Here is a 373,031-nt window from a genome sequence, read left to right on the forward strand (position 1 = left end):
GAAGTCTTCCGTGGCCCGCGTAGTCCTTGGAGAACCCGTTACTTTATCGACACTGAGTTTACGGACTTCCTCGATTGCCAGCTCATTAGCGTGGCCATCGCGGGCGAGGACGGCCGGGAGTTCTATGGCGAGTGCTCTGACTTTGAGCGATCGGCCTGTAGCGAATTCGTGCGTGCAGCAGTGCTGCCCCAGCTCGGCCGTTTTCCTAGCCGCTCGATGCCAGCCGCCCAACTGCGCGACGAGCTCAGGGCGTGGCTGCTCGACGTGCCGGTGAAGCCCAAGCGAGTCTTGTGTTTCGACTACCAAGGCGACTTCGACCTGGTGCTGGATCTACTCGACTACGACATGCCGCCTGGCTGGAAGTGCGAGCACATAGGCGGACGGCTTGATGCCGAACGGCTGGAAATGTACTTTCGCAAATACGGTGGCCGGCATCACGCATTGCACGATGCGCGAGCAAACTGCTATGCCTTCATCTGACCGCCGCCACCTGGCAGGCGGCCGCGGCCAGCTCATCGCGCTGCCAGGCGGTGACGCAGCGCGCCTTCGGGTGGGTGGAAAAGTTGGCTGCGTACTCGCAGGCGGCGGCGCGTACGCTGGCTTCAGCCTCGATCTCGCCTTCCTCGGCTAAATAGCGCTCCCACATGCCCCGGGCGTTCAGCCCCTGCACGATCGCGCGCAGGAAGCCGAAATGGCCGTGATGCAGCTGCCTGCGCGTGACGGACCGGCGTCGATGGCGTATGGAGCGGGAACTTCCACTGCCGGCGCAACGGTCTTGTCCTCATTTCGGTCGGTCGGCGCCATCAATCGGCCTCCCCCGGCCGCTTCGCCTTGGTGCGATCCCGGTGTTTGCCCAGATACGCTTGGCGCCTTGGCGACACCGGCTGCGGCAGTTGCATTTCCTCGTGCAGCCCAAATGAGCCCGCGCCGCATCGTCTATCGGCCGCGTGGAGTAAGGAACTAGAACAGATCGACGTGTTTGCAACACCGTGAAAGCCAGAGCGACGCTGGCTATGGCATTATTCGACGTCACTTTTAGAGAAGCCAAAATTGCCCAAGATCACAAAGCCGGCAACCAGCCTGTCCGAGCAGGACCTTGTCAGCATATTCGAAGAGCGTGCAGAGAATCTCTCCAAGGTCGAGCTCGAAAACTGGACCTGTCTCTCAATTGCTGAGCAGCAAGTTCTCGATAAGCTAAAGGGACCTGGCGCAAAACTTCTATCTGGGCCGCGCGGAAGCGGGAAATCTACGTTGTTGCGACGGGCCTACTTCGAGCTTTGTAAAGAAAGGCGGGCTTTTCCGGTCTACGTCAACTACTCGCGTGCATTGGCCTTGGAGCCGTTGTTTCAGACGCGGGCAAATGCACTCGAACTCTTTCGTCAGTGGATTTTTGCAAAACTCTTGCTAGGAATAAGCGACTCCGCAAAAGATTTGAATCTTAAGCTGGCTTCGACGTTCACCGACTACATCGAAAAGGCGCGTACTTTCGTGCATCAGCTGGAGGTGGGAAAGACACCTGAAGCGCCCCCCTTTAGCATTGGGCCCTCACAAATGCTGGAGCTCCTTCGTTCGATTTCCACGAGTGCTGGCGTCGCTCGATCGGTATTACTTCTTGACGATGCTGCACACGCCTTCTCGTTGCGGCAGCAACAGGAGTTCTTTGAGGTATTTCGCGAGCTGCGTTCGCGATACGTATCTGCTAAGGCGGCGATATACCCAGGCATTACAAGCTTCTCCCCTAATTTTCATGTCGGACATGAAGCGGAGGTTTTAGAGGCTTGGCTTGATCCCGCGGCACCCTCGTATCTTGGGACGATGCGGGATATCGCACGCCTTCGAATACCAAGTAGCATTTTGGATACCCTCGGGACCGGCAAGGACGAGTATATCGATCTCGTTTCACTTGCTTCCTTTGGCTTGCCGCGAGGCTTTCTAAATATGCTATCCAGTATCCTAGATGAAATTCAAAAGGGGGCAACTGGCATTCGAAAAATCGTACTAGATGCAATTTCGGTTCATGCGGAGTCGGTAGATGCTGTTTTTCATAATCTCGCCCTGAAGCTCCCTCGTTTCTCGCACTATGTGGAGATAGGCGAAGAATTTCACCGAAGCGCACGAAATGCGCTGCGGAATTTCAATGCACACAAAACCGTCGAAAATAAGGCGGTTATTTTAGCTTTAGCGACGCCGTATGCGAATGAGCTCGAGAAAGTCATAAAGATGCTCGAATATTCTGGGCTTGTGCGAAAGCAGGGCGATCTATCAAAAGGGGTTAAGGGACAGTATCAACGTTACTCTCTGCACTATGCCTCACTGATATCGTCAACGTCGCTCGCCCTCGGACGGTCTTATCGTATTGCAGATCTTAGTGGATCGTTGCAGAGCAGATCCGCTCATGCTCTAGTAAAAATCAAAGCTGAGACCCTTTTGGGCAAAGATTATTCAAAACGATGTGTTCTTGCACTCCCTCCCTGCGCAAATTGTGGAACGCCTCGAGCAGCAGAGAATCAACGTTTCTGTATGCATTGCGGCGCGGAATTGGCTAATGCGTCCGTTTACACCGAACTCTTGAAGGCGCCAATTGACAGGCTTCCCCTTCCTCAGGCCAAGATTGATGCAATTAAACAGCACACGAATATTCGTACGGTGCAAGATCTAATTACGGACGACGAACAAACTCTCCGAAAGCAAGGAAGCTACATTGGTCCAATTTGGAGCCAGCGGATCAAAAACGTGGCGGAGGAGTTCGTAAGTGTCTAAATCGATAGTTTTGGAACTTCACAAGCCAGAGGAAGAAATAGCGATAGAGATTGGGGAGTCCTTGGAAAAATGCGTTCTACCAACCGACAAAAGTCCAATCGAAGACTACTTTAAATACACACAAGGTCTCATAGCAAGATTTGTTAGACCCGAGTTTAGTGGGGATGTGGAAACTCTTAGCCTGTTGTTGTTGGGGATTGTTTCTGCTGCAGAATTCTATTTTAGAACGATCCTGGTCAGAAGCTTGGATATTTGCCCGTTGGCCCGAAAGCAAGCTGAGCGGATCCAGATTCCTTTAGGGTCACTCGGGTATTATGGGACAAAAACAGCGGCTTTGGGGTTATCCATATTCGAGCACAAGAGCCTTGCGGGCGCTAATGAAGTGAAAAACGAGTTGCAGCGGCTCGTGGGAGTGGATATAAAGAATAACAGCTCTGTTGCTGCCGCGCTATCCGGTTTTGACACACTCTGCGAACTCCGCCACGCCGCCATTCATGCGCGAGGGTATATTGGCTCCAAAGGCGCATCCGATCTGGGTGTTTCGATGGATGCTCTGCGTAAAATTAGCTTCTCGCAGTCGGCAGTCTTTGATCTTACGAAGCTCTCCCATAACGCCGTTCGAAGTTTTAATCGATATGTATTTAAGAGCATGCTGGAGCGATGGATTTCGGAGTCCCAATTTACAGGCCATTGGCGTTCGGACAAGGCGAAGTTTAAGAAATTATTTGATCTTTTCTCGTACCCTCCCGAAAATCCATTTGCAGAAGATCTGGCTGGGGCATATAAGTTAATCCGGCCCTCCATTCAAGCTAGGAATGGCAGCGCCCAAAAATCGAAGTAGAGCTGGTTCCAGGCTGAAATGGAAGAGCAGAGCCTCACGGATAGGTAGTCAGTCATGATTTCTTCCTCTACCAAACACCCACGGCAACAGCCTGGCGACATTTAAGGCGTCATCGAGCGCCCGGTGATGCGCGCCCTCAAGATGCAGGCCGACCAACTCGCAGGCCTTCGCCATCCCGACTTCCTTGCCGATGCGCCGCGTCTTGGCAAAAAGGCGTTTGGCGTTGACATGCGGCATTTCGATAGGAGGGCTGATACCGTGCCGCGTACTGTCGCGCTCGAGCTGCTTGCGGTCCCACGCGCCCCAGCTTGCCCAGGTTGAGCCGGTCTGCTGATGGCGCGCCACGAAGGCGCGCAGTGCCGCGGCCACGGCCGGGAACGCGGGGGCGCTGTCCACGTCTGCCTGGCCGATGCCGGTCAGGGACGAGCAGAAGCGCGTCAGCGTCGGATTGGCCATCGGGCGTGCGAATGACTGGAAACGCTCTAGGACGGTGCCGTCTGCCATGACCCAAACGGCGCCGATCTCGATGATTTCCATGTCGAACGCTGCCGCGCTTTCGTCGCACGTGGCCTCAAGGTCTACGACTAGGATTGGACTAAGCACGCGCTCTCTCCTTCTCTAACCGAAGAATGGCCGGGACCCGGCCGTTCCGGATCACGGCAGTTTCCATCCATACACGGTCTGATCCGAAGCCGGACCGACGAAGCAGAAGCCTTTGTCCTTGGCCCAGCCTGGTTGATCGCACCTGACCAACATTCCGATGCTGCCAGCCTGCGCTAGCCGGTACGCCGCCCGCCCTTCGGGCGTATTGGCCCATGCCGCTGCCGCTTTCTCATCTGTGGCCACGGCGTAGCCGTCGCCGTAGCCGCTGACGCGGCCAGCGCTGTAGCCGGCCCAGGCCAGGCCGGCAAATGCCAGGGACAACACCGCCGCGCAGCCGGCCATCCAGCGCGCTTTTTGCTTGCCGGCGACTTGGCACGCGACCTCGCGTGCAGACGTGGCCACCGCTTTGGCCAAATCCGCCTTGGCGGCTTCCGCCGAGGCCTTCACCATACTGTCTGCCGCCGCCCTAAAGTCTGTTAACGTCTCCTGGGAAGCTTTCGCAATCTTCGCGGGCATCCGCTCGTACAACTTTTGGTGGTATTGCAAGGCAATGAGCACATCCCACAGCGCATCGTTATTCTTTAGGCCGAGCGAATCTCGCAGCCGGTACATGTCTTGCCGGTCCGCTTCGGTTGGTTGCTTGCGTAGCAGCTTCGCAAAGCGGTCGTCGAGTTCAGTCATGCATTACCTCGCGCAGCACCTTCTTTGCCTCATTGCGCCAACGGGCAAGCTCCGCGCGGTTGCCTAACGGCAGTTCCTTGATTGCTACTGCAACGCTCATACGCTTGCTGTAGATGTCATCGCTCACGCGGTCGGCCAAGTCCGGGAACGTCACCGACCGCCCGCCGCGCTCTTCCACCACAGCCCGCAGCTTAGATCCATTGTAAAGCTCGAATTTCCTTTCCTCCCCAAAGTACCCGTTTCGCAGGACATGGACCGCCGAATTCGGGATTGCTTCCATGTATTCTTTGAGTAATTCGAGGCTATCCCGCTGACGGTTCACGACCCACAACGTGACCAGCTTCCGCTTGAGCTCCACCAAGGTGCTATTCAGCGTTTCACCATAAGCACTGACACCTTTGTTATTCCTGGCGGCCGTATTGATGACCACGACGCTATCTGGCTTGCTCTCGCAAAGGTTCACCACCTGAATCCAGCCGTCCGCCTCGTCAAGGTTCACCAGCTCCGCCTCCGTACCGTCCTTGTAGGCTTTCCACACATCCGGGTTGGTTGTGTCGGACTCGATCAGTAAGACGCTCTCCCCTAGCTCTTGCAGGTAGTCCACGGTTGCCATGGTTACCAGGGACTTGCCAACACCGCCCTTGCTGCCGCCGATCAGGTAGATGTTTTTCGCCATACCGCTCTCCAGTCAAATAGTTACGCTGTCAGGCCGGGGCGCAAAGGTTGCTTTCTGGTTACTCATCTGCCGTGGTGCCACAGTTGTTCTCTGCTGTTTCCCCGGCGTTGCTGCCTTCTTCGATACTGCTTTTGCTCTCTGCAAGTAGTTCTTCAAAGTCGGAGTTGCAATGTTCAACCCTTCGTTCCGTAGCGTCTCAGAAATTTGGTCTAGTGAGTACCCACGCTTCTGCATCGCGGCGATCTCTTTCAACAGAATTTTCACAGCTTCCTGCTTACTGTGATCTTGTCTTTTATTCTTTACTTCAGGCATCTGACGCAGCTTTGATGCAATCGTATCAATTTGCTCACTCGTGTATTTCATCTATCACCTCGCATGATTGTTTTAAAGATGATGACAGAATATTGCCTTTTCTTGCTGTTACGAAGCAAGCATAATTACCTCTCAAACGGTTTTTTAGTTTGAACAAGGTAGGCGTAGTGAGGCATAACAGGATGGCCGTTGTAACACACATGCAGAGCATGTGGTTTCAACGGACGTCTGGTCCGTTCGGCGCTTCGCTTCTCACAGCCCAGACTCATCCTGCAAGGGGATCCCCCCTTGACCCCGGGACAGCGCGGCGCTTCGCTTCTTGCTGTCCCACACTGGCGCATACCTACTAGGGCACGAAGGAGATAAGGGTTGCCGTTCGAAACACAGGGGCTGGAGCCGCTCGATGCGGTTTTGAATATGCGGCTGACTTCGGCGGAAAAGGCCCGGTTGAAAGAGGACGCCGACATTGCCGGACTGAGCATGTCGGAGTTGGTCCGCCGCCGCTACTTTGGCAAGCCCATCGTTGCCAATGCGGACACCTTGATGCTGAAGGAGCTGCGCCGCGTCGGCGGCTTGCTCAAGCACGTTCACAACCAGAGCGGAGGCGCCTACAGCAGGGATACAGCTGGCGCGTTGGTCGCGCTAAAGGTCTACATTGAGAAACTGAGCCATGATCGGTAAGAAGGTCCACAGCTCGAAGGTCAAGAATAAGGCCGCGAGCGTTCGTGACCTGGCCGACTACATCCGGAAGCCTGAACGGCTTAATCCTCAGGAGAAGGTGATTTACGCCAACGGGCGAGCGTTCATCACGGATAGCCATGCCGCTCAGCGTGAAGAAATGGTGGCGCTAGCTTCGGAAGCTGTGCGCAGCAAGAACCCCGTCAATCACTACATTCTCAGTTGGCGCGAGGGCGAGCAGCCTAACCCTGAGCAGATTGAGGAGGCGGTGACCATCTTTCTCGATGAGCTTGGGTTGGCGGAGCACCAGGCCATCTATGCGTTGCACGCCGATACGGACAACCGTCACTTACACATTGCTGTCAACCGTGTGCATCCAGACACGCTGAAAGTGGTCAAGATCAATCGCGGCTTCGACATCGAGGCGGTGCACCGGGCGGTGGCCAGAATTGAGCACGCGCAGGGCTGGCAACGCGAGCAGCGCGGGCGCTATCGCGTGCAGGAGGACGGCGGGCTGGGCCGGGAACACATCGAGGCCGATAGGCAGAGACCTCGCCAGCCTGGGCAGCGCAAGCGCGACATGGAGAACAGGACCGGGGAAAAGTCGGCGGAGCGCATTGCCATTGAGGAAGGCGCCCCGATCATCAAACGGGCGCAATCCTGGGAGCAGCTGCATCGCGAGCTGGCTGAGAAAGGCATGCGCTACGTGAAGAAAGGCAGCGGCGCCATGATCTTTGTTGGCGAGGTTGGCGTGAAGGCCAGCAGCGTCGATAGGGGCGCCAGCCTGGCCAAGCTGCAAAAGCGGCTTGGCCCGTACCGGCCGCCGTCGCACCAGGAGCGAATAGCCGACCGGCAGCCCGAGCCGATCAATCCTGACGCGCCGCGATGGCGCGAATACATTGCCGGGCGGAAGGCGCATTACGCGAGCAAGGCGGCGGAAAAGCAGGCTCAGGGCCAGCGCCAGCAGCAGGAGCGCCTAGAGCTGTCCGCTAGGCTGCGCGCGCGCCGGAATGAGCTTTTGCGCGGCCCTTGGCGGGGCCGGGGCGACGCGCTCAACGCCCTGCGCAGTGTGATCGCTGCCGAGCAGGCCGCGGAGAAGGCCGCCATGAGCGAGCGGCACCGGCGGGAGCGGGACACGCACCGCCAGCGATTCCGATCCTATCCTGATCTCGAGGCCTGGTATCGGCTGCAGGAGCAGCCCGATCTGGCCGAGCAATGGCGTTATCGGGCCAGCGGGCCGCAGGGCATCGAGGGCGACAGCGACGAGCCGGCGACGCCGCGGGACATTCGGGCTTATGCCCCTGCGATCGTTGGACGCCAGGTGCAATACCTGCGCCGAGAAGGACCTGAGGCGGACTGGTGGGTCGCGTTCGTGGACAAGGGCAAGCGCATCGAGATCCACGACTGGCGCAACCCGGAGGCTACGCTGGCGGCCTTGCAGTTGGCGGCGCAGAAGTGGGGCAGCTTTACCGTGACAGGAAACGACGAATACAAGGCCATGTGCACCAGATTGGCGGCGGCCCACGGGTTCAAGATCCGCAATCCTGAGCTGCAGGAGGCTATTCAGGTTGAGCGACTGCGGATCCGCCAGCAGTGGGTGCGCAAGCCGAGGACTTCGAACGTTGACGCCTTGGGCGTGCTGGTTGACGAGCTGCGCCGCCAGGCGCCGTGGAGCGAGCCGCCGGTGTCATCACAGCAGTCAGAAGAACCCGCGCAAGAGGACGCGCAAAGGGGGCGCCCTCGCATGCGAATGCCGCGCTAGCGAAACGCGTAAGCGTGCGCGCGAGCGTCGTGCAGCGCGTGGTGCCGGCCACCATGCTCGCGATAGTAGGCTTCCAGCTTCCCGACATCGAGGCGGTCTCCGATGTGCTCGGACATCCAGCCGCCCGGCACGTCGCGGTCCAGCAGGTCAAACATTAGGTCGATGTCGCCCTGGTAGTCGAAGCAAAGGATCGGCTGCGGCCTAGCGGGCACAGCAAGCAGCCATGCCTGCAGCTCCGTGCGCAGCTGCGCGGCCGGCATCGAGCGGCCCGGAATCTGCCCGAGTTGCGGCAGCACGGCCGCGCGCACAAACTCGCTGCAAAGCAGACGATCGAAATCCGCGCACTCGCCATAAAACTCGCGTCCATCCTCGCCCACGATCGCCAGACTGATGAGCTGGCAGTTCAGAAAATCGGTGAACTCGGTATCGATGAAGTAGCGGAACCCGGACTGCAGCATCATTTGCGTGAGTTCCATTTTCCTTCCTCTGTCGATGCCCGCGGAGGTCGGGACATCAATATTTATAGATAGGCGACCGGCGTGATGAGCAACTCCCGCTTAGCGCTTAACCATAAGCTGCCGTTCGGCTTCGCTCAGTTGATCCCGGTGTAGGTACACCCCTTTCGCGGCGCGCGGCACGCCAACCAGGCAGCCCTCAACACTACCGCCGACCAGCCCCACAACCTTTCCTTCAGGGGTCAGCCCCCACGCGGCGAGATGCCACACAGTTGGCGGGGCGGATTCTTTCACATCGGGATGGACGAAAAACCAGTCAGTTGCGGGAATGATCTGCGTGTACATTGGCGCACGTCCTTGGAAAGTTGATACTCCAGAGTAACCTATAAATCACTGATGATGACTGGCGGGCCGCGGATTTTCTGCCGGACTCAGGCCGTCGCCCCGCGCGCACGGCCTGCCCAAGCGTTGGCAACGCTTGCCAAGCCGGGTTGCTGCTGGCGATGGGAGCGGGCATCAAGATTGCCCGCTTGCGGCGCGGCGAGTCGATCGGCTTTGCGCGCCAACGGGCGGGCGTCACCCGAAACACCTGGACAAAGTTGGAGGAAGACGGCCCGGGCGTGGCTATCGGCCTGCCGGTCGAGGTTCTGCTCCCCTACGGGTTCGATCGGCAAGTCTTCGAGTTGGCATCCCCAGAGGCCGATGGAATGGGTAAGCGTCCGGACCTGAAACGACTGCCAAAGCGAGGAAATTCCCGCGCCAAAGTTTGACCACTCGCGCCTAGAAAAAAGGCCCGCGAAGGATCGCTGGCCTACCTGCTCGAGCTGCTCCTTAATTCCCCATCGCGACTTTCCCGCCCCAGCGCGCAAAGGTCTGGACGTGGTTATCGATCTTGCTGTCGAGCTCCTTGGCGAGGCGCGCCTCCATACCGTTCCCGAACCACGCGATCACCCGGTCCGGCAGCTCGTAGACCATGTTGAAGAGAACCTGCACCATCAAGATTAGCAGGATCAGCAGCAGCGCGAAGAAGCCAAGTATGCTCAGGACTCCGGTAACGGAGTTCCCTTGCACATTCGCCAGGGCGGGCCCAAACATCTGGAACAGTAGCGTGCCAACCAGTACAGAAGCAGCAGACGCGAAGAAGAAGCCGAGCACCATAAGCCCGGGGCGCAGCAGCATGTTCAGGATGTAGAGATAGCCCTTCTCCGTCCGCTGACCCAGACCCTCACCCTCAGCGTGCAGGTGAGAGAAAGCCCATACCTGCGCGGCGATCAGTCCTTCAATGAAGCTAGCGAAGTAACTCACCAAGGCGGTGAACCAAGTGATGAACGGGATGAACGGCACGTAGAACGACAGGATCATCCCCATAACAAGCATCGCGCCGAGGACAAATGGGGCGATGCCAACGAGATCTGACAGGATTGTTCCGAATATTCCGCCTTGCTTCAGCAGCTTGGCCTGCAGTCCGGAGACCGTCGTTGTTCCTGCGCTTTCCGAAGCTCCCAGACCGGCGGCCGTCACAGGCGTGCTACGCGCAACCACAGAAGCAGCGTAAGCCGTCTGGACGCCGGTTAGCAGCCAGTCACCCAGGTTTTTCGCCGCAATCAGCGGGTTCACCATCCCGTTGCCGCCCGAATCGCCAGCTACTCCGTTTGTCATGGCGAGCGTGATTGCCTGACCGACAGAGCAGTTGCCGGTAGCCGTCCCCATGCCTGCAGCCGTGCCGGCCTCGCCCAGCAACCCAGGCTCGTCACAATAGTCCTCGGTGCGACTGGCTACTGCCGTGCTGGCCTTGATGCCAAGGGAAGCTAGCCCATCGTGAACCGACTCGATCCGCCGGCCACCGGCGACCGCAAGCGCGTCCTCAGGACTTTGCACTTGTAGCGTCGTCTGCGTCATCGCCGTCTGAATGGCTGCGTTCATTTCCGCAAAGGTGCTGTACCAAGAGCCAATCGTTGTCCAGCCACCCTCCCGCATATTCGACAACGCCCGGTCTTTTAGCGAGTGGTCTTCCTTCGACTCGCTGCGCACCGCCGCCAGGAATTGTTGTTGGGCCTCAAACATGGTCTTGGCCACCGCCATGTCCGGGTAGAGAGGCGTTGGATTGACGCGCATGTGGGTCTGGCCGTCTTCTGCCGCGTAGGCGTCAAACCATGCCTGTGCCAGCTGCTGGATCTGGCTGTTCGCCGACTGCAGCACGATCGGGTAGTGCTGATTTGTCCGGTCGGCAATGGCCGCAATCTTGTCATAGTCCACCGCAGCATTCCGGAAGCCGAGGACGCTGTACGATGACCGGGTGCTATTGCCATGCGTGACGATCGTGATGCTGCCGCAGGCATCCGGCGCGACCAGCCTTGTGCCGTCGAATGTAATTTCATGCATTGGTTGGCCAGTCTTGCTCCGAAAATCGTTGCTTAGCATCGTGCAAACATGCATCGCAAAGAGGTCGCGCCCAAGCTCGCCGGTAAAACCGACCGTGCCCACCCCTTGCGCGATTGCCGGCGGCGGCACGATGGCCTCGAAGTCGGCGGCGCGATCGATGGCCGTGGTAGAGAGCAAATTCGCGATGCCGATCCCCAGGATACCAACCGTCATCATGATGGATTGTGCGAGGGAAAATCCCCCGAACACTGGCAGCATGCCACCGACGCCAATTGTCATGCGGATTGGCAACCAGAGCGTACTCAGCCGTTTGCCGAGCACTTCTCCTTCGTGGGCCGTCTGAGCGATCCCGGAAATTACGTGGTAACCAACCCAAGTTGCACCGATGACGAACAGGCACGCATTGAAGATGAAGAACATGCTACCGAGCAGTTCAGTCGGCGGGCCGATGGCGGCGAACGGGTTTTGCCCGAACTCGCCTAGCATGTTGTTGAGGATGGTGCGGGCCTTGTCTCCCGCGCCAGAGCCAGCGGCCTCGATCTGGCCATAGGTCGGCATATCCCCCATCGACTGTGCCATGGTCTGTGCCGACCATGAAATCAGCACTAGGCTTAATGTAAGGGCCAGGAGAAGAAGGATTGCGTGGTTGCGACGGGCATAGAGATTCATTGTCGATTCCCCTATTCGGTTACATGACCGGCCTCGGACAAGCGGCCAGCCGGGCCAAGGGTTTAGGGTGAGATGGGGGAGGGACAAAGCCCCCAATTCTGGTAGCCCGCCCCCGTGATCCCGGCCCCCACATTAGCGCCAGTAATGGCATTAAGACGTCCTTGGATCGACGCATCTTCGGAAAGCACCATGCACCCCCGGTCAATCAGGAACTGCGCTGGAGGCCGCATTGCGCTTGAGCCTGAGGTTAGGTAGTTCAAATAGTCGAACCCCCACGGTGCTGTCAGCAAGCCTGGATCACACGATCCGCTGCTGGTCGGTCCGTTCACGGATCCGAGCATGAGTGTGGCTTGGTCCGGCAGGGGGCCGTTCGTGAACCGCTCAAGCCTGACATAGCAGGTGACTCCGTTCATCGTATTGCCCAAGAATGCCCAGAGGCGATACGCGTATGACCATTGATCTGCTGGCGGTGCTGGAGGCGGCGGCGGGGGGATGTTCTCCGCGCAGTAAGCGATACCAGTTGTCGGCCTGCGGTCCCAATGCTGGGTGGGCCCACAGTCGGCAACCGTCATGGGCGGAGCTGGTAGCGTGATCAACTCCGCCCGCGATGCGGGCGCAGCGAGGAGCAGCATGGCAAAACAAATCGTTGTGCGCATTGCAGTTTCCTTAAATGGCCGTGAAGCTCCACGACCTCGACACCGCCACGCCGTTGCGCGCGCCGCTAAACGTCACCGTATGCAGGCCGGCCACGAGCGGTTGCGTGGGCAGCAGGAACACCACGCCAGCGTAGAGATTCGCGTCAGCAACTGCGCCAGTCATCGAACCGGACTTCGCCGCGATCGGTACCAGCACGCGAGCAGGCACCGCGGCGCCACTAGGACCGACCAGCGTAAAGCTACTGACCGTCACCACATCAGAGCCTTGCGGCGCAGACATGCGGAACATGATCGGCGTACCGGCCATCGCTACGTCAGGGGCTGGGTTCGGCGATTCCGACGCTGGATTGAACGAGCCGACAACGGTTGCGTTATCGACCGGGTAGTACGCCACAGCGTTCGTCGCCATCTGCTGGCCACCCCATTGCGGCAGGCCGTAGCCGCTGCCATTTGCGCCAGTGGTGATACCGAAGTTGATCACGCAGTAGCTGTCGCGGAAGGCGACGCCAATCGTTTCCTGATTGCTCGTCACGGCCTGCAGGTGATAGACGGAGCCGAGGAAGTTGCCCACACACTCTGCGCCATCGGTGAATCCGGCATGGCCCATCACTTGGCCAATCCATTGCGCCTTGCTGCCACCAGCGGCAACGACCTGGTCGTATGGCGTCGCACCCGTGAAGCCCGTCAGCGCCTGCGTTTCCGTGTGCATCGTGATGTTGTTCGCCTTCGCATACGTGATGTGGTTGTCGGCGGCCGTGTCGAGAATGGTGTCTTGCCGCAGCAGACCAACGCCCATCTTTCCGCGAACGCTGTTAAGGGCGCTGAACGCGCTTGAAAGCGCTGGAGTGGCATACGTGGGCGCAGGAACGCTAGTGACCGGCGTAACGGAGGTAGGCGCAACCACTGCGGGAGGTGTCGCGGTGCCGCCGCTGTTGCTTTGCGGAGCGGTACCACCATCACCGCCACCGCCGCATGCAGTCAGGGGCAAGAGTGAGGCAAAGGCAACGACGGAAAGAACTGCTTTAACGCTGTAGTGCATTTTTTCTTCCTTGTTGTTTCACTAGGTTTGAGTGGGAGATCACCTCAAAGCGCTACACCGCGCTTGAACGCGCTATGACGCGCTATGACGCGCCTGAACGCGCTTCAATCGCCCACGTTTTTTGCCACAGTAGAGCCGTGCAAGTGGCCGGCAATCTACGATTTCGACGGCGAAATTTGGTTCTTAATGGCTCTCTTGAGCGCTCAGTTTCAGGGCTTTGTGCCGACGTTGTGGATCTGGATTCGACACAAGATCCACGCCGTTACGAGACCAAGTGCAAAGTCATCCGGCGCCGCCTGATGCGACTCCACCAGGTTAGCGAGCGAACCCATTTCTCGACCGACAGACAAGGTGTCGAGGTACGCCTCATCGAGGCCGTTCCAGTGCAGCTCTGCGCGCTCGGTGGCTAGGTCGTGCCACTCGGGTGGGATGGGTGTCAAATCCACGGCCAGTGCCTCACGGTATGGGCCGGTCGCGAACAACATGCGGCCCGTGGTCAGACCAAAGGCAAAGGGTGTGGGAGCGGTGAGTTGGGCGATGACGAAATCGCACCGGGAGCGCACCTGGCGCAGCGCCAGGTGTCCGTGCGCAGCGAGCCACGGTGCCGTGTCGCGCTGCTTGGCCGCACGCTCGACGCGTTGCAGATCCTGGGAGCCTAGGACGGATGCCAGCCGAAGGCGGGTATGGGTTACGGTAGACTGTTGGACAGCCATAGTTCACCTCGTTAACAGGTGGGTTGTGGTTAGGTCTCTGCCAGGTGGCCGCTTGGCGGGGACCGCTTCGGAAATAAGCCTCGATTCCGTTCAAACTCGGCGTTGGAACAGGTTTCTTTGTTATCTCTATGGGCGCTGTAGGATTCGGGAGAGTGTTCTCAGCCCAGCCTGTCTAGCAAATCCTCTGGCCTCAAATGTGTGTAGCGCGCCAGCATCTGCATGCTTCGATGCCCAGAGATCGAAGCGACCTGCATTGGATGAAAGCCCTTTTCGAATAGGCGAGAGACGGCTTCGTGCCGAAGGTCGTGCCAGCGAAGGTCATCGATCTGCAGCCTGGCCAAGGTGCGCGTCCACACGAGCATTACCGCGTTTGGCGTCGTGGGAAGGACACGAGCGACCTCAGAAGCAGCGCCAGATTCCTCCAGCGGCTCGGCGCGAAGTGCAGCGAGAACGTTGTGGGCGCGAGTTGATAGCGGTAATACGGCTGGGACGCCTTTGTTTGCCGCGCGCCGGGCCTCAGCAGGAAAGCGGATCATCCTTGCCGGGAGATCGACCCACTCCCACCGAAGCGAGAACAAGCTACCTTTCCTTAGGGCCGTCTCAATTGCCAAGTCGAACGCCGGTGCGGCATATCTGTTCGCGCTCGACTCGAGCTGCGCCTTAATGGCGTCGTATTCGCCATCAGCAAGCCGACGATCACGGGCCGAGCTCCCACCAGGCTTTCGGATGTTTTTCAAGGGATTGGGCAGGCTCTCCAACCCCCACTCCTTCCTCGCCATCTCGAAAAGATGACTAACGAGCTGCAGTTCGAGTCGGATCGTGTTCTCCGCTTTTCCCTCCCCTCTGCGTCCGTCGCGATACTTGGCAAAATCCGCTCCTCTTAGCGAAGCAAGACTGCGATAAGCCAAGTCCGTCTTTAGCCAGCGCTGAATTCGGCCGTTTTCTTGGGTGGGATAGCGTTTGGCGGGGACAATCTCTCGACGATAACGCTCAAGCGCCTCTCTGAGTGTCGTACGCTCCGCTTCCGTACGGTCGGTATAGAGGCCGGCGTCCATGGACGACTCAACCTGCCGTGCCCATTGCTGGGCCTGCAGTTTAGTGTCGAAGGTTCGATAGGTCGGTTTATAGCCCTTCCGACGGACCTCCGCGCGCCAGTACGCGCCGCGCTGGGCGATGTAAGCCATTCCCGGTGCTCCATTCAAGCAATGTTTGAGGACATGCCTGGATGGTCTGATTCCGGCAGAATTCCGGCAAAGGCGAATTTCTGCTCAGCCAGAATGCAAAAAAGGCGTAGCGGTTGCCCGCTACGCCTTTCGCAAAACTGGTGGGTCGTGCGTGACTCGAACACGCGACCAACGGATTAAAAGTCCGCTGCTCTACCGACTGAGCTAACGACCCGGAAAAACTGAATCCGCGATTATAGGGATGGCCCCTAGGGGTGTCAAGCCGACGGGGCCGTCACCCCGCTCAGGCCATGCGCTCCAGCCGCCATATCTGATATTTGAAGGCCAGCACGGCACCGGCCAGGATCGCGGCGAAAACGATAAACGAGCCGACCGCCAGCGTCGATACGCCTGACAGCCCCTGCCCGATCGTGCAGCCCAGCGCGGTCACGCCGCCAGCCCCCATCAGCATGCCGCCGACCATGTGATTCGCCACGTCCTCCGCATTGCCAAACCCTTCCCAGCGAAACGTGCGCGATGCCAGCGCATAGGACGCGGCACCGGCAATCACGCCGATCACGCTGACGATGCCGATCGTCAGCACCTTGCTCTTATCGCTGAACATCATCAGCCAGTCCAGCGTGTAGGCATATGGTGCAACAAAGCTCAGGCTCTCCATGCGGCCGCTATTGGTCGCCGCGAACAGCTCTTCGAGGGTATTGGGGTCCTCGGCCACGTAGCCGACGTGGCCGGACACGTACCACATGCCGACGATGATCAGCCCCACGGCCAACCCGCCCAACAAGTTGTCGAACGTGCGGAAGCCCCTGCCCGCCAGCGCCCACAGGATCAGCGCCGCGCCGATGATGCCGCCAAGCGCCAGTTGCAGCGTGCCGCGCGCGATGCCGCTACCCTGCGCCACCAGCGACGGCAGGTCCTGCGTCGACGGCAGCGCCACCGCCACCGTGTCGACGGTGTTCACGCGCACCACGCCGAAGAGTCCCCGCAGCGTCATGTATGCCGACAGGCCTAGAAATACAAACACCACCAGCGACTTCAGATTGCCCGCACCGATGCGCACCAGCGTCTTGCTGCCGCAACCGGACGCCAGCACCATGCCGAAGCCGAACATCAGCCCACCCGCGGCAGCCGACAGCCAGCTCAGCTTTGCCGTCGTGTAGATCGTCTTGGTCGGATCGATCAGGCCAGCCCAGGCCAGCACGCCCGTGCCGATCATCGCCACGCCGATCGCCATGACCCACATGCGCATGCGGCTCCAGTCGCCAATATTCACAATGTCCGAGATGGCGCCCATCGTGCAGAAATGCGTGCGTTGCAGCACGGCGCCAAACAGGAAGGTCAGTACGAAGGTGCTCAACAGCACGGTGTGCGTGAGCGCAGGAATATCGATATCGGGCATGTCGGACCGGAGGTGGCTCTTGGATTTGTTGTTCTCTTGCGGGCGCTCCGCCGGCGCCCTCGTCTGTCTGCAATGTTGCGGTGTCAGGCAGCCTGGTAGCGGGTCGGGTCGGGTACGCCGGCGGCTTCGAAGCCGGCGCGGCGAATGCGGCAGGAGTCGCAGACACCGCAGGCCCGGCCCTCATCGTCGGCCTTGTAGCACGACACCGTCAGGCCGTAGTCCACACCCAGCTTCACGCCGGCGCGGATGATTTCCGCCTTGGTCATGTCGATGATCGGCGCGTGGACGCGGAAGCGGTCGCCCTCCACGCCCGCCTTGGTGGCCAGGTTGGCCAGCGACTCGTAGGCGGACACATACTCGGGACGGCAATCGGGATAGCCGGAATAGTCCACCGCATTGGCGCCGAAGAACAGATCGCGACCGCCGATGGCTTCGGCCCAGCCAAGTGCCAGCGACAGCATGATCGTGTTGCGAGCCGGCACATAGGTGATGGGGATGCCACTCGTCGCGCCGTCGGTCGGCACGTCCAGCGAATCATCGGTCAGGGCCGAGCCGCCGAAGCGGCGCAGGTCCAGGTCGATGATCTCGTGCCGCCTGGCGCCCAGCGCAGCGGCCACGTGCCTGGCGGCGTCGAGTTCGGACGAATGACGCTGGCCGTAGCGCATCGACAGCGCGTAGGTTTCGAACCCCGCCGCATTGGCCATGGCAAGGACGGTGGCGGAGTCGAGACCGCCGGAAAGCAGGACGATGGCGCGTTTGGTCATGATGATGTGAGGCGCAGGGGGGCCGCGTGAAAGAGGGTCGCCTGGGCGGCGAATCGCGTATTTTAGCGCGCCGGTCCGGGTGGCCGGAATCAGGCTGGGGTGATGGTGGAGATGGCGGTGGGCATCGACCGGGGGGACTGGATCGTCGGGGGATCGTCGGGGGATCGGCCGGGGATCGGCCAGACTGGCCGGATTGATCGGCCCCAGAAAGAAAAAACCCGCTTGCGCGGGTCTTTTCCTGACTCTCGTACTGCCAGTACTGCGATTACTTCAGGGTCTTCAGCCGGTTGCTCGCGGCCTGGGCCCCTTCCGTGCCCGGGTACTTGGCCACCACCGTCTCCAGCGTCTTCTTCGCCGCGGCCTTCTGGCCGGACTCGAGCTGGTTGTTGGCGATGGCGATCATGGCGTCAGGCACCTTCGGATGCGTCGGGTAAGCCTGGACCATGTTCTGCAGGACGTTTGTCGAGCCCTTGTAGTCGCGTTGCGCGTAGAGCGAATTGCCGAGCCAGAACTGCGCCAGCGGCAGGTACGGGCTTTGCGGGTACTTCTTCGCAAAGGACGAGAACGCACTGCCCGCGCCCTTGAAATCGCCCGACTGGAACTGCTTGAGCGCCGCGTCGTACTCAGGCTTCTCGGTCGCCTGGGCCACGCCCTCGCGACCATCCACGGTGACCTGCTGCGGCTCGAATTTCTTCAGGCGCGCGTCCAGGTCCGCGTAGTAGTCCTTCTGCTGCTTCTGCAGCGCGTCCACCGTGTTCTGCAGCACCTCGTTCTGACCGCGCAGCCGTGCCACCTCCTGTCGCAGACCTTCGAGCTGGTTCTGCATGTCGAGCTGGGTCCGGCTGTTCTGGTCGATACGCTGCGACGCCGTCGCCTGGAAACCGTTGAACTGGTCCCGCAGGGTGATCACCGCGCGGCGCGCCTCGTCGTCGTCAAAGACGCCGGCGTGTGCGGAAGTGGCCGCCAGCATGCCACCGCCGGAAACGGCAGCAAGCCACAGCAGGGTGGAAACGCGAGCATTCATGAAGGCTTATCCGTAGATCAGTAGGCGATATCGGCGCGACGGTTCTCGGCCCACGAGGCTTCGTCGTGACCGGTGGCCTTCGGCTTTTCCTTGCCCAGGCTCACGGCTTCCATTTGCGTCTCGGGCACGCCCAGCGACGAAAGCGAACGGCGCACGGCCTCGGCACGCTTCTGGCCCAGGGCCAGGTTGTACTCGCTCGTACCACGCTCATCGGTGTTGCCCTGGATCAGGATCTTGCGGCTCTTGTTGCCACCCAGGTATTGGGCGTGGGCTTGCAGCAAGCCTTGGTAGTCCGACTTGACGCTGTAGCTGTCGAAGTCGAAGTACACGCTGCGCTTGGCCAGCGGGCCGTTCGGATCGTTCAGCGGATCGCGCGAGACATCCACCGGTGCCACGTTGCGGGCATCCGCGCCCGGCGTGGTGCCGGCACCCGACTTGGCGGCGTCATCCAGCTTTACGCCGGAGCTGCAGGCACCCAGGGCGAGCAGTGCGGCGATGGCGAGCGATTTGGTCATCATTTTGGACATGGCGAGAGACTCCTCTTTTTCTACTGCATGAAAGGACCCCAGGACGGCTCGCGAACTTCGCCGGACTGGAGAGACAGAACCTGTTTCGTACGGCCGTCCGTGGAGACCGCCGCCAGCACTGCACGGCCGCCCACACGGGTGGCGTAGAGAATGTACTTGCCATTGGCGGCGAAGCTCGGGGCTTCGTCGTTGGACGTATCGGTGAGAGATGTCACATCACCATTGGACAGGTCCTGCAGCTGCAGCTTGAAGCCGCCCGTACGCGAGATGAAGGCCAGGTACTTGCCGTCCGGCGAGATGCGCGGACTGACGTTGTAGTTGCCCTTGAAGGTCACGCGTTGCGCCGCCCCGCCCTCTTCGCCCGAGACCGGCATGCGGTAGATCTGCGGCGCACCGCCGCGATCGCTGGTGAAATAGATGCTGCGGCCATCCGGCGAGAACTGCGGCTCTGTGTCGATCGCGCTGCTGCGCGACAGACGGCGCAGGCCGGAGCCATCCGCGTTGACCAGATAGACCTGCGTGTTGCCGTCGCGCGAGAGCGCCACCGCGATACGCTGGCCATCAGGCGACCACGACGGCGCGCTGTTGTTGCCCTTCTGGTTCGATACCAGCACGCGCTTGCCCGTGGCCAGGTCGTGCACGTAGATCACCGGCTTGCGGGCTTCGAACGAGACGTAGGCCACGCGGCGGCCATCCGGCGACCACGACGGCGAGATGATCGGCTCGTTGCTGGTCAGCGCTATCTGGGCGTTCTGGCCGTCCGAATCGGAAATCAGCAGCTGGTAGCGGCCGCCCACGCGGGACACGTAGGACAAGCGCGTGGCAAACACACCGCGCTCGCCCAGCAGCTTCTCGTAGATATAGTCGGCGATCTTGTGCGCGGTCACGCGCAGCTGGTTCTGCGAGACGTTGAACGCCAGACCGCCCAGGCTCTGGCCCTTGACCGTGTCGTACAGGCGGAAGCGGACTTCATACTGGCCGTTGCCGGAGGGGGTCACGCTGCCGGCGACGAATGCGTCGGCGCCGCGCGTCTTCCAGCTGCCGAGGTCCACCTGGGCGGACTCGGCCACCGTGGCACCGGCCGGATCGACGTTGCGGAAGCGGCCGCTGTTCTGGAGGTCGCTGCGGATAATGGCGGTCAGGTTCTGCGGGGCTTGTGCCTCGCCCTGGAAGTTGGCCGTGGCCACCGGGAACTGGTTCGAACCAACGCCGGTGATTTCCACGTTCAGTTGAGCGTGCGCGACGCCTGCTGACATCAGCGCCGCAGCCAGCCATGCCATCAGTGCGTGGCGGCTTTGCTCGCGGGTGGGGTGAGCGTTGTGCCGCCTCGCGGACAGCCAATTGGGGGCCCAAAGCTTTCGCATGCTGCTCCTCAGTCGATTTCAGAATTCATCGGTACGGCGGGCACAGCAAGAACGGCGAGACGGACGGCATGCGACTTGGCGCATACCCCGTTTGCGCACGTCTTGCACGCTGCCGGCCGCGTCAGGCAACCGTCAATGGTAGCAATCGGACTGGTGGCCCACGCTGAAGGTTGCATTATGTTGCAAATCATGACGTGTTCGACACTCAGTCCTTCGGACGGAACGTGATCGTGAAGCTCGACGGTGCCTTGCCGTCTTCATCGCGCGGCAGCGGGTCCGATCGCTGCACCGCACGCAGCACGGCGTTGTCCCAGTCGGAGTTGCCACTCGACTTGGTCACCCGCGCAGACAGCAACGATCCATCCGGCGCCAGCGACACGGACACCACCGCCGGCGGATTGCCTTCCACATCGCCGCCAAAAATGATGTTTGGCTTGACGCGTCGGCGCACGCGATCCGAGTACCCGGGCGACGCCTTGCCGCCCGACCCCGCGCCCGAGCCGGCCGCATTGCCCACGCCACCACCGCTCGCGGTGGCACCACCACCGGCCATGGCCTGCAGGCGCGCCAGCTCGCTCTTGCGCTGCGCGTTGGCCGCGGCCTCGCGCTTGGCCTTGGCATCCGCGTCGGCCTTGGCCTTGGCCTTCTGCTCGGCGTCGGCTTCAGCCTTGGCCTTCGCCTTTTGCTCGGCATCGGCGCGTGCCTTGGCATCCGCCTTGGCCTTGGCGTCAGCGGCTTCCTTGCGGTCGCGCTCGGCCTGTTCCTTGCGATCCTGTTCGGCCTTCTTCTTCGCGTCTTCCTTGCGCTGGGCGTCGAGCTGCTGCTGGCGCTGCTCTTCCTTGCGCTGGGCCTCGCGCTTTTCGGCGTCCTTCTTATCCTGTTCCTTGCGGGCGGCTTCCTGGCGCGCGGCCTCGCGCTCGGCGGCCTCCTCGGCCTGCTTGCGTTTCTGGCGTTCCAGCGCGATGTCCGCGTCTTCCTCGGACTTGCTGCGCACGGCGGGTTCGGGCGGCGCCGGGCGCGGCAGCACCACGGGCGGGGGCGGCGGCGCGGGCGCGACATCGGGAACCTCTTCCCACAACTCGGCCTCGGCCCCTACCGGCGTACTGCTCTGCCAGTGGACGCCGTAATACAGCACGATGCCCAGCAACAGGTGCATGAGCAGCGCCAACAGGAAGGACCGCGTCGTGCCGCGTTCCTTGACGGGCTGATACGGATAGGCGGCCACCTTCATGGCGCGCGATGGCCGTTGGCCTGGATGACGTGACGAAAGGCTGGCCACTTTGTCGCGACGCTTACTTTGATTTCACCATCAGGCCGACGCGCTTCACGCCATCGGACTTCAGGACGGACATCACGTCGAGCACGGCTTCATACTTGACGGCACGGTCGGCGGCAATCACGACAGGCTGGTCCGGGTTCTCGTTCTGGCGCTGATGCACGAACTCCAGCAGGCCGCGCTTGTCGAGCTTGCGCTCGAACGCGTTGCCGGCGTTGTCCTTGCCGCGCGCGGTCAGGGCGCCGTCTTCGTGCACGGTGACGATGACCGGCGGGGTCTTCTGCTGCGGCGTGGCGTTGGCCACCGACGGCAGGTCGACCACGGCCGGGTTCACAATGGGTGCCGCCACCATGAAGATGACGAGCAGCACGAGCATCACGTCGATATACGGAACGACGTTGATCTCGGCACTTGCCCGGCGGCGCGAGCCGCCTCGGCGCTGGATGGCTGCCATGGCTGGGGCTCCGGATACAGTGGTTTAGCGGGTCTGCCGTTGCAGGATGTTCAGGAATTCTTCCATGAAGCTTTCGAAGCGGATCGCCAGGCGATCGATCTCCGTCGCGTAACGGTTGTAGGCGATCACCGCGGGAATGGCGGCGAACAGGCCGATCGCCGTGGCAACGAGCGCTTCGGCAATACCGGGCGCCACGGATGCAAGCGTTGCCTGCTGCACATTCGAAAGACCGCGGAAGGCGTTCATGATCCCCCATACCGTGCCGAACAGGCCGATATACGGGCTGACCGAGCCGACCGAGGCCAGGAACGGCAGGTGCGATTCCAGCACGTCCATTTCGCGCTGATACGCGGCGCGCATGGCGCGGCGGGCGGCATCCAGCAGCGCGCCGGCATCGTTGCTGCGCTCGCGGGCCTTCAGGAATTCGCCCATGCCCGACTCGAAGATCCGTTCCAGCGCGCCAGTGTTGTGGCGATTGTTGACGGCACTGTTATAGAGCGCCTGCAGGTCGCCGCCAGCCCAGAAGTCGCGCTCGAACCCTTCCGTCTGGGTGCGTGCCGAACGCAGTGCCAGGTGCTTGCGGAAAATGTAGGTCCACGAGAAGAGGGACATCACCAGCAGCAGTGCCATGACGGCCTGTGCCAGCAGGCTGGCGTGGAGCACCAGCGAAATGATCGACAGGTCTTGCGTGACAGTCACTGGATTCATCGAGCGTTCTTGATGGTTGCGAGGACAGGGGCAGGAATCGGGGCCGGGCGAAACGTGCTTTTATCAACACATCCAACCCGGATAATGCCGCTGGCCAGTTGGAGGTCACCTCGCCACGCTTCTTGGGCGAATTGGACCGAAGCCGGCCCGACCCGTTCAATATGCGTACGGATCTCCAGCTGGTCATCCAGCCGGGCGGGCGCATTGTATTCCACGGCGGTACTGCGTACGACGAAGACCACACCGGACAGATCGGCGAGGGCTTGCTGTTCGATCCCGAGCGAGCGCAGCCATTCGGTGCGCGCCCGTTCGAAGAATTTGAGGTAGTTGGCGTAAAACACCACACCGCCTGCATCGGTGTCTTCCCAGTACACCCGCAGCGGCCAGACAAAGTTCGGCATGGGCGGCATTGTAGCGGAGCACGATGCCCGAACGGAGGTAAACCCGCAGGAGACTTTGCAACAGCAAGTTGCGAGCCAGGCCCCGCGCGGCTTTGCGGGAGGCGGGCTGGCCGGTGCACCGTCTTGCGGCAAGGCGCCGGCTCGCGTAAACTCTGCCGCAACCATTCCACCTTGCGCGACTGGCGAAGTCAGTGGGTACTACCACGAGGAAGCGCAAGTTCTTTGGGCGTGAAGCACAAGCGCCTGCCGCTCGCCTGGGCAGCGAATGGGAAGCAGGGTGCGCCCTGCACTGGATGGACGCTAACCACGTCCCCGGTGCTGGACGCCGATGCCTTCCCCGCGCGCCCTACCCGCGAAGTATCCCAAAAGTACCGATAGCGCCTGATCCGACACCCGGTCTTTCCATCGGTATCTCTTTTTACAGACGAGTCACGCCATGTTTGAACGCAGCCGTTTCACGATCGACCAGATCGATCCCGAAGTCTTTGCCGCGATCCAGAAGGAAAACCAGCGCCAGGAAGACCACATAGAGCTGATTGCTTCCGAGAACTACACCTCGCCGGCCGTGATGGCCGCCCAGGGTTCCCAACTGACCAACAAGTACGCCGAGGGCTATCCCGGCAAGCGCTACTACGGTGGCTGCGAGTACGTGGACGTGGTGGAACAGCTGGCCATCGACCGCGTGAAGCAACTGTTCGGCGCCGAAGCCGCCAACGTGCAGCCCAACTCGGGTTCGCAGGCCAACCAGGGCGTGTTCTTCGCCATGCTCAAGCCGGGCGACACCATCATGGGCATGAGCCTGGCCGAAGGCGGTCACCTGACCCACGGCATGGCGCTGAACATGAGCGGCAAGTGGTTCAACGTGGTGAGCTACGGCCTGAACGCCCAGGAAGACATCGATTACGACGCCCTGGAAAAGCTGGCCCAGGAAAAGAAGCCGAAGCTGATCATCGCCGGCGCCTCGGCCTTCTCCCTGCGCATCGACTTTGAACGCATCGCCAAGGTGGCCAAGGCCATCGGCGCCTACTTCATGGTGGACATGGCCCACTACGCGGGCCTGATCGCCGCCGGCGTCTACCCGAACCCGGTGCCGCACGCCGACTTCGTGACCACCACCACCCACAAGAGCCTGCGCGGCCCGCGTGGTGGCGTGATCCTGATGAAGGCGGAGCACGAGAAGGCCATCAACTCGGCCATCTTCCCGGGCATCCAGGGCGGTCCGCTGATGCACGTCATCGCCGGCAAGGCCGTGGCCTTCAAGGAAGCGCTCACGCCCGAGTTCAAGGCTTACCAGCAGCAAGTGGTGAAGAACGCCGCCGTGCTGGCGGAAACCCTGATCGCCCGCGGCCTGCGCATCGTGTCCGGCAAGACGGAAAGCCACGTGATGCTGGTGGACCTGCGCGCCAAGAAGATCACCGGCAAGGAAGCCGAGAAGATCCTGGGCGATGCGCATATCACCGTCAACAAGAACGCCATCCCGAACGATCCGGAAAAGCCGTTCGTGACCTCGGGCATCCGCCTGGGCTCGCCGGCCATGACCACCCGTGGCTTCAAGGAAGAAGAAGCACGCCAGGTGGCCAACCTGATCGCCGACGTGCTGGACAACCCGCACGACGAAGCCAACATCGCCGCGGTGCGCGAGCAGGTCTCCGCCCTGACCCGCCGCTTCCCGGTCTACGGCTGAGCGGCACGACGGGCAGTCGACATCGGCGGCTGCCTGTATATATAGTGCGTGCAGTGCGCGCCAAAAACGGCGCCGCTCCGGCGGCGCCGTTTAACCTGCCGCAAGGTCGCAACAGAAGTAAAAGATGGACAATGCGGCCCGGCTCAATTCATCAGGTGGTCCGGCATGAAATGCCCCTTCTGCGGTCATTCCAATACCCAGGTCCTTGACAGTCGCGTCTCGGAAGACGGCGACACCGTGCGCCGCCGCCGGCGTTGCGAGGCCTGCGACCGCCGCTTCACCACCTACGAGCGCATCGAGCTCTTCTTCCCCGCCATCGTCAAGAAAAACGGCTCGCGCGTGGACTACACCCGCGCCAAGCTGAAGGACTCCATGCGACTGGCCCTGCGCAAGCGGCCGGTGTCGGCCGAGGCCATCGACCAATCCATTACCCGCATCGAAGAAAAACTGCTGGCGCTGGGCGAGAAGGAAATCCCCAGCAGCCAGGTGGGCGAGCTGGTCATGCGCGAACTGCGCAAACTCGACAAAATTGCCTATATTCGCTTTGCTTCCGTTTATCGCAGTTTTGAAGATGTGTCTGAATTTCGCGACGTGCTCGACGAGTTTTCGCCCCCTACCCCACGAAAGGGGTAGCTACTTCACAAAAAAAGCTGTCTAATCTGCACTGACCTCCTTCGGGTATGGAGGCCAGTTGGCGAGCGCGCGAACCGCGGAACCGACCCCGACAGAGGGCCGGGACGCATAAATCTCCGGCGCGCCGTCCGTAAAAAAGCAAAAAATCAGTTCGATTTTTGGACGGGAGTCACAAATGGGTCAGTCACGCTGCCGGAGGGCGGCCGGCTTTACCATGCTCGAAGCATTGGTAGCAATCGTCGTGCTCGCCTTCGGCGTGCTCGGCGTGGCCAACCTCCTGATCAAGTCATTCCGCTTCGCCCAACAATCCTCGTACGACATCGTTGCAATGCAACTCGCCAATGACATGGCTGAGCGCATGCGGTCGAACGGCAATCTGACGGATTCGGGCACATTCAATGCAATCGATACCCAGAACGGCGCACCGGTAGTCACGGGCCCCGGCAATCTCTACAACGGCGCCTGTACGGGCGGGGCCGCAACCTGTGCGCCCCTTGCCGCAAACTTCGAACTCGCCGAATGGACGCAGCGTGTCCAGAGCAGCCTGCCGGGCGGGCGCGCCATCATCTGCCGCGACGCCACCACTTACGGCCTGACGACTGGCTACCAATGGGCATGTAACGCGGCAACCGGCGGAACGAACTCCACCACCGACACCCCGCTCGTCATCAAGATCGGCTGGGTCTCGCGTTTCACGGACCGCCAGGGAACGGACATCGCTACCGGCACCACCATGACCGATTCGGTGGGCGCCAATGGAACAGCGACGCCGCAAATGGTTGTTGTCGTCCTGCCGGGAGTCAAGAGCTGATGCCGCGCAAAAATAACTCCCGTGTCACGGGCCGCAGCGGCGGCTATACGCTCGTCGAACTGATGGTGACGCTCGTTATCACGATGCTGATCCTGATCGCCGGCTTGTCCTTCTATCTGATGAGTCGCAACAGTTACGTGACGATCGATGACAACGCCAACCTCGAAGAGCGAGGCAACTTCGCGTTGTCCGTCCTCACTCGCCTGGCTCGCCAGACAGCGTACGTGCCGCAAGGTCCAGATGGTAGTGGCGCTCCGATGTCGGTCAGCGCACAGATGATCAATGGCCTGGATAGCTGCTCCACACCCAACGACAGCGAAACGCTGGCTTGCGGCCCGGGCGCTGCCATCAACAGCAGCGACACGCTGATGATCCGCTACTACGGCGTCAGCTCGGCAGCCGATCCAAATCTGCCGGACGGCTCTGTCGTGGATTGCTCTGGCCTGGGCGTGGCGGGCACTAACGACCCCGACCAGGCCGACACCAAGCGCGGGTTATCGATACTCTTCGTCGCCAATGGCGCTAACGGCAAGCCATCGCTGATGTGCAAGTACCGCGTGCGTGTCGCAGGCAAGGAAACCGACAGCACGTTCGTGACCCAGGAACTCGTGCCCGGCGTGGAGACGATGCAGGTGCTCTACGGCGTAACCACTCCTGGCGATGAGGTGCCATACAAATACTTGCCCGCGGCAAGCGTGGCCGCCACCGACTGGCGCAACGTGGTGACCGCGAAAATCGCGCTGGTCATCCGCGCGGATAACGCCAGTGCGGATGCCGGCGGCCCGGCAACGTTCCAGCTCTTCGGCCCGCTATACACCGGCGCGAATGCCACATACACGCCGGCAACCGATATACAAGCCGCCCGCAAGCTGTATTTCGCAACCGTCCAGATTCGCAACTATCAGTCTTGCCTTGCCGAGGATCCGTCATGCATTTGACCATCCGCCATGCCAAGTTTGTCCGTCGCGCCAACGCACAAGGCGTGGCGCTCATCACCGCCGTGATCATGCTGCTGGTCATCACGTTGCTGGCGTTGGGCGGCGCGCGCATCGCGCTGGACACCAAGCGATCCACCCGCAACCAGCGCGACTTTGAAATCGCCTATCAGGCAGCGGAAGCCGCGTTGCGCGATGCCGAGATGGACATCCAGAATGCCGTTGGGCCGAACAGCCGCTCCACCAAATTCTCGCCATCGTCACCGGAGGGGTTCCTCCCCGGCGGCTGCAATACCGGCACCAACCTTGGCCTGTGCGACACCTTCGCCACAACGGGCGAACCTATCTGGAACACGGTCGACTGGACCGCGACAGTGGGCAACACCACGGTCGAGTACGGCACCTTCACGGGGCGCAGCTTTCCCACCGGTTCCGGTCTGACGCCGGGCCGCAAGCCGCGCTATCTGATTGAGCTACTGCGGGAAACGTCGTCCGGCGGACTGGCCAGCGACCCGACTGCCACGAGATACATGTACCGGATTACTGCAGTGGGGTTCGGCCCGAACGACACCACGCGCGCGATGGTGCAGTCAACCTACCGCAAGTCCGACCTCTAATTCCATTCCCACGACGGGTCACCCCAAACGCAACGGGACAGAATTCATGAAGATCATTCAACGTCTGGCGCCAGTGTGCGCCATGCTGTGGAGCGTGATGCTGGCCGCCGCGCCGGCCAGCGTACCGACCGTATCCATCTCGTCGACGCCGCTTTACGGCCAGTCTCAGAACATCCACCCGAACCTGATGCTGACCCTGTCCGTGGAATTTCCCACGACCGGTGCGGCCTATCGCGGGGCCTACGACAAGAGCGCCGCGTACCTGGGTTACTTCAACAACACGAAGTGCTACACATACGACGCGACAAACGGTTACTTCAAGATCTCTGGCAACGCCACCAGCGACACGCACGAATGCTCGGGCGACTTCAGCGGCAACTTCATGAACTGGGCGGCCTCGTCGGCAATTGACGAACTTCGCCTGGCCATGACGGGCGGTGACCGTGTGATCGACACCCGCACGCAGACCGTGCTCCAGCGCGCGTTGTTGCAAGGGGACTTCTTCAAGAGCGGCAGCTATTTCCCGCTCAAGAGCATCAACGGGGGCGGTACGAACAGCGCGCCCAGCAAGGTGACGCCATTCAACTACTCCACCCTGTACATGGCATCTTGCGGCAATCACATCTTCTTCTCGGATGCCGACGGCACGGCGACATGCGCCAGCCTGGGCAAGTACGCAGATGTCACCAAGAACGGCGCCGTCACCGAGCGCCGCGGTTTCCGTGTCCAGGTCCAGGTCTGCGACAGCAACGAAGCCACCACGCGCACCGACCTCTGCTACAGCTATGACGGCACCAACTACAAGCCCGTCGGCGAAATGCAGCGCAACGCGGACCGCGTGCGCTTTGCGGCTTTCGGCTACCTGAACGACGGCACCAAAGACACCTCCAAGCCGCAGAACGAACGCTACGGTGGCGTGCTGCGCGCGCCGATGAAGTATGTGGGCGACAACGCAGTCAACACGTCGCTGAACACGATCACGAACCCCGCGAAGGAATGGGATACGTATGGCGTGCTGCTGCAGAATCCGCTGAACATCACGACAAACAGCAACAGTGGCGTCATCAATTACCTGAACAAGTTCGGCCGCACGATGGTCACGAACCTGGGTCAGCCGACGGACAATCCGCTGGGCGCCTACAAGACCTTCGACCCCTTGGGCGAGCTGTATTACGAAAGCATCCGCTACCTGCAGTTCCACCCGAACGGCCCGACACCGGAGGCGATCAACAACCTGACCACCGCATACGCTGACAATTTCCCCGTGTACACCACGTGGGATACCGATCCGATGCTCAATAGCTGCCAGCGCAACTATGTCCTGACGATCGGCGACATCAACACCCACCAGGACCACTACATCCCCGGCAATTCGATTGCCAATCAGGGCGATCCGGCGCGCCCCAAGGACACGTGGAGCAACTTCGACGTGGTGGACTGGACCAACAGGGTTGGCGCGTTGGAAACGAATACGCCCGCGGCCGGCAACTCGAATCCGCTCGGCTCGGCATTTACCAGCCTGGGCACGAAGAACCACCCAACCTCCTCGAACTCGACGTACTACATGGCTGGCGTGGCCTACTGGGCCCATACCTCGGCGTTCCGCCCGACAATGCCTGAAGCGCGTGTCACGACGTTCGGCATCGACGTGAACGAAAACGGCAATGGCACGGTGGGCGATACGCAGAAGCAGAGCCAGATCTTCCTGGCCGCCAAGTACGGCGGCTTCAAGGAGGAAACCACCGACGGCGGCAACAAGGATGGCAACCCCTTCAAGACGCTGGGGACCGGCGGTACGGTGGTCACAAACAATACGGAGTGGGAAGCAGCACCGACAGGCTCGGGCATCCCCTCCAACTGGTTCCTGGCCAGCCAGCCGGCAAAGATGATTAGTGCGATCAAGCAGATCTTCACGCAGATCACCAGCTCGGCCGGGACGCTTTCCGGTGTGGCGCTGAGCAGCAGCCGGATCATCCAGAACGAATATGTCTACACGCCCGGCTTTGACCAGCAATGGAACGGCAAGCTGACCGCGTATCCGCTGGTCAAGGCATCCGACGGCACTGTATCCATCTCTTCCACGCAAGTGTGGGAAGCGAGTTCTCGCCTGGCCAGCAAGACCTTCTCCACGCGCTCGATTTTCACCACCAGCAGTACGACCAACACGGGGGCGGCTTTTGCCTGGTCTAACCTCGGCAAGGCTCAGCAGGACGCCCTGAACCTCAACCCGGGTACCGGCACCAGCGACGGCCGTGGCCAGCAGCGCGTGGACTACCTGCGCGGCGACCGCAGCCAGGAAGGGGACGCCCTGGGTAATGGCGGCATCTTCCGTGCCCGCAAGACGGTATTCGGCGACATCATCAATTCCGGCCCGGCGTACGTGGGCGCTCCGTCCACCTCGCGCTACGGCACCGGTTACTCGAATTTCCTGTCGACCTACGTCACCCGGACGCCGATGGTCTACGTCGGCGCCAACGATGGCATGCTGCACGGATTCAACGCCACTACGGGCGATGAAGTGTTCGCCTATGTGCCGAATGCCGTGATGGGGAACCTGAACCAGCTGACCTCGCCCACGTATGTCCACCGCGCCTACGTGGATGCCACGCCAGTCATTTCCGAAGCGCAGATCGGCGGCACCTGGAAGTCGGTGTTGACTGGGGGTTTCGGCGGTGGCGCCCAGGGTGTCTACGCGCTGGATGTCACCGACCCGACCGGCAGCCGCAGCGGATCCGCTTTTGGCGCGTCCAACGTGATCTGGGAATTCACCGACAAGGACGACGCCGACATGGGCAACGTCATGGGCACGCCGGTGATCGCCAAGCTGCAGACCGGGACCGACAGCAGCAACCTGCCCGTCTACAAGTGGTTCGTGATTGTCGGCAATGGCCTGAACTCCAACCAGGCAGACGGCGCAGCCAACGATCGCGCGCCGGGTGTGCTGTTCATCCTGTCGCTGGACAAGGCACCGGGCACGGGCTGGTCGCTGAACGGCAACTACTGGAAGATCGTCACGCCCTCCCCTTCCGCCACGCCGCCGTACACATCGGCCAACGGCCTGAGCACGCCGGCGATGATTAGCGCGACGAACGGCAGTGCCACGGCCCTGTACGCGGGAGATCTTCAGGGCAACCTCTGGAAGTTCGTGGTGTCCGGCCTGCCCTCCACCTGGAACGGCAATACCAACGGCGCTCTGCCCGTCTACGGCGGCACGCCGGGCCGGCCGCTGTTCGTGGCGACCTCGACCAGTGGCGTGCGCCAGCCGATCACCATGCAGCCGCAGGTAGTCTACGCACCGGGCGGATACATGGTGCTCTTCGGGACCGGCAAGTACTACGAACTGGCGGATACCAACACCAACGCGACGCAATCCAACTCGTTCTATGGCATTTACGATAGCAACGGCACCAATTTCGTCAGCAACCGCAGCCAGTTGAATCAGTTGACGCTGACCTCCACCGACAACGGCAAGTCGATCGCGTTCAGCGGCAGCACGGCGGCACCTGGTTATGTCGCCCCGCGCAAGCCGGGCTGGGTCATTGACTTCCTCGACCCAACCGAGCGCCAGATCACGGCGGCCGTGGTATCGGGCGGCCTGGTGTATTTCAACTCGATCTACACCGCGACCGGCACCTGCGGTACGGCGGGCGGCAGCCGCAGCTACGCGCTGAACACGCTGACCGGCATGCCCACCACTGGCGTTTCCGGCTACCTCTCGTCGATCGGCCTGCTGGGAGCACCGTCGATCATCATCACCAACGTTGTGGTGGGAGATCGGGGCTCCATCGGCGGCTTGCCACAGACGACGACGACCCAGGTGATCGGCTTCGGCACGTCGGGCGCAGCCACGACGTCGCCCTCGACAATGTCGAAGTCGCGCCCGGGCCGGCTGACCTGGCGCGAAGTCCGCAACTTCAAGATACCCAACTGATCCGCAGAGGACTGCCATGACACCACGCTTATCCAATCGTCATCGCGGCTTCACACTTGCCGAGATGATGGTCACGGTTGCCATCATCGGCATCCTGAGCGCCTTCGCGTACCCGTCCTATCAGGAATTCATCCTGAAAGGACGGCGCACCGAGGCCAAGGCATCGCTGATGGAGAACATGCAACTGTTCGAGCGCCATTACTCGCAAGTCAACACGTATTTTTCCGCTGGCACGACCACGGTCTGGAACGGCTACAAGCCATACTCCGGCGACAACGCCACCAGCGGCAAATACACGATCCGGGCGGTCGATTGCGGCAATACGGGTCAATGTATCGAACTGCAGGCGGCGCCAAAGAGCGCGGACGCCACCTGCGGCACGCTGGTCTATCGCAGCACGGGTGAGAAGCTCGCGATCATCAGCGGCACCACGCCGACAACCGTCCCTAACTGCTGGTGATCATCATGCGTGCAAATCAACCCACGACCCTGCGTCCGCGCGGCTTCACGCTGCTGGAGCTGATCACCACGATGGCAGTCGGCGTCGTGCTGGTAGGTTTTGCCGTGCCCAGCATGGCGAATTTCATGCGTAATCATCGCGCGCTGACCGTCGCGGACAGCTTCAGCACGGCCGTCACCAAGGCCCGGTCGATTGCGGCCGCCACCAACAGCTATGTCACCGTGGCGCCGATGGATGGCAGCAATTGGAGCAGCGGCTGGAGAGTCTTCTCCGAGGGCGCAACGCCCAATGGCACTTATGAGAACACCGAGAAGCTGATCGGCGTGTACGAAAAGTTGCCGACAGACGTCATCATCACGGACGTCAGTACTCCCGCGGGCCTGAACTACATTTCCTTCTCTCCGGTCGGCTATTCGCAGAACGCAGACAAGGCACAGATGTCCATGACGGCCGGCTTCCAGATCGGCACCTCCAGACGCGTCGTGGAAGTCAGCTTGTTGGGTCGCTCGCGCGTGTGCAATCCCGACGTGGACACAACTACCTGCGCCATGCCTTGATGCTCGCATGCCGGCTGAGGGCGCGGCTGAGCCGTCATGCCATCTGCCGCTAGCGCGAAAGCACGCGGTCCGCTCCACCTCAGAAACAAACTGATTCACCGCCTCCACACCCGGACAAGTTTTAGCGCCTGATACGCGGCTATCGTGGTCATCCGTTCCCTCAGAACCGATGCGCCATGCCCACAACGCCGCTGCGTCCTCCTCTCCCCTGCCTCTCTCCATGCCGAAGCCGGAACCGCCTCCGGCCAGTCGCCGGTGAATTCGGTTACGTCCTGTTCGAATCCTTGCTGTGCGTGGCCCTTGTCGGGCTTGGCGCGCTGCCACTCGCGATGCTCGGTCCGGCCTGGCTACGTTGGGTTGGCGAGCAGGAAAGCCTGACTCTCGCGACACGACTGGCGGCGGAGCGAGCTGAGACAGCGTCCGACTCATCGCCAATGGTGAACGGCGATGGGCAGCATGCCCGCCTTTGCGATGCGGTGGATGCCGCCTCCGGAGAACATCCGCCACACTGCGCGCCGGGCGCGCGCATCGCACTCGCCGGGCCAATCCGCAGTACGACACAGAGGGCCCCGGGCATGTCCCTCGCCACGGCATACATCGCGCTGTGGGTGAAGCCATGAGGACCAGGACTCGCGCGTGCGGCTTTACGCTGACCGGCATGATGGTCGGCATGGCGCTCGCCATCGTGGCATCGCTGGCGGCCGGCGCTTGTTTCCTCGTCGTCCGGAATGCCTACGCAGCGGTCGCGGACAGCATCCTGATGGAAGAGCGTGGACATCGCGCGCTGGATGTCATTGCGCAATTGGTGCGTCAGGCTGGCTGGATCCCCGCACAGCTTTCGCTGGCATCCGGGCATCCCCCGCCGACGCCCCCTGTTGAGGGGCACGATGACTGCGGGCAGCCCGCCATTGCCACCCTCCCCGCCTGCGGTCGCGCAGGCGTGAATCGCAGCGACGCACTGCTTGTCCGCTTTTCAGGCAGCGGCGCAGCGCACGATCCGACGCTGGCTGACGGCACCACGACCGACTGCAGCGGCTATGCATTGCCGGCCAGAGCGGCTGAGGCGACCGAGCATGGTGACGCGCCGATGCCTCACCATGCCGCAACCAACCTGCTATATGTCGGCATGGGCAGCGACGGCGTACCGCAACTGCTGTGCCGCTATCCGCGCCGGCAGGGCGGCCATGTGCAAGCCACAACCTACACATCCGGAACGCTGATCAGGGGCATCGAGACGCTGCAATTCCGCTATGGCATCGACGCCGATGGTGACGGCAAGGTCGATACGTTCTTGCGCGCCAGCCACTTCGCTGCTCACCGTCACGCAGACTGGCACCGGGTTCGGACCATACAGGTTGCGCTGGTCGTACTGGGAGAGCGACCGACCCAGTTGCGCGATTCGCCCAGGTCACTACGCCTTCTTCCGGGGCTGAACGACGGCGACAACGACCACGATCAGACTTTCTTGCCAACCACACGGCCCGAACTGCGCAGACGCGTATTTGCCACCACCGTGCGGTTGCGTAATCCATCGCCTTGCCGGGAGGCGGTATGTTGAACACTCGATCGAACTCTCGTTCGTCCGGCGCCGCAATGCTGGCGACGGTTGCCACCATCCTGTTGCTCACCGGCAGCGTCTGCGTGGCGGCGATGCATTTCCTGTTCGCGGGGCGCCAGCTGGCCAGTCAGCAACTGGATCGGGAAATCGCCTTTCGCGCTGCGGACGTCGCGCTGCACGACGCGGAAACCGACCTGATCGCCGCAACGGTCGCCCATGGTGACCGGTTTGCAACCTGGCCGGCTCCCGGCGAATGCGGCGTCGGTGCACAGCGCGGCATCTGTCGAAGCAACGCCAGTGCCCCGGTATGGCAACCGTGGCTTGAGGGCGCACACCTTGATGCGGTTCCGGCCATCGTGTCGGGTACGTTCACGGGCGCACGCATGCCTGTGTTCACCGGCGCGGTCGCCGGCGCGTCGACGCCTCCGCGCTATGTGATCGAAGTCGTCGACAAACAGGTAACCGCAATCCCGGATGCCGCAGCGTGGCCGCGCTTTCGTATCACCGCGCTCGGTGTCGGTCGCGACCCCGATGTGCGCACACTGCTGCAGACGGAGTTCCAGCCATGAGACACATCAAGCGGGCATCGCTCCCGGCAGCCTTCATGGTGTGCTTCGGCATATTGGCCACCGCTCAAGCGGCGTCTGGCCAATTGCCGCTTGGTTATCGGGTCACCTCAGGCACTTACCCATGGACCGGGCGACTCCATGCATTCGGTTTCCGTACCGCAGCGTTCCACAACCAGCGTGCCGTGCTGGACTTGTGGGAAGCAGGAGCGCTCCTCGACCGGCGCGATCCCGGCACGCGCCGGCTGTACCTGGGCGGCGCGAGTCTGTCGGCGTTGCAATGGCCAAGTCTGGATGACGATGCACGCGAGAAGCTCGATATGGATGGGCGCGGTAAGGCTCGTCTGGCCTGGTTGCGCGGGGCCCAGTCCGACCCCACGATGCGCCCGCGCGATACCCGTATGGCCGGCGGCAGCGGCGCGCGCGTTCGCGTCGTCGCCCCTCCGGCCTGGCTACCGATGCAGCCCGGCCATACGGGCTTCCGCAACCGGCATGCGACGCGTCCGACGATGGTGTGGCTCGGCACACGCGATGGCATTGTGCATGGCTTCGATGCCGTCACCGGACACGAATTCGCGGGATACCTGCCTCGCGCCTTGCTAGCAAAGGCGGCAGCATTCTCCGCCCCCGGCACACCGGTTCCTGCTCCCCCGTGCCCGTGGCCGGACAGTGTGGATGCGGACATCAACGGCCAATGGCGCACGCTCCTGCTGTGTGGCATTCCGTCGCCCGCCAAGAGCGGCGGGAAAGACGACGGCAAGCGTGACGATAACCCCCGGAATGAAGACAAGCATGCCGCGCTCTTTGTGCTCGACGTGTCGGAACCCGATGCCATATCGCCGATTGGCCTGATATGGGAAGTCGCCGCCAGTGACGCACTGCCGCTCACCGGCAGCGGTCCGCTGCGCGCCGCCATGTGGATCGAGCATGGCGTCCGGCGCTGGGCGGCGGTGGCCGTGCTCGCGCCCGCTGACTCCGGCACCCCGGCGGGGCTCGCCTTGTTGCCGCTGGATCGCCCTGCTTCCGCGTGGGCGCCATCTGGCAATGTCCGTCGGATGTGGCTGCCCGACACCGGCTGCGGCGCGGGGACGGCCTCGGCCCGATTGCTGGCGGCCACTGTCCACAGCGATGGCAGTGGCGAAGCCCGCGCCGCATATGCCTCTGACAACACCGGCCGACTCTGGCGATTTGCACTCGGCGCATCGCAGAGCGACCCTTCGACTCCCCGTGCGACGTGCCTCTATCGGCAACGTTCGGCGACGGGCGCGGGCGACGAACCTCCGATCGTTGTCGTCACGGCCTCAGGGCCACTGGTGGTGTATGGCTCCGGCGGCGAGCTGTCCGCGATTCCGGATCAGCAGTCGGCCTCCGGCGCGCCGCGCCAGATTGACGCGCTGCTGGCTGGAGAAGGGGTTGTTCTGCGCGGGCCCGCACGTCGTGCTTCCGCCGATGAATCCGGTTGGACGCTGGGCTTGCCTCACCCCGACGAGCAAGTCGCCGAATTGCAGATGGCTAGTCCCGTCCACCTCGCGTTCACCACACGCACGCCGGACGGCCGCGCCCGAAGCTATCTGATCGATGCCACCACCGGGGAATCCGTCATCGTCGCCGCGCAGGACGGCTCACCTTCGCATGCGATCACTGGTCTGCCGTTCGACCATGGTCAGGGAATGCCTGTCGTCACGCTGTCGCGTGTCTCGCAAGGACCGGACACATCACCCGGCGTCGGGCGACTCGATATCTACGAGGTCTCTGTCTGGCGACTCGATGGCGACAGCTCGCATCTCCTTCAGCAGGCACGCATGACCCGCCGACGCGGACGTCTTGGCTGGCGCGAACTGATCCGGACACCGCTGTGATGCATCGCATTCATTGTCCGACCCGTCGTCGGCCCCGTTGCCCGACTCATTGTCCAGATTACGTCCTGGGTTATCTCGGCCCAGCCTGCGGCTTCAGCCTGATTGAATTGATGGTGTCACTCGCCATTGCCGCCGTGCTGACGCTGGCTGCCCTGCCAGCGTGGCAGCAGCACCTGCAGCGCGGGTCGCGCATGCAGGCACGAGCGGAACTCGTCGCGACGATGCTGGCGCTGGAACAACATGCGTTGGCTGCGTTGACATTCGCCAGCGCGTCAGACAATTCGACGCCTGCCGGACACTGGCCCAGGCCCGTTCCGCCGCCTCCAGCTACGCCGCGCCACTGGCTGACGGCCACCAGTTGCGCAGGGGTGGAACTTTCCCGATGCGTGGAGGTTCGCGCGACGCCGGTTTCGCCCGACCTGCGCTGCGGCTCGCTGGTGCTGCGCAGTAACGGCGAGTGGCTTTCCCTGCCCGCCAGTGGTGGTGAGCCCGTTCATCTGCCCCCGGAGTGCTGAAATGACGGCACAAGCTGACACATTCCCTCGTGGCATTGCGCTCCCGGAGTTGCTGGTGGCGCTTGCCGTGGCTGCCATCCTGACCGGCACGGCATGGCCGTTGTTGCGCGATGCCCTGGCGGTCTATACGGTTTCCCATGCTGCGGACCGGCTGGCCGGCTCCCTGGCACTGGCGCGCACCACCGCCGCCAGCCGGCGCGTGGAAGTCCTGTTGCAGCCGCCCACCGGGGCCGAGAGCTTCGACCGCGGCTGGCAGCTCGTCGAGGCGCCCGGACCATCCGCACCCGGTGATCTCGCGGCGCCCCCATTCGCTGTCGTCACCCTGGACCAACCCTGCCTGCATATCAGCCTGCGCGGCACCGGGGGGGCCGCAGGCCCGCCGACGCTCAGACTGACAGCTGTGGGATACTCTCGCTCTGAACAGGGCGGGTTTTTCGCTGCCACGTTCCAGGTGCGCTGCCACGGTGCGCAGCGGCAAGTCAGGCTTGGCGCCCAGGGGCGCATCCGGATTTGCCGCCCCGGCACCGATGTCGACTGCGACTGACCGCACCCCCCTCACCTTACGGCCCAAATCGCCACGCCCATGTTTTCCGACGCCGATCACACTGCCATGGAACAGGCCCTCGCGCTCGCCGCGCGTGGCATGTTCACGACCACGCCCAACCCACGCGTTGGCTGCGTGCTCATGAAGGACGGACAGGTGATCGGCCAGGGCTACACGCAACCCGCCGGACAGGATCACGCCGAGATCCAGGCGATGAAGGACGCCATTGCGCGCGGGCATGATCCCGCCGGCGCCACGGCCTACGTCACGCTGGAACCCTGCAGCCACTTCGGCCGTACGCCGCCCTGTGCCGATGCGCTGGCGCGCGCCGGCATTGCCCGCGTCGTGGCGGCCATGGAAGATCCCAATCCGTCAGTATCCGGCCGGGGTCTGCAACGCCTGCGCGATGCGGGCATCGACGTGCGCTGTGGCCTGCTGGAAAAAGAGGCGCGCGACCTGAACATCGGCTTCGTCTCGCGCATGACCCGCGGCCTGCCGTGGGTTCGGGTGAAAGTGGCCGCGTCCCTTGACGGCGGCACCGCGCTGCACGACGGCACCAGCCAGTGGATCACTGGCCAGGCTGCCCGCGACGATGGCCATGCCTGGCGCGCACGGGCCTGCGCCATCCTGACCGGCATCGGCACCGTGCGCGACGACAATCCGGCACTCACGGTGCGTGCCATTCCCACACCCCGCCAGCCGCAGCGCGTGCTGGTGGACTCCCGGCTGGAAGTCCCTCTCGATGCCCAGATCCTGCATCGGGACACCGGCGACTTCGCCAAACCCGTACTGGTGTTCGGCGCGGTCGAGGACAAGGCCCGCCAGCGCGCGCTCGAAGCACGCGGCGTCGAGGTCGTGATCCTGCCCAACCCGCACGGCAAGGTGGAATTGCGCCGTATGCTGGAGGAACTGGGCAAGCGCGGCATCAACGAACTGCATGTGGAAGCCGGCTTCAAGCTCAACGGCTCCCTGATCCGCGAAGGCTGTGCGGACGAGTTGCTGATCTACCTGGCACCGAGGCTGCTCGGCGATGCGCAAGGCATGTTCAACCTGCCGCCGCTCGCCAGACTCGAGGACGCGGCGACATTTCATTGGCACGAGGTGCGCCAGATTGGCGACGACCTCCGGCTGATTGCCCGCCGCGGCAACAGCAAGCATTGACGTTATCTGGAACAACATCCGAAATACGAGGCAAGCATGTTCACTGGCATTGTGGCGGCCGTTGGCCGTATCGAATCCGTCTCCCCGCTGGGCGACGCCAACGCAGGCATGCGCCTGCGCGTCGCGGCCGGCGACCTGGACCTGACCGATGTGATCATCGGCGACAGCATCGCCATTCAGGGCGCCTGCATGACCGTCGTGGCGATGGGTGCCGGCCATTTTGACGTGGATGTCTCACGCGAGTCGCTGGACAAGACTGCTGGCCTCGACAAGGCCGGACGCGTCAACCTCGAAAAGGCGCTGCGGCTGGCGGATCGACTTGGCGGTCATCTGGTGTCGGGGCACGTCGATGGGCTGGGCGAGGTGGTGCGATTCGCGCCGGTAGGCGAATCACATGAACTGCGCATCCGTGCGCCGCGTGAACTGGGCCGCTTTCTGGCCTACAAGGGTTCCGTGGTGGTGAATGGCGTGTCGCTGACAGTCAACAGCGTCAGCGACGAAGCTGACGGCTGCGTATTCTCGATCAACCTGATCCCCCACACCGTGGAAGTCACCACGCTCAACGAACTGAAGGCTGGCGCGCGCGTGAACCTGGAGATCGACCTGATCGCGCGGTACGTAGAGCGGATGCTGTCGGCATCCGCCGACGCGGCCCAGCCGTCGATTTAAGCGAACTTCAGCCCCTCACCGTCCACCGATAGCTGGCGGGAGCTACCGCCAGCCCGCACATCGAGACGGGTTCTTGACGATATGCCTGCGCCTCCCGCGCAGGCATATGTCATTCGGCGGTTCCATCAGGTCAGGCCATCTGGTCCACGCCTTCCCGACGTCCCCCACTTCGCATCACACCTGGTGGCAAGTTCGCGCGTGAGCAACGCCAAGGGCAGCTCACCCGGTATTGCAGCTTCCATCTTCCTGCTCCTGTCCGCGGAGATTCCGGACGGCCCCCGCCACAAGCGCCATCTCCTCACGCAATAGCGGCAGCGCGTCGATCTCCGGCAATCGCACTTCGTGCGAGTCAATCCCAAGTTCGATTTCATCTTCGCCCAACAAGGGCAAGAGCTCCATCTGCTCCTGCGGCATTTCGAGGCGAAATTAATGGCCTCGGCAACCGCCAGGAAATCGCGGATGTGGCGCAAAGGCATGACTCCGAACTATTTGCGGTAGCTATGAAAAGGATAACGAACCGGTCTTGGACCCGCCGGGCAAGTCCGTCCATGCTTCTTCCATCGACTCGCGACACAAGACAAAGGAGCACTGGATGAAAGACATTATCGACGGCGTACTCAAGTTCCAGCGCGACGCCTACCCGCAACGTTCCGAACTATTCCAGCGGCTGGCCACTCGCCAGAATCCAAGCACGCTGTTCATTGCCTGCTCCGATAGCCGTGTCGTGCCGGAGTTGCTCACGCAGCGCGAGCCGGGTGACCTGTTCGTGATTCGCAATGCGGGCAACATTGTTCCGGCCCACGGCACCCAGGCAGGCGGTGTATCGGCCACTGTCGAATACGCCGTAGCCGGCCTCGGCGTCACGGACATCGTGGTCTGCGGGCACTCCGACTGTGGCGCCATGACCGCGGTGGCCACCTGCAAGTGCCTGGACCACATGCCGGCAGTCGCAGGCTGGCTCAGGCACGCCGACGCCGCGCGCGCCGTCAATGAAGGCCACGAACACAGCTCCGTCAGGGACCGCGTGGACGGCATGGTCCGCGAGAACGTCATCGCGCAGCTCGCCAACATCAAGACCCACCCTTCCGTTGCCCGCGCCATCGAGCAAGGCAAGCTGACCTTGCACGGCTGGGTATATGACATCGGCACCGGCCGGATCGATGCGCTCGACAGTGCCGGCAAGCGTTTTCAGCCGCTGGCGGATCACTCCCAGGTAGCCCCTGCTTCCCACCCACTCGCGCAGGCCGCCTGACCGCGCCACCCCTGCCTCACCCTGCAGTTCGCTTCAACCTCGTCCATCCACGACTTACACAGGAATTTCATCATGACGCAATCCCAATACAGCCCGGTTCCGCGCCTGGCACTGTCCGACATCATTCTCGACGCCAAAGTCCGTAAAGACCTGTCGTTTGCACAAATCAATGAGGGAACGGGCCTGAGCCTGGCCTTCGTCACCGCGGCGCTCCTGGGCCAACATCCTCTCCCCGCGGATGCGGCGCACGTCGTTGCTGACAAGCTCGGACTGGACGAAGAGGCGACCCGACTGCTGCAGACCATTCCAGTGCGCGGCAGCATCCCGGGAGGCGTTCCCACCGACCCCACCATCTATCGCTTCTATGAAATGGTGCAGATCTACGGGTCCACGTTGAAGGCGCTGGTACACGAAATGTTTGGCGACGGCATCATCAGCGCCATCAACTTCAAGCTCGACATCAAGAAAGTGCCTGACCCCGAGGGCGGTGAGCGTGCCGTCATCACCCTGGACGGCAAGTACCTCCCCACCAAGCCGTTCTGAGCTCATGGTTCTCCGCGCCGCCGGCAGGCCAGCGGTGGCGCGCGGCCAGCTACCAGTTGCCGTAGTACCGCACCACACCACGCCAGAATGCATCCGCTTCCCGAGCCAGCGTGGTCTGTCCCGCCTTCGCGGTGGCATTCGCTGCCGTCTGCACCATCACGAGCTTGAGTTCCGGGTCGACCAGGATCATCTGCCCGTACACGCCAAGCAGGGCAAAGCGCCGCGTCTCCCCCGGGTAGACCCAGAACTGGTAGCCATATCCAAAGTACGGCGTCGCCTTGCGAGGCTGGAAGGCTTCCGGAAAACGATGCCAGTCCGTGGCTTCCAGCAGATAGTCGCGCGGGATGACGGCCTTGCGCTGCGGGTCGTCGGGTCGCACCCCGTCATTGGCCAGGACGATCCCAAGGCGGCCATAGTCGCGCAGCGTTGCATTGAAATTCCCCGCGGCAATCTCCAGCCCGGTCGGGTCCACGCGCCACAGTGCTGTCGTCTCGGCGCCCACGGCCTGCCACAGCCGGGTGGTCAGGTACTCGCTGAGCGACATTCCCGTGGCACCACGCAGTACGGCTGCCAGCACATCGGTCTGGGCTCCGGAATAGGAGAAGCGGGTGCCTTGCGGCACTTCCCGCTCGGTGATGAGTCTCGCTGCCGCCTCCACGCCATGGCGAGCGACAGCCGCGCTGAATCGTGCGGCGTCGTCGTGGCCATCGTAGTTCTCGGTAAAGCGTGCGCCGGAAGCCATCCGAAGGAGATTGCGGATCGAGGTGCCGCCGTACAGCGTCCCCGAGAGCTGCAGGTCATAGCGCTCCGCGTTGTCATCCAGCGATGCGATCTTGCCCTCCTGCAACGCATAGCCGATGGCCAGTGACGTGATCGACTTGGCCATCGATTGGGACAGGAAGCGCTGCGACGGCTTGCGGTCGTACTGGTATCGCTCGACCTGTATCACACCGTCCTTGATGATCAGCAGCCCCATGATGCGTTGTCGGGACAAATAGTCGTCCACCGTCAGCCGTCTGAGCTGGTCCACGTCCCAGCGAATATCTGGTTCGCTAGCGCTGTGCGGCAACGGCATGGGCGCCGCGCTCGCGGCAAGCTCATGCATCCTGATGCCGGGGATCTCGGCCTGCGCCGAGAACGATCCCACGCGCACCGACTCGTCGAAGAAGTAAGTCTGGAGGCTGCCCACGGGATATCCCCGCGCCTTGCCAAGCTTGTCCTCGTCCGGGGCCGCGCGGGCCGGCGCGGCAAACAATGCGGCGACAGAAACAGCAACCGAAGCCGTTACCAGAAGAAGCATCCGTGCAAATGCGCGCGAGTCATTCATGGCAGGGGATCGTGTCGATTCAGGGAGAAGAGTTCAGGGAAAGGAAGTTCAGGCCCGGGATGCGGGTGTCGACTCGAACCTCGGCGCCGCCGCCGCGTCGAGCGACCCGTCGGTCTGCGCAGTAAAGATGCCGCGCGCCACGTTGTGCGGATGCGCTACCGCCTCGGCAATGCTGAGCACCGGCGCATAGCAGACATCCGCGCCGGCCAGCAATGCATCCCAATGCGCGCGCGGCTGGCTCCCGAACAGCGCCGTAAAGCGCTGCTTCAAGGCTGGCCACGTCGCATGATCGTATTGCGCGGTCGGATCGACATCGTCCATGCCCAGCTTCTCCAGCAGCAACGCATAGAACTGCGGCTCGAGCGCGCCGATCGTGATGAAACCGCCGTCGGCGCACGCATACACGTCATAGAACGGCGACTGGTGGAACGGGCTCGGCGTGGGGCCGTCGAGCTGGCCGTTGTTGCGCACCCATAGCGCGATGCTGCCGAGCATCGCCACCATATCCACGATCGCGCCGTCCACCACGCGGCCCCGGCCGCTCGTCCGCGCGTCGAGCAAGGCGCAAGCGATGCCGAAGGCCAGGCCCAGCGCGCCGCCTGCATCGCCCACCACCGTCGGCGGAATGATGGGCGGCTCGCCCGGCCGCGCGGACAGCGACAACATGCCCGTCAGCGCCACGTAGTTCAGGTCGTGTCCGGCTGTCTGGGCCAGCGGCCCGGTCTGGCCCCAGCCCGTCATGCGGCCGTACACCAGCTTCGGGTTCAGCGCGGCACAGTCGGCCGGGCCGAGGCCAAGCCGCTCCATCACACCGGGGCGATTGCCTTCGATCAGCGCATCTGCACTGGCGACAAGCGCCTTCGCCTCGGCAAGTCCACCTTCCTGCTTCAGGTCCAGCGGCACGATCGTCTTGCCGCGGCGCAGCGGGCTGTCCTTGTTCCCGCCCAGCGTTTCGGCCACGGCAGTTTTTTGCCGGCGGGAGATCACGATGACCTCGGCGCCCATGTCGGCCAGCATCCGGCCGGCCAGCGGCCCGGGGCCGAGCCCTTCGAATTCGACGATGCGGATTCCCTGCAGTGGCGGCGTCATGGCAACTGGCTCCTTCACAGGCGTTCGTACAGCGTGACGACGCAGGCGCCGCCGAGACCCAGGTTGTGCTGCAGCGCCAGCCGTGCGCCTTCCACCTGGCGCTTGTCCGCCGTCCCGCGCAACTGATGAGTCAACTCGAAGCACTGGGCCAGTCCCGTGGCGCCCAACGGATGCCCCTTGCTAAGCAGACCGCCCGAGGGATTTGTCACGAACTTGCCTCCGTAGGTGTTGTCGCCATCGCAGATAAACTGCTCCGCGCCGCCCACCGGGCACAGGCCCAGCGCCTCATAGGTGATCAACTCGTTCTGGGCGAAGCAATCGTGCAACTCGATCACGTCCAGGTCTTCCGGCCCGATGCCGGCCGCTTCATACACTTGCCGCGCGGCGTCACGCGCCATGCCGAATCCCACCACCTCGCGCATGTCGCGCGCCTCGAACGTCGCGGGGCGATCCGTGGTCATCGCCTGCGCGCGGATGCGGACCGGCGCCCGCAAGCCATGGCGATCGGCAAACGCGGGCGAACAGATCACGGCCGCCGCGGCGCCGCACGTCGGCGGGCACGCCATCAGCCGCGTCATCACGCCCGGCCATAGCACCGGCGCGTTCATCACCTCGTCCTCCGTCACCGGTGTGCGGAACAGCGCCAGCGGGTTGTTCGCCGCGTGCCGGCTGGCCTTGGCGCGGATCCTGGCGAAGGTAGACAACTGCGTGCCGAATTCGCGCATGTGCGCCAGTCCCGCGCCACCGAAGTAGCGCAGGGCCAGCGGCACATCCACGTCGCCCACCAGGTCGGACGCGGCGTTCTCGAAGCGCTCGAACGGGCTCGGCCGATCCCTGAACACCTCGCCCAGCGCGCCCGGGCTCATGTGCTCGAACCCGAGCGCCAGCACACAGTCTGCCGCGCCGCTGGCAACCGCCTGGCGAGCCAGGAACAACGCCGTGGAACCGGTCGAGCAATTGTTGTTGACGTTGACGATTGGAATGCCAGTCATGCCGACGTCGTACAGGGCGCGCTGGCCAGCGGTGGAATCGCCGTAGACATAGCCAACGTAGGCCTGTTGCACGTCGTCATAGCCGATGCCGGCATCCGCCAGCGCGGCGCGTGTCGCCACTGCCGCCATCTCCGGATAAGGCGCATGCGCCCCCGGCTTGCTGAAAGGGATCATGCCGACGCCGGCCACAAGCACATCACGATGCATCGCGGACTCCTGAGGATCTGGATGGGAGGGGCGTGAACGGGAGCCGCCTGCCCGGTGCTGGCACGGACGGCACGGATGCGCGCGTGGGCACGACTGGCACCGGCATAGGGGGGATCTCCTGGATTGTTGTTGTCGCGTCTGCGAGAGACACGTTTTCGCTATGGTAAGCGTACCAGTCACATGCCCGGCGATCCAAACCAACAAGTGCCCTATAAAGCACCACACATCGATCGTGGTCCCCGCCCACTCCCCGAGGCTGGCGGGCCGGAACTCGGTCGCTTGGCGTACAATAGCGGCCTTGATTTCGCCGGCTTTGCTTCACCTGCCGCCGGCCCTGCCCGCCGATCGCGCCATCCGCCCTTTCCAAAATTCGTCAATCGTCGCCCCAGCCATGACTATCGCCCGTACTGAAGACATCATTGCCGACATTCGTGCCGGCCGCATGGTCATCCTCGTCGACGAGGAAGACCGCGAGAACGAGGGCGACCTGGTGCTGGCGGCCGACTTCGTGACGCCGGAAGCCATCAATTTCATGGCCAAGTACGGCCGTGGCCTGATCTGCCTGACGCTGACCGCCGAGCGTTGCCGCCAGCTCGAGCTGTACCCGATGGTGTCCCGCAACGGCACCGTGCATGGCACCAACTTCACGGTGTCGATCGAGGCGGCCGAAGGCGTGACCACCGGCATCTCCGCAGCCGACCGCGCGCGTACCGTGCAGGCTGCCGTGGCCCGTGACGCCAAGGCCACCGACCTGGTCCAACCGGGCCATATCTTCCCGCTGACGGCACAGCCCGGCGGCGTGCTGATCCGCGCGGGCCATACCGAGGCCGGCTGCGACCTCGGCACCCTGGCTGGCCTGACGCCTGCCTCCGTGATCTGCGAAATCATGAAGGACGACGGCACGATGGCACGCCTGCCGGACCTGATCGAGTTCGCGCGCGAGCACAACCTCAAGATCGGCACCATCGCGGACCTGATTCACTATCGCAGCCGCACCGAAAGCATCATCGAACGCGTGGGCGAGCGCGACATGCAGACGCCGTGGGGCACGTTCCACAGCGTGGTGTATCGCGACAAGCCCACGGGCCGCGCCCACCTGGCGCTGGTCAAGGGCCAGCCGCGCCCGGATCGCGAGACGCTGGTCCGCGTGCACGAGCCCCTGTCGGTGCTGGACTTGCTGGAATCGTCGCGCACCACGCACTCGTGGAGCGTGCCGGCCGCGCTGGAAGTGCTGCACGGCGCCGAGCAAGGCGTGATGGTGCTGCTGAACTGCGGCGATTCGGCCGATCAGCTGTTCTCGCAATTCGCCGCGCTGGACGCGCCGCAAAGCCGTCCGCGCCGCAAGCCGGACCTGCGCACGTACGGCATGGGCGCCCAGATCCTGCGCGACATCGGCGTGGGCAAGATGCGCGTGCTGGGGTCTCCGCAGAAGATGCCCAGCATGACCGGCTACGACCTCGAGGTCACCGGCTGCCAGCCGATGGATGGCGAATCGAACTGCGACTGAATGCGCGACTGAACACAACAGGCAGCCCGGGTGCCCCGGACTGCCTCCCCGAACAACTGGAGAAATGACAATGGATCACGGCTTCTACCCCAGCAACCTCGAAGGTGAAGGCCTGCGCATCGGCATCGTGCAGGGACGCTTCAACGAGCCCGTCTGCGACGAGCTGCGCGAGGCCTGCGTGGCCGAGCTGGAAAAACTTGGCGTGGAAGGCGAAGACACGCTCGTGGTGACGGTCCCGGGCGCGCTGGAAATCCCGCTGGCGCTGCAGAAAATGGCCGAGAGCGGCCAGTTCGACGCGCTGGTCGCGCTCGGCGCGGTGGTGCGTGGCGAAACCTATCACTTCGAGCTGGTCTCGAACGAGTCCGGCGCCGGCATCAGCCGTGTGAGCCTGGATTTCAACGTGCCGATCGCCAACGGCATCCTGACCGTGGACACGGACGCGCAGGCCCATGCCCGCACCCGCGAGAAGGGCCGCGACTGCGCCCGCGCGGCGGTGGAAATGGCCAACCTGGTCGTCGCGCTGGATTCGCTGCGCGGCCAGGAAGGTGACGATGAAGATGAGGAAGAATGATGAGTGACGCCACCGACACGGGCGACACGGGTGACGCTGGCGGCAAGCCGGCCGGCGCCAAGCCCCGTACCGAGCCGAAGGCCCCGCCCAAGAGCGCGCGCCGCCGGTCTCGCGAGTTGGCCTTGCAGGGCCTGTACCAGTGGCTGCTGAATCGCAACGACATCGGCGCGATCCAGGCCCACCTGCATGACGCACAAGGCTTCAACAAGGCCGACCGCGAGCACTTCGACGCGTTGCTGAATGGCGCCGTGCGCGAGGAAGCCCGCCTGACGGCTGCGTTCGAACCCTTCCTGGATCGCACCGTGAACGAACTGTCCCCGGTGGAGCGTGCCGCGCTGCTGGTGGGTAGCTTCGAGCTCGTGCACTGCCTGGACATTCCGTACAAGGTCGTGATCAACGAAGCCGTCGAGCTGACCAAGACCTTTGGCGGCGTGGAAGGCTACAAGTACGTCAACGGCGTGCTCGACAAGCTGGCCGCCCAGGTGCGCGCCCCGGAAGTCGCCGCCCGTCGCTGACGCGAACCGGCAGATGCATCCGCCGACCGGCGTCGCCGCGTGACGCCGGTTGCCGGCATGACACCCGCCCCGGCGGGTGTTTTTGTTTTTGCGTGACCCAACCGGGCCACGCCCAACCCTCTTGATGGCCCAGATCTGACTGCCATGGACCTCCAGCGCCTTGCTACCGCCTCCCGCCTTGCCAACATCGACGCCTTCCACGTGATGGAGCTGGCCAAGCAGGCTGCCGAACTCGAACGCGCCGGGCGCCACATCATCCATATGGGTATTGGCGAGCCGGACTTCACGGCCGCCGCGCCGGTCATCCACGCAGCGGAAGCCGCCATGCGGCGCGGCGTGACGCAGTACACGGGCGCGCTCGGCATCCACGCGCTGCGCGAGGCGATTGCCGGCTACTACAAGACGGCCTACGGGATCGACATCCCCGCGCGCCGCGTGATCGTCACCGCCGGGGCGTCTGGCGCCCTGCTGCTGGCCTGCGCCGTGCTGGTGGAAATCGGCGCCGAAGTCCTCATGCCGGACCCGAGCTACCCATGCAATCGCCATTTCGTGGCGGCATTCGATGGGCGCGCCAGGATGATCCCGAGCGGGCCCGCCGAGCGCTTTCAGCTGACGGCCGCCCAGGTGTCCGCCAACTGGGGCCCGGATACGCGCGGCGTGCTGCTGGCTTCGCCGTCCAACCCGACCGGTACGTCGATCCTGCCGGACGAGCTCAAGGCGATCCTGGCCGAAGTCCGCCGGCGCAACGGATTTGCCATCCTCGACGAGATCTACCAGGGGCTGTCGTATGACGCGCCACCGGTGTCAGCACTTTCTCTCGACGACAACGTCGTGACCGTCAACAGCTTCTCCAAGTACTTCAACATGACCGGCTGGCGGCTGGGGTGGCTGGTGGTGCCGGACGCGCTGGTGCCGGCATTCGAGAAGGTGGCGCAGAACCTGTTCATCTGTGCTTCCGCCGTGGCCCAGCATGCCGCGCTGGCCTGCTTCACGCCGGAAGCCCTGGCGATCTACGACGAGCGCAAAGCGGAATTCCGCCGCCGGCGCGACGCCATCGTGCCCGCGCTGGAGGCGCTTGGCCTGCGCGTGCCGGTCAAGCCGGATGGTGCCTTCTATGTTTATGCCGACTGTCGTCACGTGAATCACCCGTTCGCCGGCGATGCGGACCGGCTGACGCAGGCGATCCTTCACGATGCGGGCGTGGTGATGGTGCCGGGCACGGACTTCGGCCCGCATACGGCGCGCGACTATATGCGGATCTCCTACGCGACGGCGATGGAAAACATCGAGGAGGCAATGCAGCGGCTCCACCATTTCCTCCGCTGATCGCCGATCGAAACACGCGTCTCACACAAACGCCCGAACGCACAAACGCAAAGAGCACCCCGAGGGGTGCTCTTTTGCATGGGCGCTGACGGTGCCGATCGGTGCCGATCGGTGCCGATCGGTGCCGATCGGTGCCGCTATCAGGATAGCCGCGATCAGGCAGCCGCTATCAGGCAGCCTGTGCCGTGTTTCCGGCCGCTTCCAGCTTCTCCGTACCCTGGCGATGCTCGGCCTGGGTCTTGCCATCGGCAGCAGTCGCCTTGTTCGCTGCCTCCACGGCGGGCAGGCCCAGCAACTGACGCAGGCGGGCACGCTCGGCCAGGACCTTGGCGCCGTAGCCGCCGTCCGTGTTGGTCGTGGCGCCTACGTAGTACTTCAGGCCACCCTCGATCGAGCCAGCACGCGCAATGCAATCCTTGAGGACCAGCGCGCCGATCTTGATGTTGGCATACGGGTTCAGTGCGGCGGCCACGCCGCCCACGGCCTCGTACTTGTCTTGGTGGACCTTGGTCATGACCTGCATCAGCCCTTGCGCACCCACACCGCTTTCCGCGTAGGGGTTGAAGCTGGACTCGATGGCGATCACGCCCAGGATCAGCAGCGGATCGATGCCAACCTCGCGGCCAGTCATGTAGGCCGCCTTCACGAGTTGCGTGGTGGCCTGCGCCGCCACGCGGTACTTGCGGGCGATGTAGTCGGCCACGGCGGCCTGCTCACGGGCGGAGCCCAGGGCAGCCGTGTTGCGGGCATCCAGCGCCACGCGCTGGACCGGAATCTGTGCGGCGAGGTGCGCGACCGACGGCACCTTGCCGGCGGACGAACCGCCCCACTCATCCACGCCAGACACCGTGGGCAAGCCCGAGGTGCCGTGGTTCAGACGCGCGGCCGCCACATCGGCCGAGAACGGCGGCACGCCGCTGCTGGCATGGGCAGCAGGCATGGCGGCGTCCATCAGCACGGCCGGCGCTTCCTTGCCGGCCAGTACTCCGGCGAGCGATGTCCGCCATTGCTGGCTGACGGTCAGGGTGACCGCTGCGGCCACCGACAGGACCCCGAGACTGTTCAGGGTGTATTTCAAGGTTGTGCGGCCACCACGCAGCAAGGCGCGGCCCGCAACCGGATGGGCCAGGCGCATCTGAAGCGCGCGGCTCACACCGGGAACCGGTTGTCTGAAGCGGACCTGCAATGCCCGCCCGACTCCGGGAAGATGAAGGGTTTTCCAACCGCTCATACTTACCTCCATCCGCTGCTCGCCGCGCGCGCCCGACAACTGCGCTTGCCCGATTTCAACGTACTCAAGTAAGGATGCTGCGCCACCTAGCAGGGGTGTCCAGCATCTGTTGGCGGGCGCTCCCCATGCGCCCAACGAGAAACAGGGTACGCTCTTGGGGAAACGCACCCTGCCACTAAGACTCACTACACTCCGGCTCTCGCCAGAGGACCACGTATCGGGCCCGTCTTGCGGGCCGCTTGATGATGGTCATGTGGGGATTGGCATCCACGTCTTTTTTCTGCAATCCCTCTTGACAGAGGGCAAAAAGACATGCTGCGACGCAACATCCCACAGAGCAGAACGGATTGTAGGAACCCTTTTATAACCCGTCAAGCATTAAGAATTTGCTATTAACTACTTTTAGAAATATGTAACAAGGGCATTTACGTACTGTCCGGGTCACGTCGGACCCCCGAATCGTAGCGCCTGCCTAGGCTCCCGCCCTGTGGGCCACCCCTCCGGAAGCGCGGAATATTTACAATTTCCAGATGCAGTCAGGCACGATTTTTTTGCGCCGATGAGGCTGCGTGTGTATCGTCACACACATCCCAGCGACTCTCCCCGGATTGGCGCGACGCCACATTTCCAATCGATTTCACTATGCAATACAAAGACTTGCGCGATTTCATCGGCCAACTGGAAGGGCTCGGTGAGCTCAAACGCATTGCCACGCCGGTATCTCCAAACCTGGAGATGACCGAGATTTGCGACCGCCTCCTGCGCGCCAACGGCCCGGCGGTCCTGTTCGAGCAACCACGCAAGGAACCAGGCGGACCCGCGACTGACACTATCTATAAGGTGCCCGTCCTCGCCAATCTGTTCGGGACGACACAGAGGGTGGCGATGGGCATGGGGGCGGAGTCGATGGAGGACCTGCGCGACATCGGCCGCGTGCTGTCGGCGCTGAAGGAGCCGGAGCCGCCGCGCGGCCTGCGCGAGGCCGGCAAGCTCTTTACCCTCGTCAAGTCCGTATGGGACATGGCGCCAAAGCGCGTCAGCAGCCCGGCCTGCCAGGAGATCGTCTGGGAAGGCAATGACGTCGACCTGGCGCGGCTGCCGATCCAGACCTGCTGGCCCGGCGACGCGGCACCGCTGATCACATGGGGTCTCGTCGTCACGAAGGGCCCGCACAAGAAGCGCCAGAACCTGGGCATCTATCGACAGCAGGTCATCGGCCGCAACCAGGTCATCATGCGCTGGCTGACCCATCGCGGCGGCGCGCTGGACTTCCGCGAGCACGCATTGGCCAACCCGGGCCAGCCGTTTCCGATCGCCGTGGCGCTGGGCGCGGACCCGGCCACGATCCTCGGCGCCGTGACGCCGGTGCCCGACACGCTGTCCGAATACCAGTTCGCCGGCCTGCTGCGCGGCAGCCGCACCGCCCTGGCCGGCTGCATCACACCGACGCTTTCCGAGCTGTCCGTGCCGGCGTCCGCGGAAATCGTCCTGGAAGGACATATCCAGCCCGACCCGGACCACCCCTCCGGCTACCAGCACGCGCTCGAAGGCCCATTCGGCGATCACACCGGCTACTACAACGAGCAGGACTGGTTCCCGGTCTTCACGATCGACCGCATCACCATGCGGCGCGACCCGATCTATCACTCCACCTATACCGGCAAGCCGCCCGACGAACCCGCCGTGCTGGGCGTGGCGCTGAACGAGGTCTTCGTGCCGCTGCTGCAGAAGCAGTTTCCCGAAATCACGGACTTCTACCTGCCGCCGGAAGGCTGCAGCTACCGCATGGCCGTGGTACGCATGAAGAAGCAGTACGCCGGCCATGCCAAGCGCGTGATGTTCGGCGTCTGGAGCTTCCTGCGCCAGTTCATGTACACGAAGTTCATCGTCGTGGTGGATGACGATGTGGACGTGCGTGACTGGAAGGAAGTCATCTGGGCGATCACCACGCGCGTCGACCCCAGCCGGGACACCGTCCTGGTCGACAACACGCCGATCGACTACCTCGACTTCGCCTCGCCGGTATCCGGTCTCGGATCGAAGATGGGGATCGACGCCACCGACAAGTGGCCCGGCGAAACCACGCGCGAATGGGGCCGTACCATCACCATGGACGCGGCGGTGAAGGCTCGCGTGGACGGCCTCTGGGAGACCCTGTTCGATCGTCCGGCCGGCAAGTGACGCCGCAGGCCGGTATGATGGCCGGGCGGCACTGAGGCGGCAAGGAAGCCTCGGGCCGCACCGACCACCGCGACCACCACGACCGCCCCGGCCACGCCGGCCGGACCCGCCAACGCCCGCGAGACACACCACGAGACGGGCCTGGGAGGAGACAAGCATGCCCCTCGAAGCAGGGAAACCGATGTGGACGCCCTCCGCGGCGTTTGCCGATGGCAGCCAGCTGGCGGCCTTCATGACGTGGCTGCGCCGCGAGCGCGACCTCGATTTCCGTGACTACGACAGCCTCTGGCAATGGTCGGTCACGGAGATCGAAGCCTTCTGGGACGCCATCCGTGCGTACTTCGACGTCCACTTCGACACACCCGCCGTGCGCGTGCTGGATCGCCGCATCATGCCTGGCGCACGCTGGTTCGAAGGCGCCACGCTCAACTACGTGCAGCAAGTCTTCCGCCACGCCGGCTACGGCGAGGCCCGCCAGCGCACCGCTATCCGCTACGCGGGCGAGGCCCAGCCGCTGGCCGATCTCAGCTGGGACGCGCTCGAAGCCCAGGTAGCCTCGCTGGCGCACGCGCTCCGGCAGATGGGCGTGGCGCGCGGCGACCGCGTGGCCGGCTACCTGCCCAACGTGCCGGCGACGGTCGTCGCCTTCCTGGCCACCGCCAGCGTCGGCGCGGTCTGGTCCGGCTGCGCACCCGACATGGGCCAGGTGGCCGTGATCGATCGCTTCCGCCAGATCGCCCCCAAGGTGCTGATCGCCGTCGACGGCTACCGCTACGGCGGCAAGACCTATGACCGGGCGCCGGTCATTGCCGATCTGGTGGCCGCCTTGCCCTCGCTGACCGACCTGGTCATCGTGCCCGCCATCGGCAGCCCGCTGCCTCTCGAAAGCCCGGTGCGGCGCCATGACTGGGCCGCGGTCGTCGCACACGATGTCCCGCTGCGGATCGAATCGGTGCCGTTCGACCATCCGCTCTGGATCGTCTATTCGTCGGGCACCACGGGCATGCCGAAGCCGATCGTGCACGGCCACGGCGGCATCGTCGTCGAGCAGCTCAAGCTGATGGCCTTCCATAACAACCTCGGCCCGGACGATGTCTTCCACTGGTACAGCAGCAGCGGATGGATCATGTGGAACGCCCAGGTGGCCGGGCTGCTGCTGGGCACGACGATCGCGCTCTACGATGGCAATCCCGCCTGGCCCGATGCCGGCGTGCTGTGGCGCTTCGTTGACGACGCGCGCGTGACGATGTTTGGCGCCGGGGCGGCGTTCTTCACCAATTGCATGAAGGCAGGCGTGGCGCCCGCCGCCATCGCCGATGTCTCGCGGCTGCGCGGGCTGGGCTCGACCGGATCGCCGCTGCCGGCCGACGCCTACGAATGGATCTATGCGCAAGTGCGCAGCGACATCTGGCTCGTGCCGATGTCTGGCGGCACCGACTTCGCCGGCTCATTCGTGGCCGGGTGCCCGTTGCTGCCCGTCCGCTCGGGCGAGATGCAATGCCGCTGCCTGGGCGCGAAGGTGGAAGCGTTCGACGACAACGGCCAGCCTCTGATCGACGCCGTCGGCGAACTGGTCTGCACCAAGCCAATGCCATCGATGCCGCTGTTCCTCTGGGGCGATGCGGATGGCAAGCGGTATCGCGACAGCTACTTCGACACGTACCCCAACGCGTGGCGCCACGGTGACTGGATCCGCATCACGCCGCACGGCGGCGCGATCATCTACGGCCGCTCGGACGCGACGATCAACCGCCACGGCATCCGCATGGGCACCAGCGAGCTCTATCGCGTGGTGGAAGAGCTGCCCGAGGTGCTGGACAGCATGGTCGTCGACCTGGAGTACCTGGGGCGCGATTCCTTCATGCCGCTGTTCGTGGTCCTGCGCGACGGCATGGTGCTGGACGATGCGTTGCGCGACACGCTGCGCGCACGCATTCGCGTGGCACTGTCATCGCGACACGTGCCGAACGAGATCCTGCAGGTGCCGGGCGTACCGCGCACGCTGTCCGGCAAGAAGATGGAGGTGCCGATCAAGAAGCTCTTGCTCGGCCACCCACCGGAGCAGATCGCCAACCGCGACGCCATGGCCAACCCGGACAGCCTGGACTGGTACTTCGCCTATGCGGCGGCGTACCTCGCCCGGGCGGCGCGCGTCGCGTAGGCGCGTGGGGGACGAGGAACGCAGGAGCGCGCCTAGAACTCGACATCCAGTTCGCTGATCTCGTCGGGTTCCTCGCGCGCGGCGGCAATCCACTCCTGCATCTCCGGCATGGCCAGGATCGCCTTGCAGTACTCCACGGGCAGCGGGTCCAGCATCACGCCATACGTCACAAAACGCGTCACCACCGGCGCGTACATCGCGTCGGCCATGGTCCGGTGTTCGCCGAACAGATATGGCCCGCCGTAGCGCGTCAGGCATTCGGTCCAGATGGCGGTGATGCGGTCGATGTCCGCCTGCGCGCGCGACCAGACCTTCAACCCCGGAAAGTGGCCCTTGAGGTTCATCGGCAAGGCGGCGCGCATGGCGGCAAAGCCCGAGTGCATCTCACCGCAGATGGCGCGGCAGTGCGCGCGCGCGGGCACCTCATCGGGCAGCAGCCGCGCCTTGGGGCGGATCTCGTTAAGGTATTCGCCGATCGCCAGCGTGTCCCACACCGTCACGCCCTGATGGCGCAGGCATGGCACCAGGATGGACGGCGACAGCAGCAGGATTTCCGCCCGGGCGGCGGGGTCGTCTGGCGGCACCAGCACTTCCTCGAACTCCAGCCCGGCAAACCGGGCCAACAGCCAGCCTCGCAGCGACCACGACGAATACGTCTTGCTGCTGATAGTCAGCGTCGTCTTTGCCATCATGCCTCCTCTGCCCCCCGGGGCAACGTGCGCGATGTTCGATTGCAGTATCGGTGGCAGCCGCGCCATCGCCAAGGCGCACCCTGCCGGTGCGTGAAGTGGCACCACCCAGAGGCTCGCGCTGCCATCACGCGCCGGCGCGCACACCCGCACGCGATCGTTACGCCACGCCGCATCGATCTGCGTGTCGTCGAGCACGAAAATCGCAAGGCGCGTGCCAACATTCACGCCGATGGCATATATATTGCGGCAATGGGGTCCGACGATAGCGAGGGACCAATCGATGCTGTACCAGGCCTACCAGACCTACGCGGACATGATGCAGCCAGCGTGCTCGCTGGCGGATATCGCCGCGACCCTGCTTGCCGGCTATCCCCGCGGCGATCATTCCGAGCCGCTGCGAACCGTGCGCGCCGCCTGCGAGGTGTTGGCGCTGGCGCGACTCACGCACTATCGTCCGCCTTTCGCCATCCACAGCGTCAAGATCCGTGGCGAACACGTTCCCGTCGTCGAGGAAATCGTCACGCGCACGCCTTTCTGCACATTGCTGCGCTTTCGCCGCGAAGGTGCGCCACAACAGCCACGCGTGCTGCTGGTGGCACCGATGTCCGGCCACTTCGCCACGCTGTTGCGCGGCACCGTGGAGACAATGATCCGCGATCATGACGTCTACATTACCGACTGGCACAACCCGCGCGACGTCTCCCTCATCCACGGACGGTTTGGCTTCGACGAGTTCGTCCAGCATCTCATCACCTTCCTTCACGCACTCGGCGGCAACACCCATGTGGTCGCCGTATGCCAGCCGACCGTTGCGGCGCTGGCGGCGGTGGCATTGATGGCGGAGGACGGCGATCCCGCCCAGCCACCAAGCCTCACGCTGATGGCGGGCCCGATCGACGCACGCGTGAATCCGACCAAGGTCAACGAGCTGGCAATGAGCCGGCCGATCGAGTGGTTCGAGAGCACCCTGATCGGGTACGTGCCATTTCGCTTCGCCGGCGCGATGCGGCGGGTCTATCCGGGCTTCGTGCAACTGATCGCGTTCATGAGCATGAATCGTGAACGTCACGAGCAGGCGCTGCGCGATCTCTACGCCTTGCGCGCGCGCGGCGAGCATGACCAGGCCGACGCCATCCAGGCGTTCTACACCGAGTACTTCGCCACGATGGACCTGACCGCCGAGTTCTACCTGGAAACGGTCAGCCTGGTGTTCCAGCGTTTCGTGCTGGCGCAGGGTCTGCTCGATGTGGGCGGCCGGCGCGTCTCCACCCACGCGATTCGTCGCACCACCCTGCTGACCGTGGAGGGTGAGCGCGACGACATCTGCGCCATCGGCCAGACCATGGCTGCGCAGGACCTGTGTGCAAGCCTGCGGCCGTATATGCGCATGCATCACATCCAGACAGGTGTGGGGCACTACGGCGTGTTCAACGGCAAGCGCTGGGAGTCGCAGGTCTATCCGCTGTTGCGGGAGACCATCCACATGAGCGAGTAGGCGGCGCGCGCGAATGACGAATGGCGGCAGGCGTGGGCCGTTCGCGCGACGCTCAGACGGCGACGTCGCGCCACGCCTGCTGGGCCGTCTGGGGCCACGGCGTCACTGCGGGCACGTCACACGGCGCGGGCGCGTCGATGGTCTGGAAATCGGCCGGGCCAACGATTTCCAGGTACTCCATGTCCGGCGAGTAGTCGAACAGGTAGTGCGTGATGCCCGGGCGCTGGTGTACGCAGTCCCCCGCGGCCACCAACGTCTCCTGATCCTCGTACATGAAGCGTGCCCAGCCCTTGAGCATCAGCACGATATGAAAGTCCGCCACATGCCGGTGCCAGCCCGTGCCCTGCTCCGGCGGCAAGTTGGCCTTGACCAGTTGCACGAGCACCTTGCCATGGGTGGCATCGGCGATGCCCAGATCGCGATAGAGGAAAAAGTCACGCAGCCCCTGGTCGACATACCCGGTATCGTCGGGACGGACGTGGGAAAAATCCGTGGGAGACTGGGCGGGCGGCTTGAGCGCGGACGCCTGATGTGCGGGCAGCTGGGACATGGAGGGCTCCTGTTCAGCGTGAGAGGGCCCGCCTTTCGTCGCAACATTCGCGCCACGCAATGTTGGGGCGAATGTGCTGGCGACCTATCTCCTGCCGTCGGCATTGCGCACGCCTGCACCGGCTTCGTACCGGCCCACGCGCCGAATCGAGGCGGGCGGCGGCGAGTCGCCCCAAAGCGGTGGCATGCGATACCCTCGGGGTTCTGAACTTCCAGGAGGCCGCGCATGACACAAGCAACGACCGAACGATTTCAGGGCCAGCACCTGGTGCGGATCGGCGAGGGCGACAGCTATCTGCTGCTCGCACCCGAACACGGCGGCAGGCTGGTGCGCTGGGTGCATCGCGGCGAGGACATCCTCTACTGGCCAGACGATGCCGACTGGGCGCGCGTTGCCAAGGTGCGCGGCGGCAATCCGCTGCTGTTTCCGTTTATCGGCAGGCATTTCGTCGACGGCGCGCCCGGCAAATGGCGCGACCCCGCAGGCGCCGTGCACGAACTTGGGCAGCATGGATTTGCACGCGATCTGCCTTTTACGGTCTCGGCGTTTTCTGACGTCGCCGTGTGCATGACGCTGGCATCTTCCGCGGCCACGCGTGAAGGCTACCCGTACGATTTCGCGTTCTCCGTGCGCTATCAGCTACTGGCCGACGGGCTTGAGGTAGCGCTGCAAACCCGCAACACGGGGGATCGACCGCTGCCGTATTACGCCGGGCATCATTTCTACTTCGCCCTGCCCCATCTGCAGCGCGCGGCGAGTGAACTGTCGATGCCCGCCGCAGAGCGCGTACGGCAATCGCCGGATGGTGGCCTCACAAAGCCGGAGGCCGGCGATGGCGAGTATCGGCTCAACGACGGCCGACTGCAGGACACCTTTCACGTGTTGCGTGCGCCGGGTCCGGTCAGCCTGGCGTTGCCGGGACGCTCGATCCGGCTGGCATTGGACGATGCCGACGGCGAAGATCTACACGGCGCGCGCTGGCACGCGGTGACCACATGGACGGAGCGCGACGACTCGGACTTTTATTGCGTGGAGCCGTGGCTGGGCCTGCCGAACGCCATCCACCATGGGCAAGGATTGCGGTGGCTGGCCGCGGGGCAGGAGGAAAGCGCCGTGTGCCGGCTGCTGCTGGCTGGCGACGTCATCCGCAACAGTTGATGCCGAGGCCGGAGAAGATCACCCGGCCATCGCCCTGCCACGACTTCGCCGGTGCCTATCGAATCAAGTGTTCGAAGTCGAGCCCGCCGATCAGCACCGAGGGATCGGCCTGGGTCCTCGAATTGAAATCGATCTGACGAGGCTCCTGCCATGCGTCGAGCTTGGCAGGCAAGGCATCCAGGTATTCCGCGAACCGGATCTCTCCGCCCGACGAGAACAATCGGTCCACCTCGTAGCCGTCCCATGACAGCGTGATATCCAGCGGATGCGCAAAGCGGCCACCGCTCGCGCGGGCGGTGCCCCAGATACGCAAGCACGCAGGCAAATCCGCACGATCGGCGGGAAGCACCTCGGTGTGGAGCGTTCCCTGGGACAGCTTGCGGATGCGCTCGACAATGCGGGGCAGCAGTTCACTCGTGAATCGTTGGGCAGGGGCGGGATGCACGGGGGATGTCTCGGATCTTGTTGTGGCCGCTATTTTGCGCCCGGATGCCGGGGGCCGGGGGTGGTTTTCCGACAACGCCCCGACACGGATGCCCATATCGGGGGGCCAGCGACCGGACACCCCCCTAGGTAGACCCACCCTACAGATTCCCGCGCCCCCTGCCGTAGACCGAAATAGCGCCGCCAAACGTGCATGGCACGTTCCGGTTGCGCCCTGACCCGCAATATGAGGCCGGACGCCAGACGTCGAAGCTACAAGGGAGGAGACAATGTTGAAGCCGTTATCCATTCGGGGCTATCTCAGCCTCATGGTCGCTTTTTTTGCTGTCGCACTAGGAATCGGCGCCGCCACCGGCCTGCTGTCCATGCAGGCGAACAATACCTCGCTCAGGCAGATGTACACGGTCGATACGCCGGCAGTGGCGGATCTGGAAGGCAGCGCCGGTCAACTGCTGCGCCTGCGGCTGGCGCTGGCCACCTACGCCTCGCTCACGGAGCTCGGCGATCAGGAAGGCGCCGCTGCCGTGCTCAAACGGTTCGACCAGTACCTGAAGGCGTCCACGGAACGCCAGGACCACTACCTGGCTGGTGTCGACAAGGGCGATGCCGGCCAGCAGGGCCTGATCGGCGAAATGCAGGCCAAACGTGACAAATTCCTCAAGGAGGGGATCGATCCGGCCCTCGCGGCACTGAAGGGCGGCGACAAGCAAACGTTCCTCGACGTGCAGGCCCACAAGCTGCCGCCGCTCTATGGCGCCTATGAAAAGGCCATGCTCGCCCTGGAAAAGCTCCAGCTCGACCGAGGCGAGCAGCGGTATCAGGAGGCACAGGCACGCTTCAGGCAGGTCAGCATCGCCGTGGCGGTCGGCCTGGCGGGCGCGTTGCTGCTGAGCTGGCTGGGCCGCGCGGCGCTGATGCGCGCGATTGTCGACCCCGTTGACGCCGCCATCGCCCAGTTCCAGCGCATCGCCAAGGGCGACCTGACGGGGGAAGTCACGGTCCGCAGCGACAACGAAATGGGCAAGCTGAGCGCCGCGCTGCAGACCATGCAGGCCTCCCTGATCCAGACCGTCGGCACCGTGCGCCACGGCACCGAGTCCATCAACACGGGCGTTCAGGAAATTTCCGCCGGCAACACCGACCTGTCGCAGCGCACGGAGGAACAGGCCGCCTCGCTCGAGGAAACCGCGGCCAGCATGGAGCAGCTCACGTCGACCGTCAAACAGACCGCCGAGAGCGCCAGGCAGGCCAGCAACCTGGCCCAGGGCGCCTCGGGCCTTGCCGCGCAGGGTGGCGAGCTCACGCACGAAGTGGTCGGCACGATGCAGAACATCGTCGATGATTCGCGCAAGATCGGCGACATCGTCAGCGTGATCGAAAGCATCGCGTTCCAGACCAACATCCTCGCCCTCAATGCGGCGGTGGAGGCGGCCCGCGCCGGCGAACAGGGTCGCGGCTTCGCGGTGGTGGCAAGCGAGGTGCGCGCGCTGGCGCAGCGCAGCGCCGGAGCGGCCAAGGAGATCAAGGGCCTGATCGATGCTTCCACGGCCCGCGTGGAGACCGGCGCCGGGCTGGTTGAACGCTCCGGCGCGACGATGGGGGAAATCGTCAGTGCCATCGCGCGCGTCAGCGAGATCATGAACGAGATCGCCGCGGCGGCCGCCGAGCAGAGCAGCGGCATCGACCAGGTCAACGTGGCCGTGGCGCAGATGGACGAAGTCACGCAACAGAACGCGGCATTGGTGGAGCAGGCAGCGGCGGCGGCAGGATCATTGGAGGAGCAGGCGCAGAGATTGTCCGACGCCGTGGCGGTGTTCCGGATTGGCGGGGACACGACACACCACACGCGCAGGACGCTTCAGCCGTCGACGGGACTACGCGCCCTCCCTGCCTGAGATCATCCGGGAGAGTCTTCGCCTCACAATGAGGCGAAGACGTCACGTCAGCGGCTTGCGTTGACCGCGCCATCCCGCGTAGAATCGCGCTTCTTGCGGGCGTCGTATAATGGCCATTACCTTAGCTTCCCAAGCTAAAGACGTGGGTTCGATTCCCATCGCCCGCTCCACCTCTGATTGAACGAGCCGCCTCTGGCACCCGGTCGAAACACCGATCGGCGATCCGCCCGGCGGCTTTTTGTTGCCATGCTCCCCCAAGACGCCAGTACCGAACCGACGCCGGCCGAGGACGCCGAGACCGCGTCCGGACAGTCCGACTCCGCCTCCGACGCCACGCACCAGCCGGGCGACGATGTCGCGCACCCGCGCCGTATCCGCTCGTTCGTGCGCCGCGCCGGACGGACCTCGACCGGCCAGCAGCGCGCCATCGATGAACTCGGCCCGCGCTTCCTGGTGCCCTACAGCCCCGCCCCGCTCGACTGGGCGGCGACGTTCGGGCGTACCGGGCCGGCCATCCTCGAGATCGGCTTTGGCATGGGCGAGACGACCGCCCATATCGCCCAGTTGCGCCCGCAGGACAACTTCCTGGGCTGCGAGGTCCATGAGCCGGGCGTGGGCGCCCTGCTCAAGCTGACGGGCGAACGCGGCATCGAGAATGTGCGCATCCTCCAGCACGACGCGGTCGAAGTGGTCGCCCACATGCTGACCGAGGACTCGCTGGACGGCGTGCATATCTTCTTCCCCGATCCCTGGCACAAGAAGCGCCACAACAAGCGCAGGCTGGTGCAGCCTCCCCTGGTCAAGCTGCTGGCCAGCCGGCTCAAGCCGGGCGGCTATCTCCATTGCGCGACGGACTGGGAGGAATACGCCCACCAGATGGTCGAGGTGCTGGCAGGGGAGCCGATGCTGGAGAACACGTCCAGCGCTGCGGACGGCTTTGCCGAACGCCCCGACTATCGCCCCATCACCAAGTTCGAGAAGCGCGGCATCCGCCTGGGGCACGGCGTGTGGGACGTGGTGTTCCGCAAGCGTTGATCCGCACTTCCTCGCCCAAACAAAAAGGCGTGGCACCCATCGGGGCCACGCCTTTTTGTTTGGCATTTGCCGGCGTCTCGGATTGCCATCGAGCCACCATCAAGCCGCCATCGAGCCAAATTCAGGCCCCATCACGCGTGCCAGGAAACCAGGCCCGTCCACGCCGTTACCAGCACGACGATGCCGAAGACGATGCGATACCAGGCGAACGGCTTGAAGTCGTGCGTGGCCACGAATCGCAGCAGCCAGCGCACGCACAGGAACGCCGACAGGAACGCGAACACGAAACCCACGCCGAAAACGCCCAGGTCGTCAGCCGACAGCAGCGCGCGGGCCTTGTACAGCTCGTACACCGTGGCGCCGAAAATCACCGGGATCGCCAGGAAGAACGAGAACTCGGTGGCCACCTGACGCGACAGGCCAAACAGCATGCCGCCGATGATCGTCGCCCCGGAGCGCGAGGTGCCCGGCACCAGCGCAAAGCACTGGGCAAGGCCGACCTTGAGCGCATCGCGCCAGTTCAGGTCGTCCACGGACTCGATGCGCGGCGCGCCAGCCTTGGCGGCTTCCAGCAAGGCATTGCCCTGCGGATGGGAAACCGTGCCGCGGCGCGCGTCGCGCCATTCCGCCAGCAAAATCACCACGCCGCCAACGATGAACGCCATCGCCACCGTGATCGGATTGAACAGATGGGCCTTGATCCATTTGCCGAAAACCAGTGCCAGCACGATGGCGGGCACCGTGGCCACGATCACGTTGATGGCAAAGCGCTGGGCCTTGGGATCGGAGGCCAGGCCGCCCACGACGCTGCCGATGCGACGGCGGAATTCCCAGCACACCGCCAGGATCGCGCCAAACTGGATGACGATCTCGAAAATCTTGCCTTTCTCGTCGTTGAAATCCAGCAACTGCCCGGCAAGGATCAGGTGACCGGTACTGGAAATGGGCAGGAACTCAGTCAGTCCTTCGACGATGCCGAGGATGACGGCTTTCAGGGCGAGTGCAATGTCCATGCGGATTCAGGAAGGATGGAGGGCGCGGTCAGGCCCGCACGGCTCGTGCGGGCGCGTCGGCATTATTGTTGATCTGGATTTACGGCCGATTAATCTTGACGTTGATACCGTCCGGCAAGACTGTGATTGTACCGGGCTCAACGTTAGTGCCGGCCACGCGCAATTGCTCCGGCTTGAATGTATAGAGCGGATAGCCCTGCAGCAACTGTTCCGACAAGATGCCGCCCAGCGCATTGAGCTGGCGCGCGAACTGCGCGGGCATGCCCTGCACGTCGAACTGCCTGACCTCGGGGTCCTGCAGCACCAGCGATCGCGTGGGCGCGTCGTAGCGCAGCGCGCTTTCCAGCGCGAAGCGACCGGTCAGGGGCTGGCGAAAGAACAGGCGATTGTCGATGGTGGCGTCGAACTGCACCGTCACACGGTTGCGCGGGGCATCCAGCGCGAGCTGCGGATTGGCCAGCTGGATATCGAACAACTCCATATAGCGCTTGTTAAACGGAAACTTGCGCTCCAGCGCCGACTGCAACTGACTTTGGGAAAACGTGTACTCATTGGTCAGGCCGCTGCAGGCAGCGATCCAGACAGTAGCCGCGGCGGCGGTGGCGATGCCGGCAGCCGTCAGCCAGCGCCGGCGTGTCATCGCGATCATCGTGAAACCTCCAGGAAACAGGTTGCGGGCCCGTCGGTCAGGCTGCAACGATGGCGGGCGCCGTCAGGATCTCCAGCCGGGTCAGCCAGTGCAGCGCCGCTTCGCGCGAATCCCCGCACATCTCGGCGGACGGACGCAGGCCGCCACAGAATGCGGGCCGCCCGGGCTGGCCGAATACGGCACAGCGCATATCGGGCAGCAATTGGACGCAGGGCTGGCCTGCAGGCTTGCCCTGCGGCATGCCCGGCAGCGGCGACGCGATCGACGGCGCGATGCAGCAGGCGCCGCAGCCGGCGCGACAGGACAGGTCAGACTGACAAGACATGATGAGGGTTCTGACGCAAACGCCGTCAATACAAAGGCGCCATTTTGCCTGAGCATGACCGCCAGACCTGCAACAAAGGGAAACTCAGGCCTCATGCATCACTTTCGAGCCATGCCGACACGCATCCGACGCATGGGAAAATGCCGACCGGCCCTTGCTTGACCACGTGTCGCGGCTCCTCTACATTACTGACCCACAAGTTATTTATTTGATGCGACAGCGTGCGGACGCACGCGCCGCCATCCCTGCCCCGTGACCCCTGCATCGCCCAAGAAAGATCCTGACGCCCGCCGCTGGAACCGGCGCAAGGCCGCGCGCCCGCAAGAACTGGTCGCGGCAGCGCTGGATCTGTTCGTCGAACGCGGCTTTGCCGCCACCCGGCTGGAAGACGTGGCCGCGGCCGCAGGGGTATCCAAAGGCACCGTCTACCTCTACTTCGCCAACAAGGAAGAACTGTTCAAGACCGTGGTTCGCGAGAACCTGGTGCCAGCGCTCGCCAAGGGCATGGACCTGGTGGACACGTTCGAAGGCTCGACCCCGGAACTGCTGCGCGAGTTGTTGCTCGGCTGGTGGGGGCTCATCGGCGCCACGCCGGTGGCAGGGCTGACCAAGCTGATCATGGCGGAATCGGGCAATTTCCCGGATATCGCACAGTTTTACCAGGACGAGGTCATGGGCCCGGGCGACGAACTGTTCGCACGCGTGCTGGCGCGTGGCGTGGCGCGCGGCGAGTTCCGCGCGACGCCCGCCAATCCCACCACGACATTGATGTGCGCACCGCTGGTGTTCCTGATGTTGTGGCAGCGCGCGTTCAGCCAGGTCGCCGTCCAGGAGATCGATCCGGGCGCATTCGTCGACCAGTTGCTGCAGATCCTGCTGTTTGGCCTGACGACCGGCCCGGCGCGCGACACGCCGCTGCCCCCGCAAGCGGGCCCATATGTCTGGGAACGCATTCGCGACGAAATGATGGCCGAGCGTGCCGCCGCGCAGGGGCGCGCCGAGGACGGCTGAGGAACGGTGCCCCGGCGCAACACTCCCCCCGGGGAAGCCTTCGCCAATAATCTGTAAACATCCCAGGGGGGTCCGCAGGGGTAAAATAGCGGGCTTTTACGCAACTTCCCGGCGCGCGCACCAGCCGGCCGGGAAACAGAGTCAACCAGAATCAACAGCACTGGCAGCGATCGCCGGCGACGGCCGGCAACGCAAGCGCAGCAAGCATTGGAAGGATACGCAAGATGGATCTCGAAAAAGCCCGGTTCAACATGATCGAACAGCAAATCCGCCCATGGGACGTGCTGGACCAGGAAATCCTGGACCTGCTGGCCGTGGTCAAGCGGGAGCAGTTCGTGCCGCAGGCCTACGCCGCGCTGGCTTTCGTCGACATGGAGATCCCCCTGCCGGCCGGCCAGAACATGCTGCCTCCGCGCGTGGAAGCCCGCATCCTGCAGGACCTGAACGTGCGCAAGCATGAAAACGTCCTGGAAATCGGCGCCGGCTCCGGCTACATGGCCGCCCTGCTCGCCAACCGCGCCCGCCACGTGCTGACCGTGGATATCGAGCCCGAACTGGTGACGCTGGCACGCAAGAACCTGGCTGACGCCGGCGTGGCCAACGTGGACGTGGCCGAAGGCAACGCCGCCGAAGGCTGGGCCGCCGCGGCTCCGTACGATGTGATCTGCGTCTCGGGCTCGGTGCCGGAGATCCCGCAGGCGATGCTGTCGCAGATCAAGGTCGGCGGCCGCATCGCCGTGATCGTCGGCACCGCACCGGTGATGGAAGCCCGCCTGGTCACCCGCGTATCGGAAAACGAATACCAGTCCGTGAACCTGTTCGAGACGCTGGCCACGCCCCTGCAAGGCGCCGCACAGCCCTCGCGTTTCAAGTTCTGATCCGGGAGCCCGCCATGCAGGTCATCAACGCAACGCAACTGGCGCAGTGGCTGGCGGATGCCGGCCGCGCCAAGCCGGTACTGCTGGACGTGCGCGAGGACTTGGAAGTCCGAACCGCCGCCATGCCCGGCATTACGCATATCCCGATGGGCCAGATCCCGGCCCGGATGAACGAACTGGAAGAAGACGCCGAGATCGTCTGCATCTGCCACCACGGTGCGCGCAGCATGCAGGTGGCCAACTTCCTGGAGCGGCAGGGCTATGCCAACGTCTACAACCTGACCGGCGGCATCCATGCCTGGTCGACCGACGTGGACCCCTCCGTTCCGCAGTACTGAGCGACAAAGGCCCGGCCGATCCTTCGCCCGGGCCATCGCCCATCCCGCAGTACCCCACGCCGTATCAAGCCGTATTCAAGCATCGCCCCGCTGTACCGCCGTATCTCGTCTTGCCGTACCACCCGTACCACCACCTGAACGTTGGCCGCGCGCGCCGCGGCAAGCTGGAGATGTCATGAGTTTTGCGCTTCTCGCCGTGCCCGGCGCGGCCAGGAAACCCCTGGCGGTCGCCGTGTCCCTGCTGGCCTTGCTGCATGTGCCGGCTGCGTTGGCAGCGGACCTGCTCCAGGTCTATCGCGATGCGCAATCCAATGACGCCCAGTTCGCCAGCGCGAGGTCCCAGCTGCTGGCCACGCGAGAGCGCCTGCCGCAGGCGCGCGCGGGATTGCTGCCGCTGGTGGGCGGCACGGCCGGGGTGCAACGGACCATGGCCGATTACAGTTCGCCGGTCGACATCACGCGCTACTTCAATGCCAACACCTGGGCACTGCAGCTGACGCAGCCGCTGTTCCGCTGGGATCGCTGGGAAACCTACAAGCAAGGCGAACTGGCCTCGCTGGCGGGCGAAATCACGTTCCAGCAGGCGCAGCTTGACCTGATCACGCGCGCGTCGCAGGCGTACTTCGACGTGCTGGCCGCGCAGGACAATCTCTATCTGGCCGGCGCCCAGAAGAAGGCCATCGGCGAGCAGCTCGAACAGGCCAAGCGCAATTTCGAAGTCGGCACGGCCACGATTACCGATGCGAACGATGCGCAGGCGCGTTATGACCTGGCGACGTCCACCGAGATCGCCGCCCAGAGCGCGCTCGAAGTCACCCGCGCCACGCTGCAGCAAATCACCGGCAAACCCGTCGACGAACTCATGGGCCTGCGCCCCGAAGCCGCGATCCCCGGCCCCATGCCGGCCGACGTGAACGCATGGGCCGCGCAGGCCGAGCAGACCAATCCGCAGGTGGGCATCGCCGGCTACAACCTCGAAACCGCGCAGCGTGAAACGAACAAGGCCAAGGCCGGCCACCTGCCGTCTGTCGACTTCGTCGCGTCCTATGGCTACACCAATGCCCAGGGCACGGCCACACAGCTCAGCAATATCGGCAGCCGCTACAACTCGGGCGTGGTGGGTGTGCAGCTGAGCATCCCGATCTATGCGGGTGGCCAGATCCAGTCACGTGTGCGCGAGACGCTGGCACTGGCCGACAAGGCCGCGAGCGACCTCGAGTTCGCGCGCCGTACCGCCGCGCAATCGGCGCGACAGACTTACTCGGGCGTGTTCAATGGCCTGGCCCAGGTCAAGGCGCTGGAAGCGGCCGAGCGCTCGGCGCAAAGCGCGGTGGAATCGAACCAGCTCGGCTATGAAGTGGGCGTGCGGATCAATATCGACGTGCTGAACGCCGAAGCGCAGCTGTTCTCGACGCGCCGTGATCTGGCGAAGGCACGCTACGACACGATCATGAACGGCATGCGTTTGAAGGCTTCGACCGGCGTGCTGTCCGAAGATGACGTCGTGCAGATCAACACGCTGCTGACATCCGTGCCGGGGTCGATGTACAAGCTGCCGGCAAAGACGCGAATGGGCGCGGCCCCCGCGCCAGCGCCGGCACGTGCGGAACGCGGCCGACGCGAAAGCATGGTTCCGGCCGCGGCACCGCGGTCTTGATTGCCTCAGTCCTGAGGCTTCTGCCTAGATGCCGCTGACGCTGGCGCGGGTTACGCCGACAGGCGGCACGCTTTCCGCAGCGGCACGGGTGTCGAGACGACGCGTTGCGCGCGCCTCGAGTCCGGCCAGCCCCAGCAGCAAGCCGATGAGTCCCGCATAGAACACGACATTGGCCTGATGCGCCATCGTGACCTGCGTCAGGCCACAGATCAGCGAAGACAATACAGCGCCCATCCCCGCAACGGCCAGGCTCATGCCCTGATCATTGCCGCCGGCACGGCATGCGCGCAATGCACGGCCAAACAGCCACACCGGCACCAGGAAGAGTCCCAGTGTGGTCAGGAGTCCGGGAATGCCTGTCGTGGAAGCCGCTTCGACAATATCGTTGTGAGCATGCTCAAGCACGCACGCCGCCGATGTCGTTTGCTGGCAAAACGGTGCGTTGTGAAGAATATGCGCAAACTGCCCCACGCCCGAGCCGGTCCACGGATGCTCGATGAAGTACTGCATGCCGAGATGCCAGATCTTGAGGCGCACGCCGACCGACGTCTCGATATCGCCTTGCTCGTACTGCTGGATCTCCGTCACAGCCTGGTCGACACGCTTGGAGACCGGGCTACCAGGAATCAAATAAGCGCCAACCGCCAGCACGGCGACGGCTGCCACCGACACGAGGAACATGCGCAAGGTAAAGCGCCGATAGCGGATCATCAGCATCGGCACGACGGTCACCAGCAAAGCAACGACCGCCCCACGGGTGCCGTTCAGCATCAGGATCATGACGCCGCACAAGACGTTGAACCATGCCTCGGCATGCGCCATCCGCGTCTCGCCCGGCCGGGCAAAGCCGACCAGCGCCAGCGCCGCGACCATATTGGCAAAGGCGATGGCTTGCGTCCATGCCGATGGCCGCTCGTAGCCCAATGCAAACTTCTGGTAGGCAACAATCAGCAGCGCAAAAAAGAGCCCCACGGTGATGCCGCGCCAGAGGCGGCCGGGGCTCGGTGCCGAACGTACGATCACCCAGCACGTCAGGATCGCAAGCAGCGCCCGAGATGGATTATCGATCACATTCCAGGGCACATCGAAGTACAGCTTCGACGCGATATGGACCGCCATGAAGGCCAGGACCGAGATGGCCAGTGGCATCAGCACTTCGGCATGCTCACGCCACGCGCGCCCCGCGCCCCGCCAACCCACCAGTGCCAGGACGCCGACGCCCGCGAGAAAGACCCCCGCGCCTCGCGGCACGCACAGGATCAATATGGGAAAGGCAAGGACGAGGATGTCGGCCATCCTGGAAAGCCGGGCGTTGCTTATGGTCATAAAAGGGCTTAAAGAAGCGACGAATACGCCATGTATATGTGGGGGGGCGCTGGAGATCAGGCCGGATTGTAAACGATCGGCTATGCGGCCCCTCCACTTCGCCCCCTATTTCGCCCGGGCGCGCGATTCCACATTCACCAACTCCCAGCGGATCGACGAAGCATCCGCTGGCGGGTTCTGAACCTGGTATTCGCGCACGCGCAGCTTGTAGCTGACACCCGGCTCGAAATCGAGCCCCTCGATCGGCCCGTACCAGAGTTGCCATGGCGCGTCGGGCGACTCGCGCCAGCGATAGCATTGCATCCTGCCCACGCCCGAGCACTCCACGCGCTGGGAGTCGACGTAGACAATCTTCTCCTTGCCGGCGGCCGCATCCAGCTTCGCGCCGCGCTGGCCCAGCCCTTCGCGCTCGACAAACTGCAACAGATCGCCATCGACGGTCTTCCAGACGATCTGCCGACCGGTGGATCCTGCCGAAGGCTGCGTGCCGACGGTCGTGAACGGGGATTGCATCGCCTTGAGCAACGCCGCCTCCAGGGCCATCCGCGGCCCCGGACATGCCATACGCGTGCCCGCGATGCGGTCAAAGCGGATGCCGGTGGTGGTCTTGCCATAGCCACCCGTGAACCGGTTGCAGCCGCTGGTGCCGCTCACCGTGCCCTGCTGCGAGTCGATCCCGTCATTGAAATCGAAAATGATCGGCTGGCCGTTATCGCCATGCGGAATGTCACGCAAGGTGCCATCGGCCTGCTGCCAGCGCACCAGTTCCCAGCGGCTCGGGCCACCCGATCGGGTCTCGTTCAGGCTGGCGTTCGCGGAAGGCTGATCCGGCACCGGGCCAGTCGCGCAGGCGGACACGAAGGCTGTGGCGGCAACCGCCAGCATTGCTGCCAGGCCGCGCAGTCGGGAAGATGCGAGGGAAGGATGCTGCATGAATCGGCTCCTTTTTCTGGCGGAGCGGCGCAATCGACACGTACGCGTTACATGTGATCCGCCCTGCCCCGCCTTGCAGTGTAGAACCCTGCGTTGCGCGTGTATGTCAGCGCAACACTGGTTCTAACGCGGCGAGCGTTCGCGCGGTGGCGCCTCGGTGCAGCCCGGCAAAGGTCAGCGCGTGGGCCCGCATATCGGCGAGGCGCGCCGGGTCCGCCAGCACCGCGGCGGCCGTTGCCATCAGCGCATCGGCATCGGCCACGCGCTCGCAGGCACCCGCCGCGATGGCGTCCTCGGTGGCCTGGGCAAAGTTGAACGTGTGCAGCCCCATCAACACTGGCGTGCCCACTGCACATGATTCGATCAGGTTTTGGCCGCCCAGCGGAATCAGGCTGCCGCCGATATAGGCGATGTCCGACGCAGCGTAGTACATCGCCATTTCGCCCATCGAATCGCCCAGCACGATGTCGGCGGTGATCGGCGCCTCGATTGCCTCCACATCCAGCTGGCTGCGGCGCTGCACGCTGAAACCGGCCTTCGTGGCCAGCGCGGCCACTTCATCAAAGCGTTGCGGATGGCGCGGCACCAGCAACAGCGCGGGACGATCCGGACCCTGCCAGCGCGCGAAAGCATCCAGGATCAGCGGCTCCTCCCCCTCACGCGTACTGGCCGCCGCCAGCACGTGCCGGTCACCGAATGCCTTGCGCAGCATGCGGCCGCGCGCCACGCCAGCCTCCGGCGGCTGCATGTCGAACTTCAGGTTGCCGGTGACTTGCACCGCCCGCACGCCCAGCGCGCGATAGCGCTCGGCATCGCCCGCCGTCTGGGCCAGGACGGCCGTGAAATCGTTGTAGAGCGCAGCCGCCGCGCCACCAAACCGCGCCGTCCGGCGATAGCTGCGTGGAGACAGCCGCGCGTTGACCAGGAACAGCGGCACGCCGACGCGGCGCGTCACGTGCACCAGGTTCGGCCACACTTCCGTCTCCATGATCAGGCCGGCATCCGGCCTGAAGTACGCCAGGAAACGCCTCACCAGCCATGGCAGGTCATACGGCAGATAGCACTGCTGGATGCGTGCATTCGCGCCATAAAGCTGCTGGCCCGTCTGGCGGCCGGTCGGCGTCATGTGCGTCAGCAGGATGCGGTGCGCCGGGTAGGCCGCCAGCAACGCATCGATCAACGGCTGCGCGGCGCGGGTCTCGCCCACCGACACGGCATGGACCCAGATCCACGGGCCCGTGGCCGACAGCGCGCCATAGGCGCCCAGCCGCTCGCCCACGTGCCGGACGTAGCCCGGCTCCTTCCTTGCGCGCCAGACCAGGCGCAGCAATGCCAGTGGCAGGATGACCAGCCACAACAGGGTATAGACGACACGCAGCATCAGCCGACCACTCCGCGCACCCGCACGGCGGCGGAATAGACGTCATCGACCGAGGGCACCACGCCGTCATCGCCCACATTGGCGATCCGGTCGGACCAGTAGCCTTCCGTCTTCCAGCGCCAGGTAGCGGTATAGATTTCCACGGTCGGCCGGCACAGCGCCGCGGCGATGTGGACCAGCCCCGTATCGACGCCCACCACCACCTCGGCGCGATTGATCAGGCCAAACCCCTGCATCACCGAGAATCGCGGCAGCACCTGCGCCCCGGGAATGCCGGCGGCGATGCCCTCCGCGTCGCGTCGTTCCGATTCATTGCCCCAGGGCAACAGCACGGTCAGACCTTCGGCCTGCAGCCGCAGGCCCAGCGCATGCCAGCTGGCCACCGGCCAGCGCTTCTTCGCTCCCGCCGTGGCGTGGAAGCACACGGCATAGCGCGGCGGCAGGTCGGCCCAGAGCGGATCGTTGACATGGAGCGTCCGGGCCGTCGGACCGAAGAAGCGCGGCGGCTCGGGTGGCGTGGCGCCTGTGAGCGCGGCGCCCAGCAGGCGCGAGCGCCGGACCGAATGGGTCTGGCGCGGCACCTTGACCGGCGACGTGTAGAACAACCGCGCGGCAGGCTCGTAGCCCGACCCCTGCGTGGCGTTCCCCAGGCCGATCACCGGCGCGCCGGCCGCGCGCGCCGCGGTACGCGCGACGATGGCCGTCTTGAGCAGGCCCTGCGTCTCCAGCACGGCGTCATACGGACGTTCGCGGATGGCGTCGCGCAGCGCGCCGATCTCGGCCCACGTATCGCCCTGCCAAAACCGCTTGCGCCAGCGCCGCAGCGCGAACGGGATCACGCGATGAACATCGGGCAGCAGGCGCACGAGGTCGACGTAACCCTCCTCCACCACCCAGTCGATCTCGGCATCCGGCCAGCACGCGCGCAGGTCGTGCACGAGCGGCATGTTGTGCACGACATCGCCCAGCGACGAGACCTTGACGATCAGGATGCGCGGCCTCGCCGGCAATGCATACGGCGACACCGCCGCCAGCGGCGACGGTGTCGTCATGACCGGATCCCCCATTGCATCAGAACGGGAGCTTTGCATCCGGCTTCTCTGCCAGGATCACGCGCTTGAATTCGGCCTGGATACGGGCCAGCGCGGCATCGTTGTCCGCCTCGAAGCGCATCACCACCACGGGCGTGGTGTTCGACGGACGCGCCAGGCCGAAGCCATCGGGATATTCCACGCGTACGCCGTCGATCGTGATGACTTCCTTCGCGCCTTCGAACTTCGCGTTGGCGCGAATCTTGTCCAGCAGCGTGAAGGCCTCGCCCTCGGCGCACTTGAGCTGCAGCTCCGGCGTGCAGTTGGAGTCCGGCAGCGCGTTCAGCACCGCGCTCGGATCGGCGTGGCGTGACAGGATTTCCAGCAGGCGGGCGCCCGTGTACAGGCCGTCGTCGAAACCGTACCAGCGGTCCTTGAAGAACACGTGGCCGCTCATCTCCCCGGCGATCGGCGCGCCGGTTTCCTTGAGCTTGGCCTTGACCAGCGAATGGCCGGTCTTCCACATCAGCGGGTTGCCACCATGCTGGCGGATCCACGGTGCCAGCTTGCCCGTGCATTTGACGTCGTAGATGACCTGCGCGCCCGGGTTGCGCGACAGGATTTCCTCCGCGAACAACATCAGTTGCCGGTCGGGGAAGATGACCTGGCCATCCTTGGTCACCACACCCAGGCGATCGCCGTCACCATCGAAAGCCAGGCCCAGTTCGCAGTCGGTCTCGCGCAGGCATTTCATCAGGTCCTGCAGGTTTTCCACATGGGCCGGGTCGGGATGGTGGTTCGGGAAATGCCCGTCCACGTCGCAGAACAATTCAACGACCTCGCAGCCCAGGGCGCGGAACAGGTCGCCCACGAACGCCCCGGCCACGCCGTTGCCGGCATCCAGCGCGATTTTCATCGGGCGGGCGAGCTTCACGTCGCCGACGATGCGGTCGAGGTATTGCTGGCGTACGTCCACGAGCTTGTAGGTGCCGGCACCCTGCGTGAACTTGCGGGCCTCGATGCGCTGGCGCAGCGCCTGGATCTGGTCGCCGTAGATGGCCTTGCCGCCCAGCACCATCTTGAAACCGTTGTAGTCGGGCGGGTTATGGCTGCCCGTGACCATGATGCCGGACGTGGCGCGGCGGCCGTCGAGCTCGATATTGGTGCCGAAGTAGACCATCGGCGTGGCCACCATGCCGAGGTCGATCACGTCGACCCCCGCGGCACGCAGGCCTTCCACGAGGCCGCCCAGCAGGTCCGGCCCTGACAGTCGGCCATCGCGGCCAACCACGACGGTTTTCTCGCCAAGCTCGACGGCGGCTGAGCCGAAGGACAGCCCGATGAAGCGCGCGACTTCAGGCGTCAGCGTCTTGCCAACGATGCCGCGGATGTCATAGGCCTTGAAGATCGTGGGGTCAATTTGCATAGATGGTCCCGTGCTTGTTGCGCTGCGTCAGCAGCCGTGAAGGAGAGCGGCCACACTGCCAAAGTTGCGCCAAAGGCGATATTTTGCCGGATTACGGCGACCGCGCCAGTTTATAATCACCGAGCCATGCCGGATCGCCGCCTGGTGCGCCGGGGCACACTCGGTGAACACACATGCGACGGGCCCTCGCGGACGGCACCGCAAAGTCCTTGTCAGCCGCAGCCCCCAAAAGCCCGGATACGGCCTGAGCCTGGCCTCCAGTGCTCCCGAACAGACTTTCCTCCGCCCTCGTGCACACCTCTTCGCCCCTGCCCCGGCCCCGAATCGCCTACCTGATCACGAATTCCGAGATCGGGGGCGCACAGGCGCACGTCGCGGATCTCCTGCGAGCGCTGCGGGGGCAGGTCGATGCCACGGTTCTGGCCGGTGGCGACGGCCCATTGTTCGCTGCAGCCAGGGCAGCTGGCGCCAACACCGTACGGTTATCTCTGCTCGACAATACGATGTCACCGCTTCGGGCCGTCTCCACATTGCGGCAGATCGTGGCCGCGTTGCGCCAGGCGGCGCCGGACGTCATCCACGTCCACAGCGCCAAAGCCGGTGCGCTGGGCCGTCTGGCAGGCTGGTGGCTGGGAATCCCGGTTGTCTATACCGTGCATGGCTTCGCCTTCAAGCCGGCCGCTCCCGCCGTACGCCGAATAGCGTCGCGTCTGGCCGAATGGTGCCTGGCACCGCTGACCTCGCATCTGATCTGCGTCGCGGACGCGGAGCGCGCCATGGCCGCCAGCCTGCCGATCGCATCGACGCGGGTCAGCGTGATCCACAACGGCATTGCCGACACACCCGAGCGTGCCGCACCCGGGGAACCGCTGCGCCGCATCGTCATGGTTGCCCGCTTTGCCGCGCCGAAACGGCCGGAAGTGCTGATCCGCGCGTTCGCCCGCGCCGGCATTGACGACTGCGAACTGGTCATCGCCGGAGACGGGCCCCTGCGCGACGACATGCGTGCATTGGCCCATCAGCTGGCGCCCGGCCGCATTCACCTGCCGGGCAATATCGACGATATTCCCGGCCTGCTGGCATCCGCGCAGCTCTTCGTACTGGTCTCCGATCACGAGGGCCTGCCGCTGTCGATCCTGGAAGCCATGCGCGCCGGCCTGCCGGTCGTCGCCACGGATCTGCCGGGCATCCGCGAACAATTCGGCGCGGAATCGGCTGGCGTGCTGTTGAGCGGCAACGATGACGTCTCGCTGGCCCGTATCCTCGGTGCGCTGGCAACCGGCCCTGAACGGCGCATCGTGCTCGGCCAGGCTGCCCGCGGCCGCTGGGCGCGCGCCTTCGAACTCGGGCCGATGGCCGATGCGACCTGGCGGGTCTACCAGCAAGCCATTGGCCAGACCGCCAGCGCGGCCCCGGTCCGGACAGGAGACGCCTGAGATGTCGGCCAACAAGGAAGCGGCGCCCATGCACGGCCATCGGGCCGGCGCCGGTAGCGCCCGCGGATCCGAAACCGTCCGACGCGTGAGCCGGATGCTGGCCTGGGCGCTGCTCGGCCTCGTCCTGTTCGGCCTGAACACCGCACTGGCGGAGTATCTCCACCATACCGGCATCGTGACGTACGTCTTTACACGCACGCTGCTGTGGTCGATCGTGCCCTACCTGTGCACCTTCGTGCTGCTGCACCGGTCCCTGCACCTGCCATCCATCGAGGGCAACAGCCTGGTTGGCGTGGCCGCCACGCTGCCATTTGGCCTGCTGCTCCTGGTGTTTGCCTCATTCCATATCGAGTATTCGCGCGGTGCGCTGCTGCTCGGCTATGTGACCACCCTCGCCTGGAGCGGCTTTGGCTATCGCCGCTTCGTGCAGAACTACGTACCGGTGTTCGGCTACACCGACCCGCGCGCGCTCGATCAACTGCGCGACATCCTGGCCATGCCGGGCGCCACGCCGCCCAGCCCCATGCGGTTCGAGCAAATCCGCTCGATCGAGGAAGCCGTGCATTACAACGGGCTGATGCTCGATCGCACGGCCACGGCCGACCCCGAGCGCACGCGGGCGCTTGCCCGACTCAAGCTCAGCCATGTGCGGATGTACTCCGTGGAACGTGTTGGCGAAATGCTGACCGGCCGCGTGGGCCTGGCCCATATCGACGAGAACTTCCTGGATGACTACGCGCGGCACTACCTCTACGGCTTCGCCAAGCGCGTGCTGGACTTGTCCGCGGTGCTCTGCCTGGCGCCGGTCGCCTTGCCGGCATCGCTGCTGACCGCGCTGGCGATCCGACTGGAATCGCCGGGACCGGTGCTGTTCCGCCAGACGCGCGTGGGACTGTTCGGCAACCCCTTCACGATGCTGAAGTTTCGCAGCATGGGCGTCCAGCGCGATGCCCCCGCGCAGTTCGCTTCGCGGCTGGACCCTCGCATCACCCGCGTGGGCCGCGTGATTCGCAAATACCGGCTCGATGAACTGCCGCAACTGTGGAATGTGCTGGTCGGCGACATGAGCCTGATCGGCCCCCGCCCGGAGCAGGTGCCGATGGTCGACGAGTTCGCGGAAACCATCCCTTACTACCCATATCGCCATCTCGTGCGCCCGGGGCTGTCCGGCTGGGCGCAGGTACAGCAGGGCTATGTGGGCTCCCATGCGGAAACCGTCACCAAGCTCAGCTATGACCTCTACTACGTCAAGCATTGCTCGTTCGCGCTCGACCTGCTGATTTGCGTCAAGACCGTGCGGACGTTGCTGACGGGGTATGGGGCGCGATGATGGTCCGCACCACGCCCAATGGCGCGCCGATGCGGATTCTGCTGGTTACGACCGGCCTGAAGGTCGGCGGCGCCGAGCATCAGGTCGTTGCCCTGGCACGCGCGTATCTGGCGATGGGCCACGCCGTCGCGATCCTCAGCCTGTCGCCCGGTCGCGAGCTCGACCTGCCGGCTGACGCCCATGTCGTCGAACTCGACATGCGCAAGACGCCTGCGGGCATCGTCCGGGCGCTCTGGCGCGCGCGCGCGCTGGTCAGGTCGTGGCAACCCGATGTCATCCATGCGCACATGGTGCATGCCAACCTGTTTGCGCGTGTTCTGACCCGCATCGTGCGCTGCCCGCCATTGATTTGCACCGCGCACAGCTATCGCGAGGGCGGCCGCATGCGCATGCTGGCCTATCGATTGACGGACCGGTGGACGTCACTGACGACCCACGTCAGCAACGACGGTCGCGCCGGCATGATCTCGGCAGGGGCGGTGCCGGGCGATCGCATCATGGTCATGCCAAACGGCATCGATATCGACCGGTTTCGCCCGGATACGACCTTGCGCGACGCCACGCGTGCGCGTCTGGGCATCGGCAGCGATACACGGCTGGTGCTGAACGTCGGACGGCTGGTTCCAGAGAAGGCACAGGACCTGCTGCTTCGCGCATTCGGCCATCTTGACACCACGCCACCCGCGCACCTGTTCATCGCAGGTGGCGGGCCACTCCACGGGGCGCTGGCCGAACAGATTGCCGCGATGGGCCTGTCACCGCGCGTCACCTTGCTGGGCCCGCGCGACGACGTACCCGCCCTGCTCAATGCGGCGGACATATTCGTGCTGTCATCGAATATCGAGGGATTGCCAATGGTTCTGGTAGAGGCACTCGCCTGCGGCTGCCCCGTGGTCGCCACCGATGCGCCAGGCGTTGAGGAAGTCCTTCTCGACCAGGGCACCATCGTGCCGCGCGGCGATGCCCAGGCATTCGCGCATGCACTGGGAGCGGCGCTCCGGCAAGGCCGGGGTACGACAGTCGACGTAGCCGCCCGACGGGATCGTGCCCTTTCCGCTTTCTCGCTCGACGCGATCGCCGCGCGCTGGCTGCATCTGTACGCGAGCGTGGCCAGGACGGCCTCGCTGCCGCAGGTGGGAGTTGCCTGATGCGCCGGCGCGTGACGGGCAATCTTCTGTGGATGCTGGCCGAGCGCGGCTTCCAGGTCGGCATCGGCATCGGTGTCGTGGCCATGCTGGCGCGGGCGCTGGGGCCGGCCGGCTTTGCGCACTTCCAGTACGCGCAATCGATTGTCCTGATCGCCGCGTCCCTGGCACTCGTCTGTAGCGGCGAGGTGGTGGTACCCCGGCTCGTTGCGGAACCGGCACCAGCTGCGCAGTATCGGCTGCTCGCCCATGCCTTCGTGCTGCGCCTGGCCGGTGGCATGGCCGGCTACCTGCTGATGTGTGCCTACCTGGGCGTGACGTCGCCGGCGGCGGAAGTGTGGCACGCGGCGCTGTGGCTTGGCCTGGCGATCCTGCTGCGCGAACCGTTCGGCGTGGTGGTTGCCTGGATGCAGGCCCACACCAACAATCGGCCGGGCACCTTGTTCAGCCTCGTCGCACTGATCATCAAGGCGCTTATCGTCGCTGCGTTGTTTGCCACCGGCGTTCGCGAGGTGAGCGGCTACGCCGCCGCGTTCACAATCGAACCCTTCCTGGTGGCGGCACTTCTGGTCAGCTACTACCTGTCACGTTCGCCGGTGCGCGACTTTGGCTGGCAGCCCACGCTGGCGCGCGCGCTGATGAACAGCGGCGCGCTGTTCTGGGTCAGCTTCATCCTCATGATGGGCGCGCGCCGCGTCGACCAGCTCGTGCTGCAGCCCGTCGTGCCGGCCGTGGACTTCGGCGCCTACGCTGCCTGCATGCAGGTCCTCGACAACTTCACAATGGTGGCCGGCATTCTGGCCGCCGGCATTGCGCCGACCTATGTCTACGCACGCAAGTCGTTCGACGAGGCACACGCCAACATCGGCCGCATCGCGATCGGGCTGGGTGCGCTCGGTCTTGCCGGTGGGCTGGCCATTTCCGCTTGCGCGCCGTGGATCGTGCGCCTGCTCTACGGCTCCGCGTTCGACGCAACCGTGACACTGCTGCGCGCCGCCGCGGTGGCCTCCGCACTCGTCTTCGCCGACGTCGGGCTGACACTGCTCGCGGTGTACCTGCGCAGGCCGCGCTGGCTTGCCATCAAATGGGCGCTGGTTCTGGGCGCCACGCTTGCCTTCGACCTGGTCATCATTCCGCGTTACGGCAACCTGGGCGCCGTCGCCGGCTACGCGCTGGGCAATGGCGTGGCCGTGCTCGTCGGCCTGACCCTGTGGTGGCGCCATCGCCCAGTGCGAGAGGTGGCGTCGGCATGAACAAGCTGCCCACCGTCTGCTTTCTGACCGGTACGCTGAATGCGTTCGCGGGCGCGGAACGCATGACTGCGGTCATCGCCAATGCGCTGGCGGAACGCGGGTATCGCGTGCTTGTGCTGAGCCTGTGGGATCGGGCCAGCGTCTTTCCGCTGCATGCGGATGTCGAGCACCACGCGCTATTCGACGAACGGCCGTCGTTCAAGCGCAAGTACGTTTCCACGGTGCGGGGCATTCGACGATTTGTCCGCGAGCACGGCGTCGAGGTACTGATTGAAGTCGATACCATGCTCACGCTGTTCACGCTGCCCGCGACGCTGGGATTGAAGATGCGACGCATCGCGTGGGAGCATTGTCATTTCGACGAGGATCTGGGAAGGCGGGCGCGGCGGGTGGCGCGGTGGCTGGCGGGGCGATTCAACAGCGCGGCCGTGGTCCTCACCGAGCGGGACAGACAGCGCTGGCTTCAGCAATTGCATCCCCGATGCGAGGTTCATGCCATTGCCAATCCCCTGCCGTTTCCCTTCCCTGCCGATGCCGCGTCGGGCCACACACAACGCGTCTTGTCCGTCGGCCGGTTGACACACGCCAAGGGATTCGACGTCCTGCTCCAGGCATGGTCCGAAGTGGCCGCGTCGTGCCCTGGATGGTCGCTTCAGATTGTCGGTGACGGTGAGGAGCGTGAGCCCCTGGAGTCGATGATTCGCGAACTCGGTCTGGGGGAATCCGTCAGCATGCCAGGGACGTCGCGCAATGTGGAACAGTTCTATCGCGATGCATCCATCTTCTGTCTGAGCTCCCGATACGAAGGTTTCGGTCTCGTACTGGTCGAGGCGATGTCTTTCGGCCTTGGGGTGGTATCAACCGATTGCGAAGCAGGACCACGCGAGATCCTGCGCCACGGCGAGAATGCCTGGATCGCGCCCGCCGACGACGCCAGCGCGCTGGCGCGCGCGCTCACACAATTGATGCGGGATGAAATCCTGCGCGAAAAACTTGCCGAACAGGCAAGAGCCGACGCACGTGCATTCTCGCTGAAGGCAATCGAAACCCGTTGGGATGAATTGCTGACAACGGTCCCAACCACGCGCGACGTGGCACAGAAACGGTGGATTAGCCCGCCAGATCGCGGGCAAACCCAATAAACAAACAAGCTACAATAGCAATTCCCTGATTTGGCTCCACCATACGTAACCAAATGCAAGCAAGCCCCCGCACAGAGTTCAATATGATTACCGCGTTGTCCATATTTGCTGCCCGATCGGCAAAGATGGTACTGGCGACCACAATCGTGGGCGGCTTGATTGGCTTTGCACTGTTCCACCTTCATGAACCGCGGTGGACCGCCAGGATGCTTGTGAAGCTGGGACAGATCACCACTTTTGCTGAATCCGGCGTGGCGGTCCGGCCAATCGAATCGCAGATGACCGCGGTAGACCAGATTAACCAGCCCGCCTATCGCTTCAACGTACTGAAGAACCTTGGCTTGCCCGCGCCGGATGGTGGGAACGCCGATGCCACACTGATTTTCGATTCGCTGCGCGCCGCACCCGGACGTGGTACGGATCTGCTCGCCGTCCAGGTCAACGCGCACTCTCCCGAGCTCGCCGCAAAGGCGTTGACAGCGTCGTTCGCGCTGATTGAGCGTGAACACCAGAAGATGTACAACGACGTCGTCGAGAGAATGAAAAAGGAGCTTGCCGATACCAACGCGAAGCTAACGGTTGCCGAGCAGGAATATGCGAAGGCCTATGATTCGCTGAAGGTATCTCAGGGGCGTGACGGCCCGGCAGTACGAGATCTGTTCACCACCAACATTGCGGCGACGGTATCCCGCCAGGTGATCGATCTGCAGCGTCGCAAGACCCAGCTTGAAGACAGCCTGGAGCCGATTCGGACCTACTCGACCCGCATCATGGATGCACCGTACGTACCCGCCACGCCGAGTTCTCCGGGCCGGACCGTGTACGTGGGACTGGGCGCGCTGGCAGGCCTGATCTTCGGTATTGCACTGTTTGTGCTGACGCGTATCCGCGGATAATCGCGACCGCAGACCGCACAACCTGAATGCCGCGGTGTTGACTCGTTCGACACCGCGGCATTTTTGCTTTCCGGATCAGATGTCCTTGCGGTTTTGCCCCAGGAATCGCCAGCCCACGAACTTCGCAATCATGCGCAGCTGATTGACGAAATAGGCGGGATTCTTCCAGGAATTGATCGCCATGGCCTTGACGAACGCCAGACCCAGGATCGAGAAGAAGTGAATATCGTGCAGACGCGAGGCAATCGTCTTCGGCGGAAGATGCTTCATGACCTTCTCGTCGATATCGCATTCAATCACGATGTGCACGCGCGTCTGGTCACTGCGATTTTCCACGCTATGCAGGTACGAGGTATCCAGCGACCAGAGCTGACCCGGCAGCATTTTGACGCGCTTGTGGGATACCTCAAAGATCACGTTGTCGTTGGTGATCACGGGAACGTGGAAACGGATCCGCGCATTCGAAGACGCGCCGGTCAGATCGCGATGAGGGTGCAGCATCGCGCCGGGTGACAAGTAGTAGAACACACACAGCCCATCGCGCTTCGCCCCGAGGAAGTCATAGATTCTCTCGATAAACGGATGTTCTTCGGCGACCAGATCGACCTTGTGCCACTGCAGGTCCTTGTAACGCCCTTCTTCATGGACATTGCTCTTCCGGGCATCCAGCTTCAGGCACAACTGCGTGATCGGCTCCAGCTCCTCGGGCGAGAAGAAGTTGTCCTTGATGAGAAAAGATCCGTGATTCATTTTTTTGTGCTCCCGTCAAGCCCGGGTCTACCTTCCCGGGCAGCTAACAGCCAATACCAGGCACTACTGCCCTACGCTACCGTGGCATCGCCACACGCCAATTCCCGCCGGCCGTAGCCGTGCACATACTCCCCGAAAATGCTCCGGATCTGCGTGTCGTCATTCTGCTCGGCAGCATGACGCATCGAAGCCAGCACGGTGACGAATTTCTCCCACTGCACATAGTCTTCCCGCGCCTTCATGATCCGTTCGTGCGCCGTCGGCTCTGGATTGTCACCGATCAGCAGCTCTTCATAAAGCTTCTCGCCAGGACGCAAACCAGTCACCTGGATCTCGATATCACCTGTCGGATTTGACTCATCGCGCACCGTCAGGCCCGAAAGCTGGACCATCCGCCGGGCCAGATCCATGATCCGCACGGGCTGCCCCATGTCGAGCACGAATACTTCGCCGCCATGCGCCATGGCGCCCGCCTGCAGCACCAGCTGCGCCGCCTCGGGAATGGTCATGAAGTAGCGGGTGACTTCTTCATGCGTGACCGTCAGCGGGCCGCCTTCGTGCAACTGGCGCCTGAACAGCGGCACCACGCTGCCGCTGCTGCCCAGCACATTGCCGAACCGGACCATCGCAAAGACGGTGCGGTTGGGTGTCACGATGCTCGGGCGCCTGTCGAGCTCCTCGAAGTCGATCGTGCGCGACCCCGCCAGCGCCTGCAGCGCCAGCTCCGCCATGCGCTTGGTCGCACCCATTACATTGGTCGGACGCACAGCCTTGTCGGTCGAAATGAGCACGAAGTACTCGACATCGCTCTCCAAGGCGGCGCGCGCCATGTTGAGCGTTCCGAAGACATTGTTCAGCACGCCTTCGGACGGATTGCACTCCACCAGCGGCACGTGCTTGTAAGCCGCGGCGTGGTACACCGTGGCAGGCCGGTACTTCTGGCAGATCTCGCGCAGGCGGCCCAGCTTCGACACACTCGCCAGCAACGGTACGATCTCGACAGCCAGCTTGTTTTCCTGGCACAGCCCTTCCAGCTCGCGATGAATCGTGTAAAGCCCGAATTCATTGTGCTCGACCAGGAGGATGCGGCGCGGTTTCTCGAATACGATCTGCCGGCACAGCTCGCTGCCGATACTGCCGCCAGCGCCGGTCACGAGCACGCACTTGTCCGCCAGATTGCGAGCGAGCAGTGCCTGGTCGGGCGGTACGGGGGCACGGCCCAGCAGATCCTCCACATCGAGTTCCTGGAAGTCGCGAATGGTCACCCGACCCGATGCGAGGTCAGCCATGCCGGGGAGCGTGCGAACGTGCACCGGCAGTCCGCGCAGGCTGGCGATGATCTCGTTGCGCCGCATCCGGCCGAGCGAGGGCACTGCCAGCAAGATGTCGGTCACACCCATGCTTTCCACGGCTTCGCGCACGTCGGACGGGCTGATGATGTCGAGACCGTTGATGGTGCGGCCGATCTTGGCCGGATCGCCGTCGATGAATCCGAGCAGCGCGAACTGGCAGCCGTACGCAAGTGCCGAGGCCGTCTGCACGCCCGCATCGCCAGCACCGTAGATCAGCAGCCGTCCCTCCCATTGCCGGCTCCGGGCGGTGTTGCCCGCGAGCCAGATGCGCGCCAGGGCACGGCTGGCACCGACCAGAAGCAGGAACAGCATCGGCTGGATCAGCCCGACGCTGCGTGGCACGCCATCCCACTTGAACAGCACCAGCGCCCCGAAGAACAGCGCACCGTAGATGCCTACCGCCTTTGCGGTCGTGGCCAGCGCGGCCATACCGGTGTAGCGGAAGATCGCGCGGTACAGGCCCATGCGCACAAACAGCGGGAACGCCAGCAACGGCGCCAGCAGGTAGACGTACTTCTGCTGGAGAAACGGCAGGCCGCTCTGGTCGATGCGAAGGTAGAACGCCAGCCAGACCGATGCCACGGAGAGCACCAGGTCCAGGGCCACCACCACGCATCGCTTGGCAGGACGCGGCAACCCTAGCAGGAGCGCTATGAGTTTGTTCACCGGCTGGCCCGTCCCAGTACGTCTGCGATCACCGCGCAGCTCTTTTGGATCTCGGCATCGGTCAGCGTCGGATGCACAAGGAACATCAGGCTGGTCTCGCCGAGCTCGCGCGCCACGGCAAATCGTTCCTCCGGGCGCCAGCCAGTATCGTCAAATGCCTTTTCCAGGTACACCTCGGAGCATGATCCCTGATAGCAGGGAACCCCTTCAGCATTGATGGCTTCCGCGATACGGTCACGCGTCCATCCGGATGCCAGCAGACCGGGATTCAGGTAGACATAGCACTTGTAGTGCGCATGCACCGAACCATCCGGTACCTCGGGAACACGCACGGCCGAGAATGGACGGCACGCATTCCAGATGGCCTCCGCGTTCTTCGTGCGACGGGCAGTCCAGTCCGACATGCGACGCAACTGGATGCGGCCGATGACGGCCTGCATTTCGAGCATGCGCCAGTTGGTGCCGAAACTCTCGTGCAGCCAGCGGAAACCAGGCGGATGCTGACGCTCATAGACGGCCTCGTAGCTCTTGCCATGGTCCTTGTACGACCACATGGCGCGCCACAGGCTCTCGTCGTTGGTTGTCACCATGCCACCTTCGCCACCGGTGGTCATGATCTTGTCCTGGCAAAAGCTCCAGGCGCTGACATGGCCGATCGAGCCAACGCTGCGGCCGCGATAGCGCGCGCCATGGGCCTGCGCGCAATCCTCGATCACCTTGAAATCGTGCTGCGCAGCCAGCGCCATGATGGGGTCCATGTCGCACGGCCAGCCACCGAGATGCACGCAGATGACGGCACGCGTGCGTGGCGTAAGCACCTTGGCGATCGTCCGCGCGGAGAGGTTGCCGCTATCCGGCTCCACTTCGGCGAACACCGGCGTGGCGCCGGCATTGACCACACACGAGATGCTCGCGATGAACGTGCGCGGCGTCACGACGACCTCGTCGCCCGGTCCGATGTTCAGCGCCTTGAGCGCGACATCCAGGGCGAGCGTGCCGTTGGCCAGCGACAGCGCGTAGCGCGTGTCGGCCCACTCCGCAAATTCCTTCTCGAATTCGCGGCATTCGGTACCGGTCCAGTAGTTCACCTTGTTGGACAGCAGCACGCGCTGCACGGCGTCGGCCTCCTCCGTGGTGAAACTCGGCCAGGGGGAAAACGGTGTATTGAGCATGGTTGTCTCCCTCGGTCAGTTTAGCTCGTGCGGCGCTCTAGCGGCTTGGCGGGATTGCCCACCACAGTCACGCCCGGCGGAACGTTCTTTGTCACCACGGCGCCCATGCCAACCACAGCGCCACGGCCAATCACCAGCGGCTCGCCCGGCTTGCCCTGCCTGAGAATGGCACCGGTGCCGATGTACGCGTGATCCTCGATCACGACGTTGCCATTGCACTTCACCCCGGGGGCCAACGTGACAAAGTCGCCCACCACACAATCATGGGCAACGTAGCTGTAGATGTTCGCGTGGAACTGGCGGCCGATGCGGACGTTGCTGGTCAGCATCACGAACGAACAAAGGATGGCCCCCTCGCCCACCTGTACGTCGTCCATGGCGACGACGTTGGCCGCACGCGGCTCGACAAAGGCGACGCCGTCCTCGGCACAACGCACCGCCAGCTTCTCGCGCACGGCACTGTTGGCGATGGCCAGACTGATGGCGCGATAGGACGCCGGCTCGGCAAGCCATTGATCGTAGGTGAGGACACGATGTCCGTTCAGGCTCTCGACAGGCGGATTGTCGTCAACGAAAACGAGATCCCATGGCGCCGTCTCCGTGCGCTCCAGCTGTTCACGCAGGACAGGCATGACCTCGCGGCCGAATCCGCTCGCACCAAAAATCGCAAATCGCTTCATAGTAGTCGTGGTCGCACGTTTAATGCTTCGAACCGGTAAATCTGGACATCGTGGCCTCGCCCGATGCGCTGATCCCCTCACGAACCAGCACCTTGCGCACCGTAAGCCACAAGATCCTGATGTCTAGCCAGAACGACTGGTGATCGACATACCAGACATCCAGCGCGAATTTCTCTTCCCAACTCAGCGCATTGCGTCCGTTCACCTGCGCCCAGCCGGTCACCCCCGGGCGCACTTCATGCCGTCGCGCCTGCTCGGGTGAATATAACGGCAGATACTCCATCAGCAACGGCCGCGGGCCCACCAGGCTCATGTCGCCACCAAGCACATTCCACAGCTCCGGCAACTCATCGAGGCTGGTGGCGCGCAGCAGCCGGCCAAAGCGCGTCAGGCGCTCGGCATCGGGCAGCAATGTACCATCCGGGCCCCGTTCATCGGTCATGGTCCGGAACTTGACCATGCGGAACGGTTTGCCATCCTTGCCGGGGCGGGTCTGCGCAAACAGCACGGGGCTGCCCAGCCTGGTCCGCACCAGTATCGCCAGGCAGAACAGCGGAACTGCCAGCACGACAAGCGCAAAGGCGGCAACACAGAAATCGAAAAGGCGCTTCATGCGGATCGGCCTCGAACCATCTTTCTGAAAATGGCACCAAACCTGGAAACACCGACTTCCAGCGATAGATGCTCACGATAGTACGCCTGCGCGCGCGCGCCCATGGTCTCGCGCTCCTCCGGCGACAACCCGGCCAGAGCCTGTGCGGCTTCGGCAAGTGACCTTGCGTTCTCCGATTCCGCCACGACGCCGCCGCCGGACTCTCGCACAAGATCGGCCGCATCGCCATCCACCGCCATCAGCAGCGGTTTTCCGACGGTCATGTAGGCCTGCGTCTTGGAGGGAATCGTGATCTGGAACAGCGGGTCGCGGCGCAAATGCACCAGCAGCGCGTCGGCAGCGTTCAACAAGGTGCCTACCTCACTCATCGGTACTGGCGGGAGGAACACCACATTGTCCAGGCCTTGCTCTGTTGCGCGTCGCGACAATCTTTCGACTTCGATCCCGCCACCAACCAGGACGAAGCTGACCGCCGAACCCTGAGCCTTCAGCAACGCCGCGGCGTCGAGAACGACGTCGAGGGCCTGGGCGCGCCCCATGTTGCCCGCATACACAACGCGGAAACGCTCGGGGCCGGGAAAGCTCGCCGGCAGCGTGCCGGACGGGGCGGCAAGCGCGGCCTCATCCGCCCAGTTGCAGATGACATTGATCTTGTCGTCGGGCACGCCGCGATCGAGCAGCAGCCGCTTGAATCCCGGCGATAGCACCACGATCTGGTCGACACGTTTGTACACCCACGCACAGACAGCGCCCACAATGCCCAGCGCACGTGGATTGCCGATCATGCCGGTGGCACGCAGCGTATCCGGCCACATGTCCTGGATATCGTAGACCACCGGCATGCGGCGGATCAGCCGCAGCAGGGATGCCGCGATACCCACCGTCAACGGCGGGTGATAGGCATAGACGACATCGCAACGACGCGCGAACACGCCGTGGCTCAACGCGGCCGCCGCGAAGCTGACATAGTTCAGCACGCGCTGGATCGCGGACTGGTCGTGGCTCGGGTACAACGGAACGCGCGTCACCCGGACGCCGTCGATGGTCTCCCGCTGGCGCCAGCGCATGCGATAGCCAGGATATAGCCGTCCTCCCGGGTAGTTCGGGAAGCCGGTCAGCACATCCACTTCGAAGCCCTGCCGCACCAGTTCGCGCGCGAACACCATCCCCTTGAACGTCGGTTCAGGGTCGAACCACTGGGTCAGCAGGAGGACTCGGGTTGCCATCAATCAGTACTTCTTCCAGACCACGCGATTCACGTAGTCGGTGTAGCTCTGGATGATCCGAAGTACCTTGTCGGAAACGTTCGGCATGCTGTAGTCCGCCACCTGACGCAGCAGGCGGCTGTCGCCGCGCGCCTGATCTTCCAGGATGGCCAGGCCCTGCATGACACGATTGGCCTCCAGGCCGACCATCATCACCGCGGCCTCTTCCATGCCCTCAGGGCGCTCGTGGGCTTCACGCAGGTTCAGCGCCGGGAAGTTCATGATCGACGATTCCTCGTTGATCGTGCCGCTATCGGACAACACCGTTCGCGCGGAAAGCTGCAGCTTGTTGTAGTCCGTGAAGCCCAACGGCTTGAGCAGTTGCACGTTCGCGTGGAAGCGCGCGCCCATCGCATCCACACGCTTCTGGGTGCGCGGATGCGTCGAGACGATGACGGGCAAGTCATAGTGCTCGGCCACGGTATTCAGTACCTGAACCAGCTTGCCGAAGTTCGCATCGGAATCGATATTCTCCTCGCGGTGCGCGCTCACGACGAAGAACTGCCCCTCTTTCAGGCCCAGGCGCGACAGGACGTCGGAGGCCATGATGGCGGGCCGGTAATGTGCAAGCACCTCGGCCATCGGGCTGCCGGTCTTGATGACCATGTCGGGCGGCAGACCTTCCCGCAGCAGGTATTCCCGCGCGATCGAGCTATAGGTCAGGTTGATATCCGCAGTGTGGTCGACGATGCGGCGGTTGGTTTCTTCCGGAACGCGCAGATCGAAGCAACGGTTGCCCGCTTCCATGTGGAAGATCGGAATCTTGCGGCGCTTGGCCGGGATCACCGACAGGCAGCTATTGGTATCGCCGAGCACCAGCAGCGCTTCGGGCTTTTCGCGGCCGAGCACTTCATCCATCGCAATGATGATCTTGCCGATCGTCTCCGCGGCATTGCCGCCGGCTGCGTTCAGGAAGTGGTCCGGCTTGCGGATGCCCAGATCGTCGAAGAAGATCTGGTTCAGCTCGTAGTCGTAGTTTTGGCCGGTATGCACCAGAACGTGATCGCAGTATTGGTCGAGGCGAGCCAGCACGCGGGACAGGCGGATGATCTCGGGTCGGGTGCCGACCACGGTCATGACTTTGAGTTTGTTCATCGTAATTCGCATCTATCGAATCGCGCGCCGCTTACAGCGGGCAGGCGAAGGTATCCGGGCGGGCACGGTCGAACACTTCGTTGGCCCACAGCATGACGATCATCTCGTCCTGGCCGATGTTCGTGATGTCGTGCGTCCAGCCGGGCACGGTTTCCACGATTTCAGCCTTGTCACCGCTGGTCACCAGCTCATGCGTCTCACCGGTTTGCATGTGACGGAACTTGAAGCGCGCCTGCCCCTTGATGACCAGGAACTTTTCAGTCTTGGTGTGGTGATAGTGACCGCCGCGCGTAATCCCCGGGTGGGCCGTGAAGTACGAGAACTGGCCGCAGTCCGGCGTTTTGAGCATTTCGACGAAGACACCTCGCGGATCTCCGTATTGCGGCACCGTGTACGCGAACGATTCAACGGGCAGGTAGCTCACGTACGTGGCATAGAGCGCTCGCACGAGGCCAGTGCCAACGCGCTCCGTCACCAGTGTGTTGCGGCTATCGCGGAACGTGCGGATGTTGTCGGCCAGCTCGCCTACGGTGGTCGTGTACTGCGGCGTGACGGTGGCAAAGCCGTCCGCATCGGTCTGGCTGTCCGCGCCATCCATCAGCTGCACGAAGCGCTCCACGACATCGTCGACGTAGACCAGCGTGACAGGCGCCGCGGGATCGTTCACCTGGATGGGCAGATCCCGGGCGACGTTGTGGCAAAACGTGGCGACCGCGGAGTTGTAGTTGGGCTTGCACCACTTGCCGAACACGTTCGGCAAACGGAATACGTGAGCCGGAACCTGGTGGCTTGCCTGCGCGGCGAACAGGGTTTGTTCGGCGGCGCGCTTGCTCGCACCATAGGCATTGTCGCGCTCGGCCTGCGTGGACGATGTGTAGATGACCGGCACGCGGCGGCCACGGGTCGCCGCCTCGTCGCAGAGCGCCTTGCAAAGCGACTCCGTCAGGCCCGCATTGCCGGAGACGAACTCGGCCGGATCCTGCGGCCGGTTCACGCCTGCGAGGTGAAAGACAAAATCGGCTTCGCTCAGCAGCGCCGGCAGGCTCGCCACGTCGTCTTCACGCGTGAAGGTTCGCACCTGTACATCCTTGCGCTCGGCAAGATGCAGCCGCAGGTTCTTGCCAACGAAGCCGTCAGCGCCGGTGATCAGCACGTTCATGCGACTTACTCCTCAGCGACCGCGTGCTCGCCACGCGCAATTCGCTGCATGAAGTCCAGCTTCAGCAGCAACTTCTTCATACCTTCCACATCCAGCCGCGTCGTGTTGTGCGAGTTGTAGTCCTCACCGTGGAGGCTTTGCGTGATGCGTTGCTCGCCCTTCTCGACGAACTTCTCGTAGTTGAGGTCACGCCCATCGGGCGGGACGCGGAAGTACTCGCCCATGTCTTCCGCGCAAGCCATTTCTTCCCGGCTCAACAGTGCCTCATAGAGCTTTTCGCCGTGACGCGTGCCAATGACGTTGACAGCATGCTCGGGCTTCCGCATCAGTTCCAGAATGGCCTTGGCCAGCACCTCGACGGTGGCCGCCGGCGCCTTCTGGACGAAAATGTCCCCGTTATTGCCATGCTCGAACGCGTACAGCACGAGATCCACGGCGTCACCCAGCGTCATCATGAAACGCGTCATGGTCGGATCGGTAATGGTGATCGGACGTCCAGCCAGGACCTGATCGACGAACAGCGGGATCACCGAGCCACGCGAGGCCATGACGTTGCCGTAGCGCGTACCGCAAATGACGGTGCCAGTGCCTTCGAGATTCCGGCTGGCGGCCACCATGACCTTCTCCATCATTGCCTTGCTGATGCCCATGGCATTGATGGGATACACCGCCTTGTCCGTGCTCAGGCACACCACACGCTTGACGTGTGCATTGACGGCCGCCTCAAGCACGTTCTCCGTACCCAGTACATTGGTCCGGACGGCTTGCATCGGGTGGAACTCGCACGACGGCACCTGCTTGAGCGCAGCGGCATGGAATACGTAATCGACGCCCCGCATGGCTGCGCCAACACTTCCCATGTCGCGAACGTCGCCGATATAGAACTTGAGCTTCGGATCGGCATAGCGCTTGCGCATGTCGTCCTGCTTCTTTTCATCGCGGCTGAAGATGCGGATTTCGCCGATGTCCGAATTCAGGAAGCGGCGCAGAACGGCGTTACCGAACGACCCGGTTCCGCCCGTGATCAACAAAGTCTTTCCGAGAAACATTTCGCACACCCTCAAGTACAAAAATAGCCAACCAAACCACCGTTGCGACGTAATAATCCGGGCTTTGCGCCAGCTGATTATTAGCGGGCAAATAGACTATAAAAATCGACAACAGGGCAAAAACCATGATCCCGGACAGGCTGCGCCTTGCAATGGCAGCAAACCAGGCTCGGGAATAAACTGCGCCAATCAGGAACATGAATGGCGGCACTCCCCAGAACGTCAGGTCCGAGGCGAGCCACGGGAAGGCAGAAGACCAGACGTAGCGATCGTCCCAGCCGCCCGCCCGCAGGGCGTACATCAGGCCGTCCTGATAGATGCTTTCCGAATCGAAGAAAGAACTGAAAAACGACACCAGGAACGACGAATGGCCAATACCGTAAGTCCAGTTGAAATCGGTATTCAGTGCCACGCTCAGACCGTAATAGCCCTGATTCAGATACGCGGACAGCATGCCGAACGAAAATCGGATGAAATTGACAAAATCCGAGCCAGTGTCCACGGTAAAACAGGCGACGTCATTGTACAGGCAAAAGGACAGTGCACCCTGCATGCGTGCCGCCTTGCGCAGTGTGAACAAGGTCACAAACACCATGATTACGCAGAAGCCAATTGCGGCACGGCGCACAAAGGCCTTGCGATCGATTTGCGCGCCACGCAGCGACCGGAACCCGGCTGCAATTGCAATACCTGTAAAGAAGAAGACCAGCAGGTCTCCCATTTCCTTGTCGGTTCCGCGAAACAGCGAAAACAGCAGGAAGCACAGCACCACGCCCAGAATGGACCAGCGGGCACGACGTGCCAGATCCGGCCAGTACACCGCCGCAGTCGGGAGAACCAGCAAGATCAGCGGGGCGCTGAGCCCGCGTAATGCCGACATGGCTTTGCGCAACGGCGAGCCTTGCTCAAGGGCACTCAGTAACTCGAGATAGACTTCGCGCTGATTCAGGACCGAATCGATCTGCCACACATGTTTGCCGGTATAAGCGTAAATGGACGGCTCGACCAGCAGGGCCGACAGCACGCACGCCGCGACATAGAACGCATTGATACGCGGATGCGGGCGCGGGTGGCGCACGATTTCCACCCGTGTGGACGGCGCGAACAGCGTATAACCAAGCCCGAATGCCAAGACACAGGCAAAAAGGAATCCGATCAGCGTGTCGGGGTTGTCGAGTTGAAAATCGAACGGTCCCCAGAACATGAGGAAAAGCGGCAGCAGCGCCCAGACGCAAAAAAACACCAGCGGGGCAAAGCGCACGCCGATCGATGCGTCGCGCAATGAGAATTCCCCGGCAGGTAGGTCCTTGGTAACTTCTGTCTGCATTCAATGCTGCCCAACGGATTCCAGCAAGTAGTCGGAAACCCCGTCGACCTGGAAGCGCTCCCTGGCCCTGGCAAAGGCCTGCGCGTTATTCCAGGGCGCAGCCGGGCCAGCCGAAATCATCTGCTCGATAGCGCGAACGAATGCGCCGGCGTCACCCGCCGGCACCGACAGCCCGATTCCACTGTCCTTCACAAACTCACCGAAATCCGTGGCCTCTTCCACCGATGCGAGTACCGGCAGACCGATATTGATATAGTCCAGGGTCTTCGAAGGGAAAGTCGGCACATCCACCCCCCGCACCGTACTCACGATTCCGATATCGCAGGCCGACAGCAGCGACAGGTACTTCTTTCTCGTCAGGCCCGCCATATGCATGACGTTGTGCGCCCCTCCGCCAATTGCATCCCTGACCATACCTTCCTGCTCGCCATTGCCGACAATGAGGAATACACACGGCAGCGCCTGCAGTGCCGCCTGGCTTGCCGCCTCCAGAATGTCCTCGATCCCGCGTCCCTTGGACAACTGTCCGCCGAAAACCAGAACCGTCGTATCGGCAGGAAGCCCGAATTCCTGGCGCGCGAGACCCCGCCCGACATGCCCGGACGGCGGAAATGACGACCAAATTGGCAATTCTACAATTTTCTGCCTGGACGACAAATTGTAGTTACCTAGCAAATACGTGATGTTCTTGGGCGACATGCAGCCGATCACTTCGAATCGCCGCATCAGCCACGTTTCCAGCCACTTCAGCACGCGAACCATCATCGTCCCGCTCAGCAGGCCAATTTGCGCGTGATGGTTCGGAAAGAAGTCCCACTGCACCAGGAACGTCCGCGCCCTCGAGAAAGCCGTCATCAGTACGATGGGCACAAGCATCGCGGTGGCCGGCGAGAAGCCAACCACCACATCTGCCTTGTTGTTCCGGCGGAACTTCAGGAGTTGACCGACCACGCTCATTGAAGAGAGCGTCCATTTCGCGATCTTCCTGAGAAGCTGCGGCCCGAAGTTGAGCTGGAACGGATCGGCGACATAGACGCTGAGCTTCTCGTTGCGGATGGAGACCGGCTTGCCGAGCGGACGCTTCGACCAGTTCACCACGAATACGCTGACCTCGTGGCCCTTGCGCACAAGGGCCTCGGCCATTTCATCCGATAAAGATGGGGTATCCGCGTCCAGCGAATAACCGGTGCATAGAAGGACGATCTTCATTTCGTCGTCAGCCTGAATCGTGCTCGATACGCCAGCACCATGCCAACCATCAGCACCAGGTAGGTTGCCCCATAGGCATAGACCGGGGCACTGCCACCATAGTGATGCACCAGCAGCGTGGTACCGACAAACAGCAATATCCCTTGCAGGATCTCGTAGACCAGCGACACCCTGATCGTGCCACGCGCCATGAATAGCGTGGAAATGCTCACGGCAACCACGCGGAACGCATCACCGACCAGTTGCGGGACAAGCAGCCCGCTGGCCCCAACAAACTCGGCCGAGTACAGCAACCTGTACAACTCATGCCGAATTCCCCAGAGGAAAATGCCTCCGAGGCAGAACAGAAGAAGCACCTTCCGCTGAATCACGGCAAACGCCGGGCGAAGTTCGGCGTCATTGACGCCGGCAAGCTTCGGCATTGCATAGCTCAGCAGGAACACGCTGACAAACTGCATGTACACATCCGAAATCCGGATGGTCGACTGCCAGTATCCCACCTGCTCCCAGCCTGACACCGCACCGAGCAGATCGCGAACCGCCATCTGCCCGAGCGTGATACTGGCCGCGCCTGCCAGCGTGATCGCGGAGAACGAGAACATGTGCCCGACCTTGGCAAAATCGAACGACTTGCGGTCGATCTTCACTTTGCCCGGCAGGCTCCGCAACTTGAGCAGGACCAATGCGAGCCCCGGCATGGCAGGCAGCAAAACCACGCCGATGGCCGCGCCCTCGTAGCCGCCGTAGTGAGCAAGCACTGCCAGCAGAACAATGCCGGCGATTGCCCCCGCCGCATTGGATGCCAGGATAGTCCCGTACCTGCCGTAGGCGGATGCAAAGGCCTGATATAGCCCGCAAAAGCCGACAAGCGCCTGCGTGACACCGAGCAGCGAGACGGTCCAGCGATAGTCATCGGTACCAAACACCAACGACGAAAGCTGCGACGAGAACAGCAGCACCGCCAACGCCATGACAACGGTCGTCACCATGTAGATCTGCGTGATGACGCCGATCCAGTCCCGCTCCTGCACGCTGCCCTTGTGGGCAGCAATCACGCGCGTCACGCCCGGTGCAATGCCGCCGGCCGCAAACATGCCCGCAAAGGCCGTCAGCGCCATGAACTGGGAAAGCTGCCCGAATTGCCCGAGACTCACCGAAGTTGCGATGATTTTAGCAGTGGCAAGTCCAGCGAGTGCCTTGACGAGCGTTGCCCCGGCAAGCAAGCCGATTACTCTCAAATCACGCATGAGCCAGCCAGGGGGGGACAGATATTTTCATAGTTATGCAATCTCCTCGAAAGTGAAGCCGTGATCCAAACCGGAACGTCTGGATCGGAACGGTTTGCCGGCTTGTGCCAGACCAGGTCACCAGCAAATCCTCACACATCGCTTTCGGGAAACCTTGACTTCTAGTACTGCACGCACAATCTAAGTTGCGTATAAATCACTTATTGATGCCTCCAAGCTACCTCCCGCCATCTCCTCATGCCACTTTGACGTGGGGCCACATTTTATCTGAGGGCAGAACGCGGGCCCGCCAGAAATTGGACGATTTGTTGCTTGCTGTAACCGTTTGGCGCACGAGCGAGCACAATTCCACATTTCGCAACACATTCGCCGCCTCTACAGCAAAAGTCTTGACACTTATGGGCTGCTGCTCAGGTCGACGCAGCAGAGATTGCCTTCGCGGTGCACTTTGCCGGCGAAGGCCCCCGGGAAAATAGTGCACTGCGCAATCACTGCCTGCGAGCCCAGCCGTTTCAGGAGCCTGGGCAAAGCGTCGCCCTGGAGGTCAACCCCGAATCCGTGCTCGTAGAGGTAGTCAGACTGCAGGGGCTCGCGCAGGCCGTCGAATGCGAAGAAGGTGAGATTGTCCACTACAAGGTGGCGCGCACCGTCCCCACGAATGTGGCATTGCTCTGCAAAATCACGGATCCGGTCTCGCTGCCTGGCATACCCGAAAGAGGGAATTGAAAGACCCTGGTCCGGAAGGCCAATGTCCGCCGCATTGACCGAGCGAATGGTTTGCGGCAACACGTTGCCTAGTAGCAACGCAGAACTGCAAAGGAAAAGCATGTAGAAGGGCAAAGGCAGTAGCGCCATGGACGACTTGACGAGACGGGGCAAGCGATCACCACCCAACGTACTCAATGCGGCCACGCAAAGCATGACCAGCAACGCCGCAATTGGCACCATCAAGGCGGCGCCGTAGAAATTCCACGCCTTGTACAGGGCCAGATGCCCAAGAAGCCCAATCCACAATGCGCTCAAACACCACGTCGCGCCGTCAAGCTTGCGCAGCAGGGCCTTGAGCAGGAAGACGGCCGGAGGGAGAAAGAACGCCACCCGGAATACAAGTAGCGTCACATACTGGATGCCCTGGTTGATCCGGACGGCGACATCCCAGTTCCCCAGACCTGCCGACGGCGCCAGCCACGCTGATTGATACTGGTCTGCGAACACCATGTGCCGAAGCATCGCCAACGGTGCAGCGTCGATGTTGTTGAACAATTCGACAACAAATGCCCTTGGCGAACTTACAAGGCCGCCCAAGGGCATGACGTTCGATGCAAGCAGCTTCGCCAATGCCGGAGCATCCCCGCACTTTGTCAGCAAGGCAGCGAACTGCAGGGTCTGCCACAGACAGCCAATGGCAAATGCACTGACTATCGCGCACACAAGCTTGCTGCGCGAGCCGAGCAATGACCATGCAGAGATCAGGATCAACGGAGCAAAGAACAGGGCCTTGGGGTGCGTATAGCAGAAGATGCTCACCACTAAGCAGAATGCCGCGGCGAGAATCAGGAGACGCCAACTGTTCTCCCGGCCAATATCGCGTCGAAGAACAACTGGGAACGCAAGAAACAGCGTGAGGAGTAAGAGCAGGATCTGCTCGCTACGCATCATCACCATCGTGAGCGGGAGCACTCCCAATCCGACGATCGATGCGAGAGATGCCAGCATCGCGCAGCCCAGCCTCTGGGAGCGCACCTGCGCGATGATCAGCGCGCCCGCAGCGCCAAACCACAACAGAGCCGTCAAGATACCCGCCAAGCGGATAAACAGCGGGCCGGTCGCCAGCGAATAGACCAGATCATACGTGACAGCGCCGGGCACAAGCAGCGCCGGAACGCCCGAAAGGAACTCAGGCCCACACTGCGGAAGCAAGGTATTCAGCTTCCAGCCGTTGGCAATGAACATCCCGCGCATGAAGATGGCGGCCACTTCGTCGCCATAGACCGGGACGAAAACGCCAGCGACCAGAACGACAATCAGTGCGGCAATAATGATCCAGGCCACCAGGCATTGCCAGTAGCCCGTCCGCAGTGCCGGAAGGCCGCGGCGGCGGTCAATTACGATAGCGCGATCTGTTGAAGTATTCATGAATGGATTTGCTGGCCGACTCCCGATTCGCCGGCGCAAAGAGTGTGTCCTGGGAGTACAAGGCCCGCGACCGTTCCTTCGGCGGAATGAAGGCGCCTCGCCCCCAGAGTCCGTCTTCCGGTACCGGTCAGAGCATTGAATCCAGCGAATTCATCGAGCCTTTGTGGCCACCACCAGCAAGGATCCACCCAACGGGAACCGCACGCCGAATTTGATGAACTGGCGCTCGACAAACATGATGCCCAACATCAACGCGTTAGTAACAGGATTGAGCCGCAGATCGGCAGCAGGATCGTAGTCCTTCGCCTGCACTCTGGATGATCGGCGCGCCATGCACAAGGCTGGCAGCAGGAAACTGACGAACGAGGTCGTCAGCTTGATGGAGAATCCCGCCCTATTCAGTTTCTCAATCATCTCCGTTCGCGTGTAGCGCCTAACGTGGCAGGCACGTTCGTCCTGGTAGCTCCAGAGAAACGGATGCTGCGGCACAGTGATGACCAGCTTGCCGTCTGGCTTCAGGGCCTTGTAAATCTCCGCCAATACGACCTCATCTTCGTCGATGTGCTCCAGTACATCAAACGTGCCAACCACATCGAACTGCGACCGGAACGGGATCTTACGCGCGTCCATCTCATGGAAATCAGCGGCAGGTACTCGCTCTCGAGCAAACTGCAGCCCATTGCCAAACAGCTCCGTGCCCGTGAACTTCACTGCGGGCATGGTGTCGGCCAGTGCCGAGATCACAAAACCCGTGCCGCAACCGATCTCGCAAAACGCCATTCCACCACGCAGCAGGGGTCGAGTCGCCCAGAGAATCAATTCATTGCGCGCCCTGAACCAGAAACTGTCGCTCTCGAGGCGAGCTAGCGTCGCGAAGTCCTCCTCATGGAAGCCTGCACCCGAATTGGCTTGTTGACCTTGACTCATTTCCTCACCCGTAGAATTAGGCGACACCAGTCACAACATCGATGACGCTGCGTATCACGCGATCCTGCTCCTCGGGCGAAAGACCGACCCATAGTGGCAAGCGAAGCAGCCGCTCGCCAGCCATGCAAGTCACCGGGAGATCGCCTACGGAGCGGCAATACCGCAATCCACCCGGCGAGTTATGCAGCGGTACATAGTGGAAAACCGTCCAGACGCCTCGCTGTTTGAGTTCACTGATGACGCGCTGGCGGTCCACATGCTCCGAAAGCAGGACGTAGTACATGTGTGCGTTATGACCGCATTCCGTCGGAACGATTGGCCGACGCAACAAGCCATCGCTTTCCATCTGCGCGAACGCGGCGTGGTAGCGCGCCCAGATATCTAGTCGCTCGTGCGTAATCCGTCCCGCATCCTCGAGCTGCGCCCATAGAAACCCCGCCACCAGTTCACCGGGTAGGAATGAAGACCCGACTTCCTGCCATGTGTACTTGTCGACTTCTCCGCGAAAGAACCGGCTGCGATCCGTGCCCTTCTCGCGGATGATCTCGGCACGCATTGCCAGCCCCGAGTCGTTCACAAGCAACGCGCCGCCTTCGCCAGAAATCACGTTCTTGGTTTCATGGAAACTGTACGCGCCGAGATGACCGATGCTGCCAAGTGCTCGACCTTTATAGGTGGACATGACGCCTTGCGCCGCGTCCTCCACAACAACCAGCCCGTGCCGGCGCGCGATTTCCAGAATCACATCCATCTCGCATGCAACACCCGCGTAGTGGACCGGAACGATGGCACGCGTCCGCGAAGTGACCGCGGCTTCAATGAGGGTCTCGTCGATGTTCAGCGTATCAGGGCGAACATCGACGAAAACAGGCCGGGCCCCACGCAGCACGAAGGCATTGGCCGTCGATACAAAGGTAAACGAAGGCATGATGACCTCGTCGCCTGGCTCGAGGTCCAGCAACAACGCGGCCATCTCCAGGGCTGCCGTACAGGAATGGGTCAGCAGCGCCTTGTGGCTGCCCGTCTTCTCTTCAATCCAGCCGTGGCATAGCTTCGTGAATGGGCCATCTCCTGCAAGCTGCCCATTGAAATGGGCCTGCGCAATGTAGTGCAGCTCCTTCCCGGTCATGTGCGGGCGATTGAACGGTGTCGTCTTGTCTTTCATTTCTTGACCCTGTGCGTGTTCTATATGGCGATCATTCGCAGGCCTAGCATAACGCCCGTGCCGGTCGCCGCTCAACCCTGGCTGGCCAGTATGGTACCGAATACGATGAAGGCCACACCAGCAATCTTCAGCAGGGAAAGCTGCTCACCGAACAGCCATACACTCGCAATCGTCACGGCGACGAAGCAGAGGCTGACGAACGGATAGGCATGACTCAGCTCGAATTTTGTCATCGCCACAATCCAGCATACGGATGCGAGAAATGCCGAGAGAATTCCCGAAAAAACGCCCGGATCGGTGAGCACGCGCAGCACGAATAAAGCCTTGCCCGCCAGTTCGGCGGGCATGCCGCCAAATCGCTCCATTCGCCATTTCAAAATGATCTGGCCATAGACCGTCAGCGAAATGGTCAGAAATATCCAAAGGTAGTCCAGTGGCCTTACTTTCATTGTTATTTACTTCAGGATTTCGAGGGCTGCAGCGTCTGTTCGGCGCGGGCCCCACAGGTTCAGGGAACCGGGCGACGCGACAGCTTCCCGCCGATTCGCGCACCCGCATAGAGGTTTTCGTAGTAATAGGCGTCAAACCCGGCCGCCCGCATGTCGGCTGCGGCGCGATCCACATCGTATTCAACACGATGCAAGGCAAACCGCTCACCATCCCAGGTCGCAAACGCGGCTCGAGGATCACCGTCGCGCGGCTGGCCGACAGAGCCAGGATTACAGTAGGTGGCGCGCTTGCCCTGCCACACATACTGGACATGAAGGTGGCCAGTAGCGAAATAGCGCCCACCCAGCGCATCGAAATATTCGTCCGATGGCTCGAGATACTCGTCCAGAGGATCCTTCCAGCCGCCGTGGATCATTCGCAATGCGCCGAACTCGAGCTCGCGCGGCAGACCTCGCAGCCACTCCAGATGGTCCGGCTCGATCACGGAGTGCTGGTACCGCAGGCAATCATTCGCACTCTGCGATCGCGGGCACGGTTCACCACTTGCAAGGTACCAGTCGTGATTTCCCATCAGCGTTGGAATCTCTCGCGCGCGCAGCGCGGCGCAGCACTGGTTGATTTCGCTGTAGTACCCACCGACGTCACCAAGACAGTAGACCCCGTCGACGGATTGCGCATCCAAAGCGGCAAGCACTGCTTCGAGAGCAGCTGCGTTGCCATGGATATCAGAAATCAGGCCTATCATGGATGACATAGTCCTCGATGTAACGAGCCGCGAAACCTCGGGTAATAGCCGGCTGGGATGGCGTCCTGCCCTCGACAAAATAGTCGACACACATCTGGCTCTCGTTATAGCCAAAAGCAGTGCGTAGCGAGGTCGACGACGAAATCCGTGGATTGAATTCCAGCAGGCGCCACTCATCCTCGTGATAGCGGAACTGCAAGTTTGTCGGCCCGAGCGGACGGTACCTGCCTGCCAGCCTTGCGACCACGGCTTCCAGAGCCTTGTCTTTGGCGACCCACGCCTTGCCGGTCGAGCCATCAGGCGCCAGCTTCCGCCGTAGCGTTATCGAAGCACAGACCGCACCCTTCCCGTCGCCAAACATGCCAACCGTGAACTCCGTATCGTCAGAGCCAATAATCGGCTGAGCAATGAACTTCTCCCCAAGACCGGCCGCATGCAAGTCGAACACTTCGGCCGATGTCACGCGCACGATGCCTTTCGAGGCATAGCTGCGCCGCGGCTTGAGCAGGAACGGAACACCGAACTGATCCGCGAGTTCCTGGTAGGTCCCCGAGATCCGCGTAGGAATACGCGCGCTGTCGTCCGCGGCCTCCAACGCAAGATATGTGTGCCATTTATCTTTCGACAGATCCACCAGCGCCTTGTCATTCAGTACGCAGCGGATACCGAATCCCGGCAAGGCCTCGCGCGCATCGGACAGACGATGCAGGTCCTGCTCGATACCCGGCACAACGAGGTCGACACCATGGCGCCGCACGACATCCGCCAGCCAATCGATGTATCCGTCGGAACTGGTCATCGGCGCCTGCTCGAACGCATCGCTCCAAACCTGCCCAACGGCATCCCCGTAGATATCGGCGCCCACCAGGCGATGTCCCATGCCTGCTGCACGCAGCGAGCGAAGCACTCCGTAACCGATAATGGCTCCGACGCCGGTCACCAGTATCGTACTCATCGCGCGTCTCCGGCTCGGGCCGGGCTCATGGCCTCGGTACCCATCACACGAGTTCCGCCTCAGCGAGAAGAGCACAGCTTAATTCGGGATAGTTGACCCCCAGCTGACACAACGCCTGCGTGATCGCCGGACTCAACTCCAATGCCTGGAGCTGGGCCGTCGTAAACGGCTTCAGGAAGATGCCTTCAATACTTCGCACACTGTAGCCGGCCGCCTCCAGTTGCTCATGCAACGTCGACTTCGAGTATTGGCGCAAGTGTCCAAGCTCGATATCTCCCTGACCAAGACTCATCATGTCGTCCAGCAATCCGGCCAAGTGGCCTAGTTGGCGATGCATGGATTCGCCGTTCGGCACCGCCACGAAACAGCGTCCGCCTGGCGCGAGAAAACGCTTGAAACGCCGCAAAATCAGGTCCGGATCAGCCACGTGCTCGAGCACAAATCCCATGACAATGACGTCGAATCGCTCGTCCGTCTGAAACGATTCAAAATAGGACTCGACGATCTGCGCCGCACAATCCGGATGCTCGCTGCGGAATTTCTCAATGATCGCCGCAGAACCATCTACTACAACAGTTCGAGAGAAATGCCGGGCGAAACGCTGTGTCGAATACCCATGACCAACGCCAAGTTCAAGAACGCTTGCCGATAGTGCCGTTCTTTCGATAATGCGCCGCGGATACCAGTTCAGCAGGATGTCATTGTCGAACGAGTAGGCGAATCCCTCACCATAGGCGGAAATGAATGAATCGAGTTGATCAGCCATGGGCAGAGTTTCGGACGACATTGCGAACGATATAGAGGGGACGACGTTTGACTTCCTGGAAGATCTTGGCCACGTACAGGCCAATCACTCCCAGCACCAGAATCATCGTTCCACTGAGAAACCAGATCGACAGCATGAGCGAGGCAAACCCCGACAAGACGGTCTCCGGTGCCAATACCTTGCGCACCAGCAACGCAATGCCGACACCAAGAGAACCAAGCCAGATCAGCAATCCCATAAGAAAGATTGCTGTCAATGGCGCGACACTGAATGAGGAAAACGAGTCTGCAACCTGCACCAGCTTGCGCGTCAGGCTGTAACTCGAAGCTTGCGACGTGGGCCGCTCGCTCTTCACCAACAGCAGTTCCTCCTGCCTGAAACCGGTCCACGCAAATACGCCAGCAAGATAGAGCACGCGATCCTCAACTTGTAGCAAAGCGTCGACATACTCGCGAGTCATCAGGCGGCAGGTCATCGGATTGCGACCAATGCGTACTGTCGAGAAGGCATTCAGGGCACGCCAGAACAGCGCGCCAAACAAGTTCGACAAGAGGCCCGCGGTGCGCTCACGCTGCACACCGTAAACCACGTCTGCCCGGGTCCGGTCCATCTGTTGGGCAAACATCTCCAGCCATTCAGGTTGCTCTTCCAGGTCGGCGTCGATCAGGAAGACGCGCTCTCCACGTGCATGACTGAGACCCGCCACGATGGCTGCGTGATGACCGAAATTGCGCGACAGGTCGACGACCGATACCCTGACATCCGCAGCAGCAAGCGCGCTGGCACGAGCGAGAGAATCGTCCGGCGAGCCGTCGTTGACGAAAACGATCTCGTAGTCATCTGCTATCTGGCTTGCGGCGGCCGTAACGCGTGCATACAACTGATCGATGAACGGCGCAGAGCGATATAGCGTGGAGACGATCGACAGCTTCATTTGTTTACGTGCTTCAAATAGCGCGGGGCATCTTGGCCGCAGTTGAAAATCAGATCGAGGACGCTGACGGCGTGCTCGAATTCTCCCCATAGCTGCGGATAAGGTTGGTAGCCCGAATAGTCGAACCAAGTGACCTTGATACCCCGCCGTTCAAACTGGGCGACATCCAGATAGTCTCGAGCCGCAGGTCCCGATACATACTCCGTTGCATTGGCCTGAGCGCAAATTTCCACAAGCCGCTCGGACCGGTCGCCGATCAGCTCATATTCCGTTGAATCGGTGAGCCGGGTATTGATGCCAAGCTCGGCACAACACCAACCGAGCATGGAGCGGTTCAGCCCGGACAGGTGTGTCTGACTGGAGAGTTCGCAATAGAACGACTCCAGCCGCGGTGCGATCTGCCGGAAGCAAGGTGCCTGTCGGTAGTTTTGCAGGAGAACCTGCCAATGTGCACGAGCCCAATGCGCATCATCGATCTGCGTCTCGGCGATGGTCTGGCCAAACCGGCCGCCTGTCTTCACCGGCACCGTCAGCCAGCGCAACCCTTGCGCGGTCTTGATCCGGTTACGATTGCGCCAGTCGTTCTTCGTGTACTGGACACTATCGTACAGGACGAACTCGTCGACCGACGCGATCATGTCGAAATAGCCCTTCCAAGGGATATAGTTCGACTGGACGATGGCAAGCTTTTTCATGGCGTCACGATACGTCTACTCATACAACTCGGCGTCTCGCAGCAGACTGCCCGCCTGATCCCGCGCAGACATGACCAGACCTTCGCGAATCGGCCAATCGATGCCCAGCGCGGCATCGCTCCATAACAGCACACGCTCCGCCTCCGGGAAGCGATGGTCCGTCGTTTTGTAAATCACTTCGGCATAATCAGAGAGCACAAGGAATCCATGGGCGAATCCTTCCGGCACCCACGTCATGGCCATGTTCCGGGACGAAAGCAGATGGCCCACCCATTTACCGAAAGTCGGTGAGGATGTACGCAGATCCACCGCGACATCGAAGATTTCGCCCGCGACGACGCGCACCAGCTTTTCCTGGGGACGCTGGATCTGATAATGAAGCCCGCGCAAAACGCGCCGGTCCGAACGCGAGTGATTATCCTGCACAAAAGTAACATCGCGCCCGACTGCCGCGGCAAACGTCTGGCGATTGTAGCTTTCGAGAAAATATCCCCGCGCGTCCTGGTGCACGACAGGCTGCAAAAGCAAAACCTCCGGGATAGCGGTACGCACTACGTTCATGATTCTGCCTCGGCAAGCAATCCAAGGAGATAGCGCCCATAGGTATTCTTGCGCAACGGCTCGGCCAGAACCATCAATTCTTCCTTGCTAATCCAGCCAAATCGCCACGCAATTTCCTCGGGGCAACACACCTTCTGCCCCTGGCGATGTTCGATCGTCTGAATGAACTGGCTAGCCTCCAGCATCGATTCATGCGTGCCGGTATCGAGCCAGGCGTAGCCGCGACTCATTACCTCGACATTGAGGCTGCCTTGCTGCAGGTACCAGGAGTTGACGTCGGTAATTTCGAGTTCGCCTCGCGCAGATGGTCGAACTGATTTTGCGACTTCGACGACATCGCTGTCATAGAAATACAGGCCGGTCACCGCATAGTTGGACTTTGGCACGACCGGCTTCTCTTCCAGCTTGACGGCACGCCCCTGGCTGTCGAACTGGACCACGCCATACCGCTCCGGGTCCTGAACACGATATGCAAAGGCAGTCGCCCCGTCCACACGCGCCGAAGCCCGCCTGAGCATCGCGACCAGATCATGGCCGTAAAAGATGTTATCCCCCAGAACGAGCGTCGAAGGCGCGCCCCCGAGAAACGACTCGCCAATCAGGAATGCCTGCGCCAGACCGTCCGGGCTCGGCTGCTCCGCATAGGAGAGATTGATGCCCCACTGCTCGCCGGAGCCAAGCAACTGCGCAAAGCGCGGCGTATCGTGCGGCGTGGAAATGATGAGGATGTCACGAATACCAGCCAGCATCAGTGTGCTTAGCGGGTAGTAGATAAGCGGCTTGTCGTAGATCGGCAGCAGCTGCTTGGAAACGGCAAGCGTGGCGGGATACAGCCGCGTGCCCGAGCCTCCTGCCAGGATAATGCCCTTGCGTGTCATGGCCTGTCGATAATAAGTTGTTCGAGAACCAGCCGGACACCGTCCTGCCAGGGCGGCATGCGAATGCCGAGGCCTTGCTCGATGCGACTGCAATCCAGTTGCGCGGAGGCGGGCCGTGGCGCCGCCATTGCATAGTCCGATGAAGCCACCTCTTCGATGGCATCACCCTGGGCGCGAACGTCGACGCCAAGCGCGGCTGCAATACGAGTCACCTCGCGTGCATATGCATTCCAGGTTGTCTTGCCAGCGGCAGCGAGATGGTAGATGCCTCGACGCTCCGCAGTCCCGCCGCGCCGCTTCTCAAGGATGTACTCCCTGACGGCATGGGCGGTGACATCCGCGACAAGAGAAGCTGGCGTCGGCGCTCCGAACTGGTCAGAAACAACTCGCAGACTGTCCCGCTGCCGCGCCTGGCGCAAGATCGTCTTAAGAAAGTTGTCCCCATGGGCACCGAATACCCAGCTGGTACGGAATATCAGGTGCGAGGCGTCGACGGCGACAATGGCTTCTTCCCCTGCACGCTTGCTCTTGCCATACACGGAGCACGGATTGCAGGCGTCGGATTCCGAATAGGGCCTGGACTGCAAGCCATCAAACACGTACTCGGTGGAGTAGTGAACCAGCAAGCTGCCGATTGCCCGGGCTTCCTGCGCCAGGATGGCCGGCGCCTCGGCGTTGACCGAGAAGGCAACGGTACTATCGGCCTCGGCCGCATCGACAGCCGTATAGGCCGCCGCGTTGACAATAATGCCCGGCCGCAAGCGCCGAACCACGTCCCTGATCTGCTCCGGCCGCGACATGTCGCAACTCGTACGATCGAGCGCCACTACCTCACCCAACGGTGCCAGACTGCGCCGGAGCTCAAAGCCGACCTGACCGTTGCGGCCCGTGATCAGAATGGGGACCATGCTATCAAGTCGCATACTGCGTCGCCATCCAATTGCGGTACTCACCGGACATCACATCCTGCACCCATGGCTGGTTGTCGAGGTACCACTGCGCGGTCATACGCAAGCCGGACTCGAAGGTTTCGGCAGGCATCCAACCGAGTTCGCGCTCAAGCTTGCCAGCATCGATGGCGTAACGCCGGTCGTGGCCCGGACGGTCCTTCACAAACGCTATCTGCTCGCGGTACGAGCCGCTGACTTTCGGCCTTAACTCGTCGAGCAGATCGCAGAGAGCGTGCACCACATCCAGATTGGTTTTCTCGTTCCAACCGCCGACGTTGTATGTTTCGCCAAGGCGACCACGGGCCAGCACTTCACGAATGGCACTGCAGTGATCACCGACATAGAGCCAGTCGCGCACGTTCTGGCCGTCCCCATAAACCGGCAGGGGCTTGCCAGCGAGCGCGTTGGCGATCATCAGCGGGATCAGCTTCTCCGGAAATTGAAACGGCCCGTAGTTGTTGGAGCAGTTCGTGGTCAGAACGGGCAAGCCATAGGTATGGTGGTAGGCGCGGACCAGATGATCCGATGCGGCCTTGGATGCGGCGTAGGGACTGTTCGGCGCGTAGGGCGTAGTTTCGGAGAATTGCGGGTCCTGCGATCCAAGTGAACCGTAGACTTCGTCGGTGGAAACATGCAGGAAGCGAAAATCTGTTCTGGACGAATCGTCCAGCGTGGCCCAGTACGCGCGCACGGCTTCCAGCAGTGCGAAAGTCCCGACAACGTTGGTTTGAATAAACTCGGCCGGACCGTGGATGGAGCGATCCACGTGGCTCTCCGCGGCAAAATGAATCACGGCGCGCGGTTTGTACTGTCTTAGCAGATGATCCAGCCCAGACCGATCGCAAATATCGGTTTGCGAGAAGATGTGACGGTTATCGCCCTCAAGCGAGGCCAGCGTCTTGAGATTTCCGGCGTACGTCAGCTTATCGACATTGACAATGCTGTCCGCACCGGACTGAGCGAGCCAGCCAAGTACAAAATTGGCGCCGATGAAACCCGCCCCGCCAGTGACCAGAATGTGCGCCAAAATGCTAGCTCCGCTGCCTTCGATATTCGTGTAATCGACAAAAGTCTCCCCCCTCCCTGTTGGTTTAGGCAGGAGGATTCTTAAGTCCTTGTGGAAGTGGCGGTATTCTATCTGACCCCGGGCCCGTCCTCGGAGCATCATCCGTTTTTCGTAGCACCTTGTAACTATTTGCCAGATCGGCCATGTAAAGAAGCAGGCACGAGAAAGGGCCGTCTGGCGTTTTCAGCTCGCATAATCCGGCAATTACCCGATGGCTGTTGCTCAATCAAAAACTAACACTTCCGTCGCCATAGGCGACCTCCAGGGCTGCGCCCCATCGCTCCAGGACCTCCTCGGTCAGTTGCCCCTCACTGCCCCAATTCGCTTCGTTGGCGATCTGGTCAACCGCGGTCCGGCGTCTCTCGAAACGCTACGGCTGGTGAAAGCCATGGGCGCTCGCGCCCGCACCGTCCTTGGCAACCACGACATCCACCTTCTTGCCGTCGCCGCCGGCGTCCGAAAGAAGAGCAAAGCCGACACGCTCGAAGCCATCCTTGACGCCCCCGATTGTGATAATTTAGTCACTTGGCTGCGCCACCAGCCGCTGGCAATCCTGGAAGAAAACTTCCTGATCGTTCATGCCGGAGTTCTGCCCCAATGGACCGCGCAGCAGGTCATCGCGCTGGCCCGCGAAGTCGAAGCCGAGCTTCAGGGACCGAATTGGCAAGAGTTCCTCGCCAATGTTTTCGGCAATGCCGCCAATCACTGGGACGAAAAACTCACAGGCATTGATCGCCACCGTGTGGTCGTCAATGCACTCACCCGTCTACGCTATTGCACAGCCGAGGGCGTGATGGACCTGAAAGCCAAGGAAGGTCTGGGCAGCGCGCCAGCCGGGGTCATGCCTTGGTTCGACGTACCCGGCCGCCGCACCGCCGACGTCACCGTTGTGTGTGGCCATTGGTCGACGCTCGGCCTTGTCATGCGCTCCAATCTAATGGCGCTGGATACCGGTTGCGTCTGGGGCGGGCAATTGACCGCCGCCCGTCTGGCGCGTGACCCTGCAGAGCGCACCCTGATCCAGGTCGATTGCCCGCAGTACTGTGACCCGCTGGCCTGAATCCGACAGCCCCGCGTCGGCGGGGAGGACTTGGGCGTCAGGACGTGGCAGCCGTGGCCGCCGACAGATTCGGTTGATGTAACCGCTCGGCCACATCCCCCGCTGCTTCATGCGCCCCCTGACGAAGGTGAACCACCACTTCCCTCGCCGACTCTGCCAGCTCACGTCGGCTTGTGGAAGCCGCCCGCAGCTGCGGCCCCAGCGTCAGCCTTGCCTTGATCGGCGGTGCCTGCAGGATCATGTCGAGCGATTGCAACAGTGACAGGTCGCCGATATACGCCGGCGCCACGGTCGGCTTGCCCGTGGCCGCATCCAGGTAAGTCAGCCCTGCAGGCTGGACCGGCAATCCACCCGCCACCGGCGCCTGCATCAGATTCGCATGGAAAGGCAGCACCTCGCTGCCATCGGTCGTGGTGCCCTCGGGAAACACGCACACCAGATCGCCCTGCTGCATGACTTCCGTGATGTGGTGCAGCACCCGATGTGCGTCACGCTTCCGGCCGCGCTCGATGAAGATCGTGCCGGTCTTGTCGCAAAGCCAGCCGACGATCGGCCAGCTGCGGATTTCCGACTTCGCCACAAAGCGCACCGGCTGCCAGCTGTGGATCACGTAGATGTCGAGCCACGAGATATGGTTCGACACCAGCATCGCGCCTTGCGGTACCGCCTGCCCGGGTGCCAGGCCCTGGACCTCGACCTCAATGCGGCAGATGGCCAGCAGCTTGCGCGACCAGCCGCGGATCAGGCGCTCGCGCAGGTGAGCGCTCGCCCACGGGAAAACCGTTGCGCACACGAGCATCCCGCGCAACAGATGACACCCAAGCCGCGCCTTGCGTAACCAGATCATGTCCTAGCCCCTGGGATTCGCCGCGAGAATCAGCGCTGCTCGTGCACAACCTGGCCACCGACCAGCGTCATGCGCACGCGCCCTTCCATCTCGTAGCCGAGCCATGGCGAATTCTTGCCCTGACTCTTCAGCGCGCTGCGTTCCACCTTCCAGATCTGCTTCGGATCGAACACGCAAACATCAGCGGCATTGCCGGTGGTCAGCGTGCCGGCGGCGAGGCCGATCACGCGGGCCGGATCGCTCGTGATGCGCCCCAGCGCCTTGACCAGCGGCACCTTGTGTTCGGCGGCCCAGCGCAGCGTCAGCGGCAGCAGCAACTCCAGGCCCGTCGCGCCCGGCGACGCCTCGTCGAACGGCAGCAGTTTCTCGTCGTCATCCACCGGCGTGTGGTCGGAGCACAAGGCATCGATGGTGCCATCGGCCAGCGCCGCGATGATCGCATCGCGGTCGCGCGTGCCACGCAGCGGCGGCGTAAAGCGCATCTGGCTGTTGAAGAAGCCGATGTCCACGTCGGTCAGCGATACGTGGTGGATGTTGACGTCGCAGGTCACGGGCAGGCCTTCGCGGCGTGCCTGGCGCACCAGTTCCAGCCCGGCCGCCGACGACAGCCGGCACAGGTGCACGCGCGCGCCGGTCGTGCGCATCAACTCGAAGATCGTGTGCAGGCGCACGGTCTCGGCGATGACGGACACGCCGGACAGGCCCAGCCGCGACGCCACCGCGCCGCTGGCGGCCACGCCGCCGCCCAGGAACGGGTCCTCGGGGCGCAGCCAGAGCGTGTAGCCGAAGGTCTGCGCATACTGCATCGAACGCAGCAGCACCTGGGTGTTCTTGATCGGCACCTCGGCCTGGCTGAAGCCGACGCAGCCGGCCTCGGTCAGCTGGCCCATCTCGGTCAGGGCTTCGCCCTTCAGCCCGACGGTCAGCGCGCCCAGCGGGTAGACGTGCGTCTGGTTCAGCGTGCGGGCGCGGAACTTGAGCATCTCGACCAAACCCGGCTCGTCGAGCACGGGGTCCGTATCGGGCGGGCACACCAGGCTGGTCACGCCGCCGGCGGTGGCCGCGGCCACCTCGGATTCCAGCGTGGCCTTGTACTCGTAGCCCGGCTCGCGCAGGCGCGCGGACAGGTCGACCAGGCCCGGGCAGACGATCAGGCCCTTCGCATCGATAGTCTTGTTGGCGTTGAAGTCAGCGGGCGCGCGGCCCACGCCGACGACCTTGCCGGCGGCGATAAACAGGTCCTGTTCGGCGTCGAGATTCGCGGCCGGATCGATCAGGCGGCCACCCTGGATGTGAATCTTCATCTGTAGTTCGCTTGAAGTCTGTTCAGTTTTATTCGGGTGCCGCCTTAATCGTTATTGCCGGCCACGATGCCCATGACGGCCATGCGCACGGCGATGCCGAAGGTCACCTGGTTCAGGATCACCGACTGGGGGCCGTCCGCCACGGCGGAGTCGATCTCCACCCCGCGGTTCATCGGACCCGGGTGCATGACGATGGCATCCGGCCTGGCCAGCGCCAGCCGTTCCGGCGTCAGCCCGTAGGCCTTGAAGTATTCCTGTGCCGATGGCAGCAGCGCGCCGCTCATGCGCTCGTTCTGCAGGCGCAGCATGATCACCACGTCCACGCCCTTGAGCCCCTCTTCCATGTTGTGGAAGACGCGCACGCCCATCTGCTCCAGGCCGGACGGCAGCAGCGTGCGCGGCCCGATCGCGCGCACTTCGGGCACGCCCAGCGTGGTCAGCGCGTGGATGTCGGAACGTGCCACCCGCGAGTGCAGGATGTCGCCAATGATGGCCACCGTCAGGTTGGTGAAGTCCTTCTTGAAATGCCGGATCGTGTACATGTCCAGCAGGCCCTGCGTCGGGTGCGCGTGGCGCCCGTCGCCGGCGTTGATCACGTGGACATGCGGCGCCACGTGCTCGGCGATCAGGTACGGCGCGCCCGAGCTGGCATGGCGCACCACGAACATGTCGGCCGACATGGCCGACAGGTTGTTGATGGTGTCCAGCAGCGATTCGCCCTTGCTGGTGGACGACGCATTGATGTTCAGGTTCAGCACGTCGGCGGACAGCCGCTTGGCGGCAATCTCGAACGTCGTGCGCGTGCGCGTGGAGTTCTCGAAGAACAGGTTGAACACGCTCTTGCCGCGCAACAGCGGCACCTTCTTGACGTCGCGGTCGGAATCGGACAGCGAGACAAACTGGCTGGCGGTATCAAGGATGTGCGTGATCATGTCACGCGACAGCCCCTCGATCGACAACAGGTGCTTCAGTTCGCCGTTCTTGGTCAGCTGCGGGTTGCGGAACGTCTTGGTCATGGCAGGTCAGGCGCGGGCAGGGGTCGGTCTGGGTATCTTGGGGGAGAGCTCTGGGGCCCGTCAGGCGCGGGCTTCGGTGGCAAAGGCAAAGCGCGTCGCGGCGCCCTCGCCCTGGCGCGACAGCACGAGGGTCTTGTCGCGCGGCAGTTCCACGGTCATCGCGGCGAAGTCGGCGGCAACCGGCAGCTCGCGTCCGCCGCGGTCGACCAGCACGGCCAGCGCCACGCGGGCCGGGCGGCCGTAGTCGAACAGCTCGTTCACGGCGGCGCGGATCGTGCGGCCAGTGGCCAGCACATCGTCGATCAGCAGGATGTTGCGATCCTGCACGTCGAACGGCAGCGAGGTCGGCTCCGCCTGGCTGTGCAGCCCCTTCTTGGCATAGTCGTCACGGTGGAAGGCCACGTTGATCACGCCATGGCCAGCCAGCTTGAGGTCCGCCGCCAGACGCTCGGCGATCCAGGCGCCGCCCGAGTAGATGCCGGCCACGGACCAGTTTGCACGCTCGCTGGTGGGCATCAGGGCCTGGGCCTGGTCGCGCAGCGCGTGATACAGCGCCTCGGCGTCGGGAGTAGAGGTCTGGGTCATAGCGGAAACTCGTCGAAATACTGTTGCAGGATGATCCGGGCGGCCTCGGCATCCAGCGCACCGCGCCTGGCGCCAGCCATGGCGGCAGCTCGCGAGGAATAACGCTCGTCCACCCACTCCACCGGCAGGCCGAACCGGCCGTTCAACTGGTTGCCAAAGCGGCGCGCAAGCCGCATCGAGGCCTGTTCTTCATCGTCGGGGCCGGCTTCGGGATTGACCGGCATGCCAACCACCAGCCGCACGGGCGACCATTCGCGGATCAGCGCGCCGATGGCCTCGAAACGCGCCTCGACAGTAATATTGGGAAGGATGGTGAGGGCGCTGGCTTGCCGGGTGATGAAATTCCCGAGTGCAACGCCGATTTTTTTCTCGCCATAGTCGAAGGCGAGGACAGTACCGTCGTGGGGCGTCTCGCGCCCCGGCTGATCAGGCATGCCCCGCCTCGCCCGAGAGCATCGTGAAATCTATGCCCAGCAGGCGGATAGCGGCGGCAAAGCGTTCCTCGGGAGGCACGCTGAAGATGATTTCCGGGTCGGCCTGGACGGTCAGCCAGCCATTGCGGCTGAGTTCCTCCTCAAGCTGGCCGGCGCCCCAGCCGGCATAGCCCAGCGTCAGCAGGAAGCGATGCGGGCCGCTACCGTTGGCCACGGCTTCCAGCACATCCTTGGAAGTGGTCATTTCCAGCCCGCCGGGCACCGCCAGCGACGACACATAGACGCCGACCGGATCGTGCAGCACAAAGCCGCGCTCGGTCTGCACCGGGCCGCCGAAATAGACCGGCTGGTGGGCCACTGGCTGGATTTCGAGCTTGAGATCGATCTTGTCGAAGAGCGTGGCCATGTCGATGTCGATCGGCCGGTTGATCACCAGACCGAGCGCGCCGCGCTCGTTATGCTCGCAAAGGTAGACAACGGAGCCCGAAAAGGTCGGATCAGCCATGCCTGGCATGGCAATCAGGAACTGATTGGTGAGATTGATTGGAGCTTCGGGCTTCGCCATGCCTGCATTTTATCAAATCGCTGCCGGACGTCCGGAAAAGTTCTGAGGCAGCTCCGTCAGGCCACCTGAGCAGTATTCGTCACCAGAGCGAGTCGGCCTATTGTTCCGACGCCTTCAGCGCCGCAAGATCCGCGGCGGTCAGCCAGCGCCACTCGCCCGGGGCCAGCGCCGGGTCCAGTTCCAGACCGCCAATGGCGCTGCGATGCAAGGCGGTGACGTGGTTGCCGACGGCCGCCACCATGCGTTTCACCTGGTGATATTTACCCTGGATCAGGGTCAGCCGCAGGCTGCGCTCCCCGGTGGCCTCGCAGGCATCGGCGGCAAGCGGCGCCGGTTCGTCATCCAGCTTCACGCCGGTGCGCAGCGCTTCCACCTGCTCCGGCGTCACCGGATCGAACGTCGTCACTTCGTAGATCTTGGGTACCTTGCGCTTGGGCGACGTCTGGGCATGGATGAACTGGCCGTCGTCGGTCAGCAACAGCAGGCCCGTGGTGTCGTGATCGAGCCTGCCCACGGCCTGCACCTCCCGCTGGCGCAGCGGCACCGGCAGCAGGTTGTAGATGCTCGGGTGGTGGCGCGGGCGCTGGGAGCATTCATAGCCGGTGGGCTTGTGCAGCATCAGGTAGGCCTTGGTGCAGGCCAGCCACTCCTCGCCGTCCACGGTCAGCCGCAGGCCGTCCACGTCAAAGCGGGCGTCCGGGTCCTCGCACAATTCACCGTTGACCTCCACCAGCCCGGCGGCCACCAGGTCGCCACAGTAGCGGCGCGTGCCGAAGCCCTGGGATTGCAGAATACGGTCGAGAGTCATGGACATGGGAATGGCTTGGGAATGCTGGGGACTAGCCCGGTGATGGCCCGGTGACGCGGGCCTATCGTATGTTAGGGTACGGCGATGCCTGGATCGCCCTCACAACGCCCTGATGCGGACGCCGCTGCCGCGGGCCGCCTGCCCTACCGGATCGATGGCCAGTTCGGGCGGGGCCTGGTCTGGTTCCGGCGCGACTTGCGCGCCGACGACCACGCGGCGCTGCATTATGCCGTGAAGCACTGCCGGCAGGTGTGGTGCGTATTCGTATTCGACCGCGAGATCCTGGATCCCCTGCGCGAACGCGGGCTCCGGGCCGACCGGCGCGTCGAGTTCATCCTGCGGTCGCTGGCGCCACTGCGCACCGCGCTGGAGCGGGCCGGAGGCGGGCTGATCGTACTGGACGATGCCGCACGCGAGGCCATCCCCCGGCTCGCGGCCGAACTCGACGTCGAGGCAGTATTCGCGAACCACGACTACGAGCCCTCCGCCAATGCGCGCGATGCCGCGGTCCGCAAGGCGCTGACGGCGGCTTCCCGGGTGCTCTTCACGTTCAAGGACCAGGTCATCTTTGAAGCCGACGAGATCCTGAACGGCCAGGGCGCGCCCTTTGCGGTCTTCACCCCCTACAAGAACGCATGGCTGCGGGCATTGCGGCCCTTCGACCTGCGGCCGTACCCGGTCGACAAGTACCTGAAGGCCCTCGCCCCCGTGCCGGCGAACCACCGCAAGGCGTTGCCAACGCTGGAAGCTCTGGGATTTGCGCCGAGCAACCTGGCCGAGGTGGCAATGCCCACCGGCAGCGACGGCGCCCATGCCTTGTTCGACGAATTCATGGACCGCATCGGGGACTACGGACGCCGCCGCGACTTCCCTGCCCTGCGCGGCCCGAGCTACCTGTCGGTGCACCTGCGCTTCGGCACGCTCTCGATTCGCACGCTGGCCCGCGCCGCGCACGAAACGGTGTTGCGCGGCGGCGCGGACAGCGCGGGGGCAGCCGTCTGGCTATCCGAACTGATCTGGCGCGACTTCTATTTCATGATCCTGCACCACCATCCGCGCGTGGCCGACGGCAAGTCATACCATCCGGAATACGACGGGCTGCGCTGGATCGACCGCGCCACCGGCGACCGCTATTTCGAAGCGTGGCGCGACGCGCGGACCGGCTACCCGCTGGTGGACGCCGCGATGCTGCAGATCCGCCAGAGCGGCTATATGCACAACCGGCTGCGCATGGTGACGGCCAGCTTCCTGGTCAAGGATCTGGGCGTGGACTGGCGGCGCGGCGAGCAGTATTTCGCCGACCAACTCAACGACTTCGATTTCTCGGCCAACAACGGCGGCTGGCAGTGGGCGGCCTCCACCGGCTGCGATGCCCAGCCGTACTTCCGGATCTTCAACCCGGTCACCCAATCGGAGAAATTTGATCCGCAGGGCCGGTTCATCCGCAGGTACCTGCCCGTGCTGGCCAATCTGCCGGACAAGTACCTCCACGCGCCCTGGACGGCCCCGGACGATGTGCTTGCGGCCGCTGGCGTCAGGCTGGGCGACAACTATCCAGGGCCGATCGTCCGGCACGACGTCGCGCGGCAGGAAACGCTGGCCCGCTACGCCCTGGTCAAGACACCAAAGGCCAGGGCTGCGGCAAAAGCGGCACTGGAGAAAGAAACGCGGGAGCCGGACGAAACGGCGCACGAGCCGGACAACGGCCGCTAGAAAAGAAAAAGCCGGACGCGATGTCCGGCTTTCCGTTTCCCCGCCAGGGTTTCTCCGCCGACATTTCTCCGCCGACATCTGGCGCTTCCGCCCTTACGCCGCCAGCATCGCGCTTTCGCGATAGTGGCGCTGCGCATCGTCGGGCCGCTCGGTTTCCTCGAACAGCCGCGCCAGTGCCAGGTGCGCACGCACGCGCAGCCGGCGTTGCGCGTCCGGATCGGCATACCTGAGCGCACGTTCGAAGTTCGACTGCGCCTTGCCCCAGAGTTGCTCCCCGAGGCACAGCACGCCCAGCGTGTAGTAGAGATCGGCATCGGCGGGATGCTCGGTCAACCACTTCTCGGCCTGCTGGATCTGCGGCAACGCCTTGCCCGGTTCCGCGCAGTCGGCGTAGCGCTGCACCAGCCGGCTGTCCCAGTTGACCTTGAGCGCTTCCTCGACGATCCGGCGTGCCTCGTTCTGGCGGCCCAGTGCGGAGAAATAGCGCGCGGCGGGTTCGGCGATGCGCACCGCGTGACGCTCGTCGGCGGACAGCGATCGCCAGAAGTGATACAGGCCCTCGGCATCGTGGCGGCGCTCTTCCAGCATCGCTTCCACCGCCATCTGCTTGAGCCGCAGCGCCAGCACCGGGTGCAGCGCGTTGCGCTTTTCGAGGGAACGCGCCAGCCTCAGCACCTCGTTCCAGTTCTTCAGGTGCTGGTGCGCGCGCAAGGCGATCCGCTGCACGTGGATCTGGCGGCCGCCCTTTTCCTGCAGTTGCGCGATGGTTTCCAGCGCGCCCTCGGCGTCGCGGGCATCGACCAGCAACTCGGCCATCGACACCAGCCGCGCCTGTTCGCGATCCGGGTCCGTGACCTGCGCCATCCACGCGTCGCGCCGCTCCGATTCCTGCATCCGGTGCGCGGCCCGCGCGCCCACCAGCGCGGCGGTCTGGGCCTGCTCGGGCCAGGCCTGCGCCTCGCGCGCGGCGCGTTCCGCCCGGGCAAAACGGCCGGCAAACAGGTTCTCGATGGATTCGCGCAGCGCCGCCTGCGCCTTGCTCATGCGGCTGCGCTCGCGGTACGCGGCGGCACGGCGCGGCATCTCGGACAGGTGCCGGAACGTGGTCAGGATGGTCCAGACCACGAAGAACGCCAGCAACAGCAGCGCCAGCGTCAGGTTGAGCGACATTTCCACCCGGTACGGCGGATAGAACAGCACCACGTTGCTGTGATTGAATTGGGTGAACAGCGCCAGCCCGACAGCGCCCCCGAACAGAACCGCTACCCAGAAAAGAAGCCGCATGCGCTACTCCTTCTTGAGCGCACGCAGCGCGCCAAGGCTCTCCGCCATCGTCGGCAGAGCCACCGTCACGGCACTGGCCTGGGCCTGCTTGAGCAGCGTCAGCACCCCTTGCACACGGCGCGAGCGGGTATCGAAGTAGCGCGCGATCATCGCCTGCGCGACGGCCAGGTCATTGCGGAACACCGGCTCGTTGCGCGACAGCAGGGCCAGGCGCGCGTTGAGCAGGCGCAGCTTGACGTTCTCGCGCAGGAACCAGCCCTGGTCGCCAGACAGCAGCAGCGCGTTGGCATCGTCGACCTTGCGGATGCGGATCACCTGTGCGAGTTCGTCGAGCACGTAGTTCCAGAGACGCGAGACGAAGTTGCCCCCTGTGCTAGCCGAGCCGGCAGCCGGATTGGCCGCAGACGTGGGAGACGCCGAAGAACCCGAGGCCCCCTTCTGCGTGGCGGCCTTGTCGGCGTCGCCTGGGGTACGGTCGAGCATGCGTTCACCCGACAGCAGCGGCAGCGCGTCGATCTGGTTGATCGATTCGTCCAGCTTGATCGCGGCACCGGTCAGGTCCGTATCGGGTACTGCCTTCATGCGGGCGATGTCGCGCGCGATGGCACGGCGCAGCAGGTTGTACTGCGGCTTGTCGCTGCGGGCCAGCCGGGCATCGGCGCTCTGCAGCGCGGCCAGCGCCACCTGCACGCTGCCCGTGAGCTGCAACTGCTGCCCGGCATTGGTCAGCAATTGCTGGATCTCGGCCAGCTCCCAGTCGTCCCGGTTGCGCATCAGGTCCTGGTAGACCTGTTCGAGCGCGGCCTGCTTGTCGCGGGTCTCGCCCACCTGGCCGTCCAGCGCGCCGACCTTGGCTTGCAATTCCTTGACGGTGTCCTGCGCGTTGCGCGACAGCACGCGCGTTTCCTGGACCAGCGCGTCGTTGCTCTGCTGGCGGCGCGCGAGTTCCTGCGTCAGGCGCTCCACCCGCGTTTGCAACCACCAGAAGCCCCCGGCGGTGGCCAGCACCAGCACGGCGACGAGGATCCACCACGGGTTCACGCGGCGTGGCGTGGCGGAAAGAGAAGCGTGCCCGGCGGCTGGCGGCGGGGTAGCGGCGGAAGTGGACGTAGTGTCTGTCGTCACGCGATCGACCTTCGTTGACGTGGATTGCGGGGTAGCTGTGCCTGCCGGTGCAGGGGCGGACACGGTATCCGGGGCCGCGGCCTGTGGTACCGACGATGCCGACAATGCCGGCGACGATGCCGCGGGTACCGCCGGCGCCGGGGGTGCCGGTGCCACAGGCGGCGCCATCATGGCGGCCGGTGCGGCCGGGCCCGCGTGGGCATCGGCCCATTGCTTGCAGGCGGCCAGCAAGCCGGCGTCGCCCGGTGCGGCGGGTAGCACATGCGCAAAACCGAGCGCCTCGGCCTGCGCGGCAATTCTCGCATGCGGTGCGATGCACTGCACCTGCTTCAGGCGTTCGTGTTCCTGCGGCGACAGATGCAGGCGGGCCAGCGCATCCAGGTTGCGCACGGCCTCAGAACTGGTCAGCAGCCAGGCGCACGGCGACGCCTCGGGCTTCAGGCCTTCGCGCACCGCCTGCCATTGCATCGCGCCGGGTTCGGGCAGCGTGCGGCTGTAGGCCTCGACGGCCTCGACCGTGGCACCCGATTCGCGCAGGCGGTCGCCCAGCCAGTCGCGCCCGCCATTGCCGCGAATGATCAGCACGCGGCGGCCCGCAAACGCGCCGGGCGTGGTGTCGAGCTCGGACCAGAGCGCCTCGGAATCGAAACGGGCCGTCTCATGGCTGGTTTCGGGGTTGCCGTGTGCGCCGGCCGGCGCGATCACGCGATGCGCGGGCGCGGCGATGCCGCGTTCCGCCAGCGCCGCCACGCTCGACGGGCCGACCACGGCCAGCGCCACGTCCACCGGCCATTGGCCACCGGCCGGTGCGTTCTGGACTTGTGCGAGCGCGTCGAGGGCATACGCCACCGCGTTGGGACTGACGAAGACGACGAGCGAGAAGTCGGCCAGCCGGGCCAGCGCGGCGCGCAACGGACCGTCGTCGGGCGCGGGGCCGATGGCCAGCAGCGGGAAGCCGAGCACGTCCAGGCCGGCGGCCTGCAGCGCCTCTGTCAGTTGCCGGGACTGCCCGGCAGGTCGCGTAACTACGACGGTCGGGCGGGGCATCGCGCCGTTCTCAGGTCGGGGCTGTGGTGGACAGCGTCGCCAGCACCTCGCCGGCACCCTGGGCGAGCAGGTCACCGGCGACCAATGCGCCGAGCTGCTCCGCCGCGGCGACCGTATCGGCCGGCATCGACGCGCTCGCGCGCAGCTGGCGGCTGCCGTCGGGCAGGGCCACGAAGGCATCGAGCTGCAGATCGGCGCCATGCCAGCGCGCATGCGCGGCCAGCGGAACCTGGCAGGACCCGCCCAGGCGGCGTGACACGACGCGCTCGGCGGACACCGCCAGCAGCGTCGGCAGATGATTCAGCGGCGCCAGCCATTCGGCCAGCTCGGGTCGTCCGGAACGAATCTCGATGCCCAGCGCGCCCTGACCCGCCGCCGGCAACGACGACTCGGGATCGATCAGCGCGCGGATGCGGTCGCCCAGGCCGAGCCGCTTGAGGCCAGCCGCGGCCAGGATGATGGCGCCATACTCGCCACGATCGAGCTTGCCCAGCCGGGTGTCGAGATTGCCACGCAGCGGCTTGATGACCAGATGCGGATAACGGCTGCGGAGCGCGGCCTCCCGGCGCAGGCTCGACGTGCCCACCACGGTGCCGGGCGGCATCTCGGCGAGCGATGCGAACTGCGACGACACCAGCGCATCGCGCGGGTCCTCGCGCTCCATCACGGCCGTGAGCACGAAGCCCTCGGGCAACTCCATCGGCACATCCTTGAGCGAGTGCACGGCCAGGTCGGCACGGCCCTCGGCCATGGCCACCTCGAGCTCCTTCACGAACAAGCCTTTGCCGCCTACCTTTGACAAGGTCTTATCGAGAATTTGATCACCCCGTGTCGTCATTCCGAGAATGGACACATCGCACGCGGGATAGTATTGTTGCAACGCAGCACGCACATGTTCAGCCTGCCACATCGCCAGCCGGCTTTCGCGCGAGGCGATCACGAGCTTGTGCGGCATGCTGCGAGATACGGCAGCGGACGAAGAAGACGGGAAGGCAGGTGCTTGCATGCGCGCATGTTAGCACGCACCCCGGCGGCCTCAGGCCCCAAAATGCCGCCCCCGCAAGGCTTTGCCGCCGGTCATGTGAAGGAGGGCGCCACCCGTGCGCCCTCACCTATAAGAGATACGAGGAGATTGTGCATGACGCAGCCTGCTGCGCGCCCCACCGGCCGCCCCCGTTCCACCGGCCGCAAGTCTGTCCTGAAGGCCTCCGGCCCGCGTGACGCCGACGGCGCTTCCACCAAATCGACATCCCCCGCGCCCGCCAAGGCCAAGCCTTCGGCCAAGACGGCAAAGACCAATCTGGCCGTAGTGGCCACCAACGGCGCCACCGTGCCCGGCGCCGCCCCGGCCCGCCGCGCCGCCGCCGACAAGGACTTGCCGCTGCGCGAGGACATCCGCTTCCTGGGCCGTCTGCTGGGCGATTGCGTACGGGAACAGGAAGGCGAAGCCGCCTTCGACCTCGTCGAGACGATCCGCCAGACCGCCGTGCGTTTCCGCCGCGAGAACGACCGTGCGGCCGGCGCCGAACTGGACCGCCTGCTGAAGCGCCTGTCGCGCGACCAGACCAACTCGGTGGTACGCGCATTCAGCTATTTCTCGCATCTGGCCAACATCGCCGAGGATCAACACCACAACCGCCGCCGCCGCATCCACGCGCTGGCGGGTTCGCCGCCGCAGCCGGGCAGCCTGGCCCGCGCGCTGGAAGCCATCGACGCCGCCGGCGTCACCGGCAAGGAACTGCGCAAGTTCCTCGATGAGGCGCTGATCGTGCCCGTGCTGACCGCGCACCCGACCGAAGTCCAGCGCAAGAGCATCCTGGACGCCGAGCGCGAGATCGCGCGCCTGCTGGCCGAACGCGACCTGCCGATGACCGCGCGCGAGCGCGACCACAACACCGCGCAACTGCGCGCCCGCGTCACCACGCTCTGGCAAACCCGCATGCTGCGCAACACGCGGCTGATGGTGGTCGACGAAATCGAGAACGCCCTCTCCTATTACCGCACCACGTTCCTGCACGGCATCCCGCGCCTGATGGCCGAGCTGGAAGAGGACATCGCCGCCGCCTTTCCGGCCACCAAGAAGGGCCGCGCCGGCGCCCCGCCCGCGCCGCTCGCACCGTTCCTGCAGATGGGGTCGTGGATCGGCGGCGATCGCGACGGCAATCCGAACGTCACCGCCGAAACGCTCGAGCACGCAGCGCGCCAGCAGTCGGCGCTGATCATGGAGTGGTACCTCGACGAAGTACACGCGCTGGGCGCCGAGCTGTCGATGTCCTCACTGATGGTCGATGCGAGCCCCGAGTTGCTGGCCCTGGCGGAAGCCTCGCCCGACCACTCCGAGCACCGCGCCGACGAACCGTACCGCCGTGCGCTGATCGGCATGTACGCGCGGCTGGCCGCCACCTCGCAGCAGCTGACCGGCCACGTGGCCCAGCGCCACCCGGTGGCGGACACAGCGCCGTACGAGAGCGCCGAGGCGTTTGCCGCCGACGTGCAGATCGTGGTCGATTCGCTGCGCACCCACCACGGCGAGGCGCTGGCCCGCGCCCGCATCGACGCGCTGTCCCGCGCCATCGCCATCTTCGGCTTCCACCTGGCATCGGTGGACATGCGGCAGGTGTCGGACGTGCACGAAGCCGTCATCGCCGAACTGTTCGCGGCCGCCGGCGTGGAAAAGAATTACGCCGCCCTGCCGGAAGCGCGCAAGCTGGAACTGCTGCTGGCCGAGCTGCGCCAGCCGCGCCTGCTGACCATGCCGTGGCACGACTATTCCGAGCAGACCCGCAAGGAGCTGGCCATCCTGGCGATGGCGCGCGACCTGCGCGCCCGCTACGGCAAGCGCGTGGCACGCAACTACATCATCTCGCACACGGAAACGCTGTCCGACCTCGTGGAAGTCATGCTGCTGCAGAAGGAATCCGGCATGCTGCGCGGCACGCTGGGCAGCAAGGCGGACCCGGCCCGCATGGAGCTGATGGTCATTCCGCTGTTCGAAACCATCGAAGATTTGCGCAACGCCGCCGGCATCATGCAGTCCCTGCTCGACCTGCCCGGCTTCGACTCGGTCATCGCCCATCACGGCGTCGAGCAGGAAGTCATGCTGGGCTATTCGGATTCCAACAAGGACGGCGGCTTCCTGACGTCGAACTGGGAACTCTACAAGGCCGAGCTGGCACTGGTGAAGCTGTTCCAGGAACGCCGCGTCAAGCTGCGCCTGTTCCACGGCCGCGGCGGCACCGTGGGCCGCGGCGGCGGCCCGACCTACCAGGCCATCCTGTCCCAGCCGCCGGGCACCGTGAACGGCCAGATCCGCCTGACCGAACAGGGCGAAATCATCAACAGCAAGTTCGCCAACGCCGAGATCGGCCGACGCAACCTGGAGACGGTGATCGCCGCCACGCTGGAGGCATCGCTGCTGCCCACGCAGAATGCGCCGAAGGACCTGGTGACGTTCGAGGGCATCATGCAGCAGCTGTCCGATCACGCGTTCGGCGCATACCGCGACCTGGTCTACGAGACCCCGGGCTTCAAGGATTACTTCTTCGCCACCACGCCGATCACGGAAATCGCCGACCTGAACCTGGGTTCGCGGCCGGCATCGCGCAAGCTGATGGACAAGCGCCATCGTCGCATCGAGGATCTCCGTGCGATCCCCTGGGGCTTCTCGTGGGGACAATGCCGCCTGCTGCTGCCGGGCTGGTTCGGCTTCGGCAGCGCCGTCAAGGCTCTGCTGGACGACGCGGCGGACGAGAAGTCGCGCAAGGCCACCGTGGCCACGCTGCGGCGCATGGTCAAGTCGTGGCCGTTCTTCTCCACGCTGCTGTCGAACATGGACATGGTGCTGGCCAAGACCGATCTGGCCGTGGCATCGCGCTACGCGCAACTCTGCGATGACGCCGCGCTGCGCAAGTCCGTGTTCGCCCGCATCAGCGCCGAATGGCATCTGACGTGCGACATGCTGGCGCTGGTCACCGGCCGGCAGGAACGGCTGGCGGACAACCCGCTGCTGGCGCGCTCGATCAAGAACCGCTTTGCCTACCTGGACCCGCTGAACCACTTGCAGGTGGAACTGCTCAAGCGCTACCGGGCCGGCAAGGATGCCGACGACGTGCGCGTACGCCGGGGGATCCACCTGACCATCAACGGGGTGGCGGCCGGCCTGCGCAACAGCGGTTGACCAGGCACCGGCACCGGGGCAATCGCCCCCGGTGCCGGCCGGGACAGGCAGGCCGCTGCATCGGCCTGGGAAATGGGACAGGGGGAGAGGGCAGGCTCACGCAGCATGGATGCGTCGCGAGCCAGCGCTGGCTCCCGGTCCCCGGAATCGTCGACGGCGCACTCGACCCCGCTGCACCCGCCCTCTCCCCCTGTCCCACTCCCTTCGCTCCTTCCTCAACCCACAAATGCGCCCGGGACGGGGTCTTCGCCGAGCGCTTGCAGCAGGATGGCCCAGTGCATGGCTTCGTCGCCCAGGATGCTGCCGGCTGCCTTCGTCAGTTCCCGGTTGTGGAAGCTCGGCAGCACGCCCAGATAGGCCGCGGTGGCCCCTTTTTCCAGCCCTGCGGCAAAGCGCAGCACATCGGCCTGCGTTTTCAGCTGTTCCGCCGGGAAGTTGTATTCGGACGGCTTCTTCGGCATGACGGGCGATCCGCCCAGCTTGCTGACCGTGCCGGACAGGACCTGCGCGTGCGCCTTGTGGTGGCCCTGGAACTTCACGGCGGTATCCAGCACGGGCTTCTGCAGCAGGCCGCTTTCCGCGCCCACCTGGTAGGCCGCGATCGCCTGGTACTCGAGCCCGAGCGCGGTATTGAGGATGTTGATATCGTCCTTGGTGCTCCCCGACTGGGTCTGCGCCCAGGCCGGCATCGATTCGCCAAGCGAGATCACGGCCAGCGAACCGAGCGCGAATAGCCCGGGGACTTTCAGCAGGCCGCGCCTGCGGGCGTCCGGCAGGGTGACGATGCGCGATTCCGGTGTGCGTTCGAAACGAGTCATGGTGGTCTCCTGATGGGGTGGACTGGCGCCTGTCTGGCAGCGCGCCTGACTCATATACGTTCGCGCCGCCCGATTGGATGCACGTCGGATGCACGTCGGATGCACGTCGGATGCACGTCCCGCGCAAACGGCCCGCGCCCGAGGGGCTCGGATGTCTATACTCAGGCGGAGCCCATCGCACATCACATCGAGCCAGGTGCCCGCTTCCCTCCCCTCCTCCGCTGACGCGTCGTCCCGCGCCGGGGCCGATCCATCGGGCCGCCCCGAATACGCGCCGCCGGCGGACGCCGGCCGGCTGGCCGCGCTGCTGCAGGACATCAGCCTGGGCAACCGCCAGGCGTTGCGCACCCTGTACGACCTCACGGCAACGAAACTGTTTGGCCTTGCGCTGCGTATCACTCACAGGCGGGACTGGGCGGAGGACGTCGTGCAGGAGAGTTTTGTCAGCATCTGGCACCACGCCGGCGACTATCGCCCGCATCTGGCCGCGCCTACCACGTGGATGACGGCGATCGTGCGCAACCGGGCGCTGGATTGCCTGCGCCGACAGGCCGCGGCCCATCTTGGCCAGGCGGCCGACCCGGACGATGACCTCGCCGAATGGCTGGCCGACGATCACGCCGGTCCGGCGGAGGAAGTGCTGGCCAGCGAACGGGCGCGCGCGCTGGACCGCTGCCTGCAGCGGCTGGAACCCTCGCAGCGGCAGGTGATCGCGCTGGCATACCTGCGCGACATGAGCCACGCGGATCTGGCCGCGCAATTGCGCGTGCCGCTGGGCACGGTGAAATCGTGGATCCGGCGCGGGCTGGAACGGCTGCGCACCTGCCTGGAGGGCCTGACATGAGGCTGACCGGCCATCCCGACCTGCTCGACCATCTGGCCGCCCAGTACGCGCTGGGGGTGCTGCGCGGCGGTGCCCGGCGCCGCCTGGAGCAACTGGCGCGCGAGGAAGCTGCCGTGCGCACGGCGATCGGCCACTGGCAGGCGCGGCTGGCCGGGCTGGCGGAGTTGCAGCCCGCCGCCGAGCCGGTCGAGGCGGTCTGGTGCGGCATCGAGCAGCGGCTGGGCTGGAAGCCCGCACCCGGCGCAAAGCCCGCGCAACCGTGGTGGCAGCGACTGTGGGAGGCTCCCACGTTCTGGCGCGTGAGCACGGCCGCGCTGGCCATGGTGACCGTGCTGGCCATCGGCGTGTCGAGGATATTGGTGAACCAGCTCGAACTCACCCCGCAGGTATCCGCGGTGGCGATCCTCAACGACGCACAAGCCCAGCCTGCCGCACTGGTCACCTGGGATGCCCGCGCGGGCATGGTCACGGTGCGTCGCCTGGATCACCTGGAGCTGACCGACAAGCAGGTGCTGCAGCTTTGGGCGCTGCCTGAAGGCGGCAAGCCGCAGTCGCTCGGTGTGATCGGCCAGCGCCACGAGGTCCGGATGGCCGTCAAGGCCGCGCCGGGCAGCGTGCCGGCGCTGGCGATCAGCATCGAGCCGCCCGGCGGCTCGCCCAACCCGGACGGGCCATCGGGTCCCGTGGTGTTCCAGGGCCGGCTGGTCAACCAGCCGGTCTAGCCCAGGCGCATCCCGGAGCGCATCCCGCGCGGAATCCCGGACCGCATCCGGCGCGGATTCGGGCATTGGGCGGGCTGCGGAGCGATATAATCGCGGTTTCCCGATTTTCCGCTTGCGCCACCGCCCGGCCCCGCCGCCGCCCTGGCGCTCGCCATCCAACCGTCTCGTCGCCCATGACCTCCCAACTTGCCAAGAAAGGCGAAGCCTGGTCCGCCCGCTTCTCCGAACCGATGTCCGACCTGGTGAAGCGCTACACCGCATCGGTCTTCTTCGACAAGCGCCTGGCGCTCTTCGACATCCAGGGGTCGCTGGCCCACGCGGCCATGCTGGCGAAGCAAGGCATCATCGCCGAGGCCGACCGCGCCGAGATCGAGCGCGGCATGACGCAGATCCGCGGCGAGATCGAGTCGGGCGCATTCGAGTGGAAGCTGGATCTCGAAGACGTCCACCTGAACATCGAGGCCCGCCTGACCGCACTGGTCGGTGACGCCGGCAAGCGCCTGCATACGGGCCGCTCGCGCAACGACCAGGTGGCGACCGACATCCGCCTCTGGCTGCGCAGCGAGGTCGACAACATCATCGGTCTGCTGGGCGCCCTGCGCGGCGCGCTGCTGGACCTGGCGGACGCGAACGCCGCGACCATCATGCCCGGCTTCACCCACCTGCAGGTGGCACAGCCGGTCACGTTCGGCCACCACCTGCTGGCCTACGTGGAAATGTTCACGCGCGACACCGAGCGCATGGCCGACTGCCGCAAGCGCATCAACCGCCTGCCGCTGGGCGCCGCCGCGCTGGCCGGCACGAGCTACCCGATCGACCGCGAATTCGTGGCCAGCCAGCTGGGCTTTGACGGCGTGTGCCGCAACTCGCTGGATGCCGTGTCCGACCGCGACTTCGCCATCGAATTCTGCGCGGCCGCCGCACTGGTGATGACGCACGTGTCGCGCTTCTCGGAGGAGCTGGTGCTGTGGATGAGCCCGCGCGTCGGCTTCATCGACATCGCCGACCGCTTCTGCACGGGCAGCTCGATCATGCCGCAGAAGAAGAACCCGGACGTGCCCGAGCTGGCGCGCGGCAAGACCGGCCGCGTGAACGGCCACCTGATCGGCCTGCTGACGCTGATGAAGGGCCAGCCGCTGGCCTACAACAAGGACAACCAGGAAGACAAGGAGCCGCTGTTCGACACCGTCGACACCGTGGTGGACACGCTGCGCATCTTCGCCGACATGGTGCCGGGCATCACCGTCAAGCCGGAGGCCATGCGCGCCGCCGCGCTGCAGGGCTATGCCACCGCGACGGACCTGGCCGATTACCTCGTCAAGCGCGGCCTGCCTTTCCGGGACGCCCACGAGGCCGTGGCCCACGCCGTACGCGCCTGCGACGACCGCCACTGCGACCTGGCCGACCTGACCGTGGCCGAGCTGCGCGACGTGTCCGGCCTGGGCGACAAGGCCACGCTGATCGGTGACGACGTCCACGCCGTGCTGACGCTGGAAGGCTCGGTCGCGGCCCGCAACCATATCGGCGGCACCGCCCCCGATCAGGTCCGCGCGGCCATCGCCGCCGCACGCGCCGCGCTGTAAGTTTCGCGTAAGCATTGCGCAAGACTTGCGCAATCCGGTAGGTACAACCCCCAAGCGCCGATAGATTTTGTTACAGATACACTAATCGCCGCAAAAACCGGGGAGACAACCCATGTATTACTTGCTTGGTCTGTCACGACAGATCGACAGGTTGAATCAGCACACTGGCAGGCTTGCAAACATCATGATCCTGCTCTCGTGCCTGATCAGCGCAGGCAACGCCCTGCTCCGCTACGGCTTCAACCTCAGCGACAACTGGCCACTCGAACTGCAGTGGTACATGTTTGCCATCGCCGTGATGTTCGGCACCTCCTACACGTTCCAGCGCAACGAGCATGTGCGCGTCGACCTGATCTACGGGAACGTGTCGGAACGCGCGCAACACTGGATCGACATCTTCGGCATCGTCGTCTTTCTGCTGCCGTCCACGATCCTGTTCACGTGGCTGTCGTGGGATTCGCTGTTCCTGCCCTCGTGGCGCATTCTCGAGCAATCCGGTAACTCCGGCGGCCTGCCGCGGTACCCGATCAAGCTGGTGGTGCCCGTCGGTTTCGCCCTGCTGACGCTGCAGGGGATTTCCGAGCTGATCAAGCGCTTCGCCGCCCTGAAGGGTCTGGTGCGCATCGAATCAAAATACGAAAGGCCGGTGCAATGATTCCGTTGGAATATATGCCGCCGCTGATGTTCGGCGGCCTGGTGGTGTTCATGCTGATCGGGTTCCCGGTCGCGTTTTCCCTCTCGGCGGTGGGCCTGGCCTTTGGCTTCCTGGCCATCGAATGGGGCTACTTCCCGATCCAGTTCCTGCAGGCCGTGCCCAGCCGCGTGTTCGGCAGCGTGCTGGCCAACGAGCTGCTGCTCGCCATCCCGTTCTTCACGTTCATGGGTGCCATCCTGGAGAAATGCGGGCTGGCGGAGGACATGCTGGACTCGATGGGCCAGCTGTTCGGCCCCGTGCGCGGCGGCCTGGGCTACTCGGTCATCATCGTCGGCTTTATCCTGGGTGCGATCACCGGCACGGTGGCGGCGCAGGTGATCGCGATGGCGATGATCTCGCTGCCCGTGATGATGCGCTACCGCTACAACATGAAGTACGCCACGGGCGTGCTGGCCGCATCGGGCACGATCACACAGCTGGTGCCGCCGTCGCTGGTGCTGGTGGTGCTGGCCGACCAGCTCAAGACGCCCGCCGGCAGCGCCGACGTGGGCAGCATGTACCTGGGTGCCTGGGGTCCGTCGGTGGTCCAGATCGCGCTGTTCGCGCTGTACACCTTCGTGCTGACCCGCATCAAGCCCGACTGGCTGCCGCCGGTGCCCGCCGAGGCCCGTACGCTGCGTGGCTGGGCGCTGTGGCGCAAATGCCTGCGCGGCATCATCCCCTGCGCGGTGCTGATCTTCCTGGTGCTGGGCACGATCATGCTGGGCATCGCCACCCCGACGGAATCAGGCGCGATGGGCGCGGTCGGCGCGCTGGTGCTGGCCGTGATCCGCGACAAGGGCTTCAGCAAGATCGACCGCAACATCTACCGCGTGGGCATGCTGGCCACGCTGGTGGCGGCTGCGGTAGGCGTCTTCGCGTTTGGCTCCCATCTGTTCCGCGTGCCCCTGGCCGTGGCCTACCTGGTCGTGCTCTGGCTGCTGATCCGCGCTGGCCAGCTGACCGACCTGCGCCTGCTGATCGTCGACGCCTACCAGTCCACCGCGCGGCTCACCGCCATGGTGGTGTTCATCCTGATCGGCTCCACCTGCTTCTCCGTGGTGTTCCAGGGCGTGGATGGCGGCGCGTGGGTGGAGCATCTGTTCACTTCGCTGCCGGGCGGCTGGATCGGCTTCCTGATCGTGGTGAACCTGTTCATCTTCTTCCTGGCCTTCTTCCTGGACTTCTTCGAGATCGCGTTCATCGTGGTGCCGATGCTGGCACCCGTGGCGGTCAAGGTGCTGGCGCCGGTGGTGATGGATTCGATGGGCGGCAACCCCGAAGCCGCGGCGACGGCAGCGCTGGTGTGGTTCGGCGTGATGCTGTGCGTGAACATGCAGACGTCGTTCATGCACCCGCCGTTCGGCTTCGCGCTGTTCTACCTGCGCGGCATCGCGCCGAAGGAAGTCAAGAGCTCGGACATCTACTGGGGCGCGCTGCCCTGGGTGGGCCTGCAGATGGTGATGGTGCTGCTGGTCATGTTCTGGCCGGGCATGGTGACCGGGCTGCTCGACAAGGGATCGCTGAAACACAGCAATGCCGCCGAGGTGAGTATCCCGCTTGGCGGAGGCGGTCCGGAGGCGGACAAACCAGCCTCGGTGCCGGGCGCCGCGTCAGGCCCGGCCACGCTGGAGCTGCCGGGCAGTTCCGCTCCGAGCGAACCGGCCGCGCCGCAGTTCGAGTTCGACAAGAAGAACTGACGGCAATCGCCGGCTAGCCCGGCGAGCAAGATCCCCGGCTCCGAATCGTCCCCCTTCATCCGGGCGAGTCGGAGGCGGACCGAAAGGGCTGAGTCCTGTATGACACGGGACTCAGCCCTTTTTCTTTGGGTGGCCAGGCCGGCTGCGGCGAAAGCGGCATTTGGCGCGGCCCCCGCACGCGCAAACCGATAGCGGCCTTGCAAGCCGGTCACGCCTCGCTACTCTGAGTGCAGGGTCCCCGGAAACGACGTGGCGGCCCGGTCCGACCACGGCCAGAACAGGCCCCGTGGTCACAAGGAGGCGACATGAACACACCCGGTGAACCGCTGACGGTCGGGGCGACCACGGCTGGACGGTATGCCGCGCCGCACCAGGGCACCGGGGACCGGATACGCGTCGCGTCCGCGGCGGTGCTGGCGGGCGGTGGCATCCTGCCGATACAGGTCGACGGGGTGGATCTCGTGATGGTTGGCCGCGACGGCGCCGTCTCCGCCTTTCAGGGCCGTTGCCCCCATCAGGGCACGCTGCTGGCGGAAGGATCGCTGGAGGACGGCATCCTGACCTGCCGTGGGCATGGCTGGCGCTTCGACGGCACGTCGGGGATCCGGGTCGGTCAGCCTGATGTCTGCCTGTGGCGCTTCACGGCCACCCTCGAGGGCGACGATGTCTGGATGGATCGCGCGGAGATCCTCGCCTGGAAGGCGCGGCTCGACGCCCGTAGCCAGCCCGCCTCGGACAAATCCGAGACCCACTTTTCCGATATGCCGGCCCGGCCGCTGACCGCGCTCCCCTGCCCGCATGGCCTGCCCTGGCTCGGCAACGCGCTGCAACTGCGCAAGACACACCTGCATGCCGACCTCGAACGCTGGGGCGAGAAATTCGGCCCGATCTACCGCTTCAGCCTGATGAAGCGCGCGGTCGTGGTCATCTCGGATGGCGAATGGATCGACCGGATCCTGCGTGACCGGCCCGGTACCTTTCGACGCGCCAGCGTCATCGAGGCACTGTCACGCGAGATCGGCACCGTGGGCGTGTTCTCCGCCGAGGGCGAGGCATGGCTGCGGCACCGCCGGCCGGTCGCCCAGGCGCTGGACGCCCGCCACCTGCGCGATTTCTTTCCGACGCTGGTCAACGTCACCCGGCGCCTGCAGCGGCGTTGGGATCAGGCGGCGGCCGAAGGACGGTCGGTGCATGCGCAGCACGACCTGATGCAGTACGCCGTCGACGTCACCACCAGTCTGGCCTTCGGCCATGACATGAACACCCTGGAGGGCCACGGCGGCGAGGTCCAGCATCACCTCGAGCACATCCTGCCCATGATCGCCCGCCGCCTGAACTCGGCCTTTCCTTACTGGCACTACATCCGTCTGCCGGCGGACCGCGCCTTCGACCGGTCGGTGGAAGCCGTGCGCGCGGCGCTTGGCGACATCATCGCCGCGACGCGCGAGCGGCTGTCGCAGGCGCCCGAACTGGCGGCGCACCCGCGCAATTTCCTGGAGTCGATGATTGCCGCGCAAGCCGCCGGCGAGGCCGCGCTGAGCGATGACGAGCTGTTCGCCAACGCGTTCACGCTGCTGCTGGCGGGCGAGGACACCACCGCCAATACCATCGCGTGGATTCTGTACATCATGTGCCTGCACCCGGAGGTCCAGCGCAGGATGCAGGAGGAAACCGGCGCGGTGCTGGGCACGGCCGACGTGCTGACCGACATGCAGGATGCCGCGCGGCTGGTCTACCTGGATGCGGTGGCGCACGAATCGCTGCGCCTGAAGCCCGTTGCCCCGCTGATCTACCTGGAGCCGAACGAGGATGTGGCAATCGCCGGGTACCTGGTGCCGAAGGGCACGCTGATCGTACTGGTGACACGGCCCAACGCCTTGCGTGAGAGCCAGTTTGCCGCGGCCGGCGAGTTCCGGCCGGAACGCTGGCTGGAAACCTCCGCGGCGGCGCATCATCGCAGCGGCTTCGTGCCATTCGGCTCCGGCCCGCGCCTGTGCCCCGGCCGCAGCCTGGCGTTGCTGGAGGCCAAGGCGGCGCTTTCGATGGTGTGCCAGCATTTCACCGTCAGGCTGGCGCCCGCTTCGGGGCCGGTCAGCGAGACCTTTGCATTCACCATGATGCCCACCGGGCTGCGCGTGGTGCTGGAACGCCGCCAGGCAGGAGCCCGGCCCGTCTGACAACCTGATCGGCGCTGGCCCGGCCGATCCGCCCGTGCGGTCGCCAACCCGGAGAGGACGCCTTGCCCGACTATCCCTTCAACAGTCCCGTGCCCCCGGCGCGTGCGGGCCAGCGCGCGGCATCGGGCTGGCTGCGCTGGGTGCCGGGCGTGCAGATGCTGCGCGAATACGAGGCGAAATGGCTGCCGCATGACCTGGCGGCCGGCCTGGTGCTGACCACCATGCTGGTCCCGGTGGGCATCGCCTATGCGGAGGCCTCCGGCGTGCCCGGTATCTACGGGCTGTATGCCACCATCATTCCCCTCCTTGCCTACGCGCTGTTCGGCCCCAGCCGCATCCTTGTGCTGGGCCCCGACTCCGCGCTGGCGGCGCCGATCCTGGCCGTGGTGGTGCAGCTGTCGGCCGGCGACCCGGCGCGGGCGATCACCGTGGCCAGCATGATGGCGGTGGTGTCCGGCGTGGTCTGCATCCTGGCCGGCGTACTGCGCCTGGGTTTCATCACCGAGCTGTTATCCAAGCCGATCCGCTACGGCTACATGAACGGCATCGCCTTCGCCGTGCTGATCAGCCAGCTGCCCAAGCTGTTCGGCATTTCCATCGACAGCGCGGGGCCCTTGCGGGACGTGCTGAGTCTGGGCACCGCCATCCAGGCCGGCCAGGCCAACTGGTACAGCCTGGCGGTGGGTGCCGGCGCGCTGGTGCTGATCCTGCTGCTCAAGCGCTTCGAGCGCGTGCCCGGCATCCTCATTGCCGTGGTGCTGGCCACGCTCGCCGTGGCGCTGTTCGGGCTGGAAGACTTCGGCGTGAAGGTGCTCGGCAAGATGCCGCAGGGGCTGCCCGCCTTCTCGCTGCCCTGGCTCAGTGGCGTAGACCTGGCCAACATCGCGCTGGGCGGCTGCGCCGTCGCGCTGGTGGCATTCGCGGATACCAGCGTGCTATCGCGCACCTATGCCGCGCGCATGAAGCGGCCGGTGGATGCCAGCCAGGAAATGGTGGGCCTGGGCGCCGCCAATCTGGCAGCGGGGCTGTTCCAGGGCTTTCCGATCAGCAGCAGTTCATCACGCACCCCGGTGGCGGAGGCGGCCGGCGCCCGGACACAGCTGACGGGCGTGATCGGCGCGCTGGCGGTTGCCGCGTTGCTGCTGTTTGCGCCGGACCTGATGCGCCACCTGCCCAACAGCGCGCTGGCCGCGGTGGTCATCGCCGCGGCGATCGGCCTGTTCGAATTCGCGGACCTGAAGCGGATCTATCGGATCCAGCAATGGGAGTTCTGGCTGTCGATGGCCTGTTTTGCCGGCGTCGCCGTGTTCGGCGCGATTCCCGGCATCTGCCTGGCGGTAGGGCTCGCCGTCATCGAATTCCTGTGGGATGGCTGGCGCCCGCACCATGCGGTGCTGGGCCGCGCCGAGGGTGTGCGCGGCTATCACGACGTACAGCGCTATCCGAATGCGCGGCGCGTGCCGGGGCTGGTGCTGTTCCGCTGGGATGCGCCGCTGTTCTTCGCCAACGCGGAGCTGTTCCAGGAGTGTGTGCTGGCGGCCATCGAGGCATCCCCGACGCCGGTGCGGCGCGTGGTGGTGGCCGCCGAACCGGTGACCAGCGTCGACGTGACGTCGGCCGACATGCTGCGCGAGCTGGACAACACCTTGCGTGATCGCGGCATCGAACTGCATTTCGCCGAGATGAAGGACCCGGTCAAGGACAAGCTCAAGCGCTTTGAACTGTTCGACCAACTGGGGCAGGACGTCTTCCACCCTACCGTCGGCGCGGCGGTGGATGACTACCTGAGCGATCACGGCGTGGACTGGACAGCCTGAGGTCGCCACCGGGGTCGCAATCGAGGCCACAACCGGGGTCGCATCGGGGCCGTAGAAAAGAAAAACCCCGGCCTGCCATGTGGCGGGCCGGGGCGTCTTGCGCGGCGATCAGTTGCCCTGCTTCACGCAATCCACGAAGTAGGCGATCTGTCCGTCCACCTCTTCCTCCACCAGCCCGTGCACGTCCGTCTCGAAGCCCGGGAAGAGCTTGTTGAATTCGCGCGCGAACTTCAGGTACTGGACGATGATGCGGTTGAAGCGCTCGCCCGGGATCAGCAGCGGGATGCCCGGCGGGTACGGCGTCAGCAGGATGGCGGTGACGCGGCCTTCCAGCTCGTCCACCGGCACGCGCTCGATCTCGCGGTGGGCCATCATGGCCCACGCGTCCGACGGCTTCATCGCCGGTTCCATGTCCGACAGGTACATCTCCGTGGTCACGCGCGCGACGTCGTTGGCCTTGTAGACGCTGTGCACGGCGTCGCAGAGGTCACGCAGACCCATGCGCTCGTACTGCGGGTACTTGGCGACGAATTCCGGCAGCACGCGCCACAGCGGCTGGTTCTGGTCGTAGTCGTCCTTGAACTGCTGCAGCTCGGTCACCAGCGAGTTCCAGCGGCCCTTGGTGATGCCGATGGTGAACATGATGAAGAACGAGTACAGGCCCGTCTTCTCGATGATGATGCCGTGCTCGGCCAGGTATTTGGTGACGATGGCCGCCGGAATGCCGCGGTCACTGAACTCGCCGTCCACGTCCAGGCCCGGGGTGATGATCGTCGCCTTGATCGGGTCCAGCAGGTTGAAGCCATCGGCCAGGTCGCCGAAACCGTGCCAGCGCTCGTTGGCCCTGAGCATCCAGTCCTCGCGCTCGGCCATGCCGTCCTCGGCCAGCGTGTCCGGACCCCACACCTTGAACCACCAGTCGCCATTGTTGCCGGCCTCGTAGTCGGCTTCCACCTTGCGCACGGCGCGGCGGAAATCGAGGGCTTCCTGGATACTCTCCTCGACCAGCGCGGTGCCGCCCGGCGCCTCCATCATCGCCGCGGCCACGTCGCACGAGGCAATGATCGAGTACTGCGGGCTCGTCGAGGTGTGCATCAGGTACGCCTCGTTGAAGCGGTAGCGATCCAGCTTGCGCTTCTCGGAGTCCTGCACCAGGATTTGCGACGCCTGCGACAGGCCGGCCAGCAGCTTGTGCGTGGACTGCGTGGCGAATACCAGCGCGTCCTTGCTGCGCGGCCGGTCGCGGCCGATGGCGTGCATGTTGTGATAGAAGTCGTGGAACGCGGCGTGCGGCAGCCAGGCTTCGTCAAAGTGCAGCGTGTCGATTTCCGACGCCAGCATCTCCTTGATCTGCTCGGCGTTGTACAGCACGCCGTCGTACGTGCCCTGCGTGATCGTCAGGATGCGCGGCTTCTGGTTCTTCGCCTTGCTGGCGAACGGATGCGAGGCAATCTTGCGGCGGATCGTCTCCGGATCGAACTCGCTCTTGGGAATCGGGCCGATGATGCCGTAGTGGTTGCGCGTAGGCATCAGGAAGACCGGGATCGCGCCCGTCATCATGATCGCGTGCAGGATCGACTTGTGGCAGTTGCGGTCCACCACCACGATGTCGCCCGGCGCCACGTTGGCGTGCCAGACCATCTTGTTCGACGTGGACGTGCCGTTGGTCACGAAGAACATGTGGTCGGAGTTGAAGATCCGCGCGGCATTGCGCTCGGATGCCGCCACGGGGCCGGTGTGGTCCAGCAGCTGGCCCAGTTCCTCCACGGCGTTGCAGACGTCCGCGCGCAGCATGTTCTCGCCGAAGAACTGGTGGAACACCTGGCCCACCGGGCTCTTCAGGAACGCCACCCCGCCCGAGTGGCCCGGGCAGTGCCACGAGTACGAGCTGTCCTGCGCGTAGTCGATCAGCGCCTTGAAGAACGGGGGCGCCAGCGAATCCAGGTAGACCTTGGCCTCGCGGATGATGTGGCGCGCCACGAACTCCGGCGTGTCCTCGAACATGTGGATGAAGCCGTGCAGCTCGCGCAGGATATCGTTGGGGATATGGCGCGAGGTGCGGGTCTCGCCGTACAGGAAGATCGGCAGGTCCGAATTGCGGCGGCGCACTTCGTTGACGAACGCGCGCAGCTTCTCGATGGCGGCGGCTTCCGGCTGGTCGTCGGCGCGAACGAATTCGTCGTCGTCGATCGACACGATAAAGGTCGATGCCCGGCTCGACTGCTGGGCGAACGACGTCAGGTCGCCGTAGCTGGTCAGGCCCATCACTTCCATGCCTTCGCGCTCGATGGCCTCTGCCAGCGCGCGAATGCCCGAGCCGGAAATGTTCTCGGAGCGGAAGTCTTCATCGATGATGATGACGGGAAAGCGGAATTTCATCGGGCATCCTTGATGAGCGTGCTTGGAAAGACTTGAGCCACATGGCCGGCGGGAGGTTCCCCGCAGCGGCGGCATGTGGCTCTTTAGTCAGGTATTGGCGGCCTGCCGGTCCATGGCCGGCGGACTCACCCGGCGACGGACGCCGGCATTGTAATGCGGTCAGGTCTTGGGCAGTGTGACACCGTGCTGGCCCTGGTACTTGCCGCCCCGGTCGGCGTACGAGGTCTCGCAGATCTCGTCGGACTCGAAGAACAGCACCTGCGCGCAACCCTCGCCCGCGTAGATCTTGGCGGGCAGCGGCGTGGTGTTGGAAAACTCCAGCGTCACGTAGCCTTCCCATTCGGGTTCGAACGGCGTCACGTTGACGATGATCCCGCAGCGCGCGTACGTGCTCTTGCCCAGGCAGATGGTCAGCACGCTGCGCGGAATGCGGAAGTACTCCATCGTGCGGGCCAGCGCGAACGAGTTCGGCGGGATGATGCAGACATCGCCCTTGAAGTCCACGAAGGACTTCTCGTCGAAGTTCTTCGGGTCGACGATGGTGCTGTTGATGTTGGTGAAGATCTTGAATTCGTCGGCGCAGCGGATATCGTAGCCGTAGCTCGAAGTGCCGTAGGAGACGATCTTGCGGCCGTCCGCCTCCCGTACCTGACCGGGCTCGAACGGTTCGATCATGCCGTGCTGGTCCGCCATGCGGCGGATCCACTTGTCGGATTTGATGCTCATAAGGGCGTGGCGGAATGGACGCGCGGTGGGCCGGACGAACCGGTACCGCTGGAATGGGCCGCATTGTACAACCAATCGGCTATGGGGCCGTCACTCCGGCCGGGCCACGCCGCGGACGGCTCAGGCCGGGGCGTCCTCGGCCGCCAGCGGGGCCGGCTGGGCATGCCGGAAGCGCTCGCGCCCCGTGTAGAGCAGGAAATGCTTGCCGGTGCAGCGCGCGAACAGCGTGATGCCGACGCGCTGTGCCATCTGGTAGCCCATCTGCGTCACGCCGGAGCGCGACAGCAGGAACGGAATCCCCATCTGGGCGGCCTTGATGACCATCTCGGAGGTCAGCCGCCCGGTGGTGTAGAACACCTTGTCGGCGCCGCTCATGTCCTCCAGCCACATGCGCCCCGCGATGGCGTCCACGGCGTTGTGGCGGCCCACGTCCTCGATGAAGATCAGCAGCTCGCTGCCCTGGAACAGCGCGCAGCCGTGCACGGAGCCGGCCTGCTTGTAGACCGACTGCTGCAGCCGGATGGTGTCGATGATGGCGTACAGCGTCGCCTGGTCCAGCATGGCATCGCCCGGCAGCCGCACGCCGTCGATCTCGTCGAGCAGCGATCCGTACACGGTGCCCTGCCCGCAACCGGTGGTCACCACGCGGCGCGCGGTGCGTTCCTCGATGCGGTCCACGCCCGAGCGCGTGGTCACGGCGGCCGATTCGGTCTCCCAATCGACCTGGATCGCCGCAATCTCCTCGATCGAGTCCACCAGCCGCTGGTTGCGCAGATAGCCCAGCACCAGGTGCTCGGGCGCGCCGCCCAGCGTCATCAGCGTCACGAGTTCGCGCTTGTCGAGGTAGACCGTCAGCGGGCGCTCGCCGGGCAGCCAGGCCGGGCGCGGGCGCCCCAGTTCATCGACGACCTCGACCTCCTCGATCAGCGGGACGGAGGCGTGGGTCAGTTCGGGGCGCAGGGACATGTCGGGGGCTGATGGCAAATGGCCGCGCGTTGGCCGCGCAGTGGCCAGGATGGCCGGCACGGAACGGGCAAGCCGTCCTGGCCGGCGGTGGGAACATCAGGACATCTTCAGTCAGGCGATCTTCCGCCGGATATCACGATGCGGCGACGACCCCGCAGGCGATGCGGCCGCCCGAATTGCCGGTCGGCTGGGTGCGATAGTCGTCGGGATCCTTGTGCACGACCACGGCGCGGCCCACGACGCTGTTGGGGCCGGGTGCCACGGTCACGTCGGACATCACGAACTGCACGCGCGCATTGCCGGCGGAATCCGCCGTCAGGTTGTTCATGTCGCCGGCGTGATGGTCAGGCATGGTCATCTGGCCGTGCGGCTTTCCGGTGGGATTGAAGTGCCCGCCCGCGCTCATGGCGTCGGGCGCCGAGCAGTCGCCCTTCTCATGCACGTGGAAGCCGTGCGAGGTGCCCGGGGGCAAGCCCGTCACCGCCACCACGACCATCACGCCACCCGACTGCTGATCGAAGGTGACGCGGCCCGCGGTGCCAGTACCGCTCTTGGGCGCCAGCGTGGCCGCAGCCTTGCCGCCCGCGGCCATCGCCGCGGTGCCGGGGCTGGCCGCCGCCGTCGGAGTACTGCCGCCGCCGGTGCCACAACCTGCCACCACTACCGCGGCAGCGCCCATTGCCAGACCGAAAAGTACACGTTTCATGCCGAACCCTCCTCTTACGGTGATTGCCGTGGCGATTGTACCGCCTGACCAGCGGGCGCGGCCGCCGGTTTGTGATCGGAGGGTGTTCCAACCGGCGCCGTGGCCGGGCCGCCGGCGACCTTCGCCGGGTCGTCGGCCGGAGTGGGCATCGCAAACGGGCCCGGATCCGCACACGGGGCGCCCGGCGTGCCAGGCGCAACGGTCTTGCCGCTGGCCTTCATCGATTCCTGATAGCGGGCGACGACCTTGTCCTGCGCCTTGCACAACTGGTACGCGGCAACCTTGTCGCTCCAGGCCGCACGGGCGCGGGTCTCGGCGAGCCTCGCCTGCTGGGCGGCATCGGGCGCGGGCAGTTTGGCGAGGGCGCCCGTCGCGGCCAGGGCAAGGACTGGGGCCAGCATCAGGGCGGCGAAGCGCGCCCTGGCCACGGGGGCGGGGGCAGAATCCGCGGTGGCAATGGCCGTAGCAGTGGCCGCAGGAGGAAGAGGCAGCAGGCGCGTCATGGTCGTCTCGGGCAGGTTGCGGATGCTGCAGCGCATCAGACCTCGCCCGGACGCTGCCGGGAGCGTCCCGGCGCCTCGTCGGGCGGAGTTGAGCGCTGGGCGGGAATCTTGCCGGCCTTGATATCGTCGTACCACAGCTCGTGGTGTTCCCTGGCCCAGGCTTCATCCACGTAGCCGTCGCGCATGGCGCGATACGCGCCCTCCATGCCGATCGTGCCCATGTAGATATGCCCGCAGGCCATGGCAATCATCAGCACGGCGCCAATTGCGTGGATGACGTTGGCGATCTGCATCGTCGCGCGGTAGTAGTCCATGCCCGGCACGATCATGTCGAGCACCCAGCCGGACGCCGACAGGATCAGCCCGAAAACCACCAGCCCGATCCAGAACCACATCTTCTCGCCCGCATTGAACCGCCCGCTCGGCACGTGATGGCCGGACACCAGGCCACCCAGGCGCGCGAACCAGGTCAGGTCGTCGCGGCTCGGCAGGTTGTCGCGCACGAAGATCACGAACGCGACGATGATCGACATCGTGAACACCGGCCCGGTCAGGTTATGCAGGTTCTTGAGCAGGTAGGTCAGCCAGCCGAACAGCGTATGGCCCATGACCGGCAGCAGGAAGTACTTGCCGAACAGGATCACGATGCCGGAGATCGCCAGGATCACGAACGAGATCGCCATGGTCCAGTGGACGATGCGCTCGACGGGCGTAAAGCGTTCGATCATGCGGCCCGTGCGGGGCGCCTTGAGCGGGATCGTCCCGCGCCACGCAAAGAAGGCCAGGATGGCGGCCGGCACGAGCACGATCAGCCATCCTCCCCAGATCGTGATGACGCCGTTGCGGAACAGCCGCCATTTCTGGCCGGTGCGCTGGATCAGCACGCCAGCCTCCTTCGCCGGCAGGCTGCTGTAGTGCGGCTGGTCCGAATTGATCTCGCGCCAGACCGGTGCGTTGTTGCCGGGCTGCGTCCGCGTGCGCTCCTGTTGGGACTGGGCCTCGGCGGCGATGTCACGGCGCGGGACGTTGAAGATGTTCTCCGACGCGATGCCGGCCAGCGGCTGGGCCGGGTGCGTGGCGGGATTGTTGGCGTCAGCCTGCGACTGCGCGGCGGCGGCAGGCTGGGCTGGCGCGGCGGTGGATTGTTGCGGCGCCTGGGCCAGCGCGCCGCCAGCGGCCATCGCCAGCCAGGCCAGCGCGCCCGCAATCAGTGCCCGCGCGCCGTGGCGGGCGGCGTGGCCGGAAGCGTGCATCGGCATCATGAGCCCTCCCTCGGACCGACTTGCCATGACGTGGTGCGATGTGGCGCCATGCGGCGCTCTGCCTGTCATGGCGCGCGGTTGTATTCGTTCTGGTACTGGTTGCGCTCATGGATCTGGCGCTGCCAGCTGTCCTTGTCCCCGGGCTTCCATCCCTGGGCCACGAACGGATCGCCAGGCGCACCCTGCCAGGCCACCGCATCGGACTTCTTCTGCGCGGCGGTGGCCGTCTGCGGCTTCTCGCCGCACGCGGCCAGCAGGGCCCCGCCGGCCACCATCAGGGCGATCAGCGCGGCGCGGGTCATGATGGCTGCCCTCCGGTGGCGGGCGTGGCCGCCGGGGCCGCCGGCGCGGCGGGTGCCGCAGGAGCCGTCGGCGCAGCCGGTGCGGCCTGCGCGTTGCCGCGCGCACTGCCATAAGCGGTGCCCCAGCCGAACACATCGCCGCCCTTGCCGCGCTTGACCACGCGATTGCGCAGGATGTCGGCAATCACGTCGCCGTCGCCGCCCAGCAGCGCCTTGGTCGAGCACATCTCCGCGCACAGCGGCAGCTTGCCCTCGGCCAGGCGATTGCGGCCGTATTTCTCGAACTCCGCCTCGCTACCGTTTGCCTCCGGGCCGCCCGCGCAGAAGGTGCACTTGTCCATCTTGCCGCGCACCCCGAACGTGCCCTCACTCGGGAACTGCGGCGCGCCAAACGGGCAGGCGTACGAGCAGTAGCCGCAGCCGATGCAGACGTCCTTGTCGTGCAGCACCACGCCGTCCTCGGTGCGATAGAAGCAATCCACGGGGCAGACCGCCATGCAGGGGGCGTCCGAACAATGCATGCAGGCCACCGAGATCGATTTCTCGGCGCCCACCACGCCATCGTTGACCGTCACCACGCGACGCCGGTTGACGCCCCACGGTACCTCGTGCTCATTCTTGCAGGCGGTGACGCAGCTGTTGCACTCGATGCAGCGCTCGGCGTCACAGATGAATTTCATGCGTGCCATGTGCGTCTCCGCTCTTTATGGAGGTGCTATCAAAATGAAGCGACAGCGCTTCTGGCTAGGCGCGCGGCCGCAGACAGTACAAGTGGTACGGCAAGGCCGCGCAACGACGCCAGAATCATTTTGAGAGTGCCTCCCTATGCGAACCTTTCGATCTGACAGATCGTGGTCTTGGTTTCCTGCATCATCGTCACCGAGTCATACCCGTACGTGGTGGCGGTGTTGACGGCCTCGCCCCGCACGATCGGATATGCGCCCTCGGGATAGAAGGCCTTCAGGTCCTTGCCCTGCCACCAGCCCGAGAAGTGGAACGGGATGAACGCCGTATCCACACCCACGCGTTCGGTCACCAGCGCTCGCACCTTGAGCTTCGCGCCGGTCGGCGTGCTGACCCAGCAGTAGTCACCGTTGCGGATGCCGCGCGCACTGGCCGCCTGTGGATTGATCTCGACGAAGTTCTCCTGCTGCAGTTCCGCCAGCCACGGATTCGAGCGGGTTTCCTCGCCACCGCCTTCGTATTCGACCAGCCGGCCGGACGTCAGGATGATCGGGAATTTCTCGTAGACCTTGTTCTCGATGTTGCGCTGCTGCAGCGACTTGTACAGCGTGGGCAGGCGCCAGAACGCCATCTTGTCGTCGTGCGTCGGGTACTTGGCGACCATGTCCGGCCGCGTGGAGTACAGGGGCTCCCGATGCTGCGGAACCGGGTCCGGGAAGTTCCACACCACCGCGCGCGCCTTGGCGTTGCCGAACGGGTGGCAGCCGTGGTTTTTCAGCACGATGCGCTGGATGCCACCGGACAGGTCGGTCTTCCAGTTCTTGCCCTCGGCCGCCTTCTTCTCGGCATCGGTCAGGTCATCCCACCAGCCCAGCTTCTTCAGCAGCACGTGGTCGAATTCCGGATAGCCCGTGGTGATCTCGGCGCCCAGCGAGCACGAACCATCCTCGGCCAGCAGGTTCACGCCATCGCGCTCCACGCCGAAGTTGGCGCGGAAGTTGCCGCCGCCATCCATCACATGCTTGCTGGTGTCGTAGAGGTTCGGCGACCCCGGGTGCTTGAGCTCGGGCGTGCCATAGCAGGGCCAGGGCAAGCCAAAGTAGTCGCCGGTCAGGTCGTAGCCCGTGAGCGGGTCCTTGCCGCTCTTGCAGCGGAGCGTGCGCACATCGAACATCTGCATGTTGCGCATATGGGACTTCAGCCGCTCCGGCGACTGGCCGGTGTAGCCGATGGTCCAGTTGCTGGCGTTGATCTCCCGAAGGAGAGACTCGGTCTCCGGCTCCTGCCACGTCCGGCCGGCGCGCTTGACCTCGATCATCTTGTAGTTCTTCGACAATTCCTTGCCGAAGCCAAGCTTCTCGGCAAACGCCTGCATGATGGTGTGGTCGGGCATCGACTCGAACAGCGGTTCGATGACCTTCTCGCGCCATTGCAGCGAGCGGTTCGATGCCGTGCACGAGCCGGAGGTCTCGAACTGCGTGCAGGCCGGCAGCAGGTAGACCGCGCGATTGGGGTTGATCTTCTCGCCTTCGGGCGGGGTCATGTTGGCCATGGCGGCCGTGGCGGACGGATAGGGGTCGATCACCACCAGCAGGTCGAGCTTGTCCAGCGCCCGCTTCATCTCCAGCCCGCGCGTCTGCGAGTTCGGTGCGTGGCCCCAGAAGAACACACCGCGCACGTTGTTGTCCTGGTCGATGAGTTCGCTCTTTTCCGTGACGATGTCGATCCAGCGCGATACCGTCGTGCCGGACTTCTCCATCATCGCCTGCGACACGTACTGCTTCTTGATCCATTCGTAGTCGACGCCCCAGACCGCGGCGTAGTGCTTCCACGCGCCGGTGGCCAGGCCGTAGTAGCCGGGCAGGGAATCGGGATTCGGGCCCACGTCGGTGGCGCCCTGCACATTGTCGTGGCCGCGAAAGATATTGGCGCCGCCGCCGGATACGCCGATATTGCCCAGCGCCAGCTGCACGATGCAGGACGCGCGCACGATGGCGTTGCCGATCGTGTGCTGGGTCTGGCCCATGCACCAGACCAGCGTGGACGGACGGTTCTTCGCCATGGTCTCGGCTACCAGCCGCACCTGCGCCTCGGGCACGCCGCAGACCTCCTCCACCTTGTCCGGCGTCCACTTGGCCAGCACCTCGGCCTTGACCTTGTCCATGCCGTAGACGCGGTCGTTCAGGTATTTCTGATCCTCCCAGCCGTTCTGGAAGATGTGGTACAGCACGCCGAACAGGAACGCGATATCGGTGCCGGAACGAATCCGCACATAGTGATCGGACTTGGCCGCCGTGCGCGTGTAGCGCGGATCGACCACGATCACCTTGCAGCCGTTTTCCTTGGCGTGCAGCAGGTGGAGCATCGACACCGGGTGGGCCTCGGCCGCGTTCGACCCGATATACAGCGCCGCCTTGGCATTCTGCATATCGTTGTACGAGTTCGTCATCGCCCCGTAGCCCCAGGTATTCGCCACGCCCGCCACGGTGGTGGAGTGGCAGATGCGCGCCTGGTGATCGGTATTGTTGGTGCCGAAGAACGACACCCACTTGCGCAGCAGGTAGGACTGTTCGTTGCTGTGCTTGGAGGATCCGACGAAGAACAGTGAATCCGGCCCGGTCTCTTGCCGGATGGATTTCAGTTTGGCCGTGATCTCGTCGAGCGCCTTGTCCCACGAGATGCGCTGGTACTTGCCGTCGACCAGCTTCATCGGGTACTTGAGCCGGTATTCGCCGTGGCCGTGTTCACGCAGCGCCGCGCCCTTGGCACAGTGCGCGCCCAGGTTGATCGGCGAATCGAACACCGGTTCCTGGCGCACCCAGACGCCGTTCTGCACCACGGCGTCCACCGCGCAACCGACCGAGCAGTGTCCGCACACGGTGCGGCGCACGACGATATCGCCCTTGCCGCCGGCCGCGCCGGGCTTGCCGTCTTCGGCATCGGCCTTGCGCATCATGGTGAGTTGCGTGGCCGCGAGGCCGGCACCGACCCCAATGCCAGATCGCTTCAGGAAGCTGCGCCGGTCCATGGTCGGCATCGCGCCGGCAAGGCCAGCGGCCAGGCGCGAGGACAGGCGCCCCGACGTCGGGGCGGTTTCTGATGGGGATGTGGTGCGCCGGTTCGCGAGCCGTTCGGTCTGGCCTTGGTCCGCGCGTTTGCGAGTCAGGATCATGTCTTGCCTCGGAGTGTGAGGAGCAGCGACATTGCAGCCATGGCGCGCCGGCCGGCACGCCATGCGCGTGCCGCCTAGATCAGCGTGGTCCGGTAGTACTTGCGAATATGGGCTGAGACCCGGTAGCCCTGGCTGTCCGGCGCGGGGTCCGCCGGTTCGGCATTGGCGATGGCTTCAGCCACGGCAGGCTGCCCGCGCGTTGAGACCACAGCGGCGCCGGCGGCGGCAACCACGCCGGCACCGACGAGGAAGGTGCGACGTGCGACCCGGGGTTGCTTGTCTTTCATGGGGACTCCTCGGTTTGGCAATACCGATGGACGGGCGATTTATGCCCTGTTTTGCATATTCTAGGTGCAAGGTATTCGATTGACTACGCAGACAATCGGAAAATCCTCAAACTCCGGACAAACCCCGATGCGGGCGACCCCTCAGGTCATCTCCAGCGCCACCGCCTCCACGCCCGCGAACGCCCGCAGCAGTCCCGCTGCACTGCGGTAAAAACGTGCCTTCGGATGGCTGGCCAGGGCATCGCAGAGCTTGTCCACCCACGGCTGCAGGTGCCGCGCGAAAAAGCGCTGCTGCTCGCCGAGGTTGGACACCGCCACGTCGTCGCCGGCCACCAGGAAACGCATGACCTCGCATAGCGCGGCGATATGGTCCTCCGTCTCGCTGATGCCCTCGTGCCGCGTGAGTCCGTAGCGCGCCAGGTCGTCGCGCAGCGCCACCAGCGGGCGCTCGTTCAGGAAGCCGGCAAGGTAGTAGGACCCGTAGAGAAAGATCTCCTGCTTGCCGACGCCGATAAACAGTTCCTGGTATTCGTCGGCAACGTCGTCCGTGCGGCTCGTCGATGCCGCATCGCACAATTCGTTCCACGCCCGGCCGAGCACCGTGTCCGCGTCGTCTCCCACCGCCCGGTTGGCGGCGATGTGGTGCAGCAATGCGGCATCCGGCGCCTGATGGAACAGCGTGGCAAGCAGGCCGTAGAGGTCGGCCCGCGCGACGTCCTCGGGGTCCGGTTCGCCACGGGCCGGCGCGGGAGGGATAAGCTGGATCGGCTGGGAATCCGTCATGTCTTGATATGTCTTATTGGAGCGTCGCGCCGCTGGCGGCGCCCGTGTCCTTTTCCATCATGTCCACGACGCGGCAGTCGGGGCACATCTTCAGCCGCTCGGCGGCGGCGCCGGCAAACGCCGGGTGGCCGGCCAGCCGGACCAGCATCGACTGCACCATCTGCGCCGTCCCGAATGGCTTGGCGCAGCGGATGCAATGGAACGGTTGGGTCTCGTTGAGCGTGACGGCGCGCCGGGCGCCCTCCCCCGTCAGCAGGCGCGGAATCAGCGAGATCGCATCTTCCGGACAGGTCTTTTCGCACAAGCCGCACTGGATGCAGTTGCGCTCGATGAAGGCGAGCACCGGCTTGTCGATATTGTCGCGCAGCGCCTGGGACGGACACGCGCCCACGCAAGCCATGCAGAGCGTGCAGCGTCCGGTATCCACCGCGATGGCGCCGAACGGCGCGCCCGCCGGCAACGGCACGGTTTCCGCCGGCACAGGCGCGTGGCGGACCAGATGGTCGATGGCAAAGTCCAGCGTTTCACGCTTGGCCAGCGCGGCGCGGAAACCGGCGGCCGGCATCGGCGTCATGCGACTTTCCGTGCGACCGTCCGCGCGATACTCGGGACCTGGAGTGGCGATGGACGCCAGCCCGGCATCGAGCGATGCCGGATCGCCGGCTTCCACCAGCGCCAGACGCCGTCCGCGATAGCCGAGCCCCTCCAGCATCGCGCGCGCCACGGCCATCTGCCCGGCCAGCGCGGCCCGGTACTGTGGCGCCTCGTCACCGGTCAGCAGCACGGCCACGCCATCGGCGCCCCAGCACAGTGCCGCCAGCCAGAGTTCGATCCCTGCGGCAGCCGGGTGAAACATCGGAACGGGAATGACGTTGGGCGGCACGCCTTGCGCCTGCCCGGCACGTGCCGCGCGGCCCAGCGCCAGGATCGCCGGATTGCCATATTCCTCGCCATGAAGCAGCAGCACGGCATCGCGGCCACCGGCGGCGCGATAGGCCGAGACCAGCGTGCGCAAGCGTTCGCCCAGCGTCTCGGGCCCGGGATAGCCGTAGCTGATGGCACCGCTCGGACAGACCGTCGTGCAGGCGCCGCAGCCCATGCACAGGTTGGGCGTGACCTCGATCCGGCCCTTGCCGTCATGCCATTGCGAGCGGATCGCCTGGGTCGAGCAAATGTCGATACAAGCGGTGCAGCCGGTGGTCTGGTTGCGGCCATGGGCACACAGGCTTTCCTTGTAGCGGAAGAACTTCGGCTTCTCGAAGTCCCCGACCAGCTGCTGCAGCAACAGGGCCTGCGACTGCTGCCGCACCACGTCGCCGCCGGCATGCAGGTAACCCTGCGGAGGCTGGTGCATCGTGAATGCGGGCGCGTCGTTGAGATCGAAGATCAGATCGAAGCGCGCTTCGGTCGCGGTGACAGGCCGGTCGAAGTCGATGGCGGCCGCCGCGCCGCACGCCTTCACGCAATCGCGATGATCGCGGCAAAGGTCGAGGTCGATCTGGTAGCTGAAGTCGATGGCCTGCTCCGGGCAGGCCGCAATGCAGGCGTTGCAACGTGTGCAGAGGTCCAGGTCGATGGGATTGCTCTTGCCCGCGCCGGTCTCCCACGTCGCCGTGAACGCGCCCAGCCAGCCCGTAAGCGCCGTCAGCGTGCCGCTGTGCACGGGCCAGGCGCGTTCGGCCGGCTGGCTGGCGTGACTGGCCGCGTGGCCGGTCAGCAGGACAGTGACTTCCAGACCGGCCTCCGTCAGTCGCGAGGCCCAGGGCAGCGCGCGCTCGGCGGGGCCCATCACCAGCACCGCGCCCTGGGACCGGTAGTCGACGACGGGCACCGGCGCCGGCTCGGGCAACGCCGCGGCTGCCAGCAGCGCGGCAATCTTGGCGTTGACCGTGGCGGGATCGCGGCGGGCACCCTGCGACCAGCCGCCGGTTTCCCGGATATTGACGAAGCGGACCGGCGCCGTGACCACGCCGGCATCGCGCGCGGTTTGCGCGGCGACCTCGGTGAACAGGGGACTTTCCTGCGTGCAGGCGACGATCACATCCTCGGTGCCGTCGAGCGCCTGGCGGAAATCGCCTATCTCGCGACGGCACAGCAGTCGGTGCACCTTCAGGGGACCCGCGTCCGGATTGGCTTCGGACAGCGCCGCCCCGTCAAGCGGCATCGTGTCGTTGCAATTGCAGATCAGCGTCGGCATGGGGAATGGCCGCTGGCCGGCCTGGTGCCCTCTGCGAGGGTCTTGCAGCCGGTGGATTTGTGGGGTGGCCTATTCTAGGCCGGCACGCGGCGCGCGGCTACGCGTGTTTGCCCGCAGGAACAAGGGCGGGCCCGGGCGCGGATTTGGGGTCCGGGCCGGCATGGTCTTGCGATGATGGCGCACTGGCGGCCGCCGGCGCCAGCGCCTTGGCTGCGTCAGGCGATTGGGGTGTCCTGGAAGAGTCTTCTTCGCCGGTCGCTGCCAGCGGCGTGGCGAGGTCAGCCGTATCTGTCGTATCGGTCGTATCGGTCGGCTCGGCTGTATCCCCGGTATCGCCGATATCGGCGACATCGGCAATCCTGGCGGCTGGATTGGCGGCAGCTTCCTCGTCGAGCGGGGCAAACAGGCCCAGCGTCTCCGACTGCCGCAACTGGCGCAGCACCTCGGGCGGAATCGGGTCTGGCTTGCCGTAGTCGTCGATATAGGTATCGAGCCCGTCCATCACATTGAAGTGCGGATCGGCAAACAGGGTTTTCAGCGCGGCGCGCTTGACGGTCTCGTCCACGCCACGTGCCACGAAGCGGGCAATGTTGTCGCCGGGCTGGAGCAGCGCGACGTCCGCCAGCGTGGGCGGCGGCGTCTCGGCGGCAACGGGAGGCTGGGCAGCCTGCGGGGCGGTTTGCGGCGCGGCTTGCGAGTTAGCTTGCGGGCCGACTTGCGGCACGGTCGCGGGGTCAGACGCCACCGGCGCTTCATCGGGCACCGGCTGCCCCTCGCGCACCGCCGCCTTGCGGCGCGACCAGCGGGACAGGAAGGTCGAGTCGGAATCGCTCATCGGAAATCGCTCATCGCCGTCGCCCCCCAGGTTCAGTAGCGCGCCCGCTCGTCCGGCGCCTTGAATGATTCGGGCCGGCGGCGTTTCTTGGGCTCGGGACGATAGTGCTCGTCCGTGAACGCCTGCAGCCAGTCGCGCTGCGCGGGCTCCAGCGGCACGTTTTCGACATTCTCGCCGGCATCGAGCCAGCGTCCGGCCTCGTTGTAGGACAGGGTCACCGTCACCGGGACGGGCCGCCGGCCGTCGTCGCCATCGGTGTCGCTCCCCGGATCGGGATCGCCACCGGCCTCGGGCTCGTCCGCCATACGCCACAGCACGAACCAGCATGGCGTGGTGGACGTCAGGTTGAGGTAGTAGCCCTCGCCTTCGTCGCGGAACAGGGTGACGTCATAGCCGGGATACAGCCAGCGCGCGCCGTGGCTGTCGGCGTCGAGCCGCATCGGCACGGTGCCGAATTCGCCCAGGTCCGGCAGCACCGCATCGAGTTCCCATTTCCACGGCTGCCAGCGATTGGTCAGCGCCACCTTGCGCATCACCACCGCCATCGTCACGGTGGGCCGGCCGGGGGGCGGCGTGTCAGGCGGGGAGGAACTGACCGGGGTGTCCATGGCGCCTCAGGTGTTCTGGACGACGATGCTCGGGAACTTGTTGGTCATGTCCCGCGCCTTGTCAGCTACCTTGATGGCCACCTTGCGCGCGACTTCGCGGTAGATCGCGGAGATCGGGCTGTCCGGGTCGGCCACCACGGTCGGGCGGCCCGAATCGGCCTGTTCGCGGATCGACAGGTTCAGCGGCAGGCTGCCCAGCAGGTCCACGCCATACTCGGCGCTCATCTTGTCGCCGCCGCCTTCGCCGAAGATGTGCTCGACGTGGCCGCAGTTCGGGCAGCAGTAAACCGCCATGTTCTCGACGATGCCGAGGATGGGAATGCCCACTTTCTCAAACATCTTGAGGCCCTTCTTGGCGTCCAGCAGCGCGATGTCCTGCGGCGTGGTCACGATCACGGCACCCGTGACGGGCACCTTCTGCGACAACGTGAGCTGGATATCGCCGGTGCCCGGCGGCATGTCGACGATCAGGTAGTCCAGGTCGTGCCAGTTGGTCTGGCGCAGCAGCTGTTCCAGCGCCGAGGTGACCATCGGACCGCGCCACACCATCGGATTGTCCTGTTCGATCAGGAAGCCGATGGAATTGGCCTGCAGGCCGTGGCCCTCCAGCGGCTCCATGGTCTGGCCGTCGGCCGATTCGGGGCGGCCATCGATGCCCAGCATCATGGGCAGGCTCGGGCCGTAGATGTCGGCGTCCAGCATGCCGACGCGGGCGCCTTCCGCGGACAGGGCCAGCGCGAGGTTTACCGCCGTGGTGGACTTGCCGACGCCGCCCTTGCCCGATGCCACGGCAATCACATTTTTGACGCCCGTCAGCAGCTTGACGCCGCGCTGGACGGCATGCGCGACGATCTTCATCGATACCGTCACGCTGACATTGGTGACGCCCGGCAAATTGCGCAGCGCACCAATGACAAGCTTGCGGATCGGTTCCAGCTGGCTCTTGCCTGGATACCCGAGTTCCACTTCCAAGGAGACGTCGCCGCCATCGACCCGCACGTTGCGGGCCGACCGCGTGGAAACGAGGTCCCTGCCCGTGTTGGGATCGATCACGGTGCGCAGGGCTTCGGTTACCTGTTCAATGGTGAGGCTCAAGACAGACTCCGCTTCTTTTATCAGTCAATGGGGATGAGGCGCGTAATGTAGCAAAGTATGGAGCAGCAGCCAGCAGTGTGCCGCAGCGCGGTGAGTCCCCCTGTGCAGAGTGGGGAATTACAGACATTTACATCTCTCACATTCTCGCGCTTGTGCGCGTCCCGCCATATCCCTATTGTAGTGCGCTTGCGTCCGGCGACCCCATGGCCGGCTGTCACCCGCGGGGCCATCCCGCGCGTTTTTACAGGCATGATGAAACTTGTCGGCCTGATCCGCGCCCTGCGGCCGGAAGCAGTTACCATGCGGTATGCCGTCGGCAGAACATTTACAGGATTCACCAGAAGGAGAAAGCATGAAATTCAAGTTCGTCACCGTCTCGCTCGTCGCAGCTGCGGCACTGGCGGGTTGCGCCACTGAACAGCAAACGAACACGGCGGTCGGTACCGGCGTAGGCGCAGCCGTGGGTGCCGGACTGGGTAACCTGATCGGCGGCAACTCCACCGGGACGCTGATCGGGGCGGCAGTGGGCGGTGCAGTGGGCGGCACCACCGGCTACAACTGGAACGCCATCCGCGGCAAGCTGAACAAGGACACGGCCGGCACGGGCACCCAGATCACCGAACAGCCGGATGGATCACTCAAGGTGAACATTCCGAGCCAGGTGACCTTCGACACCGACAGCTCGACGATCAAGCCGTCGTTCCGCGGCGTGCTGGACCAGGTGGCCCAGACGCTGGGTCAGCATCAGGATGTGGTGGCTAACGTCGTCGGCCATACCGACAGCACCGGCAATCCGAGCTACAACCTGCAACTTTCGCAGCGCCGCGCCCAGAGCGTGGCGTCGTACCTGGGTGATCGCGGCGTCGCACGCAACCGCCTGACCGCCGAGGGCCGCGGCCAGACCCAGCCCGTCGCGGACAACGCCTCCGAGGCCGGACGCACCCAAAATCGCCGCGTCGAAATTTTCTTGAAACCAATTCAGGGATGAGCTGGTCATACAGTTCAGGTACCGCTTGCCACCGTTGCTGGCTCGCGATGGGTGGCTGACCTCCCGGGCGGTACCTGATTTCTCCTCCTTTTCCGTTGTGGAAAGCTGCGCCGGTGCTTCACCGGCGCTTTTTTTTGCGCGTCCGCTTTGTTGCATGCCGACATTTGCCGGGCGACGGGCCGTCGCGCATGCCACGGATTTCAGCCGGATCGGCGCCGAACTGGGCGCCCGCGCGCACCGCTTGCTAAAATAGCCGTTTCCCGGCCACGCAACCGGGCACGCATTTCCATCCTCCTGGCTCCTCCCTGGCTCTTTACATGACCGCACGCCGCATCCTCGTTACCTCTGCCCTGCCGTACGCCAACGGCCAGATCCACATCGGCCACCTGGTGGAGTACATCCAGACCGACATCTGGGTGCGTTTCCAGCGAATGATGGGCAACGAGGTCTACTACGTGGGCGCCGACGACACGCACGGCACCCCGGTCATGCTCCGGGCCGAAAAGGAAGGCATCACGCCCAAGCAACTGATCGACCGCGTCTGGACCGAGCACAAGCGGGATTTCGACAGCTTCCTGGTGTCGTTCGACAACTACTACAGCACCGACGCCGACGAAAACCGCCAGCTTTGCGAAAAGATCTACCTGGCGCTGAAGGATCAGGACCTGATCGCCGAACGCGATGTCGAGCAGTTCTTCGACCCGGTCAAGAACATGTTCCTGCCGGACCGCTTCATCAAGGGCGAGTGTCCGAAGTGTGGCGCCAAGGACCAATATGGCGATTCGTGTGAAGTATGCGGCACAACTTACGTGCCGACCGACCTGAAGAACCCGTACTCGGTGGTTTCCGGCGCCACGCCGGTGCGCAAGTCGTCGACGCATTTCTTCTTCCGCCTCTCCGATCCGCGCTGCGAGACCTTCCTGCGCGAATGGGTGGCCGACCTGGCCCAGCCGGAAGCCACCAACAAGATGCAGGAATGGCTCGGAGCCGAGGGTGAGACCTCCACGCTGTCCGACTGGGACATCTCGCGCGACGCCCCGTATTTCGGCTTCGAGATCCCGGGCGCCCCGGGCAAGTACTTCTATGTCTGGCTGGATGCCCCGATCGGCTACTACGCCAGCTTCAGGAACCTGTGCGCCGCGCGCGGCATCGACTTCGACGCCTGGGTGGGCCCGCACTCGACCGCCGAGCAGTATCACTTCATCGGCAAGGACATCCTGTACTTCCACACGCTGTTCTGGCCCGCGATGCTGAAGTTCTCCGGCTATCGCACGCCGACCAACGTGTTCGCGCACGGTTTTCTGACCGTGGATGGCGCCAAGATGAGCAAGTCGCGCGGCACTTTCATCACCGCGCAGAGCTATATCGACACCGGCATGAACCCGGAATGGCTGCGTTACTACTTTGCCGCCAAGCTCAACGCGAGCATGGAAGACCTGGACCTGAACCTGGACGACTTCGTCGCCCGCGTGAACAGCGACCTGATCGGCAAGTATGTGAACATCGCCAGCCGCGCCGCGGGCTTCCTGGTCAAGCGCTTCGACGGCAAGGTCAGCGAGGCCGCGCTGGGCAACCCGCTGCTGGAGCAGCTGCGCGAGGCCGCCCCGCAACTGGCCGCGTTCTATGAAGGCCGCGAGTACAGCAAGGCGCTGCGCCTGGTGATGGAGTTGACCGACGCCGTCAACGCGTTTGTCGACACCAACAAGCCGTGGGAACTGGCCAAGGACGAAGCGAAGCGCGATGCGCTGCACGCCGCGTGCTCGGTGTCCCTGGAGGCCTTCCGCCTGCTGACGATCTACCTGAAGCCCGTGGTGCCGGAAATGGCGGCCGGCGTGGAACGCTTCCTGAACATCGACCCGCTGAACTGGCGTGCGATCGACAAGCAGCTGTCCGCCGACCGTCCGGTGCAGCCGTACCAGCATCTGATGACCCGCGTGGACACCAAGCAGATCGAAGCCCTGCTGGCCGCCAACCGGGATTCGCTGCAAGCCGCCGGTGGCGCCCCCGCCGCGTCCGGCGCGCCGTCCGTCGAGCCGATCGCCGACACGATCACCATCGACGATTTCGCCAAAATCGACCTGCGCGTGGCGAAGATCGTCGCCTGCGACCGCGTGGAGGGTTCGACCAAGCTGCTGCAACTCACGCTGGACCTGGGCGAAGGCAAGACGCGCAACGTGTTCTCCGGCATCCAGTCGGCCTACACGCCGGAGCAACTGGTGGGCAAGCTGACCGTGGTGGTCGCCAACCTGGCGCCGCGCAAGATGAAGTTCGGCATGTCCGAGGGCATGGTGCTGGCCGCATCCGCCGCCGACGAGAAGGCCGCGCCGGGGCTGTACATCCTGGAGCCGCACAGCGGCGCGGTGCCGGGAATGCGGATCCGCTAAGCCTCTCACGCATCACCATCGAAAAAAACGGCGGCGCCTCCCGGGCGACCGCCGTTTTTCTTTACTCCGCGCGCCCCAGGCTCATCCGCCCTGCCGCTTCGACGGATCGTCGCTGCGCGACGTCGTCGTCACGGTGCCCTGATTGTCAAAATGGACGTTGAAGAACGCGCGGTCGGTTGACGATTCGAACCAGCGATAGCCCCAGACCTCCTCCTGCTTGAGCGCGAAGGCCTCCACCTTGGTGGGCTTGCCGAGCATCCGGCGGATCTGGTCCTTGTTCATGCCCGGCCGCACGCGCGCGAAATTGGCCGCGGTCAGCACCTGCTCGATGCTGCGCACGGTGCCGTCGGCGCCCGTTGTCACCATCCAGGTGGTCGCGCCCTCGGGGCCGCGCGGGTACTCCAGGCGCTTGCCGCCGTCGGCTTCCTCCCAGACGATCTCCGGCTTGCCGGCCTGACGACGAATATCCTCCTCCGTCGATTTGCCGATCTCGATGCCCTTGAACAACTGGCTGTCGGGCTTCACGCTGTTCCACGTATTGCGTGCGACGTCGCCGGCGCGCTTCATGGCTTCGTCCACTTTCTGCTGGTCGCAGCCAACCAGCGCGAGCAAGGAGGCAATCAGTCCCATGGCGAGAAGGCGTCTGCGCGACGCGTCAGTAAATGGCATGTCAACTCCAGTTCGATAAGAACGCTCATCGCTTGATGGCCTCCACCGGGTCCCCGGCCGGCGCGCTGGCGGCACCGTCCGGGCTGTCCGCATCCGCCGCGCGCCGTCCGCCGGCGCCGCCCGAGAACAGGCTACTCCAGCTGCCGAAGCGGCGGTTGAACAGCACCGACAATCCGTTGATCGAGCCACCTTTGGCGATCAGCGACCAGCGGCGCGAAAACGCCCAGGTCAGTTTGACCACGTTGGACGCGGAAGTCAGGCTCTGCTCGTAGCCGACGGAAATCTGGTCGGTCACCGCCTTGCCGATGCTGACCACCTGCTGGTCGTTCAGGCCGGCCGTGGACGGACCGATCGAGAATTCGTCGATGCCGAAATGCGACACGACGCTCTTGCCGGCTTTCCCGCCGATCATGCCCAGCGCCGCGCCGCCGAGCGCGCCGCCACTGAGCTGGCGCTGCTGGCCCGCGCCAGCGCTTTCCGCACCGTAACCGAACATCAGCCAGGACAGCTTGTCTTCGTCCGGCACGTTCGGCTCGGAAACCAGGCGCACGCGCGGCAGGCGCACGGTGCCGGTGACCTCCACCCCCGCCTCCACTTCCAGGTTGCGGCGCATGGCGCGGATATTGATGTTGGGGTTGTCCACCGGGCCGTTGAAATTGATGATGCCGCGCTCGATGTTGAGCTTGCGGCCGAACGCCTCGTACGTGCCATCGACCACGCGCACCGTGCCGGTCGCGCGCATCGGCGCCAGCGGCTCGCTCTTGATGCCGAGCTGGCCCGCGAGCAGCAGGTCCGCCCCGGCACCACGGAAGCGGAAGTCGTTGCCGAGGTCCACCGTGACATCGATGACCGGGCTGAAGCGGCTGGCCGGCTGGGTTTCGGGCACCGGCGTGGCCGCCGTCTTCACCTCGCGCTGGTCGCTGCGGCGCACCACGACCACATCGTCGCCCAGCACCGGTGCGCCGGCCTTGGGCAGGTCAAACAAGCCACGGTCGACGCGGAACTTGCCACGGATCACCACCTGGCGGTTCTCGTTGGCGATGCCGGCCTCGCCCGACACGATCAGCGTGCGCTCGGGGCTGGCAAACAGCTGGAGCTTGTCCGCCACGATCCTGGCCGTCAGGTTGGGATCCGCCTCGCCCAGCTTCACATTGCCCGTCGCGGTCAGCGTGCCGTCGCCACCGCGGAAGCGCACCTGCTTCAGTTCCACCGTGTTCTGGTCCAGCACCACTTGCACCACGCCGTCGGTCAGGCGGATGCCCTGGTCGTACAGCGTGATGCCGATGTCGCTGCCATCGATGGTGCCCGTCAGCAGCGGACTGCCGACCGTGCCGGCCAGCCGCAGCGCCGCCGCCAGCTTGCCGTCGAAGGCGTACTGGGGACCGGTCAGCGCTTCCAGCGACTTCAGGCGCGGGATGTCCGCGGACACCGTGCCGCCCAGCGTGGACGCCGGACCGATCGTCAGCAGGCCCTGATCGGCCACCAGCCCCGCGGAGGCATCGATCGCGAGCTTGCCGATCCGCGAGGAGGACGTGCCGCCGCGCAGCGTCATGCGATTGCCGGCGAACTCGGCCCGCAGCGCGGTCTCGCCGAGGCCCAGCGTGGTCCAGCCACGCCCGGCATTCACCGACGCATCGCCGCTGCGGCGACGGATCTCGGCAAACCCGGACGCGGTCTCGGCCAGATTCACGTTCCAGCTACCATCGAGCACGAGGTCGGACCGGATCGGCGGCGCCTCGCCCGTCAGCGTCTGCATCAGCTTCAGCACATTGCCGACCTGCAGGCCGTCGAGATTGCCCTGGGTGCGGATGCGGCCGTGGTCGAACTCGAAGCCATCGACGGTGAGCGTCGCGCGATCCAGCAGCAGCCGCGCCGGGCCCAGCCGGATGTGCTGATCGGCGACCAGCAGTTCCGTGGGCGCCGCCAGCCGCATGTTGGCCGCGCTGCGCGCTTCGAGCGTGCGGATCGTGCCGTTCCAGCCCTTGTCGCCGTGCCATCCGCCCTGCCCGGACAGCGCCAGCTGCAGCGACTGCTCGTGCAGCGTGCCGGCGGCCTTCGCGTCGAACGTGTGGCTGCCCTGCGTGCCGGAGAGATTGGCGTCCAGCGTGCGCAGGCTGGCTTGCGGCCCCTGGTAGTCGCGCGCGGAAAGTTGCGCGGACAGCGTGCCGTCCAGGCCGCCGCGCAGTTCGGCATGGCCGCTGGCGCTGGCCACCTTGTGCGGGCCGATGACCAACGCCTGCGCGCTGTAGTCGCCAACGACCTCAGGCCGCCGGAGCGTGCCCGTGATATCGGCGTCGAGCTTCGCGCGACCGGACACGCCGAATTTCAGCCGGTCGAGCTGGGGCGCGTCCACGTTGACCCTGAGGTGGTCGCCGCGCGCGCCAAAGCTGCCCCGCAGGTTGACCTGGTTGCCCGCCATCGACAGCGACGCCTCGCTCGGCAGCAGGCGCTCCCCTTCCAGGCGCACCTTGCCGTTGCCCGTCATCGGCAGGCCGGCGTATTCGCTTTCCTGCAAGCCGAAGTCCAGTGCCACGCGCAAGACCTTTGCGAGGGAGCCCGTGGCCGTGAAGTCCGCGTTGATCCGACCCGGCGCCACCTTGGCCAGTCGCGCGGGATCGAAGTTGGCCAGCTTGCCCTTGAAGCTGAACGCTTGCGTGTCCTTGAGCCCGAGCTTGCCCTCCGCCGTCAGCGTGCCTGCACCCAGGCCCGCGCGCAGTGCCGACAGCGTGACCGATTCCTCGTCGACATGGGCGTCGGCAAACAGCTTGAGTTCGCCGCCGGCCAGGTCCAGCGCCACGCTCTGGCGGCCCGGCTCCAGCCGCAGGATCACGGGGCCCGAGAGATTGGTCGGCACCAGGCTCGTGTGGAGCGCGGCGGCGTCGAGGCGATGCACATCGAGGTCGAAGCCGCCTCGCCCCTCGTGCAGCATCCCCTGGCCGACGATTTCGGCGCGGCCGGGCAACGCGATGCGCAGGTCGCGCAGCGTCTGCGCCATCTCGCTCAGTTCCACGCGCGCCTGCACGCTGTGCACGGGCAGGCGTTCCTTGTCGATCGGACCGGGATCGAGGTTGCGGACGGACACCTCGCCCGCGACGGCCAGCGGCGTCGGCTGTGGCGGTGTTTGTGGCGCCGGCGCGGGCACAGGTGCGGATGCCGACGCGGCGGAGGCCGCCGCCACGGCACTGGCGGTGGACTGGCCCGGCGTCGGCGTGGCGATCTTCGGGGGCGGCGCCACGGCCTCCACCGGGCGCAAGTCGGCGTGCACGGTCAGGTTGGCTTGCGGCGCGGAGGGGCTGAACAGGCGCGGATTGATCCGCTCGCCGTCCAGCAGCAAATGTGTGAACGGCACCTTGCCGAACGGCGTGAGATCGATGGCGGCGCGGCCGCGAATCCGGTCGCCGCTCGCTTCCGCCTCGGCGCGCAGGGCCTCCAGCGATCCGCTCGCGGTGGCAGCCAGCGCGAAGGACTCCTGCTGCCACCGACCCTCCAGCAGCGCTTCCGCCGACAGCGCGAACGGCGCCTTGCCGGCGATCTGCGCGTTGGCTTGCAGCTTGCCGTATGGCGTCGTCAGCCGATCCACCACGGCGCGGTGGCGCTGGCCATCGGAATGCAGTGCGCCCGACAGGTCGGAAAACTCTAGCGGCGTGGCGGTGGCCGGCGGGCCTTGCAGCAGCGTCAGGCGCTCGATCGTCAACGTGTCGATATCGATCGCCAGCGGCAGTTCCAGCGAAGCCGGCATCTTCGCCGGCTCGGTCGACGGCGGCGACGCCGGCAGGCGCGCGTCCACCTTGCCGATCCGCAGCCATGCCACATGCAGTCGCGCCGGGGACCACACCACATCCCATCGGGTATCGATACGATCCACGGCCACGCGGGTGTCGCCGCTCTCGAACACCACGTCGCGCAGCCGCAACCCGCTCGCGACCGTGCCGCCGTCGAGCTTGCCGGCCAGCATGCCGGCGGAGACGCGCGTCGCCAGGTTCCACAGGTGCCGCGTGCCGGCTTCGGTACGCAGCGCCAGCACGACGGCGGTTGCGGCAACGACGGCCAGTATCAGCACCACGCCGACGATCCAGGCCAGCGCGCGCCAGACGTGCCGCCAGCCTCGTCCGCCTTCCTGACATGGAGGACGTGGCGCGTTCTGGTCGCGGCGCGGCACGGGGGGCATGTCGGGCATGCTCATGCCGCCGCCTCCGTTCGCCATGTCTTGCGCGTCGCCATCAGAACGCCACCCCCAGCGAGATATGCGGCCGGAACTGCTTCTGCTGGATGCCGTAGCCCACGTCCAGCTGCACCGGGCCTACCGGGCTGCGCCAGCGCGCGCCGACGCCCACGCCGTGATAGATCTTGATGCCGTCGAGGTTGTTGGTGGCGGTGCCCATGTCCCAGAATACCGCCGCGCCCCACTCCGGCTTGAACCAGTACTGGTATTCCACGCTGCCGGTGCCCAGATAGCGCGCGGGCAGCACGCTGGCCCCATCCGGCGTGCCGATGGACTGGTAGCTGTAGCCGCGGATGGAATCGGTGCCACCCGCGCGGAAACGCAGCGAGGCCGGGATGTTGGCCGGATCGCTCGATGTCATGTCGGCCCCCACCTCCAGACGCGCGATGAACAGGTCCCGGTTGCCCACTGGCACGTACTGCCGGATACGACCGTAGACCCGCAGGAAGGTCGCATCGCTGAGAAAACCCTTGGCGGCCACGCCGACCTGGGTGTTGATCACGTTGCCCCGGCGCGGGAAGACGGGGTTGTCGACATCGCGCCGCGTCCATGCGAACGCCGGCACGAGCGCCTTGGACAACTGGCTTGGCTGACCGAACGGCACCAGGTTGTCGTAGTAGTAGTCCAGCGACACCGTGGTGTCGTACCTCTCCCGCGAGCGCGAGCGCTTGAGGCCGGCGCGCCAGCTGGTCAGGTCGGTACTCTCCAGGTCGATCGTGCGTTCGTAGCTGCCGTAGATGCTGTTGCGAAAGGTGTGCGTATCGGGCGGCATCGCGGCTTCCAGGAACCCATACTGTCGCTTCTGTTCGATCCGCGCCTGCGAGTCGAGCACCCACGCCCGATTGAACAGGTTGTAGTACGAATAACGCCCTTCCACCTGCGCGCCGGTATCGGTCGTATAGCCCACGCCGGAACTGAGCCGGTGGGGCGGATTCTCGCGCACGCGCACCCTGACCGGGGCCACCACCGTATCGGGCAGCACGGCGCCACCGGCGGCTCCCGCGGCGCCCTCCGGCCCATCGGCCTTCGCCGGGGTCGGGTCCACCAGGTCGACCTGCACGTTCGAGAAATAAGGCTGGTTCTGGATCGCCCGCTGCAATTCGAGCAGGCGCTCCACGCGATAGGGCTCGCCCTCCACGAGCGGGTTCACGTTGCGCACGATCAGTTCAGGATAGCGGCGCGGGCCCTCCACCTGCAGCGGGCCCAGCACGTAGGCCGGTCCGCTCTCATAGCGCGCGGAGAGGTCCGCCGCCCGTTCGTCCGGTTCCACGCGCGCCCGCGACGCCGCCAGTTTGGCGCCGTAGTAGGTATGGCTCTGCAGCGTCACCAGCGCGTCTTCCTTGGCCTTGTCCCAATCGGCCTGGCGGAACGGATCGCCCACGGGCAGGCCCCATTTGGCGCGCATCTGCGCCACCTGTTGCGGGTTTTGCGTGGCGGCCGGCCCGGTCACCTCCAGGTCCACGCGGCGGATCAGCGTGCGGGCGCCCGGGTCCACGGTGATATGGACCACGCGATCCTTGCCCTCGCCTTCCACGGTGGCCTTGGTCACGGGATCGAACCAGCCCTCGGTGGAGGCAAACTGGCGCACCTGCTCGCCCACGGTTTCCACCATGTAGCCGAACTGGTCGTCAGACATATCGGTGCGGGTCGCGTAGCGCGCCAGGTCCAGGTGCTCTTCGAGGATGCCCTTGAGCGCCTTGGGGGCGTCGATTTCCACCTTGTAGGCGGCGCTGGCGGCCGGGGCAGCCGGGGCGAACAATGCCAGCGCCGTGGCCAGCGCCAGGGCCAACGCCGCAAGGCCGGCGCGGATCGCGGGCGCGCGATGGCCGGCACCCGTCGGGGTGCGGCGCGGCGCCAGGCTTGCAGCGATCTTCGCGGCCAAGTGACCCAAATCGATCCCCATCCGTCCGTGTCGAACCAGCAAAGTCGCTATTTGACCACACCCGGCACGGCGTCCGAAGCCGAAATCGGCCCCGGTGGCGGCCTGGCGGGCCATCCGGGGGCTCCGGCCCGCGGATTCCTGCCGGCGCCCGTGCCCGATACGGTAAAATCCAGCCCCACTATTCCCCTACTCAGCCCAAGGGCGCAGGTTTCATCATGGCCATGTACGAATCGGACATCACCCAGTTCATCAAGACGCTCAAGCAAGAGCGTCCCGCCCTGGAAGCGGAACAGCGCGAGGGCCGCGCCCTGCTGTGGGACAAGACGCCGATCGACCTGGAAGAGCGCTCCCGCGCCGACGCCTCGCGCGTGGCGCAAAAGCCGTACGTGTATTCGTCCGGCAACTGATTCCGGACCCCGAACGGGACCCGACCGGATGCATCCGAGCGAAAAGGACGCGCAGGAGAAGCTGACCCTGCCCGTGGAGCTGCCCAGCGTGGCCCCGGGCGCGGCCGGCATCCCGCCCGGCCCCGGCGACATGGTCGACGGCATGGCCTTCGCGCGCCTGTATGGCGAGCCGCTGTTCAAGCTGCCGCAAGACCTGTACATCCCGCCCGATGCGCTCGAGATTTTCCTGGAAGCGTTCGAAGGCCCGCTGGACCTGCTGCTCTACCTGATCCGCAAGCAGAACTTCAACGTGCTGGACATCCCGATGTCCCAGGTGACGCGTCAGTATCTCCTGTATATCGAGGAGATCCGGAAGACCAACCTGGAACTGGCCGCCGAGTACCTGCTCATGGCCGCCATGCTCATCGAGATCAAGTCCCGCATGCTGCTGCCGGTCAAGAAGGCCGACAGCGACGAGGAAGCCGAGGACCCGCGCGCGGAACTGGTACGCCGCCTGCTGGAGTACGAGCAGATGAAGCTGGCCGCGCAGCGGCTGGACACCGTACCGCAGCTCGGGCGCGATTTCCTGCGCTCGCAGGTCTATATCGAGCAAAGCCTGGCGCCGCGCTTCCCGGACGTGGAAACGGTGGACCTGCAGGCCGCCTGGGCCGACGTGCTCAAGCGCGCCAAGCTCAACCAGCATCACAAGATCTCGCGCGAGGAACTGTCCGTGCGCGAGCACATGAGCCAGATCCTGCGCCGGCTGCAACACGCGCGGTTCATGGAGTTCACCGAGCTGTTCGAAGACGCCATCCGCTCCGGCAAGGGCGTGCCGGTGGTGGTCGTGAACTTCATCGCCATGCTGGAACTGTCGCGCGAGGCGCTCGTGGAAATCACGCAGGCCGAGCCGTTCGCGCCAGTTTATGTGCGATTGGCGTACACGCCGACCTGATCCCGCCGATTTTTGCGCCACCGGCGGCGCCCCGCGCGCCGCGCATGCTCTACAATCCGCCCACAGCCGGCCAGGACGTTACAGAGCCCGGCACCCCCGATGCCAGTCACCGGGACGCTCCTACCACGACAGCACTCCACGTTCATGAAAGTCATCTCCACCATTCAAGAACTGCGGGACCAGTTGCGCGGGCAGAACCGCGCGGCGTTTGTCCCCACCATGGGCAACCTGCATGAAGGCCACCTGTCGCTGATGCGCCTGGCGCGCCAGCATGGCGACCCCGTGGTGGCGTCGATCTTCGTCAACCGGCTGCAGTTCGGCCCGAACGAGGACTTCGACAAGTACCCGCGCACGCTGCAGGACGACATCGAGAAGCTGCAGAAGGAAGGCGTGTATGTGCTGTTCGCCCCGACCGAGCGCGACATGTATCCCGAGCCGCAGGAATACCGCGTGGAGCCGCCGCACGACCTGGGCGACATCCTGGAAGGCGAATTCCGCCCCGGCTTCTTCAAGGGCGTGTGCACGGTGGTGATGAAGCTGTTCTCGTGCGCGCAGCCGCGCGTGGCGGTGTTCGGCAAGAAGGACTACCAGCAGCTGATGATCGTGCGCCGCATGGTCAACCAGTTCGCGCTGCCGATCGACATCATCCCTGCCGAGACCGTGCGTGCCGAGGATGGCCTGGCGCTGTCCTCGCGCAACCGATACCTGAGCCCGACCGAGCGCGCCGAGGCGCCCGTCCTCTACAAGACGCTGCACGAGGTGCGCGACACCGTGCTGGGCGCGGATGGCGTGGACCTGCTGGCCGTCGAGGCCGATGCCGTATCCCGGCTGCAGGCGCGCGGCTGGAATCCGGACTATGTGTCGATCCGCAAGCGCAGCAACCTGCAGGCGCCGACGCGCGAGGAATTCGCGGCCGGCGAGCCGCTGGTGGTGCTCACCGCCGCCAAGCTGGGACCGACGCGCCTGATCGACAATCTGGAAATCTGATCCCGACCGGACTGCCGCACGAAAAAAAGGCCTGCTCGAACTTTCGATGCAGGCCTTTTTGCTTGTTCTTGCTGGCTTTGACTGATTCCCCCGGGACGTCCGCAAGACGCGTCGCCCCCGGCACCACGCGACACTACGCTCGCCGTACGCGCTCCCGCTCCTGCGTGCGCACCACGTGCCGGCGATGTCCGGCGCGCCGCTTCCACCAGATCAGCACCCCCGTCACGGCAAACGCCAGCGGCATCAGCCCGAACAGCGTCATGAACGCGCGGCCGGGGATCCCGAACGCCTCGCCCGTGTGCAACGGGAACAGCCAGTTGATAAAGGTATCGCCGGACGGCGCGTCGTGCGGGTCGCGCGCGCCGAGTCGCTGGCCAGTGTAGGCGTCCAGCCAGAGTCGCGTGGCGCCGCTGTCCGCGCGCACTTCGCCCGGCTGGCGCAGGCGCACTTCGTAGGCGTCGCCGGGCTTGCGCGGCAGGCTGATACGCGTCACCAGCGCGGCCGGGTACTGCTGCTGGGCGGCCGTCATCGCCTGTGCCGGAGTGAGGGGGTGGGCGCCGGGAGCGGGGGTGGCCGACTGGTGCTTCTCCGGCGGGCTCACCGTCATCACGCTGCTGATGATCGGCGTGACCCACTTGGGCAGGTTCAGGTACCAGCCCGAGAACGCGATCGTCGCCAGCACCGGCGCCACGAAAATGCCGCCTACGCGGTGGAAGGTGTACGTGAACCGTGACCAGGAGCCGCCGTGCCGGATCCGCACTGACTGCTTCAGCGCGCGCAGCTGCAACTTGGGCCACCAGAGCGCCACGCCCATCAGCACCGTGATCAGCAGCATCATGCCCGTCACGCCCGTGATGGTCTTGCCGGTATCCCCCGAGAGCAGGTAGCGGTGCAGATGGAACACCGTCGGCAACAGTTGCTGGCGCGACAGGCCCGGCACGCCCCAGAGCCGCTCGCCCTTCACGGCCAGCGTGATCGGGTCGATCATGACCTGGCGCGAACGACCGACGCCGGCCTCCGGCCCCTTGATCGGATAGTAAGCAATGAAGACGCCGTGCTCCTCCATCGGCAGCATCAGCAGGTTCGGCTTGCCGTAGTGGGGGTCCGCCATCAGCTTGGCCGTCACCGATTCCACCGTGGCGGCGCCGACCGGAATGCGCGCGGCGGACGAGGCCTGGAGCAGGTCGGGGTTGAGCCAGGTGTCGAGTTCATCACGCCAGGCGATGACAGTACCGGTCAGCCCCATCAGCACGAACAACAGTCCGAAACTCAGGCCAACGTAGAGATGAAGCTTGACGAAAACGGTGCGCAGACGGCCGGAGACCATGGAGGGGGGCTAGGACGGTGTCGATCCGGCGTGGCGAGGCATCGCACGACGGGCTATATATATCTGTCGCAGCAGCATCTGTGCGGATCGCCGCAAATGCAAATACGAAGGATTCGCGATTCTATCAGCGCCGCGCTAAGATCGGCTAAGATCGGAAAACGACGCCCCCGCCGCCCCGTCGCGCATCGCCAACATCGCCCCCCATGTCTGACATCGAACTCGTCCCTGCCACATCCGAAGATGCGGACCTGCTGGCCACCCTGCACGCCGATAGCTGGCGGCACGCCTACGTCGGCCTGATTCCCGACGACTACCTGCGGCACCACGCACACGCCGAGCGCCTGGCCACCTGGCGCGCGCGCATGCTCGATGGCGCGGAGGGGCCGCTGGATGTCACGATCCTGCGCGTGGATGGCAAACCCGCCGGATTTTCGTGCCTGATGCCACTGGCCGAGCCGGGCTATGGCATCTATCTGGACAACCTGCACGTGCTGCCGGCGTTCCATGGAATGGGCCTCGGCAAGCGGCTCATGCACCACTGCGCCGCGCACGTCGCCACCGAGTGGCCCGGCAAGCCGCTGTTTCTGTACGTGCTGGATGGCAACGAGCAGGCGCGCACGTTCTACCGACGCCTTGAAGGCGAGGAGTCGGACCGCTTTGACGATCCGTTCCCCGGCACCGACGTGATGGTGCCGATCCGCCGCGTCACCTGGATGGACGTGGACGTGCTGGTCAGCCGGCTGGCGCGGGCGTAGCCCCGTCGCTCCCGGACGGTGGCGAGCCGCCGTCGAGCCAGTGCAGGATGGGCTGCCACTGCTCCCAGTCGCGCGCCACGCGCGATGGCGCCACATCCCACATCGTCAGCCCGTGCGCGGCCAGCTGGACGTAGTTCTGCGTATCGCGCAGGTAGCCCAGCACCGGCAGCCCCAGACCCTCCACGAAGCGCCGCAGCTGCTCGGCCGCGCGCGTGCGCATGTCCACGCGCATGCCGATGACGCCGACGGGCACCTCGCCTTGCCGCACGCGCTTGTCGTCGGCCAGCTTGGCGAGAAATTCCTGGGTGGCGAGGATATCGAACATCGAGGGCTGCAACGGCACCACCACGCGGTGGGCCAGCTTCATGACGTCGGAGAATCGCCAGCCGTGGAGCCCCGCCGGGGTATCCAGCACCACGTGCGTGGTGCCCCTGGGCGGCCTGGCGATGTGGTCGGCGTTGATGTCCCAACTGAGGATCGGGGGGGCGGATGCCGGGCGCAGGCCCAGCCAGGCGCGCGAGGACTGCTGCCGGTCGGTATCGCCGAGCATCACGGCATGCCCGTGACTGGCGAAATACCCGGCGAGATTGGTCGCCAGCGTGGTCTTGCCCACGCCGCCCTTGGGATTGGCGATCACGACTACCGGCATGAAAATCCTCCAATGTCCGATGGCTGCCATGAACTGCCGTGAAACCCATGAAAAACGCCGCCCGGGCTGGCGGCGTCATGGCGGGCCGGCCAAGCCCTCCGCTAGTGTAGCGGTTTCGCCCCTTATTCCGGCATCCGCAATGGCCCCAACATCGCTTCCAGGTCCAGGTGGGCGGCCAGGCTGTCGGCCAGCCGGTGGATCGACGCCTCGCGCAGCGCGTCCAGGTCCACGCCCTCCGCGCTCCCGAGTCCCGCCCAGCGCAACAGCGCACCGCAGCCGGCGGGGTCGTCGAACAGCCCGTGGACATAGGTCGCCAGCACCTGACCGTCGGCGGACCGGGCCCCGTCCGGCCTGTTGCCATCCAGCCACAGCGCCGGACGATCGAGCGCCGGCCCCACCGTCACGCCCAGGTGGATCTCGTAGCCACGCACCGTGGCGTCTTTCCGGGCATTCTCCCCGGCGCTTTCGGCGACCTCTTCCGCGACGGCCAGCCGGCCACTGACCTGCCGCAGCTGCTTTTCCGGAGCCAGCGTCGTGTCGAAATCGAGCCAGCCCAGTCCCGGACTCGATCCCGCCGGCCCTTCCCGGCCGTCCGGATCGTGGATCTGGCGGCCCAGCATCTGCATGCCGCCACAGATCCCGATCAGCTTGCCGCCATAGCGCAGATGCCGCGCCAGCGCGCGGTCCCAGCCATGGGCGCGCAGGAAGTCGAGGTCGGCCCGCACGCTCTTGCTGCCGGGCAGGATGACCAGGTCCGCCGCGGGAATCGGCATGCCCGGCCCGATGAACTGAAGGTCCACCCCCGGGTGGGCGCGCAAGGCGTCGAAATCGGTATGGTTGGAAATGCGAGGCAGCACCGGCACGATCACGCGCAGCAGCGCGTCCGGCGTGCCGCGCTTGGCCGCCTGCGCGCCGATGATGGCGTCCTCCGCATCGAGATGCAGTCCGTGCAGGTAAGGCAGCACGCCGAACACCGGCTTGCCGGTGCGCGCGGTCAGCCAGTCGAGCCCCGGCTGCAGCAGGCCGATATCCCCGCGGAAACGATTGATGATGAAGCCAGTCACGCGAGCCCGCTCGGTCTCCGACAGGCAGTCGAGCGTGCCGACCAGATGCGCGAACACGCCGCCACGGTCGATATCGGCGACCAGCACGACCGGGCAATCCACGCGTTCCGCAAAGCCCATGTTGGCGATGTCGCGGTCGCGCAGGTTGATCTCCGCCGGGCTGCCGGCGCCCTCCACCAGCACCACGTCGTACGCCTGTTTCAGACGGTCATGGCTCTCCAGCACGGCCGCCATCGCCTGCGGCTTGTAGGCGTGATAGGCGCGGGCATCCAGGTCCATGCGCGCGCGGCCGTGAATGATGACCTGCGCGCCGATGTCGCTGCTGGGCTTGAGCAGCACCGGATTCATGTCGGTATGGGGGGCCAGTCCGGCCGCCAGCGCCTGCAGGGCCTGGGCCCGGCCGATCTCGCCGCCATCGACCGTGACGGCGCTGTTCAGCGCCATGTTCTGCGGCTTGAACGGCGCCACCGGCACGCCGGCGCGCGCCAGCACGCGGCACAGGCCAGCCACCACGGTGCTCTTGCCCGCATCGGAGGTGGTGCCCTGAACCATCAGGGTGCCGCGCAGGGCACGCGGGGCGAAGGGAAACGCGGGAACGGAGGCGGGATCGGGTCGCATCGGCGAATTATCGCAGGGCGACCCCGAAAACGGTCATGCACTCTGCAAGATCCGTGCGTGCGGCGCCCGGATGCGGCCGCTACAATACGCCGCATGGAAACCAAGGCTACCGCCCGCGCGCTGGGCATCACCACCAGCGCTGAACCCGCATCGGCAGGCGCCGCCACCGCCAGCGAACCCGCCACGCAGGTCGCCCCGCGCGAAGCCCCGGGCGGCATGGCGCCGCGCGAGCTCACGCTGGTGCTCGGTGGCGCGCGCTCCGGCAAAAGCCATTTCGCCGAGCAGTTGGCCACCGACCACGCCGCCATGACGCGCGGCCCCGTCACCTACATCGCCACGGCCCGCCATGACGCCGATCCAGCCGATGAGGAAATGGAGCTGCGCATCGCGCTGCATCGCGCGCGCCGGCCGGCGGACTGGGCGCTCGTCGAAGAGCCGGTCCATCTGGCGGACGCGCTGTATGCGCATGCCAGCCATGATGGCTGCATCCTCGTGGATTGCGTGACGCTGTGGCTCAACAACCTGCTTTTCGACGAGAACCGCAGCTATCCCGAGCACGGCGTCATCACGCCGCCGCCGGCGTTCACCGAGGAAATCGACGCGCTGCTCACGGCCCTGCCGCTGCTGCCCGGGCACGTGATCCTGGTCTCCAACGAGATCGGCTTCGGCGTGGTGCCGACCGGCGCGATCACGCGCTTCTATGTCGACGAACTGGGCCGCCTGAACCAGAAGCTGGCCGCCGCCGCGGATCGCGTGCGGTTGCTGGTGGCCGGGATTCCCGTCGCGGTCAAGGGTGCGGATCCCGCATGATCATGCTGTCCTGGCCGGCCTGCGTGGCGGCCGCCATCGCCGGCGTGCTGCTGGACCGCTGGCTCGGCGAGCCGCGCCGATGGCATCCGCTGGTCGGCTTTGGCCAGCTGGCTGCGGCGCTGGAACGCCGCCTCAATCGACCTGAACGCGCCAACCTGCGCCAGCGCATCGCTGGCCTGCTGGCGTGGGCGCTGATGGTGCTGGGGCCGGCCACCGTTGCGTGGCTGCTGGTCGACCTCGCGCGAGCCGTGCACCCTGCCCTGTCCTGGCTGCTGCACGCGATTGCGCTGTACGCCGCGCTCGGCGCGCGCAGTCTCGATCAACACATCGCCCCGATCGCCAACGCGCTGGTCCAGGGCGACCTGCCCGCCGCGCGCGCGCTGACCGCGCGGATCGTCTCGCGCGACACCCATGATGCGGACACCGAAGCGCTGGCCCGCGCCGCCTGCGAATCCGCGCTCGAAAACGGCAACGACGCCATTTTCGGCGCGCTGTTCTGGTTCCTTGTCGGCGGCGCGCCGGCAGTCATCGTCTTCCGGCTGGCCAACACGCTGGACGCGATGTGGGGCTATCGCACGCCGCGCCTGCTGATGTTCGGCTGGGCGGCGGCGCGCATCGACGACCTCCTGAACCTGATTCCCGCGCGGCTTACCGCGTTGTCTTACGCGCTGCTCGGCGCCACGTCGCAGGCATTGCGCTGCTGGCGCACGCAGGCACGCGCGTGGTCCAGCCCGAACGCGGGCCCGGTCATGGCGGCCGGCGCCGGCGCGGTGGGCGTGGCACTCGGTGGCGGCGCGCGCTACCACGGCGAGTGGGAAGAGCGACCGCCACTCGGCGCGGGCCAGCCCCCCGGCGCGGCCCATGTGCACGCCTGCCTGCGGCTGGTGCAACGCACGCTGTGGCTCTGGCTTGGGCTGGCAATGGTGAGCGTGCCCGTGGCCCGCGCGCTGGGCCTGGCATCGTGACGAACGTGGTGCCGAATCCCATGACAAATGCCGTGAAGCATCCTGCAATCGAACCTGCGGCGAACCGCGACACAGGCCTCGCGCCGGACCTCGTTGCAGGCGTCGCTCCCGTGCCGTCTACTACTTCGCCAACGCCGGCGATTCCCCCCATTCCCCCAATACGCCACGGCGGCAACCTGCTGGCCGCCGTGCGCCGCTATGGCAGGCCCGCCGCCGCGTGGCTCGACCTCTCGACCGGCATCAATCCGGATGGCTATCCCGTCCCGCTGCTGCCCGCCGATGTGTGGCAACGGCTGCCGCAGGACAACGATGGCCTGGCGGAGATCGCCGCGCAGGCCTACGGCGCGCCGCATGCGCTGCCGGTGGCCGGCTCGCAGGCCGCGATCCGCACGCTGCCGCGACTGCTCGCGCCGGGACGCGTCGGCATGGCTGCGCTCGGCTACAGCGAGTACGCGCCGGCCTTTGCGCAGGCCGGTCACACGGTTGTGCCGCTGACCGAAGCGGATTTCGCGCACGACAATCTGGTGGAGGGGCTCGACCATCTGGTCGTTGTCAATCCCAATAACCCGACCGCTCGCCTGCTGCCGGCGGACACGCTGTTGCGCTGGCACGCGCAACTGTCCGCGCGCGGCGGCACGCTGATCATCGACGAGGCATTCATGGACGGCGTGGTGACCCCACCGCTGGCGACACCATCGGCGCCATCGTTGGCGACACCGTTGGCCGCGTCACTGGCCGCGCGCGCCGATGCGCCGGGACTCGTCGTGCTGCGCTCCATCGGCAAGTTCTACGGGCTGGCCGGGTTGCGCTGCGGCTTCGTGCTGGCGGCGCCGGACCTGCTGGCCGCGCTGGCGGAACAGCTCGGCCACTGGACCGTCTCCGGCCCGGCCCGCGCCGTCGCGCAGCTCGCGCTGACCGATACGGCATGGCACGCGGCCACTTGGGCGCGTTTGGCGACGGCGGGCCAGCGGCTTGCCATGCTGCTGCGCGATCACGGCCTCACGCCAGTTTCGCAGCCACTGTTCAGCTGGGTGCCCACCCCGCACGCCGCCGCACTGCACGAGGCCCTGGCGCGCGAAGGCGTCTGGACCCGCCTGTTCGACGCCGCGGGCGATTGCCCCCCAAGCCTGCGTCTGGGGCTGCCTCCCGACGATGACGCGGCCTGGCAGCGGCTGGACCGCGCGCTGGCGGCCGCCATCCGCGCCCTCGAATCCTGACTGATCGCTGATCCCACGTGAATACTGTGGATGCCTCGCGAATGCCCAGTAAATGCCGCGCCCATGACGAGGCGTCCATGATGACCCGCCAGTGACAACCCGCAATAGCCACCTGCCAATGACGACCCACTTCACAGCACGCGCCGTGCTGGCTGCCGCTGCACTGATCGCCCCCCATCTCGCCCACGCCGCCGTATCGGCGGTGGACGATGCCGGCCAGACCGTCACGCTGGCCCAGCCGGCGCGCCGCATCGTCTCGCTGGCGCCGCACGTGACCGAACTGATTTACGCAGCCGGCGGCGGCGACCGCATCGTCGGCACCGTGAGCTACAGCGACTTTCCGCCAGAGGCGCGCGACCTTCCGCGCGTGGGCGATAACAAGGCGCTCGACCTGGAACGCATCGCCGCGCTCAAGCCGGACCTGATCGTGGTCTGGCGCCACGGCAACGCGCAGAAGCAGACGGACCGCCTGCGCGCGCTGGGCATGCCGTTGTTCTTCAGCGAGCCACGCAAGCTGGAATCGATCCCCGAGAACCTGGAAAAACTCGGCACGCTGATGGGCACCGAGGCGGTGGCCACACGTGCCGCGACCGACTTCCGCCAGCAGGTGGAGACGCTGCGCAAGACCTACGCCAGCCGCGCCCCCGTGACGGTGTTCTACCAGGTCTGGCAGCAGCCGCTGATGACGCTCAACGGCCAGCACCTGGTCAGCGACCTGCTGGCGCTCTGCGGCGGCCGCAACCTGTTTGCGAACGAAACCCCGCTGGTGCCGACGGTATCGGTGGAAGCCGTGATCGCCGGGAATCCCGAGGCCATGTTGACGGCAGGCATCGGCGCCACGCGCCCGGACAAGCCGCTCGCGGATTTTTCGATGTGGGAGAAGTGGAAGCAAGTGACCGCCGTGGCGCGCAACAACCTGTTCATCATCGACGGCGATCTGGTCAATCGCGCCGGCCCGCGCGTGGTCAAGGGCGCGGCGGAGATCTGCAAGGATCTGGAAATCGCGCGCTCACGCAGGACCGGCCGGCCCGGTTAGTGGTTGGATCGAAAGCGTGCGGCCGCAGATGGTACAAGTGGTACGGCAAGAGAGTGTGGCAGCTTCGGCAACAACGCCAGGATCGTTTTGAAACGACCTCTCAGTCTGCGAGGCGGTTCCACCAGCCGAGCCGCGCAGTCCCTGCTCCACGCGGATCGCCCAGCCGGAAGTGGCACGTGGCGCCGAACGCCAGCTCCCACTGCATGGTCTGGGCGAGCGTCAGGCCCAGCCAGTGCGCCGCCAGCATCCGCATCGGGCCGGCGTGGGTCACGACCCACAGGCAGCGCTCCTGGCCATCCTCGCCGGCAGGCAGCGAATCGGCCCATTCCACGACGCGCGCCATGACCTGCGCGGCACTCTCGCCGCCATGTGGGCGCGCCCCCATCAGGTTCGCCGCCCAGTCATCCAGATCCGGGCGCGGGATCGTGTCCCAGTGGCGCCCTTCCCATTCGCCGAAGTCCAGCTCACGCAGCCGGGGCTGTACCTCGCACGCCAGCGATCCGGCCTTGTCCGGTTCGATGCTGTCCAGCCACCGGACCAGTTGCGCGGCGGTCTCGCGCGCACGGGCCGCCGGACTCGTGATGATCCGGTCCGGCCACAAGCCGTGCAGCGTCGACACGATGCGCGCCGGCGCCGGCGAAACCGGCATCGCCAGGGCGAGGTCGAGCATGCCGTAGCAGACATTCGGCGCCACCTCGGGACGCGCGTGCCGGATCAGGACCAGTTCCATGCCGCGGCCACCAGATAGATCGACAATTCCGCAAGCTGTTGGGCCATGCCGAGGCAATCCCCGGTATAGCCGCCCAGCCGCCGCACGAAGTACGCGCCCAGTGCCGCGCGCAGCACGGCCAGCACCAGGACGGCTACGCCCGCGAACGTCGGCGACAGCAGCACGAGCGGCACCACGCCGCACGCCACTACGAACAGCAGCCCCAGACCCGACAGGCGCTGCGCAACCGGCTTGGCCTTGCCCTCGGCCCGCACATATTCGTGCGTGGCCAGGAACGTGATGGCCATGGTCCGGCTGGCGCCATGGGCCGCCACCAGCACGGCCAGCAGCACCACCAGTCCGCCCGCATTGCCTACGGCCAGCAGCAGTTGCCACTTCAGCAGCAGCGCAATGACGATGGCGATCGCCCCGAACGCGCCCACGCGCGAATCGTGCATGATCGCCAGCACGTCCTCGCGCCGGTAGCCTCCGCCGAATGCGTCCACGCAGTCGGCCAGGCCGTCTTCATGAAACGCCCCGGTCAGCAGCAACGTGGCCGCCATGCCCAGCACCACGGCCACCGAGGGCGACCACAACTCCATCGCGCCCGCCGTGATCAGCGCGCCCGCCAGCCCGACCAGCAGGCCGACCAGCGGGAAATACCGCGCCGCTGCATTGAGGTAGTGCGGCTCGAACCCGACCCAGTCCGCCAGGCGCGGCGGCAACGGCACGCGCGTGAAATAGCCGAGGGCCGTCAGGAAGAAGCGGAGCTCGTTGGCCATGGCTGCGCTGCGTTTCAGGCCGATGCGGTGCTGACGCCCGCGCCGCTGAACGTAGCCATCTCGCGCAGGAATGCGGCGGCGGACGCCACCAGCGGCCAGGCCAGCGCGGCGCCGGTGCCCTCGCCCAGGCGCAGGTCCAGCGCCAGCAACGGCTCGGCGCGGAACTCGGCCAGCAACGCGCGGTGGCCGCGCTCGTGCGAGCAATGCGAGAACACGCAGTACTGCAACACGGTCGGGTCGATGCGGGCGGCCACCAGCAGCGCGGCCGATGCGATGAAGCCATCGACCAGGATCACCATGCGGCTGGCGGCGGCGGCCAGGTAGGCGCCGGTCATCGCCGCGATCTCGAAGCCGCCGAACGTGGCCAGTACGTCGAGCGGCGCGGTGACCTCGGCGTGCCGCGCCAGTGCCTGCTCCAGCACCGCGCGCTTGCGGGCCACGCCGGCATCGTCCAGGCCAGTGCCGCGGCCGGTGCATTCGGCCAGCGGCAGGCCGGTCAGCCGGCTCATCACGCAAGCCGCGGCGGAGGTATTGGCAATGCCCATTTCGCCAAAGCCGATGACGTTGGTGCCCTGCTGCGCGTGGCTCAGCACGCGCGCGATGCCGGCCTGGATGGCCGCGCCGGCCTGCTCGCGCGTCATCGCCGGTTCATCGACAAAGTTGCGCGTGCCATTGGCCACGCGGCAATTCACCAGGCCTGGCGCCGCCGGCAGTGGCGCGCGCACGCCGGCGTCCACCACTTCCAGCGCCATGCCGTGCAACCGCGTGAACACGTTGATCGCCGCGCCGCCGCCCAGGAAGTTCAGCACCATCTGGGCGGTGACTTCGGCCGGGAATGCACTGACGCCCGCGTCGGCCACGCCGTGGTCGCCGGCAAACACGATGATGGCCGGACGGGTCAGCTCGGGCTTTGTCTCGCCGCGAATCAGGCCGATCTGCATGGCGAGCGATTCCAGCCGGCCCAGCGAACCGGGCGGTTTGGTCTTGTCGTCGATGGCGGCGTGCAGCACCGGACGCAGCGCTTCATCGAGCGGCGCGATCGGGGGGAGCTGCACGGCGTAATCGGCAAGATGCGCGGCAAGATGCGCCGAAGGCTGCGCAGAAAGGTGCGCGGAGAGATTCTCGGAGAGAGGCGGCATGTTTCGAATCCGGATTGACGATCGCTGACGGTCGGCGTGGTGGCAACGAGTTACATTTCCACGCCGCGCTGGGCCTTGATGCCCTGCTGGAACGCGTGCTTGACCGGGGTCATGTCGGTCACGGTGTCGGCGGCTTCCACCAGCGCGGGCGGCGCGCCGCGACCCGTGATGACCACGTGCTGCATGGGGGGCCGCGCGCGCAGGTCGGCAATCACTTGTTCGACATCGAGGTAGTGCAGCTTCAGCGCGATATTGAGTTCGTCCAGCAGCACCAGGCCGACGGCCGGGTCGCGCAGCAGGCGGCGGGCCACTTCCCATGCGGCCTGCGCCTTCGCGACGTCGCGCGCACGGTCCTGGGTCTCCCACGTGTAGCCCTCGCCCATCACGTGGAATTCGCACTGTTCGGGATACCGGCGCAGGAACATTTCCTCGCCGCTGGGGATGGCGCCCTTGATGAACTGGACCACGCCGGTCTGCATGCCGTGGCCCATCGCGCGCACCACCATGCCGAAGCCGGAACTCGACTTGCCCTTGCCGTTGCCCGTGGTGATGACGATCACGCCGCGCTCGGTTTGCGCGGACGCGATCTTTGCATCGACGACTTCCTTCTTGCGCTCCATGCGCGCCTTGTGGCGGGCATCGCGTCCGGCGTCGTCGGGAGTGGTATCGATATCGCTCATGTCTGGTTTCCATTGGCGTCCGTTGCCGGACGCGAGATGCCATCGGGAATCAGCGCGGTGTGCATGCCGTCGCTGACGCTGACGATGGGCGTGCGCAGCGCCCGGGAGCACTGCGCGGGGGTGAGTACCTGGTGGGCGGGGCCGTGCAATGCGTGGCCATCCTCGGCCATCAGCAACGCGTGCGTGGCGTAGCGGCGCGCCAGGTTGAGATCGTGCAGGATGACCAGCGCGGCGTGGCGGCCAGCGGAGGTCAGCCGCTTCAGCAGTTCCAGGACCAGGATCTGATGGCGCAGGTCCAGGTGGGCCACGGGTTCGTCGAGCAACAGCAGCGGTGCCTGCTGCGCCATCGCCGCCGCCAGCGAGGCGCGCTGGCGCTCGCCGCCCGACAGCGTGAGCACGTCACGCGCGGCGAGCGATTCGAGATCGAGTTCGCGGATGACGTCGCGCACCACGGCGTCATCATCCCCCTTGCCCCAGCCCCAGCCGCTCAGGTGCGGATGGCGGCCGACGCGCACCGCATCGCGCACGATCATCGAGAACGTATCGTGCACGGCCTGTGGAAGATAGGCACGCTGGCGCGCCAGCGCCGCCGGGGCGATGTGCGTGGCGGGGGTCTCGTCGACCCGCACCTCGCCGCCATCGGGTGCGCGCAGACCCGCCAGGACGCCCATCAGCGTGGACTTGCCCACGCCGTTGGGGCCAACCACGCACCAGAGCTGGCCCGCTTCGATCTGCATCGACAGGCCATCGACCAGCACCCGGTTGCCCGCGCGCAGGCGCACGTCGTGCAAGGCCAGGCGGGGGCACGGCGCGAGCGGCTCGAACCAGTGGCTCATCGCGGCCTCCGCAGCAACAAATAGAGAAAGGTGGGAACGCCGAGCAGCGCGGTAATGACCCCCACCGGCAATTGCGCCGGGGCGATCACGGTCCGCGCGATCAGGTCGGCGGCCATCAGCAGCGCGCCGCCCATCAGCACCGACGCCGGCAGCAGCAGGCGCTGGTCGTTGCCCCACGCGAGGCGCACCAGGTGCGGCACCACCAGCCCGACGAAGCCGATCGACCCGGCCGTGGTGATGGCCGCCGCAATCGAAAACGACGCAATCAGGAACGTACCCAGCCGCACGCGGCCGACGCGCACGCCGAGCGATTGCGCCACGGTCTCGCCCAGCAGCATCACGTTGAGCGAGCGCGCCATCGGCATGGACAGCCCGAGCGCCACAACCAGCGTGGCCAGCGCGGCGCCGTAGCTGGCGGTGCCGCCCAGGTCGCCGGTCAGCCAGAACAGCATGCCGCGCAGCCGCGATTCCGGCGCAATTGCCAGGATCAGCGTGATCAGCGCGCCCCAGCCCGCGGCCAGGATCACACCGGTCAGCAGCAGCCGGGCGCCGGCCTCGTGATGACCGCCCTGCACCTGCGGATGTAGCAGGTCACGGCGCGCCAGCGTGGCCACCAGCACCATCGAGAACAATGCCCCGCCGGCCGCGCCCGCCTGCACCATCCACAGTGGCAGCGTCAGCAGCATGGCCAGCAGCGCGCCCGCGGACGCGCCGCCGGAGACGCCCAGCACATAGGGCTCCGCCAGCGGGTTGCGCAGCAGTACTTGCATCAGCGCGCCGGACAACGCCAGCAGGCCGCCGCACGCAAAGGCCGCGGCGGCGCGCGGCAGCCGCAGTTCGCGCACGATGGCGCCGGCGGTGCCGGTATCGGCCCCGGTCAGGGCCTGCCAGAGCTGCGCGGCGTCCAGCGAGACGCTGCCAAGCGCCAGCGACAGGCCAAACACCGCCAGCCCCGCTATCCCGAGGACCAGCCAGACAGCCAGCGCGCGCCGGAACTCAGCCATGGCGCCCCTGCCGCTGCGGCTGGGTGCGTGGCGTCATTTCTGGCGCCATCCCAGCGTGACGAACCCCGCCCGGCCCTGCGTGTTGTACGGGTAGGCGAGCTGGTAGTTCTTGTCGAACAGGTTTTCCACGCGGGCGGCGACGAACCATTGCTTGTCGATGTTGTAGCGGGCGTTGAGGTTGACGATACCGTATCCGCCCAGCGTACGCGACCCGTTGTCCAGGCGCGACGACGACACCAGCCACTCGCCGCCAAAGCGCCAGTTGCCGAAATTCCGGCCGGCATCGAACGACGCGTGGCGCCGAGCGCGGCGCAGCAGTTGCGTATTGTTGGTTTCGTCCACCGGGTTCTGGAACGTCACGCTGGCGCCGAGGTCCGTGCCGAGCACCGTGGCGCGCCACGACGCTTCCACGCCCTGCACCTTGGCCTTGTTGACGTTCTGCGCCAGGAACAGGCCGTTGGCCTGCTGCGTGGAGACGATCAGGTCGTTGTAGCGCGTCTCGAACGCCGTGACGCGCAGCAGGCCGACGCTGGCGGTGTCGACCTGTACGCCCAGCTCGGCGGATTTGGCGCGCTCCGGCTGCAGATTTGGCTGGCCGAAGTTGGGGAAGTAGAGCTCATTGAACGTCGGCGCGCGGAATGCGTTGCTGACGTTGGCAATCAGCTTGACGGCATCGGTCACGTTGAAGCCATAGCCGGCAAAGAAGCTGCCCTGGTTGCCGAAATCCGAATAGTGGTCGTTGCGCGCGTTGAGCTGCAGCTGGTGGCGGCCGATGCGGCCCTCATACCCGCCATAGACCGAGAACACGTTGCGCGATGGCGCGGTGTACGAGCTCGAGTTCAGCTCCTGCTGCAGGTAATCGGTGCCGAACAGCAGCGTATGGTTGGCCGTCAGCGCGTATTCGTTCTGCCAGTTGAACTGGCGCGTCCGCGTGCTGAACAGGCTGTCGAACAGGCCGTTCTTGGTGCCCTCGCTGCGGTCCTCGCTCTGGGCGATCTTGAAATGCGTGGTCCAGTCCGGCAGCAGCTTGCCGTTGACGAAGGCGGAGAGCGTGTAGAGCTCGCTGTCCATACGGAAGTCGTCGGTCGGCTTGCCGCTGGTGCTGTCGTACGACAGCTGGCTGTTGGAGTAGTACGCGGCCACGCCGGCGTCCCAGTCCTTGGTGAACTTGTGCTTCACCTGGCCCGAAACGCTCTTGTTCTCGTAAGGGTTGTCGGCCGGATTCGGGCCGATATTGCGTGCGGCGCGCGTGGGATTGTCAGCATTCCATTGCGCGGCATTGATCGAGGAGAAGCCATCGGTCTTGAACATCGACCCCGTTACGTTGAACGAGGTATCGCCCACCTGGCCGCCGTAGCCCACGGTCCCCTGGCGCGTATTGTTGCTGCCGTATTCGACCTGCGCGTTGGCGGCGGGCGCCTGGCCCACGCCGTTCTTGGTGAAGATCTGCACCACGCCGCCGATGGCGTCCGAGCCATACAGCGCCGACACGTTGCCGCGAACCACCTCGATATGGTCGATCTGGTCCGGCAGGATATTGGCCAGCTGGGCCGTGCCGCCGCTGACTCCGGCAATGCGCACGCCATCGATCAGGATCAGCACCTGGTTGGAGTTGGCCCCGCGCATGAATAGTGTGGTGTTGGCGCCCATGCCGCCGGTGGTGGCGAATTCCACGCCGGCCTGGCCGCGCAGCAGCGAGCGCAGGTCCGGGGCCTGGGAATTGACGATGTCGTCCTGCGTGACCACCGTGGTGTGGGGCAGCGCTTCCGTCACGGATTGCGATGTGCGCGACGCGGTGACGACCACCGGCGCCAGCGACGGCGCCGCGGGCGCGGAGGCGGGTGCGGCCTTGGGATCGGACGTTGACGCGGACGTCGGTGCGGATGTCGATGCGGACGTAGATGCGGGTGCAGCCGGGAGTGCCGGTGAGGATGCCGATGGCGCCTCGGCCGCCGGCACGTCTTGCGCGTGGGCGGCCATGACGGGCATGGCAAAGGCGGCGATGGCCGCCAGGATGGCGGGCACGGACGGACGGACCGACGGCATTGCCGCGACGGTCGACCTGTTGAGCGTTGAACGCATGATGCAGGATGGAAGAGAACGGCCGGGCCCGTTCCCCCGCGGGCCATGTGGCGATGAGGCGAGCCGCGTGGGGCGGTCGCCCGCGTTCAGGCCGGTATCCGGGCTGGCGACATCAGGTCGGCCGCCTTCCCGATGCACCGTGTATGGTGTGGATCAGTGGCGTGTTGGCCGGCCCTGCGAGGGCGCCTCCCGGCTCCATCCGGATTCTTGGGGATGCTGACGTGTGGCGCGTGTTCGCGGTCGCTTACCGTTGCGGGGGCAGCACAGGTTGGCCTGCCCCGACGTGGCGTCGGCGCCTGGCTTCCTGTTTCCCGTTGAACTGCAGCCCTGATCAGGGTCTGCTAGCACCTGGAACGGCGCGAGTGTAGGGAGTTTCAAAGTTCGCGTCAAATGCGGCACGGATGCTGCGGCAATCGCCCCACACGCCGGAAGAACTACGCCATTCGGTGCTGTTCCATGCAACTTCCATGCGACAACGGGGTCAGAACCCGCTCGTTGACGACGTGACCGACCACGCATCGGCTAGAATCCCGAAACCTGACCCACACTCCCACCGGACACGACAGGCACTATGCTCAACGAACTCGAACAACTGGCCGCCAAGATCGGGCGCGTGCTGCATCATGCAGACACCCTGGCGGCGGAAAACCAGCGGCTGCGTGCGGAGATCGACCGCCTGCAGGCCGAAGCGAGCCAGTTGCGCACGGACCGCGAAGCCATGGCGGCCGACCGCGAACTGCTCAATATCAAGATCGAGGAAGCCCAGCTGCGCATCCAGTCGATCCTGGACAAGCTGCCCACGGCCAGCGATGCACGCCAGCTCGACCTGCTGGGCGACAGCGCCACCAGCGCGGCGGCGGAAGGCGCGCACAAGGCCCCAGGAGAACACGCATGAGCAACAAGCAAGTCGAAGTGAACATCGCAGGCCAGCCCTACCGCTTTGCCATTGCGCCGGACAACGAGGCCGCGCTGCTGGAAGCAGTGGCCCTGGTCGACAACCAGATGAACAAGCTGCGTGGCAATGTCTCCGCGAAAGGTGTGGAGCGCGTGGCCGTGATGGCGGCCATCAGCATCGCGTCGGACCTGCTGGCCATGCGCCGCAAGCAGGAGGAAGACGGCGCGATTCCCGTGGACGCGGTACGTGCGCGCATCCGCGAGCTCAACGAACGCGCCGATGAAGCACTGCGCCAGTACGCGCACGTGGGCACGGGTACACGCGCACAAGGTTAAGCAAGGAGAACGCGGGGCCTTGAATTGCGTGGACGCGGCCACATATGACGTCCATGTGAAGCCGATGCCGCGCACCGTATCAGCGTTGTGGAAAATGTAACGACGCGGCAAGTCGAACTTGGTATGCCAGTCGACGCGGTGTATAGTGTAGCCAGACTGCACGGAGCATCGCAGGTGCAGCAAAAAGGTTGGGTTATCGCGCCCGGCCGCCGTTTTCATCCCATCCTAGTTAGAAACGGCAAACGTCTGACATCACTCCCGTCCCGTACGTGGTGTGAACCGAGAGTCAGACGTTTGACAGTTTCCCTGCCTGGTTCGTGAGGGTCATAAACTCCTTGAACCGATATGCATTGCATGGTGCGGGATTATGTCGTGTGGGCGAGCGCGTCGCCGCACTCACAGTCTGGGCCAAGCCTGGACTCCCTGAGTGGGTGATGTACCCAAAATACGACTTCCGCAGCCACTCTGAACCTCACTTGGGTTCAGGATGCCGACCCAGCGGCCGAGGCGGGGACCCCTCAGAAGGCGGTGGTTTTCACGAACCACCGCCTTTTTTATGACCAGCGTTTCATGAACACCGATTCATGAGCGCCGTCGTACTGACCGACTGGTACCGTGACGCCTCCCAACGCCCAACGCGCCCGCCAGTACTGGCTGATGAAGTCCGAACCGGACGAAGCCAGCATCGATGATCTCTCCGAGCGGGGCACGCTGCCCTGGACCGGTGTCCGCAATTACCAGGCGCGCAACTTCATGCGCGACCAGATGCGCATCGGCGACGGCGTGCTGTTCTACCACTCGTCCTGCCCCGAACCCGGCATTGCCGGCATCGCCGAGGTCTGCTCGCAGCCCTACCCCGACCCCACGCAGTTCGACGCCAAGAGCGACTACTACGACAAGGCCTCCAAAAAGGAGGACCCGCGCTGGTCGCTCGTCGACGTACGCTTCGTGAAGAAGAGCGCGCTGATTCCGCTGCCGGCATTGCGCGAACACGAGGCCCTGGCCGACATGGTCGTGCTCCGTCGCGGCAACCGGCTTTCCATCACGCCGGTCACGCCCGCGGAGTGGCGCTACATCACCGAGCGGCTGATGAAGTGACTGGCCGGATATGCATCCTGTCCTGATTCCCGGGCTGCTGGTCCTGGGCGCATTCACCGGCTTCTGCGCCGGCCTGCTGGGCGTGGGCGGCGGCATGCTGATGGTGCCGTTCCTGACGCTGCTCTTCACCGGCATGCAGTTTCCCGACGCCGCCATCGTTCACATGGCCATCGCCACGTCGATGGCTACCATCCTGTTCACGTCGCTGTCTTCCGTGCACGCCCATCACAAGCGCGGCGCGGTACGCTGGCCGATCGTTCTGGCACTGGCGCCGGGCATCCTGCTTGGCGGGCTGATTGGCGGTGGCAAGATCTTCAGTGTGCTCAAGACCGGATGGCTCTCCCTGATGTTCGCGGGATTCGTCGGCGTCTCGGCATTGCAGATGTTGCGCAGCCGGCGGCCGCCCGCGTCACGCCAGTTGCCGGGGCCGGCGGGCATGGTCGGTGCGGGCTCCGTCATCGGCATGGTGTCGAGCCTGGTCGGTGCCGGTGGCGGCTTCATCTCCGTGCCCTTCATGACGTGGTGCAACGTGCCGATTCACAATGCCGTGGCCACGTCCGCGGCACTGGGCTTTCCGATCGCACTGGCCAGCGTCGTCGGCTACGTGTGGGGCGGCTGGAACGAGACGGGCCTGCCGCCCGGGTCGCTCGGCTTCGTCTATCTGCCCGCGCTGGCCGTGATCGCCATCGCCAGCGTGCTGACCGCGCCGCTGGGCGCGCGGGCGGCCCACAGCATGGATATGGGCGTGCTGCGCCGGGTCTTTGCCGCGCTGCTGCTGTGCCTGGCCACCTACATGCTCTGGAAAGCCTGGCAAACCTTCTGATCCGTTGAAACACCCGGATACAGTCGCGAAGTGTCCCATGCGGAACGAAGCGCGGGGCGATGCGTCTGATTGCCATCACTTTGATCGGGAGAACAATATGAAGAAACTGCTTGCTGCCTCGCTGCTCAGCACTACCGCCGCAATGGCATCCGCGCAGACCGTGCCGCCGCCCTCTGGCGTGCTGTCCCTCTCCGCGCAGGCCGCGACCGAGGTCCCTACCGATGTGGTCCACCTCACGCTGGCTGCCGAACAGGAGGGCGCCGAGCCGTTAGCCATTTCGTCGGCACTGTCGGCACGCACGCAGGCCGTGCTGGCGCAGGCCAAGCGCACCGCAGGCGTGGAGGCCCAGTCGGGTGGCTTCACGATCCATCCGAACACCGATCGCAACGGGCGCATCAGCACGTGGCGCGGCCGCTCGGAAATCGTCCTGCAGTCGAAGGATTTTGCCGCCGTGTCCAAGCTGGCGGGTGAACTGGCCAACCAGATGCAGGTGCAAAACGTCGCGTTCTCGCTGTCCCGCGAGGCCCGCCAGGCGGCGGAGACGAAACTGGCCGACCAGGCCGTCGCCGCATTCCGCGACAAGGCGCAGGCCACGACCAGGCTGTTCGGCTATGGCAGCTATTCGATCCGGGAAGTGTCAGTGAACGAATCCGGCGGCATGGTGCCCCCGATGCCGCGCATGTATGCGGCCAAGGCGATGTCCGCCGATGCCGGCGCGCCGATTCCGGTGGAAGGCGGCAAGACCCAGGTGACCGTATCGGTCAATGGGTCGGTTCAGATGCTGAAGTAAGAAGTCGGCGCGCAGACGCGCGCCTTCCGCGAGCCACAACACTCCTCGCTCAGCCGTCATGGCGACCATCGTTGTCATGACGCGCATCCCCGTCCGGCTATCCACGGCCTCTGGCAGTGGAGCCGGCGCGTCCTCTCACCCGCCCCTTGCGGGTACCCCTCGTCGACCCATCCCGACTCTCCATCGGTGCTCGACATCCCCATTGCTCATTGCCCGCACCCCAGCCTGATTACGCGCTTTGTAGAAGCCACGATGCCAACCTGGCAGGTATAAGTGGCCTATGCAAAACAGGACATTCGGCCACCTTGCGACGGCATCCACACGCTTACGGACCCATGCCACCAGCGGTTGCTTGCGCTCATCCGAGGAAATCGTCAGTCATGCTTCGCGTCTCGTCTCAAAGCCCCGTATCCCCTACGGCTCCCCACGCGCGCTGGGCTACTGATATCCGGACGGGGGAAGCCCAACACCTTCGATATCTCGATGCATTGCTGCATGGGGAACCCGTCAGCCGCCGGCTGGAGAATAGTCAGCTTGCCCGCGCCGAGCTCCTGACTGTCTATATGCCGGACTATATCGACAGCCAGACCACGCTCGATCTGGACGACCAGATTGAAATGTTCAACAACGCATCGGCATTCCGGCGATGTCTGTTTGTTGACTGGTATGCCATCAGCGACTACGGCGAAGCCGGATATGTCGGCATCAACCGACTGCTGAGAGACTACCCGGAAGGCACTTTCGATAACGCCGTAGTCGTGCAGCTGACCCGGGCCTTGATGCACCAGATCATGGTGGAAAAAGCGAACAACACCCACCACTGCGACGAAATGCTCTACCGGGGCGAAATCAGGAAACTGGCCGACATGCTGGAGATCGAGGAAGGAACGAATATCACCTTTCACGCCTTTACCAGTGCATCCGGAAGCGATCACGTGGCGCATTCGTTCCGTGCCGAGCTGGAATACCTCAAGCCTGACGAAATCAACGTTCTCTATGAAATAGAGCGCACGACCGTTCTTGCTGGACCCAACATTACCGACTTGCTACGCGACGGTGAGGAGGAAGTCGTGTTCCTGCCATTCTCCCGCTTCACCGTCACCGATGTCGCGTACTCGGAAGCGACCCGATCCATGACGATAGGGCTCAGGACTTGCGACGTGGATATGCATGAGTGGGACCAGCAGCTGGCCTCTCTTTTCTGAGCAGGTTTCGGAGGTCTTTTCAATGCACCCCGCAGCGAACCCCATGCGCCTGCATGGCATTCGCTGCGGGCTATGTGGCAACAGCATTTACAGCGTCGCGAAGTGCTGGCGCAGCACGTTCTTCTGCACCTTGCCCATCGTGTTGCGCGGCAGCTCATCCACCACGTGCACGCGCTTGGGCACCTTGAAGTTGGCGATGCGCCCCTTCAGCGAGCCGATCATGCCGGCCTCGTCGATCTCGGCGCCGGGCTTGCGCACCACCACCGCCACCACCGCCTCGCCGAAATCCGCATGCGGTACGCCGATCACGGCGGACTCCGCCACCCCCGGCATTTCGTCGATGAAGCTCTCGATCTCCTTCGGGTACACGTTGTAGCCGCCAGAGATGATCAGGTCCTTGCTGCGGCCGACGATCGTCAGGTACGTGTCAGGCACTGCGCGCTCGCCAACCTGGCTGACGATGGCGCCGCCAAACCGGCCCACGTCGCCGGTCTTGAACCAGCCATCGGCCGTGAATTCCTCGGCCGTTTTCTCCGGCATGCGCCAGTAGCCCTTGAACACATTCGGGCCCTTGACCTCCACGTTGCCGATGACGCCCGGCGCGCAGGCATGGCCCTCGCCGTCCACCACGCGCACCGAAACGCCCGGCAGCGGCATGCCCACCGTCCCGCCGATGCGTTCGCCCAGCGCCGGCTCGTACGGATTCGACACCAGCATCACTGTCTCGCTCATCCCGTAGCGTTCCAGGATCGTATGGCCGGAGCGCTCACGGAATGCGTCGAACGTCTCCAGCAGCAGCGGCGCGGAACCCGACACGAACAGCCGCATGTTCCGGCAGGTCTCCTTGTCGAAGCGCGGCTCCTGCAGCATGCGCACGTAGTACGTGGGCACGCCCATCATGACCGTGACACGCGGCAGGAACTTGAGGATCTGCGCCATGTCGAGCCGGGGTGCCCAGATCATCTTGGCGCCGGCCAGCAGCGCGCCGTGGGAGGCGACGAACAGGCCGTGCACGTGGAAGATCGGCAGCATGTGCAGCAGCACGTCGTCGCTGCGCCAGCCCCAGTACGCGTGCAGCGTCTGCGCGTTCGATGCCAGGTTGTGGTGCGAGAGCATCGCACCCTTGCTGCGCCCCGTGGTTCCGGAGGTATAGAGGATGGCCGCGAGATCGTCCGCCGCCATGTCGACGGTGCGGAACGTGTCAGGCTGCGCGGCGGCACGCTGCAGCAGCGATCCGGTGCGGTTCTCGTCCAGCGTGAACACGTGGGCGGTGCCGTGGCGGAAGGCCACCTTCGACACCCAGCCAAAATTGTTGCTGCTGCACACCACCACGGCCGGCTCGGCATTGCCGACGAAGTAGTCGATCTCCGCCTCCTGGTACGCCGTGTTCAGCGGCAGGTACACGTAGCCGGCACGGAGCGTGGCCAGGTACAGGAAAAGCGCCTCGGGCGACTTTTCCACCTGCACCGCCACGCGCGCGCCAGCGGGCAGCTTCAGCGCGGTCAGCAGGTTGGCCAGCTTGGCCGTGGCACGGTCCAGGTCGTCCCAGGTGTAGTACAGGCCGTCATGGGTTTCGATGCAGCATGCGGTGCGGTCGTCCGGGAAACGGGATTCGAACAGGGCGAACAGATTGGCGTTCATGGTACGGATCGATGAAATGAAGATGCCGGGATTGCTGGCGGCGCCGGGCGTCGGTTTGCCCGGCCGGCCGCCATCTTACTCCCCGGTGAAATCGGGCGGCCGGTGCGCCAGGAAGGCGGCCACCCCCTCGGCGTGATCGCGGCTGCCGGCGTAGGCAAAGTGCGCGTCAAGCTCGGCCTGCGTGAGCGGTGCGGGGTCGGGCGACAGGCGGCGAATCGTCGCCTTGTTGATGCGGGCCGCGAGCGGCGCGCCAGCGCAGAGCCGTTGCACGGTGGCGGCCACTTCGTCATGCAAGGCAGCCTCCGGCACCACCCGGGTCAGCAGGCCCTTGCGCTCGGCCTCGGCGGCATCGAACACACGGCCTTCCAGCAGGATTTCCAGCGTCACGGCCCGGCCAGCCAGGGCCAGCAGGCCGCGCAATTCGCCGGGTGCCATCGGAAAGCCAAGCCGGTTGATCGGCACGCCAAAGCGGCTGCCGGCTGCAGCGATGCGCAGGTCGCAGTGGCAGGCGATCTCCAGCCCGCCGCCGACGCAGACGCCTTCGATCATCGCCAGCGTGGGATGCGGGCAATTCGCGATGGCCGCCAGCGCGGGCGCGATGATATCCATGTGGTAGCGGCGCAGCGACGCCTCGTCGCCCCGCACCACCGGAAACTCGGCGATGTCGGCGCCAGCGGCAAAGTTGCCGTCAGTCCCGCGCACCACCACGCAGCGCAGCGCACGATCCGCCGCCAGTCCCGCGAATCCGGCGGTCAGCGCCTGCCACATCTCGGCCGAAATCGCGTTGAGCTTGCCGGGATGCGACAGCGTGACCGTGGCCACGGCCCCGTCGCGCGCGAACGTGACAGTGCCGCTCATCAGTCGATCTTGGCGCCCGAGCGCTGCACCACGTCCGCCCAGCGCTTGATTTCGGCGTGCTGGAACTGCGCGAACTGGTCCGGCGTGAAGGCCGGCGTATCCGAACCGTTCTGCAGCCAGATCTGCTTCATCTCGGGACTGTTCAGCGCCTTGGTGGTCTCGGCGTAGAGCTTGTCGACGACTTCCTTCGGCGTGCCCTTCGGCGCCCACAGCGCGTACCACGTGGACACCTCGTAGTTGGGCACCCCTGCCTCCGCCGCCGTCGGCACGTTGGGGAATGCCGCCGATCGCGTCTTGGAGGCCACCGCCAATGCCTTGATGCGGTTCGCGCGAATGTGCTGCGCCGAAGAACCCAGGCCGTCGAACATCATGTCCACCTGCCCGGCGATCAGGTCGGACAGCGCCGGGCCCGCGCCCTTGTAGGGAATGTGGGTGATGAAGGTCTGCGTCTGCAGCTTGAACAGTTCGCCCGCCAGATGATGCGCGGACCCGTTGCCGGCCGAGCCGTAGTTCAGCTTGCCGGGATTCGCCTTGACCAGCGCGATCAGTTCCTTCAGCGTGTTGGCCTGCACCTTGGCCGGGTTGACCACGATCACCTGCGGCGGCTGGGCAATCACGGTGATGGGAACGAAGTCCTTCTCGATGTCGTAGTCGAGCTTCTTGTAGAACGACGGGGCAATCGCGTGGTGCGCGCCGCCGATGAAGATGGTGTAGCCATCGGGGGCCGCCTTGGCGGCCAGGCTCGCGCCGAGCGTGCCGCCCGCGCCGCCTCGGTTGTCGATCACGAACTGCTTGCCGAGCTGCTTGGAAAGCTGTGCCGTCAGCGGACGCGCAAACGCGTCCGTGCCGCCGCCGGCGGGGAATGGCACGATCACGGTGACCGGCTTGCTCGGCCAGGTATCGGCCTGCGCGGCCGGTGCGTACAACGACCCCGCGGCACCGGCTGCCACACCGGCGACCACCCCACACACGCGCGCAAACGCGGTCAGATTGAACTGACGACGATTCATGTACTGTCTCCTCTCTCTACTTGCTGCGGAAAGTCAATCGAAGTACTGCAAACCACCCGACAAAAGTAAAACCCTGCCTGGCGTTATCCGTGCCCGACCCACGGGTCACAGCAGCTTTGCCACCGCTCTGCTGACGCGGGGATTGCCATCGCCAAGGCGTGCCAGATTGTCATCCAGCGCTTCTGGCTCGTAAAGATAATTCACCATCATCCCGCAGGACTGGGCGCGGCCTTTTTTCGACAGATCCGCACCCCAGTTCAGCCGCTCCACGCAGGCGCCATTGCCCAGGTGAAAACGCGCCACCGGGTCGGCCGGCTGGCCCTTTCCGCCCGCGCGCACCAGATAGTGCGCAGCCAGCGTCAGCGCGGTATCGCGCACCACCGGTTCCTCCGCATCGGCCGGCAGCGCGGCCAGCCATGCGGCGCCATCCGCCGGCGCGGCGCCGAGGCGGTCCGCCCAGCGCGACAGCCGCTTGTCACCCAGCACGCGTGCAATCGCTTCGCCATCCTGCTTGCGGAGCCAGTCGGCAAACCCCGGGATCGGTGACAGCGTGGCGAATTGCTTGAGCTTCGGAAACTCGCGCTGGAGCTCTTCAATGACACGCTTCAAGAGGAAATTGCCGAAGCTGACGCCGCGCAGGCCGGCCTGCGTATTGGAGATGGAATAGAAGATGGCCCACTTCACGCGACGCAGGTCTTCCAGCGGCGCGGCTTCGTCGAGCAGCGCATGGACGTTGGCGGCCATCTCGGGAACGAAGGCCACCTCCACGAAGATCAGCGGCTCGCGCGGAATGCGCGGGTGGAAGAATGCGTAGCAGCGGCGATCGGAATCGAGCCGGTTGCGCAGGTCGGTCCACGACGAGATTTCGTGCACGGCCTCGTAGCGAATCAGCTTTTCCAGCAACGATGCCGGCGAATCCCACGTGATCGGCTGCAACTCCAGCAGGCCGACGTCGAACCAGTTGGAGAACAGCGCTTCCAGGTCTTCGTCGAGCACGCGCAGGCCCGGCACGCGCTTGTGCCAGCGCAACATGTCCGCGCGCAACTGGATCAGGAAATGCAGCCCGCAGGCGCTGTTGCCACGCTGGCCGTGCAGCGCGGCGAGCCGCTTGAAGAATCGGATGCGTGCATTGGACAACGCTTGCGATAGCCCGGTCGCCGTGGCCGGCTGCGCTCCGGCCGCATCGCTGCCGGCAGCAACTTCCGCCAGCACGGCGAGCATGGCCTGGCGCACCGGTTCGCCCGCCGCCTCGTATTCGGCCTGCCAGCTTTGCGCGGCGGCGTTGGCGGCACCATCGGTCAGGCGTGCATCGAAACACTGGCGCAACTGTTCGCGCTGGCGCTTGATCGCGCGTGTGGAGAGCGTCTCAGGCGTGCTCGCCTTCGCGGGCTTGCTGGCGTTCGCATCGGCTTCGCCCTTGCGGCTCCACCAGCGTCCAAAGCGGGAGAGCAGTGTATCGCCGGCGGGCTCGGTGGCCTCCAGCGGGGCGCTGACTTTCTGTTCGACGGGATCGAGGGCGCTCATGGGATGTCCTGCGGTCAACGAGTTAAGCGAGGGATGCAAGCAAAGCGATTCAGGCGGATCCGCGGATGCGACGGGTGCGGCAAACCGGCCATCGAGACATGACGGACACGGGGATCAATGGGGCTGGCTCAACCCTCCCCCGCCAGCCGCAGGCGGCTACGGATAGTGGGTGCGTCGTGTACCGCCGCCGGCACCGGCACTGGCGCGGGGTCCGCCTGATCCAGCGCACGCAACGCGCCGCGCTGGCGCAGCACGTGGGTCTTCATCGACACCTCGGCACCTTCCGGGTCATGCGCCTTGAGCGCGGAAAACACCGACATGTGTTCCGCGCACGATTCATGGATGCGTCCCTGGAGCTTCAGGCTCTTGTGCCGCGACAAGCGCAGCACCTTGCGCAGATCACTGACCACGCCGGACAACCAGCGGTTGCCCGCCAGTCGCTGGATCGCCTCGTGAATCTGGTAATTGGTTTCGTAGTAGGCATCGATGTCGCCCGCTTGCGCATAGCGCGCCAGTTCGGCATGCAGCCCTTCCAGCGCGTCCAGATCGGCCTGGGTGACATTGCGGGCAGCCTCATAGGCGCAGCGTCCTTCCAGAAGCGCCATCAGCGGAAATATCTCGTCGAGGTCCTGCTCGGTGAGCGCGTTGACAAAGCAGCCACGCCGGGGCTCCAGCCGCACGAGACCTTCCGCCGCGAGGACCTTGAGCGCCTCGCGCAACGGGGTACGCGATATGCCAAGCGAGGTAGCCAGCGCCACTTCATCGATCCAGGCACCCGGCATCAGCGAGCGGTCATCGATCATGGCCCGCAGCCGGTCCGCCACTTCCAGGTACAACGCCTGCTGGACAATACGCATGAGGGCTCTCCAGACCGGAAGCACTGCGGCCAGGCGGCGATTACGCCGCAATAATTCATAATTATGGAGAACGGTGTCGCCGGATCAAGTGCTTTCGATGCTGCAAAGCGGCAATTGGCGACAAACCTGTGGCGCGCGGGCATCGATCGATGCGCGAACGCAGCGCTTGCCGTGGCAGAAATGATACGAAGGGAATCAACGAGGTGCGGCGGACGGTCCCCTGCCTCCCTGCAGAAGACCGTCCGCGCCTGAAAGAACCGCCATCAGACGTCTCATCGTCGGCCGGCAAGACCGGTCGCACGTGGGTCAGAGTTGACATGCCGGGCACTGGCCCCGCGCCCACCCCCTGTCAAAAGCGTCCGGCTGGCGGACGCGGGATTTCCCGCTGGCTATCTCTTTTCCGTTATCGGTAGCGCCCCATGCATCGCCCGTGCATGTCCTGCCCCCGGCGCTCCCGCTGGCTGGCTTTGCCTGGCCCGCCTGTTCTTGTAACAGACTTAAAAGCGAGGACCGTGCCAGACCCGGCAAGTCATTGATTCCATTAAGGGGGATGATCCGAGACTTGTTACAAGATGGCAGCGATGTAACAGGATGTTTCTCCGTCGTTACGACCTCGGCTACGCTACCGATCGCAGCGAATGCCGTCCATGCCCGGTCCAGGGCCCGCTTTGTGATTCTTTGCCGCCACAGCGATGCGACAATGTGTGGCGCGAAGCACTAACGCGCCGCTCCAAACGGTTGCAAAAACGAAACAAGGGCAAGCCATGCCCGAATCAGGGAGAGGTCAATCATGCAATGGGATTCGCACAACGGCGTCACCATGGGCGGCGGCACACCCGTGGAGGACATTCCGCAGCGTTCGCTTCAGCTGTCCTTCACCGGATCAGGCTCCGAGTTCTTCCGGATCTGGATCGTCAACACGCTGCTGTCGATCGTGACGCTGGGCATTTACTCGGCGTGGGCAAAGGTCCGCACGCTGCAGTACTTCTACCGCAATACAAGCCTGGACGGCGCCACGTTCGACTATCACGGCCGCCCGATGGCGATTCTCAAGGGCCGCGCCATTGTCTTCGTGCTGGCCGGGCTATTCCAGTTCAGCGGCATCGTGTCGCCGCTGCTGACGCTCGCGCTGGTCCTGGTATTCGCGGGTGTGTTCCCGTTCCTGCTGTTGCGCTCGCTGCGTTTCCGCATGGCCAATTCGAGCTATCGCGGCCTGCGGTTCGCCTTCGCCGGCAACGATGCGGAGGCCTACAAGGTCTTTCTGCTCTGGCCCATCCTGACGGCCCTGTCGCTGTATGCCCTGGCCCCGCTGGCGCATCAGCGCTTCAAGCGCTATCAGCACAACAACACCCGTTTCGGCACCGCACCGTTTGCCTTTGACGCCACCGCCGGCGACTTCTATGGCACGTATCTGCGCACGGGAATGGTGATGGCCGCGTTCATGCTGGCGTCCGCCGTTGCAGGCGTCGCGCTTGGCGCTGCGGCCGGCCAGCCCGGGACGGTCGTGGCGGTGATCCTCGGCATGATGACGATCGGCACCTCGCTCGGCTTCCTGATGATTCGCCCGTACTTCACCGCACGCCTGCAGAACCTGGTCTGGAACCACACCACGCTGGCCCCGCACCGCTTCCGCAGCGAGGTCCGTGCGCGCCGCCTGCTCTTCATCTCGCTGACCAACCTGATTGGCATCGTGCTGACGCTCGGCCTGTTCCTGCCGTTCGCGCGTGTCCGGGCCACGCGCTATCGCGTGGAGTCGATGACGATGCTGGCGGCTGGCCCGCTCGACGCCTTTGTCGCCGGAGAAGCCGAACAGGTCGGCGCGCTCGGCGATGCGGCGGTCGACTGGTACGACATCGACATCGCTCTCTGAGCGTCAACGAAGGATCGCCATGGTCGCCGCCCAGTATTTCGACACGCGCTCTTCGCGCGCCCACCCGGTGGTGCTGATCGTGACCGGCGGCCAGGCCATCCTCCATGACGCCGATGGCGAAGAGTTGCGGCGCACGCCGCTGGCCTCGCTGCGCGTCTCCGAACGCAACAAGCGCGCGCCGCGGCTGGTGACGTTCGACGATGGCGCGTACTGTGAGATTGCCGACCACGCCACCTTCGAGGCCATGCTGGCGGCGACCGGCCATCGCGAAGGCTGGGTGTCCCGCGCGCAGAACAGCTGGCGGCTGGCGGGTGCGTCCGCACTCGGGCTGGTCGTCGTCATCGTCCTTTCCTACGACTACCTGCTGCCCTGGACGGCGTCGTGGCTGGCCGATGCGGTGCCGGCTTCGATCGAGGCGCAACTGGGCCGCGCCACGCTCGACAGTCTGGATCATGGCCTCGTCGCGCCCACCGCGCTGCCTGCCGCCGAGCAGCAGCGCATCCGCGAAGGTTTTGCCGCGCTGCGCCGTCCGGACGATCCCGGCCATGACTATCAGATCCTCTTTCGCAAAGGCGGGCGGATCGGCCCCAATGCCCTGGCACTCCCCGGCGGCACGATCGTCGTGACCGACGAACTCGTGCGGCTGATCGGCACGGATACGGGAATGCTGGGCGTGCTCGCCCACGAGGCCGGCCACGTGGCGCAGCGCCACGGCCTGCAGCAGGTCATCCAGGGTTCGGCCGTGGGTGCGCTGGCGGCCTACATGTTTGGCGATTTCTCATCGATGCTGGCCACGGTCCCCGCCGCGCTGCTGACGATGCGCTACTCGCGCGATCACGAGCGCGAGGCCGACGCCTACGCGGTCGACGTGATGCGGCAGAACCGGTTGCCGATATCGGCATTTGCCGATGTGTTGCAGAAGCTGGAAGACGCGCACGAACGGCGCGCCGGAAATGGCAAGGAAAATCAGCGGGCCGGACGGGACCAGAAGGAGACGGAGGGGGACGACGCCTCCGGCTTCTTCTCGACCCACCCGCTCACGCGCGAGCGGATCGACGCCATACGCAACGCCGGCCAGTAGGCGATCACGCTCAATGGGCCGGCGAGGACATCAGCGCGCGGCCCCTGCGGCTGCGCCTGCCTGACGGCGATAGGCCCACACCATCAACAGCACGCCGATCAGGATCATCGGCAGGCTGAGCCACTGCCCCATCGAGAAGTTCAGCGCCAGCAGCCCGAGGAACGTGTCAGGCTCGCGCGCGAACTCGGCCAGGAAGCGGAAACCACCGTAGCCGATCAGGAACGCCCCCGACACGGCACCCATCGGCCGCGGCTTGCGGGCGAACAGCCACAGGATGATGAACAGCGCGACGCCTTCCCCCGCGAACTGGTAGAGCTGCGACGGGTGGCGGGGAATGTTGTCGCCAGCCTGCGGGAAGATCATCCCCCACGGGAGGTCGGTCGGGCGGCCCCAGAGTTCGCCGTTGATGAAGTTGCCGATCCGTCCCGCGGCCAGGCCGCACGGAATCATTGGCGCGATGAAATCGGTGACTTCCATCCAATGCCGGCGCCGCACCTTGGAGAACACCCACATCGCGACGAGCACGCCGAGGAAGCCGCCATGGAATGCCATGCCGCCTTCCCAGACCTTGAAGATCTCCAGCGGATGCGTGAGGTAGTAGCTCGGCTTGTAGAACAGCACATAGCCAAGCCGGCCGCCCAGGATGACCCCGAGCACACCGTAGAACAGCATGTCGTCCAGGTCCCGCGTGACCCAGCCGCGCGCCGCGATATGCGGCTGGCGGATGCGCAGGCGGCCGAACCACAGGAACATGATGAAGCCGGCCAGGTACATGAGGCCGTACCAGCGGATGGCCAGCGGCCCCAGATGGATGGCGACCGGGTCGAATTGCGGATGAACGAGCATGGCTGTCGTGAAAGTGGCTGGATGTTGTGGTTGGCGGCGCGGACGGTCCGGCTATGACGTTATGCCAGCATCGTGCGTCAACCCGATGGCGGTGGCGAGCCCCGTGGCAATGTCGATGAAGGACCTCAGCACGGGTGCCACGCCGGCCGCGCCTTCGCGCCAGACCAGCCCCGTTTCGATCTCCGGCCCGGCATCGCGCAGCGCCAGGTAGGACACCCCCGTCCGCCGCAGATTGCACAGCGACGCGGGCACCAGTGCCACGCCCATGCCAGCCGAGACCAGGCTGACGATCGTCTGCATCTGGATCGCCTCCTGGGCAATCACGGGCACCAGGCCGTCGCGCGCGTAGTAGCCCGTAATGATGTCATAAAACGCCGGCGCACTTCGCCGCGGGAAGATGATCAGCGGCTCGTGCGCGGCCTCGCGCAGGGACACGGCCTGCAGCGTCGTTGCGTCCGCGTCGCGCCCGGCGGGCCGCCAGCCGTCGGGCACGGCCAGCACCAGAGGCTCGCGCACCAGTGGCAGGTAGGAGAGCCCGTGCGGCATCGTCGGCAATTGCGGGCGAATGACCAGGCCCGCGTCGATGGTTCCATCGATCAGCGCCTCCAGCTGGACATCGCTCGTGGCTTCGCGCAATTGCAGCTGGACCTCCGGGTGACGTGCGCGGAAATGCCGCAGCAGTTCGGGCAGGATCCCGTAGTCGGCAGTGCTGACGAACGCCAGCGCCAGCGACCCGATTTCCCCCCGGGCCAGCCGCTGGGCGAGTCCTGGCAACGCGGCGGCATCGGCCAGTACGCGGCGCACCTCGGGCAGCCACTGCTGGCCGGCTGGCGTGAGCATCACGGAGCGCCGCGTGCGGGCGAACAGCTGGACGCCGATTTCCTCCTCCAGCGCCTGGATCTGCTGCGACAGCGGTGGCTGTGTCATGGCCAGCCGGCGCGCGGCGCGGCCGAAATGCAACTCCTCCGCCACCGTGACGAAGTACCGCAGCTGACGCAAGTCCACACGGGCTCCTGATATGTTTTTCGACTCAATGAAGGTCAAATAATATATTTGACACCACAAAACGCAAGCGGCATTCTCTTGCCCACAACACGGCGGGCGCGCGCCTCGACTGGCCGCTGCGCCCCGGAATCCCCCCGGAGAGACCCCATCATGGCTTTCAACAAACGTTCCAAAAACATCACACAGGGCGTCGCGCGCTCCCCCAACCGGTCGATGTACTACGCGCTCGGCTATGAGAAGGAAGACTTCGACAAGCCGATGGTCGGCATCGCCAACGGCCATTCCACGATCACCCCCTGCAACGCCGGCCTGCAACGCCTGGCCGACGCCGCCGTGGACGCCGTGAAGACCTCCGGCGCCAACCCGCAGATCTTCGGCACGCCGACGATTTCGGACGGCATGTCGATGGGCACCGAGGGCATGAAGTACTCGCTGATCTCGCGCGAGGTGATCGCCGACTGCATCGAGACCGCGGCCCAGGGCCAGTGGATGGACGGCGTGGTCGTCATCGGCGGCTGCGACAAGAACATGCCAGGCGGCATGATCGCGCTGGCCCGCACCAACGTGCCGGGCATCTACGTGTACGGCGGCACCATCAAGCCGGGCAAGTGGAAGGGCCAGGACCTGACCATCGTGTCGTCGTTCGAGGCCGTGGGCGAATTCACCGCCGGCCGCATGACCCAGGAAGACTTCGAAGGCGTGGAAAAGAACGCCTGCCCGTCCACGGGTTCGTGCGGCGGCATGTACACCGCCAACACGATGAGCTCGTCGTTCGAGGCGCTGGGCATGTCGCTGCTGTACTCGTCGACGATGGCCAATCCGGACCAGGAAAAGGTCGACAGCGCCGCCGAGTCCGCCCGCGTGCTGGTCGAAGCCATCAAGAAGGACATCAAGCCGCGCGACATCATCACCCGCAAGTCGATCGAGAACGCCGTGACGCTGATCATGGCGACCGGCGGCTCGACCAACGCCGTGCTGCACTACCTGGCCATCGCCCATTCGGCTGAAGTGGAATGGACCATCGACGATTTCGAGCGCATCCGTCTGCGCGTGCCGGTGATCTGCAACCTGAAGCCGTCGGGCCAGTACGTGGCCACCGACCTGCACCGCGCGGGCGGCATCCCGCAAGTGATGAAGATCCTGCTGCGCGCCGGCCTGCTGCATGGCGACTGCCTCACCATCACCGGCCGCACGCTGGCCGAGGAACTGGAACACGTGCCCGACCAGCCCCGCGCTGACCAGGACGTGATCCTGCCGATCGACAAGGCTCTCTACGCCAAGGGTCACCTGGCCATCCTGAAGGGCAACCTGGCCGAGGAAGGCGCGGTGGCCAAGATCACCGGCCTGAAGAACCCGGTCATCACCGGCCCGGCCCGCGTGTTCGAGGACGAGCAGAGCGCGATGGATGCGATCCTGGCCGACAAGATCCAGGCCGGCGACATCCTGGTGCTGCGTTACCTGGGGCCGAAGGGTGGCCCGGGCATGCCGGAAATGCTGGCGCCGACGTCGGCCATCATCGGCAAGGGCCTGGGCGAATCCGTGGGCTTCATCACCGACGGCCGCTTCTCGGGCGGCACCTGGGGCATGGTGGTTGGCCACGTGGCGCCGGAAGCGTTCGTGGGCGGCACGATCGCACTGGTGAAGGAAGGCGATTCCATCACCATCGACGCACACAAGCTGCTGTTGCAACTGAACGTGCCGGACGAGGAACTGGCCAAGCGCCGCACGGCCTGGAAGCAGCCGGCACCGCGCTACACGCGTGGCGTGCTGGCAAAGTTCTCGAAGCTGGCATCGACGGCCAGCAAGGGCGCCGTGACGGACTGATGCCGGACTGATCGTCCGACTGATTGCCGGAAGCGCTGAAAACAAGAAAGGCCTGCGAAGCGATTTCGCAGGCCTTTTTTCGTGGCGTCGTACGGACAAGGCACTCAGGCCTCAGGGCCGGGCCCCCTTCAGAGCCCGCCCGGATCCCGCTCGATCTCTTCCAGCGTGGCGTCCAGCCACTCCACCAGCCGCGCCTCCAGCGCCTGCGTCAGTTCGGTGGCAAGTTGCGCCGTCAGCGGTGCCAGGCGCGATTGCAGCGTGGCCTCCGTGTGGGCTTCGACCACCTGCGGCCATTCGGTGCGGAACCGCATCATCACGCGCGTCAGCAATTCCGTGCGCACCGCGCGCAGGTCATCTTCGCCCGGCAGGAAGGGCGCCGGGTCAATGATCGCGGCATGCGCCTCGGGCGCGGCGGCGTCCTCGATCGGCGCCAATTCCGTGTCTCCCACCGCCGTCACCAGGCCCGACTCGGGCATGTCGGCGGTATCGATAACCGTCGCCTGCTGCCGGTGCGCCGGGTGCGATGCGGTTTGAGGGGTCGAAGCTGGCGCCACGGCGGGCGCCTCGAATACGGCATCGGGCAGCTCGATGACTTCCGTGAGCAGCGGCACGCTGTCGTTCGGGCCCAGCCGCGGAATCACCCGCGAGGTCGTGCGTTCGCTCATGCGGACTCTCCTTTGGCGGACTGGCCAATGTCATGGTGCGTGAGCGGATATCCCCGCTCACGATAGAAACGATAACGCTCGCGCCCGGCATCGCGGGCCTCCGCGCTGATGCCGACCACCTCGATCAGGCGCTCGAAGCTGGCGAACTGCGCGGGCGCCTGCTCCGCCAGGTTCACCAGCAACTGGTGATGCGGTACGCCATCGAGCGTGGCGGCCAGGATGATCGGCGTCACGGCCGCGTGCGGACTGTCCAGCCCGCAGTGCGGCAGGAAGTCCAGCGGCGAAAACGACCACAGCCGCGCGTCCAGTTGCGACAGCTGCTGCGGCGTACCGTGCACGACCACCTTCTGGCCGGCGCCATACGCCTTGCGGACCAGCCGGCAGACATAGGCCAGCGTGTCCGGCACGTTGCTGTGGAAGTCGATGCGAGTCATCCCGGCTACCTGCTCTATGGCGATGTTAAGACGCGCGGTCCATCAGGAACTGCGTCAGCAGCGGCACCGGCCGGCCCGTGGCACCCTTGGCCGCGCCGCTCTTCCAGGCCGTCCCGGCGATATCCAGGTGCGCCCAGTCATACTTTTCCGTGTAGCGCGACAGGAAACAAGCCGCCGTGACGCTGCCGGCCGGGCGGCCGCCGATGTTGGCCATGTCGGCGAAGTTGGACTTGAGCTGGTCCTGATAGTCGTCGTCCAGCGGCAGGCGCCAGGCCGTATCCATCGCCTTGCGGCCGGCGTCGAGCAGCTGGTCGGCCAGCACGTCGCTGCGCGCGAACAGGCCGCTGTTCACATGGCCCAGGGCGATGATGCACGCGCCGGTCAGGGTGGCCACGTCGACCACGGCGGCAGGCTTGAAGCGCTCCACGTAGGTCAGCGCGTCGCACAGGATCAGGCGGCCTTCGGCATCCGTGTTGAGGATTTCGATGGTCTGCCCGGACATGCTGGTGACCACGTCGCCCGGCTTCGTGGCGATGCCGCTCGGCATGTTCTCGCAGGTCGGCACCACGGCGACGACATTCAGCTTCAGGCCCATTTCGGCCACCGCCTGGATCGTGCCCAGCACGGACGCCGCGCCGCACATGTCGTACTTCATCTCGTCCATGCCCTCGCCCGGCTTGAGCGAGATGCCGCCGGTATCGAAGGTGATGCCCTTGCCCACCAGCACCACCGGCGCCTGCTTGGCGCTGGCGCCGTCATAGCGCAGGACGATGAATTGCGGCGGCTCCACGCTGCCCTTGGTCACGGCCAGGAAGGCGCCCATGTTCAGCGCCTCGATCTGCTTGCGGCCCAGGATCTCGGCCTTGAGCTTGTGCCGCTTGGCGATGCCGCGGGCGGTATTGGCCAGGTAGGTCGGCGTGCAGATGTTGGACGGCAGGTTGCCCAGGTCGCGCGTGAGTTCCATGCCGTTGGCGATGGCGGTGCCGCGCACCACGGCCTGCGTGGCCGCCTTGGCGTTGTCGGCATCCACGGCCAGCACGATCTTGCGCAGCGACGGCTTGTCGTTGGCGGCGGCGCCCTTCGGCGCACGCTTGAGCTCGGGATGGCGCTCCAGCAGGCGGTAGCCGGCGTCGCGCACGAGCGTGATCGTGGTGATCACGGCCCAGGCCACGTCGCGCTGCTGCGGCGGCTGCTGGGCCAGGCACCAGAGCGCGGAAGTGGCGCGCGTGCCGGACAGCGCACGCATGGCGGTGCGCACGGCCTCGGCAAAGGCCTTGTCGGAAAACTCGGCTTCCTTGCCCAGTCCTACCAGCAGGACACGGGCGGCACCGATGCCCGACACCTCGGGCAGCATCACCTGGGTGCCGCGCTTGCCTTCAAAGTCGCCCTGCTTGACCAGACGGCCCACCAGCCCCTTGGCGGCAACGTCCAGCGCCTTGGCCACGCCGGCCAGATTCTGGCCTTCGAACAGCCCAACCACCAGGCAGTCGGTCTTCGTGGCCAGGAAACCATTTTGGCCGGCTTTGCTCCAATCCAGGGCTTTTGTGCTAAATTCCATCGCGCTTCCTTCCAGGGGCTCGTCGAAAAGAAAGCCCCCATTATCCGCGATTTTCATCCGCGATCCGCCGCCGCCGATCCGCCAAGCTGACAGCCCGCGGTCCTGCCAGTCCCTCGGCCCCCGGTACATCGCCCGCTCCGGCCGGCAGCCGGAAGCGATTCCGCATGATCTTTCAACAAGCCCTGCGACGTGAGCTCGCCTACACCGCCGGTGCGGTGTTCCTGGTGATGCTGACCTTCATGCTCACGTCGCTTGTGATCCGCATCCTCGGGATGGCCGCCAATGGCAAGGCCAGTCCCAACGACGTGCTGATGCTCATCGGCCTGGCGACCATCGGCTACCTGTCGATCCTGCTGTCCGCCACGCTGTTCATTTCCACGCTCATCGTCCTGACCCGCTGGTACAAGGATTCGGAGATGGTGGTGTGGTTCTCGGCCGGGATTTCGCTGCGCGATTTCGTCAAGCCCGTGCTCCAGTTCGCCGCGCCATTCTTCGTCATGGCCCTGCTGCTGGGCATGTTCGCGTGGCCCTGGGCCAACCAGCAAAGTTCTCTGTTCCGTGACCGGTTCCAGCAGCGCGGCGTGCTGTCGATGATCGCCTCGGGCCGCTTTATCGAGCCGGCCAACGGCAACTACGTGCTGTTCATCGAAGGCATCGACGGCGACATGAAACACGCGCGCAACGTGTTCGTGGCCAATGCAGAGGCCAACAAGATCGGCGTGGCGCTGTCCCACCAGGGCCAGTTCGAAACCATGCCCAACGGAGACCGCCTCGTGGTCATGGAGCACGGCCGCCGCTACGCGGGCACCCCGGGCCAGCTGAACTACCGCATCCTGGAATTCGACCGCTACGCGGTCAAGGTGGACAACAAGCCGCCCGAGACCGAGGCGGACATGCCCGCGAAGAGCCGCTACACGCTCGACCTGATCCGCAACCCGACGCGGGAGAACCTGGGCGAACTGCTCTGGCGTATTTCCCTGCCGATCCTGGCCTTTAATTTTGTGATGATTGCGATCCCGCTGGCGTATGTGAACCCGCGCCTTGGCCGGTACACGCCACTGGTCTTCGCGGTGCTGATCTACCTGACGTACTCCAACATGATCAACCTGTCCCAGGCATGGGTGCGCTCCGGATCGCTCTCGTTCTGGATGGCGCTGTGGCCGATCCACCTGGCCGTCTTCCTGGGGGCGCTCATGCTGTTCCGCTACCGGCAGAACCGCAGCCTGGGTGGCTGGCGCGCCGTCTTCGGCCTTGGCCGCAAGCAGGCGGGAGGCAAGGCATGAGGGTGTTGTACGTCTACGAGCGCTATTTCGCCCGCCTGATCTACGGCGTCTTCTTCTTCATCCTGTTCGCCGTGCTGGCGCTGTTCGTGTTCTTCGACATGCTGAGCGAGCTGGAGAGCGTGCAGGGTCGCTATACCTCGCTGATCGCGTTCTTCCACGTCATGCTGGAAGCCCCCACGCGGATCTACGAGGTCCTGCCGATCGCGGTGCTGATCAGCGCGATCTACGTGTTCTCGCAACTGGCCAGCCAGTCCGAATTCACGATCTTCCGCGTTGCCGGCCTGAATACGCGCCAGGCGCTGTTCTCGTTGTTCAAGCTGGCGATTCCGCTGGCCGTCACGACGTTCATCTTTGGTGAGTTCATCGGCCCGGCGGCCGAGCAATATGCCCAGAAGATCAAGCTGGAGGCCATCGGCGCCACGGTGTCGGCGGGCTTCCGGTCCGGGGTCTGGGTCAAGGATCGCGACAAGGACAACACGCCCGAAGGCGCCGGCAGCGAGGTGACCCGCTTCGTCAACGTGCAGGGCCTGAAGCCCGACCAGAGCATCAACGGCATCACGATCTACGAGTTCGACAAGGACTATCGCCTGCGCGTGATTCGCGTGGCGGAGGAAGGCCGCTACCAGGGCGGCCAGTCCTGGCAACTCAACAACGTCAACGAGACACGCTTCTTCGAACTGCCGCATCAGGAAGGCAGCAATCGTGACGCACTGGCGCCGGATTTCCGCGCGGAACAGGCCAAGTTCCCGAACATGGTCATGCATTCGGAACTGACGCCCCAGATCCTTTCCGTGCTGCTGGTGACGCCGGAGCGCATGTCCACGGTGGACCTGTTCCGCTACATCCGCCATCTGCGCGACAACAAGCAGGACACCCAGCGCTACGAGATCGCGTTCTGGAAAAAGGTGGTCTACCCGCTCACGCTGTTCGTGATGGTGGCGCTGGCCCTGCCGTTCGCCTACCTGCATGCCCGTGCGGGCGCGGTGGGGGTGAAGGTGTTCGGCGGCATCATGCTGGGCCTGTCGTTCCACCTGTCCAACACGCTGTTCTCGCACGTCGGCCTGTTGCATACGTGGCCGCCGATCGTCTCGGCGCTGGTGCCCGGCACGCTATACCTCATGGTGGGGCTGACGGCGTTGCGCTGGGTGGATCGCCACTGAGCCCGGATGACCGCGCCATGACGACACCCACCGCCACACAGGGCCTCGTGCTGTTTGCGCACGGCGCGCGCGATGCCCGCTGGCGCGAGCCGTTCGACCGCCTGCACGCCAAGCTGACCGCCCTGCTGCCCCAATGCGCCGTGCGGCTGGCCTTCCTGGAACTGATGACGCCGGCGCTGCCGGACGCGCTGGCGGAGCTGGCCGGCACGGGCGCGACCGACATCACGGTGGTACCCGTCTTCTTCGGGCAAGGCGGCCACCTGCGCCGCGACCTGCCGGCGCTGATCGACCAGTGCCGCCAGCAGTACCCTGCGCTGCAGATTCGCAGCGCGGCCGCCGTCGGCGAAGCGGAGAGCGTGCTGGATGCCATCGCGGCGTATTGCGCCGGGGCGCTGACGAGCTGAACGCCGGGTCCCGGGCCATCTTGCGAAAGCGCCCTGCCGGGGCAGCGCGGCGCACAAGGGACGCGCAACCGATGCGCAATCGACGACAACCGGCAACGAGCGGCACACCACCGGCAACAACAAAAAAGGCCAGAGTCCTGACTCTGGCCTTCTGCTTTCTGCCTTCCGCTACCCGCCTTCTGCGAAATCCTCAGGCAGCGCGCTCGCCGTGCTCGTGGGGCTCGATGACCTCGGTCGCCCGGGTTCCCAATGCCTCGCCGATCATCAGCAGACTCGGCTGCACCGGGTCCATCCAGTGTGCGGCCTCGCCAGCGGCCATCTGGCGCAGCGTGAACTGCCGGCTGCGCTGCCGGGGCGTGGTGGCGGCTTCCACCACCCAAGCAGGCGTCGAGGCCGGCTTGCCGCGCGCGATCAGCTGCGTCGCGATATTGGCAGCCTGGTCCCGCCCCATGTAGTAGACGATGGTGTCGGCCTTCACGTCGGCTTCCACGTCCACGGCGTCGGCAGCCTTGGCCTGCGTCGCAAACGCCACGCTGCGCGACACGCCGCGCTTCGTCAGCGGCCTGGCAATCGCGCTGGCCGCTGCAAGCGCCGCCGTAATGCCCGGCACTACCTCGTACTCGATGCCAGCCGCTTCCAGCGCCTGTAGTTCCTCGTCGGCACGGCCGAACAGCATCGGATCGCCACCCTTCAGGCGCACCACGCGTTCGTACTTGGTGGCCAGGTCGACGATCTGGCGGTTGATGAACAGCTGCGCGGTGGAACGCTGGCCGCAGCGCTTGCCCACCTCGACGAGCTGGGCCTGGGGACACCAGGCCAGCATCTCAGGGGACACCAGCGCATCGTGCAGCACGACCTGGGCTTCGCCCAACAGTCGTGCACCACGCACCGTAATAAGGTCGGCCGCGCCGGGGCCTGCACCAATCAGGTACACCTTCCCGGCCGCCTTGCCCTGCTGCTTGTTCATCTCAGTCCTCGTTCCGCTTACTGTCCGATCTGTTGGGATCAGGAGTATGCACGGATCATGCCGGCCGCCACGGTGTGGTGGGTGGCCTCGTCGATCAGCACGAACGCGCCCGTGGCGGGGTTGTCGCCGTAGGCATCGCACACGATCGGCTTCTGCAGCGAGATCTGCACCGAACCGATATCGTTCAGGCGGATGTCGTGCCGGCCGGTCTCGTGCGACAGCGTGTGCACGTCCAGCACGCGATCCACCGCCGAAATGCGCGCGAACACGCTGGCCGTGGTGTGCTTGAGCACGTACTTGCGCGACGGATTCAGCGACTCATCGTCAAACCAGCACAGGTCGGCCGTCAGCTTCTTGGCCGACACCGTCGTGGCCTCGGCGGCGACGAACATGTCACCGCGTGACACATCGACGTCTTCGGCCAGACGTACCGTCACCGTGTCGCCGGCGCTGGCCGAATCGGCCGCGCCATTCGGCGTCAGCACTTCCGCCACCACCGCTTCACGGTTGACCGGCAGCACGCGCAGCTTCTGGCCGACGCGCACGGTGCCGGCTTCGACACGGCCCGCGTAACCGCGGAAATCGTCGGACTGCGCGCCGTCCTGGCGAACCACCAGTTGCACCGGAAACCGCAGCGCGGCATCGCCCTCGGGGGCCACATCTTCCACGGGCAGGGCCTCCAGCAGCGGCAGCAGCGGCTCGCCCTGGTACCACGGCATCGCATCGCTGGCATGCACGATGTTGTCGCCACGCAGCGCCGACACCGGCACGTAGCGCACGTCCTTCAGGCCGAGCTGGTCCGCCAGTTCGCGATAGGCGGTGCGGATCTCGTTGAAGCGCTGCTCGCTGAATTCGACCAGATCCATCTTGTTGATGGCCACGATCACGTGTTGCAGCTCCAGCAGCTTCAGGATGGCCGAGTGGCGTTTGGTCTGCGCCAGCAATTCGGCGCGGCCGTCCTTGACGGTCACGCGCGTGGCGTCCACCAGCACGATGGCGGCGTGCGCCGTGGAGGCACCCGTCACCATGTTGCGGGTGTACTGCTCATGCCCCGGGGTATCGGCGATGATGAACTTGCGGCGCGCGGTGGAGAAATAGCGGTACGCCACGTCGATCGTGATGCCCTGCTCGCGCTCGGCTTCCAGGCCGTCGGTCAGCAGCGAGAAGTCGATCTGCTCGCCCGCGGTGCGCTTGTTCTTGGCATTGGCCAGCGCGGTCAGCTGGTCGGACAGCACGGCCTTGCTGTCGTACAGCAGGCGGCCGATCAGCGTGCTCTTGCCGTCATCGACGGAGCCGGCGGTGATGAAGCGCAGCAGGCCTTGGTGTTGAGATTGGTGAGACATGCTAAATCCTTGTTCAATCGGCCTCGCGCCGTTTGCTCCGGTGCATAGACGGGATACAGCGCTAGGCGCGTGAGGGCGACGTGTACATGTGGTACACGAGCACTCGCGCAACGACGCGATGTGCCCGTATATGCATCCGGTTAGAAGTAGCCTTCCTTCTTGCGGCGCTCCATCGATGCCTCGCTGGTCTGGTCGTCCATGCGCGTGGCACCGCGTTCGGTGATCTCGGTCACCGCGGTCTCGGCGATGATCTCCACCGGCGTGGCGGCGGTGCTGGCCACCGGGCAGGTGCAGCTGATGTCGCCCACGGTACGGAAGCGGACCGACAGCACTTCGCTTTCGTCGCCATCCTGCTTCGGCGTGATCGGCGTCACCGGCACCAGCAGGCCGTTCTTGCGCACCACTTCGCGCTGGTGCGCGTAGTAGATCGGCGGCAGGGCCAGGTTCTCGCGGGCGATGTATTGCCACACGTCCAGCTCCGTCCAGTTGGAGATCGGGAACACGCGCATCTGTTCGCCCTGCGCCATGCGTGCGTTGTACAGGCTCCACAGTTCCGGGCGCTGGGCCTTCGGGTCCCATTGGCCGAACTCGTCGCGGAACGAGAAGATGCGCTCCTTGGCGCGGGCCTTCTCTTCGTCGCGGCGGGCGCCGCCCATCAGCGCGTCGTACTTGTTCGCCTCGATGGTTTCCAGCAGCGTCACGGCCTGCGCGGCGTTGCGCGAATCGGTTTCCTTGCGCAGGCGCACGGTGCCGCGCTTGATGGAATCTTCCACATGGCCCACCACCAGGCGCGCGCCCAGTTCGGCCACGCGCTGGTCACGGAAGGCGATGACTTCCGGATAGTTGTGGCCAGTGTCGATGTGCACGAGCGGGAACGGCAGCTCCACCTTGCGGTCGCCCAGGCGGAACGCCTTCAGCGCCAGGTGCAGCATGACGATCGAGTCCTTGCCGCCGGAGAACAGCAGCGCCGGGTTGCGGCACTCGGCCACCACCTCGCGGATGATGTAGATCGATTCGGCTTCCAGCCGGTCGAGGTGGTCGTTCTGGACCTGAAGCAGGTGTTCAACGCCTGCGTCTGCGATGTCGTTCATGATGCCCATGTCGTTCCTGGCCTCAGTTATCTGTTTAATGCTTGATGTTCTGCTCGTGGAGGCCGCACTCTTTCGAGTCCTTTGACTCCCACCACCACCGTCCGGCGCGCACATCCTCGCCGGCCTTGACGGCCCGCGTACACGGCTCGCAGCCAATGCTCGGGTAGCCCTTGGCATGCAGCGCGTTGACCGGAACGTTGTGGCGCACCAGGTAGGCCCACACCTCGGCTTCGGTCCAGTCGGCCAGCGGATTGAACTTGGGGATGCCGCGTGCTTCGTCCAGTTCCTCGAACGGCAGCTCGGCGCGCGTCACGGCCTGCTCGCGGCGCTGGCCCGTCATCCACGCATCGGCATGCGACAGCGCGCGGTTCAGCGGCTCCACCTTGCGGATGCCGCAGCAGTCCTTGCGCAGGTCCACGCTGTCGTAGAAGCCGTTCAGGCCGTTCTTCTTCACGTAGTTGTCCACGGCTTCCTGATCGGGCGTGAACTGCTCGATCGTGTAGCCGTAGTGCGACTCGACCTGATCCAGCACGGCCAGCGTCTCCGCGTGCAGGCGGCCCGTGTTCAGCGTGAACACGCGCACGCCGGCGCGCACGGCGTCGGAGCCACGCAGGATCGCGTCGGTCAGCACCATGTCCTCGGCGGCCAGGCTGGTGGCAAAGCGCGCACGGAAGAAGCGCCCGGCGATACCGGCCAGACGTTCGGCCAGCGCGCGTTCCTTGGCTTCGAGTGCCTCCACCGTGCCGGTGTAGAGCGGCATCGACCACAGCGCTGGGGGGCGCAGGGTCGACGTGGCCGCCTCTTCCACCACGGAGATGTCGGAGAGCGCAGTGCTCATGCCGCGCCCCGGGTGCTGCCGGCCGTCACGTCGGCGCGCGCGCGGCGGAACAGCGGCAGCGGCTCGTCCACGGAAGCCTGGTAGGCCACGGTGAATTCGGTGAAGCCCTTGATGGCGTCATCGATGTTCTTGTCGGCACGCACCGCGAAGGCGTCAAACCCGCAGCGCTTCATGAAGTTGAGCTGGTCGCGCAGCACATCGCCGATGGCGCGCAGCTGACCGGCCCAGTGATAACGGGTGCGCAGCAGGTATGCCGTCGAGAAGCCGCGGCCATCGCGGAACACCGGGAAATCCACGGCCACCAGCGAGACGCGGTCGAAAACGGCCTCCGCATCGCCGGGTTCGTCTTCCGGTGCCAGCCACACGCCGGTGATGGCCTTGTCGCGGCCGGCCAGCAGGGCTTCGTGCGCACGCCACACCGACAGCGGGAACAGCACGGCGTCCTGGCCTTGCGCGGCGGCGGCTACCTTGGCTTCGTCGAGCGTCTCGCCCTCAGCGGCACGCAGCACGGTCCAGTTGTCGTCGACGATGACGGGACGGACCTCGGCGGCATCGCGTTGCAGTTGAATGATCTTTGCCATGTTCAGTCTCTCCGGTCTTCAGGCTTCGGCGCGTTCTTCACGCTGCTTGTCGGCGTACACACGCTCCTTGAACGGGGCGATGCCGATACGGCCAAGCGTGTCGATGAAGCGCTCGTCCTCGACGCGGTGAGCGACGAAGGTATCGATGATGCGGCTGACCACTTCAGGCATTTCCTCGGCGCTGAACGACGGGCCGATGACCTTGCCGAGCGCCGACTTGTTGCCCTGGGCACCGCCCAGCGTGACCTGGTACCACTCGGAACCATCCTTGTCCACGCCCAGCACGCCGATGTTGCCCACGTGGTGGTGGCCGCAAGCGTTGATGCAGCCCGAGATGTTCAGCGAGATTTCGCCCAGGTCGTAGACGTAGTCGAGATCGTCGAAACGCTCCTGGATCGCCAGCGCGATGGGGATCGACTTGGCATTGGCCAGCGAGCAGAAATCGCCGCCCGGGCAGGCGATGATGTCGGTCAGCAGGCCGATGTTGGCGGTGGCCAGGCCAGCCTTCTTCGCTTCCTGCCACAGCGCGAACAGATCGCGCTTCTTCACGTCCGGCAGCACGAGGTTCTGTTCGTGCGCCACGCGCAGTTCGCCAAAGCCGTAGCGGTCGGCCAGGTCGGCCACGGTGTCCATCTGCTTGTCGGTGGCATCGCCCGGGGGCGAGACCGGACCCGGCTTGGTCGACAGCGTCACCGCTGCGTAGCCCGGCACCTTGTGGCCGTGCACGTTGCGGCTGACCCAGCGCGCGAACGCCTTGTCCTCGAGCAGGTGGTTCTCGAACGAGGTATCGGTGTCCGGCAGCTTCTCGTAGGCGGGTGGCTGGAAGTACTGCGCCACGCGGTCGAACTCGGCCTGCGTGACGGTCGCCGGGCCGTCCTTGCTGTGCTGCCATTCTTCCTCGACCTCGGCGGCGAACTTCTCGGCGCCGATGGCCTTCACCAGGATCTTGATCCGGGCCTTGTACTTGTTGTCGCGGCGGCCATAGCGGTTGTACACGCGGATCGCGGACTCGACGTAGGTCAGCATGTGCTGCCACGGCAGGTCGTCCTTGATGATCGTGCCCAGGATCGGCGTACGACCCAGGCCGCCACCGGCCAGGATGCGCAGGCGCGTCTCGCCCTGCGCGTTCCGGTAGGCGTAGATGCCAATGTCGTGCATCTGCACCACGGCGCGGTCATCGGCCGAGGCCGAGATGGCGATCTTGAACTTGCGCGGCAGGAACGCGAATTCCGGCTGGAACGTGCTCCACTGGCGCAGCAGTTCGGCCAGCACGCGCGGGTCGACGGACTCGTCCGGCGCCACGCCGGCAAAGTGGTCGGTGGTGATGTTGCGCACGCAGTTGCCGGAGGTCTGGATGCCGTGCATTTCCACGCTGGCCAGGTCCGCCAGCACGTCGGGCACGCGCTCCAGCTCCATCCAGTTGTACTGGATGTTCTGGCGGGTGGAGAAGTGGCCGTAGCCGCGGTCGTATTCGCGGGCGATGTGGGCCAGCATGCGCATCTGCTTCGAAGCCAGCAGGCCGTACGGAATGGCCACGCGCAGCATGTAGGCATGGCGCTGCATGTACAGGCCGTTCTGCAGCCGCAGCGGCAGGAATTCTTCCTCGGTCAGCTCGTCGGACAGGCGGCGACGCACCTGGTCACGGAACTGGGCAACGCGCTCCTGGACGATGCGCTGGTCGTATTGATCGTACTGATACATGGTGTGGGTCCGTTCAGTATTCGGTGAATGCTTAGGAAACGAGCTTGATGGCCACCAGCGTGAGCGTGGTAGCCAATGCGGCGCGCACCAGCCGTTCGGGCAGCGCCCGCGACAGTTGCGCGCCCAGCCAGATGCCGGGGATCGAACCCACCAGCAGCGCCAGCAGCAAATTCCAGTCGACGGTGCCGAGCCACACGTGGCCCAGCCCGGCTACGGCCGTGAGCGGCACGGCGTAGGCGATATCGGTGCCGGCCACTTCGGCCGGCTTCATATGGGGATACAGCAACAGGATCAGCGTGGCGCCAACCGCGCCGGCGCCGATCGACGACACGGTCACCAGCACGCCGATCACGGCGCCCACCACCACGGTGGCCACCACCTGCGCGCGGCCTTCCAGCTGGAAGCGCGGGTTGCGTTCGAGCCAGGCCAGCATCTGCTTGCGGAAGAGCAGCGACAATACGGTCAGCAGCACGGACACGCCGATGGTCAGGCGGATGGCGTGCAGCCATTGCGCGTTCAGCTCGCCCGCGCTCTTGAGCACGAGGATCGCGGCCAGCGCGGCAGGCAGGCTGCCCAGGCACAGGCGGCGCACCACTTGCCACTGCACATGGCCGTGCGCGCGATGGGCGATGGTGCCGAAGCCCTTGGTGATGGACGCGAAGGCCAGGTCGGTGCCGACTGCGGTGGCCGGCGAGAAGCCGAACAGCAGCGTCAGCAGCGGCGTCATGAGCGAGCCCCCGCCGACTCCGGTCAGACCAACCAGGAGACCTACCAGCAGACCGGAAACGGTATAGGCAAGGGACATCGGGGGCTTTTCTCTACAGTGCCTTACCGTCCACCGCGCTTCGCCGCCAGGATCAGGCTGGGCGTGGACGCAATACGGGCAGGGCGTTCATTAACAAAGTTCGAGAATCGTAATAAACTCGCCTCATATCCCAAACTAATAAGAAGTTGTTTGTTTATACGACCGAAGTTATATGAACCTGCACCAGTTTCGCTTCGTCCGAGAAGCCGTCCGCCAGAACTACAACCTGACGGAGGCCGCCAAGGCGCTTTATACGTCACAACCCGGCGTTTCCAAGGCCATTATCGAGCTGGAAGAGGAGCTGGGTGTCGATATCTTCACGCGGCACGGCAAGCGGATCCGCAGCCTGACCGAGCCCGGGCGCCGTATCCTGACTTCGGTGGAGAAGATCCTGCAGGAGGTGGAAAGCCTGAAACGCGTGGGTAAGGACTATGCGGCACAGGATCAGGGCAACTTCACGATCGCCACGACGCACACGCAGGCCCGTTACTCGCTGCCGCGCGTGATCGGCGAGTTCACCAAGCGTTACCCGAAGGTGCGGCTGTCGATCCAGCAGGGCAATCCGGCGCAGATCGCCGACATGATCCTGCATGACCAGGCCGATATCGGCATCGCCACGGAGGGCATCTCCGGCGACAAGGGCCTGGTGTCGCTGCCCGGCTATCAGTGGCAGCACGTGGTCATCACCCCGCCCGACCATCCGTTGCTGGAAAAGAAGCACCTGACGCTGGAGGATCTGGCCAACTACCCGCTGATCACCTACGACCCGAATTTCGCCGGCCGGCCGAAGATCGACAAGGCGTTCGAGCTGCGCCAGCTCCAGCCGGACATCGTGCTGGCGGCCGTCGATGCCGACGTGATCAAGACCTACGTGGAGATCGGCCTGGGCGTGGGGATCGTGGCCGGCGTCGCGTTCGACGCGGACCGCGACCGCAACCTGCGCGGCCTTCCCGCCGGTCACCTGTTCGGGACGAACGTCACGCACCTGGCCGTGAAGCAAGGTGCGTATCTGCGCAGCTTCGTCTACACCTTCATTGAGTTGTTCTCGCCGACCCTGAACCGCAAGCTCGTGGAACAGGCAATGTCCGGCGATCACGAGGCTTATGAGCTTTAAGAGGCACATTTACGTGCGCCCCGCCGCTCTCTCTATATAACTATGTCTGCCAACCCTTCCCTACCCACCATCCACTGGACCGAGGACGGTGCCGAACGCAGCGCCCTGTGGCGCTCCGAGGCCGGCCTGCAGCCGCCCAGGCGCGTGGTGATCGTCGACGACCAGACCCCGGCCGACACCGCCTTCCGGCTGGCCAGCGAGGGCGTCGCCCTGCTCTGGCGTGGCGACTTCCAGAACGCGCGCCAGCTGCTGCACGCCATGGCCCGCCGGACCGACCGCAAGCCCAAGCGGCCGGGCAAGCCGCCCGCCAGCACCACCGAGGCGTTCCACAAGCATCGCCTGGCGCAATCCCAGCGCGCCCGCACGCTCGGCATGCTGCTGCTGCCGTTCGAGGCCGGCCACGTGGTGCCGCTGCGCCGCGCGCCGGATGTGGCCGAAGCCTGCGCGCAGGTCTATGGCGCGGCCGATGCCCCGTACGTGGCGTCCATGCGGGAACTGCTGGGCCTGATCGGCGCCTACGAATGGCGCAAGAAGGGCGTGGAGATCCCGGCACTCGGTGAACGCGTACACCCGTGGTACGGCGTGTTCTCGCCGGTGCGCGGCGAATATATCGACCTCGTCGCGAAGGAGCCGCTGCCCACTGACAAGCTGGCGTTCGATATCGGCACCGGCACCGGCGTGCTGGCCGCCCTGCTGGCGCAGCGTGGTGTGCGCCGCGTGGTCGCCACCGACCAGGACCCGCGCGCCCTCGGCTGCGCCCGCGCCAATCTCGAGCGGCTGGGGTATGCGCAGGACGTCGAGGTCATCGAGGCCGATCTCTTCCCGGAAGGCCGCGCGCCACTGGTCGTCTGCAATCCGCCCTGGGTGCCCGCCCGCCCGAGTTCGCCGATCGAGCACGCCGTATTCGACCCCGAGAGCCGCATGCTGCGCGGCTTCCTGGACGGGCTGGCCGCCCATCTGGAACCCGCCGGCCAGGGCTGGTTGCTGCTCTCCGACTTTGCCGAACACCTGGGCCTGCGCTCGCGCGAGGAACTGCTCGGCTGGATCGACGGCGCCGGGCTCAAGGTCCTCGGGCGTTCCGACATTCGTCCGCGCCACCCCAAGATCACCGACCCCGACGATCCGCTGCACGCCGCCCGCAAGGCCGAGGTGACGTCGCTGTGGCGCCTGGCGGCCAAGTAAATAGCACTCAACCCGCATCTGCCTCACCGATCTCACCGCTCGACGAGAACGCCCATGCTCCTGCGCAAGCTGCTGCTGGTCACGACCCTGCTGTCAGCGGGATTCGCCCACGCCGACATCCGCGTCGGCATCGACCTGTCCACCACCGGCCCGGCCGCGGCAATCGGCATCCCGTCGCGCAATACCGTGCAGATGTGGCCGCCCACGCTCGGCGGGCAGCGCGCGCAGTATGTGATCCTCGACGACGGCTCCGACCCCGCGTCGGCGGTGCGCAATGTGCGCAAATTCATCTCGGAGGAAAAGGTCGACGTGATCGTCGGCCCCAACATCACGCCGACGGCGATTGCCGCGCTCGACGCCATCGCCGAAGGGGAAACGCCGATGGTGGCGCTGGCGGCCTCCGCCGCGATCATCGAGCCCGCCACCGACGCGCGCCGCCGCTGGGCCTTCAAGATGCCGCAGAACGATTCGCTGATGGCCACGATCCTGACGGAACACATGGCCAACCAGGGCGTGAAGACCGTGGGATTCATCGGCTTCAACGACGCCTACGGCGAGAGCTGGTGGCGCGAATTCTCGAAGATGGCCGACGTGCGCCGGCTGCGCGTGGTGGCCAACGAGCGATTTGGCCGCACCGATACCTCGGTCACCGGCCAGGTGCTCAAGCTGATCTCGGCCAATCCTGACGCGATCCTCGTGGCCGGGTCCGGCACGCCGGCCGTGCTGCCGCAAAAGACGCTGGGCGAGCGCGGCTACAAGGGCAAGATCTACCAGACGCATGGCATCGCCACGTGGGATTTCCTGCGCGTGGGGGGCAAGGACGTGGAAGGCACGCTGTTCCCCACCGGGCCGGTGGTGGTTGCGCGTCAGTTGCCCGACATCCATCCGGCAAAGAAGGTGGCGCTTGAATTTGTGACGCGCTATGAGGCGAAGTACGGCGCGGACACCGTGACGCAGTTTGCCGGCGACGCATGGGGGGCATGGCAACTCCTAGACGATGCCAGCCGGCGCGCCCTCCAGAGCGGCGCGCGGCCCGGCACGCCAGCCTTCCGCCACGCCTTGCGCGACGCCATCGAAACCACGCAGCAACTCACCGTGCCCAACGGCGTGCTGAACCTGGGCGCGAAGGACCATCAGGGCTTCGACCAGCGCGCACGCGTGATGGGCATCGTCCGCAACGGCAAGTTTGCCTACGCGGGAGACAAGTAGTCCGCCGCGCGCCCCGGCGTCAGGCAGACACTGCGCGATGTCACGGCAGGAATCACGCCGGGAATCAACGCCAAAAATCACGGTTCAAGGAATCACACTCATGACCACAGTTGCATTTATCGGCCTGGGCGCAATGGGCGCGCCGATGGTCGGCCACCTGATCGCGGCCGGCCACACGGTGCGCGCGTTCGTGCGTCGCGCCGAGGCCGCTGACGCCGCCCGCAAGCTGGGCGCGGAACCGTTCTTCACGCCGGCGGAGGCGGCCCGCGGCGCGGCGGTCGTCTTCACCAACGTGACCTCGTCAGACGATGTGCGCGAGGTCCTGCTCGGCAAGGATGGCGTGGCCGAAGGCGCCGCGCCGGGCACCATTTGCGTCGACCACAGCACGATCTCGCCGATCGTCACGCGCGAGATCGCCACGGCGCTGGCCGCGCGCGGCATCGAGGCGCTGGACTGCCCGGTCTCGGGCGGGACGATGGGCGCGCAGGCCGGCACGCTGACGATCATGGTCGGCGGCAAGGCGGAAAATCTGGAAACGGTGCGCCCGCTGCTGGAAGTCCTCGGCAAGACCATCACACATATCGGCGACCACGGTGCCGGCCAGGTGGCCAAGCTGTGCAACCAGATCGCGCAGGTGGTGAACATCGAGGGCATTGCCGAGGCGATGCGCTTTGCAGGCGCGCAAGGCGTGGATACCGCAAAGGTGTTCCAGGCGATGTCCACCGGGCTGGCGGCCAGCCGCATGCTGGACATGATGGGGCCGAAGATGGTCGCGCGCGACTTCGCGGCCGGCATCGAATCCCGGCTGCACGCCAAGGACTTCGGGCTGGCGCAGGACATCGCCGATGAAATCGGCCTGGACCTGCCCGCGACGCGCGCCACGTCGGCGCAACTGGGTCAGTTGATGGACAACGGCTGGGGCAAGGACGACACCTCGTCCCTGCTGCGCGTGCTGGAACAGCAGAAGCCCTAGACGCCGCCGATCATTGCCAGCAGGGCGCGTATCAACGGGCTGCCGTCGTGCGCAAGGTCGTCCATCGCGTTGAAATGATGGCGGCCCGGCAGCGGAACATCCTCGCGCGCGTTATCCGGCCATGCGGCGCGGATCAGCGCGTTCTGGCGATGGTATTCGCTCGATTCGATCTCGCCCACCGCCGTGATCAGCGGCGCGCGGGTGGCCGGCTGCAGGAACGCCGGCGACAACCGCGCGACGTCCGCCTCCGTCAGTTTCAGGTCGGCTTGCAGGAAGTCCGCGCGGCGCAGCGGCTCCAGATCGTACAGGCCGCTGATCGACAGCCCGCCCTTGATCAGGTCCGCCGGCAGGTCCGCGCCCACCTGCGGCCAGAGCGCCGCCATCAGCATCGCCACGAGATGACCACCGACCGAGTGGCCGGCCAGGAAGATGCGATGGCGATCATGGCCAAGTGCATCGGCCTGCCGGTAGAGCCACGCCACGCTCTGCACCACCTGCCGCACGATTGCCTCGACCGTGACGGCCGGGCACAGCGAATAGTTAATCAGCGCCACCGACACGCCACGCCGCGGCAACACACCGGCCACGAAGCTGTGGTCGCGCTTGTCCAGCGCGCGGTAATAGCCGCCGTGCAGGAAGATCAGCAACGGCGCGGGTGAGCCGGCGGGGCGCAGTGTGGCGGGAAAGTAGTCGAGCCGCTCGGCGTCGGCATGGGGCGAGGCGGGGTCGCCGTACGCCAGGTCCTCGAAGAACGACATCGCGGCGGCACGCACCAGTGCGGAGTCGGCGGCCCAGCGCGCCATGTGCACGGCGTTGTCGGGCACCAGGGCCCGGTTGTTGTAGGCGCGGGCGTAGAACGCCGGGTCCTGCGAAGGCAATTCGGCAAGACTGGCCAGGGATGGCTGGGCTGACATGACAATCCGCTCCGGTGAGGTCTGGCGATGGGGCTGGCGATCGGGTCTCGATCAGGTCCGGGTACGCCGCCGACGGGGCCCGGACATCGAAGACCGCGTTGCGCGCTATCCTACCCCAAGCCGCGAACTTACTGACTTCACAGGAATCCGCATGGTCGTCAAACGCCGCCTGCGCGCGGGCCAGGATCGTCAGCTCGGACCACCCCCCGCCGAAGCGGTGCCTCCCGATGCCACCTGCCCGCTGTGCGGACGCCCGCTGCTGACCGATGCCAGCACGGACCTCCACCACCCGGTGCCGCGCAGCCGGGGCGGCCGCGAGGCGGTGCCGATGCACCGGGTCTGCCACCAGAAGATCCATTCGGTGTTCACGGAGGCCGAACTCGCCACGACGTACCACGACTGGAACGCCCTGCGCGCCCATCCGGCCATGGCGGATTTCATCCGCTGGATCGCCCGCAAGCCGCCGGGCTTCTATGACCGGAGCCGCCACACCCAGGCCCGCAGGGGGCACTGACCGGGACCCGGTTGTTCCGAGGGGGGATTTGCGGCATAATCCGCGGTTCATTGCTGCCGCGCGATGTCCGCTCTGGGTCATCGCCGCACACCCCGCCCGGGTGGTGAAACAGGTAGACGCAGGGGACTCAAAATCCCCCGCCGCAAGGCGTGTCGGTTCGAGTCCGACCCCGGGCACCAGATTACAGATCGATCGCAGTCCGACAAACCCCGCCCAGCCTGGCTTCGCGGGGTTTTTTGTTGCCGGCGCCGGCGCCGGCGCTCAGCTCATTCCGGGCGCCTCAGAAGGCCGCCGTTGCCGACAGCATCAGCGTGCGCGGCTCGGCGATGGCCAGGCCGCCGTAGCTGTCCACCGCCGCCCAATAGTGGCGGTCAAACACGTTGCGCACAGCGAGGCGAAAGGTGGTTTCCTTGCCAGCCACCCTCGTCCGGTAGCGTGCTCCCAGATCCACCCGGGTCCAGGCCGGCACGCTTTGGGTGTTGGCCTGGTCGACATACTGGCGCCCCGTATAGGCCAGCGCACCGCTCAGCGTCAGGCCTGGCAGCCAGACGGCATCCCATTCGGCGCCGAAGTTGACCTGCAATGTCGGGGCGCCGATCGCGGTCTTGCCCACGGTGCCCATGTCGGCGTCGCGCGTGATGGTGGCGTCGAGCAGCGTCGCGCTGGCCAGCAGCCGCACATGTCTGGCGGGCTCACCGTACAGGCCAAACTCGAGGCCCCGGTTACGCTGCTCACCGTTGATCGCGAAGATCGATCCGGCAAGCTCCCCGCCTGGCTTGGTGATCTGGAATGCGCTGAGCGTCGCACGCATGCCGCCCTGCTCCAGTTTCACCCCGACCTCGTATTGCCGCGACTTGTACGGCGCGAACACTTCCCCGGCATTGCCCGCGCTGCCGGGTGCGATATCGCCCTTGCTGAGCCCCTCGATGCGATTGGCGTAGAACGACACCGCTTGCCAGGGCCGGACCACCAGCCCCACCAGCGGTGTCCACGCACCCTGGTCGTAGCGCGACGCCGGCGCGCCGTCGGGATGGAAGTTGTCCGACTGCACGCGCTGATGGCGCAGACCCAGCGTCAGCTGCAAGCGGCGATCGAGCACCGAAAGCGTATCGGCCAGCGCCACGCCCGTCAGCGTTGTCTTCGACACCGTCGGCACGCTCGACGGCGCCGGCACGTCCTGAAACGGCCGCATCACGGGCGCGTAGAGATTGGTCAGCGAAGTCGTGCTCGCGGTGTTGAAGCTACGTCCAAGCCGGTCGTGGTAGCCGCTGGCCACGACGCTCAGCTGGTGACTCACCGGTCCGGTCTCGAAGCGCGCGCGCAGGCCGGTGTCGGCGCTGACGCGCGCCACATCGAAGCGGTAGTTGGAGTCGGTCACCGCCACATCGCCCGCTGCATCGATGATGGTGGGTGTGATGGCAAACAGCCGCGCCACGTGCGTCTGCCCGCCGCCGCCGTTGGCGAACCACGTCACGCCGTTGGAAAGGTCGTACTCGGCGCGGAGCAGCAGCGAGTTGTCGCGGATATGGGATTGCTCCCACGGCTGCGAGATATTCCGGCGTCCATCGGGCGCTTCGGGCACGGCGATGCCTGGCACGATATGCAGTAGCCGCGACGGCGCCGAGATCCGCTCGCGCTGGTCGATCACATCCAGCGTGGCGCGCAGGCGCTCGCCCTGGTAATCCAGCGCGAGCGCTCCCGACGTGGCGCGGCGCGACTGGTTATCGAGCGCGGTGCCGCCACCGAGGTAGCTGCCGTTGAAGCGGATGCCAAACTGGCGTGCACCGCCCAGTCGGCGGCTGATATCCACGCTGCCGCCGAACTGCGAAGCCGCCGCGTAGTCGGCCGTGACTCGGGATATGTCGACGGAACCTGCGCGCTTGGGCACGATATTGATGCCGCCTCCCACGCTGCCGCTGGGCGCCATGCCGATGAGCATCGCCGTGGGCCCCTTGATCAGTTCCACCCGTTCGACATAGCTGGTGGACACGCGATAGTTGGAAGCCACGCCGTAGACGCCATCGAACGCAATCTCGCCGAAGTTGCCGTTGCCGACCGGAAATCCGCGGATGCTGAAGGCATCAAGGATCCCGCCGGGCTGGCTGACGTAGCGCACCGATGCATCGTTGGCCAGCACGTCGCCCACGGTGCGTGCCTGCTGGTTCTCGATGAAGTCGGCGGTAAATCCCACGGTGTTGAAGGGCGCGTCCATGTTGTCGGTGTTGCCGAGCAAACCCAGACGCACGCCTTGCGCTACCTGCCCACCCGCCAGGGGTGGCGGCTCGCTGTCATGCTTGCCGATGACAAGAACTTCGGGCAGCGTGTCCGGCGCGAGGCCGCCTTGCAAGGCGGCGCGCCGCACGGTGTAGCCGCCGCCAGCCATCGGCACCGCCTCCAGCCCGCTGCCCGCCAGCAGCACGCGAAAACCCTCGGCCACGGAGTATCTGCCATGCAGGCCGTCGCTGCGGACATCGGCCAGTTGCGCGGCATCGTAGGAGAGATTGATGCCGGCGGCACTGGCAAAACGGTTCAGCGTGACCGTGAGCGGACCGGGTGCGATGGTGAAAGCGCGCATGTCGGCGACACGCCCGTTGTCTTGCGCCCGTGCCGACGGCGCGCCGCCAGCCAGCATCGAGACGGCAAGCAGTGCGCCTGCCGTGGCCGCCGCGCAGCGCTTACGCCACGACGCCGTAGCCGAGGATCGGTGCGACGGCGGCTTGCCCACGCCTCTCCGCTCAGAAGTCCACTGCCACGGACGCCATGACGGTGCGCGGAGCGCCCTGCGAAATGGTGCCGTACGACGCCACACCGGACCAGTAGTTGCGGTCGAAGGCGTTGATCAGCGCCGCGCGGAAGGTGGTCGCATGACCGCTGACCTTGGTTCGGTAGCGCGCGCCCAGATCCACCGTGGTCCACGACGGCACGTGCTGGGTATTGGCCTGATTGACGTAGGCGTTCCCGGTGTAGTTCACCGCGCCGGTCAGCGTCAGGCCCTGCACCCACGGCAGGTCCCATTCGGCGCCGGCGTTGGCCATCACCTTCGGCACGCCAACCGGGCGATTGCCAAGCGTGGCCGCGCTATTGGTTTGCGTCAGCTCCCCGTCCAGCAGCGTCACGCCACCAATCAGGCGCACGCCCCGGTATGCCTCGCCGGACAGCGTGAGTTCAACGCCCTGGTTGCGCTGCTCGCTGTCGATCGCGTAGACCGTGCCGAACAGCTGTCCGCTGGGCTTGGTCATGCGGAACACAGCCAGCGTGGCCATGACCTTGCCGGCGTCGAGCTTCACGCCAACTTCTTGCTGCCTGGTCTTGTACGGCGCGAATACCTGGCCCGCATTCGACGCGGTGGCTGGCGCGATGTCACCCTTGCTCAGGCCTTCCACGTAGTTGGCGTACAGCGACACATGCTGCCAGGGCTTGTACACGAAACCTGCGAGCGGCGTGACGGCGCTCTCGTCATACGAGGCCGTCTTGACGCCATTGCTGCTGTAGTTGCCAGACTTCACCTGCTGATAGCGCAGGCCCAGCGTCAGCTGCAACCGATCGTCGAACCCGCTCAGCGTGTCGGCCAGCGCCACGCCGGACAGCGTCGAGTCGGACACCTTGGGTACAAAGCTCGGCGCGGCCACGTTCTGCTCGGGGCTGGCCACCGGATTGTAGATATTCGAACGCACCACGGTGCCCGCATTGTTGGCGCTCGCGAAGCGATCCATATAAAGGTTGGCCTGCAGCGCCAGCGCATGCTTGACGGGGCCGGTGTCGAATTTGGCTCGCACGCCGGTATCGAACGAGGAGCGATTGATCTGGAACTTCCAGTTCTGCGGCAAGGCCGAGGTGTCGCCGCTGGCGTTCAGGATGGTGGGGGTCTGGTCGGAGAAGCGCGCGACGTCGGAACGGGTGCCACCGGCATCGGCAAAGATGGTGATGTTGTCCGTAAGATCGTACTCGGCGCGCAGCAGCGTCGAGACATCGTTGGACTTCCACCAGCCCCACGGCTGCGAGACATTGCGCCGGCCATCCGGTGCCGACGGCACCTCAACGCCGGCGGCAACGAGGAACGGGCGCGTGGGCGCATCGATCCACTGGTATTGCTCGATCACGTCGAGCGAGGCGCGCAGGCGGTCGCCCTGATAGTCCAGCGACAATGCGGCCACTTCGGCGCGCGATTTCTGGTTGTCCAGCGGCGTCGGGCCCTGGCGGTGCAGGCCGTTGAATCGCACCCCCCACTCGCGCTTCTCGCCGAAGCGACGGCTCAGGTCAACGGCGCCGCCGACCTGTGCGTCCGAAGCGTAGTCGAGCGTGAAGCGCGTCAGGTCCGTCGCCAGCGCCCGCTTGGGCACCACGTTGACCACACCGCCCACGCCGCTGTTGGGCGACATGCCATACAGCAACGCGGCCGGGCCCTTGAGCACCTCGACCCGCTCCAGGTATTCGGTGAAGAGATGGTAGTTGGGCGAAACGCCGTAGACGCCGTCGAAGGCCACCTCGGACAGGTTACCCTCGTTGATCGGAAAGCCGCGGATGTAGAACGAATCGGTCACGCCGCCAATCTGGCCCGTGAAGCGCGCGGATGGGTCGCTCCCCAGTACTTCCGCCAGCGTCACGGCCTGCTGGTCTTCCATGCGCTGCGCCGTGTAGTTGGTCGTCGCGAACGGGGTGTCCATCACGCCCTTGTTGCCCAGCAGCCCGAGCCGGCCGCCACGCGCCACCTGGCCACCCGCGTACGCGTCAGGCAGGTTGCCGGCGCTATCGGCGCTGGCGCTGACGGTCACGGCAGGCAGCGTTTGCGGGTCGGCGGCCTGCGCCAGCACTTCAACCGGTGCCACGGTCGCCCCCAATGTCAGGCAGACGCAGGCACGGCGCAGCGCGACTGCCAGCGGCCTGGGTCGCGATGGGCACGCCACGCGAGGCAGCGGTGAAAGGTGAGCGTTGGCACAACACAATACAGACATCATTCTCTCCGGCAGCGATAAGTTTCGGGTTCCTACGCTGTAGGCCGGTCGAGAATCGAAATCCCCTCATAGTTTCTGAAAATTCTTCTGGCACCCCTGGCATCGTCGTTCAGCGCGGGCCCACGCTGACCCAGAAACGCGTGCGGTAGCGGATGTCGATGGGCTGCGCCTGCGCAAGGAATGCCAGCGCCCGATCGGTGTCGCCCACCTGATACGCGCCGGACACGCGCAGGTCCGCAACGCGTGGATCGCAGACGATGCGTCCGCTGCGGTAGCGCGACAGCTCGGCCAACAGATCCGACAGACGCATGTCGTTGCCGGCGATCACGCCCTCGGCCCAGCCGTCTTCCGTGAAGGGCCGGGCTGGCGCCGGTGTACTGCCGTCGGGTGCCAGCCACCAGCTTGTACCGGGTCGCGCCACGTTGGCGTTGCTGTCGTCAGCCCGACCGTTCGCGGGGTGCAGGGCTACCGCGCCCTCGAGCACGCTGACGCGCGCACGGCCGGCCTCCAGCCGCACCACGAAGCGCGTGCCCAGCGCGTGCAGTCCGCCGAACGGCGTTTCCACCCAGAACGGCCGGGCCGCGCCACGGGCGGTTGCGATACGCGAATCGTGCCCGGTGGCAACCAGAATCTCCCCGCGCCGCAACGTGACGACGCGGCGTTCGGCGCGGAGGCTTGTGCTGATCGCGGTATCGGTATTCAGCACGATCGTGCTGCCGTCATCGAGCTGCACCGTACGCTGTTCGCCAGTGGCGGTGCTGGCATCGGCGAGCAAACGCTGCCAGGGTGCCCGCTCGTGCGCGGTGCCGGCGGCGAGCACCGAGACGCCGGCCAGCGCCAGGATCTTGAGCGCCTGGCGCCGCTTGATGCGGTGCGTGCCACGACGATCGCTCACGGCCTTCAGCGTATCCAGCGCGAGGGCCGGCGGCATCCGGCTGAAATCGTCCTTCAGGTCCTGCACGCGCTGCCAGGCCAGCCGATGCAGCGGACTGGCGTCGATCCATTGCCCAAAGGCCTTCTGCGCAGCCGCATTGCCCTCGCCGAAGTCGAGCTTGACCGCCCAGCGGACGGCCTGGTCGACAATATCTGACGGAACAGAGGTCTCAGGTTGCTGCACAGGCCTGCCGCGATCAGTCACCGGGGCTCACCCACCAAAGCGCAGCGTGTAGCAGTGGCGCAGCGCCGTGGCGACATAGCGTTCCGCGGTGGCAAGCGACACGCCCAGGCGCTCGCCAATCTGGCGACACGTCAGCCCTTCGAGCTGCGCCCACAGGAATGCGGTGCGCACCTGAGGTTTCAGCGCATCGAGCATGCGGTCGATCGCGATCAGCGTCTCCAGGAACTGAAGACGACTCTCCGGCGACGGTGCCTGCGGCTCGGGCAGTTGTGCCAGCGTCTCCAGCCAGGCCAGTTCGAGTTCGCGCCGGCGCCAGTGTTCGATGACCAACCCGCGCGCGATGGTGCTCAGATAGGTGCGCGGCTCGCGAATATCGCAAGGTTCCCGCCGTAAAAGGCGCAGGAATACGTCCTGGGCGAGATCGGCGGCATCGCAGGCATTGCCAAGCTGACGGCGCAGCCACCCCTGCAACCACCGGTGGTGATCGCTATAAAGGGTGTGAACCTGCTGCTGGAGTGTGGAGTCGGCGCCGCCCATCTGCAGAACCTTCGGTTGTTTCGGGCCCCGCCAACGGTGAGCGCGACAATGTAAATGAGAATTGTTCTTATTTTAAGGCAATTCAAGCCCGTTTCGCAAGATGCCCCGCCGAGCCCCGCACGCTTGCAACCCTCGTCCCCCACCCCGCCGCAATCGGAGAACGCCGATTCCGGTCGATCCATGTCGGACGGACTCCACTGGCGCACCCCCGGCTTCGTTGCCTATGCTCCTAGCCTGCGGCATCGAACATGCGCACCAGATGTCCGCAAACCATAACGTTGACTCTCGGGGAACCGATCATGAAGCGCTTCATCGCTACTGGCGCCGCCATGGGCTGCGCGCTGCTGCTGGCCGGCTGTGCCGGTGCCAACTACGACAGCCTGTCCCAGGCCGGTGGCAGCCTGTTCACGGCGGCCACGCTGTCGGACGCCAACGTCAAGCAACTGTCCGACCAGTCGTGCGCGGAAATGGACAAGAAGAACACGCTGGCCACGCCAGACAGCACCTATTCCAAACGCCTGGTCACCATCATGAGCGGGCTCAAGAACACCGGGCTGCCGCTGGACGCCAAGGTGTATGTGACCAAGGACATCAACGCCTGGGCGATGGCCAACGGTTGCGTGCGCGTCTATAGCGGGCTGATGGACATCATGAGCGACGATGAAGTCCGCGGCGTGCTGGGCCACGAGATCGGCCACGTGGCATTGGGGCATACCAAGGCAGCGATGCAGGTGGCCTACACCACCGCAGCGGCGCGCGGGTTGCTGGGGTCCACCAGCAGCGTCACGCTGACCGCGCTGTCATCCTCCCAATTGGGTGAACTCGGCGAGCAGTTCATCAACGCCCAGTTTTCCCAGCGCCAGGAAAGCCAGGCCGATGACTACTCGTTCGACCTGCTGACCAAGAACGGCGCCAACCGCCAGGCGCTGGTTACCGCGTTCCAGAAATTGGCGAAGCTTGACGGTGGCCAGTCCAGCCTCATGAGCTCGCATCCGGGCTCGGCCGCGCGCGCCCAGCACATCCAGGATCGCATCGCCAGCGGCAAGTAACACGCAAGCATGCTGCGGCGCGGCCACCGGTCGTGCCGCAACGCCGCATCCGGCTTTCTTGCCGTTCCCTTTCCGTTTCCTTTCGGCTCCCTCGCCGATCGCCGTCTGTTTGATTGCGCTTAATACGCGCTCGAAAGCTTTCAGTACGCGCGCCACAACCCCACGCGGATAATGCTTCACGCCGGCGGGTCTCCGCACGGCAATGCCATGAGCCAATGGAGGCCCCCGCCGCGCCATGGAATCCGCATTCGCCCTGCTCGCCAGACAACCCGAGATTGCGCTTTTCCTGGCCCTCGCCGTCGGACATGCCGTGGGTGCAATCCGCTTTGGTCCGTTCCAGCTCGGCGGCATCTGCGGCACGCTGATCGCGTCGCTCGTGATCGGGCAAACCGGCGTGCGGCTCGATGACGATGTCAAGAACGTCGCCTTCGCCGTCTTCATCTTTGCGCTCGGATTCACGGGCGGACCCCAGTTCTTTGCCAACGTGGCGCGTGAATGGCGCATCGGCGTACTGTCGCTCGTCGAAGTCTTCGTGCTGCTGGCGCTGCTGGCCATTGCCGTGCCGCTGATGCGCCTCGATCCCGGCACCGCTGCCGGATTGCTGGCCGGCGCCGCCACGGAATCCGCCGTGATCGGGACCGCGTCCGAGGCCATCGCGCGACTCGCCCTGACGCCAGACGCCGTGCGCGTGCTGCAAACCAACATCGTCACCGCCTACAGCGTCACCTACCTGTTCGGGCTGATCGCCATCGTCTTGTTCACCAGTCAGCTGGCACCGTGGCTGCTGCGCGAGAACCTGCGCGAATCCGCCACACGTCTCTGGCAAAAGCTGGGCGGGCAGAACGACATGCAAGAGGGCCAGACCGCCGCGTTGCCGCTGCTGGTGGCGCGCGTGCTGCGCGTGGAGGGCGTGGCCGGCATGCGCGTGCTGGAGGCCGAGCGGCAGGTGGCGCTCGGCGTCACCATCCGGCGTATTCGTCGCGATGGCGAGACGTTCAAGCCTTCGCCCGATGAAGTCCTGCGTGCGGGCGACGTCGTGCTGGCCGTCGGCCGGCGCGACGCCATGATTCCGTTCGCCGCCGCCGTGGGCCCGGAAATGCCCGAAGAGCCGGGCATGGACGCCGTGATCCAGGCGGAGCAGGCCGTGCTGCTGACGCGGCGCGAGGTCGCGGGCCTGACGATCGCGCGGCTGCGTCAGGCCGTGGACGTGGGCATGGGGCGCGGCGTCTTTCTTGCCGGCATCAGCCGCATGCAGCATCGCGTGCCGACGCTGCCCGAAACCGTACTGGAGCGCGGCGACGTCCTCACGTTGTCCGGCCCCGACGAAGCCATCCGGCGCGTGGTGCCCGAACTGGGCTACGCCGTCACGCCGACCATCCGCACCGATTTCGTCTTCCTCGGCATCGGCGTGCTGCTGGGCATGCTGCTTGGCTCGCTGAGCATGAAGATCGGCCAGGTGGATCTCACGCTCGGCACTGGCGGCGGATGCCTGGTGGCGGGGCTCGCATTCGGCTGGCTGCGTGCGCGCTTTCCGGTGATGGGATCGCTGCCGGCACCAGCGGCGGAAATCCTGAAGGACTTCGGGCTGGCCACCTTCATCGCCGCCGTGGGCCTTTCCGCCGGCCCCGACGCGCTGCTCCTGATCACGAAGTTCGGCCTGCTGCTGCCCGTGGCCGGTGTACTGGTCTCCATCATCCCGGCGGCGGTATCGCTGTATATCGGGCGGCGCTGGCTGAAGCTCGACATGCCGATCCTGCTGGGTGCCGTGGCCGGCCAGCATTGCAGCACGCCCACGATCATGGCGCTGACCAACGCCGCCGGCAACGGCACGCCCGTCATCGGCTACACGATCACCTACGCCATTTCCAATGTCCTGCTGCCGTTGCTGGGCCCCATCGCTGTCGTGATGGCCAGCGCCATGGCGGCGCACTAGCGCATCCATCGTGCGCCGGTCGCCACAAGCGGCCTGCGCAAGAGTCACCAACCTTCGTCACGCGTATCAGGAGGTCCCATGGATTGGTTGCACACTATCTTTCAAAAGTCGCCCGAGTCAGCGCTGTTCCTGTCGCTGGCCGTCGGGTATGCCATCGGCAAGATCACGTTCGGCAAATTCCAGCTGGGCGGCGTGGCCGGGTCGCTGCTGGCGGCCGTGGTCATCAGCCAGGTCGGCGTGGAAATCGACAACGGCGTCAAGGCGGTGATGTTCGCCGTGTTCATCTACGCCGTGGGCTATGAAAGCGGGCCGCAGTTCTTCAACTCGCTGAACCGCAACTCCCTGCGCGAGATCGCCATGGCGGTGTTCATGGCGGTGGCGGGCCTGATCACGATCGTGGTCCTGGCCAAGCTGTTCCACCTGGACAAGGGTCTGGCCGCCGGCCTGGCGGCGGGCGGCATGACGCAGTCGGCCATCATCGGCACGGCCGGCGACGCGATCACCAAGCTCGGCTTGCCGCCGGATCAGGTGAAGACGCTGCAGGCCAACGTCGCCATCGGCTACGCGGTGACGTACGTGTTCGGGTCGCTCGGCGCGATCATCGTCTGCGTGAATATCCTGCCGCGCTTCATGGGTGCCGACCTGAAAGCCGACGCCAAGAAGGTGGAGGCCGAGATGCAGGGCGGCCTGCCGCAGTTCGGCCCCGGCCAGGTCGGCGCGCTGCCGCGCCTGGTGGGGCGTCTGTTCCGCGTCACCGGCGCGGCAGGCAAGACCGTGTCGCAGGTGGAAATCGGCGGCGAGGATCTGGTCACCGTGGAGAAGATCCAGCGCGCCGGCAAGGCCCTCGAGGTCACGCAGGACACCGTGCTGCAGGCCGATGACCTGGTCCTGCTGGTGGGCCGGCGCGACGCCATGGTGCCGACGGCGCTGGTGATCGGCAATGAAGTGGCCGACGCCGAAGGCATGGGCATGGTGATGCAGACGCGCCGCGCCGTATTCACGCGCAAGGGGCTGAACAACAAGCCGCTGGGCGAGATCGTCAGCAATATCAGCCGCGAGATGCGCCACGGTGTGTATCTGGAGCGGATCGAGCGTTTCAACAACGCGCTGCCAATCCTGCCGGACCTCAAGCTCCAGCACGGCGACATCGTCACGTTCTACGGCACGCCCGCCGACACCAAGCGTGCCGTGGAACGTGCGGGGTATGAGCTGGTCCCGAGCGAGAAAACCGACTTCGTCTACTTCGGCGCCGGCGTGCTGGTGGGCCTGCTGATCGGCCTGCTGGTGGTGCGCATCGGCTCGATTCCGCTCACGCTCGGCTCCGGCGGCGGCGCGCTGCTGTCGGGTCTGGTATTCGGCTGGGCGCGGTCCAAGCACCAGATGTACGGCGCCATGCCGACGGCAGCCTGCCAGTTGCTGAAGGACTTCGGCCTGGCGGCCTTCGTGGCCATCGTCGGCATCAACTCGGGGTTGCAGGCGGTCAGCACGCTGCGCGAAAGCGGTGTGACGATCTTCCTGCTGGGGGCGGTGGTGACGCTGTTGCCACTGTTCCTGACCATGCTGTTTGGCCGCTACGTGCTCAAGTACAACAACGCCGCGCTACTGGCCGGCGCGCTGGCGGGCTCGCGCAGTGCCAATCCCGCCTTCGGCGGCATTCTCGACAAGGCGGAAAGCCCGGTGCCCACCGTGCCATTCGCCATCACCTACGCGCTGGCCAACGTGCTGCTGACACTGCTCGGCCCGCTCGTGGTCGGACTCGTCTAGCGCATCACCTTTCCTGTCGATACTTCCGGGCCGGCGTCGATCTCAACCGGCCCACCGATTCCCAGAGGAGCAACGCCATGAGCAAACCGGATCTCTCCACGCTGTCCAGCCTCTCGCCGTTCGAACTCAAGGACGAGCTGATCCAGCTGGCCAAAGGCAACGCCAACCGCCTGATGCTGAACGCCGGGCGCGGCAATCCCAACTTCCTCGCCACCGTGCCGCGCCACGGCTTCTGGCAACTCGGCCTCTTCGCGATGCGCGAATCGGAGCGGTCGTTCTCGTACATGCCAGAAGGCGTGGGAGGCTTTCCGCGCCGCGAAGGCATCGAGGAACGCTTTGATCTGTTTGCGCGCAAATACGAAGATGTGCCGGGCGTGCGCTTCCTGGCCGGCGCGGTGTCCTACGTACGCGATCAGCTGGGCCTGAGCGCGGGCGACTTCCTGTATGAAATGTGCGAAGGCATCCTCGCCTGCAACTACCCGGTGCCGGACCGCATGCTCAAGCTGTCGGAAGTGATCGTCGGCCAGTACATCCGCAAGGAGATGATCGGCAAGCAACCGTTCATCGGCGACTTCGACCTGTTCGCGGTGGAAGGCGGCACGGCGGCGATGACCTACCTGTTCAACTCGATGCGCGAGAACCACCTGCTCAAGGCTGGCGACACCATTGCGCTGGGCATGCCGATCTTCACGCCCTATATCGAGATTCCCGAACTCAACGATTACCAGCTGGTGGAGCTGGAGATCGATGCGGACCCCAATGCGCGCTGGCAATACTCGAACAAGGAACTCGACAAGCTGCGCGACCCGAAGGTCAAGGCCTTCTTCCTGGTCAACCCGAGCAACCCGCCGTCAGTGCGGATGAGCGACGAAAGCCTGGAATATCTGGCCTCGATCGTCGACTCGCGCCCGGACCTGATCATCCTGACCGATGACGTGTACGGCACGTTCGCGGACAACTTCGTCTCGCTGTTCGCGCTATGCCCGCGCAACACGATCCTCGTGTATTCGTTCTCGAAATACTTCGGCGCCACGGGCTGGCGGCTGGGCGTCATCGCCACGCACCAGGACAACATCTTCGACCAGAAGCTGGCCGCGCTGCCGGAGGACCAGCGCAAGCAGCTGCACAAGCGCTACAACTCGATCACGACCACGCCGGACACGCTCAAGTTCATCGACCGGCTGGTGGCCGACAGCCGCACGGTGGCGCTGAACCACACGGCGGGGCTCTCCACGCCGCAGCAGGTGCAGATGGTGCTGTTCTCGCTGTTCTCGCTGATGGATACGCCGGACGCCTACAAGCAGGCGATGAAGCGCCTGATCCGCAATCGCAAGGCGGCGCTGTACCGCGAGATCGGCATCGCGCCGGAAGACGATGACCCGAACGTGGTCGACTACTACACGCTGCTCGATATCGAGCAGCTGGGCGGCAAGGCCGTGGGCCCGGACTTCGTGAAATGGGTGATGAAGTCGGTGGAACCGATGGAGCTGCTGTTCCGGCTGGCCGAGGAGGCAAGCGTGGTGCTGCTGCCGGGCCGCGGATTTGGCACACGGCATCCGTCCGGCCGCGTGTCGCTGGCCAACCTCAACGAGTCCGACTACGCGAAGATCGGCAAGTCGATCCGCAAGCTGTTCGAGGAGTATGTGGAGCGGTACAACCAGGCAACGGGGAGCAAGGCGAACAAGAACGTGACGAAGAAGTAGGTCGCGCATTCGCCGGAGAAAGGCCTCTCCCGCCTGCACGGGGGAGGGCCTTTCACGTTCTGGCTTCTGCCGCAGACAGTCCCGGACGGCCAGGGCCTGCGAAGAATCCAGCCCGGATGTCACCGGAGATTCAGCGCGCTTCCACGAACGTGAGCACCGTCTCCAGCATGCGCTGGATCGCCGGCTGGATCGCGGCCGCCTTGGCCGGGGCGTAGGCGAACGGATAGACCTCTTCCATATACGAAGACTGCGTCAGCTCCAGCTGGATCGCATGCACACCCTCGGCCGGGTTGCCGTACTGGCGCGTGATGTAGCCGCCCTTGAAGCGGCCATTGAGCACGGCCGTGTGGTCCGGCACCGCGCTGGCGATTTCCAGCACATCTGCCGCCAGGCCGGTATCGCAGCTCTTGCCGTCCGCCGAACCGAGGTTGAAGTCCGTCAGCTTGCCTTCGAAGAAACGCGGCAGCACCGAGCGGATCGAGTGCGCATCCCACAAGGCGATCGTGCCGTGCGCGGCGCGCAGGCGCTTGAGTTCGTCCTGCAGGGCGGCGTGGTACGGATGCCAGATCGCATCGCGGCGCTGGGCGATCTCCGCATCGTCCGGACCGTTCGTGCCATCGGCATAGATCGGCGTCTTGTCGAAGGTATCCACCGGGCACAGGCCGGTGGTGTCCTGGCCGGGGTACAGGTTGGCGTTATCGGGCGGGCGGTTCAGGTCGATCACGTAGCGCGAGTGCGTCGCCACCAGGATCGACGCGCCAAGTGCGCGCGCGAAGTCATAGAGGCGATCCATGTGCCAGTCGGTGTCGGGCACGGTGCGCGCCTCGGGCGTCAGGCGGGCGGCCAGTTGCGCGGGCAGGTACGTGCCGACGTGCGGCATCGACACCAGCATCGGGCGCGTGCCGCGATGCAGGGTGAAAGCGGGGGTATCGGTGGTGAAGGACATCTTCTCGTAGGGGCTGCTTGGGGATCAGTCGGCCATCAGGTGAGCGCGCGCGGCGGCGAACAGCCGGCCGGCATCCGCCTGTTGCGCATGCACGCCGTGCTGCACGCGGCACGTGCCACCGGTGCGGACTTCCGCTAGTGTCTCATGCCCGTGGCTGGCGAACACGTGCGTGGCCAGCGCCTGCGGCCCGTCCAGCCCGGCCAGCGTGGGGTGATGCCCATCCAGCACGACGAAATCCGCCCGCTGTCCGATCGCCAGCCCGGCCACCGGGCGCGCCGCCGCACGGGCGCCGCCCGCCACGGCATCGAGCCATAGCCGATCCGCCACCTGCGCGTGACGTTCGGACGCCAGCACATTGCGGCGCTGGAGGCCCAGGCGCTGCCCATATTCGAACAGGCGAAGCTCCTCGGTGACGCTGACGCTGGCATGACTGTCCGAGCCGATGCCCCACGCGCCGTGCTGCGCGAGGTAAGGCGCGGCATCGAACACGCCGTCGCCCAGGTTGGCCTCCGTGGTCGGACAGATGCCTGCCACGGCGCCGCTGTGCGCCAGCCGGCGCCGCTCGTCCCAGTCCATATGCGTGGCGTGGACCAGGCACCAGCGGCCATCCACCGGCGCATGGTCGAGCAGCCACTCGACGGGCCGCACGCCGGACCATGCCAGGCAGTCGTCCACTTCCTTCTGCTGTTCCGCGATGTGGATATGCACCGGGGCCGTCGCATCCATGGCATGCAGCCCGGCCACGGCGCGGGAGAGGCTTTCCGCCGGCACCGCGCGCAGCGAATGCGGCGCCAGCCCCAGCCGTGCATCATGCGCGGCGCATTCCGGCGCCAGCCGCGCGAGCAGGGCCAGCATCGCATCGGTATCGTTCAGGAAACGGCGCTGGTCGACCTGCGCGGGCTTGGCGCCGAAGCCTGCGGTCTGGTAGAGCACCGGCAGCAGCGTCATGCCGATGCCGGCGGCCTTCGCCGCGCGCAACAGGCGCAGCGACATCTCGGCGGGGTCCGCATACGGCTTGCCGTCGCGATCGTGATGAACGTAGTGGAACTCGCACACGCTCGTATAGCCCGCGCGCAGCATCTCGATATAAAGCTGCGTGGCGATGGCCTCCAGCGCATCGGGCGACAACCGCAGCGCAAAGCGATACATCAGCGTGCGCCAGCTCCAGAACGAGTCACCACCGGCGGGATCGTCGCCATGCGTCACGCTGCGGTACTCGGCCAGGCCGGCAAACCCGCGCTGGAACGCGTGCGAATGCAGGTTGGGCATGCCCGGCAGCACCGGGCCCGCGGCCTGCGGCACCCCGGCAGCGGTGGCAGCCGTGCTGTCGGCATCCGGGTGGACGGTGACCAGATCGCCGCCGGCATCCCACTCCAGCAGAACGTCCTGCGCCCAGCCTTCCGGCAGCAACGCCTGCGGGGCGAACAACTGACCTGCGCTCATGTTGCGCTCCCCTCTTCGGCGCGAAACACGCGTCCCTGCCGCACGACGGCCGCGCAAGGATTACGGCCGAACCAATACGCCAGCTCCGCGGGAGACGCCACTTGCCACAGCACGAAATCGGCGCCACGTCCTGCCGCCAGCAAGCCATGACGATCCGCGGCACCGAGCGCGCGAGCGGCATGCGTCGTCACGCCCGCGAGCACCTCGGGCACGGTCATGCGGAACAGCGTGCATGCCATGTTCATCATCAGCAGCAGCGACGTCGTCGGCGACGTGCCGGGATTATGGTCGGTGGCGATCGCCATCGGCACCCCGTACTGACGCAGCAGCGCGATCGGCGGCAGATGCGTATCCCGCAGGAAATAGTAGGCGCCCGGCAGCAGCACCGCCACCGTGCCGGCCTCGGCCATCGCGGCCACGCCAGCTTCGTCCAGGTGTTCGAGGTGATCGGCGGACAAGCCCTTGTATCTCGCCACCAGCGCGGCACCGCCAAGATTGCTCAGTTGCTCGGCGTGCAGCTTGACCGGCAGGCCGTGGCGCGCGGCGGCGTCGAATACCCGCGTGGTCTGCGCGGGCGAGAAGCCGATCCCTTCGCAGAAGGCGTCGACGGCATCAACAAGGCCCTCACCGGCCAGCGCGGGCAGCATCGTGTTGCAGACCAGCTCGATGTAGTCGTCGGCACGCCCCGCGTATTCGGGCGGCAGCGCGTGGGCGCCGAGGAACGTCGTGTGCACCGCAACACCAAACACCTCGCCCAGCTTGCGTGCCACGCGCAACTGCTTGCGCTCGGCGTCCAGCGACAGCCCGTAGCCGGACTTGATCTCGATGGCGGTCACGCCCTCGGCCAGCAACGGCCGCAATCGCGCCGCCGCCTGGGCGAATAGCGCGGCCTCGTCGGCCTCGCGGGTCGCGCGCACCGTGGAGACGATGCCGCCACCGGCCCGCGCGATGTCCTCATAGCTGGCGCCGGCCAGCCGCATGGCGAACTCGTCGGCACGCTGGCCGCCGTAGACCAGGTGCGTATGGCAATCGACCAGGCCCGGCGTGACCCACGCGCCGCCGCCATCGTGGAGCGGCAGGTGGCGATATGCCGTGGGCAACGCCGCCTGAGCGCCCACCCAGGCGATGCGGCCGTGCTCGACGACGATCGCCGCGTCCCGGATCGCGCGTGCGGGATCCGCATCGGGCAGCAGGTGGCAGTGGTGCCAGACGCCGTCGGCGGACGGCGCGTCGGAAATCCTCATCGGACAGGCTCCATATGCAGGGTCACGCGCAGGCATAGCGCGGAGATCTCGGTGGGAGCGAAAGCCAGTTGCCCGGGCGGCACGTCCCCCGGCACCAGTATGCCCTCGCCCGTTTGCAGGTGCTCGTCATCGGCAACGCGCCAGTCGCCCCGGATCACGAATACGAGAACGGTGTCGGCGCCGGAGGTGGCAACCGCCGCGGCATCGAACGGCTCGCGCTGCAGGTCGACCTGTGCGCGGCAGCGATCGCGTCGGGTCATCACGTTGAAGTCGCGCGTGGGGCCGTCAACCAGCGTGGCATGCACGGCCGTATCGCCCGAGAACGGGTATGGCTCGCCGATCCGCGTGAGCTTGTGGCAGAACGAATCGTCGTGGGCCTGCAGGTGCACACCCGCGCCCTCCAGCAGCACGATCTGGCGGTCGATGCCGGGAAAGGCCGAGAACGGCCCGTCCGCGGCGATGTCGGCCACGCTGATGCGCCACGCGAAGGCGTCCATGCCCGCGCCCGGCGGCCACACGGCAATCTCGCGCGTGGTGCCGCCGCCGTTCTTCCACGGCGTCGGCACGATGGCGTCCAGCGAAAACCGGACCGCCCCGGATGGCAAACCGCTCATGCGTCCTTCACTCCCTTCACCATCGGCAGGTTCAGGCCCTTCTCGTGCGCGCAGTCGATTGCGATGTCATAGCCGGCATCGGCATGGCGCATGACGCCCGTGGCCGGGTCGTTCCACAGCACACGCTCGACCCGCTTCGCGGCGGCATCGGTGCCGTCGCAGACGATCACCACGCCCGCGTGCTGCGAGAAACCCATGCCCACGCCACCACCGTGGTGCAGGCTGACCCAGGTGGCGCCGCCGGCCGTGTTCAGCAGCGCGTTGAGCAGCGGCCAGTCGGACACCGCGTCGGAGCCGTCGCGCATCGCTTCGGTCTCGCGGTTCGGCGACGCCACCGAGCCGCAGTCGAGGTGATCGCGGCCAATCACGATCGGCGCCTTCAGTTCGCCCGACTTCACCATCTCGTTGAACGCCAGGCCGGCGCGATGACGCTCATCCAGACCTACCCAGCAGATCCGCGACGGCAGCCCCTGGAAGGCGATGCGATCGCGCGCCATGTCGAGCCAGCGATGCAGGTGCTTGTCCTCGGGGAACAGCTCCTTCATCTTGGCATCGGTCTTGTAGATATCCTCGGGATCGCCGGACAGCGCCACCCAGCGGAACGGCCCCTTGCCGCGGCAGAACAGCGGACGGATGTATGCCGGCACGAAGCCCGGAAAATCGAACGCGTTCTTCACGCCTTCGTCGAAGGCCACCTGGCGGATGTTGTTGCCGTAGTCCAGCGTCGGCACGCCCATCTGCTGGAAGGCCAGCATCGCGTTCACGTGCTTGACGATCGACGCCCTGGCGGCCACCTCGACGGACTTCGGATCGTTCTTGCGCGCGTCTTCCCACTGATCCACGGTCCAGCCTTCCGGCAGGTAGCCGTTGACGAGGTCGTGCGCCGACGTCTGGTCGGTGACCATGTCCGGACGCATGCCGCCCGCCTGGGCGCGGCGCACGAGTTCCGGCACGATTTCCGCCGCATTGCCCAGCAGGCCCACCGAGATCGCCTCCTTGTTCTTCGTCGCCTCGGCGATCATCGCCAGCGCTTCATCGAGCGTGGTGGCCTTCTTGTCGACATAGCGCGTGCGCAGGCGGAAGTCGATGCGCGATTCCTGGCATTCGATCGCCAGCACGCAGGCACCGGCCAGCACACCGGCCAGCGGCTGCGCGCCGCCCATGCCGCCCAGGCCCGCGGTCAGGATCCACTTGCCGGCCAGGTCGCCGTTGTAGTGCTGGTTGCCCGCCTCCACGAACGTCTCGAAGGTGCCCTGCACGATGCCCTGCGTACCGATGTAGATCCACGAGCCCGCCGTCATCTGGCCGTACATCATCAGGCCGGCACGATCGAGCTCGTTGAACTTGTCCCAGTTGGCCCAGTGCGGGACGAGATTCGAATTGGCGATCAGCACGCGCGGCGCATCGGCATGGGTGCGGAACACGCCCACCGGCTTGCCGGATTGCACCAGCAGCGATTCTTCCTCGCCCAGGCGGCGCAGGCTGTCCAGGATCGCGTCGAAGCATTCCCAGTTGCGCGCGGCCTTGCCGATACCGCCATAGACCACCAGGTCCTGCGGCCGCTCCGCCACGTCCGGGTCCAGGTTGTTCTGGATCATGCGGTAGGCGGCCTCGATCAGCCAGTTCTTGCAGTGCAGCTGGCTGCCCCGCGGTGCGCGGATTTCGCGCGGGCCGCGCAGGGTCTCGGTGAATTGGTGTTCGTTGGCGTTCATGTCTCGTCTCTCCTGCGTGGAAGTCGGTTCGGTTCGTGGATCGGTTCTTGGGTCGGGTTGTGGATCGGGTTGTCGGGGTCGCGGATCAGGCGGCGGCGTTGGTCGGTAGGACCGCGCGCACCGCGTCGGGCCACCCCGCGCCGGCATCGCCCTGCTGGACCCATTGCTTCATGGCCTCGATGTCGGGTGCCAGATAGCGGTCGGATTCGACAAAGGCCACGCGGGCGCGGATGCGGGCCAGTTCCTGCTCCACCAGCGGCGACGACTTCAGCGGACGATGGAACTCGATGCCCTGCGCGGCTGCCATCGCCTCGATGCCGACGACCACGGCCGTGTTGGCGGCCATCTCGCCCAGGCGGCGCGCACCATACGTCGCCATCGACACATGGTCTTCCTGGTTGGCGGAAGTGGGCAGGCTGTCGACGCTGGACGGATGCGCCAGCGCCTTGTTTTCGGAAGCCAGTGCGGCGGCCGTGACCTGCGCGATCATGAAGCCGGAGTTCAAGCCGCCCTCGCGGACCAGGAACGGCGGCAGGCCGGACAGGCCCGTATCCAGCAGCAGCGCCAGCCGGCGCTCGGAGATCGCGCCGATCTCGGCGATGGCCAGCGCGATGATGTCGGCCGCGAAGGCCACCGGCTCGGCGTGGAAATTGCCGCCGGACACCACGTCGCCCTGCTCGGGGAACACCAGCGGGTTGTCGGATGCCGCATTGGCCTCGATGCGCAGGATGCGCGCCGCGTGCGACAGGTTGTCCAGGCACGCGCCCATCACCTGCGGCTGGCAGCGGATCGAATACGGGTCTTGTACGCGGCCGCAGGTCTTGTGGGAGTCGACGATCTCGCTGCCGTCGAGCATCGCCCGTACCGCGCGCGCCACGTCGATCTGGCCGGCCTGCCCGCGTGCCTCATGGATGCGCGCATCGAACGGCTTGACCGATCCCTTGATCGCCTCCAGCGACAGCGCGCCGGCCACCAGACCGGCCGCGAACGCATCCTCGGCGGCAAACAGGCCCGCCAGCGCCAGTGCCGTGGAAACCTGCGTGCCGTTCAGCAGCGCCAGGCCTTCCTTGGGGCCCAGCGCAAACGCGTCGAGTCCCGCGTGGGCCAGCCCTTGCGCGGCCGGCACGCGCTGGCCGTCGACGTACACGTCGCCCACGCCGATCAGCGTGCACGACATGTGCGCCAGCGGCGCCAGATCGCCCGATGCGCCCACCGAGCCCTTGGCCGGGATGCAGGGGGTCACATCGTGATTGGCCAGCGCCAGCAGCGCCTCGATCAGTTCCGGCCGTACGCCCGAATGGCCGCGCGCCAGGCTGACGGCCTTGGTCGCCAGGATCAGGCGCACGGTGTCCGCCGCCAGGTCCGGGCCCGTGCCCACGCTGTGCGACAGCACCAGGTTGCGTTGCAGTTGCGCCAGCTTGTCGTGCGGGATGCGCGATTGGGCCAGCTTGCCGAAGCCGGTGTTGATGCCATAGACCACGGCGTCGGCGTCGATGATGTCCTGCACGGTGGCTTGCGCGGCGCGCACGCCGGCCCAGGCGGATTCCGCCATCGCCAGGCGCACTTCGCCACGGTAGATGCGGCGCAGGTCGGCCAGCGATACGTGGCCCGGCTGGAGCGTCAGCACGGGGCGGGAATCGGAGTGAGTGCGGGGTGCCGTCATGAGCATGTCCTCTGGTCTTGTCTGTGTCGTGCGCTGCGGCGCACTGCGAGTAGTCGTTGGCTCGTCTTGCGACTTGTATGAGCCTGTCTATACAGGTTAGTCGAAAAGGTAGCCCGATGGCCAGCAAAAAAGCTGGCGTCAGGCAGATATATCAGCCGAAGGCGGGATTGCCGTCGGCGCGGAAGCGGCTGCCGAGGCGATAACGGTTGCCCGGGTGCAGACAACGCACGAATGTGACCGGTACGCCGTGAGTCCACGTGCGTCGCGTCAGCAACAGGCACGGCTGCGCAGGCGGCATTTCCAGTTGCGCGGCCTGCTCCGGCGTGGCCGAGATCGCGTCGACCACGTGCTCCACCTGGTCGTACGGCACGTTGCGCAGCAGGTATTCGCCGGGCTGCGTATCGCTGAAATCCTGCGTGATGAAGTCCGGCGCCACGCGCGGGTTGACGTAGCGGTCCTCCAGCTGCACGGGCACGCCATCCTCGCGATGCACGCAGACCGAGTGGAACACCGATTCGCCGGTGCGCAGCTCCAGTGCGGCGGCCACTTCGATCGATGCAGAGACGCGCTCCACCAGCATCACATCGCACGCATAGTCGTGGCCCCGCATGCGGATCTCGTCCTGCAGGTTGACCACCGACAGCAGCGTGGACTGTGGCTTGTGCTCCGCCACGAACGTGCCGACGCCCGCCACGCGCACCACCCTGCCCTGCTCCGACAACTCGCGCAGCGCGCGGTTGACGGTCATGCGCGACACGGAGAAGCGGTTCACCAGCTCCTGCTCGGACGGCACGCGGTCCCCGGGCTGCCACGCGCCGCTCTGGATCTGGCGGGCGATGTACTCCTTCACCTGCTGGTAGAGCGCGGCGGGGGCGTTGGACGAGGCGGATGCCTGGCTGGTGGCGGGGTGATTCATGGCGTTCAGTGCTCGGCCGCGGCCATGGCCTCGGCGCGGATCTCCTCGGTCAGCCGTGCCTTCAGCGCGGAAAACTCGGGCGATGTCTTGATCGTGTAATGGCGCGGATGGGGGAAGTCCACCGCGATCTCGCTCTTGATCCGACCCGGCCTGGCGGAAAACACCGCCACGCGGTTGGCCATGAAGATGGCCTCGTCGATATCGTGCGTGACGAATAATACCGTCTTGCGCGACGACTCCCAGATGCCCAGCAGCAGTTCCTGCATCAGCACGCGCGTCTGGTTGTCCAGCGCGCCGAACGGCTCGTCGAGCAGCAGGATCTTGGGATCGTTGGCCAGCGCCCGCGCAATGGCCGTGCGTTGCTGCATGCCGCCGGACAACTGCTTGGGATAGTGGTGTTCAAACCCGCGCAACCCCACGCGGGCGATGAAGAAATCGCTACGCTCCTTCTGGTCCGCCACGCTCATGCCGCGCTCGCGCAGGCCAAACCGCACGTTCTGCTCGATGGTCAGCCACGGGAACAACGTGTACGACTGGAACACCATGCCACGATCCGCACCCGGGCCGGCCACGGGCTGGCCGTCGAGCAGCACGCGGCCGCCGGTGGGCGTATCCAGCCCTGCCACGATGCGCAGAAGTGTGGATTTGCCGCAGCCCGACGGGCCGAGAATCGTCACGAAGTCGTTGTCGCGCACCTCGAAATCGACGGGCAGCAACGCCTGCGTTTCGCCACCGCGCGGATTGGTGAAGGTCCGCGAAACCTGCTGGATGGACAGCGCGCTCATTTGATCGAACTCCACGGAAACAGGCGCTGGTTAGCCACCTTGAAGACGAGGTCCGACACCAGCCCGATGCAGCCGATGACGATGATGCCGAAGATGATCTGCCCGGTGTTCAGCAGCGCCTGGCTGTCCGTGATCATGTGGCCGATGCCCGAGGACGAGCCGATCAGTTCAGCGACGATCACGTAGGTCCAGGCCCAGCCCAGCACGAGCCGCAGGATTTCCGCGATGCCGGGCGCGGCGCCGGGGATCAGCACGCGGCGCACGATCCCGCGCGGCGTGGCACCCAGCGTGTAGGCCGCCTCGACCAGGTCCTTGCGGGCACCGCCGACGGTCACGGCCACCATCAGCACGATCTGGAAGAACGAACCAATGAAGATCACCAGCAGTTTCTGGGTTTCGCCGATGCCGGCCCACAGGATCAGCAGCGGGATGAACGCCGACGCCGGCAGGTAGCGGCAGAACGACACGAACGGCTCGAAGAAGGCCTCGGCCGCCTTGTACGCGCCCATGAAGATGCCGAGCGGCACGGCGATTGCCGCGGCGAGCACGAAGCCGCCGACCACGCGCCAGACCGTCATGCCGATATCGCCGATGAAGTTGTACTGCGTGAACAGCGTCACCCCTTCGCGCGCCATGGTCAGCGGATCGGCCAGGAATGTGCGCGACACGAAACCGCCGAGCGTGACCACGGCCCACAGGCCAAAGAAGACGGCGAAGAACGACAGGCCGAGCAGCCAGCGCGTGCGCGGCGCTACCGGCACCAGCGGCGACAGCCACGGATGACGCGCGCGCGGCGCGGCCAGGGTGCCGGTGGCGGCCGGCACGCGTGCGGCCGGCGCGGAGGTGGAAGCTTGAGAAGACATGACTACCCCTTCCGGCTTACTTGAGGAATCGTGCGTCATAGAGCGTGGTGACATCCGGCACCTGGCGAATCACGCCGATGTCCATCAGCACGCCGGCGGCTTCCTTGCTGAAGCTCGCCAGCTCGCCCGAGAAGAACGTGCGGTTGGCTTCCTTGTCCTGCCAGCGCAGGTAGGCCGACGACTTGGCAAACTGCTCGCCGGTCTGCTTGACCGCCGCCCCCATGATCTCGTTCGCGCGCTCCGGCTCCTTGCGGATCATCTCCAGCGCCTCGAAATAGCTGTCCACCAGCGCCTGCGCGGCCTTGGGATTGTCCTTGAGCCACTTGGGCGCGCAACCCAGCGTGTCCGTCACCATCGGGTAGTCCAGCGTGGTGGCCAGGATCTTGCCCTTGTCCGGATTGGCGCGCACGGTGGAGAGATACGGTTCGTAGGTCATGGCGCCATCGTTCTGCCCGGCCACGAAGGCCTGCGCGGCCGCCTGCGGCGACAGCGTGGTCACCTTGACGTCCTTCAGCGTCATGCCGTTCTTCTTGAGCATCCATGCCAGGCCGAAGTACGGCGCCGTGCCCGGCGCATCCACGCCGATGGTCTTGCCCTTGAGATCGGCAAAACCCTTCACGTCGCTGCGCACGGCCAGGCCGTCCGCGCCGTAGGACTTGTCCAGCTGCACGATCTGCGTGATCGGCACGCCGTTGGCATTCCATGCCACGTGGGTTTCCACGGTGGTCGCCGCGCACTGGATCGCGCCCGAGGCCAGCGCCAGGTGACGGTCCTTCTGCGGAATCATCTTGATGTCGACGTCCACGCCGTGCTTCTTGAAGATGCCGGCCTTGTCGGCCAGCGTCAGGGGGGCAAACCCGGTCCAGCCGCTCATGCCGAGCGTGACGGGCGTGTTCTGGGCGTGGGCGGCGGTGGCGGCGGCCGATACGGCCAGGGCGATTGCGGCTAGCGTTGCACGGCGTTGCTGGGACATGCTGTCGGCTCCTTTGGTGTATGTCGGACAGGCTTGGATGCAGCCGGTCGATGGTGCGGCCATGCGTGTGGCCATCACTCGATGCCGGCAATGGTGCTATGCCTGTCTATACAAGTCAACGAAGGGTTTGCACTAGTCCGCGCCCATAAAAGTGCGCAAATATCCGCAGAATGCACCCTTGCGGGGCGTTTCAGATAAATCCTGTATAGACAGCGACACGGCCGGCACATCGCTCGCAAGCGGTGTGCCAGGGAAGAGATGCGGGGGAGTTCAGGCGTCGAAGAAGGACGCCACGGTGGGATAGCGCAGGCGCAAACGCAGCTCGCGCTTGAGCCGGCGGTTGTCCAGGCGGCGCGATTCGCTCATGAAGCTGAGCAGCGACGCATCGATGACCTCGCCCGCCTGCTGGCGACTGATGCGCGGCGGCCTTGGCAGGCCGCGCCGGTCGGCCACGAGGTCGAAGTAATCGGCCATGCGCAGCTCCGTGTCGTCGCTGGCGTGGACCACGCGCTGGGGGCGTCCGCGCCACAGCCCGGCGATCATCGTGCGCGCCAGGTCATCCGCATGAATATGGCTGGTGTACACGTCGTCCTGCCGCGACAGGGCCGGCGTGCGCTTGTTCAGACGCGCGATCGGCAGGCGGTCTTCGGCGTAGATGCCGGGAATCCGAACGATGCTGGCGCGCCATCCCGCATCGCGGCCAAACCGGCGAACCGCGGATTCAGCCGCCACGCGGCGCCGCGCGCGTGGCGTTTGCGGGCGGACCGCGTCAAATTCCCGCACGCGGGCACCGCCCCGGTCGCCATAGACGCCAGTGGTGCTGGCATAGACGAACACGCGCGATGGCACATGGTGCGCGGCCGCCGCGAACGCCCGGTGCCAACCCCGGTCGGGTAGAATGTCGGCCTCGCTGGCAGCTCCGGATGCGAAGCGTCCGACCCGTGCCCGGCGCCATGCCGTCCGCCTCAGCGCGGCAAGCAAGGCGCGTGTGCGCGGATCGCCATGGCCCTGCGCGGGCGGCGGGGCCAGGTCCATGACCCGGTCCGCCAGGCCGCGCAGCCGCGCCAGCGTGACAGGCCGATCCAGGTCGGCCACCAGCGGTACCGCGCCCGCCGCGCGCAACTCGGCCCGACGGCCCGGTTGCGACGTCACGGCAAACACCCGCATGCGGGCTGACAGCAGCCGCAGGATGCGCGTGCCGACATCGCCGCAACCGACGATCAGCAGACGCGGACGGCCCAGTCGGCGCGCGGCCCTTGGGGTAGACAACGCCGGAATCGGCGACAGAATTTGGCTCATAGATCTGATTATGGCTTATCAAGTAACCGTCATGCCCAGCGGCCACAAGTTCGAGGTGGCCGCCGACGAAACCATCCTCGGCGCGGCCCTGCGTCATAGTATCGGCCTGCCGTACGGCTGCAAGAACGGCGCGTGCGGGTCCTGCAAGGGCCGCGTGGTCGAGGGCACCATCGTGCAGGGCGACCACGCCGCATCGGCGCTGACAGCCCAGGAAAAGACCGAAGGCCGCGCGCTGTTCTGCTGCGCCAATGCCGCCTCCGACATCACGATCGAGTGCCGTGAAGTCCACGGCGCCGGCGATATCCCCATCAAGAAGATCCCGTGCCGCGTGAGCACGCTGGAGCGCCTGGCGGACGACGTGATCGCCATCCGCCTGCAGCTTCCCGCGACCGAGCGCATGCAGTACCTGGCCGGCCAGTACGTGGAATTCCTGCTCCGCGACGGCAAGCGCCGCAGCTACTCGATCGCCACGCCGCCGCACGAGGAAGGCCCGATCGAACTGCATATCCGCCACATGCCGGGCGGCGCGTTCACCGACTACGTGTTCGGCGCGAAGGAAGGCGCCCCGGCCATGAAGGAGCGCGACATCCTGCGCTTCGAAGGTCCGCTGGGCAGCTTCTTCCTGCGCGAGGATTCCGACAAGCCGATCGTCCTGCTGGCCTCCGGCACTGGATTCGCACCGATCAAGGCCATCGTCGAGCACGCCGCGTACACCGGCATCACGCGCCCGATGACGCTGTACTGGGGCGGCCGCCGCCCGCGCGACCTCTACATGCACGCGCTGTGCGAGCAGTGGGCACGCGACCTGCCGAACTTCAAGTACGTGCCCGTCGTGTCCGACGCGCAGCCCGACGATGCCTGGACGGGCCGCACCGGCTTTGTCCACCAGACCGTCATGGCCGACTTGCCGGACCTGTCCGGGCACGAGGTCTATGCCTGCGGCGCCCCGGTGATGGTGAACGCCGCCCGCACGGACTTCACGGCCCAATGCCGTCTGCACGAGGACGCGTTCTTCGCCGATTCCTTCACGTCCGAGGCCGACATGCACCCGGCCGGCGCGGCCTGAGCGCCGCGGCCGCCGTTCCGTCGACACAACAATGCCACCCGGGTCTGCCACATTTCGTTTTGACACCCGGGCGCATGCGTTTTATATTGGCCGCCATGAACACCGCCATGCTCCGACGCCGCGCACGTACGTTGCTCCCCACCGGGGTGCCGCGCGGCTGACCGTCAACAGCGTCTGTTCAGGTCAACAAGCCACGGGCAATCCCCGTGGCTTTTTGCTTTTTTCCGTCTCTTTGTTCTTCCCTTCGTCCGTCCATCGTTTCATGCCGACCCCAGGAGTCCGCCATGGCATTTGCTGAGTATCCCGTCCAATCCCTGATGTACATCACCAACCGGCCCGAGCTGGTCTTCACCGAAGGCAAGGGGTCGTGGCTGACGGACCATAACGGCAAGCGCTATCTCGATTTCGTGCAAGGCTGGGCGGTCAACGCACTGGGCCACTCGAACGAGGGCATGATCCAGGCGCTCGAAACCCAGGCGCGCAAGCTGCTGAACCCGAGCCCGGCGTTCTACAACGAGCCGATGCTGAAGCTGGGCCGTCAACTGACCGACAACAGCTGCTTCGACAAGGTCTTCTTTGCCAACAGCGGCGCCGAGGCCAACGAAGGTGCGATCAAGCTGGCGCGCAAATGGGGCCGCAAGCACAAGAACGGCGCGTTCGAGATCATCACGATGGACCACAGCTTCCATGGCCGCACGCTGGCGACCATGAGCGCATCCGGCAAGGCCGGCTGGGACACCATCTTCGCCCCGCAGGTGCCGGGCTTCCCGAAGGCCGACCTGAACGACCTGGCATCCGTGGAGAAGCTGATCACCGACAAGACCGTCGGCATCATGCTGGAGCCCGTGCAGGGCGAAGGCGGCGTGATCCCCGCCACGCGCGAGTTCATGCAGGGCCTGCGCGCGCTGGCTGACAAGCACAAGCTGCTGCTCATCGTCGATGAAGTGCAGACCGGTTGCGGCCGCTGCGGCACGCTGTTCGCGTACGAGCTGTCGGGCGTGGAGCCGGACATCATGACGCTGGGCAAGGGCATCGGCGGCGGCGTGCCGCTGTCCGCACTGCTGTGCAAGGCCGAGGTGGCAAGCTTCGAAGCCGGCGACCAGGGCGGCACCTACAACGGCAACCCGCTGATGACCGCCGTCGGCAGCGCCGTGATCGAGCAGCTGACCGCACCGGGCTTCCTGGACGACGTGAAGGCCAAGGGCCAGTACCTGCGCGAGCAATTGCTGGCGCTGTCGGCCGAGTTCGGCCTGGGCGGCGAACGTGGCGAAGGCCTGCTGCGCGCGCTGGTGCTGGACAAGGACATCGGCCCGCAGATCGTGGAAGAGGCGCGCGAGATGGCGCCGCGAGGCCTGCTGCTGAATTCGCCGCGCCCCAGCCTGCTGCGCTTCATGCCGGCGCTGAACGTGACGCGCGAGGAGATCGACCAGATGATCGGCATGCTGCGCACGCTGTTGAAGAAGCTGGCCTGAAGTCGCCAGACTGTGCGGCCCGGCCGGTCAGTCGCACCGGCCGCCGCGCCCCATCCTTACGCGGCATGGGGCATCGGACTTCGCTGACGGCCCGTCTCCGCACGACCGCCCATGAAAAAGCCTCGCTTTCGCGAGGCTTTTTCGTTGCTGCGTGAACACCGAAGCGATTACTCGCCCAGGTAGGCCGCGCGCACCTTCGGATCGTCCAGCATCTGCTTGGCATCGCCACTCATCGTGATGAGGCCCGACTCCATCACGTAGCCACGGTGAGCCGCCTGCAGCGCCAGGCGCGCGTTCTGCTCCACCAGCAGCACGGTCACGCCCTGTGCCGACACGGTGCGCACCACCTCGAAGATCTTTTCGACCATGATTGGCGACAGACCCATCGACGGCTCGTCCAGCAACAGCAGCTTGGGCTGGCTCATCAGCGCGCGCGCCATGGCCAGCATCTGCTGTTCGCCGCCGGACATCGTGCCGGCCAGCTGGTTGGCGCGCTCCTTCAGGCGCGGGAAGATGCCGAACATGCGGTCGACGTCGGCCTTGATGCCGGCCTCGTCGTTACGCGTGTAGGCGCCCATCTGGAGGTTTTCCGTGATGGTCATGCGCGCGAACACGCCACGGCCTTCCGGCACCATCGCCAGGCCCTGCTTCAGCAGCGCGTAGCTGGGCACGCCCTTGATGGACTTGCCCATGTACTCGACGTCACCGCCCGCCCAGCCCTGCAGGCCGGTGATGGCCTTCATGGTGGTGGTCTTGCCGGCACCGTTGGCGCCGATCAGCGTGACGAGCTCGCCTTCCTGGATCTCCAGATCGACGCCCTTGACGGCCTGGATGCCGCCGTAGGCCACCTTCAGTCCGGAAATCTTCAGCAATGTCTGTTTCATCTCGATCTCTCCCGCCTTAGTGCGACGATGCGCCGAGGTAAGCCTCGATCACCGCGGGATTGTTCTGCACGTCGTGCGGAAGACCCTGCGCGATGACCTTGCCGTAGTCCAGCACGGTCATTTGGTTGCACAGACCCATGACAAGCTTCACGTCGTGCTCGATCAGCAGGATGGTCCGGCCGTCGTTGCGGATCTTCTCCAGCAGGCCGCGCAGTTCCACCTTCTCCGTCGCGTTCATGCCGGCGGCCGGCTCGTCCAGTGCCAGCAGCTTGGGCTCGGTGGCCAGCGCGCGGGCAATCTCCAGACGACGCTGGTGGCCATAGGACAGGTTGCGCGAAGTGAAGTTGGCGTACTTGCCAATGCCCACGTAGTCCAGCAGGTCGTGGGCCATGTCCTCGATGCCCTCTTCCTCGCGGCGCACCGAAGGCGGACGGAAGATGGCGCCGAACACGCCGGCCTTGGTACGCACGTGGCGGCCCACCATCACGTTTTCCAGCGCGGTCATGTCGCCGAACAGGCGGATGTTCTGGAACGTACGGGCGATACCGGTCTTGGCCACTTCATGCACGGCGGTCGGCTGGTACGGCTTGCCGCCCAGCACGAACTCGCCGGAATCCGGCGTGTACAGGCCCGTGATCACGTTGAAGAACGTGGTCTTGCCGGCGCCGTTCGGGCCAATCAGGCCATAGATCTCGCCCGGCTTGATCTGCAGGCCCACATCGGAGAGCGCCTGCAGGCCACCGAAACGCTTGTTGACCCCCTGTACGGACAGGAGGATATCGTTGTTGCTCATGTTGTCCTCCTGATCAGAATCGGCCTACGCTGCCCGGCCGGCGCACCACCGGACGGTCTTCCTTGCGCGGCGACGGCCAGATGCCCGCCGGGCGATACAGCATCACGACAACCAGTGCCAGGCCGAACAGGAGCTGGCGCAGCACTTCGGCGTCGACGACGACGTGACCGAACAGGCCCGTCTGCATCGGCTCCGCCACCACGCGCAGCAACTCCTGGAAGCCCACCAGCAGGATGCCGCCCAGGATCACGCCCGGGATATGGCCCATGCCGCCGAGCACCACGATGGCGAGGATGTAGATCGATTCCCACAGCGTGAACGATTCCGGCGACACAAAGCCCTGGAACGCGCCGAACACGGAGCCCGACACGCCGCCGAACGACGCACCCATGGCGAACGCCAGCAGCTTGACGTTACGCGTGTTGATGCCCATCGCCTTGGCGGCGATTTCGTCTTCGCGGATCGCCACCCATGCGCGGCCGATGCGGGAGTTCTGCAGGCGCAGGCAGATGAACACGATGACGATCACCAGCGCTACCAGCAGGTAGTAGTACATGAACACCGGCGTGAACTTGAGCCCGAAGATCTCGTGCGACTTCGAGAAATCGAAGCCGAAAATATGGACCGGGTCCACCGCGGTGATGCCCTTGGGACCGTTCGTGATGTTCAACGGGCGGTCCAGGTTGTTCATGAAGATCCGGATGATTTCACCGAAGCCCAGCGTCACGATGGCGAGGTAATCGCCCCGCAGCTTGAGCGTCGGCGCCCCGAGCAGCACGCCGAACGTGGCCGCCACACACACGGTGAGCGGTATCACGAACCACATCGACAAGTGCAGGCCGTTGGGGAACAACTGGTGGATCCACTCGAACTGGTTGGCCAGGTGCGGCGAGCCGAGCAGCGCCATCAGGTACGCGCCCACCGCGTAGAACGCGATGTAGCCCAGATCAAGCAGGCCGGCAAAGCCGACCACGATGTTCAGGCCCAGCGCCAGCATGATGTAGAGCAGCGCGAAGTCCAGCACGCGCACCCAGTAGTTGCCGCCGAAGGTCTGCACGAAGAACGGGGCGCACAGGGCGACCACCAGGAAGGCCATCAGCGCGGCGAGGGTCTTGGCCGGAACGCGGGACGGTGCCGCGACGGCCGTGGATGGAATCGGAGTATTCATGGATTCGCTCTCCTCAGGCACGGTCTGCGACACGTTCGCCCATGATGCCGGACGGACGGAAGACAAGTACGGTAATCAGCACGATGAAGGCGAAGACGTCCTGGTAGTTCGAGCCGAACACGCCATTGGTCAGGTCGCCGATATAGCCGGCGCCCAGTGCCTCGATCAGGCCCAGCAGCATGCCGCCGACCATCGCGCCGGCCAGGTTGCCGATGCCGCCCAGCACCGCGGCGGTGAACGCCTTCAGGCCGGGGATGAAGCCCATGTAGAAGTGGGCGTTACCGTAGTTGGTGGCCATCATCACGCCCGCCAGCGCCGCCAGCGTGGCGCCGATCATGAACGTGGCCGAGATCACGAAGTTGGGGTTCACGCCCATCAGGCCCGCCACCTTCTGGTTCTCGGCGGTGGCGCGCATCGCGCGGCCGAGCTTGGTGCGGTTGACCAGGGCCAGCAGGCCGGCCATGACCATCACGGCCAGGCCGATGATGACCATTTCCTTGCCGGTGATGGTGGCGCCGGTGGAGCCGATATCGATCGGTTCGGACGGCAGCAGCTGCGGGAACGTCAGCGGGTTGCGCGACCAGATCAGCATCCCCATGGTCTGGAGGATGATCGAAACGCCGATCGCGGTGATCAGCGGGGCCAGCCGGGGCGCATTGCGCAACGGTCGGTAGGCCACGCGCTCAATCGTGTAGGCAAGGACTGCACAGACGGGCATGGCGATCAGCGTGGCGATCACCAGCGTCAGCCATTCGGGCAGACCGGGCGCGAATTTCTGCAGCCCAAGGATCGCTGACAAAGCGGTCAGCGCGCCAATCATCAGGACGTCGCCGTGTGCGAAGTTGATGATGCCCAGAATGCCGTAGACCATGGTGTAGCCCAGTGCGATCAGCGCGTAGATGCTGCCGAGCACCAGACCGTTCACGATCTGCTGGATAAAGATATCCATGAAAACTCCTGCTTCAGCCCCGCTCCGGTCGGCATGGTGTGGATGCCGCTGGTGGGACGGTAATGTTGGATAGGTCGGGTAGTGTGGTGAGGTGGCTGGTGTGCTGCCCGCCCTGTTCCATCCATGGTAAGGATGCTGTTAACACGTTGGCGAGACTAAAAAGAACGGCACCGCAATGTCTTCACGGTGCCGTTCGGATGGGCCGGTAAGCCCTGATTACATCTTCACGACGTCGAGGACGGACTTCTTCTTGTCCTTGTACTCGTACAGCGTGATGGTGCCTTCCTTCATGTCGCCCTTCTCGTCGAAGGCGATGTTGCCGATCACGCCCTTGTAGTTCGTCTTGGGCATTTCGGCCAGGATGGCCGCCGGCTCGGTCGAGTTGGCGCGCTTCATGGCGTCAACGACGACCATCACGGCGTCATAGGTGAACGGGGCGTAGATCTGCACCGGGGCGTTGAAACGAGCCTGGTAGCGCTTCTCGAAATCGGCGCCGGTTTCCATCTTCGACAGGGCCAGGCCAGCTTCCGAGCAGATGATGTTGGACACGGCATCGCCGGCCAGCTCAGCCACCTTGTCGGTACATACGCCGTCGCCGCCAACGATCTTGGACGAAATGCCCAGTTCCCTGGCTTGCTTGGCGAACGGGCCGCCGGTGGCGTCCATGCCGCCGTACATGATCACGTCCGGCTTCTTGCCCTTGATCTTGGTCAGAATGGCCTTGAAGTCGGTAGCCTTGTCGTTGGTGGCTTCACGCGCCACCACGTTCACGCCTGCCGCCTTGGCGGTCTTCTCGAACTCGTCGGCCAGGCCCTTGCCGTAGGCGGTGGCATCGTCAACGATGGCCACGCTCTTGGCGTGCAGGCTCTTGGCGGCGTAGTTGGCCAGCGCCGGACCCTGCTGGGCATCGGTGGCCACCACGCGGAAGGTGGTCTTGAAGCCTTGCTTGGTGTAGTCAGGGTTGGTCGACGACGGCGAGATCTGGACGATGCCGGCATCGCTATAGATCTTGGAGGCCGGGATCGATACGCCCGAGTTCAGGTGGCCGACCACGGCCGCGACCTTCGCGTCCACCAACTTCTGCGCCACGGCGGTGCCGGTCTTCGGGTCGCCCGCGTCGTCTTCGCCGACCAGTTCGAGCTTGATCTTCTTGCCGTTGATTTCCAGGCCGGCCTTGTTGACTTCTTCAACGGCCAGGCGGGCGCCGTTCTCGTTGTCCTTGCCAAGGTGAGCGATGCCGCCCGTCAGCGGTGCCGCGTGGCCGATCTTGACGACGGTTTCGCCACCGCCAGCGGCTGCGGGGGCAGCGGCTGCAGCAGGTGCCGATGCTGCCGCATCAGCCGGCTTTTCTTCCTTCTTGCCACATGCGGCGACCAGCGCCACTGCGGCCGCGATCGGCAGAATCTTGGCAAACGTGAATTGCATGAGTGATCTCCTAGGATTCACAAAAACAGGGAAATAAACTGCGCCTCCCGGACGCACTCCCTGGACCGCCCTTGTTTAGTTTCAATTTGAAACGCGCGCATTGTATCCCCTTTCTTTGCAGATGCAATATGCGACGCAACAACCTGAACCATTTACCCACCAAATGAGCTAGGGAATTTCCCCAATGCACAGATTGGGGCAATCTCCGCCCATTCGGCGGACCCGTCCTTTACCCTTACAAGAATCGTGCCTAGGGCCCGGCGGGGCCTCATGCGGCACCAATTAAGCCGCGTCGGCGCCACCCATAATGACACGTTATTAATTAGGTATTTCATTTCAATTACCGGGCAACTTCTCTAATGTGCAGAATGTAGCGTCGCACCATAATAGGGAAAACCCCATTCTCGGGGATTACCCTGATATTGTCTGGGTGTTAAGACAGGTATTGAAAAGCAAATCGGCGGGATACGGGTTTCCGGGCGGGAAATGTCTGTAGCCAGCAATCGTCCGCGCGCAGACCCTATACGCCATGCGCACCGGGACCGTGCAACGGAGCGGACTGCTCAGGCACTGGAAAAACGGGGAAAGAGGAAGGACTGCGGGCGAGGCCGCGTTGGCGGTGATGCCGAGGGTGACGCAGAGGGTGGCTACAGCGGGATGCGGCGGAAGGATCGCGGACGTTGCCGCCAGGGCAACGTCCGGGTCGCGAAGATCAGGACTTCACGGACACGCTGGCAAGGCCGCGCGGCAGCGGGAAGGACATGTTTTCCTCCACGCCTTCCAGCGCGCGCACGTTCTTGATGCCAAACGTACGCAGGCGCTCGACGATGGCCTGGGCCAGCGCCTCCGGCGCCGAAGCGCCGGCGGTCAGGCCGATGCGGCGCTTGCCCGCCACCCACTCGGGTTTGAGCTGCTCCGGATCGTCGATCATGTAGGCAGGTACGCCCAGACGGTCCGCCAGTTCGCGCAGGCGGTTGGAGTTGGAGCTGTTCGGGCTGCCCACCACGATCACGACTTCCACCTGCGGCGCCATGAACTTCACGGCGTCTTGCCGGTTCTGCGTGGCGTAGCAGATGTCCTGCTTCTTGGGCTCGCGGATCTCGGGGAAGCGCGCCTTCAGCGCGGCCACGATCTCGGCGGTCTCGTCCACGGACAGCGTGGTCTGCGTGACGTAGGCCAGTTGCAGCGGATCGCGCACGGCCAGCTGATTCACGTCCTCGACCGACTCCACCAGCAGCATGCCCAGCTCGGACTGGCCCATCGTGCCTTCGACCTCGGGATGCCCCTTGTGGCCGATCATGATGATCTCGCAGCCCTCGGCGCGCATCTTCCCGACTTCCACGTGCACCTTGGTCACCAGCGGGCAGGTGGCGTCAAACACGTTCAGGCCGCGCGCAGTGGCATCGGCACGTACTTCCTTGGAGACCCCGTGGGCGCTGAAGATGACGGTCGATCCCTCGGGCACCTCGTCAAGTTCGTCCACGAAGACGGCGCCCTTGCGGCGCAGGTCGGCCACCACGTAGGCGTTGTGGACGATCTCGTGGCGCACGTAGATCGGCGCACCAAACCGGGACAGGGCGCGCTCGACGATCTCGATCGCGCGGTCCACGCCGGCACAGAAGCCGCGCGGTTGCGCCATCAGGATCTCGGCGTCGCTGGAGATGGTCATTTCGTGCATGCGGTGGTCCGACTCGACGACTGACATCAGAGAATTCCGATCAACTGGACGTCGAACAAGATGGTCTGTCCGGCCAGTGGGTGGTTGAAATCGAACAATGCCGCGGTGTCTCCGAATTCCTTGAGCACGCCGGCGTACTTCCCGCCGCCAGGTGCATTGAATTCGACCAGATCGCCTGGCGAATAGTCTTCCTCGAACGAACTGTTCTCGCGCAGCGTGGCCAGCGAAACCCACTGCAGCAATTCAGGATTGCGCGGCCCGAACGCATGCTCGGGCGCCAGGCGATAGGTCGTGCGCTCGCCCTCGGGCATGCCGAGCAGGGCCTGTTCCAGCGTAGGGGCCAACTGGCCCTGGCCGAGCAGCAACGTGGCGGGCTTTTCCTCGAACGTGCTCACGACTTCGGTGCCGTTCTCGAGGGCGATACTGTAGTGAAGCGTCAGGAACGAGTCCGCCCCGACAGTCTTGCGGGCAGCCGCGTCGCCGCCTGCCGCTTCCGACGCAAAAGTTTGCAGATTCATGGGTGCTCAACCGGTCAACAACCCGTATTGTATTCGACTGGACCAACCGACGCCGACGCGCCGCCCTCCGTGTCGCCATCCTGCCGCCAAGTGTGGCGCTGAACGGAGACGATTCGATGTCAATTCCCCAATGGCCCGCCTGCGAGCGGCCGCGCGAAAAACTGCTGAAATCCGGCGCCAGCGCGCTGTCCGACGCCGAATTGCTGGCCGTCTTCCTGCGCGTGGGCAGCGCGGGCAAAAACGCTGTCGATCTGGCCCGTGAACTCCTGACGAGCTTTGGATCGCTGACGCAGCTATTCGCCGCGGATGGCGATGCCCTTGCCGGCGTCAAGGGCATGGGTGCAGTGAAGTACGCACAGTTGCGGGTCGTGCCGGAGCTGGCGCGGCGATCGCTGGCGGAAACGCTCAAGGAATCCGGGGGGCTCGATTCGTCTCGCGCGGTCCGCGCCTACCTGCGGCTGACGCTGGCCCACCTGCCCTATGAAGTCTTCCACTGCCTCTACCTGGATTCCCGCTACCGGCTGCTGGCCAGCGTGGAACTGGCGCGCGGGTCGCTGCGCGAAGCCGTGGTCTACCCGCGCGAAGTGGCCCGCGAGGCCCTGGTGCACAACGCCGCCTACGTGATCGTGGCCCACAACCACCCGGGCGGGGAAGCCGTGCCAAGCCGCAGCGATCTCACCAGCACACGGGCCCTGGCACGGACGCTGTCCGTGCTGGACATCGAGCTGCTGGACCATTACATTGTCGCCGGCAGCGATATCTACTCGTTCGCAGAGCATGACCGGCTCCCCTCGCCTCACTCGCGTGACGCAAGCGGCACGGCGCAACACCTCCTTCCGAAAAGTACGGAAGGCGTTGATCCGCCAATCGTTTCCGGTCTATAATGCTCGTTTTGCTGAAGTCTCAATCCGCTGCAGTCCGGGCCCGCGCGCCTTTTGTTGATCTGTTGCGAACATTGTCCACGAATAAGATTTAGGAGTGCTTCATGGCACGCGTCTGTCAAGTGACCGGGAAAGCGCCGATGGTCGGCAACAACGTTTCCCACGCAAACAACAAGACCAAGCGCCGCTTTCTGCCCAACCTGCAGAATCGCCGCTTCTTCGTTGAATCGGAAAACCGCTGGGTGAGCCTGCGCGTCTCGAACGCCGGCCTGCGCCTGATCGACAAGAAAGGCATCGACTCCGTGCTCGCCGACCTGCGCGCACGCGGCGAAGTCTAAATAAGTAGGAGTACACCATGGCCAGCAAAGGCGGACGCGACAAGATCAAGCTGGAATCGACCGCAGGTACGGGTCATTTCTACACGACCACCAAGAACAAGCGCACCATGCCGGAAAAGATGGAGATCTCGAAGTTCGATCCCGTCGCCCGCAAGCACGTGCCCTACAAGGAAACCAAGATCAAGTAATTGATCCGGTTTTCTGGCAGAAAGCCCCGCTCCAAGCGGGGCTTTTTGTTTTTGCGGCCGGCGGAAGCCCGCTCGAAGTTTGGGGTGACTACGCGGCAAACCCTTGCGCCACAAGGGATTGAGAGCACGCCGGGATGCATGCGGGTGTACACTTGCCAGCTTTCCCCAACGCTCTTTCGCCCCCACGCGATCCCTGCACCATGAACTTCGATGTCGCGATCGTCGGCAGCGGGCTGGCCGGCCTCACCGTCGCGCTGCAGCTGGCCGATACCCACCGGGTTGTCATTCTCAGCAAGCGCGCCATGACACAAGGCGCCAGCGACTGGGCCCAGGGCGGGATCGCCGCGGTACTGGATTCCGGCGACAGCCATGACGAACACACGCAGGACACGCTCGTTGCCGGCGCAGGCCTTTGCGACGAAGACGCGACGCGCTACATCGTCGAGCATGGCCGCGAAGCCATCCAGTGGCTGATCGACCGGGGCGTGCCGTTCACGCGCGACGCGCAGGCCGAGCTGGGCTTCCACCTGACCCGCGAAGGTGGCCACAGCCGCCGCCGGATCATCCACGCGGCGGACGCCACCGGCCATGCCGTGGTGACCACGCTGGCCGAGCAGGCGCGGCAGCACCCCAATATCACGATTATCGAGGACCATTTCGCGATCGACCTGATCACGGCCAGCAAGCTGGGCCTGCCGGGCAATCGCTGCTATGGCCTCTACGTGCTCAATGACGCCACGGGCGACGTTCGCACGATCACGGCCACGCACACGGTGCTGGCCGCCGGTGGCGCCGGCAAGGTCTATCTCTACACGACCAACCCGGACACGGCCACGGGCGACGGCATCGCCATGGCCTGGCGCGCGGGCTGCCGTGTGTCAAACATGGAATTCATCCAGTTCCACCCGACCTGCCTCTACCACCCATACGCCAAGTCCTTCCTGATTTCCGAAGCGGTGCGAGGCGAAGGCGGGCTGCTGAAGCTGCCGGACGGCACCCGCTTCATGCCGGAACACGACGCACGCGCCGAACTCGCGCCGCGCGACGTGGTGGCCCGGGCGATCGACTTCGAGATCAAGAAGCGTGGCCTGGATTGCGTGTACCTGGACATCACGCACCAACCGGAGTCGTTCCTGAAGGAACACTTCCCGACGATCCACGCGCGCTGCCTGGAGTTTGGCATCGACATCGCGCGCGAGCCGATTCCCGTTGTGCCCGCGGCCCACTACACGTGTGGCGGCGTGGTGACCGATACGTCCGGACGCACGGACATCGCCAACTTGTATGCCGTGGGCGAAACGGCCTGCACGGGCCTGCACGGCGCCAATCGCCTGGCATCGAATTCGCTGCTGGAATGCATGGTGATCGGCCGAGCCGCAGCCGAGGACATCGCCGCGCAGGACAAGGCCGGCGCGCCGGACATCGCACTGCCGGCATGGGATGAAAGCCGCGTCTCGGATGCTGACGAAGAAGTGGTCGTGTCCCACAACTGGGACGAGCTGCGCCGCATGATGTGGAACTACGTGGGCATCGTGCGTACCGACAAGCGCCTGGAGCGCGCCCAGCACCGCATCGGGTTGCTGCGCGAGGAAATCGCCGAGTATTACGCAAACTTCCGCGTCACGCGGGACCTGCTGGAGTTGCGCAACCTGGTCGAAGTGGCATCGCTGATCGTCGATAGCGCGTACTCGCGCCACGAAAGCCGCGGCCTGCATTTCAGCCGTGACTATCCGGACACGCTGCCCAAGGCGCTGCCGACGGTGCTGCAACCGCTGACCGGCCGCGCCGCGCAGCATCGACAGAAAAAACAAAAGGCCTGACGAGCAGGCCTTCCTTCCACAACCGAGCATCGGGCCCGCATTGCCGGGCCCGACTGCTTTCAGCCGATGATCCGCAACGAGTAGTCCGTCGCGCGCACGTCCTTCGTGAGCGCACCCACCGAGATGCGATCCACGCCCGTTTCCGCAAATGCGCGGATCGTCTCGTAGTTCACGCCGCCAGACACCTCCAGCAATGCCCGCTCTCGATTGATCGCCACGGCCTCGCGCATCATCTCGAGCGTGAAGTTGTCGATCAGGATCGACTTCGCACCGGCATTGAGCGCTTCCTCAAGCTCGGCAATCGACTCGACTTCGACCTGCACCGTCGCATCGCTGCCCAGCGCAAAGGCCGCCTGCATCGCAGCCGTGATGCTGCCGGCTGCGGCGATATGGTTTTCCTTGATCAGGATGCCGTCATAGAGCGCCAGGCGCTGATTCTCGCCTCCGCCCAGCTTGACCGCATACTTCTGCGCCAGCCGCAGCCCGGGCAGCGTCTTGCGTGTATCGAGCACCCGTGCCCGGGTGCCCGCGATCAGGTCAGCGTATCGGCGCGTGGCTGTGGCAACGCCGGACAGCAGTTGCAGGAAATTCAGCGATGGCCGCTCGGCAGTCAGCAAGGCACGGGCCGGGCCGGTGATTTCGCAAACCGCGTCGTCGGGCGCCATGCGCGCGCCCTCTTCCTTGAGCCAGCGCACCTGCAAGCGCGAATCGACGGCCGTCATGCAGGCCTCGAACCACGGCTGACCGCACAGCACGGCGGGCTCTCGCACGATCACGCGCGCGCGCGCCAGCTTCTCGGCCGGCACCAGGAGGCCGGTCAGGTCACCGCTGCCGACGTCCTCGGCAATTGCCGCCTTGACGTTCGCTTCCAGCGCCGCACGCAGCGCCGGGCCGTAACTGTCGAATACCGGATTCACGCTCATGCCGGGCCCACTCCCTGGAACAGCGCGGCCTCTTTGGCGAGGTCGGCGACGGGGCGGACGTTGGCCTTCTGTTGCGCGGCAAAATCGAGCATGCGATCGATGCAGGTGACGGCGCGCCGGCCGATGGCCGGGTCGACGTGAATCTCGTTGCGGCCAGTCTCCAGGACTTCGGCCAGATTGGTCAGCGCGTTCATGGCCATCCACGGGCAGTGCGCGCAGCTCTTGCACGTCGCGCTGTTGCCGGCAGTCGGCGCCTCGATAAACAACTTGCCGGGCGCGGCCATGCGCATCTTGTGCAGGATGCCATTGTCGGTGGCGACGATGAACTCGTTGGCGTCCAGCGTCTGGGCGGCAGCGATCAGCTGGCTGGTGGAGCCGACCACATCGGCTTGCGACACCACATTGGCCGGCGATTCCGGATGCACCAGGATCTTGGCGTTCGGATGTTCCTTGCGCAGTAGATCCAGTTCAATGCCCTTGAATTCGTCGTGCACCAGGCAAGAGCCTTGCCACAGCAGCATGTCGGCCCCCGTCTGTTTCTGGATGTAGCTGCCGAGGTGCTTGTCCGGCGCCCACAGAATCTTCTCGCCACGGGCGTGCAGATGCTCAACGATCTTCAGGCCGATGCTCGAAGTCACCATCCAGTCCGCGCGCGCCTTTACGGCAGCACTGGTGTTGGCGTAGACCACGACAGTGCGGTCCGGATGTGCGTCGCAGAACGCGGCGAACTCGTCAGCCGGACAACCCAGATCCAGCGAGCACGTGGCGTCCAGGTCGGGCATCAGGATGGTTTTTTCCGGGCTCAGGATCTTGGCGGTTTCGCCCATGAAGCGCACACCAGCCACCACCAGCGTCCTGGCTTCGTGGTCGCGACCGAAGCGGGCCATTTCCAGTGAATCGGACACACAGCCGCCGGTCTCCTCGGCCAGGTCCTGCAAGTCGCCGTCGACGTAATAGTGCGCGACGAGGACCGCGTTGCGTTCCTTCAGCAGGCGGCGGATACGCGCCTTGAGCGCCTGGCGTTCATCGGGCGTCAGCACCGGAGGCACTTTGGCCCAGGCATGCGCCACACAGCTTGCGCCTGCGGCGTTCTCGGCATCCACCAGGTTCGGCTTTTCGAACTCGACGGTCTTGATCGTTTGTGGGGTCATCTCTGCAGTACTCCTCGGTGCACCCGTAGGCCGCCGCGCTTGACGTCACGCGATCTGACCAGGACATGGGGGAGTTTAGCGAAAAGAAAAGCCCCGCCAGGGGCGGGGCTTTTAGCCATGCGGGCGCGTCGGTGATTGTATCAGGCGTACCGGCGCAGGCGCAGGGAAAACTCCTGCAGCGCCTGGATACCGCTGGCCTCGGCGCGGTGGCACCAGGCCTGCAGTTGCTGCAGCAGTTGCTCGCGCGTCAGGTTGGAGCGACCCCAGATCGCGGACAGTTCGCGGCGCATTTCCACGAAGGTATGCAGCGCCTTGTTCTGTTCCACGATGCTGGCCAGTTGCTGGCGCTGCGGCGCGGCCAGCTTGGCTTCCTCGCGGTGGAACCACTTGCGGGCCGGCTTGAAGTTGCTGTACTCGGCCGTGCGGCCTTCCTTCAGCTTCTGCAGTTCTTCCCGGTACGCGGACTTCACGGCCTTGGCATAGCGGGCCATGACGTCGTAACGATTGGCGATGATCGCCTCCAGCGTGTTGTGGTCGACCGGGCGGGCATCCCCCAGGCGTGCCTTGGGCGGGGTCTTCTTGACCTTGGCCAGGCCAACCGACTGCATCGCACGGATGTACCACCAGCCCACGTCGATCTCGTACCACTTGATCGAGAACTTGGCCGACGTCGGGTACGTGTGGTGATTGTTGTGCAGTTCCTCGCCACCGATGATGAAGCCCCACGGCGACACGTTGGTCGAAGCGTCCTCGCAATCGTAGTTGCGATAGCCCCACCAGTGACCCAGGCCGTTGATGATGCCGGCGGCGTGGATCGGGATCCAGAGCATCTGCACGGCCCATACCGACATGCCGACCAGACCGAACAGCGCCAGGTCGATGATCAGCATCAGGCCGACGCCCTGCCAGCCAAAGCGCGAGTACACGTTGCGCTCGACCCAGTCATTGGGCGTGCCATGGCCGAACTTGGCGATGGTTTCCTTGTTCTTGGCCTCGGCGCGATACAGCTCGGCGCCTTCCAGCAGCACCTTGCGGATGCCGCGGGTCTGCGGGCTGTGGGGATCGTCCTCGGTCTCGCACTTGGCGTGGTGCTTGCGGTGGATCGCCGTCCATTCCTTGGTGACCATACCTGTGGTCAGCCACAGCCAGAAACGGAAGAAATGCTGGGCAATCGGGTGCAGATCCAGCGACCGGTGCGCCATGCAACGGTGCAGGAAGATGGTCACGCCGGCGATCGTGATGTGCGTCACCACGAGGGTGTAGATCACGATCTCCCACCAGGACCAGTTGGCAAGGCCGTTCGCGGCCCAGTCAAGAATTGAGTCGAACAAACTGTTCTCCGTCGGTTATACAGGGGTCTTGCTATGCGGCACGCAGTGCAACGCATCTAACGCGCAGAAAAAGGACTGCAAAATCAGCGATTGCGATTGCTTTCTGGCGCCTGGCAAAACCCTTGGGGGTGCCGGGCGAAGGCACGAACCGCTGCAATCTGGCGGTTGTCTGGTGTGGGGTGGCGGGCTGCATCGCAAACCCGCGACAACCCGGTATTCTACCGGATCGCGGCGGCAGGGACATCCGCTTTTTCCCCGATTTGGAGGCCCCGCCAAGGCTTTCGTTCCCGGTGTGCCGCCAGCGCCGCCCGGCACTCACTCTCCCGCGGAGGCGCCTTCCAGGACAGATGGCACCGCCTGCGCCCGACTCAACACCCGGACTTCGCGCTGGGGATAGGGGATGGAGATGCCGTGCTGCTGGAACGTACGCCAGATTGCGCGGTTCATCGCCGATTGCACACCGAGTTTCCCGTTCTGCGGATCGGCGATGTTGACGGCCACTTCGTACTCGATACCGCTTTCGCCAAACAGGACCAGGAAGGCCGCTGGGGCCGGATCGGGCAGCACACGTGGCAGATCACGCACACACTCCTGCAGCAGCGCGATCACCGTCTCGGGATCGGCACTGTAGTCAGCCTGCACTCGGGTGGCAACGCGCACATTGGTGCCGGAGAACGAGTGGTTCTGGACCGACTGGGCAACAAGTTGCTCATTCGGCACAAGCGTCTCACCATCCCCGTTCCGTACAACGGTATAGCGCGTGCGGATCTGCGACACGATGCCGGTGTACTTGTCCACTGTGATCTGATCGCCCAGCTTGACCGAGCGGTCCAGCAGGATGATGAAGCCCGAGATGTAGTTGCTGGCGATCTTCTGGAGACCCAGACCCAGACCCACACCCAGCGCCCCACCGAAGACCGACAGCACGGTGAGGTCGATCCCCACCAGCGACAGGCTCAACAGCAGCGACACCAGCAGCAGCAACGCCTTGGCGATACGCGTCAGCACCACCTTGAGATTGGTGTCCAGGCTCGGGGCGCGCATCAGCCGGTCCTCGAGCCAGGAACCGAACCACATGGCCACCAGCACGGTCAGCAGGATCCAGACCACCGCCATCAGCGTATCGGCCAGATTGATGTGCTGCTTGCCACCGATGGAGAAGCGCACCGCCTGCATCCATGCGATGACGTCCGGCAGGACGCCAAGTACGTACAGTGCCATGCCGATCCACACCAGCGTGGTCAGCACCTTCTCCACCAGAACCAGCATGCCGTGCAATTGCCCGTTGCCGGACATCACGCGCCGCAGGATGTAGAAGGTGACGTACAGCGAGGTGATGCCAAACAGCGGCACCAGCGCCAGCCGCAGCACGCTGACCGACGCCAGTGGCGCCAGCGCGAAGCGCGCCGTCAACACCAGTAGCCAGCCGAACAGCGGGAACATGGCCCGCTCCAGGCTGACGACAGCCAGACGAAGCGAAAAGCTCGACGTCTCGTAGCGCGCATCCAGACGCTTGACCACGAAGCGCGCCAGCGGCCATGCCACCAGCAGGCAGCCGGCCAGCACACCGAGCTGCCAGAAGAAGCCAGGCCCGCCCGCATCGCGGATCAGGTCATCGAGCATCTTGCCAAACATGGAATGCGACATCCTGAGCTGTTCCAGTGAATCCGGGCTCATGAATCAGCGCGTGCGTTCCAGCACGGCGGCAAAGAAGCCATCCGTCTGGTGGATGTGCGGATACAACGCCAACATGCCGCCTTCTGCCGGCAAAGACGGGATATCGATCTTCTGCTCGGCCAGCACCTCGGCTACCGGCACGAGGCGGAAATTCTCGTGGCTCGCGAGGAAATCGCGGATGATCGCCTCGTTTTCCGCCTCCAGCACGCTGCAGGTGGCGTAGACCACGCGTCCGCCGCCCTTCACCAGGCGTGCAGCGGAGTCGAGGATTGCGCTCTGCTTGGCGGTCAGTTCCAGCACCGATTCCGGCGTCTGGCGCCATTTCAGGTCCGGATTGCGGCGCAGCGTGCCCAAGCCGCTGCACGGCGCATCGACCAGCACGCGGTCGATCTTGCCAGCCAGTCGCTTGATTTTGGCGTCACGTTCGGAGTCGATGAGTACAGGATGCACGTTCGACAGGCCGCTGCGCGCCAGCCGGGGCTTCAGGTTGGCCAGGCGCTTTTCCGACACATCGAAAGCATAGAGACGGCCGGTCGAGCGCATCGCCACGCCCAGTGCCAGTGTCTTGCCGCCAGCGCCGGCACAGAAGTCCACCACCATCTCGCCGCGCTTGGGGGCCACCAGGTGGCACAGCAGCTGGCTGCCTTCGTCCTGCACTTCCACGCCGCCATTGATGAACAGCGGCAGTTGGTTCAGCGCAGGTTTCCCCTTCAGGCGAATACCGGCCGGAGCCATCGGGGCCAGTTCCGCGGCAATGCCCGCGGTTTCCAGTTCAGCCAGCGCCTCTTCACGCGACAGCTTTGCCGTGTTGACCCGCAGGTCCAGCGGCGCCGGACGCAGCCATGCGTCGCCCAGGGCGGAGGTGAAGGCCTCGCCATGGCGCCCGACCAGATCGTCGTACAGCCATTCCGGCAGGTTGGTGCGCACGCGCGGGGACAGACTGGAGCGTTCGATCGTCGTGAGCCGGTCCAGCCAGGTGGCCTCTTCGGGATACAGGAACGGGCTCAGCACATCCCGACCCAGCGTGGCAGCAAGCCCGAGCAGGCCCAGCCGGCGCGCGGCCGCACCCGAGCCGCTCTCGGCAAACTGACCGAATTCGACGCGTCGACGCAACACTGCAAAGATCGCCTCGGCGATGATGCCGCGGTCGCGATGACCCAGTTTGTTGTTCTCGCGGAAGTAGTGGCTCACCACGGCATCGGAGGGACGCGCGAACAACAGGACCTTGCCCAGCAGGCGGTCGATGTGTTGCAGATGGAAAGCCTGCAGCCCACCCGGCGCGCGGCCGTGCGCGCCATCCACACCTTGCGGGCGCGGCGTGGACGGCCTGCGGATGGGGCTCGACTTGCCCTTGCTGGCACGCGAACGCTGACGGTTGTCCTGGGGTGTTGCGGGATTACGACTCATGGCTGATTTCCTGCCGCCTTGGCGGAGATGGCCATGAACCACTGTGGCTCGGCCGGTTGAACTTGAACGACACCGTTCTGCACATGCAGGCGGTCTTCGACGAACCAGCGCACTGCGCGCGGGTAGATGACATGCTCGCTGTCGAGCAAACGCTCGGCCAGCAACTCCGGAGTATCGCCAGGCAGAATATCAAGTGCCGCCTGAATCACGATTGGACCGTGATCGAGTTCCGGAGTGACAAAATGGACCGTCGCGCCATGCAGTTTGACACCGGCTTCCAGAGCCTGGCGGTGCGTGTGCAGGCCGGGAAAACTGGGCAGCAGCGACGGGTGAATGTTGAGCATCCGCTCCGAATAATGCTCGACGAACTCAGGCGTCAGAATCCGCATGAAGCCAGCCAGGATGACGAGGTCGGGCTGATAGCTGTCGATGACGTCGCGCATCGCGGCATCAAAACTGGCACGATCGGGGTGCTGCTTGTGGTCCACCACGCCGGTGGCGATGCCATGTTCGGCGGCAAACTGCAGGCCGGAAGCGTCCGGGCGATTCGAGAGCACTGCGGCCACGCGTGCCGGCCATCGCTCGGCTCCGCAGGCACGGACGATGGCTTCCATGTTGCTTCCACGCCCGGAAATCAGGATCACAATATTTTTCATCGGCGCGATTCTACCAAGCTGGGATGCAAACTCTTGCAAAGCGAGCGCATTAGGTACTTAATTCACGCCAAACCCCGCACGGAGGCTGCACCATATGCATGCAGTAGGATGCATATACCCCCGTGTGATGGATTGTGACGCCTCACCCGCTCTGATAGAGTGGGCCCTACGTCCACGCGCCCCCTTCTGCAAGGTAGGTGACAACAAGGACGAGACGGGAAATTAGACGGGAATACGCATGTCGAACGCTGCACCGACTTTGTTGGTGGTCGATGATCATCCTATGGCCCTCTCTGGTACTACCGCGTTTCTCGCGGAAGTCATGCCCGATGTCGCAGTCCATGCTGCCGGCAGCGCCAAGGAAGCTCTCCATTCACTGCACCAGGGACTTCGTCCCGATATCGTGCTGCTTGATATCTGGCTGAACGACGGCACTGGCTTCGATGCCATGCAGACGTTCAAGACCGTGATTCCGGCCGCGCGTTTCATTTTCATGTCGGCCGAGGCCACGCCGGAAATCGTGGGCCGCGCCCGCGCGCTGTCCGCGTGCGGCTTCGTCGGCAAGCACCTCGATGCCAACGCCTTCACCGCGGCCGTACGCAAGGTCCTGGCCGGCGACACCAGCTTCCCTTCCGACGAAGCACTTTCCGGCCGCTCCCAGTCATTCGGCCCCGCGCATGGCATTCCGGTCACGCCGGCCGAACTGGGCCTGACGCCGCGCCAGGGTTCCGTGCTGGCGCTGGTGCTCGAAGGACTGCCGAACAAGGTCATCGCCCGCAAGCTGGGCCTGACCGAGAACACGGTCAAGGAACACGTGTCCGCGATCCTGCAAAGGCTGGGCGTGCGCACCCGCATGCAAGTCATGTCACGCATGGAACGATTCCGCCTGCGTCAGTAAAGGCGACTCGCGCATCCGACGCCAGCAAAAACAAACGCCGCCCTCGGGCGGCGTTTTGCATGGCGGAACGATACCCCATCCATACCATTACGCCGGGTGCAACCACCGCCGCAGCAGCATGCGCAGGTTGGCGGGATCCACCGGCTTGGGAAGCACGAAGTAGCCCGCCTCCTCCGCAGCGTTCAATGCGGCGGATTTCAGGTCGCCCGTCAGCAACGCGCTGCGTGCCTGCGGCTGCGTGGTCTGCCATCGTTCCAGCAAGTCCAGGCCATTTTCGCTGCCGGGCAGCCGCAGATCGCAGAAGATGATGTCCGGTTTCAAGCCTTTGGCAAACAGGGCGTCGGCGTCGGCGCCATGCGCGGCACAAGCGACGCGAATCCCCCACGCCTCCATCAGCGCAATCCACGCCTTGCGGATCTGGCTGTCGTCATCGACGACCAGCACCGTACCGCGCAAGCGCTCCGGCTTGGCTTCCGCCGCCTGCGCATTGGCCCGCATCGCCCGCACGCTCGCCACGGTCTCGGCCGGCACCGGCGCCAGCGCGAACCAGAATACCGAACCCTTGCCGGGCACCGAGCGCACGCCGTACGTACCGCGCATCAGTCGGACGCATTCCTTGAAGATGGCCAACCCGAGGCCCAGTCCCTGCGACGGATCGCGCTGCGGGTTATGAACCTGGTAATACGGCGAGAAAATGTCCGGCAGATGTTCGGGTGTAATGCCCGCGCCGGTATCCCACACCTCCAGCCGGATATGTTTGCGACGCTGGCGCGCGGTCACCAGGATTCCGCCGCGTTTGGTGTATCGCAGCGCGTTCTGCACCAGGTTGAACAGCGCGCGCCGCAGCAGTACCGGCTCGGCCATGGCATAAAGTTCGTCCGGCACGCGCGGATTCAGCGACAGCCCGCTTTCGCGCGCATCGGCGGCAAACTGGCTCATGACATCGTTGATCAGCGCCCCCAGCTCGCACGGCTCGAGCGTCGGCAAGACCTTGCGGCCTTCGAGCTTCGACAGGTCCAGCAGCGATCGGAACAGCAGGTCGATGGTCTGGGTGCCGGCGGCCACCTGCTCCACCAGCGGATGCAGGGAACTCGACTGGTTGCGCGCACGCAACGCTTCCACCAGCATCACCAGCGCGTGAACCGGCTGCCGCAGGTCGTGGCTGGCCGCCGCCAGGAAGCGGGATTTCTCCTCGCTCGCATGCAACGCCCGTTCTTTTTCTTCCTGGAACTGCTTGGCGAGCCGCCGGCTGCCGCTTTCCAGCTGGATAGCGCGCACCAGCGTCTGCTGCAAGTTGAGCGCGTGGCGCGCCAGCATCAGCGCGTAGACGGCCAGCAACAACTGGACATAGCCGCCGTGTCCCGGGAAAGCGAAATCGGCCAGCAACACATTGGGCACGAGGATCGGCACGCCGGCAAAGACCAGGTTCGATGGCACCGGCGACTGCGAGGTCGCCCCGCCCGCCAGCACGCCCAGTGTCAGCAGGTAGAGCACGCTGGAAAACACCACCGAGCTCGTGTACAGGTGCAGCAGCGCCGAACTGCCCCAGGTCAGCCCGGTCAGGAACGCGATGGCGCGCATGTTGTTCCACCACTTGCGCGTGTGCGCCGAGCGGCTCATTTTGCCGCTGTCACGCTGGTAGCCGAGGTAGAACCAGGTGCCTCCGGCAGTCAGTGCCAGCATGATGGCGCACCAGATGACCAGCGCGACGTGGCTGGCCTCGTTCCAGAAGGCGGCAGCCGTCAACGCCGGCAGCAGGACCGATGCGGCAATACCCGTCGGAGATACCCGGTGGACGGTGGCCAGCAGCTTGGCCCGTGTCTCGGTGTCGAGTTGTGGCCCGGGTGGGGGCAGCAATTTGTTGAGCAGCGCGTTCAAGTGTGGCCCAGGCAAGGAAGGCGAAGACATTGGCTGCAAGACGGCGCCGTGGCCGGAGGCCTGCATGAGGCGGTCGTTGCAGGGATCGCGCGGTTGTGATCTGAGTCGCGCATATCATGCCGCCTTTTGCGGCGCCGCGCCACGCCCCGGCAGCCGAATTCCGCACAAATCGGCCAGTTGTGGGCAGGCCGCATCCCCGGCGGGCACGCGCCTGCCGCCAACAGGGGAGAAGCCGGGTCATTCGCCTTATAATGCTCCCTTTACCCAAATCGCATTTTTCGCCGTCCTCGTGAAAGTCTTCCGCGGCTTGCCCAACGCCGAGAGCCGGGCGCCCTGCGCGCTCACCATCGGCAATTTCGACGGTGTGCATCGCGGCCACCAGTCGTTGCTCGCACGCGCCCGCGCGGCCGCGGATGCCCGCGGCCTGCCGTTATGCGTGATGACCTTTGAGCCCCACCCGCGGGAATTCTTCGCGCCGGAGCACGCCCCCACCCGCATCGCCCTGCTGCGCGACAAGCTGGACGCCCTGCGCCGCAATGGTGTGGATCGCGTGGTGGTGGAGCATTTCAACGCCCATTTCGCCGCACAGTCTCCGCAAGCCTTCGTGGAAAACGTGCTCTGGCATGGCCTGCACACGCGCTGGTTGCTGGTGGGCGATGACTTCCGCTTTGGCGCCAAACGCGCCGGTGACTTCAATTACCTGCGGGAAGCGGGCCGCCAGTACGGATTCGACGTCGAGCAAATGGGCTCCGTCTCCGAGGGCGGCATCCGGATTTCCAGCTCGGCCGTGCGCCAGGCGCTGGCCGGTGGCGACCTCGAACACGCGCGCCGGCTGCTGGGCCACGGCTATGCCATCAGCGGCCACGTGATCCACGGCCGCAAGCTGGGCCGGGACCTCGGCTTTCCCACGCTGAACCTGAAGATTTCGCACAAGCGTCCCGCCGTCAACGGCATTTTCGTCGTGCAGGTGCACGGTCTTGCCGACCACCCGCTCCCCGGCGTGGCCAGCATTGGCGTGCGCCCGACCGTGGAAGACGCGGGCCGCGTGCTGCTGGAAGTCCACCTGTTCGACTTCAACGAAAACCTGTACGGCAAGCTGGTGCGGGTGGAATTCATGAAGAAGCTGCGCGACGAGGAACGCTTCGACACCCTTGACGCGCTGACGGCCGCCATCGCGAAGGACACCCTCGACGCTCGCGCGTTCTTTGGCCTGACCGCGCCCGACGCCGCCGCAGGCCGGCGCGACTTCGCCACTTCCGCCACCGACCGAATTAGCTAGCGGCCGGCAGCGCTGCGCACCGCAGCTGCCGGGACCCGCCCTGCCTGACCTCACTGACACGCGCACGGCGGTCATCCGACCGACGCGCCCGACTGAATTGCCCCGAGAATTGACATGTCCGACGACAAACGCGCCAAGCCCGAGAAAAGCAAGTACCCGGTCAACCTGCTGGATACCCCGTTCCCCATGCGTGGCGACCTGCCCAAGCGCGAGCCGCTGTGGGTCAGGCAATGGCAAGACAAGCAGCTCTACAAGAAGATCCGCGCGGCGCGCAAGGGCGCGAAGAAATTCGTGCTGCATGACGGCCCTCCGTACGCCAACGGCGACATCCACATCGGCCATGCCGTCAACAAGGTCCTGAAGGACATGATCGTGAAGGCCCGTGGTCTGACCGGCCTGGACGCGGTCTACGTGCCGGGCTGGGACTGCCACGGCATGCCGATCGAGATCCAGATCGAAAAGCAGTTCGGCAAGGGCTTGCCCGTCCAGGAAGTCCAGTCCAAGGCGCGCACCTATGCCACCGAGCAGATCGCCCGCCAGAAGAAGGATTTCGAGCGCCTGGGCGTGCTGGGCGACTGGGACAACCCGTACCTGACCATGAACTACAGCAACGAAGCCGACGAGCTGCGTGCGCTGGGCAAGATCATGGAAAAGGGCTACGTCTTCCGCGGCCTGAAACCCGTGAACTGGTGCTTCGACTGCGGATCGGCGCTCGCCGAGGCCGAGGTCGAGTACAAGGACAAGACTGATTTGTCGATCGACGTGGGCTTCCCGTTCGCGGAGGCCGACAAGCTCGCTCACGCCTTCCACGTGCCGCTGGCACAGTTGCAAGGCAAGCCCGGCTGGGTCGTGATCTGGACCACCACGCCGTGGACGATCCCGTCCAACCAGGCGCTGAACATGCACCCGGAAGTGGAATACGCGCTGGTGGACACCCCGCGCGGCTTCCTGATCCTGGCGAAGGATCGCGTCGAGGAACAGCTCAAGACCTACGCGCTGCAGGGCCAGGTCGTGGCCACCGCACGTGGCGACGCCCTGTCGGAAATCCGCTTCCATCATCCGCTGGCCAAGATGGATGCCGGCTATGCGCGTACCGCGCCGGTCTACCTGGGCGACTATGTGACCACCGACACGGGTACCGGCATCGTCCACTCGGCACCGGCCTACGGCGTGGAAGACTTCCAGTCGTGCAAGGCGCACGGCATGCCCGATTCGGAAATCATCAGCCCGGTGATGGGCGATGGCGTCTACGCCAGCACGTTGCCGCTGTTCGGCGGCCTGTCGATCTGGGATGCCAATCCGAAGATCGTCGACGTGCTGCGCGAATCCGGCAACCTGTTCAACTCGCACAAGTACGAGCACAGCTACATGCACTGCTGGCGTCACAAGACGCCGATCATCTACCGGGCCACGTCGCAATGGTTCGCGGGGATGGACGTGGATCCGGTGGACAACGGCCCGACCCTGCGCGAGACCGCGCTGGCCGGCATCGAGGCCACCGAGTTCTTCCCGGCCTGGGGCAAGCAGCGCCTGCACAACATGATCGCCAACCGCCCGGACTGGACGCTGTCCCGCCAGCGCCAGTGGGGCGTGCCGATGGCCTTCTTCCTGCACAAGGAAACCGGCGCGCTGCACCCGCGCACGCCGGAATTGCTGGAAGAAATCGCCAGGCGCGTCGAGCAGCATGGCATCGAGGCCTGGCAGACGCTGGATCCGAAGGAACTGCTCGGCGAGGAAGCCGCGCTGTATGAAAAGAACCGCGACACGCTGGACGTGTGGTTCGACTCCGGTACCACGCACTGGACCGTGATCCGTGGATCCCACCGTGAAGATCTCTACGATCCTTCCGCCGACGAGCCGGACGGTCGCCTGGCCGACCTGTACCTGGAAGGCTCGGACCAGCATCGCGGCTGGTTCCATTCGTCGCTGCTGACCGCGTCGATGCTGTATGGCAAGCCGCCGTACAAGGCGCTGCTGACCCACGGCTTCACCGTGGACGGCGAAGGCCGCAAGATGTCGAAGTCGGTCGGCAACACGGTGTCTCCGCAGGATGTCGCCAACAAGATGGGTGCCGAAATCATCCGCCTGTGGGTGGCCTCGACGGACTACTCGGGCGAACTGTCGATCTCTGACGAAATCCTGAAGCGCGTGGTGGAGGGCTACCGCCGCATCCGCAACACGCTGCGCTTCCTGCTGGCCAACCTGACCGACTACGATCACGGCAAGCACGCGCTGCCGCCATCGGAATGGCTGGAGATCGACCGCTACGCCGTGGCCCTGACGGACCGGCTGCAGAAGGAAGTGCTGTCGCACTATCAGTCGTACGAATTCCACCCGGTGGTCGCCAAGCTGCAGACGTTCTGCTCCGAAGACCTGGGCGGCTTCTACCTGGACGTGCTGAAGGACCGCCTGTACACCACGGCACCGGACTCGAAGGCCCGCCGCGCCGCGCAGAACGCGCTGTACCACATCACGCAGGCGATGCTGCACTGGATGGCACCATTCCTGTCGTTCACGGCCGAGGAAGCGTGGCAGATCTTCGCGCACGGCACGGAACACAAGGACACCATCTTCACCAGCACCTACTACGATGTGCCGGCCATCGACGACGCCGATACGCTGATGCAGAAGTGGCACGATATCCGTGACGTGCGCGCGGAGGTCACCAAGCAACTCGAAGCGGTGCGTGTGGAAGGCGAGATCGGCTCGTCGCTGCAGGCCGAGGTCACCATCGCGGCCGGCGGCCCGGTACTGGCCGCCTTGCAGAGCCTGCACGACGACTTGCGCTTCGTGCTGCTGACGTCGGCGGCCAAGGTCGCGGCCGCGCCGGAAGGCGGGGACCTGATGGTCACGGTGACGCCGTCCGCGCACGCCAAGTGCGAACGCTGCTGGCACTACCGCGCCGACGTTGGCCACAACCCGGAACATCCCACCCTTTGCGGCCGCTGCGACAGCAATCTGTTCGGCGCCGGTGAACACAGGAGCCACGCCTGATGGCATCGTCTTCCACCCGCCCGGCGCGATCGACGCCCGCCCGCAGCAAGAGCAAAGGCAGCAGCAACGTTACCCCGTGGCTGTGGATGGCCTTTGCGCTGCTGGTGGTGATGATCGACCAGTTCTTCAAGGTCGTGATCACGCGATCGTTCCAGTATGGCGAGTCGCGTCCCGTGACCCGCTTCTTCAACCTGGTGCTGGTCTATAACAAGGGGGCCGCGTTCAGCTTCCTGGCCGATGCCGGCGGCTGGCAGCGATGGTTCTTCACGCTGCTGGGCGTGGTGGTCGGTGCGTTCATCGTCTGGCTGCTGTATCGCCACACGGGCCAGAAGCTGTTTTGCCTGGCGGTATCGCTGATCCTTGGCGGCGCCGTCGGCAACGTGGTGGATCGCATCATCCACGGCCACGTGATCGATTTCCTGGACTTCCACCTGCGCAACACGCACTTCCCCGCGTTCAACGTGGCGGATTGCGCGATCACGGTGGGCGCCGTATTGCTGATCGTGGACGAACTGCGGCGCGTGCGCAGGCACTGAAGCAGCACTGAGGCGACACTGCGGCGGCACTGCGCCGCCAGCCCGCCAGACGCCGGGCCACGCTCCTTGTGGCCCGGACCTCCCCCCCCGATTGCCGCCTTCGGCACGTCCGCCGTCCCGGCGGTATCATGCGAAACCCCCGTTTTCAGAAGAGTCCTCCCATGGATTTGAGCGGCAAGCACATCGTCCTTGGCCTGACCGGCGGCATCGCCTGCTACAAGTCGGCCGAGCTGGTCCGGCTGCTCACCAAGGCCGGCGCCACCGTGCAGGTGGCGATGACCGAGGCGGCGACCCACTTCATCACGCCCGTGACCATGCAGGCGCTGTCCGGACGACCCGTGTTCCTGTCGCAGTGGGATGCCCGCATCGACAACAACATGGCGCATATCGACCTCTCGCGCGAGGCCGACGCCATCCTCATCGCCCCCGCCTCCACCGACTTCCTGGCCAGGCTGGCCAACGGTCTCTGCGACGACCTGCTGACCACGCTGTGCATCGCGCGCGAATGCCCGCTGCTGGTGGCACCGGCCATGAATCGCCAGATGTGGGCCGCCGCGCCCACGCAACGCAATGCGGCACAGTTGCGTGCCGATGGCGTAGCGATTCTCGGCCCGGGCACCGGCGACCAGGCCTGCGGCGAAATCGGCGATGGCCGGATGCTGGAGCCGGAAGAAATCGTCGAGGACCTGATTGCGTTCTTCCTGCCCAAGCCACTGGCCGGCAAACGCGTGCTGATCACCGCCGGCCCGACGTTCGAGGCCATCGACCCGGTACGCGGCATCACCAACCTGTCATCAGGCAAGATGGGCTTTTCGATTGCCCGCGCGGCCCGCGAGGCCGGCGCCGAGGTGCTGCTGGTGGCGGGCCCCACCGCACTGGACACGCCACGCGGCGTGGTCCGCACCGACGTGCGCAGCGCCCAGCAGATGCACGACACCGTGATGGCCCAGTTGCGCGACGTGGATGTTTTTGTCGCCGTGGCAGCCGTCGCCGACTGGCGTCCCGCCGAGGTGGCCGGACAAAAGCTCAAGAAAGCCAACGACACCGACACCCCGACACTGCAGTTCGTGCAAAACCCGGACATCCTGGCCACGGTGGCGGCGCGCGCCCATGCGCCGTATTGCGTCGGTTTTGCCGCCGAGAGCGAGAACCTGGAGCAGTACGGCGAGCAGAAGCGTCAACGCAAGGGCGTGCCGCTGCTGGTCGGCAATATCGGCCACCACACGTTCGGCATGGACGACAACGAGATCGTGCTGTTCGATGCCAACGGCATGACGCGCCTGCCCCGGGCGGACAAGCTTTCGCTCGCTCGCCAGTTGGTAGCGGCCATCGGCCAGCGCCTGCCGCGCAAGCCGGTCTGAGCCGGGCACCTTTCCAACTTCATCTGTTTCATCGCGCGCGTCGCTGCGCGTTTCACTGGGCCTATCGTCGCCATGTCTGAGAATCGTCCGAAGCTGCGCCTCTCGGTGCTGGATCAGAGCCCGGTCATCGCCGGCCACACTGCCCGCGATGCGCTGGCGGCTACCGTCGACCTGGCGCAGCTTGCCGATGACCTCGGCTACACGCGCTACTGGTGCGCCGAACACCACGGCCTGCACGGCGTCTGCAACCCGGCGCCCGAGGTCATGCTCGCCCGCCTGGGCAGCGTCACAAAACGTATCCGGATCGGTTCGGGCGGTGTGATGCTGCCCTACTACAGCCCGTTCAAGGTGGCCGAGCAATTCCGCATGCTCGAAGGCCTGTTCCCGAACCGGATCGACCTGGGCGTGGGCCGCGCGCCGGGCGGCGACATGCGCACCGCGCAGGCCGTGGCGATGGGCCTGTACAACCGTGGCGACCAGTTTCCGCAGCAGGTGCAGGATCTGGTCTGGCTGCTGCGCGGCGAGGTACCCCCCGACCACCTTGCCGAAGGCGTGCTGCTGCAGCCGGCCATCGATACCCGGCCGGAACTCTGGGTGCTGGGATCGAGCGACTTCGGCGGCGCGCTGGCGGCCCGCCTCGGCCTGCGCTTCGCCTTCGCCCACTTCATCAATGCGCAAGGCGGCCATGCGGTGGCCCAGCAGTACCGGGAGGAATTCGAACCCGGCTACGAGGACCAGCCGTATAGCGCGGCCGCGATTTTCGTGATTTGCGCGGATACCGACGAGGAAGCCGAGGCGCTGGAACGCGCCGTCGACGTGCGGCGGCTGCAGATGGCCTATGGCGTCAACGCGCCGATCCCGTCGCTGGCGCAGGCCGCCGACTTCACGCCCACCGAGCGCGACCGCATGATCATCGAACGCGAGCGGCCCCGCACGATCTGCGGCACGCCGGAGCGCGTGGCCGCGCGGATGATGGCGCTGCGCGAGCGCTTTGCCGCCGATGAGCTGGTGGTGCTGAGCGTGGCCGCGTCGTACCAGGCGCGCCTGCGCACCTACCAGTTGCTGGCGGAAGCGTTCGAGCTCTCCCCGGGCGCCTGAGCGCCGCGGGCTGCCGACGCGGTAAGATGCCGCCTTTGTCAGATTTTTGCAGGAAACCGAACCCATGACCGCTCCCCTGAACCCGTCCGTCGAGATCAAGGTGCTGGACGCCCGCCTGAACGATTGGGGCCTGCCCGCCTACCAGAGCGACATGGCCGCGGCCATCGACCTGCACGCCTGCGTGGACGGCCCCGTGACAATCGAGGCCGGCACGCCCGCGCAACTGGTGCCGGCAGGCATCGCCGTGCACATGGGCAATCCGTACATGGCGGCAACGATCGTGCCGCGCTCGGGCCTGGGTCACAAGAAGGGCCTGGTGCTGGGCAATTCGATTGGTGTCATCGATGCCGATTACCAGGGTCAGATCATGGTCAGCGTGTGGAATCGCAATGCCGCCGGCTCCGAGCCGATCGTGATCCAGCCCGGCGAGCGTATCGCGCAGATGATGTTCGTGCCGGTGCTGCGCCCGGTGTTCACCACCGTCACCGAGTTCTCGGAAGATTCCGCCCGCGGTGCTGGCGGCTTTGGCTCGACCGGCGTCGCCCACGTGAAGGCGGGCTAAGAGGTCGAACTGCCTCCCGAACGCTCAGGCTGCTTGCTCGAAGATCAGCGCCACGCCGTTGGCGCTGTCGGCGGGAACCAGTGACGTGGCTGGCGTCAGGTCGATCGACTGCGCCTGGTTCGCCGCCCAGTGAGCGCGTGCTTTCGCCAGGTCACTGGTGCGTAGCCGGATGGCCGCATAGCCGGGCGCCACGCGGCGGATCTGGGGCACACCGGTCGCAGACGCCAGCGCCTGCGGCGTGGCAATCACCAGCGCCGCGCCGTCGATCGCGACGCTGGCGATTTGGTCACCGGCTTGCGCCGGTGGCGCCGGCATCGTCAGTGCCCCGCCGGTCATCTCGGCATAGGCCTTTGCGGCTGCCTCCACCTGCCCTGCCTCCACCACCAGATACATTGCCGCGATGGCATTGGCGCCGTTGGCGTGCGTCATCCATTCGGGACGCCACAACAGTTCGGGCGTCCGGTGCTCGCAGACGAAATAGCGGGCACCGGGGGCGTCATCCAGCGCCGTGACGCGGAATGTGGCCGGCTGCTCACTGCCATCGTCGAGCCGGACGGGCCGAGAGAATTCGATCGGGTCCGAAGTCTTGTAGCCAGCCGCGCGCAGGCGGTCAGCCGTGGCAAATGCGTCACGGCTCTTGCATGACGTGGCCGCGCACCCGCCGCCCCGCTGCTGGGCGTCCCAGTAATACTGGCGGCTGGGGCTGGGCGCCGTGACGTGCAGGAGCTCCAGGTAGTCGCGCGCCAGCATGATGCAGTGGTTCTGCGACCCGAGCGTGTGATACCCGCGCGGCGTCAGCGTAAAACCCAGCGCACGCCAGTTGCCCGCGGCGGCGTCCAGATCGCCGCAGACCACCACGGCGTGGTCAAACGGTTCCAATGGCTGATGCATGGCTTAGTCGAACTGGATGTTGGCCTTGCGGGCAACCGCCTGCCATTTGTCGTGTTCGTGCCGCACCAGGTTGCCAAGTTCCGTCGGCGTGCCGACGGCGATCTCAAACCCCTGCGCCGACAGCGCCTCCACCACCTTGGGCTGGCGAATCGAACCGGCCAGCGCGTCATGCAGGCGGGCAACGGTCTCTTGCGGCATGCCGGCCGGGCCGAACACACCGATCCACGAATAGGCCTCGAAGCCCTTGAAGCCCTGCTCGGCCACGGTCGGCACTTGCGGCATCTGCTTGATCCGGTTGGTACCCGTCACGCCGAGCACCTTGATGGTCTTGGCCGCGATGTGGGCCTGGACGGCCGCGAAGCTGCTGAAGAACAGGTCGACCTCACCGGCCAGCACGGCCTGCACGGCCGGGCCGCCGCCCTTGTAGGGTACGTGGAGGAAATGCACGCCGGCCTCGGTGGCCAGCGCCTCGGCGGCCAGCTGGTTCAGGCTGCCGATGCCCGAAGACGCGTAGCGCACGCCGTTCGGCTTGGCACGGGCCAGCTCGATCAGCTCCCTGACGTTCGACGCGGGCAGCGCAGGATTCGCCGCGATCACCAGGGGAAAACGCACCAACTGGGTAATCGGCGTGAAGTCCTTGAAAGTGTCGTAGGGCAGATTCTTGTATGCAAACGGGTTGATCGCGTGGGTATCAAACGCCATCAGCAGCGTATTGCCGTCCGGCTTGGCGCGGGCCACCACATTGCTGGCGATCAGTCCGCCCGCGCCGGGCTTGTTATCCACCACCACGGTCTGCCCGAGGCCCGCTTTCAGGCCCGGCTGCAACTGGCGCGCCACGATGTCCACGCTGCCACCAGGCGGAAACGGCAACACCATCGAGATCGGACGGCCGCCGGCAGCGGTCTCGGCTTGGGCGAAGGAAGCAAGCGACGCCAGTGAGGCGGGCATGACACCCATCGGCAGCGACTTGAGCAGCATGCGGCGCAGCCGCGTGCGTTCGGCAGAAGACATCAGGGACTCGGGCTGGGCGGCCAGGCGACCGCGGTACAAAAAAGAAAAAGGCGGCATGATGCCGCCCTGTATTTTGCCCGATGATCGCCCACGTTGCAGGCGAAGGCGCCGCTGATCGCCCAGAAGTGAAACAATCGGCCGGGATCTACCCGGCCGATTGCATTTTCAACCCCGCTCATCCAGCCCCGTGCGTCAGGCTTCGGCGCGCTGTTCGCTCTCCGGGGCCTCCGGCGGTTCGGGGTCGGCCTCGGAGAAGGTCAGCTTGACCTGGTCGCTGTCGTCCAGGTCCACGGCCACCTTGCCGCCCGATACCAGCTTGCCGAACAGCAGTTCGTCGGCCAGCGCCTTGCGGATCATGTCCTGAATCAGGCGCTGCATCGGACGGGCACCCATCATCGGATCGAAGCCCTTCTTCGCCAGGAACTTGCGCAGCTTCTCGGTAAAGCTGGCTTCCACCTTCTTCTCGTGCAGCTGCTCTTCCAGCTGCATCAGGAACTTGTCCACCACGCGCAGGATGATTTCCTCGTCCAGCGAGCGGAAGCTGATGGTGGCGTCCAGGCGGTTGCGGAACTCCGGCGTGAACATGCGCTTGATGTCGGCCATCTCGTCGCCCTGCTCGCGGGCGCTGGTAAAGCCGATCGTGGCGCGGTTCATGGTCTCCGCCCCCGCGTTCGTCGTCATGATGATGATGACGTTGCGGAAGTCGGCGCGACGACCGTTGTTGTCGGTCAGCGAACCATGGTCCATCACTTGCAGCAGGATATTGAAGATATCCGGATGCGCCTTTTCGATCTCATCCAGCAGCAGCACGCAGTGCGGCTTCTTGGTGACTGCCTCGGTCAGCAGGCCGCCCTGGTCAAACCCGACATAGCCCGGCGGCGCGCCGATCAGTCGGCTGACCGCATGACGTTCCATGTATTCGGACATGTCGAAGCGCAGCAGCTCGATGCCCATGATGAACGCGAGCTGCTTGGCCACTTCGGTCTTGCCGACACCCGTCGGCCCCGAGAACAGGAACGAACCGATCGGCTTGTCCGTCTTGCCCAGCCCGGCGCGCGACATCTTGATCGCGGATGCCAGCGCCTCGATCGCCGGGTCCTGGCCGAACACCACCGATTTCAGGTCGCGTTCCAGGGTCTGCAGCTTGCTGCGGTCGTCCTGGTTGACGCTCTGCGGCGGAATGCGGGCGATGCGGGAAACGATGTCCTCGATCTCGGTCTTGCCGATGGTCTTCTTCTGCTTGGACTTCGGCAGGATGCGTTGCGCGGCGCCAGCCTCATCGATCACGTCGATGGCCTTGTCCGGCAGGTGACGGTCGGTGATGAAGCGGGCCGACAGTTCCGCGGCAGCCGTCAGCGCTGACGCTGCGTACTTGACGCCGTGGTGCTCCTCGAACCGCGACTTCAGGCCTCGCAGGATCTGGACGGTCTGGTCGACGGACGGCTCCACCACGTCGATCTTCTGGAAACGACGGGAGAGTGCCGCATCCTTTTCGAAGATGCCGCGATATTCCGTGAACGTGGTGGCACCCACGCACTTGAGCTGGCCCGACGACAGCGCCGGCTTGAGCAGGTTGCTGGCGTCCAGCGTACCGCCCGAGGCGGCGCCCGCGCCGATCAGCGTGTGGATCTCGTCGATGAACAGGATCGCGTTGGGATTGTCCTTGAGGGACTTCAGAACGCCCTTCAGGCGCTGCTCGAAATCGCCACGATACTTGGTGCCGGCCAGCAGCGCGCCCATGTCGAGCGAGTAGACGACCGCCTTTTCCAGGATGTCGGGCACTTCGTTCTTGGTGATGCGCCATGCCAGACCTTCGGCGATGGCGGTCTTGCCCACGCCGGCTTCGCCCACCAGCAGCGGGTTGTTCTTGCGCCGGCGGCAGAGCACCTGCACCACGCGCTCGACTTCGCTCTCGCGGCCGATCAGCGGATCGATCTTGCCGGCCTTGGCCAGCGAGTTCAGGTTCTGGGTGTACTGCTCGAGCGGGCTTTCCTTGCCGTCGCCGCCCTCGCCTTCGGCATTGCCCTCACCATGCTTGGCCGGCTCCGCCTGGTCCTTGCGGATACCGTGGCTGATGAAATTGACGACATCCAGGCGCGTCACACCCTGCTGCTGCAGGTAGTAGACGGCATGGGAGTCCTTCTCGCCGAAGATCGCCACCAGGACGTTGGCGCCGGTGACTTCCTTCTTGCCGTTGGACGTGGATTGCACATGCATGATCGCGCGCTGGATCACACGCTGGAAACCCAGCGTAGGTTGCGTGTCCACCTCGTCCGTGCCGGGTACGACCGGCGTGTTGTCGGCAATGAAGTTCTTCAGGCTGGTGCGCAAGTCCTCGATGTTGGCCGCGCAAGCGCGCAGCACTTCGGCAGCCGTGGGGTTGTCGAGCAACGCCAGCAGCAGGTGTTCCACGGTAATGAACTCGTGGCGCGCCTGGCGGGCTTCGACAAAAGCCATATGAAGGCTCACTTCCAATTCTTGCGCAATCATGCTTCCTCCATCACGCACTGCAACGGGTGCCCCGCCTGCCGCGCATGGGTTGATACAAGCTCGACCTTGGTCGCCGCGATATCTCTCGTATAGATACCACAGACGCCCTTGCCTTCCCGGTGAACGGTCAGCATGATCTGCGTCGCCGTTTCCCGGTCCCTGCTGAAATACTGCTGCAGGATCATCACGACGAACTCCATCGGAGTGTAGTCGTCGTTGAGGAGGACCACCTTGTACATCGCAGGCGGCTTGAGCTGCTGCTCTTTCCGCTCGATGACAGTGCCTGCCTCGCGTTGTGGGGTATTCGCCAGCCGTGTCGCCATGGCTTTATTCTAACTCTTACTCGCAAGTCTGCAATTTGGGGAAATGGGCACGTATTCAAGGCCCCACTCATCGGAAAATTCTTACGTGCCCAGCCGCACAGAGGGCGTTAGGCGCACGTTGCTGGTGCATGGATCCTGACCTGACATGCCGGCTTTGGTGCCCACCACCGGTGCCCGCGAACGCGAATCCACCATCCCGCCAAAGGTACCATTCCACGCCGTTTCAATCCCACCACACCCTACGCCGAGTGGGGAATCTGCCAGCTTGACAGTATGTTGGTTTGACAGAAAAATCGGTCGCACATCCAGGCCCGGCCAGCGAGCCAAGCGAATAAGGCCGGCCAGGATGATTCCGTGAGCAGGGAGGCCCACGACCGGCGTCGGCAAACCGTTTTCCGCCAATTGACCTGGCGGTTTCAGGCGGATTGCCCCGCGAATTCCATTCAGCGACGCATTCTGGTCCGCCGGATCCGACAGGACCGGTCCGGCATGCGCGCCGACGTGTCATTCGGCTGGCCATCGGTTTCCCCGCTTGAAATCAGCTTTTTCGTTGGGGGAGTTTATGGCAAGCGGTATCGTCAAATGGTTCAATGACGCCAAGGGTTTCGGCTTTATCAAGCCGGACGATGGCGAGGAAGAACTGTTTGCGCACTTTTCGGCAATCCAGATGGCGGGCTTCAAGACGCTGAAGGAAGGCCAGCGCGTCGTGTTCGAAGTGGTTCAGGGCCCCAAGGGCAAGCAAGCCACCAACATCCAGGACGCCGCACAGTAAAAGAGCGCCGCGACCGCACCGGACGCAGAGCCGCGGCGGTCACCAGGATGCGAGGGGGGCACTGTCCCCCGGAACGGGATCCTGTGTCACGACATGGCAATGCCTGCCGGGACACGCTGCAAGGCGGTACGCTACGCATCCGACAAGACGCCCGGTGATGAGCCGGGCGTCTTGCTTTGGGGCTGTCCATGCCGTTCGCGCGATTTGTGCGACCCGACCGACCGGTCGGCCGGTTGATTCCCCCACGCTGCATCTCCCTCATTCGGACCAGCCGTCGATCTTCAGCCCGCTGGCCTTTTCGGCCTCCTCGCGACTGAGCTTCCGCACCGACTGGCCGAAGCTCCAGACGTGCCCCTCCGGATCCCGGGCGGCATAGACCCTGTCCCCATAAAACTGGTCCTCCGGCTCCCTGACGATGGTCGCGCCGGCCGCCCGGGCGCGCTCGCAATGCGCGTCCAGCCCATCCGACATATGAACATGGACGGACTGCGTGTTCTTGCCGCCTAGCGACGCCGGGCTGGCCGTGTACTCCGCCCACTCGCTGCCGACCATCAGATAGCTGTCGCGGAAGCGCATTTCCGAATGAACAAGCTTGCCGTCCTGATCCGAGATCACCATCACGCGTCGGAAGCCGAACGCACGTTCGAGCCAGTCCAGCGCGGCCACCGGATCCTTGTAATAGACCGCGGCCCCGAAAGCCGTGCGTCGGAAGGGGTCTTCCATGTGAGCCTCCTCATCTATCAGCCAATCCTGATGTTGTAGTGGATGGCTTCGCATGCCGCCAGCGCCTCGGTTCAGAGGCGCTGCATCGGCAGCTGTCACGAAGGGAAAGGAGTTCAGGAGTTCGGATGGTCGACAGGGCGTCTGGGTGTCTGGGCGTCTGGCAACAAAAAACCCCGGAGGCCGTCTGACCGCCCGGGGTTTCGCGCAGCAGGCCGAATGCAGCCTGAGAGCCCGTTACATGTTGTCGACCATCACCTGGCCGAAGCCCGAGCACGATACCTGCGTCGCGCCTTCCAGCAGGCGGGCAAAGTCGTACGTAACCTTCTTCGACAGGATCGACTTCTCCATCGACGAAATGATCAGGTCCGCTGCTTCGGTCCAGCCCATGTGGCGCAACATCATTTCGGCCGACAGGATTTCCGAACCCGGATTCACATAGTCCTTGCCCGCGTACTTCGGCGCCGTACCGTGCGTGGCTTCGAACATCGCCACCGAATCCGACATGTTCGCACCCGGGGCGATGCCGATGCCGCCCACCTGCGCGGCCAGTGCGTCCGAAACGTAGTCGCCATTCAGGTTCAGCGTGGCAATCACCGAATACTCGGCCGGGCGCAGCAGGATCTGCTGCAGGAACGCGTCGGCGATGGCGTCCTTGATGACGATGTCCTTGCCGGTCTTCGGGTTCTTGAACTTGCACCACGGGCCGCCGTCCACCAGCGCGGCTCCGAATTCCTTCTGCGCCAGCTCGTAGCCCCAGTCACGGAAGCCACCTTCGGTGAACTTCATGATGTTGCCCTTGTGCACCAGCGTCACCGACGGCTTGTCGTTGTCGATCGCATACTGGATGGCCTTGCGCACCAGGCGCTGGGTGCCCTGCTTCGACACCGGCTTGACGCCAATCCCCGAAGTCTCCGGGAAGCGGATCTTCTTCACGCCCATTTCGTTCTGCAGGAAGGCAATCAGCTTCTTCGCGCCCTCGCTCTCGGCTTCCCATTCGATACCGGCATAAATGTCCTCCGAGTTCTCACGGAAGATCACCATGTCGGTCTTTTCCGGCTCGCGCACAGGCGACGGCACGCCCTTGAAATAGCGTACCGGGCGCAGGCAAACGTAGAGGTCAAGCTGCTGGCGCAGCGCGACATTCAGAGAGCGGATGCCGCCACCGACCGGCGTGGTCAGCGGGCCCTTGATCGACACCACGTATTCCTTGAGCACGTCCAGCGTTTCGTCCGGCAGCCAGACGTCCGGGCCGTACACCCGGGTGGACTTCTCGCCCGCATAAATCTCCATCCAGGCGATCTTGCGCTTGCCGGCGTAGGCCTTTTCCACGGCCGCGTCCACGACCTTGATCATCACCGGCGTGATATCGAGACCGGTGCCGTCACCTTCGATATAGGGGATGATGGGATTGTCCGGCACGTTGAGCGAGTAATCGGCATTCACCGTAATCTTCTCGCCTGCCGGGACCTTGATGTGCTGGTACATGGACGTCTCCACTACGGAACGGGGTTGTGACGGTCGCCAGGCATGTGGTCCGGCAACGCGATGCAAAGGGGCCGCGAGGCATTGTAACGGGCGTTCTCGGTTCGGCCCGTGACTCACCATGTCGCGCCGCACCACAGATGATCGACTATGAGTCTTATATAAGACATAAGACTAATCTCATATTATGCAGCAATCTGCGATCGTCCGCCAACTTGACGGGTTGGGGCATACTTCGCGCCCATGACGCTGATCACCCTCAACAAACCCTTCAACACAATGAGCCAGTTCTCGGCGCACCCCACGCGGCCGACCCTGGCCGATTGCGTGTCCGTGCCGGACGTCTACCCGGCGGGGCGACTCGATGCCGACAGCGAAGGTTTGCTGCTGCTGACCGATGACGGCGCACTACAGGCGCGCATCGCCGATCCGCTCCACAAGCTCGTCAAGACCTACCTCGCACAGGTGGAAGGCGTGCCGGACGCTGCCGCGCTGGCGCAGTTGCGCACGGGGGTGGACCTGGGCGATTTCCGCACGTTACCTGCGGCGGCTCGCGTGGTCGATGAACCGGCATGGCTGTGGCCGCGCCACCCGCCGATTCGCTACCGCGCAGCCATTCCCACGTCGTGGGTGGAACTGCAGATTCGCGAAGGCAAGAATCGACAGGTTCGTCGCATGACCGCTGCCGTCGGTTTCCCCACCTTGCGGCTGATACGCGTGGCGATCGGTAATCTGTCGCTGCCAGCGCTGGGGCTGGAGCCGGGCCAATGGTGCGAAATCGATCCGGGCGTGGTGGGGCTACCCAGCCCGACCGCTCGCCCGCCCGCGACGATGGCGCGCAGCCCGGGCACGAGAAAGCCGGCTGTGAAACGAGCGGAAAAACAGGGGGGCAATCGGGGGAACAAACAGGTGGATACACAGACGGCGCAACGGCCGGCAGCACCGGTAAGACGCCGTTACAAATCCTGACAACTCCGACGTCAACGCCCCGCTCGGACATCCCGTTTTTGTGGCTGACACGTCAATACGCGTCAACTCTCCAAATACTGGACAAATATCCTCGAGGTACTCGCAATGAAAAAACTGATCGCTGCCCTGGTTGTTGGCCTGTTCGCTACCGGCGCTTTCGCCCAGGCTTCGGCTCCTGCTGCTGACGCCGCCGCGCCGGCCGCCAAGGAAGCTGCGAAGCCCGCGAAGACCAGCAAGAAGCACAGCAAGAAGCACGCCTCCAAGAAGGCGGCAGCTTCGGCTCCGGCCGCGCAGTAAGGCGGCAGCGCGACGGGCGCCGGCGACATGCCGGGGCCGTTTGCGCATCAAAGGCAGGTTCGCCCCGTGCGACCTGCCTTTTTTCATGCGCGCACGCTTTTGACGGGCTGCGCTATGCTCTCGCCTGCGGTTGAACCTCCAACTCCAGTCCTTCGCCATGCACCCTGTGCTTAAAATCCTCGTGGCCGTCGGCGCCACCGTCCTGACGACCCTTGCGCAGGCGCAGTCCGCGCTGCCCGTCGTCTCGCTGACAGCCGGCATGTACGCCATCAAGGCAGAAGTCGCGGCCTCTCCGGAAGCGCGCGAGCGCGGCCTGATGTACCGGCAGTCGATGCCCGCCAATACCGGCATGCTGTTCGTGTTCGAGGAAAAGGCCGGCCACTGCTTCTGGATGAAGAATACGAACCTGCCGCTCTCCATCGCCTTCCTGGCCGATGACGGCAGCATCGTGAACATCGAGGACATGGCACCGCAGACCGAGGACAACCACTGCCCGCGCGCGGCCGTGCGCTATGCGCTGGAGATGAACAAGGGGTGGTTCGCGCAGAAGGGCATCAAGCCTGGCGCAAAGATTGGCGGCCTGCCGCAGTCGAGGCCCGCGCAGTAAGACAGGACGGCGCGGCGGGTTGGCCGCGCCCTGACGACTGGCCTGCGAGGCTCAGTCGCGGAAGTTGTTGAAGTCCAGCGGGGCCTCGGAAACGTCCTTGCGCAGCAGCGCGATCACGGATTGCAGGTCATCGCGCTTGGTGCCGGACACGCGCACAGCGTCGCCCTGGATGCTGGCCTGGACCTTGATCTTGCTGTCCTTGATCATGCGCACGATCTTCTTGGCCAGGTCACCGGTCACGCCTTTCTTGATCGTGATGACCTGCTTGACCTTGTCGCCGCTGATCTTGTCGGTCTTGCCGTAGTCCAGGAAGCGCACGTCCACGTTGCGCTTGGCCATCTTGTTGATCAGCACATCCTTGACTTGATCGAGCTTGAAGTCATCGTCGGCAAACGCGGTCAGTTCGTTTTCCTTGTGTTCGACCCGGGCGTCCGAGCCCTTGAAGTCGAAGCGCGTGGAAATTTCCTTGTTGGATTGCTCCACGGCATTCTTCACTTCGACCATGTTTGCTTCGCACACTACGTCAAACGACGGCATTTCGATTCTCCTGGTGTTGCGCATCCGCCGGCTGTTGCGGCGGATTGTCCATAACGGTTACGTATAATCGGGCCTACCCGCAGTCTAGGTCGCCCGCCGTGGCGGCCAGAATCCCTTCCTTGCATGGCAGATTTCCACGAATTCTATCCCCTGCGTCGACACAATACATTCGGTTTCGACGTACGCGCGCGGCTGGCCGCCCACATCCGCAGCGAGTCAGACCTCGTCGCCGCGCTGGCGGACCCGCGCGCCAGCACGCTGCCAGTGGTGGTGCTGGGCGGCGGTAGCAATGTGGTGCTGACCGGCGACCTGGACGCGCTGGTGCTCCTGATGGAGATCCCCGGCTACGAAGTGACGGAAACCCTGGCGGATGACGCCACGGACAAGCATGCCAGCTGGCGGGTTACCGTGGGCGCCGGCGAGAACTGGCATGCCTTGGTCGGGCGGACCATCGCAGACGGCCTGCCCGGCCTCGAGAACCTCGCCCTGATCCCCGGCACCGCTGGCGCGGCCCCGATCCAGAACATCGGCGCCTATGGCGTGGAGTTGCGCGAGCGATTCGCCGGCCTGCGGGCCTATGACCGCCAGACTGGCGATTTCGTGACGCTGGACCTGGAGCAGTGTGCCTTTGGCTACCGGGACAGCCTGTTCAAGCGCGCCGGGCGCGACCGCTACATCATCACCGCCGTCACATTGCGTCTGCCCAAAGCGTGGCAGCCAGTGCTGAACTACGGCGAGCTGGCGCGCGAGCTGGAAGGCGTCGATTCGCCCGGCGCATCGCAAATCCGCGACGCCGTGATTGCCGTCCGTTCGCGGAAGCTGCCCGATCCCGCACAGGTGGGCAACGCCGGCAGCTTCTTCAAGAATCCCGTGGTCGATGCGGCCACGCGCGACGCGCTGCTGGCCGCGCATCCGACGCTGGTCAGCTACCCGCAGCCCGACGGCGGCTACAAGCTGGCGGCGGGCTGGCTGATCGATCAATGCGGGTTCAAGGGGCTCGACGACGGCCCGGTGGGCGTCTATGGCAAGCAGGCGCTGGTGCTGGTGCACCACGGCGGCGGCACGGGCGCCACGTTGCTGAAACTGGCGGACCGTATCGCGGATACGGTCCAGGCACGCTTTGGCGTACGGATCGAGCCGGAGCCCGTCATTCTGTAGGCGACGTTTGCTTCGGACGGAATCAGCCGAAGTGGCAGACGTAGTCCAGCGTCTCGGTCACTTCGATGTCGAACTTGCTGTTGCCCGGCACGCTGAACTGCTGACCGGCGCCATACGTCTTCCACTCTTCCGAGCCGGCCAGGCGCACGCGGCAGCTGCCTGCGTTGACTTCCATGATCTCCGGCGCGCCGGTGCCGAAGGTCAGCGTCGCCGGGAAAATCACACCCAGCGTCTTGCGGGTGCCATCCGGAAACAGCACCGTGTGGCTCACGCACTTGCCGTCGAAGTACAGGTTGGCCTTCTTGACGACGGACACGTTGTCGAACTGACTCATTCTCACTCTCCTCGGATCTTTCGGTTTCGATAGACGTAGAAAAGGGGCCATGGCGGCCCCTTCGATCGGCTCACGCCGGCACGTTCAGTAACGGCCGCAGAGCAGGTATTCCATCAGTGCTTTCTGGACGTGCAGGCGGTTTTCCGCCTCTTCCCACACCACGCTGCGCGGGCCGTCGATCACGGCCGCTTCCACTTCCTCGCCGCGGTGCGCCGGCAGGCAGTGCATGAACAGCGCATCGGCGGCAGCACGATCCATCATCGCGGTAGTCACCATCCAGTCCTTGAACGCGCGCTTGCGCGCCTCGTTCTCGGCTTCGAAGCCCATGCTGGTCCAGACGTCGGTCGTCACCAGGTGCGCACCCAGGCAAGCGTCGAGCGGGTTGTCGAACACCTTGACCCGGCTGGCAGCGGAGGCCGGCACCATCGCCGGATCGAGCTGGTAGCCCGCGGGCGCCGAGAAATGGAACGTGAAGTCCAGGCGTTCCGCAGCCTGAATCCACGTATAGGCCATGTTATTGGCATCGCCGATCCACGCCACCGTCTTGCCGGCAATGCTGCCGCGCTGCTCGATGTACGTGAAGATGTCGGCCAGCACCTGGCACGGGTGGTATTCGTTGGTCAGCCCGTTGATGACCGGCACGCGCGAATGGGCCGCAAAGCGTTCCAGGATGTCCTGACCGAACGTGCGGATCATGATGATGTCCACCATCCGGGAGATCACCTGCGCGGCGTCCTCGATCGGCTCGCCACGGCCGAGTTGCGAATCGCGCGTGTTCAGGAACACGGCGTGGCCGCCCAACTGGTGGATGCCGGCTTCGAACGACAGGCGCGTACGCGTGGAATTCTTCTCGAAGATCATGGCCAGCGTGCGGTCATGCAACGGGTGCCATGTCTCGTAGTTCTTGAACTTGGCCTTGAGGATCCGCGCGCGGTCCAGCAGGTACTCGTACTCGTCGGCACTAAGGTCGCTGAACTGGAGGTAATGCTTGATCGGGGTTGAGCTCATAAAACAAAGAAGGCGACTCGCTGGGGACTCGCGGCCCGGATGCCTGGGGAGGTCATGCCGGAGGGCCGGAGCGTTTCGCGGAGCCGCCTTTCGCGTCGCTTACGCAATGTAATTGCAAGAATCATAAGGGATTATTCCAGCTTTGGCGAGCCCGGGCCGACCCGGCCCTGGCGGCCAATGACAGGTTTCCGACAGGATTCGCCCCTATGCGCAAGTCTTATATAAGATATAATACTGGCTGATTCACGCGGGGCCCGGCATACCCATGCCACCGCCCGCCGCCGGCATCAAAAGTGCCCCCGCCGACACCGACGCCCCGCTTTCCCGTCTGGATGAGCGCGAACCAATCGCCCTCCGGCCGCGTCAAACGGGCGCCCGTCCGGCGGGTTTACCGTCGAGTCACCAGCCTGATCCCCGCAGTCCCATGACCACCCCCAACGTTCGCGAATACTTCATCCAAGGCATTACCAAGGAAGGCAAGACCTTCCGACCGAGCGACTGGGCTGAACGGCTGTGCGGCGTGATGGCGCAATTCCGTCCCGAGGGCGATACCGGGGATCCCCGCCTGACCTACTCGCCGTACGTGCGGCCGGTCATCGTTGCCGGGATCAAGAACGTGGTGGTCGATACGCGGCTGCGCGCCATCGAGCCCAAGGCGCTCGACTTCGTCCTGAATTTCGCCCGCGACAATAACCTGCAGGTGGTGGAAGCCTGCTCGCTGGGCGACTGACCGGCGCAGCGACGTCCGGGAGGATGCCCGGGCAACAGGGCGGGAGAGAAGCAGGGACCAGGGATCACGCCACGGAACGACACACCAGGCAGATCCGGTCGCCGGAAAACAAAAAAGCTCGTCGCGATGACGAGCTTTTTTCATGCCGGGGTCGAAACCCCGACCGTACCGCTGGGCCGCCGTGGCGACCCGGGCAGCTATCAGACGGCCATGGCCTTGATAGCAGCCGACAGGCGCGACTTGTGACGTGCAGCCTTGTTCTTGTGCACGATCTTCTTGTCGGCGATGCTGTCGATCACGGTTTGCGACTGCTTGAAGATTTCAGCAGCGGCAGCCTTGTCGCCGGCGTCGATGGCCTTGCGAACAGCCTTGACGGCGGTGCGCAGACGCGAGCGCAGGCTGGAGTTATGAGCGTTCTGGGCGACGGCTTGACGCGCGCGCTTGCGAGCTTGTGCGGAATTTGCCATGTAGATATCTTCCTGAATTCAGAATGCGCGCCCGGGGACGCAATAATTTGGGACGCAACAATTAAGTCACATCGTGCGACCCGGGATGCTCTGACACACGAATCCGGAACGCGACTGTCCTTGCGAATCGGCGATTATACACACACGCTGCACGCGTAGGCAAGGATGATCCGTGCCTGCCGCGCGACGGGCGTGGTGGGCGGGCCGATCCGTATAATAGGCGCCACATTCCCGGCCGGGCGTGGCGTTGCGGCAACTTTACGGCCCAATGCACGTCTGAAATGCGGTCGCCGGCCGGTCGTTCCGGTGGCCCGGCCCCACGCACCCCTTCCCGATTCATCTTGAACCTGCTCAAAGCGCTTGCCACTATCAGCAGCCTGACGATGCTCTCGCGCATCACAGGGCTGGTGCGCGAAATCCTGATTGCCCGGGCGTTCGGCGCCTCGGACATGACCGACGCCTTCAACGTGGCGTTCCGCATTCCCAACCTGCTGCGCCGCGTGTTCGCCGAAGGCGCCTTCTCGCAGGCATTCGTGCCCATCCTGAACGAGTACCACGGCAAGCGCGGGCCCGACGAGACCCGGCACCTGGTGGACGCCGTGGCCACGGTGATGACCTGGGTGCTGATGGGCGTGTCGCTGCTGGGCGTGATCGCCGCGCCGCTTGTGATGACCGTGGTGGCCACCGGTTTCCGGGGCGATTCCGAAACGTACGACGCCGCCGTCTTCATGACGCGCGTGATGTTTCCGTACATCGGCCTGATCTCGCTGGTCGCCCTGGCGTCCGGCATTCTCAATACGTGGCGCAATTTCGCCGTGCCTGCGTTCACGCCGGTACTGCTGAACCTGTGCCTGATCATTGCCGCACTGTTTGTCGGCCCGCACATGAGCCAGCCAATTTACGCGCAGGCGTGGGGCGTGCTGGCGGGCGGCGTGCTGCAACTGGCGATCCAGGTTCCCGCGCTGCGCAAGCTCGGCGTGATGCCCCGCGTGTCCATCAACCTGCGCGCCGCCTGGTCTGACGCCGGCGTGCGCCGCGTGATCCGGCAGATGCTGCCGGCGCTGCTGGCGGTATCGGTGGCCCAGATCAGCCTGATCATCAACACCAATATCGCCTCGCACCTGGCCGCGGGCAGCGTCTCGTACCTGACCTATGCGGACCGGCTGATGGAATTCCCCACGGCGCTGCTGGGCGTCGCGCTGGGCACGATCCTGCTGCCCAGCTTGTCGCGCGCCAGCGCCGAGGACAATCGCGAGGAATATTCGGGGCTGCTGGACTGGGGCCTGCGCCTGACGTTCCTGCTGGCCGTGCCGTGCGCGGTGGGCCTGTTCGTCTTCGGCACGCCGCTGACCGCCGTGCTGTTCAATTACGGCAAATTCAATGCCCACGCGGTGGAGATGACGCGTCAGGCGCTGGTGTCGTACGGCGTGGGGCTGCTCGGCCTCATCCTGATCAAGATCCTGACGCCCGGCTTCTACGCCCGCCAGGACATCCGCACGCCGGTCAAGATCGCCTTGCTGGTGCTGGTCATCACGCAGGCGTCTAACTATGTCTTCGTGCCGATCTTCGGCCATGCGGGACTGGCGCTGTCGATCAGCTTTGGCGCCACGGTCAACGCCCTGCTGCTGTTCTTCGGCCTGCGCCGCCGCGGCTTCTACCGGCCCGCGCCGGGCTGGGGCCTGTTCCTGGCAAGACTGCTGGCGGCCGTGCTGCTTCTGGCCGGCATGCTGCTCTGGTTTGCCCGCAACTTCGACTGGGTCGGCATGGGCGCCACGCCAGCGCTGCGGATCGCGCTGATGGCCTCGTGCCTGGTACTTGCGGCGGTGGTCTACTTCGGTACACTGTGGCTCATGGGCCTGCGCTATGCAGCCTTCCGGCGTCGCGCCGGCTAGTCAGGAACCCGCAATGACATCCACGAAAGTCCTGGATTACTTCGCCAGCCTCGTGGCGGACGAAGACGGCATTCCGCTCACGGAAACCGCCCTCTCCATCGCCCAGGACGCCTACCCGGACCTCGACCTGCAAGCCGAACTCGCCGCGCTGGATGTGCTGGCCATGCGGCTCAAGCGGCGGATCGCCGAAGGCACTCCGGCCATTCAGCGCCTGCGCCTGCTCAATCATTTCTTCTACCGCGACCTGGGTTTCGGCGCCAACGCCAACGACTACTACGACCCCGACAACTCGTACCTGAACGTGGTGGTCAGGCAGCGCCGGGGCATCCCGATTTCGCTGGCGGTGCTGTACATGGAGCTGGGCCAGCAGATCGGCCTTCCTCTCAAGGGCGTGTCGTTCCCCAACCATTTCCTGGTGCGGATGTCGATTCCGGCCGGCGAAGTGGTGCTCGATCCGCTGACCGGCGAGACCCTATCCAAGGAACAGTTGCAGGAGATGCTGGACCCCTACCTCGAACGGGAGGGCATTTCGGACCCGAACCAGGTCCCGCTGGGGCTGTTCCTGCAGATGGCCAGCCACCGCGAGATCATTGCCCGCATGCTGCGCAACCTGAAGGCGATCTACCTGCAGGAATCGCGCTGGCAGCGCTTGCTGGCCGTGCAGAACCGCCTGGTGATCCTGTTGCCGAACTCGATCGAGGAAGTGCGCGACCGAGGCCTGGCCTATGCCAACCTGGAATGCTTCCGGCCGGCGCTGGAAGACCTGGAAGCCTACCTCCAGGCCCGCCCCGATGCGGCCGACACGACCCAGATCCGGGATCGCATGCCGGCCCTGCGGATGATGAGCCGCAGCCTCAACTAGTGATTGTCGGCGGATGCGCGGGTCTTGCCGCGCACCAGCTTCCACAACCCGCCCAGCACCAGCGGCACCACCGCCGCGCCGATCCCCGCCAGCACGATCAGGTTCAGGTACTGCTTGATGAACGGCAGGTTGCCGAAGAAGTAGCCCGCGAACACCAGGCCGAACACCCAGGCCACCGCGCCGATCAGGTTGAACATCTGGAAGCGCGCAAACGTCATCTGCGACACCCCGGCCACGAACGGCGCAAAGGTCCGCACGATCGGGATGAAACGCGCCATCACCAGCGTCTTGCCGCCGTGACGTTCATAGAAGTCATGCGTCTTGCGCAGCGCGCGCTGGTCCAGGAAACGCCATTGATGGTCAAACACCTTGGGCCCGATCCAGCTGCCCACAAAATAGTTGACCGTGTTTCCGGTCACGGCGGCCACCAGCAGCAGCCCCGCCAGCATCCATTCGTTCATCGCGCCCGTGGCGCACATCGCGCCGGCGATAAACAGGAGCGAATCGCCCGGCAGGAATGGCAGCACCACCAGGCCCGTCTCGGCAAATACGATCGCGAACAGGATGCCGTACACCCAGACGCCGTAGTCCTGGACGAACTGGCCAAGGAATTTGTCGACGTGCAGGACCATGTCGATCAGTTGCAATGCGGTATCCAAATCTGTCCCCAATCCAAGAAGGTCTTCATCATACAAGAGCGCCCGGGCGTAGCCGTCACCCTGGCCGGTTCGCTGTGCCGAAAACGTGTCCGGCCGCACGTATAATCGCCGAATGCCTGCAGACGCCCACCGCACCGCCCAGCCCAGCCGCCCGATCCGTCCCCTGCCGGACCAGTTGATCAGCCAGATCGCCGCCGGCGAAGTGGTGGAGCGGCCGGCCTCGGTCGTCAAAGAACTGCTGGAAAACGCACTCGATGCCGGCGCCACGCAGCTTGGCATCCGGCTGGAGGAAGGCGGCGTGCGGCGTATTGTCATCACCGACAACGGCTGCGGCATTCCGGCCGACGAACTGCCCGTCGCCCTGATGCGCCACGCCACCAGCAAGATCGCCTCGCTCGACGAACTGGAGTCCGTGCTGACGCTCGGCTTCCGCGGCGAGGCACTGGCCTCGATCGCGTCCGTTTCCCATCTCGTGCTGACCAGCCGCACGGCCGACGCAGCCCACGCCACGCAGGTCAGCGCAGACACCGGCCACCTGCAACCCGCCTCCGGCGGCGTCGGCACGATGATCGACGTGCAGCACCTGTACTTCAACACGCCGGCGCGCCGAAAGTTCCTGAAATCGGAACAAACCGAGCTGGGCCACTGCCTGGAGATGATCCGGCGAGCGGCCCTGGCGCGGCCCGACGTCACGATTTCCGTCCACCATAACGGCAAGCCGCTCGAGCACTGGAATGCCGGCGACGTCGCCGCACGCACGGCGCAGGTGCTCGGCGGCGATTTCTCCCGCGCCCGGCTGCCGCTGGACGAGGAAGCCGGCACGCTGCATCTGTATGGCTTTGCCGGCCTGCCCACGGCTTCGCGCGGGCGGCCCGACCAGCAATACTTCTTCGTCAACGGCCGCTTCGTGCGCGACAAGCTGCTCACCCATGCGGTGCGCAGCGCGTACCAGGATGTGCTCCACGGCGACCGCTTCCCGTCGTACGTGCTGTGCCTGGACCTGCCGCCCGAAATGGTCGACGTGAACGTGCATCCGTCCAAGATCGAGGTGCGCTTCCGCGAATCGCGCGCGGTGCACCAGTTTGTCTATCACGCGGTGCAACGCTGCCTGGCGCGCCAGGCCGGCGAACAGGGCGACAGCCTGCATACGGACGGTGAGGCGATGGCCGCGGCACGTCCCGCCTTCGACGGCGCGCGCCCCGGTGGTGTGCCTGGGGCCGCCCCGCAATGGATCAACTATTCCGCTGGCCGCCAGACCGAACTCGGCATCGCCCAGCCCCGTCAGGCGTATCTGGGCATGGTGCGCGATGCCACTGGCGACGCCGATGGCGGCACGCGCCCGTGGCAGCCCGCCGCGCGGCCGCCCGCCTGGCTGGCTGACGCGCAGGCCGCCCGTGCCGATGAACCGCCCAGCCTGCTGGACAGTTTGCCGGCGCGCACGGCGTCGCCGTTCAACGATGCCGCCGAAGACGCGAGCGACGCCGACCACCCGCTCGGTTACGCCGTGGCCCAGTTGCATGGCATCTACGTGCTGGCTCAGAACGCGCGCGGGCTTGTGCTGGTCGACATGCACGCGGCCCACGAACGCATCCTCTACGAACAGATCAAGACCGCGCTCGACGCCCGCGAACTGGCCGTCCAGCCGCTGCTGATTCCGGTCACGCTGCCCGCCAACCCGGTGGAGATCGGCGCGGCCGAGGAGCATCAGGCAACGCTGCAGTTGCTCGGTTTCGATATCGCCCCGGTTTCGCCGACCACCCTGGCCGTGCGCGCCATCCCGGCCCTGCTCCGGCAAGCCGACGCCGAGGCGCTGGCCCGCGACGTGCTGCGCGACTTGCAGGCCTACGGCGGCTCGCGCGTGCTGGCCGAGCGCCAGAACGAACTGCTGGCGACACTGGCCTGCCATAGCGCCGTACGCGCCAATCGCAAGCTCACGCTGGAAGAGATGAACGCGCTGCTGCGCCAGATGGAGCAAACCGAGCGTGCGGACCAATGCAACCACGGCCGTCCGACCTGGGTGCAACTGACGGTGGCGGAGCTGGACCGCCTGTTCCTGCGCGGCCAATAAGCGTCGCCAAATAAGCGTCGCCAGATAGGGGTCGCAAACAGGCGGCACCGACACGCGCCACAAGCGCGCACGGCTAACAAGCGCGGCCAGCATATCCGGCCGGCCAGCGGCGATCCCCAGGCACGGTCAACCACAAGCGTCACGATGTCCCTGCAATCCTCCTCATCCGATCACCCGCCGGTCGTCTGCCTGCTGGGCCCGACCGCCTCCGGCAAGACGGCCGCCGCGCTGGCGCTGGCTGCGCGTACGCCCGTCGAAATCATCAGCCTGGACTCCGCGCTGGTCTATCGCGAGATGGACATTGGCACCGCCAAGCCGACGGCGGCCGAACTGGCCAGCGTGCCCCACCATCTGATCGACATCATCGATCCGGCCGACAGCTATTCGGCGGCGCAATTCGTGACCGATGCGGAGCGGCTGATCGTGGAGATCCGCACCCGGGGCCGCACGCCGCTGATCGTCGGTGGCACGATGCTGTACTACAAGGCGCTGACGCAGGGCCTGAACGACCTGCCGCAGGCGGATGCGGCGGTGCGCGCGGAACTCGATGCGCTGGCGGCGGAGCGCGGCTGGCCGGCATTGCACGCGATGCTGGCCGGGGTCGATCCCGTGACGGCGGCACGGCTGGCGCCGAACGACGCGCAGCGTATCCAGCGCGCGCTGGAAATCCACCGCCTGACCGGCCAGCCGATGTCCGCCCTGCTCGTCCGCCAGGCCGACGCCCGCACGTTCACCGGCGCCGCGGACGCGCGCTTCCGCGTGATCGCGCTGGAGCCTTCGGATCGCGCGGTGCTGCACACCCGTATCGCCGACCGCTTCGATGCCATGCTGTCCGGCGGCCTGATCGGGGAAGTGGAACGCCTGCGCGCGCGCGGCGACCTGAATCCGGGCCTGCCGTCGATCCGCTGCGTGGGCTATCGGCAAGTGTGGGAATACCTCGATGGCGACTGTGACTACGCCACGATGCGCGAGCGCGGCATTGCGGCAACCCGCCAGCTCTGCAAGCGGCAGCTGACCTGGCTGCGCAGCACGCCCGAGCGTCTGGCCGTGGACTGCCTGGCGCCCGACTACGTCGCGCAGGTCGCGCGCGCCGCGGGATGGTGAAGACCGACGCATCGACGCACGATGGTGAGCGTGCGAGGAGATAAGAGAGGTGAGCGCGCGAGGCATCGACGATAATCGTCGTTCCGACTGATCCCCGCATCGCCCCATGACCGCCACAGCCTTCACGATCCGCCCCGCCACGCCGGCCGACAGCGAGACGCTGTTCCGCCTGATCCACGCATTGGCCGAGTACGAAAAGCTGACGCACCTGGTCGAAGCCACGCCGCAGAAAATCGGCGACGCACTGTTTGGCCCGCGCCCGCATGCCGAGGCTGTGCTCGTGGAAGTGGACGCCGACGGCAGCAAGCAGGCCGTTGGCTTTGCCCTCTTCTTCCACAATTTCTCAACGTTCCTGGCCAAGCCGGGGCTGTACCTCGAAGACCTGTTCGTCGATCCCGCCTGGCGCGGCCATGGGCTGGGCAAGGCGCTGCTTCGGCATCTGGCGGCGATTGCCGTGGAACGCGGCTGTGGCCGCTTTGAATGGTCGGTGCTGGACTGGAACCAGCCGTCGATCGATTTCTACCGGGCGATGGGCGCCGACGTGATGCCTGACTGGCGCATCTGCCGGGTCACCGGCGACGCATTGACGCAACTGGGCCGGCCGGATTAAGCCGACGACGCGCCAATAAAAAAACGCCCGATGCATGACATCGGGCGTTCTCTTTTGTCGACGCGGACGGCGCGTGGCGCACCGCCGATCCATGCTCAGGCCATCAGACCACCACGGTCTGCGCCTGGCCTTCCTCGCGTTCCTTGATCTCGCCGATCTGCCACACGGCCTCGCCGGCCGCTTGCAGGTGGCGAATCGCGCGTTCGGCGTCTTCCTTGGCGACGATCACGACCATGCCGATGCCGCAGTTGAACACGCGGTGCATCTCGGCATCGGCCACACGGCCTTGCGCCTGCAGCCACTGGAACAGCGGCGGCAGCGTCCAGGCGTCCTGGCGGATCACGGCGGTGACGTTGTCGGCCAGCACGCGCGGCACGTTCTCGGTCAGGCCACCGCCGGTGATGTGGGCCATGCCCTTGACCGGCAGCGTCTCGATCAGCGACAGCAGCGGCTTCACGTAGATCCGCGTCGGCGCCATGATGGCGTCCTGCAGGCGCTGGCCGTGGAAATCGGCGTTCAGGTCCGGCTTGGCGACCTCGATGATCTTGCGCACCAGCGAATAGCCATTGGAGTGGGCGCCCGACGAGGCCAGGCCCAGCACCACGTCGCCCGGGACGATCGTGCTGCCGTCGATGATCTTGCGCTTTTCCACCGCGCCGACCGCAAAGCCGGCCAGGTCGTACTCGCCGTCCGGGTACATGCTCGGCATTTCGGCGGTCTCGCCGCCGATCAGCGCGCAGCCGGCCAGTTCGCAACCGCGGGCGATGCCCTGGATCACGGTGGCGGCGGTGTCCACGTCCAGCTTGCCGCAAGCGAAGTAGTCGAGGAAGAACAGCGGCTCGGCACCCTGCACCAGGATGTCGTTGACGCTCATGGCCACCAGGTCCTGGCCCACGGTGTCGTGGCGGTTCAGCTGGAAGGCCAGCTTGAGCTTGGTGCCAACGCCGTCCGTGCCGGACACCAGAACCGGTTCCTGGTACTTCTTCGACAGTTCGAACAGCGCGCCAAACCCGCCGATACCGGCCATCACGCCCTCGCGCATGGTGCGCTTGGCAAACGGCTTGATGCGGTCGACCAGCGCGTCGCCGGCATCGATGTCAACACCGGCGTCGCGGTAGGAAAGGCCTGCCTGGCCGGCGGTCGGGGATGCGCTCATGAGATCCTGCTTGTCTTTGAGGAGGTGAAGTGTGGTATCCGGCGCTCGACGAAGGCACCTTGGGCGCGAACCGGGGCGGCATACATCGATATAAGCCGCCGGATCGGGCGCGGAGTGCGGGCGCGAGTCCAGTAGAATCGCAATTTTAACGGATACAGGCTCCCGGCTACCAGTTTTGCGGCCATTCCCTGCCAGCGGACCGCCAACTGCCCGCCCCGGACCCTATCGATGAACGCCCCCCTGCTCTCGCAAGATTCCAAACGTATCCTGCTCTGGATCGTCGTGGCCGCGGGCCTGTTCGCCACCATCGTGGCGCTGGCGCCCGTGCTCACGCCGTTCCTGTTCGCCTTTATCTTCGCGTACATCCTCACGCCCGGCGTGGATTGGCTGCAGCGCCACCGCGTGCCGCGCGCCATCGGCGTGGCGCTGATGATCGGGCTGCTGGCGGTGATCCTGGTGTTGCTGGTGCTGCTGCTGATTGCCGTGCTCCAGCGCGAAATTCCGCAGGTGCGCGAGCAATTGCCGATCCTGTTGCAGAAGCTCAACAAACTGGTGGCTCCGCGCCTGGCGGAGCTTGGCGTGCGCGTGCGCTTTGACTTTCCGGGCCTGCGCAACATGCTGCAGGACCGCTTTGCGGCCAGCCCGGAAGACCTGCTGCAGGTGTTGCTGGCGTACGCCAAGGTCTCCGGCTCGGCGCTGATCAGCGTCGCCGGGATGCTGTTCATCATCCCCATCGTCATGTTCTACCTGATGATGGACTGGCACATGGTCATGCGGCGCATCGAGCGCCTGGTGCCGCGCCGCTGGGTGCCGAAGGTGCGCGAGCTGTCCAACGAGACCGATGCGCTGCTGTCGCAATACCTGCGCGGCCAGATCCTGGTGATGGTGATCTTGGCGGCGCTTTATGCGATCGGCCTGACCATCGCCGGATTCGAAGTGGGCGTGCCGGTGGGCGTGTTCACCGGGCTGGCCGTGTTCATCCCCTACATTGGCTTCGGGCTGGGCCTGGCGCTGGCGATCCTGGCCGCGCTGCTGCAGTTCGGCAACTGGTACGGGCTCGGTGCCGTCGCGGTGGTATACGGCATCGGCCAGTTCGTGGAAAGCTTCTACCTGACGCCGCGCCTGGTCGGCGAGCGCATCGGGCTGCACCCGCTGGTGGTGATCTTTGCCCTGCTGGCGTTCGGGCAGCTGTTTGGCTTCTTCGGGGTGCTGCTGGCGCTGCCGACCTGTGCCGTACTGCTGGTCGGCGCCCGTCAGGTGCGGCGCGTTTATATGGCCAGCGATCTGTATCGAAACTGAGGCGTGCCTCGCGCAAGTAACGAATCCGTCATGTCATCGCGTCAAAAGCAGCTCTCTCTCGAACTTGGCAGCCCGCCGCCGTCCACGTTCGAGAATTTCTATGTGGCCGCCAACCGCGAGCCGGTGCAGCGCCTGCGCGAACTGCCGGGCCTGATCGCTCAGGAGCACGCCACCGACCGGCTGATCTACCTGTGGGGCGAGGTCGGCTCCGGCCGCACTCACCTGCTGCATGCGGTCTGCGACGCGGCGCTGCATACCGGCCTGAACTGCCGCTACCTGAGCCCGCACCACGCGCTGTCCGATTTCATCTTCGACCCGTCCTGCCAGCTTTACACCGTCGACGACGTGGAATTGCTGGACGAGGCGCGCCAGATCGCGGTGTTCTCGCTGTACAACGAAGTCCGCGCGCACGTCCGGACCGCCCTTGTCGTGGCGGGCGGCCTGGCGCCGCGAGCCATGCCCGTGCGTGAAGATCTGCGCACACGGCTGGGCTGGGGCCTGGTCTACCAGGTCGCATCCCTGTCCGATGACGACAAGGTGGCGGCGCTGCTACAGGCCGCGCGCGAGCGCGGGCTGCAGTTATCGCCTGAAATCCCGCACTGGCTGGTGACGCGCCACTACCGCGACATGCCGAGCCTGATGGCCTTGCTCGATGCCCTGGACACCTATTCGCTGGAGCGCAAGCGTGCCGTCACGCTGCCGCTGCTGCGCGAGATGTTCGCCGAATTCCGGGAATAAGCGTCCGCCCCCTGATACCCGCATTTGCGCCTGATCCTGGCAAAAAACCCGCTCCACGTGCGCCCGGGCCCCTTTATCGGCCCTGGCCGCCCGGACCGCCCCCTGAACGTCATGTAAAATCGCCGCCCATGAATCTGGCACTGTTTGACCTCGACCACACCCTGATCCCCACCGACAGCGACCACGAATGGGGCCGCTTCCTGGTCCGCATGGGCGTTGTCGACGAGGAATCCTATCGCCGCAAGAACGACGAGTTCTATGGCCAATACAAGGCGGGCACCCTGGATATCCAGGCGTTCCTGCGCTTTGCGCTGGCGCCGCTGGCCGCCAATCCTCGCGATCGCCTGGACGAGTGGCGCAGCCGCTTCATGCGCGAGGTTATCGACCCCGTCATCACCCCGCAGGCCCGGGCACTGGTCTACAAGCACCTGGAAGCCGGCGACCTGTGCGCGGTGGTCACCGCCACCAACAGCTTTGTCACGGCGCCGATCGCGCAGGCCTTCGGCATCAAGCACCTGATCGCCACGGAGCCCGCCACGCTGGACGGCAAGGCCGAGAGCGCCTTCACGGGCGAGGTCTTCGGCGTGCCGAGCTTCCGCGAGGGCAAGATCACCCGCGTGGAGAGCTGGCTCAAGAGCCTGGGCGCCAAGTGGGAAGACTTCGGGACCACGACGTTCTACAGCGATTCCGCCAACGACCTGCCGCTGCTGGAAAAGGTCAGCGAGCCGATCGCCGCCAACCCCGACGACCGCCTGCGCCACCATGCGGCCGCGGCCGGCTGGCGCATCATGGACCTGTTCTGACGTGATCAAGAAGCTCATCAACCGGCTGCTCGGCAAACCTGGCCCGAAGCAGCGTCGCACCGGGCGCGCGCATGCGCCGCGCATCGTCGGCGTGGACGAACACCAGATCGACCCTACGCTGATCTCGCGCAACGCCGTCAAGGTCACCTCCACGCTGCAGCAGGCCGGCTTCCAGGCCTTCATCGTGGGCGGCGCCGTGCGCGACCTGCTGGTAGGCATCAAGCCCAAGGACTTCGACGTGGCGACCAACGCCACGCCCGACCAGGTGCAGGCGCTGTTCCGCCGCTCGCGCATCATCGGCCGGCGCTTCCAGATCGTGCACGTGACGTTCTACGGTGGGCGGGAGCAGGAGATCATCGAGGTCTCCACGTTCCGCGCACTGGTCGACGCAATCGCCAGCGAGACGCTGCCCGAGGGCCGCCGCCTGAAGCGCGCCGAACTCGACACCAAGACCCATGCGATCGACGCCAGCGGCCGCGTGCTGCGCGACAACGTGTGGGGATCGCAGGCGGAAGACGCGGAGCGCCGCGACTTCACCATCAACGCGATGTACTACGATCCCGCCGCGCAAACCGTGCATGACTACCATCACGGCATGGAAGACATCCGCGCGCGCACGCTGCGCATGATCGGCGACCCGCTCACGCGCTACCGTGAAGATCCGGTGCGGATGCTGCGCGTGGTGCGCTTCGCGGCCAAGACCGGTTTCTCGATCGATGAGGCCACGCGCGAGCCCATCGCCGGGCTGGCCACGCTGATCCACAACGTGCCAAGCGCGCGCCTGTTCGACGAAATGCTCAAGCTGCTGATGTCCGGCCACGCCTGGGCATCGCTGCAGGAACTGCGCAAGGCGGGCCTGCACAAGGGCCTGCTGCCGCTGCTCGACGTGGCGCTGGAACAGCCGATGGGCCAGCGCTTCGTGCAACTGGCGCTGGACAACACCGACCGCCGCGTGCAGGCCGGCAAGCCGGTTTCGCCAGGCTTCCTGTTTGCGGCGTTGCTGTGGCACCACGTGCTGCAACGCTGGAACAAGCAGCGCGACGAAGGCGAGCATCCGATCGCCGCGCTCAATACGGCCATGGACATGGTGCTGGAAAAGCAGACTGGCCAACTGGCCATCCAGCGCCGCTTCGTGACCGACATGCGCGATATCTGGGGCATGCAGCCGCGCTTCGAGAAGCGCGTGGGCCGCATGCCATTCCGCCTGCTGGAATCGCCCCGCTTCCGCGCGGGTTACGACTTCCTGCAACTGCGCTGCGAATCCGGCGAACAACCGGCCGAACTGGGCCAGTGGTGGACCGATTTCCAGAACGCGCCGCCCGAGGAGCGTGAGGACCTGATCGACGCCGTTCGCCAGACACGCGGCAAGGGCGGCCCGGAGGGCCAGGGCGGGCCCGATGGCGAGGGCCCGGCGCGCAAGAAGCGCCGTCGGCGCAGTCCGCGGAAATCAGATAAAGTTTCTTCCCGGGGCGACACGGACGCGGCAGGAGGGGGTCAGGCCGCAGACCAGTCCGGCCGCGCCCAGCCGGAGGAATAACATGACACTGGCCTACATCGGTATCGGCGCCAATCTTGGCGACGCCCGCCAGGCTTTGAAGGATGCCATCGTGTGCCTGGCCCAGCAGGTCGGCATCACGGTGGCCGCCAAGTCTTCGTTCTATCGCACCGCGCCGGTCGACGCCACCGGCGGGGACTACTTCAATGCCGTCGTCAGGATCGAGACGTCCTTCACGGCATTGCAGTTGCTGCGCATCTGTCACCACATCGAAGACCAGTTCGGCCGCGAGCGCCCGTTCCGCAACGCGCCGCGCACGCTGGACCTGGACGTGCTGCTCTTCGGCGCGGAAACCATCAATACCGAGCACCTCACGGTGCCACATCCCCGCATCACCGAACGCGCATTCGTGCTCGTGCCGCTGATCGAACTCGATGCCAGCCTCGCCATCCCGGGCCGCGGCCCCGCCGCCAGTTTCCTGGCCGGCGTGCAGGACCAGCGCATCGAGAAATTCTCCTCATGCAAGTGTTCGCGCCTGCAGGAAGGCGGCACTCAGGCATGATGGCAACGCGCCACGCCTGACCCATGCTCGATCATCTGCGCCGCATCGTCGTCGAAGGCCCTGTCGGCTCGGGCAAGAGCGCGCTGGCCCAACGGCTCGCACAATACCTGCACGCGGGCGAACTGCCCGACGGCGCGCGCCACAACCCCTTCCTCGAACGCTTCTACCGCGAGCCGCAGCGCTATGCCCTGCCGATGCAGCTGGCCTGCCTCAACCAGCGCGCCACGCAGCTTGCGCAGTGGCACGCCGCGCTGCTTGCCAGCCAGCGCATGGTCACCAACTTCCTCTACGCGCGCGATCGCCTGTACGCCTCGCTGACGCTCGAGGAAGACGAACTCGCCCTCTACGATGCGCTCGTCGCCCGCATGCAGCTGCCCGCCCAGCGCGTGGACCTGGTCATCATGCTGCAGGCCACGCCCTCGCTGCTGCGCGAACGCATCGCGCGCCGCGGCCTGGCGGGCGAAGCCAATATCGACGAGCACTACCTGCAGCGCCTGACGGAAGCGTACGGCGAACTGTTCCATCGCTACGACGACGCACCGGTGCTGATCGTGGACACGGCACGTTTCAATCCGGTGGACAACGACGGCGATTTCCGTACACTACTGTCGCGCATCGAGAACATGCGGGGCCGCAAGGCCTTCCTGAATCTCGCGGCGCCCTGAACGCCTCAGGCCCAGGCAGCACAACACGATAACGACAGCGGTCGCCGCCGGAACCGATTCCGGGAGGCCACCGCCGGCCGCACCGCCGCGCCCGGCCTTCTTCCGGCGTCCTGATGCCGATGAATGCCACGCGCAGCACGGCCGTCACATCCACGGGCACTGCCATGAGTTACCTCCTCGATCCCTCCCGCAAGACCGTCACCATTCCCAAACTGCAGGCCATGCGCGCCGCCGACGAGAAAATCGTCATGCTGACCGCGTACGACTCCAGCTTCGCCGCGTTGCTCGACTACTGCGGCGTGGAAGTCATCCTGGTCGGCGATTCGCTCGGCAACGTGATGCAGGGCCAGCAGACCACGCTGCCGGTGACGCTGGACCATATGGTCTATCACACCGAATGCGTGGCGCGCGGCAACCAGACCGCGCTGCTGGTATCGGACCTGCCCTTCGGCACCTACCCGACCCCGGAGCGCGCATTCGAGAGCGCCGCGGCGCTGATGCGCGCCGGCGCGCAGATGGTCAAGCTGGAAGGCGGCGACTGGCTGGCCCCGACCGTGAAATTCCTGGTGGAGCGCAGCATCCCGGTGTGCGCCCACATCGGCCTGACGCCGCAGTCCGTGCACGCGCTGGGCGGCTTCAAGGTCCAGGGCAAGACCGACGAGGGCGCGGCCCAGCTCAAGCGCGACGCACTGGCGCTGCAGGCCGCGGGCGCGCAACTGATCGTGATGGAGGCGGTGCCGGCCACGCTGGCCGCCGAGGTGACGGCCCAGCTGACGATTCCGACCATCGGCATCGGCGCGGGTGTGGAATGCTCCGGCCAAGTGCTGGTGCTGCAGGACATGATCAACATCTACCCGGGCCGCAAGGCCAAGTTCGTGCGCAACTTCATGGAGGGCCAGACCTCGGTCGAAGCTGCCGTGCGCGCTTATGTGGCCGCGGTGAAGGACCGCAGCTTCCCGGCGGCGGAACACACGTTCTCGGCCTGAGCGCCACGTGGAGATCGGCACCGCGACGCTCGCCGCTTTCCGCCTGCTGGCCAGTGGCGACGGCGCGCTGTGGTTCATCGTCTGGACCTCGCTGATGGTGGCCGTGTCGGGCCTCGCACTGGCCACCGTGCCGGCCATCGGCGCCGCGTACCTGGTTGCCACGCATCAGTTCCCGGGCCGGCGCGCGGTGGTGGTGGTGGCGCAGGCCACCCTCTCGTTTCCGACCGTGCTGGTCGGACTGATTCTCTACCTGCTGTTCACGCGCCAGGGGCCGCTGGGCGGCTTTGGGCTGCTGTTCACGCCGGCGGGCATGGTGCTCGGGCAGGCCGTGATTGCGTTTCCGGTGATTCTGGCGTTCTCGCTTTCCGCGCTGCAGGCAGCCGACCCGCGCCTGCGGGAAACCGCATGGGTGCTGGGTGCAAGCCGCTGGTGCACCTTCCTGACCGTGCTGCGTGAGTTGCGATTTGGTCTGATGGCGGCCGTGGTGGCCGGTTTCGGGCGCGTGATCGCCGAAGTAGGCTCCGCGCTGATGATCGGCGGCAATATCGAAGGCTCCACGCGCACGATCACCACCGCCATCGCGCTGGAAACCAGCAAGGGCGAATTCGCGCAAGGGATTGCGCTGGGCATCGTGCTGGTGGGACTGGCATTGATCGTCAACGTGCTGATGGCGTGGCTGCAAGGCGCCGGAGGATTCCGCCGATGACCGAATCCACTCATGCGCCGCTCCTGACGGTGCGCGGGCTGACGCGACGCGTCGGCACGCGGCATCTGTTCGACATTGCCGAGCTGGTATTTCGGCGCGCGACGGCGGTGGCGCTGACCGGCGTGAATGGCGCGGGCAAATCCACGTTGCTGCGCATGATCGCGGGGCTGGAGCCCGCGCCGGGCGCCACGGTGACGTGGACCGAAGCCGATGGCACGCCGCGCACGACACCGCTGACACCCCTGCCGCAGGCGCTGCGCCGGCAGGTCGCCTACATGCACCAGCACCCCTACCTGTTCCGGACCTCGGTACGGGACAACATCGCCTACGGTCTGCGCGCACGCGGACTGCCGCACGACGAGATCAACCGCCGCGTGGGCGCGGCGCTGGGCTGGGCCGGCATCGTACACGTGCAGGACACCGCGCCAGACAAGCTGTCGGGGGGCGAGATCCAGCGCGTGGCACTGGCGCGGGCGAAGGTTCTGGAACCCGAACTGTTGTTGCTCGACGAACCGACGTCGAGCCTCGACGGTCACGCACGCGAACAGGTGATCGCGCTGATCAGCGAACTGGCGGCGGAGGGCCGCTGCGTCGTGATGGTGTGTCACGACCGCGAGCTGATCAACCTGCCCGGTGTGGTGCGATGGAAGCTGGGCGAGGGACAGCTCGATACGAAACACCGCTAGCGGTTGCCGCGCCGGCCGGCGCCCCTCGCCTCAGCGCAACCGCGCGCGCATCGTTCCACGCAAGGCATTGGCGATCACGATCGCCCCGGCGCGCCGCACCATCTCGCGCGTCACCACGACTTCCTCGACCGGCCCGTCGATCAACGCGTCGCCCGCTTCCAGCACGACCGCCCGCATCACACCCGGCAGGATGTCCGCCGACAGCGGCGGCGTCAGCCATCGGCCATCCACCTTGAGGAACACCGAGCTGCGTCCGCCTTCCAGCAATTCGTCGCGCGTGTTGAAGAACAGGCAATCGAAGCCGCCCGCGCGCTCGGCCGCCTGCCAGCCTGCGTCGAACGTCGCACGGGCACTGGTCTTGTGGCGGCGCATCGGGTCGGCGTCGACCAACGGGGTATCGGCCAGATCCAGCGTGACAATCGTCTCCGCCAGCGGCGCCAGCGCACCGCTCGCAAACGCCAATGTGCCTGCCTTGCCCACGCTCATGCGCAAGCGCCAGTCGCCATCGCCCAGTCGCGCCGCCTCGGCCTGCAGGGCCGCCCGTGCGGCGGGCAGGTCAAGCGCATAGCCGAATGTCGCCGCCGAATGCCCGAGCCGCGCGAGGTGGCGCTCGCGATGCAGTACGACGCCATCGTGCGCGTGCATGGTCTCGAACAATGTGAAACCGGGATCGTGGCCGGTCAGGAAGCGGGCCTTCCAGCCGCACTCCGCATATTCGTCGTCGGCCACGCTGTCATGAACGATGCCGCCGCCCACGCCCATCTCGCCCCGACGCAGCCCATCGTGGCCGCGCGGGCCAAGGACCAGCGTGCGGATCGCCACGGACATCCCGAACGCACCACAACCGCCGGGCCCGACTGGTGCGTCCATCCAGCCGATGGCCCCCGTATAGAGTCCGCGTGGAGCCGACTCCAGCTCGGCAATGATCTGCATGGTGCGGCGCTTCGGCGCGCCCGTGATCGATCCACACGGGAACAGCGCGCGCATCAGTGCGCCGAATCCCGTATCGGTCCGCGCGGTGGCCGTCACGGTCGAAGTCATTTGCAGCACGCGGCCAAACGGCTGCACGACAAAGCGATCCGGCACCGCCACGCTGCCGGGCACGGCGACGCGCCCCAGGTCATTGCGCAACAGGTCGACGATCATCACGTTCTCGGCGCGATTCTTGGCGTCGGCGGCCAGCCTCCGCGCCGCGCGCGCATCCTCCTCCGCATCGCCCGATCGCGGCGCCGTGCCTTTCATCGGCCGGGCCACCAGGTGCCCCGCGCCGTCATGCTCGACGAACAACTCCGGCGACAGCGACAGCACCCAGCCATCGCCCGGCAATTGCGCGAGCACGCCAAACGGCACCGGCTGCGCCGCACGCAGCGCGGCGTAGAACGCGACAGGGTCCCCGAATGCGGAAAACCGCAGCCGTTGCGTGAAGTTGACCTGGTAGGTATCGCCGGCCTCGATGTAGTCGTGGATACGGGCGATGGCTTCGGCATAGGCCTGGCGCGACGTATCGGCCTGCACGTCCATCGCCCCCGCAGGGCCCGCGTGGGCGTTCGCGGCCAGCCACGCGGCCACGCCGCCGGTGTCCAGCCGTGCCATGTGCCGGAACCACAGCAGGCGCAGCGCGCCATCGTGGAACGGCAGCGCGTCGCCCACGTGCACGGGCGCGCCGACAATCGCGCCGCCGAACTCATAGGGCGCGAACAGCGTCGCCTGCAGGCCGTCGCGCCAGCCCTGGGCGAGCAGCCCGTCCAGCGCGGCGGGGTCTGTGCCCTGCGGGACGATGTCCTCGCGAACAAGACCGGTGTACAGGCGCGATGCGGCCACGCCGGGCGCGGCGGCGGCATCGTCCAGCAGGACGAACGGAGAGGGAATGAGGGACTGCGGTACCACGAGAGAGAAACGCAGAGGGGAAGACTCTGCAGGATGCATCGATGCCGCATTATCGCCGCCGCGGGCGAAAAAAAACCGGCCACGCTTGTCACGTAGCCGGTTTCATCGTCCCGCCAGCGGATCGATCCGCTGCCGATGGCGGGGGCGGGATCAGCTGAAGAAGCTCTTCACCTTGTCCAGCCAGGATTGCTCCTGCGGGCTGTGGCGCGATCCGCCCTCGTGCACCGAGCGGTCGAACTGACGCAGCATGTCCTTCTGGGCGTCGGTCAGCTTCACCGGCGTTTCCACGTTCACGTGCACGTAGAGGTCGCCCGGATAGCCCGATCGCACGCCCTTGATGCCCTTGCCGCGCAGGCGGAAGGTCTTGCCGGCCTGCGTGCCTTCCGGCACCGGGAAGCTGGCGCGACCGCCCAGCGTCGGCACCTCGAGATCGCCACCCAGCGCCGCGGTGGCAAACGAGATCGGCATCTGGCAGTGCAGGTCGTCCCCGTCGCGCTCAAACACCGTGTGCGGCTTGATGTGCACCTCGACATAGAGGTCGCCCGGCGGGCCGCCATTGATGCCCGGTTCGCCGTTGCCGGAGGACCGGATGCGCATGCCTTCGTCGATGCCGGCGGGGATCTTCACCTCCAGCGTCTTCTGCGACTTGAGCTTGCCCTGGCCGTGGCACTTGGTGCACGGCTTGGGAATGAACTTGCCGCTGCCGTGACACTTCGGGCAGGTCTGCTGCATCGTGAAGAAGCCTTGCGACACGCGCACCTGGCCCACGCCGTTACAGGTCGGGCAGGTTTCCACCGACGATCCCGGCTCGGCGCCGTTGCCGTGGCAGTGTTCGCAGTCGTCCCAGTGCGGCACGCGGATCTGCGCCTCGTGGCCATGCGCGGCCTGCTCCAGCGAGATCTCCATGCTGTAGCGCAGGTCGGCGCCACGGTAGGCCTGCGGGCCATTGCCGCGACGGCCACCGGCCTGCTGGCCGAAGATGTCGCCGAAGATGTCGCCGAACGCCTCGGCGAAGCCGCCACCGCCAAACCCGCCGCCGCCGAAGCCGCCGGCCATGTTCGGGTCCACGCCGGCGTGGCCATACTGGTCGTAGGCCGCCCGCTTCTCGGTGTCGGAGAGCATCTCGTAGGCCTCCTTGACCTCCTTGAAATGCTCCTCGGCGTCCTTGCTGTCCGGATTGCGGTCCGGGTGATACTTCATCGCGAGCTTGCGATAGGCCTTCTTGATCTCGTCGTCGCTCGCGTTCTTGCCTACCCCGAGCACTTCGTAGTAGTCACGTTTTGCCATGGTGGCTCTTACCTCATTGGCCCGGCGGGCAAGTCCTGTACCCGCCTGGCGATAAGCAAAAAAGCCGAGCGCGGCGTCCGACCGCGGTTTTCACCTTGGATCAGATCACCATCGCCCGGCGTCGGGACGGGGGCGGCGCCGGCATCACCCGCGCCGCCGCCCGCAACCCCGCTTACTTCTTGTCGTTTACTTCCTTGAACTCGGCATCCACGACGTTATCGTCCTGCGGCTGGGCATGCTGCTGGCCACCCGCGGCGCCCGCACCTGCGGCACCCGCTGCACCGGCCGCGCCGGCTTCACCAGCCTGCGCCTGCATGTCGGCGTAGACCTTCTCGCCCAGCTTCTGGCTGACTTCGGACAGCGCGTTGATCTTGGTCTCGATCTCGGCCTTGTCGCCGCCGCGCACGGCGTCTTCCAGGTCCTTGATCGCCACTTCGATCTTTTCCTTCTCGCCGGCTTCCAGCTTGTCGCCGTGCTCGGTCAGCGCCTTGCGCGTCGAGTGCACCAGGCCGTCCGCCTGATTACGGGCGTCGGCCAGCTCGCGGGCGCGCTTGTCTTCCTCGGCATTGGCCTCGGCATCCTTCACCATGCGCTGGATTTCGTCTTCCGACAGACCCGAGTTCGCCTTGATGGTGATGCGGTTTTCCTTGCCGGTGGCCTTGTCCTTGGCGCCCACGTGCAGAATGCCGTTGGCGTCGATGTCGAACGAGACCTCGATCTGCGGCATGCCGCGCGGCGACGGCGGAATGCCTTCCAGGTTGAACTCGCCCAGCAGCTTGTTGCCGGTGGCCATCTCGCGCTCGCCCTGGAAGACCTTGATGGTCACCGCGGGCTGGTTGTCGTCAGCCGTCGAGAACACCTGGGCATGCTTGGTCGGGATGGTCGTGTTCTTGCTGATCATCTTGGTCATCACGCCACCCAGCGTCTCGATGCCCAGCGACAGCGGCGTCACGTCCAGCAGCAGCACGTCGGTGCGGTCGCCCGACAGCACGGAACCCTGGATCGCGGCACCCACGGCCACGGCTTCGTCCGGGTTCACGTCCTTGCGCGCTTCCTTGCCGAAGAACTCGCGGACCTGTTCCTGCACCTTGGGCATGCGGGTCATGCCGCCCACCAGGATCACGTCGTCGATCTCGCTGACCTTGACGCCCGCATCCTTGATGGCGGTGCGGCACGGTTCGATCGTGCGGGTGATCAGTTCCTCGACCAGCGCTTCCAGCTTGGCGCGCGTGATCTTCAGGTTCAAGTGCTTCGGACCGGAGGCGTCCGCCGTGATGTACGGCAGGTTGATTTCGGTCTGCTGCGAACTCGACAGTTCGATCTTGGCCTTTTCGGCGGCTTCCTTCAGGCGTTGCAGCGCCAGCACGTCCTTCGACAGGTCGACGCCCTGGTCCTTCTTGAACTCGCCGATGATGTAGTCGATGATGCGCTGGTCGAAGTCCTCGCCACCGAGGAACGTGTCGCCGTTGGTCGACAGCACTTCGAACTGCTTCTCGCCGTCCACGTCGGCGATCTCGATGATCGAGATGTCGAACGTACCGCCGCCGAGGTCATACACGGCGATCTTGCGGTCGCCCTTCTCGTTCTTGTCCATGCCGAACGCCAGCGCGGCGGCGGTCGGCTCGTTGATGATGCGCTTCACGTCCAGGCCGGCGATGCGGCCCGCGTCCTTGGTCGCCTGGCGCTGCGAGTCGTTGAAGTAAGCCGGCACGGTGATCACGGCCTCGGTCACCGGCTCGCCCAGGTAGTCCTCGGCGGTCTTCTTCATCTTGCGCAGGACTTCGGCGGACACCTGCGGCGGCGCCAGCTTCTGGTCGCGCACACCCACCCATGCGTCGCCGTTGTCGGCCTTGACGATGGAATACGGCATCAGGCCGATGTCCTTCTGGACTTCCTTCTCTTCGAACTTGCGGCCGATCAGGCGCTTCACGGCGTACAGCGTGTTGCGCGGATTCGTGACGGCCTGGCGCTTGGCGGGGGCACCGACCAGGATCTCGCCATCTTCCATGTAGGCGATGATCGAGGGCGTGGTGCGTGCGCCTTCCGAGTTTTCGATGACTTTCGGCGTGTTGCCTTCCAGCACGGACACGCAGCTGTTGGTGGTACCCAAGTCGATACCGATGATCTTACCCATAGTGTTCTCTCCTATTGAGTCCTGCGTCGTGGCAGGGACTGCAATTCAACCTGAGTGCGAAATGTGGCCGGCCGAGGGCTTTTCAAGGGCAGAAATGGCAATTCCGAGTAATTTTCTCGGCTAATCGCCCCCGCGGCCCTCGCCCCATAAAGTGCTTTTTGAATAACTTATGAGGATTGCCGGGCGCGTTGCCAGAGCACGTCGCTGCCGCCGGCGGAGCGGTTCAGCACGCGGGCCAGCACGAACAGCAGGTCGGACAGCCGGTTCAGGTACTGCCGGGGCGCCTCGTTGAGCGCCTCGGTCGCGCCGAGCGCCACCAGCGCCCGCTCGGCCCGCCGGCACACCGTGCGGCAGATATGGGCCTGGGCGGCGGCGCGGCTGCCGCCGGGCAGGATGAACTCCGCCAGGCGCGGCAGGTTGGCGTTGTAGTGCGCCAGCCAGTCGTCGAGTTGCGCCACCTGCTCCGGCTTCACCAGCGTGTATCCCGGGATGGACAGCTCGCCGCCCAGGTCGAACAGGTCGTGCTGGATATGGAGCAATGCGCCGCGCACGTCCTCCGGCAGGTCCGGCTCGGTCAGCAGCAGGCCGATGTGCGAGTTGAGCTCGTCAACGTCACCAATGGCCGCGATCCGCTGGCTGTTCTTGCCGGTGCGGCTGCCATCGCCAAGCCCCGTGGTGCCGGCGTCGCCGGTGCGGGTGGCAATCTTGGACAGGCGGTTGCCCATGCCAGTCTCCCTTTGTCGATATCGAAGTGGCGCAATTATGGCGCGCTTCGGCCCCCGCGGGGGTGGCTTCCCGGGGCGATGGCCGGCCGCCAGGTGACGCGGGCGGCGTAGAATGGCGGCATTCGTTCCAATGCCAACCGGGTCGCGCGCCAGTCGCCGGCAGGGGCCGGACCGCCGTCCGCCCGCCGCAAACCCGCACGGACCCGCCGGAGACACGCATGAACCACCCCACCCCAGCCGCCGCGCTCACGCGCCGTCCGTTCCCGGCAGCATTGGCCGAGACCCTCTCCGCGCGCTTTGGCGACCGCTTTTCCACCTCCCCGGGCGTGCGCGAGCACCATGGCCGCGACGAGTCGCCCTTCCCGCCTGCGCTGCCGGATGCCGTGGTGTTTGCCCACTCCACCGAGGAAGTGGCCGGCGTGGCCAGGCTCTGCAACGAATATGGCGTGCCCCTGATCGCCTACGGCGCCGGGTCGTCGCTGGAAGGCCACCTGCTGGCCGTGGCCGGCGGCGTCAGCCTCGACCTGTCGCAGATGAACCGCGTGCTGACCGTGCATCCGGAGGACCTGACCGTCACCGTGCAGCCCGGCGTCACCCGCAAGCAGTTGAACCTGGAGATCAAGGACACCGGCCTGTTCTTCCCGATCGATCCGGGCGCCGATGCGTCGCTGGGCGGCATGTGCGCCACGCGCGCGTCCGGCACCAACGCGGTCCGCTACGGCACGATGCGCGAAAACGTGCTGGCGCTGACCGTCGTGACGGCCGATGGCCGCGTCATCCGCACCGGCACCAATGCCCGCAAGTCGTCGGCCGGCTATGACCTGACGCGCCTGTTCGTCGGCAGCGAGGGCACGCTGGGCATCATCACCGAAGTGACCGTGCGCCTGTATCCGCAGCCGGAGGCCATCTCCGCCGCGGTCTGCGCGTTTCCTAGCATGGGCAGCGCCGTGCGCGCGACCATCGACACGATCCAGCTGGGCGTGCCCGTGGCGCGCGTGGAATTTGTCGACGCCCTGGCGATCCGGGCGATCAACCGCCATGACAACCTGACCCTGCCAGAGACCCCGCACCTGTTCTTCGAATTCCACGGCACCGAAGCCGGCGTGCGCGAACAGGCCGAAACCGTCCAGCAGATCGCCGCGGAACACGGCGGCCAGGGTTTCGAATGGGCCACGCGGCCCGAGGACCGCAGCCGCCTGTGGAACGCCCGCCATACCGCCTACTTCGCGATGCTGCAGCTCAAGCCGGGCTGCAAGTCGGTGACGACCGATGTCTGCGTGCCGATCTCGCGCCTGGCGGACTGCGTGATGGAAACCGAAGTGGACCTCAACGCGTCGTCGCTGCCCTGCCCGATCGTCGGCCACGTCGGCGACGGCAATTTCCACGTGGCGATCCTCGTTGACCCGGACAAGCCCGAGGAAATGGCCGAGGCCGAGGAGATCAACCGCCGCATCGTGCAGCGCGCGCTGGCGATGGGCGGCACCTGCACGGGCGAGCACGGCGTGGGCCTGCACAAGATGGGCTTCCTAGTGCAGGAACATGGCGAGGATGCGCTGGACCTGATGCGTGCCATCAAGGACGCGCTGGATCCGAACCACATCCTGAATCCCGGCAAGATCTTCAGCGCGGCGCGCTGAGCGGGGACCCGCGCCATGGCATCGGTATTCCACCGCGTCCCGCCGCTGCACCTGCTGATCGCGTTCGAGGCCGCCGCGCGGCTCGGCAGCTTCGCGCGGGCAGCGGAAGAGTTGTCGGTGACACCCAGCGCGGTGTCGCACCGCATCAAGAACCTGGAAGAGCTGTGGGGCGATGACCTGTTTGTCCGCTCCAACGCCGCGTTGCGGCTCACGGCAGCCGGCACGCGCTACCAGCGCAATGTGCAGGACGCGCTCAAGTCGCTGAACGAGCTGGCGCGTCCCGAGTACAACAAGCTGCGCACGCGGCTGCGCGTGGCCATTCCGCCAACGTTCGGGCGCCAGCACCTGGTGCCGCGCCTGCCCGAGTTCGGCGCGCTGTATCCGCACATCGACCTGGAGCTGCACCTGGCCGTGCCGTTCCTCGATGTGAAGGCCGAGGACACCGACGTCGAGATCCGCTATGGCACGGGCCGCTACCCGGACCTGAAGACCACCAAGCTGCTGGTGGAGCCCGTCTTTCCGGCCTGCGGCCGCGAATACTACGAACGCGTGGACGGACGCGCCATCGTCAAGCCCGAGGACCTGCACAACCTGGTGCTGCTGCGCAGCCCCCTGGAACCGTGGCGGCCCTGGTTCGAGCACGCGGGACTGGACTGGCCCGAGCCCCAGATCGGTCCCCAGTTCAACGACATCGGCCTGATGCTGGAGGCCATCGTCTCCAACCAGGGCGTGGGACTGGTGCGCCAGCGCATGGCCCGCCAATGGCTGGCGGCCGGGCAGATGGTGAAGCTGCTCGATGTGGAGTCGGTCTCGCCGCACGGCTACTACATCGTGGAACGCGAACAGGCGCCGCTCAAGCCGGAGGCGCGTTACTTCGTCGACTGGCTGCTCGGACTGGACTGGTAGCGTCCGGGCCACTAGGCTGGAACTGGCGCCCGCCACACTGCGGCGCCCGGCATGAGCCATTTTGATCGGCTTGCCATGCCGAATTCACGTGGGCGTAGGCTCCCGTGGCAAGGTGCCTGCGCTATAGTCTGCCGTCCCGGCCGGGCGAGTGAAGTCGTGCGCAGCGGCCGGTCCGTCACAGGAGTTGCCATGAACGCCCCGCAAGACGCCCACACCGTTGCCGGCGATGCCGCCGACAGCCGCCGTGCCACGCTGCTGGCCGGGCTCGCCCGCATCCTGCCGGAAGCCGCCGTGCTGTGGAAAGCCGAGGACACGGTCCCCTACGAGTGCGACGGCCTGGCCGCCTACCGCCAGGTGCCCGACGCCGTGGTGCTGCCCGATACCGAGGAGCAAGTCTGCGCGATCCTGCGCCTGTGCCACGAACTGTCCGTGCCGGTGGTGCCGCGCGGGTCGGGCACCAGCCTGTCCGGCGGTGCGATGCCGATTGCCGGTGGCCTGGTGCTCTCGCTGGCCAAATTCAAGCGAATCATCGCGGTCGATCCGCGCTCGCGCACGGCCGTGGTCCAGCCCGGCGTGCGCAATCTGGCCATCTCCGAGGCCGCCGCGGCATTCAACCTGTACTACGCGCCGGACCCCTCCTCGCAGATCGCCTGCTCGATCGGCGGCAACGTCGCCGAGAATTCCGGCGGCGTGCATTGCCTGAAGTACGGCCTGACCGTTCATAACGTGCTGCGCGTGCGCGCGGTGACGATGGCCGGCGATGTCGTCGTCTTCGGCTCCGAGGCCCCGGACGCGCCGGGCCTGGACCTGCTGGCCACCGTGATCGGCTCCGAGGGCATGCTGGCCGTGGTGACCGAGGTCACCGTCAGGCTGATTCCCAAGCCGCAGCTGGCGCAGGTGATCATGGCCAGCTTCGACGATGTGGAGAAAGGCGGCAATGCCGTGGCCGACGTGATCGCCGCCGGCATCATCCCCGCCGGGCTGGAAATGATGGACCGACCGGCCACCGTCGCCGTGGAGGAATTCGTCAAGGCCGGCTACGACCTGGACGCCGCCGCGATCCTGCTGTGCGAATCCGATGGCACGCCCGAGGAAGTGGCCGAGGAGATCGAACGCATGAGCGAGGTGCTGCGCCAGTCCGGCGCCACGCGCATCACGGTGTCGCAAAGCGAGGCCGAACGCCTGCGCTTCTGGAGTGGCCGCAAGAACGCCTTTCCCGCCGCGGGCCGCATCTCGCCCGACTACTACTGCATGGACGGCACGATCCCGCGCAAGCACATCGGCACGCTGCTCAAGCGGATCGAGGAGATGGAGCGCAAGTACGCCCTGCGTTGCATCAACGTCTTTCACGCGGGCGACGGCAACATGCATCCGCTGATCCTGTTCGATGGTGCCGATCAGGACGAATGGCACCGTGCCGAGCTGTTTGGCGCGGACATCCTGGAGTCCTGCGTGGAACTCGGGGGCACCGTCACCGGCGAACACGGCGTGGGCGTGGAAAAGCTCAACTCGATGTGCGTGCAGTTCTCCCCCGCCGAGCGCGAGGCCTTCTTCGGCGTCAAGGCGGCGTTCGACCCCGCCCGGCTGCTCAACCCGGACAAGGCCATTCCCACGCTGGCCCGCTGCGCCGAGTACGGCAAGATGCACATCAAGCGCGGGCTGCTGCCGCACCCGGATTTGCCGCGCTTCTGACCGCGAGCATCGCCAGTGAGCACCCCCATGCGCCACCCACTCCAGGACGAATCCGCCGCCCGCAGGCTCGGTCGACCCGAGTCGGGATGGCGCCGGCGCGGATACACCATCATCTACGAGTCCGACACGCGTGCCGGACGGGCTTTCGACCTGATCGTGCTGGCCGCCATCCTGGCCAGCGTGGGCGTGGTGATCCTCGACAGCGTGCCCTCGATCCACACCAACGCCCGGTACCACATGCTGGTGCTGGAATGGATGTTCACGGTGTTCTTCACGATCGAGTACGTGATGCGCATCGTCGTCGTGAAGCGTCCGCTGCACTACGTATTCAGCTTCTTCGGCATCATCGACTTCATCTCGATCATGCCGACCTGGCTGGCGTTTTTCGTGCCCGAGATGGCCTATCTGATCGATGTGCGCCTGCTGCGCCTGCTGCGGATGTTCCGGATTCTCAAGCTCACGGTGTACTTCGAGGAATCGCAGATGCTGTACCGCGCGCTGGTCGCCAGCAGGCGCAAGATCTTCGTCTTCCTTGGCACGGTGTGGATCATCACGGTGATCCTCGGCACGATCATGTACGTGGTCGAGGGGCCGCAGCACGGGTTCACCAGCATCCCGGTCAGCATCTACTGGGCGGTGGTCACGCTGACCACGACCGGCTTCGGCGACGTGGTGCCCAAGACGCCGCTGGGGCAGTTCATCACCTCGCTGACCATCCTGCTCGGCTACGGGATCATCGCCTTCCCCACCGGCATCGTCGGCGCGGAGCTGGCGGCCACCCTGCTGCGCAACAAGTCGACCACGCGGCAATGCCCGGAATGCCTGTTCGAAGGGCATGACGTGGACGCGGACTTCTGCAAGCACTGCGGCCATCCGCTGCCACACCTTCCGCCTGGCCACTAGGCGCCGCGACCCGACCCCCGACAAGACTCCACAAGATCCCCACATGCAAGCCATCCTCGACTCCCTGCGCGACACGGTCCGCCAGGCCACGGAATCCCGCACCCCGCTGCGCCTGCGCGGCGGCGGCACCAAGGACTTCTACGGGCAGTCCTTCGACGGCCAGGTGATCGACACGCGGCCCTACGCCGGCATCGTCGACTACGACCCCGCCGAACTGGTGATTACCGCGCGCTGCGGCACGCCGCTATCGGACATCGAGGCCGCGCTGGCGGAGAAGCACCAGATCCTCGCCTTCGAGCCGCCGCATTTCGGCGCTCCGGGCGCCGCGACGTTCGGCGGCGCGGTGGCGGCGGGATTGTCCGGTCCGCGCCGGCAGTCGGTGGGTGCCCTGCGCGACTTCGTGCTCGGCACCCGGCTGATGGACGGCCACGGCGAGATCATGGATTTCGGCGGCCAGGTCATGAAGAACGTGGCCGGCTACGACGTCTCCCGCCTGCTGGCCGGATCGCTCGGCACGCTGGGCCTGATCCTGGAGGTGTCGCTGAAGGTGCTGCCGGTGCCGTTCGCCGACGCCACGCTGCGCTTCGCCGTGACGCAGGCCGACGCCATCGATCGCCTGAACACCTGGGGCGGGCAGCCGTTGCCGATTGCCGCGTCGGCATGGCACGACGGCACGCTGCATGTGCGGCTTTCCGGCGCCACCGCCGCCGTGCGGGCCGCGCGCGAGAAGCTTGGTGGCGATGTCGTCGATGCCGCCGAAGCGCAGGCATTGTGGGCCGCGTTGCGCGAACAGACGCATGCCTTCTTCGCCCCCGCGCAGTCGGGCCGCGCGCTCTGGCGCATCGCCGTGCCGCCCGTCGCGCCGCCGCTGGACCTGCCCGGCGCACAGCTTGTGGAATGGGGCGGCGGCCAGCGCTGGTGGCTGGCGCCCGAGGACCATGCCGCGTCGGCCGACAACGTGCGCGCCATCGCCCAGGCTGCCGGGGGCCATGCCACGCTGTTCCGCAACGGCGACAAGTCGGTGGGCGTGTTCACGCCGCTGTCCTCGCCGCTGGCCGCCATCCATCAGCGCCTGAAGGCCACGTTCGATCCCGCGGGTATCTTCAATCCGCAGCGCATGTACACCGGTCTCTGACCCCCTCTTACCGTCCGGCGATACGTCCCCACCATGCAAACCACCCTGGCCGAATTCCTGCGCAACACCCCCGAAGGCGAAGAAGCCAAAGCCATCGTCGGCAAGTGTGTGCATTGCGGTTTCTGCACCGCCACGTGCCCTACCTACCAGTTGCTCGGCGACGAGCTGGACGGCCCGCGTGGCCGCATCTACCTGATGAAGCAGGTGCTGGAAGGCAATGCAATCACCGAAAGCACACGCCTGCACCTGGACCGCTGCCTGACCTGCCGCAATTGCGAGTCGACGTGCCCCTCGGGCGTCAAGTACGGGCGGCTGGTCGATATCGGCCGGCAGGTCGTCGATGACCGGCTGGAGGAGGCCGGCATTCGCCGTCCGGCCAAGGAACGTTTCGCGCGCTGGATACTGCGCGAGGGGCTGACGCGTCCGGCATTGTTCGGGCCGGCGCTGAAGCTCGGCCAGATGGTGCGCCCGCTGCTGCCGCAGACGCTGCGCAACAAGGTGCCCGCGCACACCGCCACCGCCGGCACGTGGCCACGCACGGTCCATCCACGCAAGATGCTGTTGCTCGATGGCTGCGTGCAGCCGGCCATGTCGCCCAATATCAATGTGGCCACGGCGCGCGTGCTGGACAAGCTCGGCGTGCAACTGGTGATCGCGCGCGAGGCCGGCTGTTGCGGCGCGATTCGTTTCCATACCGGCGACCACGACGGCGGGCTCGACAACATGCGCGCCAATATCGACGCATGGTGGCCGCATATCGAGGCCGGCGCAGAGGCCATCGTCATGACGGCCTCGGGTTGCGGCGCGATGATCAAGGACTATGGGCACCTGCTGCGCAACGACCCGCGGTACGCCGAACGCGCGGCGCGTGTGTCGGCGCTAACGCGCGACCTGTCGGAAATCCTGCCGGCCTTCGCGGACGACCTGCACAAGCTGGCCGGCGCCGTACCGCGCGACAGCCGCCGCGTGGCCTACCACCCGCCCTGCACGCTCCAGCACGGCCAGCAGATCCGCGGCAAGGTGGAGGCCCTGCTGACGGGGCTCGGCATCGAGGTCCGGCTCTGCGCCGACAGCCACCTGTGCTGTGGCTCGGCGGGAACATATTCGGTGCTGCAGCCGGAACTGTCGTACCAGCTGCGTGACGACAAGCTGGCGAAGCTGCAGGCGACGTCGCCCGAGGCGATCGTGTCGGCCAATATCGGCTGCATCACGCATCTCCAGGGCGGCACGGAAACGCCGGTCATGCACTGGGTGGAACTGGTGGACCGGATGGTGAGCCCGCAGGCGTAGCCGGCACGGTGGCGCCGGCGCCGCGCCCCGCAACCGGGAGGGGCGCCGGCGCCATAACCGGCGCCATCGGAGTACCATGTCGGCACATTTTGACCCCGACGTGCCCCCATGCTCCAGACGTTTGCCATCCTGCTGGTCTTCCAGACCGTGGGCGAGGTGATCAGCTACGCGCTGCGCCTGCCCGTGCCCGGCCCCGTGATCGGGATGCTGTTGCTCTTCGGCTGGCTGGTGTTCGACAACCGCCTGCTGCCCATCATCCAGAACACCACCAGCGACCTGCTCAAGCATCTGTCGCTACTGTTCGTGCCCGCCGGCGTCGGCATCATGGTCCACGCCAGCCGCATCGGCGGAGAATGGATGCCGATCGTCATCTCGCTGGTCATCTCCACGTGGCTGGCCATCGCCGTCACCGCGCTGGTCACGCGCGCGCTGATGCGCAAGCCCCCGGAGGCGGTGACCGATGCCGTCGAACCGACGGAGGCCCAGCCATGATGTCGCCACGCCTGAACGAGATCTGGGTCTATCTGGCCGCCAGCCCCCTGATCGGGCTGACCGCCACGCTGATCGCCTATGTCTTTGCGTACCGTATCTACGAGCGCGCGCGCTTCTCGCCGCTGGCCAATCCCGTGATGATCTCAGTGGCGATCCTGGTCACCGTGCTCACCGTCACCGGCACGCCCTACAAGAGCTATTTCGACGGCGCACAGTTCGTGCACTTCCTGCTGGGCCCCGCGACGGTCGCGCTGGCCGTGCCGCTCTACCTGCAACTGCCCAAGCTGCGCACGCATGTGATTCCGCTGCTGTGCGGCCTGGTGGCCGGATCGATCGTGGCGGTGGTGTCGGCAGTCGGCATCGCGTACGCGCTGGGGGCCTCGCCGGAGGTCGTGCGGTCGCTGGCGCCGAAATCCGTGACGATTCCGATCGCCATGGGCGTATCGGAAAAGATCGGCGGCCTGCCGTCGCTGACCGCCGTGCTGGTGATGGCCACCGGCATCATCGGTGCCGTCAGCGCCACCGGCCTGCTGAACCTGCTGCGCGTGCGCGACTACACCGTGCGTGGCTTCGCCACCGGCGTGGCGGCGCATGGCATCGGCACCGCGCGGGCGTTCCAGGTGAGCCAGGAGGCCGGCGCGTTCGCGGCACTCGGCATGGGCCTCAACGGCGTCCTCACTGCGATCCTGGTACCCGTGCTGGCAACATGGATGCCCCACTGACCATGCCTGCCAGGCCCCTGACATACTCCTGACAGGACGCTGTCAGGAGCCCCCGCGCATCATGCGTTCTCCCAATACCCCGAGAGGAGAGCCATCATGGCCAATGCCCTGATCAACTGGCTGGAAATTCCCGTCACCGACATGCGCCGCGCCGTCGAGTTCTACGAGGCCGTATTCGAGAGCCCGCTGCGCCGCGAGACCATGGGCGACGTCGATCTGGCCGTATTCACCCACGCCGAATCCGCGGGCGCGCTGGTGTCCGGCGAACGCTACCGCTCCAGCGCGTTCTATGGCCCGGTCCCGTACCTCAACGCGCCGCAGCTCGACGACGTGCTGGCCCGCGTGTCCTACGCCGGCGGCCGCACCGTGCATGGCCCCGTGCAACTGCCGGACAACATGGGCCGCTATGCCCACATTACCGACAGCGAAGGCAACCGGATCGGCCTGCACGAGCCGGTGACGCACTGACAAGCCACCCATGAGCCGCCGCGCCGACCGTCTCTTCCAGATCGTCCAGGTCCTGCGCGGGCGCCGCCTGACTACGGCGGCACTGCTCGCGCAGCGGCTCGGGGTCTCCGAACGCACGGTCTACCGTGACATCCAGGCGCTTTCTCTCTCGGGTGTGCCGGTCGAAGGCGAAGCCGGCATCGGCTATCGCCTGCGGCCGGACTACGACGTGCCGCCGCTGATGTTCACCGCAATGGAAGTGGAAGCCATGGTCGCCGGGCTGCGCCTGCTCAAGGCGTGGGGCGGCGGCGCGCTGGCCGCGGCCGCCGATCCGGCACTGGAAAAGCTGATGGCCGCGCTGCCGCCGCACCGGCGCGTGGCAGCCCAGCAGAGCCGGATCTTCGCGCCCGAGTACGTCAACCAGCCGGCGGTGAGAGACGCCTTCGACACCGTACACAGTGCCATCGGCGCGCAGCGTTTGCTGCAGATCGACTATAGCGATGCGCAGCAGCGCACCACGGTGCGCGTGGTGCAGCCGCTGGGATTGTTCTTCTGGGGCAATGTCTGGCTGTTGGCCGCGTGGTGCACGACGCGGTCAGACTATCGCAGCTTCCGGCTGGACCGCTGCCGCGCCATCGAGATGCTCGAGGACCATTTCCACGAGACGCCGGACCGCTCGCTCAATGGCTTCCTGCGCGCGGTGCAATCCGGCGCGCAAGGCTGATCGCGCGCGTCAGGCTGCGGGATCGCTCAACAGCTTTTCGATATCGGCGCGGATATCCTCGGGCTTGGTCGTCGGCGCGTAGCGCTTGAAGATCGTGCCGTCGCGGCGCAGCAGGAACTTGGTGAAGTTCCACTTGATCGCCTGCGTGCCCAGCACGCCACGCTTTTCGGACGTCAGCCACTTGTAGAGCGGATGCGCACCCGGGCCATTCACCTCGATCTTGTCGAACATCGGGAACCTGACCTGGAAGCGCGATTCGCAAAACTGGCCGATCTGCGCGGCATCGCCGGGCTCCTGCTTGCCGAACTGATTGCAGGGAAAACCGAGCACGTCGAGCCCGCGCTCGTGATAGGCGTCCTGCAGTGTCTGCAACCCGGCGTACTGCGGCGTGAATCCGCATTCGCTGGCGGTGTTGACGATCAGCAGCACCTTGCCTCGGAAATCGGCCAGCGGCACCGGTGTGCCGGACAGGGAACTGGCTTCGAACTGGTAGACGTTACTCATGGCGGTCTCCGCTTGGGGTGTTGGGCCTGACAGGCGTGAGGATACCGCGCCCGTCAGGTTCCTGCGAATGCCGCTCAGATGACGTTGAGGTGCTCGGTGCCGGCACCGAGGTCGGCGTCGCGATGGCGGGCGCTATGCAGCTTGATCATCAGGCGCAGGTCGTTCAGCGAGTCCGCGTTCTTGAGTGCGTCCTCGTAGGTAACCTTTTCCGCCTCGTAGAGCTCGAACAGCGCCTGGTCGAAGGAGATCATGCCCTGCTCGCGGGACCGCTTGATGACTTCCTTGAGCTCATGGATCTCGCCCTTGAAGATCAGGTCGGCCACCAGCGGCGTGCCGATCATGATTTCGACGGCAGGTACGCGACCCTTGCGGCCGGCGCGCGGCAGCAGGCGCTGCGAGATCATCGCCTTCAGGTTTAGCGACAGGTCGATCAGCAACTGCTGGCGCTTTTCCTCGGGGAAGAAGTTGACGATCCGGTCGATCGCCTGGTTGGCGTTGTTCGCGTGCAGCGTGGCCAGGCACAGGTGGCCGGTTTCCGCGTACTGCATCGCGTACTCCATCGTGTCGCGATCGCGGATTTCGCCGATCAGGATCACGTCGGGCGCCTGACGCAGCGTGTTCTTCAGCGCGATGTGCCACGATTCGGTGTCGATGCCGACCTCGCGCTGCGTGACGATGCAGTTCTGGTGCGCATGCACGTACTCGATCGGGTCCTCGATCGTGATGATATGGCCGTACGAATGTGCATTGCGGTGGTCCAGCATCGCGGCGAGCGAGGTGGACTTGCCCGAGCCCGTGGCGCCGGTCACGATCACCAGGCCGCGCTTGGCCATCACGATCTCATGCAGCACCGGCGGCAGATCCAGGTCTTCCACGGACGGGATGCGCGTGTTGATCGTCCGCGCGACCATGCCCGCCTTGCCCTGCTGGATGAACGCGGAGCAACGGAAGCGGCCCGCATTCGGTGCCGTGATGGCGAAGTTGCACTCGCGGGTCTCGTCGAACTCCTTGATCTGGCGCTCGTTCATGATCGAACGCACCAGGCCGAGCGCCTGCGTGGGATTGAGCGGCTGCTGGGAAACCGGCGTGATCTTGCCGTCCACCTTGATGGCCGGCGGGAAATCGGACGTGATGAACAAGTCCGACCCGCGGTTGTTGACCATCAGCTCCAGCAGGTCGTTGATGTATTTGGCGGCGGAATCGCGATCGAGCATGGTGTCGACTCCTTATCCCACGAAAGCGTCGGGATTCTTTGCAATCGCCTTGGCGTCGTTGTAGTTGATCATGCCCCGCTTGATCAGGTCGCCCAGGCACTGGTCCAGCGTCTGCATGCCCAGGCCGCTCGACGTCTGCATCATCGAGTACATCTGCGCGATCTTGTTTTCGCGGATCAGGTGGCGGATGGCGGGCGTGGCGATCATGATTTCGTGCGCCGCGGTCCGGCCATTGCCGTCGCGCGTCTTCAGCAGCGTCTGCGAGATCACGGCTTCCAGCGATTCGGACAGCATCGTCCGCACCATGTCCTTCTCTTCCGGCGGGAACACGTCGACCACCCGGTCGATCGTCTTGGCGGCGGAGCTGGTGTGCAGCGTGGCAAAGACCAGGTGGCCGGTTTCCGCGGCGGTCAGCGCCAGGCGGATCGTTTCCAGGTCACGCAATTCGCCCACCAGGATCACGTCCGGATCCTCACGCAGCGCGGAGCGCAGCGCATTGGCAAACGAGTGCGTATGTGGCCCCAGCTCGCGCTGGTTGATCAGGCTCTTCTTCGAGTTGTGAACGAATTCGATCGGGTCTTCCACCGTCAGGATGTGACCCATGTCGTTGTCGTTGCGATGGTCGACCATCGCCGCGAGCGTGGTGGATTTGCCGGAGCCGGTTGGTCCGGTCACCAGCACCAGCCCGCGCGGCTTCATGCACAGGTCGGCGAAGACGGCCGGCGCGTGCAGGTCGTCAAGCGTCAGTACCTTGGAGGGAATGGTCCGGAACACCGCCGCCGAACCGCGCTGGGTGGTGTAGGCATTGACCCGGAAACGGGACAGGCCGGCAATTTCGAACGAGAAATCAACCTCGAGGCGTTCTTCGTACGCCTTGCGCTGAACGTCGCTCATGATGTCGTACACCATGGCATGGACGTCCTTGTGCGCCATCGCCGCGACGTTGATCCGACGCATGTCGCCGTGGATACGCACCATCGGCGGCATGTCTGCCGAGAGGTGGAGATCGGATGCCTTGTTCTTTACCGCAAAAGCCAATAGCTGCGCGATGTCCATCTATAATGACCCCACCCTAAATTAATGACTTATTGTTTTACTTCTTTGGTATGTTCGCCGGATTATGTCTGTAATCGCCGCCAACTTGCAAGCCGTGAAAAATGACATCGCGGCGGCCACACAACAAGCCGGCAGGGACCCTTCCGCGGTCACCCTGCTGGCGGTTTCCAAGACGGTCCCGCCGGCCACGGTGCGCGAGGCTTTCCTGGCCGGGCAGACCGCGTTCGGCGAGAACTACGTCCAGGAAGGGCTCGACAAGATCGCCGCGCTGGATGACCTGCGCAGCCGGATCCAGTGGCATTTCATCGGCCCGCTGCAAAGCAACAAGACGCGGTCCGTGGCCGGGCAGTTCGACTGGGTCCACACCGTCGACCGCCTGAAGATCGCCGAGCGGCTCTCCGCGCAGCGCCCGGGCGGCCTGCCGCCCCTTCAGGTCTGCATCCAGGTCAATATCAGCGAGGAAGCCAGCAAGAGCGGCGTGGCGCCACCGGACGTGCTGCCGCTGGCGCGGGCCGTGGCGGCGCTGCCGAACCTGCAACTGCGCGGGCTGATGGCGATTCCCGCGCCGGCCGAGGGTCCCGCCGCGCAGCGTCAACCGTTTGCCGCCCTGCGCGCGTTGCTTGATCAACTACGGCAATCCGGGCTAAACGTCGACACGCTTTCGATGGGCATGTCCGCTGACATGGACGCCGCCATCGCCGAAGGCGCCACACTGGTGCGGATCGGCACCGCGATTTTCGGTGCACGCGCCTGACAGCATGCGCGCCGCCCCACTCCACTGACGACAGAAGACGCCCGCCGGCACGCATCGTGCGGGAAGACACCAGGACAGACATGCTCGACTCTCTTACGTTCGGCTTCCTCGGCGGCGGCAATATGGCCTCCGCCCTGATCGGCGGCCTCGTCGCCCGTGGCGTGCCCGCCGGCGCCATCCGCGTCATCGATCCGTCGGCCGATGCCCGCCAGCGGCTTGCGCAGACCCTGGGCGTCCACGCCCTGGCGGCACCCGACGCCGCCTTTGGCGCCAGCGACGTGATCGTGCTGGCCGTCAAGCCCCAACAGTTCCGCGATGCCGCCGCCCAACTGTCACCACTTCTGCCCAACGCCGGCGCCGGCAACCTGATCATCAGCGTGGCCGCCGGCATCCGCCTGCAGGACATGCAGCGCTGGCTGGGCGGCACGCGTCTGGTGCGCGCCATGCCGAACACGCCGGCGCTGGCCGGCATGGGCATGACGGGGCTGGCCGCGGCACCGGGACTGTCGGAGCGGGACCGCGCGATTGCCACCGCGGTGGCCGAGGCCGTGGGGAAATGCGTGTGGGTCGACGGCGACGACCAGATCGACGCCGTGACGGCCCTGTCGGGCAGCGGCCCGGCCTACGTGTTCTATTTCATCGAGGCCATGGAGCGCGCGGCGACGGAACTCGGCCTCTCCGCCGAGCAGGGCCGTACGCTGGCCGTGGAGACCTTCCGTGGCGCTGCCGCACTGGCGGGCGAGTCGCCCGAGCCGGTGGCGACGCTGCGCGAGCGCGTGACGTCCAAGGGCGGCACGACCCACGCGGCGCTGGTGTCGATGGAAGCGGACAAGGTGAAGGACGCCTTCGTGCGCGCCATGCACGCGGCGGCGGCGCGCGGCAAGGAAATGGGCGCGGAGTTCGGGAAGGATTGAGGTACCGGCTCTGGTCTTCCGCCAGCTAGCAGAGAAGATCGGAGCCTCGGGTGACATGACCGTGTCACCCGTACCAGCCGTGTCGGCCGTATCAGCGGTGTCGGCCGTGTCAGGCTCGCGCCATCACTGCCGCGCAGCCGCACGTGGCTCCAACGGCCTTGTCGGGCCGACGCCAAGAGTCAGGCCGACTTCAACAGATAGGCTGCGGCCGTCCCGGCAAACACGCAGGCGCCCAGCCAGTTGTTGTGGCGGAACGCCGCAAAGCAGCGCATGCGGTCCCGATCGCGGATCAGCGTGTAGTGGTAGCCGGCCATCGCGGCCGCCGCCACGAGGCCAGCATAGTAGGCCCACGCCGATGTTCCCGCGAATCCCAGCAGCACGCCCGCCCAGGCCATCAGGCCTAGGAATGCGCCGTAGCACAGCATGATGGCCAGCACGTCGAAGCGACCGAACGTGATCGCCGATGTCTTGATGCCGATCAGCAGGTCGTCGTCGCGATCGACCATCGCATAGGCCGTGTCATAGGCCACCGCCCAGAACACATTGGCCGCCAGCATCAGCCACGCCACCGGCGGCACCTGCCCCTGGACGGCGGCAAATGCCATCGGAATGCCAAATCCGAACGCAATGCCCAGGTAGGCCTGGGGAATCGCAAAGAACCGCTTGAAGAACGGATAGGTGCCGGCGACGAACGCCGCCACCACGGCCATCCATTTGGTCAGCCCATTCAGCGGCAGGATCAGCGCGAAGGCGATCAGCGCCAGCACGGCGGCCACGGCCAGCGCCTCCCATGCGGCGATTCGGCCGGCGGTCAGCGGTCGCTCCTTCGTGCGCTTCACATGCTTGTCGAAGTCACGGTCGGCCCAGTCGTTAATCGCACAGCCGGCCGATCGCATCAGGAACGTGCCAAGGAAGAAGATCCAGAAAATGCCCCAGCCCGGCGGCCCGCCGGCGGCCATCCACAATGCCCACAGCGTGGGCCACAGCAACAGCAACGTGCCGATGGGCTTGTCGATCCGGACCAGACGCGCGTAGAGCGCGAGACGGCTGGGTTGGGCGGGGGCGGCGGAACGTTCGGACATGGCGACAGCGGTAACTTCTGGGAAGGCTAAACAAAAAACGCGTCCCGGCATGGCAAGCCGTGACGCGTTGTGCCGGCCACCACGCGGGCGGCCGGGTCTGGCGAGACAGGGCTCACGCCAGCATCGCGCGCAGCATCCATGCGGTCTTCTCATGCGTCTGCATGCGCTGGGTCAGCAGGTCGGCCGACGGCTCGTCGCCAGCGGCATCGATCACCGGGAACAGCGAGCGCGCGGTGCGCACAACGGCTTCCTGGCCTTCCACCAGCTTGCGGATCATGTCGGTGGCCTCGGGCACGCCTTCTTCCTCGGCGATCGAGGACAGCTTGGCGTATTCCTTGTAGGTGCCCGGTGCGGGGTAGCCCAGCGCGCGGATGCGCTCGGCGATGGCGTCCACGGCCAGCGCCAGTTCGGTGTACTGCGTCTCGAACATCAGATGCAGCGTGTTGAACATCGGACCCGTCACGTTCCAGTGGAAGTTATGGGTCTTGAGGTAGAGGGTATAGGTATCGGCCAGCAGCTTGCTCAGGCCTTCCGCGATCTTCTTGCGGTCCTTGTCGGAAATCCCGATATTCACGCTCATCTCATTCTTCTTTGCCATGGTCGTTCAGCTCCGTTCTGGTCTAGCCACGAGGATTCGAGTCCGCTTGTTGCGCGGACGGCAGCGGCCATTATCGCATCAGGATCAGGTCGCAAGAAAGGACAAACCCCGCGCCGCGTCGAGGAACATCGCCATCGCGCCCAGCGTGACGATGGCCATGCCGATCTCCTTGCGCACGAGCTTGCGGCGCAGCCGGCCGGCCTCGCGATCGCGCGAATCGTGGGCCGCGTCCGCGCGGAGTTGCCGGAATTCGGTCGCGAACAAATTGATCATCGCCATGATGGGGTCCTCCACTTCAATGATTGGTTGCCCGGCGTTCCGTCGGAATCGCCTGAGGCACTGGCTGATTGAAGTGTAGTTATTATTTATCGATATTTATATTCGATAATCTCAAACTATAGAATAGCAAATGACTATCTCGCCTCAGACGCGTTCGCGCGGACGGCCAGACGAATCCGTCTCGGACGGCCAGCACCAAACAAAAACGGCAGGGTCTGAACCCTGCCGTTTGCGTCTGAAGTGACGAATACTGCGAACTGTCGTGCCGTCAGGCGGCTTCCGCCTCGACCGCCTGCGCATCGCCGATCCTGTGGATACCCTGCAGATCGCAGGCCGCCACGGCATTGGCCAGTGCCTCCATGGCCGGCAGGCGCGTGAAGCTCTTGCGCCAGGCCAGCACCACGCGCCGATCCGGCACCGGATCGGCAAACGGCACATAAGCCAGCATGTCGTTGCGCGGCTTCATGTCAGGCACCGAGGTACGCGGCAGCACCGTGATACCGACGCCGCTGGCCACCATGTGGCGGATCGTCTCGAGCGACGATCCCTCGAACGTCTTCTGGATGCCGTCGGCCGCCTGCGAGAAGCGCGACAGCTCGGGGCAGACGCCCAGCACATGGTCACGGAAGCAATGGCCGCTGCCCAGCAGCAGCATGGTCTGTTGCTTGAGCTCGTCCGGATCGACCTGGCGTTGCTGCGCCATCTGATGGCCGCGCGGCACGGCCACCACGAACGGTTCGTCGTAGAGCGGGCGCACGGTCAGGCCGGAATCGGGGAACGGCTCGGCCATGATCGCGCAATCGATCTCGCCCTGCTTGAGCAGTTCGATCAGCTTGTTGGTGTAGTTCTCCTGCAGCATCAGCGGCATCTGCGGGACGGAACCGATCATCTGCTTGACCAGCATCGGCAGCAGGTACGGTCCGATGGTATAGATCACGCCCACGCGCAGCGGGCCGGCCAGCGGGTCCTTGCCCTGCTTGGCGATCTCGCGGATGGCCATGGTCTGCTCCAGCACGCGCTGGGCCTGGGCCACGATCTGCTCGCCGATGGCGGTCACCGAGACCTCCGAGGTCCCGCGCTCGAATATCTGCACGGTCAGCTCGTCTTCCAGCTTCTTGATGGCGACCGACAGCGTCGGCTGCGAAACGAAGCACGCCTCGGCCGCACGGCCAAAATGGCGCTCGCGCGCGACCGCGACGATGTACTTGAGTTCGGTGAGCGTCATGACTTATCAGGTTCGGTTAGGCGATAGATTTTAACTTCGATTCCGCCATCTGTCAGATCGCCGTATCAAAGTCTCTTACGCAACACATGCGCGAGTGTGGCGATCACGCCGAGCCGCCGATCAGGCCTTCAAAAAGTGCTCGCGGCCGCCCAGCCAGCGCAACAAATGGGCTTCCACGGCATCCGGAAAGCGCGCCAGCATCATCTCCGCGGCCTCCTGCGCATAGTCCACGAGCCACGCGTCGGTATTCAGGTCGGCAAAGCGCAACATGGCCTCGCCCGACTGGCGCGCCCCGAGGAACTCACCGGGACCGCGGATCTCCAGGTCGCGCCGGGCGATCTCGAAGCCATCGGTGGTCTCGCGCATCGTCGCCAGCCGCTCCCGCGCCGTGGGCGACAGCGGCGCCTGATACATCAGCAGGCAGACCGATTCCGCGCTGCCCCGCCCGACCCGCCCACGCAACTGGTGGAGCTGCGCCAGGCCGAAGCGCTCGGCATGTTCGATCACCATCAGCGAGGCATTGGGCACGTCCACGCCCACCTCGATCACGGTCGTGGCCACCAGCACCTGCAGCCGGTTCGCGCTGAAATCGTCCATGACCGACGCCTTTTCGGCAGGCGGCAGGCGGCCATGCACCAGCCCTACGCGCAGGTCGGGCAAGGCGGCCACCAGGGTCTCGAAGGTTTCCACCGCGGTCTGCAGCTGCAGCGCCTCGCTTTCCTCGATCAGCGGGCACACCCAGTAGACCTGGCGACCCTCCGCCGCGGCATGGTGCACGCGTTCGATGACTTCGTCGCGACGCGCGTCGTTGACCAGCCGCGTGACGATTGGCGTGCGGCCCGGCGGCAGTTCGTCGATGACGGAGACGTCCAGGTCCGCGTAGTACGTCATGGCCAGCGTGCGCGGAATCGGCGTGGCGGACATCATCAACTGGTGTGGCACCTGCGGCGCCGCCTTGCTGGCTGCCGATCCCGCCGATCCGGCCGGCGCATCGGCCTCGCCCGCCTTGCCCCGCAGTGCCAGCCGTTGCGCCACACCGAAGCGGTGCTGCTCGTCGACCACCGACAATCCCAGCCGTGCGAAACGTACGGTGTCCTGGATCAGTGCATGGGTGCCGATGACCAGCTGCGCATCGCCCGATTCCACGCGCGCAGCCGCCTCGCGTTTCTCTTTCGCGCGCAGGCTGCCGGCCAGCCAGACCACGGGCACGCCCAGCGGTTCCAGCCATGCGGACAACTTGCGGAAATGCTGTTCGGCCAGGATTTCGGTCGGCGCCATCAGCGCGGCCTGATAGCCGGCGTCAATGGCCTGGCACGCGGCCAGCGCCGCCACAATGGTCTTGCCGCTGCCCACATCGCCTTGCAGGAGCCGATGCATCGGATGCGGCCGGGTCATGTCGGCGGCGATTTCCTCGACCACGCGCTGCTGCGCACCAGTCAGCCGGAAAGGCAACGCAGCCAGGAAGCGGGTGAGCAGCCCATCGGCGCGGCGCGGCATCGAGGGCGCGTTCTTCTCGCGCCGGGCGGCCTGAGACCGGCGCAGCGAGATCTGCTGCGCCAGTAGTTCATCGAACTTGATCCGCTGCCAGGCGGGGTGCGACCGGTCCGCCAGCGCGGCTTCGCTTTCCTGCGGGGGCGGGTTGTGCAGCAGCCGCAGGCAATCGGTCAGTGGCGCCAGCTTCAGTCCGGCGAGCGGGCCGTGCAGCACGGACTGAGGCAGCGTTTCCGGCATCGGCGTGCGGGACAGCGCGCCGCCAATCGCCTTGCGCAGATAGGCCTGCGAGATGCCAGCCGTGGCCGGGTAGACGGGCGTCAGCCGGTCCGGCAACGCCTCGCCCGCCGTCACCGGCCGTACCGCCGGGTGGACCATTTCGGCACCGAAGAAGCCACCGCGGATTTCGCCGCGCACACGCAGGCGCACGCCTTCCGCCATCTGCTTGGTCTGGCTGCCGTAGAAATTGAGGAAGCGCAGCGTCAGTTCGCCGGTGTCGTCGGCAATCCGGACCACCAGCTGGCGCCGTGGGCGAAACGTGACCTCGTTGGAAATCACCTCCCCTTCGACCTGTGCCGGCAGGCCGATCCCGGCACGCCGGATGGCCTCGCCGATCGGCTCCAGCGTGGTCTCGTCCTCGTAGCGCATCGGCAGGTGCAGCACCAGATCGACGCTACGCCGCAGCCCCAGCTTGGCCAGGCGTGCCGCGGCGGAGGACGGCCGGGCGTCGGCGGTCTTCGCGGGCTTGCCGCCGCGGGACGGCTTGTCGGCGGGGACGGGAGCGGAATCAGCGATCGGATCGGTGGCGGTGCCTGGCATCAGCGCGGGAATATAGGCGTCAATCACGGGCGGCCGGGCGACGCCGGGCGCCCAAGCCTTACAATGTCGGATTCGCCGATTGTACCTATGCCTGCGGTGGCACCCCAGCCGGGATGCCACCCACCCCTGCCGTGCCTGCCATGCTGACGTTGTCCGACTTCGATTTCCCGCTGCCGCCCGAACTGATCGCGCAGTCCGCCCTGCCCGACCGTAGCGCCAGCCGCCTGCTGGTGGTCGAACGGACCGCCCCGGAGGATCGCGCCGACGCCGTGCGGCTGATCGACCGCGCATTCAGCGACATCCTGGAATACCTGAGCCCCAACGACCTGCTGGTCTTCAATGACACCCGCGTGATCAAGGCCCGCTTCTTCGGCAACAAGCCCAGCGGCGGTCGCGTGGAAGTGCTGGTGGAGCGTGTGCTGGATTCGCACACCGTACTGGCCCAGGTGCGCGCGTCTAAAACGCCGCCGGAGGGCAGCAAGCTGCACCTGGCCGACAACGCCTTCGCGGTGACCGTTGGCCCGCGTGTGGACCAGTTCTTCACGCTGCGCTTCCCAGAACCGGCGCTGGACCTGATCGAACGCTATGGCCGCCTGCCGCTGCCGCCCTATATCACCCACGACCCGGACGCCTACGACGAGACGCGCTACCAGACCGTCTACGCCCGCAACCCGGGCGCCGTGGCCGCCCCGACGGCCGGCCTGCACTTCGACGATGCGCTGTTCGCCCGGCTCGATGCCCACGGCGTGCGCCGCGCCTTCCTGACGCTGCACGTGGGCGCCGGCACGTTCCAGCCGGTGCGGACCGAAAATCTCGCCGAGCACAAGATGCACGCCGAGTGGTACGCGATCTCGCCGGAACTGGCCGAGGCCGTGCGCGAGACGCGCGCGCGCGGCGGTCGCGTGATCGCGGTAGGCACCACGTCGCTGCGTGCGCTGGAATCGGCCGCAGCCGCCGACGGCACGCTGGCCGCCGGCAGCGGCGACACCGATATCTTCATCACGCCCGGCTACCGTTTCCGGCTGGTCGATGCGCTCATCACCAATTTCCACCTGCCCAAGTCCACGCTGCTGATGCTGGTGTCCGCGCTGGCCGGCGTGGAGGCCATCCGCGCGGCCTACCGCCACGCCGTGGAGGCACGCTACCGCTTCTTCAGCTACGGCGATGCCATGCTGCTGACCCGCCAGGTCTGACCGAATACAAGAAAACGCCATGCTCAACTTCGAACTCCTGACAACCGACGGCAATGCCCGCCGTGGCCGCGTCACCCTGAACCACGGCGTCGTGGAGACGCCGATCTTCATGCCCGTGGGCACCTATGGGTCGGTCAAGGCGATGTCGCCGCTCGAACTCAACGAGATCGGCGCGCAGATCATCCTCGGCAACACGTTCCATCTGTGGCTGCGCCCGGGACTGGACGTCGTCGACGCGCATCAGGGCCTGCACAAGTTCGTGGGCTGGGACAAGCCAATCCTGACGGACTCGGGCGGTTTCCAGGTGTTTTCGCTGGGCGAGCTCCGCAAGATCACGGAGGATGGCGTCACGTTCGCGTCGCCGGTCAATGGCGACAAGCTGTTCCTGTCGCCCGAGATCTCGATGCAAATCCAGCGCACGCTGAATTCGGACATCGTCATGCAGTTCGACGAGTGCACCCCCTACGAGATCGAGGGCCGCCCGGCCACGCACGATGAAGCGGCACGGTCGATGCGCATGAGCCTGCGCTGGGCCAAGCGGTCGCGCGACGAATTCGACCGCCTGGCCAACCCGAATGCGCTGTTCGGCATCGTCCAGGGCGGCATGTTCGAAGACCTGCGCGACGAATCGCTGGCAGGCCTGTCGGAACTGGATTTCCACGGCTACGCGATCGGCGGCCTGTCGGTGGGCGAGCCCAAGGAAGACATGATGCGGGTGCTGGAGCACGTGGCCCCGCGCCTGCCAGCCAACAAGCCGCACTACCTGATGGGCGTCGGCACGCCGGAAGACCTGGTGGCCGGCGTGGCGTCCGGCGTGGACATGTTCGACTGCGTGATGCCGACCCGCAACGCGCGTAACGGCTGGCTCTTCACGCGCTTCGGCGACGTCAAGATCCGCAACGCGGCGCATCGCAACGATCCGCGCCCGCTCGACGAAAGTTGCGGTTGCTACACTTGCCGCAACTTCTCGCGCGCCTACCTGCACCACCTGCACCGGGTCGGCGAGATCCTTGGCGCGCGCCTCAACACCATTCACAACCTCTATTACTACCTGGAACTGATGCGCGAGATGCGCGCGGCCATCGAGGAACACCGTTTCGAGGCGTTCCGCCGCCAGTTTGCGGAGCACCGCGCGCGCGGCACACGCTGATCCGCACGCGCCCAGCCAATGTTCTAGATTCAAGACAGGCAGGAGAACTTTCCGCCGCGCGGTGGTCGAATATCTGCCTGTCCGGGTGACCCTCCGTAACGTACGACAAAGTACTTGGAAGGCACCCCGAGCAAACCCGCAATTCGCCCTAGAATGCCTAGGCGGGACAACACCGGGTGATAGAATGCCCGATTCCCTGATTGAACTTTGTGACGGAGAAGTAACGTGCTGATTTCGAACGCTTTTGCCCAGACTGCCGGTGTCGGCGGCGCGGCCGGTGGCCTGATGAGTTTCCTGCCCATCATCCTGATGTTCGCAGTGCTGTGGTTCATCATGATTCGCCCGCAGATGAAGCGCCAGAAGGAATCCAAGGCAATGCTGGAAGCACTGGCGAAGAACGACGAAGTCGTGACCGCCGGTGGCATCCTGGGTCGTGTGACCAAGGTGGCTGACCAGTATGTGACGCTGGAAGTGGCCGAAGGCACGGAGATCACCGTGCAGAAGAACGCCGTCACCACGGTGCTGCCGAAGGGCTCGCTGAAGTCGCTCTGATCCGACCCCGCTCCAGCCTTTTCCGGCATGCCCATGGCGCCACGCCTGCGCATGCCCCTGCAGCCGCCTGAACCGGCCCGCGGGTCCGCATCGGACCCGGCAAGGGCTGCCAGGCGGCTGTTTGCCAACCGGTCCGGCCGATCCGGCGCGTATCGCGCGCCAGAGTCGGCCACGCCAACCGCAATGACTGGCCAGAGATGAATCGTTATCCGCTTTGGAAGTACATCGTGATCCTGGTGGCCCTGGCCATCGGCATCATCTATACCCTGCCGAACTTCTTCGGCGAGGCACCCGCCGTGCAGGTGTCGTCGGCCAAGGCCACGGTCAAGGTCGACCTGGCCATGCAGAAGCATGTCGAAGAGATCCTGGCGCAGAGCCAGCTTCAGCCGGATGGCATGTTCTTCGACGTGGCCGGCCAGTCCGGCTCGGTCAAGGCACGCTTCCGCACCACCGACGAGCAGCTCAAGGCCAAGGACGTGCTGTCCCGCTCGCTGAACCCGGATCCGTCCGACCCCACCTACGTGGTCGCGCTGAACCTGCTGTCGGGGTCCCCGCGCTGGCTGGCCGCGCTGCACGCGCTGCCGATGTACCTGGGCCTGGACCTGCGCGGTGGCGTGCACTTCCTGCTGCAGGTGGACATGAAGGGCGCGGTCGACAAGAAGCTCGACAGCCTGTCCGGCGATGCCCGCACGCTGCTGCGTGACAAGAACATCCGTCACGGCGGCATCGATCGCGAAGGCGACCGCCTGACCGTGCGTTTCAACAACGCCGACGAAGCCGGACGCGCGCGCACCATCCTGGCCGACAACTTGCGCGAACTGGCCTTCGCCATGGACGGCAACAACGTCGTCGGCACCTTTACCGACGCCGCCCGCAAGGCCGTGCAGGACGCCGCCGTCAAGCAGAACATCACCACCCTCCATAACCGTGTGAACGAACTCGGCGTGGCCGAGCCCGTGATCCAGCAGCAAGGCGCCGACCGCATCGTCGTGCAGCTGCCGGGCGTGCAGGACACCGCCAAGGCCAAGGACATCATCGGCCGCACCGCCACGCTGGAGGCCCGCCTCACCGACCCGGACGCACCGCGCAACCCTCGCGCGGGCGATCCGGTGCCGTTCGGCAGCGAGCTGTTCACACAGGGTAACGGTGCCCCGGTCATCCTGAAGAAGCAGGTGATCTTCACGGGCGACCGCATCGAAAGCGCCTCCGCCGGCTTCGACCAGAACCAGCGCCCCTCCGTGAACATCAAGCTGGATGCCCAGGGTGGCCGCGTGCTGCGCGACGTGTCGCGCGAGAACATCGGCAAGCTGATGGGCATCGTGCTGTTCGAAAAGGGCAAGGGCGAAGTGCTGACCGTGGCGACGATCCAGTCCGAGCTTGGCTCGAGCTTCCAGATCACCGGTTCCTACTCCACCGAAGCCGCGAACGACCTGGCGCTGCTGCTGCGCGCCGGTTCGCTGGCCGCACCGATGGAGATCATCGAGGAACGCACGATCGGCCCGTCGCTCGGCGCCGACAACATCCAGAAGGGCTTTGACTCGGTGGCTTATGGCTTTGGCGCCATCGCCGCGTTCATGGTGCTGTACTACATGCTGTTCGGCGTGTTCTCGGTCGCCGCACTGGGCGTGAACCTGCTGCTGCTGATCGCCGTGCTGTCGATGCTGCAGGCCACGCTGACGCTGCCGGGCATCGCCGCCATCGCGCTGGTGCTGGGCATGGCCATCGACGCCAACGTGCTGATCAACGAGCGGATCCGGGAAGAACTGCGTGCCGGTGCCTCGCCGCAGATGGCCATCGCGGTCGGCTTCGATCGCGCCTGGGCCACGATCCTTGACTCGAACGTCACCACGCTGATCGCCGGCCTGGCGCTGCTGGCCTTTGGCTCCGGCCCCGTGCGCGGCTTTGCCGTGGTGCACTGTCTGGGCATCCTGACCTCGATGTTCTCGGCGGTGTTCTTCAATCGCGGCCTGGTCAACCTCTGGTACGGCCGCAAGAAGAAGCTCCAGAGCGTGGCCATCGGCCAGATCTGGAAGCCGGACGCCGACACGCCGGTCGCCAAGTAAGCCAGACATATCAGGACAACATCATGGAATTTTTCCGCATCAAGCGCGACATTCCGTTCATGAAGCACGCGTTGGTCTTCAACGTGGTGTCCTTCCTGACGTTTGCCGCCGCTGTCTTTTTCCTCTGGCACAAGGGCCTGCATCTGTCGATCGAATTCACCGGCGGTACGGTGATGGAGGTCAACTACCAGCAGGCGGCCGATCTTGAAAAGATCCGCGGCCAGGTCGGCAAGCTCGGCTATAGCGACGTGCAGGTGCAGAACTTCGGCACCTCGCGCGACGTGATGATCCGCCTGCCGCTGCAGAAGGGCTCGGACGGCAAGACGGTCACATCCGCCCAGCAGAGCGAACAGGTGATGGGCGCGCTGCAGGCCGCCACACCTGAGGTGAAGCTGCAACGCGTGGAGTTCGTGGGCCCGCAGGTGGGCAAGGAACTGGCGACGGACGGCCTGCTGGCGCTGCTGTGCGTGGTGGCCGGCATCATGATCTACCTGTCGTTCCGGTTCGAGTGGAAGTTCGCGGTGGCGGGCATCATCGCCAACCTGCACGACGTGGTGATCATCCTGGGCTTCTTCGCGTTCTTCCAGTGGGAGTTTTCGCTCTCCGTGCTGGCGGCGATCCTGGCCGTGCTGGGTTACTCGGTGAACGAGTCGGTGGTGATCTTCGACCGGATTCGCGAGAACTTCCGCAAGTACCGCAAGATGACCACGCACGAGATCATCGACAACGCGATTACCAGCACGATCTCGCGAACCATCATCACCCACGGCTCGACCGAAATGATGGTGCTGTCGATGTTCTTCTTCGGTGGCCCGACGCTGCACTACTTCGCGCTGGCCCTGACGGTCGGTATCCTGTTCGGTATCTATTCGTCGGTATTCGTGGCGGCGGCACTGGCCATGTGGCTGGGCGTGAAGCGCGAGGACCTGGTCAAGGGCGAGAAGAAGCCGGGCGACCCCACCGATCGGAACGATCCGAACTTCGGGGCCCAGGCCTGACGAGGGAATCGTCGACGAGGACTAGAAAGGCACCTGCGGGTGCCTTTCTCTTTTGGAGGTCGTTTCAAAAAGATCCTGGCGTCGTTGCGCGGCCAAGCTTGGTCCGGATCGGATGGCCCGACCAAACAAAACGCCCCGCGTGAGAAGCGGGGCGTTTTGCGTTTCTGCCGTGGCAACGACGGTCAGGTTTCCGAGAGCTGCTCGATCCATACCGCCAGTCGGTCCGATGCGAAAGATTCTGCTCGCGTGACGGCTCGGGCGGTAATGGCATCCCCCTCGCGCCGCAACTGCAGGGCGCCGCCGGCCTCTTCCAGCCATAGCAGCACGGCCAGCCAGCCCGCATGCTCGGCGGAGACGGCCTCGCCCACCGGCTTGTCCACGAATTCGCTGAGCGTGGACGGTGCGGTCCAGGTGACGGCATCGCCGTCGCGCCGGACCGTCGCCTCACCCAGCGTCTCCGCCAGCACCGCTGCTGCATCGCCAGCACCGCGGCCAGCCAGGCGCGAGCGCAGCTCCGCCAGCTTCGTGCTCACGGCATGGCCGAACGTGCCACTGCGCAGGCTCTCGGCGCCGACCAGATCTGCGTAGTCCATCCGCTGCCAGTCCGGCTCGGCATTGCGCGCGCCAGCCAGCGACGCACCGGCCAGGTAGGTTTCCACGGGCTGGAAGCGGCCCGGGCCGACCAGGCTGGCGCACAGGGCATGCACCATGCCGATGCGCGTGGCCACCGTCTGCTTCTGCAGCACCGACAGCTTCTCACGCACCAGCTGATCGCGCTCCTTGCGCAGCCCGGACAGTTCCAGCGCCTGCTTCAGTTCCATGCGCAGCGCGGTGATGTCCCACGGCTTCTTGATGTAGCGATGGATTTGCCCCTGGTTGACGGCCTCCACGGTCTGGTCGAGCTCGGAATACGCCGTCGTCAGGATCCGCACGATATGCGGATAGCGCTCGCGTGCGTAACGCAGCAGCTCATTGCCATACTCACCCGGCATACGCTGGTCGGACACCAGCACCGCAAGACTGTCGCCATGGGCATCCAGCATGGCCTTGCCTTCTTCGACGGACCCGCCGGTCACCACCGGCGCCAGCTGCCCGATGGCGCGCTGGAAATACTTGACGGCCGTGGCTTCATCATCGACGAACAGAATCGCCGGGGGTGCCTGCGTAGTATTCGGTTCGCTCATCGATCACTCCTGTGCATACGATTCTTGAAATTGGGGAAATCGAGGGTAACGGTCGTGCCGGCGCCGGACGCGGACGCGATCCGGATGCCGCCACCAAAGGATTGCATCACGCGGTTGCAGAAGATCATGCCGAGTCCGCTGCCGCCGGCCGATGCGTAGGTGGTCACGGGATCCACCAGCAGCCGGTCCATCACCTCAGGCGGAATACCCGGCCCGTTGTCGGCGATGCGGATCTCCGGGCGTTCGCCGGCGACGACCACGAAGCGCAGCACAGGCTCGTCAACGTCAGCCAGCGCCCGCAACGCATTGCTCATGACCGATGACAACACCAGCGCCACGCAATTGGGGAGCGTCAGCACCGGGAAGTCGCCGTGCATTTCCACTTGCACCCAGTTACGTTGGTTATCGGCAAACGGATAGGTATCCAGCAGGGATGCCACCAATGCCCCAGCGGTGATGTCGCCTCCCGGGCCGGGCCGGGGCGTGGCGCCGCCCGCACTGCTGCGCACCGACTGAAGGAACGACGACAGCACGGCCAGGCAATACTGGGCGTTGTCATGCATGGCGCCCGCGGCCTGGCCGATTTCGGCGTGCCGCTGCGGGCTGTATTCGCCGGCCACGCGGGTCTCGATGCCACGCGCAAAATTGGCGATCGCGGCCAGTGGCGTATTGAGTTCGTGCGCCAGGAAGGCCAGCGTCTCGTCGATGGCCATCAGCCGCTGCTGCCGCACCGCGCGCTCGCGATGACGCTCGCCGGCCATGCGGAGGACCTCCCGCACATCGCTCACCGAGATCGGCTTTTCCAGGATGCGGAACACCTCGCCGGTATTGACGGTCTCCAGCAGCATGTCCTTGTCCGCATAGGCGGTGACAAGGATGCGGACGATCTGTGGATACTCCTGCGCGACCTGGCGCAGCAAGTCGCCACCGTCGCGGCCCGGCATGCGGAAATCGGTCACCAGGACGGAAATCTGCGTGTGGTGCGCGCGCAGGATGCCGACGGCCTGGTCGGCACTGGTGGCCGACAACACTTCGTACTCGCTGCCGACCGCCCGCGCGAAATACTTGCACGCCATCTCCTCGTCATCGACGTAGAGAATGATCGGGCGCGGCTGGCTCGTGTCAGTCATGGAACCCTCACTCCGCGCGCGGCAGATCGAAGCTGAACGCGGCCCACTGGCCGAGTTCGCTTTCGGCAAACAACTGGCCGCCATGGCGCTCGATCACCGCATAGCTGATCGACAGGCCCAGGCCCAGCCCCTGCCCCACCTCGCGCGTGGTGAAGAAGGGTTCGAAGACGCGCGCCAGATGCTCCGGCGCAATGCCGGGGCCGTTGTCGCGCACATTGACGTGCAGCCGGCCGGCGACCCACTTCACCGTGGTATGGATGGCCGGGTTCTGCGTGCCGACCTTGCGCATGGCCAGCGCCGCGTTGGAAAAGAGGTTGATCAGCACGCCGATGATCGCGGCCTCGTCACCCATCACCAGCGTGTCGTCGGGCAATTCGCGAGTCACCTTGACGCCGCGCAGTTCGTGCGCGGTCAGGCGGACCGACGAATCGAGCGCCTTCTCGAACAGGAATGGCGTGCCTTCCACCTCGGCGCCGGGCTTGCGGTACGCGAAGGTCTTCAGGTCCGACACGATATGCTGGATCCGCTGCATCCCCTGCTTGGCGTCCACGAGGCATTCCTCGAGCGCCGGCTCGGCCTTGGCCGCGGGCTCTTCCATGGCGACCTCGATCGCCATCAGGCAGAAGTTCACCGGGTTATTGACCTCGTGCAGCAGGCCCGCCGCCAGCGTACCGATGGCCGCCATCTTTTCCTGTTGCAGCATCTGGCCCTTGATGTCGACCAGCTTGCGATTGATCACTTCCAGCTCGGTGTTCTTGTCCGCCACCTCGGCCTTCAGGCGGAACAGCATGAAGCGCGCGCGCTCATTGAAGAACGTGTAGACGCCGCTGGCCGCCGCGGCGAACAGCAGGAACAGCGAATTGACAATGAAGGTACCTACCGGCTCGATGCCGCCCGGGTGCAGCAGACAGGCCAGCGCGTAGAGCAGATAGGAGAGGATGCCGAAGACGAGGTTCTGCCAGAGCCCGAACGGCAATGCGATACCCGAAGCGAAGATGGCCAGGTTCAGACCCACGTAGTACGGGGACTCCACACCCTCGGTCTGCGAGATCATCCACGCGATCATGATCTGCGGCAGCAGCAGCCATGTCAGCGTGAGCCACGGCGCATAGCGCCGCCCGGCCTGGCTGTAGAGCATGACCACCACGCCGGCGATCAGCAGCGACACCAGCACCCGCGCCACGGCAAAGGGCAACTGCCACTGCGGGTACTGGCCAAAGTCCAGTCCCATGCCCAGCATCACCAGCACGATGGCCGTGTACGCTCCGCCCCGGCTGAATGCCAGGCGAAAGTCCGCCAGTTCGGACTGGTATCCCGCATAGAGTTGATTGGCGCTCATCGATGGAACAGGGATTACCGCTTCACTCTCACTGGATGGTGGCTTCGGCGAAGACATTGACGCCGGTTTCATCGACATAGAGTCGGTGGGCATGCGAGTTCTCCGGCAACAGCGAGGCCATTCCGGCCTCGTCGCGATAGATCAGATACCACTCCAGCAGGTGCTCCATCCCGAACTTCTCGGGATTGTCGGCGTGGACGTTTGTCACCAACAACTGACCGCCCGGCTTGGTGCGCGACGCGAAATACGACAGCAGCCGTGCGCAGACCTTGTCGGACAGGTAGTCGAACAGGCCAGCGCAATAGACGGCATCGAACTCACGCGCGCCGGGGTCGTCCGGCGAAATGCGGCGCTTGAGAAGGTCGTGCACGGACTGGTGCACCATCTCCACCGATGCCTTGTGCCCGGCCGCCGCAGCGGAGCGTTCCACCGATCCGCGCGTGTATTCGAGGGTTTCCTCGCTGAAGTCCACCAGCTGGAACGACAACAGCTCCGGATTGGCATACTCGCGCACGAAACGCTGGATCTCGAACGCCGGCCCGCAGCCCACGTTCAGCACGCGGAACGGGCGACCCGCAGCCCGCGCACGTTCGGCCTGGCGGGTCAGGAAGTCGACCAGCAGGTCGATCCGGTTGCGGTGCGCCGTCGCCACCGCCGCCTTCAGGAAGGCCGTGTTGACGATCTGAAAATACGTGGTGGGACCTTGCTGCGGATCGCTGAGGATCTGGTTCACCATCTCGTAGTCGCCGGCGTAGCCAAGCGGCTTGGTGAAGGTGCGATAGACGAATGGCGCGCGCAGCAGCAACGGGTGCAGCGCGGCCTGCGCGTAGGTGCGGTGCACGGGCGCGATTTCCGGGTCCACCTGTTCCGCCTCGCCCTCCAGCCAGTCGAGGTAGGTCTTCACCTTCCCCATCAGCGGCACGGCCAGTTCATAGAACACGTCTTCGCGCAGGCGCCCTTCCTTCTTCGGCAGGGACTCGGTCAGGTCCACCTGCTCGACCCAGCGCGAGACTTCCGAAAGATACGCGCGCATCTCGTTGACCACGATCTGGTAGTCGCGCCGGATGTTGAAGCGCGTATCCCAGTCCTTGACAAAGAGTTCGGCCTCGCGCGCGACCGATTTGGGTGCGTCGTTGACATCCGTCAGCTCGCGCCATTCATCGATCAGTGTCAGGGACACCACCGCAGTCAGACCGGTATTCACCAGACTCATGACGACGGCCTTGCCCAGATAGGCGTTCTTCGTACCCATCCGCACGCTCAGTTCGCTCAGCACCTCGCTGACCTGAACAATGGAATAGGGATTGTAGATTTCCATCACCAGCGACTTGCGCTGGAGATTGATGATCGTGCCCCGCACCTGCTCGCCCTGCGAGTTGCGGAAGCTAACTACCGGATCGATTTGCGTTTTGGAGTACACGGTATCGCGCCAGGGAAATCCGAGAAACGCTGCGGGCCAGGGCGCCTGACGGGGCCGGCCGGGTACAGCTCAGGCAAGAGGTCTTGCGGCGGAATACCAAATCAGGGAATGCAGCCAATGCTCATATCGATGCGCGTGACCTGTTGCGGGCACGGGGCGCGTCCGGCGTGTGCACCGGCGCGGGCTCCGCCCCTGAGGGTGGGACTGCGGCGAACCATTGTACTGTGGCTGCCGGAAACCGTACAACTGTGCACCCGCGCCATGAAGTGGGGTATCCCCGAGGCAAAAGAAAAGGGCCGGCATCATGATGCCGGCCCTCTGCTTTCCCGGAGGAAAACCGCGACTGCCTTACTCGGCCTTCACGGCTTCCACCTGGATCGCCAGTTTGACTTCCTGCTTGAAGCCGTACTTGGCGCCGTAGTCGATGCCGAAATCAGCGCGGCTGAACTGGGCCACGGCGTCGGCACCGCAGGCCTCGCGCTTGAGCATCGGATGCTGGATGCACTTGAACTCGCGGATCTCCAGCTTCACCGGCTTGGACACGCCGTGCAGCGTCAGGATGCCATCCACTTCAGTCGGCACGTCGCCCTTGAACTTCGAGAACTTGCCCTTGTAGGTCGCTTCCGGGAAGGCCTGCACATCGAACATGTCCGGGCCCTTTACGTGTTCGTTCAGCTTGGCGTTGCCGAAGTCGACGGAAGCCGGATCGATCTTGATGTCCACCGAACCGGTCTTGGCGGCACGGTCCAGCGTCACGACGCCGGTGGACTTCTCGAACTTGCCACGCCACGTCGACAGGCCACCCAGGTGGTCGGTCTCGAAGCTCGGGTACGTGTGCGTCGGATCGATGTTGTACGTCACGGCATTGGCCATGGCGGCGCCGGCGGCGAGGGTGGCGGAAGCTGCCGCAACGGCGGCAATCAGGGTACGCATTTTCATCTTGGGTCTCCCATCAAAAGGTTGGAGAGTAAGGTTCACTAAAACGGCCAAGGGGCGAATATCGGGGGCGGCCCCGCTTCAACCCTTCTTTGCCGGGGTCACGATATGGAACTTGATCTGCACGTCGTCGGCGACCACGGAAGTGTCCTTCCACTCGCCGTCGCCGATATTGAAGGCGGTACGCTTGATCGGCAGCACGCCGTCGAACACCTGGCCGCCCGCTTCCTGCTTGTACGTGGCCGGCACCACCACGTCCAGGGTCTTGCCCTTGATGGTCAGCTTGCCGGCCACTTCATACTTGCCCGCAACGCCATTCTTGATGCTGGTGGACTGGAACACGGCCTTCGGGTACTTCCCCGCGTCGAACCAGTCGCGACCCTTGACCTCCTTGGTGGTCTCGGCATCGCCGATCTCGAAGCTCGACACGTCGATCTCCACCTTGGCGGAGGACGTCGCCAGCTTGGCCGGGTCGAAGTCGACGCTGGCATCGAACTTCCTGAACTTGCCCTCCATCGGCACGCCGATCTGGCGGGCGGTGGCCGTGACCGAACTCTTGGCGGCGTCGATCTGGGCCCAGGCAAGGTTGGCGGCAAGGCCGGCCGTGGCCAGTGCGGCCGCCACGAATACCGTGCCAGGACGGGACATGCGTTTCATCTGTGACTCCTGTCGGTACCGGCCATCCGGGCCGGTCGAATAACGGTTCGGAAAACGATGCGATTTACCACATGGGACGCAGCAAGCATACCGGTTACAGCGCACATTTGCTTTGCCACCAACCGGGTCAGCGCAGGAACGGAATCATCCGGCCCAGCGTGCCATCGCGGTCAATAACCTGGTGCTTGATCGCCGCGGCCGCATGCACCACCACGATTGCGGCCATCAGGTAGTTCAGCCATACATGGGCGTACTTCAGGATGGGCTTGAGGGTGTCGCTGGCCTCGATCAGCGGCGGCATCTTCCACAGCCCCAGGTACACCACCGGCACGCCGGCGGCGGAGCTGTACAGGTAGCCGGTGATCGGCACGACCAGGATCAGCATATACAGCAGATGATGCGCGGCGGCGGCGGCCCTCGCCTGCCAGGCCGGCGTGCCCGGTGCCACGGGGGGCGCGGCGTGGGTGGCGCGCCACAGGACGCGCAGCACGGCGATGGCGAAGATGGTTACGCCCAGCCATTTGTGCCACGAGAAAAGCTTGAGCTTGGTCGGCGTCAGGCCGGGAATCCCGGTCATGTACAGCCCCAGCCCGAAAGCGGCAAAGATACCGAACGCGATCAGCCAGTGCAGGCCGATGGCGGTGGCGGTGTATCCCCCGGTCTGGCGGGCCGGATAAACCCTGTTCGAACCCATGTCAGTCAATCCCTTCGTTCGTTATTTTGCGAGGAGCTGATGCCGGCAATCCTGTCGACAGCGGCGCCTGCCGGTCCGCTCCGTCGACTGCAATTCTCGCATTATTGGGGGACCGGCATGGTGTGAGAAGGACCGATCTTAATTAAGTTGTTCAAATGATTTGATGTGACCGGATGTCGCACCCGCCACGCGTGCTGGCATCGTACCGTCGTTATCGTCCGGGTGCCCGGTCAGATTGATGACACTGTCGTCAATTCTTCCGAAACAAAAAAGAAAAAGGGCTGGCAACGATTGCCAGCCCTCTTCCTTGAGCGATGTGAACGACAGGAAAGCCGCTCAGATCTTGTTGGCCAGTTCCACGGCCTTGCCGATGTAGGTGGCCGGGGTCATCTCCAGCAGCAGCTTCCTGGCATCCTCGGGAATCGCCAGGCCCGACACGAAGGTCTGCAGCGCTTCACGGGAAATGCCCTTGCCTCGCGTGAGTTCCTTGAGCTGCTCGTAGGGATTGGGCACGCCAAAGCGGCGCATCACGGTCTGCACGGGCTCGGCCAGCACTTCCCAGCAGTTGTCGAGGTCTTCGTTCAGGCGTTCCGGGTTGGTTTCCAGCTTGCCCAGGCCACGCAGGCAAGCTTCGTAGGCCAGCAGGCTATAGCCGAACGCCACGCCCATGTTGCGCAACACGGTGGAGTCCGTCAGGTCACGCTGCCAGCGCGAGAGCGGCAGCTTTTCCGAGAGGTGGCGCAGCACCGCGTTGGCCAGGCCCAGGTTGCCTTCGGAGTTTTCGAAATCGATCGGATTGACCTTGTGCGGCATCGTCGACGAGCCGATTTCGCCGGCCTTGGTCTTCTGCTTGAAGTAACCCAGCGAGATGTAGCCCCAGACGTCGCGGTTCAGATCCAGCAGGATCGTATTGGCGCGTGCGATGGCGTCGAACAGTTCCGCCATGTAGTCGTGCGGCTCGATCTGGATCGTGTACGGATTGAACGTCAGGCCCAGGCGCGACTCGATCACCTGCTTCGAGAACGACTCCCAGTCGAACGTCGGATAGGCCGACAGGTGCGCGTTGTAGTTACCCACGGCACCGTTCATCTTGCCCAGCAGCTCCACGCGCTCGATGCGCTCCAGGGCACGCGCGAGGCGCGCCGCCACGTTGGCCATTTCCTTGCCGAGCGTGGTCGGGCTGGCCGGCTGGCCGTGCGTGCGCGACAGCATCGGCTGCGCGGCGTTCAGCTTGGCCAGTTCCACCAGGCGGGCCTGCACGCGCTTGAGCGCCGGCACGATCACGCCATCACGGGCGCCCTTGAGCATCATGCCGTGCGACGTGTTGTTGATGTCTTCCGAGGTGCAGGCGAAATGGATGAACTCGCTGGCGGCTTCCAGTTCGGCGTTGCCCTTGACCTGTTCCTTGAGCCAGTACTCCACGGCCTTGACGTCGTGGTTGGTCACGGCCTCGATTTCCTTGATGCGGGCGGCGTCGGCTTCGGTGAAATTGTCCACCAGCGACTGCAGCCTGGCTTCGGACTGCGCCGAGAACTTCGGCACGTCGGGCAGGCCGGCCTGCGCAAGCGCGATCAGCCAGTTGACCTCGACCTTGACGCGGTTGCGCATGAAGGCCGCTTCGGACAGCCACTCGCGCAATGCATCGGCCTTGGCGGCATAGCGGCCATCGATGGGAGACAGGGCGGTGAGCGGCGAAAGGGAAGAGGTGGACATGCTGGCAACCGGGAGAAATGAGAGAGGACGGGAGGTCGTGCGGGGGCGCAAACCCAAATGGGGCGACTTCAAAATGACCGATCCGCCGCATCCGGCAGGCCGCGGGCGGCGTGCCGCGAGGGCCGGCCGGCATCGCGCAACGCGGGATTTTACCATCGGCCACCATGCCTGTGCGGCACGCCACGAATCCGGTGCCACCATGCGTGCGCAGGGCCGCATTGGCCCGGCATTTGCAGGCGGGCGCGGGTATACTCGCGCTCGCCCATCCGGTAGCCTGTTATGAAGTGCATTGGGCATGCAGGGACGCGCCTGCAGGGACGCAACTGCCATACGCGCATCCCTCGTGCCAGAGAACGCCGATGCACTTCATAACAAGCTCAAGGGGAGAACATGAAGCTGTATGCGTCCCAGACCAGCCCGTACGCGCGCAAGGTGCGCGTGGTGCTGGCGGAAAAGAAGATTGACTACCAGATGATCGAAGAAAACGTCTGGTCGCCCGACACCACCATCGGCCAGTTCAACCCGCTGGGCAAGGTGCCTTGCCTGGTCATGGAGGACGGCGGCGCGGTCTTCGATTCGCGCGTCATCGCCGAATATGCGGATACGCTGTCGCCGGTCAGCCGGCTGATTCCCCAAGGCGGCCGCGAGCGCCTGGAAGTGCGCTGCTGGGAAGCGCTGGCCGACGGCCTGCTGGACGCGGCACTGCTGGTGCGCCTGGAAGGCACGCAGCGCGAGGCCGGCGAACGCAGCGAACGCTGGGTGCAGCGCCAGCGCGGCAAGATCGACGCCGCCCTGGCCGCGATGTCCTCGGGCCTGGCCGACAAGCCGTGGTGCACGGGCATTCACTACACGCTGGCAGACGTGGCCGTGGGCTGCGCGTTGTCTTATCTCGACTTCCGCTTCCCCGACATCGCCTGGCGCGAGCAGTATCCGAACCTCGTGGCGTTCGAGGAGAAGGTCGGCAAGCGGCAGTCGTTTCTCGACACCGCTCCGCCGAGCGCCTGATTTCGCGCAGGGTTCGCGCGGATCTCACGCGCAATTCACGCTCCCCCGCCTCGATCCCGCTGCCGCCCGCCTGAAGGCCGACTCAAGGCCGCTTCACGGCGCTGGTGTCGGCCTTGACGCCTTGGTGCCTTAAGGCCTCAACACCACCGCCGGGCGGGATCGTTCCCTACTGAATGATCCCGCCGCCGAGGCACACTTCCCCGTCGTACAGCACCGCCGACTGCCCCGGCGTCACCGCCCATTGGGCTTCACCGAACGACAGCTTCAGTGCGTCGCCCGCCGCCACCTCGACCTTGCACGGCGCATCGCCCTGCCGATAGCGCGTCTTCGCGGCCATCGCCGCACCCTCCGCCGGCGCCTCCCCTGCCACCCAGGACAGGTCCGCCGCATCCAGCGTTGGCGTCAGCAGCCACGGATGGTCATGCCCCTGCACCACGTACAGCGTGTTGCTGGCCATGTCCTTGCGCGCCACATACCACGCGTCGCCATTGCCCTCGCGGCTGCCGCCCAGGCCGATGCCCTTGCGCTGGCCCAGCGTATAGAACGCCAGCCCGATGTGCTCGCCCACCACCTTGCCTTCCGGAGTCTTCATCGGGCCCGGCCTGGTCGGCAGGTAGCGGTTCAGGAAATCGCGGAACGGCCGTTCGCCGATGAAGCAGATGCCGGTGGAATCCTTCTTCTTCGCATTGGGCAAGCCGATCTCCGCGGCAATCTCACGCACGCGGGTCTTCGGGATTTCGCCCAGCGGGAACAACGTGCGCGACAGCTGCGCCTGGTTCAGCCGATGCAGGAAGTAGCTTTGATCCTTGGTATGGTCGAACGCCTTGAGCAGTTCGAAGCGGCCATTCGCCGCCTGCCGCACGCGCGCATAGTGACCCGTGGCAATGGTCTCGGCACCCAGCGACATGGCATGGTCCAGGAACGCCTTGAACTTGATCTCCGCATTGCAGAGCACGTCCGGGTTCGGCGTGCGGCCGGCCGAGTACTCGCGCAGGAAATCGGCAAACACGCGGTCCTTGTATTCGGCCGCGAAGTTGACGGCTTCCACATCCACGCCGATCAGGTCCGCCACGGAAACCACGTCCAGCCAGTCCTGCCGCGTCGAGCAATACTCGCTGTCGTCATCGTCCTCCCAGTTCTTCATGAACAGGCCGATGACCTCGTAGCCCTGCTGCTTGAGCAGCCATGCGGTGACGGACGAGTCCACCCCGCCCGACATGCCCACGACAACGCGCTTGCCGCTCATGACAAGGCTCCCGCCGAAGCGTCCGCGGCGTCCGAGGCATCCGAGCCCGCGACGGACGTCGGGTGCGTATAGAGCACGTCCAGCGCAAACCGCTTGCCAGCCAGGTAGTCGTCGACGCAGGCCATCAGCAGCGGCGTGCGATGGCGCTCCGGGCAGCCGCGCAGTTCCTCGGCGCTCATCCACACCGTGCGAACGATGCCGGTATCGAGCTGACGGCCGCTGTCGAGCGAACCCAGGTCGCCGGTAAAGGCAAAGCGCACGTAGGTGGTATCGCCCTGGTCGCGCGACGAACGCCCGCGACTCATATAGCAGCCGAGCAAGGCGCGCGGCTCGAAGGTGTGCGCCGTCTCCTCCAGCGTTTCGCGGATGACGGCGCGGATCAGGCTCTCACCCGCTTCGAGGTGGCCGGCCGGCTGGTTCAGCCGCAGGCCGTCCGCGGTTTCCTCTTCAACCAGCAGGAATCGGCCGCCGCGTTCAATGACCGCGGCAACCGTGACGCTGGCGTTCCAGTCACGTGGCATGATGCACATTTTTTAAGCAATCCGGCATTTTACCGGTTGCCGCTGGATCGTGCATCGCCAGGCGGGAATGCCGTCGCGCCTGGCCTGGCGTCAGGCGGGCTGCGCCATGGACGTTGCGCTGGCGGCTGCCTGCTGCGGCGGCGGCAGCAACGCGATGGCCGCCTCGATACGAGCCACCAGCGCGCGCGTGGCCGGCGTGAGGGGGCGGCGCACCTCGGCACGCGCCAGACCGCACAAGGCCAGCGCGGCCTTGACCGGCGCGGGATTGGGCTCGGCGAACATCAAGCCGATCAGCGGGGCCAGCTGGCGGAACAGCGCGCGTGCCGCCTCTTCCCGGCCGGTCCGCACCAGCTGAAGCAGGCGCACGAACAGGTCTGGCCGGATGTGTGCGGTCGCCGGCACCACGCCCGCGCCGCCGGCCAGCAGGTGGTCGAGCATCGCAGCGTCTTCGCCGCAAAACACCGCCAGCGGCAAGGCCGGATGAGCCGCCAGGGATGCCGCCAGCGGCGCCTGGCCAGCCAGCGCGCGCAATCCGGCCGGATCGCATTCCTTGATGGCGACGACCTGCGGATGCGCGGCCAGGCGCCGCGCGAGGTCCGGTGAAATCGTGCAACCCGTGCGCTTCGGCACGTTGTAGAGCATCAGCGGACGCGCCGTCTGGCTGGCCACCCGGCCCACGTGCCAGGCGATGCCTTCGTCGGACACGCGCAGGTAGTACGGTGGCGGCACGAGGTAGCCGGCAAGATCGAACCGGTCGAGCCGGCGCACCTGCTCGCACACCGATCGCGTATCCACCCCGCCGACGCCGGCCATCACCGGCACCGCGCCTTGCACGGCTTCCAGCGTCGCGGCGGCGACCATCAGCCGCTCCGGTTCGGACAGCAGGCCGCCCTCGCCTGTCGTGCCCAGGATGATCAGGCCATCCACGCCAGCGGCCGCATAGAAGGACGCCAGCCGCTGCACACCAGGGAGGTCGGGCTGGCCGCTGCGCAGCGGCGTCACCATCGGCAGCCACAACCCATCGGTCATCGCGCCGCGCGATCCGTCAGTGCGCCGCATGATCGCTCCCGAGCAGCGTCGTCACGCCGAACTCGGCGGCCGGCAGCGCGGTCATGATCGCGTGCATCGCCGCATCGCGGCCGCCGCGTTCCACTTCCACATGCAGCGTGGTCTCGTCGTGTCGATGATCGACTTCCACCACATAGACGCGGGCCTGGCTGCCGAGCGCACGATGCAGCGTTTGCCGCAGCATGAACACCTGCGCCGACGGCACCGCCAGCCGCAAGCGGATCCAGTGTCCGTCGCTCGCGGCGCAAGGCAAGGCGTCGCGGGCGATACGGCGGCGGGGAACGGTCGCGAAGGCTACGGCCAGGCTGGAGGTCTGTCGCATAAAGCGCGGATCCGCGCGCGGCGGATCGTCTGTTGAACATGGCTTTATGCTAGGGATGCGCGCCTCAATTTGATGCAGCAATCGCGGCCCGCCGCATCAACATCACGTAAAGACGTCTACGATCAGAACGCCTTGGTGATCGAAGCGAACGCCGTCGCCTTGCCCATGTAGCGGCCGTGCGAGTTCGTATAGACGCCGCGCTTCGCGTTCGTGTCGATGTATGCCACCGCGACGGTCAGCCCCTTGCCGAAGTCCTTGGTCAGGCCGATCTTCCAGTCCGTGTACGAGGCATCGCTGAAATGCTGCACGCCCTGGTAGCCCACGTGCGCGTTGACAGTCAGGTCCCACACGTTCAGCGGCACATTGGCCGTGAGGTCGATGTAGTAGCTGTTCTTGCTGTCGGCGAATCCGAACAGGTTGGTCACCGCATGCGAGTACTTGAGGAAAACGGGCCCGTAGCCGATGCCGGCGTACAGTTCGGTCGTGTACGGGCGCGTGAATCCGGCCGGATAGTCGCCGGGGTAGTAGTACTCGAGCACGCCGACGTCATAGTTGAAATCCAGGTCGGCTACCTTGAAGCTGTTCTTGAAGCCACCGTAGAAATCCATCTCGATCGGCGCGGACACTTCCGTGTTGCTGTCCGAAAGCCAGCTGATGTTCGAATTCCAGTTGCCGAGATAGAAGCCGCTTTCGTGCGCGTAGTCGAATCCGCCCTGGATGGCGGGGCGACGGTTGGTCTGCATGATGCCGCGGTAGCGATATTCGCTGGCAAGCGTGACATTGGCGGTAAAGGTATGGGGCGACGCAGGTTCGGCGGAAGGCTGCGCCTCCTGGGCGAAGGCGGACGAAAACGGGGCAGCAAGGAGCACGGCGGCGGACAGCATGGCTGGCACCGAGGTCATCAGACGAGTCACGATCATGGCGTTGAGGTCAGTTTTTGGGAAAACGTCTAAAAGAGACGTGGCCGCCACGATACGGAGTGCCGCGTTAAATCGGCATCAAGATTGGACCTTGTCGCGCTATGTTTGAATCAAGAGGTAATCCGGGCTGCATAAAACGAGTCGTTTCATGAGTCGCAAAAATGAGTCACGGCGACCGCACAAATCGCCGACCGACCGGTCACCACCGAACGTAAGTTTCGGGTAAGCTGCGCAAAAAATGGTGCGCCGCGCCGCGGAGCCAACGGGTCAGGACGTCTGCCCGTCCATCAGATACGACGCCAGCAAAAGGAGAAATTGACGATGCATATCGGCATCCCGCAGGAAACGCGGGCAGGTGAGGCGCGCGTTGCCGCCACCCCGGAGACCGTCAAGAAGTACGTCGCACAGGGACACCAGGTCACGGTGCAGGCCGGAGCTGGCGTACGCGCTAGCATTCCCGACGCGGCGTTCGAGGCCGTGGGCGCCCGCATCGGCACCGCCGCCGAGGCACTGGGCGCCGAGCTCGTGCTCAAGGTGCGCGCGCCGGACGATGCGGAACGCGCCCAGATCAAGCCGGGTTCCGTGCTGGTCGGCATGCTCAATCCCTTTGATATCGAAAACAACGCGCGCATGGCCAGCGCCGCCATCACGGCGTTCGCGCTGGAGGCCGCGCCGCGCACCACGCGTGCGCAGAGCATGGACGTGCTGTCGTCGCAGGCCAACATCGCCGGCTACAAGGCCGTGCTGGTCGCCGCTCACCACTACCGGCGCTTCATGCCGATGCTGATGACGGCCGCCGGCACGGTGAAGGCTGCCCGCGTGCTGATCCTCGGCGCCGGCGTGGCGGGCCTGCAGGCCATCGCAACCGCCAAGCGCCTTGGCGCCGTGATCGAGGCCTCGGATGTGCGTCCCGCCGTGAAGGAGCAGATCGAATCGCTGGGCGCCAAGTTCGTCGATGTGCCGTTCCTGACCGATGAGGAACGCGAGATCGCCCAGGGCGTGGGCGGCTACGCGCGGCCGATGCCGCCGGACTGGATGCGTCGCCAGGCGGAGCTTGTACACGAACGCGCGAAGCAGGCCGACATCGTCATCACCACCGCGCTGATCCCGGGCCGCAAGGCGCCTGTGTTGCTGCAGGAAGACACCGTCAGGCAGATGAAGCCGGGTTCGGTGGTGGTGGACCTGGCCGCTGCGCAAGGCGGCAACTGCCCGCTGACCGTGCCCGACGAGGTGGTGGAGCGCCACGGCGTCATCGTGATCGGCCATACCAACCTGGCCGGCATGGTCGCCGCGGACGCCTCGGCGCTCTACGCGCGCAACGTGCTGGACTTCCTGAAACTGATCGTCGACAAGGACGCTCGCTTCACGCTCAACCTGGAAGACGACATCGTCGCCGCCTGCCTGATGTGCAAGGATGGCCAGCTCGTCCGACAGGCCGCCTGATTCTCAACCGGCGCCGGTTCCGGCCGGCGCCAACCTGCCTCAATCAAGGACGTATTTCCCATGCAACGCATCATGCTCCGCGCCAAGCTCCACCGTGTCACCGTGACGCAGGCGGACCTCAACTATGAGGGCTCGTGCGGCATCGACGAGGATCTCCTCGACGCTGCCGACATGAAGGAGTTCGAAAAGATCGACCTGTACAACGTGCAGAATGGCGAGCGCTTTTCCACCTACATCATCAAGGGTGCCCGCGGCACCGGCGAGATCTCGCTGAACGGCGCCGCCGCGCGCCGCGCACACCTGGGCGACCATCTGATCATCTGCACCTATGCACCGATGAGCGACGAGGAAATCAAGACGTACAAGCCGCGCGTCATCCTGGTCGACGAGAAGAACCGCATCAAGGAAATCAAGAAGATCGACTGATCTTCCCGCTGACACCGCCACGCGCCGGGGAGCCATCCGGGCGTGGCCGCGCCGCAGCCAGCACGGCGCCAACGGCGGTCCCGCTTTTTGCAGTTCAAGTCGACGCGACATACAGCCGCAGGAATTCGAAAGCAACGGAGGAGAAGTCGATGGAGATGGTGAACCACACGGTGATCAACCTGATCATCTTTGTGCTGGCAATCTACGTGGGATACCACGTGGTCTGGACGGTAACGCCCGCGCTGCACACCCCGCTGATGGCCGTGACCAATGCGATCTCGGCCATCATCATCGTCGGCGCCATGCTGGCGGCCGGCCTCACCGAAGGCGGCGTGGGCCGCATCATGGGCACGCTGGCCGTGGCACTGGCCGCGGTGAACGTGTTCGGCGGCTTCCTCGTGACCCAGCGCATGCTGGAGATGTTCAAGAAGAAGGAACCCAAGGCCAGGATCGAGCACAAGGAGGGCAAGTGATGACTGAACTCGTCAGCATGAACCTCGTCACCCTGCTCTACCTGGTGGCTTCCGTCTGCTTCATCCAGGCCCTGAAGGGCCTGTCCCACCCGGCCTCGGCCCGCAAGGGCAATGCGTTCGGCATGATCGGCATGGCCATTGCCGTGGTGACCACGCTGGCGCTGATCGTCAAGCTCAAGAACGAATTCCTCGCGGCCGGCGCGGCGCAGTCGTCCGTGGGCACGGGCCTGGCCTTGATCTTCGGCGCGCTGGTCGTCGGTGGTGGCATCGGCGCCTACGTGGCGCGCAAGGTCGAAATGACCAAGATGCCCGAACTGGTGGCGGCCATGCACTCGCTGATTGGTCTGGCGGCCGTGTTCATCGCGGTGGCCGCGGTGGCGGAGCCGGCGGCGTTCGGCATCACGCCGGCGGGTTCGCACCTGATCCCGACGGGTAACCGGATCGAGCTGTTCATCGGCTGCTTCGTGGGTGCCATCACGTTCTCGGGCTCGGTGATCGCGTTCGGCAAGCTGGCCGGACGCTACAAGTTCCGCCTGTTCCAGGGCGCGCCGGTGGTGTTTGCCGGCCAGCACTGGCTCAACCTGCTGCTGGCCGTGGCCATGCTTGGCTTCGGCGTGATCTTCTTCATGTCGCAGGACTGGCTGCCGTTCCTGATCATGCTGGCCATCGCCTTCGTGCTGGGTGTGCTGATCATCATCCCGATCGGTGGCGCGGACATGCCGGTCGTGGTGTCGATGCTGAACTCGTACTCGGGCTGGGCGGCGGCGGGCATCGGCTTCTCGCTGAACAACCCGATGCTGATCATCGCCGGCTCGCTGGTGGGCTCGTCCGGTGCCATCCTCTCGTACATCATGTGCAAGGCGATGAACCGGTCGTTCTTCAACGTGCTGCTGGGCGGCTTCGGCGGCGCGACGGCCGCGACGGCGGCGGGCGCGCAGGCGCAACGCAACGTGAAGTCGGGCTCCGCCGACGACGCGGCCTTCCTGATGGGCAATGCCGAAACCGTGATCATCGTGCCGGGCTACGGCCTGGCCGTGGCGCGCGCGCAGCACGCTCTGAAGGAACTGACGGAAAAGCTGGCCGAAAAGGGCGTGACCGTGAAGTACGCGATCCACCCGGTGGCGGGCCGCATGCCGGGCCACATGAACGTGCTGCTGGCCGAAGCCGAAGTGCCCTACGACCAGGTCTTCGAGATGGAAGACATCAACAGCGAGTTCGGCCAGGCCGATGTGGTGCTGGTGCTGGGCGCCAACGATGTGGTGAATCCGGCGGCCAAGACCGATCCGCAGTCGCCGATCGCCGGCATGCCGATCCTGGAGGCGTACAAGGCCAAGACCATCATCGTGAACAAGCGCTCGATGGCGGCCGGCTACGCGGGCCTGGACAACGAGCTGTTCTACATGGACAAGACCATGATGGTGTTTGGCGACGCCAAGAAAGTGGTCGAGGATATGTTCAAGGCCGTCGACTAAGGCATCGCTCAGGGGACGTCTCGCCGCTTAAGGAACGGGCCAGGACGCCGTTAATCCGGGACGAGGCGGCCGCGTCTCGTCCGGCCCCTGAATAAAGCGGCGCGAAGACCTGAAATCAACGAAATCGAAGACGTGCGGCCGGCAACCAACGCCGGCCGTTTGCTTTTTGGCGGCACAGTTGCGCGGCCACAGTGGCGCGTTATACTGGCCTGCCACGGCCCAGCAATCACCGATTCCATCGCCTGCTGTCGGCAGCAGATTTGATCGCACCATGACATTCAGCCCGCATGACAGGAACCTGTCGGTCTTCCATCACCCCGTGTTGACGGTGCTGGTGGACGATAGCAAATCGTTCATCGACAGCCTGGCGTTCCAGATGGATGCATCGCGCGCGGTGGTGAGCTTTACCGACCCGCGCGAGGCGCTGGCGTGGATTCGCGAGGCCTACGCCACACGGCATCCGGCCTTCCTGCCGGTGCGTGTCACGCACGACGACCTCACCTTCCTGAGCGAGCGCCGCACGGTGCAGCTGGACGTGGACCGCATCCATCGCCAGATCCACGACATCCACCGCTTCCTGCAGCCGGGCGTGATCGTAGTGGACTACTCGATGCCGCAGATGGACGGGCTGGAGTTTTGCCAGGCGCTGCAGGACCTGCCGTGCAAGACAATCCTGCTGACCGGCACGGCCGACGAAAGCATCGCTGTGCAAGGCTTCAACCACGGCCTGATCGATCGCTATGTGAAGAAGCACGATCCAAACATGGTGGCACGGCTGGACCAGGAGATCGACGCGCTGCAACAGCAGTACTTCACGTCGATTTCACGTACGCTGCGCGACCTGCTGACGCGGCATTCGTATTCGTTCCTGTCGGACCCGGCCATGGCGGACCGCGTGCGGCAGACCGCCGCGCGGTACGGCTTTGTCGAGTACTACCTTTACCCGAATCCGGTGGGCATCCTGCTGCTGACCGCGCAGGGACATGCGACGTTGATGGTGATCGAAACCCGCGCGGGGCTGATGAACCAGGTGGAGTCGGCCGAAGCCTACGAGGCACCGGCCGCGCTGATCGAAGGATTGCGTGAAGGCCGCATCGTGCCGTTTTTCTGGCCCGGCAACGGCATGTACACGCCGGCCTGTGCGGACTGGGAGCAATACTGCCTGCCAGCCGAGCGTTGCGAAGGGCGCGAGGAATATTTCTACGCGTTGTTCGACCTGCCGCGTCACCTGCTGCAGGAGCCAGTCGTCAGCTTGCAGGGTTTCCTGGCCGATTTCGCGCGCAGCCCGGAGACGATGACGGGGCGCAACAAGCACGCCTGACACGTCACGCCGTGACTGCGTGGCGCCCCGCTCGCCGCCGAGCGAGGAAGCGCCACCTTCAATTGTTCAGACTCCTTCAGTCGCTCAGTCTTTTTTCGCTTCCGCGCGATTCCCGCCGCGCACCATATCGAACCGGAACAACCGGCACTCGATATTGCCGTTGAAGAGCGGCGTGCGGCGCGACTCCTTGAGTCGCAAGCGCTTCGGGAACGTCAGATCCCCGGTGAACACCCAGGCCTGCCAGCCCGCGAAATGCTGCTTGAGGGTGGTCGCGAAGGCGGTGGCGAACTGGTTGGCGGCGGCTTCCTCGGCCTCGTCGCGCGGCGCTTCCTGCTCCGGATTCCGGCGATCGCCGCGTACCGCAATCCGCTCGCCGTACGGCGGGTTCATCAGCATCAGGCCGGGTGCCTCGAAAGGTGGCTGGACGAAGCGGGCATCCACCTGCTTGAGCCGGGCATCGGCGGGGAGCCCCGCGCGCTGCCAGTTGGCCTGCGCCATCGACAACATATCCGTTGAAATGTCCGAACCGGCGATCTGCAGGCCCGCATTCCCGGCAGCACCCCGCTCTCTGGCTTGCTGGGCGTCTGCACGCAGCGCCTGCCACGCCTTGTTGTCCGCCCCCTTCAGCCATTCGAACGCAAATGTCCGCCCGCCCCCGGGTGCGAGGCCCAGCGCCACCTGCGCGGCCTCCACGAGGAACGTGCCGCTGCCGCACATCGGGTCGAAGAACGGGCGGTCCGTCTGGCCCTGCACCCAGCCGGCCAGTCGCAGGATGCCGGCGGCGAGGTTTTCCTTGAGCGGCGCCTCACCCTTCTCCATCCGCCAGCCGCGCTTGAACAGCGGCTCGCCCGTGGTGTCGAGATACAGCGTGCAGTCGAATTCGGTCAGGTGCGCATAAATCCGCACATCGGGACTGACCGTATCGACGCTGGGCCGCGCACCCAGGCGCTCGCGCATGGCATCGCAGACGCCATCCTTGACCCGCAGCGCCGTGAAATTGAGGCTGCGCAGCGGCGACTTGTGGGACGTGATATCCACGCGGATGCACTCATCCGGCGAGAACCACTGATCCCAGCGCTGCTGCCGCGCCAGCGCGTAGATATCGTCCTCATGCCGGTAGCCGCGCTGAGCCACGCGCAGCAGCACGCGGCTGGCGATGCGCGAATGCAGGTTGACCGCGTATGCGGCGGCCATGTCGCCGGAGAACGGCACCCCGCCCGGCACCTCGCGATGCACCTGGAACGGCGCTGTGGCCACCACGGCCGGATACTGCGCGATTTCCTGCAGTTCCTCGGCCAGGGCGGATTCCAGGCCACGCGGGCAGGGAGCAAAAAAGGCTTGGGTCATGGGTAGAACATCCTGCAAACAAAAACGTCCGCCGTGGCGGACGGGGTGTGAGACTAGCCTAGCGGATCGCTCAGCCAGCCGCCAGCGCGCGGTCGAGGAACTCCAGCCGGTCCTGGCCCCAGTACGGCTGGCCATCGTGGACATACCAGGGCGCACCAAACACGTTGGCGGAAATCGCATCCTGCGTATTCTGCGCATAGGCGGCCTGCACCGCCTGGGCCTCGCTGGCCTTGAGCAGGCCAGTGCCTTCCAGGCCAACTTCATCGGCAATCCTGGCAAGCGTGGCGGCATCGGCGATATTGCGTTGCTCGGCCCATATCGCGCGGCAGATCGCACCGGTCAGTTCCAGCGCGCGTTGCGTGCCGTGCGCCAGTTGCGCGGCAATGATCAGCTTTGCCGCAGCATCGCCGGACACCGGAAAAAACGTCGGGTTCAGGTGCATCGGAAGGCCGAGGAACTGGCTCCAGCGTTCTATTTCCACCAGCCGGTAGGCCTGACGCTGCGGCGGGCGCTGGGCCAACGGCAGGCCGCCGGACACCGAGAACACCTTGCCGAGATCGCACGGCTTCAGCAAGACCTGGGCCTCGTGCCGGTTGGCAATTTCGACAAAGCGCGCGTGGCCCAGGTACACGAACGGGGACTGTGGCGCCAGGAAATACTCGACCTGCTTGCTCATCATGACCTCATGAAAGGCGTTTTGGGGACAACCGGGGACGGCTAGGAAATACTCGGAAATTCAGAACGGCTTAACCACAACGAGAATCACGATCGCCAGCAGGACCAGCACCGGCAGCTCGTTGAACCAGCGATAAAACTTGTGCGACCGCGTGTTGGCGCCCGCCTCGAATTTGCGCAGCAGCACACCACAGCCGTGGTGATACCCGATCAGCACCAGCACCAGCGCCAGCTTGGCGTGCATCCAGCCCTGCCCCGCACCGCGTCCGATGCCATAGCCTAGGTACAGCCACAGCCCGAAGATGACGGCCGGCACAGCCAGCATCGTCATGAAACGGAACAACTTGCGCGCCATCAGCAACAGGCGCTGGACACCAGCCGGATCGGTCTCCATCGCCAGGTTGACGAAGATGCGCGGCAGGTAGAACAAACCGGCGAACCACGATATGACAAAGACGATATGAAACGACTTGACCCAGAGCATTGGAGATCGCGTGGAAAACGCTTGTTGTTGTCGGATGGCTGTCGATCGTGGCGGCGTCAGGTCCGGATCTCGCCGTGCCCGAACACCACGTATTTCAGGGACGTCAGGCCTTCCAGCCCCACCGGGCCGCGCGCGTGCAGCTTGTCGTTCGAGATGCCGATCTCCGCGCCCAAGCCGTACTCGAAGCCGTCCGCGAAACGCGTGGAAGCGTTGATCATGACGCTGGCCGAATCCACCTCGCGCAGGAACCGCATGCCGGCGCTGTAGTTCTCGGTCACGATGGAGTCGGTATGGGCCGAGCCATATGTGTTGATGTGCGCGATGGCGTCATCCAGCCCGCCTACCGTGCGGATGGCCAGCACCGGGGCCAGGTATTCCAGGCGCCAGTCCTCCTCCGTGGCATCGACCAGCCCCGTGAACCCCGCGGCTTCCAGCGTGGCGCGCGTCGTCGGGCATACGCGCAATTCGACACCCTTATCCTGGTAGATGCGGCACAGCGGCGGCAGCACGGTGGTGGCGATATTGCGCGACACCAGCAGCGTTTCCATGGTGTTGCAAGGCGCGTAGCGCTGGGTCTTGGCGTTGTCCGCGACGCGCACCGCCTTCTCCACATCGGCATCGTCGTCGATATAGACGTGGCAGATACCATCCAGGTGCTTGATCATCGGCACACGCGCCTCGTCCATCAGTCGCGCGATCAGGCTCTTGCCGCCGCGCGGGACGATCACATCCACGTATCCGGTCATCGTGATCAGGCGGCCCACGGCGGCGCGGTCGGTGGTTTCAATCACCTGCACGGCCTCCGACGGCAGGCCGGCGGCAGCCAGGCCCTCGGCCACCAGCGCGGCCAGCGCCGTATTGGATTCGATCGCCTCCGAGCCGCCACGCAGGATCGTCGCATTGCCGGATTTCAGGCACAGCGCCGCAGCGTCGATGGTCACGTTCGGACGGGACTCATAGATGATGCCGATCACGCCCAGCGGCACCCGCATCTGGCCCACCTGGATGCCGGTCGGACGGTACTTCATGTTCGAAATCTCGCCGATCGGGTCTGCCAGCGCCGCGATCTGCTCGAGGCCGGCGGCCATCGTGGCGATGGCCTTGTCCGACAGCGTCAGGCGATCCACGAAGGCAGCGTCCTGGCCATTGGCGCGGGCGCGTTCCACATCGCGGGCATTGACGGCCTTGAGCTTGTCCGCATCGCGGCGGATGGCGGCGGCAATGGTCAGCAGCGCGCGGTTCTTGTCGGCCGTGGAAGCCCGGGCCATCGCGCGCGACGCCGCGCGGGCCTGCTGGCCGACGCGGTCCATGTATTGGTTGAGATCGAACTCGGTCATGATGGTGTCCAGGCGGTGCCCGGCTCTGCTGCGTGTGTTGTGCCGCGGGGGTGTCCGGCGCGGCTGCCGGATGGGTACGCTGTCTGAGTTCAGGCCGGCTTGGCGATCATCAATGCGAGTTGCTGCAGCCCGTCCCATGGCTCGGCTGGCAGGCTGCCACCCAGGCCGCCGGCACCTGGCAGGTCGGCCAGGCCCTTGACCTGCCGATCCAGCCGCGCAGCCGTCGCCAGTGCAGCCTCCAGTTGCGACATCGACAGCCGTTGCGCAGCCTGCGGCACCAGCCGCTCGCGCGGGCCCCAGACGCGCAGTTCGCGCATCAGCACGCCCGCCGGCTTGCCGGCCGCCAGCCCTTGCCGGACCTTGGATAATACGCGAATTTCCTCGGTCAGCGCCCACAGCACCAGCACCGTGGCCTCCCCCTCGCCGCGCAGCCCTTCGAGCATGCGGGTCAGGCGGGGAACATCGCCGCCGAGCATCGCCTCGGACAGCTTGAATACGTCATAGCGGGCCACGTTGAGCACCGCATCGTGAATCTGGTCGAACGTCAGGACACCCGGTGGGTAGAGCAACCCGAGTTTCTGGATTTCCTGGTGCGCGGCCAGCAGATTGCCTTCGACCTTGTCGGCAATGAACTGCAGCGCCCGGCGGCCAGGCTCCCCGGGTTCCACGCGTTGCTGCTGCAAGGCCAGGCGATCACCGACCCAGGCCGGCAGGCGGGTCCGGTCCACGGCATCGACCTTGATCGACACCCCGGCAGACTCGAGCGCCTGGAACCAGGCCGACTTGGACGTGGCAAAATCCAGCCTCGGCAGCGTCACCAGCATCAACACGTCCGGCGACGGCTGGGCCGCCACGGCGCGCAGCGCTTCGCCGCCATCCTTGCCGGGCTTGCCGGAGGGGATGCGAATTTCGACGATCTTGCGGTCGCCAAACAGGGACATCGACTGTTGCGCCTCGACCAGTTGCCCCCAGTGGAAGCCGCGCTCGGCCACCAGCACGTCGCGTTCGGAAAAGCCGGCCTCGCGTGCGGTGCGACGCAGCCGGTCCACGGCTTCCAGCACCAGCAGGTGTTCGTCACCGTGCACCACGTACAGCGGCGCCAGGCCCTTGGCCTGGGCCTGCTTCAGGTGGGCATCGAGTCCGTCGAGCTTGAGTTGCATCGTCGCCGCGGCGGCGTTCAGATGGCCTTGACCGAGGCCAGGCGGCGCAACAGCTGCTGCACGATATCGCGCTGCATGTCGCGATAGAGCTGCTGCTCCTCATAGTCCTTGGCCAGGGTGTTGGCTTCGTTGTAGGTCAGGTCGCGCGTCAGCACCAGTTGCGACGGCGGAATCAACTCCTTGCCGGCCGCATCGCGCAAGCGGAAGCTGAACCGCTGGGTCAGCCGGTATTCACGCACCACGCCCTCGGTCGTGATCGACAGGATCGACTTGGCGCGGGTGTCGCTCAGCACGTCCAGCAGTGCGTCCGCTTCCTTGGGATTATTGACGATCTGGGTGTCGGAGCCGTTTCGGATATTCCGCCGCAGATCCGCGCCCATCAGCGAATTTTCCGGAAGGCCGATATAGAGCCGCTTGAACGCGAAATCGGCGTTGCCGCGCATGTGAAAGCCGCAGCCTGCCAGCAAGCCGGCCGCCGCCATTGCGGCGAGCACCCTGCGGCGTTGCATGTTCGGTTGGTCCATACCAGGCGATTCCTTTGTTTCCCTTGGTGGGGTCCGCGGCGTCAAAGCACCACGTTGACCAGGCGGCCGGGGACGACCACGATCCTCTTCGGCGCGGCGCCCGCGGCATACTTTGCCACGGTCTCGCTGGCAGCCGCCATCGCCTCGATGGCGGCGCGGTCGGCGTCGGCCGGCACCGTCAGGCTGCCGCGGACCTTGCCGTTGACCTGCAGCACCAGATCGATCTCGCTGCGCACCAATGCGGACTCGTCGACCTGCGGCCAGGCCGCGTCCAGGATGTCACCTGCCTCGGCGGCATAGCCGAGTTCCTGCCACAGGGCGTGAGCGATGTGCGGCACCACCGGGTACAGCACGCGCAGCAGGACACCCAAACCCTCGCGGCGGGCAGCCGGCGATGCACCCTTGGCATCTTCCAGCGCATTCAGCATCTTCATCGTGGCAGACACCACGGTGTTGTACTGGATCCGCTGGTAGTCGTAGTTGGCCTGCTTCAGCACGCCGTAAAGCTCGCGACGCAGCGACGCATCGTCAGCCGTCGTCGACGTGCCGGCACCGTCACGGACTGCCTGTGCATTGGCGAAAGCATAGTTCCACACGCGACGCAGGAAGCGCGAAGCGCCCTCCACGCCCGAACCGCTCCACTCGAGCTGCTGCTCCGGCGGGGCGGCGAACATCACGAACAGGCGCGCGGTATCCGCACCGTACTGGTCGATCAGCGCTTGCGGGTCGATGCCGTTGTTCTTGGACTTCGACATCTTTTCCACGCCGCCGATCACCACGGGCTGGCCATCGGCCTTGAGCGTGGCGCCCAGCGGACGACCGCGGTCGTCGGTCCGCAGGTCGACGTCAGCCGGGTTGTACCACGTCTTCTTGCCGGCACTGTCTTCGCGATAGAACGTCTCATTGAGCACCATGCCCTGCGTCAGCAGGTTGGTGAATGGCTCGTCGAATTTCACCAGGCCCAGGTCACGCATGACCTTGGTCCAGAAACGCGCATACAAGAGGTGCAGGATCGCGTGCTCGATGCCGCCGATGTACTGGTCCATCGGCATCCAGTAGTCGTTGCGGGCATCCACCATCGTGGTCGCGTCCGGGCACGTGTAGCGCATGTAGTACCAGCACGAGTCGATGAACGTGTCCATCGTGTCCGTCTCGCGGCGCGCCGGCTTGCCGCACGAAGGGCAAGTGCACTCCAGGAAGCGCGGGTCCTTGGCCAGCGGGTTGCCGGTGCCGTCCGGCACCAGGTCCTCGGGCAGCACCACGGGCAGGTCCTTTTCCGGGACCGGCACCACGCCGCAGGCGTCGCAGTGGATCAGCGGGATCGGCGTGCCCCAGTAGCGCTGACGCGAGATACCCCAGTCGCGCAGGCGCCAGGTGACCTTCTTCTCGCCCAGGCCCTTGGCGGCGAGGTCGGCGGCGATGGCATCCACGGCCGCCTGATAGCCCAGGCCGTCATACTTGCCGCTGTGGGTGCACTTGCCGGCTTCCTTGTCGCCGTACCACTCTTGCCAGGCGTCGGTCGAAAAGGCCTGGCCCTTGACGTCGATGACCTGCCGGATCGGCAGATCGTATTTGCGCGCGAACGCGAAGTCGCGTTCGTCATGTGCCGGCACGCCCATTACCGCGCCGTCGCCGTAGGTCATCAGCACGTAGTTGCCGACCCACACTTCCACTTCCTCGCCGGTCAGCGGATGCGTGACCTTGAGGCCGGTCGGCATGCCCTTCTTCTCCATGGTCGCCATGTCGGCTTCCATGACCGAACCGTGCTTGCATTCGTCGATGAACGCAGCCAGCGCCGGGTTGCTGGCCGCCGCATGCGTGGCCAGCGGGTGCTCGGCGGCCACGGCGCAGAACGTCACACCCATGATGGTGTCGGCACGCGTGGTGAACACGTAGAGCTTGCCGTCGTTGATCAGCTTGCCTTCGACATCCTGGATCTGGTGCGGGAAGGCGAAGCGCACGCCCACGCTCTTGCCGATCCAGTTCTGTTGCATCACCTTGACGCGCTCCGGCCAGCCCAGGCCGTCCAGGTCGCCCAGCAGTTCCTCTGCGTACTCGGTGATGCGCAGGTAGTACATCGGGATTTCGCGCTTTTCCACGATGGCGCCCGAACGCCAGCCGCGGCCGTCGATCACCTGCTCGTTGGCCAGCACCGTCTGGTCCACCGGATCCCAGTTCACGGTGCCGGTCTTGCGGTAGGCGATACCCTTTTCCAGCATCTTCAGGAACAACCACTGGTTCCAGCGATAGTAGTCCGGGCTGCAGGTAGCGACTTCACGCGACCAGTCGATCGCCAGGCCCATCGACTGCATCTGCTTCTTCATGTAAGCGATGTTGTCGTAGGTCCAGGCGGCCGGGGCCACGCCGTTGTTGAGCGCGGCGTTTTCCGCCGGCATGCCGAAGGCGTCCCAGCCCATCGGCATCAGCACGTTGTGCCCGTTCATGCGCAGGTAGCGCGCCATCACGTCGTTGATCGTGTAGTTGCGCACGTGCCCCATGTGGAGCTTGCCCGACGGATACGGCAGCATCGAGCAGGCGTAGAACTTGGACTTTTCCTTGCCGTCGGGCCCGGCAGCGTGCTCGGCCACCTTGTAGGCATCGGTGGCCTGCCAGTGCTGCTGGGCGGCTTGTTCAACGGCGGAAGGAAGATATTTGTCTTGCATGGTCGGGACGACGGTCTGGACAACGGTCCGCGCGGTACTGGCGCGCCGCGTGGCCGGGGGATCGGATTTGCGAAAGAGCCGATTATAACCGTGGCGGACACCCGCCACGGGCGGCGAAAAGTCTGAAAACAGCCCGCGTGCCGGGCTGTTCCATCGTGTGAATCAGGCTTACTTCAGGCCCAGCACGTCCTGCATGTCGAACAGGCCGCTTGGCTTGTCGGCCAGGTAGCGTGCGGCGCGCAACGCGCCTTCGGCGTAGGACTGGCGGCTCGACGATTTGTGGCTGATCTCGATGCGCTCGCCCGCGCCGGCAAACATCACGGTGTGGTCACCGACGATGTCGCCGCCACGGACCGTGGCAAAGCCGATGGAGCTGGGATCGCGCGGGCCCGTGTGGCCTTCGCGCGCATAGACGGCGCACTCGTCCAGGTTGCGGCCAATCGCGTCGGCGATAACCTCGCCCATTTTCAGGGCGGTGCCGGACGGCGCATCGACCTTGTGGCGGTGGTGGGCCTCGATGATTTCGATGTCGTAGCCGGTGGAAAGCAGCTTTGCCGCCACTTCCAGCAACTTGAACGTGGCGTTCACACCAACGCTCATGTTGGCGGCGAAGACCACGCCGATCGACTTGGCGGCATCGGCCAGCGCCTGCTTTCCTGCGGCATCGAAGCCCGTCGTGCCGACCACCATCTTCACGCCCAGCCGCTTTGCCACGGCCAGGTGGGCCAGCGTGCCCTCGGGGCGGGTGAAGTCGATCAGGCAATCGGCACCGGCCAGGGCGGCTTCCACGTCCGACGTGATCTTCACGCCGGTGGTGCGCCCCAGAAAGAGGCCGGCGTCCTGGCCCAGCGCCGCCGCGCCCGGCACGTCCAGTGCCCCGGACAGCGAGACGCCGTCGGTGTCGAGAACGTATTCGATCAGCATGCGGCCCATGCGGCCGGATGCGCCTGCGATGGCGATATTCATGATGGTATGTGCGGTATCGGGTGTTTGGCCGCCGCCGGCGTGGGCGGCGCTGGGCGTCTTGGCGCGACCCCGGTGCGGGGTCGCAGGATGTCAGCTGGCAGGTTTGCCGGACGCGTCCGGCGCGGGGCTCGCGGCGGGCTGCGGCGCGGTGGTCGCCGGCGCGGCCGATTCCGCGGCCGGCGGCGTGGTCGTGGCCTCGTTCGGCGCTGCCGTCGCGGCAGCCTCGGTCGTGGCCGGCGGCGTCGCGGCGGCGGTGCTGGAATTCGTCACGGGCTTGCCGGACGTCTGATTGCGCTGGGCAGCCTTGAAGCCATCGATTTCGGCGATCAGCTCGTACTCGGACGGCAGCTCATCGCCGCCAAACTTGACCAGCTTGTCATCCTCGAAAAATACGGTGTAGCGGCGCTGCTGCACCACGGGCTTGCTGCCCCGGCGGAAGGAAAACACGTAGTCCCAGCGGTTGGCGTGGAAGACATCGGTCAGCAGCGGCGTGCCGAGCAGGAATCGGACCTGATCGCGCGTCATGCCTTCACGCAGCTGCGACACGGCTTCACGCGACACAAAATTGCCCTGTACGATGTTGATCCGGTACGGCGTGATGGCATCGGCCAGCTTGCGCGAGGTGTTGTCGTAGGTCGAGCAGGCACCCGCCAACAGGGAGGCCGCCAGCAGGGAAAACACCAGCGACGGGCGCATGGCGGACGAACGGAATGAACGCATGTATCTCGCTTCCAGACGGGAATGGATGAGTGCCGGATCCGGCGCGCGCCCGCGGGGCGGCTGGGGCCAGCACGGCCAGGCGCATCACGGGCAACGCCACGCAAGCAGCGCCGGGGCGCCATGGCACCGGGGCGACTTTTGTCGCCAAAACCCTTATGATTCAACTATCCAGACATTGTACTCTAGGGAGTCACGCCCATGCCGAGTCCGGCGGACCTCAAAAATATCGGCCTCAAGGCGACTGTCCCCCGCCTGAAGATCCTCGAGATCTTCCAGACCAGCGAACAGCGCCACTTGAGCGCCGAAGACGTGTACCGCATCCTGCTCAACGAGCATATGGATATCGGTCTCGCCACGGTCTATCGCGTTTTGACCCAATTCGAACAAGCGGGACTGCTGTCGCGCAACAACTTCGAATCGGGCAAGGCGATTTTCGAATTGAACGAAGGCAAGCACCACGACCACCTGGTGTGCCTCGATTGCGGTCGCGTTGAGGAATTCTTCGATTCCGAAATCGAGCACCGCCAGCAAAGCATTGCGCGCGAGCGTGGTTTTGCGCTGCAGGAACATGCGTTGTCGCTATATGGCAACTGCACCAAGAACGAGTGTCCCCACAAACCCAAACGATAAGCCGCGAGCGGGCCTTTGGCCCGGCGAGCGCGCAATAAAAAACCGGCGCCTGGTGCGCCGGTTTTTTATTGCTGGGTGATGCCGTTATTCCTGCTGCAGATCCTGTTCGGCCACCACGCGCAGATTGCGTGGCGACGTGGCGGGCAGGCCAACAAATTCGCCCACCACCTGACGGAACAGGCCACGCGCCCAGACCAGCATCGGATGCGTGTTGCGGCTGCGGTGCCAGAACATGTTCAGGCCCAGCATCGTGTTCAGTTCAGCCGGCAGCGGATATGCCTTCAGCCCGTAGGTTTCGCATGCCATGTCCTTGGTCAGCGCATTGACCGTGAAAATCATGTCGGTCTGCGCCGCCAGCTCTGCCTGAGCCCGCCACGAGTGCACCGTCAGGGTGGCATTGCGCTTGAGGCCGCGCTGCTGCAGTGCGTAGTCCAGCGGAATCAGCGACGGCGCCGGACGGCCCGAGCCGCCCGAATGGGCCATGAAGATGTGGCTGCAGTCGAGGTATTGTTCGAGCGTGCAATCGCCCTTCAATACCGGATGATTCTTACGCGCGCATACCCACAGGCTCAGCGACGTCACCATCTCCTCGACGATTTCCGGATGTCGGGTCGGGAACGGCGAGAATGCCACGTCAAGCTCGTTCGCACGCATCGAAGCCACATCGGATTCCCACGAATGCGATTCGACCAGCCGGATATGAAGATCCGGTGCCAGTTGCTTGATGCGGAGAATATAGCGGTTGAAGACCGTATCGCCCAGTTCGGCGGCAAAGCCGATGTTCAGCGTACCGGTGGCGACGGCGGGATCGAAATTGTCCGCATCGCCTTCATTGATGGACGACCAGAGGTCGAGCATGTCCCGGATCTTTGGGCCCAGCTCGAGTGCCCGGGGCGTGGGCGTCAGCCCATGGGGCACGCGGATGAAAAGGGGATCGTCAAAGATTTCACGCAGGCGACCGAGCGAATGGGAGACGGCGGGCGCCGTCATGTGCATCTTCTCTGCCACATATGTGGCGTTTCGCTTGCTCAGCAGCTCGGTGAAAATCACCAGCAGCTTGGTATCCACGTTCACCATGATCAGGCCCGGTTTGTTATTTCCTGCGCTTCGATGGCCCCACCACTTTCACTGGCTGCACATCAGATATCAACAGATTCTTCCGAGTGTAAGAGAAAAAAACTACCTCGAAAAGCAAATTCATCATTTCTCGCACTATGAAATCATGGAAAGTGCGTCATTTTGGCAATATGACGCCAGATAATGTCAAAAATCGGGCGCTTGGAGGATTGACGCGCGGCGTATAGTGAATTGGATGAGCGGATTCGCCGACCGCCGAGCGCTTCAAACTCCCGTTGCCGGACACCCCATGTCTTCCTACCGTCTTCCCGTCGATCTCGCCAAAGCCTACCGCCTGCTCAACCACGGACCCACCGTACTGGTCAGTGCCTCGCATGGCGGCCAACGCAATATTATGGCCGCGGCGTGGGCCATGCCCCTGGACTTCTCCCCGCCCAAGGTGGCCGTGGTGCTGGACAAGGCCACCTGGACCCGCCAGTTGCTGGAAGCCAGCGGCGAATTCGCGCTGCAGGTGCCCACAGTCAGCCAGGTCGACGTAACCCAGGCGCTGGGTTCCAGCTCCGGGCTCACGCTGACCGAACAACAGGGCATCGACAAGTTCGCAGCCTATGGCCTGACAGCGTTTGCCGGCAGTGTCGTGGGCGCCCCACTGCTGGATGGTTGCGCTGCGTGGCTCGAATGTCGCCTGTTGCCGGAGCCGAGCATCCAGAACAGCTACGACCTCTTTCTTGGCGAGGTGGTGGCCGCCCAGGCCGACTGCCGCGTCTTCAGCGATGGGCGCTGGCACTTTGCCGGCCACGATGCGCTGCGGACCATCCATCATGTCGCCGGTGGCCATTTCCTGGCTGATGGCGACGCCGTCGATGCGCGGCCGCTGAAGCCGGCCAGCCCATGACCCGACGGAACGTAAATCGAATTCGCCAATAAAAAAACGCGCCCGAGGGCGCGTTTTTCGTCAGCCAGCGAAGGCTTACTTGGCCACCACGCGTGCCATTTCCAGGCACTTGTTCGAGTAGCCCCACTCGTTGTCGTACCAGCTCACGACCTTGATGAAGGTGCCGTCCAGCGCGATGCCGGCTTCGGCGTCGAAGATCGAGGTGCGAGCGTCGCCACGGAAGTCCGTCGCCACAACCTTGTCTTCGGTATAGCCCAGCACGCCCTTCAGCGCGCCCTGGCTCTGGGCCTTCATTTCGGCGCAGATTTCCTCGTACTTGGCCGGGTTTTCCAGCTCGACGGTCAGGTCGACCACGGACACGTCCGAGGTCGGCACGCGGAACGACATGCCGGTCAGCTTCTTGTTCAGCTGGGGAATCACCACGCCAACGGCCTTGGCGGCGCCAGTCGACGACGGGATGATGTTTTCCAGGATGCCGCGGCCGCCGCGCCAGTCCTTGTTCGACGGGCCGTCAACGGTCTTCTGCGTAGCGGTGGCAGCGTGCACGGTCGTCATCAGGCCGCGCTTGATGCCCCACTTGTCGTTCAGCACCTTGGCCACCGGGGCCAGGCAGTTCGTCGTGCAGCTGGCGTTCGAGATGATCGCCTCGCCCTTGTACGAGTCGTGGTTCACGCCGTACACGAACATCGGGGTGTCGTCCTTCGACGGGGCCGACATGATCACCTTCTTGGCGCCCGCGTCGATGTGCTTCTGCGCGCCTTCCTTGGTCAGGAAGATGCCGGTCGATTCGATGACCACATCGGCGCCGACCTCGCCCCACTTCAGTTCGGCCGGGTCCTTCACGGCGGTCAGGCGGATCTTCTTGCCATTCACGACCAGCGTGTTGCCGTCGACCGCCACTTCGCCGTCAAAGCGGCCATGGACCGAGTCGTACTTCAGCATGTAGGCCAGGTAATCCGGCTCCAGCAGGTCGTTGATGGCGACGACTTCAACGTCCTTGAAGTTCGCGACGGCGGCGCGGAACACCATGCGCCCGATGCGGCCGAAGCCGTTGATGCCGATCTTGATGGTCATGTTTATCTCCTAGAGTGCGATCGATGAAGCCGATGGCCGGCGCCGGCTGCCGGCGCGTCGCACCGGCTGCCGCGCGGGCGGGAATTACTGGGCGAGCGTGGCGCGCACCGTATCTGCAACGTTTTCCACGGTGAAGCCGAAGTGCTTGAACAGCACGCCGGCTGGCGCCGATTCGCCGAAGGTGTCGATGCCGACAACCGCCTGGACCTGGTACTTCCACCAGAAATCGGTGATACCCGCTTCCACCGCGATGCGCGGCACGCCGGCCGGCAGCACGCTGGCCTTGTATGCGGCGTCCTGCTTGTCGAACACGGTGGTGGCCGGAACGGATACCACGCGCACGTGCACGCCGTCGGCGGCCAGTGCGTCGGCGGCACCCACGGCCAGGCCGACTTCCGAGCCCGTGGCGATGATCACGGCGTCCGGACGCTTGGTGCGCGGGTTGTTGCCTGCGCGCAGCACGTAGCCGCCACGCGCGATATTGGCGCGCGTCACGTCGTCACGGCGCTGGAACGGCAGGTTCTGGCGGCTGAAGATCAGGCAGCTCGGACCATTCTCGCGGCGGATCGCTTCGGCCCAGGCCACAGCGGTCTCGGTGGTGTCGGCGGTGCGCCAGACGTCCATGTTCGGGATCAGGCGCAGGCTGGCCACGTGTTCGATCGACTGGTGGGTCGGGCCGTCTTCGCCCAGGCCGATGGAGTCGTGCGTGAACACGAACAGCGTGCGGATCTTCATCAGCGCGGCCATGCGCAGCGCATTGCGGCTGTAGTCCGAGAACGTCAGGAACGTGCCGCCGTAGGGGATGAACCCGCCGTGCAGCGTGATGCCGTTCATGATGGCGCTCATGCCGAACTCGCGCACACCGTAGTTGATGTGGTTGCCCCAGGCGTCCGCGCGCACGGCCTTGCTGCCGGACCAGTTGGTCAGGTTCGAGCCGGTCAGGTCGGCCGAGCCGCCCAGGAACTCCGGCAGGACCGGGCCGAAGGCTTCGATCGTGTTCTGGCTGGCCTTGCGGGTGGCGATGGTTTCGGCCTTTTCCTCGCACTTGGCGATGAAGGCATCCACGGCGGCGTCGAACGAGCCGGGCAGCTCGCCGCGCATGCGGCGCGTGAACTCGCCTGCTTCATACGGGTGGACTTCGGCGTAGGCGTCGAACAGTGCGTTCCAGGCCTTTTCAAGGGCGTGGCCGGTGGCCTTGGCGTCCCAGGCCGCGTAGGCGTCTTGCGGCAGTTCGAACGGGGCGTGGGCCCAGCCCAGTGCCTCGCGCGTGGCCAGTACTTCGGCACCGCCCAGCGGGGCGCCGTGCACATCGTGGCCGCCCTCCTTGTTCGGTGCGCCCTTGCCGATGATCGTGCGGCAGCAGATCAGCGTCGGCTTGTCGCTGGCCTTGGCCTGTGCGATGGCGTTGTCGACGGCTACCACGTCATGGCCATCCACGCCGCGGATCACGTTCCAGCCATAGGCCTCGAAGCGCTTCGGCGTGTCGTCGGCAAACCAGTGCACCACGTCGCCATCGATGGAGATGCCGTTGTCATCCCACAGCGCGATCAGCTTGTTCAGCTTGAGCGTGCCGGCCAGCGAGCAGGCTTCGTGGCTGATGCCTTCCATCAGGCAGCCATCGCCCAGGAAAACGTAGGTATGGTGGTTGACGATATCGAAACCCGGGCGGTTGAATTCCTCGCCCAGAAGACGTTCGGCCAGCGCCATGCCGACCGCGTTGGTGATGCCCTGGCCCAGCGGGCCGGTGGTGGTTTCCACGCCCGGCGTGATGCCATATTCGGGATGGCCAGCGGTCTTGCTGTGGAGCTGCCGGAAGTTCTTGAGTTCGCCGATCGGCAGGTCGTAGCCGCTCAGATGCAGCAACGAATAGATCAGCATCGAGCCGTGGCCGTTGGACAGCACGAAGCGGTCGCGGTCCGCCCAGTGCGGATTGGTCGGGTTATGCTTCAGATGCCGGCCCCACAGCGCCACGGCGATATCCGCCATACCCATCGGCGCGCCGGGGTGACCGGAATTGGCTTGCTGGACGGCGTCCATGGCAAGCACGCGAATGGCGTCGGCCATCAGCTTGGCGGGTTGGGAAGCGTAAGGGCTTGTGGCGGGATGGGCGAGGGCAGACATGCGGCGAGAACCTGACGGCGGGAAAACCGCAATTTTAGCAGAAGCAGCCGGCAAATCCGGGCGCTCGGACACGGTCCGAAGGGGTCATCAAACCTGGACCGAGTGGCTGGCGCCCGGCGTCGGCACCACTTTGGGCGAAATTTCCGTGCTGGCGGCCGTCCGTACGCCTTATCAGCAAGTCGAAATCGGCGAAAATCCACATTTTGGACGCATCTTCCGGCTCGATGGGCGCGTGATGAGCACGGAAGGCGACGCCTGGATCCAGCACGAGCTGATGGTTCATCCGATGGCGGCCGTACATGGAGCGCCGCGGACCGCGCTGGTGGTTGGCGGTGGCGACGGCGGGTCCGCCTTCGAACTGCTGCGGCTGCCGACCATTCGCGAGGTCGTGATCGCCGAACTTGACGGCGAAGTGGTCGCGCTGGCGCGCAAATGGCTGCCCGGCATCCACCAGGGCGTCTTCGACAAACCCGGCGATCCACGCCTGCACGTGGTCATTGGCGACGGGCTCGGGCTGATGGAAGCGTTCGCCCGCGCCGGACGGCACTTCGACCTGATTGTCTTCGACCTGACCGAAGCCGACGACGGCAGTCCGGCCGCCGCCCTCTTCTCCCTGCACGGCCTGCAAACGGCACGCCAATGCCTGGCACCAGGCGGAGCGATGTCGGTTCACCTGGGTCCGCCGCTGCACCGGCCCGATACCTCCCGATTGCTGCTGGCCCAACTCCGTCAGGTCTTCGCGCACGTGGCGCCGCTAACGGCATTCATACCGGCGTACGGCGCGCTGTGGGGCATCGCGCTGGCCAGCGACACGCTCGATATCGCCGGTCACCCTGCCAGCCAGATCGCGACGCGGCTGCGCCAATGGAAGCTGGACGACGCCCTGCGCTGCTACCACGCCGACCTCCACCCGGCGCTGTTCACGCATCCCCGCCACCTGCAGACGATCTTCGACAGCACCGACCGTCCCGCGTAACATGCACATGCGTCCCGCGCCCCGTGGCAGCCCGACTATCCTCAGGCGCACGGGATTTCGTGCCATCCGGAGATCATCATGTCCAGACCGCCCAAGACGCCATGGCTCACCCCTTACCTGACGGTCGCCAGCGGTCGCGCCGCATTGGATTTCTATCATCGCGCGTTTGGCTTCACGGCCGGGCATGTCCTCGATGAGAACGGCGTCCCGACGCACGCCGAGATGCATTACCAAGGCGAACTCGTCGTCATGTTCGCGCCCGAGGGCGCGTGGGGCAGCACGGCCCGCACGCCGCGCTCGCTCGGCGTGGAGGCCTCGCAGACGTTCTACGTCTATTGCGGCGACGTCGACGCCATGTATGCGCAGGCCATTGCCGCCGGTGCCATCAGCCTGATGCCGCCGGCGGACCAGTTCTGGGGCGACCGATACTGCATGGTCCAGGACCCGGATGGTTATCGCTGGGGCTTCGGCAAACCCGTTGACCCGGACAAGATTCAGACTCCCTGATGCCTCCTCGTTTCTTTGTTGAATCGGCGCTGACCGCCGATGCAGTATTTGATTTGCCCGATGCGGTCGTGCGCCACGTTCAGGTGCTGCGCCTGTCTCCCGGCGACGCCATCACCTTGTTCGACGGCCGCGGCGGCAGCCATGCCGCCACGCTGATGGAGATCGGCAAGCGTCACGCCGTGGCGCAGGTTGGTGCCCGTGACGCCAGCGAGGCCGAGTTGCCCTTCTCCGTCACCCTGGCGCAAGGCCTGGCCGGTGGCGACAAGATGGACTGGCTGATCGAAAAAGCCGTCGAACTGGGCGTCACGGCGATCCAGCCATTGCAGGCGGCGCGCTCGGTGGTACGCCTGTCCGGCGAACGCGCCACCAAGCGCCACGCGCACTGGCAGGCGCTGGTGGAAGCCGCGTGCGAGCAATGTGGCCGGAACCGCTTGCCGGCCGTGGCACCGGTGGCTACCTTGGAAGGGTGGCTGGCCAGCGCGCCGGCAACGGGTGCGCGTCTACTGCTCTCTCCGCGCGCCACGGCATCGTTGCCTGAGCTGGCGGCAGCCCGGCACGACCACTGGATGGCCGATGGCGTGACCTTGCTGATCGGCCCCGAAGGCGGACTGGCGCCGGACGAGGAAGATCTCGCTGTGCGCGCTGGTTTTACCGCCGTGTCACTCGGACCGCGTATTCTGAGAACAGAAACCGCCGGGCTGGCATGCCTGGCGACGCTGAACGCCATCCTTGGCGGGTTCTGACCGGAAAGGAGTCGATCATGGGTATTCTCGATAGCGTACTGGGTGGCGTACTCGGCCAGCTTGGCGGGCAGCAGCCAGGGGGCCAGCAAAGCGGCGGCCTCAATCCCAAACTGATGATGGCGCTTGGCCTGCTGGCCATGATGGCGATGAAGCACAAGAGCATGGGTGCGGATGGCAGTGTCGCGGAGGTAGACGCTAGCGATCCGAACGCCGGGGCCTCTGGCGGCCTGGGTGGGCTGGGTGGCTTGGGAGGGCTAGGCGGCATGCTCGGCGGGATGCTTGGTGGCGGCAGCGCCCCGGCGCCGGGTGGCCTGGACCTCGGCTCCCTCCTCGGTGGCCTGCTGGGTGGACAGGGTGAAGCCGGCGGCAGCGCGCAGGCGATGGGAGCCGCCGCAGGCGGTATCGGCGCACTGCGTAGCGTGCTGTCCCAGGCTGGCCTTGGCGAACAGGTGGATTCCTGGATCGGCGCCGGCGCCAACCAACCGGTGAGCCCGTCCGACCTGTCGAGCGCACTGGGTGGCAGCGGCGCACTGCAGTCCCTGGCGGAAACGACCGGGATGTCCCAGGATGACGTCGCGGCCAGCCTCAGCGAGGGGCTGCCCGAACTGATCGACCGGCTCACACCGAACGGACAGCTCCCGTCGGCCTAGTCAGATCCGGCGCCGGAAAACAAAAATGCCCGCTTGTCGTAAGCGGGCATTTTCATTGGGGCGGGAACGGCCAGATCAGGCGAACGAGTAGAACACCCGGAACTGCACCTTGCGCTCGGCCCAGAACTCGGCGGCGTCGCGGAAGACGTCCAGCAGCACCTCGCGGGCTTCCTTGTCGAACTTCTGCGCAATCGGCAGGCCTTCCAGCACGATCACGAAGCCCGGCTGCGGGCCGGCCTTGTGGATCATGTCCGTCAGGCAATCTGACAGGGCATCGAAATTCTTGCCGAAATGCTTCGGGAAGGTGAATTCCGTAGCGATTCTTTCCAGGATCTCCGCCTTGCTCGCGCAATCCGCGCAGTTGGCATAGAGGAAATGCTGGTTCAGGGCCGCGGCTGCCTGGGCCAGTTCCGGCACCCGAAACGCGCGAATCGACTGGACGATGTTCGGACGCACCGTCTTGAACAGGTTCATGGCTCCCTCGTTGGTGCCGTCGTCAGCCCAGGTCACCATGGCGGGCGCGCATGCGGGCGGAAGTTTGTGCGTCAGCTCCTGGCGGGGCATCATCAGCACATTGTCATAAAGGTTCTGGGCCTGAAGCTGGGCCCTTTGCCAGCCATCTCCGGCGCCGCGCTCTTCGCGGGCGGCAAGGGCGTCGCCCAATCCGAAAATGTCAGTCATCATTTGGTTATCCGTTTGAAACTGTTGTAGTGGTCTTCCGTGTAATAGCAGTCGTTGGCGGCGCGTTGATCACCACCGCAAACGATCCGCTTGGCTCCCCGATTCCGGCTTTTGCTGTTTTTAACGGTGTATTCGCGGTAATACCCGCGGGGCTGCTGCGGCAGGATGCGTTCGTAGTTGCCGAACCGGGAACCATCCTTGTCATACGGGAACGGTCCGCCGGACTCGATGCGCTCCAGCGTTTGCCGCGCCTCGTTGGGCAACTGCTGTGCGGAGATGGTTCCCTCCGCACCCGGCATGTCCTGCTGCGATTGCCTTGCCAGGGCACCTTGCGGCGCCAGCGTCAGCGCCATCGACAGTGCCGCGCCCGCCAACACGTGGCCCAGGCTTCGTGCCAGGCTCAGAGACTGCCAAAGTGACTGCCGCTGCGACTGGCTCGGGGAAATCCGGGAACCCACGTTATCGAAAATTGGTTGGAGGGGTCATTCCGGCCCCGTCGAAACCCCACGCGGGTACCGGCGCGCCCAAGGCGAGCGCCTGCATTCAAAGGCGTAAGGTTACGCGCATGTCCACCATTAATCAATCCCCGGCCAGCGGTGCGCCAGAATTTCCCAATTGTTTCAATATGTTATTGGAATGTGTGCGCATACTAACAGCGTGGATGCGGACAAGAAAAAAGCCGGGCGAACCCGGCTTTACGGCACTTTCCAGAAGAACCTGAATCAGCGCTTGGCCGCCGCGTCCACCACGACCAGCGAGGTCATGTTGACGATGCGGCGCACCGTCGCCGAGGGCGTCAGGATGTGCACCGGTGCCTTGGCGCCCAGCAGGATCGGGCCGATGGCCACGTTGTTGCCGGCCGCCGCCTTCAGCAGGTTGTACGAAATGTTGGCCGAGTCGATGTTCGGGCACACCAGCAGGTTGGCTTCACCCTTGAGCGTGCCATCCGGCACCAGCGCGTCGCGCACGTTCTGATCAAGCGCGCTGTCGCCGTGCATTTCGCCATCGACCTCGAGATCCGGTGCACGGTCGCGCAGGATGGCCAGCGTCTTGCGCATCTTGATCGAGGACGGCGAGTCGGACGAACCGAAGTTCGAGTGCGACAGCAGGGCCACCTTCGGTTCGATGCCGAAGCGCTTGAGTTCCTCAGCGGCCATGATCGTGATTTCGGCCAGTTCTTCCGCGGTCGGATCGATGTTGACGTGCGTATCCACCAGGAAAATCTGGCGACCCGGCAATACCAGGCCGTTCATCGCGGCGTAGACGTCATTGGTGCCGCCCAGCACCTGGTCGATGTAGCGCAGGTGCGCGGTCGTGGTGCTGACCGTGCCGCAAATCATGCCATCGGCTTCGCCCTTCTTGAGCAGCATGGCGCCGATCAGCGTGGTGCGCCGACGCATTTCCAGCTTGGCGTACTGCGGCGTGATGCCTTCGCGCGCCATCAGGCGGTAATACGATTCCGAATATTCCCGGAAGCGCTCGTCGTGTTCCGGATTGACCACGGTGAAGTCCACGCCCATGCGCAGGCGCAGGCCGAAGCGCTCGATGCGGTGCGTCAGCACGGCCGGGCGGCCGATCAGGATCGGGTTGGCCAGCTTTTCATCGACGATGACCTGCACGGCGCGCAGCACGCGCTCTTCCTCGCCCTCGGCAAAGACGATGCGCTTCTTCTCCATCTCCACCTTGCGCGCGGCCGCGTAGATCGGCTTCATCAGCGTGCCCGAGTGGTAGACGAACTGCTGCAGTTGCAGACGGTA

344 protein-coding genes, 3 tRNA genes, 1 other RNA gene, 1 pseudogene and 2 riboswitches (1 of these 351 cut by a window edge) are annotated in these 373,031 nt (G+C 65.2%); of the genes and pseudogenes, 149 read left to right on the forward strand and 200 right to left on the reverse strand.

All coding sequences use genetic code 11. The features are described 5' to 3' along the window. On the forward strand, positions 1 to 480 hold the 3' portion of the coding sequence (locus BLR29_RS04325; RefSeq protein WP_092134838.1) for a 3'-5' exoribonuclease. It extends 42 nt beyond the left edge of the window; the window shows 480 of its 522 coding nt (coding positions 43-522); its start codon lies beyond the left edge, outside the window; the stop codon is at positions 478 to 480. Here the strand turns inward: BLR29_RS04325 and BLR29_RS33170 are convergent. Further along, the gene (locus BLR29_RS33170) at positions 473 to 646 is read right to left on the reverse strand and encodes a hypothetical protein (RefSeq protein ID WP_304441179.1); all 174 of its coding nucleotides are present in this window, start codon (positions 644 to 646) and stop codon (positions 473 to 475) included. The two genes, BLR29_RS04325 and BLR29_RS33170, sit on opposite strands and share 8 nt — an antisense overlap. Before the next feature lie 404 nt (positions 647 to 1,050). Between BLR29_RS33170 and BLR29_RS04335 the strand changes: the two genes are divergently transcribed. Continuing rightward, on the forward strand, positions 1,051 to 2,760 hold the full coding sequence (locus BLR29_RS04335) for a hypothetical protein (RefSeq protein ID WP_255371083.1): 1,710 nt from the start codon (positions 1,051 to 1,053) through the stop codon (positions 2,758 to 2,760). Beyond that, entirely contained in the window at positions 2,753 to 3,601 is an 849-nt protein-coding gene (locus tag BLR29_RS32765; protein WP_255371084.1) for a hypothetical protein, read from the forward strand. Before BLR29_RS04335 ends, BLR29_RS32765 begins: the two co-directional genes overlap by 8 nt. A gap of 48 nt (positions 3,602 to 3,649) precedes the next feature. Here BLR29_RS32765 and BLR29_RS04345 read toward each other — a convergent pair whose 3' ends face one another. The 4 genes from BLR29_RS04345 to BLR29_RS04360 are packed head-to-tail and all read right to left on the reverse strand — an operon-like array spanning position 3,650 to position 5,924. Further along, positions 3,650 to 4,204: a 3'-5' exonuclease gene (locus tag BLR29_RS04345; protein ID WP_092134840.1), complete on the reverse strand. Its 555-nt coding sequence runs from the start codon at positions 4,202 to 4,204 to the stop codon at positions 3,650 to 3,652. A gap of 51 nt (positions 4,205 to 4,255) precedes the next feature. Continuing rightward, positions 4,256 to 4,885, reverse strand: coding sequence for a DUF6753 family protein (locus BLR29_RS04350; RefSeq protein WP_092134841.1), 630 nt, complete (start codon positions 4,883 to 4,885; stop codon positions 4,256 to 4,258). Next, the gene (locus tag BLR29_RS04355; RefSeq protein ID WP_092134843.1) at positions 4,878 to 5,561 is read right to left on the reverse strand and encodes a nucleotide-binding protein; all 684 of its coding nucleotides are present in this window, start codon (positions 5,559 to 5,561) and stop codon (positions 4,878 to 4,880) included. The genes BLR29_RS04350 and BLR29_RS04355 overlap by 8 nt, the downstream gene beginning before the upstream one ends. Positions 5,562 to 5,573: 12 nt before the next feature. Further along, positions 5,574 to 5,924: a protein mobC gene (locus tag BLR29_RS04360; protein ID WP_092134844.1), complete on the reverse strand. Its 351-nt coding sequence runs from the start codon at positions 5,922 to 5,924 to the stop codon at positions 5,574 to 5,576. A gap of 318 nt (positions 5,925 to 6,242) precedes the next feature. Here BLR29_RS04360 and BLR29_RS04365 point away from each other — a divergent pair, with 318 nt between their 5' ends. Further along, positions 6,243 to 6,554, forward strand: coding sequence for a plasmid mobilization protein (locus BLR29_RS04365; protein ID WP_092134846.1), 312 nt, complete (start codon positions 6,243 to 6,245; stop codon positions 6,552 to 6,554). Then, a complete protein-coding gene (traI, locus tag BLR29_RS04370) occupies positions 6,544 to 8,313 on the forward strand; it encodes a TraI/MobA(P) family conjugative relaxase (RefSeq protein ID WP_092134848.1) in 1,770 nt (589 codons plus the stop codon). Before BLR29_RS04365 ends, traI begins: the two co-directional genes overlap by 11 nt. On the opposite strand, the gene BLR29_RS04375 is transcribed toward traI, so the two are convergent. Beyond that, positions 8,310 to 8,789: a 3'-5' exoribonuclease gene (locus tag BLR29_RS04375; RefSeq protein WP_143018412.1), complete on the reverse strand. Its 480-nt coding sequence runs from the start codon at positions 8,787 to 8,789 to the stop codon at positions 8,310 to 8,312. The genes traI and BLR29_RS04375 overlap by 4 nt on opposite strands. An 81-nt stretch (positions 8,790 to 8,870) precedes the next feature. Further along, the gene (locus BLR29_RS04380; protein ID WP_092134849.1) at positions 8,871 to 9,113 is read right to left on the reverse strand and encodes a hypothetical protein; all 243 of its coding nucleotides are present in this window, start codon (positions 9,111 to 9,113) and stop codon (positions 8,871 to 8,873) included. Positions 9,114 to 9,259: 146 nt separating this feature from the next. Between BLR29_RS04380 and BLR29_RS04385 the strand changes: the two genes are divergently transcribed. Next, a complete protein-coding gene (locus tag BLR29_RS04385) occupies positions 9,260 to 9,538 on the forward strand; it encodes a transcriptional regulator (protein WP_143018413.1) in 279 nt (92 codons plus the stop codon). A gap of 61 nt (positions 9,539 to 9,599) precedes the next feature. Here BLR29_RS04385 and BLR29_RS04390 read toward each other — a convergent pair whose 3' ends face one another. The 14 genes from BLR29_RS04390 to ybgC all read right to left on the reverse strand — a co-directional run bounded on the left by BLR29_RS04390 (position 9,600) and on the right by ybgC (position 23,328). Continuing rightward, entirely contained in the window at positions 9,600 to 11,819 is a 2,220-nt protein-coding gene (locus BLR29_RS04390) for a DotA/TraY family protein (protein WP_092134853.1), read from the reverse strand. A gap of 666 nt (positions 11,820 to 12,485) precedes the next feature. Further along, positions 12,486 to 13,514, reverse strand: a complete 1,029-nt coding sequence (locus BLR29_RS04395) for a CAP domain-containing protein (RefSeq protein WP_092134854.1) — start codon at positions 13,512 to 13,514, stop codon at positions 12,486 to 12,488. 209 nt (positions 13,515 to 13,723) lie between these two features. After that, entirely contained in the window at positions 13,724 to 14,227 is a 504-nt protein-coding gene (locus BLR29_RS04400; protein ID WP_092134856.1) for a hypothetical protein, read from the reverse strand. A 158-nt stretch (positions 14,228 to 14,385) separates the two neighbouring features. Further along, complete coding sequence (locus tag BLR29_RS04405) at positions 14,386 to 15,411, reverse strand: tyrosine-type recombinase/integrase (RefSeq protein WP_092134857.1); 1,026 nt, start codon at positions 15,409 to 15,411, stop codon at positions 14,386 to 14,388. Positions 15,412 to 15,549: 138 nt separating this feature from the next. Beyond that, positions 15,550 to 15,625 (reverse strand) — tRNA-Lys (locus tag BLR29_RS04410). A 69-nt stretch (positions 15,626 to 15,694) separates the two neighbouring features. Then, positions 15,695 to 16,810 (reverse strand): YeeE/YedE family protein, encoded by a 1,116-nt coding sequence (locus BLR29_RS04415; RefSeq protein ID WP_092134859.1) that lies wholly within the window; start codon positions 16,808 to 16,810, stop codon positions 15,695 to 15,697. A gap of 83 nt (positions 16,811 to 16,893) precedes the next feature. Further along, on the reverse strand, positions 16,894 to 17,574 hold the full coding sequence (queC, locus tag BLR29_RS04420) for a 7-cyano-7-deazaguanine synthase QueC (protein ID WP_092134860.1): 681 nt from the start codon (positions 17,572 to 17,574) through the stop codon (positions 16,894 to 16,896). Between the two features lie 265 nt (positions 17,575 to 17,839). Then, positions 17,840 to 18,598, reverse strand: coding sequence for a tol-pal system protein YbgF (ybgF, locus tag BLR29_RS04425; protein WP_092134862.1), 759 nt, complete (start codon positions 18,596 to 18,598; stop codon positions 17,840 to 17,842). A 17-nt stretch (positions 18,599 to 18,615) separates the two neighbouring features. After that, positions 18,616 to 19,125, reverse strand: a complete 510-nt coding sequence (gene pal / locus BLR29_RS04430; protein ID WP_176860870.1) for a peptidoglycan-associated lipoprotein Pal — start codon at positions 19,123 to 19,125, stop codon at positions 18,616 to 18,618. Between the two features lie 20 nt (positions 19,126 to 19,145). Beyond that, complete coding sequence (gene tolB, locus BLR29_RS04435) at positions 19,146 to 20,489, reverse strand: Tol-Pal system beta propeller repeat protein TolB (protein WP_092134863.1); 1,344 nt, start codon at positions 20,487 to 20,489, stop codon at positions 19,146 to 19,148. Positions 20,490 to 20,694: 205 nt separating this feature from the next. Then, positions 20,695 to 21,720 carry a cell envelope integrity protein TolA gene (gene tolA, locus BLR29_RS04440; RefSeq protein ID WP_176860871.1) on the reverse strand — a complete coding sequence of 342 codons (1,026 nt, stop codon included), beginning with the start codon at positions 21,718 to 21,720 and terminating at the stop codon, positions 20,695 to 20,697. Between the two features lie 61 nt (positions 21,721 to 21,781). Then, entirely contained in the window at positions 21,782 to 22,219 is a 438-nt protein-coding gene (tolR, locus tag BLR29_RS04445) for a protein TolR (RefSeq protein ID WP_092134867.1), read from the reverse strand. Positions 22,220 to 22,243: 24 nt separating this feature from the next. Next, positions 22,244 to 22,927 (reverse strand): protein TolQ, encoded by a 684-nt coding sequence (gene tolQ / locus BLR29_RS04450; protein WP_066731701.1) that lies wholly within the window; start codon positions 22,925 to 22,927, stop codon positions 22,244 to 22,246. Beyond that, on the reverse strand, positions 22,924 to 23,328 hold the full coding sequence (gene ybgC / locus BLR29_RS04455) for a tol-pal system-associated acyl-CoA thioesterase (protein WP_092135465.1): 405 nt from the start codon (positions 23,326 to 23,328) through the stop codon (positions 22,924 to 22,926). Before ybgC ends, tolQ begins: the two co-directional genes overlap by 4 nt. A gap of 165 nt (positions 23,329 to 23,493) precedes the next feature. Then, a riboswitch (ZMP/ZTP riboswitch) is annotated at positions 23,494 to 23,595 on the forward strand. 169 nt (positions 23,596 to 23,764) lie between these two features. Here ybgC and glyA point away from each other — a divergent pair. The 15 genes from glyA to BLR29_RS04530 all read left to right on the forward strand — a co-directional run bounded on the left by glyA (position 23,765) and on the right by BLR29_RS04530 (position 39,828). Continuing rightward, on the forward strand, positions 23,765 to 25,012 hold the full coding sequence (gene glyA / locus BLR29_RS04460) for a serine hydroxymethyltransferase (RefSeq protein WP_092134868.1): 1,248 nt from the start codon (positions 23,765 to 23,767) through the stop codon (positions 25,010 to 25,012). Between the two features lie 165 nt (positions 25,013 to 25,177). Next, positions 25,178 to 25,645, forward strand: a complete 468-nt coding sequence (gene nrdR / locus BLR29_RS04465) for a transcriptional regulator NrdR (RefSeq protein WP_092134870.1) — start codon at positions 25,178 to 25,180, stop codon at positions 25,643 to 25,645. A gap of 175 nt (positions 25,646 to 25,820) precedes the next feature. After that, positions 25,821 to 26,456 carry a type IV pilus modification protein PilV gene (gene pilV, locus BLR29_RS04470; protein WP_092134872.1) on the forward strand — a complete coding sequence of 212 codons (636 nt, stop codon included), beginning with the start codon at positions 25,821 to 25,823 and terminating at the stop codon, positions 26,454 to 26,456. Beyond that, the gene (locus BLR29_RS04475; RefSeq protein WP_092134873.1) at positions 26,456 to 27,394 is read left to right on the forward strand and encodes a PilW family protein; all 939 of its coding nucleotides are present in this window, start codon (positions 26,456 to 26,458) and stop codon (positions 27,392 to 27,394) included. The genes pilV and BLR29_RS04475 overlap by 1 nt, the downstream gene beginning before the upstream one ends. Continuing rightward, positions 27,385 to 28,008 (forward strand): pilus assembly PilX family protein, encoded by a 624-nt coding sequence (locus tag BLR29_RS04480; protein ID WP_092134875.1) that lies wholly within the window; start codon positions 27,385 to 27,387, stop codon positions 28,006 to 28,008. The genes BLR29_RS04475 and BLR29_RS04480 overlap by 10 nt, the downstream gene beginning before the upstream one ends. 46 nt (positions 28,009 to 28,054) lie before the next feature. Continuing rightward, the gene (locus BLR29_RS04485; RefSeq protein ID WP_092134876.1) at positions 28,055 to 31,939 is read left to right on the forward strand and encodes a pilus assembly protein; all 3,885 of its coding nucleotides are present in this window, start codon (positions 28,055 to 28,057) and stop codon (positions 31,937 to 31,939) included. A gap of 16 nt (positions 31,940 to 31,955) precedes the next feature. Beyond that, the gene (locus tag BLR29_RS04490) at positions 31,956 to 32,399 is read left to right on the forward strand and encodes a type IV pilin protein (protein ID WP_092134878.1); all 444 of its coding nucleotides are present in this window, start codon (positions 31,956 to 31,958) and stop codon (positions 32,397 to 32,399) included. A 5-nt stretch (positions 32,400 to 32,404) separates the two neighbouring features. After that, entirely contained in the window at positions 32,405 to 32,956 is a 552-nt protein-coding gene (locus tag BLR29_RS04495; protein ID WP_255371085.1) for a GspH/FimT family pseudopilin, read from the forward strand. Between the two features lie 670 nt (positions 32,957 to 33,626). After that, the gene (locus tag BLR29_RS04500) at positions 33,627 to 34,514 is read left to right on the forward strand and encodes a PilW family protein (protein ID WP_369804552.1); all 888 of its coding nucleotides are present in this window, start codon (positions 33,627 to 33,629) and stop codon (positions 34,512 to 34,514) included. A gap of 35 nt (positions 34,515 to 34,549) precedes the next feature. After that, positions 34,550 to 35,083 (forward strand): pilus assembly PilX family protein, encoded by a 534-nt coding sequence (locus tag BLR29_RS04505; protein WP_255371086.1) that lies wholly within the window; start codon positions 34,550 to 34,552, stop codon positions 35,081 to 35,083. Next, positions 35,080 to 36,939 (forward strand): pilus assembly protein, encoded by a 1,860-nt coding sequence (locus BLR29_RS04510; RefSeq protein ID WP_092134881.1) that lies wholly within the window; start codon positions 35,080 to 35,082, stop codon positions 36,937 to 36,939. Before BLR29_RS04505 ends, BLR29_RS04510 begins: the two co-directional genes overlap by 4 nt. 65 nt (positions 36,940 to 37,004) lie before the next feature. Further along, positions 37,005 to 37,454, forward strand: coding sequence for a type IV pilin protein (locus tag BLR29_RS04515; protein ID WP_255371113.1), 450 nt, complete (start codon positions 37,005 to 37,007; stop codon positions 37,452 to 37,454). A gap of 1 nt (position 37,455) precedes the next feature. Next, positions 37,456 to 37,998: a GspH/FimT family pseudopilin gene (locus BLR29_RS04520; RefSeq protein WP_092134884.1), complete on the forward strand. Its 543-nt coding sequence runs from the start codon at positions 37,456 to 37,458 to the stop codon at positions 37,996 to 37,998. Positions 37,999 to 38,037: 39 nt separating this feature from the next. After that, entirely contained in the window at positions 38,038 to 39,159 is a 1,122-nt protein-coding gene (gene ribD, locus BLR29_RS04525) for a bifunctional diaminohydroxyphosphoribosylaminopyrimidine deaminase/5-amino-6-(5-phosphoribosylamino)uracil reductase RibD (RefSeq protein WP_092134886.1), read from the forward strand. Between the two features lie 36 nt (positions 39,160 to 39,195). Next, the gene (locus BLR29_RS04530) at positions 39,196 to 39,828 is read left to right on the forward strand and encodes a riboflavin synthase (RefSeq protein ID WP_092134887.1); all 633 of its coding nucleotides are present in this window, start codon (positions 39,196 to 39,198) and stop codon (positions 39,826 to 39,828) included. A gap of 219 nt (positions 39,829 to 40,047) precedes the next feature. On the opposite strand, the gene BLR29_RS04535 is transcribed toward BLR29_RS04530, so the two are convergent. Then, entirely contained in the window at positions 40,048 to 40,227 is a 180-nt protein-coding gene (locus BLR29_RS04535) for a type 2 periplasmic-binding domain-containing protein (RefSeq protein ID WP_143018414.1), read from the reverse strand. Between the two features lie 193 nt (positions 40,228 to 40,420). Between BLR29_RS04535 and BLR29_RS04540 the strand changes: the two genes are divergently transcribed. Beyond that, positions 40,421 to 41,080 carry a carbonic anhydrase gene (locus tag BLR29_RS04540; RefSeq protein ID WP_092134891.1) on the forward strand — a complete coding sequence of 220 codons (660 nt, stop codon included), beginning with the start codon at positions 40,421 to 40,423 and terminating at the stop codon, positions 41,078 to 41,080. A 72-nt stretch (positions 41,081 to 41,152) separates the two neighbouring features. Beyond that, positions 41,153 to 41,623: a cyanase gene (gene cynS, locus BLR29_RS04545; RefSeq protein WP_092134893.1), complete on the forward strand. Its 471-nt coding sequence runs from the start codon at positions 41,153 to 41,155 to the stop codon at positions 41,621 to 41,623. A gap of 49 nt (positions 41,624 to 41,672) precedes the next feature. Here the strand turns inward: cynS and BLR29_RS04550 are convergent, their stop codons facing one another. The 3 genes from BLR29_RS04550 to BLR29_RS04560 are packed head-to-tail and all read right to left on the reverse strand — an operon-like array spanning position 41,673 to position 45,238. Then, a complete protein-coding gene (locus BLR29_RS04550; protein WP_092134894.1) occupies positions 41,673 to 42,950 on the reverse strand; it encodes a serine hydrolase domain-containing protein in 1,278 nt (425 codons plus the stop codon). A 48-nt stretch (positions 42,951 to 42,998) separates the two neighbouring features. Then, positions 42,999 to 44,039 (reverse strand): CaiB/BaiF CoA transferase family protein, encoded by a 1,041-nt coding sequence (locus BLR29_RS04555; protein ID WP_092134896.1) that lies wholly within the window; start codon positions 44,037 to 44,039, stop codon positions 42,999 to 43,001. A 14-nt stretch (positions 44,040 to 44,053) separates the two neighbouring features. Beyond that, positions 44,054 to 45,238, reverse strand: coding sequence for a lipid-transfer protein (locus BLR29_RS04560; protein WP_092134897.1), 1,185 nt, complete (start codon positions 45,236 to 45,238; stop codon positions 44,054 to 44,056). A gap of 391 nt (positions 45,239 to 45,629) precedes the next feature. On the opposite strand from BLR29_RS04560, the gene ribBA reads away from it, so the two are divergent. The 4 genes from ribBA (at position 45,630) to BLR29_RS04580 (ending at position 49,157) form a co-directional block, all read left to right on the forward strand. Beyond that, positions 45,630 to 46,745 (forward strand): bifunctional 3,4-dihydroxy-2-butanone-4-phosphate synthase/GTP cyclohydrolase II, encoded by a 1,116-nt coding sequence (gene ribBA / locus BLR29_RS04565; protein ID WP_092135471.1) that lies wholly within the window; start codon positions 45,630 to 45,632, stop codon positions 46,743 to 46,745. Positions 46,746 to 46,815: 70 nt separating this feature from the next. Beyond that, on the forward strand, positions 46,816 to 47,316 hold the full coding sequence (gene ribH / locus BLR29_RS04570) for a 6,7-dimethyl-8-ribityllumazine synthase (protein WP_092134899.1): 501 nt from the start codon (positions 46,816 to 46,818) through the stop codon (positions 47,314 to 47,316). Further along, entirely contained in the window at positions 47,316 to 47,831 is a 516-nt protein-coding gene (gene nusB, locus BLR29_RS04575) for a transcription antitermination factor NusB (protein ID WP_092134900.1), read from the forward strand. Before ribH ends, nusB begins: the two co-directional genes overlap by 1 nt. A 144-nt stretch (positions 47,832 to 47,975) precedes the next feature. Further along, a complete protein-coding gene (locus BLR29_RS04580; protein WP_092134902.1) occupies positions 47,976 to 49,157 on the forward strand; it encodes a pyridoxal phosphate-dependent aminotransferase in 1,182 nt (393 codons plus the stop codon). A gap of 169 nt (positions 49,158 to 49,326) precedes the next feature. Here the strand turns inward: BLR29_RS04580 and BLR29_RS04585 are convergent, their stop codons facing one another. Continuing rightward, positions 49,327 to 50,388 carry a lytic transglycosylase domain-containing protein gene (locus BLR29_RS04585; RefSeq protein ID WP_092134903.1) on the reverse strand — a complete coding sequence of 354 codons (1,062 nt, stop codon included), beginning with the start codon at positions 50,386 to 50,388 and terminating at the stop codon, positions 49,327 to 49,329. A 642-nt stretch (positions 50,389 to 51,030) separates the two neighbouring features. Between BLR29_RS04585 and ubiD the strand changes: the two genes are divergently transcribed. Beyond that, positions 51,031 to 52,569 (forward strand): 4-hydroxy-3-polyprenylbenzoate decarboxylase, encoded by a 1,539-nt coding sequence (gene ubiD, locus BLR29_RS04590; protein ID WP_092134905.1) that lies wholly within the window; start codon positions 51,031 to 51,033, stop codon positions 52,567 to 52,569. 157 nt (positions 52,570 to 52,726) lie between these two features. Next, complete coding sequence (locus tag BLR29_RS04595) at positions 52,727 to 54,730, forward strand: acetoacetate--CoA ligase (protein ID WP_255371087.1); 2,004 nt, start codon at positions 52,727 to 52,729, stop codon at positions 54,728 to 54,730. Positions 54,731 to 54,762: 32 nt separating this feature from the next. On the opposite strand, the gene BLR29_RS04600 is transcribed toward BLR29_RS04595, so the two are convergent. Further along, positions 54,763 to 55,419: a glutathione S-transferase family protein gene (locus BLR29_RS04600; RefSeq protein ID WP_092135473.1), complete on the reverse strand. Its 657-nt coding sequence runs from the start codon at positions 55,417 to 55,419 to the stop codon at positions 54,763 to 54,765. 283 nt (positions 55,420 to 55,702) lie between these two features. Between BLR29_RS04600 and BLR29_RS04605 the strand changes: the two genes are divergently transcribed. Then, entirely contained in the window at positions 55,703 to 56,917 is a 1,215-nt protein-coding gene (locus tag BLR29_RS04605; protein WP_092134908.1) for a polyhydroxyalkanoate depolymerase, read from the forward strand. A 52-nt stretch (positions 56,918 to 56,969) separates the two neighbouring features. On the opposite strand, the gene BLR29_RS04610 is transcribed toward BLR29_RS04605, so the two are convergent. Then, a complete protein-coding gene (locus BLR29_RS04610; RefSeq protein WP_092134909.1) occupies positions 56,970 to 57,467 on the reverse strand; it encodes a cupin domain-containing protein in 498 nt (165 codons plus the stop codon). Between the two features lie 225 nt (positions 57,468 to 57,692). Here BLR29_RS04610 and BLR29_RS04615 point away from each other — a divergent pair, with 225 nt between their 5' ends. Continuing rightward, on the forward strand, positions 57,693 to 58,625 hold the full coding sequence (locus BLR29_RS04615; protein WP_092134911.1) for an aldose epimerase family protein: 933 nt from the start codon (positions 57,693 to 57,695) through the stop codon (positions 58,623 to 58,625). Between the two features lie 55 nt (positions 58,626 to 58,680). On the opposite strand, the gene BLR29_RS04620 is transcribed toward BLR29_RS04615, so the two are convergent. Next, entirely contained in the window at positions 58,681 to 59,070 is a 390-nt protein-coding gene (locus BLR29_RS04620) for a DUF5594 family protein (RefSeq protein ID WP_092134912.1), read from the reverse strand. 268 nt (positions 59,071 to 59,338) lie between these two features. Here BLR29_RS04620 and BLR29_RS04625 point away from each other — a divergent pair, with 268 nt between their 5' ends. From BLR29_RS04625 to trmB, 3 genes are all read left to right on the forward strand, one after another. Next, the gene (locus BLR29_RS04625; protein ID WP_092134914.1) at positions 59,339 to 60,964 is read left to right on the forward strand and encodes a methyl-accepting chemotaxis protein; all 1,626 of its coding nucleotides are present in this window, start codon (positions 59,339 to 59,341) and stop codon (positions 60,962 to 60,964) included. A gap of 95 nt (positions 60,965 to 61,059) precedes the next feature. Continuing rightward, positions 61,060 to 61,134, forward strand: a tRNA-Gly gene (locus BLR29_RS04630). A gap of 76 nt (positions 61,135 to 61,210) precedes the next feature. Then, positions 61,211 to 61,999: a tRNA (guanosine(46)-N7)-methyltransferase TrmB gene (gene trmB, locus BLR29_RS04635; protein ID WP_092134915.1), complete on the forward strand. Its 789-nt coding sequence runs from the start codon at positions 61,211 to 61,213 to the stop codon at positions 61,997 to 61,999. Between the two features lie 131 nt (positions 62,000 to 62,130). Here trmB and BLR29_RS04640 read toward each other — a convergent pair whose 3' ends face one another. From BLR29_RS04640 to BLR29_RS04650, 3 genes are all read right to left on the reverse strand, one after another. Continuing rightward, entirely contained in the window at positions 62,131 to 63,012 is an 882-nt protein-coding gene (locus tag BLR29_RS04640; RefSeq protein ID WP_092134917.1) for an undecaprenyl-diphosphate phosphatase, read from the reverse strand. A 79-nt stretch (positions 63,013 to 63,091) separates the two neighbouring features. Next, positions 63,092 to 63,661, reverse strand: a complete 570-nt coding sequence (locus tag BLR29_RS04645; protein WP_092134918.1) for a DUF1439 domain-containing protein — start codon at positions 63,659 to 63,661, stop codon at positions 63,092 to 63,094. A 37-nt stretch (positions 63,662 to 63,698) separates the two neighbouring features. After that, positions 63,699 to 63,986, reverse strand: coding sequence for a zinc/iron-chelating domain-containing protein (locus tag BLR29_RS04650; protein WP_092134920.1), 288 nt, complete (start codon positions 63,984 to 63,986; stop codon positions 63,699 to 63,701). Positions 63,987 to 64,238: 252 nt separating this feature from the next. Here BLR29_RS04650 and BLR29_RS04655 point away from each other — a divergent pair, with 252 nt between their 5' ends. The 4 genes from BLR29_RS04655 (at position 64,239) to BLR29_RS04670 (ending at position 67,870) form a co-directional block, all read left to right on the forward strand. After that, entirely contained in the window at positions 64,239 to 64,997 is a 759-nt protein-coding gene (locus tag BLR29_RS04655) for a TetR/AcrR family transcriptional regulator (protein ID WP_092134921.1), read from the forward strand. Positions 64,998 to 65,221: 224 nt separating this feature from the next. After that, positions 65,222 to 65,875 carry a protein-L-isoaspartate O-methyltransferase family protein gene (locus tag BLR29_RS04660; protein WP_092134923.1) on the forward strand — a complete coding sequence of 218 codons (654 nt, stop codon included), beginning with the start codon at positions 65,222 to 65,224 and terminating at the stop codon, positions 65,873 to 65,875. 14 nt (positions 65,876 to 65,889) lie between these two features. Next, positions 65,890 to 66,213, forward strand: a complete 324-nt coding sequence (locus BLR29_RS04665) for a rhodanese-like domain-containing protein (protein WP_092134924.1) — start codon at positions 65,890 to 65,892, stop codon at positions 66,211 to 66,213. Between the two features lie 175 nt (positions 66,214 to 66,388). Beyond that, a complete protein-coding gene (locus BLR29_RS04670) occupies positions 66,389 to 67,870 on the forward strand; it encodes a TolC family outer membrane protein (RefSeq protein ID WP_092134926.1) in 1,482 nt (493 codons plus the stop codon). 24 nt (positions 67,871 to 67,894) lie between these two features. Here BLR29_RS04670 and BLR29_RS04675 read toward each other — a convergent pair whose 3' ends face one another. The 5 genes from BLR29_RS04675 to BLR29_RS04695 all read right to left on the reverse strand — a co-directional run bounded on the left by BLR29_RS04675 (position 67,895) and on the right by BLR29_RS04695 (position 73,967). Next, complete coding sequence (locus BLR29_RS04675) at positions 67,895 to 69,166, reverse strand: O-antigen ligase family protein (protein WP_255371088.1); 1,272 nt, start codon at positions 69,164 to 69,166, stop codon at positions 67,895 to 67,897. Positions 69,167 to 69,301: 135 nt separating this feature from the next. Continuing rightward, complete coding sequence (locus BLR29_RS04680; RefSeq protein WP_092134929.1) at positions 69,302 to 70,129, reverse strand: META and DUF4377 domain-containing protein; 828 nt, start codon at positions 70,127 to 70,129, stop codon at positions 69,302 to 69,304. 106 nt (positions 70,130 to 70,235) lie between these two features. Beyond that, positions 70,236 to 71,510, reverse strand: a complete 1,275-nt coding sequence (waaA, locus tag BLR29_RS04685) for a lipid IV(A) 3-deoxy-D-manno-octulosonic acid transferase (protein WP_092134931.1) — start codon at positions 71,508 to 71,510, stop codon at positions 70,236 to 70,238. After that, positions 71,510 to 72,562 (reverse strand): lipopolysaccharide heptosyltransferase I, encoded by a 1,053-nt coding sequence (gene waaC, locus BLR29_RS04690; protein ID WP_092135474.1) that lies wholly within the window; start codon positions 72,560 to 72,562, stop codon positions 71,510 to 71,512. The genes waaA and waaC overlap by 1 nt, the downstream gene beginning before the upstream one ends. A 19-nt stretch (positions 72,563 to 72,581) precedes the next feature. After that, positions 72,582 to 73,967 carry a phosphomannomutase/phosphoglucomutase gene (locus BLR29_RS04695; RefSeq protein ID WP_092134932.1) on the reverse strand — a complete coding sequence of 462 codons (1,386 nt, stop codon included), beginning with the start codon at positions 73,965 to 73,967 and terminating at the stop codon, positions 72,582 to 72,584. A 290-nt stretch (positions 73,968 to 74,257) separates the two neighbouring features. On the opposite strand from BLR29_RS04695, the gene BLR29_RS04700 reads away from it, so the two are divergent. The 6 genes from BLR29_RS04700 (at position 74,258) to BLR29_RS04725 (ending at position 81,169) form a co-directional block, all read left to right on the forward strand. Beyond that, positions 74,258 to 75,403 (forward strand): glycosyltransferase family 4 protein, encoded by a 1,146-nt coding sequence (locus tag BLR29_RS04700; protein WP_092134934.1) that lies wholly within the window; start codon positions 74,258 to 74,260, stop codon positions 75,401 to 75,403. A gap of 1 nt (position 75,404) precedes the next feature. Further along, positions 75,405 to 76,733, forward strand: a complete 1,329-nt coding sequence (locus tag BLR29_RS04705) for a sugar transferase (protein WP_092134935.1) — start codon at positions 75,405 to 75,407, stop codon at positions 76,731 to 76,733. Beyond that, positions 76,730 to 77,881, forward strand: coding sequence for a glycosyltransferase (locus BLR29_RS04710; RefSeq protein ID WP_092134937.1), 1,152 nt, complete (start codon positions 76,730 to 76,732; stop codon positions 77,879 to 77,881). The genes BLR29_RS04705 and BLR29_RS04710 overlap by 4 nt, the downstream gene beginning before the upstream one ends. Further along, positions 77,881 to 79,131 (forward strand): lipopolysaccharide biosynthesis protein, encoded by a 1,251-nt coding sequence (locus tag BLR29_RS04715; protein WP_092134938.1) that lies wholly within the window; start codon positions 77,881 to 77,883, stop codon positions 79,129 to 79,131. The genes BLR29_RS04710 and BLR29_RS04715 overlap by 1 nt, the downstream gene beginning before the upstream one ends. After that, positions 79,128 to 80,273 (forward strand): glycosyltransferase family 4 protein, encoded by a 1,146-nt coding sequence (locus tag BLR29_RS04720; RefSeq protein ID WP_092134940.1) that lies wholly within the window; start codon positions 79,128 to 79,130, stop codon positions 80,271 to 80,273. The genes BLR29_RS04715 and BLR29_RS04720 overlap by 4 nt, the downstream gene beginning before the upstream one ends. A gap of 83 nt (positions 80,274 to 80,356) precedes the next feature. Beyond that, a complete protein-coding gene (locus BLR29_RS04725) occupies positions 80,357 to 81,169 on the forward strand; it encodes a GumC domain-containing protein (protein ID WP_143018415.1) in 813 nt (270 codons plus the stop codon). 75 nt (positions 81,170 to 81,244) lie between these two features. Here the strand turns inward: BLR29_RS04725 and BLR29_RS04730 are convergent, their stop codons facing one another. The 25 genes from BLR29_RS04730 to rfbB all read right to left on the reverse strand — a co-directional run bounded on the left by BLR29_RS04730 (position 81,245) and on the right by rfbB (position 106,942). Beyond that, entirely contained in the window at positions 81,245 to 81,919 is a 675-nt protein-coding gene (locus BLR29_RS04730; protein WP_092134943.1) for an aspartyl/asparaginyl beta-hydroxylase domain-containing protein, read from the reverse strand. A gap of 71 nt (positions 81,920 to 81,990) precedes the next feature. After that, positions 81,991 to 83,736, reverse strand: coding sequence for a nucleoside-diphosphate sugar epimerase/dehydratase (locus tag BLR29_RS04735; RefSeq protein ID WP_255371115.1), 1,746 nt, complete (start codon positions 83,734 to 83,736; stop codon positions 81,991 to 81,993). 197 nt (positions 83,737 to 83,933) lie between these two features. Next, entirely contained in the window at positions 83,934 to 85,109 is a 1,176-nt protein-coding gene (locus BLR29_RS04740; protein ID WP_092134946.1) for a DegT/DnrJ/EryC1/StrS family aminotransferase, read from the reverse strand. A gap of 20 nt (positions 85,110 to 85,129) precedes the next feature. Next, positions 85,130 to 85,789: an acetyltransferase gene (locus tag BLR29_RS04745; protein ID WP_092134948.1), complete on the reverse strand. Its 660-nt coding sequence runs from the start codon at positions 85,787 to 85,789 to the stop codon at positions 85,130 to 85,132. Between the two features lie 19 nt (positions 85,790 to 85,808). Further along, complete coding sequence (locus tag BLR29_RS04750) at positions 85,809 to 86,402, reverse strand: sugar transferase (RefSeq protein ID WP_092134949.1); 594 nt, start codon at positions 86,400 to 86,402, stop codon at positions 85,809 to 85,811. Beyond that, positions 86,399 to 87,628, reverse strand: coding sequence for a glycosyltransferase family 4 protein (locus BLR29_RS04755; protein WP_092134951.1), 1,230 nt, complete (start codon positions 87,626 to 87,628; stop codon positions 86,399 to 86,401). The genes BLR29_RS04750 and BLR29_RS04755 overlap by 4 nt, the downstream gene beginning before the upstream one ends. 3 nt (positions 87,629 to 87,631) lie before the next feature. Continuing rightward, positions 87,632 to 88,762, reverse strand: a complete 1,131-nt coding sequence (gene wecB, locus BLR29_RS04760) for a non-hydrolyzing UDP-N-acetylglucosamine 2-epimerase (protein WP_092134953.1) — start codon at positions 88,760 to 88,762, stop codon at positions 87,632 to 87,634. Between the two features lie 31 nt (positions 88,763 to 88,793). Next, positions 88,794 to 89,921: a UDP-2-acetamido-2,6-beta-L-arabino-hexul-4-ose reductase gene (locus BLR29_RS04765; protein WP_092134954.1), complete on the reverse strand. Its 1,128-nt coding sequence runs from the start codon at positions 89,919 to 89,921 to the stop codon at positions 88,794 to 88,796. 5 nt (positions 89,922 to 89,926) lie between these two features. Then, positions 89,927 to 90,970, reverse strand: coding sequence for a polysaccharide biosynthesis protein (locus BLR29_RS04770; protein ID WP_092134956.1), 1,044 nt, complete (start codon positions 90,968 to 90,970; stop codon positions 89,927 to 89,929). Then, entirely contained in the window at positions 90,918 to 92,297 is a 1,380-nt protein-coding gene (locus BLR29_RS04775; protein WP_092134958.1) for a hypothetical protein, read from the reverse strand. The genes BLR29_RS04770 and BLR29_RS04775 overlap by 53 nt, the downstream gene beginning before the upstream one ends. Next, entirely contained in the window at positions 92,298 to 93,506 is a 1,209-nt protein-coding gene (locus BLR29_RS04780; protein WP_092134959.1) for a glycosyltransferase family 4 protein, read from the reverse strand. Beyond that, positions 93,503 to 94,753 (reverse strand): oligosaccharide flippase family protein, encoded by a 1,251-nt coding sequence (locus tag BLR29_RS04785; RefSeq protein WP_092134961.1) that lies wholly within the window; start codon positions 94,751 to 94,753, stop codon positions 93,503 to 93,505. Before BLR29_RS04785 ends, BLR29_RS04780 begins: the two co-directional genes overlap by 4 nt. 396 nt (positions 94,754 to 95,149) lie before the next feature. Beyond that, entirely contained in the window at positions 95,150 to 96,889 is a 1,740-nt protein-coding gene (locus BLR29_RS04790; protein ID WP_143018416.1) for a hypothetical protein, read from the reverse strand. Positions 96,890 to 97,039: 150 nt separating this feature from the next. Beyond that, the gene (locus BLR29_RS04795; RefSeq protein ID WP_092134964.1) at positions 97,040 to 97,816 is read right to left on the reverse strand and encodes a class I SAM-dependent methyltransferase; all 777 of its coding nucleotides are present in this window, start codon (positions 97,814 to 97,816) and stop codon (positions 97,040 to 97,042) included. A gap of 16 nt (positions 97,817 to 97,832) precedes the next feature. After that, complete coding sequence (gene rffA / locus BLR29_RS04800; protein WP_092134966.1) at positions 97,833 to 98,981, reverse strand: dTDP-4-amino-4,6-dideoxygalactose transaminase; 1,149 nt, start codon at positions 98,979 to 98,981, stop codon at positions 97,833 to 97,835. A 71-nt stretch (positions 98,982 to 99,052) separates the two neighbouring features. After that, positions 99,053 to 99,430, reverse strand: a complete 378-nt coding sequence (locus BLR29_RS04805; protein ID WP_092134967.1) for an EamA family transporter — start codon at positions 99,428 to 99,430, stop codon at positions 99,053 to 99,055. Positions 99,431 to 99,489: 59 nt separating this feature from the next. Beyond that, entirely contained in the window at positions 99,490 to 100,176 is a 687-nt protein-coding gene (locus BLR29_RS04810; protein WP_092134969.1) for a metallophosphoesterase family protein, read from the reverse strand. After that, positions 100,157 to 101,131, reverse strand: coding sequence for an ATP-grasp domain-containing protein (locus tag BLR29_RS04815; protein WP_092134971.1), 975 nt, complete (start codon positions 101,129 to 101,131; stop codon positions 100,157 to 100,159). Before BLR29_RS04815 ends, BLR29_RS04810 begins: the two co-directional genes overlap by 20 nt. A 43-nt stretch (positions 101,132 to 101,174) precedes the next feature. Beyond that, positions 101,175 to 101,897 (reverse strand): class I SAM-dependent methyltransferase, encoded by a 723-nt coding sequence (locus BLR29_RS04820; RefSeq protein ID WP_092134972.1) that lies wholly within the window; start codon positions 101,895 to 101,897, stop codon positions 101,175 to 101,177. Beyond that, complete coding sequence (locus tag BLR29_RS04825; protein WP_092134974.1) at positions 101,890 to 102,831, reverse strand: glycosyltransferase family 2 protein; 942 nt, start codon at positions 102,829 to 102,831, stop codon at positions 101,890 to 101,892. Before BLR29_RS04825 ends, BLR29_RS04820 begins: the two co-directional genes overlap by 8 nt. Next, complete coding sequence (locus BLR29_RS04830; RefSeq protein ID WP_092134975.1) at positions 102,828 to 103,526, reverse strand: WbqC family protein; 699 nt, start codon at positions 103,524 to 103,526, stop codon at positions 102,828 to 102,830. Before BLR29_RS04830 ends, BLR29_RS04825 begins: the two co-directional genes overlap by 4 nt. Before the next feature lie 15 nt (positions 103,527 to 103,541). Further along, positions 103,542 to 104,087 carry a dTDP-4-dehydrorhamnose 3,5-epimerase gene (gene rfbC, locus BLR29_RS04835; protein WP_092134977.1) on the reverse strand — a complete coding sequence of 182 codons (546 nt, stop codon included), beginning with the start codon at positions 104,085 to 104,087 and terminating at the stop codon, positions 103,542 to 103,544. Next, positions 104,084 to 104,965 (reverse strand): glucose-1-phosphate thymidylyltransferase RfbA, encoded by an 882-nt coding sequence (gene rfbA, locus BLR29_RS04840; protein ID WP_092134979.1) that lies wholly within the window; start codon positions 104,963 to 104,965, stop codon positions 104,084 to 104,086. Before rfbA ends, rfbC begins: the two co-directional genes overlap by 4 nt. Continuing rightward, positions 104,962 to 105,873 carry a dTDP-4-dehydrorhamnose reductase gene (rfbD, locus tag BLR29_RS04845; protein WP_369804554.1) on the reverse strand — a complete coding sequence of 304 codons (912 nt, stop codon included), beginning with the start codon at positions 105,871 to 105,873 and terminating at the stop codon, positions 104,962 to 104,964. The genes rfbA and rfbD overlap by 4 nt, the downstream gene beginning before the upstream one ends. A 4-nt stretch (positions 105,874 to 105,877) precedes the next feature. Beyond that, entirely contained in the window at positions 105,878 to 106,942 is a 1,065-nt protein-coding gene (rfbB, locus tag BLR29_RS04850; protein ID WP_092134982.1) for a dTDP-glucose 4,6-dehydratase, read from the reverse strand. Between the two features lie 250 nt (positions 106,943 to 107,192). On the opposite strand from rfbB, the gene BLR29_RS04855 reads away from it, so the two are divergent. Continuing rightward, a complete protein-coding gene (locus BLR29_RS04855) occupies positions 107,193 to 108,041 on the forward strand; it encodes a symmetrical bis(5'-nucleosyl)-tetraphosphatase (protein WP_092134984.1) in 849 nt (282 codons plus the stop codon). Positions 108,042 to 108,078: 37 nt separating this feature from the next. Here the strand turns inward: BLR29_RS04855 and BLR29_RS04860 are convergent, their stop codons facing one another. The 7 genes from BLR29_RS04860 to BLR29_RS04890 form a co-directional block, all read right to left on the reverse strand. After that, positions 108,079 to 108,888: a lysophospholipid acyltransferase family protein gene (locus BLR29_RS04860; RefSeq protein WP_092134985.1), complete on the reverse strand. Its 810-nt coding sequence runs from the start codon at positions 108,886 to 108,888 to the stop codon at positions 108,079 to 108,081. A gap of 29 nt (positions 108,889 to 108,917) precedes the next feature. Further along, positions 108,918 to 110,192 carry a dihydroorotase gene (locus BLR29_RS04865; RefSeq protein WP_092134987.1) on the reverse strand — a complete coding sequence of 425 codons (1,275 nt, stop codon included), beginning with the start codon at positions 110,190 to 110,192 and terminating at the stop codon, positions 108,918 to 108,920. Between the two features lie 44 nt (positions 110,193 to 110,236). Continuing rightward, positions 110,237 to 111,208 carry an aspartate carbamoyltransferase catalytic subunit gene (locus BLR29_RS04870; protein ID WP_092134989.1) on the reverse strand — a complete coding sequence of 324 codons (972 nt, stop codon included), beginning with the start codon at positions 111,206 to 111,208 and terminating at the stop codon, positions 110,237 to 110,239. 60 nt (positions 111,209 to 111,268) lie between these two features. After that, positions 111,269 to 111,793, reverse strand: a complete 525-nt coding sequence (pyrR, locus tag BLR29_RS04875) for a bifunctional pyr operon transcriptional regulator/uracil phosphoribosyltransferase PyrR (RefSeq protein ID WP_092134990.1) — start codon at positions 111,791 to 111,793, stop codon at positions 111,269 to 111,271. Continuing rightward, positions 111,790 to 112,227, reverse strand: coding sequence for a Holliday junction resolvase RuvX (gene ruvX / locus BLR29_RS04880; RefSeq protein WP_092134992.1), 438 nt, complete (start codon positions 112,225 to 112,227; stop codon positions 111,790 to 111,792). Before ruvX ends, pyrR begins: the two co-directional genes overlap by 4 nt. Further along, positions 112,220 to 112,792 carry a YqgE/AlgH family protein gene (locus BLR29_RS04885; RefSeq protein ID WP_092134993.1) on the reverse strand — a complete coding sequence of 191 codons (573 nt, stop codon included), beginning with the start codon at positions 112,790 to 112,792 and terminating at the stop codon, positions 112,220 to 112,222. Before BLR29_RS04885 ends, ruvX begins: the two co-directional genes overlap by 8 nt. Positions 112,793 to 112,889: 97 nt before the next feature. Beyond that, on the reverse strand, positions 112,890 to 113,600 hold the full coding sequence (locus BLR29_RS04890; RefSeq protein WP_092135476.1) for a pseudouridine synthase: 711 nt from the start codon (positions 113,598 to 113,600) through the stop codon (positions 112,890 to 112,892). Positions 113,601 to 113,684: 84 nt separating this feature from the next. Between BLR29_RS04890 and BLR29_RS04895 the strand changes: the two genes are divergently transcribed. Then, positions 113,685 to 115,313 carry a cryptochrome/photolyase family protein gene (locus BLR29_RS04895; protein ID WP_092134995.1) on the forward strand — a complete coding sequence of 543 codons (1,629 nt, stop codon included), beginning with the start codon at positions 113,685 to 113,687 and terminating at the stop codon, positions 115,311 to 115,313. Between the two features lie 93 nt (positions 115,314 to 115,406). Here BLR29_RS04895 and BLR29_RS04900 read toward each other — a convergent pair whose 3' ends face one another. From BLR29_RS04900 to hemC, 3 genes are read right to left on the reverse strand one after another with little or no spacing between them, the layout of a single operon-like run. Continuing rightward, the gene (locus BLR29_RS04900; RefSeq protein ID WP_092134997.1) at positions 115,407 to 116,597 is read right to left on the reverse strand and encodes a heme biosynthesis protein HemY; all 1,191 of its coding nucleotides are present in this window, start codon (positions 116,595 to 116,597) and stop codon (positions 115,407 to 115,409) included. A gap of 3 nt (positions 116,598 to 116,600) precedes the next feature. Next, positions 116,601 to 118,769 carry a fused uroporphyrinogen-III synthase HemD/membrane protein HemX gene (hemDX, locus tag BLR29_RS04905; protein WP_092134999.1) on the reverse strand — a complete coding sequence of 723 codons (2,169 nt, stop codon included), beginning with the start codon at positions 118,767 to 118,769 and terminating at the stop codon, positions 116,601 to 116,603. 10 nt (positions 118,770 to 118,779) lie between these two features. Beyond that, positions 118,780 to 119,775 (reverse strand): hydroxymethylbilane synthase, encoded by a 996-nt coding sequence (hemC, locus tag BLR29_RS04910; RefSeq protein ID WP_092135001.1) that lies wholly within the window; start codon positions 119,773 to 119,775, stop codon positions 118,780 to 118,782. Between the two features lie 132 nt (positions 119,776 to 119,907). On the opposite strand from hemC, the gene ppc reads away from it, so the two are divergent. Beyond that, complete coding sequence (gene ppc / locus BLR29_RS04915; protein WP_092135002.1) at positions 119,908 to 122,946, forward strand: phosphoenolpyruvate carboxylase; 3,039 nt, start codon at positions 119,908 to 119,910, stop codon at positions 122,944 to 122,946. Between the two features lie 215 nt (positions 122,947 to 123,161). Here ppc and BLR29_RS04920 read toward each other — a convergent pair whose 3' ends face one another. Further along, positions 123,162 to 123,764 carry a ferritin-like domain-containing protein gene (locus BLR29_RS04920; RefSeq protein ID WP_092135004.1) on the reverse strand — a complete coding sequence of 201 codons (603 nt, stop codon included), beginning with the start codon at positions 123,762 to 123,764 and terminating at the stop codon, positions 123,162 to 123,164. A gap of 196 nt (positions 123,765 to 123,960) precedes the next feature. On the opposite strand from BLR29_RS04920, the gene BLR29_RS04925 reads away from it, so the two are divergent. The 7 genes from BLR29_RS04925 (at position 123,961) to BLR29_RS04955 (ending at position 133,301) form a co-directional block, all read left to right on the forward strand. Next, the gene (locus tag BLR29_RS04925) at positions 123,961 to 124,608 is read left to right on the forward strand and encodes an RNA polymerase sigma factor (protein ID WP_369804555.1); all 648 of its coding nucleotides are present in this window, start codon (positions 123,961 to 123,963) and stop codon (positions 124,606 to 124,608) included. Continuing rightward, complete coding sequence (locus BLR29_RS04930) at positions 124,605 to 125,330, forward strand: anti-sigma factor (RefSeq protein ID WP_092135007.1); 726 nt, start codon at positions 124,605 to 124,607, stop codon at positions 125,328 to 125,330. Before BLR29_RS04925 ends, BLR29_RS04930 begins: the two co-directional genes overlap by 4 nt. 173 nt (positions 125,331 to 125,503) lie before the next feature. Further along, positions 125,504 to 126,913, forward strand: a complete 1,410-nt coding sequence (argH, locus tag BLR29_RS04935) for an argininosuccinate lyase (RefSeq protein WP_092135009.1) — start codon at positions 125,504 to 125,506, stop codon at positions 126,911 to 126,913. Between the two features lie 112 nt (positions 126,914 to 127,025). Further along, complete coding sequence (locus tag BLR29_RS04940) at positions 127,026 to 127,568, forward strand: TRAP transporter small permease subunit (protein ID WP_092135011.1); 543 nt, start codon at positions 127,026 to 127,028, stop codon at positions 127,566 to 127,568. Next, entirely contained in the window at positions 127,565 to 129,307 is a 1,743-nt protein-coding gene (locus tag BLR29_RS04945; RefSeq protein WP_092135012.1) for a TRAP transporter large permease, read from the forward strand. Before BLR29_RS04940 ends, BLR29_RS04945 begins: the two co-directional genes overlap by 4 nt. 305 nt (positions 129,308 to 129,612) lie before the next feature. After that, on the forward strand, positions 129,613 to 131,484 hold the full coding sequence (locus BLR29_RS04950; RefSeq protein ID WP_092135014.1) for a cytochrome P450: 1,872 nt from the start codon (positions 129,613 to 129,615) through the stop codon (positions 131,482 to 131,484). 155 nt (positions 131,485 to 131,639) lie between these two features. After that, a complete protein-coding gene (locus BLR29_RS04955) occupies positions 131,640 to 133,301 on the forward strand; it encodes a SulP family inorganic anion transporter (RefSeq protein WP_092135477.1) in 1,662 nt (553 codons plus the stop codon). A gap of 108 nt (positions 133,302 to 133,409) precedes the next feature. Here the strand turns inward: BLR29_RS04955 and BLR29_RS04960 are convergent, their stop codons facing one another. The 15 genes from BLR29_RS04960 to apbC form a co-directional block, all read right to left on the reverse strand. Further along, on the reverse strand, positions 133,410 to 135,680 hold the full coding sequence (locus BLR29_RS04960; protein ID WP_092135016.1) for an arginine/lysine/ornithine decarboxylase: 2,271 nt from the start codon (positions 135,678 to 135,680) through the stop codon (positions 133,410 to 133,412). 159 nt (positions 135,681 to 135,839) lie between these two features. Next, positions 135,840 to 136,406 carry a dCTP deaminase gene (gene dcd / locus BLR29_RS04965; RefSeq protein WP_019451696.1) on the reverse strand — a complete coding sequence of 189 codons (567 nt, stop codon included), beginning with the start codon at positions 136,404 to 136,406 and terminating at the stop codon, positions 135,840 to 135,842. 120 nt (positions 136,407 to 136,526) lie between these two features. Next, complete coding sequence (locus tag BLR29_RS04970) at positions 136,527 to 137,372, reverse strand: formate dehydrogenase accessory sulfurtransferase FdhD (RefSeq protein ID WP_092135017.1); 846 nt, start codon at positions 137,370 to 137,372, stop codon at positions 136,527 to 136,529. Positions 137,373 to 137,505: 133 nt separating this feature from the next. Further along, positions 137,506 to 138,078, reverse strand: a complete 573-nt coding sequence (locus BLR29_RS04975; protein ID WP_092135019.1) for a superoxide dismutase family protein — start codon at positions 138,076 to 138,078, stop codon at positions 137,506 to 137,508. 14 nt (positions 138,079 to 138,092) lie between these two features. Continuing rightward, the gene (locus BLR29_RS04980) at positions 138,093 to 138,617 is read right to left on the reverse strand and encodes a hypothetical protein (protein WP_255371090.1); all 525 of its coding nucleotides are present in this window, start codon (positions 138,615 to 138,617) and stop codon (positions 138,093 to 138,095) included. Then, on the reverse strand, positions 138,617 to 139,762 hold the full coding sequence (locus BLR29_RS04985; protein WP_369804563.1) for a formate dehydrogenase subunit gamma: 1,146 nt from the start codon (positions 139,760 to 139,762) through the stop codon (positions 138,617 to 138,619). Before BLR29_RS04985 ends, BLR29_RS04980 begins: the two co-directional genes overlap by 1 nt. Positions 139,763 to 139,908: 146 nt before the next feature. Then, positions 139,909 to 140,145, reverse strand: a complete 237-nt coding sequence (locus tag BLR29_RS04990) for a hypothetical protein (protein ID WP_092135020.1) — start codon at positions 140,143 to 140,145, stop codon at positions 139,909 to 139,911. Continuing rightward, positions 140,142 to 140,834 (reverse strand): formate dehydrogenase FDH3 subunit beta, encoded by a 693-nt coding sequence (gene fdh3B / locus BLR29_RS04995; protein WP_092135022.1) that lies wholly within the window; start codon positions 140,832 to 140,834, stop codon positions 140,142 to 140,144. The genes BLR29_RS04990 and fdh3B overlap by 4 nt, the downstream gene beginning before the upstream one ends. 134 nt (positions 140,835 to 140,968) lie before the next feature. Continuing rightward, positions 140,969 to 144,001, reverse strand: coding sequence for a molybdopterin-dependent oxidoreductase (locus BLR29_RS05000; RefSeq protein ID WP_092135023.1), 3,033 nt, complete (start codon positions 143,999 to 144,001; stop codon positions 140,969 to 140,971). A 74-nt stretch (positions 144,002 to 144,075) separates the two neighbouring features. Then, positions 144,076 to 144,288, reverse strand: a complete 213-nt coding sequence (locus BLR29_RS05005) for a formate dehydrogenase (RefSeq protein ID WP_092135025.1) — start codon at positions 144,286 to 144,288, stop codon at positions 144,076 to 144,078. Positions 144,289 to 144,429: 141 nt separating this feature from the next. Then, a complete protein-coding gene (locus BLR29_RS05010; RefSeq protein ID WP_092135027.1) occupies positions 144,430 to 145,071 on the reverse strand; it encodes a TorD/DmsD family molecular chaperone in 642 nt (213 codons plus the stop codon). 13 nt (positions 145,072 to 145,084) lie between these two features. Then, the gene (locus tag BLR29_RS05015) at positions 145,085 to 147,268 is read right to left on the reverse strand and encodes a 4Fe-4S dicluster domain-containing protein (protein ID WP_092135028.1); all 2,184 of its coding nucleotides are present in this window, start codon (positions 147,266 to 147,268) and stop codon (positions 145,085 to 145,087) included. 97 nt (positions 147,269 to 147,365) lie between these two features. Next, positions 147,366 to 148,103: a DUF3306 domain-containing protein gene (locus BLR29_RS05020; protein ID WP_092135030.1), complete on the reverse strand. Its 738-nt coding sequence runs from the start codon at positions 148,101 to 148,103 to the stop codon at positions 147,366 to 147,368. A 32-nt stretch (positions 148,104 to 148,135) separates the two neighbouring features. Beyond that, positions 148,136 to 148,711 (reverse strand): DUF3305 domain-containing protein, encoded by a 576-nt coding sequence (locus BLR29_RS05025; RefSeq protein ID WP_092135032.1) that lies wholly within the window; start codon positions 148,709 to 148,711, stop codon positions 148,136 to 148,138. 6 nt (positions 148,712 to 148,717) lie between these two features. After that, complete coding sequence (gene apbC / locus BLR29_RS05030) at positions 148,718 to 149,806, reverse strand: iron-sulfur cluster carrier protein ApbC (protein ID WP_092135033.1); 1,089 nt, start codon at positions 149,804 to 149,806, stop codon at positions 148,718 to 148,720. A gap of 352 nt (positions 149,807 to 150,158) precedes the next feature. On the opposite strand from apbC, the gene BLR29_RS05035 reads away from it, so the two are divergent. After that, positions 150,159 to 150,794 carry a YiaD family glycine zipper/OmpA-like lipoprotein gene (locus tag BLR29_RS05035; protein ID WP_092135035.1) on the forward strand — a complete coding sequence of 212 codons (636 nt, stop codon included), beginning with the start codon at positions 150,159 to 150,161 and terminating at the stop codon, positions 150,792 to 150,794. A gap of 317 nt (positions 150,795 to 151,111) precedes the next feature. Continuing rightward, on the forward strand, positions 151,112 to 153,178 hold the full coding sequence (gene metG, locus BLR29_RS05040; protein WP_092135036.1) for a methionine--tRNA ligase: 2,067 nt from the start codon (positions 151,112 to 151,114) through the stop codon (positions 153,176 to 153,178). A gap of 81 nt (positions 153,179 to 153,259) precedes the next feature. On the opposite strand, the gene bamE is transcribed toward metG, so the two are convergent. The 3 genes from bamE to BLR29_RS05055 form a co-directional block, all read right to left on the reverse strand. Further along, entirely contained in the window at positions 153,260 to 153,808 is a 549-nt protein-coding gene (gene bamE, locus BLR29_RS05045; protein ID WP_092135038.1) for an outer membrane protein assembly factor BamE domain-containing protein, read from the reverse strand. A 64-nt stretch (positions 153,809 to 153,872) separates the two neighbouring features. Beyond that, positions 153,873 to 158,030: a translocation/assembly module TamB domain-containing protein gene (locus BLR29_RS05050; protein WP_092135482.1), complete on the reverse strand. Its 4,158-nt coding sequence runs from the start codon at positions 158,028 to 158,030 to the stop codon at positions 153,873 to 153,875. A gap of 37 nt (positions 158,031 to 158,067) precedes the next feature. Then, positions 158,068 to 159,972 (reverse strand): autotransporter assembly complex protein TamA, encoded by a 1,905-nt coding sequence (locus BLR29_RS05055; RefSeq protein ID WP_092135039.1) that lies wholly within the window; start codon positions 159,970 to 159,972, stop codon positions 158,068 to 158,070. A gap of 194 nt (positions 159,973 to 160,166) precedes the next feature. On the opposite strand from BLR29_RS05055, the gene BLR29_RS05060 reads away from it, so the two are divergent. The 3 genes from BLR29_RS05060 (at position 160,167) to panC (ending at position 162,276) form a co-directional block, all read left to right on the forward strand. Further along, on the forward strand, positions 160,167 to 160,358 hold the full coding sequence (locus BLR29_RS05060; RefSeq protein WP_092135041.1) for a DUF3460 family protein: 192 nt from the start codon (positions 160,167 to 160,169) through the stop codon (positions 160,356 to 160,358). Positions 160,359 to 160,386: 28 nt separating this feature from the next. Beyond that, the gene (locus BLR29_RS05065; protein WP_092135042.1) at positions 160,387 to 161,289 is read left to right on the forward strand and encodes a segregation and condensation protein A; all 903 of its coding nucleotides are present in this window, start codon (positions 160,387 to 160,389) and stop codon (positions 161,287 to 161,289) included. A gap of 144 nt (positions 161,290 to 161,433) precedes the next feature. Beyond that, on the forward strand, positions 161,434 to 162,276 hold the full coding sequence (panC, locus tag BLR29_RS05070; RefSeq protein ID WP_092135043.1) for a pantoate--beta-alanine ligase: 843 nt from the start codon (positions 161,434 to 161,436) through the stop codon (positions 162,274 to 162,276). A gap of 133 nt (positions 162,277 to 162,409) precedes the next feature. Here panC and BLR29_RS05075 read toward each other — a convergent pair whose 3' ends face one another. Further along, the gene (locus BLR29_RS05075; RefSeq protein WP_092135045.1) at positions 162,410 to 163,603 is read right to left on the reverse strand and encodes a PepSY-associated TM helix domain-containing protein; all 1,194 of its coding nucleotides are present in this window, start codon (positions 163,601 to 163,603) and stop codon (positions 162,410 to 162,412) included. Positions 163,604 to 163,806: 203 nt separating this feature from the next. Here BLR29_RS05075 and BLR29_RS05080 point away from each other — a divergent pair, with 203 nt between their 5' ends. Next, on the forward strand, positions 163,807 to 164,358 hold the full coding sequence (locus BLR29_RS05080) for a GNAT family N-acetyltransferase (protein ID WP_092135046.1): 552 nt from the start codon (positions 163,807 to 163,809) through the stop codon (positions 164,356 to 164,358). On the opposite strand, the gene BLR29_RS05085 is transcribed toward BLR29_RS05080, so the two are convergent. Next, on the reverse strand, positions 164,336 to 165,007 hold the full coding sequence (locus BLR29_RS05085) for a ParA family protein (protein ID WP_092135048.1): 672 nt from the start codon (positions 165,005 to 165,007) through the stop codon (positions 164,336 to 164,338). The genes BLR29_RS05080 and BLR29_RS05085 overlap by 23 nt on opposite strands. A 122-nt stretch (positions 165,008 to 165,129) precedes the next feature. Next, entirely contained in the window at positions 165,130 to 166,689 is a 1,560-nt protein-coding gene (locus tag BLR29_RS05090) for a cobyric acid synthase (RefSeq protein WP_092135050.1), read from the reverse strand. 216 nt (positions 166,690 to 166,905) lie between these two features. Here BLR29_RS05090 and cobU point away from each other — a divergent pair, with 216 nt between their 5' ends. The 4 genes from cobU (at position 166,906) to BLR29_RS05110 (ending at position 170,717) form a co-directional block, all read left to right on the forward strand. Next, positions 166,906 to 167,499, forward strand: coding sequence for a bifunctional adenosylcobinamide kinase/adenosylcobinamide-phosphate guanylyltransferase (gene cobU / locus BLR29_RS05095; RefSeq protein ID WP_255371117.1), 594 nt, complete (start codon positions 166,906 to 166,908; stop codon positions 167,497 to 167,499). Then, positions 167,496 to 168,464, forward strand: a complete 969-nt coding sequence (gene cbiB / locus BLR29_RS05100; protein WP_092135053.1) for an adenosylcobinamide-phosphate synthase CbiB — start codon at positions 167,496 to 167,498, stop codon at positions 168,462 to 168,464. Before cobU ends, cbiB begins: the two co-directional genes overlap by 4 nt. A 140-nt stretch (positions 168,465 to 168,604) precedes the next feature. Beyond that, positions 168,605 to 169,681 (forward strand): threonine-phosphate decarboxylase CobD, encoded by a 1,077-nt coding sequence (gene cobD / locus BLR29_RS05105; RefSeq protein ID WP_255371118.1) that lies wholly within the window; start codon positions 168,605 to 168,607, stop codon positions 169,679 to 169,681. Between the two features lie 118 nt (positions 169,682 to 169,799). After that, positions 169,800 to 170,717: a cobalamin-binding protein gene (locus BLR29_RS05110; RefSeq protein WP_092135055.1), complete on the forward strand. Its 918-nt coding sequence runs from the start codon at positions 169,800 to 169,802 to the stop codon at positions 170,715 to 170,717. Between the two features lie 100 nt (positions 170,718 to 170,817). Here the strand turns inward: BLR29_RS05110 and cobC are convergent, their stop codons facing one another. The 7 genes from cobC to BLR29_RS05145 all read right to left on the reverse strand — a co-directional run bounded on the left by cobC (position 170,818) and on the right by BLR29_RS05145 (position 177,949). Then, on the reverse strand, positions 170,818 to 171,447 hold the full coding sequence (cobC, locus tag BLR29_RS05115) for an alpha-ribazole phosphatase family protein (protein ID WP_092135056.1): 630 nt from the start codon (positions 171,445 to 171,447) through the stop codon (positions 170,818 to 170,820). Further along, a complete protein-coding gene (locus BLR29_RS05120; RefSeq protein ID WP_092135058.1) occupies positions 171,432 to 172,208 on the reverse strand; it encodes an adenosylcobinamide-GDP ribazoletransferase in 777 nt (258 codons plus the stop codon). Before BLR29_RS05120 ends, cobC begins: the two co-directional genes overlap by 16 nt. Positions 172,209 to 172,222: 14 nt before the next feature. Further along, positions 172,223 to 173,263: a nicotinate-nucleotide--dimethylbenzimidazole phosphoribosyltransferase gene (cobT, locus tag BLR29_RS05125; protein ID WP_255371119.1), complete on the reverse strand. Its 1,041-nt coding sequence runs from the start codon at positions 173,261 to 173,263 to the stop codon at positions 172,223 to 172,225. A 134-nt stretch (positions 173,264 to 173,397) separates the two neighbouring features. Then, positions 173,398 to 174,027, reverse strand: coding sequence for a cob(I)yrinic acid a,c-diamide adenosyltransferase (cobO, locus tag BLR29_RS05130; protein WP_092135061.1), 630 nt, complete (start codon positions 174,025 to 174,027; stop codon positions 173,398 to 173,400). Beyond that, entirely contained in the window at positions 174,024 to 174,863 is an 840-nt protein-coding gene (locus BLR29_RS05135; protein ID WP_092135063.1) for an ABC transporter ATP-binding protein, read from the reverse strand. Before BLR29_RS05135 ends, cobO begins: the two co-directional genes overlap by 4 nt. Then, positions 174,860 to 175,867, reverse strand: a complete 1,008-nt coding sequence (locus tag BLR29_RS05140; protein WP_092135064.1) for a FecCD family ABC transporter permease — start codon at positions 175,865 to 175,867, stop codon at positions 174,860 to 174,862. Before BLR29_RS05140 ends, BLR29_RS05135 begins: the two co-directional genes overlap by 4 nt. 33 nt (positions 175,868 to 175,900) lie before the next feature. Next, on the reverse strand, positions 175,901 to 177,949 hold the full coding sequence (locus BLR29_RS05145; RefSeq protein WP_092135066.1) for a TonB-dependent receptor domain-containing protein: 2,049 nt from the start codon (positions 177,947 to 177,949) through the stop codon (positions 175,901 to 175,903). Positions 177,950 to 178,020: 71 nt separating this feature from the next. Beyond that, positions 178,021 to 178,316: riboswitch (cobalamin riboswitch) on the reverse strand. Between the two features lie 204 nt (positions 178,317 to 178,520). Between BLR29_RS05145 and BLR29_RS05150 the strand changes: the two genes are divergently transcribed. The 7 genes from BLR29_RS05150 to BLR29_RS05180 all read left to right on the forward strand — a co-directional run bounded on the left by BLR29_RS05150 (position 178,521) and on the right by BLR29_RS05180 (position 183,095). Beyond that, a complete protein-coding gene (locus BLR29_RS05150) occupies positions 178,521 to 178,844 on the forward strand; it encodes a hypothetical protein (RefSeq protein WP_092135067.1) in 324 nt (107 codons plus the stop codon). Continuing rightward, a complete protein-coding gene (locus BLR29_RS05155) occupies positions 178,841 to 179,179 on the forward strand; it encodes a cell division protein ZapA (RefSeq protein WP_092135069.1) in 339 nt (112 codons plus the stop codon). Before BLR29_RS05150 ends, BLR29_RS05155 begins: the two co-directional genes overlap by 4 nt. Positions 179,180 to 179,479: 300 nt before the next feature. Further along, a non-coding RNA gene (gene ssrS / locus BLR29_RS05160) (6S RNA) lies at positions 179,480 to 179,697 on the forward strand. A 139-nt stretch (positions 179,698 to 179,836) separates the two neighbouring features. Beyond that, the gene (locus BLR29_RS05165; RefSeq protein WP_092135485.1) at positions 179,837 to 180,277 is read left to right on the forward strand and encodes an EVE domain-containing protein; all 441 of its coding nucleotides are present in this window, start codon (positions 179,837 to 179,839) and stop codon (positions 180,275 to 180,277) included. A gap of 10 nt (positions 180,278 to 180,287) precedes the next feature. After that, positions 180,288 to 181,100 (forward strand): sulfite exporter TauE/SafE family protein, encoded by an 813-nt coding sequence (locus BLR29_RS05170; RefSeq protein ID WP_092135071.1) that lies wholly within the window; start codon positions 180,288 to 180,290, stop codon positions 181,098 to 181,100. A gap of 97 nt (positions 181,101 to 181,197) precedes the next feature. After that, the gene (locus tag BLR29_RS05175; RefSeq protein ID WP_092135072.1) at positions 181,198 to 181,890 is read left to right on the forward strand and encodes an SIMPL domain-containing protein; all 693 of its coding nucleotides are present in this window, start codon (positions 181,198 to 181,200) and stop codon (positions 181,888 to 181,890) included. Positions 181,891 to 182,270: 380 nt separating this feature from the next. After that, positions 182,271 to 183,095: a hypothetical protein gene (locus BLR29_RS05180; protein ID WP_092135074.1), complete on the forward strand. Its 825-nt coding sequence runs from the start codon at positions 182,271 to 182,273 to the stop codon at positions 183,093 to 183,095. Between the two features lie 87 nt (positions 183,096 to 183,182). On the opposite strand, the gene BLR29_RS05185 is transcribed toward BLR29_RS05180, so the two are convergent. From BLR29_RS05185 to BLR29_RS05205, 5 genes are all read right to left on the reverse strand, one after another. Continuing rightward, positions 183,183 to 184,736: a malonate--CoA ligase gene (locus BLR29_RS05185; RefSeq protein ID WP_092135075.1), complete on the reverse strand. Its 1,554-nt coding sequence runs from the start codon at positions 184,734 to 184,736 to the stop codon at positions 183,183 to 183,185. A gap of 75 nt (positions 184,737 to 184,811) precedes the next feature. Further along, the gene (locus BLR29_RS05190) at positions 184,812 to 185,594 is read right to left on the reverse strand and encodes an enoyl-CoA hydratase/isomerase family protein (protein WP_092135077.1); all 783 of its coding nucleotides are present in this window, start codon (positions 185,592 to 185,594) and stop codon (positions 184,812 to 184,814) included. Beyond that, positions 185,594 to 186,604 (reverse strand): Bug family tripartite tricarboxylate transporter substrate binding protein, encoded by a 1,011-nt coding sequence (locus tag BLR29_RS05195; RefSeq protein ID WP_092135079.1) that lies wholly within the window; start codon positions 186,602 to 186,604, stop codon positions 185,594 to 185,596. Before BLR29_RS05195 ends, BLR29_RS05190 begins: the two co-directional genes overlap by 1 nt. 105 nt (positions 186,605 to 186,709) lie before the next feature. Beyond that, positions 186,710 to 188,128: a malonyl-CoA decarboxylase domain-containing protein gene (locus BLR29_RS05200; protein ID WP_092135080.1), complete on the reverse strand. Its 1,419-nt coding sequence runs from the start codon at positions 188,126 to 188,128 to the stop codon at positions 186,710 to 186,712. Between the two features lie 128 nt (positions 188,129 to 188,256). Further along, a complete protein-coding gene (locus BLR29_RS05205) occupies positions 188,257 to 188,985 on the reverse strand; it encodes a GntR family transcriptional regulator (RefSeq protein WP_092135082.1) in 729 nt (242 codons plus the stop codon). 820 nt (positions 188,986 to 189,805) lie between these two features. On the opposite strand from BLR29_RS05205, the gene BLR29_RS05210 reads away from it, so the two are divergent. Both BLR29_RS05210 and BLR29_RS05215 read left to right on the forward strand, forming a co-directional pair. Further along, positions 189,806 to 190,855 (forward strand): YjgN family protein, encoded by a 1,050-nt coding sequence (locus BLR29_RS05210; RefSeq protein ID WP_092135486.1) that lies wholly within the window; start codon positions 189,806 to 189,808, stop codon positions 190,853 to 190,855. 19 nt (positions 190,856 to 190,874) lie between these two features. After that, positions 190,875 to 191,936: a M48 family metallopeptidase gene (locus BLR29_RS05215; protein WP_092135084.1), complete on the forward strand. Its 1,062-nt coding sequence runs from the start codon at positions 190,875 to 190,877 to the stop codon at positions 191,934 to 191,936. Between the two features lie 30 nt (positions 191,937 to 191,966). Here BLR29_RS05215 and lgt read toward each other — a convergent pair whose 3' ends face one another. Next, positions 191,967 to 192,782, reverse strand: a complete 816-nt coding sequence (gene lgt, locus BLR29_RS05220; protein WP_092135085.1) for a prolipoprotein diacylglyceryl transferase — start codon at positions 192,780 to 192,782, stop codon at positions 191,967 to 191,969. A 51-nt stretch (positions 192,783 to 192,833) separates the two neighbouring features. Beyond that, a complete protein-coding gene (locus BLR29_RS05225; RefSeq protein WP_092135087.1) occupies positions 192,834 to 193,787 on the reverse strand; it encodes a LysR family transcriptional regulator in 954 nt (317 codons plus the stop codon). A gap of 150 nt (positions 193,788 to 193,937) precedes the next feature. Here BLR29_RS05225 and ilvD point away from each other — a divergent pair, with 150 nt between their 5' ends. After that, on the forward strand, positions 193,938 to 195,611 hold the full coding sequence (gene ilvD / locus BLR29_RS05230) for a dihydroxy-acid dehydratase (RefSeq protein ID WP_092135088.1): 1,674 nt from the start codon (positions 193,938 to 193,940) through the stop codon (positions 195,609 to 195,611). 128 nt (positions 195,612 to 195,739) lie between these two features. Here ilvD and BLR29_RS05235 read toward each other — a convergent pair whose 3' ends face one another. Genes BLR29_RS05235 through BLR29_RS05245 form a run of 3 tightly spaced genes read right to left on the reverse strand, consistent with a single transcriptional unit; the run spans position 195,740 to position 198,268 of the window. Next, on the reverse strand, positions 195,740 to 196,276 hold the full coding sequence (locus BLR29_RS05235; protein WP_092135090.1) for a hypothetical protein: 537 nt from the start codon (positions 196,274 to 196,276) through the stop codon (positions 195,740 to 195,742). Continuing rightward, positions 196,273 to 196,710, reverse strand: a complete 438-nt coding sequence (locus tag BLR29_RS05240; RefSeq protein WP_092135091.1) for a DNA polymerase III subunit chi — start codon at positions 196,708 to 196,710, stop codon at positions 196,273 to 196,275. Before BLR29_RS05240 ends, BLR29_RS05235 begins: the two co-directional genes overlap by 4 nt. Positions 196,711 to 196,735: 25 nt before the next feature. Continuing rightward, positions 196,736 to 198,268: a leucyl aminopeptidase gene (locus tag BLR29_RS05245; protein WP_092135093.1), complete on the reverse strand. Its 1,533-nt coding sequence runs from the start codon at positions 198,266 to 198,268 to the stop codon at positions 196,736 to 196,738. A 164-nt stretch (positions 198,269 to 198,432) separates the two neighbouring features. Here BLR29_RS05245 and lptF point away from each other — a divergent pair, with 164 nt between their 5' ends. The 3 genes from lptF to BLR29_RS05260 are packed head-to-tail and all read left to right on the forward strand — an operon-like array spanning position 198,433 to position 201,115. Then, entirely contained in the window at positions 198,433 to 199,551 is a 1,119-nt protein-coding gene (gene lptF, locus BLR29_RS05250; RefSeq protein ID WP_092135094.1) for an LPS export ABC transporter permease LptF, read from the forward strand. Next, on the forward strand, positions 199,548 to 200,711 hold the full coding sequence (gene lptG, locus BLR29_RS05255) for an LPS export ABC transporter permease LptG (protein ID WP_092135096.1): 1,164 nt from the start codon (positions 199,548 to 199,550) through the stop codon (positions 200,709 to 200,711). Before lptF ends, lptG begins: the two co-directional genes overlap by 4 nt. Positions 200,712 to 200,728: 17 nt before the next feature. Beyond that, a complete protein-coding gene (locus tag BLR29_RS05260) occupies positions 200,729 to 201,115 on the forward strand; it encodes a sirohydrochlorin chelatase (RefSeq protein WP_092135098.1) in 387 nt (128 codons plus the stop codon). Between the two features lie 190 nt (positions 201,116 to 201,305). On the opposite strand, the gene cobA is transcribed toward BLR29_RS05260, so the two are convergent. The 7 genes from cobA to BLR29_RS05295 form a co-directional block, all read right to left on the reverse strand. Then, positions 201,306 to 202,082, reverse strand: a complete 777-nt coding sequence (cobA, locus tag BLR29_RS05265) for a uroporphyrinogen-III C-methyltransferase (RefSeq protein WP_092135099.1) — start codon at positions 202,080 to 202,082, stop codon at positions 201,306 to 201,308. A 38-nt stretch (positions 202,083 to 202,120) separates the two neighbouring features. Further along, complete coding sequence (locus BLR29_RS05270; protein ID WP_092135101.1) at positions 202,121 to 203,425, reverse strand: sulfate adenylyltransferase subunit 1; 1,305 nt, start codon at positions 203,423 to 203,425, stop codon at positions 202,121 to 202,123. Between the two features lie 140 nt (positions 203,426 to 203,565). Further along, entirely contained in the window at positions 203,566 to 204,525 is a 960-nt protein-coding gene (gene cysD / locus BLR29_RS05275) for a sulfate adenylyltransferase subunit CysD (protein WP_092135102.1), read from the reverse strand. 25 nt (positions 204,526 to 204,550) lie between these two features. Continuing rightward, positions 204,551 to 205,354 (reverse strand): phosphoadenylyl-sulfate reductase, encoded by an 804-nt coding sequence (locus BLR29_RS05280; protein WP_092135104.1) that lies wholly within the window; start codon positions 205,352 to 205,354, stop codon positions 204,551 to 204,553. After that, on the reverse strand, positions 205,351 to 205,935 hold the full coding sequence (locus BLR29_RS05285) for a DUF934 domain-containing protein (RefSeq protein WP_092135106.1): 585 nt from the start codon (positions 205,933 to 205,935) through the stop codon (positions 205,351 to 205,353). Before BLR29_RS05285 ends, BLR29_RS05280 begins: the two co-directional genes overlap by 4 nt. An 18-nt stretch (positions 205,936 to 205,953) precedes the next feature. After that, positions 205,954 to 207,636 (reverse strand): nitrite/sulfite reductase, encoded by a 1,683-nt coding sequence (locus BLR29_RS05290; RefSeq protein WP_092135108.1) that lies wholly within the window; start codon positions 207,634 to 207,636, stop codon positions 205,954 to 205,956. Between the two features lie 31 nt (positions 207,637 to 207,667). Beyond that, positions 207,668 to 208,441 (reverse strand): sulfite exporter TauE/SafE family protein, encoded by a 774-nt coding sequence (locus BLR29_RS05295; protein ID WP_092135109.1) that lies wholly within the window; start codon positions 208,439 to 208,441, stop codon positions 207,668 to 207,670. Positions 208,442 to 208,613: 172 nt separating this feature from the next. On the opposite strand from BLR29_RS05295, the gene BLR29_RS05300 reads away from it, so the two are divergent. From BLR29_RS05300 to BLR29_RS05315, 4 genes are all read left to right on the forward strand, one after another. Next, positions 208,614 to 209,555 carry a CysB family HTH-type transcriptional regulator gene (locus BLR29_RS05300; protein ID WP_092135111.1) on the forward strand — a complete coding sequence of 314 codons (942 nt, stop codon included), beginning with the start codon at positions 208,614 to 208,616 and terminating at the stop codon, positions 209,553 to 209,555. 42 nt (positions 209,556 to 209,597) lie between these two features. Next, on the forward strand, positions 209,598 to 210,737 hold the full coding sequence (locus BLR29_RS05305) for a methyltransferase (protein ID WP_092135113.1): 1,140 nt from the start codon (positions 209,598 to 209,600) through the stop codon (positions 210,735 to 210,737). A 54-nt stretch (positions 210,738 to 210,791) separates the two neighbouring features. Next, complete coding sequence (locus tag BLR29_RS05310; protein ID WP_092135114.1) at positions 210,792 to 211,946, forward strand: ABC transporter substrate-binding protein; 1,155 nt, start codon at positions 210,792 to 210,794, stop codon at positions 211,944 to 211,946. Between the two features lie 100 nt (positions 211,947 to 212,046). Then, complete coding sequence (locus BLR29_RS05315; protein WP_092135116.1) at positions 212,047 to 212,919, forward strand: NAD(P)-dependent oxidoreductase; 873 nt, start codon at positions 212,047 to 212,049, stop codon at positions 212,917 to 212,919. Here the strand turns inward: BLR29_RS05315 and BLR29_RS05320 are convergent. Next, a complete protein-coding gene (locus BLR29_RS05320; protein WP_092135117.1) occupies positions 212,916 to 213,833 on the reverse strand; it encodes an alpha/beta hydrolase in 918 nt (305 codons plus the stop codon). The genes BLR29_RS05315 and BLR29_RS05320 overlap by 4 nt on opposite strands. Before the next feature lie 151 nt (positions 213,834 to 213,984). Between BLR29_RS05320 and BLR29_RS05325 the strand changes: the two genes are divergently transcribed. Together BLR29_RS05325 and BLR29_RS05330 are read left to right on the forward strand one after the other, a co-directional pair. Then, positions 213,985 to 214,347: an HNH endonuclease gene (locus BLR29_RS05325; protein ID WP_092135119.1), complete on the forward strand. Its 363-nt coding sequence runs from the start codon at positions 213,985 to 213,987 to the stop codon at positions 214,345 to 214,347. Positions 214,348 to 214,441: 94 nt separating this feature from the next. Then, a tRNA-Leu gene (locus tag BLR29_RS05330) sits at positions 214,442 to 214,526 on the forward strand. Positions 214,527 to 214,627: 101 nt separating this feature from the next. Here BLR29_RS05330 and BLR29_RS05335 read toward each other — a convergent pair. The 4 genes from BLR29_RS05335 to BLR29_RS05350 all read right to left on the reverse strand — a co-directional run bounded on the left by BLR29_RS05335 (position 214,628) and on the right by BLR29_RS05350 (position 220,953). Beyond that, positions 214,628 to 217,072, reverse strand: coding sequence for a TonB-dependent receptor (locus BLR29_RS05335; RefSeq protein ID WP_255371092.1), 2,445 nt, complete (start codon positions 217,070 to 217,072; stop codon positions 214,628 to 214,630). Between the two features lie 10 nt (positions 217,073 to 217,082). Continuing rightward, positions 217,083 to 219,302, reverse strand: a complete 2,220-nt coding sequence (locus BLR29_RS05340) for a TonB-dependent receptor (protein WP_369804556.1) — start codon at positions 219,300 to 219,302, stop codon at positions 217,083 to 217,085. A gap of 106 nt (positions 219,303 to 219,408) precedes the next feature. Beyond that, positions 219,409 to 220,416 (reverse strand): FecR domain-containing protein, encoded by a 1,008-nt coding sequence (locus BLR29_RS05345; RefSeq protein WP_092135122.1) that lies wholly within the window; start codon positions 220,414 to 220,416, stop codon positions 219,409 to 219,411. Between the two features lie 27 nt (positions 220,417 to 220,443). Next, a complete protein-coding gene (locus BLR29_RS05350) occupies positions 220,444 to 220,953 on the reverse strand; it encodes a sigma-70 family RNA polymerase sigma factor (protein ID WP_092135124.1) in 510 nt (169 codons plus the stop codon). Positions 220,954 to 221,252: 299 nt separating this feature from the next. Between BLR29_RS05350 and BLR29_RS05355 the strand changes: the two genes are divergently transcribed. The 4 genes from BLR29_RS05355 (at position 221,253) to BLR29_RS05370 (ending at position 227,402) form a co-directional block, all read left to right on the forward strand. Beyond that, positions 221,253 to 222,002: a metalloprotease LoiP gene (locus tag BLR29_RS05355; protein ID WP_092135125.1), complete on the forward strand. Its 750-nt coding sequence runs from the start codon at positions 221,253 to 221,255 to the stop codon at positions 222,000 to 222,002. Between the two features lie 235 nt (positions 222,003 to 222,237). Continuing rightward, positions 222,238 to 223,935 (forward strand): aspartate-alanine antiporter, encoded by a 1,698-nt coding sequence (gene aspT / locus BLR29_RS05360; RefSeq protein ID WP_092135127.1) that lies wholly within the window; start codon positions 222,238 to 222,240, stop codon positions 223,933 to 223,935. Positions 223,936 to 224,013: 78 nt separating this feature from the next. Continuing rightward, positions 224,014 to 225,699 (forward strand): aspartate-alanine antiporter, encoded by a 1,686-nt coding sequence (gene aspT / locus BLR29_RS05365; RefSeq protein WP_092135129.1) that lies wholly within the window; start codon positions 224,014 to 224,016, stop codon positions 225,697 to 225,699. Positions 225,700 to 225,776: 77 nt separating this feature from the next. Next, entirely contained in the window at positions 225,777 to 227,402 is a 1,626-nt protein-coding gene (locus BLR29_RS05370; RefSeq protein ID WP_092135130.1) for a bifunctional aspartate transaminase/aspartate 4-decarboxylase, read from the forward strand. Between the two features lie 130 nt (positions 227,403 to 227,532). Here BLR29_RS05370 and hutG read toward each other — a convergent pair whose 3' ends face one another. From hutG to BLR29_RS05425, 11 genes are all read right to left on the reverse strand, one after another. Then, complete coding sequence (gene hutG / locus BLR29_RS05375) at positions 227,533 to 228,348, reverse strand: N-formylglutamate deformylase (protein WP_092135132.1); 816 nt, start codon at positions 228,346 to 228,348, stop codon at positions 227,533 to 227,535. 24 nt (positions 228,349 to 228,372) lie between these two features. Further along, the gene (locus BLR29_RS05380) at positions 228,373 to 229,791 is read right to left on the reverse strand and encodes a formimidoylglutamate deiminase (RefSeq protein ID WP_092135134.1); all 1,419 of its coding nucleotides are present in this window, start codon (positions 229,789 to 229,791) and stop codon (positions 228,373 to 228,375) included. Next, positions 229,788 to 231,035 carry an imidazolonepropionase gene (hutI, locus tag BLR29_RS05385; protein ID WP_092135135.1) on the reverse strand — a complete coding sequence of 416 codons (1,248 nt, stop codon included), beginning with the start codon at positions 231,033 to 231,035 and terminating at the stop codon, positions 229,788 to 229,790. Before hutI ends, BLR29_RS05380 begins: the two co-directional genes overlap by 4 nt. Beyond that, a complete protein-coding gene (locus tag BLR29_RS05390; protein ID WP_092135137.1) occupies positions 231,032 to 231,649 on the reverse strand; it encodes a HutD/Ves family protein in 618 nt (205 codons plus the stop codon). Before BLR29_RS05390 ends, hutI begins: the two co-directional genes overlap by 4 nt. Next, a complete protein-coding gene (gene hutU / locus BLR29_RS05395) occupies positions 231,646 to 233,361 on the reverse strand; it encodes a urocanate hydratase (protein WP_092135138.1) in 1,716 nt (571 codons plus the stop codon). The genes BLR29_RS05390 and hutU overlap by 4 nt, the downstream gene beginning before the upstream one ends. A gap of 85 nt (positions 233,362 to 233,446) precedes the next feature. Next, on the reverse strand, positions 233,447 to 235,024 hold the full coding sequence (gene hutH, locus BLR29_RS05400; protein WP_092135140.1) for a histidine ammonia-lyase: 1,578 nt from the start codon (positions 235,022 to 235,024) through the stop codon (positions 233,447 to 233,449). A gap of 151 nt (positions 235,025 to 235,175) precedes the next feature. Then, complete coding sequence (hutC, locus tag BLR29_RS05405; protein ID WP_092135141.1) at positions 235,176 to 235,940, reverse strand: histidine utilization repressor; 765 nt, start codon at positions 235,938 to 235,940, stop codon at positions 235,176 to 235,178. Positions 235,941 to 235,945: 5 nt separating this feature from the next. Next, entirely contained in the window at positions 235,946 to 236,725 is a 780-nt protein-coding gene (locus tag BLR29_RS05410) for an ABC transporter ATP-binding protein (protein ID WP_092135142.1), read from the reverse strand. Further along, a complete protein-coding gene (locus tag BLR29_RS05415) occupies positions 236,722 to 237,588 on the reverse strand; it encodes an ABC transporter permease (RefSeq protein WP_092135144.1) in 867 nt (288 codons plus the stop codon). Before BLR29_RS05415 ends, BLR29_RS05410 begins: the two co-directional genes overlap by 4 nt. Before the next feature lie 16 nt (positions 237,589 to 237,604). After that, a complete protein-coding gene (locus tag BLR29_RS05420) occupies positions 237,605 to 238,561 on the reverse strand; it encodes an ABC transporter substrate-binding protein (protein WP_092135145.1) in 957 nt (318 codons plus the stop codon). 270 nt (positions 238,562 to 238,831) lie between these two features. Beyond that, a complete protein-coding gene (locus BLR29_RS05425; protein ID WP_092135147.1) occupies positions 238,832 to 239,860 on the reverse strand; it encodes an NAD-dependent epimerase/dehydratase family protein in 1,029 nt (342 codons plus the stop codon). A gap of 10 nt (positions 239,861 to 239,870) precedes the next feature. Between BLR29_RS05425 and BLR29_RS05430 the strand changes: the two genes are divergently transcribed. Together BLR29_RS05430 and BLR29_RS05435 are read left to right on the forward strand one after the other, a co-directional pair. Further along, positions 239,871 to 240,926, forward strand: coding sequence for a CDP-6-deoxy-delta-3,4-glucoseen reductase (locus BLR29_RS05430; RefSeq protein ID WP_092135148.1), 1,056 nt, complete (start codon positions 239,871 to 239,873; stop codon positions 240,924 to 240,926). 284 nt (positions 240,927 to 241,210) lie between these two features. Further along, complete coding sequence (locus BLR29_RS05435) at positions 241,211 to 242,398, forward strand: acetylornithine transaminase (protein ID WP_092135150.1); 1,188 nt, start codon at positions 241,211 to 241,213, stop codon at positions 242,396 to 242,398. Between the two features lie 167 nt (positions 242,399 to 242,565). Here BLR29_RS05435 and BLR29_RS05440 read toward each other — a convergent pair whose 3' ends face one another. The 7 genes from BLR29_RS05440 to BLR29_RS05470 form a co-directional block, all read right to left on the reverse strand. After that, positions 242,566 to 243,282: an ABC transporter ATP-binding protein gene (locus BLR29_RS05440; RefSeq protein ID WP_092135151.1), complete on the reverse strand. Its 717-nt coding sequence runs from the start codon at positions 243,280 to 243,282 to the stop codon at positions 242,566 to 242,568. Positions 243,283 to 243,298: 16 nt separating this feature from the next. Further along, positions 243,299 to 244,075: an ABC transporter ATP-binding protein gene (locus tag BLR29_RS05445; protein ID WP_092135153.1), complete on the reverse strand. Its 777-nt coding sequence runs from the start codon at positions 244,073 to 244,075 to the stop codon at positions 243,299 to 243,301. A gap of 13 nt (positions 244,076 to 244,088) precedes the next feature. Continuing rightward, entirely contained in the window at positions 244,089 to 245,243 is a 1,155-nt protein-coding gene (locus BLR29_RS05450) for an ABC transporter permease subunit (RefSeq protein WP_092135154.1), read from the reverse strand. Positions 245,244 to 245,256: 13 nt separating this feature from the next. Further along, positions 245,257 to 246,192, reverse strand: coding sequence for a branched-chain amino acid ABC transporter permease (locus BLR29_RS05455; RefSeq protein WP_092135156.1), 936 nt, complete (start codon positions 246,190 to 246,192; stop codon positions 245,257 to 245,259). Between the two features lie 216 nt (positions 246,193 to 246,408). Beyond that, positions 246,409 to 247,617 carry a branched-chain amino acid ABC transporter substrate-binding protein gene (locus BLR29_RS05460; RefSeq protein WP_092135158.1) on the reverse strand — a complete coding sequence of 403 codons (1,209 nt, stop codon included), beginning with the start codon at positions 247,615 to 247,617 and terminating at the stop codon, positions 246,409 to 246,411. 712 nt (positions 247,618 to 248,329) lie between these two features. After that, positions 248,330 to 249,322, reverse strand: coding sequence for a 4-hydroxy-3-methylbut-2-enyl diphosphate reductase (gene ispH, locus BLR29_RS05465; protein ID WP_369804557.1), 993 nt, complete (start codon positions 249,320 to 249,322; stop codon positions 248,330 to 248,332). Continuing rightward, positions 249,322 to 249,813 carry an FKBP-type peptidyl-prolyl cis-trans isomerase gene (locus BLR29_RS05470; protein ID WP_092135159.1) on the reverse strand — a complete coding sequence of 164 codons (492 nt, stop codon included), beginning with the start codon at positions 249,811 to 249,813 and terminating at the stop codon, positions 249,322 to 249,324. The genes ispH and BLR29_RS05470 overlap by 1 nt, the downstream gene beginning before the upstream one ends. A 116-nt stretch (positions 249,814 to 249,929) precedes the next feature. Here BLR29_RS05470 and radC point away from each other — a divergent pair. The 4 genes and pseudogenes from radC to nadB all read left to right on the forward strand — a co-directional run. After that, positions 249,930 to 250,604 (forward strand): annotated as a pseudogene (radC, locus tag BLR29_RS05475) (DNA repair protein RadC); the annotation flags it as partial. 194 nt (positions 250,605 to 250,798) lie between these two features. After that, positions 250,799 to 251,032: a 50S ribosomal protein L28 gene (rpmB, locus tag BLR29_RS05480; protein ID WP_006575661.1), complete on the forward strand. Its 234-nt coding sequence runs from the start codon at positions 250,799 to 250,801 to the stop codon at positions 251,030 to 251,032. A gap of 17 nt (positions 251,033 to 251,049) precedes the next feature. Further along, positions 251,050 to 251,220, forward strand: coding sequence for a 50S ribosomal protein L33 (gene rpmG, locus BLR29_RS05485; protein WP_008644909.1), 171 nt, complete (start codon positions 251,050 to 251,052; stop codon positions 251,218 to 251,220). A 200-nt stretch (positions 251,221 to 251,420) separates the two neighbouring features. Continuing rightward, on the forward strand, positions 251,421 to 253,040 hold the full coding sequence (nadB, locus tag BLR29_RS05490) for an L-aspartate oxidase (RefSeq protein ID WP_092135162.1): 1,620 nt from the start codon (positions 251,421 to 251,423) through the stop codon (positions 253,038 to 253,040). 59 nt (positions 253,041 to 253,099) lie between these two features. Here nadB and nadC read toward each other — a convergent pair whose 3' ends face one another. The 6 genes from nadC to purN form a co-directional block, all read right to left on the reverse strand. Beyond that, positions 253,100 to 253,963 carry a carboxylating nicotinate-nucleotide diphosphorylase gene (gene nadC, locus BLR29_RS05495; protein ID WP_092135164.1) on the reverse strand — a complete coding sequence of 288 codons (864 nt, stop codon included), beginning with the start codon at positions 253,961 to 253,963 and terminating at the stop codon, positions 253,100 to 253,102. Further along, positions 253,960 to 255,114, reverse strand: a complete 1,155-nt coding sequence (gene nadA, locus BLR29_RS05500) for a quinolinate synthase NadA (protein ID WP_092135166.1) — start codon at positions 255,112 to 255,114, stop codon at positions 253,960 to 253,962. Before nadA ends, nadC begins: the two co-directional genes overlap by 4 nt. Before the next feature lie 140 nt (positions 255,115 to 255,254). Then, complete coding sequence (locus tag BLR29_RS05505; protein WP_092135168.1) at positions 255,255 to 256,445, reverse strand: DesA family fatty acid desaturase; 1,191 nt, start codon at positions 256,443 to 256,445, stop codon at positions 255,255 to 255,257. A gap of 315 nt (positions 256,446 to 256,760) precedes the next feature. Continuing rightward, positions 256,761 to 258,122, reverse strand: a complete 1,362-nt coding sequence (locus BLR29_RS05510) for a mechanosensitive ion channel family protein (RefSeq protein ID WP_092135169.1) — start codon at positions 258,120 to 258,122, stop codon at positions 256,761 to 256,763. Positions 258,123 to 258,125: 3 nt separating this feature from the next. After that, positions 258,126 to 259,529, reverse strand: a complete 1,404-nt coding sequence (locus BLR29_RS05515) for an RsmB/NOP family class I SAM-dependent RNA methyltransferase (protein ID WP_092135171.1) — start codon at positions 259,527 to 259,529, stop codon at positions 258,126 to 258,128. Then, positions 259,526 to 260,185, reverse strand: a complete 660-nt coding sequence (gene purN / locus BLR29_RS05520; RefSeq protein WP_092135172.1) for a phosphoribosylglycinamide formyltransferase — start codon at positions 260,183 to 260,185, stop codon at positions 259,526 to 259,528. The genes BLR29_RS05515 and purN overlap by 4 nt, the downstream gene beginning before the upstream one ends. A gap of 238 nt (positions 260,186 to 260,423) precedes the next feature. Between purN and BLR29_RS05525 the strand changes: the two genes are divergently transcribed. Beyond that, positions 260,424 to 261,083 (forward strand): response regulator, encoded by a 660-nt coding sequence (locus tag BLR29_RS05525; protein ID WP_092135174.1) that lies wholly within the window; start codon positions 260,424 to 260,426, stop codon positions 261,081 to 261,083. Between the two features lie 87 nt (positions 261,084 to 261,170). Here BLR29_RS05525 and BLR29_RS05530 read toward each other — a convergent pair whose 3' ends face one another. Beyond that, positions 261,171 to 262,991, reverse strand: coding sequence for an ATP-binding response regulator (locus BLR29_RS05530; protein WP_092135492.1), 1,821 nt, complete (start codon positions 262,989 to 262,991; stop codon positions 261,171 to 261,173). A gap of 259 nt (positions 262,992 to 263,250) precedes the next feature. Between BLR29_RS05530 and BLR29_RS05535 the strand changes: the two genes are divergently transcribed. The 6 genes from BLR29_RS05535 (at position 263,251) to dut (ending at position 270,791) form a co-directional block, all read left to right on the forward strand. Further along, positions 263,251 to 264,240: a bifunctional riboflavin kinase/FAD synthetase gene (locus BLR29_RS05535; RefSeq protein WP_092135176.1), complete on the forward strand. Its 990-nt coding sequence runs from the start codon at positions 263,251 to 263,253 to the stop codon at positions 264,238 to 264,240. A 114-nt stretch (positions 264,241 to 264,354) separates the two neighbouring features. After that, complete coding sequence (gene ileS, locus BLR29_RS05540; protein ID WP_092135178.1) at positions 264,355 to 267,234, forward strand: isoleucine--tRNA ligase; 2,880 nt, start codon at positions 264,355 to 264,357, stop codon at positions 267,232 to 267,234. Continuing rightward, a complete protein-coding gene (gene lspA, locus BLR29_RS05545) occupies positions 267,234 to 267,770 on the forward strand; it encodes a signal peptidase II (protein ID WP_092135179.1) in 537 nt (178 codons plus the stop codon). Before ileS ends, lspA begins: the two co-directional genes overlap by 1 nt. 161 nt (positions 267,771 to 267,931) lie before the next feature. Further along, positions 267,932 to 269,131 carry a bifunctional phosphopantothenoylcysteine decarboxylase/phosphopantothenate--cysteine ligase CoaBC gene (gene coaBC, locus BLR29_RS05550; RefSeq protein ID WP_092135181.1) on the forward strand — a complete coding sequence of 400 codons (1,200 nt, stop codon included), beginning with the start codon at positions 267,932 to 267,934 and terminating at the stop codon, positions 269,129 to 269,131. 72 nt (positions 269,132 to 269,203) lie between these two features. Next, positions 269,204 to 270,229 (forward strand): LLM class flavin-dependent oxidoreductase, encoded by a 1,026-nt coding sequence (locus BLR29_RS05555; RefSeq protein ID WP_092135183.1) that lies wholly within the window; start codon positions 269,204 to 269,206, stop codon positions 270,227 to 270,229. A 64-nt stretch (positions 270,230 to 270,293) separates the two neighbouring features. After that, positions 270,294 to 270,791 (forward strand): dUTP diphosphatase, encoded by a 498-nt coding sequence (dut, locus tag BLR29_RS05560; RefSeq protein ID WP_092135184.1) that lies wholly within the window; start codon positions 270,294 to 270,296, stop codon positions 270,789 to 270,791. A 24-nt stretch (positions 270,792 to 270,815) separates the two neighbouring features. On the opposite strand, the gene BLR29_RS05565 is transcribed toward dut, so the two are convergent. The 4 genes from BLR29_RS05565 to clpS form a co-directional block, all read right to left on the reverse strand. Beyond that, positions 270,816 to 271,682 (reverse strand): VOC family protein, encoded by an 867-nt coding sequence (locus tag BLR29_RS05565; protein WP_092135186.1) that lies wholly within the window; start codon positions 271,680 to 271,682, stop codon positions 270,816 to 270,818. 3 nt (positions 271,683 to 271,685) lie between these two features. After that, positions 271,686 to 272,693, reverse strand: a complete 1,008-nt coding sequence (locus BLR29_RS05570; RefSeq protein ID WP_092135188.1) for a Bug family tripartite tricarboxylate transporter substrate binding protein — start codon at positions 272,691 to 272,693, stop codon at positions 271,686 to 271,688. 192 nt (positions 272,694 to 272,885) lie between these two features. Continuing rightward, on the reverse strand, positions 272,886 to 275,183 hold the full coding sequence (gene clpA, locus BLR29_RS05575) for an ATP-dependent Clp protease ATP-binding subunit ClpA (protein ID WP_092135189.1): 2,298 nt from the start codon (positions 275,181 to 275,183) through the stop codon (positions 272,886 to 272,888). Further along, entirely contained in the window at positions 275,180 to 275,506 is a 327-nt protein-coding gene (clpS, locus tag BLR29_RS05580; RefSeq protein ID WP_160472928.1) for an ATP-dependent Clp protease adapter ClpS, read from the reverse strand. Before clpS ends, clpA begins: the two co-directional genes overlap by 4 nt. A gap of 562 nt (positions 275,507 to 276,068) precedes the next feature. Between clpS and BLR29_RS05585 the strand changes: the two genes are divergently transcribed. Further along, positions 276,069 to 276,278, forward strand: coding sequence for a cold-shock protein (locus BLR29_RS05585; protein WP_092135191.1), 210 nt, complete (start codon positions 276,069 to 276,071; stop codon positions 276,276 to 276,278). A gap of 258 nt (positions 276,279 to 276,536) precedes the next feature. On the opposite strand, the gene BLR29_RS05590 is transcribed toward BLR29_RS05585, so the two are convergent. Together BLR29_RS05590 and icd are read right to left on the reverse strand one after the other, a co-directional pair. After that, entirely contained in the window at positions 276,537 to 277,001 is a 465-nt protein-coding gene (locus tag BLR29_RS05590) for a VOC family protein (protein WP_092135192.1), read from the reverse strand. A 234-nt stretch (positions 277,002 to 277,235) separates the two neighbouring features. Then, entirely contained in the window at positions 277,236 to 278,486 is a 1,251-nt protein-coding gene (icd, locus tag BLR29_RS05595) for an NADP-dependent isocitrate dehydrogenase (protein ID WP_092135194.1), read from the reverse strand. A 240-nt stretch (positions 278,487 to 278,726) separates the two neighbouring features. Here icd and BLR29_RS05600 point away from each other — a divergent pair, with 240 nt between their 5' ends. From BLR29_RS05600 to BLR29_RS05610, 3 genes are all read left to right on the forward strand, one after another. Further along, positions 278,727 to 279,452, forward strand: a complete 726-nt coding sequence (locus BLR29_RS05600; protein WP_092135196.1) for a pseudouridine synthase — start codon at positions 278,727 to 278,729, stop codon at positions 279,450 to 279,452. 105 nt (positions 279,453 to 279,557) lie between these two features. Next, positions 279,558 to 279,749: a hypothetical protein gene (locus BLR29_RS05605; RefSeq protein ID WP_092135198.1), complete on the forward strand. Its 192-nt coding sequence runs from the start codon at positions 279,558 to 279,560 to the stop codon at positions 279,747 to 279,749. 157 nt (positions 279,750 to 279,906) lie between these two features. Further along, entirely contained in the window at positions 279,907 to 280,356 is a 450-nt protein-coding gene (locus BLR29_RS05610) for a DUF192 domain-containing protein (protein ID WP_092135199.1), read from the forward strand. 51 nt (positions 280,357 to 280,407) lie between these two features. Here BLR29_RS05610 and BLR29_RS05615 read toward each other — a convergent pair whose 3' ends face one another. Continuing rightward, positions 280,408 to 280,893: a YajQ family cyclic di-GMP-binding protein gene (locus tag BLR29_RS05615; RefSeq protein ID WP_092135201.1), complete on the reverse strand. Its 486-nt coding sequence runs from the start codon at positions 280,891 to 280,893 to the stop codon at positions 280,408 to 280,410. A gap of 123 nt (positions 280,894 to 281,016) precedes the next feature. On the opposite strand from BLR29_RS05615, the gene murB reads away from it, so the two are divergent. Further along, positions 281,017 to 282,051 carry a UDP-N-acetylmuramate dehydrogenase gene (gene murB / locus BLR29_RS05620; RefSeq protein ID WP_092135203.1) on the forward strand — a complete coding sequence of 345 codons (1,035 nt, stop codon included), beginning with the start codon at positions 281,017 to 281,019 and terminating at the stop codon, positions 282,049 to 282,051. A 22-nt stretch (positions 282,052 to 282,073) separates the two neighbouring features. On the opposite strand, the gene BLR29_RS05625 is transcribed toward murB, so the two are convergent. Together BLR29_RS05625 and argF are read right to left on the reverse strand one after the other, a co-directional pair. Then, complete coding sequence (locus tag BLR29_RS05625; RefSeq protein WP_092135204.1) at positions 282,074 to 282,385, reverse strand: pyrimidine/purine nucleoside phosphorylase; 312 nt, start codon at positions 282,383 to 282,385, stop codon at positions 282,074 to 282,076. A gap of 84 nt (positions 282,386 to 282,469) precedes the next feature. Then, entirely contained in the window at positions 282,470 to 283,393 is a 924-nt protein-coding gene (gene argF / locus BLR29_RS05630; protein WP_092135206.1) for an ornithine carbamoyltransferase, read from the reverse strand. Between the two features lie 424 nt (positions 283,394 to 283,817). Here argF and BLR29_RS05635 point away from each other — a divergent pair, with 424 nt between their 5' ends. Then, positions 283,818 to 284,123 (forward strand): DUF3579 domain-containing protein, encoded by a 306-nt coding sequence (locus BLR29_RS05635; RefSeq protein WP_092135208.1) that lies wholly within the window; start codon positions 283,818 to 283,820, stop codon positions 284,121 to 284,123. Positions 284,124 to 284,323: 200 nt separating this feature from the next. Here BLR29_RS05635 and rpsT read toward each other — a convergent pair whose 3' ends face one another. Continuing rightward, positions 284,324 to 284,590: a 30S ribosomal protein S20 gene (rpsT, locus tag BLR29_RS05640; RefSeq protein ID WP_092135209.1), complete on the reverse strand. Its 267-nt coding sequence runs from the start codon at positions 284,588 to 284,590 to the stop codon at positions 284,324 to 284,326. 281 nt (positions 284,591 to 284,871) lie between these two features. Between rpsT and murJ the strand changes: the two genes are divergently transcribed. Then, on the forward strand, positions 284,872 to 286,482 hold the full coding sequence (gene murJ / locus BLR29_RS05645) for a murein biosynthesis integral membrane protein MurJ (RefSeq protein WP_176860874.1): 1,611 nt from the start codon (positions 284,872 to 284,874) through the stop codon (positions 286,480 to 286,482). Between the two features lie 13 nt (positions 286,483 to 286,495). Further along, a complete protein-coding gene (locus tag BLR29_RS05650; RefSeq protein ID WP_092135212.1) occupies positions 286,496 to 287,344 on the forward strand; it encodes a SirB1 family protein in 849 nt (282 codons plus the stop codon). Here BLR29_RS05650 and BLR29_RS05655 read toward each other — a convergent pair. Then, the gene (locus tag BLR29_RS05655; protein ID WP_255371094.1) at positions 287,341 to 287,991 is read right to left on the reverse strand and encodes a VTT domain-containing protein; all 651 of its coding nucleotides are present in this window, start codon (positions 287,989 to 287,991) and stop codon (positions 287,341 to 287,343) included. The genes BLR29_RS05650 and BLR29_RS05655 overlap by 4 nt on opposite strands. 124 nt (positions 287,992 to 288,115) lie before the next feature. Here BLR29_RS05655 and mutL point away from each other — a divergent pair, with 124 nt between their 5' ends. From mutL to BLR29_RS05670, 3 genes are all read left to right on the forward strand, one after another. Then, positions 288,116 to 290,071 carry a DNA mismatch repair endonuclease MutL gene (gene mutL, locus BLR29_RS05660; protein WP_092135215.1) on the forward strand — a complete coding sequence of 652 codons (1,956 nt, stop codon included), beginning with the start codon at positions 288,116 to 288,118 and terminating at the stop codon, positions 290,069 to 290,071. A gap of 144 nt (positions 290,072 to 290,215) precedes the next feature. Further along, positions 290,216 to 291,175, forward strand: a complete 960-nt coding sequence (gene miaA, locus BLR29_RS05665) for a tRNA (adenosine(37)-N6)-dimethylallyltransferase MiaA (protein WP_092135217.1) — start codon at positions 290,216 to 290,218, stop codon at positions 291,173 to 291,175. Positions 291,176 to 291,281: 106 nt separating this feature from the next. Next, positions 291,282 to 291,785 carry a GNAT family N-acetyltransferase gene (locus tag BLR29_RS05670; protein WP_092135218.1) on the forward strand — a complete coding sequence of 168 codons (504 nt, stop codon included), beginning with the start codon at positions 291,282 to 291,284 and terminating at the stop codon, positions 291,783 to 291,785. Between the two features lie 103 nt (positions 291,786 to 291,888). Here BLR29_RS05670 and purM read toward each other — a convergent pair whose 3' ends face one another. After that, positions 291,889 to 292,941, reverse strand: coding sequence for a phosphoribosylformylglycinamidine cyclo-ligase (gene purM, locus BLR29_RS05675; protein WP_092135220.1), 1,053 nt, complete (start codon positions 292,939 to 292,941; stop codon positions 291,889 to 291,891). A 228-nt stretch (positions 292,942 to 293,169) separates the two neighbouring features. Between purM and BLR29_RS05680 the strand changes: the two genes are divergently transcribed. The 9 genes from BLR29_RS05680 (at position 293,170) to BLR29_RS05720 (ending at position 300,881) form a co-directional block, all read left to right on the forward strand. Next, positions 293,170 to 294,240, forward strand: a complete 1,071-nt coding sequence (locus tag BLR29_RS05680) for an AI-2E family transporter (RefSeq protein WP_092135221.1) — start codon at positions 293,170 to 293,172, stop codon at positions 294,238 to 294,240. 30 nt (positions 294,241 to 294,270) lie between these two features. Then, positions 294,271 to 294,978 (forward strand): DnaA regulatory inactivator Hda, encoded by a 708-nt coding sequence (gene hda, locus BLR29_RS05685; protein WP_092135223.1) that lies wholly within the window; start codon positions 294,271 to 294,273, stop codon positions 294,976 to 294,978. A 128-nt stretch (positions 294,979 to 295,106) separates the two neighbouring features. After that, on the forward strand, positions 295,107 to 295,781 hold the full coding sequence (locus BLR29_RS05690) for a histidinol-phosphatase (RefSeq protein ID WP_092135224.1): 675 nt from the start codon (positions 295,107 to 295,109) through the stop codon (positions 295,779 to 295,781). Between the two features lies 1 nt (position 295,782). Further along, a complete protein-coding gene (gene pcnB / locus BLR29_RS05695; protein ID WP_092135226.1) occupies positions 295,783 to 297,318 on the forward strand; it encodes a polynucleotide adenylyltransferase PcnB in 1,536 nt (511 codons plus the stop codon). A gap of 1 nt (position 297,319) precedes the next feature. Then, on the forward strand, positions 297,320 to 297,838 hold the full coding sequence (gene folK / locus BLR29_RS05700) for a 2-amino-4-hydroxy-6-hydroxymethyldihydropteridine diphosphokinase (RefSeq protein ID WP_092135227.1): 519 nt from the start codon (positions 297,320 to 297,322) through the stop codon (positions 297,836 to 297,838). Between the two features lie 23 nt (positions 297,839 to 297,861). Next, the gene (locus BLR29_RS05705) at positions 297,862 to 298,503 is read left to right on the forward strand and encodes a deoxynucleoside kinase (RefSeq protein WP_092135229.1); all 642 of its coding nucleotides are present in this window, start codon (positions 297,862 to 297,864) and stop codon (positions 298,501 to 298,503) included. A gap of 164 nt (positions 298,504 to 298,667) precedes the next feature. Beyond that, positions 298,668 to 299,489 carry a 3-methyl-2-oxobutanoate hydroxymethyltransferase gene (gene panB, locus BLR29_RS05710; protein WP_092135495.1) on the forward strand — a complete coding sequence of 274 codons (822 nt, stop codon included), beginning with the start codon at positions 298,668 to 298,670 and terminating at the stop codon, positions 299,487 to 299,489. A gap of 7 nt (positions 299,490 to 299,496) precedes the next feature. Beyond that, the gene (locus BLR29_RS05715; RefSeq protein ID WP_092135230.1) at positions 299,497 to 300,195 is read left to right on the forward strand and encodes an ABC transporter permease; all 699 of its coding nucleotides are present in this window, start codon (positions 299,497 to 299,499) and stop codon (positions 300,193 to 300,195) included. After that, on the forward strand, positions 300,192 to 300,881 hold the full coding sequence (locus BLR29_RS05720) for an ABC transporter ATP-binding protein (protein WP_092135232.1): 690 nt from the start codon (positions 300,192 to 300,194) through the stop codon (positions 300,879 to 300,881). The genes BLR29_RS05715 and BLR29_RS05720 overlap by 4 nt, the downstream gene beginning before the upstream one ends. Positions 300,882 to 300,911: 30 nt before the next feature. Here the strand turns inward: BLR29_RS05720 and pabB are convergent, their stop codons facing one another. From pabB to BLR29_RS05740, 4 genes are all read right to left on the reverse strand, one after another. Further along, positions 300,912 to 302,807: an aminodeoxychorismate synthase component I gene (gene pabB / locus BLR29_RS05725; RefSeq protein ID WP_092135233.1), complete on the reverse strand. Its 1,896-nt coding sequence runs from the start codon at positions 302,805 to 302,807 to the stop codon at positions 300,912 to 300,914. Between the two features lie 111 nt (positions 302,808 to 302,918). Continuing rightward, the gene (gene dnaJ / locus BLR29_RS05730; RefSeq protein WP_092135235.1) at positions 302,919 to 304,055 is read right to left on the reverse strand and encodes a molecular chaperone DnaJ; all 1,137 of its coding nucleotides are present in this window, start codon (positions 304,053 to 304,055) and stop codon (positions 302,919 to 302,921) included. A gap of 172 nt (positions 304,056 to 304,227) precedes the next feature. Continuing rightward, positions 304,228 to 306,189 carry a molecular chaperone DnaK gene (dnaK, locus tag BLR29_RS05735; RefSeq protein ID WP_092135236.1) on the reverse strand — a complete coding sequence of 654 codons (1,962 nt, stop codon included), beginning with the start codon at positions 306,187 to 306,189 and terminating at the stop codon, positions 304,228 to 304,230. A 167-nt stretch (positions 306,190 to 306,356) separates the two neighbouring features. Further along, positions 306,357 to 306,914, reverse strand: coding sequence for a cob(I)yrinic acid a,c-diamide adenosyltransferase (locus BLR29_RS05740; protein ID WP_092135238.1), 558 nt, complete (start codon positions 306,912 to 306,914; stop codon positions 306,357 to 306,359). Positions 306,915 to 307,132: 218 nt separating this feature from the next. Here BLR29_RS05740 and BLR29_RS05745 point away from each other — a divergent pair, with 218 nt between their 5' ends. From BLR29_RS05745 to BLR29_RS05790, 10 genes are all read left to right on the forward strand, one after another. Further along, complete coding sequence (locus tag BLR29_RS05745) at positions 307,133 to 308,551, forward strand: FAD-binding oxidoreductase (RefSeq protein WP_092135239.1); 1,419 nt, start codon at positions 307,133 to 307,135, stop codon at positions 308,549 to 308,551. Positions 308,552 to 308,566: 15 nt separating this feature from the next. Beyond that, a complete protein-coding gene (locus BLR29_RS05750; RefSeq protein ID WP_092135240.1) occupies positions 308,567 to 309,457 on the forward strand; it encodes a LysR substrate-binding domain-containing protein in 891 nt (296 codons plus the stop codon). Positions 309,458 to 309,646: 189 nt separating this feature from the next. Next, positions 309,647 to 311,149, forward strand: coding sequence for an FAD-linked oxidase C-terminal domain-containing protein (locus BLR29_RS05755; protein WP_092135241.1), 1,503 nt, complete (start codon positions 309,647 to 309,649; stop codon positions 311,147 to 311,149). 27 nt (positions 311,150 to 311,176) lie between these two features. Continuing rightward, the gene (locus BLR29_RS05760) at positions 311,177 to 312,052 is read left to right on the forward strand and encodes an ion transporter (RefSeq protein WP_092135242.1); all 876 of its coding nucleotides are present in this window, start codon (positions 311,177 to 311,179) and stop codon (positions 312,050 to 312,052) included. A gap of 43 nt (positions 312,053 to 312,095) precedes the next feature. Beyond that, positions 312,096 to 313,187: a glycolate oxidase subunit GlcE gene (glcE, locus tag BLR29_RS05765; protein ID WP_092135244.1), complete on the forward strand. Its 1,092-nt coding sequence runs from the start codon at positions 312,096 to 312,098 to the stop codon at positions 313,185 to 313,187. 33 nt (positions 313,188 to 313,220) lie between these two features. Beyond that, a complete protein-coding gene (glcF, locus tag BLR29_RS05770; RefSeq protein WP_092135245.1) occupies positions 313,221 to 314,477 on the forward strand; it encodes a glycolate oxidase subunit GlcF in 1,257 nt (418 codons plus the stop codon). 108 nt (positions 314,478 to 314,585) lie between these two features. Then, complete coding sequence (locus BLR29_RS05775) at positions 314,586 to 314,969, forward strand: CidA/LrgA family protein (RefSeq protein ID WP_092135247.1); 384 nt, start codon at positions 314,586 to 314,588, stop codon at positions 314,967 to 314,969. Continuing rightward, positions 314,966 to 315,691 carry an LrgB family protein gene (locus BLR29_RS05780; protein WP_092135249.1) on the forward strand — a complete coding sequence of 242 codons (726 nt, stop codon included), beginning with the start codon at positions 314,966 to 314,968 and terminating at the stop codon, positions 315,689 to 315,691. Before BLR29_RS05775 ends, BLR29_RS05780 begins: the two co-directional genes overlap by 4 nt. A gap of 96 nt (positions 315,692 to 315,787) precedes the next feature. Then, positions 315,788 to 316,159, forward strand: coding sequence for a VOC family protein (locus BLR29_RS05785; protein ID WP_092135250.1), 372 nt, complete (start codon positions 315,788 to 315,790; stop codon positions 316,157 to 316,159). Positions 316,160 to 316,169: 10 nt separating this feature from the next. Continuing rightward, the gene (locus BLR29_RS05790) at positions 316,170 to 316,862 is read left to right on the forward strand and encodes a helix-turn-helix transcriptional regulator (protein WP_092135252.1); all 693 of its coding nucleotides are present in this window, start codon (positions 316,170 to 316,172) and stop codon (positions 316,860 to 316,862) included. 9 nt (positions 316,863 to 316,871) lie between these two features. On the opposite strand, the gene BLR29_RS05795 is transcribed toward BLR29_RS05790, so the two are convergent. The 3 genes from BLR29_RS05795 to BLR29_RS05805 all read right to left on the reverse strand — a co-directional run bounded on the left by BLR29_RS05795 (position 316,872) and on the right by BLR29_RS05805 (position 319,636). Next, positions 316,872 to 317,366, reverse strand: a complete 495-nt coding sequence (locus BLR29_RS05795; RefSeq protein WP_092135254.1) for a glutathione peroxidase — start codon at positions 317,364 to 317,366, stop codon at positions 316,872 to 316,874. A gap of 74 nt (positions 317,367 to 317,440) precedes the next feature. Next, positions 317,441 to 318,580, reverse strand: coding sequence for a PilT/PilU family type 4a pilus ATPase (locus tag BLR29_RS05800; RefSeq protein ID WP_092135255.1), 1,140 nt, complete (start codon positions 318,578 to 318,580; stop codon positions 317,441 to 317,443). 12 nt (positions 318,581 to 318,592) lie between these two features. Beyond that, complete coding sequence (locus tag BLR29_RS05805) at positions 318,593 to 319,636, reverse strand: type IV pilus twitching motility protein PilT (RefSeq protein ID WP_092135257.1); 1,044 nt, start codon at positions 319,634 to 319,636, stop codon at positions 318,593 to 318,595. A gap of 64 nt (positions 319,637 to 319,700) precedes the next feature. On the opposite strand from BLR29_RS05805, the gene BLR29_RS05810 reads away from it, so the two are divergent. After that, positions 319,701 to 320,390 (forward strand): YggS family pyridoxal phosphate-dependent enzyme, encoded by a 690-nt coding sequence (locus BLR29_RS05810; RefSeq protein WP_092135258.1) that lies wholly within the window; start codon positions 319,701 to 319,703, stop codon positions 320,388 to 320,390. Positions 320,391 to 320,470: 80 nt separating this feature from the next. Further along, on the forward strand, positions 320,471 to 321,304 hold the full coding sequence (gene proC, locus BLR29_RS05815) for a pyrroline-5-carboxylate reductase (protein WP_092135260.1): 834 nt from the start codon (positions 320,471 to 320,473) through the stop codon (positions 321,302 to 321,304). 179 nt (positions 321,305 to 321,483) lie between these two features. On the opposite strand, the gene ubiA is transcribed toward proC, so the two are convergent. The 5 genes from ubiA to recG all read right to left on the reverse strand — a co-directional run bounded on the left by ubiA (position 321,484) and on the right by recG (position 326,798). Beyond that, the gene (ubiA, locus tag BLR29_RS05820; RefSeq protein ID WP_092135261.1) at positions 321,484 to 322,386 is read right to left on the reverse strand and encodes a 4-hydroxybenzoate octaprenyltransferase; all 903 of its coding nucleotides are present in this window, start codon (positions 322,384 to 322,386) and stop codon (positions 321,484 to 321,486) included. A gap of 112 nt (positions 322,387 to 322,498) precedes the next feature. Next, a complete protein-coding gene (locus tag BLR29_RS05825) occupies positions 322,499 to 322,984 on the reverse strand; it encodes a Dps family protein (protein ID WP_092135263.1) in 486 nt (161 codons plus the stop codon). 84 nt (positions 322,985 to 323,068) lie between these two features. Then, positions 323,069 to 323,263 carry a hypothetical protein gene (locus tag BLR29_RS05830; RefSeq protein ID WP_092135264.1) on the reverse strand — a complete coding sequence of 65 codons (195 nt, stop codon included), beginning with the start codon at positions 323,261 to 323,263 and terminating at the stop codon, positions 323,069 to 323,071. 268 nt (positions 323,264 to 323,531) lie between these two features. After that, the gene (locus BLR29_RS05835) at positions 323,532 to 324,488 is read right to left on the reverse strand and encodes a LysR substrate-binding domain-containing protein (protein ID WP_092135266.1); all 957 of its coding nucleotides are present in this window, start codon (positions 324,486 to 324,488) and stop codon (positions 323,532 to 323,534) included. A 120-nt stretch (positions 324,489 to 324,608) separates the two neighbouring features. Then, positions 324,609 to 326,798 (reverse strand): ATP-dependent DNA helicase RecG, encoded by a 2,190-nt coding sequence (gene recG / locus BLR29_RS05840; protein ID WP_092135497.1) that lies wholly within the window; start codon positions 326,796 to 326,798, stop codon positions 324,609 to 324,611. A gap of 140 nt (positions 326,799 to 326,938) precedes the next feature. Between recG and queA the strand changes: the two genes are divergently transcribed. The 5 genes from queA to secF all read left to right on the forward strand — a co-directional run bounded on the left by queA (position 326,939) and on the right by secF (position 332,754). Continuing rightward, entirely contained in the window at positions 326,939 to 327,991 is a 1,053-nt protein-coding gene (gene queA, locus BLR29_RS05845; protein WP_092135267.1) for a tRNA preQ1(34) S-adenosylmethionine ribosyltransferase-isomerase QueA, read from the forward strand. 19 nt (positions 327,992 to 328,010) lie between these two features. Beyond that, positions 328,011 to 329,141 (forward strand): tRNA guanosine(34) transglycosylase Tgt, encoded by a 1,131-nt coding sequence (gene tgt / locus BLR29_RS05850; RefSeq protein WP_092135269.1) that lies wholly within the window; start codon positions 328,011 to 328,013, stop codon positions 329,139 to 329,141. A gap of 225 nt (positions 329,142 to 329,366) precedes the next feature. Continuing rightward, entirely contained in the window at positions 329,367 to 329,693 is a 327-nt protein-coding gene (gene yajC / locus BLR29_RS05855; RefSeq protein WP_092135270.1) for a preprotein translocase subunit YajC, read from the forward strand. 197 nt (positions 329,694 to 329,890) lie between these two features. Further along, the gene (gene secD / locus BLR29_RS05860) at positions 329,891 to 331,756 is read left to right on the forward strand and encodes a protein translocase subunit SecD (protein ID WP_092135272.1); all 1,866 of its coding nucleotides are present in this window, start codon (positions 329,891 to 329,893) and stop codon (positions 331,754 to 331,756) included. 23 nt (positions 331,757 to 331,779) lie between these two features. Continuing rightward, the gene (secF, locus tag BLR29_RS05865) at positions 331,780 to 332,754 is read left to right on the forward strand and encodes a protein translocase subunit SecF (RefSeq protein ID WP_092135273.1); all 975 of its coding nucleotides are present in this window, start codon (positions 331,780 to 331,782) and stop codon (positions 332,752 to 332,754) included. Positions 332,755 to 332,936: 182 nt separating this feature from the next. Here secF and BLR29_RS05870 read toward each other — a convergent pair whose 3' ends face one another. From BLR29_RS05870 to purB, 8 genes are all read right to left on the reverse strand, one after another. Continuing rightward, a complete protein-coding gene (locus tag BLR29_RS05870; RefSeq protein ID WP_092135275.1) occupies positions 332,937 to 333,938 on the reverse strand; it encodes a response regulator in 1,002 nt (333 codons plus the stop codon). Beyond that, entirely contained in the window at positions 333,935 to 335,068 is a 1,134-nt protein-coding gene (locus BLR29_RS05875) for a hybrid sensor histidine kinase/response regulator (RefSeq protein WP_092135276.1), read from the reverse strand. The genes BLR29_RS05870 and BLR29_RS05875 overlap by 4 nt, the downstream gene beginning before the upstream one ends. A gap of 7 nt (positions 335,069 to 335,075) precedes the next feature. After that, a complete protein-coding gene (locus tag BLR29_RS05880) occupies positions 335,076 to 336,407 on the reverse strand; it encodes a sensor histidine kinase (RefSeq protein WP_092135278.1) in 1,332 nt (443 codons plus the stop codon). A 28-nt stretch (positions 336,408 to 336,435) separates the two neighbouring features. Then, positions 336,436 to 337,827, reverse strand: a complete 1,392-nt coding sequence (locus BLR29_RS05885) for a class I SAM-dependent methyltransferase (RefSeq protein ID WP_092135279.1) — start codon at positions 337,825 to 337,827, stop codon at positions 336,436 to 336,438. A 348-nt stretch (positions 337,828 to 338,175) separates the two neighbouring features. Next, entirely contained in the window at positions 338,176 to 338,766 is a 591-nt protein-coding gene (locus BLR29_RS05890; RefSeq protein ID WP_092135281.1) for a YceI family protein, read from the reverse strand. A 78-nt stretch (positions 338,767 to 338,844) separates the two neighbouring features. Then, positions 338,845 to 339,420, reverse strand: a complete 576-nt coding sequence (locus BLR29_RS05895; protein ID WP_092135282.1) for a YceI family protein — start codon at positions 339,418 to 339,420, stop codon at positions 338,845 to 338,847. A 127-nt stretch (positions 339,421 to 339,547) separates the two neighbouring features. Beyond that, a complete protein-coding gene (locus BLR29_RS05900) occupies positions 339,548 to 340,114 on the reverse strand; it encodes a cytochrome b (RefSeq protein ID WP_092135284.1) in 567 nt (188 codons plus the stop codon). A 336-nt stretch (positions 340,115 to 340,450) separates the two neighbouring features. Continuing rightward, the gene (purB, locus tag BLR29_RS05905) at positions 340,451 to 341,827 is read right to left on the reverse strand and encodes an adenylosuccinate lyase (protein WP_092135285.1); all 1,377 of its coding nucleotides are present in this window, start codon (positions 341,825 to 341,827) and stop codon (positions 340,451 to 340,453) included. A gap of 390 nt (positions 341,828 to 342,217) precedes the next feature. Between purB and BLR29_RS05910 the strand changes: the two genes are divergently transcribed. Further along, positions 342,218 to 342,832 carry a glutathione S-transferase C-terminal domain-containing protein gene (locus tag BLR29_RS05910; RefSeq protein ID WP_092135287.1) on the forward strand — a complete coding sequence of 205 codons (615 nt, stop codon included), beginning with the start codon at positions 342,218 to 342,220 and terminating at the stop codon, positions 342,830 to 342,832. 166 nt (positions 342,833 to 342,998) lie between these two features. Here BLR29_RS05910 and mnmA read toward each other — a convergent pair whose 3' ends face one another. The 5 genes from mnmA to BLR29_RS05935 form a co-directional block, all read right to left on the reverse strand. Then, positions 342,999 to 344,078 (reverse strand): tRNA 2-thiouridine(34) synthase MnmA, encoded by a 1,080-nt coding sequence (gene mnmA / locus BLR29_RS05915; protein WP_092135289.1) that lies wholly within the window; start codon positions 344,076 to 344,078, stop codon positions 342,999 to 343,001. Continuing rightward, positions 344,075 to 344,608 carry an NUDIX hydrolase gene (locus BLR29_RS05920; protein ID WP_092135290.1) on the reverse strand — a complete coding sequence of 178 codons (534 nt, stop codon included), beginning with the start codon at positions 344,606 to 344,608 and terminating at the stop codon, positions 344,075 to 344,077. Before BLR29_RS05920 ends, mnmA begins: the two co-directional genes overlap by 4 nt. A gap of 81 nt (positions 344,609 to 344,689) precedes the next feature. Then, complete coding sequence (locus BLR29_RS05925) at positions 344,690 to 345,658, reverse strand: 4-hydroxy-tetrahydrodipicolinate synthase family protein (RefSeq protein WP_092135292.1); 969 nt, start codon at positions 345,656 to 345,658, stop codon at positions 344,690 to 344,692. Next, positions 345,645 to 345,989 carry a hypothetical protein gene (locus tag BLR29_RS05930; protein ID WP_092135293.1) on the reverse strand — a complete coding sequence of 115 codons (345 nt, stop codon included), beginning with the start codon at positions 345,987 to 345,989 and terminating at the stop codon, positions 345,645 to 345,647. The genes BLR29_RS05925 and BLR29_RS05930 overlap by 14 nt, the downstream gene beginning before the upstream one ends. A 122-nt stretch (positions 345,990 to 346,111) precedes the next feature. Beyond that, positions 346,112 to 346,909, reverse strand: coding sequence for a TorF family putative porin (locus BLR29_RS05935; RefSeq protein ID WP_092135295.1), 798 nt, complete (start codon positions 346,907 to 346,909; stop codon positions 346,112 to 346,114). A gap of 321 nt (positions 346,910 to 347,230) precedes the next feature. Between BLR29_RS05935 and BLR29_RS05940 the strand changes: the two genes are divergently transcribed. The 5 genes from BLR29_RS05940 to BLR29_RS05960 all read left to right on the forward strand — a co-directional run bounded on the left by BLR29_RS05940 (position 347,231) and on the right by BLR29_RS05960 (position 352,044). Beyond that, complete coding sequence (locus BLR29_RS05940; RefSeq protein ID WP_092135296.1) at positions 347,231 to 348,352, forward strand: Re/Si-specific NAD(P)(+) transhydrogenase subunit alpha; 1,122 nt, start codon at positions 347,231 to 347,233, stop codon at positions 348,350 to 348,352. A 60-nt stretch (positions 348,353 to 348,412) separates the two neighbouring features. Then, a complete protein-coding gene (panD, locus tag BLR29_RS05945; protein ID WP_092135298.1) occupies positions 348,413 to 348,778 on the forward strand; it encodes an aspartate 1-decarboxylase in 366 nt (121 codons plus the stop codon). Between the two features lie 149 nt (positions 348,779 to 348,927). Beyond that, positions 348,928 to 349,251 carry an NAD(P) transhydrogenase subunit alpha part 2 gene (locus tag BLR29_RS05950; RefSeq protein ID WP_092135299.1) on the forward strand — a complete coding sequence of 108 codons (324 nt, stop codon included), beginning with the start codon at positions 348,928 to 348,930 and terminating at the stop codon, positions 349,249 to 349,251. After that, positions 349,251 to 350,723, forward strand: a complete 1,473-nt coding sequence (locus BLR29_RS05955) for an NAD(P)(+) transhydrogenase (Re/Si-specific) subunit beta (protein WP_092135301.1) — start codon at positions 349,251 to 349,253, stop codon at positions 350,721 to 350,723. The genes BLR29_RS05950 and BLR29_RS05955 overlap by 1 nt, the downstream gene beginning before the upstream one ends. Before the next feature lie 271 nt (positions 350,724 to 350,994). Continuing rightward, entirely contained in the window at positions 350,995 to 352,044 is a 1,050-nt protein-coding gene (locus BLR29_RS05960) for a response regulator (RefSeq protein ID WP_092135302.1), read from the forward strand. An 84-nt stretch (positions 352,045 to 352,128) separates the two neighbouring features. On the opposite strand, the gene BLR29_RS05965 is transcribed toward BLR29_RS05960, so the two are convergent. The 9 genes from BLR29_RS05965 to BLR29_RS06005 form a co-directional block, all read right to left on the reverse strand. Continuing rightward, positions 352,129 to 353,391: a THUMP domain-containing class I SAM-dependent RNA methyltransferase gene (locus BLR29_RS05965; protein WP_092135304.1), complete on the reverse strand. Its 1,263-nt coding sequence runs from the start codon at positions 353,389 to 353,391 to the stop codon at positions 352,129 to 352,131. 70 nt (positions 353,392 to 353,461) lie between these two features. After that, the gene (locus BLR29_RS05970) at positions 353,462 to 354,067 is read right to left on the reverse strand and encodes a 2-hydroxychromene-2-carboxylate isomerase (protein WP_092135305.1); all 606 of its coding nucleotides are present in this window, start codon (positions 354,065 to 354,067) and stop codon (positions 353,462 to 353,464) included. 60 nt (positions 354,068 to 354,127) lie between these two features. Next, on the reverse strand, positions 354,128 to 354,550 hold the full coding sequence (locus BLR29_RS05975) for a CopD family protein (protein ID WP_092135307.1): 423 nt from the start codon (positions 354,548 to 354,550) through the stop codon (positions 354,128 to 354,130). A 56-nt stretch (positions 354,551 to 354,606) separates the two neighbouring features. Then, entirely contained in the window at positions 354,607 to 355,887 is a 1,281-nt protein-coding gene (locus BLR29_RS05980) for a glutamate-5-semialdehyde dehydrogenase (protein WP_092135308.1), read from the reverse strand. Between the two features lie 89 nt (positions 355,888 to 355,976). Further along, positions 355,977 to 357,047, reverse strand: a complete 1,071-nt coding sequence (holA, locus tag BLR29_RS05985; RefSeq protein WP_092135310.1) for a DNA polymerase III subunit delta — start codon at positions 357,045 to 357,047, stop codon at positions 355,977 to 355,979. A 17-nt stretch (positions 357,048 to 357,064) separates the two neighbouring features. Continuing rightward, a complete protein-coding gene (gene lptE / locus BLR29_RS05990; RefSeq protein WP_092135312.1) occupies positions 357,065 to 357,571 on the reverse strand; it encodes an LPS-assembly lipoprotein LptE in 507 nt (168 codons plus the stop codon). 41 nt (positions 357,572 to 357,612) lie between these two features. After that, positions 357,613 to 360,234, reverse strand: a complete 2,622-nt coding sequence (gene leuS, locus BLR29_RS05995; RefSeq protein ID WP_092135313.1) for a leucine--tRNA ligase — start codon at positions 360,232 to 360,234, stop codon at positions 357,613 to 357,615. Between the two features lie 168 nt (positions 360,235 to 360,402). After that, positions 360,403 to 361,200: a 4-hydroxy-tetrahydrodipicolinate reductase gene (gene dapB / locus BLR29_RS06000; protein WP_092135314.1), complete on the reverse strand. Its 798-nt coding sequence runs from the start codon at positions 361,198 to 361,200 to the stop codon at positions 360,403 to 360,405. Between the two features lie 90 nt (positions 361,201 to 361,290). Continuing rightward, positions 361,291 to 361,920, reverse strand: a complete 630-nt coding sequence (locus BLR29_RS06005; RefSeq protein ID WP_092135316.1) for an outer membrane protein assembly factor BamE — start codon at positions 361,918 to 361,920, stop codon at positions 361,291 to 361,293. A 198-nt stretch (positions 361,921 to 362,118) separates the two neighbouring features. On the opposite strand from BLR29_RS06005, the gene fur reads away from it, so the two are divergent. Continuing rightward, positions 362,119 to 362,550 (forward strand): ferric iron uptake transcriptional regulator, encoded by a 432-nt coding sequence (gene fur / locus BLR29_RS06010; RefSeq protein ID WP_092135317.1) that lies wholly within the window; start codon positions 362,119 to 362,121, stop codon positions 362,548 to 362,550. An 84-nt stretch (positions 362,551 to 362,634) separates the two neighbouring features. Here fur and BLR29_RS06015 read toward each other — a convergent pair whose 3' ends face one another. Next, the gene (locus tag BLR29_RS06015; RefSeq protein WP_092135319.1) at positions 362,635 to 363,627 is read right to left on the reverse strand and encodes a LysR family transcriptional regulator; all 993 of its coding nucleotides are present in this window, start codon (positions 363,625 to 363,627) and stop codon (positions 362,635 to 362,637) included. A 289-nt stretch (positions 363,628 to 363,916) separates the two neighbouring features. Here BLR29_RS06015 and BLR29_RS06020 point away from each other — a divergent pair, with 289 nt between their 5' ends. Then, entirely contained in the window at positions 363,917 to 364,522 is a 606-nt protein-coding gene (locus BLR29_RS06020; RefSeq protein ID WP_092135320.1) for a flavin reductase family protein, read from the forward strand. A 75-nt stretch (positions 364,523 to 364,597) separates the two neighbouring features. Here BLR29_RS06020 and gap read toward each other — a convergent pair whose 3' ends face one another. Next, positions 364,598 to 365,596 carry a type I glyceraldehyde-3-phosphate dehydrogenase gene (gene gap / locus BLR29_RS06025; RefSeq protein WP_092135322.1) on the reverse strand — a complete coding sequence of 333 codons (999 nt, stop codon included), beginning with the start codon at positions 365,594 to 365,596 and terminating at the stop codon, positions 364,598 to 364,600. Positions 365,597 to 365,680: 84 nt separating this feature from the next. Continuing rightward, complete coding sequence (gene tkt / locus BLR29_RS06030) at positions 365,681 to 367,717, reverse strand: transketolase (protein WP_176860875.1); 2,037 nt, start codon at positions 367,715 to 367,717, stop codon at positions 365,681 to 365,683. Here tkt and BLR29_RS06035 point away from each other — a divergent pair. The 4 genes from BLR29_RS06035 to BLR29_RS06050 all read left to right on the forward strand — a co-directional run bounded on the left by BLR29_RS06035 (position 367,716) and on the right by BLR29_RS06050 (position 370,593). Further along, a complete protein-coding gene (locus BLR29_RS06035; protein WP_092135325.1) occupies positions 367,716 to 368,693 on the forward strand; it encodes a spermine/spermidine synthase domain-containing protein in 978 nt (325 codons plus the stop codon). The two genes, tkt and BLR29_RS06035, sit on opposite strands and share 2 nt — an antisense overlap. A 78-nt stretch (positions 368,694 to 368,771) precedes the next feature. Next, the gene (locus BLR29_RS06040) at positions 368,772 to 369,200 is read left to right on the forward strand and encodes a VOC family protein (RefSeq protein WP_092135327.1); all 429 of its coding nucleotides are present in this window, start codon (positions 368,772 to 368,774) and stop codon (positions 369,198 to 369,200) included. Next, positions 369,200 to 369,943, forward strand: a complete 744-nt coding sequence (locus tag BLR29_RS06045) for a 16S rRNA (uracil(1498)-N(3))-methyltransferase (protein ID WP_092135328.1) — start codon at positions 369,200 to 369,202, stop codon at positions 369,941 to 369,943. Before BLR29_RS06040 ends, BLR29_RS06045 begins: the two co-directional genes overlap by 1 nt. 17 nt (positions 369,944 to 369,960) lie before the next feature. Continuing rightward, positions 369,961 to 370,593: a YidB family protein gene (locus BLR29_RS06050; protein ID WP_092135330.1), complete on the forward strand. Its 633-nt coding sequence runs from the start codon at positions 369,961 to 369,963 to the stop codon at positions 370,591 to 370,593. Between the two features lie 75 nt (positions 370,594 to 370,668). On the opposite strand, the gene BLR29_RS06055 is transcribed toward BLR29_RS06050, so the two are convergent. The 3 genes from BLR29_RS06055 to BLR29_RS06065 all read right to left on the reverse strand — a co-directional run. Next, positions 370,669 to 371,277, reverse strand: coding sequence for a barstar family protein (locus tag BLR29_RS06055; protein WP_092135331.1), 609 nt, complete (start codon positions 371,275 to 371,277; stop codon positions 370,669 to 370,671). Next, complete coding sequence (locus BLR29_RS06060; RefSeq protein ID WP_092135333.1) at positions 371,274 to 371,627, reverse strand: guanyl-specific ribonuclease; 354 nt, start codon at positions 371,625 to 371,627, stop codon at positions 371,274 to 371,276. Before BLR29_RS06060 ends, BLR29_RS06055 begins: the two co-directional genes overlap by 4 nt. A 369-nt stretch (positions 371,628 to 371,996) precedes the next feature. Continuing rightward, the coding region (locus BLR29_RS06065; protein WP_255371095.1) for a phosphate acyltransferase at positions 371,997 to 373,031 on the reverse strand (1,035 nt) is incomplete at its 5' end.

The organism is Cupriavidus sp. YR651, from assembly GCF_900101625.1.
Classification (GTDB): Bacteria; Pseudomonadota; Gammaproteobacteria; order Burkholderiales; family Burkholderiaceae; genus Cupriavidus.

Coding starts and splice junctions, on each gene's coding strand:
- BLR29_RS05185 (WP_092135075.1), bottom strand. CDS start 184,736: ATGAACGCCAATCTGTTCGCCCTGTTCGAATCCCGTTTCCCGGACGAC.
- BLR29_RS05960 (WP_092135302.1), top strand. CDS start 350,995: ATGACATTCAGCCCGCATGACAGGAACCTGTCGGTCTTCCATCACCCC.
- BLR29_RS05390 (WP_092135137.1), bottom strand. CDS start 231,649: ATGAGCGGTTTGCCATCCGGGGCGGTCCGGTTTTCGCTGGACGCCATC.
- BLR29_RS04485 (WP_092134876.1), top strand. CDS start 28,055: ATGAAGATCATTCAACGTCTGGCGCCAGTGTGCGCCATGCTGTGGAGC.
- hutU (WP_092135138.1), bottom strand. CDS start 233,361: ATGAACGCCAACGAACACCAATTCACCGAGACCCTGCGCGGCCCGCGC.
- BLR29_RS05270 (WP_092135101.1), bottom strand. CDS start 203,425: ATGTCTCACCAATCTCAACACCAAGGCCTGCTGCGCTTCATCACCGCC.
- BLR29_RS05260 (WP_092135098.1), top strand. CDS start 200,729: ATGACGACACCCACCGCCACACAGGGCCTCGTGCTGTTTGCGCACGGC.
- BLR29_RS04680 (WP_092134929.1), bottom strand. CDS start 70,129: ATGCAGCATCCTTCCCTCGCATCTTCCCGACTGCGCGGCCTGGCAGCA.
- BLR29_RS04615 (WP_092134911.1), top strand. CDS start 57,693: ATGACACAAGCAACGACCGAACGATTTCAGGGCCAGCACCTGGTGCGG.
- BLR29_RS04985 (WP_369804563.1), bottom strand. CDS start 139,762: ATGGCCGCTGGCGGCGCGCTGGCCCAGGCGCCGCAACAATCCACCGCC.
- BLR29_RS06020 (WP_092135320.1), top strand. CDS start 363,917: ATGTCTTCCTACCGTCTTCCCGTCGATCTCGCCAAAGCCTACCGCCTG.
- BLR29_RS04805 (WP_092134967.1), bottom strand. CDS start 99,430: ATGAAAGTAAGGCCACTGGACTACCTTTGGATATTTCTGACCATTTCG.
- BLR29_RS04475 (WP_092134873.1), top strand. CDS start 26,456: ATGCCGCGCAAAAATAACTCCCGTGTCACGGGCCGCAGCGGCGGCTAT.
- BLR29_RS05205 (WP_092135082.1), bottom strand. CDS start 188,985: ATGCGTATTGTCCAGCAGGCGTTGTACCTGGAAGTGGCGGACCGGCTG.
- queA (WP_092135267.1), top strand. CDS start 326,939: ATGCTGACGTTGTCCGACTTCGATTTCCCGCTGCCGCCCGAACTGATC.
- BLR29_RS05235 (WP_092135090.1), bottom strand. CDS start 196,276: ATGAGCGAACGCACGACCTCGCGGGTGATTCCGCGGCTGGGCCCGAAC.
- BLR29_RS04735 (WP_255371115.1), bottom strand. CDS start 83,736: ATGGGCCTGTACCGCGCGATCTTCCGCTACACCGGTATGGCCGCGCTG.
- ppc (WP_092135002.1), top strand. CDS start 119,908: ATGACGCAGCCTGCTGCGCGCCCCACCGGCCGCCCCCGTTCCACCGGC.
- nusB (WP_092134900.1), top strand. CDS start 47,316: ATGAGTGACGCCACCGACACGGGCGACACGGGTGACGCTGGCGGCAAG.
- proC (WP_092135260.1), top strand. CDS start 320,471: ATGCTCGACTCTCTTACGTTCGGCTTCCTCGGCGGCGGCAATATGGCC.
- recG (WP_092135497.1), bottom strand. CDS start 326,798: ATGCCAGGCACCGCCACCGATCCGATCGCTGATTCCGCTCCCGTCCCC.
- BLR29_RS04600 (WP_092135473.1), bottom strand. CDS start 55,419: ATGGCAAAGACGACGCTGACTATCAGCAGCAAGACGTATTCGTCGTGG.
- lptG (WP_092135096.1), top strand. CDS start 199,548: ATGAGGGTGTTGTACGTCTACGAGCGCTATTTCGCCCGCCTGATCTAC.
- traI (WP_092134848.1), top strand. CDS start 6,544: ATGATCGGTAAGAAGGTCCACAGCTCGAAGGTCAAGAATAAGGCCGCG.
- BLR29_RS04890 (WP_092135476.1), bottom strand. CDS start 113,600: ATGACTCTCGACCGTATTCTGCAATCCCAGGGCTTCGGCACGCGCCGC.
- BLR29_RS04395 (WP_092134854.1), bottom strand. CDS start 13,514: ATGCACTACAGCGTTAAAGCAGTTCTTTCCGTCGTTGCCTTTGCCTCA.
- BLR29_RS05680 (WP_092135221.1), top strand. CDS start 293,170: ATGAACGCCCCCCTGCTCTCGCAAGATTCCAAACGTATCCTGCTCTGG.
- pabB (WP_092135233.1), bottom strand. CDS start 302,807: ATGCATCCTGCAGAGTCTTCCCCTCTGCGTTTCTCTCTCGTGGTACCG.
- BLR29_RS05920 (WP_092135290.1), bottom strand. CDS start 344,608: ATGTGCATCATGCCACGTGACTGGAACGCCAGCGTCACGGTTGCCGCG.
- glcF (WP_092135245.1), top strand. CDS start 313,221: ATGCAAACCACCCTGGCCGAATTCCTGCGCAACACCCCCGAAGGCGAA.
- mutL (WP_092135215.1), top strand. CDS start 288,116: ATGCCTGCAGACGCCCACCGCACCGCCCAGCCCAGCCGCCCGATCCGT.
- BLR29_RS05890 (WP_092135281.1), bottom strand. CDS start 338,766: ATGAAAATGCGTACCCTGATTGCCGCCGTTGCGGCAGCTTCCGCCACC.
- BLR29_RS04820 (WP_092134972.1), bottom strand. CDS start 101,897: ATGGCTGATCAACTCGATTCATTCATTTCCGCCTATGGTGAGGGATTC.
- ileS (WP_092135178.1), top strand. CDS start 264,355: ATGTCCGACGACAAACGCGCCAAGCCCGAGAAAAGCAAGTACCCGGTC.
- BLR29_RS04940 (WP_092135011.1), top strand. CDS start 127,026: ATGTATTACTTGCTTGGTCTGTCACGACAGATCGACAGGTTGAATCAG.
- panD (WP_092135298.1), top strand. CDS start 348,413: ATGCAACGCATCATGCTCCGCGCCAAGCTCCACCGTGTCACCGTGACG.
- BLR29_RS06060 (WP_092135333.1), bottom strand. CDS start 371,627: ATGGCGCTGACGCTGGCGCCGCAAGGTGCCCTGGCAAGGCAATCGCAG.
- BLR29_RS04495 (WP_255371085.1), top strand. CDS start 32,405: ATGCGTGCAAATCAACCCACGACCCTGCGTCCGCGCGGCTTCACGCTG.
- BLR29_RS05460 (WP_092135158.1), bottom strand. CDS start 247,617: ATGCAATTCACGTTTGCCAAGATTCTGCCGATCGCGGCCGCAGTGGCG.
- ribH (WP_092134899.1), top strand. CDS start 46,816: ATGGATCACGGCTTCTACCCCAGCAACCTCGAAGGTGAAGGCCTGCGC.
- BLR29_RS04675 (WP_255371088.1), bottom strand. CDS start 69,166: ATGGCCGACATCCTCGTCCTTGCCTTTCCCATATTGATCCTGTGCGTG.
- ybgC (WP_092135465.1), bottom strand. CDS start 23,328: ATGCCGAACTTTGTCTGGCCGCTGCGGGTGTACTGGGAAGACACCGAT.
- lptE (WP_092135312.1), bottom strand. CDS start 357,571: ATGGACCAACCGAACATGCAACGCCGCAGGGTGCTCGCCGCAATGGCG.
- BLR29_RS05530 (WP_092135492.1), bottom strand. CDS start 262,991: ATGTCTTCGCCTTCCTTGCCTGGGCCACACTTGAACGCGCTGCTCAAC.
- nadC (WP_092135164.1), bottom strand. CDS start 253,963: ATGAGCGTGAATCCGGTATTCGACAGTTACGGCCCGGCGCTGCGTGCG.
- BLR29_RS05240 (WP_092135091.1), bottom strand. CDS start 196,710: ATGACTCGCATCGACTTCCACAGCAACGTGCCGGACACGCTGGCCTAT.
- BLR29_RS05690 (WP_092135224.1), top strand. CDS start 295,107: ATGAATCTGGCACTGTTTGACCTCGACCACACCCTGATCCCCACCGAC.
- BLR29_RS04490 (WP_092134878.1), top strand. CDS start 31,956: ATGACACCACGCTTATCCAATCGTCATCGCGGCTTCACACTTGCCGAG.
- BLR29_RS04530 (WP_092134887.1), top strand. CDS start 39,196: ATGTTCACTGGCATTGTGGCGGCCGTTGGCCGTATCGAATCCGTCTCC.
- BLR29_RS05590 (WP_092135192.1), bottom strand. CDS start 277,001: ATGGAAGACCCCTTCCGACGCACGGCTTTCGGGGCCGCGGTCTATTAC.
- BLR29_RS05085 (WP_092135048.1), bottom strand. CDS start 165,007: ATGCCGGTAGTCGTGATCGCCAATCCCAAGGGCGGCGTGGGCAAGACC.
- panC (WP_092135043.1), top strand. CDS start 161,434: ATGAAAGTCATCTCCACCATTCAAGAACTGCGGGACCAGTTGCGCGGG.
- BLR29_RS04785 (WP_092134961.1), bottom strand. CDS start 94,753: ATGCGTGATTTGAGAGTAATCGGCTTGCTTGCCGGGGCAACGCTCGTC.
- BLR29_RS05450 (WP_092135154.1), bottom strand. CDS start 245,243: ATGAATACTCCGATTCCATCCACGGCCGTCGCGGCACCGTCCCGCGTT.
- BLR29_RS04610 (WP_092134909.1), bottom strand. CDS start 57,467: ATGTCCCAGCTGCCCGCACATCAGGCGTCCGCGCTCAAGCCGCCCGCC.
- BLR29_RS05785 (WP_092135250.1), top strand. CDS start 315,788: ATGGCCAATGCCCTGATCAACTGGCTGGAAATTCCCGTCACCGACATG.
- lptF (WP_092135094.1), top strand. CDS start 198,433: ATGATCTTTCAACAAGCCCTGCGACGTGAGCTCGCCTACACCGCCGGT.
- BLR29_RS05150 (WP_092135067.1), top strand. CDS start 178,521: ATGCTCAACGAACTCGAACAACTGGCCGCCAAGATCGGGCGCGTGCTG.
- dut (WP_092135184.1), top strand. CDS start 270,294: ATGACCGCTCCCCTGAACCCGTCCGTCGAGATCAAGGTGCTGGACGCC.
- BLR29_RS05870 (WP_092135275.1), bottom strand. CDS start 333,938: ATGAGCGAACCGAATACTACGCAGGCACCCCCGGCGATTCTGTTCGTC.
- dnaJ (WP_092135235.1), bottom strand. CDS start 304,055: ATGGCAAAACGTGACTACTACGAAGTGCTCGGGGTAGGCAAGAACGCG.
- lgt (WP_092135085.1), bottom strand. CDS start 192,782: ATGCTCGTTCATCCGCAATTCGACCCGGTCGCCATCCATCTGGGGCCG.
- BLR29_RS05165 (WP_092135485.1), top strand. CDS start 179,837: ATGAAGTCCGAACCGGACGAAGCCAGCATCGATGATCTCTCCGAGCGG.
- tolB (WP_092134863.1), bottom strand. CDS start 20,489: ATGCGAAAGCTTTGGGCCCCCAATTGGCTGTCCGCGAGGCGGCACAAC.
- BLR29_RS04950 (WP_092135014.1), top strand. CDS start 129,613: ATGAACACACCCGGTGAACCGCTGACGGTCGGGGCGACCACGGCTGGA.
- BLR29_RS05155 (WP_092135069.1), top strand. CDS start 178,841: ATGAGCAACAAGCAAGTCGAAGTGAACATCGCAGGCCAGCCCTACCGC.
- BLR29_RS04810 (WP_092134969.1), bottom strand. CDS start 100,176: ATGATAGGCCTGATTTCTGATATCCATGGCAACGCAGCTGCTCTCGAA.
- BLR29_RS04745 (WP_092134948.1), bottom strand. CDS start 85,789: ATGAAGCGATTTGCGATTTTTGGTGCGAGCGGATTCGGCCGCGAGGTC.
- murB (WP_092135203.1), top strand. CDS start 281,017: ATGGCAGATTTCCACGAATTCTATCCCCTGCGTCGACACAATACATTC.
- BLR29_RS04650 (WP_092134920.1), bottom strand. CDS start 63,986: ATGTCTTGTCAGTCTGACCTGTCCTGTCGCGCCGGCTGCGGCGCCTGC.
- BLR29_RS05930 (WP_092135293.1), bottom strand. CDS start 345,989: ATGCGACAGACCTCCAGCCTGGCCGTAGCCTTCGCGACCGTTCCCCGC.
- aspT (WP_092135127.1), top strand. CDS start 222,238: ATGGAATCCGCATTCGCCCTGCTCGCCAGACAACCCGAGATTGCGCTT.
- BLR29_RS05980 (WP_092135308.1), bottom strand. CDS start 355,887: ATGACCGAGTTCGATCTCAACCAATACATGGACCGCGTCGGCCAGCAG.
- BLR29_RS05430 (WP_092135148.1), top strand. CDS start 239,871: ATGGCTTATCAAGTAACCGTCATGCCCAGCGGCCACAAGTTCGAGGTG.
- BLR29_RS05790 (WP_092135252.1), top strand. CDS start 316,170: ATGAGCCGCCGCGCCGACCGTCTCTTCCAGATCGTCCAGGTCCTGCGC.
- BLR29_RS04665 (WP_092134924.1), top strand. CDS start 65,890: ATGCAGGTCATCAACGCAACGCAACTGGCGCAGTGGCTGGCGGATGCC.
- BLR29_RS05280 (WP_092135104.1), bottom strand. CDS start 205,354: ATGAGCACTGCGCTCTCCGACATCTCCGTGGTGGAAGAGGCGGCCACG.
- BLR29_RS06035 (WP_092135325.1), top strand. CDS start 367,716: ATGCGGCGAGAACCTGACGGCGGGAAAACCGCAATTTTAGCAGAAGCA.
- BLR29_RS05585 (WP_092135191.1), top strand. CDS start 276,069: ATGGCAAGCGGTATCGTCAAATGGTTCAATGACGCCAAGGGTTTCGGC.
- BLR29_RS06045 (WP_092135328.1), top strand. CDS start 369,200: ATGCCTCCTCGTTTCTTTGTTGAATCGGCGCTGACCGCCGATGCAGTA.
- BLR29_RS04770 (WP_092134956.1), bottom strand. CDS start 90,970: ATGTTTCTCGGAAAGACTTTGTTGATCACGGGCGGAACCGGGTCGTTC.
- BLR29_RS05825 (WP_092135263.1), bottom strand. CDS start 322,984: ATGGCAAAGAAGAATGAGATGAGCGTGAATATCGGGATTTCCGACAAG.
- BLR29_RS05875 (WP_092135276.1), bottom strand. CDS start 335,068: ATGACTGACACGAGCCAGCCGCGCCCGATCATTCTCTACGTCGATGAC.
- ubiD (WP_092134905.1), top strand. CDS start 51,031: ATGCAATACAAAGACTTGCGCGATTTCATCGGCCAACTGGAAGGGCTC.
- BLR29_RS05175 (WP_092135072.1), top strand. CDS start 181,198: ATGAAGAAACTGCTTGCTGCCTCGCTGCTCAGCACTACCGCCGCAATG.
- BLR29_RS04900 (WP_092134997.1), bottom strand. CDS start 116,597: ATGCGGCTTCTTTTCTGGGTAGCGGTTCTGTTCGGGGGCGCTGTCGGG.
- BLR29_RS05600 (WP_092135196.1), top strand. CDS start 278,727: ATGACGCTGATCACCCTCAACAAACCCTTCAACACAATGAGCCAGTTC.
- BLR29_RS04990 (WP_092135020.1), bottom strand. CDS start 140,145: ATGACCCGCGCCGCGCTGATCGCCCTGATGGTGGCCGGCGGGGCCCTG.
- hutG (WP_092135132.1), bottom strand. CDS start 228,348: ATGTCCTTCACCACCGATACCCCCGCTTTCACCCTGCATCGCGGCACG.
- BLR29_RS04390 (WP_092134853.1), bottom strand. CDS start 11,819: ATGAATCTCTATGCCCGTCGCAACCACGCAATCCTTCTTCTCCTGGCC.
- miaA (WP_092135217.1), top strand. CDS start 290,216: ATGTCCCTGCAATCCTCCTCATCCGATCACCCGCCGGTCGTCTGCCTG.
- aspT (WP_092135129.1), top strand. CDS start 224,014: ATGGATTGGTTGCACACTATCTTTCAAAAGTCGCCCGAGTCAGCGCTG.
- BLR29_RS05210 (WP_092135486.1), top strand. CDS start 189,806: ATGGGCGGCGGCACACCCGTGGAGGACATTCCGCAGCGTTCGCTTCAG.
- BLR29_RS05170 (WP_092135071.1), top strand. CDS start 180,288: ATGCATCCTGTCCTGATTCCCGGGCTGCTGGTCCTGGGCGCATTCACC.
- tolR (WP_092134867.1), bottom strand. CDS start 22,219: ATGGCAGCCATCCAGCGCCGAGGCGGCTCGCGCCGCCGGGCAAGTGCC.
- ribD (WP_092134886.1), top strand. CDS start 38,038: ATGTTTTCCGACGCCGATCACACTGCCATGGAACAGGCCCTCGCGCTC.
- argF (WP_092135206.1), bottom strand. CDS start 283,393: ATGAGCTCAACCCCGATCAAGCATTACCTCCAGTTCAGCGACCTTAGT.
- BLR29_RS04705 (WP_092134935.1), top strand. CDS start 75,405: ATGTCGGCCAACAAGGAAGCGGCGCCCATGCACGGCCATCGGGCCGGC.
- coaBC (WP_092135181.1), top strand. CDS start 267,932: ATGGATTTGAGCGGCAAGCACATCGTCCTTGGCCTGACCGGCGGCATC.
- nrdR (WP_092134870.1), top strand. CDS start 25,178: ATGAAATGCCCCTTCTGCGGTCATTCCAATACCCAGGTCCTTGACAGT.
- BLR29_RS05975 (WP_092135307.1), bottom strand. CDS start 354,550: ATGCTCTGGGTCAAGTCGTTTCATATCGTCTTTGTCATATCGTGGTTC.
- BLR29_RS04660 (WP_092134923.1), top strand. CDS start 65,222: ATGGATCTCGAAAAAGCCCGGTTCAACATGATCGAACAGCAAATCCGC.
- BLR29_RS04975 (WP_092135019.1), bottom strand. CDS start 138,078: ATGAAACGTGTACTTTTCGGTCTGGCAATGGGCGCTGCCGCGGTAGTG.
- BLR29_RS05830 (WP_092135264.1), bottom strand. CDS start 323,263: ATGGCGATGATCAATTTGTTCGCGACCGAATTCCGGCAACTCCGCGCG.
- BLR29_RS05570 (WP_092135188.1), bottom strand. CDS start 272,693: ATGTCTTCTGCCGAACGCACGCGGCTGCGCCGCATGCTGCTCAAGTCG.
- ilvD (WP_092135088.1), top strand. CDS start 193,938: ATGGCTTTCAACAAACGTTCCAAAAACATCACACAGGGCGTCGCGCGC.
- purN (WP_092135172.1), bottom strand. CDS start 260,185: ATGAAAAATATTGTGATCCTGATTTCCGGGCGTGGAAGCAACATGGAA.
- panB (WP_092135495.1), top strand. CDS start 298,668: ATGAGTTACCTCCTCGATCCCTCCCGCAAGACCGTCACCATTCCCAAA.
- BLR29_RS05910 (WP_092135287.1), top strand. CDS start 342,218: ATGAAGCTGTATGCGTCCCAGACCAGCCCGTACGCGCGCAAGGTGCGC.
- rfbD (WP_369804554.1), bottom strand. CDS start 105,873: ATGGTCCCCATTCTGATCACGGGCCGCAACGGTCAGGTCGGCTTTGAG.
- nadB (WP_092135162.1), top strand. CDS start 251,421: ATGAACTTCGATGTCGCGATCGTCGGCAGCGGGCTGGCCGGCCTCACC.
- BLR29_RS05760 (WP_092135242.1), top strand. CDS start 311,177: ATGCGCCACCCACTCCAGGACGAATCCGCCGCCCGCAGGCTCGGTCGA.
- tkt (WP_176860875.1), bottom strand. CDS start 367,717: ATGTCTGCCCTCGCCCATCCCGCCACAAGCCCTTACGCTTCCCAACCC.
- BLR29_RS04855 (WP_092134984.1), top strand. CDS start 107,193: ATGGCTGTTGCTCAATCAAAAACTAACACTTCCGTCGCCATAGGCGAC.
- cysD (WP_092135102.1), bottom strand. CDS start 204,525: ATGGGCATCATGAACGACATCGCAGACGCAGGCGTTGAACACCTGCTT.
- argH (WP_092135009.1), top strand. CDS start 125,504: ATGACCTCCCAACTTGCCAAGAAAGGCGAAGCCTGGTCCGCCCGCTTC.
- BLR29_RS05470 (WP_092135159.1), bottom strand. CDS start 249,813: ATGAATCTGCAAACTTTTGCGTCGGAAGCGGCAGGCGGCGACGCGGCT.
- pal (WP_176860870.1), bottom strand. CDS start 19,125: ATGTCCAAAATGATGACCAAATCGCTCGCCATCGCCGCACTGCTCGCC.
- BLR29_RS05180 (WP_092135074.1), top strand. CDS start 182,271: ATGCTTCGCGTCTCGTCTCAAAGCCCCGTATCCCCTACGGCTCCCCAC.
- BLR29_RS05755 (WP_092135241.1), top strand. CDS start 309,647: ATGAACGCCCCGCAAGACGCCCACACCGTTGCCGGCGATGCCGCCGAC.
- BLR29_RS05190 (WP_092135077.1), bottom strand. CDS start 185,594: ATGAGCGGCACTGTCACGTTCGCGCGCGACGGGGCCGTGGCCACGGTC.
- BLR29_RS05950 (WP_092135299.1), top strand. CDS start 348,928: ATGGAGATGGTGAACCACACGGTGATCAACCTGATCATCTTTGTGCTG.
- BLR29_RS05525 (WP_092135174.1), top strand. CDS start 260,424: ATGTCGAACGCTGCACCGACTTTGTTGGTGGTCGATGATCATCCTATG.
- rfbA (WP_092134979.1), bottom strand. CDS start 104,965: ATGACACGCAAGGGCATTATCCTGGCAGGAGGCTCGGGCACGCGGCTG.
- BLR29_RS06005 (WP_092135316.1), bottom strand. CDS start 361,920: ATGCGTTCATTCCGTTCGTCCGCCATGCGCCCGTCGCTGGTGTTTTCC.
- metG (WP_092135036.1), top strand. CDS start 151,112: ATGACCGCACGCCGCATCCTCGTTACCTCTGCCCTGCCGTACGCCAAC.
- BLR29_RS05880 (WP_092135278.1), bottom strand. CDS start 336,407: ATGAGCGCCAATCAACTCTATGCGGGATACCAGTCCGAACTGGCGGAC.
- BLR29_RS05410 (WP_092135142.1), bottom strand. CDS start 236,725: ATGAGCGCGCTGTCCATCCAGCAGGTTTCGCGGACCTTCACCAATCCG.
- dapB (WP_092135314.1), bottom strand. CDS start 361,200: ATGAATATCGCCATCGCAGGCGCATCCGGCCGCATGGGCCGCATGCTG.
- BLR29_RS04505 (WP_255371086.1), top strand. CDS start 34,550: ATGCTGGCGACGGTTGCCACCATCCTGTTGCTCACCGGCAGCGTCTGC.
- BLR29_RS05370 (WP_092135130.1), top strand. CDS start 225,777: ATGAGCAAACCGGATCTCTCCACGCTGTCCAGCCTCTCGCCGTTCGAA.
- BLR29_RS04970 (WP_092135017.1), bottom strand. CDS start 137,372: ATGTCCCTGCGCCCCGAACTGACCCACGCCTCCGTCCCGCTGATCGAG.
- BLR29_RS04670 (WP_092134926.1), top strand. CDS start 66,389: ATGAGTTTTGCGCTTCTCGCCGTGCCCGGCGCGGCCAGGAAACCCCTG.
- BLR29_RS05350 (WP_092135124.1), bottom strand. CDS start 220,953: ATGGGCGGCGCCGACTCCACACTCCAGCAGCAGGTTCACACCCTTTAT.
- BLR29_RS04795 (WP_092134964.1), bottom strand. CDS start 97,816: ATGAGTCAAGGTCAACAAGCCAATTCGGGTGCAGGCTTCCATGAGGAG.
- BLR29_RS04560 (WP_092134897.1), bottom strand. CDS start 45,238: ATGCATCGTGATGTGCTTGTGGCCGGCGTCGGCATGATCCCTTTCAGC.
- secD (WP_092135272.1), top strand. CDS start 329,891: ATGAATCGTTATCCGCTTTGGAAGTACATCGTGATCCTGGTGGCCCTG.
- ispH (WP_369804557.1), bottom strand. CDS start 249,322: ATGTCAGTCGTCGAGTCGGACCACCGCATGCACGAAATGACCATCTCC.
- murJ (WP_176860874.1), top strand. CDS start 284,872: ATGCGGTCGCCGGCCGGTCGTTCCGGTGGCCCGGCCCCACGCACCCCT.
- BLR29_RS05420 (WP_092135145.1), bottom strand. CDS start 238,561: ATGTCCCAGCAACGCCGTGCAACGCTAGCCGCAATCGCCCTGGCCGTA.
- hutC (WP_092135141.1), bottom strand. CDS start 235,940: ATGAATCACCCCGCCACCAGCCAGGCATCCGCCTCGTCCAACGCCCCC.
- clpA (WP_092135189.1), bottom strand. CDS start 275,183: ATGATTGCGCAAGAATTGGAAGTGAGCCTTCATATGGCTTTTGTCGAA.
- BLR29_RS05775 (WP_092135247.1), top strand. CDS start 314,586: ATGCTCCAGACGTTTGCCATCCTGCTGGTCTTCCAGACCGTGGGCGAG.
- BLR29_RS05005 (WP_092135025.1), bottom strand. CDS start 144,288: ATGAAAGACAAGCAACCCCGGGTCGCACGTCGCACCTTCCTCGTCGGT.
- BLR29_RS05955 (WP_092135301.1), top strand. CDS start 349,251: ATGACTGAACTCGTCAGCATGAACCTCGTCACCCTGCTCTACCTGGTG.
- cynS (WP_092134893.1), top strand. CDS start 41,153: ATGACGCAATCCCAATACAGCCCGGTTCCGCGCCTGGCACTGTCCGAC.
- ybgF (WP_092134862.1), bottom strand. CDS start 18,598: ATGAATGCTCGCGTTTCCACCCTGCTGTGGCTTGCTGCCGTTTCCGGC.
- BLR29_RS33170 (WP_304441179.1), bottom strand. CDS start 646: ATGTGGGAGCGCTATTTAGCCGAGGAAGGCGAGATCGAGGCTGAAGCC.
- BLR29_RS05425 (WP_092135147.1), bottom strand. CDS start 239,860: ATGAGCCAAATTCTGTCGCCGATTCCGGCGTTGTCTACCCCAAGGGCC.
- BLR29_RS04405 (WP_092134857.1), bottom strand. CDS start 15,411: ATGGCTTACATCGCCCAGCGCGGCGCGTACTGGCGCGCGGAGGTCCGT.
- BLR29_RS04790 (WP_143018416.1), bottom strand. CDS start 96,889: ATGAATACTTCAACAGATCGCGCTATCGTAATTGACCGCCGCCGCGGC.
- BLR29_RS04400 (WP_092134856.1), bottom strand. CDS start 14,227: ATGGCTGTCCAACAGTCTACCGTAACCCATACCCGCCTTCGGCTGGCA.
- BLR29_RS05970 (WP_092135305.1), bottom strand. CDS start 354,067: ATGAGCAAGCAGGTCGAGTATTTCCTGGCGCCACAGTCCCCGTTCGTG.
- trmB (WP_092134915.1), top strand. CDS start 61,211: ATGCTCCCCCAAGACGCCAGTACCGAACCGACGCCGGCCGAGGACGCC.
- waaA (WP_092134931.1), bottom strand. CDS start 71,510: ATGCTGCGTGTCGTCTATACCCTGTTGTGGCTGGTCATCCTGCCACTG.
- BLR29_RS04500 (WP_369804552.1), top strand. CDS start 33,627: ATGGCGCTCGCCATCGTGGCATCGCTGGCGGCCGGCGCTTGTTTCCTC.
- BLR29_RS05080 (WP_092135046.1), top strand. CDS start 163,807: ATGTCTGACATCGAACTCGTCCCTGCCACATCCGAAGATGCGGACCTG.
- BLR29_RS04960 (WP_092135016.1), bottom strand. CDS start 135,680: ATGAAATTCCGCTTTCCCGTCATCATCATCGATGAAGACTTCCGCTCC.
- BLR29_RS05705 (WP_092135229.1), top strand. CDS start 297,862: ATGCTCGATCATCTGCGCCGCATCGTCGTCGAAGGCCCTGTCGGCTCG.
- BLR29_RS05120 (WP_092135058.1), bottom strand. CDS start 172,208: ATGGCCAACGAGCTCCGCTTCTTCCTGACGGCCCTCGGCTATTTCACG.
- BLR29_RS05025 (WP_092135032.1), bottom strand. CDS start 148,711: ATGGACACCCCGGTCAGTTCCTCCCCGCCTGACACGCCGCCCCCCGGC.
- waaC (WP_092135474.1), bottom strand. CDS start 72,562: ATGACGACACCGTCGCCGCTGGCGGCGGTGTCGCCGTATGCATTGCCG.
- BLR29_RS05445 (WP_092135153.1), bottom strand. CDS start 244,075: ATGAGCAACAACGATATCCTCCTGTCCGTACAGGGGGTCAACAAGCGT.
- ubiA (WP_092135261.1), bottom strand. CDS start 322,386: ATGTCCGAACGTTCCGCCGCCCCCGCCCAACCCAGCCGTCTCGCGCTC.
- BLR29_RS05615 (WP_092135201.1), bottom strand. CDS start 280,893: ATGCCGTCGTTTGACGTAGTGTGCGAAGCAAACATGGTCGAAGTGAAG.
- tolQ (WP_066731701.1), bottom strand. CDS start 22,927: ATGAATCCAGTGACTGTCACGCAAGACCTGTCGATCATTTCGCTGGTG.
- BLR29_RS04555 (WP_092134896.1), bottom strand. CDS start 44,039: ATGACGCCGCCACTGCAGGGAATCCGCATCGTCGAATTCGAAGGGCTC.
- dcd (WP_019451696.1), bottom strand. CDS start 136,406: ATGAGCATCAAATCCGACAAGTGGATCCGCCGCATGGCGGACCAGCAC.
- BLR29_RS05965 (WP_092135304.1), bottom strand. CDS start 353,391: ATGACCCAAGCCTTTTTTGCTCCCTGCCCGCGTGGCCTGGAATCCGCC.
- BLR29_RS04645 (WP_092134918.1), bottom strand. CDS start 63,661: ATGATCGCGATGACACGCCGGCGCTGGCTGACGGCTGCCGGCATCGCC.
- BLR29_RS05750 (WP_092135240.1), top strand. CDS start 308,567: ATGGCATCGGTATTCCACCGCGTCCCGCCGCTGCACCTGCTGATCGCG.
- BLR29_RS04695 (WP_092134932.1), bottom strand. CDS start 73,967: ATGCAAATTGACCCCACGATCTTCAAGGCCTATGACATCCGCGGCATC.
- BLR29_RS04595 (WP_255371087.1), top strand. CDS start 52,727: ATGCCCCTCGAAGCAGGGAAACCGATGTGGACGCCCTCCGCGGCGTTT.
- BLR29_RS04550 (WP_092134894.1), bottom strand. CDS start 42,950: ATGAATGACTCGCGCGCATTTGCACGGATGCTTCTTCTGGTAACGGCT.
- BLR29_RS05895 (WP_092135282.1), bottom strand. CDS start 339,420: ATGAAACGCATGTCCCGTCCTGGCACGGTATTCGTGGCGGCCGCACTG.
- fdh3B (WP_092135022.1), bottom strand. CDS start 140,834: ATGGCACGCATGAAATTCATCTGTGACGCCGAGCGCTGCATCGAGTGC.
- BLR29_RS05835 (WP_092135266.1), bottom strand. CDS start 324,488: ATGACGCTCACCGAACTCAAGTACATCGTCGCGGTCGCGCGCGAGCGC.
- cbiB (WP_092135053.1), top strand. CDS start 167,496: ATGATCATGCTGTCCTGGCCGGCCTGCGTGGCGGCCGCCATCGCCGGC.
- nadA (WP_092135166.1), bottom strand. CDS start 255,114: ATGACCCCACAAACGATCAAGACCGTCGAGTTCGAAAAGCCGAACCTG.
- BLR29_RS05050 (WP_092135482.1), bottom strand. CDS start 158,030: ATGAGCATGCCCGACATGCCCCCCGTGCCGCGCCGCGACCAGAACGCG.
- BLR29_RS04625 (WP_092134914.1), top strand. CDS start 59,339: ATGTTGAAGCCGTTATCCATTCGGGGCTATCTCAGCCTCATGGTCGCT.
- BLR29_RS04865 (WP_092134987.1), bottom strand. CDS start 110,192: ATGAAGATTCACATCCAGGGTGGCCGCCTGATCGATCCGGCCGCGAAT.
- BLR29_RS05320 (WP_092135117.1), bottom strand. CDS start 213,833: ATGTCAGCCCAGCCATCCCTGGCCAGTCTTGCCGAATTGCCTTCGCAG.
- ribBA (WP_092135471.1), top strand. CDS start 45,630: ATGACTATCGCCCGTACTGAAGACATCATTGCCGACATTCGTGCCGGC.
- BLR29_RS05000 (WP_092135023.1), bottom strand. CDS start 144,001: ATGATCCTGACTCGCAAACGCGCGGACCAAGGCCAGACCGAACGGCTC.
- BLR29_RS05340 (WP_369804556.1), bottom strand. CDS start 219,302: ATGATGTCTGTATTGTGTTGTGCCAACGCTCACCTTTCACCGCTGCCT.
- BLR29_RS05300 (WP_092135111.1), top strand. CDS start 208,614: ATGAACCTGCACCAGTTTCGCTTCGTCCGAGAAGCCGTCCGCCAGAAC.
- BLR29_RS05290 (WP_092135108.1), bottom strand. CDS start 207,636: ATGTATCAGTACGATCAATACGACCAGCGCATCGTCCAGGAGCGCGTT.
- BLR29_RS05440 (WP_092135151.1), bottom strand. CDS start 243,282: ATGAAACAGACATTGCTGAAGATTTCCGGACTGAAGGTGGCCTACGGC.
- BLR29_RS05800 (WP_092135255.1), bottom strand. CDS start 318,580: ATGCTCGATCGCGATTCCGCCGCCAAATACATCAACGACCTGCTGGAG.
- rpmG (WP_008644909.1), top strand. CDS start 251,050: ATGGCCAGCAAAGGCGGACGCGACAAGATCAAGCTGGAATCGACCGCA.
- BLR29_RS05510 (WP_092135169.1), bottom strand. CDS start 258,122: ATGAGCCCGGATTCACTGGAACAGCTCAGGATGTCGCATTCCATGTTT.
- BLR29_RS05805 (WP_092135257.1), bottom strand. CDS start 319,636: ATGGACATCGCGCAGCTATTGGCTTTTGCGGTAAAGAACAAGGCATCC.
- BLR29_RS04585 (WP_092134903.1), bottom strand. CDS start 50,388: ATGAGCGGTTGGAAAACCCTTCATCTTCCCGGAGTCGGGCGGGCATTG.
- BLR29_RS04980 (WP_255371090.1), bottom strand. CDS start 138,617: ATGCGCTGCAGCATCCGCAACCTGCCCGAGACGACCATGACGCGCCTG.
- BLR29_RS04540 (WP_092134891.1), top strand. CDS start 40,421: ATGAAAGACATTATCGACGGCGTACTCAAGTTCCAGCGCGACGCCTAC.
- hda (WP_092135223.1), top strand. CDS start 294,271: ATGTCATCGCGTCAAAAGCAGCTCTCTCTCGAACTTGGCAGCCCGCCG.
- cobO (WP_092135061.1), bottom strand. CDS start 174,027: ATGAGCGATATCGATACCACTCCCGACGACGCCGGACGCGATGCCCGC.
- holA (WP_092135310.1), bottom strand. CDS start 357,047: ATGCAACTCAAGCTCGACGGACTCGATGCCCACCTGAAGCAGGCCCAG.
- BLR29_RS05740 (WP_092135238.1), bottom strand. CDS start 306,914: ATGGGCAACCGCCTGTCCAAGATTGCCACCCGCACCGGCGACGCCGGC.
- pilV (WP_092134872.1), top strand. CDS start 25,821: ATGGGTCAGTCACGCTGCCGGAGGGCGGCCGGCTTTACCATGCTCGAA.
- BLR29_RS04510 (WP_092134881.1), top strand. CDS start 35,080: ATGAGACACATCAAGCGGGCATCGCTCCCGGCAGCCTTCATGGTGTGC.
- BLR29_RS04955 (WP_092135477.1), top strand. CDS start 131,640: ATGCTGCGCGAATACGAGGCGAAATGGCTGCCGCATGACCTGGCGGCC.
- mnmA (WP_092135289.1), bottom strand. CDS start 344,078: ATGAGCGGCAAGCGCGTTGTCGTGGGCATGTCGGGCGGGGTGGACTCG.
- BLR29_RS05110 (WP_092135055.1), top strand. CDS start 169,800: ATGACGACCCACTTCACAGCACGCGCCGTGCTGGCTGCCGCTGCACTG.
- BLR29_RS06015 (WP_092135319.1), bottom strand. CDS start 363,627: ATGGTGAACGTGGATACCAAGCTGCTGGTGATTTTCACCGAGCTGCTG.
- BLR29_RS05435 (WP_092135150.1), top strand. CDS start 241,211: ATGGCATTTGCTGAGTATCCCGTCCAATCCCTGATGTACATCACCAAC.
- BLR29_RS05565 (WP_092135186.1), bottom strand. CDS start 271,682: ATGCATCAGCCATTGGAACCGTTTGACCACGCCGTGGTGGTCTGCGGC.
- BLR29_RS05625 (WP_092135204.1), bottom strand. CDS start 282,385: ATGAGTCAGTTCGACAACGTGTCCGTCGTCAAGAAGGCCAACCTGTAC.
- BLR29_RS04725 (WP_143018415.1), top strand. CDS start 80,357: ATGATTACCGCGTTGTCCATATTTGCTGCCCGATCGGCAAAGATGGTA.
- BLR29_RS05010 (WP_092135027.1), bottom strand. CDS start 145,071: ATGACGGATTCCCAGCCGATCCAGCTTATCCCTCCCGCGCCGGCCCGT.
- glyA (WP_092134868.1), top strand. CDS start 23,765: ATGTTTGAACGCAGCCGTTTCACGATCGACCAGATCGATCCCGAAGTC.
- hutI (WP_092135135.1), bottom strand. CDS start 231,035: ATGAGGATTTCCGACGCGCCGTCCGCCGACGGCGTCTGGCACCACTGC.
- BLR29_RS04355 (WP_092134843.1), bottom strand. CDS start 5,561: ATGGCGAAAAACATCTACCTGATCGGCGGCAGCAAGGGCGGTGTTGGC.
- BLR29_RS05090 (WP_092135050.1), bottom strand. CDS start 166,689: ATGCGACCCGATCCCGCCTCCGTTCCCGCGTTTCCCTTCGCCCCGCGT.
- BLR29_RS04375 (WP_143018412.1), bottom strand. CDS start 8,789: ATGGAACTCACGCAAATGATGCTGCAGTCCGGGTTCCGCTACTTCATC.
- bamE (WP_092135038.1), bottom strand. CDS start 153,808: ATGGGACTGATTGCCTCCTTGCTCGCGCTGGTTGGCTGCGACCAGCAG.
- BLR29_RS06050 (WP_092135330.1), top strand. CDS start 369,961: ATGGGTATTCTCGATAGCGTACTGGGTGGCGTACTCGGCCAGCTTGGC.
- BLR29_RS04830 (WP_092134975.1), bottom strand. CDS start 103,526: ATGAAAAAGCTTGCCATCGTCCAGTCGAACTATATCCCTTGGAAGGGC.
- BLR29_RS06055 (WP_092135331.1), bottom strand. CDS start 371,277: ATGATGACTGACATTTTCGGATTGGGCGACGCCCTTGCCGCCCGCGAA.
- BLR29_RS05415 (WP_092135144.1), bottom strand. CDS start 237,588: ATGTCTTCTCAAGCTTCCACCTCCGCGCCGGCCGCACGCGTGCCGGCC.
- BLR29_RS04750 (WP_092134949.1), bottom strand. CDS start 86,402: ATGAAGCGCCTTTTCGATTTCTGTGTTGCCGCCTTTGCGCTTGTCGTG.
- BLR29_RS04870 (WP_092134989.1), bottom strand. CDS start 111,208: ATGACCAAGACGTTCCGCAACCCGCAGCTGACCAAGAACGGCGAACTG.
- queC (WP_092134860.1), bottom strand. CDS start 17,574: ATGACCAAACGCGCCATCGTCCTGCTTTCCGGCGGTCTCGACTCCGCC.
- rffA (WP_092134966.1), bottom strand. CDS start 98,981: ATGAAAGACAAGACGACACCGTTCAATCGCCCGCACATGACCGGGAAG.
- BLR29_RS04945 (WP_092135012.1), top strand. CDS start 127,565: ATGATTCCGTTGGAATATATGCCGCCGCTGATGTTCGGCGGCCTGGTG.
- glcE (WP_092135244.1), top strand. CDS start 312,096: ATGCAAGCCATCCTCGACTCCCTGCGCGACACGGTCCGCCAGGCCACG.
- ruvX (WP_092134992.1), bottom strand. CDS start 112,227: ATGCCTGATCAGCCGGGGCGCGAGACGCCCCACGACGGTACTGTCCTC.
- BLR29_RS04860 (WP_092134985.1), bottom strand. CDS start 108,888: ATGATCTGGTTACGCAAGGCGCGGCTTGGGTGTCATCTGTTGCGCGGG.
- BLR29_RS05245 (WP_092135093.1), bottom strand. CDS start 198,268: ATGGAATTTAGCACAAAAGCCCTGGATTGGAGCAAAGCCGGCCAAAAT.
- cobU (WP_255371117.1), top strand. CDS start 166,906: ATGGCGCCGCGCGAGCTCACGCTGGTGCTCGGTGGCGCGCGCTCCGGC.
- clpS (WP_160472928.1), bottom strand. CDS start 275,506: ATGGCGACACGGCTGGCGAATACCCCACAACGCGAGGCAGGCACTGTC.
- BLR29_RS04765 (WP_092134954.1), bottom strand. CDS start 89,921: ATGAACGTGCTGATCACCGGCGCTGACGGCTTCGTTGGCAAGAACCTG.
- BLR29_RS05060 (WP_092135041.1), top strand. CDS start 160,167: ATGGCCATGTACGAATCGGACATCACCCAGTTCATCAAGACGCTCAAG.
- lspA (WP_092135179.1), top strand. CDS start 267,234: ATGGCATCGTCTTCCACCCGCCCGGCGCGATCGACGCCCGCCCGCAGC.
- BLR29_RS04605 (WP_092134908.1), top strand. CDS start 55,703: ATGCTGTACCAGGCCTACCAGACCTACGCGGACATGATGCAGCCAGCG.
- BLR29_RS05555 (WP_092135183.1), top strand. CDS start 269,204: ATGTCTGAGAATCGTCCGAAGCTGCGCCTCTCGGTGCTGGATCAGAGC.
- BLR29_RS04580 (WP_092134902.1), top strand. CDS start 47,976: ATGGACCTCCAGCGCCTTGCTACCGCCTCCCGCCTTGCCAACATCGAC.
- BLR29_RS04825 (WP_092134974.1), bottom strand. CDS start 102,831: ATGAAGCTGTCGATCGTCTCCACGCTATATCGCTCTGCGCCGTTCATC.
- BLR29_RS05380 (WP_092135134.1), bottom strand. CDS start 229,791: ATGAGCGCAGGTCAGTTGTTCGCCCCGCAGGCGTTGCTGCCGGAAGGC.
- BLR29_RS04480 (WP_092134875.1), top strand. CDS start 27,385: ATGCATTTGACCATCCGCCATGCCAAGTTTGTCCGTCGCGCCAACGCA.
- BLR29_RS05810 (WP_092135258.1), top strand. CDS start 319,701: ATGTCTGTAATCGCCGCCAACTTGCAAGCCGTGAAAAATGACATCGCG.
- BLR29_RS05315 (WP_092135116.1), top strand. CDS start 212,047: ATGACCACAGTTGCATTTATCGGCCTGGGCGCAATGGGCGCGCCGATG.
- BLR29_RS05670 (WP_092135218.1), top strand. CDS start 291,282: ATGACCGCCACAGCCTTCACGATCCGCCCCGCCACGCCGGCCGACAGC.
- purM (WP_092135220.1), bottom strand. CDS start 292,941: ATGAGCGCATCCCCGACCGCCGGCCAGGCAGGCCTTTCCTACCGCGAC.
- BLR29_RS05075 (WP_092135045.1), bottom strand. CDS start 163,603: ATGGTCTCCGGCCGTCTGCGCACCGTTTTCGTCAAGCTTCATCTCTAC.
- leuS (WP_092135313.1), bottom strand. CDS start 360,234: ATGCAAGACAAATATCTTCCTTCCGCCGTTGAACAAGCCGCCCAGCAG.
- rfbC (WP_092134977.1), bottom strand. CDS start 104,087: ATGAACGTAGTGCGTACCGCTATCCCGGAGGTTTTGCTTTTGCAGCCT.
- BLR29_RS05355 (WP_092135125.1), top strand. CDS start 221,253: ATGAAGCGCTTCATCGCTACTGGCGCCGCCATGGGCTGCGCGCTGCTG.
- BLR29_RS04360 (WP_092134844.1), bottom strand. CDS start 5,924: ATGAAATACACGAGTGAGCAAATTGATACGATTGCATCAAAGCTGCGT.
- purB (WP_092135285.1), bottom strand. CDS start 341,827: ATGTCCACCTCTTCCCTTTCGCCGCTCACCGCCCTGTCTCCCATCGAT.
- BLR29_RS05635 (WP_092135208.1), top strand. CDS start 283,818: ATGACCACCCCCAACGTTCGCGAATACTTCATCCAAGGCATTACCAAG.
- BLR29_RS04755 (WP_092134951.1), bottom strand. CDS start 87,628: ATGGCAACCCGAGTCCTCCTGCTGACCCAGTGGTTCGACCCTGAACCG.
- BLR29_RS05015 (WP_092135028.1), bottom strand. CDS start 147,268: ATGCCGACGCTGATCTGCAATTGCAACGACACGATGCCGCTTGACGGG.
- BLR29_RS05925 (WP_092135292.1), bottom strand. CDS start 345,658: ATGCGGCGCACTGACGGATCGCGCGGCGCGATGACCGATGGGTTGTGG.
- BLR29_RS05610 (WP_092135199.1), top strand. CDS start 279,907: ATGCACCCTGTGCTTAAAATCCTCGTGGCCGTCGGCGCCACCGTCCTG.
- BLR29_RS05195 (WP_092135079.1), bottom strand. CDS start 186,604: ATGAATCGTCGTCAGTTCAATCTGACCGCGTTTGCGCGCGTGTGTGGG.
- BLR29_RS05295 (WP_092135109.1), bottom strand. CDS start 208,441: ATGTCCCTTGCCTATACCGTTTCCGGTCTGCTGGTAGGTCTCCTGGTT.
- tolA (WP_176860871.1), bottom strand. CDS start 21,720: ATGAAGGTGGCCGCCTATCCGTATCAGCCCGTCAAGGAACGCGGCACG.
- rpmB (WP_006575661.1), top strand. CDS start 250,799: ATGGCACGCGTCTGTCAAGTGACCGGGAAAGCGCCGATGGTCGGCAAC.
- pyrR (WP_092134990.1), bottom strand. CDS start 111,793: ATGACCCAGACCTCTACTCCCGACGCCGAGGCGCTGTATCACGCGCTG.
- cobC (WP_092135056.1), bottom strand. CDS start 171,447: ATGGAACTGGTCCTGATCCGGCACGCGCGTCCCGAGGTGGCGCCGAAT.
- folK (WP_092135227.1), top strand. CDS start 297,320: ATGACACTGGCCTACATCGGTATCGGCGCCAATCTTGGCGACGCCCGC.
- hemC (WP_092135001.1), bottom strand. CDS start 119,775: ATGCAAGCACCTGCCTTCCCGTCTTCTTCGTCCGCTGCCGTATCTCGC.
- BLR29_RS05650 (WP_092135212.1), top strand. CDS start 286,496: ATGACATCCACGAAAGTCCTGGATTACTTCGCCAGCCTCGTGGCGGAC.
- rpsT (WP_092135209.1), bottom strand. CDS start 284,590: ATGGCAAATTCCGCACAAGCTCGCAAGCGCGCGCGTCAAGCCGTCGCC.
- BLR29_RS04775 (WP_092134958.1), bottom strand. CDS start 92,297: ATGCAGACAGAAGTTACCAAGGACCTACCTGCCGGGGAATTCTCATTG.
- BLR29_RS04380 (WP_092134849.1), bottom strand. CDS start 9,113: ATGTACACGCAGATCATTCCCGCAACTGACTGGTTTTTCGTCCATCCC.
- BLR29_RS04730 (WP_092134943.1), bottom strand. CDS start 81,919: ATGAATCACGGATCTTTTCTCATCAAGGACAACTTCTTCTCGCCCGAG.
- gap (WP_092135322.1), bottom strand. CDS start 365,596: ATGACCATCAAGATCGGCATCAACGGCTTCGGCCGCATCGGGCGCATG.
- secF (WP_092135273.1), top strand. CDS start 331,780: ATGGAATTTTTCCGCATCAAGCGCGACATTCCGTTCATGAAGCACGCG.
- BLR29_RS04895 (WP_092134995.1), top strand. CDS start 113,685: ATGCCTGGATCGCCCTCACAACGCCCTGATGCGGACGCCGCTGCCGCG.
- BLR29_RS05935 (WP_092135295.1), bottom strand. CDS start 346,909: ATGATCGTGACTCGTCTGATGACCTCGGTGCCAGCCATGCTGTCCGCC.
- fur (WP_092135317.1), top strand. CDS start 362,119: ATGCCGAGTCCGGCGGACCTCAAAAATATCGGCCTCAAGGCGACTGTC.
- BLR29_RS04740 (WP_092134946.1), bottom strand. CDS start 85,109: ATGCTCAATACACCGTTTTCCCCCTGGCCGAGTTTCACCACGGAGGAG.
- BLR29_RS05745 (WP_092135239.1), top strand. CDS start 307,133: ATGAACCACCCCACCCCAGCCGCCGCGCTCACGCGCCGTCCGTTCCCG.
- BLR29_RS04715 (WP_092134938.1), top strand. CDS start 77,881: ATGCGCCGGCGCGTGACGGGCAATCTTCTGTGGATGCTGGCCGAGCGC.
- BLR29_RS04640 (WP_092134917.1), bottom strand. CDS start 63,012: ATGGACATTGCACTCGCCCTGAAAGCCGTCATCCTCGGCATCGTCGAA.
- BLR29_RS05605 (WP_092135198.1), top strand. CDS start 279,558: ATGAAAAAACTGATCGCTGCCCTGGTTGTTGGCCTGTTCGCTACCGGC.
- BLR29_RS04780 (WP_092134959.1), bottom strand. CDS start 93,506: ATGAAGATCGTCCTTCTATGCACCGGTTATTCGCTGGACGCGGATACC.
- BLR29_RS05795 (WP_092135254.1), bottom strand. CDS start 317,366: ATGAGTAACGTCTACCAGTTCGAAGCCAGTTCCCTGTCCGGCACACCG.
- BLR29_RS06040 (WP_092135327.1), top strand. CDS start 368,772: ATGTCCAGACCGCCCAAGACGCCATGGCTCACCCCTTACCTGACGGTC.
- BLR29_RS04710 (WP_092134937.1), top strand. CDS start 76,730: ATGATGGTCCGCACCACGCCCAATGGCGCGCCGATGCGGATTCTGCTG.
- BLR29_RS04535 (WP_143018414.1), bottom strand. CDS start 40,227: ATGGAGCTCTTGCCCTTGTTGGGCGAAGATGAAATCGAACTTGGGATT.
- hemDX (WP_092134999.1), bottom strand. CDS start 118,769: ATGCCCCGCCCGACCGTCGTAGTTACGCGACCTGCCGGGCAGTCCCGG.
- BLR29_RS04720 (WP_092134940.1), top strand. CDS start 79,128: ATGAACAAGCTGCCCACCGTCTGCTTTCTGACCGGTACGCTGAATGCG.
- BLR29_RS05145 (WP_092135066.1), bottom strand. CDS start 177,949: ATGCGTTCAACGCTCAACAGGTCGACCGTCGCGGCAATGCCGTCGGTC.
- hutH (WP_092135140.1), bottom strand. CDS start 235,024: ATGACGGCACCCCGCACTCACTCCGATTCCCGCCCCGTGCTGACGCTC.
- BLR29_RS04415 (WP_092134859.1), bottom strand. CDS start 16,810: ATGCCCGATATCGATATTCCTGCGCTCACGCACACCGTGCTGTTGAGC.
- BLR29_RS05035 (WP_092135035.1), top strand. CDS start 150,159: ATGAAATTCAAGTTCGTCACCGTCTCGCTCGTCGCAGCTGCGGCACTG.
- BLR29_RS05135 (WP_092135063.1), bottom strand. CDS start 174,863: ATGAGCCACTGGTTCGAGCCGCTCGCGCCGTGCCCCCGCCTGGCCTTG.
- BLR29_RS05325 (WP_092135119.1), top strand. CDS start 213,985: ATGGTCGTCAAACGCCGCCTGCGCGCGGGCCAGGATCGTCAGCTCGGA.
- BLR29_RS05285 (WP_092135106.1), bottom strand. CDS start 205,935: ATGGCAAAGATCATTCAACTGCAACGCGATGCCGCCGAGGTCCGTCCC.
- BLR29_RS05215 (WP_092135084.1), top strand. CDS start 190,875: ATGGTCGCCGCCCAGTATTTCGACACGCGCTCTTCGCGCGCCCACCCG.
- BLR29_RS04520 (WP_092134884.1), top strand. CDS start 37,456: ATGACGGCACAAGCTGACACATTCCCTCGTGGCATTGCGCTCCCGGAG.
- BLR29_RS05455 (WP_092135156.1), bottom strand. CDS start 246,192: ATGGATATCTTTATCCAGCAGATCGTGAACGGTCTGGTGCTCGGCAGC.
- BLR29_RS04930 (WP_092135007.1), top strand. CDS start 124,605: ATGAGGCTGACCGGCCATCCCGACCTGCTCGACCATCTGGCCGCCCAG.
- BLR29_RS04350 (WP_092134841.1), bottom strand. CDS start 4,885: ATGACTGAACTCGACGACCGCTTTGCGAAGCTGCTACGCAAGCAACCA.
- BLR29_RS05940 (WP_092135296.1), top strand. CDS start 347,231: ATGCATATCGGCATCCCGCAGGAAACGCGGGCAGGTGAGGCGCGCGTT.
- BLR29_RS05200 (WP_092135080.1), bottom strand. CDS start 188,128: ATGAGCGCCCTCGATCCCGTCGAACAGAAAGTCAGCGCCCCGCTGGAG.
- BLR29_RS05515 (WP_092135171.1), bottom strand. CDS start 259,529: ATGAGTCGTAATCCCGCAACACCCCAGGACAACCGTCAGCGTTCGCGT.
- BLR29_RS05900 (WP_092135284.1), bottom strand. CDS start 340,114: ATGGGTTCGAACAGGGTTTATCCGGCCCGCCAGACCGGGGGATACACC.
- BLR29_RS05055 (WP_092135039.1), bottom strand. CDS start 159,972: ATGGGGATCGATTTGGGTCACTTGGCCGCGAAGATCGCTGCAAGCCTG.
- BLR29_RS05140 (WP_092135064.1), bottom strand. CDS start 175,867: ATGGCTGAGTTCCGGCGCGCGCTGGCTGTCTGGCTGGTCCTCGGGATA.
- icd (WP_092135194.1), bottom strand. CDS start 278,486: ATGTACCAGCACATCAAGGTCCCGGCAGGCGAGAAGATTACGGTGAAT.
- wecB (WP_092134953.1), bottom strand. CDS start 88,762: ATGAACAAACTCAAAGTCATGACCGTGGTCGGCACCCGACCCGAGATC.
- BLR29_RS05065 (WP_092135042.1), top strand. CDS start 160,387: ATGCATCCGAGCGAAAAGGACGCGCAGGAGAAGCTGACCCTGCCCGTG.
- cobA (WP_092135099.1), bottom strand. CDS start 202,082: ATGAACAAGCAGCAGGGCAAGGCGGCCGGGAAGGTGTACCTGATTGGT.
- tgt (WP_092135269.1), top strand. CDS start 328,011: ATGCTCAACTTCGAACTCCTGACAACCGACGGCAATGCCCGCCGTGGC.
- BLR29_RS04815 (WP_092134971.1), bottom strand. CDS start 101,131: ATGAGTACGATACTGGTGACCGGCGTCGGAGCCATTATCGGTTACGGA.
- BLR29_RS05780 (WP_092135249.1), top strand. CDS start 314,966: ATGATGTCGCCACGCCTGAACGAGATCTGGGTCTATCTGGCCGCCAGC.
- dnaK (WP_092135236.1), bottom strand. CDS start 306,189: ATGGGTAAGATCATCGGTATCGACTTGGGTACCACCAACAGCTGCGTG.
- BLR29_RS04920 (WP_092135004.1), bottom strand. CDS start 123,764: ATGACTCGTTTCGAACGCACACCGGAATCGCGCATCGTCACCCTGCCG.
- BLR29_RS05720 (WP_092135232.1), top strand. CDS start 300,192: ATGACCGAATCCACTCATGCGCCGCTCCTGACGGTGCGCGGGCTGACG.
- BLR29_RS05020 (WP_092135030.1), bottom strand. CDS start 148,103: ATGAGCGATTCCGACTCGACCTTCCTGTCCCGCTGGTCGCGCCGCAAG.
- BLR29_RS05310 (WP_092135114.1), top strand. CDS start 210,792: ATGCTCCTGCGCAAGCTGCTGCTGGTCACGACCCTGCTGTCAGCGGGA.
- BLR29_RS04885 (WP_092134993.1), bottom strand. CDS start 112,792: ATGGCGAAGCCCGAAGCTCCAATCAATCTCACCAATCAGTTCCTGATT.
- BLR29_RS05305 (WP_092135113.1), top strand. CDS start 209,598: ATGTCTGCCAACCCTTCCCTACCCACCATCCACTGGACCGAGGACGGT.